This window comes from Haloarcula sp. Atlit-120R, assembly GCF_003665885.1.
Classification (GTDB): domain Archaea; phylum Halobacteriota; class Halobacteria; order Halobacteriales; family Haloarculaceae; genus Haloarcula; species Haloarcula taiwanensis.
Genome location: NZ_QPLN01000001.1, coordinates 886,770 through 1,327,742, shown reverse-complemented (window position 1 = coordinate 1,327,742; position 440,973 = coordinate 886,770). Strand labels below are relative to the sequence as shown.

460 protein-coding genes, 9 tRNA genes and 1 pseudogene (2 of these 470 running past the window's edge) are annotated in these 440,973 nt (G+C 64.8%); 239 read left to right on the top strand and 231 right to left on the bottom strand.

Features of this window, described 5'->3' with window-relative positions:
* On the top strand, positions 1–386 hold the 3' portion of the coding sequence (locus tag DVK01_RS06900) for a class I SAM-dependent methyltransferase family protein (RefSeq protein ID WP_101348962.1). Its footprint begins 655 nt before the window's first position; the window shows 386 of its 1,041 coding nt (coding positions 656–1,041); its start codon lies beyond the left edge, outside the window; it ends in the stop codon at positions 384–386.
* A gap of 155 nt (positions 387–541) precedes the next feature.
* On the opposite strand, the gene DVK01_RS06895 is transcribed toward DVK01_RS06900, so the two are convergent.
* On the bottom strand, positions 542–2,269 hold the full coding sequence (locus DVK01_RS06895; RefSeq protein WP_101348961.1) for an ATP-dependent DNA helicase: 1,728 nt from the start codon (positions 2,267–2,269) through the stop codon (positions 542–544).
* A 160-nt stretch (positions 2,270–2,429) separates the two neighbouring features.
* On the opposite strand from DVK01_RS06895, the gene DVK01_RS06890 reads away from it, so the two are divergent.
* Complete coding sequence (locus DVK01_RS06890) at positions 2,430–2,624, top strand: cold-shock protein (RefSeq protein WP_004516469.1); 195 nt, start codon at positions 2,430–2,432, stop codon at positions 2,622–2,624.
* 107 nt (positions 2,625–2,731) lie between these two features.
* On the opposite strand, the gene DVK01_RS06885 is transcribed toward DVK01_RS06890, so the two are convergent.
* The gene (locus DVK01_RS06885) at positions 2,732–2,953 is read right to left on the bottom strand and encodes a hypothetical protein (RefSeq protein WP_101348960.1); all 222 of its coding nucleotides are present in this window, start codon (positions 2,951–2,953) and stop codon (positions 2,732–2,734) included.
* Between the two features lie 110 nt (positions 2,954–3,063).
* On the opposite strand from DVK01_RS06885, the gene DVK01_RS06880 reads away from it, so the two are divergent.
* The 3 genes from DVK01_RS06880 (at position 3,064) to DVK01_RS06870 (ending at position 5,793) form a co-directional block, all read left to right on the top strand.
* Entirely contained in the window at positions 3,064–4,050 is a 987-nt protein-coding gene (locus DVK01_RS06880; protein WP_101351381.1) for an SDR family oxidoreductase, read from the top strand.
* A 73-nt stretch (positions 4,051–4,123) separates the two neighbouring features.
* Positions 4,124–5,062 carry an NAD(P)H-binding protein gene (locus DVK01_RS06875; protein ID WP_121536073.1) on the top strand — a complete coding sequence of 313 codons (939 nt, stop codon included), beginning with the start codon at positions 4,124–4,126 and terminating at the stop codon, positions 5,060–5,062.
* A complete protein-coding gene (locus tag DVK01_RS06870; protein WP_121512054.1) occupies positions 5,059–5,793 on the top strand; it encodes a hypothetical protein in 735 nt (244 codons plus the stop codon). The genes DVK01_RS06875 and DVK01_RS06870 overlap by 4 nt, the downstream gene beginning before the upstream one ends.
* Here the strand turns inward: DVK01_RS06870 and DVK01_RS22135 are convergent.
* Complete coding sequence (locus DVK01_RS22135; RefSeq protein ID WP_004516474.1) at positions 5,780–5,953, bottom strand: DUF5786 family protein; 174 nt, start codon at positions 5,951–5,953, stop codon at positions 5,780–5,782. The genes DVK01_RS06870 and DVK01_RS22135 overlap by 14 nt on opposite strands.
* Positions 5,954–6,107: 154 nt before the next feature.
* On the opposite strand from DVK01_RS22135, the gene DVK01_RS06865 reads away from it, so the two are divergent.
* The 4 genes from DVK01_RS06865 to DVK01_RS06850 all read left to right on the top strand — a co-directional run bounded on the left by DVK01_RS06865 (position 6,108) and on the right by DVK01_RS06850 (position 10,610).
* Positions 6,108–7,082: a DUF5784 family protein gene (locus DVK01_RS06865; protein WP_101348957.1), complete on the top strand. Its 975-nt coding sequence runs from the start codon at positions 6,108–6,110 to the stop codon at positions 7,080–7,082.
* Between the two features lie 132 nt (positions 7,083–7,214).
* Entirely contained in the window at positions 7,215–8,210 is a 996-nt protein-coding gene (locus DVK01_RS06860) for an ATP-binding protein (protein WP_101351380.1), read from the top strand.
* 146 nt (positions 8,211–8,356) lie between these two features.
* Complete coding sequence (thsA, locus tag DVK01_RS06855; protein WP_004516477.1) at positions 8,357–10,039, top strand: thermosome subunit alpha; 1,683 nt, start codon at positions 8,357–8,359, stop codon at positions 10,037–10,039.
* 346 nt (positions 10,040–10,385) lie between these two features.
* Positions 10,386–10,610 carry a hypothetical protein gene (locus tag DVK01_RS06850; protein ID WP_121536070.1) on the top strand — a complete coding sequence of 75 codons (225 nt, stop codon included), beginning with the start codon at positions 10,386–10,388 and terminating at the stop codon, positions 10,608–10,610.
* Positions 10,611–10,613: 3 nt separating this feature from the next.
* Here DVK01_RS06850 and DVK01_RS06845 read toward each other — a convergent pair whose 3' ends face one another.
* Genes DVK01_RS06845 through DVK01_RS06825 form a run of 5 tightly spaced genes read right to left on the bottom strand, consistent with a single transcriptional unit; the run spans position 10,614 to position 13,991 of the window.
* Positions 10,614–11,066 (bottom strand): TIGR00725 family protein, encoded by a 453-nt coding sequence (locus DVK01_RS06845; RefSeq protein ID WP_121536067.1) that lies wholly within the window; start codon positions 11,064–11,066, stop codon positions 10,614–10,616.
* A 39-nt stretch (positions 11,067–11,105) separates the two neighbouring features.
* Positions 11,106–12,533, bottom strand: coding sequence for a poly(3-hydroxyalkanoate) polymerase subunit PhaC (gene phaC / locus DVK01_RS06840; protein ID WP_101348954.1), 1,428 nt, complete (start codon positions 12,531–12,533; stop codon positions 11,106–11,108).
* 2 nt (positions 12,534–12,535) lie between these two features.
* The gene (locus tag DVK01_RS06835; protein WP_101348953.1) at positions 12,536–13,081 is read right to left on the bottom strand and encodes a poly(R)-hydroxyalkanoic acid synthase subunit PhaE; all 546 of its coding nucleotides are present in this window, start codon (positions 13,079–13,081) and stop codon (positions 12,536–12,538) included.
* Between the two features lie 45 nt (positions 13,082–13,126).
* Positions 13,127–13,684: a hypothetical protein gene (locus tag DVK01_RS06830; protein ID WP_101348952.1), complete on the bottom strand. Its 558-nt coding sequence runs from the start codon at positions 13,682–13,684 to the stop codon at positions 13,127–13,129.
* A 7-nt stretch (positions 13,685–13,691) separates the two neighbouring features.
* Positions 13,692–13,991 (bottom strand): AbrB/MazE/SpoVT family DNA-binding domain-containing protein, encoded by a 300-nt coding sequence (locus DVK01_RS06825; RefSeq protein ID WP_053966935.1) that lies wholly within the window; start codon positions 13,989–13,991, stop codon positions 13,692–13,694.
* Between the two features lie 300 nt (positions 13,992–14,291).
* On the opposite strand from DVK01_RS06825, the gene DVK01_RS06820 reads away from it, so the two are divergent.
* Positions 14,292–14,837 (top strand): MaoC family dehydratase, encoded by a 546-nt coding sequence (locus DVK01_RS06820; RefSeq protein WP_080508796.1) that lies wholly within the window; start codon positions 14,292–14,294, stop codon positions 14,835–14,837.
* A gap of 1 nt (position 14,838) precedes the next feature.
* On the opposite strand, the gene DVK01_RS06815 is transcribed toward DVK01_RS06820, so the two are convergent.
* From DVK01_RS06815 to DVK01_RS06795, 5 genes are all read right to left on the bottom strand, one after another.
* Positions 14,839–15,681 carry an alpha/beta fold hydrolase gene (locus DVK01_RS06815; protein WP_101348951.1) on the bottom strand — a complete coding sequence of 281 codons (843 nt, stop codon included), beginning with the start codon at positions 15,679–15,681 and terminating at the stop codon, positions 14,839–14,841.
* A 76-nt stretch (positions 15,682–15,757) separates the two neighbouring features.
* Positions 15,758–17,062, bottom strand: a complete 1,305-nt coding sequence (locus tag DVK01_RS06810) for an NADH-dependent flavin oxidoreductase (RefSeq protein ID WP_101348950.1) — start codon at positions 17,060–17,062, stop codon at positions 15,758–15,760.
* Positions 17,059–17,346 (bottom strand): hypothetical protein, encoded by a 288-nt coding sequence (locus DVK01_RS06805; protein WP_101348949.1) that lies wholly within the window; start codon positions 17,344–17,346, stop codon positions 17,059–17,061. Before DVK01_RS06805 ends, DVK01_RS06810 begins: the two co-directional genes overlap by 4 nt.
* Before the next feature lie 38 nt (positions 17,347–17,384).
* On the bottom strand, positions 17,385–17,912 hold the full coding sequence (cgi121, locus tag DVK01_RS06800) for a KEOPS complex subunit Cgi121 (RefSeq protein WP_101348948.1): 528 nt from the start codon (positions 17,910–17,912) through the stop codon (positions 17,385–17,387).
* Positions 17,912–20,311: an ATP-dependent DNA helicase gene (locus DVK01_RS06795; protein WP_121536064.1), complete on the bottom strand. Its 2,400-nt coding sequence runs from the start codon at positions 20,309–20,311 to the stop codon at positions 17,912–17,914. Before DVK01_RS06795 ends, cgi121 begins: the two co-directional genes overlap by 1 nt.
* A gap of 98 nt (positions 20,312–20,409) precedes the next feature.
* Here DVK01_RS06795 and DVK01_RS06790 point away from each other — a divergent pair, with 98 nt between their 5' ends.
* Positions 20,410–20,655 carry a ferredoxin gene (locus tag DVK01_RS06790; RefSeq protein WP_101348946.1) on the top strand — a complete coding sequence of 82 codons (246 nt, stop codon included), beginning with the start codon at positions 20,410–20,412 and terminating at the stop codon, positions 20,653–20,655.
* Here DVK01_RS06790 and DVK01_RS06785 read toward each other — a convergent pair.
* The 5 genes from DVK01_RS06785 to DVK01_RS06765 all read right to left on the bottom strand — a co-directional run bounded on the left by DVK01_RS06785 (position 20,645) and on the right by DVK01_RS06765 (position 24,951).
* Positions 20,645–21,091 carry a MaoC/PaaZ C-terminal domain-containing protein gene (locus tag DVK01_RS06785; RefSeq protein ID WP_121512046.1) on the bottom strand — a complete coding sequence of 149 codons (447 nt, stop codon included), beginning with the start codon at positions 21,089–21,091 and terminating at the stop codon, positions 20,645–20,647. The genes DVK01_RS06790 and DVK01_RS06785 overlap by 11 nt on opposite strands.
* 72 nt (positions 21,092–21,163) lie before the next feature.
* Positions 21,164–21,970: an ABC transporter permease gene (locus DVK01_RS06780; protein WP_101348944.1), complete on the bottom strand. Its 807-nt coding sequence runs from the start codon at positions 21,968–21,970 to the stop codon at positions 21,164–21,166.
* Complete coding sequence (locus DVK01_RS06775; protein ID WP_101348943.1) at positions 21,964–22,806, bottom strand: ABC transporter permease; 843 nt, start codon at positions 22,804–22,806, stop codon at positions 21,964–21,966. Before DVK01_RS06775 ends, DVK01_RS06780 begins: the two co-directional genes overlap by 7 nt.
* Entirely contained in the window at positions 22,793–23,884 is a 1,092-nt protein-coding gene (locus DVK01_RS06770; protein ID WP_121536061.1) for an ABC transporter ATP-binding protein, read from the bottom strand. The genes DVK01_RS06775 and DVK01_RS06770 overlap by 14 nt, the downstream gene beginning before the upstream one ends.
* A complete protein-coding gene (locus tag DVK01_RS06765) occupies positions 23,884–24,951 on the bottom strand; it encodes a PotD/PotF family extracellular solute-binding protein (RefSeq protein ID WP_232794500.1) in 1,068 nt (355 codons plus the stop codon). The genes DVK01_RS06770 and DVK01_RS06765 overlap by 1 nt, the downstream gene beginning before the upstream one ends.
* A gap of 96 nt (positions 24,952–25,047) precedes the next feature.
* Between DVK01_RS06765 and DVK01_RS06760 the strand changes: the two genes are divergently transcribed.
* On the top strand, positions 25,048–26,514 hold the full coding sequence (locus DVK01_RS06760) for an MATE family efflux transporter (protein ID WP_121536058.1): 1,467 nt from the start codon (positions 25,048–25,050) through the stop codon (positions 26,512–26,514).
* A 24-nt stretch (positions 26,515–26,538) separates the two neighbouring features.
* Here DVK01_RS06760 and DVK01_RS06755 read toward each other — a convergent pair whose 3' ends face one another.
* The gene (locus DVK01_RS06755) at positions 26,539–26,925 is read right to left on the bottom strand and encodes a RidA family protein (protein WP_101348939.1); all 387 of its coding nucleotides are present in this window, start codon (positions 26,923–26,925) and stop codon (positions 26,539–26,541) included.
* A 167-nt stretch (positions 26,926–27,092) separates the two neighbouring features.
* Here DVK01_RS06755 and DVK01_RS06750 point away from each other — a divergent pair, with 167 nt between their 5' ends.
* A complete protein-coding gene (locus DVK01_RS06750) occupies positions 27,093–27,878 on the top strand; it encodes a hypothetical protein (RefSeq protein WP_121536055.1) in 786 nt (261 codons plus the stop codon).
* Positions 27,879–27,904: 26 nt separating this feature from the next.
* On the opposite strand, the gene DVK01_RS06745 is transcribed toward DVK01_RS06750, so the two are convergent.
* Positions 27,905–29,032 carry an ORC1-type DNA replication protein gene (locus tag DVK01_RS06745; protein WP_101348936.1) on the bottom strand — a complete coding sequence of 376 codons (1,128 nt, stop codon included), beginning with the start codon at positions 29,030–29,032 and terminating at the stop codon, positions 27,905–27,907.
* 93 nt (positions 29,033–29,125) lie between these two features.
* Entirely contained in the window at positions 29,126–31,168 is a 2,043-nt protein-coding gene (locus DVK01_RS06740; protein ID WP_121536052.1) for a helix-hairpin-helix domain-containing protein, read from the bottom strand.
* A gap of 139 nt (positions 31,169–31,307) precedes the next feature.
* On the opposite strand from DVK01_RS06740, the gene larE reads away from it, so the two are divergent.
* Both larE and DVK01_RS06730 read left to right on the top strand, forming a co-directional pair.
* Positions 31,308–32,189, top strand: coding sequence for an ATP-dependent sacrificial sulfur transferase LarE (larE, locus tag DVK01_RS06735; protein ID WP_101348934.1), 882 nt, complete (start codon positions 31,308–31,310; stop codon positions 32,187–32,189).
* A gap of 242 nt (positions 32,190–32,431) precedes the next feature.
* Positions 32,432–32,698: a hypothetical protein gene (locus DVK01_RS06730; protein WP_101348933.1), complete on the top strand. Its 267-nt coding sequence runs from the start codon at positions 32,432–32,434 to the stop codon at positions 32,696–32,698.
* A 116-nt stretch (positions 32,699–32,814) separates the two neighbouring features.
* On the opposite strand, the gene DVK01_RS06725 is transcribed toward DVK01_RS06730, so the two are convergent.
* Together DVK01_RS06725 and DVK01_RS06720 are read right to left on the bottom strand one after the other, a co-directional pair.
* Positions 32,815–33,444, bottom strand: a complete 630-nt coding sequence (locus DVK01_RS06725; protein ID WP_121536049.1) for a histidine phosphatase family protein — start codon at positions 33,442–33,444, stop codon at positions 32,815–32,817.
* Position 33,445: 1 nt separating this feature from the next.
* On the bottom strand, positions 33,446–35,065 hold the full coding sequence (locus tag DVK01_RS06720; protein ID WP_121536046.1) for a twin-arginine translocase subunit TatC: 1,620 nt from the start codon (positions 35,063–35,065) through the stop codon (positions 33,446–33,448).
* 104 nt (positions 35,066–35,169) lie between these two features.
* Here DVK01_RS06720 and DVK01_RS06715 point away from each other — a divergent pair, with 104 nt between their 5' ends.
* The 3 genes from DVK01_RS06715 to DVK01_RS06705 all read left to right on the top strand — a co-directional run bounded on the left by DVK01_RS06715 (position 35,170) and on the right by DVK01_RS06705 (position 38,552).
* A complete protein-coding gene (locus tag DVK01_RS06715) occupies positions 35,170–37,359 on the top strand; it encodes a twin-arginine translocase subunit TatC (RefSeq protein WP_121536043.1) in 2,190 nt (729 codons plus the stop codon).
* A 328-nt stretch (positions 37,360–37,687) separates the two neighbouring features.
* A complete protein-coding gene (locus DVK01_RS06710; RefSeq protein WP_101348929.1) occupies positions 37,688–37,864 on the top strand; it encodes a ribbon-helix-helix domain-containing protein in 177 nt (58 codons plus the stop codon).
* Positions 37,854–38,552 carry a queuosine precursor transporter gene (locus DVK01_RS06705; protein ID WP_101348928.1) on the top strand — a complete coding sequence of 233 codons (699 nt, stop codon included), beginning with the start codon at positions 37,854–37,856 and terminating at the stop codon, positions 38,550–38,552. Before DVK01_RS06710 ends, DVK01_RS06705 begins: the two co-directional genes overlap by 11 nt.
* Positions 38,553–38,569: 17 nt before the next feature.
* Here the strand turns inward: DVK01_RS06705 and DVK01_RS06700 are convergent, their stop codons facing one another.
* The gene (locus DVK01_RS06700) at positions 38,570–39,361 is read right to left on the bottom strand and encodes a 23S rRNA (uridine(2552)-2'-O)-methyltransferase (RefSeq protein WP_101348927.1); all 792 of its coding nucleotides are present in this window, start codon (positions 39,359–39,361) and stop codon (positions 38,570–38,572) included.
* 306 nt (positions 39,362–39,667) lie between these two features.
* Between DVK01_RS06700 and nirK the strand changes: the two genes are divergently transcribed.
* The 4 genes from nirK to DVK01_RS06680 all read left to right on the top strand — a co-directional run bounded on the left by nirK (position 39,668) and on the right by DVK01_RS06680 (position 43,203).
* Positions 39,668–40,753 carry a copper-containing nitrite reductase gene (nirK, locus tag DVK01_RS06695; RefSeq protein ID WP_121536040.1) on the top strand — a complete coding sequence of 362 codons (1,086 nt, stop codon included), beginning with the start codon at positions 39,668–39,670 and terminating at the stop codon, positions 40,751–40,753.
* Positions 40,754–40,908: 155 nt separating this feature from the next.
* Positions 40,909–41,652 carry a DNA polymerase sliding clamp gene (locus DVK01_RS06690; protein ID WP_004516027.1) on the top strand — a complete coding sequence of 248 codons (744 nt, stop codon included), beginning with the start codon at positions 40,909–40,911 and terminating at the stop codon, positions 41,650–41,652.
* Between the two features lie 6 nt (positions 41,653–41,658).
* On the top strand, positions 41,659–42,555 hold the full coding sequence (locus tag DVK01_RS06685) for an alpha/beta fold hydrolase (protein WP_101348925.1): 897 nt from the start codon (positions 41,659–41,661) through the stop codon (positions 42,553–42,555).
* A 36-nt stretch (positions 42,556–42,591) separates the two neighbouring features.
* The gene (locus tag DVK01_RS06680; RefSeq protein ID WP_101348924.1) at positions 42,592–43,203 is read left to right on the top strand and encodes a hypothetical protein; all 612 of its coding nucleotides are present in this window, start codon (positions 42,592–42,594) and stop codon (positions 43,201–43,203) included.
* A 13-nt stretch (positions 43,204–43,216) separates the two neighbouring features.
* Here the strand turns inward: DVK01_RS06680 and DVK01_RS06675 are convergent, their stop codons facing one another.
* On the bottom strand, positions 43,217–44,143 hold the full coding sequence (locus DVK01_RS06675) for a DUF4382 domain-containing protein (protein ID WP_198560207.1): 927 nt from the start codon (positions 44,141–44,143) through the stop codon (positions 43,217–43,219).
* Between the two features lie 194 nt (positions 44,144–44,337).
* On the opposite strand from DVK01_RS06675, the gene hjc reads away from it, so the two are divergent.
* Positions 44,338–44,856 carry a Holliday junction resolvase Hjc gene (hjc, locus tag DVK01_RS06670; RefSeq protein WP_101348923.1) on the top strand — a complete coding sequence of 173 codons (519 nt, stop codon included), beginning with the start codon at positions 44,338–44,340 and terminating at the stop codon, positions 44,854–44,856.
* Between the two features lie 18 nt (positions 44,857–44,874).
* Here the strand turns inward: hjc and DVK01_RS06665 are convergent, their stop codons facing one another.
* On the bottom strand, positions 44,875–45,522 hold the full coding sequence (locus DVK01_RS06665; protein ID WP_101348922.1) for an SWIM zinc finger family protein: 648 nt from the start codon (positions 45,520–45,522) through the stop codon (positions 44,875–44,877).
* Positions 45,523–45,651: 129 nt separating this feature from the next.
* Between DVK01_RS06665 and DVK01_RS06660 the strand changes: the two genes are divergently transcribed.
* On the top strand, positions 45,652–45,861 hold the full coding sequence (locus DVK01_RS06660) for a hypothetical protein (protein ID WP_101348921.1): 210 nt from the start codon (positions 45,652–45,654) through the stop codon (positions 45,859–45,861).
* On the opposite strand, the gene priL is transcribed toward DVK01_RS06660, so the two are convergent.
* Positions 45,858–46,934: a DNA primase regulatory subunit PriL gene (gene priL, locus DVK01_RS06655; protein WP_101348920.1), complete on the bottom strand. Its 1,077-nt coding sequence runs from the start codon at positions 46,932–46,934 to the stop codon at positions 45,858–45,860. The genes DVK01_RS06660 and priL overlap by 4 nt on opposite strands.
* A gap of 291 nt (positions 46,935–47,225) precedes the next feature.
* On the opposite strand from priL, the gene DVK01_RS22130 reads away from it, so the two are divergent.
* Positions 47,226–47,378: a hypothetical protein gene (locus tag DVK01_RS22130; protein WP_198560206.1), complete on the top strand. Its 153-nt coding sequence runs from the start codon at positions 47,226–47,228 to the stop codon at positions 47,376–47,378.
* Between the two features lie 160 nt (positions 47,379–47,538).
* Here the strand turns inward: DVK01_RS22130 and DVK01_RS06650 are convergent, their stop codons facing one another.
* The 4 genes from DVK01_RS06650 to DVK01_RS06635 form a co-directional block, all read right to left on the bottom strand.
* Positions 47,539–47,994: a DapH/DapD/GlmU-related protein gene (locus DVK01_RS06650; RefSeq protein ID WP_101348919.1), complete on the bottom strand. Its 456-nt coding sequence runs from the start codon at positions 47,992–47,994 to the stop codon at positions 47,539–47,541.
* Between the two features lie 362 nt (positions 47,995–48,356).
* The gene (locus tag DVK01_RS06645) at positions 48,357–49,634 is read right to left on the bottom strand and encodes an adenosylhomocysteinase (protein WP_121536037.1); all 1,278 of its coding nucleotides are present in this window, start codon (positions 49,632–49,634) and stop codon (positions 48,357–48,359) included.
* Positions 49,635–49,678: 44 nt separating this feature from the next.
* On the bottom strand, positions 49,679–50,749 hold the full coding sequence (locus DVK01_RS06640) for a hypothetical protein (RefSeq protein WP_121536034.1): 1,071 nt from the start codon (positions 50,747–50,749) through the stop codon (positions 49,679–49,681).
* Positions 50,750–50,899: 150 nt separating this feature from the next.
* On the bottom strand, positions 50,900–52,198 hold the full coding sequence (locus tag DVK01_RS06635; RefSeq protein ID WP_121536031.1) for an amidohydrolase: 1,299 nt from the start codon (positions 52,196–52,198) through the stop codon (positions 50,900–50,902).
* Between the two features lie 213 nt (positions 52,199–52,411).
* On the opposite strand from DVK01_RS06635, the gene DVK01_RS06630 reads away from it, so the two are divergent.
* Positions 52,412–53,554 (top strand): MFS transporter, encoded by a 1,143-nt coding sequence (locus tag DVK01_RS06630; protein ID WP_101351378.1) that lies wholly within the window; start codon positions 52,412–52,414, stop codon positions 53,552–53,554.
* 69 nt (positions 53,555–53,623) lie between these two features.
* Complete coding sequence (gene hisG, locus DVK01_RS06625) at positions 53,624–54,472, top strand: ATP phosphoribosyltransferase (RefSeq protein ID WP_121536028.1); 849 nt, start codon at positions 53,624–53,626, stop codon at positions 54,470–54,472.
* A gap of 198 nt (positions 54,473–54,670) precedes the next feature.
* Here hisG and DVK01_RS06620 read toward each other — a convergent pair whose 3' ends face one another.
* Positions 54,671–55,060: a hypothetical protein gene (locus DVK01_RS06620; protein WP_101348914.1), complete on the bottom strand. Its 390-nt coding sequence runs from the start codon at positions 55,058–55,060 to the stop codon at positions 54,671–54,673.
* A gap of 87 nt (positions 55,061–55,147) precedes the next feature.
* On the opposite strand from DVK01_RS06620, the gene DVK01_RS06615 reads away from it, so the two are divergent.
* Both DVK01_RS06615 and DVK01_RS06610 read left to right on the top strand, forming a co-directional pair.
* Positions 55,148–56,179 carry a TIGR01177 family methyltransferase gene (locus DVK01_RS06615; RefSeq protein WP_121512104.1) on the top strand — a complete coding sequence of 344 codons (1,032 nt, stop codon included), beginning with the start codon at positions 55,148–55,150 and terminating at the stop codon, positions 56,177–56,179.
* Between the two features lie 89 nt (positions 56,180–56,268).
* Positions 56,269–56,424 (top strand): rubrerythrin-like domain-containing protein, encoded by a 156-nt coding sequence (locus DVK01_RS06610; RefSeq protein ID WP_121512028.1) that lies wholly within the window; start codon positions 56,269–56,271, stop codon positions 56,422–56,424.
* Positions 56,425–56,446: 22 nt separating this feature from the next.
* On the opposite strand, the gene DVK01_RS06605 is transcribed toward DVK01_RS06610, so the two are convergent.
* Genes DVK01_RS06605 through DVK01_RS06585 form a run of 5 tightly spaced genes read right to left on the bottom strand, consistent with a single transcriptional unit; the run spans position 56,447 to position 59,373 of the window.
* Positions 56,447–56,986, bottom strand: coding sequence for a GTP-dependent dephospho-CoA kinase family protein (locus DVK01_RS06605; protein WP_101348913.1), 540 nt, complete (start codon positions 56,984–56,986; stop codon positions 56,447–56,449).
* Position 56,987: 1 nt separating this feature from the next.
* Positions 56,988–57,185: a transcription elongation factor subunit Spt4 gene (spt4, locus tag DVK01_RS06600; RefSeq protein WP_080508795.1), complete on the bottom strand. Its 198-nt coding sequence runs from the start codon at positions 57,183–57,185 to the stop codon at positions 56,988–56,990.
* On the bottom strand, positions 57,185–57,763 hold the full coding sequence (locus tag DVK01_RS06595; RefSeq protein WP_004516007.1) for a DNA-directed RNA polymerase: 579 nt from the start codon (positions 57,761–57,763) through the stop codon (positions 57,185–57,187). Before DVK01_RS06595 ends, spt4 begins: the two co-directional genes overlap by 1 nt.
* Before the next feature lie 3 nt (positions 57,764–57,766).
* Positions 57,767–58,144 carry a DUF188 domain-containing protein gene (locus DVK01_RS06590; protein ID WP_101348912.1) on the bottom strand — a complete coding sequence of 126 codons (378 nt, stop codon included), beginning with the start codon at positions 58,142–58,144 and terminating at the stop codon, positions 57,767–57,769.
* The gene (locus DVK01_RS06585) at positions 58,144–59,373 is read right to left on the bottom strand and encodes a translation initiation factor IF-2 subunit gamma (protein WP_121536025.1); all 1,230 of its coding nucleotides are present in this window, start codon (positions 59,371–59,373) and stop codon (positions 58,144–58,146) included. The genes DVK01_RS06590 and DVK01_RS06585 overlap by 1 nt, the downstream gene beginning before the upstream one ends.
* Positions 59,374–59,604: 231 nt before the next feature.
* On the opposite strand from DVK01_RS06585, the gene DVK01_RS06580 reads away from it, so the two are divergent.
* Positions 59,605–60,555: a DUF5787 family protein gene (locus DVK01_RS06580; protein ID WP_121536022.1), complete on the top strand. Its 951-nt coding sequence runs from the start codon at positions 59,605–59,607 to the stop codon at positions 60,553–60,555.
* Between the two features lie 15 nt (positions 60,556–60,570).
* Here DVK01_RS06580 and DVK01_RS06575 read toward each other — a convergent pair whose 3' ends face one another.
* The 4 genes from DVK01_RS06575 to DVK01_RS06560 form a co-directional block, all read right to left on the bottom strand.
* A complete protein-coding gene (locus DVK01_RS06575; protein ID WP_101348909.1) occupies positions 60,571–60,864 on the bottom strand; it encodes a hypothetical protein in 294 nt (97 codons plus the stop codon).
* 62 nt (positions 60,865–60,926) lie between these two features.
* Positions 60,927–61,802, bottom strand: coding sequence for an MBL fold metallo-hydrolase (locus tag DVK01_RS06570; RefSeq protein ID WP_101348908.1), 876 nt, complete (start codon positions 61,800–61,802; stop codon positions 60,927–60,929).
* Between the two features lie 44 nt (positions 61,803–61,846).
* A complete protein-coding gene (locus DVK01_RS06565; protein WP_101348907.1) occupies positions 61,847–62,122 on the bottom strand; it encodes a hypothetical protein in 276 nt (91 codons plus the stop codon).
* Positions 62,123–62,204: 82 nt separating this feature from the next.
* A complete protein-coding gene (locus DVK01_RS06560) occupies positions 62,205–63,554 on the bottom strand; it encodes an ATP-binding protein (RefSeq protein ID WP_101348906.1) in 1,350 nt (449 codons plus the stop codon).
* 180 nt (positions 63,555–63,734) lie between these two features.
* Here DVK01_RS06560 and DVK01_RS22510 point away from each other — a divergent pair, with 180 nt between their 5' ends.
* The 4 genes from DVK01_RS22510 (at position 63,735) to DVK01_RS06545 (ending at position 66,208) form a co-directional block, all read left to right on the top strand.
* On the top strand, positions 63,735–64,112 hold the full coding sequence (locus tag DVK01_RS22510) for a hypothetical protein (protein ID WP_232794498.1): 378 nt from the start codon (positions 63,735–63,737) through the stop codon (positions 64,110–64,112).
* A gap of 134 nt (positions 64,113–64,246) precedes the next feature.
* Positions 64,247–64,405 (top strand): YegP family protein, encoded by a 159-nt coding sequence (locus DVK01_RS22505; RefSeq protein ID WP_232794497.1) that lies wholly within the window; start codon positions 64,247–64,249, stop codon positions 64,403–64,405.
* Positions 64,406–64,493: 88 nt separating this feature from the next.
* Complete coding sequence (locus DVK01_RS06550; protein WP_101348905.1) at positions 64,494–64,964, top strand: pyridoxamine 5'-phosphate oxidase family protein; 471 nt, start codon at positions 64,494–64,496, stop codon at positions 64,962–64,964.
* 110 nt (positions 64,965–65,074) lie between these two features.
* Positions 65,075–66,208: a thiolase family protein gene (locus tag DVK01_RS06545; RefSeq protein ID WP_121536019.1), complete on the top strand. Its 1,134-nt coding sequence runs from the start codon at positions 65,075–65,077 to the stop codon at positions 66,206–66,208.
* Positions 66,209–66,319: 111 nt separating this feature from the next.
* Here DVK01_RS06545 and DVK01_RS06540 read toward each other — a convergent pair whose 3' ends face one another.
* A complete protein-coding gene (locus DVK01_RS06540) occupies positions 66,320–66,787 on the bottom strand; it encodes an NUDIX domain-containing protein (protein ID WP_101348903.1) in 468 nt (155 codons plus the stop codon).
* Positions 66,788–66,984: 197 nt separating this feature from the next.
* Between DVK01_RS06540 and DVK01_RS06535 the strand changes: the two genes are divergently transcribed.
* On the top strand, positions 66,985–67,437 hold the full coding sequence (locus DVK01_RS06535) for a PaaI family thioesterase (RefSeq protein ID WP_101348902.1): 453 nt from the start codon (positions 66,985–66,987) through the stop codon (positions 67,435–67,437).
* Here DVK01_RS06535 and DVK01_RS06530 read toward each other — a convergent pair.
* Together DVK01_RS06530 and DVK01_RS06525 are read right to left on the bottom strand one after the other, a co-directional pair.
* A complete protein-coding gene (locus tag DVK01_RS06530; RefSeq protein WP_101348901.1) occupies positions 67,434–69,338 on the bottom strand; it encodes a cation:proton antiporter in 1,905 nt (634 codons plus the stop codon). The genes DVK01_RS06535 and DVK01_RS06530 overlap by 4 nt on opposite strands.
* A 107-nt stretch (positions 69,339–69,445) precedes the next feature.
* Entirely contained in the window at positions 69,446–70,354 is a 909-nt protein-coding gene (locus DVK01_RS06525; RefSeq protein WP_121536016.1) for an MBL fold metallo-hydrolase, read from the bottom strand.
* A 107-nt stretch (positions 70,355–70,461) separates the two neighbouring features.
* On the opposite strand from DVK01_RS06525, the gene DVK01_RS06520 reads away from it, so the two are divergent.
* The 3 genes from DVK01_RS06520 to DVK01_RS06510 all read left to right on the top strand — a co-directional run bounded on the left by DVK01_RS06520 (position 70,462) and on the right by DVK01_RS06510 (position 73,186).
* Positions 70,462–70,905 (top strand): universal stress protein, encoded by a 444-nt coding sequence (locus tag DVK01_RS06520; RefSeq protein WP_101348899.1) that lies wholly within the window; start codon positions 70,462–70,464, stop codon positions 70,903–70,905.
* A 76-nt stretch (positions 70,906–70,981) separates the two neighbouring features.
* Positions 70,982–72,364, top strand: coding sequence for a serine--tRNA ligase (serS, locus tag DVK01_RS06515; protein WP_121536013.1), 1,383 nt, complete (start codon positions 70,982–70,984; stop codon positions 72,362–72,364).
* Positions 72,365–72,475: 111 nt separating this feature from the next.
* Entirely contained in the window at positions 72,476–73,186 is a 711-nt protein-coding gene (locus tag DVK01_RS06510) for a bifunctional 2-polyprenyl-6-hydroxyphenol methylase/3-demethylubiquinol 3-O-methyltransferase UbiG (protein ID WP_121536010.1), read from the top strand.
* Between the two features lie 26 nt (positions 73,187–73,212).
* Here DVK01_RS06510 and DVK01_RS06505 read toward each other — a convergent pair whose 3' ends face one another.
* Both DVK01_RS06505 and DVK01_RS06500 read right to left on the bottom strand, forming a co-directional pair.
* On the bottom strand, positions 73,213–73,593 hold the full coding sequence (locus tag DVK01_RS06505; protein WP_101348896.1) for a nuclear transport factor 2 family protein: 381 nt from the start codon (positions 73,591–73,593) through the stop codon (positions 73,213–73,215).
* Entirely contained in the window at positions 73,590–75,236 is a 1,647-nt protein-coding gene (locus DVK01_RS06500) for a redoxin domain-containing protein (protein ID WP_121536007.1), read from the bottom strand. The genes DVK01_RS06505 and DVK01_RS06500 overlap by 4 nt, the downstream gene beginning before the upstream one ends.
* A gap of 87 nt (positions 75,237–75,323) precedes the next feature.
* On the opposite strand from DVK01_RS06500, the gene DVK01_RS06495 reads away from it, so the two are divergent.
* Positions 75,324–75,839 carry a DUF367 family protein gene (locus DVK01_RS06495; RefSeq protein ID WP_101348894.1) on the top strand — a complete coding sequence of 172 codons (516 nt, stop codon included), beginning with the start codon at positions 75,324–75,326 and terminating at the stop codon, positions 75,837–75,839.
* Between the two features lie 169 nt (positions 75,840–76,008).
* Here DVK01_RS06495 and DVK01_RS06490 read toward each other — a convergent pair whose 3' ends face one another.
* Positions 76,009–77,082, bottom strand: a complete 1,074-nt coding sequence (locus DVK01_RS06490; RefSeq protein WP_101348893.1) for a hypothetical protein — start codon at positions 77,080–77,082, stop codon at positions 76,009–76,011.
* Positions 77,083–77,280: 198 nt separating this feature from the next.
* Between DVK01_RS06490 and DVK01_RS06485 the strand changes: the two genes are divergently transcribed.
* Positions 77,281–77,430, top strand: a complete 150-nt coding sequence (locus DVK01_RS06485) for a 50S ribosomal protein L40e (RefSeq protein ID WP_004515982.1) — start codon at positions 77,281–77,283, stop codon at positions 77,428–77,430.
* A 50-nt stretch (positions 77,431–77,480) separates the two neighbouring features.
* On the opposite strand, the gene DVK01_RS06480 is transcribed toward DVK01_RS06485, so the two are convergent.
* The gene (locus DVK01_RS06480) at positions 77,481–78,386 is read right to left on the bottom strand and encodes a hypothetical protein (RefSeq protein WP_121536004.1); all 906 of its coding nucleotides are present in this window, start codon (positions 78,384–78,386) and stop codon (positions 77,481–77,483) included.
* A 50-nt stretch (positions 78,387–78,436) separates the two neighbouring features.
* Entirely contained in the window at positions 78,437–79,048 is a 612-nt protein-coding gene (locus DVK01_RS06475; RefSeq protein ID WP_121536170.1) for an MBL fold metallo-hydrolase, read from the bottom strand.
* 154 nt (positions 79,049–79,202) lie between these two features.
* On the opposite strand from DVK01_RS06475, the gene DVK01_RS06470 reads away from it, so the two are divergent.
* The 7 genes from DVK01_RS06470 (at position 79,203) to DVK01_RS06440 (ending at position 83,489) form a co-directional block, all read left to right on the top strand.
* Positions 79,203–79,388 (top strand): DUF5786 family protein, encoded by a 186-nt coding sequence (locus DVK01_RS06470; protein ID WP_004515979.1) that lies wholly within the window; start codon positions 79,203–79,205, stop codon positions 79,386–79,388.
* Positions 79,385–79,936 carry a DUF99 family protein gene (locus tag DVK01_RS06465; RefSeq protein WP_121536001.1) on the top strand — a complete coding sequence of 184 codons (552 nt, stop codon included), beginning with the start codon at positions 79,385–79,387 and terminating at the stop codon, positions 79,934–79,936. Before DVK01_RS06470 ends, DVK01_RS06465 begins: the two co-directional genes overlap by 4 nt.
* A gap of 143 nt (positions 79,937–80,079) precedes the next feature.
* On the top strand, positions 80,080–80,523 hold the full coding sequence (locus DVK01_RS06460; protein WP_101348890.1) for a RidA family protein: 444 nt from the start codon (positions 80,080–80,082) through the stop codon (positions 80,521–80,523).
* 75 nt (positions 80,524–80,598) lie between these two features.
* On the top strand, positions 80,599–81,186 hold the full coding sequence (locus DVK01_RS06455; RefSeq protein ID WP_101348889.1) for a uracil-DNA glycosylase family protein: 588 nt from the start codon (positions 80,599–80,601) through the stop codon (positions 81,184–81,186).
* 55 nt (positions 81,187–81,241) lie between these two features.
* A complete protein-coding gene (gene hisH / locus DVK01_RS06450; RefSeq protein WP_121535998.1) occupies positions 81,242–81,889 on the top strand; it encodes an imidazole glycerol phosphate synthase subunit HisH in 648 nt (215 codons plus the stop codon).
* 23 nt (positions 81,890–81,912) lie between these two features.
* Positions 81,913–82,758 (top strand): SDR family oxidoreductase, encoded by an 846-nt coding sequence (locus DVK01_RS06445; RefSeq protein ID WP_101348887.1) that lies wholly within the window; start codon positions 81,913–81,915, stop codon positions 82,756–82,758.
* Entirely contained in the window at positions 82,755–83,489 is a 735-nt protein-coding gene (locus DVK01_RS06440) for an acetoacetate decarboxylase family protein (RefSeq protein ID WP_121536168.1), read from the top strand. Before DVK01_RS06445 ends, DVK01_RS06440 begins: the two co-directional genes overlap by 4 nt.
* A 194-nt stretch (positions 83,490–83,683) precedes the next feature.
* Here the strand turns inward: DVK01_RS06440 and DVK01_RS06435 are convergent, their stop codons facing one another.
* The gene (locus DVK01_RS06435) at positions 83,684–84,037 is read right to left on the bottom strand and encodes a hypothetical protein (protein WP_101348886.1); all 354 of its coding nucleotides are present in this window, start codon (positions 84,035–84,037) and stop codon (positions 83,684–83,686) included.
* A gap of 110 nt (positions 84,038–84,147) precedes the next feature.
* Here DVK01_RS06435 and DVK01_RS06430 point away from each other — a divergent pair, with 110 nt between their 5' ends.
* Positions 84,148–85,824, top strand: a complete 1,677-nt coding sequence (locus tag DVK01_RS06430) for a histidine kinase N-terminal 7TM domain-containing protein (RefSeq protein ID WP_121535995.1) — start codon at positions 84,148–84,150, stop codon at positions 85,822–85,824.
* Positions 85,825–86,114: 290 nt separating this feature from the next.
* Positions 86,115–87,221 (top strand): tRNA (guanine(26)-N(2))-dimethyltransferase, encoded by a 1,107-nt coding sequence (locus DVK01_RS06425; protein ID WP_121535992.1) that lies wholly within the window; start codon positions 86,115–86,117, stop codon positions 87,219–87,221.
* Positions 87,222–87,278: 57 nt separating this feature from the next.
* Here the strand turns inward: DVK01_RS06425 and DVK01_RS06420 are convergent, their stop codons facing one another.
* Entirely contained in the window at positions 87,279–87,695 is a 417-nt protein-coding gene (locus DVK01_RS06420; RefSeq protein ID WP_101348883.1) for a hypothetical protein, read from the bottom strand.
* 93 nt (positions 87,696–87,788) lie between these two features.
* On the opposite strand from DVK01_RS06420, the gene DVK01_RS06415 reads away from it, so the two are divergent.
* Genes DVK01_RS06415 through DVK01_RS06405 form a run of 3 tightly spaced genes read left to right on the top strand, consistent with a single transcriptional unit; the run spans position 87,789 to position 91,390 of the window.
* The gene (locus tag DVK01_RS06415) at positions 87,789–89,225 is read left to right on the top strand and encodes an MATE family efflux transporter (protein WP_121535989.1); all 1,437 of its coding nucleotides are present in this window, start codon (positions 87,789–87,791) and stop codon (positions 89,223–89,225) included.
* Positions 89,226–89,273: 48 nt separating this feature from the next.
* Positions 89,274–90,500, top strand: coding sequence for a YihY/virulence factor BrkB family protein (locus DVK01_RS06410; protein ID WP_101348881.1), 1,227 nt, complete (start codon positions 89,274–89,276; stop codon positions 90,498–90,500).
* Positions 90,497–91,390, top strand: coding sequence for a phosphatase PAP2 family protein (locus DVK01_RS06405; protein WP_121535986.1), 894 nt, complete (start codon positions 90,497–90,499; stop codon positions 91,388–91,390). Before DVK01_RS06410 ends, DVK01_RS06405 begins: the two co-directional genes overlap by 4 nt.
* 12 nt (positions 91,391–91,402) lie before the next feature.
* On the opposite strand, the gene glnA is transcribed toward DVK01_RS06405, so the two are convergent.
* The gene (gene glnA, locus DVK01_RS06400) at positions 91,403–92,758 is read right to left on the bottom strand and encodes a type I glutamate--ammonia ligase (RefSeq protein WP_101348879.1); all 1,356 of its coding nucleotides are present in this window, start codon (positions 92,756–92,758) and stop codon (positions 91,403–91,405) included.
* A 126-nt stretch (positions 92,759–92,884) separates the two neighbouring features.
* Here glnA and lrp (DVK01_RS06395) point away from each other — a divergent pair, with 126 nt between their 5' ends.
* The 3 genes from lrp (DVK01_RS06395) (at position 92,885) to DVK01_RS06385 (ending at position 95,564) form a co-directional block, all read left to right on the top strand.
* On the top strand, positions 92,885–93,343 hold the full coding sequence (lrp, locus tag DVK01_RS06395) for an HTH-type transcriptional regulator Lrp (RefSeq protein WP_004960124.1): 459 nt from the start codon (positions 92,885–92,887) through the stop codon (positions 93,341–93,343).
* A 140-nt stretch (positions 93,344–93,483) separates the two neighbouring features.
* A complete protein-coding gene (locus tag DVK01_RS06390; protein WP_121535983.1) occupies positions 93,484–94,080 on the top strand; it encodes a TetR/AcrR family transcriptional regulator in 597 nt (198 codons plus the stop codon).
* On the top strand, positions 94,077–95,564 hold the full coding sequence (locus DVK01_RS06385) for an MATE family efflux transporter (protein WP_121535980.1): 1,488 nt from the start codon (positions 94,077–94,079) through the stop codon (positions 95,562–95,564). Before DVK01_RS06390 ends, DVK01_RS06385 begins: the two co-directional genes overlap by 4 nt.
* Positions 95,565–95,610: 46 nt before the next feature.
* Here DVK01_RS06385 and DVK01_RS06380 read toward each other — a convergent pair whose 3' ends face one another.
* Positions 95,611–96,153: a Rieske 2Fe-2S domain-containing protein gene (locus DVK01_RS06380; RefSeq protein ID WP_198560205.1), complete on the bottom strand. Its 543-nt coding sequence runs from the start codon at positions 96,151–96,153 to the stop codon at positions 95,611–95,613.
* Between the two features lie 97 nt (positions 96,154–96,250).
* On the opposite strand from DVK01_RS06380, the gene DVK01_RS06375 reads away from it, so the two are divergent.
* Both DVK01_RS06375 and DVK01_RS06370 read left to right on the top strand, forming a co-directional pair.
* The gene (locus DVK01_RS06375; protein ID WP_121535977.1) at positions 96,251–96,499 is read left to right on the top strand and encodes a hypothetical protein; all 249 of its coding nucleotides are present in this window, start codon (positions 96,251–96,253) and stop codon (positions 96,497–96,499) included.
* A 270-nt stretch (positions 96,500–96,769) separates the two neighbouring features.
* Positions 96,770–97,078 (top strand): NAD(P)H-dependent oxidoreductase, encoded by a 309-nt coding sequence (locus DVK01_RS06370; RefSeq protein WP_121535974.1) that lies wholly within the window; start codon positions 96,770–96,772, stop codon positions 97,076–97,078.
* Between the two features lie 2 nt (positions 97,079–97,080).
* Here DVK01_RS06370 and DVK01_RS06365 read toward each other — a convergent pair whose 3' ends face one another.
* Both DVK01_RS06365 and DVK01_RS06360 read right to left on the bottom strand, forming a co-directional pair.
* The gene (locus DVK01_RS06365) at positions 97,081–98,601 is read right to left on the bottom strand and encodes a hypothetical protein (RefSeq protein WP_121535971.1); all 1,521 of its coding nucleotides are present in this window, start codon (positions 98,599–98,601) and stop codon (positions 97,081–97,083) included.
* 138 nt (positions 98,602–98,739) lie between these two features.
* Positions 98,740–99,234, bottom strand: a complete 495-nt coding sequence (locus DVK01_RS06360; RefSeq protein ID WP_101348873.1) for a hypothetical protein — start codon at positions 99,232–99,234, stop codon at positions 98,740–98,742.
* 171 nt (positions 99,235–99,405) lie between these two features.
* Between DVK01_RS06360 and DVK01_RS06355 the strand changes: the two genes are divergently transcribed.
* Positions 99,406–100,266, top strand: a complete 861-nt coding sequence (locus DVK01_RS06355) for a transcription initiation factor IIB family protein (RefSeq protein WP_101348872.1) — start codon at positions 99,406–99,408, stop codon at positions 100,264–100,266.
* Here the strand turns inward: DVK01_RS06355 and DVK01_RS06350 are convergent.
* From DVK01_RS06350 to DVK01_RS06325, 6 genes are all read right to left on the bottom strand, one after another.
* Entirely contained in the window at positions 100,245–100,961 is a 717-nt protein-coding gene (locus DVK01_RS06350) for a P-loop NTPase (protein ID WP_121511992.1), read from the bottom strand. The genes DVK01_RS06355 and DVK01_RS06350 overlap by 22 nt on opposite strands.
* Positions 100,958–101,722 carry a hypothetical protein gene (locus DVK01_RS06345; protein WP_121535968.1) on the bottom strand — a complete coding sequence of 255 codons (765 nt, stop codon included), beginning with the start codon at positions 101,720–101,722 and terminating at the stop codon, positions 100,958–100,960. The genes DVK01_RS06350 and DVK01_RS06345 overlap by 4 nt, the downstream gene beginning before the upstream one ends.
* 32 nt (positions 101,723–101,754) lie before the next feature.
* On the bottom strand, positions 101,755–102,564 hold the full coding sequence (locus DVK01_RS06340) for a hypothetical protein (protein ID WP_101348869.1): 810 nt from the start codon (positions 102,562–102,564) through the stop codon (positions 101,755–101,757).
* Positions 102,561–102,896: a hypothetical protein gene (locus tag DVK01_RS06335; RefSeq protein WP_101348868.1), complete on the bottom strand. Its 336-nt coding sequence runs from the start codon at positions 102,894–102,896 to the stop codon at positions 102,561–102,563. The genes DVK01_RS06340 and DVK01_RS06335 overlap by 4 nt, the downstream gene beginning before the upstream one ends.
* 154 nt (positions 102,897–103,050) lie before the next feature.
* A complete protein-coding gene (locus tag DVK01_RS06330; RefSeq protein ID WP_101348867.1) occupies positions 103,051–103,323 on the bottom strand; it encodes a hypothetical protein in 273 nt (90 codons plus the stop codon).
* Between the two features lie 2 nt (positions 103,324–103,325).
* Positions 103,326–106,853 carry an LAGLIDADG family homing endonuclease gene (locus DVK01_RS06325; RefSeq protein WP_101348866.1) on the bottom strand — a complete coding sequence of 1,176 codons (3,528 nt, stop codon included), beginning with the start codon at positions 106,851–106,853 and terminating at the stop codon, positions 103,326–103,328.
* A gap of 156 nt (positions 106,854–107,009) precedes the next feature.
* Between DVK01_RS06325 and DVK01_RS06320 the strand changes: the two genes are divergently transcribed.
* Together DVK01_RS06320 and DVK01_RS06315 are read left to right on the top strand one after the other, a co-directional pair.
* Positions 107,010–108,155 (top strand): BMP family protein, encoded by a 1,146-nt coding sequence (locus DVK01_RS06320; RefSeq protein ID WP_121535965.1) that lies wholly within the window; start codon positions 107,010–107,012, stop codon positions 108,153–108,155.
* Entirely contained in the window at positions 108,155–110,527 is a 2,373-nt protein-coding gene (locus tag DVK01_RS06315; RefSeq protein WP_064288521.1) for a methyl-accepting chemotaxis protein, read from the top strand. Before DVK01_RS06320 ends, DVK01_RS06315 begins: the two co-directional genes overlap by 1 nt.
* A 180-nt stretch (positions 110,528–110,707) precedes the next feature.
* Here DVK01_RS06315 and DVK01_RS06310 read toward each other — a convergent pair.
* A tRNA-Pro gene (locus DVK01_RS06310) sits at positions 110,708–110,780 on the bottom strand.
* A 55-nt stretch (positions 110,781–110,835) separates the two neighbouring features.
* Positions 110,836–112,710, bottom strand: coding sequence for an SLC13 family permease (locus DVK01_RS06305; protein WP_121535962.1), 1,875 nt, complete (start codon positions 112,708–112,710; stop codon positions 110,836–110,838).
* Between the two features lie 142 nt (positions 112,711–112,852).
* Here DVK01_RS06305 and DVK01_RS22125 point away from each other — a divergent pair, with 142 nt between their 5' ends.
* The gene (locus tag DVK01_RS22125; protein WP_198560204.1) at positions 112,853–113,026 is read left to right on the top strand and encodes a hypothetical protein; all 174 of its coding nucleotides are present in this window, start codon (positions 112,853–112,855) and stop codon (positions 113,024–113,026) included.
* Positions 113,027–113,057: 31 nt separating this feature from the next.
* On the opposite strand, the gene DVK01_RS06300 is transcribed toward DVK01_RS22125, so the two are convergent.
* The 3 genes from DVK01_RS06300 to DVK01_RS06290 all read right to left on the bottom strand — a co-directional run bounded on the left by DVK01_RS06300 (position 113,058) and on the right by DVK01_RS06290 (position 117,814).
* Positions 113,058–115,040, bottom strand: coding sequence for a hypothetical protein (locus DVK01_RS06300; protein WP_121535959.1), 1,983 nt, complete (start codon positions 115,038–115,040; stop codon positions 113,058–113,060).
* A 79-nt stretch (positions 115,041–115,119) separates the two neighbouring features.
* Positions 115,120–117,165 carry a DEAD/DEAH box helicase gene (locus tag DVK01_RS06295; protein WP_101348862.1) on the bottom strand — a complete coding sequence of 682 codons (2,046 nt, stop codon included), beginning with the start codon at positions 117,163–117,165 and terminating at the stop codon, positions 115,120–115,122.
* Positions 117,166–117,448: 283 nt separating this feature from the next.
* The gene (locus DVK01_RS06290) at positions 117,449–117,814 is read right to left on the bottom strand and encodes a cupin domain-containing protein (protein ID WP_101348861.1); all 366 of its coding nucleotides are present in this window, start codon (positions 117,812–117,814) and stop codon (positions 117,449–117,451) included.
* Between the two features lie 88 nt (positions 117,815–117,902).
* On the opposite strand from DVK01_RS06290, the gene DVK01_RS06285 reads away from it, so the two are divergent.
* Positions 117,903–119,108 carry a CBS domain-containing protein gene (locus tag DVK01_RS06285; protein ID WP_101348860.1) on the top strand — a complete coding sequence of 402 codons (1,206 nt, stop codon included), beginning with the start codon at positions 117,903–117,905 and terminating at the stop codon, positions 119,106–119,108.
* A 3-nt stretch (positions 119,109–119,111) separates the two neighbouring features.
* Here DVK01_RS06285 and DVK01_RS06280 read toward each other — a convergent pair whose 3' ends face one another.
* From DVK01_RS06280 to DVK01_RS06265, 4 genes are all read right to left on the bottom strand, one after another.
* Complete coding sequence (locus DVK01_RS06280; protein ID WP_121535956.1) at positions 119,112–119,759, bottom strand: phosphoribosyltransferase; 648 nt, start codon at positions 119,757–119,759, stop codon at positions 119,112–119,114.
* 82 nt (positions 119,760–119,841) lie between these two features.
* Positions 119,842–120,120 carry a hypothetical protein gene (locus DVK01_RS06275; RefSeq protein WP_101348858.1) on the bottom strand — a complete coding sequence of 93 codons (279 nt, stop codon included), beginning with the start codon at positions 120,118–120,120 and terminating at the stop codon, positions 119,842–119,844.
* 43 nt (positions 120,121–120,163) lie between these two features.
* Positions 120,164–121,018: an HNH endonuclease gene (locus DVK01_RS06270; protein ID WP_121535953.1), complete on the bottom strand. Its 855-nt coding sequence runs from the start codon at positions 121,016–121,018 to the stop codon at positions 120,164–120,166.
* Positions 121,019–121,117: 99 nt separating this feature from the next.
* A tRNA-His gene (locus DVK01_RS06265) sits at positions 121,118–121,188 on the bottom strand.
* A 179-nt stretch (positions 121,189–121,367) separates the two neighbouring features.
* Here DVK01_RS06265 and DVK01_RS06260 point away from each other — a divergent pair.
* Complete coding sequence (locus tag DVK01_RS06260; protein WP_004590290.1) at positions 121,368–121,820, top strand: DUF5814 domain-containing protein; 453 nt, start codon at positions 121,368–121,370, stop codon at positions 121,818–121,820.
* On the opposite strand, the gene DVK01_RS06255 is transcribed toward DVK01_RS06260, so the two are convergent.
* Positions 121,812–122,246, bottom strand: a complete 435-nt coding sequence (locus DVK01_RS06255; RefSeq protein WP_004515935.1) for a CopG family transcriptional regulator — start codon at positions 122,244–122,246, stop codon at positions 121,812–121,814. The genes DVK01_RS06260 and DVK01_RS06255 overlap by 9 nt on opposite strands.
* A gap of 133 nt (positions 122,247–122,379) precedes the next feature.
* Here DVK01_RS06255 and DVK01_RS06250 point away from each other — a divergent pair, with 133 nt between their 5' ends.
* Positions 122,380–122,808: a VOC family protein gene (locus DVK01_RS06250; RefSeq protein WP_101348856.1), complete on the top strand. Its 429-nt coding sequence runs from the start codon at positions 122,380–122,382 to the stop codon at positions 122,806–122,808.
* A 35-nt stretch (positions 122,809–122,843) separates the two neighbouring features.
* Here DVK01_RS06250 and DVK01_RS06245 read toward each other — a convergent pair whose 3' ends face one another.
* Together DVK01_RS06245 and DVK01_RS06240 are read right to left on the bottom strand one after the other, a co-directional pair.
* Positions 122,844–123,458 (bottom strand): RPA family protein, encoded by a 615-nt coding sequence (locus DVK01_RS06245; RefSeq protein ID WP_121535950.1) that lies wholly within the window; start codon positions 123,456–123,458, stop codon positions 122,844–122,846.
* Positions 123,459–124,403 carry a replication factor A gene (locus DVK01_RS06240; protein WP_121535947.1) on the bottom strand — a complete coding sequence of 315 codons (945 nt, stop codon included), beginning with the start codon at positions 124,401–124,403 and terminating at the stop codon, positions 123,459–123,461.
* Positions 124,404–124,580: 177 nt separating this feature from the next.
* Here DVK01_RS06240 and DVK01_RS06235 point away from each other — a divergent pair, with 177 nt between their 5' ends.
* Entirely contained in the window at positions 124,581–124,865 is a 285-nt protein-coding gene (locus DVK01_RS06235; RefSeq protein WP_101348853.1) for a hypothetical protein, read from the top strand.
* Positions 124,866–124,947: 82 nt separating this feature from the next.
* Positions 124,948–125,940, top strand: a complete 993-nt coding sequence (locus DVK01_RS06230) for a mannose-1-phosphate guanylyltransferase (RefSeq protein ID WP_121535944.1) — start codon at positions 124,948–124,950, stop codon at positions 125,938–125,940.
* 21 nt (positions 125,941–125,961) lie between these two features.
* On the opposite strand, the gene DVK01_RS06225 is transcribed toward DVK01_RS06230, so the two are convergent.
* Together DVK01_RS06225 and DVK01_RS06220 are read right to left on the bottom strand one after the other, a co-directional pair.
* On the bottom strand, positions 125,962–126,744 hold the full coding sequence (locus tag DVK01_RS06225) for an SDR family oxidoreductase (RefSeq protein WP_121535941.1): 783 nt from the start codon (positions 126,742–126,744) through the stop codon (positions 125,962–125,964).
* Positions 126,745–126,806: 62 nt separating this feature from the next.
* Positions 126,807–127,259, bottom strand: a complete 453-nt coding sequence (locus DVK01_RS06220) for a TRAM domain-containing protein (protein ID WP_121511974.1) — start codon at positions 127,257–127,259, stop codon at positions 126,807–126,809.
* Positions 127,260–127,404: 145 nt separating this feature from the next.
* Here DVK01_RS06220 and DVK01_RS06215 point away from each other — a divergent pair, with 145 nt between their 5' ends.
* Both DVK01_RS06215 and DVK01_RS06210 read left to right on the top strand, forming a co-directional pair.
* Entirely contained in the window at positions 127,405–128,862 is a 1,458-nt protein-coding gene (locus DVK01_RS06215; protein WP_101348850.1) for a hypothetical protein, read from the top strand.
* Between the two features lie 110 nt (positions 128,863–128,972).
* The gene (locus DVK01_RS06210) at positions 128,973–129,335 is read left to right on the top strand and encodes a group 1 truncated hemoglobin (RefSeq protein WP_101348849.1); all 363 of its coding nucleotides are present in this window, start codon (positions 128,973–128,975) and stop codon (positions 129,333–129,335) included.
* Between the two features lie 128 nt (positions 129,336–129,463).
* Here DVK01_RS06210 and DVK01_RS06205 read toward each other — a convergent pair.
* The 5 genes from DVK01_RS06205 to DVK01_RS06185 form a co-directional block, all read right to left on the bottom strand.
* Positions 129,464–129,568, bottom strand: a tRNA-Arg gene (locus tag DVK01_RS06205).
* A gap of 54 nt (positions 129,569–129,622) precedes the next feature.
* Positions 129,623–129,919, bottom strand: a complete 297-nt coding sequence (locus DVK01_RS06200; protein WP_101348848.1) for a hypothetical protein — start codon at positions 129,917–129,919, stop codon at positions 129,623–129,625.
* Entirely contained in the window at positions 129,919–131,016 is a 1,098-nt protein-coding gene (locus DVK01_RS06195; RefSeq protein ID WP_121535938.1) for a DUF373 family protein, read from the bottom strand. Before DVK01_RS06195 ends, DVK01_RS06200 begins: the two co-directional genes overlap by 1 nt.
* 43 nt (positions 131,017–131,059) lie before the next feature.
* Positions 131,060–131,560, bottom strand: a complete 501-nt coding sequence (locus DVK01_RS06190) for a phosphate-starvation-inducible PsiE family protein (RefSeq protein ID WP_121511969.1) — start codon at positions 131,558–131,560, stop codon at positions 131,060–131,062.
* A gap of 37 nt (positions 131,561–131,597) precedes the next feature.
* Positions 131,598–132,938, bottom strand: a complete 1,341-nt coding sequence (locus DVK01_RS06185) for an MFS transporter (RefSeq protein WP_121535935.1) — start codon at positions 132,936–132,938, stop codon at positions 131,598–131,600.
* A gap of 115 nt (positions 132,939–133,053) precedes the next feature.
* Here DVK01_RS06185 and DVK01_RS06180 point away from each other — a divergent pair, with 115 nt between their 5' ends.
* Together DVK01_RS06180 and DVK01_RS21815 are read left to right on the top strand one after the other, a co-directional pair.
* Positions 133,054–134,082 carry a radical SAM protein gene (locus tag DVK01_RS06180; RefSeq protein WP_121511968.1) on the top strand — a complete coding sequence of 343 codons (1,029 nt, stop codon included), beginning with the start codon at positions 133,054–133,056 and terminating at the stop codon, positions 134,080–134,082.
* Between the two features lie 108 nt (positions 134,083–134,190).
* Positions 134,191–135,030, top strand: a complete 840-nt coding sequence (locus DVK01_RS21815) for a DUF1109 domain-containing protein (RefSeq protein ID WP_158598761.1) — start codon at positions 134,191–134,193, stop codon at positions 135,028–135,030.
* Here the strand turns inward: DVK01_RS21815 and DVK01_RS06165 are convergent, their stop codons facing one another.
* Positions 135,031–135,351, bottom strand: a complete 321-nt coding sequence (locus DVK01_RS06165; RefSeq protein WP_101348842.1) for a zinc ribbon domain-containing protein — start codon at positions 135,349–135,351, stop codon at positions 135,031–135,033.
* A gap of 107 nt (positions 135,352–135,458) precedes the next feature.
* Between DVK01_RS06165 and DVK01_RS06160 the strand changes: the two genes are divergently transcribed.
* On the top strand, positions 135,459–135,974 hold the full coding sequence (locus DVK01_RS06160) for a CNNM domain-containing protein (protein WP_101348841.1): 516 nt from the start codon (positions 135,459–135,461) through the stop codon (positions 135,972–135,974).
* Between the two features lie 3 nt (positions 135,975–135,977).
* On the opposite strand, the gene DVK01_RS06155 is transcribed toward DVK01_RS06160, so the two are convergent.
* Positions 135,978–136,352: a YccF domain-containing protein gene (locus tag DVK01_RS06155; protein ID WP_121535926.1), complete on the bottom strand. Its 375-nt coding sequence runs from the start codon at positions 136,350–136,352 to the stop codon at positions 135,978–135,980.
* 254 nt (positions 136,353–136,606) lie between these two features.
* On the opposite strand from DVK01_RS06155, the gene DVK01_RS06150 reads away from it, so the two are divergent.
* On the top strand, positions 136,607–138,961 hold the full coding sequence (locus tag DVK01_RS06150; protein WP_121535923.1) for a methyl-accepting chemotaxis protein: 2,355 nt from the start codon (positions 136,607–136,609) through the stop codon (positions 138,959–138,961).
* Positions 138,962–139,148: 187 nt separating this feature from the next.
* Here the strand turns inward: DVK01_RS06150 and DVK01_RS06145 are convergent, their stop codons facing one another.
* Together DVK01_RS06145 and DVK01_RS22805 are read right to left on the bottom strand one after the other, a co-directional pair.
* A complete protein-coding gene (locus DVK01_RS06145; protein WP_121535920.1) occupies positions 139,149–140,240 on the bottom strand; it encodes an aminopeptidase in 1,092 nt (363 codons plus the stop codon).
* Between the two features lie 43 nt (positions 140,241–140,283).
* Positions 140,284–140,409, bottom strand: a complete 126-nt coding sequence (locus DVK01_RS22805; protein ID WP_004959992.1) for a hypothetical protein — start codon at positions 140,407–140,409, stop codon at positions 140,284–140,286.
* Positions 140,410–140,568: 159 nt separating this feature from the next.
* On the opposite strand from DVK01_RS22805, the gene DVK01_RS06140 reads away from it, so the two are divergent.
* Complete coding sequence (locus DVK01_RS06140; RefSeq protein ID WP_101348837.1) at positions 140,569–141,252, top strand: helix-turn-helix domain-containing protein; 684 nt, start codon at positions 140,569–140,571, stop codon at positions 141,250–141,252.
* A 55-nt stretch (positions 141,253–141,307) separates the two neighbouring features.
* Here DVK01_RS06140 and DVK01_RS06135 read toward each other — a convergent pair whose 3' ends face one another.
* Positions 141,308–141,817: a metallophosphoesterase gene (locus DVK01_RS06135; RefSeq protein ID WP_121535917.1), complete on the bottom strand. Its 510-nt coding sequence runs from the start codon at positions 141,815–141,817 to the stop codon at positions 141,308–141,310.
* 66 nt (positions 141,818–141,883) lie between these two features.
* Here DVK01_RS06135 and DVK01_RS06130 point away from each other — a divergent pair, with 66 nt between their 5' ends.
* A complete protein-coding gene (locus tag DVK01_RS06130) occupies positions 141,884–142,855 on the top strand; it encodes a cation diffusion facilitator family transporter (protein ID WP_101348835.1) in 972 nt (323 codons plus the stop codon).
* Here the strand turns inward: DVK01_RS06130 and DVK01_RS06125 are convergent.
* The gene (locus DVK01_RS06125) at positions 142,834–143,586 is read right to left on the bottom strand and encodes a hypothetical protein (RefSeq protein WP_101348834.1); all 753 of its coding nucleotides are present in this window, start codon (positions 143,584–143,586) and stop codon (positions 142,834–142,836) included. The genes DVK01_RS06130 and DVK01_RS06125 overlap by 22 nt on opposite strands.
* Before the next feature lie 76 nt (positions 143,587–143,662).
* On the opposite strand from DVK01_RS06125, the gene DVK01_RS06120 reads away from it, so the two are divergent.
* On the top strand, positions 143,663–145,840 hold the full coding sequence (locus tag DVK01_RS06120) for an ATP-dependent DNA helicase (protein ID WP_101348833.1): 2,178 nt from the start codon (positions 143,663–143,665) through the stop codon (positions 145,838–145,840).
* 70 nt (positions 145,841–145,910) lie between these two features.
* Positions 145,911–146,543: a phosphoserine phosphatase SerB gene (gene serB, locus DVK01_RS06115; protein WP_101348832.1), complete on the top strand. Its 633-nt coding sequence runs from the start codon at positions 145,911–145,913 to the stop codon at positions 146,541–146,543.
* Between the two features lie 272 nt (positions 146,544–146,815).
* On the opposite strand, the gene DVK01_RS06110 is transcribed toward serB, so the two are convergent.
* A complete protein-coding gene (locus DVK01_RS06110; RefSeq protein WP_121511960.1) occupies positions 146,816–148,114 on the bottom strand; it encodes an O-acetylhomoserine aminocarboxypropyltransferase/cysteine synthase family protein in 1,299 nt (432 codons plus the stop codon).
* A gap of 380 nt (positions 148,115–148,494) precedes the next feature.
* Entirely contained in the window at positions 148,495–150,063 is a 1,569-nt protein-coding gene (locus DVK01_RS06105; RefSeq protein WP_121535914.1) for a DNA-directed DNA polymerase II small subunit, read from the bottom strand.
* 88 nt (positions 150,064–150,151) lie between these two features.
* Between DVK01_RS06105 and DVK01_RS06100 the strand changes: the two genes are divergently transcribed.
* Together DVK01_RS06100 and DVK01_RS06095 are read left to right on the top strand one after the other, a co-directional pair.
* The gene (locus tag DVK01_RS06100; protein ID WP_121535911.1) at positions 150,152–150,862 is read left to right on the top strand and encodes a S26 family signal peptidase; all 711 of its coding nucleotides are present in this window, start codon (positions 150,152–150,154) and stop codon (positions 150,860–150,862) included.
* Between the two features lie 128 nt (positions 150,863–150,990).
* Entirely contained in the window at positions 150,991–151,644 is a 654-nt protein-coding gene (locus DVK01_RS06095) for a S26 family signal peptidase (RefSeq protein WP_121536166.1), read from the top strand.
* A gap of 73 nt (positions 151,645–151,717) precedes the next feature.
* Here DVK01_RS06095 and DVK01_RS06090 read toward each other — a convergent pair whose 3' ends face one another.
* Positions 151,718–153,295, bottom strand: a complete 1,578-nt coding sequence (locus DVK01_RS06090; RefSeq protein ID WP_121535908.1) for a Cdc6/Cdc18 family protein — start codon at positions 153,293–153,295, stop codon at positions 151,718–151,720.
* Positions 153,296–154,225: 930 nt separating this feature from the next.
* Here DVK01_RS06090 and DVK01_RS06085 point away from each other — a divergent pair.
* The 4 genes from DVK01_RS06085 to DVK01_RS22800 all read left to right on the top strand — a co-directional run bounded on the left by DVK01_RS06085 (position 154,226) and on the right by DVK01_RS22800 (position 156,196).
* On the top strand, positions 154,226–154,867 hold the full coding sequence (locus tag DVK01_RS06085; protein WP_004590329.1) for an Era-like GTP-binding protein: 642 nt from the start codon (positions 154,226–154,228) through the stop codon (positions 154,865–154,867).
* A 4-nt stretch (positions 154,868–154,871) separates the two neighbouring features.
* Entirely contained in the window at positions 154,872–155,255 is a 384-nt protein-coding gene (locus DVK01_RS06080) for a DUF2073 domain-containing protein (protein ID WP_004517591.1), read from the top strand.
* The gene (locus DVK01_RS06075) at positions 155,255–155,941 is read left to right on the top strand and encodes a Zn-ribbon containing protein (protein WP_101351372.1); all 687 of its coding nucleotides are present in this window, start codon (positions 155,255–155,257) and stop codon (positions 155,939–155,941) included. Before DVK01_RS06080 ends, DVK01_RS06075 begins: the two co-directional genes overlap by 1 nt.
* Positions 155,942–156,070: 129 nt before the next feature.
* A complete protein-coding gene (locus tag DVK01_RS22800; RefSeq protein ID WP_255410203.1) occupies positions 156,071–156,196 on the top strand; it encodes a hypothetical protein in 126 nt (41 codons plus the stop codon).
* A 119-nt stretch (positions 156,197–156,315) separates the two neighbouring features.
* Here DVK01_RS22800 and mdh read toward each other — a convergent pair whose 3' ends face one another.
* Positions 156,316–157,230 carry a malate dehydrogenase gene (gene mdh / locus DVK01_RS06070; RefSeq protein WP_005536799.1) on the bottom strand — a complete coding sequence of 305 codons (915 nt, stop codon included), beginning with the start codon at positions 157,228–157,230 and terminating at the stop codon, positions 156,316–156,318.
* A gap of 117 nt (positions 157,231–157,347) precedes the next feature.
* Here mdh and DVK01_RS06065 point away from each other — a divergent pair, with 117 nt between their 5' ends.
* Entirely contained in the window at positions 157,348–158,160 is an 813-nt protein-coding gene (locus DVK01_RS06065) for an Sjogren's syndrome/scleroderma autoantigen 1 family protein (protein WP_121535905.1), read from the top strand.
* 8 nt (positions 158,161–158,168) lie between these two features.
* On the opposite strand, the gene DVK01_RS06060 is transcribed toward DVK01_RS06065, so the two are convergent.
* The 4 genes from DVK01_RS06060 to DVK01_RS06045 form a co-directional block, all read right to left on the bottom strand.
* Positions 158,169–160,688: a DEAD/DEAH box helicase gene (locus tag DVK01_RS06060; protein WP_121535902.1), complete on the bottom strand. Its 2,520-nt coding sequence runs from the start codon at positions 160,686–160,688 to the stop codon at positions 158,169–158,171.
* Between the two features lie 75 nt (positions 160,689–160,763).
* Positions 160,764–161,354: a dolichol kinase gene (locus DVK01_RS06055; protein WP_101351368.1), complete on the bottom strand. Its 591-nt coding sequence runs from the start codon at positions 161,352–161,354 to the stop codon at positions 160,764–160,766.
* Positions 161,355–163,091 carry a glycine--tRNA ligase gene (glyS, locus tag DVK01_RS06050; protein ID WP_121535900.1) on the bottom strand — a complete coding sequence of 579 codons (1,737 nt, stop codon included), beginning with the start codon at positions 163,089–163,091 and terminating at the stop codon, positions 161,355–161,357. It lies immediately after the preceding gene.
* Positions 163,088–163,933: a CBS domain-containing protein gene (locus DVK01_RS06045; RefSeq protein WP_101351366.1), complete on the bottom strand. Its 846-nt coding sequence runs from the start codon at positions 163,931–163,933 to the stop codon at positions 163,088–163,090. Before DVK01_RS06045 ends, glyS begins: the two co-directional genes overlap by 4 nt.
* 373 nt (positions 163,934–164,306) lie before the next feature.
* On the opposite strand from DVK01_RS06045, the gene DVK01_RS22120 reads away from it, so the two are divergent.
* Both DVK01_RS22120 and serA read left to right on the top strand, forming a co-directional pair.
* Positions 164,307–164,474: a hypothetical protein gene (locus DVK01_RS22120; protein ID WP_198560203.1), complete on the top strand. Its 168-nt coding sequence runs from the start codon at positions 164,307–164,309 to the stop codon at positions 164,472–164,474.
* 149 nt (positions 164,475–164,623) lie between these two features.
* Positions 164,624–166,210 carry a phosphoglycerate dehydrogenase gene (serA, locus tag DVK01_RS06040; RefSeq protein ID WP_101351365.1) on the top strand — a complete coding sequence of 529 codons (1,587 nt, stop codon included), beginning with the start codon at positions 164,624–164,626 and terminating at the stop codon, positions 166,208–166,210.
* A 32-nt stretch (positions 166,211–166,242) separates the two neighbouring features.
* Here serA and DVK01_RS06035 read toward each other — a convergent pair whose 3' ends face one another.
* The 5 genes from DVK01_RS06035 to DVK01_RS06015 all read right to left on the bottom strand — a co-directional run bounded on the left by DVK01_RS06035 (position 166,243) and on the right by DVK01_RS06015 (position 172,082).
* Positions 166,243–166,458: a hypothetical protein gene (locus DVK01_RS06035; RefSeq protein ID WP_053966800.1), complete on the bottom strand. Its 216-nt coding sequence runs from the start codon at positions 166,456–166,458 to the stop codon at positions 166,243–166,245.
* Positions 166,459–166,550: 92 nt separating this feature from the next.
* Positions 166,551–170,735 carry a DNA-directed DNA polymerase II large subunit gene (locus tag DVK01_RS06030; protein WP_121535897.1) on the bottom strand — a complete coding sequence of 1,395 codons (4,185 nt, stop codon included), beginning with the start codon at positions 170,733–170,735 and terminating at the stop codon, positions 166,551–166,553.
* A 1-nt stretch (position 170,736) separates the two neighbouring features.
* Positions 170,737–171,159, bottom strand: a complete 423-nt coding sequence (locus DVK01_RS06025; protein ID WP_121535894.1) for a PPC domain-containing DNA-binding protein — start codon at positions 171,157–171,159, stop codon at positions 170,737–170,739.
* A gap of 184 nt (positions 171,160–171,343) precedes the next feature.
* Positions 171,344–171,853 carry a 2'-5' RNA ligase family protein gene (locus DVK01_RS06020; protein ID WP_101351362.1) on the bottom strand — a complete coding sequence of 170 codons (510 nt, stop codon included), beginning with the start codon at positions 171,851–171,853 and terminating at the stop codon, positions 171,344–171,346.
* 40 nt (positions 171,854–171,893) lie between these two features.
* Complete coding sequence (locus DVK01_RS06015; protein WP_007189558.1) at positions 171,894–172,082, bottom strand: hypothetical protein; 189 nt, start codon at positions 172,080–172,082, stop codon at positions 171,894–171,896.
* A gap of 158 nt (positions 172,083–172,240) precedes the next feature.
* Here DVK01_RS06015 and DVK01_RS06010 point away from each other — a divergent pair, with 158 nt between their 5' ends.
* From DVK01_RS06010 to argF, 11 genes are all read left to right on the top strand, one after another.
* Positions 172,241–173,335, top strand: coding sequence for a hypothetical protein (locus DVK01_RS06010; protein ID WP_121535891.1), 1,095 nt, complete (start codon positions 172,241–172,243; stop codon positions 173,333–173,335).
* Between the two features lie 137 nt (positions 173,336–173,472).
* Positions 173,473–174,258 (top strand): hypothetical protein, encoded by a 786-nt coding sequence (locus DVK01_RS06005; protein WP_198560202.1) that lies wholly within the window; start codon positions 173,473–173,475, stop codon positions 174,256–174,258.
* Between the two features lie 400 nt (positions 174,259–174,658).
* A complete protein-coding gene (locus DVK01_RS06000) occupies positions 174,659–175,927 on the top strand; it encodes an argininosuccinate synthase (protein WP_121536164.1) in 1,269 nt (422 codons plus the stop codon).
* A 4-nt stretch (positions 175,928–175,931) separates the two neighbouring features.
* The gene (gene argH / locus DVK01_RS05995; RefSeq protein ID WP_121535888.1) at positions 175,932–177,458 is read left to right on the top strand and encodes an argininosuccinate lyase; all 1,527 of its coding nucleotides are present in this window, start codon (positions 175,932–175,934) and stop codon (positions 177,456–177,458) included.
* 164 nt (positions 177,459–177,622) lie between these two features.
* Positions 177,623–177,787, top strand: a complete 165-nt coding sequence (lysW, locus tag DVK01_RS05990; protein WP_004959888.1) for a lysine biosynthesis protein LysW — start codon at positions 177,623–177,625, stop codon at positions 177,785–177,787.
* A gap of 84 nt (positions 177,788–177,871) precedes the next feature.
* On the top strand, positions 177,872–178,786 hold the full coding sequence (gene lysX / locus DVK01_RS05985; protein WP_101351359.1) for a lysine biosynthesis protein LysX: 915 nt from the start codon (positions 177,872–177,874) through the stop codon (positions 178,784–178,786).
* 79 nt (positions 178,787–178,865) lie between these two features.
* The gene (gene argC / locus DVK01_RS05980; RefSeq protein WP_101351358.1) at positions 178,866–179,903 is read left to right on the top strand and encodes an N-acetyl-gamma-glutamyl-phosphate reductase; all 1,038 of its coding nucleotides are present in this window, start codon (positions 178,866–178,868) and stop codon (positions 179,901–179,903) included.
* Between the two features lie 18 nt (positions 179,904–179,921).
* Complete coding sequence (locus DVK01_RS05975; RefSeq protein WP_101351357.1) at positions 179,922–180,782, top strand: acetylglutamate/acetylaminoadipate kinase; 861 nt, start codon at positions 179,922–179,924, stop codon at positions 180,780–180,782.
* The gene (locus DVK01_RS05970; protein WP_121535885.1) at positions 180,779–181,906 is read left to right on the top strand and encodes an aspartate aminotransferase family protein; all 1,128 of its coding nucleotides are present in this window, start codon (positions 180,779–180,781) and stop codon (positions 181,904–181,906) included. The genes DVK01_RS05975 and DVK01_RS05970 overlap by 4 nt, the downstream gene beginning before the upstream one ends.
* Positions 181,903–182,964 (top strand): [LysW]-lysine hydrolase, encoded by a 1,062-nt coding sequence (locus DVK01_RS05965; protein WP_101351355.1) that lies wholly within the window; start codon positions 181,903–181,905, stop codon positions 182,962–182,964. The genes DVK01_RS05970 and DVK01_RS05965 overlap by 4 nt, the downstream gene beginning before the upstream one ends.
* Position 182,965: 1 nt before the next feature.
* Positions 182,966–183,862, top strand: coding sequence for an ornithine carbamoyltransferase (argF, locus tag DVK01_RS05960; protein ID WP_101351354.1), 897 nt, complete (start codon positions 182,966–182,968; stop codon positions 183,860–183,862).
* A gap of 179 nt (positions 183,863–184,041) precedes the next feature.
* Here argF and DVK01_RS05955 read toward each other — a convergent pair whose 3' ends face one another.
* A complete protein-coding gene (locus DVK01_RS05955) occupies positions 184,042–184,785 on the bottom strand; it encodes an SDR family oxidoreductase (protein WP_101351353.1) in 744 nt (247 codons plus the stop codon).
* A gap of 253 nt (positions 184,786–185,038) precedes the next feature.
* On the opposite strand from DVK01_RS05955, the gene DVK01_RS05950 reads away from it, so the two are divergent.
* Both DVK01_RS05950 and thrC read left to right on the top strand, forming a co-directional pair.
* A complete protein-coding gene (locus DVK01_RS05950; protein WP_101351352.1) occupies positions 185,039–185,428 on the top strand; it encodes a helix-turn-helix domain-containing protein in 390 nt (129 codons plus the stop codon).
* Positions 185,429–185,474: 46 nt separating this feature from the next.
* Complete coding sequence (gene thrC, locus DVK01_RS05945) at positions 185,475–186,860, top strand: threonine synthase (RefSeq protein ID WP_101351351.1); 1,386 nt, start codon at positions 185,475–185,477, stop codon at positions 186,858–186,860.
* A 29-nt stretch (positions 186,861–186,889) separates the two neighbouring features.
* Here thrC and DVK01_RS05940 read toward each other — a convergent pair whose 3' ends face one another.
* Positions 186,890–187,288: a hypothetical protein gene (locus DVK01_RS05940; protein ID WP_101351350.1), complete on the bottom strand. Its 399-nt coding sequence runs from the start codon at positions 187,286–187,288 to the stop codon at positions 186,890–186,892.
* A 199-nt stretch (positions 187,289–187,487) separates the two neighbouring features.
* Here DVK01_RS05940 and DVK01_RS05935 point away from each other — a divergent pair, with 199 nt between their 5' ends.
* Complete coding sequence (locus tag DVK01_RS05935; protein WP_101351349.1) at positions 187,488–188,663, top strand: aspartate kinase; 1,176 nt, start codon at positions 187,488–187,490, stop codon at positions 188,661–188,663.
* Between the two features lie 14 nt (positions 188,664–188,677).
* Here the strand turns inward: DVK01_RS05935 and fer are convergent, their stop codons facing one another.
* The 3 genes from fer to DVK01_RS05920 all read right to left on the bottom strand — a co-directional run bounded on the left by fer (position 188,678) and on the right by DVK01_RS05920 (position 190,817).
* Positions 188,678–189,340: a ferredoxin Fer gene (fer, locus tag DVK01_RS05930; RefSeq protein ID WP_064288558.1), complete on the bottom strand. Its 663-nt coding sequence runs from the start codon at positions 189,338–189,340 to the stop codon at positions 188,678–188,680.
* An 89-nt stretch (positions 189,341–189,429) separates the two neighbouring features.
* Positions 189,430–190,128 (bottom strand): metallophosphoesterase, encoded by a 699-nt coding sequence (locus DVK01_RS05925; protein ID WP_101351348.1) that lies wholly within the window; start codon positions 190,126–190,128, stop codon positions 189,430–189,432.
* An 80-nt stretch (positions 190,129–190,208) separates the two neighbouring features.
* Positions 190,209–190,817 carry an IMP cyclohydrolase gene (locus tag DVK01_RS05920; RefSeq protein ID WP_101351347.1) on the bottom strand — a complete coding sequence of 203 codons (609 nt, stop codon included), beginning with the start codon at positions 190,815–190,817 and terminating at the stop codon, positions 190,209–190,211.
* 365 nt (positions 190,818–191,182) lie between these two features.
* Between DVK01_RS05920 and DVK01_RS05910 the strand changes: the two genes are divergently transcribed.
* Complete coding sequence (locus DVK01_RS05910) at positions 191,183–191,614, top strand: universal stress protein (protein WP_064288560.1); 432 nt, start codon at positions 191,183–191,185, stop codon at positions 191,612–191,614.
* Positions 191,615–191,652: 38 nt separating this feature from the next.
* On the opposite strand, the gene DVK01_RS05905 is transcribed toward DVK01_RS05910, so the two are convergent.
* Positions 191,653–192,846 (bottom strand): inorganic phosphate transporter, encoded by a 1,194-nt coding sequence (locus DVK01_RS05905; protein ID WP_064288561.1) that lies wholly within the window; start codon positions 192,844–192,846, stop codon positions 191,653–191,655.
* Between the two features lie 157 nt (positions 192,847–193,003).
* On the opposite strand from DVK01_RS05905, the gene DVK01_RS05900 reads away from it, so the two are divergent.
* The 5 genes from DVK01_RS05900 to leuS all read left to right on the top strand — a co-directional run bounded on the left by DVK01_RS05900 (position 193,004) and on the right by leuS (position 201,127).
* Complete coding sequence (locus DVK01_RS05900; RefSeq protein WP_121535882.1) at positions 193,004–194,164, top strand: BMP family protein; 1,161 nt, start codon at positions 193,004–193,006, stop codon at positions 194,162–194,164.
* A gap of 173 nt (positions 194,165–194,337) precedes the next feature.
* Positions 194,338–195,894: an ABC transporter ATP-binding protein gene (locus DVK01_RS05895; protein ID WP_121535879.1), complete on the top strand. Its 1,557-nt coding sequence runs from the start codon at positions 194,338–194,340 to the stop codon at positions 195,892–195,894.
* Positions 195,891–197,171, top strand: coding sequence for an ABC transporter permease (locus DVK01_RS05890; RefSeq protein ID WP_101351344.1), 1,281 nt, complete (start codon positions 195,891–195,893; stop codon positions 197,169–197,171). The genes DVK01_RS05895 and DVK01_RS05890 overlap by 4 nt, the downstream gene beginning before the upstream one ends.
* A gap of 10 nt (positions 197,172–197,181) precedes the next feature.
* On the top strand, positions 197,182–198,228 hold the full coding sequence (locus tag DVK01_RS05885) for an ABC transporter permease (RefSeq protein ID WP_121512099.1): 1,047 nt from the start codon (positions 197,182–197,184) through the stop codon (positions 198,226–198,228).
* Between the two features lie 223 nt (positions 198,229–198,451).
* Positions 198,452–201,127 (top strand): leucine--tRNA ligase, encoded by a 2,676-nt coding sequence (gene leuS / locus DVK01_RS05880; RefSeq protein ID WP_121535876.1) that lies wholly within the window; start codon positions 198,452–198,454, stop codon positions 201,125–201,127.
* Here leuS and DVK01_RS05875 read toward each other — a convergent pair whose 3' ends face one another.
* The gene (locus DVK01_RS05875; protein WP_101351341.1) at positions 201,128–201,571 is read right to left on the bottom strand and encodes a DUF123 domain-containing protein; all 444 of its coding nucleotides are present in this window, start codon (positions 201,569–201,571) and stop codon (positions 201,128–201,130) included.
* Positions 201,572–201,578: 7 nt separating this feature from the next.
* Positions 201,579–201,869, bottom strand: coding sequence for a hypothetical protein (locus tag DVK01_RS05870; protein WP_101351340.1), 291 nt, complete (start codon positions 201,867–201,869; stop codon positions 201,579–201,581).
* Positions 201,870–201,961: 92 nt separating this feature from the next.
* Between DVK01_RS05870 and DVK01_RS05865 the strand changes: the two genes are divergently transcribed.
* The 5 genes from DVK01_RS05865 to DVK01_RS05850 all read left to right on the top strand — a co-directional run bounded on the left by DVK01_RS05865 (position 201,962) and on the right by DVK01_RS05850 (position 205,065).
* Positions 201,962–202,594: a rhomboid family intramembrane serine protease gene (locus DVK01_RS05865; RefSeq protein WP_199722315.1), complete on the top strand. Its 633-nt coding sequence runs from the start codon at positions 201,962–201,964 to the stop codon at positions 202,592–202,594.
* 98 nt (positions 202,595–202,692) lie between these two features.
* Entirely contained in the window at positions 202,693–204,123 is a 1,431-nt protein-coding gene (locus DVK01_RS05860) for a lamin tail domain-containing protein (RefSeq protein WP_121535873.1), read from the top strand.
* Positions 204,123–204,401 carry a DUF3006 domain-containing protein gene (locus DVK01_RS05855; RefSeq protein ID WP_121535870.1) on the top strand — a complete coding sequence of 93 codons (279 nt, stop codon included), beginning with the start codon at positions 204,123–204,125 and terminating at the stop codon, positions 204,399–204,401. Before DVK01_RS05860 ends, DVK01_RS05855 begins: the two co-directional genes overlap by 1 nt.
* Before the next feature lie 52 nt (positions 204,402–204,453).
* Entirely contained in the window at positions 204,454–204,621 is a 168-nt protein-coding gene (locus DVK01_RS22115) for a hypothetical protein (protein WP_198560200.1), read from the top strand.
* 138 nt (positions 204,622–204,759) lie between these two features.
* Complete coding sequence (locus DVK01_RS05850; RefSeq protein ID WP_121535867.1) at positions 204,760–205,065, top strand: hypothetical protein; 306 nt, start codon at positions 204,760–204,762, stop codon at positions 205,063–205,065.
* A gap of 74 nt (positions 205,066–205,139) precedes the next feature.
* Here the strand turns inward: DVK01_RS05850 and DVK01_RS05845 are convergent, their stop codons facing one another.
* Positions 205,140–205,877, bottom strand: coding sequence for a ribonuclease H-like domain-containing protein (locus DVK01_RS05845; RefSeq protein ID WP_121535864.1), 738 nt, complete (start codon positions 205,875–205,877; stop codon positions 205,140–205,142).
* Positions 205,878–205,951: 74 nt separating this feature from the next.
* Positions 205,952–206,116 (bottom strand): hypothetical protein, encoded by a 165-nt coding sequence (locus DVK01_RS21810; protein WP_158598759.1) that lies wholly within the window; start codon positions 206,114–206,116, stop codon positions 205,952–205,954.
* 325 nt (positions 206,117–206,441) lie between these two features.
* Between DVK01_RS21810 and DVK01_RS05835 the strand changes: the two genes are divergently transcribed.
* Together DVK01_RS05835 and DVK01_RS05830 are read left to right on the top strand one after the other, a co-directional pair.
* Positions 206,442–207,377: a hypothetical protein gene (locus tag DVK01_RS05835; protein ID WP_121535858.1), complete on the top strand. Its 936-nt coding sequence runs from the start codon at positions 206,442–206,444 to the stop codon at positions 207,375–207,377.
* Between the two features lie 43 nt (positions 207,378–207,420).
* Positions 207,421–207,795, top strand: a complete 375-nt coding sequence (locus tag DVK01_RS05830) for a universal stress protein (protein ID WP_101351334.1) — start codon at positions 207,421–207,423, stop codon at positions 207,793–207,795.
* On the opposite strand, the gene DVK01_RS05825 is transcribed toward DVK01_RS05830, so the two are convergent.
* The 3 genes from DVK01_RS05825 to DVK01_RS05815 are packed head-to-tail and all read right to left on the bottom strand — an operon-like array spanning position 207,792 to position 209,649.
* The gene (locus DVK01_RS05825; RefSeq protein ID WP_101351333.1) at positions 207,792–208,520 is read right to left on the bottom strand and encodes an AAA family ATPase; all 729 of its coding nucleotides are present in this window, start codon (positions 208,518–208,520) and stop codon (positions 207,792–207,794) included. The two genes, DVK01_RS05830 and DVK01_RS05825, sit on opposite strands and share 4 nt — an antisense overlap.
* A gap of 42 nt (positions 208,521–208,562) precedes the next feature.
* Positions 208,563–208,991: an HIT family protein gene (locus DVK01_RS05820; RefSeq protein WP_101351332.1), complete on the bottom strand. Its 429-nt coding sequence runs from the start codon at positions 208,989–208,991 to the stop codon at positions 208,563–208,565.
* 34 nt (positions 208,992–209,025) lie between these two features.
* Entirely contained in the window at positions 209,026–209,649 is a 624-nt protein-coding gene (locus tag DVK01_RS05815; protein WP_121535855.1) for a uracil-DNA glycosylase family protein, read from the bottom strand.
* Positions 209,650–209,735: 86 nt separating this feature from the next.
* Here DVK01_RS05815 and DVK01_RS05810 point away from each other — a divergent pair, with 86 nt between their 5' ends.
* From DVK01_RS05810 to DVK01_RS05800, 3 genes and pseudogenes are all read left to right on the top strand, one after another.
* Positions 209,736–209,906 (top strand): DUF4177 domain-containing protein, encoded by a 171-nt coding sequence (locus tag DVK01_RS05810; RefSeq protein WP_004590398.1) that lies wholly within the window; start codon positions 209,736–209,738, stop codon positions 209,904–209,906.
* Between the two features lie 87 nt (positions 209,907–209,993).
* Entirely contained in the window at positions 209,994–213,197 is a 3,204-nt protein-coding gene (ileS, locus tag DVK01_RS05805; RefSeq protein WP_121535852.1) for an isoleucine--tRNA ligase, read from the top strand.
* Positions 213,198–213,301: 104 nt separating this feature from the next.
* Positions 213,302–213,535 (top strand): annotated as a pseudogene (locus tag DVK01_RS05800) (DUF5915 domain-containing protein); the annotation flags it as partial.
* Between the two features lie 114 nt (positions 213,536–213,649).
* Here DVK01_RS05800 and DVK01_RS05795 read toward each other — a convergent pair.
* The 3 genes from DVK01_RS05795 to DVK01_RS05785 all read right to left on the bottom strand — a co-directional run bounded on the left by DVK01_RS05795 (position 213,650) and on the right by DVK01_RS05785 (position 216,739).
* Positions 213,650–214,504: a ribose-phosphate diphosphokinase gene (locus DVK01_RS05795; protein ID WP_121535849.1), complete on the bottom strand. Its 855-nt coding sequence runs from the start codon at positions 214,502–214,504 to the stop codon at positions 213,650–213,652.
* 95 nt (positions 214,505–214,599) lie between these two features.
* Complete coding sequence (locus DVK01_RS05790; protein ID WP_101351328.1) at positions 214,600–215,400, bottom strand: hypothetical protein; 801 nt, start codon at positions 215,398–215,400, stop codon at positions 214,600–214,602.
* A 1-nt stretch (position 215,401) separates the two neighbouring features.
* A complete protein-coding gene (locus DVK01_RS05785) occupies positions 215,402–216,739 on the bottom strand; it encodes a glutamate-1-semialdehyde 2,1-aminomutase (RefSeq protein ID WP_101351327.1) in 1,338 nt (445 codons plus the stop codon).
* Positions 216,740–216,916: 177 nt separating this feature from the next.
* Here DVK01_RS05785 and nasA point away from each other — a divergent pair, with 177 nt between their 5' ends.
* From nasA to DVK01_RS05770, 3 genes are all read left to right on the top strand, one after another.
* Positions 216,917–219,037: an assimilatory nitrate reductase NasA gene (gene nasA, locus DVK01_RS05780; protein ID WP_121535846.1), complete on the top strand. Its 2,121-nt coding sequence runs from the start codon at positions 216,917–216,919 to the stop codon at positions 219,035–219,037.
* 320 nt (positions 219,038–219,357) lie between these two features.
* Complete coding sequence (locus DVK01_RS05775) at positions 219,358–220,680, top strand: MFS transporter (RefSeq protein ID WP_101351325.1); 1,323 nt, start codon at positions 219,358–219,360, stop codon at positions 220,678–220,680.
* A gap of 426 nt (positions 220,681–221,106) precedes the next feature.
* A complete protein-coding gene (locus DVK01_RS05770; RefSeq protein WP_121535843.1) occupies positions 221,107–222,873 on the top strand; it encodes a nitrite/sulfite reductase in 1,767 nt (588 codons plus the stop codon).
* Positions 222,874–223,136: 263 nt separating this feature from the next.
* Here DVK01_RS05770 and DVK01_RS05765 read toward each other — a convergent pair whose 3' ends face one another.
* From DVK01_RS05765 to hemB, 10 genes are all read right to left on the bottom strand, one after another.
* On the bottom strand, positions 223,137–224,492 hold the full coding sequence (locus tag DVK01_RS05765) for a substrate-binding protein (protein ID WP_101351323.1): 1,356 nt from the start codon (positions 224,490–224,492) through the stop codon (positions 223,137–223,139).
* Positions 224,493–224,663: 171 nt separating this feature from the next.
* The gene (locus DVK01_RS05760; protein ID WP_101351322.1) at positions 224,664–225,308 is read right to left on the bottom strand and encodes a chemotaxis protein CheC; all 645 of its coding nucleotides are present in this window, start codon (positions 225,306–225,308) and stop codon (positions 224,664–224,666) included.
* 197 nt (positions 225,309–225,505) lie between these two features.
* Positions 225,506–225,964 carry an HTH-type transcriptional regulator Lrp gene (gene lrp / locus DVK01_RS05755; protein ID WP_101351321.1) on the bottom strand — a complete coding sequence of 153 codons (459 nt, stop codon included), beginning with the start codon at positions 225,962–225,964 and terminating at the stop codon, positions 225,506–225,508.
* Between the two features lie 9 nt (positions 225,965–225,973).
* Complete coding sequence (locus tag DVK01_RS05750) at positions 225,974–226,339, bottom strand: P-II family nitrogen regulator (RefSeq protein WP_121511918.1); 366 nt, start codon at positions 226,337–226,339, stop codon at positions 225,974–225,976.
* A complete protein-coding gene (locus tag DVK01_RS05745; protein ID WP_101351320.1) occupies positions 226,332–227,660 on the bottom strand; it encodes an ammonium transporter in 1,329 nt (442 codons plus the stop codon). The genes DVK01_RS05750 and DVK01_RS05745 overlap by 8 nt, the downstream gene beginning before the upstream one ends.
* 339 nt (positions 227,661–227,999) lie before the next feature.
* Positions 228,000–228,482, bottom strand: a complete 483-nt coding sequence (locus tag DVK01_RS05740; protein ID WP_101351319.1) for a hypothetical protein — start codon at positions 228,480–228,482, stop codon at positions 228,000–228,002.
* Positions 228,479–229,735, bottom strand: coding sequence for a DUF58 domain-containing protein (locus tag DVK01_RS05735; RefSeq protein ID WP_101351318.1), 1,257 nt, complete (start codon positions 229,733–229,735; stop codon positions 228,479–228,481). Before DVK01_RS05735 ends, DVK01_RS05740 begins: the two co-directional genes overlap by 4 nt.
* Positions 229,732–230,259 carry a hypothetical protein gene (locus tag DVK01_RS05730; protein WP_101351317.1) on the bottom strand — a complete coding sequence of 176 codons (528 nt, stop codon included), beginning with the start codon at positions 230,257–230,259 and terminating at the stop codon, positions 229,732–229,734. Before DVK01_RS05730 ends, DVK01_RS05735 begins: the two co-directional genes overlap by 4 nt.
* Entirely contained in the window at positions 230,256–230,969 is a 714-nt protein-coding gene (locus DVK01_RS05725) for a DUF4129 domain-containing protein (RefSeq protein ID WP_121535840.1), read from the bottom strand. The genes DVK01_RS05730 and DVK01_RS05725 overlap by 4 nt, the downstream gene beginning before the upstream one ends.
* A 102-nt stretch (positions 230,970–231,071) precedes the next feature.
* Positions 231,072–232,052 (bottom strand): porphobilinogen synthase, encoded by a 981-nt coding sequence (gene hemB / locus DVK01_RS05720; protein ID WP_121535837.1) that lies wholly within the window; start codon positions 232,050–232,052, stop codon positions 231,072–231,074.
* Positions 232,053–232,191: 139 nt separating this feature from the next.
* Here hemB and DVK01_RS05715 point away from each other — a divergent pair, with 139 nt between their 5' ends.
* A complete protein-coding gene (locus DVK01_RS05715; protein WP_101351314.1) occupies positions 232,192–232,881 on the top strand; it encodes a hypothetical protein in 690 nt (229 codons plus the stop codon).
* Position 232,882: 1 nt separating this feature from the next.
* On the opposite strand, the gene DVK01_RS05710 is transcribed toward DVK01_RS05715, so the two are convergent.
* On the bottom strand, positions 232,883–233,620 hold the full coding sequence (locus DVK01_RS05710; RefSeq protein WP_101351313.1) for a molybdopterin-binding protein: 738 nt from the start codon (positions 233,618–233,620) through the stop codon (positions 232,883–232,885).
* Positions 233,621–233,798: 178 nt separating this feature from the next.
* On the opposite strand from DVK01_RS05710, the gene DVK01_RS22110 reads away from it, so the two are divergent.
* Both DVK01_RS22110 and DVK01_RS05705 read left to right on the top strand, forming a co-directional pair.
* Positions 233,799–233,936, top strand: coding sequence for a hypothetical protein (locus DVK01_RS22110; protein WP_198560199.1), 138 nt, complete (start codon positions 233,799–233,801; stop codon positions 233,934–233,936).
* 68 nt (positions 233,937–234,004) lie between these two features.
* The gene (locus DVK01_RS05705; protein WP_101351312.1) at positions 234,005–234,754 is read left to right on the top strand and encodes a TrkA family potassium uptake protein; all 750 of its coding nucleotides are present in this window, start codon (positions 234,005–234,007) and stop codon (positions 234,752–234,754) included.
* 29 nt (positions 234,755–234,783) lie between these two features.
* Here the strand turns inward: DVK01_RS05705 and DVK01_RS05700 are convergent, their stop codons facing one another.
* Positions 234,784–236,868 (bottom strand): (Fe-S)-binding protein, encoded by a 2,085-nt coding sequence (locus DVK01_RS05700; RefSeq protein WP_121535834.1) that lies wholly within the window; start codon positions 236,866–236,868, stop codon positions 234,784–234,786.
* A 143-nt stretch (positions 236,869–237,011) separates the two neighbouring features.
* Between DVK01_RS05700 and DVK01_RS05695 the strand changes: the two genes are divergently transcribed.
* Positions 237,012–237,632, top strand: coding sequence for a conditioned medium-induced protein 4 (locus tag DVK01_RS05695; RefSeq protein ID WP_101351310.1), 621 nt, complete (start codon positions 237,012–237,014; stop codon positions 237,630–237,632).
* Between the two features lie 117 nt (positions 237,633–237,749).
* Positions 237,750–238,412 carry a hypothetical protein gene (locus DVK01_RS05690; RefSeq protein WP_121535831.1) on the top strand — a complete coding sequence of 221 codons (663 nt, stop codon included), beginning with the start codon at positions 237,750–237,752 and terminating at the stop codon, positions 238,410–238,412.
* 30 nt (positions 238,413–238,442) lie between these two features.
* On the opposite strand, the gene DVK01_RS05685 is transcribed toward DVK01_RS05690, so the two are convergent.
* The 3 genes from DVK01_RS05685 to DVK01_RS05675 are packed head-to-tail and all read right to left on the bottom strand — an operon-like array spanning position 238,443 to position 239,817.
* On the bottom strand, positions 238,443–239,027 hold the full coding sequence (locus DVK01_RS05685; protein ID WP_121535828.1) for an L-threonylcarbamoyladenylate synthase: 585 nt from the start codon (positions 239,025–239,027) through the stop codon (positions 238,443–238,445).
* Positions 239,028–239,029: 2 nt separating this feature from the next.
* Positions 239,030–239,539 (bottom strand): redoxin domain-containing protein, encoded by a 510-nt coding sequence (locus tag DVK01_RS05680; protein WP_101351307.1) that lies wholly within the window; start codon positions 239,537–239,539, stop codon positions 239,030–239,032.
* A complete protein-coding gene (locus DVK01_RS05675) occupies positions 239,539–239,817 on the bottom strand; it encodes a glutathione S-transferase N-terminal domain-containing protein (RefSeq protein WP_101351306.1) in 279 nt (92 codons plus the stop codon). The genes DVK01_RS05680 and DVK01_RS05675 overlap by 1 nt, the downstream gene beginning before the upstream one ends.
* 98 nt (positions 239,818–239,915) lie before the next feature.
* On the opposite strand from DVK01_RS05675, the gene DVK01_RS05670 reads away from it, so the two are divergent.
* Positions 239,916–241,301 (top strand): hemolysin family protein, encoded by a 1,386-nt coding sequence (locus DVK01_RS05670; protein ID WP_101351305.1) that lies wholly within the window; start codon positions 239,916–239,918, stop codon positions 241,299–241,301.
* A gap of 50 nt (positions 241,302–241,351) precedes the next feature.
* The gene (locus DVK01_RS05665) at positions 241,352–241,723 is read left to right on the top strand and encodes a cupin domain-containing protein (protein ID WP_121535825.1); all 372 of its coding nucleotides are present in this window, start codon (positions 241,352–241,354) and stop codon (positions 241,721–241,723) included.
* Between the two features lie 30 nt (positions 241,724–241,753).
* On the opposite strand, the gene DVK01_RS05660 is transcribed toward DVK01_RS05665, so the two are convergent.
* On the bottom strand, positions 241,754–241,966 hold the full coding sequence (locus tag DVK01_RS05660) for a hypothetical protein (protein WP_121511904.1): 213 nt from the start codon (positions 241,964–241,966) through the stop codon (positions 241,754–241,756).
* Positions 241,967–242,089: 123 nt separating this feature from the next.
* Here DVK01_RS05660 and DVK01_RS05655 point away from each other — a divergent pair, with 123 nt between their 5' ends.
* The 3 genes from DVK01_RS05655 (at position 242,090) to DVK01_RS05645 (ending at position 243,155) form a co-directional block, all read left to right on the top strand.
* A complete protein-coding gene (locus tag DVK01_RS05655) occupies positions 242,090–242,404 on the top strand; it encodes a hypothetical protein (RefSeq protein ID WP_121535822.1) in 315 nt (104 codons plus the stop codon).
* A 30-nt stretch (positions 242,405–242,434) separates the two neighbouring features.
* Positions 242,435–242,848 carry an SRPBCC family protein gene (locus tag DVK01_RS05650; RefSeq protein WP_121511902.1) on the top strand — a complete coding sequence of 138 codons (414 nt, stop codon included), beginning with the start codon at positions 242,435–242,437 and terminating at the stop codon, positions 242,846–242,848.
* Between the two features lie 100 nt (positions 242,849–242,948).
* Positions 242,949–243,155 (top strand): hypothetical protein, encoded by a 207-nt coding sequence (locus tag DVK01_RS05645; RefSeq protein WP_101351300.1) that lies wholly within the window; start codon positions 242,949–242,951, stop codon positions 243,153–243,155.
* Here the strand turns inward: DVK01_RS05645 and DVK01_RS05640 are convergent.
* Positions 243,152–244,420 (bottom strand): GTP-binding protein, encoded by a 1,269-nt coding sequence (locus DVK01_RS05640; RefSeq protein ID WP_101351299.1) that lies wholly within the window; start codon positions 244,418–244,420, stop codon positions 243,152–243,154. The genes DVK01_RS05645 and DVK01_RS05640 overlap by 4 nt on opposite strands.
* 138 nt (positions 244,421–244,558) lie before the next feature.
* On the opposite strand from DVK01_RS05640, the gene DVK01_RS05635 reads away from it, so the two are divergent.
* From DVK01_RS05635 to DVK01_RS05625, 3 genes are all read left to right on the top strand, one after another.
* Positions 244,559–244,855 carry a hypothetical protein gene (locus tag DVK01_RS05635; RefSeq protein ID WP_004959670.1) on the top strand — a complete coding sequence of 99 codons (297 nt, stop codon included), beginning with the start codon at positions 244,559–244,561 and terminating at the stop codon, positions 244,853–244,855.
* Positions 244,855–245,829 carry a TRC40/GET3/ArsA family transport-energizing ATPase gene (locus tag DVK01_RS05630; protein ID WP_101351298.1) on the top strand — a complete coding sequence of 325 codons (975 nt, stop codon included), beginning with the start codon at positions 244,855–244,857 and terminating at the stop codon, positions 245,827–245,829. The genes DVK01_RS05635 and DVK01_RS05630 overlap by 1 nt, the downstream gene beginning before the upstream one ends.
* 172 nt (positions 245,830–246,001) lie before the next feature.
* The gene (locus tag DVK01_RS05625) at positions 246,002–247,897 is read left to right on the top strand and encodes a carbon starvation protein A (RefSeq protein ID WP_121535819.1); all 1,896 of its coding nucleotides are present in this window, start codon (positions 246,002–246,004) and stop codon (positions 247,895–247,897) included.
* A 42-nt stretch (positions 247,898–247,939) separates the two neighbouring features.
* Here the strand turns inward: DVK01_RS05625 and DVK01_RS05620 are convergent, their stop codons facing one another.
* Together DVK01_RS05620 and DVK01_RS05615 are read right to left on the bottom strand one after the other, a co-directional pair.
* Positions 247,940–248,539 carry a DUF6517 family protein gene (locus tag DVK01_RS05620; RefSeq protein ID WP_101351296.1) on the bottom strand — a complete coding sequence of 200 codons (600 nt, stop codon included), beginning with the start codon at positions 248,537–248,539 and terminating at the stop codon, positions 247,940–247,942.
* The gene (locus DVK01_RS05615; RefSeq protein WP_121535816.1) at positions 248,536–249,219 is read right to left on the bottom strand and encodes a hypothetical protein; all 684 of its coding nucleotides are present in this window, start codon (positions 249,217–249,219) and stop codon (positions 248,536–248,538) included. The genes DVK01_RS05620 and DVK01_RS05615 overlap by 4 nt, the downstream gene beginning before the upstream one ends.
* 176 nt (positions 249,220–249,395) lie before the next feature.
* On the opposite strand from DVK01_RS05615, the gene DVK01_RS05610 reads away from it, so the two are divergent.
* A complete protein-coding gene (locus tag DVK01_RS05610) occupies positions 249,396–249,611 on the top strand; it encodes a hypothetical protein (RefSeq protein ID WP_121535813.1) in 216 nt (71 codons plus the stop codon).
* A gap of 5 nt (positions 249,612–249,616) precedes the next feature.
* Here the strand turns inward: DVK01_RS05610 and DVK01_RS05605 are convergent, their stop codons facing one another.
* Entirely contained in the window at positions 249,617–250,816 is a 1,200-nt protein-coding gene (locus tag DVK01_RS05605) for an inorganic phosphate transporter (RefSeq protein WP_101351293.1), read from the bottom strand.
* Between the two features lie 126 nt (positions 250,817–250,942).
* Between DVK01_RS05605 and DVK01_RS05600 the strand changes: the two genes are divergently transcribed.
* Positions 250,943–251,224, top strand: coding sequence for a hypothetical protein (locus DVK01_RS05600; RefSeq protein ID WP_121511894.1), 282 nt, complete (start codon positions 250,943–250,945; stop codon positions 251,222–251,224).
* A gap of 77 nt (positions 251,225–251,301) precedes the next feature.
* Here the strand turns inward: DVK01_RS05600 and DVK01_RS05595 are convergent, their stop codons facing one another.
* Positions 251,302–252,000, bottom strand: coding sequence for a DUF5828 family protein (locus tag DVK01_RS05595; RefSeq protein ID WP_121535810.1), 699 nt, complete (start codon positions 251,998–252,000; stop codon positions 251,302–251,304).
* A gap of 254 nt (positions 252,001–252,254) precedes the next feature.
* Between DVK01_RS05595 and DVK01_RS05590 the strand changes: the two genes are divergently transcribed.
* From DVK01_RS05590 to DVK01_RS05560, 7 genes are all read left to right on the top strand, one after another.
* Positions 252,255–252,947 carry a type 1 glutamine amidotransferase domain-containing protein gene (locus tag DVK01_RS05590; protein ID WP_121535807.1) on the top strand — a complete coding sequence of 231 codons (693 nt, stop codon included), beginning with the start codon at positions 252,255–252,257 and terminating at the stop codon, positions 252,945–252,947.
* A 202-nt stretch (positions 252,948–253,149) separates the two neighbouring features.
* Positions 253,150–254,187: a TAXI family TRAP transporter solute-binding subunit gene (locus DVK01_RS05585; RefSeq protein WP_101351289.1), complete on the top strand. Its 1,038-nt coding sequence runs from the start codon at positions 253,150–253,152 to the stop codon at positions 254,185–254,187.
* Between the two features lie 61 nt (positions 254,188–254,248).
* Complete coding sequence (locus tag DVK01_RS05580) at positions 254,249–254,737, top strand: DUF1850 domain-containing protein (RefSeq protein ID WP_101351288.1); 489 nt, start codon at positions 254,249–254,251, stop codon at positions 254,735–254,737.
* Complete coding sequence (locus tag DVK01_RS05575) at positions 254,734–257,535, top strand: TRAP transporter fused permease subunit (RefSeq protein WP_121535804.1); 2,802 nt, start codon at positions 254,734–254,736, stop codon at positions 257,533–257,535. Before DVK01_RS05580 ends, DVK01_RS05575 begins: the two co-directional genes overlap by 4 nt.
* A gap of 113 nt (positions 257,536–257,648) precedes the next feature.
* On the top strand, positions 257,649–258,326 hold the full coding sequence (gene upp / locus DVK01_RS05570) for a uracil phosphoribosyltransferase (RefSeq protein ID WP_101351286.1): 678 nt from the start codon (positions 257,649–257,651) through the stop codon (positions 258,324–258,326).
* Between the two features lie 263 nt (positions 258,327–258,589).
* Positions 258,590–259,027 (top strand): DUF2391 family protein, encoded by a 438-nt coding sequence (locus DVK01_RS05565; RefSeq protein ID WP_121535801.1) that lies wholly within the window; start codon positions 258,590–258,592, stop codon positions 259,025–259,027.
* A 46-nt stretch (positions 259,028–259,073) separates the two neighbouring features.
* Positions 259,074–259,658: a hypothetical protein gene (locus DVK01_RS05560; protein WP_101351285.1), complete on the top strand. Its 585-nt coding sequence runs from the start codon at positions 259,074–259,076 to the stop codon at positions 259,656–259,658.
* Between the two features lie 471 nt (positions 259,659–260,129).
* Here the strand turns inward: DVK01_RS05560 and glmM (DVK01_RS05555) are convergent, their stop codons facing one another.
* Positions 260,130–261,446, bottom strand: a complete 1,317-nt coding sequence (gene glmM, locus DVK01_RS05555) for a phosphoglucosamine mutase (RefSeq protein ID WP_101351284.1) — start codon at positions 261,444–261,446, stop codon at positions 260,130–260,132.
* Between the two features lie 81 nt (positions 261,447–261,527).
* Positions 261,528–261,704 carry a hypothetical protein gene (locus DVK01_RS05550; protein WP_394337665.1) on the bottom strand — a complete coding sequence of 59 codons (177 nt, stop codon included), beginning with the start codon at positions 261,702–261,704 and terminating at the stop codon, positions 261,528–261,530.
* Positions 261,705–261,762: 58 nt separating this feature from the next.
* Here DVK01_RS05550 and rpiA point away from each other — a divergent pair, with 58 nt between their 5' ends.
* Positions 261,763–262,449 carry a ribose-5-phosphate isomerase RpiA gene (gene rpiA, locus DVK01_RS05545; RefSeq protein WP_101351282.1) on the top strand — a complete coding sequence of 229 codons (687 nt, stop codon included), beginning with the start codon at positions 261,763–261,765 and terminating at the stop codon, positions 262,447–262,449.
* A gap of 48 nt (positions 262,450–262,497) precedes the next feature.
* Here the strand turns inward: rpiA and DVK01_RS05540 are convergent, their stop codons facing one another.
* Positions 262,498–262,665 (bottom strand): hypothetical protein, encoded by a 168-nt coding sequence (locus DVK01_RS05540; protein WP_004517708.1) that lies wholly within the window; start codon positions 262,663–262,665, stop codon positions 262,498–262,500.
* A 288-nt stretch (positions 262,666–262,953) separates the two neighbouring features.
* Between DVK01_RS05540 and larB the strand changes: the two genes are divergently transcribed.
* From larB to DVK01_RS05520, 4 genes are all read left to right on the top strand, one after another.
* Positions 262,954–263,718, top strand: a complete 765-nt coding sequence (gene larB / locus DVK01_RS05535; protein WP_121535798.1) for a nickel pincer cofactor biosynthesis protein LarB — start codon at positions 262,954–262,956, stop codon at positions 263,716–263,718.
* 279 nt (positions 263,719–263,997) lie between these two features.
* The gene (locus DVK01_RS05530) at positions 263,998–264,282 is read left to right on the top strand and encodes a GIY-YIG nuclease family protein (protein WP_198560198.1); all 285 of its coding nucleotides are present in this window, start codon (positions 263,998–264,000) and stop codon (positions 264,280–264,282) included.
* Between the two features lie 91 nt (positions 264,283–264,373).
* A complete protein-coding gene (locus DVK01_RS05525) occupies positions 264,374–265,771 on the top strand; it encodes a phosphoglucomutase/phosphomannomutase family protein (RefSeq protein WP_121535795.1) in 1,398 nt (465 codons plus the stop codon).
* Between the two features lie 24 nt (positions 265,772–265,795).
* Complete coding sequence (locus tag DVK01_RS05520; RefSeq protein ID WP_121535792.1) at positions 265,796–266,248, top strand: pyridoxamine 5'-phosphate oxidase family protein; 453 nt, start codon at positions 265,796–265,798, stop codon at positions 266,246–266,248.
* Here the strand turns inward: DVK01_RS05520 and DVK01_RS05515 are convergent.
* Together DVK01_RS05515 and DVK01_RS05510 are read right to left on the bottom strand one after the other, a co-directional pair.
* Positions 266,245–266,628 (bottom strand): GNAT family N-acetyltransferase, encoded by a 384-nt coding sequence (locus tag DVK01_RS05515; RefSeq protein ID WP_101351277.1) that lies wholly within the window; start codon positions 266,626–266,628, stop codon positions 266,245–266,247. The two genes, DVK01_RS05520 and DVK01_RS05515, sit on opposite strands and share 4 nt — an antisense overlap.
* 6 nt (positions 266,629–266,634) lie before the next feature.
* Complete coding sequence (locus tag DVK01_RS05510; protein WP_101351276.1) at positions 266,635–266,835, bottom strand: ubiquitin-like small modifier protein 2; 201 nt, start codon at positions 266,833–266,835, stop codon at positions 266,635–266,637.
* 79 nt (positions 266,836–266,914) lie between these two features.
* Here DVK01_RS05510 and DVK01_RS05505 point away from each other — a divergent pair, with 79 nt between their 5' ends.
* From DVK01_RS05505 to DVK01_RS05490, 4 genes are all read left to right on the top strand, one after another.
* A complete protein-coding gene (locus tag DVK01_RS05505; protein ID WP_121535789.1) occupies positions 266,915–267,892 on the top strand; it encodes a replication factor C small subunit in 978 nt (325 codons plus the stop codon).
* 92 nt (positions 267,893–267,984) lie between these two features.
* Positions 267,985–268,617: an archaellin/type IV pilin N-terminal domain-containing protein gene (locus tag DVK01_RS05500; protein WP_101351275.1), complete on the top strand. Its 633-nt coding sequence runs from the start codon at positions 267,985–267,987 to the stop codon at positions 268,615–268,617.
* Positions 268,618–268,681: 64 nt separating this feature from the next.
* The gene (alaS, locus tag DVK01_RS05495) at positions 268,682–271,465 is read left to right on the top strand and encodes an alanine--tRNA ligase (RefSeq protein WP_121535786.1); all 2,784 of its coding nucleotides are present in this window, start codon (positions 268,682–268,684) and stop codon (positions 271,463–271,465) included.
* Between the two features lie 348 nt (positions 271,466–271,813).
* Positions 271,814–272,005, top strand: a complete 192-nt coding sequence (locus DVK01_RS05490) for a hypothetical protein (protein ID WP_121535783.1) — start codon at positions 271,814–271,816, stop codon at positions 272,003–272,005.
* Between the two features lie 18 nt (positions 272,006–272,023).
* Here the strand turns inward: DVK01_RS05490 and DVK01_RS05485 are convergent, their stop codons facing one another.
* On the bottom strand, positions 272,024–273,886 hold the full coding sequence (locus DVK01_RS05485; protein WP_121535780.1) for a cation:proton antiporter: 1,863 nt from the start codon (positions 273,884–273,886) through the stop codon (positions 272,024–272,026).
* Between the two features lie 82 nt (positions 273,887–273,968).
* Here DVK01_RS05485 and DVK01_RS05480 point away from each other — a divergent pair, with 82 nt between their 5' ends.
* The 5 genes from DVK01_RS05480 to DVK01_RS05460 all read left to right on the top strand — a co-directional run bounded on the left by DVK01_RS05480 (position 273,969) and on the right by DVK01_RS05460 (position 276,943).
* On the top strand, positions 273,969–274,730 hold the full coding sequence (locus DVK01_RS05480) for an alpha/beta fold hydrolase (protein WP_121535777.1): 762 nt from the start codon (positions 273,969–273,971) through the stop codon (positions 274,728–274,730).
* A gap of 58 nt (positions 274,731–274,788) precedes the next feature.
* On the top strand, positions 274,789–275,376 hold the full coding sequence (hisB, locus tag DVK01_RS05475; protein ID WP_121535774.1) for an imidazoleglycerol-phosphate dehydratase HisB: 588 nt from the start codon (positions 274,789–274,791) through the stop codon (positions 275,374–275,376).
* A gap of 75 nt (positions 275,377–275,451) precedes the next feature.
* The gene (locus DVK01_RS05470; RefSeq protein WP_101351269.1) at positions 275,452–275,955 is read left to right on the top strand and encodes an ACT domain-containing protein; all 504 of its coding nucleotides are present in this window, start codon (positions 275,452–275,454) and stop codon (positions 275,953–275,955) included.
* Positions 275,955–276,290, top strand: a complete 336-nt coding sequence (locus DVK01_RS05465) for a 2Fe-2S iron-sulfur cluster-binding protein (protein WP_121535771.1) — start codon at positions 275,955–275,957, stop codon at positions 276,288–276,290. The genes DVK01_RS05470 and DVK01_RS05465 overlap by 1 nt, the downstream gene beginning before the upstream one ends.
* A 50-nt stretch (positions 276,291–276,340) precedes the next feature.
* Complete coding sequence (locus DVK01_RS05460) at positions 276,341–276,943, top strand: YigZ family protein (protein ID WP_101351267.1); 603 nt, start codon at positions 276,341–276,343, stop codon at positions 276,941–276,943.
* Positions 276,944–276,949: 6 nt separating this feature from the next.
* Here the strand turns inward: DVK01_RS05460 and DVK01_RS05455 are convergent, their stop codons facing one another.
* The 4 genes from DVK01_RS05455 to mutL all read right to left on the bottom strand — a co-directional run bounded on the left by DVK01_RS05455 (position 276,950) and on the right by mutL (position 282,536).
* On the bottom strand, positions 276,950–278,035 hold the full coding sequence (locus DVK01_RS05455; protein WP_101351266.1) for an aminomethyltransferase family protein: 1,086 nt from the start codon (positions 278,033–278,035) through the stop codon (positions 276,950–276,952).
* 38 nt (positions 278,036–278,073) lie between these two features.
* On the bottom strand, positions 278,074–279,309 hold the full coding sequence (locus DVK01_RS05450; RefSeq protein ID WP_199722314.1) for a carboxypeptidase regulatory-like domain-containing protein: 1,236 nt from the start codon (positions 279,307–279,309) through the stop codon (positions 278,074–278,076).
* Positions 279,310–279,360: 51 nt separating this feature from the next.
* Entirely contained in the window at positions 279,361–280,305 is a 945-nt protein-coding gene (locus DVK01_RS05445; RefSeq protein ID WP_101351265.1) for a sugar kinase, read from the bottom strand.
* An 80-nt stretch (positions 280,306–280,385) separates the two neighbouring features.
* Positions 280,386–282,536 (bottom strand): DNA mismatch repair endonuclease MutL, encoded by a 2,151-nt coding sequence (gene mutL / locus DVK01_RS05440; RefSeq protein WP_121535768.1) that lies wholly within the window; start codon positions 282,534–282,536, stop codon positions 280,386–280,388.
* Positions 282,537–282,670: 134 nt separating this feature from the next.
* Here mutL and DVK01_RS22105 point away from each other — a divergent pair, with 134 nt between their 5' ends.
* Both DVK01_RS22105 and DVK01_RS05435 read left to right on the top strand, forming a co-directional pair.
* Entirely contained in the window at positions 282,671–282,814 is a 144-nt protein-coding gene (locus tag DVK01_RS22105; protein WP_198560196.1) for a hypothetical protein, read from the top strand.
* 134 nt (positions 282,815–282,948) lie between these two features.
* Positions 282,949–284,217, top strand: a complete 1,269-nt coding sequence (locus DVK01_RS05435) for an HAD family hydrolase (RefSeq protein WP_101351263.1) — start codon at positions 282,949–282,951, stop codon at positions 284,215–284,217.
* Between the two features lie 9 nt (positions 284,218–284,226).
* Here the strand turns inward: DVK01_RS05435 and DVK01_RS05430 are convergent, their stop codons facing one another.
* Positions 284,227–285,084, bottom strand: a complete 858-nt coding sequence (locus tag DVK01_RS05430) for a hypothetical protein (RefSeq protein ID WP_121535765.1) — start codon at positions 285,082–285,084, stop codon at positions 284,227–284,229.
* Positions 285,085–285,282: 198 nt separating this feature from the next.
* Here DVK01_RS05430 and DVK01_RS05425 point away from each other — a divergent pair, with 198 nt between their 5' ends.
* Together DVK01_RS05425 and DVK01_RS05420 are read left to right on the top strand one after the other, a co-directional pair.
* Positions 285,283–285,789 (top strand): hypothetical protein, encoded by a 507-nt coding sequence (locus DVK01_RS05425; RefSeq protein ID WP_101351261.1) that lies wholly within the window; start codon positions 285,283–285,285, stop codon positions 285,787–285,789.
* 49 nt (positions 285,790–285,838) lie between these two features.
* Positions 285,839–286,039: a hypothetical protein gene (locus tag DVK01_RS05420; protein WP_008307333.1), complete on the top strand. Its 201-nt coding sequence runs from the start codon at positions 285,839–285,841 to the stop codon at positions 286,037–286,039.
* 28 nt (positions 286,040–286,067) lie between these two features.
* Here DVK01_RS05420 and DVK01_RS05415 read toward each other — a convergent pair whose 3' ends face one another.
* The 8 genes from DVK01_RS05415 to mutS form a co-directional block, all read right to left on the bottom strand.
* Positions 286,068–286,517 (bottom strand): hypothetical protein, encoded by a 450-nt coding sequence (locus DVK01_RS05415; protein ID WP_101351260.1) that lies wholly within the window; start codon positions 286,515–286,517, stop codon positions 286,068–286,070.
* A gap of 78 nt (positions 286,518–286,595) precedes the next feature.
* On the bottom strand, positions 286,596–286,907 hold the full coding sequence (locus DVK01_RS05410) for a hypothetical protein (protein WP_101351259.1): 312 nt from the start codon (positions 286,905–286,907) through the stop codon (positions 286,596–286,598).
* Position 286,908: 1 nt separating this feature from the next.
* Positions 286,909–287,280: an ArsR/SmtB family transcription factor gene (locus DVK01_RS05405; protein WP_394337664.1), complete on the bottom strand. Its 372-nt coding sequence runs from the start codon at positions 287,278–287,280 to the stop codon at positions 286,909–286,911.
* Between the two features lie 363 nt (positions 287,281–287,643).
* Positions 287,644–288,828, bottom strand: a complete 1,185-nt coding sequence (locus DVK01_RS05400; protein WP_101351258.1) for a hypothetical protein — start codon at positions 288,826–288,828, stop codon at positions 287,644–287,646.
* 107 nt (positions 288,829–288,935) lie between these two features.
* Positions 288,936–289,766, bottom strand: a complete 831-nt coding sequence (locus DVK01_RS05395) for an ABC transporter permease (protein WP_101351257.1) — start codon at positions 289,764–289,766, stop codon at positions 288,936–288,938.
* A complete protein-coding gene (locus DVK01_RS05390; RefSeq protein WP_101351256.1) occupies positions 289,763–290,794 on the bottom strand; it encodes an ABC transporter ATP-binding protein in 1,032 nt (343 codons plus the stop codon). The genes DVK01_RS05395 and DVK01_RS05390 overlap by 4 nt, the downstream gene beginning before the upstream one ends.
* 95 nt (positions 290,795–290,889) lie before the next feature.
* Positions 290,890–292,830, bottom strand: coding sequence for an ATP-binding protein (locus DVK01_RS05385; protein WP_101351255.1), 1,941 nt, complete (start codon positions 292,828–292,830; stop codon positions 290,890–290,892).
* 74 nt (positions 292,831–292,904) lie between these two features.
* Positions 292,905–295,670 carry a DNA mismatch repair protein MutS gene (mutS, locus tag DVK01_RS05380; protein WP_121535759.1) on the bottom strand — a complete coding sequence of 922 codons (2,766 nt, stop codon included), beginning with the start codon at positions 295,668–295,670 and terminating at the stop codon, positions 292,905–292,907.
* 105 nt (positions 295,671–295,775) lie between these two features.
* Here mutS and DVK01_RS05375 point away from each other — a divergent pair, with 105 nt between their 5' ends.
* Positions 295,776–296,168 (top strand): nuclear transport factor 2 family protein, encoded by a 393-nt coding sequence (locus DVK01_RS05375; protein WP_121511864.1) that lies wholly within the window; start codon positions 295,776–295,778, stop codon positions 296,166–296,168.
* A gap of 1 nt (position 296,169) precedes the next feature.
* Here DVK01_RS05375 and DVK01_RS05370 read toward each other — a convergent pair whose 3' ends face one another.
* Positions 296,170–296,772, bottom strand: a complete 603-nt coding sequence (locus DVK01_RS05370; protein WP_101351252.1) for a class I SAM-dependent methyltransferase — start codon at positions 296,770–296,772, stop codon at positions 296,170–296,172.
* 46 nt (positions 296,773–296,818) lie between these two features.
* The gene (gene hisA / locus DVK01_RS05365) at positions 296,819–297,559 is read right to left on the bottom strand and encodes a 1-(5-phosphoribosyl)-5-[(5-phosphoribosylamino)methylideneamino]imidazole-4-carboxamide isomerase (RefSeq protein WP_101351491.1); all 741 of its coding nucleotides are present in this window, start codon (positions 297,557–297,559) and stop codon (positions 296,819–296,821) included.
* Between the two features lie 99 nt (positions 297,560–297,658).
* Between hisA and DVK01_RS05360 the strand changes: the two genes are divergently transcribed.
* From DVK01_RS05360 to DVK01_RS05330, 7 genes are all read left to right on the top strand, one after another.
* Positions 297,659–298,531 (top strand): hypothetical protein, encoded by an 873-nt coding sequence (locus DVK01_RS05360; protein WP_101351251.1) that lies wholly within the window; start codon positions 297,659–297,661, stop codon positions 298,529–298,531.
* A 153-nt stretch (positions 298,532–298,684) separates the two neighbouring features.
* On the top strand, positions 298,685–299,848 hold the full coding sequence (locus DVK01_RS05355; protein WP_101351250.1) for an inorganic phosphate transporter: 1,164 nt from the start codon (positions 298,685–298,687) through the stop codon (positions 299,846–299,848).
* A 141-nt stretch (positions 299,849–299,989) separates the two neighbouring features.
* Positions 299,990–301,198, top strand: coding sequence for an inorganic phosphate transporter (locus DVK01_RS05350; protein WP_121535756.1), 1,209 nt, complete (start codon positions 299,990–299,992; stop codon positions 301,196–301,198).
* Positions 301,199–301,323: 125 nt separating this feature from the next.
* The gene (fer1, locus tag DVK01_RS05345) at positions 301,324–301,713 is read left to right on the top strand and encodes a ferredoxin Fer1 (RefSeq protein WP_101351248.1); all 390 of its coding nucleotides are present in this window, start codon (positions 301,324–301,326) and stop codon (positions 301,711–301,713) included.
* Positions 301,714–301,815: 102 nt separating this feature from the next.
* Positions 301,816–302,844, top strand: coding sequence for an A24 family peptidase (locus DVK01_RS05340; RefSeq protein ID WP_101351247.1), 1,029 nt, complete (start codon positions 301,816–301,818; stop codon positions 302,842–302,844).
* Between the two features lie 47 nt (positions 302,845–302,891).
* Positions 302,892–303,254, top strand: a complete 363-nt coding sequence (hisI, locus tag DVK01_RS05335) for a phosphoribosyl-AMP cyclohydrolase (protein ID WP_101351246.1) — start codon at positions 302,892–302,894, stop codon at positions 303,252–303,254.
* Positions 303,254–304,405, top strand: coding sequence for a hypothetical protein (locus DVK01_RS05330; RefSeq protein WP_101351245.1), 1,152 nt, complete (start codon positions 303,254–303,256; stop codon positions 304,403–304,405). The genes hisI and DVK01_RS05330 overlap by 1 nt, the downstream gene beginning before the upstream one ends.
* Here the strand turns inward: DVK01_RS05330 and glmM (DVK01_RS05325) are convergent.
* Complete coding sequence (glmM, locus tag DVK01_RS05325) at positions 304,390–305,769, bottom strand: phosphoglucosamine mutase (RefSeq protein WP_121535753.1); 1,380 nt, start codon at positions 305,767–305,769, stop codon at positions 304,390–304,392. The genes DVK01_RS05330 and glmM (DVK01_RS05325) overlap by 16 nt on opposite strands.
* An 86-nt stretch (positions 305,770–305,855) precedes the next feature.
* Between glmM (DVK01_RS05325) and pyrE the strand changes: the two genes are divergently transcribed.
* Together pyrE and DVK01_RS05315 are read left to right on the top strand one after the other, a co-directional pair.
* Positions 305,856–306,407 carry an orotate phosphoribosyltransferase gene (gene pyrE, locus DVK01_RS05320; protein WP_101351243.1) on the top strand — a complete coding sequence of 184 codons (552 nt, stop codon included), beginning with the start codon at positions 305,856–305,858 and terminating at the stop codon, positions 306,405–306,407.
* An 84-nt stretch (positions 306,408–306,491) separates the two neighbouring features.
* Positions 306,492–306,740 carry a glutathione S-transferase N-terminal domain-containing protein gene (locus tag DVK01_RS05315; RefSeq protein WP_101351242.1) on the top strand — a complete coding sequence of 83 codons (249 nt, stop codon included), beginning with the start codon at positions 306,492–306,494 and terminating at the stop codon, positions 306,738–306,740.
* Positions 306,741–306,798: 58 nt separating this feature from the next.
* Here the strand turns inward: DVK01_RS05315 and DVK01_RS05310 are convergent, their stop codons facing one another.
* A complete protein-coding gene (locus DVK01_RS05310) occupies positions 306,799–307,767 on the bottom strand; it encodes a transcriptional regulator (protein ID WP_121535750.1) in 969 nt (322 codons plus the stop codon).
* 129 nt (positions 307,768–307,896) lie between these two features.
* Between DVK01_RS05310 and DVK01_RS05305 the strand changes: the two genes are divergently transcribed.
* Entirely contained in the window at positions 307,897–309,162 is a 1,266-nt protein-coding gene (locus DVK01_RS05305; RefSeq protein ID WP_121535747.1) for a tRNA(Ile)(2)-agmatinylcytidine synthase, read from the top strand.
* 508 nt (positions 309,163–309,670) lie between these two features.
* Entirely contained in the window at positions 309,671–309,874 is a 204-nt protein-coding gene (locus tag DVK01_RS05295; RefSeq protein WP_101351490.1) for a hypothetical protein, read from the top strand.
* Here DVK01_RS05295 and DVK01_RS05290 read toward each other — a convergent pair.
* Both DVK01_RS05290 and DVK01_RS05285 read right to left on the bottom strand, forming a co-directional pair.
* Positions 309,871–310,935 carry a pyridoxal-phosphate dependent enzyme gene (locus DVK01_RS05290; protein ID WP_121535744.1) on the bottom strand — a complete coding sequence of 355 codons (1,065 nt, stop codon included), beginning with the start codon at positions 310,933–310,935 and terminating at the stop codon, positions 309,871–309,873. The two genes, DVK01_RS05295 and DVK01_RS05290, sit on opposite strands and share 4 nt — an antisense overlap.
* 263 nt (positions 310,936–311,198) lie before the next feature.
* A complete protein-coding gene (locus DVK01_RS05285) occupies positions 311,199–312,155 on the bottom strand; it encodes a succinylglutamate desuccinylase/aspartoacylase family protein (protein ID WP_101351238.1) in 957 nt (318 codons plus the stop codon).
* Between the two features lie 135 nt (positions 312,156–312,290).
* Here DVK01_RS05285 and DVK01_RS05280 point away from each other — a divergent pair, with 135 nt between their 5' ends.
* Positions 312,291–312,506 (top strand): hypothetical protein, encoded by a 216-nt coding sequence (locus tag DVK01_RS05280; RefSeq protein ID WP_004959447.1) that lies wholly within the window; start codon positions 312,291–312,293, stop codon positions 312,504–312,506.
* Positions 312,507–312,510: 4 nt separating this feature from the next.
* Here the strand turns inward: DVK01_RS05280 and DVK01_RS05275 are convergent, their stop codons facing one another.
* On the bottom strand, positions 312,511–313,734 hold the full coding sequence (locus DVK01_RS05275) for a potassium channel family protein (RefSeq protein ID WP_101351237.1): 1,224 nt from the start codon (positions 313,732–313,734) through the stop codon (positions 312,511–312,513).
* Between the two features lie 156 nt (positions 313,735–313,890).
* On the opposite strand from DVK01_RS05275, the gene DVK01_RS05270 reads away from it, so the two are divergent.
* Together DVK01_RS05270 and citZ are read left to right on the top strand one after the other, a co-directional pair.
* Entirely contained in the window at positions 313,891–314,253 is a 363-nt protein-coding gene (locus tag DVK01_RS05270; RefSeq protein WP_121535741.1) for a hypothetical protein, read from the top strand.
* 180 nt (positions 314,254–314,433) lie between these two features.
* Positions 314,434–315,579: a citrate synthase gene (gene citZ / locus DVK01_RS05265; RefSeq protein WP_101351235.1), complete on the top strand. Its 1,146-nt coding sequence runs from the start codon at positions 314,434–314,436 to the stop codon at positions 315,577–315,579.
* Positions 315,580–315,943: 364 nt separating this feature from the next.
* Here the strand turns inward: citZ and DVK01_RS05260 are convergent, their stop codons facing one another.
* On the bottom strand, positions 315,944–317,578 hold the full coding sequence (locus DVK01_RS05260) for a TrkA family potassium uptake protein (protein ID WP_101351234.1): 1,635 nt from the start codon (positions 317,576–317,578) through the stop codon (positions 315,944–315,946).
* A gap of 285 nt (positions 317,579–317,863) precedes the next feature.
* On the opposite strand from DVK01_RS05260, the gene ilvA reads away from it, so the two are divergent.
* The 4 genes from ilvA to DVK01_RS05240 all read left to right on the top strand — a co-directional run bounded on the left by ilvA (position 317,864) and on the right by DVK01_RS05240 (position 321,208).
* Positions 317,864–319,075 (top strand): threonine ammonia-lyase, encoded by a 1,212-nt coding sequence (gene ilvA / locus DVK01_RS05255; RefSeq protein ID WP_101351233.1) that lies wholly within the window; start codon positions 317,864–317,866, stop codon positions 319,073–319,075.
* 172 nt (positions 319,076–319,247) lie between these two features.
* Entirely contained in the window at positions 319,248–319,451 is a 204-nt protein-coding gene (locus DVK01_RS05250; RefSeq protein ID WP_101351232.1) for a hypothetical protein, read from the top strand.
* 29 nt (positions 319,452–319,480) lie between these two features.
* Positions 319,481–319,564 (top strand) — tRNA-Ser (locus DVK01_RS05245).
* 165 nt (positions 319,565–319,729) lie between these two features.
* Positions 319,730–321,208, top strand: coding sequence for a transporter (locus DVK01_RS05240; protein WP_121535738.1), 1,479 nt, complete (start codon positions 319,730–319,732; stop codon positions 321,206–321,208).
* Between the two features lie 24 nt (positions 321,209–321,232).
* Here the strand turns inward: DVK01_RS05240 and DVK01_RS05235 are convergent, their stop codons facing one another.
* Positions 321,233–321,604, bottom strand: a complete 372-nt coding sequence (locus DVK01_RS05235; protein ID WP_101351230.1) for a VOC family protein — start codon at positions 321,602–321,604, stop codon at positions 321,233–321,235.
* Positions 321,605–321,663: 59 nt separating this feature from the next.
* A complete protein-coding gene (locus tag DVK01_RS05230) occupies positions 321,664–322,542 on the bottom strand; it encodes a PhzF family phenazine biosynthesis protein (protein WP_101351229.1) in 879 nt (292 codons plus the stop codon).
* Positions 322,543–322,649: 107 nt separating this feature from the next.
* Here DVK01_RS05230 and DVK01_RS05225 point away from each other — a divergent pair, with 107 nt between their 5' ends.
* Positions 322,650–323,261, top strand: a complete 612-nt coding sequence (locus tag DVK01_RS05225; protein WP_121535735.1) for a DJ-1/PfpI family protein — start codon at positions 322,650–322,652, stop codon at positions 323,259–323,261.
* Positions 323,262–323,276: 15 nt separating this feature from the next.
* On the opposite strand, the gene DVK01_RS05220 is transcribed toward DVK01_RS05225, so the two are convergent.
* Positions 323,277–324,350, bottom strand: a complete 1,074-nt coding sequence (locus DVK01_RS05220) for a Gfo/Idh/MocA family protein (protein WP_101351227.1) — start codon at positions 324,348–324,350, stop codon at positions 323,277–323,279.
* A gap of 42 nt (positions 324,351–324,392) precedes the next feature.
* Entirely contained in the window at positions 324,393–325,328 is a 936-nt protein-coding gene (gene rnz / locus DVK01_RS05215; RefSeq protein WP_121535732.1) for a ribonuclease Z, read from the bottom strand.
* Between the two features lie 378 nt (positions 325,329–325,706).
* Between rnz and DVK01_RS05210 the strand changes: the two genes are divergently transcribed.
* The 3 genes from DVK01_RS05210 to DVK01_RS05200 all read left to right on the top strand — a co-directional run bounded on the left by DVK01_RS05210 (position 325,707) and on the right by DVK01_RS05200 (position 328,357).
* Positions 325,707–326,777, top strand: coding sequence for a CARDB domain-containing protein (locus DVK01_RS05210; protein WP_121535729.1), 1,071 nt, complete (start codon positions 325,707–325,709; stop codon positions 326,775–326,777).
* A 57-nt stretch (positions 326,778–326,834) separates the two neighbouring features.
* Positions 326,835–327,500, top strand: coding sequence for a TrkA family potassium uptake protein (locus DVK01_RS05205; protein ID WP_101351224.1), 666 nt, complete (start codon positions 326,835–326,837; stop codon positions 327,498–327,500).
* A 380-nt stretch (positions 327,501–327,880) separates the two neighbouring features.
* Positions 327,881–328,357 carry a hypothetical protein gene (locus DVK01_RS05200; RefSeq protein WP_121535726.1) on the top strand — a complete coding sequence of 159 codons (477 nt, stop codon included), beginning with the start codon at positions 327,881–327,883 and terminating at the stop codon, positions 328,355–328,357.
* 7 nt (positions 328,358–328,364) lie between these two features.
* Here the strand turns inward: DVK01_RS05200 and DVK01_RS05195 are convergent, their stop codons facing one another.
* The 10 genes from DVK01_RS05195 to DVK01_RS05155 form a co-directional block, all read right to left on the bottom strand.
* Complete coding sequence (locus DVK01_RS05195) at positions 328,365–330,068, bottom strand: methyl-accepting chemotaxis protein (protein WP_121535723.1); 1,704 nt, start codon at positions 330,066–330,068, stop codon at positions 328,365–328,367.
* 132 nt (positions 330,069–330,200) lie between these two features.
* Entirely contained in the window at positions 330,201–330,998 is a 798-nt protein-coding gene (locus DVK01_RS05190) for an SDR family oxidoreductase (RefSeq protein WP_101351221.1), read from the bottom strand.
* A complete protein-coding gene (locus tag DVK01_RS05185; RefSeq protein ID WP_101351220.1) occupies positions 330,988–331,656 on the bottom strand; it encodes a non-canonical purine NTP pyrophosphatase in 669 nt (222 codons plus the stop codon). Before DVK01_RS05185 ends, DVK01_RS05190 begins: the two co-directional genes overlap by 11 nt.
* A 45-nt stretch (positions 331,657–331,701) precedes the next feature.
* Positions 331,702–331,977: a DUF5808 domain-containing protein gene (locus tag DVK01_RS05180; protein WP_004590574.1), complete on the bottom strand. Its 276-nt coding sequence runs from the start codon at positions 331,975–331,977 to the stop codon at positions 331,702–331,704.
* A gap of 275 nt (positions 331,978–332,252) precedes the next feature.
* Positions 332,253–333,902, bottom strand: a complete 1,650-nt coding sequence (locus DVK01_RS05175; protein ID WP_121535720.1) for a bifunctional N(6)-L-threonylcarbamoyladenine synthase/serine/threonine protein kinase — start codon at positions 333,900–333,902, stop codon at positions 332,253–332,255.
* A 9-nt stretch (positions 333,903–333,911) separates the two neighbouring features.
* Positions 333,912–334,046, bottom strand: a complete 135-nt coding sequence (locus DVK01_RS05170) for a 30S ribosomal protein S27ae (RefSeq protein ID WP_004516109.1) — start codon at positions 334,044–334,046, stop codon at positions 333,912–333,914.
* On the bottom strand, positions 334,047–334,355 hold the full coding sequence (locus DVK01_RS05165) for a 30S ribosomal protein S24e (protein WP_053966642.1): 309 nt from the start codon (positions 334,353–334,355) through the stop codon (positions 334,047–334,049).
* A gap of 152 nt (positions 334,356–334,507) precedes the next feature.
* Positions 334,508–335,515, bottom strand: a complete 1,008-nt coding sequence (locus DVK01_RS05160; RefSeq protein ID WP_121535717.1) for an AAA family ATPase — start codon at positions 335,513–335,515, stop codon at positions 334,508–334,510.
* Between the two features lie 150 nt (positions 335,516–335,665).
* Positions 335,666–335,806: a hypothetical protein gene (locus DVK01_RS22100; protein ID WP_198560195.1), complete on the bottom strand. Its 141-nt coding sequence runs from the start codon at positions 335,804–335,806 to the stop codon at positions 335,666–335,668.
* 310 nt (positions 335,807–336,116) lie between these two features.
* Positions 336,117–336,187, bottom strand: a tRNA-Gly gene (locus DVK01_RS05155).
* A gap of 165 nt (positions 336,188–336,352) precedes the next feature.
* Here DVK01_RS05155 and DVK01_RS05150 point away from each other — a divergent pair.
* Positions 336,353–337,186, top strand: a complete 834-nt coding sequence (locus DVK01_RS05150) for an NAD+ synthase (protein WP_101351217.1) — start codon at positions 336,353–336,355, stop codon at positions 337,184–337,186.
* Between the two features lie 6 nt (positions 337,187–337,192).
* On the opposite strand, the gene DVK01_RS05145 is transcribed toward DVK01_RS05150, so the two are convergent.
* Both DVK01_RS05145 and DVK01_RS05140 read right to left on the bottom strand, forming a co-directional pair.
* Positions 337,193–337,963 carry a DUF3105 domain-containing protein gene (locus DVK01_RS05145; protein ID WP_121535714.1) on the bottom strand — a complete coding sequence of 257 codons (771 nt, stop codon included), beginning with the start codon at positions 337,961–337,963 and terminating at the stop codon, positions 337,193–337,195.
* A 38-nt stretch (positions 337,964–338,001) separates the two neighbouring features.
* A complete protein-coding gene (locus tag DVK01_RS05140) occupies positions 338,002–338,676 on the bottom strand; it encodes an enoyl-CoA hydratase/isomerase family protein (RefSeq protein ID WP_101351215.1) in 675 nt (224 codons plus the stop codon).
* Between the two features lie 60 nt (positions 338,677–338,736).
* Between DVK01_RS05140 and DVK01_RS05135 the strand changes: the two genes are divergently transcribed.
* The 3 genes from DVK01_RS05135 to DVK01_RS05125 all read left to right on the top strand — a co-directional run bounded on the left by DVK01_RS05135 (position 338,737) and on the right by DVK01_RS05125 (position 340,892).
* A complete protein-coding gene (locus tag DVK01_RS05135; protein WP_101351214.1) occupies positions 338,737–339,393 on the top strand; it encodes a hypothetical protein in 657 nt (218 codons plus the stop codon).
* Between the two features lie 67 nt (positions 339,394–339,460).
* Positions 339,461–339,532 (top strand) — tRNA-Thr (locus DVK01_RS05130).
* 352 nt (positions 339,533–339,884) lie between these two features.
* Entirely contained in the window at positions 339,885–340,892 is a 1,008-nt protein-coding gene (locus DVK01_RS05125) for a restriction endonuclease (protein WP_121535711.1), read from the top strand.
* Between the two features lie 37 nt (positions 340,893–340,929).
* On the opposite strand, the gene DVK01_RS05120 is transcribed toward DVK01_RS05125, so the two are convergent.
* The 6 genes from DVK01_RS05120 to DVK01_RS05100 all read right to left on the bottom strand — a co-directional run bounded on the left by DVK01_RS05120 (position 340,930) and on the right by DVK01_RS05100 (position 345,148).
* Positions 340,930–341,373 carry an acyl-CoA thioesterase gene (locus DVK01_RS05120; RefSeq protein ID WP_101351212.1) on the bottom strand — a complete coding sequence of 148 codons (444 nt, stop codon included), beginning with the start codon at positions 341,371–341,373 and terminating at the stop codon, positions 340,930–340,932.
* A gap of 127 nt (positions 341,374–341,500) precedes the next feature.
* Positions 341,501–342,049, bottom strand: coding sequence for a KH domain-containing protein (locus DVK01_RS05115; protein WP_004590591.1), 549 nt, complete (start codon positions 342,047–342,049; stop codon positions 341,501–341,503).
* Positions 342,050–342,116: 67 nt separating this feature from the next.
* Positions 342,117–343,052: a serine/threonine-protein kinase Rio1 gene (gene rio1 / locus DVK01_RS05110; RefSeq protein WP_121535708.1), complete on the bottom strand. Its 936-nt coding sequence runs from the start codon at positions 343,050–343,052 to the stop codon at positions 342,117–342,119.
* A gap of 41 nt (positions 343,053–343,093) precedes the next feature.
* Positions 343,094–343,381 (bottom strand): translation initiation factor eIF-1A, encoded by a 288-nt coding sequence (gene eif1A / locus DVK01_RS05105; RefSeq protein WP_004516096.1) that lies wholly within the window; start codon positions 343,379–343,381, stop codon positions 343,094–343,096.
* 122 nt (positions 343,382–343,503) lie between these two features.
* On the bottom strand, positions 343,504–343,632 hold the full coding sequence (locus tag DVK01_RS22795) for a hypothetical protein (protein WP_255410202.1): 129 nt from the start codon (positions 343,630–343,632) through the stop codon (positions 343,504–343,506).
* Complete coding sequence (locus DVK01_RS05100) at positions 343,625–345,148, bottom strand: aldehyde dehydrogenase family protein (protein ID WP_121535705.1); 1,524 nt, start codon at positions 345,146–345,148, stop codon at positions 343,625–343,627. Before DVK01_RS05100 ends, DVK01_RS22795 begins: the two co-directional genes overlap by 8 nt.
* Before the next feature lie 189 nt (positions 345,149–345,337).
* Here DVK01_RS05100 and DVK01_RS05095 point away from each other — a divergent pair, with 189 nt between their 5' ends.
* Positions 345,338–346,054 carry a helix-turn-helix domain-containing protein gene (locus tag DVK01_RS05095; protein ID WP_101351209.1) on the top strand — a complete coding sequence of 239 codons (717 nt, stop codon included), beginning with the start codon at positions 345,338–345,340 and terminating at the stop codon, positions 346,052–346,054.
* Between the two features lies 1 nt (position 346,055).
* On the opposite strand, the gene DVK01_RS05090 is transcribed toward DVK01_RS05095, so the two are convergent.
* Both DVK01_RS05090 and DVK01_RS05085 read right to left on the bottom strand, forming a co-directional pair.
* Positions 346,056–346,892, bottom strand: coding sequence for a proline dehydrogenase family protein (locus DVK01_RS05090; RefSeq protein ID WP_121535702.1), 837 nt, complete (start codon positions 346,890–346,892; stop codon positions 346,056–346,058).
* Positions 346,893–346,963: 71 nt separating this feature from the next.
* A complete protein-coding gene (locus DVK01_RS05085) occupies positions 346,964–347,935 on the bottom strand; it encodes a proline racemase family protein (protein WP_101351206.1) in 972 nt (323 codons plus the stop codon).
* 140 nt (positions 347,936–348,075) lie between these two features.
* Between DVK01_RS05085 and DVK01_RS05080 the strand changes: the two genes are divergently transcribed.
* The 7 genes from DVK01_RS05080 (at position 348,076) to DVK01_RS05050 (ending at position 353,770) form a co-directional block, all read left to right on the top strand.
* Entirely contained in the window at positions 348,076–349,383 is a 1,308-nt protein-coding gene (locus tag DVK01_RS05080; protein ID WP_101351205.1) for an ABC transporter substrate-binding protein, read from the top strand.
* A gap of 30 nt (positions 349,384–349,413) precedes the next feature.
* Positions 349,414–350,331 (top strand): branched-chain amino acid ABC transporter permease, encoded by a 918-nt coding sequence (locus DVK01_RS05075; RefSeq protein ID WP_101351204.1) that lies wholly within the window; start codon positions 349,414–349,416, stop codon positions 350,329–350,331.
* On the top strand, positions 350,328–351,437 hold the full coding sequence (locus tag DVK01_RS05070) for a branched-chain amino acid ABC transporter permease (RefSeq protein WP_121535699.1): 1,110 nt from the start codon (positions 350,328–350,330) through the stop codon (positions 351,435–351,437). The genes DVK01_RS05075 and DVK01_RS05070 overlap by 4 nt, the downstream gene beginning before the upstream one ends.
* Positions 351,430–352,242: an ABC transporter ATP-binding protein gene (locus tag DVK01_RS05065; RefSeq protein ID WP_101351202.1), complete on the top strand. Its 813-nt coding sequence runs from the start codon at positions 351,430–351,432 to the stop codon at positions 352,240–352,242. The genes DVK01_RS05070 and DVK01_RS05065 overlap by 8 nt, the downstream gene beginning before the upstream one ends.
* Positions 352,239–352,961, top strand: a complete 723-nt coding sequence (locus tag DVK01_RS05060; RefSeq protein WP_101351201.1) for an ABC transporter ATP-binding protein — start codon at positions 352,239–352,241, stop codon at positions 352,959–352,961. Before DVK01_RS05065 ends, DVK01_RS05060 begins: the two co-directional genes overlap by 4 nt.
* 117 nt (positions 352,962–353,078) lie before the next feature.
* Positions 353,079–353,489, top strand: a complete 411-nt coding sequence (locus DVK01_RS05055; RefSeq protein ID WP_101351200.1) for an SCP2 sterol-binding domain-containing protein — start codon at positions 353,079–353,081, stop codon at positions 353,487–353,489.
* A 38-nt stretch (positions 353,490–353,527) separates the two neighbouring features.
* Positions 353,528–353,770 (top strand): hypothetical protein, encoded by a 243-nt coding sequence (locus tag DVK01_RS05050; RefSeq protein WP_101351199.1) that lies wholly within the window; start codon positions 353,528–353,530, stop codon positions 353,768–353,770.
* Positions 353,771–353,781: 11 nt separating this feature from the next.
* On the opposite strand, the gene DVK01_RS05045 is transcribed toward DVK01_RS05050, so the two are convergent.
* The gene (locus DVK01_RS05045; RefSeq protein WP_101351198.1) at positions 353,782–354,828 is read right to left on the bottom strand and encodes a HAMP domain-containing sensor histidine kinase; all 1,047 of its coding nucleotides are present in this window, start codon (positions 354,826–354,828) and stop codon (positions 353,782–353,784) included.
* A gap of 113 nt (positions 354,829–354,941) precedes the next feature.
* The gene (locus DVK01_RS05040; RefSeq protein WP_121535696.1) at positions 354,942–356,918 is read right to left on the bottom strand and encodes a DUF460 domain-containing protein; all 1,977 of its coding nucleotides are present in this window, start codon (positions 356,916–356,918) and stop codon (positions 354,942–354,944) included.
* A 157-nt stretch (positions 356,919–357,075) separates the two neighbouring features.
* Between DVK01_RS05040 and DVK01_RS05035 the strand changes: the two genes are divergently transcribed.
* The 4 genes from DVK01_RS05035 (at position 357,076) to DVK01_RS05020 (ending at position 359,496) form a co-directional block, all read left to right on the top strand.
* Complete coding sequence (locus DVK01_RS05035) at positions 357,076–357,636, top strand: sugar O-acetyltransferase (protein ID WP_121535693.1); 561 nt, start codon at positions 357,076–357,078, stop codon at positions 357,634–357,636.
* A gap of 69 nt (positions 357,637–357,705) precedes the next feature.
* Positions 357,706–358,053, top strand: coding sequence for a thioredoxin family protein (locus DVK01_RS05030; RefSeq protein ID WP_101351195.1), 348 nt, complete (start codon positions 357,706–357,708; stop codon positions 358,051–358,053).
* A 62-nt stretch (positions 358,054–358,115) separates the two neighbouring features.
* Complete coding sequence (locus DVK01_RS05025; RefSeq protein ID WP_121511826.1) at positions 358,116–358,883, top strand: glycerophosphoryl diester phosphodiesterase membrane domain-containing protein; 768 nt, start codon at positions 358,116–358,118, stop codon at positions 358,881–358,883.
* 94 nt (positions 358,884–358,977) lie between these two features.
* Complete coding sequence (locus DVK01_RS05020) at positions 358,978–359,496, top strand: HPP family protein (protein ID WP_101351193.1); 519 nt, start codon at positions 358,978–358,980, stop codon at positions 359,494–359,496.
* Between the two features lie 22 nt (positions 359,497–359,518).
* Here DVK01_RS05020 and DVK01_RS05015 read toward each other — a convergent pair whose 3' ends face one another.
* Together DVK01_RS05015 and DVK01_RS05010 are read right to left on the bottom strand one after the other, a co-directional pair.
* Positions 359,519–359,956, bottom strand: a complete 438-nt coding sequence (locus tag DVK01_RS05015) for a universal stress protein (protein ID WP_101351489.1) — start codon at positions 359,954–359,956, stop codon at positions 359,519–359,521.
* 4 nt (positions 359,957–359,960) lie between these two features.
* The gene (locus DVK01_RS05010; protein WP_101351192.1) at positions 359,961–361,055 is read right to left on the bottom strand and encodes a sulfite exporter TauE/SafE family protein; all 1,095 of its coding nucleotides are present in this window, start codon (positions 361,053–361,055) and stop codon (positions 359,961–359,963) included.
* A 165-nt stretch (positions 361,056–361,220) separates the two neighbouring features.
* On the opposite strand from DVK01_RS05010, the gene DVK01_RS21805 reads away from it, so the two are divergent.
* Together DVK01_RS21805 and ddh are read left to right on the top strand one after the other, a co-directional pair.
* Entirely contained in the window at positions 361,221–361,391 is a 171-nt protein-coding gene (locus tag DVK01_RS21805) for a hypothetical protein (protein WP_157829441.1), read from the top strand.
* 54 nt (positions 361,392–361,445) lie between these two features.
* A complete protein-coding gene (gene ddh, locus DVK01_RS05005; protein WP_121535690.1) occupies positions 361,446–362,372 on the top strand; it encodes a D-2-hydroxyacid dehydrogenase in 927 nt (308 codons plus the stop codon).
* Positions 362,373–362,390: 18 nt separating this feature from the next.
* Here the strand turns inward: ddh and DVK01_RS05000 are convergent, their stop codons facing one another.
* Positions 362,391–363,026, bottom strand: coding sequence for a DsbA family protein (locus DVK01_RS05000; RefSeq protein WP_121535687.1), 636 nt, complete (start codon positions 363,024–363,026; stop codon positions 362,391–362,393).
* A gap of 86 nt (positions 363,027–363,112) precedes the next feature.
* A complete protein-coding gene (thiD, locus tag DVK01_RS04995; RefSeq protein WP_121535684.1) occupies positions 363,113–364,501 on the bottom strand; it encodes a bifunctional hydroxymethylpyrimidine kinase/phosphomethylpyrimidine kinase in 1,389 nt (462 codons plus the stop codon).
* A 122-nt stretch (positions 364,502–364,623) separates the two neighbouring features.
* Between thiD and DVK01_RS22095 the strand changes: the two genes are divergently transcribed.
* A complete protein-coding gene (locus DVK01_RS22095; RefSeq protein WP_170082748.1) occupies positions 364,624–364,788 on the top strand; it encodes a hypothetical protein in 165 nt (54 codons plus the stop codon).
* Positions 364,789–364,793: 5 nt separating this feature from the next.
* On the opposite strand, the gene DVK01_RS04990 is transcribed toward DVK01_RS22095, so the two are convergent.
* From DVK01_RS04990 to DVK01_RS04955, 8 genes are all read right to left on the bottom strand, one after another.
* Complete coding sequence (locus DVK01_RS04990) at positions 364,794–365,675, bottom strand: DMT family transporter (RefSeq protein ID WP_101351488.1); 882 nt, start codon at positions 365,673–365,675, stop codon at positions 364,794–364,796.
* Between the two features lie 40 nt (positions 365,676–365,715).
* A complete protein-coding gene (locus DVK01_RS04985; RefSeq protein WP_121535681.1) occupies positions 365,716–368,019 on the bottom strand; it encodes a peptidase in 2,304 nt (767 codons plus the stop codon).
* Positions 368,020–368,243: 224 nt separating this feature from the next.
* A complete protein-coding gene (gene yciH / locus DVK01_RS04980) occupies positions 368,244–368,537 on the bottom strand; it encodes a stress response translation initiation inhibitor YciH (protein WP_004516073.1) in 294 nt (97 codons plus the stop codon).
* A gap of 44 nt (positions 368,538–368,581) precedes the next feature.
* Positions 368,582–370,816: a transglutaminase domain-containing protein gene (locus DVK01_RS04975; RefSeq protein WP_121535678.1), complete on the bottom strand. Its 2,235-nt coding sequence runs from the start codon at positions 370,814–370,816 to the stop codon at positions 368,582–368,584.
* Positions 370,813–371,787, bottom strand: a complete 975-nt coding sequence (locus tag DVK01_RS04970) for a DUF58 domain-containing protein (protein WP_121535675.1) — start codon at positions 371,785–371,787, stop codon at positions 370,813–370,815. Before DVK01_RS04970 ends, DVK01_RS04975 begins: the two co-directional genes overlap by 4 nt.
* Positions 371,784–372,743, bottom strand: a complete 960-nt coding sequence (locus DVK01_RS04965) for a MoxR family ATPase (RefSeq protein ID WP_101351185.1) — start codon at positions 372,741–372,743, stop codon at positions 371,784–371,786. Before DVK01_RS04965 ends, DVK01_RS04970 begins: the two co-directional genes overlap by 4 nt.
* Before the next feature lie 194 nt (positions 372,744–372,937).
* Positions 372,938–373,207, bottom strand: a complete 270-nt coding sequence (locus tag DVK01_RS04960; RefSeq protein WP_101351184.1) for a hypothetical protein — start codon at positions 373,205–373,207, stop codon at positions 372,938–372,940.
* An 83-nt stretch (positions 373,208–373,290) separates the two neighbouring features.
* A complete protein-coding gene (locus tag DVK01_RS04955) occupies positions 373,291–373,974 on the bottom strand; it encodes a class I SAM-dependent methyltransferase (protein ID WP_101351183.1) in 684 nt (227 codons plus the stop codon).
* Between the two features lie 162 nt (positions 373,975–374,136).
* Here DVK01_RS04955 and DVK01_RS04950 point away from each other — a divergent pair, with 162 nt between their 5' ends.
* Positions 374,137–375,480, top strand: a complete 1,344-nt coding sequence (locus DVK01_RS04950; protein ID WP_121535672.1) for a tryptophanase — start codon at positions 374,137–374,139, stop codon at positions 375,478–375,480.
* A 98-nt stretch (positions 375,481–375,578) separates the two neighbouring features.
* Complete coding sequence (locus tag DVK01_RS04945; protein WP_004516066.1) at positions 375,579–375,797, top strand: hypothetical protein; 219 nt, start codon at positions 375,579–375,581, stop codon at positions 375,795–375,797.
* Here DVK01_RS04945 and DVK01_RS04940 read toward each other — a convergent pair.
* The 7 genes from DVK01_RS04940 to DVK01_RS04910 all read right to left on the bottom strand — a co-directional run bounded on the left by DVK01_RS04940 (position 375,754) and on the right by DVK01_RS04910 (position 379,724).
* Entirely contained in the window at positions 375,754–376,731 is a 978-nt protein-coding gene (locus tag DVK01_RS04940; RefSeq protein ID WP_121535669.1) for a 5,10-methylenetetrahydromethanopterin reductase, read from the bottom strand. The genes DVK01_RS04945 and DVK01_RS04940 overlap by 44 nt on opposite strands.
* A complete protein-coding gene (locus tag DVK01_RS04935) occupies positions 376,718–377,491 on the bottom strand; it encodes a coenzyme F420-0:L-glutamate ligase (protein ID WP_121535666.1) in 774 nt (257 codons plus the stop codon). The genes DVK01_RS04940 and DVK01_RS04935 overlap by 14 nt, the downstream gene beginning before the upstream one ends.
* 107 nt (positions 377,492–377,598) lie before the next feature.
* A complete protein-coding gene (locus tag DVK01_RS04930) occupies positions 377,599–378,087 on the bottom strand; it encodes a metallophosphoesterase family protein (RefSeq protein ID WP_101351180.1) in 489 nt (162 codons plus the stop codon).
* A 68-nt stretch (positions 378,088–378,155) separates the two neighbouring features.
* Positions 378,156–378,452: a winged helix-turn-helix transcriptional regulator gene (locus DVK01_RS04925; RefSeq protein WP_198560194.1), complete on the bottom strand. Its 297-nt coding sequence runs from the start codon at positions 378,450–378,452 to the stop codon at positions 378,156–378,158.
* Between the two features lie 112 nt (positions 378,453–378,564).
* Positions 378,565–379,218: a hypothetical protein gene (locus DVK01_RS04920; RefSeq protein WP_101351178.1), complete on the bottom strand. Its 654-nt coding sequence runs from the start codon at positions 379,216–379,218 to the stop codon at positions 378,565–378,567.
* Between the two features lie 310 nt (positions 379,219–379,528).
* Positions 379,529–379,601, bottom strand: a tRNA-Asp gene (locus DVK01_RS04915).
* Between the two features lie 50 nt (positions 379,602–379,651).
* Positions 379,652–379,724 (bottom strand) — tRNA-Asp (locus tag DVK01_RS04910).
* Positions 379,725–380,000: 276 nt separating this feature from the next.
* On the opposite strand from DVK01_RS04910, the gene DVK01_RS04905 reads away from it, so the two are divergent.
* From DVK01_RS04905 to DVK01_RS04875, 7 genes are all read left to right on the top strand, one after another.
* Positions 380,001–380,228 (top strand): DNA-directed RNA polymerase subunit H, encoded by a 228-nt coding sequence (locus DVK01_RS04905; protein WP_004515447.1) that lies wholly within the window; start codon positions 380,001–380,003, stop codon positions 380,226–380,228.
* Complete coding sequence (locus DVK01_RS04900) at positions 380,228–381,793, top strand: DNA-directed RNA polymerase subunit B'' (RefSeq protein WP_101351177.1); 1,566 nt, start codon at positions 380,228–380,230, stop codon at positions 381,791–381,793. The genes DVK01_RS04905 and DVK01_RS04900 overlap by 1 nt, the downstream gene beginning before the upstream one ends.
* Before the next feature lies 1 nt (position 381,794).
* Complete coding sequence (gene rpoB, locus DVK01_RS04895; protein WP_008307505.1) at positions 381,795–383,621, top strand: DNA-directed RNA polymerase subunit B; 1,827 nt, start codon at positions 381,795–381,797, stop codon at positions 383,619–383,621.
* Complete coding sequence (locus DVK01_RS04890) at positions 383,618–386,527, top strand: DNA-directed RNA polymerase subunit A' (RefSeq protein ID WP_121511808.1); 2,910 nt, start codon at positions 383,618–383,620, stop codon at positions 386,525–386,527. The genes rpoB and DVK01_RS04890 overlap by 4 nt, the downstream gene beginning before the upstream one ends.
* A 2-nt stretch (positions 386,528–386,529) precedes the next feature.
* Positions 386,530–387,717, top strand: a complete 1,188-nt coding sequence (rpoA2, locus tag DVK01_RS04885; protein ID WP_101351175.1) for a DNA-directed RNA polymerase subunit A'' — start codon at positions 386,530–386,532, stop codon at positions 387,715–387,717.
* The gene (locus DVK01_RS04880; protein ID WP_101351174.1) at positions 387,717–388,142 is read left to right on the top strand and encodes a NusA-like transcription termination signal-binding factor; all 426 of its coding nucleotides are present in this window, start codon (positions 387,717–387,719) and stop codon (positions 388,140–388,142) included. The genes rpoA2 and DVK01_RS04880 overlap by 1 nt, the downstream gene beginning before the upstream one ends.
* A 96-nt stretch (positions 388,143–388,238) precedes the next feature.
* A complete protein-coding gene (locus DVK01_RS04875; RefSeq protein WP_121535663.1) occupies positions 388,239–388,571 on the top strand; it encodes a hypothetical protein in 333 nt (110 codons plus the stop codon).
* A gap of 25 nt (positions 388,572–388,596) precedes the next feature.
* On the opposite strand, the gene DVK01_RS04870 is transcribed toward DVK01_RS04875, so the two are convergent.
* Positions 388,597–390,984, bottom strand: coding sequence for a methyl-accepting chemotaxis protein (locus DVK01_RS04870; protein WP_121535660.1), 2,388 nt, complete (start codon positions 390,982–390,984; stop codon positions 388,597–388,599).
* Between the two features lie 452 nt (positions 390,985–391,436).
* Here DVK01_RS04870 and DVK01_RS04865 point away from each other — a divergent pair, with 452 nt between their 5' ends.
* The 6 genes from DVK01_RS04865 (at position 391,437) to DVK01_RS04840 (ending at position 395,970) form a co-directional block, all read left to right on the top strand.
* Complete coding sequence (locus tag DVK01_RS04865) at positions 391,437–391,865, top strand: 30S ribosomal protein S12 (RefSeq protein ID WP_004515440.1); 429 nt, start codon at positions 391,437–391,439, stop codon at positions 391,863–391,865.
* 2 nt (positions 391,866–391,867) lie between these two features.
* Positions 391,868–392,482 carry a 30S ribosomal protein S7 gene (locus DVK01_RS04860; RefSeq protein WP_101351171.1) on the top strand — a complete coding sequence of 205 codons (615 nt, stop codon included), beginning with the start codon at positions 391,868–391,870 and terminating at the stop codon, positions 392,480–392,482.
* A 49-nt stretch (positions 392,483–392,531) separates the two neighbouring features.
* On the top strand, positions 392,532–393,911 hold the full coding sequence (locus DVK01_RS04855) for a PQQ-dependent sugar dehydrogenase (RefSeq protein WP_121535657.1): 1,380 nt from the start codon (positions 392,532–392,534) through the stop codon (positions 393,909–393,911).
* 72 nt (positions 393,912–393,983) lie between these two features.
* Positions 393,984–394,565, top strand: coding sequence for a biotin transporter BioY (locus DVK01_RS04850; RefSeq protein WP_101351169.1), 582 nt, complete (start codon positions 393,984–393,986; stop codon positions 394,563–394,565).
* A complete protein-coding gene (locus DVK01_RS04845) occupies positions 394,562–395,266 on the top strand; it encodes an energy-coupling factor ABC transporter ATP-binding protein (protein WP_101351168.1) in 705 nt (234 codons plus the stop codon). Before DVK01_RS04850 ends, DVK01_RS04845 begins: the two co-directional genes overlap by 4 nt.
* The gene (locus tag DVK01_RS04840; RefSeq protein ID WP_101351167.1) at positions 395,260–395,970 is read left to right on the top strand and encodes an energy-coupling factor transporter transmembrane protein EcfT; all 711 of its coding nucleotides are present in this window, start codon (positions 395,260–395,262) and stop codon (positions 395,968–395,970) included. Before DVK01_RS04845 ends, DVK01_RS04840 begins: the two co-directional genes overlap by 7 nt.
* Positions 395,971–395,989: 19 nt before the next feature.
* Here DVK01_RS04840 and DVK01_RS04835 read toward each other — a convergent pair whose 3' ends face one another.
* The 3 genes from DVK01_RS04835 to DVK01_RS04825 form a co-directional block, all read right to left on the bottom strand.
* Positions 395,990–399,085 (bottom strand): PAS domain S-box protein, encoded by a 3,096-nt coding sequence (locus DVK01_RS04835; protein ID WP_121535654.1) that lies wholly within the window; start codon positions 399,083–399,085, stop codon positions 395,990–395,992.
* 150 nt (positions 399,086–399,235) lie between these two features.
* Positions 399,236–400,030 (bottom strand): DUF5781 family protein, encoded by a 795-nt coding sequence (locus DVK01_RS04830; RefSeq protein WP_101351165.1) that lies wholly within the window; start codon positions 400,028–400,030, stop codon positions 399,236–399,238.
* 66 nt (positions 400,031–400,096) lie between these two features.
* Positions 400,097–401,290 (bottom strand): PLP-dependent aspartate aminotransferase family protein, encoded by a 1,194-nt coding sequence (locus DVK01_RS04825; protein WP_121535651.1) that lies wholly within the window; start codon positions 401,288–401,290, stop codon positions 400,097–400,099.
* Between the two features lie 203 nt (positions 401,291–401,493).
* On the opposite strand from DVK01_RS04825, the gene DVK01_RS04820 reads away from it, so the two are divergent.
* Positions 401,494–403,680, top strand: a complete 2,187-nt coding sequence (locus tag DVK01_RS04820) for an elongation factor EF-2 (RefSeq protein ID WP_121535648.1) — start codon at positions 401,494–401,496, stop codon at positions 403,678–403,680.
* 170 nt (positions 403,681–403,850) lie between these two features.
* Here DVK01_RS04820 and DVK01_RS04815 read toward each other — a convergent pair whose 3' ends face one another.
* Entirely contained in the window at positions 403,851–404,945 is a 1,095-nt protein-coding gene (locus DVK01_RS04815; RefSeq protein WP_394337661.1) for a peptidase, read from the bottom strand.
* Between the two features lie 103 nt (positions 404,946–405,048).
* On the opposite strand from DVK01_RS04815, the gene DVK01_RS04810 reads away from it, so the two are divergent.
* The 6 genes from DVK01_RS04810 (at position 405,049) to DVK01_RS04785 (ending at position 408,890) form a co-directional block, all read left to right on the top strand.
* Positions 405,049–405,270, top strand: coding sequence for a hypothetical protein (locus DVK01_RS04810; protein ID WP_101351162.1), 222 nt, complete (start codon positions 405,049–405,051; stop codon positions 405,268–405,270).
* A gap of 79 nt (positions 405,271–405,349) precedes the next feature.
* Entirely contained in the window at positions 405,350–405,883 is a 534-nt protein-coding gene (locus DVK01_RS04805) for an amino acid-binding protein (RefSeq protein WP_101351161.1), read from the top strand.
* Complete coding sequence (locus DVK01_RS04800; RefSeq protein ID WP_101351160.1) at positions 405,880–406,824, top strand: homoserine dehydrogenase; 945 nt, start codon at positions 405,880–405,882, stop codon at positions 406,822–406,824. The genes DVK01_RS04805 and DVK01_RS04800 overlap by 4 nt, the downstream gene beginning before the upstream one ends.
* A gap of 272 nt (positions 406,825–407,096) precedes the next feature.
* Complete coding sequence (gene tuf, locus DVK01_RS04795; protein WP_101351159.1) at positions 407,097–408,362, top strand: translation elongation factor EF-1 subunit alpha; 1,266 nt, start codon at positions 407,097–407,099, stop codon at positions 408,360–408,362.
* A gap of 3 nt (positions 408,363–408,365) precedes the next feature.
* Positions 408,366–408,677: a 30S ribosomal protein S10 gene (gene rpsJ / locus DVK01_RS04790; protein WP_004515425.1), complete on the top strand. Its 312-nt coding sequence runs from the start codon at positions 408,366–408,368 to the stop codon at positions 408,675–408,677.
* Between the two features lie 141 nt (positions 408,678–408,818).
* Positions 408,819–408,890, top strand: a tRNA-Ala gene (locus tag DVK01_RS04785).
* 109 nt (positions 408,891–408,999) lie between these two features.
* Here DVK01_RS04785 and engB read toward each other — a convergent pair.
* Positions 409,000–409,617, bottom strand: coding sequence for a GTP-binding protein EngB (gene engB, locus DVK01_RS04780; protein ID WP_101351141.1), 618 nt, complete (start codon positions 409,615–409,617; stop codon positions 409,000–409,002).
* A 146-nt stretch (positions 409,618–409,763) separates the two neighbouring features.
* On the opposite strand from engB, the gene DVK01_RS04775 reads away from it, so the two are divergent.
* Entirely contained in the window at positions 409,764–411,044 is a 1,281-nt protein-coding gene (locus tag DVK01_RS04775; protein WP_101351140.1) for a TIGR00341 family protein, read from the top strand.
* A 61-nt stretch (positions 411,045–411,105) separates the two neighbouring features.
* On the top strand, positions 411,106–411,816 hold the full coding sequence (locus DVK01_RS04770) for an SIMPL domain-containing protein (RefSeq protein WP_121535645.1): 711 nt from the start codon (positions 411,106–411,108) through the stop codon (positions 411,814–411,816).
* 141 nt (positions 411,817–411,957) lie between these two features.
* On the opposite strand, the gene DVK01_RS04765 is transcribed toward DVK01_RS04770, so the two are convergent.
* Positions 411,958–412,953 carry a GTPase gene (locus DVK01_RS04765; RefSeq protein WP_101351138.1) on the bottom strand — a complete coding sequence of 332 codons (996 nt, stop codon included), beginning with the start codon at positions 412,951–412,953 and terminating at the stop codon, positions 411,958–411,960.
* Between the two features lie 93 nt (positions 412,954–413,046).
* Here DVK01_RS04765 and DVK01_RS04760 point away from each other — a divergent pair, with 93 nt between their 5' ends.
* Positions 413,047–413,364 carry an ASCH domain-containing protein gene (locus DVK01_RS04760; RefSeq protein WP_121511798.1) on the top strand — a complete coding sequence of 106 codons (318 nt, stop codon included), beginning with the start codon at positions 413,047–413,049 and terminating at the stop codon, positions 413,362–413,364.
* Positions 413,365–413,387: 23 nt separating this feature from the next.
* Here the strand turns inward: DVK01_RS04760 and DVK01_RS04755 are convergent, their stop codons facing one another.
* The 3 genes from DVK01_RS04755 to pdxT all read right to left on the bottom strand — a co-directional run bounded on the left by DVK01_RS04755 (position 413,388) and on the right by pdxT (position 416,313).
* Positions 413,388–415,325, bottom strand: coding sequence for a response regulator (locus tag DVK01_RS04755; protein WP_101351136.1), 1,938 nt, complete (start codon positions 415,323–415,325; stop codon positions 413,388–413,390).
* A gap of 61 nt (positions 415,326–415,386) precedes the next feature.
* Positions 415,387–415,683 carry a phosphoribosyl-ATP diphosphatase gene (hisE, locus tag DVK01_RS04750; protein ID WP_101351135.1) on the bottom strand — a complete coding sequence of 99 codons (297 nt, stop codon included), beginning with the start codon at positions 415,681–415,683 and terminating at the stop codon, positions 415,387–415,389.
* Positions 415,684–415,719: 36 nt separating this feature from the next.
* Positions 415,720–416,313 carry a pyridoxal 5'-phosphate synthase glutaminase subunit PdxT gene (gene pdxT, locus DVK01_RS04745; protein WP_101351134.1) on the bottom strand — a complete coding sequence of 198 codons (594 nt, stop codon included), beginning with the start codon at positions 416,311–416,313 and terminating at the stop codon, positions 415,720–415,722.
* A 166-nt stretch (positions 416,314–416,479) separates the two neighbouring features.
* On the opposite strand from pdxT, the gene DVK01_RS04740 reads away from it, so the two are divergent.
* Positions 416,480–417,514: a PrsW family intramembrane metalloprotease gene (locus tag DVK01_RS04740; RefSeq protein ID WP_101351133.1), complete on the top strand. Its 1,035-nt coding sequence runs from the start codon at positions 416,480–416,482 to the stop codon at positions 417,512–417,514.
* On the opposite strand, the gene DVK01_RS04735 is transcribed toward DVK01_RS04740, so the two are convergent.
* Entirely contained in the window at positions 417,511–418,089 is a 579-nt protein-coding gene (locus DVK01_RS04735) for a riboflavin synthase (RefSeq protein WP_101351132.1), read from the bottom strand. The two genes, DVK01_RS04740 and DVK01_RS04735, sit on opposite strands and share 4 nt — an antisense overlap.
* A gap of 128 nt (positions 418,090–418,217) precedes the next feature.
* Here DVK01_RS04735 and DVK01_RS22090 point away from each other — a divergent pair, with 128 nt between their 5' ends.
* Positions 418,218–418,364 (top strand): hypothetical protein, encoded by a 147-nt coding sequence (locus tag DVK01_RS22090; RefSeq protein ID WP_199722313.1) that lies wholly within the window; start codon positions 418,218–418,220, stop codon positions 418,362–418,364.
* On the opposite strand, the gene DVK01_RS04730 is transcribed toward DVK01_RS22090, so the two are convergent.
* Both DVK01_RS04730 and gap read right to left on the bottom strand, forming a co-directional pair.
* Positions 418,361–419,566 (bottom strand): phosphoglycerate kinase, encoded by a 1,206-nt coding sequence (locus tag DVK01_RS04730; protein ID WP_199722311.1) that lies wholly within the window; start codon positions 419,564–419,566, stop codon positions 418,361–418,363. The two genes, DVK01_RS22090 and DVK01_RS04730, sit on opposite strands and share 4 nt — an antisense overlap.
* Positions 419,567–419,866: 300 nt before the next feature.
* Complete coding sequence (gene gap / locus DVK01_RS04725) at positions 419,867–420,871, bottom strand: type I glyceraldehyde-3-phosphate dehydrogenase (protein ID WP_101351130.1); 1,005 nt, start codon at positions 420,869–420,871, stop codon at positions 419,867–419,869.
* 201 nt (positions 420,872–421,072) lie between these two features.
* Here gap and DVK01_RS04720 point away from each other — a divergent pair, with 201 nt between their 5' ends.
* Positions 421,073–421,459, top strand: a complete 387-nt coding sequence (locus DVK01_RS04720) for an Hsp20/alpha crystallin family protein (protein WP_121535642.1) — start codon at positions 421,073–421,075, stop codon at positions 421,457–421,459.
* A 52-nt stretch (positions 421,460–421,511) separates the two neighbouring features.
* Here DVK01_RS04720 and DVK01_RS04715 read toward each other — a convergent pair whose 3' ends face one another.
* Entirely contained in the window at positions 421,512–422,375 is an 864-nt protein-coding gene (locus tag DVK01_RS04715) for a RimK family alpha-L-glutamate ligase (RefSeq protein WP_121535639.1), read from the bottom strand.
* A 187-nt stretch (positions 422,376–422,562) separates the two neighbouring features.
* Here DVK01_RS04715 and DVK01_RS04710 point away from each other — a divergent pair, with 187 nt between their 5' ends.
* Positions 422,563–422,994 (top strand): universal stress protein, encoded by a 432-nt coding sequence (locus tag DVK01_RS04710; protein ID WP_101351128.1) that lies wholly within the window; start codon positions 422,563–422,565, stop codon positions 422,992–422,994.
* 63 nt (positions 422,995–423,057) lie between these two features.
* Here the strand turns inward: DVK01_RS04710 and DVK01_RS04705 are convergent, their stop codons facing one another.
* Positions 423,058–423,255 carry a hypothetical protein gene (locus DVK01_RS04705; protein ID WP_101351127.1) on the bottom strand — a complete coding sequence of 66 codons (198 nt, stop codon included), beginning with the start codon at positions 423,253–423,255 and terminating at the stop codon, positions 423,058–423,060.
* A gap of 179 nt (positions 423,256–423,434) precedes the next feature.
* Positions 423,435–423,968: a 50S ribosomal protein L16 gene (locus tag DVK01_RS04700; protein ID WP_101351126.1), complete on the bottom strand. Its 534-nt coding sequence runs from the start codon at positions 423,966–423,968 to the stop codon at positions 423,435–423,437.
* 221 nt (positions 423,969–424,189) lie between these two features.
* Here DVK01_RS04700 and DVK01_RS04695 point away from each other — a divergent pair, with 221 nt between their 5' ends.
* Both DVK01_RS04695 and DVK01_RS04690 read left to right on the top strand, forming a co-directional pair.
* Positions 424,190–425,188, top strand: a complete 999-nt coding sequence (locus DVK01_RS04695) for a glutathione S-transferase family protein (RefSeq protein WP_121511792.1) — start codon at positions 424,190–424,192, stop codon at positions 425,186–425,188.
* 108 nt (positions 425,189–425,296) lie between these two features.
* Complete coding sequence (locus DVK01_RS04690; protein ID WP_101351485.1) at positions 425,297–425,770, top strand: type IV pilin; 474 nt, start codon at positions 425,297–425,299, stop codon at positions 425,768–425,770.
* Between the two features lie 33 nt (positions 425,771–425,803).
* On the opposite strand, the gene DVK01_RS04685 is transcribed toward DVK01_RS04690, so the two are convergent.
* On the bottom strand, positions 425,804–426,856 hold the full coding sequence (locus DVK01_RS04685; protein ID WP_101351124.1) for a TrmB family transcriptional regulator: 1,053 nt from the start codon (positions 426,854–426,856) through the stop codon (positions 425,804–425,806).
* A gap of 172 nt (positions 426,857–427,028) precedes the next feature.
* Here DVK01_RS04685 and DVK01_RS04680 point away from each other — a divergent pair, with 172 nt between their 5' ends.
* Positions 427,029–429,047 carry a glycoside hydrolase family 15 protein gene (locus DVK01_RS04680; protein WP_101351123.1) on the top strand — a complete coding sequence of 673 codons (2,019 nt, stop codon included), beginning with the start codon at positions 427,029–427,031 and terminating at the stop codon, positions 429,045–429,047.
* A gap of 145 nt (positions 429,048–429,192) precedes the next feature.
* On the opposite strand, the gene DVK01_RS04675 is transcribed toward DVK01_RS04680, so the two are convergent.
* A complete protein-coding gene (locus DVK01_RS04675) occupies positions 429,193–430,359 on the bottom strand; it encodes an ABC transporter ATP-binding protein (protein ID WP_121535636.1) in 1,167 nt (388 codons plus the stop codon).
* Positions 430,360–430,451: 92 nt separating this feature from the next.
* Positions 430,452–432,539 (bottom strand): alpha-amylase family glycosyl hydrolase, encoded by a 2,088-nt coding sequence (locus DVK01_RS04670; protein WP_121535633.1) that lies wholly within the window; start codon positions 432,537–432,539, stop codon positions 430,452–430,454.
* Positions 432,540–432,749: 210 nt separating this feature from the next.
* Between DVK01_RS04670 and DVK01_RS04665 the strand changes: the two genes are divergently transcribed.
* Genes DVK01_RS04665 through DVK01_RS04655 form a run of 3 tightly spaced genes read left to right on the top strand, consistent with a single transcriptional unit; the run spans position 432,750 to position 436,078 of the window.
* Positions 432,750–434,027, top strand: coding sequence for an extracellular solute-binding protein (locus tag DVK01_RS04665; protein ID WP_198560191.1), 1,278 nt, complete (start codon positions 432,750–432,752; stop codon positions 434,025–434,027).
* 9 nt (positions 434,028–434,036) lie between these two features.
* On the top strand, positions 434,037–434,999 hold the full coding sequence (locus tag DVK01_RS04660; protein WP_121535630.1) for a carbohydrate ABC transporter permease: 963 nt from the start codon (positions 434,037–434,039) through the stop codon (positions 434,997–434,999).
* Entirely contained in the window at positions 434,999–436,078 is a 1,080-nt protein-coding gene (locus DVK01_RS04655; RefSeq protein WP_101351118.1) for a sugar ABC transporter permease, read from the top strand. Before DVK01_RS04660 ends, DVK01_RS04655 begins: the two co-directional genes overlap by 1 nt.
* Here the strand turns inward: DVK01_RS04655 and DVK01_RS04650 are convergent.
* Both DVK01_RS04650 and DVK01_RS04645 read right to left on the bottom strand, forming a co-directional pair.
* Positions 436,059–436,673, bottom strand: coding sequence for a DUF4864 domain-containing protein (locus DVK01_RS04650; RefSeq protein ID WP_121535627.1), 615 nt, complete (start codon positions 436,671–436,673; stop codon positions 436,059–436,061). The genes DVK01_RS04655 and DVK01_RS04650 overlap by 20 nt on opposite strands.
* A gap of 80 nt (positions 436,674–436,753) precedes the next feature.
* On the bottom strand, positions 436,754–437,461 hold the full coding sequence (locus tag DVK01_RS04645) for a sugar phosphate nucleotidyltransferase (protein ID WP_121535624.1): 708 nt from the start codon (positions 437,459–437,461) through the stop codon (positions 436,754–436,756).
* Between the two features lie 267 nt (positions 437,462–437,728).
* On the opposite strand from DVK01_RS04645, the gene DVK01_RS04640 reads away from it, so the two are divergent.
* Entirely contained in the window at positions 437,729–437,914 is a 186-nt protein-coding gene (locus DVK01_RS04640) for a hypothetical protein (RefSeq protein ID WP_121535621.1), read from the top strand.
* A gap of 108 nt (positions 437,915–438,022) precedes the next feature.
* Entirely contained in the window at positions 438,023–438,763 is a 741-nt protein-coding gene (locus DVK01_RS04635) for a DUF429 domain-containing protein (RefSeq protein ID WP_121535618.1), read from the top strand.
* A gap of 125 nt (positions 438,764–438,888) precedes the next feature.
* Here the strand turns inward: DVK01_RS04635 and DVK01_RS04630 are convergent, their stop codons facing one another.
* The gene (locus DVK01_RS04630; RefSeq protein ID WP_053967073.1) at positions 438,889–439,083 is read right to left on the bottom strand and encodes a cold-shock protein; all 195 of its coding nucleotides are present in this window, start codon (positions 439,081–439,083) and stop codon (positions 438,889–438,891) included.
* A gap of 2 nt (positions 439,084–439,085) precedes the next feature.
* On the bottom strand, positions 439,086–439,280 hold the full coding sequence (locus DVK01_RS04625; protein WP_004515390.1) for a cold-shock protein: 195 nt from the start codon (positions 439,278–439,280) through the stop codon (positions 439,086–439,088).
* A 223-nt stretch (positions 439,281–439,503) separates the two neighbouring features.
* Between DVK01_RS04625 and DVK01_RS04620 the strand changes: the two genes are divergently transcribed.
* Together DVK01_RS04620 and DVK01_RS04615 are read left to right on the top strand one after the other, a co-directional pair.
* A complete protein-coding gene (locus tag DVK01_RS04620) occupies positions 439,504–440,700 on the top strand; it encodes an ATP-binding protein (RefSeq protein ID WP_230458903.1) in 1,197 nt (398 codons plus the stop codon).
* A gap of 52 nt (positions 440,701–440,752) precedes the next feature.
* A protein-coding gene (locus DVK01_RS04615) for a hypothetical protein (protein WP_121535615.1) crosses the window boundary here: on the top strand, positions 440,753–440,973 show its 5' portion. It continues 304 nt past the right edge of the window; 221 of the gene's 525 nt are visible here — the first part of the coding sequence; it begins with the start codon at positions 440,753–440,755; the stop codon falls past the right edge of the window.

The window sequence follows — 440,973 nt, the reverse complement described above, 5'->3', positions numbered from 1 at the left end:
CCGCCGTCGAGCGCAATCCCACGGCGTTTCGCTTTCTGGTCGAGAACGTCATGCTAAACGACGTAGACGAGCGGGTTCACCCGTATCGGGCTGATTGTCGGGAGGTCATTCCGGGCTTCGCCGAGGAGGGGCGCGCCGACCGCGTGGTGATGGGCTACTACGAAGCACACGAGTACCTCGGCAGCGCGCTCGATGCGCTCGCGCCCGGCGGCGTCCTCCACATGCACGAGGCGACGCCGGACGCGCTCGTGTTCGACCGCCCAATAGAGCGCCTGGAGGCAGCCGCCGCCGAGGCCGACCGGGCGGTCGAGGTACTGGACACCCGGCGCGTCAAGGAGTACAGCGAGGGCGTCGCCCACGTCGTTGTCGACGCTCGGGTAGAGTAGGTCGTCCGTAACGGGGCGCGTCGAACGGGCGGTCGTAACGCCTAATTGCGCCAGCGGTCAAGGAGAGGTATGGATAGACAGCAGATTATCGCCATCATTCTGGTCGGCCTGATGGTCGGGTCGTCAGTGGTTTACGGATTAGCCTTCGCCTTCTTTTAGTCCCACACGTCCGAAAGCGGGTGATTTTCGTCCCCAGACCGAGACCGTGAGCGATTGTGCCGGCGTTTCGTGCCCGAACTGACCGCCGACAGCGCCCGGTCCGGCGCGAACCGCGGCAGGTCGGGCCGGGAGAGCCGGTCGACCTGTGCACGGAACCAGTCGGGCATGTCGTGTTCGGCGCGGTCAAACAGGTCCAGTAGCGACGAGTCCGCGAGGTAGGTCGCGCCGTAGTCGTCGGGCGCGCGGACGACGCGGCCACAGGCCTGGATGACCGTCCGCAGCGCGGTCCGGTAGTACCAGCCCCATTGGTCGTCTTCGAGCCGTCGGGCGACGCGGGAGTCCCGCGTGTTCGGGTACGGGGCCTTGCACAGCACCTGCCAGCGACAGAGGTCCCCCTCCAAGTCCAGGGCCTCCTCCATCTTCACCGAGAGGAATACGTCGGGGTTGTCGCTTCGCTTCCAGGCCGCGAGCGCCCCGTCCCGGCCATCCTTGTCGTGGGTGCGGACGCGCGCGCCGACGCCGAAATCGTCTAAGAGTTCGTTCAGTTGCTCCTGGATAGCGTAGGAGTGGCAGTGGACCAGCCCCTTCTCGTCCGTGTGCTGAGCCATGATACGAACGATGGTCCGGGCGATGTCCGGTAGCGTGTCGTCGCGGTACTCGTATGTCATTTTCCCCTGTGTCACATCGTACAGCGGCCGGTTCTCGACGGGGAAGGTGTGGCCGACCTCCACGAGCGCGACGTTCTCGGGGTCGAGACCGACGTTGGCGCAGAACGCCTCCTTGTTGAGGATGGTCGCCGACAGCAAGGCGAAGCGATTGCCACGCTCCCAGACGGTATGTTTGAGGTACCGCTCTGGGTTCATCGGCTTGATAGTCACCGGAGCGTTCTCGCCGTCGGCCTGATCGACGACCCACGTCGTCGCGCTCTCGGCGTCCGTGTAGTCCTCGCGGAACCACCCGAGGTCCTGCCGGAGCGTGTTCAGCGAGTCGCGCTCGGCCACCTCCTCGCCGGTGAGTTCCGCCTTCTTTCGTAGTTCCTTCACGCGGCGCTCGGCGAGGTGTTCGACGCGCTCCGTGAACGCGACAGCCTCGTCCAGCCCGTCAATTTCGGGCACGTCGATATCGTTCCACATCGGGATGGTCCCCGGCGAGAGGTCGATAGTGGCGTACATCTCCGCCCACTCGCCGAGGCCGTGAGCTTCGTCGATGACAACCACGTCGCGTTTCCCGAACACGTCGCTACCGGCAGTCTGCATGAAATAGGCGAGCGTCATCGCGGCGATTCGGCGGTTTGAGGCGATAGCGCGGTCCGAAAAGTACGGACAGCGGTGTTTGACCTGGCAGTCGAACTTCCGTTCGCGCACGCATGGAGCCTGGTTCACCGGCGTGTCCGTCTCGCCGGGGAGGATACAGTCGTAGTTGTTCTTCCCGCGGATGACACAGAGGTCCTCCAGCAGGGCATCTTCGGCCACATCGTCCAGTTGCGAGACCTGTGGTGTGGTGTAGTAGGCGTCGATGACCTGCTCGGCGGCAGCTTCGCCAGCGGTCCGGGCACACCCGGCGATAGCCCGGGCGAGGAGCGATTTCCCGCTGCCGGTCGGCGCGCGGACGAGCACAACGTCCTTGCCGCGCTCGAAGGCCGCGCGGATATCAGCCAGGGCCTGTTTCTGGTTGCCCCGGTACGACGGGGCCGGGAACTCGTCGGTGATCCGCGCGGGGTACACGCGAGAAGGGAACGGACGAGGCGGCCTAAACCTTTCCTGTCGCCGAGTGTGCGTCAGCAGTTACCCGAGATGAGAGCGTGGGTCGTGTTCACAGGCACACGGTCGTGGTACTGGTACTCTCGGAACTCTTATACATATACCCCCTGTACGTATATTTGCAATGGCAAACGGTAAGGTTGATTTCTTCAACGACACAGGCGGTTACGGTTTCATCTCGACTGAGGACGCGGACGATGACGTTTTCTTCCACATGGAAGACGTTGGCGGCCCTGACCTCGAAGAAGGCGAGGAGATCGAATTTGACATCGAACAGGCCGACAAGGGCCCCCGCGCGACGAACGTCGTCCGCAACTAAGGCAGATTTTCGGTCGCCTTCGGGCGACCACATCTGACACTTGTTCTTATCGAACTACTCGAAAAGCGACAGCGCCGGTTCGCAGTAATCCAGACAAGAACTAACGATCAGTCGTCAGTCTGTGCAGAGAGAGCGGCCACATCTGCCGCAGTCACTTCTTGATCGTCCGGTAGCCGGTCGATGCAGTCATAACAGAGGAAATGCTCTGTGTCATCGGCGAGTTCGAGGACGATGCCCTCGGTCGGTCTGGACTCCTGCGACCAGATGTTGGCGATGCCGCCAGCTATCGAAACGTTCGTATCGCACCCATCGCAGGCTCTGGAGGCCACTGTCCAGTTTTTATGTACTGTATACACTTTAAGGTAGCTGGCTCCTTCGGACAGTTCAGTGTGGTTAACTCTCGACATACTTTTGTCGTCCGATGGACAGCATCCGGATAATGCAAATACTGGTCACAGGCGGTGCCGGGTTCATCGGTGGTCATCTAGCAGAGCGGTTCGCCGCCGACAGCCACGACGTGGTCGTACTTGACAACCGCGACCCGTTTTACGATCTGGATATCAAGCAGCATAACGTCGAAGCGGGGCGGGAAGCCGCCCGGAACAGCGGCGGAAGCTACGAGTTCATCGAGGGCGACGTGCGTGACGCGGAGCTGGTGAGGGACCTCGTCGCCGACGCCGACTACGTCTACCATCAGGCCGCACAGGCCGGCGTCCGCCCGAGCGTGCAGAACCCCCGAAAGTACGACGAGGTCAACGTCGACGGCACGCTGAACCTCCTCGACGCCTGCCGCGACGAAGGCATCGAACGGTTCGTGATGGCCTCTTCTTCCTCCGTCTACGGGAAGCCGCAGTACCTGCCCTACGACGAGGAGCATCCGACGACACCGGTCTCGCCCTACGGCGCGTCGAAGCTCGCCGCCGAGCGCTACGCCTGTGCCTACAGCGAAGTGTACGACCTCCCCACCGTTGCCCTCCGCTATTTCACCGTCTACGGCCCGCGGATGCGCCCGAACATGGCAATCTCGAACTTCGTCTCGCGGTGTCACAACGGCGAACCGCCGGTCATCTACGGTGACGGCACGCAAACGCGTGATTTCACCTATATCGAGGATGTCATCGACGCGAACATGACGCTGCTACACGAAGACGCCGCCGACGGTAAGGCCGTGAACATCGGGTCGACGGACAACATCGAGATCAAGACGCTCGCGACGGAGATCCGCGACCAGATCGACCCGGACCTCGAGCTAGTCTATGAAGAACGCCACGACGCCGACGCCGAACACACCCACGCCGCGACCGACCGTGCCGAGGAACTGCTGGGCTACGACCCGGACCACACCATCCGGGAGGGCGTCGAGAAGTTCATCGACTGGTATCGGGACAACCGCGACTGGTACGAGCCGCTCGTTCGGCAGTCCTGAATCGAAGGCAGTCTGACACGACGGCAACCGAACAGGCCACGGTTTTAACCTCGTCCCGTCCTGCAGGAAGGGTATGCATGTGCTCGTGACCGGTGCAACGGGGTTTGTCGGGAGCCATCTCGTCCCGGCGCTCCTCGCGGCCGGTCACAGCGTCCGCGCGCTCGTTCGCGACCCGAGCGAGTACACTCCACCAGACGGCGTTGACGTGGTGACAGGTGACCTGCTCAACGCAGGCAGTTTCGATGCCGGCCTCGACGGCGTCGATGTCGCGTACTATTTGATCCATTCGATGCGTGCCGGGAGCGACTACGCCGAGCGAGACCGACGGGCGGCACGGAACTTCCGTCGGGCAGCCGACGAAGCCGGCGTCAACCGCGTCGTCTACCTCGGCGGCCTCGGAGAGGACGACGAGACGCTGTCGAAACACCTCCGGTCGCGCCGGGAGGTCGAGTTCATTCTCCGGGACGGCGAATACGACCTGACGACGTTCCGGGCGGCCATCATCATCGGCGCGGGTTCGGCGAGCTTCCGGATGATACGCGAGCTAACGACGCGACTGCCCGTGATGCTGACACCGCGCTGGGTACGGACGGACTGCCACCCCATCGCTATCGACGACGTCGTCTCGTACCTGGTCGACGTGCTCGACAAGCCGGAAACGGCGGGTGAAACCTATGAAATCGGCGGGCCGGAGGTGCTGACATACGCTGAGATTCTGGAACAGACGGGCCGACTCATGGGGACCGGTGCGCCGACAATCGTTCCGATACCGGTGTTGACGCCGAAACTATCAGCGTACTGGGTCGCCCTCATGACCGACGTGCCATCGAGCGTCGCCCGCCCGCTCATCCACGGGCTGAAAACGCCGGTGGTCGCAGACACCGAGGCTGCACAGGCACAGTTCGCCGTGGACCCGACATCGTTCGCGGATGCGGTCAGGCTAGCCCTCAGCGAGTCGCGGAGTCGAGACGCGGCACGGGCGGCCGCGGCCACGGGTGGTGCTGGTAGATGAGCGGCGACAGCGCCCGCCCCGAGTACGGCGAAACGTGGGTGTATGAGAGCATCATCGGCGCGCTGCCGGGGATTCGCCTCCCGACGTGGGCAGCGATGGCGATTCAGCTCCTCGTCTTCGAGGTTGCCATCATCGCCCTGTCGTGGTACTACGAGGTCTGGAGCGCCGCAATCGCTGGAACGGTCGTCGTGTTCGTCGCCACCATCGGAAGCGCAGAAATGCTCCGGATCAGCACGCTCATCCGGCGTATCGACGTGCCACCGACCTACCGTGCGCTGCTGTTCGCCTCGAACGTCGAAGTCGTGTTGTCCGTCCTTGCGTACATCGCATTGCTCACCCATCTGTTCGTGTTCGACCCGCAGGTCAGTTCGATGCCGCTGCTGAACCGGCTGTTCGGGTCGGAGCCGCCGGTACTGGTCGTGTATCTGACGCTGCTCATCCTCTGGGATGTGAGTTACCGCATCGGGACCGGGTGGTGGGCCAGCGTCACAGGCCTGTGGCGGTCGGCTCGCTACCGGTTCGACCCCGAGACAGCGCGGGTGTTCATGCGGGCCGACTTAGAGATTTGGGGCTTTGGCGTTCTCCAGCTCGTGCTCGTGCCATTCGTGCTTGATCAGCCGGTGCTGCTCGCGGCGCTGGTCGGCCACGTGCTAGCCGTCACAGCCGTGACGGCCGTCTCTGTCGGACTATTGCGCTATCGGTCGAGAACGGCCGCAGTCAGTCGGAGTTGATCTGCTTGAACTGGTCGAGCAACTCTTCTGTCGACTCGTCACCGTCGTAATCGACGCTCCCGTGGTATGTACTGCGGTCGTCGTCTTCCGACAGGTCGACCTCGCTGTTCTTGCGTTCACGGCGTTCGTGTTCGTCGTCGTCGTACGCTCCCATCGACATAGGTTACCACAGTGAAACTTGGCTGCTAGTGACTATCAATGTAACGGTGGTGCCAGAAACCGTCCCACACGGGCGGTAGAGGTATCAAGCAGTCCGAGCGGCGGCGTTTCGGCAGGGCGGAACGCCCAAGACCACTGACCGTCTACACGACCGTGTGGCTGGTCCCTTACGTCTGCGACAGTCGAACGAGCGATGGAGCGAAAATCGGGTCCGGAACGACCTGCTGACACCGCTGCAGAACACTTTCGGTGCGGCGATGAACGGCCCGTGGTTCGCCCCGCCGGAAGGGTGGGCCGCGCGCCGACTGGAGATGGACAACGGTGATCTGGCGCTGTTTTGCTGGAACGGTCAGCGCGCCTACTGGGTCGGAAACACGGAGACGCCGGAGACGCTGTGGCGGACAGAGAAATACACGTTCGACGAGGTCCCCGACGCCATCAGCGAGTGGGTCCAGCGTGAACTGTTCGCACAGCTAGAGGTGGAAGACCCGTGGCTCACCGAGTACGAGGCGCTGGCGCACTTCTTCCTCCCTGTGTTTCTGTCGAAGGACGGCCGCGAGTCGACACGGACGTTCTTCCGAGACCACGCCGGCGGCTTCCCGGACGCCGACCGGGCGGACGGGCTGGCATTCTACGATGACTTCCTCGCGACCGGCGAACTCGACGACTACCGCTACACGATGGCGAGCAAACTCGGGACCAGCGAGGGCTTTGACCTCTCGCGGATGCGGGCGACGATGGGCGAGTTCAACGTCGCCAAGCTGCTCGTCGACGCGGGCAACGACATCAGACCCGAGGTCGAACTGGACTCGGGCCACTCCGTCGACTTCCGAGTCGAGGACACGCTCGTCGAGGTCACCCGGCCGCGGCCGCCGTCCCGGCGACAGGTCGACACGGCCGTCGCCGCGGTGAAAGCCTCCGGCGACGCGAAGACCCGCGACCAGTTGGCGGCCCACCCGGGGGCCGTCCTCGTCGTCGACTGCAGTTCCTTCCCGGACGACGACTGGCGGCGGGTGTACGGCGAACAGCCCGACGTGGGCTACTCGCCGACCGTCGTGTTCCGCGCCCGGCCCGAGAGTGGCATGGAAGGGTATGCCTACGGCTCGGTTCCGTTCCCGCTGCCGTTTTGACCGCGGTATCTTCCCCAAAATTCGGGGCGTAACATATAACGCGCCGGACCAGCAAGGCTGAGAGAGATAGCCGTGGTAGACGACACAGAGCAACCGAAGACCAGCGGTTCGGGACAGTCCGTCTCTGAGGTGATGGACCGGCTCGAGTCGCTCCGGTCTGAGGAGGCGGAGCGCGCCGAGAGCGCTACCGCCGGCGTCCTGCTGGACCAGCTGAAAGAGGTCGAACAGCGCCTGCTGGCCTTCGGCGAGGCGCTGGGCGGCACGGCCGAGACCGTGACGGACCTCCCGTTCACCGAGGAGGCCGGGCTGGACCACATGCCCGAGCCGCTCTACGTTCGTCACGACACCGAAATGCTGAATCAGGTCACGTCGTGGCTCCTCCAGGACCAGCACATCGGGCTGGTGAGTCCCTATGGGACCGGGAAGACGGCGTTCCGCGAAATCGTCCTTCGGGACCTCTCGAAACACGAGGGGTTTGTCATCACGCATCTGGACAATCCGCGCGAGACGACGCCCCGGAAACTGTACCAGACGGTGCTGACCGCCGCCTACGCGGCGGGGTACTCCATCGACCAGCGCAACTACTCGCAGGTCCGGGACGGGATTCCGTGGGCGACCGCGGAGGCGAAAGACGCCGTCCACGAAATCGTCCGTCGCGTGCGCGAGGACGACAGGACACTGTTGCTGGTCGTCGACGAAATCGAGGTGCTGGAGGCGGACCTGCTGTCGCCGCTGCAGGTGGCCGGCGACGCCGGCGTTCGGCTGTTCCTCACCGGGACACCGGAAGGGAAGCGCCGCGTTGCCGAGATTCGCGGGACGCTGGACTCCCGGCTGCGGTACTACGAGGGCATCGACCCGTTCTCGCCGGACGATGTGGCCGAGTACACCGCCCGCTCGCTGGCGTACTTCCGGGACGAGCCCTACGAGGGCCAGGCCCCGGACCTGTTCACTCGGGCCGCAATCGAGGATATCCACGAGCGGACGGAGGGCAACCCCCGGGAAGTCCGCATCGAGTGCCGGGAACTGTTCACCAGGGCGGCGTTCGTCTGGTACCGGACCGGACAGGACATCTCCCGCATCCAGATTACGCCCGAGTTGCGCCACCGGCGGTTCGGAATGGGTCGCTGAGCGCCCCTGCGTCGGTATATAAACCACCCACGTTAGGTAGTATCACACCGTCGAGTGTGGCATGCAGTGGGGCGATATACCGGCCATGACCAAAGCTTTTATATAGAATCACATTCAATCATCGTTTGACTATGGCTCAACAGCAGATGGGCAACCAGCCCATGATTGTACTTTCCGAGGAGTCCCAGCGGACATCCGGAAAGGACGCGCAGTCGATGAACATCACGGCCGGGACGGCCGTCGCCGAGGCCGTTCGGACGACACTGGGTCCGAAGGGCATGGACAAGATGCTCGTCGACAACTCGGGCTCGGTCGTCGTCACGAACGACGGCGTCACCATCCTCGACGAGATGGACATCGAGCACCCCGCCGCCAACATGATCGTCGAGGTCGCCCAGACCCAGGAAGACGAAGTGGGCGACGGCACCACGACGGCGGTCGTCATGGCCGGCGAACTCCTCTCGAAGGCCGAGGAACTCCTCGACCAGGACATCCACGCCAGCATCCTGGCCCAGGGGTACCGCCAGGCCGCCGAGAAAGCCAAGGAGATTCTCGAAGACAACGCCATCGACGTCGACGCCGACGACACGGAGACCCTCGAAAAGGTCGCCGCGACCGCGATGACCGGCAAGGGCGCCGAATCCTCCAAGGACGTCCTCGCCGAACTCGTCGTCCGCGCCGCACAGTCCGTCGTCGACGACGACGGCAGCGTCGACACCGACAACATCCAGATCGAAACCGTCGTCGGCGGCGCAACCGACGAGTCCGAACTCGTCGAAGGCGTCATCGTCGACAAGGAGCGCGTCCACGACAACATGCCGTTCGCCGTCGAGGACGCCGACGTTGCCCTGCTCGACACGGCCATCGAGGTTCCGGAAACGGAGCTCGACACCGAGGTCAACGTCACCGACCCCGACCAGCTCCAGCAGTTCCTCGACCAGGAAGAGGAACAGCTCAAGGAGATGGTAGACAAGCTCGCCGAGGCCGGTGCTGACGTCGTCTTCTGCCAGAAGGGCATCGACGACATGGCCCAGCACTACCTCGCTCAGGAAGGTATTCTGGCCGTCCGCCGCGCCAAGAAGTCCGACATCGAAGCGCTCTCGCGCTCGACCGGCGCGCGCATCATCTCGAACATCGACGACATCGAAGCCGACGACCTCGGCTTCGCCGGCTCCGTCGCCCAGAAGGACATCGCCGGCGACGAGCGCATCTTCGTCGAGGACGTCGAAGACGCCCGCGCCGTCACGATGATTCTCCGCGGCGGCACCGAACACGTCGTCGACGAAGTCGAGCGCGCCATCGAGGACTCGCTCGGCGTCGTCGCCGCCACGCTGGAGGACGGCAAGGTCCTGCCCGGCGGCGGTGCCCCCGAGACCCAGCTCGCGCTCGGCCTGCGTGACTACGCCGACTCCGTCGGTGGGCGCGAACAGCTCGCCGTCGAAGCGTTCGCCGACGCCATCGACGTCATCCCGCGCACCCTCGCGGAGAACGCCGGTCTCGACCCGATCGACTCGCTGGTCGACCTCCGCAGCAAGCACGACGGCGGCGCGGTCACGTCCGGCCTCGACGCCTACACCGGTGAGGTCGTCGACATGGAAGAGGACGGCGTCGTCGAGCCCCTCCGTGTCAAGACCCAGGCAGTCGAAAGCGCAACGGAAGCAGCCGTCATGATCCTCCGCATCGACGACGTCATCGCCGCTGGCGACCTCAAGGGTGGCCAGGGCGACGACGACGAGGACGAAGGCGGACCCGGCGGCCCCGGCGGCGCGCCCGGCGGCATGGGCGGCGGCATGGGCGGCATGGGCGGCGGCATGGGCGGCATGATGTAAGCGAGGTTTCGAAGAAACCTCGGCACGCCGAGCGGGGAACAGAGCGGGACCGAAGGTCCCGCAGGCAGTCGGGCGGCATCGCCGCCCGACGACGAAGTGACCCGCGAGGCAAGCCACATTGGCGAAAAAGGCGGAATCGCCGCACTGCGGCGATTCCGAGAACCGCGGCCTTCGGCCGCGGATGCCTGCCTCGCCCGTCGACCCCGCGAAGAATCGTTGCGGTTCTACATTTTCTGTCTTCAGTCTGAGTGAGCCACGGCGCTGTTTCGATTCTGCAAGAGTGTCGGGCAGTACGCACTTCGCAAGCAGACGCCACGGTCAAACCGACGCGTCCCCTTGAGCCGGTATGGACCTGACACGGACCGAACGGCGGTTGCTGTGGACCGGAACGGCGCTGGCGGGCGTGGTTCATCTGCTCGTTCCGGGGCTGTTGTTGTCGTCGGCACGGCTGGGCTATCGCCGGGTGCTGGCGGTGGAGTTCACGCCACAAGAGAGGTCCCGTCGGCGGGTCAGGCTGCTCGGCGTCGCGTTTCTCGCAATCGCGGCGGCTCTCAAGCGGCTGTTGGAGTGAAAGCTACTGCACGGCCGACTCGACGTACTCGACGGCTTCGGCGGGCGTGTCGACGTGTTCGATTGCGTCGCCGCCGTCGAGGCGGTGGGTTCCGAGCCCGGCGACCGGTCGACCCATGTCAAGCGCGTGGCCGAGTTCCGAGAGCGTCCCGGGGCCGCCGTCGACGGCGACGACTGCCGCGCCGTTCATCACGACGAGGACGTTGCGGGCGTTTCCGAGTCCCGTGGCGATGGCCGTCTCGACGTAGTCGTTTGCGGCGGCCCGGCGCTCACTGGGCAGGATGCCGATAGTGTGGCCGCCGGCCTCGCTCGCGCCGCGACAGGCTGCCTCCATTACACCGGTGAGGCCGCCACAGACGATGTCGTGGCCGTGCTCACCGAGTTGTCGTCCGACCTCGCGTGCCTGCTGATACTGTTCGTCGGTAACTGTCGAGCCGCCGATGACCGAGACGCGCATGGCTACTCGTGCAGCGCGAAACAGAAAAACAGCGCCGGATTACAGCTGGTCGAGCCAGTCCTGCGCGCGGGACTCGGTAGTCTCAGCGATGTCGGCCAGTTCGGCCGCATCGTATTCAGCCAAGTCCGCAACGCTGTGGATACCAGCGCCGTGGAGACGGTCGGCGTAGGTCGGGCCGATACCGGAGACGCTATCGACGTCCGCGGGTTCGTCGGTCGCATCGTCTTCGTCCTCGGTGGCATCGACATCGGTCGTCGCGTCAACGTCGATGTCAGTAGGTTCCGACTGGTCTACCGGGTCGTCGTCAGCCTCGTCGGGAGATTCGACCTCGATGTCGACTTCGCCGCTTCCCTTGTTGCGCTCAGAATACCACTCGGCGACCTCGGGCCAGAGGTCGGCGTGGGTCGACGACGAGACGGAGAGGCCGATGTGGCCCGTCGAGAACTCGATCGTGCGCGTGTCGTCGCTAGCGATGACGTCGTTGAACGGCTTGGAGGCCTCTGGCGGGATGAGGTGGTCGTACTCACCCATGAGCTGGAGGACCGGCATGTCGATGTTGTCCAGGTCGACGTGCTTGCCGTTGAGTTCCAGCTCGTTCCTGTAGAGCTTGTTGTCCTGATACACGTCTTCGAGGAACTGAACATAGGCCTCGCCGGCCACGTCGATACCGTCGCCGAGCCATTTCTCCATCCGGCCGAAGTTCTCGACGAAGCCCTCGTTCTCCATGTTCTCCGCGAACCGGATGTACTTCGTGACGTAGTTCTCGACGGGGTCCATCAGCGCGAACCCGATGTCGAGCATGTCCGCGGGGACGTTGCCGAACGTCTCGGTCACGTCGCTCGGTTCGTAGTACTCGTCGGAGCCCCACTCTTCGAGGACGCCACCAGTGTGGTCGAAACACAGTCCTGCCGCCATCAGCCCGAGAGCGTTGACCTTCTCCTTGTGGAGCGCAGTGTACATCACCGACATGGTCCCGCCCATGCAGTAGCCGAGGATGTTGATGGCGTCTTGGCCGGAGCGGTCGCGGACCACGTCGACGCAGTTGTCCATGTAACGGTTGACGTAGTCGTCGAGCGTGAGGTGCTGGTCGAGCCGCGAGGGCTCGTTCCAGTCGATGAGGTACACGTCGTGGCCCGCCTCGAGCAACCGTCGGACGACCGACCGCTCCTCCTGCAGGTCGAGGATGTACGGCCGGTTGATAAGGGCGTAGACGATGAGAATCGGGATATCTTCCGTCTCCTCGTCCGGTACCTCGATACCGGCAGCCTCGGCGTCGTAATGGAGGAGTTCGAGCTTGTTCTCCTCGTACACGACGTTGCTCGGCGTCTGACCGACTTCGACGGACTCCAGCAGTTCCAGCCGCTCGTCGGCGATCTGACTGGTCTCGGCGGCGTCGGTCATGTTCTCCAGTGTCTTGCGCTGCCAGTTGAGCGCGGCTTCGAACGGATTGAAGGGGTTGCTTGACATGATTACTCTTCCAAGTGTTCAAGCACGCGGTCGAGCTTCTGTTCGACCGCGTGCTGGCGGCGCTCCAGTTCAATGAGCCGCTCGCCGACCTCGTCGACATCGTCTCGCGTCGGGAAGCCGAGCTGTTCCAGCGTGTCCTGGCTCAGGTCGTCCGCTTCCTGCTGCATCTCCATCATCGACTCGACGAGCTGGCCGTTGGCGGCCGCAAAGGCCGAGGTACCCATGACGTGTTTGAATGCCTCATTGGCGGACTGCAGCCAGATGTCACGGAACTCGGCGGGGTCGACATCCTCGCCCCGAGCGGCGTCGGTAGAGCGTTCGACCATCTGCTCGGCGGCGTCCATCCACTCCTCGTAGGCGCGGTTGTAGCCGTCCATCCCGTCAGCAAGGTCCTCCTGCTCCGGGATTGTATCCTCGACAGCATCGGCCCACGACTCCACGAAGGCCGCCTGGGCCTTCATGTTCTGCTCCATCGAGTCGGCGACCGCGTTGTTCATCTCCTCAACCATCTCCGTCCATTCCTCCTGAATGTCGTTTGTGTTACTCATAATAGTACCTCGGCGGCGGGCGCACAAAAAAACCGACTGTCGTCGTTACGCTTCGACGTCGACAGCGTCGGCGGCTTCGGCCTGCACTTCCTCGACCTGCTCCTGAATCTCCTCGACCTGCTCCTGCACTTCTTCGAGCTGCTCGCCGAACTGCTCGGCGGCCTCGACGGACTGCGCTTCGAGTTCCTCGTGGGCCTCGACGAGCATGTCGACCTGGTCGTTGACGGCCGTGACGTACTCGTCGGTCATCTCGTCGTAGGTGTCAACGCCTTCTTCGAGCTCGGTTTCCATATTGTCGAACAGTTCGGCGTGGTTCTCGAGCAAGAAGTCGAACTGCTCGTCGACGGTCTCACGGATCTGCTCGACGGTTTCGGTCATGCCGGGCATGGTCGACGCCATCGCGTCGAGGTAGCTGTGGAACGCAGTCTGCTGGAGCTCGACACCGCGGCGCTGTGCCGACTCCTGCGTGTCGAGGCTGTCGATAACCGCGTTGTTAACGTTCTGCTGGAAGGAAACACTCTGTTCGAGCGCCTTCTGGCTCTGCTCGATCGTCGCACGCTGCATCTCGAACGCTGTCGTGACGGGGGTTGTGTAGTCTACCATTGTTGGATTACTCGCTGTTGTTGTTAGTGACCGGGAGGACGACGGCTTGCACGATGTCGCCTTCGTCGATGCCCAGCGCCTCTCGCTCCGCATCAGGAATGCTGATCCGACCCCCGCTTTGCACGCGGGTCTTGAACGTCGCCATCTGGCTCATGGCACCGAGCTGATTCATATCGAAACTCGGCATGCCACCGTTGGCGAACATCTGTTTCATCAGCTGCTGTTGCTGTTCCATCGCGTTCTCGCTCGCCTGTTGCATCCCCTTGAACATCGGAGGCCACAGCAGGCCATCATCCTCGTCGGCCATCGGTCAACTACATGTACTCTCCTCAACAATATAAATCTTCCGCTGAAAACCATTGATTACCATTGAATGGTAGAGAATGGTATTAGTGGTTCAGCGGCGTCGAGGGAAGTGCTACGCCTTGCAGCGCCGATAACGGCACCCCCAAACACCCGTCTGACGCCCGTTAGACGGCGTTTACCGACAGCTGAGACGAAACCAACACCAAGGTTTAATACTCCGACCAATAAACTACCAGAACAGATGAGTTCTGAATCGCCACGAAACCCGCTGTTAGACACATGGACTGAAACATCGTCACATATGTTCAACAGCGTCGTCGCAGCTAACCGGGCAGCGTTCGCCGCGTTCGGCGTCCAGCAGGAGGACGAAGACGGCGTAACGCCCGCAGACCGTATCGAACCGGACGAAGATCTCCCCGAATGGCACGTCTCGATCTCCGAAGACCATCCGGGCCGCCTCGGCGTCGGCGACCACGTCGATTTCACAAAGACGATCTCGGAAAACGACGTGCAACAGTTCGCCGCCGCGAGCGGCGACACGAATCCGCTTCACCTCGACGACGAGTTCGCGGAGCAGACACGCTTCCGCGGCCGAATCGCCCACGGGACGCTCGTCGGGAGTCTCATCAGCGCGGCGCTGGCACGGCTGCCGGGGCTGACTATCTATCTCTCGCAGGACCTGGAGTTCCACAACCCGGTCCGTATTGGTGACCGGCTCACTGCCGAATGTGAAATCGTCGAGGACCTCGGCGACGAACAGTACCGGCTGACCACGCGCGTCCTTGCTGACGACGATGTCGTCATCGATGGCGAAGCGGTCGTCCTCATCGACGAACTGCCGGAATAACTCAGCAGAACGCTCGAACGGCCCGGTTGAACCGGTCGGGGTGTTCCCGCGGTGGACAGTGCCCGCAGTTCTCGAAAATCTTCAGCGTGCTATCAGTGACCATTCCAGCCGCCTGCTCGGACCACCGACGGGGGAGCAGCGGGTCGACAGCTCCATGAATCAGCATCGTCGGCACATCTATTTCCGCTAACCGATCGGAGTAGTCGGTTCGAAACCCGCACCACTGAAACTCGCTACGCTGCCAGCGCCGCATCGCCCGGACCGTCTGTCGGTCGACAGCGCTATTCACGTCCTCGACCAGTTGTTGGGGCGGCTCTCCAGGACCCATGCTGCGGAGGCTGTTCCGGATTGCCGGCCGGGACGACCCCACGCCCTGCCAGAGCATGTTTCCGAGTATCGGCGTCTGCAGGACGCTGCTGGCCGCTGTCCGCCAGTAGGCGTCAGCTCCCAGCCCGTAGCTGTCGACCAGCACCAGCCGCTCGACGGGGCCGCCATCGAGCGCGTGGCCGAGTGCGATGGCACCCCCCATCGAAAGGCCGGCGAGTGCGGGTTCCTCGATATCGAGCGCGTCGATGAACTCGGACAGGGTCTCGAGGTAGTACTCGGTCGTGTACGCACGGTCGGGCTTGTCACTGTCGCCGTGGCCCGGCAAATCGAGCGCATACACCGTCCGCTCTGGCGCGAGTGCGGGCAGTGCGTGTCGCCACGAGACGGTCGCGGCGTCCAGCCCGATACCGTGGAGAAACACCATCGGCGGCCCCTCGCCGCCGGTCCGGTAGTGAATATCGACGTCTTCGCCGTCGACGGACAGCTCGACGCGTTCGGACGAAATCCCTGTCGTCATCGGCGTCCGTTCGGGACCGAGCGCGTATGAGCCTTTGTATCTGCCCAGTTGTGGCGGTGGCAGTATCCGAAGCCCGTTACTCGGTTCGCTCGTAGGCACCATCCCGCCGGAGCCGAGCCTGTTCGCGGACGATCGCGGGCGTTCGACAGCGGCCCGGTTCGCCGGTGACTTGCGGAACAGTACAGTTGTTACAGCTCTCACACAGCGCGTCCGCGCCGTCGAGCAGGCGCGCGCCGAGCCGCGGCTCCGCGTAGAACGGCCGAGCCATCCCGACCGCATCGGCAGCGGGCGCGGCCCCGTCCGCGCCGAGATACCGGTCGCAGTCGGCACGCGTCCGCAGCCCGCCCTCCAGCAGGACCGGCACGTCCACGCGCTCGCGGACCGCTCGACAGAAGTCGGCGTTCCAGCCCGGGTCGTGGCCGAACCGGCGGGCCTGCAGGCTGTTGAGCAGCCGGACGGCACGCGCCCGGAGTCGACCGCCAAAGACCGCCGCGTAGTCGTCCTGCAGGTCGCTCGCGTCCCAGGCCCGGTCGGGGAACGCGCCGCGAACGATGCTCATGTCCCAGAACGGCGACACCGCGACCGGGACGAGCCCGTCGTAGCCGATGGCTGCCGCCCGTTCAGCGATGTTCACGCCGTCCGTCTGGGTGAGATACCTTCGAACGAAGCTGGGCGCAGCGGTCTCGGCGGGGACCTTCGTGACCAGCGGCACGTCGCCGGCGTGGTCCCGGACAGCGTCGTGGACCGCTTTGAGGAAGCGGATGCCGTCGCCGAACTCGTCGTCCCGGTGATTGTAGAACGGGGAGAGGAACTGCTGGATCAGGCTCATGTTCGCCGCCGAGAGGTGGATGCCGTCGTAGCCGGCGTCGACGGCGTAGCCGGCACACCGACCAAACTGCTCGGCCAGGTCCCACACCTCCGCGGTCGAGAGCACGTCCGGCCGCAGCGAAATCAGGCCGGCGCAGTCGAGCGCCCGGAGCTGCCAGGGCGGGCGGCTGACGGCCAGCTGGCGCTGGTCTGGGTGCCGCCGACGGTACTCGGCGTGCCAGGTCGCCATGCTCCGGAGACCGCCGTGGGCCAGTTGCAGGAAGATTCGGCCGCCGTGGTCGTGGACCGCGCCGGTGAGCCGGGCGAGCCGCTCGACGAAGGCCGGGTCGTGGACCCGCGTCATGTTCGGCGCGGCGCAGCCGCCGCGGTCGGTGACGATGCTCGCGCCTTGAAAGATGAGGCCGACGCCGGAGGCCGCCGTCGGTTCGAGTTCGTCGACAAGCGTGTCGACAGCAGCCTCGCCGTTGCCGGCACACTCCAGTACCGGTGCGCGATACAGTCGGTTGGGGACTTCGACGCCGCCGATGGACAGCGGCGTCTCCAGCGCAGTCACGACTGCTCGCGCTCGTCGAACGTCGCCTCGGTGCGGGCGCTGTTCTGCGCTGTCACCTGCTGGATGGCCGCCCGGACCTCCGTCGGCGAGTCGAACTCGCCGTCGGTACTGCGTTCGATCGCGGCCGAGAGGTCCTCGGCAGGCGGGTCGGCGCTGCCGTATTCGTCTGCCAGCTCCTCCACGCGGACCGGGTACGCGGCCCCGCCGGTGGTGCGGTCGACCGTCGCTTCGACCCGGCGGGCACGCTCGCTGGCCCGCTGCCGTGCCGTCCGCTGTGGGTCCATGTGTGACGATAACACGGCCATCGTCAAAAATACTGTCGCTACTTCTCGACCGGCAACAGCGCGACGCGCTCCCGGACGGCGTCGGGAAGACCACCGGCCGTCGCGGCGAGTTCGGCGTCGGTCACGTCGAAAAACGACCGGACGCGCTCCGCGTCGTACTCGCCGAGCGTCGACGCGGGCGTGAGGGCGTCACGCACCTCGTCGGCGGCTGCGCCGATGTCCCGCGGCTCGTCATTACCTTTGTGGGAACTAACCTTTTCGGGGTCGACGACGACGGCTACGACGGGACAGGAGCCCTCGCCGACGCCCATCGTCAGCGCGCGGTTTATCTGGCGGCGACCGGCTGCGTACAGCAGTATCTCGACGCCGAAGTCCTCGGCGATAGCGTCACCCCGACGGTGGGCCCGGGTTGCGAGTTCGACAGCCAGTTCGAGATGGGCGCGGTCCACGACGTAGCGAGCGTCGAATGCCTGTACTATGACGCCGTGGCGGTCGCCGATTGCGCCGAGCGTCTCCACGAACGACCCCACGTCGTCGATTTCAGCAGTTCCTTCGACAACCTCCATCAGAAATCACCCAGACTGGACTGGTCGTCGTCGGCTGTCGGATCGGCGTTCGCCTCCCCATCTGTACCGTCGTCGAGGTCGACGGATACGTCGGGTGCGGGCTCGACGCCCTCCATGGACGGGTCCCGGTGGCCAGCGTTCTCCAGCACGTTCTCGGCCGTCTTCCGGCGGCCTCGGAGCGCCGCCAGCACGACGGCTTTGTCCGCGTCCCGGAGTTGTGCGCGGTCGGTGATGCCAGCCTGGAACAGCCGCCGGGCGCGCTTGCGGCCGACGCCGCGGACGCCGGCCAGGTCGACCAGTTCCTCCCGGACGCCGTGTTCGACGCGGATGCGCGCCTCGCTGATGGCCCGCGCGGCGTCCAGGTCGACCTCGCTGGCCAGCGACTCCGCCGCTCCCAGCAGCCACTGGGCGGTTTCGACCTTCCCGCGGATGTCGCCCGGGCCGACGCCGTACCGCTCCGTGATGGTCGCCTCGTCGACCTCGGTGGCCCAGTCTTCGAGCAGCCGGGCGGTCTTCAGCGCCGAGAGCCAGTCCTCGAAGCGTCCCTCCTCGAACTCCGACGGCGTAGGGCCGAGCAGCTCGTCCTCCCGTTCGAACAGTTCCATCTCGTACTCTTCGCGGTCGCCCGAGCGGAGGTACAGCTGGTACATGTCCGGCGTGCGCGAGACGAGGTGGTACAGGCCCAGCGCGGAGATGTCGTCCGGGTCCCTATCATCGTCGCTCCCGGCGGCATTCTCAGCCAGCTCGCTTGCGGTTGTGAAGCCGCTGTCAGCCGGCGGTTCCGCTTGCGGGTCAGCCGGCGACCCGCTTGCCGAGGTGCTATCGCTGGCTCCTCGCTCCCAGTCCCGGAGGCCGTCGACGATTTCGGCGGCGCTCATCGGGTCCAGATAGAGCCGCGAGACGGTGTGACCCAGCGAGGTAGCATCGAGTTCGCCGGCTTCGATTTCAAGGAAGCCGTTGCGCTGGAGGTAGGTGAGTACGTCGTCGACGACGCGTTCCAGTTGGCCGCCCTCGTCGGTCTGGCTGGCGTACAGCGTCTGTTCGAGGAACTCCAGCAGGCCCTCACGCGACCGAGCGAATCCGGAGGCAACCGTCGCGAGGATATGGGTCCGCAGGGCTGGCTCGGCGGCCAGTTTCGACCGGACGGGCTCGGGGTCGGCCCAGACGTAGCGCTCGAACAGTTCGTCCACTTCGTCGTGGCTGGACGCGATGAGAACCGCCTCGCCGTAGGGGTCGAGTCCCGGGCGGCCTGCCCGCCCCATCATCTGGTGGACCTCAAGTACCGACAGCGGGGCCATCCCACCCGCTGAGCCGTCGTAGCGCCGCCAGTCGCGGACGATGACGCGCCGCGAGGGCGTGTTGACGCCGGCCGCGAGCGTCGGCGTCGCGCAGACGACCTTCACCAGCCGGTCCCGGAACGCGTCCTCAACGAGTTCGCGGTGGCCGCGCGAGAGGCCGGCGTGGTGGAACGCCGCCCCGTCGGCGACGGCGTCCGCGAGGTCGTCGCTCGTCTCCGTGTCGCTCACGTCACGGATCTCCTCCGCGATGTCGGCCAGCCGCCCGCGCTCCTCGTCGCTGAGGTGTGGCCGGACGGTGTTGGCCAGCCGGCCCGCGGCCGCCTCGGCGTTGCGCCGGGAGTTGACGAACACCAGCGTCGACCCGTCGTCTTCGAGCGTATCGCGGACGATAGCCGCCGTCTGTTTCTCGTTGTTCTGCACCGAGAGCCGCTGCTGGCTCCCGTCTTCGAGGTGTAGCGCCTGCCCGTAGTGGACCCCCTTCTGGAGGTCGATTGGCCGCCAGTCCGAATCGACGAGGCCCGCGTCGAGCCACGTCGCCAGCGCCTCCGCGTTGCCGATGGTCGCCGACAGCGCGACGGTCTGCAGGTCGGGGTTGAGCCGACGGAGTTTCGCCAGTGTCACCTCCAGAGTCGGCCCTCGTTCGCCGTCGTCGACGAGGTGGACCTCGTCGGTGACGACGCAGGTGAGGTCCTCTATCCAGGGGGCGTCGTTGCGCACGAGTGAGTCGACCTTCTCGCTGGTGGCGACGACGATGTCCTTGTCCGCGAGCCACCCGCCTTCGGACTCGTAGTTGCCCGTCGAGACACCGATGTCGAGGCCGTACTGCTCGAACTCCTCGAAGTCAGCCTGTTTCTCGCTGGCCAACGCCCGCAGCGGAACGATGTACAGTGCCTTACCGCCGCGAGCGACCGATGAAAGCATCGCTAGCTCGGCGATGAGGGTCTTCCCGCTGGCCGTCGGAATCGACGCGACCAGGTTCTTCCCCTCGGTGACGCCGGCCTCGACGGCCTCGGCCTGGGGCGGATACAGCTCCTCGATGCCGTCGTCGCGCAGGTGGTCCGGGAGCCACTCGGGCACGCCCGGCAGGTCCGCAACGTCCATTACACCCCGCTTGGGTCCTGCCCCGATTTAAACTGTCGCACTACACCCGCGACGGCGGCGAGGGGAACGCCTTTGCCCGCGAGCGGCCAACACGAGGTATGCGAGTCGAGTACGACTACGACACCTGTATCGGGATGTTCCAGTGTGTCGCGGAGTGGGACGCCTTCGAGCGCGACGAGGACGCCGGCAAAGCGGTGCTGGCGGACAGCGAGGAAACCGATTCGGACGTGTTCGTGCGGGAGGTCCCGGACGACGCCGAACTGGACGCGAAGTTCGCCGCCCGGTCCTGTCCGGTCGACGCCATCACACTCTACGACGACGACGGCGAACAGCTCATTCCCTGATTAGTCCCTCGACGGTCGCTTCAAGCACGACGGTTCCAGCGGTGTCTCCGTCGGCCGGGTTCGCGGCGGCTGTGTCGGCCTGAGTGGACTCATCGCCGCGATTGATCCGTCGGACAGCCACATCGCCGACAACAGCGACGCCGCCGTCGGCATCCGGGTCGGTACTCACGACTGTCAGTTCACAGACCAGCGTCTCACCGGTGTACACCGGGCGCTGGAACTGGAGTTCCATCCGCGAGGCGAGCACTTCGAGGTCGCCGCCAATGCTGGTTAGCAGCGACGCGGTGAGCAACCCCTGGACCATCTGCCGACCGTCCCCATCAGGCTCTGTGTGGCGGGGCTGGTCGTCTCCAGAGAGGGCGGCGAACTGGTCGACATCGTCGGGCTGGAACGTTCGGGTTTCGGTGAACGTCTCACCGACTTCAATGTCTGGCATCACTACGTCGCTCGCCGCTCGGTCACAAAAGCGTGCCGCTGGGTCGCAGAGCAGATTGGCGGCTGGAACCACTCACACAGGACGGCGCAGTGTCGAAGCCACACCGGCCGCCACAGCGCTGACAACGATGACGAGCACACTCGCCGCATTCAGGAAGGCCGTGGCACCGATTCTGACCTTGCCGAATATTTCCAGCGGGACCGTCGTCACGCTCGACCCGGCGAGGAAGAAAGTGATGAGAAACTCGTTGAACGAGAGCGCGAACGCGAACAACACACTCGCCGTCAGTGCCGGCCACAGCAACGGCACCGTGATCGTCCTGAACACAGTCCGGTCATCGGCACCGAGGTCGCGGGCCGCAGCCGAGAGGCGGTCGTCGAGCTCCGCGTAGCGGGCAGCAATGAGGAACGTAGTGAACGGGAGTACCCAGAACAAGTGGCCGAGAACGACCGGAAGGTACCCGTAGCCGAGGCCGACGAGCGCGCTAGCGCGTCCGATGCCGAAGGCGACGACGACCGTCGGAACGAACAGCGGCAGGGCGATAATCACGGCGATGGTTCGACGGGCAATCTGGGAGAGTTGGCTCCGAACAATCACGTATGCGCCGGCCAGCCCCAGCGCAGTACCGACAACGGCTGTGACGACGCCGATGCCGAGACTCGTCAGTAGCGCACGGATAAACCGGGTATCAGTCAGGACCGCGGTGTACCACCGGAGCGAGAACCCGTCGATGGGAATCGTCGGCTGGCCAGCGGGTGAGAGCGACAGGTACCCGATGACGAGAACGGGAGTGTACAGGAACACGAGCGCCAGCGCGACAACGATGCCCGGGAGCCGCCCGGCACCGCGTTCGGCCAGCCGTGTGACGCGGCTCACCATTGTCGTAACTCCTGTCTGACCCGCGGCGAAAGCGCTCCGAGTCCGAGCGTTCCAAGCACCAGCAGCAGGAACACGAACGACAGCGCCGCCGCGAACCCGTAGTTCGTGTACTGCCGGAACGCCTGCACGACGAGCCGTGCGATCATGACGTTCCCGGGACTGCCGAGGATTTCAGGAGTTGCAAACGCGCCGGCGATGCGTGCGTAGACGATGAGTGTCGCCGCCGCCGCGCCGGGAAGTGTTCGCGGGAGCACGACGTCGAGAAATACTCGAATGTCACTCGCACCGAGGTCCCGCGCGGCCTCGATGAGCTGGTAATCGAATCGCTCCATCGAGACGTACATCGTCAACACGACGTAGGGCAGGTAGATGTACACGAACCCGATGGTCATCGAGATGTTATTGTACAGGAGGTCAAGCGACGAATCGAGGAGACCCGTCCCGACGAGGATTCGGTTCACCACGCCGCCCCGGGCCAGAATCCACACCCAAGCGTAGTTGAGCACCACGTAATTGAGCCACAGCGGCAACGTCACCGAGACCAGCGCGACGAGCCGGTACCGGTCCGGACACCGGTGGGCAATCCAGTACGTAATCGGATACGCGACGGCGAGACAGATGGCAGTGACGCCGACACCGACGCCGATAGAGTACAGCAGTGCGCCGCGGTACAGGGGCGACAGCACTTCCGCGTAATTCTCGCTGCCAAGGCCGGGACCAATGCTCTCGACGAACAGTGTCAGGAGCGGAAACACGCCCAGGGCCAGTGCCAGCAAGAGTGGGCTGCCGGCGACCAGCCAGTCCCGGAGCCGACCGGGTGCGTTAGCGACGCTCATCCCTGACGAGGACGACCCGGTTGACGCCCAGTTCGACGGTCTCTCCGACGCGGAACGGGAGGGCTGTACCGCCGTCGGCGGATGTCGCGTTGTCCGGGGCCGCCACCGTGTTGCGTTCGCGTCGGACGACGAGTTCCGCGCCGCCGCAGTCGACGGTCGCTTCCTCGTAGAACCCCTTGTACGCGACATCAGTGACGGTGCCAGTCAGGTCGCCGCCGAGGGTGACGGCTTCCGGCCGGACTGCGACCGTCACCGCATCGCCCACGGCGTCGCTCGTTGCGTCTGCGTTGGCCCGAAGCGGACCAGCGCCGGTCTGGACTACGACATCGGCACCCTCGCGCCTGATGACGTCGCCCTCAAGCAGCGTGGCGTCGCCGAGAAACGACGCGACAAACCGGGTCTGCGGGTCCGTGTACAACTGGCGAGGGGGGCCGACGTTGACGATGCGCCCGTCCCGCATCACGGCGACTCTGTCAGACATACTCAGTGCGCTCTCTTGGTCGTGTGTGACGTACAGGAAGGTCGTGTCGCTGTCGCGCTGAATCCGTCGGAACTCCGCCTGCATCTCCTCTCGGAGTGCCCGGTCGAGCGACGCAAGCGGTTCGTCAAGCAGCAGTATCGCCGGGTCGTTGACCAGCGCCCGGGCCAGTGCGACCCGCTGGCGCTGGCCGCCAGAGAGGTCAGACGGGTCACGGTCGCCGAATCCCGCCAGATTGACCAGTGCCAGAGCGTCCTCAACGCGCTGTCCGCGCTCCGGCTCTGTAACACCACTTCGAGCCAGCCCGTAGCCGACGTTCTCCGCGACGTTCATGTGGGGGAACAACACGAGGTCCTGAAACACCATGTTCGTCGCCCGCTCGCGGGCGGGCCGGTCCGTCACGTCCTGCCCGTTGAGCAGCACCCGCCCTGAATCCGGCGTGAGGAGGCCGGCGAGCATTCGGAGCGTCGTCGTCTTGCCGCAGCCGGACGGTCCGATGAGCGAGAAGAACTCCCCCTGCTCGACAGTCAGCGAGACATCGTCGACAGCAGGCGCTCCGTCGAAGGTCTTCGTGAGACCGTCGACAGCGAGCGCATTCACTACAGATCAGCCTCCGTCTTTGCCCGGTTCCACGTCTCGGTGTACTGCTCGATGAGCGACTGTGGCTTCGGTTCCTCGTAGATGAACTGGTCCGGGTCGTCGAGTCCGTACGCCGCCATCTCGACATCGTGTTCGGAGAACACCTGCTCGTTCGGGACGGCGATGTTGCTCGGTTTCATCAGCGACTTGTAGCCCATCTGCGTGTGCCACTCCTGAATGAAGGTGTGTGCCAGTTCTGGGTTCTCCGCACCGTCCCGGATACAGTGCTGGATGAACCACGCTTTCGTTCCTTCGGAGGGGTAGACTCGCTCGACGGGGAGACCATCCGACTGCATCGACTGGATGACGTAGTTCCAGACCGGCTGGACGCCGACCTCCTCACTGCGGAGGAGTTGCTCTGACTCGCCCCCGTTGTTCCAGAGACCGGCGGTGAGTTCCAGCCGGTCGATAAGGTCGGCACGGAGCGAGTCGAAGTCCACGTCGTCGGCACTTGCCGGGTTGAGTGGCTCGCCTTTCGCCGCGTTTCGGTACAGGACCTGCAGGCGCGCGTCGTCGCGACCGCCGACGACACCGGCCAGTGGTTCGGTCCAGAGGTCAGCCAGCGCGGTGACATCCTGCTCAACGATGTCGGTATTGACGGCGAGCGGCGTCTGCCCAAAGCTCCGTGGAATCCCGTACACCTCGCCGTCCTGTTCGAAGTACTCCGCTTTCAGGAAGTCGAACACGTCGTCGTATGCCGGGACCTGATCGAGGTCGAGCGGCTGGAGATAGCCCTCTTCCATCGCCGGCGTCACCGCGTAGTTGCCAAGCGGCACCAGGTCGTAATCGGCGCGACCGGCCCGCAGCTGCGCGAGGGTTTCGGCCGATCCCTGTGCGGCCTGTCGCTCCACCGTTACCCCGTGGCGCTCCTCGAAGGCTTCGATGACGCCGTTACTGTAGACGTACCCCCAGTCAATCATCGTTAGCGTCTGGTCCCCGATCCCGAGGCCAGTACACCCGGCAATCCCAGCGGTGGCAGCAGCCCCGGCGCCGGCCAAAAACGACCGTCTAGAGGGTATTTGATCCATATCTACAGGTAGGGATTTGCATAGATAAGCGCTGTGTGCAACTCTACAGGGGCACGGAGTCGTAAGCTACGTTTGCCTGCCCGCCGTGACACAACTGTGCTCGGCGACGCCCTCCGCCGGCTGGTACGCACCGTCCCAGTCGCGCTCTCCAGATTGGATGCTGTCGACCGGGACCGGGCCATCGAGGCGACAGACCTGGCCGCGCCGGTGATGGTCACCGGAGGTCTGCGAATCCTGTTGCGGCTTGCGGACTTTCTGATGGTCGGTCTGGCGCTGGGTGACGCCGCACTGGCCGGTCTCGAGCTGGGGTTTCAGTACTACTTCGTGGGATTCGGACTTGCGCTCGCTGTCTCCTCCGGGACAATAAGCGTCGTCTCTCGCCTGCAGGGGAGCGGCGAGCCGGAGCGAGCAAATCTGGCTGTCAAGCAGTCGCTGTGGCTCGCAATCGTGCTATCGTTGCCACTGACTGCTATCGCGTGGGTGTATCCGACTGCACTGCTCGATAGTCTCTCCAATGACCCGGCCGCGATCCAGTACGGCGCGACGTATCTCGCAATTGTGATGCTGTCGATGGTGCCGCGGTTCTGGAGTATGGTCGCCGCACGCGCCCTCGCGGGGAGCGCCGACACGCGGACGCCGATGTACGTCCGGTTGCTGACTGTGCCGACCAACGTCGGGCTCAACGGTGTGCTGATATTCGGCCTGGGGCCGGTTGCACCGATGGGAATCGCGGGAGCCGCCTGGGGGACTGTCGCAGCGAACACGCTCGCTGCAGTCATCTTTTTCGTGCTGTTGGCCTCCGGTCGGTACGCGACGGCGCTGCCGCTCGGTGGCAAACAGTTCGACCTCGGACTACTCGCCGAACTCGTCCGTGTCGCACTTCCGCTGTCGGGAATGCGCCTGCTCCAGACCTTTGGCCGGTTTCCGTTTCTGTTCATTCTCGGCGTACTCGGCACCCCGACACTCGCGGCGTACGCCATCGGTCGCCGGGTCATGCTACTCGCGCTGATGCCAGCGTGGGGCTATGCGACCGCCGCGTCGACACTGGTTGGGCAGTCGCTGGGCGCAGATGACCCGAAAGAGGCGACGGCGTACGGCTGGCAGTCGCTCGGGGTTGCACTCGCGGTCCAGCTCACTGTCGCACTACTTCTCGTGGTGTTCGCCCGGCCGATCGTTGCTCTGTTCGGGACCGCCTACCCGGACCTGGCGGCGACGTTTGTCCGCGTCTTCGGGCTGCTCGTCGCCGGCTTCTCCGTGTCGCGGACGATGCGCGGAAGCCTTCGCGGTGCTGGTGACACCCGGTGGCCGCTGTACGGAACGATACTCGGAAGCTACTGTTACCGCCTGCCGGTCGCAGCGCTCGCGTTACCGACGGCGTTCGTCATACCGATCCCCGTGACTGGCGTTTCGTTCTCCCCGGGACTGGGACTCGGCCTTCCGGCTATCTTCGCCGCGCTAATCGGGGATTTCTATTTGAAAGCCGCTGTCAATGTGGGTCGGTTCCGCTCCGGAAAGTGGCGTGCCGTCGCCCACCGTGCGGGTGTCGGCAGGACTGACAAGTAATCAAGACGGCACCCCGGCCCAGCATCACTCGACCTGCGCGACGGCTTCGACCTCGACGGCGGCCTCTGGTGTTGCCAGCCCACTCACCTCGACCATCGTCGCCACGGGACGGACGTCGCCGAAGAATTCGCTGTGGGCCTCGCCGACCTGTTCCTGATCGTCGATGTCAGTGACGTACATTCGGGTCTGGACGACGTCCTCGATGTCGGCGTCGAGAGTCGTCAGTGCATCCGCGACGATACCGAAGGCGTGTTTCGTCTGTTCGTACGGGTCACCCGGCGCGACGACCTCGCCGTCGTCGTCCGTGGCGATGGTGCCGGCAACACGAACAGTGTCACCCGCACGTATCGCCCGCGAGTACCCGACCTGCTGCTCCCAGGCAGTGCCTGTCGAGGTGCGTTCGCGGCGCATACTCGACGAACGCTGTGGACCCAGAAAATCGTTTCTCAAGTTTTAATGTCTGGCCCGGGATACTCATTGACATGAGCAAGGCCACGAAAATCGTCCTCGGAACAATCGGCGTGTCAGCACTGCTGTCGATCGGCATCGTCATCAACCTCGTCCTGTTCTCGGCGTAGATGTTCACCGAGCGTTCACTGACCGGCGAATTGCCGGCAGTACGTGAGGCCTACGCCCCGGAGGCGCTCGTACTGAACTGCGACCGCGACTTCGAGACACTGGACCCCGCAGTCGCCGAAGAACTCCTGCTGGTGACCGACAGCCTCGATCAGATCTCCTACGACGGTGCGTGGCTTCCGACCACAGCGCCAGAGGTGCTACAGGAGTACATCGGTAACAGCCTCACCATCGGGATGCCCGGCGACGGCGGCGTCGCCTGGACGCGCCAGACGGTCCCGCCCTGCGTGTTCGTCAAGCCGCGGCTGGAGAGCTCACCGGACGGTTTCGTCTCGTTTCTCGTCGCGGAGGCGCTCGTCGAAGTGAGCCTCGACGAACCCGAGCATTTTCTGGGCTTTTTTGCCGAGCAGTACCCGGCGTTCGTAGCTGCTACAGAGGACCATCTCGATTCAAACGCCCGATACCAGCTCGCAGCTGCCCTCTACGCCGCGTATCTCGGACTCCAGACCCGTTCGGCGTTTGCCGGCTGGGCCGACGACTTCCCGGACCTGTACGCGGCATGGGACGACGCCGGCGAGCGCCTGCAACCCCGCCTCGAAGACCTCCCCAGCGAAATTGCACAGGGCCAGACGGAGTTCGCTGCGGCCGCCGAACTCGCCTGTAGTGGCGTCAAACACGGTCTGGACTTGCCCGCGCCCTTTGCCGCACTCGACACCGACGCGTATCTGGAGTACGGCGCTGACTACGCCGTCCAGTGGGCCGAGACGACCTTCGAGAAGATGGAATGAGCGCGTAGACGTTTTGATGCGCTGTATTACAGCCGTTCCAGCACCGCGTCAGCGTCGTAGTTGAGCGTCAGCTCCCGCGAGCGGCCCCGGCCCTCGACATCGGTGTACTCGGCATCGATGATGTCAAGCTGGTCGAGCTTGTTGATTATCTCAGAGTAGCGGGTGTACCCCAGGTCCGTCTGCTCGGAGAAGGCGTCGTAGATGTCGCCGGCCTGCTGGCCGTCGTGGGCGGCGATGACCTCCACGAGCGCAGTCTCGGAGTCGGACAGTTCCCGCAGCCGGCGGGACAGGTGAACGTATTTAGACTTGTCGTACGCCGCCTCGACGTCCTCGGTCTCGACGGAGCGGGAGGCGCGCCGTTCGGCGTTCATTCCGGCCCGGCGCAGGAGGTCGATACCGACCCGGAGGTCGCCGCCCTGTTCCTCGGTCAGTTCGGCGACGCGGTCGAGCACCGTGGGACCGACGACGCCTTCGTTGAACCCCCGGTCAGCGCGCTCGCCCAAGATATCTGCGATTTCGGCCTGTCCGTAAGGGTTGAAATACACCTCCTCGGGCCGGAACACGGACTGGACGCGGGTATCGAGCGCGTCGATGACGTCGAGCTCGAGATCAGAGGAGACGCAGATGACGCCGATTTTCGCGCCCGAGTGGGCTTCGTGGGCGCGCAACAGCGAGTACAGCGTGTCGCTGGCCTCGCTCTCGTAGAACAGGTAGTTCACGTCGTCAAGGGCGACGACGAGCACCTCGTCTTCCTCGACCAGTTTGTTGGTGATCTGTGAGAACAATTTCTTGAACGATATTCCAGAGGACGGCGGCTCGTAGTCGAATATCTCGGCGAACAGCCGCGAGAAGACGGCGTAGCGCGTCGAGTCCATCTGGCAGTTCACCCGGACGGTTTTCACGTCCGTCTGTGCGGTGAGTTCGTCGAACAGAATCTGGACGGCCGTCGTCTTCCCCGTCCCCGGCGGCCCGCGGGCGATGACGTTGAGCGGGCGCGACCCCCGGACGGCCGGCCGGAGCGCGTACTTCAGCGTCTCCATCTGTGTGTCCCGGTGTTTGAACGTCTCCGGGAGCCAGTCGATTTCGAAGACGTGTTCGTCCCGAAAGACGGACTCGTCCCAGCCGAGCATCCGGTCCTCGGGGTCGTCGCTCATCACTTTCACCGAGCTTCGCGGCGCACTTAACCATTTGCCACAGCTTCACGAGCAGTGACAGGTGCGCGAGGGGCGCGGTTTCGCCGGCCGTCGCTACTCGAACTTTTCGAGCAGGTCGCCGTAGAAGCCGTCCTTGGTTCCGTCGTCGGCGAGCTTCTCAACGATGAGCTCCGGCGTCGAGCGGGCGAGCTTGCCCTTGACCGGCGAGCGCTCGACGCGCAGTTCGCCGTCCTCCAGCCCCTTTGCCTCGATACCGTCGATGCTGATGTCGGTGTCGGCGGCCTCGCGGATGTCGCGGGCGAGATGCGAGACGAAGATGGCCGTCGCCTGCCGTTCGCCCAGCGCTTCGAGGATACCGGCCATAATCTTCGCGCTGGCCCCCGGCTCAGTTATCGATTCAAGTTCGTCGACCAACACCATCACCGGGCGGTTGTCGGTCCCGGCTACTGGTCCATCAGTATCGCCACCGGCGTCTGGTTCTGAGTTGCGGTGGTCCACGTCCGCGACGAGGTCGCCAAACTCCCGAAGCGTCGCTTCGAACGCGCCGGCGTCGAGCGTCCCCTGCGTCTTGGCGTGGTAGTGGAGTTCAGAAATCCGCCCGACACGGGCTGACTCTGCCGGGACGGGCAGGCCCATGTGGGACAGCGTCGTCACGAGTGCGACGAGGTCCAGCGTCGAGGTCTTCCCGCCGCTGTTGACGCCTGAAAGGACGGTCACACCGTCGACAGCGTAGTCGACTGGCTCGACGGCCTCAAAGGACACGTCGAGCAGTGGCGAGCGTCCGCCCTCGATTGCGACCCCCTCGGACTCGGTAACGTCTGGCATCGTGCAATCGAAATCGTCGGCAAAGCGCGCGATGGCAAGCTCTACGTCGAGTTCCAGCGCGGCGTCGACCAGCGCCGCGGCGTCCTCGCGCATCTCGGCGAGGTCGTCGGCCAGTTCCCGCTTCCGGCGGGTCGCGCGCTGGTCGCGCGCGGCGGTCAGTTCCTCGCGGAGACGGGCGACGACGTCTTCGCTGTGTTCGACGGGATAGGCAGGCTCGTCGGGGAAGGCCCGGCGCGCCGTCGCCTCCATGTCCCGGAGCGCTAGGGCATCGACGAGGTGGTCGCGGGCCTTCTCGACAGCCGCGGCATACTCGTTGGCGAGTTCACGCTGGAGGAGCGAGTCGACGCCCGCGCCGCGCTCAACCAGCGACAGCAGGTCCGTCCCCTCGATGGTCACATCCTGCTCCTCAATGGCCTCTCGGAGGTGGTCGTTGGCGACGCTCTCGGCGGTTGAGACCGCGGCATCGAGGTCGTCGACCGCAGTGGTCAGGCGGTCGAGTTCCTCGTCACCGCTGACGCCCCCGTCCTCGTCGAGCTGCTCCAGCGCCGACAGGAGCGTCTCCAGGTCACACGGCGCGTCGAGGTCAGCGACGCGGTGGACCTCGGCGGCGGCCCGTATCCGGTCGCAGTTGCGGGCAAAGAAGGTGAGGACTCGCTCGGGCACAACGGATTCGGGCTCCTCCAGTGCGGTCGGCTCCACGCGCACGTCGCCCTCGATGTCGACGCCGGCGAATGCTTCATCCAGCGCGATGACCGTCGAGTACGAACGGGCGAGTTCGGCCAGCTGACGGGCGTCGTCGACGACCTCGACGCTGACCTCCGGAATCGCGGCCTGCGCGTCGGCGTAGCGCTCGGCGTCGCGGGTCGCCAGACACCGGTCCCGCACCCGCACATCGCCGGGGTCGGCAAGCGGTTCGACGGCAGAGAGAGCGTCGAGAACCGCCGGGTCTGGGTCGCGGGTCATCGCCGACTCGGCGAACGAGCGGACTTCCTCGATACGGCTGCGGACGCCACTGGGGTAAATCGTTTCCAGGCGCTTCGCGGCGTAGTCAGTCACTGTCCGGTCAGTCAGCAGCGCCAGCGCGTCCGCGTAGATCTCGCGGGCGCGTTTCGTCGCGGTGAACCCACCGGGGTCGTCGTGTTCAGCCCGGATCGCACCGCGAGCGATGCGGGCGGCCCGGCCCTCGCTGATACCCGGTGCGCGTGCGAGCGACGCCACGTCGCCGTCCCGGAGCGCCGCCTCCGGATCGTCTAATTCCCGGAGCGCCGCGGCTGTTTTCGCCCCGACGCCCGGAACCGATTCGAGCTCCATCTGCCCGCCCATTCGACGCCAGCGAGAAAAAACCCGTTGCCAGCGGCTCCGGCGGCAGCGGAGCGGTCAACCGCCCCGGCTCAGTCAGTCGAACACCGAACGCGAAGGCGTTTTTGTGCTCCACCGAGAAAGACGTTCCATGTCTGCTGTTTCGGAGAAGCTAGCGGCCGCCCGCGAAGACCTCAAGTCGCGAGACGGCGTGCTGATCGCCTTCTCCGGTGGTGTCGATTCGAGTGTCGTCGCCGCGCTGGCGCACGACGCCCTCGGCGACGACGCCATCGCCTGTACCGCCAAGTCTGAGACGCTCCCCGCCGCCGAGCTTACCGACGCCACCCGCGTCGCCGAGGAGATCGGCATCCGACACGAGATCGTGGAGTTCTCCGAGCTCGACAGCGAGGAGTTCATACAGAACGACGACATGCGGTGTTACCACTGCCGGTCGATGCGCCTGGGCGCGATGTACGACCGCGCCCGCGAACTCGGTATTGACGTGGTGTGTGATGGGACGAACGCCTCAGACGTGGGCGAGGGCCACCGGCCCGGCCTCCGTGCCGTCGAGGAACTTGACGCCTACTCCCCGCTGCTGGAACACGACATCGAGAAAGAGGAGGTCCGAGAGATCGCCCGCGAGTATGACCTCTCCGTGGCCGACAAGCCCTCGATGGCGTGTCTCTCCTCGCGGATTCCGACTGGCCTCGAAGTGACGGAGGAACGCCTCTCCCGCGTCGAGAAGGCTGAGCGTCTCCTGCGAACGTGGGGCTTCGAGCAGTTCCGTGTGCGCGACCACGACGGCCTCGCCCGCATCGAGGTCGGCGAAGAAGAACTCGAAACCGCGCTCGACCCCGACTTCGTCCGCACCGCCCGCGACCACATCGAGGACTGTGGCTTCGACCACGTGACGCTCGACCTCCACGGGTACGAAACCGGCAGTGTGAGCCCAGAAACGGAGGAGCCAGCGGAAGAAGAGACGGAGGACGTGGTCAGCAACGTCTTCGACGCCGACTACCCGTCCGTCGACTGACGACGCTATCTTCTCTGACGAGTACGTCAGTCAGCCATCGTTGCTCCGCGAGACGATCAGGCACGTAGAGTGGCACTTTCATTGTGATTGGGAGTGTACGATAACACACAAGTACTGGGATGCCGTCGAGGTGAGTGTCTCAGACGGCAGCAGACCGCGGCAGGTCTGGAATCGATTCGGAACCAGTTTCGGCCATCCGTGCGGCCAGCTACCCAAACACCGCAGGTATACCACGCTACCACATGGAACTCGCCCTCCTCATTGATTCGGCGCTTCTCGTACTCGGTGTCGGCTCGTTGCTCGCTATCCCGTGGGTTCTCGCACAATCGACCGAAGACGCGGAATCCGAGTACAAGTTGGAGCGTATTGTACCACTATTGATTGTTATTGCGTACGTGCTCTCGAAACTCGTTCCGGGACGGTTCGTTACGGTGACACCGGCCGTTGACAGTGCTATCGGGGCAGTAGTACTGACACTCGTTGCCCTCTATCTTCTGTTAATAAGATAATCAGAGCCACGGCGCGTCGACCATCCGCAGTCGCTGGTACTTGCAGTGGTCACCGGTGGGAGCACAGAATGATACTTCTGGTCGGGATAGCATCGAGAAACGGCGACACCACGCAGTCAGTCAAGCAGCGCCTGCCAGCCGGTCAGTTCCTCGCCGACCAGTTCCGGCTCGTCACCGTCGAGCCGAATCTCGTTGACGGCGCAGTTCAGCTGTGAGTCCTCGGCCAGCGCCGCGTCGGGGTCTCTGTCCGTGAGTTTCGCCAGCAGGACCTTGATGACGCCGCCGTGGGTGACCACGAGCGTCGTCTCGCCCGTGTCGGTGGTCGCAATCGCTCGATCCCACCCCGATTCGACCCGTCCCCGGAAGGTCGGGATGCCCTCGCCGCCCTCTGGGGCTGCATCGAGCGAGATGACGCTTGCGTCCGGGTCGTGGTCGGGGAACTCATCGAGCAGTTCGTCGGCGTACAGGCCCTGCATGATTCCGAAGCCGCGCTCGCGCCAGTCGGTGTCGAACGCGCGGTCGGGCAGGCCGCCGTAGCCGTCGTCGGCCGCGGCGGCCGTCTGGCGGGTGCGCCGGAGGTCCGAGGCGAGGACGCGGTCGACGTCGTAGCGCTCGTCAAGCCACGCCCCAAGGGCCGTGGCCTGTTGCTGTCCACGGTCTGTGAGTCGGCTCGGGGCCCACCCCTGGATGCGCCCGTCGCGGTTCCACGTTGTCTCGCCGTGCCGGGCGACAAGTAGGGTTCCCATCTTATTCACCCCGGTTTCGCCAGCGCGCGACGGCGATAGTCCCCTCGTAGAGGAGGACCAGGCCGGCGGCGGCGGCGATGGCGGCGTTTCGCGGGAGGCTGAACTGGTTCACAAGGCGGAACAGCGTCGGGTCGGGACTGCCGAGGTAGCCGACGACGATGGCGACGGCCCACACCGGCAGGCGGGCAGTCCGGAATCCGCGCCAGAGTTTGACTGAGCCGTAGTAGTTCTTGTTCACGTACGCGAGCGCCTCGAACAGGACGATCATGCCGCCGCCGACCAGCATCGGCGTGGCGTTCCCGAGGCCAACAGCTGCGAGCGTCTCAGTCACTGTGGCTGGGAGTTGCTCGTAGTAGCCTGTCGGGACCGGCGCGGGGCTGAGGACGTAGCCGGCGATACCGAAGACCAGCCACGCGACCGGACGGCGCGTAGCGAGGTCGTCGGCCGTCGGGACCGGCGACGTGCTGCCGGTCCAGCGAAGGAGCAGGAGCGTCCCCTCGAACAGGCCGATCATCGTCACGGCGACCATGAGCGGGGCCATCCCGGTCGGGTCCGGACTGAACAGGAACGCCACGGCGGCGAAGCCACCCCAGAAGTACAGCCGCCGGTCCTGGAGCCACTGGCGCGTCGTCACGCCCATCATCACCGCGAGCATCACGAACAGCGGAATCTGGAAGATGAGCGCGAACAGCCCGAGCATCAGGATGATGAGGTTGAACGTCTCGCTCAGGCCGAAGGCCAGGTCGGCCGCGCGGTCGGAGTAGGTGATGAAGTAGTCGAACATCGCCCGCAGGACCGCGAAGTACGCGAAGCCGACGCCGACGGCCGCGAGCACGAGACTCGTCGGGACCGCCGCGAGGTAGTAGCGCCGCTCGCGGGGGTACAGCCCCGGTCGCATGAACAGGTACGTCTGGTAGACGAACACCGGGAGCGCGACGATAAAGCCGACCAGTGACGACACTTTCAGCCGCGCCAAGATGAGCGCGAGCGGATTGTATACGTTCGGGCAGTCCGCACCCTCGACGACGCTGCCCTCGGCGTTGGTCGCGACCTGTCCGCAGGCCTCAGCCGGCCCGTCGAGGAAGGAGTACCACAGGAAGTTGATGAGTTCGTCGGAGTACGGCAGGGCGATGACGGCGACGACGGCCATCACGCCGACGACGACGAACAACCGCATCGCCATCTCCTCGACGTGGTCGGCCAGCGGCATCTCCTCGTCGTCGGGTGCGCCCTCGTCGACGATATCGTCGTCGGGGTCGTAGCTCGGTGCGGTCCCGCCACCGGTCGTCGGCGCAGCACCACCGGCACCAGCCGGCGAGGGCGTCGACTTGCCCCAGTCGGTCGGAACGTCCGCCGGGACGGCGGCGGCGATATCCGACGCATCCCGGTCGAACAGCCCATCGCTGGATTCGGCTTCGGTCGGCGCGGCGTGCGAGCCAACAGTGTCCTCGTCACCGCCGGCCGGCGCGGGACCCGGGCCTGTCACCTCGGCCGTCTCCCGATCGGCATCGGCCTCGGCCACGGGGTCGGTGGGGATCGGCGACTCGTCGGATTCGTCGTCGGACGGTAGTGGCGGCTCTTCGGACCCGCGCCGCTCGTCGTCTGCGTCACCGTCCTCCATCTGTCCCGGGCTTAGACGGTGGGTGTTGTAAACTTTCTTTTCGAGCAGTGGCTGTCACCGGGATGAATAAATTGATAACGCCCACTGGGCTAGGCACAGAGAAGATGGCGAGTGCTATCGACGAGGACACCGTCCAGACGGTCCAGAGCGGGCGGGCGACGCTCGGTGCGATGCTTCGCTCGGCGCAGGTGCACCTCCAGAAGGTGTTCGTCGTCTTCGTCATCGGGATGATCGGCACGATCATGGGACTGCAGTACGGCGTCTGGGACACGCTGCGCGCCGATCTCCTGTACTCGCAGATGGACCTCACCACGCAGGAAGCCACGAGCATCGTCGCGGTCACGCCGTTCGACGTCATCCTCCTGCAGGTGAAAATCGGAGCCGTCATCGGGATTCTCATGTCGTTGCCGCTGTTGATATACTTCGGCCGCGACGGACTCCGCCAGCGGGGCTGGTGGCCGGCCGAGCACATCCCGACCTGGAAGGGCGCGCTGTTCGTCACGATCAGCTTAGGGCTGTTTTTCGGCGGTGTCGCCTACGCCTACGAGCTGTTCTTCCCGCTGATGTTCAACTTCCTCGCCGGGGACGCGTTCAAGGCCGGCTTCACGCCACAGTACTCCATCGTCAAGTGGTTCCAGTTCGTTTTTCTGCTGGCCATCTCCTTCGGCCTCGCCGCCCAGTTGCCGCTCGTGATGACGGTGCTTTCATACACCGAAATCGTCCCCTACGAGACGTTCCGTGACAAGTGGCGCTACGCGGTGATGGGGATTTTCGCCTTCGGGGCGCTGTTCTCGCCGCCGGACCCCTTCACCCAGATTATGTGGGCCGCGCCGCTGTGTGGCCTCTACGGTATCAGCCTCGCGCTGGCGAAGCTTGCAATGTTGGTCAGACGCTCCGGTGACCTCGTCAGTACCAGTGCCGTCGCCCGAGAGCACTGGAACACGATTCTCGGCGGTGCAGTGCTTGGCGGCGGTGTGGTGTACTACGTCCTAGCGACGCCGGCGTTCCAGTACATCCAGCAGTTCGCTGAAGTGTTCCCGTCCGACCGGCTCACCGGTGACATCCAGCCGCCGGCACTATTCGGCCTCCCGGTCGAGAGTACAGCAGTACTTCTCGCCGTCGGGTTCGGTGTCATCGGTGCTGTCGTCGTCCTGTACTACCACGTCCTGACCGCGCTCTCGGAGAAGGCCGGTCCCGGTCAGGTCGGCGACCCGACGGCCATCGACATCAGCGAACTCAACGCCTCGGCCGTCGAGGTCGCACCGCCCGAAGTGTTTGAGGAGATGAGCGAGGACGAGGCGCTTGCCCACGCCGACCGCGCGCTTGCGGACGACAACAAGGAGAAAGCGCAGGCCGTCCTCGACCGCTGGGACATGGCCCACGAAGACGACCCGGGAAGCGAGACCGGCGATACCGCGGACGGGGCCGCTGAATCGGAGGAAGAAGCGGGCGTGTTCACCTCGACGACCGCTGGCATGGTCGACGCGTTCACCGAGGACGAAACAACCGAAGACGAGATCGGCGGCTACTACTACGACATCCAGTTCATCCTCAGCGCCTTAGCCTCCCGGGCGTTCGTGATTCTGGGCATCTTCGGGGCGGTGCTTGCCGCCGCGTTCCTGTTCCTCTATCAGGGTGGCATCGGGACGATTCAGCGGACGTTCGTTAGCCGGCTCCCGCCGGAGATGGCCGCCGACGTGAGCATCGTCACGCTCCACCCCGTGGAGCACCTCGTGTTCATCGTCAAGTTCTCGACGATACTCGGGGCCGTTGCAGTCATTCCCGTGGTGCTGTACTTCGCGTGGCCGGCGATGCGCGAGCGCGGCCTGGTCATCGGGAACCGCAACATCCTGGGTATCTGGGGCGGGACGCTGTTTGCCGCACTCATCGGCGGAAGCCTGCTCGGGTTCCTCTACGTGGCCCCGATGACCATCTCCTGGATCGCCTACGACCAATTGAACTCGAACATGGTCATCGCCTATCGGGTGAGCAACTTCGGCTGGCTCGTGTTCTTCCTCACCATCGGCATCGGCCTGCTGGCCGAGATTCCAGTGACGATGTTCCTCTTCCACAAGGGCGGTATCATTCCGTTCCGGCTGATGTACGAGCGCTGGCGAGAGGTCGTCATCGCCATCGTCGCCCTCTCGGCGATCCTCTCGCCCAGCGGCATCTTCACGATGTTCATCGTCGGTATTCCAACCGCGCTTGCGTACCTGCTCGGACTCGGCGTCCTCTGGGTGTACACGCTCGGCGGCCGGCGGACGTCGAACCGCCGCAGCGAACCCGCCGACTGAGAGTTGTACTCAGCGACAGGTCACGGGACGTTATTCGACGATATTTGTGCCACCGTCGCGGTCGTCAACTGCGCGTCTGTCGCACTGCGACGCTCGGTCGGCGGTATCGTCTTGTTCAGCACCGTTCTCACTGCTACAGCCCGCATCCCGAGTGCCAGCGGAACACTCCAAGTACGGTACGTCGTTTCAATGTATTCATATTTCAGATATTAAATGGGAAAATGAAAATATATCAGGTAGTTGTCTCGGTATATATTATCTACGGAGGGCGATACGCCCGGTCGGCAAACCACAGTGGCTAAGCATATGCTCGATATATTCTCCAGATATGCCCAAGATAAGCGTCGAAGTCCCGGCCGAGCTGCTGAACGACATCGACAAGCACGTCGGCGAAGACGGGAAGTTCGTCAACCGGAGCGAGGCTATCCGCGCTTCGGTGCGAAAGACGCTTGACATGCTCGACGACATCGATGAACGGCAGGGACGACTCGACGATGACCAGTGAGCGGTCGGAGGCGGTGCGCGTCGGTCTCGTCGCGCTGTTCGTGACGGCGCTGGTCACCTCGCAGGTGACCGCCTCGAAGCTTCTGGCGTTCTCGCTGCCGTTTTCGCTCCCGCTTGCGGGGTCGACGCTCGTCCTGCCGGGGGCCGCGCTGGCGTACGCGCTGACGTTCTTCGCTTCTGACTGCTACGCCGAACTGTACGGCCGGCGGGCCGCGACGGTCGTCGTCAACGTCGGGTTCGCGATGAACTTCGTCCTGCTGGCGCTGGTCTGGAGCACCATCTTCGCGCCCGGCCTCCCGCAGTCGGCACAGCCAGTCGACCTCGCGGCCTTCCGGAACGTCCTCGGGGCCAGCACAGCCATCGTCGTTGCCAGCCTGTCGGCCTACGTCGTGAGCCAGAACTGGGACGTGTTCGTCTTCCACTGGCTTCGGGACCGAACCGACGGCGAGAAGCTCTGGCTCCGCAACATCGGTTCGACGGCCTCCAGCCAGCTTATCGATACGGTCATCTTCGTCGGCGTCGGCTTCGTCCTGTTTCAGGGCGTCCCACCGGCCGAGGCGCTGGCGCTCATCGTCGGCCAGTACCTGTTAAAGCTCGCTATCGCTGTCGTCGACACGCCGTTCGTCTACGCTGTCGTCGGCTTCGCCCGCCGAAACGACGTCGTTACGGCCCCGGCGAGCGCCGACTGAAAACAGCTGCAAGCGGCTTATTCGACCGGTTCAGCGAACGCGTACCGGGGCTTCACGTCGTCGATGCGGACCTCGACTGTTTCGCCCTCTTCGACACCGCTGACGAAGACGGTGAAGTTCTCGACTTTGGCGATACCGTCGCCCTCCTCGCCGATGTCGTCGATGGTGACGTCGATGATATCACCCTCGCGGACCGGCCCGGTCAGGCGGTGTTTCGCCACCAGATACAGCTCCGAGGAGGAGTCCCGCGAGGCGTCGGGACGGACCTCGCGGACGTACTCGAACTCCGGTTCGATGTCGGCGATGAGGTCGTCTAGGTCCTGCCCGTCGAACACTTTCGCACAGAAGTCCCCGCCGGCATCGAGCAGGTCCGTCGCGACCTCGAAGGCCTGCCGGACCAGATGGACCGACCGGGCGTGGTCGAGGTCGTACTGCCCGGTCATGTTCGGAGCCATGTCGGAGATGACCACGTCGACCGGGCCGCCCTCGCCGTCGCTCTCGCCGACTATGTCCCGGATTTCGTCTTTCGTGCTGTCCTCAGTCATGTCGCCGCGGACGTACTCGACGGTCGGTTCGGGGTCCTCCAAATCGTCGATGGTCTGGCGGTCGACACCGACCAGCGTCCCGCGCTCGCCGATGCGCTCGGCCGCGACCTGCATCCAGCCGCCCGGGGCGGCCCCGAGGTCGACGACGGTCCGTCCCTCGCCGAGCAGGCCGGCCGTGTCGTCCAGTTGCTGGAGCTTGTAGGCTGACCGCGCGCGATACCCCTCCTGCTTCGCTCTGTTGTAGTAGTCGTCTTTGCCCGACATGGTTACCACACATCGCGTGCGTCTCGACCGCCGAAAGATGGCGAAATCGCAGTCATAGTACCACGGAAGCGGTCAGCGCTCAAATGGATGCCGACTCGGAGTTTTCGGTCACCACTGCACGACGGCCGCTATCAGTTGCTCGGAAGCGGACCGGGATGTCGGCAGTTTCCGGGACTACATTACCACCAACCCGAACACGTTCAGTGCCGTTCTTACCGCATAAGAACGCGTCTCAACGGCTGAGATTCGCCGGCCCCATATATACAGGTCACGCGCCGAGTCCCATCTGTAGGAAGTGACCCCCCGATGTCAACTATTCCGACGGCGACGCGGAGGCGGGTGTTAGAAGCCCTGGGCGTCGGCACGGCCGCCCTTGCGGGCTGTGCCAGCGCACCGGGTGCAAAAGAACAATCGACCGAAGCGGAGACGACCCCACAGGAGCCAGCTATGAACGCCGCACAGCAGACCGACGTCGACCGTATTGCCGCGGACCCGACCGACATCCCGGACCCCATCGACCGCTCACAGCCGAAGACGGTGTCGGTGGAGATGACCACCAAAGAGCAGGTCGCGGAAATCGAGTCGGGCGTCACCTACACGTACATGACCTTCGACGGGCAGATTCCCGGCCCGATGGTCCGGGTCCGTCGGGGCGACACCGTCGAACTCACCATCACGAACGAGGAGGGCAACTCGATGCCCCACAACATCGACCTCCACGCCGTCCGCGGCCCCGGGGGCGGTGCTGAGGCGTCGATGGTCACGCCCGGCCAGACCGAGACGTTCCGGTTCAAGGCGACCTACCCCGGCGCGTTCATCTACCACTGTGCGGTCCCGAACCTCGATATGCACATCTCCTCGGGGATGTTCGGGATGATCCTCGTCGAGCCGAAAGACGGGCTCCCCGAAGTAGACCACGAGTTCTACTTCGGCCAGCACGAGCTGTACACCACCGGCGAGGCCGGCGAGAAGGGCCACCACGACTTCGACATGGACGCGATGGCGGCCGAGGACCCGACCTACGTCCTGATGAACGGCGAGAAGTACGCTATCACGCCGGACCGGTACGGCGCGCCGAGCATCTCGGTCGGCGACACCGCTCGCGTGTACTTCGTGGCCGGCGGGCCGAACCTCGACTCCAGTTTCCACCCCATCGGGTCCGTCTGGGACGAGGTCTGGCAGCAGGGATCTATCGCCGGGCCGCCGAACAAGTTCGTCCAGACCACGCCGGTCAAGCCCGGGTCCTGTGCCATCGCGACGCTCCACGCCGAGGTGCCCGGCCCGATCAAACTGGTCGACCACGCGCTCTCCCGGGTCGCCCGCAAGGGCATGATGGCCGTCATCAACCGCGAGGGTTCGGCAAACCCTGACGTGTTCGAACCGGAAGCCTGAGCGCTTCGCCGGAGTAGCGCTGCGAACTGCCGCGTCGCGTTCTAATCACCCTGCTGACAGTATCGCTCGCGAACGCCGTTCCACTCGCGGTCGCTCGCGCGCACGCGGTTTCAATGAGGGACTTTTTAATGGATGGGGGCATAGTCCGGTTCAAGATGTTCAACGCCATCGTGAGCGCAGACACGCTCCAGGCGACTCTCGACTCTGTGAGCGTGCTGGTGGACGAGTGCAAGATCCACCTCGAAGAAGACGGGCTGGAAATCCGGGCAGTCGACCCGGCAAACGTTGGAATGGTCGACCTGCGGCTCGACGCGGCGGCGTTCGAGTCCTACGAGACTGACGGTGGGCTCATCGGCGTCAATCTCTCCCGCCTCGAAGACATCGCTGGCATGGCCGACGCCGGCCAGCTCGTCCACCTCGATCTGGACGAGGAGACGCGGAAACTCCACATCTCTATCGACGGTCTCGAATACACCCTCGCGCTGATCGACCCCGACTCCATCCGGCAGGAGCCCGACCTCCCGGATCTGGACCTCTCGGCGAATATCGTCATCGAGGGCAAAGACATCGACCGGTCGGTCACCGCCGCGGACATGGTCAGCGACCACATCGCGCTGGGCGTCGACGCGACCGAGGAACTGTTCTACGTCGACGCCGAGGGCGACACCGACGATGTCCACCTCGAACTCACTCGCGACGACCTCATCGACCTCACCCCTGGTGACGCCCACTCGCTGTTCTCGCTGGATTACCTGAAGAACATGAACAAGGCCATCCCGAAAGACGCCGAGGTCGAGATGGAACTCGGCGAGGAGTTCCCGGTCAAGATGCACTTCAGCTTCGCCGAGGGGCAGGGCAGGGTCACGTACATGCTCGCGCCGCGCATCCAGAGCGAATAAGGACAAATGCCGTCCACGCCGCCAATTCCAGCCACTGACTGGCTGCCCGACGACGCCGAGACGGAGACGCTCTCGCTCCCAGACGGCCGGCGGCTGGCCTACGCCACCTACGGCGACACCGACGGCTATCCGGTCCTCTTCTGTCACGGTACCCCCGGGTCACACGTCGCCGCACGGCTGCTTGCCGCACCGGCCCGCGAACGCGGCGTCCACCTCATCGCCCCGGACCGGCCGGGTATCGGGAATTCCGAAGACGCGTCTGTCACGCTCGAAGATTGGCCAGACGACGCCGCACACCTCCTGTCCCACCTCGATGTCGACGCGGCTGGTGCCGTCGGCTTCTCCGGCGGCGGCCCGTTCGCGCTGGCCTGCCATCGATTACCCGAGATAGAGCGACTCGCACTGCTGGGCAGCAGCGGCCCGCCGTCAGTCGGCACAACAGGGCGCGTCCAGCAGTTTGTCGGGGCACTGTCCCGGCACGCTCCGTGGGCGCTCGGGCGGCTGTTCCGGCTGCAGCGATGGTTCGCCCTTCGCCGGGGCCCGTCCTACGCTGTCGGGTTCGTTGCCGAGGAGACACCGGAGACGGACGCCCTGGCAGCCGACGAGGTGGCACGAATCGTCCGTGCGGATATGCTCACGTCGATGGCACGCGGTCCGAGCGGAATCATCCGCGAGCAGCGACTGCTTTCACAGCCATGGCCGTTTGCCCTCGAAGAGATTTCGGTCCCGGTGAGCGTGTTCCAGGGGCAAAACGACGCCAACGTTGCCCCGTCGACGGGGAAAGCTCTCGCACAGCGGCTTCCGGACGCCTCGTTTGAATCGGTCGACGGCGACCATCTCGGGACGTTGACAACTGCTGGCGACGACGCGCTGGCCACCGTACAGCGTCGCACGCGCGTCTGACGTACCGTTTTGTAGGTCTGGTGCTAACGGGCCGGTATGGAGAACCTCGGGGACGCGTACAGCAACCGGCGTTGGGAGGGGCGTGACCCTCGCCGTGTCGTTGCCGGTGCGGCCCTGGGGGGTGTCGGCGCGCTGACGGTGGTCGTCGCAATACTGCTGGTAACGACGCCGCTGTCGGCAGTTGTTGGCGCAACTGAGCCCCACGCTGCCGAGAAACTCGGTGGGACACTGGGCGGCCTTGGTATTCCCGCAATGTTCCTGAGTGTCGTTGCCGTACTTCCCTCAAGCCGCCGGGAACAGAGCGGCGTCGCCGTCGGCGCGGTCCTCTGTCTGGTCGGCATCGGGCTGTTCCAGATGGCTTACCCGTACAACTGGACGGTCGGCGAGCAGACGCTGGCGTTCGAAACGACCATGGCGTATTTCATCGGGGCGTGCGTGGCGTTCTGGTTCGTCTTCACCGCGATGGCGAGCTTCCGGCGGCGGAACAATCCACAGGGTACGGTGAAACTTGAGATTTCTCACAAAGGCGAAACCAAGACTGTTGAGGTGTCCCCACAGGAGTACAAGCGCTACACGCAGGCGGTTCGCGGCGACGGCGGTACGACCGACGAGGTCATTCAGGAACTGGAGTCGCGAATCGAAGACTAAGCGTAAGTGAGCGTTACTCGGCGGTCGTCGTTTCGTTGCCGCCCCGGTCCGAGTCCGTCATCGAGTCGCGCTCTGTTTCCTCGTCATCGGCGGTATCGTCGCTGTTCTCCTTCTCATCGTCAGCCGCGTCTTCTACACTGTTGCTATCGACCTCCTCGATCTCAACGTCCTTGCCAGCGACTCCGCTTTCCGAGATAACCGGCAAGAGATTGTAGCCGCCGGTACCCTTCTTGACGACGTTGATGTCGAAGACGAACTCGACCGATTCACCGGCGACGACTTCGAACGGCTTGGTGAGCTGGAGCTTCTCGCTCGGGATCTTCACGTCGACAGACTCACCGTCGACGACCCCGTCGACGGATTCGGCGTACAGTTCGATCTTGCTGTAGCGGCCCGCTTCGAGTTCACCGTCGAGAACGCCGATGGCCTTGTCCCCGACGACCTCGGTGAGGTCAACAGTTGCGCCGTCGAGGTCGCGAACCTCGAAGCCACCCTCGTCCTCATCGGCTTCCTCGTCCATGTCCTCGCCATCTTCGGCCTCGTCCTCGGCGTCGTCGTCCGCCGTGTCCATCTCGGTCGACTCGGCCGTCTCCGTCTCAGTTGCCTCGGCCGTCGCCGCTTCCGTCGCTTCAGTCTTGGTCGCGTCTGCGCGTTCGTCCGTCTCCTCGCTGTCTTTGGCCCGGAAGATGCGAGCCTTGGAGAATGACACATCGAGCGAGTCGAAATCGCCGATAGCTGCGGGCTGGTCGCTGATCAGCAACCGGAACGTCCCGACGGTTCCGCCGTCGTCCGTCATCGCGTCCTCGTCGGTGGAGCCGCCGGCACTGGTTCCGTCACCGCTGGTCCCGTCAGACCCCCCGGAGTCGCTCGACCCGGAACAGCCGGCGAGGAGACCGACCCCGACGCCCGCGCCCGTGGCGATGAACCGTCGTCGTCTCATCGGCCACATCCCATCTGCGCTGTCGTCGCTGTCGATTCTATCGCTGCTGTTACGTAGGTACTCATTCCATGACGTGGGATGGGACTGGTGCGTATATGCCCCGCGATAGGTCAAACCATGTACGCATCTTTGAACGGAATGAACGGTCTGTCCGTATCTGAACGGTTTTACCCCCGTCGCTCCACGTCCCGATAATGGCAAACTCGAACGCGAAGGGCGACCGCCGCGAGCGCGAACTGGTCAACGCACTCGACGAGGCGGGCTTTGCGGTGATGCGCGCGCCGGCGAGCGGCAGCGCGACCGAGCGGGAGCTGCCGGACGTGCTCTCGGGCGACGGCGAGACGTTCTACGCTATCGAGGCGAAATCCAGCGCCGGCGACCCCATCTATCTCACCGGTGAGGAGGTCGAGGCGCTGCTGTTTTTCGCCCGGAACTTCGGCGCGAAACCCCGCATCGGCGTCCGATTCGACCGCGAGGACTGGTACTTCTTTCACCCGGCAGACCTCCACACGACCGACGGCGGCAACTACCGCGTTAAAAAGGAGAAAGCCCTCTCCGACGGGACTGACTTCGATGAGTTCGTGGGCAACTCAGAGAAGGTCACGCTAGACGAGGTGGGCGACAACGGCCCCGACCAGAGCGTGCTGGACGTGCTGTCGGCCTTCGAACGCGGCGACCTCGACAAGGAGGACGCCGCGGCAATGCTGGAGTAGCGGTTCGCAGGCGTTCGGTTACTGGCTCCCGCCGCCGACGAGTTCGGCGTCCTCGACGCGGCGGAGCTGTGACAGGGGAAAGGCGTATTCTCGCGGTTCGGACGCGCTGACGGCGTCTGAAAGATATGCAGCCAGCACCACGAGGTCATCGGGCGGGTAGCCGTTGTTGGTGTCGTAGTCGGCGACTGTCTCGTCGGTCGCCTCGATGGTCCAGTCGTCGGCCGCCGTGTCGGTGACAGCCGTAACGACGAGCCTGTCGCCCGTCTCGCGGTCCCGCACGATGTCGCCGGTTTCTAGCCGACAGCTGCCACAGAGGTGGGGTGGCCCCGCGTCCGCGGCGACGAACGTGACGGTCCCACAGGCGTCACAGACCGCCCGTTGCTTGCCGGGCGGTGCGACCCGTCGTGCGGTGATTTCGATAGCGACGCGCCGGAGGTGTTTGCAGCGCTCGCCGCGGATACGGTTGTCGGGGCAGGAGCAGGACCGACGTGCGATGTCGACGAGGTACGTGCTGTCGCTCTCCGTCGTCACGGCGTACGTGCTGCCCGCCCGTGGTCGGACAGCCATGCGCTCGGTCCACGCGCGGGCGGCCCGGTCCGGGAGGGATCGGAGGTCCGGTGCAAGTGCGGTACTCTGCCGGTCGGCTGCTGATTCGATGAGCGTCATAGGTGCGGACGCGGCTGTATTTTCCAATGCGTCCAGTTGAAACGTAGGTGCTACACGCTGGTAAATCGCTCGGCCAGCGGGCTCCGGCGCTTCGATACCCTTTTTGCCGGCCCTGTGAAACCGCAGAGCATGGATATCGAGCGGGAGACGCTCCTGCAAATCGTCATCTCGGCGGTCGCCGTCGTGCTGTTCGTCGGCGCAACTGTTACCGTCTCACAGATGTATCTCAGTGGGTCAACCGTAGAGGCAACGGGCGGCTACGCGCTCATCGGCGCAATCGGGCTGTTCGTCGTGTTTATGACCGCTGCCGGCCTCTGGCTCGAACGCCAGCAGTTCTAGGCGTCGGCCTCTTCGTCGCCCTCGTCTTCGCGCCAGTCGACCAGTTCCTCCTCGTCGGTGTCGTCTAACTTCTGCTCGTAGTAGCCCATAGGGTGGGAAATCGCCTCACAGAGGTCGTCCATGTTGACACAGTCGCCGTAGGACTGCATGGTCGAACACGCCGGCGTCGAGTACTCCGTCGGGCTGGTCTCCCCGCGAATGTGGTCGACCTGATAACGGGTGGCTTCCTCACCGAAGCCAGGGTTGACCTGGAACAGGTCGACGATCTCGTCCGTCGTCATCCCGATGCCGACGAGGAAGGTCGCGATGGCAAACCGGGAGTGGTGTTCGAGATGCTCGCCCTTCTGGACCCGGTCGAGAAGCGATTTCATGCAGGGCGGAAACAGCTCCGGGACGACGGTGTCGATCTCGCGGGTGAGTTCCAGTTCCGAGAGGACTTCCTCTAACCGGTCGACCTCCGCTGTCAGTTCGTCGGCGATGGCGTCGGGGACGTTGAACGGCAGGCCCTCAGTGACGCGGTGACGGATCGCCTGTTTCAGCAGGACGTGCAGTTCCTCGGCGGTGATCCTAACCTGGCCGTCTGCCAGTGGCCGATTGACCAGCCGCCAGGAATCGCCCCGCTGGTCGGCTGCCAGGTCGAGATACGCGCCGACCTCGACGCGGTAGCCGTCGCCGGCGTCCCGGACAGCGCTCGCGAGGTCGAACTCCGCAAGCAGTTCCGTGCGGTCCAGCGTCTCGCGCTGGGTCGATTTCAGCTCTGTGGTCGTTTCGAACTCCTCGGTGAACCGGTCGTACGCTGCCTCGGCTTCCGCCTGCGCGTACTTCCGGGTACAGATGTGGACGTCGACGAGCGAGACGAGCACGCGGGCGACCGGGTACGAAAGCAGTTCGACGCGAGTCCGCCGGTGTGGCTCTCCGACGGTCCCGTCAGTGATTGCCGACTCGACCCGCTCCAGCGCGCGCGCCGTGACCGTCTCGTCCGTGGCGACAATCTCGCCTAGGTCCACCGCCGCGGCTTCGACGGCCTCCCGCGACCGCGCCAGAAAGGGGTAGCGTGCGTGGAGCGGTTCCATTGCCACCACCTTTCGGATGGGAGCGAATAAAATTGCCGTCACCGAGATAGATAGTGTCAGGTTCCCAAAAGGTAGTCCGGCAGCGAAGGCGGCTAGACTGTGGGGCTATACACATAGACCCGGACCGGCGACAAGTGAATACAGCTAGTAGACAAGCAAATACCTGCAATCCCCTACTGACAGGGTGTGGTAAGGACGCGGGTCGGCGACGACACTTGGTCCGGTCGAGGAACCGGACCAGTGCAGTCACTTGCGACGCGGTAGCTGCCAAACGACACACTGAACACACCGATGACGCACGAACACGACGCCAATTCACAAGAGGGTATCAGAGCGACGTTCGAAGAGTACGACGTCGGCGCGGACACGGTCGCCCACATCGGCGACCCCGAGAACCCGTCTGCGTGGATTCAGTCGACGGTCTTCGTTGACGTAACTGAGTAGCGCCAGTCCGCAGTCGGTCGGCGACATCAACGTGTCAAGCGGTTTTGCGTCTGTATAGGACGAATATCCCCACGACCCTGAGATATTATATCACTTCTCAAATATTATTTGCGCCACGGGAGCGAGCGTCTGCTTCTTGGACGGCTGCTAGCTTAGCGATTCAGAGGGAGCGGCGGACCGTTTCCGTGGCGCTCCGGACCACAGTCTCGGACGGAACGTCTTCAGCTACAGTGGTCCCGGCTCCTACGACGGCGTTTTCGCCGACCGTGACGCCGGGGAGGACCACCGCGCCAGCGCCGACGAAAGCCCCGTTCTCGATGACTATCCCGTCGAACGTGTCGTTCTGGAACTCCATGCCTGTGTCGGTGAGGTCGTGGGTTACACCGACGATAGAGGCGTTGGGTCCGATCTGGACGGACTCGCCGACTGTGGCGTTCTCGACGTAGGCGTTTGCGTTGATATCGGTCGGTCCGTGGATAGTCGCCTTCTTGATCGAAGTCCCCTCGTAAATCTGGACGCCGTCGTCTATGTCGGCGTCGTGGATCGTCACGTATTCTCGAATCTCGACCGTGCCCAGCGTCGCATTCTCAATCTGCGCGGTCTCGTGGACAGCCATATGCAGCCATCAGCCCCGACCGTAATCATCGTGGTGTCGAACGGTGGGTGTTTGCATCCCGACTCAGGGAGGCCGGCCGTCCGGGTATCGCGTGTCACACCCACCAGTCAGAAAACCCTACCACCCTCGATCTCTCGGTCGGCTGTTCGGTCCTCGCGTCCGGGGCGAGAACGGATCTCCTCTACAGCTCGTTCCGCTCGCCGTTCCGGTCGGAGGTTCTTCGCTGCGCTCAGACCGCTCTACGTCCCTCGCGGGTCGTCCCTCCCCGCTCTGGTATCCGAGGCCTCCCTCCGGTCGGCTTCACTATGTCTCGCGGCTTCGCCGCTCGGCTGGTAAGTGGTCTTCGCTGCGCTCAGACCACTCTACGTCCCGTGCTGCCAGGAATCCATATACTCGGCCTGTGCGTCGGTTAGCGAGTCGAAGTCGACGCCTTCGGCGTCCAGTTTGATTTCGGCGACCTCTTTGTCGAGTTCGTCCGGGACGGCGTGGACGCCGGCGTCGTAGTCGTCGCCGTTCTCGACCAGTTCGCGGACGCAGACGGCCTGCACGCCGAAGCTCTGGTCCATGACTTCGACCGGGTGACCCAGCGCGATGGGGGTCGCGAGGTTGACCAGGCGGCCCTCGGCTAGCACGTTCAGGCGGCGGCCGTCGGCCATCTCGTAGGTCTGGACGCCGTCGCGAGCCTCGTAGGTGTCGACGGCGAGGTCGGACAGCGCGTCGAGGTCAACCTCGACGTCGAAGTGACCGGCGTTGGCGAGCAGGACGCCGTCCTGCATCGCTTCGAAGTGCTCCTCGACGATGACGTCGCGGTTGCCGGTGGTCGTGATGAACACGTCCCCCTCGGCGGCGGCCTCGGCCATCGGCTTCACTTCGTAGCCCTCCATGTGCGCTTCGAGCGCGCGGCGAGGTTCGACTTCGGTGACAATCACGTCGGCGTTCTGGCCGCTGGCTTTCTTCGCGACACCTTTGCCGCAGTCACCGTACCCGGAGACGACGACGGTCTTGCCGGCCCACGAGAGGTTCGTCGTCATCGCAATCGAGGCCAGCGCGGACTCGCCGGTGCCGTGGACGTTGTCGAACAGACGCTTCATCGGCGTGTCGTTGACCGCGAACACCGGGTAGTCGAGTTCGCCGTCCTCGTCCATCGCGCGCAGCCGGTGGACGCCGGTAGTCGTCTCCTCCGCGCCGCCGATGATTGTGTCGATGAGTTCGGGGTAGTCCTCGTGGATGGCCGCGACGAGGTCCATGCCGTCGTCGACAGTGATGGTCGGCTCGTGGTCGATGACGGCCTCGATAGCCGCGTAGTACTCCTCGTCGTCGACGCCGCGCTCGGCGTAAGAGGTGATGCCGTCGACGGCGTCGAGTGCGGCGCTCACGTCGTCGTGTGTCGAAAGCGGGTTACAGCCGGTGATAGCGACCTCCGCGCCGCCGACCGCGAGGATCTCCGCAAGGACAGCGGTCTTGGCTTCCACGTGCATCGCCATGCCGATGCGTTCACCGGCGAAGGGCTGGTCAGCCTCGAACTGCTCGCGGAGCGCGCCGCAGATGGGCATATGCTGGATGGCCCAGTCCATCTTTCGGCGGCCGGAATCGCGTGCCTCGTCGAGGTCGTCAAGTCGCTCGGAAATAGGCGTCGTCATGGCACGATAGAGGAAGAGAACTCCTAAAACGCTACCGAAGCCGCTCAGTTGCCGCGGTCAGCGGGCGGACCGGCGTCGTCCGGTCGGCCGCGGTCGCCGCCGTCGTCATCGTCGCTGTCGTCGCTATCGTCGCCGTCATCGCCGTCGTCCCCTGACTCCTTGGAGTCGCTGTCCTCGTCGTCTTCAGCGCTCTCTTCGTCGTCAGACTCGTCCTCCGATTCCTCGTCTTCAGTTTCGCTCTCTACGTCTTCGCCGTCGTCCTCGTCTTCGGTCTCGTTCTCTTCGTCTTCCTCCTCGGATTCCTCGTCGTCGTTACCGCGGTCCTCGGGCGGCCCAGCGTCTTCCGGGGGACGACGGCGGTCGTCGTCCGTCTCGGTCTGGTCTTCAGTTTCGTTCTCATCCTCAGCGCTGTCCGGACCGCGGTCCTCGGGCGGGCCGGCGTTCTCGGGCGGACCGCGTTGGTCCTCCGTCTCGTTCTCGTCTCCGGTCTCATTCTCGTCGTCACCGAAGATATCGGCCGGCGGACCCTGCCGGTCGCTGGGGTGAGTCTCGTTGTCGGCAGACTCGTTCTCACCGGTGACGTGTGCGGGCGGGCCGGCGTGGTCCGGCGCGTTGCCGGGGTTGTTCGCCGTCACGAAACTGGCGACTGCCGGGCCGATGCCGCCGGTCCGGTTCTCGTCACTCAGCAGGTCGTTGACGTAGGCCGATACCCGGAGGCCGAAGGTGTCGAACTCCGTGACGTTCGCGGCCGCGACGGTCAGGTCCGCCGTCGTCGTCGCGGTGTGGTTGTCCGCCGTCGCCGTCACCTCGACCGTGACGTTCTGCTCGGGTGCTGACAGCCCGACCGTGCCGTCGTCGTCGGTCGTGTAGTTGCCCGTTCCGGCGTAGGAGGCGTTGTCAACCGTCTCGACAGCTACCGAGGCGTTCTCGACGCCCGTCTCGTTCGCCGTGACCGATACCGTCGCCGTGCCGTCGTCGGCCTGTGTGACGCCGACCGCGAGCGTGTTGCCCGCGGCGGTGTTGCCGGCCGAGTCCGCCCCGGCGGCCAGTCCCGGCCCGGCGGCCAGCACGACCAGTCCGACAGCGGCGTACAGTGCGAAGAGTTTGGTGCGCATCGTGCCCGATAGGTTCGCCGAGAGGGCGATAAACACCCCCTCCCGTTCAACTCGTTCACCCCGTTCGCGGCCGCGGCGAGACCGTCCAAAAATCGTCGATATCGTTTATGCGCTGTTCTCGTCGTTTAGTTACCACTTCACTTCGATTGGCTAAGAGTCGGCCCGTTCAACCAGCGCGGCGGCGTGTTCGCTCGCCCGCTCCCGCACCGCCGCCTCGTCGAACACCTCGACAGTGCGGTCCCGCATGAGCACCTCGCCGTCACAGACCGTGTGTCGCACATCGCTCCCGTTGACGGCGTAGGCCAGGTGCGAGACGAGGTCGTGGGCCGGGGTCAGGTGCGGCGCGGCAAGGTCGATGACGGCCAAATCAGCGTTCGCACCGGCCTCGATGCGCCCGCTGTCGAAGCCCAGCAGGGCCGCGCCGTTCGCCGTCGCCATCTCGACGACCGTGCCCGCGTCGACGGCGCTGGCATCGTCGGCCGCCAGTTTGCCGAGCATCGCCGCGTCGCGCATCTCGTCGAACATGTCGAGGTCGTTGTTCGAGGCCGCGCCGTCGGTCCCGATGCCGACGGTGACGCCGGCGTCGAGCAGGTCCTGAACGGGGGCCATCCCGCTTGCGAGTTTCATGTTCGAGGCCGGGCAGTGGGCGACGCCGGTGCCCGTCTCGGCCAGCAGGTCGATTTCGCTGTCGTCGACGTGGACGCCGTGTGCCACGTACGTGTCGCCGTCGAGCAGGCCGATGTCGTCGGCGTAGGCGAGCGGACGCTGGCCGTGTTCGTCGACGATGGGGGTCACCTCGTCGCGCGTCTCGTTGGCGTGCAGGTGAATCGAGAGGTCGTCGTCGAGGGCCCGCGGGACGAACTCCCGGAGGTATTCCTCGCCAACGGTCGTGAGCGAGTGCGGCTGGAACGTCGTCCGAACCCGGCCGTCGGCCGCGCCGTCGAGGTTTCGAGCCACGTCGAGGCTCTCTTCGAGGTCAGCCCGCGCGCCCTCGGCGTCCTTGCCGACCGTGACCGCCGTGAACCCGAGCACCGCCCGCATCCCGGCCTGGTCGACGGCCTCAGCGATTTCCTCGACCGCGAAGTACATGTCCGAGAGGCTGGTCGTCCCCGAACGAATCATCTCGACCAGCCCGAGTTCCGCGCCGGCACGGATGTCCTCGGGCGTCAGTTCCGCCTCGACCGGCCAGACATCCTCCTGGAGCCACGTGTCGAGGGGCTTGTCGTCCGCGAGGCCGCGCAGTAACGTCATAGCGACGTGTGTATGAGCGTTGACCAGCCCGGGAATGACGAGGCCGTCGCTGGCGTCGAGTTCGTCATCACCGTCCAGTGTTCCCGGTTCGTCGACCGCCACGATGTCGCCGCTGTCCTGTGAAACCAGTACGTCCGCACGCTCAACGGTCATGTCTGTCCGGAGGACCTGCCCGCCGGTGACGAGGAGTTCACTCATGCCGATGGCTTCGCAACCGCGGGTCTTAGTTCGCCGGGTCGACAGCGCCGCCGTGTGTCGTATTACCACGCCTTTCTGCGAGGTAGCGGTGACAGCAGTGCCTGTTCCGCAGAGGTCTTTCGGCTCCGGCGCGTTCAAGCGGGCAAGAGAATGGCGGCGGCAGAGCAACTCCGGCAGCGGGTCAGCGCGATTCGGCACGGGAGCCCAGTCCGAATGCTGCTTGCCGTCGCCGCCGGCTGGTTCCTCGTCCTCGGGATGCGGTTTGTCGTGCCCGCGGTTCTGCCGACGATACGAGAGGAGTTCGTCATCTCGAACGCGCAGGCGGGGCTCGCGGTCACGGTGCTCTGGCTCACGTACGCGGCGGTTCAGTTTCCCGCTGGGGTGCTGATCGACCGAATCGGGGAGCGGACGCTGCTGGTGGCCGCGGCGTTGCTGTCCGGCGTCGGGCTGCTGGGCTACTTTTTCGCGCCGGTGTTCTCGCTGTTCCTCATCGCGACGGGCGCGTTCGGGTTCGGGACGGGACTGTACGGCCCCACCCGGGGGACCGCCCTCTCGCGGACGTTCGACGCCCGCGAGGGGACCGCCTTCGGTATCGTGATGGCCGCCGGCTCCCTCGGAGCGGCCGCACTGCCCGCCGTCGCCGCGTTCGTCACCACACGGTACGGGTGGCGGCTAGCGCTTGCCAGCGCCGCCCCCCTGTTCATGCTTGTCGCCGGCGCGCTCTGGCTCTCGGTGTCGGACCGTCCGACCGGCGAGTCCGAACGGAGCCTCCGGCGGGACCTCCGAACGGTTCTCACCGGCTTTCGCAACCGCCGGCTCGTGCTGTCGGTTTCAGGCAAGACACTGATGCTGTTCGCCTTTCAGGCTGTGACAGCGTTTCTCACCACGTACCTAGTCACGGTCCGGGGTATCTCACAGGGGACCGCCGGGGCGCTCCTTTCGGTGCTGTTCGTCGGTGGCGCGCTCTCACAGACAGCCACTGGCCGGCTCGCCGACCGATACGGAACGCCCAGTGTCCTGACCGCTGTCGCACTCGTCAGTACCGTTCCACTCGTGCTCATTCCGTCCGTCCGCGGCGTCGTGCCGCTGGCCGTCGTCTCCGGCCTCATCGGGGTTCGGATGAGCGTCGGCCCGCTGGCAAACGCCTACATCGTCGACACGCTGCCTGACGCTGCCGAAGGGACCGGCTGGGGGCTGCTCCGGACCGGTTTCTTCGCGATCAGTTCACTGGGCTCGACGGCTGTCGGCCTGCTCGCCGACCAGAACCTGTTTGCCGTCGCGTTCTACGGTCTCGCTGGCCTGACGCTGCTGGCTGCGGGGACCTTCGTTGCCCTCCCACGCCGGGACCGCCTGTAGCGGCTCCGCCCACAGGCCCCGGCCAGCCTGAGGGGAAAGACAGTTGCCCCACGGCCTGCCAGTAGGCGTATGCGAATCGCCGTCCCCAACAAGGGCCGCCTGCACGAACCAAGCGAGGAACTGCTCGAACGGGCCGGCCTCCATCTGGTCGACGGGGCCGACCGCCAACTGCACGCCGACACCGTTGACCCGGACGTGACCGTCCTGTACGCCCGCGCCGCCGACATCCCCGAATACGTCGCGGACGGCGCTGCCGACGTGGGTATCACCGGTCTCGACCAGGTCCGAGAGTCCGACGCCGACGACCTCGTCGAACTCCGGGACCTCGATTTCGGCCGCTGTCGCCTCGTCCTCGCCGCACCAGAGGACAGCCACGTCGAGACAGTCTACGACTTCGAGGGGGGCCGTATCGCCACGGAGTTTCCGACCATCACCCGCCGATACTTCGACCGCGTCGACGTGGACGTGGACGTGACTGAGGTGTCCGGTGCGACGGAGCTGACCCCCCATGTCGACATCGCCGACGGTATCGTCGACATCACTTCGACCGGGACGACGCTCCGGATGAACCGGCTGGCCGTCGTCGACGAGGTGCTCGAAAGCTCCGTGCGCCTGTTCGCCCGCGAGGACACCGCCGACGATGAGAAAGTAAAGCAAGTCGACACCGCGCTCGGCTCGGTCCTCGCCGCCGAAGACAAACGCTATCTGATGATGAACGCCCCCGAAGACGCCCTCGATGACGTGAAAGACGTGCTTCCGGGGATGGGCGGCCCCACCGTGATGGACATCGCCGGCTCCGACCAGCTCGCCGTCCACGCCGTCGTCGAGGAACGCGCCGTCTTCGAGACGATTAGCTCACTCAAGGACGTGGGCGCGAGCGACATCCTCGTGACGGAGATAGAGCGGCTGGTGGAATAGTACCTTTTTACTGCGGAGGGAATCCTCGGCCGCCTTGCGGCCTGCGGGCACCCCCGCCGCAAAAACCTACGTTAAAAAGGCTCCGAGTCGCGGCCTGTGGCCGCGCTCAGAGTAAAACCGCGCCTCCGGCGCGGTATGCAAGCCACGCTCTGCGCCCACATTCGACAGTCGAGCCCACCTCATTCCCAGCTCAGAAGCTCAGAAGAACCTGAAGATGTTGTTCAGCGCGAACCCGAGCACCGCCGCAAACGCCAGGTGGAGCGCCACAAGCGGCGCGGTCGAGCGGGTCGACAGCCGGTAGGAGAGGCTGATGGCAATGCCGTCGGCGACGAGAGTGAGAAACAGAACGACTGCGACGCCGAGGTCGGCCGAGACGACGCCGGACTCGACGCCCCAGCGCTGAAGGATGAGCGAAACGAGTGCCGGCGCGAGGGCGGCCTTGGCGGCGAGTTGGCTCGGCACGTCGCCGATAAAGAACGTCGCAGCCAGATGGAGGGTGACGGCGTAAAAGAGCCAGGTGACGAGGACGGTCACGAGGACCGCGAGGATACCACCGCCGGTGAGGCTGGAGAACCCGGACTGGAGCATACTCCGGGTTCGGCGGCTGGTCGTTTGTGCGTTTTGTTCCCGGCCGCGACCGGCACGCTCATAGCCGCTCGCCCACACCGCTCGGGCGTGTACGTCCTCGAACTCGGCGGGCAGGACGACGCGTTCGCGCGGCGGGAAGCCGCAAGCGCCGCGAGCGCCGTCGACGTGCTCGCCCCCGGACTGGCGACAGCGCGCGGTATCAGCGACCGCGTTCGCCACCTCGCGTTTGCCCACCGAGCCTGTGCCCTGCTCGGTACCTCGGACCCGAACATCGAAAGCGCCGCCACGTTGCTGTCGGCCGCGACAATCGACCGCGAGGGGAGCGTCGCCGTGCGTGCCGTCGACGTGCGAGCAAGCACCGGCGTCGATACCCAACAGGCCGAGCGGACGCTGGGCGGCGTCCTAACCGATCGCGGCTTCGCCGTCGACCTCGACAACCCTGACCACGTTCTCTATGCCTACTTCTCGGACCCCGCCGGCGACGAGGAGGGCGGGACCGGCAAGCGCTGCTGTGCACTGGGCTGGCTCGCCGCCGAGAGCGTCCGCGACTTCGGGGACCGCCAGCCAACAGACCGTCCGTTCTTCCAGCCCGGCAGCATGGACCCGCTCGAAGCCCGCGCACTGGTCAACATCGCCGGGGCTGGCCCGGACGCCACGATACTGGACCCGATGTGTGGCACCGGCGGTCTCCTGCTGGAGGCGGGGCTGGTCGGGGCCGACGTGGTCGGTGGTGACGCACAAAAAAAGATGGTCTCGGGGACACACGAGAACCTCACATACGCACTCGACGGGAGCGGCCACCCCGACAGAGACGCCTATCCTGAGCCGGGCGAGTGGGAGGTGTTCCGGTCCGACGCGTCCGCGCTGCCGGTGGCCGACGACGCCGTCGACGCCGCCGTCTTCGACGCTCCCTATGGCCGCCAGTCCCGTATCGAAGGGGAACTGGCACCCCTCGTGGCCGGTGCACTCGGCGAAGCCAATCGCGTCGCAAGACGGTGCGTACTGGTCGCCGACCGCGACTGGCGCGATGCGGGGACCAGTGCGGGCTGGACCGTCACCGACTACTTCCGGCGTCGCGTCCATCGCTCGCTTGTCAGACACGTCCACGTGCTTGAGTGAACATACGTCCACTTTCTTTGGACAATCGTCGTAAGTTATTCCGGTATGAGCAAGGTTTATGCCATGACAAATGCTAATTAGTACCAAGTATGCCAACGTGGTCAGACCCCGCCCCATGCGACGACGATGAACAGCTGTTCGAATGTCCAGACTGCGGAAAGCGGCTCTGTAGCGACCGCTCGACAGTCTCCTGTGACCGGTGTGAGACGGAAATGCAGAATCTCAGCGTTCCACGGCCGGAATAAAACCGGTCTGCGTTTTTTGCGGCTAGCTCGACACGAGTGCAATCGCTCGCTCGGCGTCACCGTCCATCCGCTCCAGTAGCGACCGAACCCGGTCCCGGGCCGCGTCGTCGCAGTCGGCCAGCACCATCCCCTCGTCGGGCTGGCCGTACACCACACTGGCTCCTGCGGGCGCAGCGAGCACCGCAGGGAGCGTGGCGAGGTCCTCCTCGCCGTCGACATCCAGAAGTGTCGTTCCATCGCTGTCGATACCGTCCCTGAGTGCAGTAAGCAGTTCAGCGGTGAGCGTCGCGGCCGGGTTCGCCACGGCGAGTTCCCGGTCGAAGCCGCCGATGGCCGCCGTCACGTCCGCGTCGACGGCCGAGCGCTTGGTCCGTTCGTCGATCAGCGCGAGGTCCGGCACGCGGCCGGCCTCGACGAGGTGGTAGGTGACCATGTCGCCGACGGCGATAATCGGGTCGCCGGCGTCGCCCAGCAGCGCCGCTGTGTCGGTGTAGATGCGTCCGAGCGGCTCTTTCAGTTCCGTTCGCAGGCCGCTCGGGAGTTCGAGAACGACGTCGGACACGTTAGCGGACTTTCAGCGCGTACTTGCCCGGCTCGGTCACTTCCATCTCGGCGGCGATGTCGGAGCGCTCCGGGTGCGCGATGACGACGTAGCCGGCCCAGTCCTCGGTCAGTGCGGTGCCGCCACAGGCCTCACACTGGCTTTCGATCTCCGCACTCTGGACACGGTGACAGTCGCGACAGACGAGGCGGTCCGCCATCAGCTATCACCGGCTTCCGCCGTGCCTTCGCGGCGCTCGCGCTCCTCCTGAAGCCAGCCGTGCTTGCCCAGGCCGACCTGTTTCGCCGTCAGGCCGATCTTGGAGTCGCGGGGATTGCGCTCGTCGATGCTCTTGGTGACGATACGCGCCCGGACGGCGTCGCCGACGGTGAGCGTGCGGTTGGACTCGCGAGAGGCGAGTTGCTGGTTCTCCTCGTCGTATGCCAGATACTCGTCGGATATCTGGGAGACGTGCAGCAGGCCGTCGACCGGCCCGATGCCGATGAAGGCCCCGAAGTTGACGACTTCGACGACCTCCCCGTCGACCACTTCCTGCATCTGCGGGTCGAACGTGAGCGCGTCGAACTCGGCCTCGTAGTAGACGCCGGGCTTGTTCGGCAACACGGCACCGGTACCGATGTCGTGGACCTCGATGACCGAGACGACGCTGCCGACGTCCTCGTCCATCCGACCTTCGAGCTTCTCTTGCAGGAGCCGTTTGACCAGCCCCGGACTGACCTCCGCCAGAAAGCGTGGCGGGACTTCGACCGTATCGCGTAGGCGTACCCGTTTATACATGTGTTATGGTTGAGTGATACCCAGTTTGTTCCGGCCCCTTAAACTAATTACTGGAACGCCCGCGTCCAGCAGGCGTCGTTTGAGGGGGGCGTCGTTCGTGACCGCGTGTGTCGCATCGTCTGTCTGTGCCAGTTCGAGGACGGCGTCGTCCGCGTAGTCCGCCGTCGTCTCCCGAACCGTGCACCGATCCAGCAGGTCCTGTCCGACCGAAGCGGCGGTCGCTTCCGCGCCAGCCCCGTCGGCCAGTTTCGCTAGCTCGTCGCGGACGGCGGCGGGCGCGACGTAGTCCGTCGCGTCTGGCAGCACTCTGTCGAGTTCCTCGAACAGTCGCACGTTGCATTCGACCGGCATCATCAGCGCGTTCGTGTCCAGCACAATCATCACCGCAGCGTGCCGACACCGATGAGCCGCCACCGAGCACCGACGCGGCGGTTGATAGCGATCTTCGAGCCCGAGGCCGCACAGACCGGGCGCTTGAGCGCGACTTCACATTCGTCGTCGCGCGCGCTCGTGACTGAACCGACAGTCGTGGCGGTGCCGATAGTCAGCATGAGCGGTTCGCCGGTCGATATCTCGTCGACCTCGCCGCCATCGTCACCGACGATGCGTTCCAGCAAGTCTACGTCCATCGTGAACGTCTCGTGGACCGGCGGGAGGCTTCCGGGCGGCCCGGCGACCTGCCCGGCGAGCGCGTCGCCTTTCGTGATTGCGGGGTCGAGACCGGTCCCGACGCCCAGCAGGCCGCCCGGCGTGACCGTGTCCACGAAGTCACCGCCCGACTGGAGCGACCGGACCGTCGTCGTGACGGGCTGCCACTCCGTCTGGCCGCCTTCCTCGGCCTCGCGACCGGGACGGAGTTCAATCTCGTCATCGACGTCCAGTTGCCCGCTCACGAGCGAGCCGCCCAGCACGCCGCCCATCAGGTCCTCCCAGGTCGTTCCGGGTCGGTTGATGTCGAACGAGCGTGCGACCATCATGCGGGCGTCCTCGTCTGGGTCCCGTTCCGGCGTCGGAATCTCAGACTGGATGGCCTCGATGAGCAGGTCGATGTTGGCCTCCTGACCCGCGCTGATGGGGACAATCGGTGCGCCTTCAGCGACGGTGCCTTCGACGAACTCCTGAATCTGCTCGTAGTTCTGCATCGCCCGCTCCTCGTCGACGAGGTCGACCTTGTTCTGGGCGATGACGATGTTGTCGATGCCGATGATATCGAGCGCGCTCAGGTGTTCCTCGGTCTGGGCCTGCGGGACAGGCTCCGTCGCCGAGATGACGAGGACGGCCCCGTCCATGATGGCCGCACCGGACAGCATGGTAGCCATGAGCGTCTCGTGGCCGGGCGCATCCACGAACGACACCGTCCGGAGGTGGTCGGTGTCGACGTCGTGGTCGTCGCAGTGTTCGTCGACAGTAAAGGCCTCCGGCTCCTCGGCCTCCGGGCAGCGACGGAAGGTCGCGTCGGCGTAGCCGAGTCGGATAGAGATTCCGCGCTTCATCTCCTCGGAGTGCTGGTCGGTCCATTCGCCGGACAGCGCCTGTACGAGCGTCGTCTTTCCGTGGTCGACGTGCCCGACGAGTCCGATGTTCACCTCCGGTTGTTTGTTTGATGTCATTTCGAGAGTAATCTTGGTGGAGTTTCGCCGCGTGCAACTGATAAACCTACTGTTTGCGCCCCGACGGCCCCCGTTCAATCGCCGATCTGGTCCCTGCTGGCGGCGTACTTCGGCCCCCTGTGGACGCCCTCGCTGACTCCGGTACTCGCGCTGGTGGCGCTGGCCCGCCGCCTCGTCGGCGCGCGGGAGCCGGGCGCGGTGCTTTTGCCCGTCCCGGCCCTGCCTCCAGTCGTGCGGGAGTTCGACTTCGAACTGGCGCTGTGTGCCCACCTCGAACGCGAGGGCCGGCTGGTGAGCCGCCAGCTCGGCGGCGCTGTCCACGGCCGGCGCGTCCTCGACACCGTCGTTGTCGAGCCGGGACCCGAGTTCGACGAGCGAGCAGCCATCACTCCCGAACGGCTGCCGACGGCGGCCATCGAAAGCAGCGTCGGCCCGGGTCGGGCGCGGTACTGGAAGGACGCCTTCGACTGCCATCCCGACCGCGCCGAGCGCGCCGTCGAACTGGCGGTCGAGCGCGGGTTCTTCGAACGCGAGCGCCGCGGCGGCCGGACCTACGTCCGCCAGACGACGCGGTACCCCAACTGGGTCGGCGAAATCGTCGCCATCGAGAACAAGCCGGACCTGGGCCGGCCCGGCGACTTGGAATCGCAGTTGCGGACCGATGTCTCTCTCGCGCTCGCCGACCGCGTCGTACTGGCGACGGCCTCTTACGTTACCGGAGCGCACCTCAACCGAATTCCAGAGGAAGTCGGCGTCTGGCGGTTCGACGCCGACAGCAGAACGATAGATGTCCGTCGGGAGGCGACACCACTGCCGACAGACGACGCCGGTGTCGAACTCCTCGACGAGCGTCCGGTTCGGGCGGACGTGCGCGTGGTCAGCGCCGCTGAGAAGGCCCGCACGCGCCGGCAGTTGGCCGAGCGAGCCTACGGCAAGGGGTGGCGGAGTTTCGACTACCCCTCGTGCGAGCGATGCTCGCCGGATAGCGACGGGATTCCGTACTGTCAGTGGAAGGACCGCGCGGTCCGGGAGAGCGACGAGTGCGGACCGGACTGCGGGGGGTACGAAGCGGCCGACCCGCCGGCCATCGACGGCGACGCGCTCCGGGCCGACCGGACGCCGTGGCGGGCAGACCCCGACGGACGCAGGCGACGCCAGTCGGGACTAGATCGGTTCGGCTAGAAGAAGTCGGCAAGGCTACCGTTCGTCGCCTGATTGCGCGTCATCGGGCGGGACACCGCCGTCGCCGGCGGTCGGGCGGCCGTGCTGTTCGTAGTTGTCTTCGGTCACCGCCGGGGCTTCGGTGGCGACCTTGGCTGCGTGTTTCGTTCTGGCCTGATAGTTCGCTGCGGCCGCAATCCCGACACAGGCTACCAGCCCCACGACAAACACCCAGTCGATGCTGTTCGCGATGATCTGCTGACCGGCGATTGCGAGGACGCCGCCGGCCAGCGACAGCCCACCGATCTCCGCGATGCCACGCCTGTCCATACAGCCGGATCATGCGCCAGTGCCTATAAGCTACGGCCTGTTTCATCCAGCCGAGCGCGACATTAGAGCGTGAACCGCTCGCCGTCGAGTCCGATATCGTCGGCGAAGGCTCGGTCCGCGGGGACGTAATGGGCGGTGTGGACGATACGGTAGTCGTCGGCCGCGATGTCGTCGGCGAAGTCCCGCGCACCGGGCAAGGTCATGTGTTTCGTGCCAAAGGTCCGCGGCACACCGTCCGCGTCGTGGTGAGCGCCGCCTTTCGGGTGGTACTCGCAGGCCTCCGGGTGGACGATGCCCTCGACGAGCGCGAGGTCGGCACCGGTCAGCGCGGATTTCGAGCGCTCGGGCACGTCGTAACAGGTGTCCCCGGATATCGACAGTACCGCGCCGGTCTGGGGCTCCTCGATGCGTAGACCGTAACACAGCAGCGGCGGGTGCGTGACCGGGACGAGGGTCACCTCGAAGCCCGCGACGGTGAACGGCTCGAACGGCGTCTGTGCGTGGACCGAGACCGTATCGAGGTAATCATAGCGGCTCCGGACACTCTCGGCGACGCTCTCGTCGGTCACCGGGTCCGTCTCGTCAGCGGCGTGGACCGGCAGGTCGTCGAACAGACGGTAGGCGTTCCCGAGACCGTCGAGGTGGTCGAAGTGGACATGCGTGACGATGGCCGCGTCCGGTAGCGGGACCGACTCACGGAGGAACTGGTGACGGAAGTCCGGACTCAGATCGATCAGCAGCGACTCGCCGGTTTCGTCGTTCGCCACGGCGACGGAGAAGCGCGACCGTTCGACGCCCCCCGTCGGGTCGATGCCGCGTTCGCGGACGCGGGCCCGGAGTTCCTCGTCGGGGTCGCGCGCCCGTTCGCACGTGTCACAGTTGCACTGGACAGTCGGCGTCCCAGTCGTGTCGCCGGTCCCAAGCAGCGTGACCTCCATTACCTATGGGTCAGAGGGCGACCCGCGTAAGCCCCTCGCTTTCGTTACTCCTCGTCGACGAGCATCGCGGGGTCGATATCCTGTCGCTCTATCGTCGCCGCCAGCAGGGACCGAGCGCGCTCGTCCGAGAGGTCGTCGAACAGACACTCGAAGAATCCCTCAAGTAACTCCGGCCGGATGCGCAGGTCGACGTACTCGACTTGCTTCTCGGCGATAACCACGTCTACGTCCCACTCGCCTTCCTGCGGATCAGTCATGCGAACGTCAACCCACGACTCGGCGAGGTCGTCTGTCTCAGTGAACACGGGGTCGTCAGCCATGGCTGCAGAGAATGGTTTCTGTAGTGATAAGTAAATCGCTCATACCGACAGCCGGAACGGGTTCCTGCGCTGATAAGCCGCCTCAGTGGTCGTGATCGTGGTCGTGATCACTGCCGCCGTCGCCGGAGAAGCCGCCGCTCCCGGCGACTAGCGCGTCGGCGTCGCCGTCCATCATGTCCATGTTTTTGAGGTTGTCACGCTCCTCGAAGTCGATAATTGCGTCTTCGAGGTCCTGCTGAGTGAGAGTGGTCCGCTCCTCAGTCAGGGCGTTGAGGACGGCCTCGCGGAGCACGAGCCGGAGGTCGCTGCCGGTCAGCCCCTCGGTCAGCTCCGCCAGCGTCTCCGGGTCGAAGTCGTCGATCTCCATCTGCTGGGTGACGATGCGGAGGATGTCCGCGCGCATCCCGTGGTCGGGCTTGGGGAAATTGACGATTTCGTCGAAGCGCCGCCAGGCGGCGGCGTCGAGCTGGTCGGGGTGGTTCGTCGCGCCGATGAGCAACACCTCGTCCTGGATGAGCGAAATCTCGTCGATGCTCTTGAGCAGGGTGTTGACGGCGCGTTTGATGGCGGCGTGTTCGTCCGACGAGCGGGTCTTGGCGACGAAGTCGAACTCGTCCATAAAGAGGATACACGGCGAGAGCCGCTTTGCGACCTCGAACACCTTCTCGACGTTCTTGGCCGTCTCGCCGAGGTACTGGCTGGTAATCATCGACAGTTTCACCTCGACGAAGGGCAGGTCGAGGTCGTGGGCCAGCGCGCGGGCGACGCTCGTCTTGCCGGTCCCCGGCGGGCCGACGAAGAGGAGTTTCCCTATCTCCCGCAGGCCGATGCGGGCGAGGTAGTCGCGGTGTTCGATGGCCTTGACTATCTTCTGAATCTCGTCTTCCTGGTCGGTGGTCAACACCAGGTCGTCCAGCGTCATCTCCACCTCCTCGGGGGCGCGCACGTCCACGAGGTCGAGCATCTCCTCGTCGTCCTCGTCGTCGGTGTCGAAGGCCTCCTCCAGTTTGGCGTCGATGAACGCGCGGTCGGCCCGCGAGGGCCGGTTCTGCTCGCGGGCCCGCTCGTAGTCGGCCCCCTCGACCTGGTCCTCGTAGGCTTTCGTCAGAACCGGGTTGTCTTCGAGGGCCGCGGCGTCGACCCGTTCGAGGAACCACTCCTCGGCGAGGTCGCGGTCGGTCAGCGAGATGCTCCCCGAGAAGTCGTCGCGGTCGGTGAACATCAGGCCGGAGATGGCCGCCCAGGGGCGCTCGACGCCGGTGGCCTCGCTCGCGGTCGTGTTGGTGATCGACAGGGGCCGCTCGATCTCGCCGTCGCTCCAGAAGACGGACCGGTACGAGGCCGGCAAATCGTCCGGCTCGAGGTCCCGCCGCTCGCTGTAGATAGTGGCCGTCAGCAGAAACTCAACGACATCCAGTTCCGGATTGCTCATTCCCACTGATGTTACCACGCGACCGGTATAAGTCACTCGAAGCCCCGGTGGCCGACACCAAGGTAATATATCACCCCAGTGCACCCTTATCGTGGCAACTAATAACACACTACTCTCGGCGTACCGGAACCGCATCGGTGACCAACGACCGACGACGAGGCCTACGGGTACTGGCTGTTCGTGTTCGGCATCGTGCTGTGTATCGTCGGCCTTCTCCTGTTTTACCTGACAGGCTCGCGGAGCACGCCCCGGCAGTTGGCCTATCTCCTCGGTGCTATCGGGCTCATCTCGCTGTTTGCGGGCCCGACCACCAGACTGCCGCTGACACGCCGGGGCCTGATACTCACGTACGTCGGTGCCGTGGTCGGACTGGTCGCAATCGTGTGGTTCACCACGTTCTACCCGTCGAACTGGACCGGTCTAGAGGGGAATCCGGCGGTGACGCTGTACATCGTCGGTCTCGGCCTGATGGCAGTCGGCGCGGTCGTTTCTCCGCTGCTGACCGGCCGGAAAGAGGTCTATGCCGAGGCCATACGGACGGGACAGCGACGGAAGTAGCCGAACAGGCTACCCGGGAGGCCGAGACGGCCGCGCGGGAAGCGACACAGCAGTCCCAGGCCGCCGAACAGGCGAGCCGCGAGCGGGTCCAGTCCTACGCCGACCTGCTTGAGACCGGGAGTGCGGCCTTCGAAGTGTACGAGGACCGGGGTGCGGAGTGGCGCTGGCGGCTCCGCCACCACAACGGCGAAATCGTCGCCGACTCCGGCGAGGGGTACGCCGAGCGCAACAAGGCCGTCGCCGCAATCAAGCGGGTCAAGCGCCACCCACCCGGTGCGCCGCAGACGGAGTAGCGTCGCCGGAGCGCCCCTCGGACCGGGATTCTCCGTCAGGAAGAATAGCCGAATTAATTAAGCAGTTTTCGGTCGAAGTTACACTCATATGACAGTAGAGACGCTCGAAGCGGCCGGACTCAGGCGCATGGACGACGACAACATCGGGGCGTTCCTGTCGAACCAGCGGGTCGGCGTGCTCGGCCTGCCGACCGAGAGCGGCCCGTACATGATTCCCCTGTCGTTTGGCTACGACGGCGACAGCGCGCTGTATTTCACCTTCGTCGGCGGGTCGGCGAGCCGCAAGCAACAGTTGACCGAAGCGGCAGCGGACGCGACCGTGCTCGTGTACAAAGTCGAGTCGATGTTCCACTGGGAGAGCGTCCTGTTGCAGGGCAGTATCGAGGCCGTCCCCGAGTCCGAGTGGGACGACCTCGCGGGCGTGCTCGATACGGCATGGCGGCCGGAACTGTTCAGGGACGCTATCGAAGACGGCGACATCACAGTCTACCGCTTCCATATCGACGAGCGGGAAGGACTCAGACACGCTGGCCTCCCACCGGGGTTCGAGCCAGAGTGACCCCGTCGCCCGACCGCGACGGGTAGCGGTCGGACCGGGCAGACGACAACGGTTCCCCCACTGTGTCGAGTTTGTCAGGATTTAACACAGGCCGAAACGTTCCGTTGTCCATGCCCACACCTGTCATCGTGGACGCAGTCAGAACGCCACAAGGAAAGGAGGACGGCGCACTCGCCGGTGTCCGGAGCGAAGACCTCTCGGTGCCGCTTATCAACCAGTTGCTCGCGTCGACCGGCGTCGAGGCCGACGAGGTCGACGACCTGCTGTGGGGGTGTGCCCAGCAGCGCGGGGAACAGGGCAACAACATGGCCCGAGTCATCGCGCTGTTGTCCGACCTCGGCGAGAGCGTCCCCGCATCGACGATCAACCGCTGGTGTGCGTCCTCCGCCGAGGCGCTGATGCGGGCTGCCGACGCTATCGCGGCCGGCCAGCGCGACGTGCTCATCGCCGGCGGCGTCGAGTCGATGTCCCGCGTGCAGATGGACGAGAACACCCACAACGTCCACCCGCGACTGGCCGAACACTACAACATCGGCGAACTCCAGATGGGAATGACCGCCGAAAAGGTCGCCAGCGATATGGAAGTCACCCGTCAGGAACAAGACGAGTACGCACTCCGGAGCCACCAGCGCGCCGCCGACGCGACGGAGTCCGGTCGCTTCGACGACGAGATTGTCCCTATCGATACCGATGACGGGCAACTCGAAGCAGACGAAGGTATCCGTCCCGACACCACGTTGGAAAAGCTGTCCCAGCTTCCGACGGTGTTCAAATCGGACGGGACGGTCACACCCGGCAACGCCTCGCAAGTTTCCGACGGCGCGGCGGGGCTGATGGTCACGTCACGCGAGTTCGCGGAGGATCGCGGACTCGACATCTTGGCGGAAATCGGTTCCCACGAAGTCGCCGGCGTCGACCCGACGGTAATGGGTATCGGGCCAGTCCCCGCCGTTCGCAAACTCACCGAACGAACGGACCGCGAGACGGACGACTACGACCTCGTGGAACTCAACGAGGCCTTCGCCTCCCAGTGTCTGTACTGCCAGCGCGAACTCGGCTTCGACGACGACATCTACAACGTCAACGGCGGCGCAATCGCCATCGGCCACCCGCTCGGGGCCTCCGGCGCGCGCCTTCCAGTGACGCTCGTCCACGAAATGAACCGCCGCGACGCGGAGCTGGGCCTAGCAACGGAGTGTGTCGGCTTCGGTCAGGGTGCGGCCATCGAGTTCCGGCTACCCTGAACGGCCGCTGTCGGCGCGGGTGCAGTACGCTACCGCAGTCCGTCGCTTGTGGCTCCGTGATTTGCGACCGTTGCGACGCTCGCGTGACCACTATTTGAGAGAAGACTGTCGCTAATCGGCAGCCACATCGCCAGCTGTCGTCGCCTTGGCGGGACTCGTCAGCGAGTGGAGATAGTCGTCAAGGTCGAGTGCGAAGGTGGCATCGGTCGGGAGGTCAACCCACGAGAACTCGAACTCCGCGCCGCGCTCCTCGCCCGTCCCGGTGACGGTGTGGACCCAGTGGTCCCGGGACTCGTGAACGGGAAGATGGTAGAACGACCGCACGTACCGCTTCGGCGGGGACTGGCGACGCGTCCAGACGTCGGTGGCGATATGTCGCAGGTGCTCGAAGGAGGCTAGACCGCTCTCCTCGACGGCCTCGCGCTGGACGGCGACCCGCGGTTCCTCGCCCGGTTCAACAGTTCCTTTTGGTATCTGTAGCCCGTCGTGGCCCGGCCCGTCGAACACCAGAAGTTCCGACCCGTTTCTGGTGATGTAGGCACAGGCTTTCTTTACGTACGTCGCCCGCTGTGGTTGCATAGCATCCGGTTGCGACGGGGAACATATAGTAGTACCCACATATCTGCCTAAAATCATATTAGGTCATCAGGGGCCAAAGAGGGACAGTGATTGGGAGTAAACGACTGACAGCAGAGCGGATCCGGGTAAACGCCCACACCTGACCCGTTGTTGTCCGTTCTCGGAGCCTTATCAGACTCGATTCCGTGGGGACAGCTATGAGTCTCAAATCGATGTTCAACGACATCCCGTTTGTCAAGCAGTTAGGGATGGAGATCACGGCTGTCGATGACGGGTATGCGGCGGGCGAACTCCCGCTGGAGGACGGCCACTCCTCGAACCCCGAATCGATAATCGCACACGGTGGCGTCACGTACTCGCTCGTCGACACTGTCGGCGGGGCGGCCGTCGTCTCGCAATCCGGCACGGTCTCACCGACGGTCGACATGCGGATCGATTACCTCGCGCCGGCGACCGCCGATTTACGGACTGAGGCGGAGGTCATCCGAAGCGGCGGGAGCGTCTCCGTCGTCGACGCAGAAGTGTACGACACCGACGGCCATCACATCGCGAGCGCTCGCGGAACGTACAAAACTGACGGCGACCGCGGTGAGTCGCCGTGGACGGAAGGCGTCGACGAATCAGAGGTCACCCACCTGACCGACGACTAATCGCCACTGACCATCTTCATTCCGTCGCGCACGGACTCTCGGCGGCCCAGCAGCGTCACCATGTCGCCTTCTTCGAGGACGTAGTCGGCCGTGGGTACCTCGGCATTCTCGTGGAGGTCCCCGCTGACGAGCGCGACCAGACAGGCGTCGGGCAGCATCGGCCCGATCTCGCGGATCGGCTTGCCGATGAGTTCCCGGTTCTTGACCTCAACCTCCTGAACATCGCCGCTCCGACCGACATCAGTCATCCAGTGAGCGATAGCCGGGCGCTCGATCTGGTTGTCGATGGCCCATGCCGTCGCCATCGCCGAGGAGATGGTCCGGACGCCGAGGTCCTCGAAGGCTTCGACGTTGTCCGGATTGTTCGCGCGGGCTATCACTCGGTCGACGCTGAACTTCGAACTCGCCAGCTGAGACACCAGCAGATTCGCGTCGTCGTCACCGGTCGCCGCGACGACGGTCTTGGCGTTCTCGGCCCCGGCCGACCGCAACACGTCGGTGTCGGTGCCGTCGCCGATCTCGACGGCGTATCCCTCGTTTCGGGCTCGTTCGACGGTCTCTTCATCCTGTTCGATGATGACGACGTTCTCGCCCCGGTCTTCGAGGCGTGCGGCGAGCGCTCGGCCCACCTGTCCGCCGCCGACGATGATGACTCGCATTGGTATCACATCCAGTTTTTCCGCAATGTAGCGCGCCAGTCCGCCCTCAAACAGGGCGGTCGCAAAAATAACGAGGAAGACGGTGCCCAGCAGGATATCCGCCTGCGTCCCCAGCAGTTCGGCCTGTGCCCCGGTGACCTCCTCGGCCGCGGCGTTCAGTTCAACGGCAAACAGCGTCGCGACGGACGCCGGAATAATACCGCGCGGCCCCACGAAGCTGACGAACAGCTTCTCGTTGGTCGTAAACCGGTCACCGACAGTCGAGACGAACACCAGCAGCGGGCGGATGAGCAGAGCGACCGCGAGGACGACGATGATGCCCGCTAGCCCGACATCAATGAGCGAGGCCAGTTCCAGTTGCGCCGCCAGGGCGATGAACACGAACGACAGCACCAGCAACGTGATGTCGCCTTTGAACTCCTCGATATCTTCCTCGTACGGGTGGTCGACGTTCCCGAGCGCCATCCCCGCCGTGGCGGCGGCGGCGACGCCGGCCTCGGTCGCTATCGTGTTCGCGCCCGCGTATGCGATGAGCGCCCCGGCGAGGACGAGCAGTCGGGAGTTCCGCGGTGCGTCACCGGGCGAGAGGTCGACGTACTGGAGGAGGTAGTACACCACGCCAGCGACGATGAGGCCAACCAGTAGCCCCGTCCCCAGTCGAAGGGCAAATCCCCGGAGGAGGTTCTCACTGGCGACGGCCGGATTGACCGTCTCGAAGATGACGACAGCGATGATGGCCGCGGTCACGTCGTTGACGATCCCTTCCGTCTCCAGCGCGGCGGCAACGCGGTCTCGAACCGGGACAACATCGAGAATCGGCGTGATGACCGTCGGCCCGGTCGCGACCAGCAACGCACCGATAAGGAACGCGAGGTTCCAGGAGACGGCCGCGGAACTGAACGCGAACTTGACGGCGATAGCGGTGCCGACGAGTGCGATAGCCGCACCGACGGTTACGAGCCTGAACGTGGCGGCCGGGGCCTCGCGCAGACGGTCAAATCGGAGGTGATAGGCCCCCTCGAAAACGATGATTGCGACTGCTAAGCCGACGATTGCCGACAGCGCCCCGCCAAAGGTACCATCACCGATGATGTCCAGTCCAGGCTGGCCGATGATGACACCCACCAGCAGGTAGAAGATGATACTGGGGACGCGCAGGCGTGCGGCGAGGACCTGTGCAAGGACGCCAAGTCCGATGATGCCGGCGACGAGCGGAATCAGTAGCCCCGAACTACCAGCCACAGTTGGCCTCCATCTGTCCGGGCTATCGCGTCGCCACCGTATAAGCGCATTCACTCACCGGCAGACGGGGGCACCATCACCCAGTTTCAGGCCCGTTATGACACTGACTATTCTTTCCGGTTATCGAGCGCCACGAGGACGCCGCGGACGTTCAGGCGCATCTCGGCGCGGCCCTTGCGCTCGCCCCAGAGATCGGTGTCGGCCTGCTCGACGAAGTGCTCGATGACCGCCTCGTCGTCGTCGAGTTCCGCGCGCTTTCGCTCGACTTCGGCGACCCACTCGGGCAGAATCTCGGCGTATGTCGCCAGTTTGTCGCCGGTTTCGGCTGGGCCGTAGTGGCCGAACATGAGAATCTCTGGGTCGAGGTCCCGTAACATCGCCACGTCGTCGAGGGCACCCTCAAGCGTGAAGTTGACTGGCGGCGTCGTGACGTGCATCTCGTCGGTCGACGGCGTGTAGATACCGGCGGCGTCGGCGGTGAACACGCCGTCGACGGCGGGGTCGTAGAAGACGACCTGATGGGGGGCGTGACCCGGTGCGTGCAGGACATCCAGCGAGTGGTCGCCCAGGTCGATCACGTCGCCGTCGGTCAGCGTCTCGATACGGTCTTCGGCGACCGGGACCGGCTTCCCGTAGAACTCGATCTGGTCACCGACGGCGTGTTTTGTCCCCTCCCAGAGCCGCTCGGGGTCGACGAGGTGGCGCTTGCCGGATTCGTGGACATAGACCGTCGCGTTCGGGCAGTCTTCGGCGAGGTAGCCGGCCCCGCCAGCGTGGTCCAGATGGACGTGGGTCGCCGCAATGACTTCTAGGTCCTCAGGCGCGATGCCGACTGACTCCATGGCTGAAAGGATGTTCTCGTGTCGCGCACCGATACCAGTGTCGACCAGTGCCGGTCGCTCGGCGTCGATGATGTAGACGGAACCGTACTCGGCTACGTCGTACATCCCGGTGTCGACGTAGTGGACGTCCGTGCAGTCCCCGACCGTCACCTCGTAAACGTCACCGATTCCCATACAGTTCCTCGTGACCGGCGGGGGCAAAACCGTTGTGCTGCGGCTGTCCTGACAGTTGATAGGGAGGAAGCGCAAAGCCATTTACCCGGAATCAGAAACACCACTGTATGTACGACGCCGTACTCGTTCCGACCGACGGCTCCGACGGGTCTGCCACTGCAGCCGAACACGCCATCGACCTCGCACAGCGCCACGACGCGAGTCTGCACGCGCTACACGTCCTCGAAACCGAACAGGTAGTCGACCAGATTCCCGACTTCGAGGACAGCAGCATCTACGACCGCCTCGCCGACGCTGGGCAGCAGGCTGTCGACGACCTGCGTGCACAGGCCGAAGACGCCGGTATCGACGCAGTGACGACAGCAGTTGAACAGGGCGTGCCCCACGAGGAAGTCGTGGCGTACGTCGAGCGCCACGACATCGACATCATCGTAATGGCGACGGAGGGCCGGACCGGACCGTCCCGGGAACTCATCGGCAGCGTTACCGAGTCGGTCGTTCGGGCCTCGCCGGTCCCGGTACTTGCGACCAAGGTCGGCGGCGAGTCGTAGCGGGACGGGCCGACAGCCGGGGTCGCTCTGCCGCGGGACCGACACGACTAATTTCTGCCGTCGAGAACCGTCGGCCATGTTATCGAGACAGTTCGTCCGGGAGAACCCCGAGACGGTTCGTGACGCTATCGAGCGGAAGGGCGTCACGGGCGTCGACCTCGACGAAATCCTCGAAATAGACGAGGAGTGGCGGGAACTGAAAGCCGAAGGCGACGGTCTGCGACAGGAACGCAACGAAGTGTCGAGCAAAATCGGCCAGCTCAAACAGGAGGGCAAGGACGAGGAGGCACAGGAGGCCATCGACCGCTCGCAGGAACTCAAAGACGAACTGCAGGATATCGAGGAGCGGGCCGACGAACTTGAGTCCCAGTTGGAAGACGCCCTGCTTGAACTGCCGAACATCCCTCACGAGTCAGTCCCGACCGGCGAGGACGAGGCAGACAACGTCGAGCGCTACCGCGAGGGATTCGACGACCTGCGGGACCTGCCCGACGAGGTCGTCCCGCATTACGACCTCGGCGAGGAGCTGGACCTGCTCGACTTCGAGCGTGGCGCGAAGGTGTCCGGCGGCGGCTACCAGTTCGTCAAGGGCGAGGGCGCGCGCCTAGAGCACGCGCTCGTCCAGTTCATGCTCGATGTCCACCGCGAGCAGGAGTACGTCGACGTACTCCCGCCGATTCCCGTCAACTCCGATTCGATGGAAGGGACCGGCCAGCTCCCCAAATTTGCCGAGGACGCCTACCGCGTCGGAGCCAGACAGGACGACGACTACGACAGCGACGACCTGTGGCTCCTGCCGACGGCGGAGGTGCCGGTCACCAACATGTACCGCGACGAGATTCTGCTGGACGACGACCTGCCGGTCAAACATCAGGCGTTCTCGCCGAACTTCCGCCGCGAGGCCGGCGAACACGGGACCGAGACGCGGGGGTACGTCCGCGTCCACCAGTTCCACAAGGTCGAACTCGTCAACTTCGTCCGCCCGGAGAACAGCTACGACCGGCTTGAGAGCCTGCTTGACGAGGCTGCCGAAGTGCTCGACCGCCTCGAACTACCCTACCGCGTCCTCGACATGTGTACCGGGGACATGGGCTTTACGCAGGCCAAGAAGTACGATATCGAGGTGTGGGCTCCCGGCGACGACATGGAGGACGGTCCCGACCGCGGTGGCCGCTGGCTCGAAGTCTCCTCGGTGTCGAATTTCGAGGACTTCCAGGCGCGCCGCGCCGGCCTGCGGTACCGCCCCGAGCGCCACGAGTCCGCCGACTACCTCCACACGCTGAACGGGTCCGGACTGGCCGTGCCCCGCGTCCTCGTCGCCATCATGGAGTACTACCAGAACGACGACGGCACCATCACCGTGCCCGAACCCCTCCGCCCGTACATGGGCGGTCAGGAAGTCATCGAAGGCTCCGAGAAAATCGGCGAGAGCGCCGTCGGAGCGGGCGAGAAAGAGTAGGCTGCCGCGGTCCGTTGCACTCGGCCGGTCTCCCGCTTTCTCGTACGGGGCGTGTTACACGGAGCCATATTTCAATACAGTATTACATTCGTTCGCCGGCACTGCCGAAGTATGCCGGACGACGCTTTCGGGCAGATGGTACTGGACTTCCACCGCGGGGACCTCGCCGAACGGCCCCGCTATCGCCGCGACGACGACGATGTGACCGAGGCACATCTGGCAGGCTACTTCGAGCGGCCGTCGGAATGGCATCCTATCGAGCGGGATCTGTTCTCGGACGTGACGGGACGTGTCCTCGACGCCGGCTGTGGCGTCGGCCGGCACACGCTCCCACTGCAGGAGCGCGGCCACAGCGTGCTGGCGGTCGATCGGAGTCCGGGAGCCGTCACTGTCGCCCGCGAGTGCGGGGTCACGGATGCAGTGGTCGGCGGCCTTCGACAGCCACCCGGTGACGGGTTCGATACCGTCGTCGCCCTGGGCAAGCAACTCGGCCTCGGCAGTTCGCTGGCCGACCTCCGGACGACGCTCACCGAACTGGCGGCGGTGACGCGGCCCGGTGGTCGTCTCGTTGCCGACATGGATACACTCGACCGGGCAGACCCGGAGACTGACGCGGCCCACCTCGTCCAGCCCGGTGTCGCCTACCGGACCTTCCGCGTCGAGTACGACGGGCTGGCCGGCCCGTGGACCGACCTGTTGGTGGTCACGCCGTCAGGGTTCCGCGACGCGGTCAGCGAGACCCCGTGGACCGTGGACGCGCTCGTCGGAACCGAAGCCGACGGGTCGATGTACGGCGTTCGGCTGGCGCTACCGGGAGGGTGAACTAATAACGCCGCGAGCGGGCAGCATCAGCGCGTGTACGTCTCGATGCGCTCGATGTCGCCCCCGGCGAAGGTGAACACGTCGACGAACCCGACGATACGCTCACCGTCAGCATCGAGTAGGCGACCGCGAGCGATGACTTCCGCCGTCGCCGTGTCGTCGCCGTCTATCGACTCGGCCGCGCTGTCTTTCTGCCGACAGTAGAGGCCGTCCAGCGGATGCGTGGTGTCCATCTGGGGCCGTCCCTCACGCATGAACTGTACGAACTGGTCCCGGCCGTCGATGGTCCGGTCGGGGCGGTCGTGGACGAACGACGGGGTGAGCAGCGAGGCCAACTGGTCGTAGTCGTCGCCGTCGATGGCGTCGTAGTAGGCCCGTGTCCGCCGAAGAAGCGCGGGTCGCATCACAGGTCTGCTTCGTGGTCGTCAGGCGTGTCTCTATCGCTCTCCGCATCGGACGGCTCGTCAGCTGCGTCCGGGACAGCATCGTCAGTGTGTCCCGGTTCGGCTGCTTCTCCCGTGTCGCCGTCGTCGCCCGTCGGGTCGGCTAGGTCCAGCTCAACTGCGTCGTCGGTCTCCGTCCCTGAGGCGGTGGCGGCGTCCGGCGACGAGCCGGCGGTCGACTGCTCGCCGTCCGGCGCATCCTGTGTGGGAGCGTCGTCCCCGCGACCGACTGTGTCTGGAGGCGCTTCGACCATCGCGGTCGGGGTCTCGTCCAGCGGCTCCGTCGGCTCGTTCTCGGCGTCGCTGGCGGCCAGTTCGGCCTGAATCTCCTCGATATCGGTGTCATCAACGTCCGAAAGCTCACCGTCCCCGTCCGGCGGCGACACCGACTCCGGCGGGCCGTCGTCGGCCGACGAAGCATCAGATTCCGCCGCTGTCGACTGGTCCGCAAGAGCGGTCGCGTCGCTGGTCGAAGTCTCCGCCGAATTCGGTGGCTGGTCAGCTGTCCCCGCCGTCGTCTCCTCGGCTGCTTCTATCGTCGGCCCATCGGCACCATCTCGCGTGTCATCGGCCGCATCGGCGTCCTCAGGCGGCGGCGCTGTCTCAGACAGTTCGCGGTCCGTCTGTTCGACTTCCTCGTCGATATCTACGTCGAGCGAAGTATCCACAGCCGTCTCGTCCTGTGTGAGGAAGGCTGGTCGGTCGTCGTCTGCCTCTGTTTCCAGCGTCTCCACATCTGGCGGCCACGGACCGTCAGGGTCCGGGGGTTCCTCGTAGCCGCGGGCGGTTTCAAGCGGCCGCTCCGCGTCGTCGCGGAGTTGCTGGCCCTCGGCGCCGTTCCCGCTAGAGTAGGCACGGGCGGCCTGTGTGAGCCAGTCGCTGGCCTGCCACAGCGAGTTCGCCTTCGTCTTTGCGTCCTCGTAAATCGGTCTCAGAGACTCGTCGTCGACGAACCGAACAGCGGTGTCGAAGTGGTCTTCGGCGTCGGCGAACTCGTCGCGTGCCTGCTGGAAGTCGCCCTGTGCGACCATCCACTCCGATTCGCCGAAGGCACTCATCGCCGACGTGAATGCGCGCCGCCCCTCCGTGTAGTGGGCGTGGCCGACGCGGTAGCGGGCGAACGCAGTGTCGTCACCGCCGGTGTCCGCGATAGCGTCTTTGATTTCTCCGACACGGGGAAGTGCCTGAAGGTCGTCGGTACTCCAGGCGTACTGCACGTCGCCGTCGTGGTCGATGACGACAACGGCGCGCTCGATGAGCTGCTGGCCGATATCGTCGATAAAGTCGAGTCCGTACTCGCGGGCGACCTCGTGGTCAGTGTCGGACAGCAGCGGAATTTTCAGGCCGTAGCGGTCGGCAAAAGCCCGGTGGCTGTACACCGAATCCGGGCTGATCCCCAGAATAGTCACGTCTTTCTGCATCGTAAAGAGGTCGAGTTCGTCCAGATCACAGGACGTCTCGTCACAGGCCGGATTGAAATCCGCCGGATAGAACACGAGGATGACGACATCCTCGCCGAGATAGTCTGCCAGTCCGACTCGCTGGCAGTCGCCATCAACGAGCGCCGGTAGTTCGAACAGTGGTGCCGCTGTCCCCTCTGAAAGCACACGTTGTACAACTGAGGCCGGCTATAACAGTGTTTGCACACTATCGCAGAGCGAGGCGTTTTTATCGGCCACGGTGGTACCGTTCATGTGGAACTGCACGTCCGGTATGAGGGTGACGACGACCCCGACAAATGTAGCGCGCGGAAGCTGGCCCGAATGGACGAGGCCGAACTCCACCGCGCGACGCGGTCGACGCCGCCCGGAATCGTGCTCAACCCCTTCGCCGAGCAGGCGCTGTCCCCGGCCGACCGGCCGACCGCCGGCGACGGCGCTCGCCACAGCCGCCTGGTCGCGCTCGATTGCTCCTGGGAGACCGCCGAACGGGAGGCGTTCGACCTCGAGGGGATACACCGCTCGCTCCCGTTTCTCGTCGCCGGCAATCCGGTCAACTACGGGACGGCCTTCCAGCTCAATACCGTCGAAGCGTTCGCCGGCGCACTCGTCATTCTCGGGGAGCGCGACCACGCCGAACGGATTCTGTCGACGTTCTCCTGGGGCCACACGTTTCTGGAACTGAACGAGGAGCCGCTGGGACGGTACGCGAACTGCGAGGATTCGAGCGACGTCATCGACGTACAGGACGACTACCTCGCCGAGGAGTAGTCACTGTGGCGTTGCTGGCTTTTCGAGGAGCGGCGCATCACAGTGTGGACAGGCCTGCCGTGCGTGTGCCTCCAGCACGTCGTCGATGCGTTCTCCGCAGACTTGGCACCGCATAACAATAGTTAGTATGCGTACAATAATGTAACTTCGGCTTCATATCTAAGGTCGCCTACGAGAACCCGGTCCCGATTCCGGCCGGCTCGTCAGGTGGCGTAAGTGGACTCGTCGGTAGGTCCGCATTCGGCTCGGGGTCGTTGTATCCGCCGGGCGCGACGTCGTTCGGCCCGTCAGGGTAACACAGCGACGCCAGCGCCTGTATGTGGTCGCGGCCGACGCCGAGTTCGAACTGGCCGCCGCCGTACAGGTCGATGCCGTGTTCCTCGCAGTAGTCGATGGTCGCAAGCACCGACTCGACGGTCCCGCAACGGGACGGTTTCATGTTGAGCCACTCCGGTTCGAACGGCAGCGCCTCGATGCTCTCGACGCCGGTGATAGGCACGTCCCAGGTGACGCGCGCCTCTTGTCCGTCGAAAACCGGCCGAGTCGCGTCGGTCAGGTCGGGGTCCTCAATCAGCGCGTCCGGGAGGCCGTCGACGACACGGCGGTAGAACTCGGGGTCTGCCTCCACGTCGACATCCGTCCCCTCGTACAGCCCTTTCAGGTCCAGCACCCGAACGTCGTAGTCCGTCAGCTCGTCAATGAGGGCGTCGCTCCAGGACGGCGTGGGGTCGAGTTTGAACGAAAGGTCGCCGTAACGCTTACACAGCATCGCCAGTCTGTCAGCCGTCGGTGGCGTGTCGTCGTCCGCGTTCGAGAGCCGCGTCGAGACGACGAAGTTCACCGGGTTGTACTGCCGTCCGAGCGCCGACCCGAGGTCCGTGTCGGCCTGCTTCAGGGCCAGGTCGAGCGCCGCGCTCTCGAACCCCCAGCGCCGGTAGTGACGGAAGCGCTCCTCGTCTGGGGGTTCGGGCCACAGGTCGGCCTCGGCCAGCGCCGTCGAAAAGGAATCGACGGTGTACTCGCCGACCAGCGGGAAGTCCGCGCCCTGCAACGCGTCGGCATCCTGCAGTGCATCGTGGGCCTCTGTCGTGTACGTCACGTCCTCCCCACTGCCGGTTTTCCCCGCGCCGGAGAGTCGGATACCGGTCGTCACCCGGTCGAATCCGCTGGACGTCGCCCGTTCTCGGCGCTCGAACGCACAGCGCTCGACGGTGACCGGGAGGTCTGCGACCTGCTCGTACATACCCCGGCTTCGCCGCTTGGGCATCTAAAGCCAGCGACGACTGGCGGTGACCGCCTGTGTTCAGACAGCCAGAAGTGCCATCCGGTGCCTGTCTGTGCAGCCAAGACGGGAGACGGTCCGGCTCTCGGTGTCGTTTCACGCGGATTGGACCCGACCCGAAACTCAAAGCTTAAACGCGCGCACCGGAAATAAGCGCGCATGGCTAGCTTCGAGACAGCGTCCGATCGACTCCTCAACAAGCAGATCTGCATGCGGTGTAACGCTCGGAACCCAGAGCGCGCCCAACAGTGCCGGAAGTGTGGCTACGGCAACCTGCGTCCGAAGGCGAAAGAAACCCGCAGCGCCTAATTTTCGGATCAGTTGCCGCCGGTATCCGGTGGCACTTCGTCGGCAGCTCGCTACCGGTCAGTTGGGTCTTTGTCCACTGCCTGCCGGTCGAGCGTCGCCAGGCGAACCGATGCGTGTGAGACAATGAGTTCCAGCAGTTTTGTGTCTTCTTCGCCGACAGTCGTCTCGTCTGTCGTCACTGAGAGAACGACTGTCGTCGTGTCCGCGTCGTCCAGAACCACCGCCGACACGCAATCGGTGACTGACTCGGGGAAGTCGACGGCGAACGGCCGGTCGTGAACGGTGACCTCGCCCTGTTGCTGTGTCCGGACTTCCCGTGCGAGCGAGCCGACGGCGTCGACCGGCACGGTTCGAATCGTGTTCGCGAGCGCCACCGCATCGCCGTCCCTGAGCCGGATGACGGCCGTCTCCTCCATGCCGGTCATCGTGCCGAAGGCCTCGACGACGAAGGCAGCGACGCCGTCGACGCTGGGGGCGCTGGCGATGGCGCGTCCGTAGTTGTTCACGTCGGCCGCCTTCCCGGCGAACGCCTCAATGCGGTCGCGCTCGGCCGCCAGTTCGCGGAGCCGACTGCGGCTCCGGGCGTCGTACAGACCGACAAGAACACCGGCCAGCGCGCCAACGGTAACGAGATCGACCGTTACGTACGACGCCCGGGCGAGTGAGCCGGAGGTCACGCGCTGGCTGAACAACAGCAGCGCCGCCACAGCGGCGAACGTCACAGTTCCGCCGGCGGCCCACGCGGCCACCCGGGACGCTGCCCCCTCGAACGTTGTGTCGCGAGCGAGCCAGACGCCCGCGTACGCTATCGCCAGCCCCATCGCCGCAAGGGGGAGCGCATCTACCGCGACCGCCACTGGAATCCGGGTCTGCTGGACCGCGTGAAGCACCTGGATGGCGGCCAGTACAACGCCGGAAAGCGCCAGGGCCGCCCCCGTCAGAAGTCGCTGGTTCATGGTGTCGAATATCGGCCCGCCCACGAGAGCGTTGTGCCGGTTTCGGGTGGTCACTCGTCGGGATACTTCGGCTCGCGGCGCTCGGCCCGTTCGAGGGCGCGCTCGACGACCTCGCGGACATCGCCGTGGAAGACGCCGCCGTGACCCGAGTACATGTGTTCGACGCCGGCAGGCATGCGGTCGAGGAGGGTCTCGATGCTTTCGATGAGGCGCTCGCGGGACTGACCGGGGCGGTCCGTGCGGCCGAAGGAGCCGTCGCCGAACGCGCCGTCGTCGTGAACAACCACGTCACCGGAAAACAGGGACGACTCGGAGACGAGCGAGACGTGGTCGTCGGCGTGGCCTGGCGTGTAGATGACCTCACACTCCTCGTCGCCGACGGTGAGCGTGTCGCCGTCGGCGAGTGCGTGGTCCCGGCGTGGATGGGAGCCGTAGGCGTACAGCGGCACGTCGAAGGCGTCGAGGACGGCGTCGAGCTGCTGGACGTGGTCGCCGTGCTGGTGGGTCAAGACGACGGCGTCGAGCGTATCGACGTGCTCGCGGATGACGTCGACGACGCCGCGCATCGCGCCGGCGTCGACCAGCGTCGTCTGCTCGCCGGTCGCGAGATAGGCGTTGCAGGTGAACGTCTCGGCCTCGGCAGTGACGTTGTGAACGTCCATACACGAACCCTGTGGCGCGGCCCGCTTGAGTGTACTGTCCCGGCTGCCGGTCGCCACAGCGTCTCCAAGAGCGACGCCCCGTCGTATTAATTCACTTATACGATTGGATCGGCGAGTGATTTTTTACTGTGAACGTCATAGTTGTACACGTACCATGGGGTTCGGGAGCTACGACGAATCGGAACAAGACAATCAGGAGTACGACACAGACTTCGAGGACGAGGACGGCCTCGATGCTGAAGAAAACGCCCACGAGGGCGACATCGAATACGAGTTCACCGCGTCGAACGACGAACTACTCGACAGACTGGAAGACATCAAAGACAACCAGAACACGTGAAATCAGGGGCACGGGCCCTCGGCGTTGCGGAGTCGTACCGAGCGGAAACCAGTCAGTTCGCTGGCGCTGTCGTCCGCGCCAGTAGAGTGACTGACGGCTTTGTTTTCAGCACTGCCACGGTCGGTGGGAGCGACGCGACCGAGACGGTGTGTGCGATGGTTGACCGACTGGACCGGGAGGACATCCGCTACCTGCTGGTGGCGGGTATCGCGCCGGCGTGGTTCAACATACTTGACCTCCAACAGATTCACGGCCACACCGACCTGCCAGTCGTCTCTGTCACTTTCGAGTCCTCGCCGGGGCTGGAAGGGGCCATCCGCGAGGCGTTCGACGACTCCGATGTCGTACAGGACCGGCTGGCGACCTACCGCGCCCAGCCGGAGCGCCGACCGGTGACGGTGAACGACGAGACAGTGTACGTCCGGAGCGTCGGCCTTGACGACAGTGCCGCCGCCGACGTCGTCCGCGCGTTCACGCCTGAGGGCGGCCGTCCGGAACCGCTCCGTGTCGCCCGACTGGCGGCGCGGGGCCTGGTCGAGATGGCGTGACGCTGCCGGTGACTGGCTTACCTATCGCTAACGCGTTCTCAGAAAGTGGAGGAAAAGGCTATCTGCCCTGTTCAGACTCAGGCAATTCTTTAGCTATTACTAAACCCACACTGATTGTACGGCACGGTGTACGTAGGACCACGATGGCCGAAAGCAGAACGCGCACGAGGAAGACCGTCGAATCGGTAGAGCGGAACGAACAGCGCAACGTCGACAGTACCGTCACCCGGTACGAAAGCGACCAGCCGACGGACCGCAGCGTCTACGGGACGCGCCGGCAGGACAGCCAGCTCGTGTTCTTCGACGGGCAGACCCCCGACAGGGAGACGGCCCGGAGCGGCGGCGTTCGGGAGCAGACACGTGACGCGCTCGACCGGGTTCGGACCATGGCGGCCGAGTCCGGCCTCGAACCGGACGACCTGCTGCGCACGACCGTGTACCTCGCCGAGATGGACGAGCTACCGGCAGTCAAGCGGGCGTACGCGGAGTTCTTCGACGGACAGCGACCGTCACGGACCGTCGTCGGCGTTTCAAGCCTGCCGAACGACGCGGCGGTGCAGATCGAAGCAACGGGTGTGAAACGGTAATCGGTACCGGCGGCCTCGTCGGCGACCGCGCGGCGGACCGCTGCGTTTGAGAGTCCCCAGTGCAAACGGCAGCGCATGGAGCAGATGGACGGCCTCAACGTCGTCGGCTGTGAGCGCTGTGATGACCTCTGTCACTCGCGCTCGCGCATCGTCAACGGTGTCGGCCCCGCGGATGCGGATCTGTTGTTCGTCGGGGAGGCTCCCGGCGCGAACGAGGACGAACAGGGCGAGCCGTTCGTCGGTCGCAGCGGCGACGTGCTGGACGATGGGCTACGCGATGCCGGCCTTGACCGCGACGACGTTCGCATCACGAACTGCGTGCGGTGTCGCCCGCCGGACAACCGCGACCCGCGGGCGGGCGAACTGGCGAACTGCCGGGAGTACCTGGAAACCGAGATCGACCGTGTTGACCCGGCGGTCGTGGTCACGCTCGGGAAAGTCCCGGCCGAGCACCTGCTGGAGCGGGACGTGGCCGTCACGGGCGAAGCGGGCGACGTGTTCGACGTGGCCATCGCCGGTCAGCCACGACGCATCCTCGTCTCGGTCCATCCGGCGGCGACGCTGTACGACCCGAGCCAGAAGGAGACGTTCGAGGCGGCGCTGGAAACCGCCGCGGAGTTCACCGACGCTCGGAGCGGACAGTCGCGGCTCGGCGAGTTCTGAGTCCAGCCTTGCGCGAACAGGAAATCACTTACCCTCCGTTCGCCTACGACGACGTATGAGTGTCAGACAGACGACCGCGGACGTGGTCGTCGTCGATTACGGACTGGGGAACCTCCGGAGCGTCACGCGCGGCCTCGAACGCGCCGGCGCGGACGTGACCCTCTCAGAGGACCCCGCGGAGTTCGACGCGGCCGACGGCATCGTTCTGCCCGGCGTCGGGGCCTTCTCCGAAGGGATGGACAACGCCGGCCCGTTCCGCGAGGCGCTGGTCGAACAGGCCGAGGCCGGAAAGCCCCTGTTCGGGATCTGTCTCGGGATGCAGATGCTCCTGACGACAAGCGAGGAGGCCGACCACGAAGGGCAGGGCGACGCCGAGGGGCTCGACCTCATCCCCGGACAGAACGTCCGGTTCAGCCGCGACCAGACCGTCCCGCACATGGGCTGGAACGAACTCGACGTGACGCGGGACCACCCGCTCGTCGAGAGCGTGGATGGGGAGCACGCCTACTTCGTCCACTCCTACTACGCCGTCCCGGACGACGAGAACGCGACGGTGGCGACGACGGACTACGGGACGGATTTCGCCTCCATCGTCGCCAACGACGCCGGCAACGTCTTCGGCACGCAGTTCCACCCGGAGAAGTCGGGCGAGACCGGGCTTCGTATCCTCCAGAACTACGTCGACTACTGTCTCGAACACTGAGTCCGGGAAGTCGATTTCTTCGTATGTCTACGGATGACGCTGTCGTGCTTCTCACCGGTGCGGCGTCGGGCATCGGTGCCGCGACGGCGCAGGCGTTCGCCGACGACGGCTGGACGGTCTACGCGACAGACATCGAAAGCGCGTTTCCGGCAGCTATCCGCGAACGCTGTCGCTGTCTCGAACTCGACGTGACCGACGACGAACAGATAGCGACTGTTGTTGACCAAATCAGCACGGAGACCGGCCGGCTCGACTGTCTGGTGAACAACGCCGGCTACGGGGTCGCCGGCCCGGTCGAGGACGTGGCCAGCGACGACGTTCGCGAGCAGTTCGACGTGCTGGTCCACGGCCCACATCGACTCGCACAGGCAGTGCTCCCGGAACTGCGCGAACACGGCGGGCGCATCGTCACCGTCTCCAGCGTGCTGGGCCACACCGCCTCACCCGGGCTGGGCGCATACTCGGCCGGGAAGGCCGCCATCGAGTCGCTCTCTGACGCGCTCCGGATAGAGGTCGCCGGGGAAGACGATGTCCACGTCTCGCTCGTCGAGCCGGCGTGGGTCGAGACCGGCTTCGCCGAGGGCGCGCTGGGGAGCCTGACCGAGGCGGACCGGACACCGACCTACGACCGGACCTACGACGCGCTGGAGGACGGATGGGTGCTCACCGGCGGGCCGCTGGCGACGACGCCGGAGGCCGTCGCCGCGACGGTGCTGGCCGCGGCGACCGACGACCCACCGAAGGCCCGCTACCCCGTCGGGGCCTTCGCTACGTTCGTCCGGTGGACTCACTGGCTCCCGGCGCGACTGCAGGACCCGATTCACCGCGGGTTCGGCCGCGTGAGCGCGGCGCTGGGGCGGTGGCTGTGACGCGACTCGCCGACGGCGACCGGGTCCGGCTCTCGACGGGCCACGAGGTGACGCTCCCGCTGGTCACCGAGGCGACGGTCGCCGGCGCGGTGCTGCCGGCGCGATACGACGTTGCGGCGTCGCTGTTGCCCGAGGGACTGACGCCGGTTCGGGCGACGGCCCGGAGAGCCGCGGTCGTGCTCCTCTGTGTCGAGTACCACCGCATCGGCGACGACGCGATGTCCCCATACGACGAGTTCGCGGTGGCCATCGCGGCGATGCCGGACGGGCGGCGGCCGCCGTTGCTCCCCCTGCTGACCCGCGCGGCCGGGGCCTACGTCTGGTCGCTCCCGGTGACGACCGAACCCGCACGCGCCCTCGGCGACGAAATCTGGGGCTACCCGAAGACGGTCGCCGACATCACCCACCGCGACGACACGACCGGCCGCGAGACGACGGTCGTCGAGGACGGCGACCGCGTGGCGACGGTGAGAATCGACTGGCCCCGGGCCTGGGAGCGCCGGGAGCGGATAGCGAGCTACGCGGTCCGGGAGGGGCGACTCGAACGGACGCCCGTCGCGTTCCAGGGGAAACTGGGGGCCGCGCCGCTGAGCGGGCGCGTCGCCGTGGCTCCGGGCGACCACGAGCGGGCCGACACGCTCCGCGCGCTGGACCTCGGCACCCGGTCAGTGCTCCGGTTCTCGCTGGACGGGCGGATTACGTACGGCGCTGGGCGGGCGGTAGAGCGGTAGCGGGGGGTAGCAGGAGCGGAGCAGTGCGGTAGCAGGGTGGTGCGGAAGCCGTACCACAGGCGTACCGCGCCTCCGGCGCGGTTTCCCCGGACTCGCCGCGGTGCGGCGAGTCCGGCCTTTTTCGCCCACGTTTTTGTACGAGGGTTGAGCGCTCGCCAGCGGCGAGCGCGAGGCCCCCGTGGAAAAAGGTGGGTCTACAGAAACTCCCGCACCTCGGAGTACCACATATCGTGCTCGTCGACGGCGTCGATGGCCTCGGCGACGCGGACGGCGATGGCGTGCCAGCAGAGCTGGTCGGGGTCCTCGGCGTCGAGGTTGTACTCGCTGTCGGCGCAGGTACAGCCGCCGTCCTCGACGATGTACTCGTCGTCGTGGCCGACGACGACGGTGAAATCCCGGTACTGCTTGACCCGGCTCTCGCCGACGGCCTCGATGGCCTGGTGGCCGCGGTCGCCGTGGACGTCGACGATAGCCGACACTGCGTCGGGGGTCAGCTCCCCGGCGGCTTCGAGGTCGGCCACCCACTCCTCGACTCCGGTCACAGCCATGCTACGGAAAGGGGTGACAAAACGGCGTCGGCTTCAGGAGCCCGGCGGGGAGTTATCAATGCTTGTACTGTGCCCAGAAGGGTAAACACGGAGCGGCGGCTTCGTCCGGCATGGACCTCCCGTGGCTGGCGCTTGGCTCGTTCGCCTCGGGACTCGGGTCTGTGTATCTGCTGACACGCCTCCGGGCCCACTGGGGCAAGCCCGGCGCGCAGTGGTTCGTCGCCACCATCGTCACGCAGACGGTCTGGTGTTTCGCCTACGGCGCGGCGCTGCTCGTGTTCGACCCGACCCTTCGCCTCGCGCTGGAGATGGTCGCCTGGCTGGGCATCATCTGGATAGGCTTCTGTTTCCTCTCCTTTGCGCTGGGATACACCGGCCGGACGACCGTCCTGGAGAGCTGGTGGTATCGGGCTGTGGCAGCGCTCCCGCTGGCCGGCACGGCGCTCGTCGTCACGAACCCGCTCCATACCGTGGTCTGGCAGGGGTTCCGTGTCGTACCGGCTGCCGGCGGCGCGGGGGCCGAGTACGCCGTCCTGCCGGTCGGGCTGCTCACGATTATCGTCGCGATGCTGTTCGTCAGTTTCGGGACCCTGCTGGTGTTCGATACGGTCGTCAGCTACGGCCCGCTGTACCGGCGCGAGGCGCTGGCGGTCGGACTGAGTCCGATACCGCCCGGCGCTGCGGTGTTGCTGTGGGCCGGCGGCGTCGGGCCGGTGCCGGCGGTGAACCTGACGACGCTCATGTTCCTGCCCCACGTCGCCCTGGACCTGTACGCGTTCGTCCGCAGCGACATGTTCGAGTTCCACCCGGCGACCCGCCGGGCCGGCGAACGGGCGGCCATCCACGACATCGCCACGCCGGTCGCCATCGTCGACGGGCAGGGCCGCGTGGTGAATCTCAACCCCGCCGCCGAGCGGATGCTCGCCGTCGACAAGCACGAGACACTGACGGAGCCGCTGAACGACTTTCTCGGCGACGACGACATCGCGACCGACGGCGGGAGTTCACGGGTGTCCGTTGAGGCCGGTGGTCGACACCGCGAGTTCAAAGTCCAACAGACAGCGCTCCGGGACGAGGCGGGCACCCAGTTGGGCTACACGGTCGTCTTTCAGGACATCACCGACGAAATCCGCCGCGAGCGCCGCCTCGAAGTGCTCAACCGTTTTCTCAGACACAACGTCCGCAACGAAAGCGTCGTCATCCAGGCCCGGGCGGAGCTGCTGGCGTCGGAACTCGACGGCGAGCGGGCCGACCACGCGGCGACCATCGAGCGGTCGGTCACGCGCCTGGTCGAGTCCGGCCAGAAGGCCCGGACCCTCGCGGAAGCGGGGGCCGGCGACGCGGCCCCCGAACCCGTCGTGCTGGCCGACCTCGCCGCCGAGGTCGTGGCGGCCGCCCGCGAGGAGTACGGCGGCTCGGTCGCCGTGGAGATACCGGACGACCTCCGGCTGACGACCCAGCCGGCCCTGTTAGAGATTCTGCTCGCCAACCTCGTCGAGAACGCCCTCCAGCACGTCCCGGACGCCGCCGTCACCGTCGGCGCAACAATCGAGGGCGACGACGTGGTGGTGACAGTCAGCGACGACGGTCCCGGGGTGCCGGACCACGAACTCGGCGTGCTGGAGCGGGGCCGCGAGACGGACCTGAACCACGGCAGCGGCATCGGCCTCTGGCTCGTCCGCTGGACGACCACGACGCTTGAGGGGGACCTCGACTTCGACACGAGCGACGGGACGACGGCGACCGTCCGACTGCCACAGGAGCGGACGGCCGCCGAAGCGGCGTGAATGTGGTAATCGACGTAGGCAGCCGCCACAACCGACAGTTCCGCCTGCAATTACACAACCGACCAGACTCAGTGCCATTGCACAGCCGACATCGGGTGGGACCGAAAAGGGCCGGCCGCTCGACGTGCGAGACGACGTAAGCACTGGAACGAGCGTGGCGAGTGAAGGGCGCAACGAGTCGCAGTAGTCGAGCGGCCGGGGGCTTTCTGGCCGTTCGTAATAAATCAAGCACCGCCAGACCCAACACCGAGGTCCGAACGACTTAACGGCGCACGCACGGACCGGGGAGTATGCGCGTCAGTGAGGGCCGAGTGAGCGTCACGGTGCCGGAACAGCCCGACGCCGGGAAGGGCGCGGACGTGTTCTTCAACCCCGTTCAGGAGCTGAACCGCGACATCACCGTGGCGGCGCTGCGGGCCTACCGCGAGCGAACCCCCCGCGTGTCGACGTATCTGGACGCCACCGCCGCCAGCGGCATCCGGGGCGTCCGCGCCGCGGCCAACGACTGGGAGACGACGCTGTGTGACATCGACGACGACGCGACGGCGCTGTGCGAGGAGAACCTCGCTCGCAACGACCTCGCGGCCTCGGTCCGGCGGTCGGACGCGAACGTCCTCATGCACTCGGAGGCCTTCGACGTGGTCGACGTGGACCCGTTCGGGACGCCCATTCCCTTCGCCGACGCGGCCGTCCAGGGGACCAAGCACCTCCTCTGTGTGACGGCCACCGACACCGCGCCGCTGTGTGGGGCCCACTTCGAGAGCGGCGTCCGGTCGTACGGCGCGGTGCCGCGAAACACCGAGTTCCACGCCGAGATGGGGATGCGCGTCCTCCTGTCGGCGATGGTCCGCACCGCCGCCCGGTACGACATCGCCGCCCGGCCGATTCTCAGCCACGCGACGAAACACTACGCCCGGACCTATCTTGAGTTCGACCACGGGGCGAAAGTGGCCAACGACTGCATCGACGAACTCGGCTACGTCCACCACTGCCAGCACTGCCTCTGGCGCGACCACGACCGCGGCCTCATCGCCGACGCGCCCGACGCCTGCCCGGTCTGTGGCGAACACCTCCAGACTGCCGGCCCCATCTGGCTCGGCCGGACCTGCGAGCCCGAGTTCGCCGACGCCGTCGCCGACCACGCGACCGAGGAGATGGGCACCGCCGACGAGGCGACGGACCTGCTGGCGACGCTGTCGGCCGAACTCGACACGCCGACCCACTACGACCAGCACCGCCTCTGCAAGCGCTGGGGCCGCGGCGCGGAGGCGATGGACACCTTCATCGAGAAACTGCGCGACGCCGGCTACGAGGCCTCACGCACGCACTACGGCGGGACGACGTTCAAAACGGACGCCGACGTAGTGGAAATCCGCGAGGCGACGGCGGAGTCGTAGAATCGGGAATCGGGGACAGTGCCACAGATTGCGACAGAAATGTGGTTGAAGCGATGCCTACCGACCGTTCGCCCGCCCGACGCTCTCCCGGACCGCAGCGACGAAATCGTAGCCGAGCAGGTACACCGGGCGCAGGAAGTAGTTCGCCATGCCCGCGAGACCGAGCAGCCCGCCAATGGCCTGTACCTCTCCGGGTGTGGCCGACAGGCGGACGAGCAGCGCCAGCGCCGTAACGAGCGGCGCGAGCCACAGCGACCGGGCGATACCGCCTACATCGACACCAGCCACGGGGCCGAACCGGTCCGCGTCCGGACGGGCAACAAACAGAACAGCCGTCAGTACCAGCAGCCCCACGACAATCGGCAGGGACGCACCGATGCCGGCAACGCCGAAGCCGATAGCCAGCGCGGCCGCGACGAGCAACAGGACGGTTACCTGCATCGTCCCGTGCCGGATGGCCGCTTCCGTATCCATATCCGGTCGTTGCAGCGGCGCTGTATAAACCCTGTGAGGGCGGCGTCGCTTTCTTAACACCTTTCGGAGTCGACCGCAAAGCAGTGGCGAGACGTGCCCTTCACGTTCAATCCGGTCCGTGGCGTCCTACTGCTCGTCGGCAGTCTGCTCGCACGATACGACCTCGTCGAGCACGAGCGGGTCCGCCGGGCGACGGACCTGTCCTGGCCCCGAATCGTCACCGGGCTCGCACGGATGTCGAAGTCAACGGTCGACGTGGCGATGGTGGGGCTGGCGCTCGGACCGACCGCCATCGCCGGCGTCGGCTTCGCCGCGCCGTTCTGGGAACTGGTGTTCGCGCTGGGCGCAGGTGTTGCCGGCGGGACAATCGGCATGGTGTCACAGCGGTACGGGGCCGACGCCGACGGGGAACTGGCGGTCACCGTCACGACCAGCGCCGCTGTCGTGCTTGGGCTGACGCTCCCGCTGGCGGCGGCGTACTGGGTCGTCCCCGGACTACTCGTCGACCGCGTTGGAACGGGGTTCGAAGCCGTCGGGTACGGGGTCCAGTACCTGCGTATTATCGCCCTCGGTGTCCCCTTCGCCGCACTGAATCTTATCGGCAGCCGGACGCTGGTCGGGGCCGACGACGCCTGGACGCCGATGCTGTTGCGGGCCGGCGGCGCAGTCGTCAACATCGCGCTGAACGCCGTCTTCATCTTCGGGTTCAGCCTCGGCGTCGTCGGCGCGGCGCTTGGCACGGTCATCGCGAACGTGCTGGTCACGGTCGGGTTCGCGGTGGGGCTAGCTCGCGGTGGCCTGCCGATCATCGGCGCGTTTCCGGTGCAGGTGTCGGTGTCGCGGCCGTTCCTCGACCGGGACCTGGGGCGGGACCTCGCGGAGACCGGCGCGCCGCTGGTCGGGGCCAACCTCGCCCGGACCGGGGCGCAGTTCCCGCGGCTGTTCATCGTCGGCCTGTTCGGGCCGGGCGTGGTGTCGGCCTACGTCGTGGCGCTTCGCGTCCGGGCGCTGCTCGATACGCCGAACTGGGGCCTGAGTCTCGCGTCCAGTAGCCTGGTCGGGCAGGCGCTGGGCGACGGGAACGAGGCCGAGGCGAGCGTCTGGGCACAGACGGTGCTCCGGCTGAGTATCGGGGTGTACATCGTCGTCGCAGCGACACTGCTCCCGTTCTCACGGGGCATCGCCCGCCTGTTCGTCTCGGACCCCGCGGTGCTCCCGCTGGTGACGGTGTTCGTCGCCGTCGCGTGTGGCAGTGTCGTGTTCCGGGGCGTCGACGGCGGCGCAATCGGACCGCTCCGTGCCAGCGGCGACACGCGCTGGCCGTTTTACTCACAGCTGGCCGGGATGTACCTGTTCGCCCTCCCGCTTGCGTATCTCGGCTACGTCACGCCGCTGGGCACGCTTGCGCTGTACGCCTCGCTGGTGTTCGAGACGGCGGTTCCCGCGGCTGTGACCTACTATCGGTTCCACTCGGGGACGTGGCGGACCGTGAGCCGATCCTACCGGCCCGACGCGGCGCTCGACGACTGACATCAATCAGTCGACAGTATATTTGTAGCCCCACTCCGACATGCTCGCGTGGACCGCACACGCGCTGTCTCCGTCGGTCAGGAGGTCATCCGCACGGTACGGGAGGAGGAGGTCTCCTTTCTCGCAGCCGGCATCGCCTACTACATGTTCGTCTCCCTGCTGCCGCTGTTGTTGCTGACGCTGGTTGTCGGTACGCTGGCGGGCGGGGAGGCCTTCGCCGAGCGAGTCGTCAGCGCCGCCGGTGACGTGCTTACGCCGGCGGCGTCGACACTGCTCGAAGACGCGCTGACCAGCGGGGCCGGCCGCGGGGGTGCGACTGTGCTCGGTGTCGGCGTCACACTCTGGAGCGCGCTCAAGGTGTTCCGCGGGCTGGATACAGCTTTCAGTCGCGTCTACGGGACGGACGGCCCCGACTCCATCGTCGGTGAACTCGTCGACGGGCTGGCCGCGCTGGGCGGCATCGGCATCGCACTGGTCGGGCTCGGTATCATCGGCGCGTTCGGGACGGTACTCGGTGTGCAAGTCGCGCTCGGCGGGCTCGCGCTCGTGCCCGTGCTGGCGGTCGCGTTCCTTCCGCTGTACTACCTGTTCCCCGATCAGAAAATGACGCTGCGGGAGGCCGTCCCCGGCGCGGTGTTTGCCGGTGTCGGGTGGACGGTGCTCGGGACGGGGTTCAACGTCTACGCGGCACAGGCCGACTCCTATCAGGTGTACGGGATCATCGGCGGGGTCCTGCTGCTCGTGACGTGGTTTTACTTCGCCGGACAGGTGCTGCTCGTGGGGGCAGCGGTCAACGCGGCGCTCACGGACCGGCAACTACAACAGGTATCGCACCGACGGTCCGGCAAAGCGATGAGTGAGGACGCTGACGAAACCGACACGCCCCCGCCGGCCGGAACCGGACGAGACGCCGATGCGCTGACAGACGAGGAACTGCAGGACCTCCGCGAGGAGTTCGAATCGTTCCGCGAGGACGTCGAGGACCGAACGCTCCACCGTGACGAGGTGAAATCGGACCTCAAGCAGTACGTCCGCCGCCGGATGCGCCGCGGCCACGCCCGACAGTGGGGGCCCTACATCGTCTTGCTGTACGGCACGATCATGACCCTTGGCGCGTTCTACTACCTGCAGGGCATGTGGGCCGTGCTGGCGATGCTGGTCATCTGGCTGTCAGTGCTGGGCCTTTATACCATCATGATTGCGGTCGGGGTGACACTGACTGCCACCGGCCTCCCCGGACGGCTCATCGACCGCGTGCGCGACTGGCGACAGTGATACGGGCTGTCGGCGTCACCGAGGTGCTGTCGGCGCTGCCCGGTGCAGTCGTCGTGCTGTTCGCGCTGCTCACCCAGCTTGGGGATTTCTGGTTCACCTTTCTGGCCTGTGGCCTGCTGTACTGGCTCGGCCCGTGGACACCGAAACTCGGTCGGGACCTCACTCGCGACCGGACGGCGATGCTGGTGGCGCTGCTCGCAGTCGGTGTCGCGCTCGTCGTGTCACTGAAGGGTATGTTTGCACTGCCGCGGCCGCCTGGGGCAGGCACGGCCACCCACGCCGAGCTACTTCCAGCGGCGCTGCGGGGCGTCTACAAGTCGATGGCGACCGGAGAAGGGTTCGGCTTCCCGAGCGGCCACGCCACCCTTTCGCTGCTCGTCTGGGGCGGTATCGCGTGGGCGCTCCGGGTCGGCACGCGCCGACAGCGCACCGCTGTCGCCGCGACAATCGTTGCCCTCATCGGACTCTCTCGGCTAGTACTGGGCGTCCACTACCTCGCCGACATCCTCGCGGGCTTTGTCATCGCCGGGACGGCCCTCGCACTCGCCCTCGGGACGCTCAAAACGCCCGAGCGGGTGTTCGGACTCGCGGCTGTCATCGCCGTCATAGGGCTGCTCGTCAGCGGCGTCTCTCGTAATTCGGCCGGAGCGTTAGGCGTTGCTGTCGCGGGCGCTGTGGTCTGGTCGCGACTGGGTGATACGATTCCGGAGCCGACCCGGCACGGTGTCGGTATCACGGCGTTGCTGGGCGTTGTCTCAGTCGGAACGTTCCTCGGCGTGACGTTCGGATTAGACCCGTCACCGGTTGCCGTCACGCTGCTTGCGGCGCTCGGGACCGGAGCCCTGCTGACGCTACCGCTGGCTGGTGAGCGACTCGCGAAAAAATACTGAAGCGGTGGCCGTTTAGAACTTCTCGAGGTAGCGGTCGAGTTCCCAGTCGGAGACGTCGACCAGGTACTCTTTGTGTTCCTGACGCTTTGCCTCGACGAAGTTCTCGAAGACGTGCTCGCCGAGCGCGTCGCTGATGACTTCGTCCTGTTCGAGTTCATCGACGGCTTCGCCGAGGTTCTCTGGCAGCGTGGTGATGCCGTACTCCTCGCGTTTCTCTTCGTCGAAGTCGTAGATGTTCTCCCGGACCGGGTCCTCGCATTCGAGGTCGCGCTCGATACCGTCGAGCCCGGCGTGAATGAGCGCCGCGAAGGCGAGGTACGGGTTACACGACGGGTCGGGGAAGCGAGCCTCGATACGGCTTGCGGCCGGGGTTCGGGCGGCCGGCTTGCGGATGAGCGCCGAGCGGTTGCGGTCCGACCAGGCGACGTAGACCGGGGCTTCGTAGCCCGGGACCAGCCGCTTGTAGGAGTTCACCGTCGGGTTGGTGACCGCGGTGATGGCCGGTGCGTGTTCGAGGATACCGGCGGTGAAGCTCTTTGCCGTCTCGGAGAGGTTGAACTCGTCGTCCTCGTCGTGGAACGCGTTCTCGCCGTCCTCGGTGAACAGCGAGATGTGCGTGTGCATGCCGGAGCCGTTGATCTTCGGGATGGGCTTTGGCATGAACGTCGCGTGCAGGTCGTGTTCGGCCGCGATGGCGCGAACGACGGACCGGAAGGTGGCGACGTTGTCGGCCGTGGTCAGGGCGTCGTCGTAGGTGAAGTTGATCTCGTGTTGGCCCTGTGCGACCTCGTGGTGGGAGGCTTCGATGTCGAAGCCCATGTCTTCGAGGCCGTAGATGATGTCACGGCGCACGTCGGAGGCGAGGTCCTTCGGCGCGAGGTCGAAGTAGCCACCGGCGTCGTTGGTCTTGGTGGTCGCGCGACCCTCTTCGTCTTCCTCGAAGAGGAAGAACTCGGGCTCGGGTGCGGCGTTGACCGTATAGCCCATGTCGTTTGCGCGCTCGATGGCACGCTTCAGGACGCCACGCGGGTCGCCGGAGAACGGCTTGCCGGTCGAGGTGTCGATGACATCACAGATGAGGCGGGCACTCGAACCACCTTCGACGTTTTCTCTCCACGGGAGCACGGAGAACGTCGACGGGTCCGGGTCCAGGCGCATGTCGGACTCCTGAATCCGGACGAAGCCGTTGATGGAGGACCCGTCGAAGTAGATGCCCTCTGTGAACGCTTTCTCTGCCTGGTCGGCTGTGATCGAGACGTTCTTGATCGTGCCGAGGATGTCGGTAAACTGGAGCCGAAGGAAGTCGACGTTCTTCTCTTCGATCTCGTCGAGTACCTCCTCCGCCGCCTCTGAAAGTTCGCTTGTCATCTTTGGACACCCGATAGGAGCGGTGCTACTACTAAAACCCTGCTGATTTGCGCAAAGGTTTCGACGCTTTCGCCTACATTTGGACATTCGTAAAATTCTAATCCCTGGGGGGCGTCTCCAAGCGTAATGACGTACGAAAATCTCGACCGTGAGTTGGTGAATGCACTTCTGGGTGACGGCCGTGCCAGCCTCCGGAGCCTCGGAGAAGACCTCGACGTGTCGGTAACGACCGTCTCGAACCACCTCTCCGACCTCGAAGACGAGGGGATCATCAACGGGTATACTCCCAAGGTCGATTACGACAAGCTCGGCTACGACGTGACGGCAATCATCCAGCTCAAGGTTGAGGGGTCGTCGCTCCCGGCGGTCACCGAGGACCTCAAAGAGCACAAGCAGATGATTTCGGTGTACGAGGTCACCGGCGACTACGACATCATCGCGGTCGGGAAGTTCACCGACACCGACGGCATGAACGCCCAGATAAAGGAACTGCTCACCGACCCGGACATCAGGGAGTCGAACACCTCCGTTGTGCTCAACGCCGCCAGCGAACACGAGCAGTTCGACCTCGATCTGAAGGAGTAGCGACCGCCCTTCTACCATCGTGCCGAACGCTCTCAGAGCGACAGCTCTCGTGAGTCTGACCCATCGATGGCATGGCATGCACACCCATCCGCAGAGAGTACCGACGAATACTTGACTGACCAGTCAGTTAGTTTCGCGTAATGAACGACGGCGACACGGCCGACGATATTATGGATGCGACCTACCGTGCGCTGTGTACGTACGGCTATGCGGACCTGACGATGCAGGACATCGCCGACGAGTCGGACAAGAGCAAGGCCGCCCTCCACTACCACTACGACAGCAAGCACGACCTCCTCTGTGCGTTTCTCGAATACCTGTACGACGGGTTTGTCGACCGGATCGAAGACCCGGAGGGCGAAACTCCACACGCGCGCCTGCTTTCGCTCGTTGACTCTGTGCTTGACAAGCCGGACGACGGGAGCGAGGAGTTCGGGACGGCGATTCTCGAAATCCGTGCCCACGCACCATACGAACCCGGCTTTCGTGAGCGGCTGACGAAATTCGACGAGTACCTCATCGACGAACTCGAAGCGATTCTCGAAGACGGCATCGCTGACGGGACGTTCAAATCAGACCTCGACGCCGAGGAAACGGCCCGGTTCATTGTCACCGTGCTGACCGGCGCAGCGACCGAGCGCGTTACGACCGGTCGCCCGGTCGAGTGTACTAGACGGATGCTCACCGAGTATGTCGAGACACATCTTCTGGACGGCCAGCAGGAGGTCACAGCGTGAGCGTCCGGCAGAAACTGGCTCGGCTGGGTGCGCGACTCGGGAACCTGTTCAAGGGACAGGATGAGTTGGACCTGACCAGTGGCGACATCGGCAAGCCGCTACTGTTTCTCTCCTTTCCCATCGTCATCACGAACCTGCTACAGGTGGCGTATAACCTCGCGGACACGTTCTGGCTGGGGCAGTACTCCACGACGGCGCTTGCGGCGATTTCCTTTGCCTTCCCGATGATTTTCCTGCTCATCTCGCTCGGCATGGGACTGTCAGTGGCGGGCAGCGTACTGGTCGCCCAACACACCGGGGCCGAGGAGCACCGCGAGGCCGAGTACGCCGCCTCCCAGACGGTGACGTTCGCGCTGTTGGCCTCTGTGTTGCTCGGCGCGACGGGTTACTTCTTCGTCAAGGACTTCCTGTCACTGCTAGGTGCATCCAGCGAGGTGCTCCCGGGCGCGACCGGCTACCTGCAGGTCGTCTCGCTCGGGCTGACGGCGATGTTTGGCTTCTTCGTATTCATCTCGCTGATGCGCGGAGCCGGCGATACCATCACGCCGATGCTGGTGATGTTCGGGACCGTCGTCCTGAACATCGTCATCGACCCGTTCCTCATCTTCGGCTGGTGGGTGTTCCCCGAGATGGGCGTCGTCGGCGCGGCCGTCGCGACCATCTTCTCGCGTGGTGTCGCGCTGGTCGTCGGCATCGCCATCCTGCTGTCGGGCAGGCGCGGCGTGCGGATTCACCTCGGCGACATGTCGCCCGACCTGGAGTACCTCCGGAAACTGCTGCGGCTGGGCGTCCCGGCCTCCGTCGAGGGGACCGGGCGTGCGCTGTCGGTCAACGCCATGCTGTTCATCGTCGGGACGTTCTCGGTCACCGTCGTGGCAGCCTTCGGCGTCGGCATCCGCGTGTTCTCGCTGGTGTTCATGCCGGCCATCGCGATGGACCGCGGCGTCGAGACGATGACCGGCCAGAACCTCGGTGCCGAGCGGCCTGACCGCGCGGCGACGGCCAACCACTTCGCCGCGAAGGTGTCGTTCGTCATCCTCACCGTGCTGGGCGCGGTCACTATCTTCGCCGCACCGACCGTCGTCAGCGTGTTCAGCGACGACCCCGAGGTCGTCCGCATCGGGGCCGAGTTCCTCCAGTGGGTCGCCCCGACCTTCGGCTTCATCGGCATCGTTCGGGCCTACTCTGGCGGGTTCCGCGGGGCCGGCAAGACCCTCACCGCGGCGGCGCTGGCGATTACCATGCTGGGTATTATCCGACTCCCGGTCGCCTGGGTCGCATCCCGACCGGTCACGGTCCCAGCGTGGCTTGGCCCGCAGGTCGTCGACCTCTTCGCGTACTCGCTGGCTGAACAGGGTATCTGGCTCGCCTTCGCCGTCTCGAACGTACTCGCTGCTTTCATCGCCGCCGCCTGGTTCCTCCGAGGAACGTGGCGCGACGCCGACGCGCGGGCCGGCAGCGAACCAGCCGTCGCTGACGACTGACGGCGTCGCTTGCTGGGAGACAACCGCAGAAAAACGCAGACGTGAGTCAGCGCCGTTCGGCCCGCTCGAAGCGCTCGTCCGTGAGGTACACGTCGCCGTCCTGTACTGCGACCTCAACACCGTCGAGAGCGTCACCGGCACATGGACCGTGCGTACAGACGCCGTCCGTGGGTTCGAACTGCGCGCCGTGCTTGTGACACACGAGTTGGTCACCGCGGACAATCGCGCCCCGACCGGGGTCCAGCGGGACCTCGGGCTGGTGCGGACAGGAGTTACGCCAGGCGACGACGGCGTCGCCTGCACGATGCAGGATGCAGTTGACACCTCGTCGACCGTCGCGCGCTTCGAACACGAGCGTGCTGTCGGTGGGCACCGAATCGAGCGCGACGATGCGGCGCGGGTCCGCACCGTCGTCGTTGCCGTTGGGTGACCGCTCGTCGTCATCGCCAGACTGGTCGTTGTCGCCAGTGCCCGAAAAACTGAACCGGACGGTCGCGTCGCCGGCTTCGACCTCGCCACCGTCGTCGTGGATGCGGACCGACTCCGACTCGCCGTCGGTGTCGACGGTCACGTCCACGGGATCACTCATAGCGAGTTGTCGGCGGTTGACGCACATAGCGATGTCGAAGTTGTCCGCAGCATGCCGGTTGCAAAACGGAATTATGTCAGCCCCTCGGAACGTGGGTATGGACCGAGACGACGTGTCCGTCGAAGTCGAAGTCGAGGTAGAGATAGACACAGCGGAACTGGAAGCAGAAGTCGAAGATATGGCGGAGTTCGAAGCCGAACTGGAAGGCAAGGGCGTCGAAATCGAACTAGAAGCTGAAGTCGAGTTCGCCGAGAGCGACGAACACGAGGCAGTGGACGAGACGGCGGAGTCGGAAGTCGACGAGGAGATAGACGGGACAGCGGAGAGCGACGAAGATCAAAAGTAGTCACAGACAGCGACAGCGGCGATCGGCAGGACGATCTTCAGTAAGCGAGAGGAAATCAAGTTCCGATCGCAGGTGCGTACCGGTCGGAGCCCGTGGCTCTTCAGCGGTGTGATTGAGAGGGGGCGATCAGTGTTCAGTATCGTCGGCCGTGGCGACGGTTTCATAATGTCACTCTGGACCGTCTAGCCGCGTAGCTACCTCTCAGAGTGCGTACTGAAATTTATTTCTCAGAGTACTCACCAATAGGCACCGGCTATGGACAGGCACACCATGCACGACACGCCACACGTTATCGGGATCAACGGCAGCCTTCGAGACGACATCGGAACCAGAGTCGCCGTTCAGCGCACCCTCGACGCGGCGGCGGGGGCTGGCGCAACGATTGCGCACATCGACCTGCGGGAGTGGGACCTCTCGCTGTTCGACCCCGACACGTGGGCTGCCTTCGAGGACGGCAGCATCGCCAACAGAGACATCGCTGACCGCATCGAGGAACTGGGCGAAGACGTCGTCGCGTACGCAGGGATTGCGGACCGACACGGGGAGACAGAGCAGTCGGAACTGGCGACCGGTGACTGAGGTTACTCGAACCAGTCGACGAAACTCCCCTCAAGCAGATTCTCTTCCTGATGACGGATGTAGGTGGCCTGCATCCCCCAGATCGCTTCAGCAAGCGGGACGTTCTCCTCGACGCGGCGGCGAACGTAGTCGTGTTTCCACCGTGCGGGCGTGAGCCGGCGATCGACGCGCTCGCGCAGCGGCCGGATGTAGCTGTGGGCCTCCTCAGCCGAGAGACCGCGCTGTTCGAGACCCTCGCGTGCGTGCTCGAACAGTTCGCCGTATATTTCTTCGGTGCTGGTCGTCGTCGCCCCGTCGGCGGTTATCCACTCGATTTTCGCCCGGAGACCGTTCCGGGCGGCGGTGTAGAAGTTCTTCTTCGCCGTCTCCCAGTCCAGCGACCGGATAGGGTGTTCGAGCTGTGGTAGGCTCTCCATCAGGCCAGCAAAGACAGCGGCGAATCCGATTGCATCGTCGACGGTCGGCTGTGCAGCCAGCGGGCGGAACTCGATGCGAGCGTTGGCCGCCGACCGGGTCGGCCCCTCGAACACCGGCCTGACCCACCGCCAGTACGTGCCGTGCTTGTGTCGGAAGTGGACGAAATCGTCGTCGAAGCGGGTCCCCGACTGTAGTTCGACCGGAACGATGGTGTCGTCCTCGACGATATCGTCGATGGCCGCCTCGACTGAGTCGAAATCCGGCGGAAAACACACTTTCGGTGGCGTCGAATCGCCGTCGGGCGGGTTGAGCACTGACTCGAAGACGCCGATACGGTTCTCCATGTTCGCCCCGGCGACGATCTCCAGATCGGGCGCGTCGTCGTAGAGGTCCGGCGGGAAAAACGGAGAGTTGACGCCAAGCGCCAGCAGCGGCGCAGCAATTCGGAGTGCGTACGTGAAATACTCCGGTAGGTCCGGGGCGTGTGGAATCTGGTAGTGGGGTTGAATCGAGGTGATGAGCGACTCCGGCATCACCGTCTCGGCCTGTAGCGAGACGTGTGGCGCGTCGATTTCGAACGCCGAGGGGTAGTCCGTGTTGGCCATCGTGTGATAGCGGATGGAGTCGGACATGTTCGTCCCGATGCGGACGCCGTTCTGTTCGACGCAGTCACAGAGGTACTCCCGGGCCGTCTCACCGGCGGGTGGAACGGTCCACATACCGTCGGAGACGAGCCGGATACCCTCGTTGCGTACCCGTTGCTGGGCCGGCATCAGCGACGCCTTCAGTTCGTTTCGCTGGGCCGCCAGCCCATGCGTATTCAGCGGCTGCGGACTCGTCTGCATCTCCGCGTTGTGCAGGCCGAGTTCCTTCTCGAATCCGATGAGTTCGAGCAACTGTCGAGGGACCCGCTGGAGCGCGTCGGTCTGCTCGTCAACGGCGTACAGCTCCAGTTCCATACCGACGATCGCTTCCGTGTTGTCGAACGTCCCGTCGCGAACAGCGGATTTGAGCGCTTCGGCTTCCTCGCGCGCCTGTTCGTTGAACGACTCGCTATCCGCCGCAAGCACCTCGGCCACCCGGTCTGCCAGTTCCGAAGCCGACATAACTCCGCGTTTGCAGCCATAGGTGTTAAGCATGCCCCAGACAGGTCGCGAGGAGCGAGACAGCGGTTTCGACACCCCCACAGCAGCTCGCCGATGTTACTCACTCCCGACCTCGCCGAGAGAGTTATGCGCACACCCTCACAACAGCTCGCCGATGTCGCTCATCGTCTCTCTTAACGGGTCCCGTTCCGCAGTCGTCAGTGCGCCCTCGACCGCATCGCGGGCCGCGGGCAACGGCTCGTGCGTTTCGATGTACACCGCCAGGGCAAACTCCTGTTCAGTTACGTCAGCGAGTGCGATGGCATCGCTGCGAGAGAGGTCCCCGGCGAGCCAATCGGCGATTATCTCACGGCCCTGTGGGCCGACCGGTGACACTTGCTCACCGACGAGATGGAGCGTCTTGGCGGCCATCACAGGCGCAACACCGGCGGCGCGGCCCGCATCGCCGACGCTCTTGCCGGCTGCGTAGGCCTCGACGACGGTCGCCGCTGTCGCCGCCGAGCACGGGAGGTCGTCGGCCACGGGAGCCAAGCGCTCCGAGAGCGGCGCGTCCGTTTCGTCGACAGCAGCGACGCCGTGGTCACGCTGGTGGGTCGTGACCTCGACACCGGCAGCGATATCCGACAGTGCCATTAAAAATTTTCTTTTCCGTATTGGAATTTAATGCTGTCGGTATCCCGATAGACTCTGGTACCGACCCCGACAGCTACCTACCGGTTACCGGTTGGCAGTTTCGACGAAAACCGCCCGGAAACCCGTCTTTGCATCGGTTTTTTAACCCGCCATCCAGCCGTAGGTGGAAACATGAGTACGACGGTAACGCAATGTCCGGAGTGTAACGGGTCAGTCAAACAGCAGGGCGTCGAGTCGGTCTGTAGCGGCTGTGGGTTAGTCGTCGGTGAGGACGCCATTGATCCCGGCCCAGAGTGGCGGTCGTTCGACGATGACGACACGGACCGGGCACGCACGGGCGCGCCGTTGACGCGGTCCCGTCACGACCGCGGCCTTTCGACGAAAATCGGCCGGTCGACGCGGCTCAAAGGGCGCAAACGCCGTCAGTTTGCTCGCCTCCGCCGCGAACACAACCGCGCCCAGATCAGTTCGAAGCGTGAGCGAAACAAGGTGTATGCCTTCACCGAGATACGGCGTATCATCAGTTCGATGGCGCTCTCAGACGCAATCAGAGACCGAGCGTGCGTGCTGTTCGAATCCGCACAGAACGAGGGCCTGCTGCAGGGACGGACGCTTGAAGGGTTCGCAGCCGCGGCCATCTACGCCACTTGCCGAACCGAAGGCGTTGCCCGGACCGTCGACGAACTCTGTACTGTCGCCAAAGCGACCCAGGCAGAGCTTCGCGCGGCGTACGACGCCCTGAACAGAGAACTCGGGCTACCGACTGGGCCGATTGACCCCCGCGAGTACGTCCCCCGGTTCGCAACGACGCTGGACCTGCCTACGGAAGTGCGACAGCGCGCAGAGCGGCTCGTCGACGTGGCACAGGACCGTGGACTGGTCAGCGGGCGCAATCCGGCCGGTGTCGCTGCGGCGTGTCTCTACACCGCAGCCCAGGAGCAGGACGTGGCGCTCACGCAGGCCGAAGCAGCAGAGACAGCAGACGTAACGCCGGTCACGTTACGGGGGACCTACACCGAGCTACAGGAGTAAGCGGCGTCGGCGAGCGCTTCAAGCGAGTGTTTGGCCGGCGTGTCCGGGGCTATGTCTCGAAGCGGCTGTCCGTGCGCCTGTGCCGTCGCTAGTGGCTCACTTTCCGGGATGGCAACGACTGGCGCACCGAACCGGTCTGCGGCGGCGCCGGTCGCAGAGTTCGGACCGGCTCGGTTGAGAACGACCCGACAGAGTCCGGCGTCGAGTTCGCGGGCCAGCGCCCGAACCCGGAGCGCGTCGGCGAGGGCCGCACCTTCCGGCGTCGTGACGAGTACCGCGGCGTCGGCGGCTGCAAGGGGCAGCCCTACGTCGGCGTGCAGGCCGGCTGGCGAATCCACGATGACCCAGCGATAGGTCCGCTCCAGCGCAGCGAATACGTCTGTGAGGGCCTGCAAATCGGTACTTCGAGCGCCGGCTAGCGTTCGTCCGCACGGGACGAGAGTCACGGGACCGTCCTCGCGGACAGCCTCGTGTGGGTCGGCGCGGTCAGCGAGAACGTCGTGCAGGTCGGGGCCGTGGCTGGACGGGAGGTCCGCCATCCCGAGATCGCCGTCGACGACGACGCTCCCCGCGTTCGGGTTCGAGAACGAACCCCTGCTGTCAGCCCGTTCGAGTTCGTCGAGTTCCGCCGCGAGATTGTACGCGACAGTCGACTTGCCGACGCCGCCCTTGCCGCCGGTGACTGCCAGAATCATGCCAGCCGGGCCAGCGTTTCGGTCGGCACCGTGGCGGCCGCTCGTCGATCGGCGAGCCGCTCGGCCCGCCGGGCCAGCGCCCGGAGCATTTGCTCGTCAGTATCGCCGCGTGCCGCAACCGTCCGGACGCCGGAGAGGCCGTCTGCCGCGCGAACTGCAGCTGTCGCCGCCGACAGCGACTCTGCCTCAGCCAGCCGCTCGGCACAGTCTACCCGCCGAGCAACGGTTTCGAGCCACTGCAAGACCGCATCGGGGAGTTGCTGCTCCGGACGCCGGCCGGACGCCCCCGGCCCGGTTGACTGATGACTTCCCTCTGGCAGTCGTTCGATGTCCCGCCCGGGTGTGGGGCCGAGCGGTCCAGCGCTCGATGTTTGGGATACGTGGGCCGACTCAGCTGTTGGCACAGCATCAGAAGGCGGTGACGGGTCACCCAGCTCTCTGAGTACGGCAGCTGCAGAGTCGAGTCGCTCGTCGGCGATACTAGTCTCAGGCGCTGGCTCGGCACGCACCAGCTCCGCCGGCTTGGCGGCCGGCGGGGCCGGCGTCGCGTACCCGAGCGCGTGTGTCCCCGGCCTAACGGCTCCCTCGAACCCACCTTCCGACCAGCCGGCCTCAGGGACGCCCTGCGTCCTCGGTGGCCAGAGCGGACCATCGAGACGATTCTGAACGGTAATTCGAGTCGGTTCAGGGATGTCGCCGACAGTGGCCGTGACGAGCGTCACGTCGTCGACTCGCTCGGCGCGACAGTCGAAGGTAACCATAGGGTCGGTGGCCTGGCCCTCTGATTTAAAAGTCAGCAACGAACGACAGGGGCGTCGAGACAGTCTGATGCAGCTGTCGGCGATCTGAACCGGTTCGTTTCGAGGACGACCGGTGCGGGCGTCTTCGCGAACCGGAGCACGCCCAGAGCGGCCGTTACTGGATCGGCATCGAACGGGCTGTCCGGAACTGGCCCCGGAACGGTGTCGATGGCCCGAGCAAACGTCTCGGTACATCGGTCGACGAGAGTTGCCCGAGCGCTCCGCCGGAGGTTGGCCAGTTCGTCGGCAAACCGACGCTGTTCCTCCAGCGTGTCCCGGTAGGCGCGTGCCCGCTCCCGGCGGAGTTCGCGAGTTTCGCTGACGGCAGCCCGCCGCGTCTCCCGTTCGCTCAGTTCCGTTGCCGCGTCGCGGAGGGCGGCCTGTGCCGCTTCGTCGTCTGCACCGACCGCCTGCCGAGCGGTGAGACGCCCGCGGTGGGTAGCGACCGCTTCCTGCAGGCCGTCGATGGTCGACTCCGAGACCGGGTCGACAGGGTCCGGCAGCTCCGGCGGCGAACACTCAAGCTTGGCCAGTTTTGCGCGGCAGTCCGCGATAGCGTCGTCCTGCGGCGTCTCGTATCCCCGTGATCGGGCGGCAGCCGCAAGTGCAGTTCGCGTTCGGAGTCCCATCGACGGGTGGACGTGTCCGGCGTAAACGTACACGGCCGGCGGTTCCGGACAGGACACAGCCGGAAGGCACCGCCGTCCGCGGATGCTCGCGGCGACGGTCCGACCGTCGACGGTTCGGGCACGGAGGTCGACGACAGCACCCGTATAAGTAGTTCCAGCGACGCGGAGCTTCACAGGTTAACGCCTCGGAGTTGGTCCGGGTCCGGGAGATCACGTCCCGACGCGAACCGCTCGTAGGGCGTCGCCGGTTGCTCGCGTGCCTCGTACCGCCTGGCCGCCTCACGAACGTGTTTCGGGACATCCGTCGGTTCGAACGGCTCAACGCGCTCGATCTGAACGTCAAGCCCGTGTTTCTCGTGGAGTCGGAGCGCCTGAAACGCCCCGAACTCGGTCCCGGAGAACAACGCTGCTCTCCCGAACTGCCGAACGACACAATCTTCGTGGGCACGACAGACGTTCCGCAGGTCTCTGCGTGCCGGCCGAGAGTACGTGACGACGAGTAGCACTGGATAGACATTGCTATTATTGCTATAAAATTTTACTGAATTGAAGTAGTTTTATAGTGAATATATGAAGGTCTGGAGGAGAAAATAGATGGTAATCGGGACAAAACGGTACAGTCTGCGGGCGAGATCGACAGCCCCACGACCCCGAGGCGGCCTACTCGACGGCCGTGACGGTGAACTCACCGGCGTCCGAAACGAGGTCTCGAACCCGTTCGCGGGCTGCTGTCTCGGACGGCGCAAGGACAACGAGCCCGTCAACGGCGGCCCCGCCGCTCGCCCGGTATGCCTGCAGGTCGCCCTCGAACTCAGTTGCGTAGGTCCGGAGCGTTCCGCGAACGTCCCGTTCGAGGTCACCGAGCGATTTCGACCCGGCCTCGAAGTCGGCCAGCGCCTCTTCGATGTTGCGGAGTGCGGAAATACGGTCCATATTCAGGTCGTCCGGAGATGGTCCGTCCGGGGCTCGTACACCTCGCCCTTCTGTTTCAGCTTGTCAATCTCGTGTTCGGCCTTGGACTCGTCGATGCCGACCTCCTCCGCGCGCTCGATGACCACGTCAGCGGGTGCGCCCTCGTCGTACTCGTCCTCGATGTCGGAGATGATGCCCTTGATGTTCTGGATGCGGTCGCGCTGGGTCTTGGACTGGCCTGTCTCGACCACATCGGCGTCGAACTCGCCGGTTTCGGGGTCGACCCCGATTTCTTTCAGGCAGTAGTGGGCGATGTCGACGGCCCGGTCGGCGTCGGCCTCGTCGACGGTGTCCGACAGCCGAATCCGGGCGGACGCCTCGGCAAGCCGGACCAGCGCCTCCAGTTTCCGGGCGGTGACCGGGACCGGCGCGTCTTCGTCCTGGCCCTTGAGCCGCAGGTCGACGTAGAAGTCCTCGATTCGCGATTTCGCATCCTCAGTCATCGTCGGGAAGCAGTTGCGCTTCGCGTAGGCAACGTACTTCCGGAGGAGATCTGGTTCGATGGTCGGTGCGACCTCCTCGGTGACCGTGTCGACCTCTTCCTCGCTGAAATTCGAGGTCGGATTCTGCGTCCGGTGGGTGTTGAGTTCGCCGGCGTAGTTGGTCTGGATGATGTGTTCGGCGAGGTTCCGGTCGGCCTCCTCGTCGGGCTTGTCGGTGACGGTGAAGATGAGGTCGAACCGGGAGATAAGCGCCGGTTCGAGGTCTATCTGCTCGCCGATTGGTTCGTACTGGTCGAAGCGGCCGTACTTCGGGTTGGCCGCGCCCAGCAGCGAACAGCGGGACTTGAGCGTCGCGTTGATGCCGGCCTTCGAGACGCTGATTCGCTGCTGTTCCAGCGCCTCGTGCATCGCCGACCGGTCCTCCGGCGTCATCTTGTCCAGTTCGTCAATGGCAGCGATACCCTGGTCGGCGAGCACGAGTGCGCCCGCTTCAAGCGTCCACTGCTGGCCGTCGCCGAAGTCGTCGCGCACGGCCGCGGCGGTCAGCCCCGCGCTCGACGACCCCTTCCCGGAGGTGTAGACAGAGCGGGGCGCGATATTCTCGATATATGATAACATCTGGGAGTTGTGCGAGACAACCCCGTTAGTGAGGTAATTGTGCGTGCCCTCGATTTCGAGGTCGTAGACCCACTCTTCGTCGTGGTCGATGGGTTCTATCGATTCGATTCGGTCCCACGCGACGTCTCCTTCGACGAGTGCAGTGAGTGCATCCAGGTCTTGACGGAGTGAGCCGGTTCCGCCCCCGTCGCTGGCCGCAACGTCACCGGACGGAGGCTCGTGACTCATCTCAGCTAACCGCGTCTCGAACGCATCGAGAACCGATTCGAGACTGTCACGACTCGGGTTTCTGCGCCCCCGTTCGTAGTGTTGATACGTCGACCGTGGAAGGCCACATTCGGACTGCGTCAGTCCAAGCGTCTCCCGGATGCGACGGAGTTCCGGACCCAGAGCAGGGACGGTATCCAGGTTCGTATCTCCGCGGGTGCCCTCGAATTTCTGGCAGGCCTCAGTCTTTCGCTCCGTAACGAATCCGATGGTTTCCGCGTACTCGTGGACGGACTGCCCGGAGATGCGGAGCCGGTAACTTCCGTTGTTTCGGGATTGGAGTTGCGCCGTGATTCCCTGTGTCACGAGGAGTGTCCGGACATCTTCCAGCAGCGGTTTACTCATCGAAGCAACGGTAATTTCCCGTTGTGACTTCGAGACGTGGCCCTCCCCTTCGATATATCCCCGAAGGAATCCGGAGCCGACGTCGTCGCTAGCCCGCATGATAGCTCGCGGAACGCGTCTGTCCGCCGACGACGCGAGCAGCGTCTCGTCCAGAGATGCGAGGAAGCTCACGAACTCACCGGCCGAACACAGCAGTTCGCGGGCAGCCTTCCCGTCGTGGGAGTCGCGTTCCGTGACGTTGAGATTGAGCGACTCTAGAACGGATTTCGCGTCATCGAGCACTTCGGAGTCGTTGTTCGTTATCGAAACGAAGCCGGTGTTGTCCGGGCGCTGTTCGACGTACCCTTCGGCGACGATGTATCCGATGAGCCGGGCCAGTTCGGGAGTCCACGTCGCCGGCAGGTCGAGGTCGACCCTGTTGTTCGCCTGTGATTTTCGGAACGTGACGTCCAGTTCGTCGCAGGCGGCTGTAGAGAGGGTCCGAGGGACTGCGATGTGAGTCCCGGTCTCCAAGTCCTCGGCTTTCCTGGCCTGGAACCGACCGGCGGATTGGACAAACAGTGGATGGGACGGAGTGACGTCGAGTTCGTGCCCAGTCGCGGTCCGTATCCGATACAGGGAGTCCGGTGCTTCGCGTTTCCAGACCTTTGTCGCTCGCTGGGCGGCTATCGTTCCGTCGGACTGGAGTGACGGGACATCGAAATCAGCGGTGTCCCACACCCCGTCGTCGACCGGTTTGGGGTCGTCCAAGTTCGATTCGACGAGCTCCCGTATCGGGCGTTCGTGACCGTCTGCGAGTGTCACTCTGGTATCACCGTGAACGCATTTCCCCGTCCCAGGGTCACCTATCAGCAACATATGGAGGTCCCCGCGTATACGCGAGCCGTCAGGAAGCTCCTTGGTCACGCCCGAGAAGAGCTGGAGCATCATCGCGAGCTTCTCCTTCTCGTAGCCGTAGATGGAGGGGGCGATAGCGCCGACCATCTTGTCGTAGATGTCGGATTCGTTGGAGAGTTCGACGATTTCCTTCTTGTCGGCGTCGGTGATCTCCATATCCTCGAACTGCTCGTCCTCGATTTCGACGCTGATACCCTCCATGTAGATGTCGAACATCGGGGACTTCTCGTTGTCCGATCCCCGCTGGTCGAGTTTGAGGACACCGGTCACGCGGACGTGGTCGCCCGCGGTGACGTGGCCCGTGATGTCGTCCTCAATGTTGACATCGATAGACTGGGGCGTCTCGCCGCCGCGGAGTCCTTCGGGGGACTCCTGGACGCGGAGCTTCTGGGCGTCGATAAACTGGGACTGGTCGGTGTTGAGCCGGAACGGCCCCTGTCGCTCACAGCCCTGACACTCGTGGGGCTCCTGAAAGTCACCGGCAGCCTGTGGGATGCGCGTGAGTGTGCCACAGCGCTGGCACTCGAATGCGGCCTCGATAACCTTCGGCCGCACGTCGGTCGCCTTCCGAATGATGCCCTGGACGGCGACGAGGTTGCCGTGGTGTTCGTGGCGCAGGTCCCGGATGTCCTCCGACTCGGGGAGGTTCCGGACGCGGACGTGAGCCTGGCCAAGCGAGACGTCGACCGGGAGGTCGTACAGTCGAAGGGCCTCCTCGGCGTACTCCTGAATCTGCTCTGGCTTGGTCCGGTAGTCGTCCGCCAGGTCCGGATCGAAGCGATAGAGGTCGTCCCAGTCGATATACAGCGATTTCTGGTCGTTCGGGTATTTCTGGGCGAGCTCACCGATTTCGTTGCGGTAGTAGTTGCGGTAGAACTCCTCGAAGCGGTCGATGAGTTCGGTGTTCTCGGCGGTCGCCATCTGAGTGGACAGTGGTTATGCCCACTGGCCTAAGAAGGTTCGCAAACCGGGGTGGAACTGAACCGCGGCTGTACGGGGGTGGTATTAGTATCACTGTCGAGAATTGGGACCAGTAGTTTTTGCTGGTATACCTGATTCACTCAGAGTAGAATAACCGTGCGTAAACAAAAAATCACAAGGCGTCGGCTCCTCGCCAGCGGAAGCGCGGCCGCGACCGCAACGCTCGCCGGCTGTGCAGGCCGCTTCGGGGATTTCGGAGGGAGCGGAGACGAGGACACCGGCGACAGCCAGCAAGCGACGGAAAGCGACATCGACGTGAGCGATGCGGCGGCGACTGTCGGAATGGTGTACGCACTGGGCGGGCTGGATGACCGCTCGTTCAACGATGCGGCGAACCGCGGCATTCAGCGCGCGCGGCTCGATGACGGGGTCGAGTACACGAACCACGAGCCAACCAGTGTCGCCGGATTCGCCGAAGTACAGGCTGAGCTGGCGAGTTCGACAAACCCGTCATACGACCTGATCTGTTGTATCGGCTTTCTGCAGGCTGAGGGGCTATCTGAGACTGCAACGGAGTACACGGACCAGCAGTTCATGATCGTCGACTCTGTCGTAGAGGCCGACAACGTGGCGAGTTACGTGTTCCGCGAACACGAGGGATCGTTCCAGGCCGGGAACCTCGCTGGGCTGCTCACGACCAGAGATATCGACCTCGGGGCAGGCTCGACGAACCCGGAGGAGACGACCGTCGGATTCGTCGGCGGCCTCGACCAGCCCCTCATCCACAAGTTCGAGGCCGGCTTCAGAGCCGGCGTCGAGTACGCCAACACGGACGTCGATGTCCTCACGGAGTATCTCGGGAATTTCGACGACGTGCAGGGCGCCCGCGACATCGCAGCCGGGATGTACGATGATGGGGCGGATATTGTCTACCACGCAGCGGGTGGTGCAGGTGTTGGCATCTTCCAGGCCGCACAGGCCCACGGCCGGTACGCAATCGGAGTGGACTCAGACCAGTCTCGCAGTAACCCCCGGTACGCTGATGTCGTGCTGGCGAGCATGGTCAAGCGGGTGAACGTCGCAGTCTACGACGCGGCGACGGCGACGGTCGCGGACAGCCTCCCCGCTGGTGAGGTCGTCTCTCTCGGGCTAGATAGTGACGGGGTCGGCATTGTCTATGGCACTTCCCTCGAGCCGGCGATTCCCGATGACGTCAGGACGGCACTGTCGACATCACGGGAGCAGATCGCCGCCGGCGACATCGTCGTCCCCACTGAGCGCTCCAGCACGGGTGGTGCCTGATGGCGAGCGGTCCGCTCGATGAGCTGGCGAGCGCACTTGATCGGGTCGCCCCCGAGTTCGTCCGGCAGCGGTTCGCTGCGAAGTTCGCTGTCGCGTTCCTCGCCGTGTTGCTCGTCATCGCGGGCGCTGGGGCGTTCACCTTCCAGGCGACATCCACAGCAGTCGAACGCCAGACGACCGGACAGCTCGCCGAGACCAGCCAGCTAGAGGGGGACGCTATCGGCTCGTGGGTCGAGCAGCAGCGCACGCACACACGCTCCGTCTCGCAGGGCGAGCCACTCCGGAGCGACCGACGCGCCGCGGCGTACATCCTTCTGCAGGACCAGCTACTGCCCGATGATGTTGTCAGTATGCACCTCGTGAATGATACTCGTGGCGAGGTGGTCGCCAGCACGGAACTCCCGCTGGAGGGGCGGTCGCTGTCCGAACTTGACGCGCCGTGGACGAACGCCGAAGTGCCGGAAGGGCCTGGGAACAACAGTCAGGTGTGGTCGAGTAGTCGGTCGTACCGCTCACCGGTCCTCAACGACGAGCCCGTGATGGCGTTCGCTAGCTCGGTCCCGAAGCGTGACGGCTCGCATCTCGTCGTCGTCACGCGCATCCAGAGCCAGGTCGACCGCCTCAGCGATACGAACTCCACGAAAGAAACCACGATTCTGAACACCAACGACGAGACGGTACTGAACATCGACCGCGAGTTCGATGCCGACACCCACAGTGAGAGCCTCGCAGCGATCCGCGACGCAAACGGTACGGCAACACCGGTGACAGCAGTTTCCGATGGTCGCGTGTACGCGTTCGCACCCGTCCCGACGACGAACTGGGTCACGGTGACGAGCCTGGACACGGCGCAGGCGTTCAGTGTCCGTGATACGGTCGGGCAGACGGTCGGACTGCTTGTCCTGCTGGCGCTCGTTTCGTTGTCGGCTGTCGGCCTCGTGCTCGGGAAACGGACTGTCGACCCACTGAAGCAGTTGCGGGACCGTGCCGAGCGCATCGAGGCCGGCGACTTCGATGTCGACCTCGAGACGAACCGCGCCGACGAAATCGGTCGCCTCTACGGTACCTTCGACGATATGCGGCTCTCACTCCAGAACCGTATTCAAGAAGCGGAGGACGCAGTCGAGGAGGCGAAGACGGCGCGAGCAGAAGCCGAAGAACTGCGTACGGAAGCGGAGGACGCACGGGCAGAGGCAGAGGAAGCCAGCCAGCGCCTCCAGGAGCGCGCTGCCGAGTACAGCGCGGTGATGCAGGACATCGCCGACGGTGACCTCACGAAGCGACTCGACGAGGACGCAGAGGAGACAGCGATGCGAGAAGTCGCGGTGGAGTTCAACGCAATGCTCGACGGGCTCGAAGCCACCGTCAGCGAGGTCGCGGCGTTCGCCGACGAAGTCGCGGATGCCACGATTGAGGTCGCGACTGGGGCCGAGGAAATCGAGACGACGAGCCAGACGGTCAGCGACCGCATACAGGAGATCACAGACGGAGCCATCAGACAGCACGACGACCTTGAGGAGGCCGCCGCCGAGATGGACGAGCTATCGGCGAGCATCGAGGAGGTCGCAGCGTCGTCGACGACGGTTGCAGAGACGGCCAGGGACGCCGTCGACCGTGGCGAAACCGGCCGGGAAGCCGCTGAGTCGGCCATCGACGACATGGCGGAAATCGAGTCCCGGTCGGCAGACGCGGTCGACCAGATTCTCGATCTGCAGGAGCGTATGGACGACATCGGCGAGATTGTCGACTTCATCACAGATATCGCCGAACAGACGAATATGCTCGCCCTGAACGCCAACATCGAGGCCGCCCGCGCCGACAAGGACGGCGAGGGGTTCGCTGTTGTTGCTGACGAGGTCAAGAGCCTCGCGGAGGAGACAAAGCAGGCGGCAGCAGAGATAGAAGCCGAAATCGCGGCCGTACAGACGGAAACCGACGAGACTGTCACCGACATCCGCGCGACCAGCGACCACATTGACACCGGTGTCGAGACTGTCCGTGAGGCGGCCGATGCGATCGAGGATACCGTCGACGCGATAGAGAACGCCAACGACGGTATTCAGGAGATCGCGGACGCCACAGAGGACCAGGCCGACGCGACGCAGAGCGTCGTCCACCGCGTCGACGGGGTATCCGAGATCAGCCAGAACGTGACGGAGGACGCAGAGCAGGTCTCGGCGGCCGCCGAAGAGCAGTCCGCGTCCGTCGCCGAAATCGCCCAGAGCGCGGATGAACTCCGCGACCGTGCCGACTCGCTGGCCCGGACCGTCGATCAGTTCGACACCAGCGGCAGAGCGGTCGAGCGCGGCGATACCGCCGGTGTCGGCGGGGAGCGCACCACGCGTTCGGCTCCCGACAGGGCTGACGACTGACGCGACGTGCCCTCGCGGCGGGCTCTTTTCACAGTGTTGTTCGGAAAGTCGTTGCTGGACAACGGTAAGGACCGGCCACGAAGACGGGTGAGAGCAGCGACGACAGCAGGCGACTGGCAGTACAGACCGCTAGAGAGGAGCGGGAGAAGCGACAGAACGGTCGCATTCGGAATCCAGCTATGGGATCGCCCAGATTTGAACTAGGGGCGCGGGCACCCAAGGCCCGAAGGTTACCAAGCTACCCCACGATCCCGTACTACCACTTCGACTCGACAGCGTGTAAAGCGTTTCGTTGCGAGGCGGCCGTGTCACGCGGGAGCGAGGCCCCAGAAGTACGCGATGCCGAGCGTCGTCGCGACGGCGAAGACGGCCTGGAGCGGCGCACCGACCTTCAGATAGTCGGCGAATCGGTACCCACCAGGACCGTAGACGAGGAGGTTCGTCTGGTAGCCGACCGGCGTCATGAACGCCGTCGAGGCGGCGAAGGTGACGGCGAGGACGAAGGCGAAGGCGTTGGCGTTCAGTTGCCGGGCGGTTTCGATGGCGACTGGGATCATCAAAACGACGGAGGCGTTGTTCGAGATGATGTTCGTCAGGAGCGCCGTGACGAGGTACATGAGGCCGAGGACGACCGCGAGGCCGCCACCGGCGGTGAGGACACTGCCGGCCCCCATGACGAACAGCTCCGCAAGCAGGTCAGCGCCGCCGGTCTCCTGCAGGGCGATTCCCAGCGGAATGACACCGGCAAGCAGGAAGATGACGTCCCACTGAACGGCGTCGTACAGCTCGGGCGGGCGGAGACAGCCGGTGAGGACCATCGCGAGCGCCCCGCCGAGCGCCGAGATGACGATGTGAATCGGCGTCAGGGCCGCGACACCCACAACGGCGGCGACGATGCCGACCGCGACGGGAATCTTCGACTGGCGGAAGTCCGGTCGTTCGACTTCCTGGGCGACGATGAAGTCGTTATTGCGGTTGAGGCGGTCGATGCTGTCTGGGGTGGCCTGCACCAGCAGCGTATCGCCGATGCGGAGTGTGACGTGGTCCATTCGCTGGCGGTACAGCTCCTGTCCGTGGCGAAGCGCCAGCACAGTCGCGTCGTAGCGCTGGCGGAAGCTCGTGGAGACGAGCGTCTCGCCGATGAGCGAGGAGCCGGGAGCGACGACGACCTCGACGAGATTCTTTCGCTCGGTCGCGGTTTCCAGTTCCGCGTCGTCAACCTCAACCTCGGGAATTACGTCCAGCCCCTCGACGTCGAGGAGGTCGACAAGTGTGTCCCGGTCCGTCCGAACGGCAAAGACGTCGCCGGCCTGGATCGCTTTCTGTCCGAACGGTTCGAGGAACGTGCGCTTCTCACGGACCAGTTGGACGATATCCACGTCGAACTCCGAGACTCTGAGCGCCTCCTCGACAGTCTGGCCGATGAGCGGGGAGTCTTCGCGGACGACAACTTCGGTCAGGTACTCACCCATCTCGAACTCCCGGGTGAGGTCCTCTTCGGCCGGGATACGCGACGGGACCAGATAGCGCCCGACAGTGAGCAGATAGATCGTCCCGATGATAGTCACGATAATGCCGAGCTGGGTGAACTCGAACATACTGAACGGACGGCCGATCAGTTCCGCCGAGAGCTGCGAGGCGAGGATGTTCGTCGAGGTGCCGATGAGCGTCAACATCCCGCCGAACATCGAGGCGTAGGACAGCGGCAGCAGTAGTTTCGACGGCGAGAGCTTGCCTTTGTGCGCGATATCGGTCACCATCGGCAGGAGAATGGCGACGGCAGCGGTGTTGTTGATGAACCCGGAGATAGGCGCGACCAGCCCGACGGTCGCACCGAGCTGTCGCGTTTCGCTGTCCCCGGTCAGGGAGGCGATTTTCGCGCCGAGGATCTGGACGATTCCGGTCCGCTGGACGCCGTCGGAGAGAATGAACATCGCCAGCACAGTTATCGTCGCCGTCGAGGCAAAACCCGAAAGCCCGCGATCCAGCGGCGATAGCCCGTCGCCCGGCTGATGTAACACGTACACCGGCTCGGCGAGCAGCCCGATATCGGCCGCGAGTACCGTCACCGGTTCGGCCAGCATCAGCGCCACCATGACGGCGATAGCGGTCACGTCGACTGGCAGCGCCTCCGTCGCAAACAGCACCAGCGCGGCGACGATGGTCGCGAACACGAACAACATCCCCGGCGTGACAGGTGGCAGCGACACGTCTGTCCCCTGCGGGGCCAGTGACAAAAGGATGGGTCGTTTGCGAGTCGGGCGTCCGCTGGCACCCTGACCCGGCGGCCGACGTTTATCCCTGTCCGGGTCGAACAGTATCCCAATGGGAATTTTCAACGATCTCGGTCGAAAAGTCGAGGAGCTGAAACAGGAGGTCGGAAACGCGTCCGACGACGAAGCCACCCACCGGTGTATAGAGTGTGAGACGCTGCTTTACGCGGACCACGACGAGTGCCCCGACTGTGGGAGCACGTCGGTCATGGCCCTGAGCGAATAGCTACGACGAGGTGGACGCGCCGGGAACGGGCTCACCGAACCGGTCCGTCGCGGCCGAGGTCGTCGAGCAAAGCGTCGTAGCTCCGGCCGAACACGGCCCGTTTTCTGAGCGAGGTTATCGCCACCTCGAAGACGGGAACGGCGAACTGTCCGTCCGGTCCGCCGACGACGACCGCCGCTTCGTGGTCCGTCTCGTCACTCCAGTCGCCATCGAGATGTCGGACGAGTACCTCGCCGAAGTAGCCGCCGAGTTCCCGGACGACGCTGGTAAATGCGCGGTCGTCGAACGACGCATCGCTCCCGAACGTCGTCTCGGCGAAGCGCTCGTTGTCCCACTCTGTGTCGACCAGGTCATCGAGGCGTGACAGCGAGGCCGGGGAGAAATCGAGGTCGTGCTCGCCCCAGAACTCGGCGAACTCGACAGCGGTGTCAGCGTGGCCCGCGCGGACCGTGCCGGGATCCCACGAGCGGGCCGTCGAGCCAGCGGAGCCGTCCTGTAACGGTGTGGTCGCAGTGGCACCAGACGCCTCAGCGTCCGCAACAGAGTCCGATGCATCGGGACTGTCATCGGATGATGTCCCGGCGTCGGATTCCGCAACAGCTACCGGCTCGTCATCGACCGCCGCGGTGTTGTCGATGGCTGCAAGTGACTCGTCAGCCGTCGTTTCGGAAGCCGCCTCTGCGTCTGGAGCATCGCCTGACGACGCATCCGGCGAGCTATCGCGAGTCGGTTCGTCGTCCGTCGATGCGTCGGCCGGTCCGTCAGCGACTGTGTCCGTCGCTGCGTCGTCAACGGGTGTGTCAGTTGCCGACCCCACGGGCGCGGTGTCACCGGTTCCAGCATCGTCGCGGGAGTCGATAGGCGAGCCTGCTGGCGGTGTCTCGGTCGTCGGTGCGTCGTCCGAGGGGCCCGCTGTAGCACTATCGAACGAGGACTCTGCTTCGTCGATATATGCGGCCGCCTCGTCGGCCGCGGCCGAATCAGCGAACTCATCGGTAGCTGTTTCGGCGGTAGCAGGCGTGTCAGTGGTCGACGGCCGGTCACTCGGAACGGCGGTCGATTCCGCTTCGGTGGTTTCAGCGGTCGACGGCTCGCTACCGGCATCGTCTGACGCTGAATCGGTCGGGTCGGGGTTCGCGTCTCCAGCGATGTCGGTAGCCGTGCCATCAGCTTCGTTGGCCGGTGGTGCCTCGTTCGCTGGTTCGTCAGCAACGTCACCGACGACAGGTGTAGGGTCAGTGTCGTCCAACCCGTCACCCGTCTCCGCGTCGGCGTCGACCCGACGAACGACTCGGGTCGGCTCCGTTTCGACAGCCTGCGACGGCGCAGAAGCAGCGGTATCGCCGGCAGTTGTCTCACCTTGCTCGTCTGCCGCCGTCGGTTCGGGAGGTGCGTCGCGCTCGTCCGCCTGTCCATCGTCGACGCGGCTAACGATCCGCGTCGGCTCGGAAGCGCCGCTGTCGGTATCGGTTTCGTCCGTCTCCGGGACTGCAGGTCCGGCGTTCTGGACACTATCCAGTGCCAGTTCGGACTCCAGACGCGTCACGACGGCCGCAAACACCGGCTCGTTGCCGAACGAGCGAGCGGCCACGTCGAACACCGCGACGCCCACCTCGTCGTCCGGCCCGGAAACGGCGACGCCCCACCGGCCGTCGGACTGGACCCACTCACCGTCGTATGCTCGCACGAGGAGTTCGCCGAGATAGCTCCCGAACCGTACCGTGTTCTCGGTGTAGGTCGTCGTCCCCGCGGCGTCACCGACGGTCTCGCCGCCGTAGCTCTCCTCGATGGCTGTATCGAGACGGGCGAGCGCATCGGGGTCGAACGTCAGCGGGTCCGCGCCGTCAACGACGCGCTCGGCGTACTTCCGGAACGCCGTCGGGTCAAGCGTCGCCGTGTCCAGACGGTCCGGCCCATCGTCGGACGAGGAGTCACCTCCAGCCGTCCGTTCGTCCCCGCCGGTCGACGAGGCATCGCCACCGACGGCGCGACGGATCGTATCGAACAGGCCCATGGACACCGGAAGTACGTGCCGCTACAAGAATGTACGCCGAAAGGATATTCGGCCGACAGGTCTGCGGGGCGAAAGCGATTCAGTGCTCGTCGCGCAGTTCCATGTCGGCGACGATTTCGTAAGGATGCTGTCCCTTCCGGATGCCGTCGAGCAACTGGAACGCCTCGTCGGGCGCGAGGAAGTGCCGGGTCACAGCCCGGCCGAGCGGCGTCGGTGAGAGGCCGTCGATGAACTCGTATTCGAGCAGTTTCCCCAGTGCGTGTTTCGTCGGCACCTCGCCGACCATCCGGTCGTTGAGCCGCTTGGCCTGCTTGCCGGCAACGGTGACGTTCGCCAGCGTCTCCTCGACGGCCGCGCCCTCGTCGTAGCGGGTGATGACCGGCTCCATCTCGCCTTTCAGGAGTTTGAACGCCACTTCATCCTCGGTCATCTCCATGCTGTTGTGGTACGAGCAGTCCGGTTCGACCAGCATGTAGACGGTCCCCTTGTCGTGGTAGTCCGGGCGGCCCGCACGGCCGAGCATCTGGCTGAACTCCTGGACGGTGAGCCACTCGATACCCATCGCCAGCGAGTCGAAGATGACCTGCGAGGCCGGGAAGTCCACCCCAGCGGCCAGCGCCGCCGTCGTCACGACCGCCGCGAGGTCCTGGTCGGCGAACTGCCGCTCGACGCGCTGGCGCTTCCGGTTGTCCAGTCCGGCGTGGTACGGCGCTGAGCTGTACTCCAGTTTCCGTGAAATCTGGTGACAGCGCCGCCGGGAGTTGGTGAAAATGATAGTCTGACCGCGATAGCCCTTGCTGGACTTATTATCGAACGCCCGCTTGACCAGCTTCTTTTCCGTCTCAATCTTCTCGCGGCCGTCGGCGAACGTGACGTGGCGCTCGATGGGGACCGGCCGCTCCTCGAACTCGATGAGCGTCGCTCGGAGTTGGTCGGCCAGCTGGCCGGGGTTGCCGACCGTCGCCGAGAGGTAAATCCACTGCGTGTCGCCGCTGTCGGGCGCGCCGCCAGACTCACAGTAATACTTCAGCCGGGAGATGAGCCCGTCCAGCCGGTGGCCCCGCTCGTCCTCGCCGAGCGTGTGGACCTCGTCGATGACGACGGTGCCGACAGTGCCGAGATTCTTGCCGGTCCGGAGCGCGTGGTCGATTCCCTCGTAGGTCCCGACGATGACATCAGCTTCGGGGTCGAAGCGTCCGCCCTCGTCGGCGATACGGCTGGCACCCACGCGCAGCGACACGTCGACCATGTCGCCGTAGCGGTCCTGGAACTGCTCGTATTTCTGGTTCGCGAGCGCGACCAGCGGGACGAGAAACAGCATCTTGCCCTTGCCGTTGAGGACGCGGTCGATGCCGGCCATCTCGCCGATGAGCGTCTTCCCCGTCGCCGTCGCGCTCACGACCAGCTGGTCGCGGCCCTCCGTGGCCCCGTGCTCGACGGCGAGGCTCTGGACCGGGAGCAGGGTGTCGAACCGGGATTCGAGGTGTGCTTGCATACCCGGGTGGAGGTCCAGCGAGTCGACGCGGACGGGGTCGACCTCGTCGACGGTCGCCGAAATCTCGTCGAACTTCGTCAGGTCCGGGTCCAGTTGGCCCGACAGAAGGTTCGTCACCCGGTCGAGGTCCTGGACTTCCAGTAGCAGTTCTTCGAGGCGGTCGCGCGCGTCGCCGCTGATGCTCCCTTTGAACGCGAGTTCGCGGTCGAGTTGCTGACGAGCGCACTCCGGACAGATGGTCTCGTCGTCGGCTTCGATGGCCGTCTCGCTCGTGATCGGCGAGTAGCGCCCGTCGGAGGCACACAGCCGGCAGCTCCGGACGACCTTGGCCTCGATCTGGTACGCGTCGAGCATCTCGCGGATGCGCTCGCGGGCGAGCGGGGTAGTCTGCTCGGAGATTCGAATGCGGGCCGCACGACGGGCGATCTCGACGAACTGGTCGGGGGAGCGAAGCTCCTCGCTGGTCCCGTCCTTGATCCGAAGTCGGCGTGGGCGGGGGCCGGCGTCGGTCTCCTTGAGTTCGAGGATGCCGTGGAAGAGCCGGTCGCCGTCCCGCTGGGCGACGACGCGGAACTCCTCGCCGTGTTCGTGGAGGAACAGCGTCTCTACCTGTGCGGCCTGCTGTGACACAGTTGTCTAGTGGCGATTGCGCTACTTGAGCGGTTCGGACTAGGTGTGGGCGGGACGAATCACGCGGCTACGGTTTCGAACAGCCAGAACGCCCCGAGCCGCTGGACTACTGCGACTCGCTGCGCTCCTCGGTCGTTGCACTCCCTGCGGTGTTTAGGTCGTCTCGAACGCCCAGCGGTTCGCCCCTTTCGCTCCCACCCGGCCTGGATTGGGTAGTCGGCTCTGTGTTGGGCGCTCTGGTGCTCAGCTGTTGCTACGCCCGTGGAGATGCACATGCTAGCAGTCACTCCTGCAGTTTGATTTCGTCGTCGCCGGCGGGAACCGCACAGAGGAACGCACCCGGTTCGTCACCGTCGTTGCGGTACCAGTGGACAGCGCCGGCGGGGATATGGAGGCTGTCGCCGGCTTCGACGTCGTACTCTTCGCCCTCGATACCGACGGTGTACCGGCCAGCAAGGACGTACTGCTCGTGTTCGACCTCGTTGGTGTGTTCCGGTACACTGCCGCCGGGGGCGAGCGTGAAGCGCCGAATTGCGAGATTGCCACCGCCGGTCCCCTCGCCGATGAGAACGCCTTTTTTTAGCCCGTCAGCTGCGTCGACACCCTCGTACTCGATGTCCTCGGCCCGCCGAATCAGTGGGTCGCTCATGTGTGAGACATCGCGGGTGCAGCGCAAAGGCGTGGCGGCGGGAGTCCCGCCAAGGGGGCTTAAGACCGTCCCGCGTCAACTCCTCGATATGCGCCGGTTTCGTATCGGAAGCGCGTTCGGAATCCCGATCCAGTTGGACCTGACATTTCTCCTCGTACTACCGCTGTTCGCCTGGATTATCGGGACACAGGTAGAGCAGACGACCGAGCTCCTGAACGGGACCTTGAACGCCGGGCTGGACGCCGCCGTCCTCACCGACGGTGCACTCGTCTGGGTGCTCGGCATCGGTGCGGCCGTCGGCCTGTTCGCCGGCGTCGTCCTCCACGAGCTCGGGCACTCCCTCGTTGCCATCCGCTATGGCTTTCCCATCGACTCCATCACGCTCTGGCTGTTCGGCGGCATCGCCCAGCTCAGCGAGATGCCCGAAGACTGGAAACAGGAGCTGGTCATCGCCATCGCCGGTCCTATCGTCAGTATCGCCGTCGGCGCTGTCTGTTACGTCGCGTTCCAGATTCTCCCGAGCGGCGTGGGGACCATCGTCGAATCAGCCCGGTTTATTCTCGGCTATCTCGCGCTGATGAACATCGCGCTGGCGGCGTTCAACATGCTCCCGGGGTTCCCGATGGACGGCGGCCGCGTCCTGCGTGCGCTGCTCGCCCGCCGACGGTCCTACGCCAGAGCCACAACCATCGCCGCCGAGGTCGGGAAGGTGTTCGCCATCTTCCTCGGCCTGTTTGGCATCTTCGTCCTCGGAAACATCTTCCTCGCCGGCCTGGCCTTCTTCATCTACATCGGCGCGGCGGGCGAGTCCCGCCAGACCTCGATGCGGGCCGCGTTCGAGGGCGTCACCGTCGCGGACGTGATGACGCCGGCGGACCACGTAACGACGGTCCCCGAAGACATGTCCGTCCGGGAGCTCATCCAGACAATGTTCAGGGAGCGCCACACCGGCTATCCGGTCGAGCGCGGCGGCGAGGTCATCGGCCTTGTCACGCTCGAAGACGCCCGCGCCGTTCAGGAAGTCGAGCGCGATGCCTACACCGTCGGCGACGTGATGACGACGGAAATCATCACGATTAGCTCGGACACCGACGTGATGGACGCGCTGACCTCGCTCCAACAGAACTCCGTCGGTCGCCTGCTGGTCACTGGCGAAGACGACTCCTTCGAAGGGCTGCTCACCCGATCCGACATCATGACGGCACTCTCCATCATCAAATCGAGCAGCGACTACACCGCCATCGGCGAGCCGGAAACCGAAACCGTCCAACCCGAATCCAGAATAGAGCGGTAGCGGTCACTCGGCGGCGAGATACGACATCGCCGCCTCGTCGGAGACCTGCTCGAACTGCTCGTAGTACTGGCCGACAGCGCGGAACTCCGACGGTACCTCCAGACAGATCACCTCGTCGACCAGCGCTTTGAGGTCCGATATCGCCCGTGGCGAGGCGACCGGCACCGCGAGGACGAGGCGCTCGGGGTCAGCCTGTCGAATCTGCTCGATGCAGGCCCGGGCCGTCGCGCCCGTCGCCACGCCGTCGTCGACGAGACACACCCGCTTGCCGGTAAGTGACAGCGATGACTTCGAGTCACGGTAGCGCTGGGCTTTCTGCCGGGCGGTTTCGGCCATCTCCGATCGCGTGTTTGCAACGTAGTCACTGGGAATCTCTCGTCGGTTGATGACATCGCTGTTGAGCCAGACCGAGCCGTCGGCGGCGACAGCGCCGATAGCGTACTCGGGGTTGTTCGGTGCGCCGATCTTTTTTGCGACCGAAATATCCAGTGGCACATCGAGCGCGTCAGCGACTGGATGCCCCACCGGCAGCCCACCGCGCGGGATAGCGAGGACGATGTCGACTTCGATATCCCGCTCGCGCAACGCCCCTCCAAGCCGGTTTCCAGCCGCCTGCCTGTTCGCGAACGTCGGAGAGCGGTTGCGTCCCATACTGGTTAGTTCGCTGTCTTGATGCAAATATTTCTGCATTCTGGTGGTCAGCTGGAACCCTCGCGCCAGCCGGAGGACACCGTTACTCGGTGTCCAGCGCCGCGGCGACCGCTTCGAGTTCCCCCTTCCGGAAAGGCTGCTCTGCGTCCGCAGGGTTGTCATCCTCCTGCTCTCCGATTTGCCAGAGGATTCCCGCCCGCATCTGTGGTTTCGATGGCAGTCGGTCCGTATCTACGTCGTATCCGACAGCCTCGCAGATCGCCGCCAGCGCTTCCTTGGTGAACGCAGTCGAGACCGGCCGTTCGTACCGCCCGACAGCCTCGCGGATCTCGTTCCGCAGTTCGTCGACAGTCGGTGACATACGGGTACTGGCGGCGGGACCGATTGTGTAGGTTCCGGTCCAATTACACCGTCGTGCCGCCTGCGACAGGGGTATCCATTCGAGGGATACTGGCCCGCCAGCGCAACTTCGCCCGCGAGACATGGTCGAACTCCGCTCGGCGATGGCAGCCCGGACACAGCGAAATGACGTTGTCCAGCGTGTGTGCGTCCCGAACGGCGAGCGCCCGCATTGCGGCGAACGACCGAACCGGCACGATGTGGTGCACGTCCGGGTTCCGGCCCAGTTCGTCGGCATCAGTCCCACACAGTACGCAAGCGTGGTCGTCCCGCGCCAGGGCTTGCTCGCGCACCGCCTGCCATCCCGGTCCGTATTCGCCCACGCCACCGCCGCGCCAGTTCGGATGCCCGTCACCGGTGAACGCCGCCGAAAGCCACTCCCCGTGGCAGTCACGGCTGCAGAGGACGACTTCACTCTGAATCTGACTCGGATATCGCTCAATGCGGGCGTCGCAAACGTCACAGGAGACCGATAGTTTGCCACCGGACCACGAGTGGTGTGCAGCTCCAGAAATTTGTGGCGGGTCGCGCCACGCCGCGTTCTCGACACAGTCAGAGCAGTACACCCCATCTTTCTCCGACGGGTAATACTCGAACTTCGCGCCACAGACCTCGCACTTCGTCTGCTCTGTCGCATCCAAAAAGTTCGGATTAGCTTTTCCTTCGTACGATACGGCGGCATCGTGGCAGTGCTCCGAACAGTAGGCTCGGGCGGACTCACAGTAGAAGGAGTCTCCACAATGGTTGCACTCTCTATTCGGTAGCCGTTCGTCGTGGACGCGGCTATGATGCACTCCAAGACCACGTCGACTATCGAATACCCGACCACATGTCCGACAGTCGAACTTTTCACAGGTCAGACAAGAACGTAGTAGATAGTAAATATGAGCCGAGTAGGGTGAAAATAAAACTAAACGTACCGATGTCCTCGGTTCAAGACATATAAGAAAATTTATACAGTCCGGGTGCGGGAATTGAACCCACGTCTCAGCCACCACAAGGCTGAAGGATACCACTACCCCAACCCGGACACGCTCGCTGAAGCATTCGTAGATATTCCGCTGGAACAGAAATACGTTACGAATCTGGAAACCAGTGAGTCGTGAGAGCGCATGACAGCGGTTGCACATCGGTTCGGAGTGGGTTTCGACTAGGTCACCGGCTGCTTCGAGACGCTTTTACACAGCCGACGCGTACAGAGGGGCACGCGTGGCCATCACGGACAAAATCTACGTCAAGAACCACCAGCAGCTTGCCTCCCAGCTAGAGACGAGCTTCCCAAAGGGCGCGTTCAAGGGTGCGACGCTGGACATCCTGTTTCAGGGCGAGGGGTTGGCAAAGCTCGACGAAGCCTCCAGAGAGCGAGTCCTCGATTTCGCTGAAGACTTTCTGGACTGTGACTGTGAGGCCAACCCCCACTGTGGCTGTGCCGAGCGGAAGTTTATTTCGTACCTGCTGGAACTCCGCGAACAGGGAATGGGACCGGACGCCATCGTCGACGTGATGAGCGACGACTACATGCTGTATGCCTATCCGGGTGACGTGCTCTCCTTCCTCGATAACTCCGTCAGAACGTTAGAAGCCGTGGAAACCCTGGCCGACGTCGACGGGCGAGACGACGTAGCCGAAGACGTGCAACAGAAACGCCAGCGGTTACTCTAAGTCGTCGAAACTGCCGATGCGATAGGAGGCGTCCTCTTCCTCGCCCTGGTCAAGGTCTTCGAGGTGGATGACCTCGTCCTGATCCATTTCGTCGAGTTGCTGCCGGAGCTTGGTGACGTAGCGCTTGTGTTCTTCCAGTTGTTCGCGGAGGTGCTCGGCTTCGAGTTCGAGTCGTTCGTGCTCGCGGACGAAGCTCTTGGGTACTTCGACCTTCGGGGGGAAGCTCTCGGTGCTGGTCTCGGTTGCGTCGTCCTCGAACTCGTGTTCCGGCGCGACCTTCACCTGGCCGTCGTGGGAGACGAGCGTGTCGACGTAGTCACGAAAAACTGCAGAGAGCGAGATATCGCGCTCCTCGGCGATTTCGCGGAGGGTTTCGAATTTGTCCTCGCTGACGCGAAAGGAGATTGTCTTGTTTTTGTTACCCATAGTTATGTACTGTTTTAGCAGCAACGTATTTAATCGTTTGTCAGACGCTACCGGACCCGCACCTCGGTAGCCGTCTCCGGAAACAGTCGAACCGCCGTGATTTAACAGCCGGCCGACCTCGGTATCGGCAGAGATGGCGACAGATATCGACGCAACCGGCCACCACTTCGGCATCATCGTCAGCGACCTGGACCGCGCCGTTGAGTTCTACCGCGACGCGCTCGGACTCGACGTACTGACCCGCTTTTCGGTCGGTGACGAGGCGTTTGGAACCGCTGTCGACATCGAGGGGGCCAGCGCCGAACTGGTCCACCTCGACGCCGGCAGCGTCCGTCTGGAACTGGCGACATACGAGCCGGAGGGTGGGGCAATGCCCGACCCCGACCTCAATCGGCCGGGAGCGACCCATCCCGGGCTGGAGGTCGACGACCTCGACGCCGTCGCCGACCGCTTGCCCGACGATGTCGAGACGCTCAGCGGCCCCCAGACGACCGAGAGCGGGACGACGATCATGTTCGTCGTCGACCCCGAAGGGAACCGAATCGAGCTACTGGAGCCGTAACGCCAGTCGCAAAGAAACCGCCGACAGCGTCGAGGTTAGTCCGCGCTGGCTTCGGCCTGCTCGTCCTGTAGGCTCTCCAGCGCGCCGACGACCGACTGCCGATAGTTCTCGATTGACAGTTGCTCGTACTCCTCGTCGGCCATCGCGATGTACTCGTCGGTGGCCGGGTCCTCCATGTCGGCCTCCTTGTACCGCTTGACCCGATCAAGCGTCCGCTCGGCCGTCTCCACGACCCAGCGGTCCCGGGTCGCCTCGTCGACCTCCGAGATCGACTCGGGGCGGATCGAGACGTTCACCTCGCCCTCGTCGGTCTCGTAGGTGCGTGGCTTGCCGACGACGGCGACGTAGGCGGGCGGTTCCAGTTCGCGGAGCATCGACGCCGCGTCGGGCTGGTACTGCCCGGCGTACATGAAGAACGTGTCGCCGTTGGGGTCGACGACCCGCCCCTGCCAGTACTCGCTATCCTCGCCGACATCCTCGGTCTCGGTGAGGGTCCCGACCAGGAACACGCGGTTGGCGCGCTGGCCGGTCGGGAGGAGGACGTACACCGGCGCACGGTCGTCGTCGGATTCCTTGAACGTGTAGCTCGCGTCGTTGAACTCGCGTGCGAAGACGCGCCGTGCGACCTCGCGGGTAGGTGTACTCGCCATTTAGATCGACCTCGCTTTGATAAGAATCTCGTCTGCATCCACGGCCCCGGTCAGTCGTTCCTGCTCGTCGGCGAGCAAGTAGCGGCCGAAGGTCGGGCCGCGAACGCGGTAGTACCGGCCGAGGATCTTCTGTCGCATCTCGTCGGCGACGACTGTGGTATCGAGCGCGTCCATCGCCATCTCCTTCGCTTCTTCGAGGGTGATACCGGTCAGTTCCTCAGTCGCTTCCTCGTCGAAGATAACCTCGGTGACCTCCTCGCCGTCATCGAGAACGCCCTTGATTCGGAGGTCGAACTCGCCTTCGACCTCGCCGTGTTCGCTACAGCGGCCGTTCTGGAGGACGCGCGTGCAGTCGTCCTCCGGACAGCGTTTGATGAGCCCGGAGCCGGACTGGATGTCGACCAGTGCGCCCTCGGCCTCGACGCTGTCGTCGCCGACCTCGATCTCCTCGTCGAGTTCCTCGATAGTGGTCGTCCGGTTGAGCTTCACGGAGAAGCGCCCCTGGTACTCGTCGGTGACGACGTTGCGCAGGGCGTAGGACTTCCCTTCCTCCAGGGAAGGCAGGTCGGACTTCGACCACTTCGTAAACTTAATCGTGCCCGTCTCGTCGCCCAGCAGGCCGACCTGGGCCACGGCGTCGGCGCGCGGCTCCCAGAGTTCGACGACCGTCGCGCGAACGTCGACCCACTCCTCGGGGGCGTCGACATCGGCGACGTTCACCTGCTCGTTGCCGCCACCGTCGCCGCTGCCCAGCTGGTCGCGGTCCATGCCGGCCTCGTCGAGGTACGTGTTGACGACGCTCCGGCGGGCCTCGCTGATCGGGACCTGATAATCGTTGACCAGCGTATCGAGACGCTCGACGACGTCGTCGACATCAATCTCTAGCTGGTCGGAAAACTGCTCGTGTATCTCTGTCGCGTGGGTTCGCAAATCTGACTCAGTCATTGGCTGTCACTGTCTCCGCCTGGTTTTCGTTGGGAGACGTTCGATGGTTGGTCGTCTTCGGTTATAAACACTCGCCCAGCGGAGTGAAAGTGAACCTGCGTGCGAATGTCGCGGCCCCGAATTGAGTTGTGAGGGCCACGCGAGAAGATTGATTTGTGGCCGGGCACAACGGTCAGTATGGCCGACGACGACCGACTCGCACGGTTCATCCGGGAGACCTTGCGGTCGGCCGAGCAGCAACTTTCCGACGCGAAGAAGGCCTACAAGAACGGCAAGCGGTCGGCGGAGGCCGGCCTGCCCAGAGACGAGGAAGGGCGGGCCCGAATCGTCTGTCGCCGGCACGCCGAGTACCGCGCGGTGTCGATGGACGAGCAGCGACGGCCAGTCTGCTACGACGCGGAGAACCCAGACTGTCAGGGCTGTGTCGAGGATATCAGGGGCGGCACCATAGAGACGTGGTAAGTCGCTGACGGCAGTGGCTTCGGCCGGTCCTCCCCTCGGTCGCCAGTACAACACTTTAGCACCGGCCGGCTGAACGCGGAGTATGGAGCGACCAATCGTCGCGCTCGTTCTGGCCGGCGGGACCGGCACACGTCTGTATCCGGCGAGTCGAAGCGACCGGCCCAAACAGTTTCTCTCCTTTGGGGCGGACAAGTCACTACTCACCGAGACTGTCAACCGTGTGGGGTTCGCCGACGAAACCTACGTGCTGACCCGGGAGTCATTCGCCGATGGGGTCCGAGAGCGCGTCCCGAATGCGGCAGTGTTGACCGAGCCGGACCCCAAAGATACCGGGCCGGCGCTTGTGTACGCAGCCCACCGAATCCGCGAACAGGTCGGCGACTGTGTCCTGTTGTGTCTGCCCAGCGACCACCGGATTTCGGGGCCGTTCGAGCGGGTCGGGCGGACGGCCGCGCGAGTCGCAGTGGAAACGGAGGGGATCGTCACCGTCGGCATCGAACCGGACCGGCCGGCGACCGGTTACGGCTACATCAAGCCGGGCCCGTCAGAGAACGGCTTTGCGCCGGTCGAAACATTCCACGAGAAACCTGACCGGGAGACCGCGACGGAGTACGTCCGGGAGGGATTCTACTGGAACGCCGGGCTGTTCGCGTGGACGCCGACGACCCTCCTGTCGGCGGCAGCGTCCTCGCCGCTTGCACCGATGGTCGAACGGCTGGACGAGGACGCCGATGCGGCGTTCGACGTCGTCGATCCGGTGAGCATCGACTACGCTGTCCTCGAAGACGCCGAGAACGTCTTCGTCGTTCCGGCGGCGCTTGACTGGGACGACCTGGGGTCGTGGGACGCTTTCGAACGCGTCCTCGACAGTCAGGACCGGAACGCGGTGCTCGGCGACGCGGTGACCATCGACGCCGACGGGAACGTGCTAGCAAGCGACGGCCACGTCAGCGCCGTCGGCGTCGAAGACCTCGTGGTAGCTTCTTTCGACGACCGGACATTGGTCGTTCCGAAAGACGAGGCCCAGCGAGTCAGGGAAGTGGTCGCCAAACTGCGGGACGATGAGCGGTTCTGACTGGACCGCTGGTCGGGACCGTCAGCTCCGCATCGCGCCGCCGTCGACCGGGAGCGCCGTCCCGGTGACGTACGACGAGCGGGCCGACGAGAGGAACGCCACCACGTCGCCGAGTTCCTCCGGCTGGCCGACGCGTTCGAGCGGCGCGTCCGACCACGATTCGATGCCCTCCTCGTAAGATTCGTACTCGCCGCGCTCGACGGCGGCCTCAACCAGTTCCTCGATACGGGGCGTCTCGTGTGCCCCGGGGAGGACGGCGTTCACGCGAACCTCGGGTGCGAACTCACGGGCCTGGGTCTTCATCAGGCCGATGACGGCCCGGCGGACGGCGTTCGACAGCACCAGGTCGTCGATGACTTCCCGGACCGAGCGGGACGTGATGTTGACGATGGTGCCGGCCTCGGAGTCACTGAGGTACGGGTAGGCGGCCCGGGTGGTCCAGACGGCGCTCATCACCAGCAGGTCGTAGGCGCTGTACCACTCGCGCTCGGTCGTCTCCATGAACGGGCCGGGGGCCGGGCCGCCCGCGCTGGTGACGACGTGGTCGAGGCCGCCGAAGGTGTCGACGGTCTCCTCGACGAGCGCCGCTATCTGATCGGGGTCGGTGATGTCAGCTTCGACGGCCAGCACGTCGCCGTCACCGACTGATTCGAGCCGCCCCCGTGCTTCGTCGACGTGGTCCGGCGTCCGACCACAGACAGCCACATCGGCTCCCTCAGCGGCGAGCGCTTCGGCGCTCGCAAGTCCGAGCCCGCTCGTCGCGGCGGTACACAGCGCTGCGTTGCCATCGAGTTCAAGGTCCATACCCAGAGGAAGGGCTGACTGGCTCAAAGAAGTCCCGCTCGCAAACGGTCCGGCTGACTGGCCTAGCTGCCCCAGAAGTTGTCCCGGCTTCCGAGACGGCGGCCGTCATCGTCGGGGTCGTCGTCCGTCTCGTCGGTCTCGGTGTCGCTCTCACCGGACTCAGCTTCGGACGGCGCTTCGTCCATCTCCAGGCGCTCGATTTCCTCGGCCCGGGCGTGGTTCGAGTGGACGTTCGTCACCTTGACCAGCGAACGGGCCGGGGGGAGCACGCCGTCAACCATGATGATGAAGCCGTCCTCGGTCCGCCCGACACCGGCCCCGCTCTCGTGGATGTCCTCGACGTCGACGGTGACCTCCTCGCCCATCTTGACCGGCTGGCTCTTGAGTTCCGAGATCGGCTGGTTGTAGTGATTGCACCACTCTGCACCGCCGCGGTCGCCGTAGTGGGTACAGCCCATCCCCTGGATTCGTTCGGTGAATTTGGGACAGTCGTCTGCGAGCGGACAGTCGGCCATATCAGGGGATAACGCGGCCGCTGGCAAAACGCTTGCGACCCCGTGTCCGAGGTACACAGCCTGTTATTACCTTTGAGATTTTCACCGGCACACACTTTACCGCCACTCGCTGGTTGTCGCGTAGCATTCAGTCGCACCCAGAGCTATGAGAACGCAGCTGTTGACAGGACTGGTTTGTCTCCTTCTGGTTTGTGCGTCCCCGGTCGCCCTCGGTGTCGGATCGGGACTACCAGAGCGAGGCAGCGCTGGCGGCGACAGTTCGATTGGCGTCGAGTACGCAATCGATAGAGAGCCGAACCAGACCGGTCACGTCCGGGTAACCGCGACGATTGATCGCCCACGACACGTCACTGGACTGTCGGTGCGGACGCCAGCGGAGGCGACAGTCCACAGAGCTGACGGCCTCCAGTCCAATGGCGACCGCTGGCGTCTCAGCGGTGCTGCCAGGACAGCACGGTTGACCTACACCGTGCCGGTCGGACTCTCGACAGCGTTCGGCCAGCGGACCGCCGACACCCACAACTGGACGCTATTGGCCAGACAGGAAGTGTCACTGCGTGCCCGCTGGCGCTGGCACGTCGGGCCGCGGCCCACGTGGAACGAGTCACTCGCGCTCGCGCCCGGTCAGAGCGGTGTCGCCGGGAGGACAGCCGCCTACATCGGTCCCCACGGGACAGAAACCAAGACGGTCGATGGCGACCGAATCACGCTCATCGTCCCGGCAGCGTCGGAGCTGCGGCCCGACAGAGACGCCATTCTAGACTCTATCAGCCATGCGAAGCGTGCCTCGACTGCCGGACGGGACCACGACCACATCCGCGTGTTTGTCGCGCCGAACGAACTCGCGTCGGGCGGGTACGCCCCCTCGAACGGCGAGCCGGACGTCATCGTCAACGCCGGGGAACCCGTCCGCTCCCCGGTCAACGTCTGGGTCCACGAGTACCGCCACACCCGACAGACGTTCGAGGCGACACCGGAGATGGTGTGGCTCGAGGAGGGGAGCGCCGACTACCACACAGCGGCGCTCACCTACACCGCGGGCGACATCGGGCAAGACCGGTTCCGGGACAGGGTCACGACCGAGCGTTACGAGACTGCGGACCTGACACGGCCCGACAGCTGGGACGGCCCCGGGCCGCAGTACCACAAGGGAACGCGCGTCGTCGCAGCCATCGACGCCCGCCTCCGACAGACGACCGACGGTCGCCGGACGTTCGAAGCCGTCCTCGGCAGGCTGATGCAGCAGGACGACCGCGTCACTCTCGCGCTGTTCGCCGAGACGGTGTCAGCCGTCGCCGGGACGGACCTCGATGCATTCGTTCGGCGGGCCGTCACTGGCGACGCACCGTCGGTCCCGATGGACGCGCTCATAGACCTCAGCCCGCGACGGAGCGGGTCGGCAGACACGACCGAGCGGCCGATGAACGCCGCGCCGGCACTCGAGCGCGCCACCACGGCGACCAGCGCCGGGGACAGGTCCGGGGCCGGCGTCGGTACTGCACGACCTGTCACCGACCGCCATGGAGAGTGGACCGTCCTCGGGACGCTCGGTATGCTGACGGTGGTGCTGGTCTCTCGCCAGCGACGGCTGGAACGGCCGTAGCTCCAGATAGGCGTCGTTCGAGCCGGGAACGTCGGCGCGGCCGCGGCGACGACCGACCCGAATATGTTCTTCCACAACCGTCATGTCGACCGCTTCCGTGCCCTCCAGCAATGGCATCACAGTCCATCTTCGAGCGGATCGGCGGTCGCGACGCGGTCGAGGCGGTGGTCTCGGATTTTTACGACCGCGTGCTTGACGACCCGCTGCTCGAACCGTACTTCGAGGAGACCGACATGGACCAACTTCGCAGCCACCAGGCGCAGTTCATCAGCGCCGTCACCGGCGGGCCGGTCGACTACGACGGGGACGATATGCAGACCGCCCACGAGGGCATGGGGATCACAGAGGACGCCTTCGCCAGTGTCGCCTCCCATCTCGAAACCGCGCTCCGCGAGAACGGCGTCCCCGACGACGACATCGAAGCAATCCTCACCGAAGTCGCTGCCATGGAAGACGACATCGTGGAGGCGTAGCCCACCGGCGTGTCAGTTTTTCATCAGAAAGGCGAGTGCGTTTCTCGACCACGAGACGAAGGCAGTGACTCCCGTGTGCGGAACCTCCTGTGTGTTTCGGCACGCTTCGGTATCGTTCAGCGGCGGGACGGGCACGGTGGGATTCGAACCCACGACCGTCGGATGTCTTCCCCCGATGGCAGCGCCAGCGGAGATAGAAGTCCGACGCTCTATCCGGACTGAGCTACGTGCCCTCGCTGTCGTGTACTTCCGGTAGTGACAAAAGAAATGCGGAACACAGTCGCCAGTCAGTCGTGGGGGTCGAGGTCTTCTTCGACATCGTCGGGCGTTGTAATGGCGTTCACGTTGCCGGTCTGAATCGCTGCCAGTCCGTCCAGACCACAGAGGGCGTCGATTTCGTCCTGTGTCGCCGAGACCAGCAGGTCGTCGAACTGGAGGCGGCGCTCGACGGTCGCACCGGCGGCCTCCGCGGCGGCGGCAACGCGCTCGGGGTCAGCACCGTCAGCCGTTTCGAGAACCAGATCGACGGGTTCGCCGTCGACTGGGTCCGCGCGCAAACTCTCGACGGCACGAGAGACGTACATTATTCGGATGAGGGGCCCCCGGGGCCTTGATTGTGCTGTTCGGGGCGGTCGAAGCGGGCCTCCACGACGGCAAAGGCCAGCGTACTGACCAGCCCGAGCAGCGTCCCGCCGGTGAGCATTATGGCGAGATACTCCAAGTCCTGAGTGCCGAGGAAGAAGGCGCTGACGGCGTGTAACACGAGGGCGATCGAGAGGACGTAGAAGGGGGCGTTGAGATATCGCCACCGGAAGCTCCCGTCGAGATACTCGTCGGTCACCCGGCCGAGGCTGGAGGTGATGCCGGCGGCGGCGAACCACTGGATCGCGCCCGACACCAGCGACGCGATGACTTCGAGTGCATCGGGGTCCGTCTGGCGTCCGAGTTCCTGAACGCCGTTGACGCCGCCGATAGCAAGGAGTGCGGCCGCAACGACGTAGGTGATAATCGTCACGCGCCCGGCGTACAGTCCGGCGGTCGTTCGCTCGACCGCTTCGTCCAGTATCTTCTCGGCACCGAGGCCTCGGGCGAGAATGTAGAGTCCGAGCAGGCCGGAGATGACACCGAGCGCAGAGCCGGGGTAGCCCAGCGCTTCAATAGCGATTGTCAACGGGTAGATGAGCAGGAGAATACCCAGCGGCACCAGAATTGTGCCGCGGGTTTCCGGGTCATCAAGCACCTGCTTGATGGTGTAGTACATCGATTCGAGATTCTGGGCCTGCCGGACGACGACGCGGCGGACGCCGTCGATGCGAACCCGCGAGCGGATAACGGGGACCACCGACTCGTCCTGTGCGCCGTCGGTGACGAGGAGTGCCCGGACATCCTCACTGGCCGCCAGCGACGCGAGAACAGTATCGACCTCCTCGCCGACCGCGCGGTTGGCGGCGACATCGCTCCCGTCGACGCCGGTGACGGCCGCGACTTCGACCGGCTCGTCGGTGATGTCGTCGTAGATGTGAACGCCCTCGAAGAGGACGTTCACGTCGGAGTCCTCCGGGTCGTTCGAGGCCAGCGCCACCGCTGCGTCCACGACGGCATCGCGCCCGATGACGGGCGTCTCGATGCCGGTCTTGCGGCCGAGGTCGTCGTCGAGGTCGATACACAGCACCAGCAGCATCTGTCGGCGCTACGCCGTCTGTGTTTAACTTCTTTCGGGACCGCTACCCCGGTTCCGTCGACGGTCCACGGGTCCGGCGTTCGACGAGCAATAGCGCCGCGAGGCCGAGGATGATGAGCGTGTACGCCCCGGCAGCGAGGAGAGCGGCCTGTTCAGAGCTGTACTCGCCGGTGCGGAAAATGATGGCCTTCCGGACCATGGCGATGACGCCCGTGTAGATGACCAAGCGGACGATGCGCCGGGTCTCGCTCTCTTGTGTGTAGGCGACGACGGTCTGGTACACCTCGACGATAATAAACAGGAGGAGAGCAGTGTCGATGAAGCCAACGACGACCAGCGGGTCGGTGATATCTCCCCGGGCGGCGCTCTGGAATATCTGCAGCCCCAGGTCGAACACGCCGATGGCAAAGAGCAGGACGAGCACCAGCGCCGCGACCACCTCGACGTAGCGGATGGCCGTTTCGCTGTAGCCCAGCACCCTGTCGTCGAGTGTCTCCGCTTTCGGTAGCGTCCCGCCGACGGGGTCGGCCTCCTCATCATCCATACACACGAAACGAACCCCAGCCCATTCAAAGCGGTCCCTATCTGGCGTGGCCCGGGTCTGACGGTCGCGGCTCGTAAGCCTCCGGTGTCGTTCCCAGTCTAGCAACGAGCCACAGCACCGGGAGCAACAGGACGCTGCCGACGACGAACGGCGACCAGTAGCCGACGGCGAAGTACAGCCCGCCCATGACCGGCGGGCCGACGGTCCGGGCGAGGCTGCCGGCCCCCTGCGTGATACCGAAGGCGCTCCCCTGGACGGCTGCGCCGGCCCGCTGGGAGACCAACGCCGTCAGCGTCACCGAGAGGATACCGTTGCCAAGCGGCAGCAGCGTCAGTACGAACAGGAGGCCGAGCAGGTCGGCGGTGAGAAACGGGACGAGTGCGGTCAGGTCGGGCAGGACCGAGCCGATGGCCCGCGAGGTCGGGATGGCACCGACGCCGACGACGAGCAGGCCGGTCCCGAACAGCGAGAGCCGGACCGGGCTGTACCGGGCCGAGAGGCGGCCGACGAGGACTCCCTGCGTGATGACCGCGAGGACGCCGATGTAGGTCAAAAGGAGCGCGCTCTGGGCCGCGGTGTAGCCGTAGATGTCGGCGACGTAGGGGACGAACATCACCTGCACGCCCGAGAAGGCAAAGGAGACGAGGAAGAAGGCCGCCAGCAACGGGCGGAGGCCGGGGGTCGCCACCGCCGTCCGGAGCTGTGAGAGCGCCGAGGGGCGGCCGGTCGCCGTCGCGGTCCCCGAGGCGGGCCTGGATTCGGGGAGAAACAGGAGGGCGACGACGACGCCACAGAGGCTCGCGGCCGCGGCGGCGAAGCTCGGGAGCGAGAACCGGGAGACGGGAACGGCCGCCGGCACGAGCGCGTCGACGGCGGCGACCGTGGCGTCGAAGCTCAACACCGCGCCGATGCCGGGGCCGAAGATGAACCCCAGACCGAAGGCGGCTCCGATGAACCCCAGCGCCGCGGCGCGTCGCTCCGGCGGCGTCACGTCGGCCACGTAGGCCTGGGCCGTCGAGAGGTTCCCGCCCATCGCGCCGGCAAGCATCCGGGAGACGAACAGCAGCCACAGCGCGTCGGCCAGCCCGAACACCGTCCACGCGACGACGGAGCCACACAGCGACACCACAAGCACCGGGCGGCGGCCCACGCGGTCGGACAACGAGCCAAGTAGCGGCGCGAAGACGAACTGCATCGCGGAGTAGGAGGCCGCGAGCAATCCGATGACGAACTCCGTCCCGCCCGGGAACGACCGGGTGTAGTACGGGAGTATGGGGATGACGATGCCAAAGCCCAGCAAATCCAGGAAAACGACGAAGAAAACGACCGCAAGGGCGCGGCGTTGGGACCCGGTGCTTGTGGTCCCGGTGTCTGTCATACCAGCCCCTGCGTCGGGACGGCGGATAAGCGCGCCGGGGCCGGGCCGTGGGCTCATCTCGCACGCCGAGCACGATGCGCACGCTTTTTCCCGCTGGGAGCGGTGGCTAGAGACAATGATTTCCGAGGGCTGCGAACAGTGCGCCAAAGGCGGCAAGATGGTGCTGTTCGTCTACGGCTACTGCGACCAGCGAGACTGCTTCTACTGTCCCCTCGGGGAGAACCGCAAGAACGTCACCCAGATGTACGCCAACGAGCGGCCCGTCGAGGACGATTCGGACGTCATCGAGGAGGCAAAGCGCATGAGCGCGCTTGGCACCTCGATCACAGGCGGCGAGCCGCAGGAAGTCCTCGACCGGACCTGTCACTATCTGGAACTGCTGAAAGACGAGTTCGGCGAGGACCACCACACGCACCTCTACACCGGTATCACCGGCGGCCGCGAGAACATGCGCCGCCTCTCGGAAGCCGGCCTCGACGAGATTCGCTTCCACCCGCCCTTAGAGCAGTGGGGCGACCTCCACGGGACCGAGTGGGAGGACATCCTCTACATCGCCCGCGAGGAGGGGCTGACCCCCGCCTTCGAGATCCCGGGCATCCGCGCCGAGGAGGAGTTCCTCGAATTCTTAGACGAGGGCGCGGCCGACTTCTGTAACATCAACGAGTTCGAGATGTCCGACGGGAACTACCGCCGGATGCAGGAGGAAGGCTTCGAACTGAAAGAGGACCACATGAGCGCCGTCGAGGGGTCCCACGACATCCTCGAGAAAATGGGCGACCACGAGAAGGTGTACTTCTGTACGAGCGTCTTCAAGGACGCCGCCCAGCACCGCTCGCGGCTCAAGCGGATGGCCCGAAACATCCGGCGTCCGTTCGACGACGTGACCGAGGACGGGACGCTCGTCTACGGGAAGGCGTGGACCTCTGAGGCGCGGCTGGAGGCACTCGGCGTCCCCGAAGAGTACTACACTGTCAAATCCGAGCACGTCGAGCTGGCCTGGTGGCTGCTTGAGGAAATGGTCGAAGAGGGCGACCTCGACAAGGGCGAAATCGTCGAGCAGTACCCGACCTACGACGGGACGGTCGTCGAGCGGACACCGCTGGCCGGCGGCGCGGATAGCGGGCGGGCAACTGCGGACGATTAGCAAGCCACCCCGTGGTTCGTTGCAGCGTGCCTGAGAGAGTCGGAAAGAGACGTTGTGCTGTCAGGACGTGGGTTTATGTCCCGCCTCAGAGAAGTGAGGGTACGCTCGATGCGCTTTGGTATCGACAGCGGCAAACTCCTGTACGCACTCGGTGTCCTGTTCGCCGCGGCTGCGCTCCTGTATTTTGTCCGTGATGTCGTGTTCGACCTCTCGATAACCGTGAAAGCGGCGCTGCTGTTGCTGGCCTTTATCGCACTGTTCGTTGCGGGTGTAGCCCTCGAACGAGACGTACTTGACGTCGTTGCCTTCGCCCTCAGTGGGGTGACCTACGTCGTGTTCGTCGGCTACGTCGTCGTTCGGTATTCGCCCGGCGAGACGGGAACGTTCCTGTTGCTCGCCATGTCCGCGGGACTGTTCGTCGGGTTCGGCTACGCGCTCCGGGCAGGGATTCCGACGCCGTCGCAGCGAACGGCGGCGGCCGCCCTCGGCGGCCTCCTCATCGTGAGTGCTGGACTCGTGGGTGCCGACGCGCTCAGCGGCGGGGTGGCCTACGATGTGCAGACAAACGAGTCGGTCACCGTGTCGGTCCCGGAGACGGAACACACCCCGAACAGGTACCCGTACATCGAGGCAGAGGTCGGGACCGTTACCGCGTCGAACCCCTCTCCGTTTCTGCGGGCGCTAGATCTCCCCTCACTTTCGGGCTGTCTGGTCGGCCCGACAGAACATCCGGATGACAGCGTGTTCATAAACACCGATATCAAGTGGGACGAGGACACTATCGGCGCTTCGGCGACAAAGTCCTACGCCGTCAGGGCTGAGTTACCGATTGACCCGAACCGGACGGAGTCACAAACGTACGCCATCGAACAGGGACACGACTGCAGTACGGAGCGCTCTGAGCCAACGCTGGTGGTGCAGGTCAGCCAGAGCGACACGATAGACTGACTACTCCAGTTCTGTGAGACACTCCTGACAGTAGCTGGCGTCTTCCATGTTCGGCGTGCCGCAGGTGGCACAGGTTACGACTGACAGACTGGTCTCCGACAGCGGCGACGACTCATCGTCAAGGATTGCGTCGGCCGGCCAGTCAGGGCCAGTCAGCGACTGGTCCTGCATCTCAGCGTGTTGGTGGACCTGCTGGATGAGTTCGTCGTCACGCATCGCTTCGAGGCCGCGCCATAGCCCCAGAAACAGCAGCGTCGGCGCGACGATGACGAATAGGCCAGCGATGACGCGCAACGCCAGTTCCACCTGGCCGAGTGCCATATGCTCACAATGAACTGGACAGTCGAGTATCCTTCGCCGCATCTGTCGGCTTGCGGGCCGTCAGACGGCGTCGACGCCTTCTTGCCTCGTCTCGCTGAAGACGGGGTATGAGTGGTCCTATCGTGGCAGTCGGTAGCGTCCTCGCTGTGGTCTTGCTTCTCGGACTGAGCGCGTTCTTTTCCAGTTCGGAGATAGCAGTGTTTTCGCTGCAAAAAGACTGGATAGCACAACAGGCAGCGACGGGGGAACGACGGGCGCAGGTGCTGCAGGAACTGTACGATAACCCCCACCGACTACTGGTGACGCTGTTGGTCGGCAACAACATCGTCAACATCGCGATTTCGAGCATCATCACCGTCCTCGTCGCGAGCTATCTCTCGCCCGGACCGGCGGTCGTTGCAACCACGGTCGTGACGAGCGTCCTCATCCTGATTTTCGGGGAGATCGTGCCCAAGGCGTTCGGCCTCGGCAACGCACAGGCGTGGGCACTAACTGTCGCGTCGCCCGTCCGACTCGTCGAGCGCGTACTCTCTCCGCTTATCACCGTGTTCGATGGCATCACTGGCCGGATAACCGCACTCATCACCGGTGAAACGGACATCGAAAAGCCGTATCTGGAGTGACCGTCAGTACTGGTACAGCGAAACGACGAACGGGAGTCTGTTGTACATCCAGATTGCCAGCGGCAGGCCGACGATTGTCAACGACAGCGCGTACACGACACCGGTCCAGACGCCACTGGCCCACCAGCCAACGAAGACGAACCAGATCGCCCGGACGAGCAGTGAGTGCTGCGAGCCGCCAGCACTCTCCGTGACAAGCCGATCACGTCGCTTGAGCGTCAGCACCAGCGGCACCTTGTTTATCATTTTGATGCCCAGCGGGAGGCCGATGATTGTGACGTTCAGGAACCACGCGACTGAAAGCCAGATGCCGGTCACCCACCAGCCGACGAGCAGGAACCACACCGCCCTGACGAAGAGAGACCGCTGTTCACTCATATCGGCACTACCATACCTGCCAGCATAAGTCTCCGGTTCGAAGGGAGACGACTGTGGTAACACCGCACCGCCGATATCGAATCTGAAACTGGGGCGGCGGCCAGGAATGTCAGCACATCGGACAAGCAGTTACAGATAGTGACATTTCAGCCCACAAATCGCCGATTTCCCGGGCAAATCATTCGTATATGCCTCTGTCAGTATCTCTATATATCTCGTAGTTTTTTGTACGATAACTGGAAATCGCCGGACGAATGGTAAGCCGAGATGCCCGCCCCCGAATCGCCCACCTCGTCCCGGCCGCTGTGCGAGAGAGTTTCGTCCGGAAGTTCGTGGCCGCAGTGCTGGTGGCGGTCCTGGTTGCCGGCGGAATCGGGGCAGTGTTTTACACCGATACGACGCGAACGCTCGACCAGCGAGTGGAGACACAGGTCGTCTCGACCGCCGAGTTACAGGCTGACGGGCTCGACAACTGGGTCGACGGCTTCCGACGGCAGACCCAGACGCTCTCGTCGGTCAAGGAGTTCCAGAACGGGCAACCGAGCGTCATCAGGGACTACCTCCTGCTGGAATCGAGCGACCTCACCTCGGAGTTCGTCGCCGTCCACTACGTGCAAGCCTCGGACGGCACGGTCGAGGCGAGCACCGCGAGCGGGGTCCGCGGGGAGACACTTGCATCCCTCAACGTTCCATGGGGGTCGGAGATGGCAGCTATCGACAACGAGACAGATACGTCCGGGACTGTCGTTGTCCCAGAAGAGCCCTACAAGTCACCGGTAACAAACGACAGCGTCCTGGCGTTCGTCAGCTCCGCGCCGCAGAACACGGAACACGTCATCGTCGTTGAGGCGAACCTCTCCGCGCGTACCGAATCGTTCCGTGGGTCGCTGGCCGACAGCGAGACGACGATTCTCGGACCGGAGGGAACGGCTGTCGTCGGCAACAGTATACCGGGCGAGGCCGTCACTACGGTCACACGCGAGGGCGGCAACGGCTTTACCCAGTCATCGGAGACAGTGTACGGGTATTCGAGCCTCGACAGCATCCGGTGGACGGTCGTGACACAAGTGCCTGCATCGAGCGCCTATGCCCTCCGTAACCAGATTGCGACCAGTCTCCTCCTGACGCTCATCTCCGCAATAGTGATCCTCGGCGGCGTGACCGTTGCGATGAGCAGGCGCTCGGCGACAGCTCTCTCTGAACTCGCAACGACGGCCGACGAGATGCGCGCAGGCACCCTCGACGTGACGCTCGAGACATCTCGGTCCGACGAAATCGGACAGCTGTTCACCGCCTTCGACGAGATGGGGCAGTCGCTCCGCGAGCAGATCGCTGACGCGGAGGCGGCCAGGGAGAACGCCGAATCCGCCAGAGAAGAGGCCGAGTCGGCGAAAGAAGAGGCAGAAGCGGCTCGCAAAGCCGCGGAGACACTCAGCGATAGGCTCCAGAACCGCGCCGAAGACTACGCCGAGGTCATGGCTGCGTGCGCCGACGGCGACCTGACAGCACGGATGTCGTCCGACGCTGACGCCGAGTCGATGGCCCGGATCGCAACAGCCTACAACGACCTGCTCGACGAGTGGGAAGACACCATCCGCGAGGTCCGAGCGTTCAGTGAGGCCGTCGACACCGCAACCGAGACCGTCTCGGAGAACGTCGACGCAGTTCAGGACCGCAGTACCAGCGTGAAATCCTCGGCCGCAGAGATGGCCGACGGGGCAGAGACGCAGTCGGAGAAGCTCGAAACCGTCTGGACGGAACTCGAAGACCTTTCGGCGACTGTCGAGGAGGTGTCCACCGCCGCTGACACGGTCAGAGACCGGGCTGACGAAGCGCTCAGCCGGTCACAAAGCGGACGAGCTGCTGCCGAGCGCGCGGCGACGGCGCTCGACGAGATCGAACGGTCGACAGACCAGACTGTCACACAGGTCGAAGCACTCGACGCACTGATGGGTGAAATCGAATCCGTTACCGACCTCATCACTGACATCGCCGACCAGACGACGATGCTCGCGCTGAACGCCAACATCGAGGCCGCCCGAGCCGGAAGTGAAGGCGATGGCGACGGCTTTGCCGTCGTTGCCGACGAGGTGAAAGCGCTCGCCGACGAGACGGTGACAGCGACCGACGATATCGAGGCCGCTATCGGCGAGATGCGTCAGCAGGTCGAGCGCACTGTCGACGAGATGCACGCCACACAGTCGAAAGTCGATACTGGAACCGAGACGGTCGGCGATGCCCTCGATGCGTTCGACGACATCGTCGGCGATATCGAGGGTGCGACCAGCGGGATGCGAGAGATCGACCGCGCGACAGACGAGCAGGCTGAGTCGACACAAGAGGTCGTCTCGATGGTTGAAGGGGTCGGCGACATCAGCGACGACACGGCTGTCGAAGCGGCCGCCGTCGCCGACGCGGCGACCGAGCAGGTCGAGGCCGTCGATGACGTCGAGTCATCCGTCGCGAACCTCTCCGACCGCGCCACCGACCTCGGGCAGTTGCTGGAAACGTTCACCGTCGACGAATCCGACACTATCGACAGTGGGACTGACGTGTTCGAGACGGCCGTCGAGGACCGAACGGGAGCAGAGTCGACAGGGGACGACTGAGCCGTCAACGTCCAGCAGCCGATAGCCGCGGTCGGTACTCAGTCCTCAAATCCGTCCTCAAAGACGAACGTCCCGTTTCGCTGGACGACCTGCGCCGACCTTTTTTTGCGTCGGGTCGCCTCTGGCGACCGCTTCTTGAAAAACGTCGATGAAAAGGCCGGCCGCTCACTCCGTTCGCGGTCAGTACTCAGTCCTCGAACCCGTCTTCGAAGACGAACGTCCCGTTTCGCTGGACGACTTCGCCATCGACTTCGATGAACGAGTCCTCGCTCATGTCGACAATCATGTCCACGTGGACGGCGGACTCGTTTTGTTCGTTGTCCTCGCCGACAGTGGCGTCGTAAGCTCGTCCTACCGCCATATGGACGGTGTCGCCCATCTTTTCGTCGAACAGCATATTGTAGGAGAACTGGTCGATATCCCGGTTCATTCCGATACCCAGTTCGCCGAGTCGGCTCGCGCCGTCATCGGTTGACAGCACCTCTGTCAGGAGGTCCTCGTTCTTCGCGGCGCTGTGCTCGACGACTTCGCCGTCCTCGAAGCGAAGGAAGACATCAGTCACTTCCCGGCCCTGGTGGTACAGCGGCTTGTCGAACAGCACCTCGCCCTTGACGCTGTCTGGGACCGGTGCGGTGAACACCTCGCCGCCGGGAAGGTTTTTTTCGCCGTAATCGTTGAGCGTCTCGTTACCGGCGATGGACATCGTCACGTCCGTTGTCTCCCCGGAAACGATGCGAACTTCGTCGGCGGGGTCGAGTATCTCGACCATCTGTGACTGGTGCTCGCGAACGGCGTCCCAGTCTTTGAGGACAGCATCCCAGACGAAGTTCTCGTACCCTTCCGTGGACGTCTGGGCGAGCTGGGCGTTGGCGGGCGCAGGGTATTGCGTGAGACACCAGGTCTTCGAGAGCCGCTCGTTCAGGAGCGGCTGCTGGGACTGCTGATAGGCGGCCGTCGTTTCGGGGTCGACGTCGCTGGTCTCGGTGACATTGTCGCTCCCCTTGATGGCGATGTACGCGTCCATCTCCTCGTACAGCGCCTCGACGTGGCTCGGCGTCTCGAACTCGTCCCGGTTGCGGAGGTAGGCGCGACGGAACCGCTCGCCGAGGCGGTCCTGCACGACAAGCGGATTTGCGCCGCGGTCAGCAGCGAACTCGTGTAGCGCCGTAACGAGATCCGCAGCCTGTGGGTGCGCGTCGATAACGAGGTTGTCGCCTTCGCTCAAATCGATAGAGTGGTCGACAATGACTTCCGCGTGTTCGCGGATACGTGGGTCCATACAGATAGGCACCACCGACGCCCCCTAATCGTTACCCTCCCGGCTACTTCTTCTTGCTCTGCTGGAACCCTTCTTTGAAGCCCTGGAAGGTCCGCCGGAGCATCAGATACATGAAGAAAAAAAACAGGAGCACAGCAGCGAGGAGTGCGTATGTGAGCAGGTCGGCCATACCGGCGGTTGTCGAGCCGAGATGAAAATGCTTTCGGGAGGAGCGTCTTCGGGCGTCTACCGGTCGATTTTGGAGGGTAAAATACGGGTTTGACCGATAGCTACAACGGTCACTGTGCTTTGGCAAAGACTCATAATCCCATAGAACATACAGATAGTCATGTCGTTGCTGCCCTCTCGGGACCCGGCGACCCCGGACGCCGAACCCCGAGTCATCGGTGTCGACAGTGATGATGCGGACGACGTGCTGTCGGCACTCTCGGCAGAGACAGCGCGCAATTTACTGTCAGAACTAAACAAGGAGCCGGCACCGCCGTCAGAGCTGGCCGACCGGGTGGATACGTCGCTGCAGAACGCACAGTATCACCTGAAGAAACTGAAAAACGCCGGCGCGGTCGAGGTCGTCGATACGGCGTACTCCGAGAAGGGACGCGAGATGGATGTATTCGCACCGGCCAACCAGCCACTCGTTATCTGTGCCGGTGACGAACAGGAAACGTCGGGACTCCGGGCGGCGCTGGCGAACATTATCGGCGGTTTCGCTATCATCGGCTTCGCAAGCCTGCTGGTCCAGCAAGTGTTCGGGAGCGGGCAGGGAACGCTGTTTGGCGGCCCGACAGTGTCGTCCGGGAGTGCGGACACTGGCAGCCGGGACCCGAGTTTTTACGCCGAGAACGCGACTGTGACCGACGGCGGCTTCGAGGCTACTGCGGGTGCACTCGACACTGCCGCACAGGGCGGTGCCGAGGCCGCTGCCGCCGTGATTCCGCCGGGCCTTGCGTTCTTCGCTGGCGGCGCATTTGTCATCGCGGGCATGGCGGCGCTGTGGTATATCCGGCAGTAACCGCCTGCAGCCGGTTTGCTCCGGTATTACCACAATTAGCGTCGCTACGATACGCTCACCGATTGACGATAGTCGTCGAAATCGGCGTCCCGTCCGGGGAGCGAAGGCGGACGCGAACGTCGCCAGCCATCACGTCCAGTTCCGCGTGGGCCGGTTGATAGCGCCGCGGGTCGGCGTAGCTACCCGGATTAACCAGCGTCCAGCCGCCAAAATCGGTCAGTACGGGTTTGTGTGAGTGACCGACGACGACGATGTCGGCCGCCTCCTGTCGGGCCAGCATGCCGAGTGCGGTTTCGGTGTGCTCGTGCCCGTGGACAACGACGATGGTCAGCCCTTCCCAAGAGACGGTCGCAACGTCTGGGAGTCGATCAGGGACCGGTGGTCTGTCGTTGTTCCCGACAACGCCGGTCAGTTCGTCGCATTCGGCCTCGATGGCATCGAGGACCTGCTCAGTCATGAAATCGCCTGCATGGAGAACATGGTCGGCGTCGCGGACAGCGGCAAGCGTCCGACCTGTCAGCCGGTGGTCCTCCGTTCCGTGCGTGTCTGAGATAGCAGTGAGCATACTGACGGTAGCGGGGCCAGGTATAAATCCAGAAGCATTTTGCGTTACGGTCGTGACGGAAAAATAATGGCAGGGAGTAAATCAGTCGTCATCGCCGCACTGATAGCCAACGGCGCGATTGCGATTCTGAAGTTCTTCGGCTTCCTTCTCACGGGGAGTGCCGCGATGCTGTCGGAGACGTACCACAGCATCTCAGACACCGGGAATCAGGTGTTTCTACTCATCGGGATTCGGTTCAGCGAACGGGAGCGCGACCGCCGTCATCCTTTCGGGTACGGCAAGGCACAGTTCTTCTATAGCTTCCTCGTCTCCGTGTTCCTGTTCGGCATCGCCGGCTGGGAGAGCGCGAAACACGGCTGGAACGAGCTCACGGCCGGCGGCCACGGCGGTGGTGGACACGCCGGCGAGGCCGTCGAGTTCCTGTTTTTTTCCTTCCAGCCCCCGGCGTGGCTGGACCCGCTGTGGGTCAACTACACCGTCCTCCTCGGTGCGTTCGTGTTTGAGACGTACGCACTGGTGAAGGCCCGCGCGGAGATGCAGCGACAGATAGACCGCAACGACTGGTCGGGATACCGCGAGGCGTTCCGCAAGACCAGCGACGTGACGACGCTGACCGCCCTGACCGAGGACGCCATCGCACTCGCGGGGATCGTCATCGCGCTGGTCGGCCTGTTCCTCGAGCAGCAGACCGGTAACCCCTTCTTCGACCGGGTTTCCGCACTACTCATCGGGATTATGCTGATGGGCTTCGCCCTGGCACTGGCCTGGGAGAACAAGCGGCTCCTGCTGGGGGAGAGTCTCCCGACGGACGAGGAACAGCGCCTCCGTGAGGTTGTCATGCAGAACGAACACGTGGACGAAATTATCGGCTTCCGGACGGTCTACTTCGGGCCGAACGAGGTCATCGTTTTCGCAGACCTGCAGTTCGACCCGGCACTGGACACGGAGTCGATAGACGACGAGATAACGGCGCTGGAATCGGCGATGCAGGACACCAACGACGACATCAGGAAAGCCTACGTCGAGCCGGAACTGTAAGGGTCGTTGTCTTCGAGCCACCACGGAATCGGGACGCGGGCGATGTCGGTTGTGACCGTCATCGTCGTGTCGATATCCGGCCGCTCCGGCCGCTGTTCAGTGTGTTCGACATGTCTGATTACTCCCTGTCGGTCGACGTACAGCCGTGACCGCACGACCGCGGATTCGTTTTCGGCGGTTGGTGTCTCGACCGCATTCGTTGCGGCCAGGACAGCGACAGGCCGTCCGTTCCGCTGGACGGACGCCACCGTCCGATACGCAGTGTTCGACAGGAGCCGTCGAAGCAGGTCAACGCCGGGCGGCGAGGCGACAAGCGACGTGTTCGGCGTCGCTGGCGTGGTGGCGTACGGCGTATCGGGGTCGTCCCGGACGTTCGTGTACAGCGTCCCGTCGGCGAGGACCACGTCGTCCGATATCGGACCGAACCGCTGTCTGACCCGCTGGATGCCTCGTTGACGGTCGATCCAGACGTCGAGCGTGTTCTGTGGCCCGGCCTGTTCGACGTGTCGATGGAAGTTCCGGTTCGAAAGTGCCCGCTGATGGCGGTCGAGCAGTCGGTCCACGTCGACCCTCCCGTCGCTGGTCGGGACTGTGACCGTCGCCTCCGGTGTGTTAGTGGGGACGGGCGCTGGCGTCACCGGGTCGCTGTCGTCCGCCGACGGGCCAGCCGGGAGGAAGCCGGAACACCCCGCGAGAAGGGCAATACCGACGGCGAGCGTGACACGCCACATGTATCTCTTGAGGAGCGCTCGCGGCAAGTAGCTGTGGGGGCGAACCCTTTTGCCGGTGAACGGCCAATCGGGGCACGTGGCAACGACAGACGACGGCTACATGCGGTTTTTCCCCTTCGAAGAGCCGTACGACCATCAGCAGGAGGCGATGGGCACGATATACGACGCCCTCGAAGAGGGTCGGGACGTGCTGTTCGAGGGGGCCTGTGGGACCGGAAAGACGCTTGCATCGCTGGTCCCTGCGCTGGAACACGCCCGCGAGACGGGCAAGACCGTCGTCATCACGACGAACGTCCACCAGCAGATGCGCCAGTTCGTCGAGGACGCCAGAGCGATAACGGACCAGGAGCGCCTGCGGGCCGTGGTCTTCCGGGGCAAGGGCTCGATGTGCCACATCGACGTGGACTACGAGGAGTGTCAGGCACTTCGAGACACGACCCGTGACCTGGTCGAGGTCGAGAACGACATCGCCGAACTCGAACAGCGCGAGGGCGAACTCCTCTCGGACGGCCAGGCGGGCAGCAGCGAAGCGATGGAGGCCCGTAACGCCGTCGTCGAGGAACTCCGGGACCTGCAGGACGAGCGCGAGGAAATCGAAACCGAACGCTCGACCTGCGACCACTACTACCGGAACCTTACTGTCGACACCAGCGAGTTCTACTCCTGGCTGTTCGACGACGTCCGGACGCCCGATGACGTGTACGAGTACGCTCACCAGCAGGGCCTGTGTGGCTACGAACTGCTGAAAGAGGGGATGGACGGCGTCGATCTCGTCGTCTGTAACTACCACCACCTGCTGGACCCGACCATCCGCGAGCAGTTCTTCCACTGGATCGGCCGGGACCCCGAGGACATCATCGCGGTCTTCGACGAGGCCCACAACGTCGAATCGGCCGCACGCGACCACGCCCGGCGGACGCTGACGGAGAACACGCTCGACCAGGCCATCGAGGAACTCGACGGCGAGGACGACGCCCGGACCGACGCCGCGGCCAACGTCATCGAGACGTTCCGGGACGCGCTCGTCGAAGCCTACGAGGACTCGTTCGAGTTCGGCGGGCGCGCGGCCGTCGACGAGCACTGGGACGACGTGACCATCGCTAACGACGACCGGAAAGACGACCTGACGCTCGCCTTCCTGCAGAGCTACACCGGCCCCGGCTTCCACGAGGAACTGGACCACGCGCTGGACCTCGGCCGGGACCTCGACGCTCGCTACCAGGAGGCGTTCAAAGAAGGAGACCTCGACACCAGAAAGGAATGCCAGACGCTGCAGGCCGCCGGCTTCATTTCCGACTGGCTCGATGAAACGGACGAGACCGGTCAGTACCCCGTCGTCAGCGTCCGCCGGGACGAATCGACAGACGAGGTGTACGGCCGCGCGGAACTGTACACCTGCATCCCCGAGCAGGTGACCCGCGACCTGTTTTCCGACCTGCACGCGGCGGTGCTGATGAGTGCCACGCTGCGCCCGTTCGACGTGACCGAGAACGTCGTCGGCGTCGACGACCCGGTGACGATGGCCTACGGTGCGCAGTTCCCCGAGGAGCGCCGGCGGACCTATGCCGTCGACGGCCCGGCGCTGTTTTCCAGCGAACGGGACGACCCACAGACCCAGCAGCGCATCGCCCGCACGCTCGAAGACATCGTCCGGTTCACCCCCGGCAACACACTTGTGTTCTGCCCCTCCTACAGCGAGGCCGAGCGCTACCACGACATGACCGCCGTGAGCGCGACGCGATACCTCGACGAGCCGGGCACGCAGGCCCGGGACCTCCGGGAGGCCTTTACCGACGGCGACGACGGCGTCCTCTACACCTCGCTGTGGGGGACGCTCGGTGAGGGGGTGAGCTACGACGGCGACGACGCCCGGACCGTCGTCGTGGTCGGCGTCCCGTACCCCCACCTCGACGACCGGATGGATGCCGTCCAGGACGCCTACGACGTGGCCTTCGGCGACGACGAGGACGAGGCCGGCTGGCGCTACGCCGTCGAGATTCCGACGGTCAGAAAGACGCGGCAGGCCCTCGGACGAGTTGTCCGCTCGCCCGAGGACTTCGGCGCGCGCATCCTGCTTGACAAGCGCTACACGGAGGCCGCCGAGATGGAGATGCACGACTACGCCGTCCGCGGGACCTTCCCGCCGGAGGAACGCCGCGAGATGGTGGATATCGGGCCCGAGAAACTCAAGTTCGCGATGCTGAATTTCTACCAAGATATGGACGCCTACGACGGGCCGCCGCCGAAGCCTTGAGTACGGGTTCGGAACGGCGACCGACCGGAAACCGGATAGTTTGAAACCCTCCACGTGAAACGGACGGGTAATGCTAGTCGCCTTCGACTTCGACGGGACGCTCTCCGATTCGGAGATGACGGTCCTGCTCGGGAGCCAGAACGGGACGGCCGAGGACATGGCCGACATCACCGAGCGCGCGATGAACGACGAAATCGAGTACGCCGAGAGCCTGCGCCAGCGCTGTGCGCTGCTGGAAGGCCTCTCGGATGAACAGGCCCGGGCGGCCTTCAGTGAGGTCGCCCTGCGTCCGGGTGCAGCCGAGGTCATCACTGCGCTACGAGACGCCGGCGTCTACGTCGCTATCCTCACTGGAGGGTTTGAGCGCGGCGTCGAGGCTGCACTCGAAACGGAGGGGGTCGAGGTTGACGCCATCGTCGCCAACCGACTGCCCGTGGCAGACGGAAAGCTGACCGGCGAAGTGCGCGGGCCGCTCATCTCCGGGACGAAAGACGACGCGATGGAAGTCGTCACCGCCGTCACCGGCGAAGACCGGGACGCGACTGTTGCCGTCGGCGACGGGGCCAACGACCTCCCGATGCTCGAAGTGTCGAACCTGGCTATCGGCTTCGACCCGAAACCGGCCGTCGCGCCGTCGTGTGACACGACAGTCGAGACAATGGACGAACTGTACGAGCTGCTGGAAGCCGAAGGAATCCTGTAACGAATCTCTGTTTTTGTCGCTCACGGTCACGACCTGTACGCTGCACGGTAGACGGAGAACAAACGGGGAGAGGCACGCTCCCCACGGACGCGAGCAGTCGTTGTCGGACCAATGACAGAGTATGGTTGAGCGTGAACCGACGCGTGCTCGCTACCAGCGACGGTTCATTGAATGCATTGTCTTCTCCCGTAATAAGCCTAATGAATAGATGAATTATTGCAGTACTTTGATACGCACGTTCAGAAAAGTTCTGTAGAATACCGTATTCTTCGTTAGTTAGTTGCCTGGCCGATTGCCTGGTCGAGGTCGGCTTTGATGTCTTCGACAGACTCAGTGCCAACAGAGAGACGAACCATGTCGTCAGTGACGCCAGCGGCGGCCTTCTCCTCGTCCGTGAGCTGCTGGTGGGTGGTCGAGGCCGGGTGGATGATGAGCGTCTTCGCGTCGCCGACGTTGGCCAGCAGCGACGCAATCTCGGTCGATTCGACGGTCGTCCGGGCGGCGTCGTAGCCCGCGTCGAGGCCGAACGTTATCATGCCGCCGTAGCCACCGTCGAGGTATTTGCTGGCGGTGTCGTGCGTTTCGTGGTCGTCGAGGCCGGGGTAGGTGACCCACGATACTTCGGGGTGGTCAGCGAGGAACTCGGCAACCCCCATGGCGTTGTCACAGTGGCGGTCCATCCGTGCGGGCAGCGTCTCCAGACCCTGCATCGTCTGCCACGCGTCGAAGGGCGACTGCTGGCAGCCCAGGTCACGGAGCCCGCGAGCGATAGCGGCGTAGGTGAAGGCCGCGTCCTCGAATCGCTCCCGGAAGTTGACACCGTGGTACGCGGGGTTGTCACCGGCAATTTCGGGGTACTTGTCGGCGTGTTCCTCCCACGGGAAGGAGCCGCCATCGACGAGGACGCCGCCGACGGTGGTGCCGTGGCCGTGAATCCACTTCGTCGTGGAGTTCCAGACGAGGTCGGCCCCGTGCTCGATTGGGTTACAGAGGTACGGCGTCGCGAAGGTGTTGTCGACGAAGAAGGGGACGCCGTGGTCGTGGGCGATTTCGGCGAGGCGCTCGAAGTCGGGCGTGACGAGCGACGGGTTGCCGATGGTCTCACAGTGGACGTAGGCCGTGTTTTCGTCGATGGCCTCGGCGTAGGCGTCGTAGTCGAGCGTGTCGACGAAGCGGGTCTCGACGCCGTTGCGCGGCGAAGTGTGGGTGTAGTAGGTGTAGGTCCCGCCGTACAGCGACGATGCGGTGACGACGTTGTCGCCGACATCGGCGAGCAGGAAGGTGGCGAGGTTTAACGACGCCATCCCGGAGGCGGTTGCGACCGCACCGACCCCGCCCTCAAGCGCCGCCAGCCGTTCCTGCAGCATCCCAACTGTGGGGTTCATCAGCCGCGAGTAGATGTGGCCCGGCTTCTCCAGCGCGAACTGCTTTGCGGCGTCCTCGGCGTCCTCGAAGACGTAGGAGGTGGTCTGGTACAGTGGCGGCGCGCGGGAACGGGTTTCAGCGTCTGGCTCTTCCTGGCCGACGTGCAAGGCGTCGGTTTCGAATCCGTGGTCTTGGTCGTCGCTCATACACTCCGCTTTCACCTGATGGGTCTTAATAACGACCACACCGGTGAGCCCCGCCACTGCTACGAGATAGCGGTGATTATTCGGGCCGTTTCCGGACGTATTCGGGCGCGGAAGGCCGTGTGGAGTCAGTATCGTGCTTCTGGAAGAACACGAAGAGAAGTACTCGGGCCGGGAGCGAGTGGTGCGACGACTGTCGCACCCGAAGCGACCCGGGGAAGGGCAGGCCTGCGGTCGTGCCGGGCGGTTAGCATACCGGTCGCCTGGCGACCGGTTTCACCGGACGCGAACGGAGTGAGCGTCCGGCCTTTTTCGCCCACGTTTTTGTACGGGGGTTGAGCGCTCGGCCCCGGCGAGCGCGAGGCCCCCGTGGAAAAAGGTGGTTAGGTAAACTTCCGGACCGTCATCGAAAGCGTATCCAGGTCCAGAATCGGCGCGAAGCCGGCGTCGGGGTCGATGTTGACGCTCTTCTGGAACGCGGTCTGGGCCTGCCAGCACCCGGAGTTCAGCGCAACGACGTTGTGGTACTCGCCCCAGCCGAGCTTGTGGACGTGGCCAGTGTGAAACACGTCCGGGACCTCCTCCATGACCAGATAGTCGCGGTCCTCGGGGGCGAGCCGGGTGTGACCGCCGTACTGCGGCGCGACGTGGCGCTTCTTCAGGAGCTGGTACATCGCCTTGTGTGGCTCCTCGTAGCTGGCCTCCTCATCCGGAAGTTCGGCGATGACCTCGTCCAGCGAGACGCCGTGGTACAGCAGCACCGTGACGCCCTCGACGGTGACCAACGAGGGATTAGAGTGGACCTGAGCGTCGTGGGCAGTCATGATGTCCCGGAGTTCCTCGTCGAAGCCGGGCTGGGGCTCGGCCAGTCGGACGGCGTCGTGGTTGCCCGGAATCATCCGGATTTCCATATCGCCCGGAACCTCCTTGAGGTACTCCGAGAATGCGCGGTACTGGTCGTAGATGTCGATGATGTCCAGTTCCTCGTCTTGCTCAGGGTAAATGCCGACGCCCTCGACCATGTCGCCGGCGATGAGGAGATACTCGACGGTCTCAGCCTCTGGGGTGTGGAGCCAGTCCGTGAAGCGGTGCCAGGCGTCCTCCATGAACTCCTGGCTGCCGACGTGGATGTCTGAGATGAGTGCCGCCTGAACGTGACGGTCAGCGGTCGAGGGGCTGTGCGTTCGGGGCACGTCCGGGAAGTACAGCGAGTCCACAAACAGGATGCCGGCGTCGTCGGCCAGCGTTCCCTCGACGGCGATGACCTCGTCCATGAGCAACTGCTGGACGAGGTCGGCGATAGGGCGGTCTTTCATCACCAGACAGGGGAAGGTCCCGTTCGTGTCCTCCAGTTCGACGAGCCAGTGCCCGCTGGCGGTCGAGCGGATGTCCGAGACCATCCCGATGAGCGCCGCGTCGCTGCCGCCACCCATGTTTTCGATTGCGTCGGTCGGCCGGTGGTTCACTCTGCCACGGAGTTTGCTCGCCAGTTTCTCGTAGCGGTCCCGGAACACCGAGACGAAGTCCGAGTACTCGCCGGTCCCAGTTGACTGACCGGTCATGTCGTTCGCGACCTCGATTGCCCGGAGGGATGTGTCCACATCCCGTGACCCCTCCGTTTCAGGTGGAGAAGACGTACCCGGTTCGGTCGACGCGGCTGCACTCGTTCCAGTTGAAACGGGGGGGTGTGGATTGGGGGGGGTGCCGGTAATTTCGTCTCCTGCGCCTGGTCCGGTTTTCGGCGTGCTTCCCGCGTCTTCTGCCGTCTCAATCACAGATTCGACGTGGTCGGTTGTCAGCTTCAGCGCGTCATCGGGCAGGGTTTCGAGTGCGCGTTCCAGTGTCGCCGATGGATCCGGGGTATCGGCGATCCGCGTCACTGCTTCGCGCTCCGCGTTGTAGCCGCGGCTCGCGAGTTCGCTGACGATTCGTGCCGGCGTCTCCAGAGGCACGTTCCACACTCAGTGTCTGCGGGCAAAAGGATAGCGGACCGACAGTCGTCACAAGATTGATACCCCGCTGTCGGCAATCCGAGGTAGGATGGGCCGGGACGAATCGACCAGCAGCACGTCGCCAGACGAGACGGAGGAGGCTGCTGACACCAGCCCAACGTTTCGTCTCGGCCTGTACGTCCGCGACATCAGTACGAGCGTCGGAGCGGTCATGCTCGTCGGTGCGCTCCTGTTTGCCGTCAGCGGAGTGTGGCCCCCGCTTGTCGCAATCGAGAGCGGGAGCATGGAACCACACATCGACACCGGTGACATGGTGTTTGTCATGGACGCAGAACGGTTCCCCGGACAGGAGGCGCGTCACGGCGTTGTAACGGCGGCAACCGGGGCCGAAACCGGGTATCGGACCTTTCAGCAGTCCGGAGATGTCATCGTCTTCGAACCCAACGGTAACGAACAGCGAACGCCGATTATCCACCGGTCGATGCTGTGGGTTGATGCCGGCGAGAACTGGTACGACCGAGCGAACCAGACGTACATCGGAAGCGCGGACAGTTGCGACGAGCTTCGGAACTGCCCGGCCCCCCACGCTGGGTTTATTACGAAAGGTGACAACAAAGTGACCAACACGAGATACGATCAGGTGACCGGAGCGAGTACTGTTGTGCGCCCGCAGTGGGTTATTGGAACCGGAATCTTCCGAATCCCGCGTCTCGGGTACGTCCGGGTCCAGCCGTCCCAGCTATGGCACACAGCAGCGACTATAGGGGTCGGAGAAGCTTCAGCGCCAGCGGCAAGTTGACTGACTCGGACGGTAGTGGTCGCTCTAACAACAGAAGGTTGATTGGCCGCCTCCGAGTATTCGTGGTACGAATGGCCGGGTCAGACCATCGGTCGTCGGACGGGGACGGAACCGAGGGACCGGGAGGGATGATGTACGTGACCGATATCGTCAGTAGCGCCGGTTCAGTCCTGCTTGTCGGGGTGTTGCTGTTCGCCGTTAGCGGCGTGTGGCCCCCACTGGTCGCTATCGAAAGCCCGAGCATGGACCCGCATATCAAGGAAGGCGACCTCGTGTTCGTGATGGAAGAGGAGCGGTTCTCCGGCCCAGGTGATCACAGGGGTGTCGTTACTGCGGCGAACGACGACAGCTATCGGAAGTTCCAGCAACCGGGCGACGTTATCGTATACGAGCCCGACGGCAACAGTCGGCAGACCCCGATCATCCACCGAGCGATGCTGTGGGTTGATGCCGGCGAGAACTGGTACGACCGGGCGAACAAGGACTACATCGGGAGTGCGGACAGCTGTGACGAACTCAGCTCCTGTCCGGCCGACCACGCCGGCTTCATCACCAAGGGCGACAACAACGGCCGGTACGACCAGGTCGGCTCCAGCCCAATCAGCGAACCGGTCAAGCCCGGGTGGGTCATCGGTACCGCGGAAATGCGGGTCCCACTGCTGGGACAGGTCCGACTCCAGTGGAACCAGGCTGGAGCGACCGATGTGGTACCAAGCGGGGCAGAACCGGCAGTAACGAGCGAAACAGCGTCGACAGCCATGAACACGACTGCGTCCGGGTAGCTCGCCACTCTCGGTAGGAAGACTGTTTCACCTGCGACGGCGGAGACTGCCGGGCGGTCGGGCAATCCGCAGATCAGTTGTCGAAGCGGGCCTGCACGAACGGCTGGACATCGTCGATATCGCCAAGTCGTGAATCGGACAGCAGTACCGCCTCCGTCTCCTCGGTTGGAACCGACAGCGAGATTTCTTTCGTCCGTCCGTATCGGCCCTTCGAGACAACGACGGCGTTGACGATGCCGAGCATATCGAGTTCCGAAATGAGGTCAGTGACGCGGCGCTGTGTCAGGATATCGGCGTCGATCTCCTCACAGAGGTTCTTGTAGATGTTGAATACCTCGCCGGTGTTGATGTTGTGGACGCCGTTTTTCTCCAGAAGGATGATGGCGAAAAGGACGATCTTCGACTGGGTGGGAAGCGTCCGGACGACCTCGACGACGCGGTCGAGTTCGATCTTCTCCTGAGCTTGGCGGACGTGGTCTTCGAGGACGTTGTCGGTCTGGTCGCGCTCGGCGAGTTCGCCCGCAGTCCGGAGGAGGTCAAGCGCACGACGTGCGTCCCCGTGTTCCTGTGCAGCGAAGGCCGCACACAGCGGGATGACATCCTCGGTGAGCGCGTCATTTTTGAACGCCACGTCGGAGCGTGCCTGTAGGATGTCCCGGAGCTGATTCGCATCGTATGGCGGGAAGACGATCTCCTCCTCTCCGAGGCTTGATTTGACCCGAGGATCGAGGAAATCAGTGAACTTCAGGTCGTTAGAAATGCCCATAATCGAGACGCGGGAGTTCTCCAGTTCGGAGTTCATCCGGGAGAGGTTATACAGGGTATCGTCGCCGCTTTTCTCGACGAGCTTGTCAATCTCGTCGAGCATAATGACGACCACGCGCTCGTGGTAGTCGACTGCGTCGAAAAAGGAGCTGTAGACCCGATCCGTTGGCCACCCGGTCATCGGCACTTCCTCGAACTCCGCCTTGTCTACTTCCAGCGAACTGATTTCGGTTTCGATGTCGTCGAGAGAGTCAAACGCCGTCTCTTCGAGTGCAGCCGCCGTGTTCTCGCGTGCGCGCGACTGGAGGTCTTCGAGTTCGGCGATTCGGTCGTCGATGAGCCGGGCATTCTTGTCGATGAACTTATTCGCGAGCTGAGCCAGTACGCGGTACTGGGTGTCGGTCACCTCGCAGTTGATATACTCGACCTCACAGGGAACCTCGTACTTCTGTGAGGTCGTTTCGAGTTCCTCGCTGACGAACTTCGCGGACGCGGTTTTCCCTGTTCCCGTCTTGCCGTAGATGAGGATATTCGACGGCGTATCACCGCGCAAGGCGGTAACGAGAATCGTCGCCATGTTGTTGATCTGCTCCTCGCGGTGGGGGAGTTTGTGTGGCGTATACGAGGGGCGAAGGACCTCCTTGTTCTCGAAAATGGGTTCCCCTTCGAGAAGGTCGTCGAACAGGCCACGGGACGCTTCGTCTGAGGGATCATCGGATCCGGTATCGAGATTGTCGAGAATGACATCGTCGAGATCTGATGGCCCGGTCGATATGTCGGGGTCCGTTTCGGAGCCGGGGTGCCCGTCGGACCCGTCGGCATCGTTCGACGTTTCTGGTGTCGACAGATCGGATTCCGGGGCCGAGTTGTTGCTTTCGTCAGTCATAGTCGATCGAGGGGGTCCCCTTCGTTTCGTGTGGAGAGAGTTGGAGACACCGGAACAGAGGGAGCGAGGAGTGCGTCAGTGCCGTTGTTAGTGAGCATCAGCGCTCTCCGGTGTGTCCAGTTGAACCACATGAACCGTACCGTGATTCGATATTAAATATTTCGGTACACCACCTGTGAAAGATGTGTGTTGATATATTTATATTTTCTGTCGCATGAGTACTGTTGTCATAAAGGGAAATATAGCTTCGATCTCACTGGGGTGAAACGGGCAGTATACAGCAGCTAGTGATCGGAGAGTAAGAGAATGGTGGTGCAGTTTCGGGAGCGGGTACGCTGTGTGAATATGAGGGTAGCGCATGAGGAGCCGGTGCTTGCAGCGGAACCCGACTCCAACAGGGTAACCCCCCCACCCCTTCGTTTCCAGTGGAACTAGAAGCAGGCCCGGGGGGAGGGGGGAGGGAGGCCGACAATGTACTGTAACAAGAGAAAAGATTTAATATGGTATATCGTAAACCAAACCCGCACCAGATAAAACAGATAGTCAGTAGGAGTTAGTGTTCAGTTTTCTAGTGTCTAGACCGCTCTAGCTAGTGAAATCACGTATCGCGCTGATCTGAAGAACTAGTGCGCTCCCAATTTGACCGATAAGTCTCCCACCCCTCTCCAGGGGTGTGCGGCGTTCCACCTGAAACGAAGGGGTGGGGGGCTGTGTTGGTACACCCACATACATCTCGCGTGGGTCAGGATGGGCTGACTCGAATAGTCCCCCCTTTTCGCTCGTCTCCGTCCCAACGCCCGCACGCTGATCTGTGCTATGCCCCACCATGTCAGAATAGGGACTAATGTCTGACGTAGGCTTAAGTGAATTCGCCTATCTTTTACGGGCAGAGCCGCCATACCGGACGACTCCGGGCGGCGGGAGGATAGGATGGGATTGTTAACAAACCTCAAAGATAGTATTTCACGCGCGGCATCGACGCTGTTCTCCGAAGAGGACCCGAAGCGTATCGGGATCTACGGCCCGCCGAACGCCGGTAAGACGACGCTGGCGAACCGCATTGCACGTGATTGGACCGGCGATGCTGTCGGCCCAGAGAGTCACGTTCCACACGAGACTCGCCGTGCGCGCCGAAAGGAGAACGTCGAGATCGAACGCGACGGGAAGAAAGTGACAATCGATATCGTCGACACCCCCGGCGTGACGACGAAGGTCGATTACACCGAGTTCCTTGAACACGACATGGAGAAAGACGACGCCGTCCGTCGCTCCCGCGAAGCGACTGAGGGCGTCGCTGAAGCGATGCACTGGCTCCGCGAGGATGTCGATGGTGTTATTTACGTACTCGACTCTGCGACCGATCCGTTCACGCAGGTCAACACCATGCTCATCGGCATCATCGAGAGCCAGGACCTTCCGGTGCTGATCCTCGCGAACAAAATCGATCTTGAAGAATCTTCGGTCCAGCGCATCCGAAACGCATACCCACAGCACGAGACGATTCCGCTATCAGCGCTTGAGGGAGACAACATGGACGAAGTCTACGACAAAATCGCGGAGTACTTCGGGTGATATAATGGCGGAAGTCAAAGACCCAGACGACGGCGTCCAGATCGACCTCATCAGCGGCGAACGCATGGCGGGGCTGGCCTCGATGGAAAAAATTCGGATGATTCTCGATGGCGTCCGCGACGGCAACATCGTCATCCTTGAAGAGGGGCTCTCCCCCGACGAGGAGTCCCGCCTCATCGAAGTGACGATGACCGAAATCAGTCCGGACGAGTTCAACGGCATCGAGATCGAGACCTACCCCAAGTCCGAGGCCGCCGACGCCAGCATCCTCGACCGGTTGATGGGCAAACAGTCGACCCAGAAGCTGACGGTTATCGGGCCGGCAAACCAGATAGAGACGCTCCACAAGGACGAAACGCTCATCAGCGCCCTCGTCTCTCGGAAATAATGCCCCACCAGTGTACGGAGTGTGGCCGTGGCTTCGACGACGGGTCGAAGGAGATGCTCTCGGGCTGTCCCAACTGCGGCGGGAACAAGTTCCAGTATCAGCCCGAAGGAGCCGACATCTCTGAGACGCCGGACGCGGAGCCACCGGAACCACCGGGACCTGACAGTACCGTCGCTCGTACCGTTGGCAAAACCGCTGCCTCAGTACGAGACTTCGTCAGCGGTTCCGCTACAGACGGGGACCGGGACGCCGAGCAGTCCCATTTCGACGCCGACCGGTCGGTTGACGCACAGCCGAGTGACCCATCCCACACGTCCGGTTCGCCGTCGACCGAACCTGACCGCACGTCTGTGACTGAGGACTCGGCCCAGGCTAGCGCCCGTGGGGATGTCGTCGAGCCGGACGAACTCCCGTCGAACGTCCCGTCGGCATCCGAATCCGAACACCAGTTCCGTCCCGTCGGTGCCGACCCCGACCCACCACCAGAGCCGGACAGCGAGGACCGCCCCGATCTGGAGGAACTCCGAGCGGAACTCAACGACCAGTTCGAGTCGATCAAAGTACTGGAACCCGGCCAGTACGAACTGAACCTGATGGAGTTGTACGACCGCGAGGAGTACATCATCGCGCTGCAGGAGGACGGCCACTACTCGATTCAGGTTCCGGAAACCATCCGCTCCGAGTGATCGACACGGGCTTTTCGTTTTACTGGTTCGCTAGCCCCGAATTACCCCGTAGAACCGCTCCATACACCATTGAGTATCAATGCCGGCACAACCATTATATAATATGCCGTGGATGCTTCCGATAACGCCATGAGCCACCGAGAACTCTCGACATCGGAGTCACACCTCGAAGAGTGGGCGTCACTCCTCGGTGCTGATATCGACGACGACGGGCGCGACGGCGATTTGCTTGACGACCAAGACGACCCCGCGTAACAATCGTGGACCGGCAAACGGCCGATTCGCAGTTACAGCTGCGTCTCTTACGGCGATAGCGGAAAAAGGCAGTCCGGGAGGGCGTCAGTCCCGAACGCTCGCAGTACCGCTCGACCGGGTTACGAGATTTTGTCGTACTGGTCGGAGAGCTTCTCTGCAGCGTCTGCCATCAGGTCCTGCTCGTAGTCGTCGAGGTCCCACTCGACGATTTCCTCGACGCCGTTGCTCCCGAGACGGACCGGGACGCCGAAAGCAGTGTCTTCGTGCCCGAACTCGCCCTCCAGCTTGACCGAGGCCGGCAGCACTTCCCCGGTGTCATGGAGGATGGCTTCGACCATGTGTGCGACGCCGCGGGCTGGCCCCCACTCGGTCGCGCCTTTGCGCTCGATGACGTCCATCGCCGACTCCTGCAGGTCGCCGAGCAACTGCTCTTTCTCGTCGTCGCTGAACTCGGGGTCAGTCCCGTCGACGCGGACTTTCGAGAATACGGGGACCTGCGCGTCGCCGTGTTCCCCGAGAATCGTCCCTTCGACGTTCTGCACTGGTGCGTCGAACTCCTCGCTCAGTACGTAGCGGAACCGCGCGGAGTCGAGGCGGCCGCCGAAGCCGATGACCTGCTCGCGAGAGCGGTCGCCGGCCTCGTAGAGGTGGCGGTTGAGCAGGTCGACGGGGTTCGAGGTGGTCAGCGAGATGTAGTCGTCGTTGTGCTCGTCCAGTGAGGACTGGATGTCCTCCATGATAGGCGCATTGTCGCCGGCGAGGTCAATGCGGGTCTGACCGGGCTGGCGCGGGATGCCGGCCGTGATGACGACCACATCGGAGCCAGCGGTGTCCTCGTAGCCGCCCTGCCGGACGCGCGTGTTCGAGTCGTAGGCGATGCCGTGGTTCGTGTCAGCTGCCTGCCCGACCGTGTCGTCCTCCTTATCGGGGATGTCCACGAAAACGACTTCATCAGCGATGTCGCGGAGCGCGATGTTGTACCCTGCGGCTGCGCCGACCGTACCGGCTGCGCCGACTACGCTTACCTTTGTCATACCATTCGAAAAGGCTCGGGCGCGAACGTTAAACGTGTCGAAACCCCGATTCCGCCGCGCATCGTTCAGCCAGTATCACCCGTAAACGGTTTTCAGCCCCGCGGCGTTGTGACGGGTATGAGCGACTTCGATAAGGAAGCCGAACGCGAGAAACTCCGAGAGAAGTTCGAGAAGGAAGACGAGAAGCGCCAGACGACCGAGCAGATGAGCGAACTCCTGTTGAAGGGCGCGACGATGACCAACGCCCACTGCAGCGACTGCGGCGACCCCATTTTCCGCTACGACGGCCAGGAGTTCTGCCCCACCTGCCAGAAGCCGGTCGCGCGCGACACGCAGGAAAACGGGGCAGACCCGTCAGATGCTGACGAACAGGCGGGGCAGGCCGACGACAGTGACCAGATCGAGGCTGCCGACCCGAGCGACGAGGCTCGCGTCCAGTTCGGCGATGCTGCCGAGGACACAGCAGAGAATGCGGTGGACGCGACGGACGAACACGCACAGCAGGAGACCGCACATACCCAGCCCGACACCGCTTCACAGTCTCCCTCCGAACCGACGGCGTCGACACCCAACTCGTCCGCTCCACCCGAAGCGGGGGGTGACCAGTCGACCCAGGCGTCAGACCACTCGGAGCCAGCGCCACAGACTGCTCGAAGAGGTGCGTCGTCGGAGCCTAGCGGCCGAACTACCAACGACCAGCCGCGTGAGACAGCGACACAGAACCCCCCTGTTTCCGCTCGACAGACTCGGACGACCGATAGTCACACCGGCGATATTGAGGCCAATCTCGATGCGGCGTCTGCGCTACTGGCCGAGACGGTTCACCGCTTCGCCGAGCGCGCCGCGGCCACCGAGAACCCACGCGAGGCTCGCGAACATCTGCAGGCAGCCCGAGAAGCGGCGGAAGCGCTGGATGCAGCGCGGTTCTGAACGGACCGCTACGGCTCGTAGTCGCTGGCGATGACTTCTCGAATCCGGTCGGCCGTTACGTCGCCGATACCGGACACCTCTAGCAGGGCCTCTTTATCGGCGGTCATCACTGCCTCGACGCTTCCGAAGGCGTCCAGCAGCGTGCGCGCGGTTACCGGTCCGACTTCGGCGATGGAGGCGACGACGTACTCCTGTTGCTCGGGCAGCGTCTTCGACTGTTTCTCGCCGTGGACGCTCACCTCGCGGTCGGCCACCTCCTGTTCCCGTTCGGCGATGACTTGCAGCAGATCGGCGGTCTCGTCCTCCCCACTGGTCCGTAACACGCTCGCACCGAAATCGACCGCCAGCGACGCGAGTGCGCCCTGAATCGCCTTGTGGTGAACGTTGCGCGCACCGAAGAGGTCCTCGCCTTCGATGACGACGACGGGCCGACCGTAGTTTCGCGTGGCGTCCCCGACCTGCTCGAACATCGACCGGTCTCCGCCCGTCAGCGTGTCCATGAAGTCGGCGACGGTCTTGCGCTCGACAACGACGCGGTCAGAGAGAACGTAGTCGCCGACGGCCAGCGTTTCGAGTCGGGTTTCGATACCGTCCCGCGTCGAGAGGTCCCGAGCGATGTTCGAGTCGAGTTCCCGCTGGTCCGCGACAATTTCGACGGGGTCGTCCTCATCATCGCGGCCGGCAGTGGCGACTGTTCCCGTGTCCGGCGTCGCGGTATCCCCCTCGTCGGCTGTCGCCGCGTCGCTGTTGACTTCGGTATCCCCACCGGACGCTTCCGACGAGTCGTCCGCGAAGGCGTCTAGTCCGGCCTGGCCGTTGCTGCCGTCGGTATCATCGGCTGACTTGTTAGCTGTGCTACCCCTCCCGTTTCCAGTGGAATCCGACTGCTGTGTGGTGGTTTCCTCGCTCTTTGTTCCACCCGAAGCGTCCCCCTCTTCGTCCTCGTACTCGTCGAGCCCGGTCTGGTCGAGGCGGGCCTCCAGTTCGCCGGCGACGCTTTTGAGTTCGTTCAGTTCGCGTTTCATCCGCTTCTGGTCGTTGCGGGCCTTCCAGAAGTACGCCTCGTCGCGGGTGTCCTCGGCCAGGAGGACGACGACCTGGCCCTCGGCCTGGCGACCGGTCCGGCCCTTCCGCTGGATGGCCCGAATCGCGGTCGGCACCGGCTCGTAGAACAACACCAGGTCGACCTCGGGCACGTCCAGGCCCTCCTCGGCGACGGAGGTGGAGACGAGCACCTCGAACTCGCCGTTCCGGAAGCGGTCCAGCGTCTCCTGTTGCTGGGTCTGTGTCATCCCCTCGCTGCCGTCGGTGTCGCTCTGTCCGACGAACTTCTCGGTCGTAAAGTGGTCTGAGAGGAAGTCCACGAGCGTCTCGGCGGTGTCGCGGGACTCGGTGAAGACGATGACCCGCTCGCCGTTCTCGATGCCCAGCGTCTCCGCGAGCAGCATTCGAGTCTGGCGGAACTTCGGGTGCAGGTCGTCGTAGGACTCGGCTTTCCGTATCGCCTCGCGGACCTTCGGCTCGCTGACGAGGCGCTGGTCGGCCTTCGACGCACCCGACGAACGAGCGGCTTCCTTCAGGCGCTCGAAGTACCGCCGCAGGGACTCGACGCTCTGGGTCTCGACGTAGGTGACGGCGGTCCGGAGCTTCCGGATTTCGGCGAGCAGGCTCATCCCCTGGTAGCCCTCGCTCTGGTCGTTGTTCATCAGTTTCCGGAGGTCGGCCTGCATCCCCTGAATCTCGCGCTCGGAGATGTCCGCCGAGGACTTGTTCGTCACGCCCAGTTCCCTCAACTGCGCCAGCCGGTCCTTGATGACCTCGTTGATTGCGTCCCGAATCTCGACGACGACCTCGGGGAGTTCGATGCGGTTCCAGTCCACGCTGGTGTCGTGGGTGTACTCGGCCACGTCGGCGTCGTCCTCGGTCATCACCGCGACCTCGGAGAGTCCGAGGTTCTCACACACTCCGAGGATGGCCTCCTCGTCGTCGCCGGGCGAGGCGCTCATTCCCGTCACCAGCGGGTCCTCGGCGTCGGCGTGGTAGCGGTCGGCGATGTAGTTGTAAGCGTAGTCGCCGGTCGCCCGGTGGCACTCGTCGAAGGTGCAGTGGGTCACGTCGGCCAGCGAGATGCGGTTGCCGACGAGGTCGTTCTCGACGACCTGCGGCGTCGCGATGACGATGCGGGCGTCCTCCCAGAGAGCAGCGCGGTCGTCGGGTCGGACCTCGCCGGTGAATACGACCACGTCCTCGTCGTCGATTTCCAGCGCTTCGCGGTAGAACTCGGCGTGTTGCTGGACGAGCGGCTTCGTCGGAGCCAGCATTAGCGCTTTCCCGCCGACGGCGTTGAGTCGTTCGGCGGTCACCAGCAGCGAGACGGTCGTTTTGCCGAGGCCGGTCGGGAGACAGACGAGCGTGTGCCCGGTGCTTGCCGTCTCCGCCAGTTCGGTCTGGTAGCCGCGGTTCTCCAGGAACTCCGGCGTCACCAGCGGGCGTTCGACGTGCTCGCCACCGGCGTCGGTGGTCGCCATTACCCACGCGTTCGTCCCGCCGGTGGTTAAGGGTTCAGATACCGCGGTGAAAGTGGACGCCGGGGAATTGCCCGGTCAGAACGGGAGGTACCGGACGCCGACCCACATCGCCAGCGCGCCCAGCACCGGAATCGAGAAGTTGTCGTCGACGACGTAGCCGGCGATGCGGGGCTTGACCCCGTCCGCGAACGTCGCCGCGACACCCCCGAGAACGGCGGCGGCGGGGGGAACAAAGGGGGCGGCCAGCAGCGTGCAGACGCCGAACATCACCAGCAAGACCCAGGCCTGCTTGACGTTGCTGGCGTCGCCCGAGCCCAGCAGGCCGCTGATGGGGTCGCCGATGGCGAGCATCAACATTGCCGGGACGGCGACGTCGGTCGTCACGCCCGGCAGTTCGACGGCGAAGGCGACGATAGCCATCCCGACGATGTACAGCGCGTAGCCGGCGGGGTTGTCCTGCTCGTACTCCCGGGTGAGCCGGTCGTACACCACCCAGTCCAGCCCGGTCGTCAGCCGCACGGCTTCGAGAACACACACGACGACCAGCGCCACGGCCAGGAACCCCTGCACGACGCGCCACGTAATCAAGTCCGGCCAGCCAAGGTGTGCCAGCGGGACCGCCGCGCCAGTGACATGGACGAGCCGCCGGGATACCTCGTCGGCCATCTACAGGTCGTCGAAGGTGCGGTCGCCGATACTGAGGCGTTCGAGTGTCTCCGCCAGCCCGTCGATGGGGAGCCGTTTCTGTTCGGTCGTGTCGCGCTCGCGCACCGTAACCTCGCGGTCCTCGAGACTCTCGTAATCCACGGTCACACAGTACGGCGTTCCGACTTCGTCCTGACGCCGGTAGCGGCGACCGATGGCCCCGGAGTCGTCGTAGGTGACCGAGAGGCCGGCGGTCCGGAGGTCGTCGGCGATGTCGCGGGCCAGGTCGTCCATGCCGTCCTTGTCCATCAGCGGGAAGACGCCGACCGTCGTCGGGGCCTGTTCGGGCGGCAGCGAGAGGTAGGTCCGCTCCTCGCCGTCGACCTCGTCGGTCTCGTAGGAGTGTGCGAGGACGGTGTAGATGATTCGCCCCACGCCGAAGGAGGGTTCGACGACGTGTGGCCGGACGTGTTCGCCGTTCTCGGTGACCTCGTCGACGCTGAAGTTCGTCTCCGCGACGGGGACGGTGTAGGACTCCCCGTCCACTTCGACGGTGACCTCGTCGGCGTCGAAGGCGTCCGGGTTCCGCTCGGCCAGCGCTTCGAGCGCGTCGGCGACCGCGCCGGCCGACCCGCCGAACTCCGGTCCGAGGTAGCTCATGTCGGGGTCGACGGTCGCCCGTTCGACGGTGACGGGCTCGTCGTACTGTTTGAAGACGGTGTAGTCCTCGCCGGAGTGGTCGGCGTGTTTCGAGAGGTCGTAGTCGCCCCGATACGCGAAGCCAGTAATCTCTATCCAGTCGCCGTCGACCTCGCTCTCGGCGTCCCAGCAGTCGGAGGCGTAGTGGGCGCGCTCGCCGGCGAGGTGCTGGCGGTAGCGGAATCGGTCCATGTCGACGCCGATGCGCTCGTACCACTCCTTGGAGACGCCCAAGTAGTAGGCGACCCACTCGCTCTCGACGACGCCCTCGTCGACGGCCTCGCGGACCGTGAGTTCGCGCTGGCCGCCGTCCTCGGCCTGCTGCTCGGCGGCGGAGTACAGCGGCAGGGTCACGTCGGCGACCTCCGAAAGCGGCGGCTCGTCCTCCTCGGGGTCGACGAAGTGTTCGAGTTCGGCCTGGGTGAACTCCCTGACGCGGACGAGAGATTTCCGCGGCGAAATCTCGTTGCGGTAGGCCTTCCCGATTTGCGCGACGCCGAAGGGGAGCTGGTTCCGGGCGTACTCCGAGAGTTGCGGGAACTCCACGAAGATGCCCTGTGCGGTCTCCGGGCGGAGGTAGCCCGGCGACGACGACCCCGGCCCGATATTGGTCTCGAACATGAGGTTGAAGTTGTCGACCGGCTGGTCGGCCAGGGACGTGTGACAGGAGGGGCATTCGATGCCGTGCTCAGCGATGAGGTCCATGACCTCCTCGTTCGGCAGGGACTCGGCCTCCTCGATGTCCGTGTTGTCCTCGACGAGGTGGTCCGCGCGGTGGGTCGCGCCACACTCGCCGCACTCGACAATCATATCGTCGAATCCGTCGAGATGCCCCGACGCCTCGAAGACAGGCTCGGGCATCACGTCGGGGGCGGAGATTTCCTGATGGCCCTCCTTGACGACATAGCGGTCCCGCCAGGTGTCCTCGATGTTCGATTTCAGCGCAGCGCCCTGTGGCCCGTAGGTCCAGAAGCCCGCCGCCCCGCCGTAGGCGCTCGAAGAGGGGAAGTAGAAACCGCGACGCTTGGCCAGCTCGGTAAGTCGTTCGCCTTCGCTCATAGGCCTCGCAGCAGGTCGATATCCCGTACGATGCCAGTGAGTTCGTCACCGGACAGCAGCGGGATCTGTTCGATGTCGTGCTCGATCATCAGCTGTGCCGCTTCCTCGGCGGTGCGGCGCTTGTTCACCGTCACGACATCGGCGGTCATGAACTCGCGGACGGGCTCGACCGGGAGTTCGACGTTGCGGGTGGGCATGTACCGGCCGCCGACCGCCTTGATGCCTTCCCAGGCCCAGTCGTCATCCTGGTTGGCGATGGAGTCGCCGGTGTCGTCCTCGCCCTCGACGACCCGGGCGACCGCGATGATGTCTACCTCTGTGAGCATCCCCGACATATCGCCGTCGTCGCCGAGTACGACGCCGTATGGGACGTTCGCGTGAGAGAGCTCCCGTTCGGCGACGGTCAGGGGCGTGCCCTCGTACACGCAGTTGATGTCTCGGTTGGCGAGGTCGCCGACGATCTGGTCGCCGTCGACGTCACCGTTCGCGATAGACCGAATCACGTCGGTCACTGTGATGATGCCTTTGAGCTGGCCGTCGACGATGGGCAGGCGACGTTCGTCGTCTTCGACCATCATCCGTGCCGCGGCCTCGATAGACGTGTCCTCGCTGATCGTCGGGACTTCCTCGACGAGCAGGGCTAGCTGGTCCTCGTCGGGGCTCTCGATGAGCGCATCGCGTGAAATAATCCCTCTGAACTCTTCGCCCTCGTCGGTTTCCTTGATAACCGGCACCGACGAGAAGGCCTGCTCTTGGAGGTACTCCAGTGCGTCATCACGGGTACCGGGTATAGTAACCGTGACGACCTCCGAGCGTGGCGTCATAGCGTCTGCAACGTTCATACTGCCAGAACTTCCTTCCCGCATCTACTAAGTCCTTAACATCCGTCCGTTTTCGACATTCGGGTAGAACGCTGTACGGCCATCGGCTATCTCTGACGACTGCGCAAGCGCTATCTCGGAAACCGAGGGACCGTGGTGTCTTGGCAACAACTACGTCTTCTGCCATATCCACAGCCCGTCTCTGCGCGTGAACAGAAGTCCTTGCTCAACCGCTATTGGTTGAGATATCAGGCTCTGGCTGTGCTGACTCACTTCCCCGCTCATACCAATCCTGACAGGATGTGAACTATTGTCAGACAGTTGGCCCAGCGTCATACCACTCCCCTCTCTGGGTTTCGCTAAATTTTTATAGGGTTGTTACATATTATCATGCATGGAGTCGGAACCTGTCGCTCCGGTCGAGATGGCCGCGGATGGAGACATCATGGCGTCCGTTGAAGAGGGTCCAACGGACCAGTTTATCCTCGCTGACGTGACCCGAGACGACGCCTATCTCACAACCCCGCTCTCAGACGCTGCCTCGCTCCCGGCCTGGCGATAGGTCACGCCCAGTCGGTTCCTTTTCACTGAACGGTCCCGCTCAGCAGGACACCCCCATCAGCGGCGCGACCACTCCGGCCCGAGTGCTTGCACGTAGTTGCTCGGACGGAGAAAACAAGCGTTATGCCGCCCCAGTAAGTTCGATTCGGTATGAAGGTACTCGTCACGGACCCTATCGCCGACGCCGGTCTCACGCGACTCCGTGAGGCGGGCCACGATGTCGAAACAGCCTACGAGGTCGAGGGCGACGCGCTCCTCGACGCAGTGGCCGACGCGAACGCGCTCATCGTCCGCTCGGGCACCGAAGTCACTGAAGAAGTGTTCGCGGCCGCGCCCGACCTCATCATCGTCGGCCGGGCCGGCATCGGCGTCGACAACATCGACATCGACGCCGCCACTGACCACGGCGTCATCGTCGCCAACGCCCCCGAAGGTAACGTCCGTGCCGCCGCGGAACACTCTGTCGCGATGGCGTTTGCCACCGCTCGCTCCATCCCGCAGGCCCACGACCGCCTGAAAAGCGGCGAGTGGGCGAAAGGCGAGTTCCTGGGCACGGAGGTCAACAACAAGACGCTGGGCGTCGTCGGCTTCGGCCGCGTCGGCCAGCAGGTCGCCAAGCGACTGGGCAGCCTCGGCATGGACATCGTCACGTTCGACCCCTACATCAGTCAGGAGCGCGCCGACCAGTTCGGCGCGGAACTGGTCGACGACCTCGAAGACTGCCTCGCCAAGTCCGATTTCATCACCATCCACACGCCGCTGACCCCCGAGACCGAGAACATGATCGGCGAGGAGGAACTCGCCGAACTCGAGGGCGGCTACGTCGTCAACTGTGCCCGCGGCGGCATCATCGACGAGCCAGCGCTTGCTGAGGCCGTCGAGGACGGCGTCCTGAAAGGCGCAGCGCTCGATGTGTTCGGCGAGGAACCCCTCCCCGAGGACAGCCCGCTGCTCGACGTCGAGGACATCATCGTCACGCCCCACCTGGGCGCGTCTACGGAGGCGGCACAGGAGAACGTCGCCACCTCCACGGCCGACCAGATCATCGCCGCGGCCAACGGCCAGCCCGTCGCCAACGCCCTGAACGCGCCGTCGCTGGACGAGGCGACGTTCAAGCAGGTCGGCCCGTACCTCGACCTCGCCGACACTGCTGGCCGCATCGCCGTCCAGCTGTTCGGCGGCCACATGTCCGAAGTCCAGGTCACCTACGCCGGCGACATCGCCGAGCAGGACGTAGAGTACGTCACCGCGAGCGCGCTGAAGGGCGTGTTCGCCCCCTCGGACCTCCAGGTCAACGCCGTCAACGCCCCCCAGATTGCCGAGGACCGGGGCATCGACGTGACCGAGTCCAAGACCCGCACCTCCGAGGACTACCAGAGCCTCATCACCGTCACCGTCTCCGACGGCGAGGAGTCCGTCTCCGTCTGTGGGACCCAGTTCGGCGGCGAGGAGCCCCGCATCGTCCGTATCGACGACCACCGTATTGAGGCCGTCCCACACGGGCACATGCTGGTCGTCCGGAACCGTGACGAGCCGGGCACCATCGGTTTCATCGGCACGGTGCTTGGCGACGCCGACATCAACATCGCCGGGATGTTCAACGGCCGCGAGACCATCGGCGGGGAGGCCCTGTCCGTTTACAACCTCGACGAACAGCCGCCACAGGACATCATCGAGCGGCTCAACGGAGACAGCCGCATCATCGAGACGACCTACGTCGAACTCGGCGACGAGTAACACAACGGACTGTCCCGACAGCCAGTCGCGGACTATTCCCCGTGGAGAAGGCGCTCGTACCGATCAACGACAGCCTGACGGTGTTCGCGTTCCTGTTCGAGCGCGGTTTCCAGTGTCGCTACCTGTGAGCGCAACAGCGCAATCTGTATCTGATAGATCGTACTGGGCGTCTGTCGGGGCGATGGTGACGGGGAACCCGACCGGTCCCCGGAGTCGAACGGCGGTGCTGAATCGCGGGACGAGGCCATACCCGTGACAGGACCGCCACGGTGAAAAACACCCGTCGGACGACTGTCACGCGCTCGTCTGTCGCCCTGACGAATCCGGGTGACGCTGTCGCTCACATGAAGTCTGCGATACCTGACTGCTTGTTGTGGTCGTTTTCGAACACCGACTCGATTTTCCGTTCCAGTATCTTGAGCCGCTGTTTCGTGTAGTCCCGCGCGCCGAACTCATCAGCGACGCGGATAGCGGTATCGATGTACTTGTTGACCGACCCCTCGTGGACGGTGAGATTGACGCGGCCGCCACACTCCCGGCAGTCGCCGGTCAGCGGGGCGCGCCGAAACGACTCTCCGCAGTCCAGACACCGGACCTCCTGTCTTGAGAAGGCCCGGAGGTTGCCGATGAGGTCCGGCAAGAAGTGGTACTCGATGATACGCTCGGCCACGTCGCTCTCGACGACGGCCCGCAGTTTCCGGGAAATCTCTAGCTGGGCGTCCATCTTGTCCTCCATCGAGCCGAGCGTCTTGTACGCCGAAAGGTCCGGCCCGGCGGCGATGTTGGTCGTGTCGTGGGTGTGGCGGAACTCCGTGTACTCGCGGTCGGTCCCCAGCGTCTCCTCGGCGATTTTCATCACGTCCTCGACCTCGGTCGGGTCTTTCATCTCGCGGGTGGCTTCGTAGAACTCCCGGGGATAGGCGTCCATGATGTCCATGTTGTGGGCCTCATCGTCGATCTCGCTGGGGTCGATTCGCGAGGACATCACGAGCGGGGCGTCCATCTGGCCGCCGCGCTGGTTCGGGAGATACGACTTCGAGAAGTTCAGCAGGCCGTCCATCAGAAGCATCACGCAGTCCTCGTCGCCGTCACACTGACCGACGTAGGTGCCTTCGACGGCCACCCGGTGTGTGTCGGCAACCGTGAGACAGTAGACGCTGTCGACGTCGCTTTCGACGTACTCGACAGTCTCGACGGTGTCTGTCGGGGCTGCGCCGTCAGTCGCTGCTGTCGAAGCCTCCCCGCGTGCCGTCATCGTCGTCGTTTCGCCGCCGTCGTAAGCGGGGAGTTCGTCACCGGCAGTCAGGCCGCTGGCCGGGACTTCCTCGATCCCGTCGGAGTCGGCTCGGAGCATCGTGTGGTCGGGCGTAACCCTGAGGGTTCGGTCGCCGACGGAAATCTCGACGAGGTGGTCCGGAGCGGGGTGTTTCGAGACGGCGTCGACGGGCCGGCGACAGGGGCCGTCCTCGCCAAGCGACGACACGGTGAGAGTACCGTCTAGCTCTTCGACGAGCGTCCCGAAGTCGTCTTCCTCGGGGTCCTCAAGTCGGTCCTCAACCAGTTCCTCGATGGTCCCGTACTCCCAGTCGTCATTCTCGTCTTCGTACCACAGCCGCGTGTCCGGGTGGAAGCAGTTCCGGCGCTTGGCGGCGTGGAAGTACGGATGTGCGTAGCCGACGGCTGCGGAGGTGAAACCGACCACGCGGCCGACCGTCGCCGCGCTGGTGTGAGGTGCCATCCCGAACACGAGTTCCCCGACGAGGTCTTCGCGGTCGTCGAACTCGTAGAACCGCTCCAGCTCGTAGTACTGCTCCAGGAGGTCGTCGACGAACCGGGCGGTCTGGAGCATGTGTTCGGCCGCGCCGTCCGAGAGAACGATGTCCTGCACTTTTAGCTCGACCAGCTGGTCGTCGTGGGTCAGCGGGTCGCCGTGGATGTCCTCCTCGTAGCCCAGCCCGCGGAGTCGCTCGGCGGAGACATCCAGTTCCGAGGCCCGGACCGCCGTCACCGGCAGATCCGTCATGTCGTAGCGGACGGTGCCGTCTTTGAACGCCGACACGTCGTGTTTTGCCCGGAGAATGCCCTTCTCCATCGGCTCCGGCACCTTCTCCTCGGAGGTGAGCCCCTTGACCGCTTTCAGTTGCTCGAAGGCCGTCTCGCGCTCGCCGACGTTTTGCAGGGCGTCCCGATACGCTTCCTGCAGGTCAAGCACTTTGTACTGGGTCGGCGAGGCGAGCGTCTCACACCGGGCACACTCCGCCCGGCCGGACTCGTCGCGCTCGACCTCGGCCTCGCAGTCGGGACAGACGTACACCGGTTCGGTGGTGCCGCCGCAGTCGGCACAGCCCGCCTGGTGGGTCTCGGTCCCGCACTCGGGACAGCGCCGCCGGGCTACCTCGACCTCGACTTGGCCAGGCGTATCGCTCATCCCGTCAGCGTGTTTCGTCGCCTTGGCCACGTCCCGCTGTGCCCCGCCGGCCTCGCCGATGGGGCTGAGCGTGTGGACGGCCGGCGAGAGGTCCCGCCGCTCGGATTTCTCGGGGCGACCCATCCGGTTGCCGATGCGGGTCGGGGCGCGCTCACGAACCTGAAACGGCGCGATTTCGTTGACGGCCTCGATGGCGTTCTGCCCGACTTCGGGTTCGGTGTCCTCCGAAACGCCGATTGCGTCGACAGACTCGCTCTCTCCGTAGGTCCGGGCGTGCTCGGAGAGATCCGACGGTGTCCAGTCCCGCTCTAGCGACCGGGTGAACCCGAGTGTCCGCACCAGCGGCACCCAGTCGGTGACCGTAATCGTGTCCTCGTCCTGTGTGTGCTCGACAAGCAGGTGTTCGAGCGTCTGCTGGACGGTGTCGCTCCGTGGCAGGACGAGCGCGCCGGCATCAGTGTATGCGTCGCCCGCTGTGCCGTCCATCTCCGGGTCGGCGTACGCACCATCGGCCTGTGCGACATGTGCGTCCTCGACGGCGTCGGCGAGCGCACACACCTGGTCGACGCTCACGTCGTGCCAGAGGTAGGTGTATTTCGGGTGCAGCGGGGCGTCGTAGTCGGTCGCCCATTCGATGGCTTCCTCGGCGCTCGGGTCGGCGAGGTCGATGTGAGGCGAGTCCTCCATCGCCTGTACATCCGCGCCGGCGGCGTCGAGGTCCTGTTCCCACCACTCGACGGTGTAGGAGGCCGGTGCGAGCGGATGGTTGTTCTCGACGAACTCGCCGTAGTTGACCAGATACTCGCCCAGATCGAGTATTTTCTCGACGCCGTTGCGGACTGCCAGTGCCTCCTCGGCGTCGTCGATGCGGCGCACGTCGCCATTAGCCAGACGTACGGTCGGCCCCTCGATGGTGTCGACCGGCACGACGCCGGCGGCTTTCCCCGGCCGCTCGGTCTTGATCTGGGTCCCGGTCGCGAGGAAGTCGTCGACGAGATGCATCGTCGCCGGGTGGACGCCGGCTGTCGCGAAGCCGTGGTTGCGCGCCCGGCCGTAGCGCAGCCGGAACCCGCCCGCCTTCGACGGGTGGGAAAACACCGGACGGCCGGCGATGAGGTCCCGGAGGTATTTGTCGGCGGGGTCGACTCGTGGCGGTCCAGCCTGCTCGTCAGCCTCGTCCCTGTCGTCGTCCGATCCGTCGCCCGCGTCGTCGCCGTTCGCGTCCTCTCCTTCCTCTCCTTCGTCGGCCTCGTCTTTGCCGATGGTTCCGTCGATGAGGTCCTGCAGCCACGGCCAGTCGACCTCGTCTAGGTTCCGCGTGTAGCGCTGAATCTTCGGGGCCTTGAGCGCGATGCCCTCGGCCAGCACCAGACACATCCCGCCCCGCGGGGAGTTCGAGTCGACGCGTTCGAGGTCCCGGTAGCCCGACACCTCCTCGTCGCCGGTCGCCTCGCCGTCGAGCATGATGGGCATGTGCTCGGCGATGAACTTCGTCTCCTTCTCCTTGGGTGAGTACTGCAGGCCGGTGTCCTTGTCGTAGAGGTCGATTTCCTCGGCGTAGCGGCCGATTTCCTCCTCGCGGGGCTTGTACTGGTCGATGCCCAGCAGCGCGCGGGCGTAGTCCGCGACTAGCACCGAGAGCGCCTGTGCGGTCCCGCCGGCAGAGCGAATTGGCCCGGCGTAGTAGACGTTGATGAACTCCGTCCCGTCGTCGTTTTCCAGCAGTTCGACGCGGTCGATGCCCTCGATGGGGGCGGCGACGACCCCCTCGGTCAGCAGGGCGACGGCGGTCCGGACCGCGCCCTCGACCTTCCCTTCGCGGCTGTCGTAGTCGCCGACAGTCCCTTCGACGAAGTCCTCGACCAGTTCCAGCGCGGCCTCCTCGCGGGACATCTGTCCCTCCAGCTCGCGCACCCGCTCGGCCACGCCGTCGATGCCGAGAATGTTTTCCACCCGGTCGGCCATGTCACGAGCGGTCGGAATCTCGACTTCTGGCTTCGGGTCGCCGCCGCGCTCTTTGGCCCGCTCGGCCACGTCGAAGGCGGCTTCGAGCTGGGTTTCGAGCGTTTCGAAGTACTGTTCGTCGGCCTCCCGCATCTTAGATATCCCAGAGGTCCAGATCGGTCGGCTCGTCGTGCTCCCGCTTGAGTTCTGTATCGAATCCGCGGACGTACAGTTCGCCCGCCCAGACGGTGCCGGCGTTCAGGTGGCCGGCAATCGCTTCGCCGTCGGGCCGGGAGAGGACGGCGTGGGTGTGGGCGAACCGCTTCCCGTCGAGATGCGAGATGTTGCCCATACAGGCGGCGACTTCCAGCGGTTCATAGAAGGTCAGCGAGTCGTACTCGGTCCGGTCTTGGTCGTAGAACATGAGCTCCGCGTCCTGCACTGCCCCAAGCCCGTAAAAAAAGCCGGCGTCGATGCCCTGTTCGTCCGCGAAGGCCTCGATCTGCGCGCGCCAGTCCCCACCGTGCTCCAGTCGGCAGACGAACTCGGACGTACTGTCGACTTCGCGGTAATCCATATCTGTAGTGGATGGCAGGCCGCTCCAAAAGCATTGCTTTCGGTCCAACCGTTTATATCCGAAGCCGAGACCACGGCCGCTGTGACGTAGCTACGGCCCGGCGCGCTGAGCGGTTGTGCGGCACACCGCGCCGGGACTGACGCGTGCCGCCTGTTCGCCACGATGGACGGACGACCGACCGGCGCTAGCCCGGCAACGACACCCGGCTGACCGGCTGGTTCCGGTCGGCGTCGTAGAAGGTGAGTTCGTCGACGGTCCACCGGATCGGGTCGATACCCTGCTCGACCAGCCGCGCGGCCGCGTCGCGGTCCCCGCCGCGGGCGACGGTCACGTGCGGGACGTACTCGTCGCCTTCCATTTCGTCGACGGGATCGAAGCGCTCGCAGAGCCGCTCGTGTAAACCGACCAGCCCCGGGCTCTCGACGGCGAGGTACACTACTGGTGACGGGCCGGTCGCGGCTGTCTCGAACTGCTCGATCTCTGAAATTTCCGCCTCGAACGCCGGCTGGCCGCGAAGCACTTCGCGCCCCTGCGCTTCCAGTCGCGCGTAGGCCGCGTGGTCGCCGTCACCCAGCCGCTTGGCGACCAGCGTGTGCTCACCCCGTCCCCGCCGCTGTGCGAGCGGCAGGTCCGCCGCAAGGTCGGCGGCCAGCGACGTGACTGCTGACGGGAGTGGGACGTTGATGCTGTACACAGTGAGCGGGTCGCTTGCTGTCGAGAAAAAGAGCGCGGTCCTACAGCCGGTCAAGCAGCCACAGGACGATGAGGACGACCAGCACCACGCCGAGTATCGGTTGGAGTGGTCCCAGAAGCCAACCCAACAGCCCTAGAACCCCGCCGATAATTTCGAGCACCAACCAGACGACAATGAGGACAAGGACAATCTTCAGCAGAGTGTCCACGTCGAGCTTCGCTCTGTCCATGCTCGGCAGGACTTCCTCGCGGGGCAAACCCCTTGTGGCCGCAGTAGCCCCTGACTTCGGCTCCGGAACGGATACGGCTTGGGCTGTAACGCTTTAGAGTGTCAGCTCACTCAATCGGCAATAAACGATATACCTGCCGAGGGGATAGCCGCGGTAGGATGGGCTGGACTCCTGAAACACTGGTCGTCGTATTCGTCGCGGTAGCACTGCTTGTCCCGACAGCGACCGGGGCAGGTTTCGGCAGTCTCGGCCAGCAGTCTGTCGACGCGGACGTGGTCGTCATGACCGCTGACGTGAACCCCGACGGGACCGCTGACTGGACGGTCGCCTACCGACTTCGGCTGGACGACGACAACACCACGCAAGCGTTCGAGGACCTGCGAACGGATATCCAGGCCAACCCGGCGGCGTACACGGACCGCTTTGAGCGTCGGATGCAACGCACTGCCGGGGCCGCGGAGAACACGACTGGCCGCGAGATGGCTGTCAAAAACGTCACGGTGAGTGCGCGCGAAGAGACGTTCGGCCAGACGTACGGCGTCATCACTTATCGGTTCCAGTGGACGAATTTCGCTAGCGTCTCCGGCGACCGCGTCGAGATCGGCGACGCGCTCTCGGGGCTGTTTCTGGACAGCGAAACCTCACTGACCCTCCGCTGGCCAGCGGACTATCAGGCTGACTCCGTTGCACCGCAGGCCGACGAACGGGGGAACGCCTCTGTCACCTGGCGTGGCCAACAGACGTTCGGGGAAACCGAGCCGCGAGTGGTCGTCAACTCGAGGGACAGCGCTGGCGGTGACAGCGGGTCGAACGGGCTCCTCATCGGTGGGATTCTCGCGCTAGTCGGCATTGCTGCCGGGGTGTACGCACTTCGGCGGTACGGCATCCCTAACGGCAATGCGCCGGCCGAGCCGCCGGCGTCGATGGTAGACTCGGATGATCCCGAAGCGGAGTCCGCTGCCGGCACGGACGCTGACGCTGGCACACCGCCGGTCGAACTGTTGAGTAACGAAGAACAGGTCCTGCAACTGCTCGAATCGAACGGCGGGCGGCTCAAGCAACAGCAGGTGGCCGGCGAACTCGACTGGACCGACGCCAAGACGAGCCAGGTCATCGGCGGCCTGCGCGAGGAAGAGAAGGTAGAAACGTTCCGCATCGGCCGAGAGAACGTGGTGACGCTGCCGGACACTGACGTGACTGGTGGAGAGGGTGACGGGAGCGACGGAACCGACAGCGGTGACGAAACCCGATAATAAATCTGTCGACAGTTCAGTAGGGATTGCGGATCAAAACCACTCCTGTATTGCGGTTTTAATCCGGCTTAATCGGTGATAACCCGGCTTTATAGACGCCTATTTATAGGATGTTGGAGAGCCAAGCAACGGGTGTAATGAGACGAGCGACCCCGGTGTTGCTGGCAGTGGTGCTCGTGGTGAGCACGCTCGCCGCGGTGCCCGCCGTGACGATGGCACAGGAGACTGAAACGGTGGCCGAAGAGGCAGATGAGAATGCGACGCCCCCCGGCGCACAGTTGGCAGGCGTCGTCAGCGTGCAGGGAGCCGAACTGGACGGTGAGGTCCAGTCACGAACGTTCGGGGTCCGCGTCGCGAGGGCGAACACCGACGCTGCGAAGGCGTCCGTCGTCGCCGAGCAGGTGAACGACTCCGAGGCCCGACTGGACGAACTCCAACAGCGAAAGCAGGCGCTGGAGCAAGCCCGCCAGAACGGCTCGATAAGCGAGGGCGAGTACCGAGCGAAGGCTGCACAGCTCCATGCCGAGACGAAGAACGTCCAGCGGCTGGCAAACGAGACGAACGAAACCGCCAGCCAGCTTCCCGCCGAAGCGCTGGAGCAGAAAGGCATCGACGCGGCGGCGATCAAGACTCTCTCACAGCGCGCGAGCGAGCTGAGCGGGCCGGAAGTCGCCGCTGTCGCGCAGGGCATCGCCGGGCCGAACGTCGGACAGCAGGCTCGACCTGACGTTGCCGGCGACCGTGGCCCCGAAGCGGCGAACAGAACCGAAGTAGGCGACCGTCCGGAAGGTGGGCCGGAGCGGACTCCGGCGAGTGAACGGCCGGACGACACCGATACGACGCCAGCCAATGAGACGGCCACCAGCGGGGGCGAAACAAAGTCGCCGGGTGTCGGGTCTGATACCACCGCCGCTGGCCAATAGCCAGAGAGACGGCGAGTACAGTGCTTACACTTCGGCACACGCCAGTCTGTCTGGCGGTCCTGGCCGCTACGGGCGACGTGATGGCTATGAGGGACTGTGTTTGGTGACCATGCACACGACACTGTGAACACGGAAACTATTAGTACCCGAGTCACACAGCAGAATATACATGACACGGACCTCTCGCTCCACGCCGCTCGCTGCGGATAGCGAGGGGTCCCTCCGTTTCTCCCCACGACGACGACGACCGGGCCGTTTCTAGGCCCACTACTACTTACTCTTCACTCGACAGGTTCGTTTCGTCGCTAGACGCCGTCGTCGTCGGTTCGATGGGATACTCGATCTGGTGTTTGATCGAGAAACCGACAGGCACACCACGGAACCAATGCAGAACACATCCATGCCAGAAGGAAACGGAACCGTCGCACTCGCCTTTTCGGGCGGGCTCGACACGACAGTCTGCGTATCGCTGCTGAAAGAGGAGTACGGCTACGACGAGGTCATCGGCGTCACCGTCGACGTCGGCCAGCCCGACTACGAGTTCGAGGAGGCCGAGGAGACCGCCGAGGCGCTGGGCGTCGAACAGCACGTTGTCGACGCCACCGAGGAGTTCGCTGACCTCTGTATGGAGGCCGTCAAGGCCAACGCCGACTATCAGGGCTACCCGCTCGGAACTGCCCTCGCGCGCCCGGTCATCGCCAAGGCTATTCTCTCGGTCGCCGAAGAGCAGGGCTGCTCGGCCGTCGCTCACGGCTGTACTGGCAAGGGCAACGACCAACTGCGCTTTGAGGCCGTCTGGCGCGACTCGGACCTCGATGTTATCGCGCCGGTGCGTGAACTTGGGCTGACCCGCGAGTGGGAAAACGAGTACGCCGCGGAGAAGGGCCTGCCCGTCGAGGGCGGCGATGGCGGTCGCTACTCCATCGACACGAACCTCTGGAGCCGCTCCATCGAGGGCTCCGAACTCGAAGACCCGAGCACCATCCCCGACGACGACATCTACAAGTGGACCGACAACCCCTCCGACAAGGACGCTGAACTGGTCGAAATCACCTTTGAGGAAGGCGTTCCCGTCGCTGTCGACGGCGAGGAACTCGACGGGGTCGAACTCATCGAGCAACTCAACGCACAGGCAGGGGCCCACGGCATCGGCCGCACGGACATGATGGAAGACCGCATGCTCGGGCTCAAAGTGAGAGAGAACTACGAGCACCCCGCAGCGACGGTGCTTCTGACCGCCCACGAAGCGCTCGAAGGGCTCGTCCTCACGCAGGAGGAGCGCCAGTTCAAGGCCCAGGTCGACCAGGAGTGGTCCCAGAAGGCCTACCAGGGCCTCGTCGACGCGCCGCTGACGGGCGCGCTCGAAGCGTTCATCGACGACACGAACGAGCGCGTTACCGGCACCGTCACCGTGAAACTCGAAGGCGGGCACTGCCGCGCCGTCTCCCGTGAGTCCGACTACGCCGTCTACAGCGAGTCGGCGGCCTCCTTCAACGAGGAGGACGTCTCCGGCGGTATCACCCAGCAGGACGCGACCGGCGTCGCGAAGTACCACGGCTTCCAGTCCCGCCTCGCGAACAAGGTTCTCGACGACGTGAAGAAGGGCGCTGCTGTCACGGACGGCAGCGGCGACCAATCCGACGACGCGAGCGGGGCCACGGAGGAGTAAGCGAATGAGCGACGGCGAGGACCACGAGACAGCGGACGCGGACCGCGGCGATGCCGCGGCAGACGCGGACGGCGGCGATGAGACGGTCGTCCGCCGCGACCGCTTCGCTGGCGGGCCGGCACGGTCGTTCCTCTCCTCGCTGTCGGACGACGAGCGTATCTTCGCGGCCGACCTCGCGGTTGACCGCGCCCACGTCGTGATGCTGGCCGAACAGGAGATCATCGACCGCGAGACGGCCGGCGAGGTGCTGGCCGCGCTGGCGGACGTGGAGGACGCCGGCCACGGTGCGCTGCCTGACGGCGAGGATGTCCACGAGGCAATCGAGAGCGCCGTCATCGACCGCGTCGGGCAGTCGGGCGGGAAGATGCACACCGCTCGCTCGCGCAACGACGAGGTGGCGGCTTGCATCCGTTACCGCCTGCGCGCGGACATTTTGGACCTCATGGAGACCGTTATCGGGGCCCGCGAGCAACTCATCGAGGTGGCTCGCGCCGAGCGCGAGACGGTGATGCCGGGCTACACGCATCTCCAGCCCGCGCAGCCGACGACAGTCGCTCACTGGGTCCTGTCCTACGAACAGGCACTCCAGCGCGATACCGCGCGGCTGCTGGATGCATACAAGCGGGTCAACCAGAACCCGCTGGGGTCGGCCGCCTTTGCGGGGACACCCTTCGACGTGGACCGTGAGCGTACCGCTGCACTCCTCGGGTTCGAGGGCGTCGCAGAGAACTCGATGGACGCCTCGGCGACGCGTGATTTCCTCGTCGAGACGACCAGCGCCGTCGCCACGCTGGCGACGACCCTATCGGGGCTAGCCGAGGACGTGGTCGTGATGGCGAGCAAGGGCCACGTCGACCTCGACGACGACTACGCCTCGACCTCCTCGATCATGCCCCAGAAGAAGAACCCCGACACACTGGAACTGGTCCGCGGGCGCACAGGCGACGCCGTCGCCGGGCTGAACGGCCTGCTGACCAACCTCAAGGGCCAGCCTCGCGCCTACAACCGCGACCTCCAGCGTGCCGGCCGCCACGCCTGGGACGCCATCGACAGCGTCACCGAGAGTGTGGAAGTCGCCGCTGGCGCGGTCGCGACCGCCGACTGGCCCGCCGAGACCCTCGTAGCTGCGGCCACCGACGGGTTCGCCACCGCGACCGGCGTGGCCGACCTGCTGGCGATGGCCGGCGTCCCTTTCAGGACGGCCCACGAGGTCGTCGCCGAGGCCGCGGCGGGGCTGGCGGCCGACGAGGACGCGCCCGACTACACGGCGCTGTCGGCCGTCGCCGAGGACGTGCTGGGCGAGCCGCTGTCAGCCTACGTTGACCGCGACGCGCTGGTGGCCGCACTCGACCCCGCCGAAAGTGTCGCCATGCGGGACTCTCGCGGCGGGCCGGATCCCGACGCCGTTGTCGAGCAGGTGTCGGTGGCTGAGGACGCTCTCGCCGCCGACAGCGAGGCACTGACTGCCCGCCGGCAGGCGGTTTCACAGGCGGCTGACCGCCGCCAGACGGAGGTGGACCGATATGTCTGAGCGACCACCGTCCCCTCGTGGGACAATTATACCATAATTCTGATATACAACTCAGAGACGTGGCGGATATGGGGCTTTGATACCATTAGAGCGTGGTATGTCTAATTCAATATTCTGATATGTTCGAAGGCTTTAAGTGTGTCCCTGTCACAGGATGAACTACAATGGCAGAATGCATCGAGTGTGGGGCGGACGTGTCCCTGCACGACAACCTCGAAGTCGGAGAGATCGTTGACTGTGCCACCTGCGGTGCCGAACTGGAAGTCGTCGGCGCCGACCCCGTCGAGCTCGACAGCGCACCCGAGCTCGAAGAGGACTGGGGTGAGTGAGGTGTTCGCGGTGGCGCGGCGCTCGACGCCGTACGTGACCGTGGCGCTCGACGCCGCGAGCCGCGAACCCACGGAGGACTCAGTATGAAAGTCGGACTCCTCTACTCGCGTATCCGCCGGGACGAGAAGTTGCTCCTGTCGGAACTGCGCGAGCGCGACCACGAAATCGAGAAGATAGACGTTCGCAAACAGCAGTTCAACATCCACGAGGCCCCCGAGGCCTTCGAGGATCTGGACATCGTCGTCGACCGCTGTCTGGCGACCAGCCGCAGCGTGTACGCGACGAAGTTCGCACAGGCCTACGGCGTGCCGGTCGTCAACGGCCCCGAGGTCGCCGACACATGTGCGGACAAGGTCAACAACAGCCTCGCGCTGGAGGCCGCGGGCGTGCCGACGCCCAACACCGACGTGGCCTTTACCAAGGACGCCGCGCTGGAGTCAATCGAGAAGTTCGGCTACCCCTGCGTCCTCAAGCCGGTCGTCGGCTCCTGGGGCCGCCTGATGGCGAAGATCGACTCGCGCTCGGCCGCCGAGGCCATCCTCGAACACAAGGAGACGCTCGGCCACTACGAGCACAAGATATTCTACGTGCAGGAGTTCGTCGAAAAGCCCGGCCGCGACATGCGCGTGCTGGCCGTCGACGGCGAGCCCATCGCGGCGATGGTCCGCTCCTCGGACCACTGGCTCACCAACGCCGCCAAGGGCGCAGAGACCGCCGAGTTCGAACTGGACGACCGCGCGCTGGAACTGGTCGAGAAGGCCTCCGACGCCGTCGGTGGCGGCCTGCTGGGTATCGACCTGATGGAGGTCGGGGTAGCGGAGAGCGAGGCCGACCAGCCGCGAGCGCGCGAGTTCGACGACTACACCGTCCACGAGGTGAACCACACAGTCGAGTTCAAGGCGCTGAACGAGGTCACGGACGTGGACGTGCCCGCGAAGGTCGTCGACTGGCTCGAAACCAAGGCGGCGACCGAGGCTGACGCCGAGGTGACGGCATGACTTCCGCTGGACGTTCCAGCTCGCTTCGCACCGCGGGCTGCGACCAGCGACATCACGCTCGCCACTGGAGGTGGCTCGCGTGACCTACACGGCAAGCGTCGTCGGCGGCTCCGGCTTCACGGGCGGGGAACTGCTCCGCCTGCTCGATGGCCACCCCGAGTTCGAACTGGCCCAGGCGACAAGCCGCTCGAAGGAGAACAAGACCGTTGGCCACTCCCATCCGAACCTCCGGCACTCGGACCTGCGCTTTTCCTCGCCGGAGGACCTGGAGTCGGTGGACGTGCTGTTCGCCGCGACGCCCCACGGCGTCTCGATGGAGCAGATAGACCGCTTCCAGGAGGCCGCCGGCACGGTCGTCGACCTCTCGGCGGACTTCCGGCTCAACTCCGAGGCCCAGTACGACGAGTGGTACGACGGGCACACGCGCCCGGACCTGCTCGAAGAGAGCGAGTACGCGCTGCCGGAGCTCAACCGCGAGAACCTCGACGGCGCGGACCTCATCGCCTCCGGCGGCTGTAACGCCACGGCGACGATTCTTGGCCTGCTCCCGCTGTTCGAGGCCGACATCCTGAGCGGCGACGAGCAGGTCGTCGTCGACGTGAAGGTCGGCTCCAGCGAGGGCGGGGCCGGCGGCGGCGAGGCCTCCTCGCACCCGGAGCGCTCGGGCGTCGTCCGCCCGTACGCGCCCACGGGCCACCGCCACGAGGCCGAGATTCAGCAGTTCCTCGGCATCGACGTGTCCTTCACCGTCCACGCGGTGGACATGATTCGTGGCGCGAGCGCGACCTGTCACGTCTTCCCCGAGGGCCCCGTCTCGAAGGGCGACCTCTGGGGAGCCTACCGCGGCGAGTACGAGGACGAACCGTTCGTCGAACTCGTCGCCGGCGGTGGCGGCGTCTACCGTTACCCCGAACCCAAGTCGGTCGCGGGCACGAACCGCGCCGAGGTCGGCTTCGAACTCGACCCCGGCAACAAGCGACTGGTCGTGTTCTCGGCCATCGACAACATGATGAAGGGATCGGCGGGACAGGCCGTTCACGCGGCCAACGTCGCCCTCGGCATCGAAGAGACGGCGGGCCTGGAGTTCCAGGGGCTCCACCCCGTCGGCGCACCGTAACCCCTGGAGTGATTTTCTATGACAGTCGTTATCAAAGTCGGTGGCGCTCGCGCGGTCGACCCCGCGGGGGCGCTTGCGGACGTGGCATCGTTAGTGGCCGACGGGGAGCGGGTCGTCGTGGTTCACGGCGGCTCAACCAAAGTCGACAAGACGCTCGAACGGCTCGGCGTCGAACCGGAGTACGTCGAGACGCCGTCGGGCGTCGTCGGCCGGTTCACCGACGAGACCACGATGGAGGTGTTCGAGATGGCCTTCGGTCACCTCAACACCCAGCTCGTCGCCGGGCTCCAGAGCGAGGGCGTCGACGCGGTCGGTCTCAACGGCGTCGACGGCAAACTGCTCTACGGACCGCGCAAGTCCGCGGTGCGGGTCGTCGAGGACGGCACGAAGAAAATCCGCCGTGGCGACCACTCGGGCACGATCAAGCAGGTCAACGGCGACCTGCTGGAGACGCTGCTCGACGACGGATACACGCCCGTCGCGGCTCCGCCGATGGCCGGCAAAGACGATGACGAAATCATTCCTGTCAACACCGACGCCGACCGCTCGGCCGCGGCGATTGCCGGCGAACTCGACGCGACGCTGGTACTCCTGACCGACGTTGAGGGCGTCTACGCGGACCCCGACGACCCGTCGACGCTAATCGAATCGGTCGAGACGGCGGCCGACTGGGACGCCCTCGAAGACGCGGCCGAGGGCTTCATGGGCCGGAAGATAATGGCCGTCGAGGAGGCCCTCGACGGCGGCGCGACCGAGGCGGTCGTGGCTGACGCCAACGCCGAGTCACCGATTCACTCGGCGCTTGACGGCGGCGGCACCCACGTTTACGCGAGCGCACTCGAACAGGACACAGACCAGACAGCGACGGAGGAACAATGAGCGGATTCGTCTTCAACGAGAAACCCATCCAGATCGAACGCGGCGACGGTGCCTACGTCTACGACGACAGCGGCACAGAGTACCTAGACATGGGCGCGTCCTACGCCTGTGTCCCGCTGGGACACAAGCACCCGGCGGTCCAGAGCGCCGTCAGCGAGCAGCTAGAGAAGATAACGTACGTCCAGGCGTCGTACCCGAACGCCGAGCGGACGGCGTTGTACGACCTGCTCGCCGACACCGCGCCGGACCCCATCGACAAGACCTGGCTCTGTAACTCCGGGACCGAGGCCAACGAGGCGGCGCTGAAGTTCGCCCGCTCGGCCACGGGGAACTCCAAAATCGTCGCGACGATGCAGGGCTTCCACGGCCGGACGATGGGCGCGCTGGCGACGACCTGGAAGGACAAGTACAAGAAGCCCTACGAGCCGCTCATCGGCGACGTGGAGTTCGTCCCCTACGACGACAGCGAGGCGCTGGCCGAGGCCGTCGACGAGGACACCGCCGCGTTCATCGTCGAACCGGTCCAGGGCGAGGGCGGCATCAACCCCACCTCCGACGGCTACCTCGAAGCTGCCCGGGAGATTACCGAGGACGCCGGGGCGGCGCTCATCTTCGACGAGGTCCAGACCGGTATGGGACGGACCGGCGCGCTGTGGAACTCCCAGCGGGCCGCCGTCGCGCCGGACATGATAACCGCGGCGAAGGGCCTCGGAAACGGCCTCCCCATCGGTGCGACGCTGTGTCGGGACTGGATCGCCGAGAACTACGGCTCCCACGCCTCGACGTTCTCCGGCGGGCCGGTCATCTCCGCCGCTGCCGGCGCGACCGTTTCGACTATCATTGAGGACTCTGTGCCGGGTAACGCCGCCGTGATGGGCGACTACCTCCTGACTGAACTGGAAGCGACCATCGGCGACGACGTGCGGGACATCCGCGGCGAGGGCCTGATGATAGGCGTCGAGGTCGGCCGCGGCGCGAACGCGGCGCTGAAGAAGCTCGCCCTGAACCACCAGGTGCTCGCGCTGCCGGCCGGCCGCACCGTGGTCCGCCTGCTCCCGCCGCTGACCATCGACGAGGCCCACGCCGACGCCGTCGTCGACGCGATGGCGGAGGTGGTGGGATGAGCGAAGCCGCGACGCGCGAGGCCGACACAGAGGCCCGCGACCTACTCGAAGCAGTTGTCCGTATCCCATCGGTTTCGCGGAACGAGGCGGAGGCGGCCGAGCGACTCGTCGAGTTCTTCGAGTCCCACGACCGCGAGGCGTGGCTCGACGAGGTCGGCAACGTCCGCGCGCCCGCCGACGACAGCGTCCTCCTCACCTCCCACATCGACACCGTGCCGGGCGACATCCCGGTCCGCGTCGAGGAGACCGACGAGGGCGACGTGCTGTGGGGCCGCGGTAGCGTCGACGCGAAGGGGCCGCTGTGTGCGATGGCCGTCGCGGCCGTCCGCACCGGGGCCTCCTTCGTCGGCGTCGTCGGTGAGGAGGTCGACTCGACCGGTGCCCGGTTCCTCGTCGAGGACCGCGAGTCGGCACCGGGGGCCGTCATTAACGGCGAGCCGTCCGGCTGGGAGGGCATCACGCTGGGATACCGCGGTCTGCTGGCCGGGACCTACGTCGCGACGAGCGAGTCCGGCCACTCCTCGCGCCCGGAGAACAACGCCATTCAGGACGCCATCGACTGGTGGACCGCTGTCGAAGACGAGTTCGCCAAAGACGAGTGGCACCCCGTCTTCGAGCGCGTCACCTGCAAGCCGGTCGAGTTCAAGGGCGGCACGTCGACCGACGGGCTGAGCGTCGAGGCGACGATGGACGTCCAGTTGCGGGTCCCGCCGGAGTACAGTACCAGCGAGATCCGCGAAATCGCCGACGGATTTCTGGAGAACGGCACGGTCAACTGGGACGACAAGGTCGAGCCGGTGATGCAGAGCCCCCGAACCAGCGCCGCCCGGGCGTTCCGGGCCGCGATTCGGCAGCAGGGTGGCGAGCCCACACTACTTCGCAAGACCGGCACCAGCGACATGAACGTCTACGCGAAGGCGTGGGACTGTCCGATGGTGACCTACGGACCCGGCGACTCTGATCTGGACCACGCGCCGAACGAGCACCTCCCGCTCGACGAGTACGACCGCTCCGTTGCAGTGCTCGAAACCGCGACCGAACGCATGCTGGAGGACTGACATGGATATACTCGACGTCGATGACCTCACGACCGACGAACTGGCCACCGTCCTCGACCGCGCCGCGGCCATCAAAGCCGACCACGGCGAGGGAAGCACGAGTGACCTGCTTGACCAGCAGACGCTCGGGATGATATTCGAGAAACCCTCGACGCGGACCCGGGTCTCCTTCGAGACGGGCATGACGCAACTGGGCGGCCATGCCGTCTTTCTCGGCCCCGACGACATCCACCTGGGCCACGGCGAACCGGTCAAGGACACCGCCCGCGCGCTCGGCCGCTACGTCGATTTCATCATGGCCCGCGTGTTCGACCACGCCGACGCGGAGGAACTGGCCGCGTACGCCGACGTGCCAGTCATCAACGGCCTGACCGACGACGCCCACCCCTGCCAGACGCTGGCCGACCTGCTGACCGTCCGCGAGGAGTTCGGCGACTTCGAGGACGTGTCCGTGGCGTGGGTCGGCGACGGCAACAACGTCTGCCAGTCGTTCGTCATCGGCGCGGCGATGGTCGGGCTGGACCTGACCGTCGCCACGCCGGAGGGTTACGGCATCGCCGACGACGTGGCCGACCGCGCCGCCGCCTTCGGCAACGCGCCCGAGACCACCCACGACCCCGAAGCGGCCGTCGCTGACGCTGACGTGGTGTACTCTGACGTGTGGGTCAGCATGGGCCAGGAGGACAAACGCGAGCAGAAACTGGCGGACTTCGAGGGGTTCCAGATTACGAGGGACCTGCTCGGAGACCGCCCGTTCATGCACTGCCTCCCCGCCCACCGCGGCGAGGAAGTCACCGACGACGCCATCGAGTCGGAGAACGCCGTCGTCTGGAACCAGGCGGAGAACCGGCTGCACGCCCAGAAAGGGCTACTCGTGTGGCTGTCTGAGCAGGCGTAGAACCGGTCGGCCCGAACATTTAGAACGGTTAGCCGGGCGGAGGCGGTCTGTGGCGAGCCCGCTGTACCGCGCGCCGTCGGCGCGCGGTTTCACGCGAATCGCAGAGCGATTCGCGCCTTTTTCGCCCACGTTTTTCGAGGAGCGCTTCGCGCGAACCCGACGCTGAAAAAGGTGGTGGGCTAAAAGTGACTAAATTTGTCCCGTCGGAACACGTCGATGCTGTTTATCGTCGTCGGTGGCTCCTGTCGCATAGCGAAGGCGATAGCGTCGGCTACCTCCTCTGGTTCGGTCACCTCACCCGGTTCGAACCGCTCGTTGAACGAGGTTCCGTCCTCGGAGCCGAACTCAGACCGGACTTCTGAAGGGTTGACCACGGTGACGCCGATATCGTCGTCGCCGACCTGCCCGGCGAGGCTGTGGGCGAACCCGCGGAGCCACCACTTCGTCGCGGCGTAGACAGGATTGAACGGCCGGGGATACTGGCCGGCGAAGCTCCCGACGAACACGAGTGACCCTGCCCCAGCACGGAGATGCGGCAGCGACTCGCGGGCGGTGTAGAACGCGCCGTCGACGTTGACCTCCATCATCGTCCGGTACTGCTCGTCGGACAGCGTCTCCACGTCTGAGCCGCGGCCGACTCCGGCGTTGACGACGACGCCGTCGAGCGAGCCGAGCGTGTCGACGGTGGACTCGACAGCGGCCGTGACCTGCGTCCGGTCGCTAACATCGGCCGGCACCACTTGGGTGTCGACGGTGTGCTCGGCGGTGATTTCGTCGGCCAGTTCAGTGAGGCGGTCTTCCCGGCGGGCGACCAGTGCTACGTCGGCTCCGTCGCGTGCCAACTTCCGAGCGGTTGCCGCGCCGATACCCGAACTCGCTCCGGTAACGAGTGTGGCTGTCTCTGAGAGTGGTCCCGAACCCATGGTCAGACCCACGGGCGTCTCGTGGTTAGCGTTTGGGCCCCGAGTGGGAGTGGCGGTTGGCCCGGCGGTGTCGACGACCGTTCCGGGGCAGTTTTCCACCCGAAACACTACCCTTTTCGGTTTGGTTGGCAACGTTTCACACAGGACTGCTGGTGACCCGACCGCCCGCTCCGCGTCCGCTCAGCGCCGGTTCCGGGCCGGTGAGGTCGAGGTAACGGCCCTGTTTATCCGAGTCCACACAGTACAGCCTGGTATGTCTGTCAACCCCTCTCCGGACCAGTCCCACGAGCTGATGGTCGACGACGAACCGAAGCTTTCGGATGTGATGGCCTCAGTCTTCGGTGTTCAGGAACACGAGGTACGGACGTATCAGACATTGCTTGAGGCACCAGCAAGCACTGTCGAGGAACTCGCTGACGAACTCGGCCGGGACCGCTCGAACGTCAACCGGTCGCTGTCGACGCTCCGCGAGAAGGGGCTTGCGACGCGGAAACGACGCCTCCTCGACGGCGGTGGCCACGTGTACCAGTACACCGCGACACCGCTGTCGGAGGCCCGCGAACTGATGCACGAGACGCTTGAGGAGTGGACCGCCGCGGTCCACCACCGCATCGACGAGTTCGACGCCAGCCCCGGCGAGTGAGTCGGGCGTACGGCCGGCAACCGTCCGACTTTTGCATACTGGGAGCATGGTCCCGACAATGGCTGACCTGCAACTCACCGACGACGTGCCGCCGGTTGCCGACGACGGCGTCTGGCTGGCCTGCATCGAGTGTGGTGAGACGTTCGCTCCGTTCGACGCGATTCGCTACACCTGCGACGACTGTGATGGCCTGCTTGAGGTCCGCTACGACGATCTGCCGACCTTCGACGAGTTCGAGGGCTCGGGGGTCTGGCGGTACAACGCCGCCCTGCCCTTCGAGGAAGGCGTCACGCTCCCCGAGGGCAACACGCCGCTGCACGAGATGCCCCGCCTGAAAGACGACATCGGCGTCGACGCGCTCCGCGTGAAACACGAGGGGATGAATCCCACCGGCTCGTTCAAGGACCGCGGCATGACCGTCGGTGTCCGGGTCGCTCAGGAGGTCGGTGTCGACCGACTGGCCTGTGCCTCGACCGGCAACACCTCCGCGGCGCTTGCGGCCTACGGCGCACGCGGCGGCATGGAGACGCTCGTGCTCCTGCCCGAAGGGAAGGTCGCGGCCGGCAAGATCGCGCAGGCGAGCCTCCACCGCGCCCGGATTCTCGAAGTCGACGGCAACTTCGACGAGTGTCTCGACATCGTGCAGGACCTCGCCGCCCGCGGCGAGGCCTACCTGCTGAACTCGCTGAACCCGTTCCGACTGGAGGGTCAGAAGACCATCGGGCTGGAAATCATGGAGGAGTTCTACGCCGACCACGGCGAGTACCCGGACCGCATCGTCCTGCCGGTCGGCAACGCCGGCAACACCGCGGCGCTGTACAAGTGCTTCCGCGAACTCGTCGAGGCCGGCGCGATAACCGAAGACCAGGTGCCCAAACTCACCGGCGTCCAGGCCGAGGGGGCCGCTCCGATGGTCGAAGCCATCGAGGAGGGGTACGAGGACACCCGCCGCTGGGACGACGTCGAGACCCGCGCGACCGCCATCCGCATCGGCAACCCGGTCAACGCGCCGAAGGCGCTGCCGGGCATCCGGGAGACCGGCGGTACTGCGGTGGCCGTCTCCGACGAGGAAATTACTGAAGCGCAGCGCGACATCGCCGGGGAAGGCGTCGGCGTCGAACCGGCTTCTGCGGCATCCGTCGCCGGTCTCCGGAAACTCCGCGAGGAGGGCGAGGTCGACAGCGACGAGTCGGTCGTCTGCCTGACCACGGGCCATCTCCTCAAAGACCCCGAGGCAGCCGCCGAAGCCGGGAACGAGCCGGAGCCGGTCGCAAACAGCACTGAGGCCGTGCTGGACCTCATCGAAGAACCGTCGTCGGTCACCGGAACGGTTCGGCGACAGGTGTCGAAGGCCGCCGACGCGCCGCTGGTCCCGGCACTGGTCGCCGGCGGTTTCGGCATCGCGTATCTCTACCGCAAATTCCGTTCGTAGAAGGACGGCGACGAGACGTCTCGACTCGGTCAGTGCTCCGCCCGTTCTGGCTCCAGCCGGTAGCGTGTCGTCGCCTGCCCATCGAACCGGGGACCGTTTCCGGTCGAGGCGAACCCGACGGCCTCGACGGCGGCTCGGACTTCGGATTCGTCTTCCGGGAGCAGGAGTTCGACGGTCATGTGTTCTCGACGTGCGAACTCAATCGGGTCTGTCAGGAGCTTCTCACAGGCGTTGCCTGACCCGGCCAGTTGCGTCACGTGGACGGTCCCACGCTCGGCGTCAAAACTCACGAACCCAACAATGGTGTCGTCTTCCTCGGCCACGCGGACGGTACGGTCGTGGACGAGGTTTCGCATCACGTCCGGCGGCCCGTCAGCGAGGGCGGCCAGTCGTTCGGCGTCGTCTTCGATAGCGTCGCGGATATCCATACATGTGCGTGGGAACCCCACGCAAATAAACGGTGTGTCGGACGCTCCGGACTGTCCCCGCCTTCGCGCCAACAGGGCTTCGCACGACGGAATCTATGCCGCTGTCGACAGTGAGACGCGGTCACAGATGAACACAGTTATCCCGAGCGACGGATAACGCGAGGGCAATGGTTCACGTACACACGGGCACGGTGGTAGCATGCGCGTAGTCGCCAAGTTCGGTGGGACGAGTCTCGGTAGCGGCGACCGAATCAACCGGGCCGCGGACTCGATTGCCGCTGCCGTCCAGCAGGGCCACGAGGTCGCGGTCGTCGCCTCGGCGATGGGCAACACGACCGACGAGTTGCTCGATGAGATCAACTACGACGCCGACTCCGCGGACCGCGCGGAAATCGTCTCGATGGGCGAACGGACCTCCGTCCGCATGCTCAAGGGCGCGCTCGCAGCCCGGGGCATCGAGGCGGTCTTCCTCGAACCCGGCAGCGAGGACTGGCCGATCATCACCGACGAGTACGGCGAGGTCGACGTCGAGGAGACACAGAAGCGCGCCCACGCGCTGGCCGGCCAGCTCAAGGACGTCGTCCCGGTCATCACCGGCTTCCTCGCACAGGACTACCAAGGCAACGTGACGACGCTTGGCCGTGGCGGCTCCGATACGAGCGCCGTGATGATGGGCGACTACATGGACGCCGACGAAGTCGTCATCGTCACCGACGTCGAGGGCGTCATGACCGGGGACCCACGGGTCGTCGAGGGTGCTCGGAACGTCGGCAAAATATCCGTCGACGAACTCCGTTCGCTGTCGTTCCGCGGAGCCGAGGTGGTCGCGCCGTCGGCGCTGTCGTACAAGAGCGACGACCTCGGTGTTCGCGTCGTCCACTACCAGCACGGCGACCTGCTCTCCGGCGGCACCTCAATAGAAGGCGAGTTCCAGAACCTGATCGACCTGCAGGAACAGCCAATCGCCTGCGTGACCGTCGCCGGTCGCGCTATCCGGAACAGCCCGGGCATCCTCGCGGACCTGTCGGGCGCTATCGCTGACGAGGAGATCAACATCGAGGCCAATTCCTCGGGCATGGACTCGTTGACGTTCTACGTCGACGAAGACGACGCCGAGGAGGCCGAAGCACTGCTGCACGCCCGTATCGTCGACGACGAGACGCTCTCGTCAGTCACTGTCGAGGACGATATCGCCGTCATCCGCGTCACCGGCGGCGACCCCAGCCAGTCGGCGCTGGCTCACCAGGTCGTCGCACCGCTTGCCGACGCGCACATCCATCTCTACGACGTGATTACGTCTGCAACATCGGTCTCCGTGTTCGTTCCGTGGGAGGACCGTGAACAGGCCCTCTCGCTCGTACAGGACGTGTTCTGACCGCTGAATTCTTTTTAATCGGTTGAGGAGGCCTGCTCGAACCGGCTCGCGGGCAGCAACAGTTCGCTCACTTCGGGGAGGTGTTTCAGGTTGTAGACGATCTTCGCGTCGTCAGACACCGGTGCGGCGATACACGACAGGCGAATCCCCTTTTCGGTGAGGTCCGGCGGGAGAATGTGGCTCGCCGGCGACGGCATCTCGCCTTCGACGACTGCCACCGCGCAGTTCGTGCACGCGCCGCCACGGCAGGCAAACGGCCACGCGAAGCCGTTCTTTTCGGCCGCTTCAAGCAGCGTGTCGTTCGGGTCGACGTAGAACCGCCCGAAATCAGTCGACTGCAGGTTCGCGTCGGCGGCTTTCGCGAACAGGTCCTCGTCTTCCAGTGCCCAGCCGTGGTCTTCGAGCACCTCGAAATTGAGAAATTCTACCATCGGGTCGTCCGGTTCCGGCGGGGCCTCCTCGGCCTCGGATTCGGACTCTGACGCCTCGTCGGGCAGGGGGTCTCCGGGCTCGTACCCGTTCTGCAGTCGCTCGTAGGCTGTCTTGACTGCCTGGAACTCGGCCGCCGATCCGCCCTGATCCGGGTGTGCCTCTTTTACCCGCTCGCGGTACGCGTCGACGATCTCCCCGTCGTCGGCGTCCGGCGTGATTCCGAGGACCTCGAATGGAGACGCCACGCAACACAGTAGCGGTCACGGACATAAATCCCCTCCTCCCGCTGCAGTATCTGCAGGCTACCGACGACAGCCGACGTGCTGTTCCCGGGCTACCGGCCCTGTGTCAACCGGAAACCGATTTGCCGCGGCAGGTCAGCGTCGGTAACCGCATCGATAACCGCGCTCGTGTCGTAGGCCACGCGGTGCTCCTCGATAGTCAGGTCCGCGAGGTCAAGCACAGCGTAGGCGGCCCGGTGGTCCCTGTCGCGAGGCTGGCCCACGCTGCCAGGGTTCAGCACGACACCGTCCTCGTACACTTCGTGGTGCTGATGGTGCGTGTGTCCCATCACGAGCACGTCCTCGTCACCCAGCAGGTCCGGCCCGAACTCCTCGGGGTATGTGTAGTGGTCCGGGTCGTCCGGGTGGCCGTGGACGAGCTTCACCCGCTCGTCACACACCAGTCGCTCGTCGGGCAGTGCCGCCAGCCACTCTATCTGCTCGTCGGACAACTGTTCCGTGGCGTGTTCGACGCCGGCCTGGGCCATCCCGTTGAACGCGAACGGCGTCTCGGCGGCGACGGCACGGTCGTGGTTGCCCATCACCGTCGGGACCGCTTCGGTCGGCCAGGGAGCGTCTGCAGGGAGCGCGTCGGTGTGCCCGCGCATCGCGTCGACACAGTCGGCGTGCCAGGGATTGTAACCGACGACATCGCCCGCACAGACTAGCCCGTCAACCGGCGGCATATCTGCAAGCACTGCCGCGAGCGCTATCCGATTCCCATGAATATCAGAGAGTATCCCGAGTTTCATTGTTCGTGTCTACCCCCTGCGGGGTCTTGAGTGTCGGTCCCGGCTCAGCATCTGTGTCCGCTGTGCGTTCGCTGCCATCCTCACTCTCCGTTGTACACTGCCACGTCGAACTCGCCCGCTGACCCCGCGACACCGGCCGAACAGACGGCGTGTTCGTACTCGTGGCCGTACACTTCGCGGGCCACCGCGTCCGCGTCGGTGGCGGCCAGGCCGAACGCCGTGGGACTGTTCTCCTCGTAGGTCGCCACCAGCGTCGGTTCGGTGACCTCCTCGACGAGCAGCGCGTCCCGGCGGACGGTCCCGATGACCGCGCCCGGCCCGTCGGCGTTCGTCGTTGGGTCCGCCGCGTCGACACCGACGATACCGGCGACCCGCGGCGTGTCGTAGTCGTCCTTCTCGAAGTCGAGCGACAGGAGCGGTTCAGCAAGGGCGTCCCGCGCTGGATAGCCCAGTTCGAGCTTTTCGGCGATTGGGTCGACGTGGGAGCCGTTGCCGACGACCGCGCCGCGCTCGGTGACCCGGACACCGTTGTAGGAGATGTATGGGTTGTCCGTCTCCGGCGCGTCCGGCGTCGGCTCGACGGTCACTGTCCCGTCGCGCTGGACTGCCTGGCGGTTGGGGAACGAGCGCGAAGAGACGCGGTACGCACCGACTTCGGGACTGACAACGACGAATCGTCCAACGTACATATGCGAGTGTGCACAGCACCCGAAAAAAGCGCTGTCGATGTCTCACTGTCTGGCGTAGGCGTTACGCTGTTGTCTTCCCGATAGTATTGTGCGGGCTGCTGACACGCTTCATGTCCGACCGAATCGCGCAACGCTTACAAAGGGGCACCCGATACTGTAGAGTGCGCACAGTCCATTGGGGTAGAGGCCAATCCTGAAGCCTTCTGGGGGCTTCGACCCTGGTTCGAATCCAGGATGGACTATTTCTGTGGCGAACAACTCGTGAGCGACAGCGTCGTTGTTACTGGACTATTCTCTGGTGGCGACGGAACCAGCAACGCCTCGCTTGCCCCTGGCTACTTGTAGCTCCCTTCCAGAGAGAACATATGACACCGACACACGTCCTCGTCCCGCTGGACGGGTCACCGCTGGCTGACGAGGCGCTGACGTACGCGCTGGAGACGTTTGACTGTCGGATTACAGTCCTGAACGTCGTTGCGCCGCTCGACACGGGAATGAGCGAAGGTGGGATGCTCGAACCGGGCGCGGATCGCCGGGCGGCGGCTGACGAGCGGGCCACGAATCTCGTCGACCGGGCGGCACAGCAGGCCAGCGAGGTCGGCCAGCAGATCGAAACGGCTGTCGAGACAGGTGATCCGGCAGAAACGATTCTGGACTACGTTGAGGCGGTCGACGTGGATCAGGTGGTAATGGGTGGCCACGGTGGAACGCGAAACGAGATCGCCCGGCGGTTGCTCGGAACGGTCGCGACGGCGGTCGTCAGCGAAGCGCCAGTGACAGTGACGGTCGTCCGATAGTCACCGACGCCGACGACTCGGAGACAGCACGCGGCGACTCACGCTTGGCTGCCGAGGACGGCTTCCAGCCCCTGATACACGCCGAAGCCGATCACGACGCTGGTGGCGAGCGTGATGAGCCAGAACCCGACAGTCACGCCTATCTTCCGGCGCGAGACCCCGGCGGAGCCGCCGGCGAGGCCGCCGCCGATGACTCCGGAGATGATGATGTTGTTGAACGAGATGGGGATGCCAAGCGCGATGGCGGCCTGTGCGATGATGAAGCCGGGGACCAGCGCCGCAATGGAGCGGCGGACGCCGAGTTGTGCGTACTCGCGGGAGGTCGCCTGTAGCAGGCGGGGGGCACCCATCCACGCGCCGCCGAGGATACCCACGGAACCGAGCGCCAGCAACACGATCCCGGGGAGGCCGAGTTCGGTACCGTAGAGGTTTTCGAGTGGCCCGGTCGCGAGGCCGACCTGACTGCCGCCACTGGAGAAGGCGACGACGCTGCCGAGAACGACGAGAAACGTCTTGATACCCTTGTCGACGGAGGCCTGCGTCTGCAGGCGGATGTAGTAGAAGCTCCCGGCGGCGACGAGCAGCGTCGCGGCGACGGCGGCGATATCCGTCCCGGTGACCATCGCGGCGAAGCCGGCCAGCGAGCCCTGGTCGGTGCCGGCAGGCGACGGGATGATGCTCAACTGGACGTTGGCGACGATACCGCCGACAACGCCGGCGAGCAACGGGACGCCGACCGTTTCGGGGATGTCGTCCCGACGCAACACAGTCGCGGTGAGATAGGCCAGGCTTCCCGAGACAGGCGGGACGAGCAGCCAGAAGGTGGCGATGCGGCGGTAGGTGTCGAAGACGGGGTCGCCGCCGAGCGAGAGGCCGACGCCGACCATCGCGCCCGTCGTCGCGAACGCCGCCGGAACGGGGTAGCCCGAGTAGATACCGAACGCCATGAACCCAGTCGCGGTCAGCAGGCCGGCGACTGCCGCCAGCGAGGTGATTGCGACGCCGTCGATGAGACCGGCCCCGACTGTTTCCGAGATGCTCCCACCCTGTGTCAGCGCTCCCAGCGCGGCGAGGATGCCGATCAGGAAGGCGGCGCGCATCGTCGAGATGGCGTTTGCACCGATGGCTGGGGCGAACGGCGGTGAGTTGCTGTTCGCACCGAGTGTCCAGGCCGTTACAAGGCCGGTGACTGTCGCGAGGACGACCAGCGCCCAGAAGACGACGGTAGTCACCGCGTGCTGAACTCCGCTTGAGCCTGCCAGTTGTTGCTGTGTGAACGCGACCAGACTGTCATTGCCAGCCGTTCACACCCAGTACATAAAATGTCCGCGGCGTCGACAGCGAACAGTGACCGGCCCGCCTTGCCATGGTTTGTCGCCGATGTGGCTAATGTGCGACACCGAAGTCTTTAACGCCTATCGACACCGCTGGTGGGACATGTCACAGCGAAGACGCACGTTCATCAGTAGTGTTGGTACCGCAACTGCAATCGGGTTAGCCGGCTGCCTTGGCGGCGGCGACGGTGGCGACGGCGGCGACGGCGGCGACGGCGGCGACGGCGGCGACGGCGGCGACAGTGGTCCGGCCGCTCGTATCGGAATGGTGTACGCGACAGGCGGACTCGGCGACGGGTCGTTCAACGACCAGGCCCAGACCGGTGCTATTCGGGCAGCAGACGAGCTAAACATCGAATACGACGAGTCGCAGCCGGAAGCGGTACAGGACTTCGGCAGCCTCCAGCAGCAGTATGCACAGTCTTCGAACCCGGATTACGACCTCGTCTGCTGTATCGGCTTCCTGCAGGCGGACGCCCTCACGGAGAACGCCGAACAGTACCCCGAGCAGAACTTCATGATCGTCGACTCCGTCGTCGAATCGGACAACGTCGGCTCGTACGTCTTCGGTGAGCATCAGGGCTCGTTCCTCATTGGGCTGATGGCTGCGAAGCTGACCAGTCAGGACTTCTCGGCTGGCGCCGGCTCCACGCAGAGTGACTCCGCGAGCGTCGGCTTCGTCGGCGGCGTCGAGGGTGACCTCATCGGCCGCTTCGAAGCCGGCTACAAAGCCGGCGTCAAGCACGCAGAGGAGGATGTCGATGTCCAGACAGCCTACGTCGGCGACTTCAACGACCCATCGGGCGGCCAGGAGGCGGCTCTCTCGATGTACAACTCCGGTGCGGATATCGTCTACCACGCGGCCGGTAACACCGGGACTGGCGTGTTCCGTGCGGCCCAGGAGGCCGGGCGCTTCGCAGTCGGCGTCGACCGCGACCAGTCGGTCACGAAAGAGAACTTCAGCGACGTTATCCTCGCGAGCATGGTCAAGCGCGTCGACAACGCGGTGTACACGTCGGTCGAATCGGTCGTCAACGATAACTTCGAGGGCGGCAGTGTGAACACGCTCGGCCTCGAACAGAACGGTGTCGAAGCGGTGTACGGCCAGCAGCTCGGCTCGGAAATCCCACAGAGCGTCAAAGACGAGGTGTCGGAAGTCCGTCAGAGCATCATCGACGGCGACATCAGCGTGCCGACCGACCCCGAAAACGCCTGAGGCGGATCAGTGGCACAGTGTGCCGGTATGCCAGGCTCTGCGACTGACACTGTCCTGAAATAAACCACACCAGTCCGTATGAGTCCTCGCGGTCACACACGCAGTTGCCGCATATTTTTGGCAGACATGTGGAACCGTGAAGTTAAAACACCGGGACGGTAACGGCTCAGAGTATGGAACAGGCCGTCCACCTCGATGGTATTACGAAGCGGTTTCCGGGGGTAGTCGCGAATGACGACGTCGATCTGGCGGTCGAGAAGGGGACGGTTCACGCACTGCTCGGCGAGAACGGTGCGGGAAAAACCACCCTGATGAACGTCCTCTACGGGCTCTACCAGCCCACCGAGGGGACGGTCAACGTGCACGGCGAGACACAGCAGTTCGACTCGCCGCGCGACGCCATCGACGAGGGTGTCGGTATGATCCACCAGCACTTCATGCTGGTCGATCCGATGACCGTCACCGAAAACATCACGCTTGGGAACGAGCCCCGCAAGTGGCTCGGTCTCACGGTCGACAGCGAGCAATCCCGAAAACAGGTCCGTGAACTGTCCGAGCGGTACGGGTTCGACGTGGACCCCGACGCCCGAATCGAAGATGTCGGTGTCGGCGTCCAGCAACGCGTCGAGATCCTCAAAGCGCTCTATCGCGGCGCGGATGTCTTGATTCTGGACGAACCGACGGCAGTACTCACGCCACAGGAAGTCGAAGACCTCTTTCGCGTGCTCGAAGAGCTGACCGACCAGGGCAAGACGATTATTTTCATCACGCACAAGCTCGGCGAGGCGATGGAGGCTGCCGACGAAATCACTGTGTTGCGCGAGGGGAAAAACGTCGGGACGGTGCCGGCCGACGACATCACTCGGGAAGAACTGGCCGAGATGATGGTCGGTCGGGAGGTGCTGCTGGACCTCGACCGGGACCCTGCCGAGCCGGGCCGGTCTATCCTCGAGGTTTCGGACCTCGTTGTGGAGGACGACCGGGGTGTCCGCGCAGTCGACGGGATTTCGCTTGAGGTCCGGGCCGGCGAGGTGCTCGGTATCGCTGGCGTTGACGGGAACGGCCAGTCGGAACTGGTCGAGGCAATTACCGGGCTCCAGATGCCTGACGAGGGAACGATCACATACGACGACGTCGACCGGACCACCGACAGCCGCCGGGAGCGCATCGAGGCCGGACTGGCCTACATCCCGGAAGACCGACAGGAGCGAGGGCTGGTGATGGACTTCGACCTCGTCGAGAACGGCCTGCTGGGGAGCCAGCACGCCCCTGACTACTCCTCGAACGGTCGCATCGACTGGGACTACACGCGCGACCACGCGGAGGAGATAATCGAAGAGTACGACGTTCGGCCGCCGGATGCCAACGCTCACGCGAAGTCTCTCTCCGGCGGGAACCAGCAGAAGTTCGTCGTCGGCCGGGAGTTCGCCCGGGACCCGCGTCTTGTCGTTGCCTCTCACCCCACGCGCGGCGTGGATGTGGGGTCGATGGAGTTCATCCACGACCAGATCAACGCGCTCCGGGAAGCGGGCCGGGCCGTGTTGCTCATCTCTTCGAACCTCGATGAGGTCCAGTCGCTTTCGGACCGCCTCGCCGTCGTCTACGAGGGCGAGATCGTCGACATCGTCGATCCCGAGCGCGTGACCGAAGAACAGCTCGGACTGCTGATGGCCGGGCAGCAACCTGACGCCGCCCCGACCATTGCGGCGGACGGGGAGGGACACCAATGAGCGATAGCGACCCGTCGCGGAACGGCGACGACCCGCCGACGCCGGATGCGGACGACCGGTGGTCACAGTACCGACAGCAACTCATCAGACTGGGGCAGACCTCTGTCGGCGAGCGTATCCTCATCGCTGTCTCGGCGCTGTTGCTCTCTATCGTCGTCGGAACGGTCATCGTCACCGTCGCGGGACTGCTGGCGACGTGCCGGTCGCCGGTACTTACGTTCGGTTCCACGACGCTGTGTTACGACCCGTTCTACGTGTTCAACCGGCTGTTCCTCGGCGCGCTGGGCGATCCCTTCGCCGGCGGCTGGTCGCCGCTGAACGCGCAGTTCGCGGCGACGCTTCGGGAGACGACGATTCTGGTGTTCACCGGACTCTCGGTTGCATTAGCGTTCCGTGCCGGCATCTTCAACATCGGGACGCAGGGCCAGCTTATCATCGGCGCGCTGGCGGCCGCACTGACGGTGCTCTGGGCTGGTTCGCTAGTCTCCGGAACAATCGCGCTCGTCCTGTTTATTCCGCTCGGCCTGCTCGCCGGCGCAATCGGCGGCGGCCTCTACGGTGCGATACCTGGCGCGCTGAAAGCCTATGCCGACGCAAACGAGGTTATTACGACGATTATGCTCAACTTCGTCGCCGTCCGGGTAACGCTGTATCTCGTCCGGAACCACTTCGCCGACCCGACGAGTCAGGCGACACAGACCCGGACGCTGCCCGTCGAGGGGCAGTTCCCCTCGATCCTGTTCGACCCGCGGACGGACTTCTCCTTGCTCGCGCTGCTGATTGCGCTCGCGTTCGTCGGGGGCGTCTACTACTTGCTCGAACACACGGCCTTCGGATACGACCTGCGAACCGCCGGTATCCAGCCTGCAGCCGCGGAGTACGGCGGTGTCGACTCCGCCCGGACTATCTTGACGTCGCTGACGCTGTCCGGCGCACTCGGCGGTATCGGCGGGGCCGTGTTCGTGATGATGACCCTCGGAAAGTTCCAGACTGGCATTCCGAGCTACGGCTTCGACGGGATCACCGTCTCTATCCTTGCCGGCAACAATCCGATTGGAGCCGTCTTCGCTGCCCTGCTCTTTGGCGTCCTCAAGTCCGGCTCGAACGTGGTGGCCTTCGCGACCGACGTGCCGCCACAGTTGGTCGGCGTCCTCCGGGGGCTTATCATCCTGTTCGTCGCGATGCCGGAGTTCTTCCGTATCATCGGACGGCGGCTCGCAACGCGCGAGCCAGACAGTCCGGCCACCGCGACCGCCGGAGGTGGTGCTGATGACTAACGACAGCACCATGGATCGACTTTCGTCAGCGTCAGGCCGACTGTTCATCGCCGCTGCGGCGTTTCTCACGCTGGCTGTCCTCGCCGGGTTCGGCCTCGTGGCACCGGCGTCGACCCCCGGGCAGATATTCTGGGTGCTGGCCTCGAAATCGACGCTGTCATCGACGCTACGGCTCTCGGTCCCAATCGTGCTGGCCGCGCTCGGTGGCATCTTTGCGGAAAAAAGCGGCATCATCAACATCGGGCTCGAAGGGCTGCTCATCATCTCGGCGTTCGCAGCTATCTTCGGGGCCGACGCCACCGGGTCGCTGTGGCTCGGGTTCCTCATCGGCATCGTCGCATCGACGCTGCTCGCTGGCGTCTTCGCCGTCGTCTGTATCGAGTTCCGCGCGGATCAGATCATCGCCGGTCTGGCCGTCTGGCTCATCGCGCTCGGCCTCGCGCCGTTCGCCTCACAGGTGTTCTACGGCGGGCCAAACACTAGCAACGTCGGGACCTTCGATACGATAACGGTCCCGGGGCTGGCCGACATCCCGTTCTTCGGCGCGCTGTTCGATGCCTCGCCCGCAGTGTATATTATGTTCCTCGCCGTGGCGGCGTCGTGGTACGTGCTGAACCGCACCACCTTCGGCCGCTGGGTCCGGGCCTCCGGCGAGAACCCGAAGGCACTGGACACTGCCGGCGTTGACGTGTCACGCGTCCGCTACGCCGCCGTACTCCTCTCCGGCGTCCTCTCGGGGATGGGCGGGGCCGCGCTGGCCATCAACATCGGCCAGTTCACCGGCAACGGGCCGACGATGGTCAACGGCAAGGGATTCATCGCCATCGTCGCTTATCTGTTCGGCAACTACAACCCGGTCGGTGCGCTGCTGTCGACCACGCTGTTTGCCGGTCTCGACGCCGTCCAGTTGCGCCTCCAGACGGCCGATGTCATCGCTGTCCCCGACTCACTGGTCCAGACGATCCCGTTCGTCGCCGTCATCGTCGTGCTCGCTCTGGTGGGCAAGACTCGCCTGCCCGAAGCCGCGGGTGAGCATTACGAGTCCGGCGAGGAATGAGCTAGAAACAATCTTCTCTGGGCTTATTTCTGCCCGCAACAGTAGCACAAAGTTATGTAATGCGAACAGCCAGGGCAAGAGCGCGCTCTCGCGGGCAATCGGACGCTGCGCGTCCGATGACATCCGGGGCTTTCTGGCTGTACACAATAGCAGTCCCGTTGGGGCCAGCCCCTTTTCAGAGCCGAACACTGATGTGCGCCGCCGGCACAGGACGAGGTAGCAAATGTCGCGCCGATATGACCACGCTCGGGTTCAGGAGTACTGGCAGCAGGCCTGGGAGCGCGAGGGCGTTTTCGAGTGCCCCGCTGAAGCTGACGACCCGACGTACGTACTGGGGATGTTCCCGTACACGTCCGGCTCGTTGCATATGGGACACATCCGGAACTACGCCATCACGGACGCGTACGCCCGGTACCGGCGGATGGCCGGCGACGACGTACTCCACCCGATGGGGTGGGACGCCTTCGGCCTGCCGGCGGAGAACGCGGCCTACGAACGGAACACGGACCCCGAGTCCTGGACCCGAACGTGTATCGACCAGATGAAAGACGACCTTCGGGAGATGGGCTTTGGCTACGACTGGTCTCGGGAGATCACGACCTGCGACCCCGAATACTACCAGTGGAACCAGTGGCTGTTTACCCAGTTCTACGACGAGGGTCTGGTTGACTACGGCGCGGCGACGGTGAACTGGTGTCCGGACTGCGAGACAGTGCTTGCCGACGCACAGGTCGAGACGCCGCCGGAAACCGACGAAGGCGAGACGATTGCCGGCACCGGCCACAGCCATACCCACGGTGGTGTCTGCTGGCGTTGCGGGACCGGCGTGGAGCAGCGCGACCTCGACCAGTGGTTTTTCGCCATCACCGACTACGCCGAGGAGCTGTATCACGGGCTGGACGACCTGGAGGGGTGGCCTGACGGCGTCCGGGACAGCCAGCGCAACTGGATCGGCCGACAAGAAGGTGCTCGCGTCGCGTTCTCCATCGACCACGACGACCACGACACCGTCGAGGCGTTCACGACGCGGCTCGATACGGTCTACGGCGCGACGTATCTGGCACTGTCTCCGGGCCACGACCTCGCCCGAGCGCTCGCCGAGGCGGACGAGGCCGTCGCCGAGTACGTGGAATCAGTGGCGACTACGGACGACACCGGGATGAGCGGCGTCGAGACGGACCTCACCGCGACACACCCCTACACCGGCGAGGAACTGCCGGTGTACGTCGCGGCGTACGTGCTGGACGACGTGGGCACGGGCGCGGTTATGGGCGTCCCCGCTCACAACGAACAGGACCACGCCTTCGCCGACGAACACGATCTGCCCGTACAGCGGGCTGTCGAACCGGTCGATGGCAGCGGGACGGACCTGCCACACGCACCGTACACCGGCGACGGGATGCTCACGGGCAGCGGCGAGTACGACGGCCTCGCCAGTTCCGCCGCCCGCGAGCGCCTGTGTGAGCACGAGGCCGCCGAGTCCGCAGTGACCTACCGCCTGCGGGACTGGCTCATCTCCCGGCAGCGCTACTGGGGGACGCCGATTCCAATCGTCCACTGCGACGACTGCGGCCACGTCCCCGTCCCCGAGGAAGAGCTGCCGGTCGAATTACCTGACTACGTCCAGACGACCGGAAATCCCCTCGATGCGGCCGAGGAGTGGAAGCAGACGACCTGTCCGGACTGCGGGGCCGACGCGGTGCGAGAGACAGACACGATGGACACGTTCGTCGACTCCTCGTGGTACTTTTTGAGATACCTGTCTCCACACTTTGAGGACGCCCCCTTCGACCAGCAAACCGCCGACGAGTGGCTCCCGGTCGACGTGTACGTCGGCGGCGAGGAACACGCCGTCCTCCACCTGCTGTACATCCGCTTTTTCGCCCGGGCGCTGTCGGACATCGGCCTGCTGGACCGCGAGGAACCGGTCGAGCGGCTCATCAACCAGGGGACGGTGCTCCACAGCGGCGAGAAGATGTCCAAGTCGAAGGGCAACGACATCGCGCCCCACGAGTACGGGGCTGAGACGACGCGGCTGTTCGTCCTCTCGGCGGCCCACCCCTCACAGGACTTCGAGTGGACGGTCAAGGACGTCTCGACGGCCTACGACTTCCAGCAGACGCTGTATCGCCTTGTCACGGAATACACCGACCGAACGGAGACACGCACCGAGAGCACCGACCACGACGCGTACTTGGAGCGGGAAATCGACCGGACAATCGCGGCCGTCACCGAGGAGTACGACCGCTTTCGCTTCCATCGTGTCATCGGCGAGATACAGCGGTTCGCCCGGCTTCTGGGGCGCTACGCGGGCTACGACCGGCCCTACCAGTTCGCCTACGGCCGCGGCCTGCGGGTGCTCGCTCGTCTGGTTGCTCCGATTGCACCGTTCCTCGCCGAGGAGATGTGGCAACTGCTCGACGAGGACGGCCTCGTCGCCGAGAGCCGGTGGCCGGAACCGCTCCGGGACGTTGACAACTACCGCATCGAGCGGCAGGTCGTTCGGCGGACGCTCGACGACGTGCGCGAAATCACGGAAGTCGTCGACATCGACGAACCGAACGAGATCGAACTCGTCGTCGCCGCCGACTGGAAGTACCGGGCCTACGAGATCGCCCGCGAGTCCGATCCCGACGACGCCATCGTCGGCGAAATCATGGCCGACGAAGACATCAAACAGCACGGTGACGCGGCCGCCGAGTTCGCCGACCGCCTGGCCGACCGCGGCGCGGGACTGGAACCGATTATCGACGGCGAACGCGAACTCAACACGCTCCAGCAGGCCGCGTGGCTGTTCGAAGACGAGTTCGCCTGTGACGTTGTCGTCCGGCGGGCCGACCCCGACGACGACCTCGCGGCCAAGGCACGGCCGAACAAGCCCGCGATTCACATCTCCTGACTACTCGTCTGTGGGCGCGTCGCGGACGGCCTCGTGGGCGTCGGTCACCGCGCCGACCAGCTGTGCCCGCTGCGCGTGGTGTATCAGATGCGAACGACAGTCACAGTCAGAACAGCCGAAAGCGTCGATACGCTCGAACCCCTCGGCCGTCGGGCCATCGACCCGCCGGGCGACGGCACACTCGACGTCGGCCTCGGTTGTGACGACCCGCTCGACGGTCGTCGCTGCGTCACCGAGCAGATAGTCGATATGCCAGTGCCGGGTGTCGTTGTCGCCGGCGGCGACCGCGCGGTGGCGGTCGATGCGGCCGAAGCCGCCGCTGCCCAGCGCGCTCCCAGTGTAGGCGTACCAGCCCGCCGGGAACGTGAATTCGCCAAGCGCGCCGACCGTAATCGGTCCACGGGCGTCCCGTTGGAGTACCAGCGTGTAGGTTCCGCCGGGCATGGCCCGCTCAGGTCCCGATATCGGGGTCGGCCGCGAGGTCGCCGAAGCCGTCGATGCGGAACTCCCGGGAGTCGGTGCAGTCTTCGCTCTCGGCGGCGAGTTCGCCGACGACCCAGTTGAACCGGCGCTGGAACCCGTCGTAGGGTGCGTCCGCGAGCAGGTCGGTGACGCGGTCGCTCGTCAAGTCCTCGTCGTACTCCTCGGCGAAGTCGGCGATGTTTTCGGCGGCTGCCTGTGCGATGTCGTCGTCGGTCTCGTTTGCGAACGCCGCAGTGAGGGCGTCAGTTAGCTCGGACATACGCGAGGTAACGCCACGCTGCCACGTATGCGTTCTGCAACGGTTCGGGGCGTCCGAGCGTTTCTTGTATCGAGGGCAACAATATCAGCGAGATGAAGCCGCTGCGACAAAGCCCAACCGTGGTCACGCTGGCCGTCATCTGTACTGTGTTCCTCGCACAGCAGGCCGTCGGCGTAGTGGCCGCGCCGCGGAGCCTGTTCGCCCTTTCTCCTCCGCTGCTCAGCCGTCCCTGGACGCTTGTCACCAACGTGTATGCACACGCTGGCCTGCCCCACCTCCTCGCAAACGCCGTCGGGCTGGCGCTCGCTGGCGCTGTCCTCGAACGCCGGACTTCGCCACTCCGGTTTCACGGCTTCTTCGTCTCGACCGGCGCACTCGCCGGAGTTTCACAGGTCTCGATAGCTGGCCTCGTCGGCCCGTTCGTCCCCGGGATGGTCAGTCACGTCTCCGTGCTCGGGGCCAGCGGCGCGGTGTTTGCGCTTTTCGGATACCTGCTCGCCGCCAATCGTCTGACTGACACTGTCATCGGCGGATTCGAACTCGCGCCGCGCGTCCAGCTGGCACTGGCTGGCGTCGTCGCCGCCGCGATCACGATTGCCACCGCGAACCCCGGCGTCGCGCTTATCGCACATTTCACCGGCCTTTTGCTGGGGTTTCTTGCCGGGCGCGTCCACCTGCTGCGGCCGACGGACTCGCCGAAGACACCCGAGGCCGCCAACTACTGAACGGCGTGCTGTTGTTCCGGGTACACGACGCCACGCACTGTCTCGCGGCATGTAATTGGTAAGTGCTACCAAATAACTCGGGCGCGTAGACAGACGGAATGGTATGGAGTCGCGGGGTTGCGTCAATAGCCGTCGCAGTACTGTTGGTACTTGCTGGGTGCGGCGGGTTCGTGGCGAACGGGATTGACAGCGGCGCGACCCAGCCGACCGCAACCGAGACAGCGACGCCGGACTCCTCCTCGCCGGTCGCAGCGAACGGGACGCTAGAGGTCCATTTCATCAACGTTGGCCAGTCGGTGGCGACCTTGCTGGTCAGTCCCGACAACGAGACGATGCTCATCGATTCCGGGGATTTCACTGACGACGGTGAGTACGTCCTGCAGTATCTCGACCGACAGGACATCGACCGCGTCGACCACTTCGTCGTCTCACACAATGACGCCGACCACATCGGCGGCAACGCGGCCGTCATCAGGCACTACGAGACCGAGGAAAACGGCGTCGGCGCGGTGTACGACCCCGGTATCGCCGCGAGTACGCAGACCTACGAGCGATACCTCGACGCTGTCGACGCCCACAACGTGACGCTGTACGAGACCCGCGAGGGCGACCGGATTCGGTTCGCTGGCGTCGAGACGACCGTCCTCGGCCCGCCGGAGCCATACCTCGAAAACTCGGCACGAAACGAGAACAGCATCGTCCTCCGAATAGAGTACGGCGAGACGAGTTTCCTCTTTACCGGCGATGCGGAGGACGAGCAGGAGGCGTATCTCGTCGACACTTACGGAGCAACGCTCAGGGCCACCGTGCTAAAAGCCGGGCACCACGGCAGCGCGTCAAGCACGAGCGGGGCGCTGCTCGACGCCGCCGACCCCCGGACGGTCATCGTGTCGAGCGCCTACGACTCCCAGTACGGCCACCCCAGCAACGAGACGCTCGCGCGGCTCGCAGCGCGGTCGGTGCCGACGTACTGGACCGCCACCCACGGCGACACTGTGGTGACAAGCGGCGGGACCGCCGTGACCGTCAGCACGCAACGGGCCGCACCGACCGACCCGCTGTCGCTGCGTGCCGGCGACCCGATTGCCCCCGGCGCGACCGACCCCGTCTCGGAGCGTGCGACCTACCGCGCCGGCGTGTCGGTCCGGGCCGACACGCCGGTCGTGACTGACGGTGGAACGCCCGCCGAAAACACGAGCGGGGACCTGGTCGTCGACCGGATTCGCGCCGACGCCGCCGGCGACGACCGGGACAACCTCAACGACGAGTACGTCGTGTTCCGGAACGCGGGCGCGGCCCCGCTTTCGATTGGCGGCTGGACGGTCGCCGACGAGTCTGGCCGCACCTACGCCTTCCCCGAGGGGGTCACCCTCGGCCCCGACGAGACTGTTACCCTGCACACCGGCAGCGGCACCGACACGGCTACCGACCTTTACTGGGGGGCCGGGCGGCCGGTATGGAACAACGGCGGCGACACCGTGACCGTGACCGACGCCGACAACGAGACCGTACTCGAACGGAGTTACTAATGGTACCCGATGGAACCTACACCGCCGTCGTCGACCGAATCGAGGAGGGAATCGCGACGCTCGAACTGGAGGCCGAGGACGACCTGTACGCCCTCGACATCGAGGCGGCCGAACTGCCGGCCGAGGCGCGGACGGCCGACGCTGTCCTCGAAGTAACCGTCGCGGACGCGGCGCTCGCGGACGTGACCTACGAGGCCGACGAAACCGTCGACCGGGCGAGCGAGGCCCAGCGCCGGTTCGACCGGCTTTCGAAGCGGCCGCCGCGGGACGAGGAGTGAGACGCGCCGTAGGAGGTTGGTAACAATACGTTTAGCGTGTGTAGCTCGTCGTATGTGGAACAGTGACATAGAGACGGCCGACCCACCGCTCGGGAAGTGCCCGGCCTGTGACGTGACGATTCCGGCGGCGAACCTCGTCATCGCCTACGACACGGCCGGCGACTGGCCCCGGATGCTCGCCGAGTGCCCGGACTGTGCGGGCGCCGTGAACCCGGTGTGACACCCGATGACACCGATTGGGACGGTGAATACACGTAGCCGCGCCGACGCGTCCGCTTATATGTGTAGCAATCACCGATTAGGTGCGGTATACTGTTGTTTCGACCGATGATACCGAGGCCAGACAGGGTGAGCGACGGTGGGGTCGTCGAACAGCGATAACCCCTCGCTCCCCCGCCAGAGCGACACCGACAGCCTGGGGGCGACGGACGCCGGCCGATACCTCGATACGCTCGCGTTCGCGGCTCGGGGCGTCTGGACCGTGACGCTCGCCGGCGTCCGTCCGGTCGCGTTCTGGAGCGCGGTAGTGTTGCCGCTTTGCTATCTCCCGTCGCTCTACGGCGTCGGCACGGGCCAGAACACGGGGCTGTTCGTCGAACTCGTCGCCTGGCACGTCGCGGCTATCCTGCTCGGCCACGGACACACGCCCTTCTGGAGCCGATAGCCGACCCAGTCGGGCGTCGGCTCCCCGTTCCACCTGAAACGATGGGGGTATGGTGACGGTTCCCGTCCGCGGTCTCAACCGACGAAAACTTCTTCGTCGAGGCGCTCGGTCGCGGTTTCGGCCAGCGTCTTGAGGTTCACTGTGTCCTCCCGGTTGTACGACACCAGCGTTTCGAGTGCACCGTCACGGCCCTGCTCGTGTTCCCGCCAGAGACGGACCGCGTCCCGGCCCGAGATGTCCGGCCGGTCGCGCTCGATGCCGATGTCCTGCTCGACCTGTTTGAGCCCGCCCGAGAGCCCGATTTTCTTGCAGGTGTACATGAGGTCCAGGTGCGGCCGGTCGAGGTCGACGTCGAAGTTCGCTTCGAGGAAGGGCACGTCGAAGCGCTTGCCGTTGAACGTCACCAGCAGATCCGCGCCGTCGAACGCGGCCCGGAGGTTCTCGGTCGTCAGGTCGTTGCCGGCTATCAGCGTCTCGGTGTCGCCGTCTTGGTGGAGGCTCACCGTCGTCACCTGGTTGCGGTCCTGGTCGAGCCCGGTCGTCTCGATGTCGAAGAAACAGGCCCGCTCGCGGAAGGTCTCGTACAGCCGCCACCGCTCGCTGCTGGGAAACGCTCGGTCGAAGTAGGCCACGTCGGTCTCGGCGACCCGCTCGCGCCCCTCGTCGATGAACTGCTGGATGTGGTCGCCGCGCTGGCCGCCGACGACTGACGGTTCGAACTCGTCCCAGTGGGTGACGCCCTGCTCCCAGATGGACCGCTCGGTCTTCTCCCCGACGCCGTCGGTGCCGATGAAACTGTTCTCGACGCGCACGCTCTCGGGTACAGGTTGGGCTGTATGTAAGCCCGTCGGTGACGCCCCCGGGCCGGCGGTCGGTCGCGTCCGACCTACTTCCCACACATCGCGAGGATGCTGTCGTACGCGGACTGGCTCTCGAGCGGGAGCACGACCGTGCTGCCGCAGTTCGAACACGCTGTCCGCGACCGCTTGAACGTCCGCTCGCAGAACGGACAGACGAACCGTGACGCGCCGGCGGTGTCGGTTCCGGACATGGTCGTACGCGGCGTCCCGTCCCTGAACGTCTGTCCGCTACGTGCATACGACGGCCATGGTCACGTCACTATTTATATAGCGTTTCTCGGACAGCGAAGCCGAGTCCGGCCGGTACGTCACCGCTGAGGGTTCTGTCTCGCCGTCAGTTTGATTACACGCTCACGTCGACAGTTGGCGTATGGGTATCGGTGACAATTCAGGACAGGGGCCCGGCAGGCCGACCACTGCTCGTCCGCCTCGCTGGTAGACTGGGCGCGTCCAGCGACCGCTCGACCGGGACGCCGGCGGTCTGGGGCCGCTCGTGTGGTTTGCCGTCGCCGTCCCGTGGAACTGGTCGGACTGCAGGGGTATCGGCTCCTCACCGGGCAGGTGTTGACGTTCGTCCAGAACCCGCTGTGGCTGGTCAGACCGCTGGTGTTGCTCGGGGCCGCGCTCGCGACGGAGTCGCTGTACCGTCGCTACGACCGGGCGCTCGCCCGGAGCAACATCGAGGCGCGCGTCGACGACGCCTCGCGGTTCGACGGGCTGGTCCCGGACCGCCTCGTCTGGCTGCTCGTCGGCCTGGGGACCGGCTTCACGCTCGTCGTCGCCGTCGTCATCCTCACCGTCCCACAGCTCTACGCCGCCGGCGGCGCGACGCGGGCGTTTCGCTTCCTCGTCGTGACGCCCTTCGGCTACGTCCCGGTGCTGGCGTCGTTTCTCGTGACCTACGTCGCCGTCGAGGTGCTGTTGCCCCGCCGAATCGCCGCGGCGGACGTGACGCTCGATTACTTAGACCCCGAGCAACTGGGCGGGATGCGACCGGTCGGTGAACTGGTCAAAGTGGCCTACTACTACCTGATGGTCGGGCTCGTCGCCTACGCCGTCGCGACGTACGGGCCGCACATCCTCGGCGGGGCGCTCGGTTACAGCGCGCTGGACACGCCCGGCCTCGCGGTCAACGCCGCGTTCACGGCCGTCTGGGTCCTGTCGGTCGGCGTCATGGCCTACGGCATCTACGTCCTCCACCAGCACATGGCCCGACAGAAGCGCGAACTCCTCTACGACCTCGACAGGCGGGCCAGGGACCACGTCGACGCGCCGTGGGACATCCGGTCGTTCGACGCGCTCAACCCCCCGGCGGAGTACCGCCGGTACCGCAAGCAGGTCGAGTTCGTCACCGGGACCAAGGAGTACCCGGCAACGTTCACGATGTGGACCCAGCTCGTCGTCGGCGTCATGATACCGAAGGCGCTCCAACTTCTGCTGGCGGCCGTCTGAGCCGAGCGAAAGCCCGAAGCCGGGCGGGTCCCCACGGTAGCCCATGACGACGTTTCTGCTCGCCACCGGCTCCGTCCACGTCACCGCGGCCGCCGCCGACTACCTCCAGGACCGGCTCGACCCCGGAGCCGACGACGAAATCGTCGTGGTCGCCGTCCGCGACCCCGACGCGCCGTCCCGCGACGCCGGTGACGCCGTCAACGTCGCCCGCTCGCGGCTCGCGGCGTTCGCGCCAACGACAGAGACGCGAGAGGGCGAACCCGCCGCGGAGCTACTGGCGGCCGTCGACGAGCACGACCCGGACGAACTCGTCGTCGGCCCCCACCGCGGGACCGACGACAGCGACGGCGTCGGCTCGACGGCCGCGGAGCTGTTCGCCCGGGTCGACCGCCCCGTCGTCGTCGTTCCGCTCCCCTAGCGAGAGAACAGCCCGTCGTCCTCGAAGGTCAGGCCGAGGTCCGTATCGAGTAGATCCTCGGTCATCGCGGCGACGGCCGGCGCGACCTCGGTATCGGGGTCGGTCGCGAGCGGCCTGGGCGCGGCCGCTCCGATGTGACCCACCGTGTGTGCCGCGTCCTCGATTGGTTCGGCGTCGTCGCCGGCCACACGGGTCGCGACGACGGCCGTGGCCGGCGCGCCGATGTCCCGCAGCCGGCCCCGCTGTCTCGGGAGCAGGTCGCTGCCCCGCTGGCTCGCCGGCACAACGAGCGCCCGCCGCTGTGCGGTCGTGACGGCGGCGACGGCCGGGTTCGACGCGACCGGGGGCACGTCCAGCAGGACGTGGTCGAACCGACCGGTCAACTCCTCGATGGCCCGTTCGAGCGCCTGTGCGCTCTCGGCGGTCTTGGCGCGGGCGAGGCGCTCGAAGGGCGCGTGGGCCGGACAGAGCGCGACCCGCCCGTCGGCGTCGATATCCCACTCGAACAGCGCGTCCTCGACCGGCGCGTCGCCGACCGCCACCGCGGTCACGTCGGCGTCGAGTCGCCCGTCGACGTACGTGGCCAGCCCCTGCGTCCCGAAGGCCGCGTCGACGACGGCGACGGACCGCCCGCCCCGGGCCAGCGTCGCCGCCGCCTCGACTGTCAGTCTCGTCGTGCCAGCACCACCGGTACACCCAACGAACGCGAGCGTCGGAACCCCCATGCGTCGCTGTTCGACTATCTTTCGGTAAAAAGATACGGAATTTTAGTCTCGCTGGGCGACGATGTCGCTCTCGATGGCGTCCAGTTCGTCCTCGGAGAGGTCGGGCCGGTCGGTGACCAGCGCGTGGATGGGGCGGCCGCCATCATCCTCGAACCGCGGGACGATGTGGCCGTGGACGTGGGGGACCTCCTGACCGGCTTCCTCGCCGTTGTTGAACGCCACCGTACTGGCGGGGGCGTCGACGGCCGCCTCGACGGCGGGGACGAGTTCGTGCAGGGTCGACATGACCGCACCCGCTACGTCGGCGGGCGTGTCGTTCAGCCGCTCGTGGTGGGCCTTCGGGATGACGAGCGTGTGACCCGGCGAGAGGGGGTTTGCGTCCAGAAACGCCAGCACGGTGTCGTCCTCGTAGACGGTGCGTCCGGGGATGTCGCCGGCGACAATCTGACAGAAGATGCAGTCCTCGCTCATGGTCGTCCCTGCGTCCGGCGGTCACATGAAGGTTCTAGGTGTCGGCGACGCCGGCCACCGTCTCGGCGATGGCGTCGACGTACTCCGTGCGGTCGTAGCCCAGTCGCGAGAGCCACACCTCCTGATACGAGGGGTGGAGCAGCGGGACGACGGGGACGCCAAGCGCCTCGCTCCGCCGGGGGTCGAGCACGCTATCGAGGAACCCATCGAGGGACGTGTCGTCGAGGGACAGCACCGTCTCCGTGGCGTGTCTCCCGGTCGTCACGACCGCCGCCGGCTCCACTGCCTCGACCTCCCCGACGAGGTACGGCCGGCAGTTCGCCAGCTCCGCGTCGGTGGGGTCGCGGTTCTCCGGCGGGTGGCACTTCACCGCGTTCGTGAAGTAGCAGGCGTCGCGGCCGTAGCCGGCGTCGGCGAGCACCTGCCGGATTTTCCGGCCGGAACGGCGCGAGGTGTAGGCCAGCCCCGTCAGGTTGCCGCCGCGCCAGCGTTCGGCCTCCGGGTCGCCCTCGGCCGGGGCTTCGCCGACGACCACGAGAGCGGCGTCCAGGGGGCCGTTGCCCCACGAGATGCAGGTCCGGCTCGCGGCGAGTTCGGGACAGCGCTGGCAGTCCGCGGCGAGGGCGTGTCTGGCCTCGTCGTCGGGGAACGTGGGCACACGCGAGGGCACGGCCGTCGGCGGCAAAGCGGTGGCGGTCGCGCCACCACAAGACGTTTGCCGCTGGTGGCCGCCACAGCGCGTGTATGCCCTCCTACGAGTACAAGACGCTCGACGTCGACACCGGCATGTTCGGCGGCAGCAGCGTTCCCGTCGACGAACTGAACGACCTCGGTGCCGACGGCTGGGAAGTCGTCGCGCCGATAACGGAAAACAGCGGCCAGACCGCCGGGTTGCTCCTCCAGCGCGAGCGCTGACCGGCGCCGCGAGGCCGGCGGCCCCGCGGTCTGAACGGCACACACACAATCGATTGTCCTTTATTGCCGGCGGCGGATGGAACGGGTATGGAACGTTTCGCCGCTGTCGACGACCAGTACGACCCCGAGGACGTCGAGGAGGGGGTCTTCTCCTACTGGGACGACGTCGACGCCTACGAGCAGACGAAGGCCCACCGGGCCGACGGCGAGGACTACTTCTTCGTCGACGGGCCGCCGTACACCTCCGGCGCGGCCCACATGGGGACGACCTGGAACAAGACCCTGAAGGACTGTTACATCCGCTACCTGCGGATGCAGGGCTACGACGTCACCGACCGGCCGGGCTACGACATGCACGGCCTCCCCATCGAGACCAAGGTCGAGGAGCGCCTGGACTTCGAGAACAAGAAGGACATCGAAGCCTTCGGCGAGGAGAACTTCATCGCGGAGTGCAAGGAGTTCGCCGAGGAGCAACTGGAGGGCCTCCAGTCCGACTTCCAGGACTTCGGCGTCTGGATGGACTGGGACGACCCGTACAAAACAGTCAACCCCGAGTACATGGAGGCCGCGTGGTGGGGCTTCCAGCAGGCCCACGAGCGCGGCCTCGTCGAGCAGGGCCAGCGCTCCATCAATCAGTGCCCCCGCTGTGAGACCGGCATCGCCAACAACGAGGTCGAGTACCACGACGTGGGCAAGCCCTCCATCTACGTGAAGTTCGACCTCGCGGACCGCGAGGGCAGTCTGGTCATCTGGACGACGACCCCGTGGACCATCGTCGCCAACACCTTCGTCGCCGTCGACGGCGACCTCGACTACGTGGGCGTCGACGCCGAGAAAGACGGCGAGACGGAGCGCCTCTACGTCGCCGAGGCCTGCGTCGAGGACGTGCTGAAGGCCGGCCGCTACGACGACTACGAGGTCGTCGAGGAACTGGCCGGCGAGGAGATGATCGGCTGGGAGTACGACCACCCGCTGGCCGAGGAAGTGCCGGACCACGCCCAGGGCGAGGGCTCCGGGCAGGTGTACACCGCCGACTACGTCGAGGCCGACCGCACGGGACTGGTCCACTCCGCGCCCGGCCACGGTGAGGAGGACTTCGAGCGCGGGCAGGAACTCGGCCTCGAAATCTTCTGTCCGGTCGGCTCCGACGGCGTCTACACCGAGGACGCGGGCAAGTACGCCGGGACCTTCGTCCGCGACGCCAACGACGATGTCATCGCGGACCTCGACGACAACGGCGCCCTGCTCTCCAGCGAGGAGGGCCACACCGTCCGCGAGGGGCAGTGCTGGCGCTGTGACACCGACATCGTCCGCATCGTCACCGACCAGTGGTTCATCACGGTGACCGACATCAAAGAGGAACTGCTCGAAAACATCGAGGACAGCGAGTGGTACCCGCAGTGGGCGCGGGACAACCGCTTCCGTGACTTCGTCGAGGACGCCCCCGACTGGAACGTCTCGCGTCAGCGCTACTGGGGCATCCCCATCCCCATCTGGTTGCCTGAGGACTGGTCCGGTGACATGGACGACGCAATCGTCGTCGGCGACCGCGAGGAACTCGCCGAGCGCGTCGACCAAGACATCGACCCCGAAAGCGTGGACCTCCACAAGGGCACCGTCGACGACCTCACCATCACCGAGGACGGCACGACCTACACCCGCGTCGGCGACGTGTTCGACGTGTGGCTCGACTCCTCCGTGGCGACGTGGGGGACCGTCGACTACCCCGAGCGGACCGAGGACTTCGAGGAACTGTGGCCCGCCGACCTCATCATGGAGGCCCACGACCAGACCCGCGGGTGGTTCTGGTCCCAGCTGGGTATGAGTACCGCCGCGACGGGCGAAATCCCGTACAAGCAGGTGTTGATGCACGGCTACGCCAACATGCCCGACGGCCGCGGGATGTCCAAGTCGAAGGGCATCCTGGTCGACCCCCACGAGGTCATCGACAAGCACGGCCGCGACCCAATGCGGCTGTTCCTGCTGTCGGTGACCGCCCAGGGCGAGGACATGAACTTCTCGTGGGAGGAGACCGCCGAGATGCAGCGCCGGCTCAACATCCTCTGGAACGTCGCGCGCTTCCCGCTGCCGTACATGCGGGCCGACGACTTCGACCCCGAGGAAACCACTGTCGAGGCTGTCCGCGACGACCTCGAACTCGTCGACGAGTGGATCCTCTCCCGCCTGCAGAGCGTCGAGGCGGCGATGACCGAGTCGATGGACGACTTCGAGAACGACAAGGCGGTCGACGAACTGCTTGAGTTCGTCGTCGAAGACGTCTCCCGCTTTTACATCCAGGTCGTCCGAGAGCGGATGTGGGAGGAAGAGGACAGCGCATCCAAGCAGGCCGCCTACGCCACGCTCTATCGCGTGCTGGAGGAGGTCGCGGCCCTGTTCGCGCCGTTTACCCCGTTCGTCGCCGAGGAGATATACGAGGCGCTCACCGGGGAATCGGGCCACCCGACGGTCCACATGTGCGACTGGCCCGAGGCCGACGAGGACCTGCGCGACCCCGCCCTCGAACGCGAAATCGAGGTCGTCCGCGAGGTCGAGGAGGCGGGGTCGAACGCCCGCCAGCAGGCCGAGCGCAAACTCCGCTGGCCCGTCACGCGCGTCGTCGTCGACGCCGACAGCGACGACGTGGCCGACGCCGTTCGCGCGCAGGAGGCCATCATCGCCGACCGACTCAACGCCCGCGCCGTCGAAGTCGTCGGCGCTGACGACGAGTGGGGCGAACTCCAGTACTCCGCAGAGGCCGACATGAGCGAACTCGGCCCGGCCTTCGGCGACGACGCCGGCCGCGTGATGAACGCGCTCAACGAGGCCCGCGTCACCGAGCAGTCCCTCGATACCCTCGAAGGCACAGTCTCGGAAACGCTCGACGAGGACATCGACCTCACCGAGGCGATGGTCGAGTTCCGCCGCGAGACGCCCGACGGCGTCACCGGCACGGAGTTCGCCGCCCTCGACGGCGGCGGCGTGGTCTACGTCGACACCGCGCTCACCGAGGACATCGAGAGCGAGGGTTACGCCCGCGAGGTCATCCGCCGGGTTCAGGAGATGCGCAAAGACCTCGAACTGGACATCGAGGCGCGCATCGTCGTGGACCTCAGCATAGACGATGAGAGGGTCTCCGAACTGGTTTGGAGACATGAAGACTTCATCAAAAACGAGGTTCGTGCCGATGAGTTAGACGGCGTCGAAGATGGCCATCGCAAAACCTGGGAGGTTGAGGGTGTAGAGATGGAAATTGCGATTGCACCGGTGGCTGCTGCCGAAGTGTCTGATTAGAACAGCACGCGACCAGCGGGAGCGTGCTGCTTTTTCGCCCACGTTTTTCGAGGAGCGGTTCGCGAGTATCGCGAGCGAACCCGACGCTGAAAAAGGTGGCAGCCGAGATGCGCAAGGACCTCGAACTGGACATCGAGGAACGGATTATCGTTGACCTCGACATCGATGACGAGCGCGTGGCTTCGCTGGTCCGCGAGCACGACGCCCTCATCAAAGAGGAAGTCCGTGCTGACGAGCTAAACGGCGTTGAGGACGGCCACCGAAAGACCTGGGCGGTTGAGGGCGTAGAGATGGAGATCGCGATTGCTCCGGTCGCGGCTGCCGAAGCGTCGGACTAGTCCGGCACGCGAACAGTGAGCAGGCTTGACGCAGGCGCGCGGCGAGTAAGAACAGTCGCGAGCCATACTGGCTGCTGAAGCATCGGGGTAATGCACCCCTAAAACAGAGTGTGACTACAACTGGTCTGCGACGACCGGGGCGGCGCTGACCTCACTGACGGCGCGTTCGAGCGTGTCCGTCCCGTAGACGGCCTCGACGCCGGCGCTGTTGAGTTTCGTCAGGGCGTTGCTCGCCAGCATCGGGTGGACGCAGGTGACGAACACCCGTTGTGCGTCGCGGTCGCCGAGAACACTGACTGACTCGCTCATCGTCGACCCGGTGGCGATGATGTCGTCGACAAGCACCACGTCCCGGCCCTCGACTGGCGCGTCGCTCGGTCGGATTTCGATGTCGCCGGTGTCGTAGTCGCGGTCCTTCTCGAAGAAGTCGGTCTCGCCCTCGCCGTAGGCGTCCCGGACCGTTCTGGCGAGGCCGATCGCGCCCTCGTCGGGCGAGAGAAAGAGCGGGTCGTCGAGGGCGTCCGGCAGCGGGTCAGCGAGGACGCTCGCGGCGTCGACGTGGGCTGCCGGCACATCGAAGAAGTCACAGATGGCCGGCTCGTGGGGATTCACCGTCACCACGCGGTCGGTTCCGGTCGAGATTGCGCTCGCCATCGCCCGCGAGGAAACCGGCTCGCCGGGCTTGAACGCCTCGTCTTGCCGGGCGTAGCCCATGTAGGGGAGGACGGTGACGACCTCGCTGGCCCCGCTCTCGCGGGCCGCGTCCTGCAACTGGAGCACCTGTACGTGGGCGTCGCTGTCGACGGTCGAGGCGACGACGACGGCCCGCTCGCCTGAGACCGCCTCGGGCACGCGGACGACGTGCTCGCCGTCGGGGAACCGCTCGTACTCGACCCGTCCCAGCCGCTCGCCGGTCGCCTCGGCGAGAGTCGCCGCGAACGCCTGCGTGTCAGCTCCGGGGATAATCATGTGCGGTGGGTGGCTGCCCGGGCTAAACCCTGTTTCGGTTCTGTAAGCGGGTGTGGCGCGTCAGACAGGCACGCGGCCGATTAGTGCTGTCGGGGTCAGACCACGGCGACGCCGACGACGTCAGGGACGCCCAGCGAGCGCTGTCGCCAGCCGCCCTGACCGTCGGCCGTAGCCTCGGCTACGGTCGCCACGAGGAAGGTCCCGTTCTCGGTGATGGCGTAGGTGTCGTCGCCGTGAACCACGTCGACCACGCGCTCGTCGACGGGGAGGGCACACGGCTCCCAGCCCCCGTCGGTCAGTTCGTACAGCCCGTCCGCCGCGGCGGCGTGGACGCGCTCGCCGTCGGCGGCGACGGCCCGGTGGCTCCCAGACCGGACCTCGGTCCACGCGCCGCCGTCTCGGCGGTAGAGCCCGCTCTCGGTCGCGGCGTAGTCGCCGGCCACGTCGGTCGCGTCGGCCAGTCCCAGCCGGTCCAGCGACGGCAGGGCGTAGACGCCGTCGGCCGCGGCCAGCAGGTCGCCGTCGATGGCGCGGACGCCGTCGACGGCCCCGAGGTCGGTCCACTCGCCGTCGGCGTAGCGGGCGACGCGGCCGTCGCCGGCCGCGAGCAGGCCGGTCTCGTCGTAGCCGACGGCAGTGGCCGGCCCGAACCCGGTCGGGACGAAGCCGTCGTCGGTCGACACGAGCACGCCGTCGTCGGTGGCGACCGCGACCTCGCCGCTCGCGCCGGCCACGTCGCGAGCGGTACAGCGCTCGCTCAGGCTGAACCGGCCTATCTGGCCGCCGGCGGTCTCGACGCGGGTGACGCCCAGTCCCGACGCGACGTACGCGTGGGTCTCCGGGCGCTTCTCCCCGTACATCCGCTTCTCGGAGAGTGCGATGTCGTCGTCGCTCACCTCATATCGCCTCTTTGTATGCTTCGAGCGCATTCTCTATGTCTTCACCTGTGTGGGCATCACAGATGAACTGTGACTCGAACTGGTTCGCCGTGAGGAACACGCCCCGGTCTTTCATCGCGGGCCAGAACAGCCGCTCCCACCGCTCGGTCTCGGCCTGTGTCACCTCGCCCCCGGTCTTCGGGCAGTAGTCGAAGCGAGGGCAGGACTCCCGCTGTTGGCAGCCGGCCTCGCAGTGCCCCTCGAAGGTGTCCGGCCCGTCCCGGGTGAAGATGACCTTGAACATCGAGTCCCGGCCCACGACGGTGTACTCGGGGGCCTGGTCTTCGAGGATGTCCTGCAGGCCCGCCCGGAGGCGCTCGCCCAGCGCGTTGACGTGGTCGTATACATCGTGTTCAGCCGCATACCGAAGCGTCTCCAGCCCGGCGGCCATCGTCACGGGGTGGCCGGAGAACGTGCCCGACTGGAACACGTCGCCGGCAGGGGTGAACTGCTCGATGATCTCGCTTTTGCCGCCGATTGCCCCGACCGGGAAGCCGCCGCCGACGATCTTCCCGAACGTCGTGATGTCGGGGTCGATGCCGAACGCGCCCTGGGCACACTGGAGGCCGCCGACGCGGAAGCCGGTGATGACCTCGTCGAAGATCAGCAGCGAGCCGTGGGCGTCACACAGGTCCCGGAGGGTCTCGTGGTAGCCCTCGACCGGGTGGACGATACCGTAGTTCCCGAGGATGGGTTCGGTCAGCACCGCGGCGATGTCGTCGCCGTGTTCCTCGAACACCTCGCGGACGGCCGCCTCGTCGTTGAACGGCACGGTCAGCGTGTGCTCGGCGAAACTCTCGGGGATACCGGGGCTGGAGGGGGCGGTGTGGTCGCCCTCGCCCTCGACCAGCGTGGACTCCTGTGCGCCGTGGTAGCCGCTCTGCATCACGACGATTTTGTCGCGTCCGGTGTAGCCACGAGCCAGTCGGACCGCCGAGACCGTCGCCTCGGTCCCGCTGTTGACGAACCGCAGCATCTCGACGCTGGGGACGTGCCGGGTGACGAACTCGGCCAGTTCGACCTCGACCTCGGTGGGCGCGCCGTACATCGGCCCCTCGGCGGCGTGTTGCTGGATGGCCGACTGCACCTGGTCGGGCAGGCTGTGGCCCAGCAGGAGCGGGCCATAGCCCATGACGAAGTCGATGTAGCGGTTGCCGTCGGCGTCGACGACGTGTCCGCCGTCCCCTTTCTCGACGAAGAACGGATAGGGCCGCGTCGCTCGCACGGAGGAGTTGACGCCGCCCGACAGCACCGACAGGGCGCGGTCGTACAGCGCTCGTGACTGCTCGTGGTTCATACCTCGGCGTTTGGCCGCTGTCAGAAAGAAACTGTTGTTACCTGGCGGTGCTATCGATCTAGCGGACGGATGTCACATACTCACTGGTGAAATAAGTATTTCGTAAAGAGTCACTGTTATACAGTGTGTGTTCGTCTATTCAAATACGACAATGACATCCGAAACAACTGCAATATTATGGAAAAATGGACAAACAGGCGTCTGGATGGCGCGTGGGTGGCTGTGAGCGACTGGGTGCCAACGACGTGTATGCGGTGTGCGGTTGGCTGTGGACACATGCACCAGGGCGCTGACGAGGGCTACGGCATTGACGCCGCCCGCGGCGACGCCGCCCACCCGGTCAGTCAGGGACTCGCCTGTGCGCGCGGTCTCCGGGAGAGCAAGGCCCCTGACGGTGAGTGGCTCACACGGCCGATGGTCCGCAGCGGTGGGGAACTCCGCCAGACTCAGTGGGACGTGGCGCTGTCTCGCGCGGTTGAGGGACTTCAGGCCGCCTCCCAGCAGGACCCTGACTCAGTCGCCGTACTGGGCAGCGGCCAACAGACCAACGAGGCCGCCTACGCGCTGGGGAAGGTCGCCCGCGGCGGCTTCGGGACGCGCAACTACGACGCCAACACGACCCTGTGCATGGCAAGCGCCGTCACCGCCTACTACCAGGCCTTCGGCAGCGACGCGCCACCCTGTACGTACGCCGACATCAGTGACGCCGACCGCCACGTCATCTGGGGGGCGAACCCGGCGGTCGCCCACCCCGTGATGTTCCGCTGGATTCAACAGGCCGCCGGCGAGGACGGCGTCGAAATCATCGTCGTCGACCCCGTCCGTTCGGAGACCGCCGAGAACTCCGAACACCACGTCGCGCCCGCCCCCGGCAAGGACCTCGCGCTGGCCAGGGCTGTGCTCGCCCGCATCGTCGAGACGGGGCGGGTCGACCGCGCGTTCGTCGACGCGGCGACGGAGGGCTTCGAGGACCTGCTCGCGGCCCTGCCCGACGCCACGGATGCGGCCGCCGAGGCCGGCGTCGACATGGCAGACGTGGACCTGCTGGCCGACGTGATGGACCAGCGGACGCTCGTCTACTGGGGCATGGGCATCAACCAGCACGTCCAGGGGACCGAGACCGCCCGGGCGCTCATCGACCTGACGCTGGCGACGGGGAACCTCCGTCCCGGTGGCGGGCCGTTCTCGCTGACCGGCCAGGCCAACTCGATGGGGACCCGCATCTGCTCGTCGAAAGGGACCTGGCCCGGTCAGCGCGCTTTCGAGGACCCTGACCACCGCCGCCTCGTCGCCGACCACTGGGACGTGCCCGTCGACCGCCTGCCCGACGACACCGGCCCCGGTCCCGTCGGGATGCTCGAAGGCGAGCCAGAGGCCGTCTGGGCCGTCGCCACCAACCCCGTCGCCGGGATGCCCGAGGCCGAGAGCGTCCGCGAGACGCTCGAAGACGCCTTCCTCGTGGTGCAGGACGCCTTCCACACGGAGACGACCGAGGTCGCCGACGTGGTCCTGCCCGCCGCGACCTGGGGGGAAAGCGACGGGACGACGACGAACATGGAGCGGACCATCTCCCGCGTCCGGCCGGCGACCGACGTGCCAAGCGGCGTCCGGCAGGATATCGACATCATCGCCACCATCGGCTCGCGGCTGTTCCCCGGCCTGTTCGAGAGCACGTCGCCGGACCCGTCGGCCGTCTTCAACGAGTTCACCGCCCTCACCGAGGGGACGGTCGCCGACTGCTCGGGCATCACCTACGAGCGTCTCGACGAGAACCACGCCGTCCGCTGGCCCGCGCCCGACGGGGAGAGTTCGGGCGGCTACCGCTACTACGACCGCGACGCGGACGACAGCGAGTTGTGGTCGTTCCCGACCCCCTCCGGGCTGGCGCAGTTCTCGACGGGCCGCCAGGGGTCGCTCCCGGAACCGACCGACGAGGACTACCCGCTGACCCTGACCACCGCCCGCGAGGCCGACGGGTACAACACCGGCGTCCGGTCCCGCGGGGGTGAGGCCGGGTCGCTGGTGGCCCGCATCCACCCGGAGACAGTCGAGGAACACAGCGGTCTCGTCGACGACGGGACACTGACCGTCGAAACGCGCCGCGGGTCCGCGACAGTCGCCATCGACCGGGACGAGGGCGTCCCCCGCGGCATGGTGTGGCTCCCGATCCACCACCCGGCGACGAACCGGCTGACGCTCTCGGACCGGGACCCCCAGTCTGACGAACCGAATTTCAAACAGTGTGCCGCCCGCCTCGCTGCCCCTGAAGCTGAACTGCCCCCGGCCACGGCCGATTGAACCGATAGCAGGCGCACTTCCGATATCTCGACGACACGCGCTTTTCCAGCGATGTTCGAATTAATCAAAATATGTCCAATTATTCCCCTGTGTGCTGGGCGTTCAATGTCCTTAAACAGGGGATATCCGATGATATATTTGCGGTCTATCCATTCTAAGGGATGAGAATAGCCGTTCTGTAAAGGGTTACTGTTATTAAATGGTGGGACTTTCGAACTTCATGTACTGATGTGGGCACACATCCAAAATAAACTCGGATTGGTGGACAAAAAATCGGCAATAACTCCAAATAGCGCGCAGTCCGTAATCGGGGTGTCAGTATGGGACTGATCAAGATGACGAAGTACCGGACGCTGTTGCTGGCGACCATCGGATTCAACTTCTCATTTCTCATCTGGTTCTCTTTTGCGCCGTTTACCGGTCCGATGGCCGAAGAGTTCGGGCTCACGACCGCGGAAATCGGTATCCTCGCCAGTTCGGCTATCTGGATGGCACCGTTCGGACGGATGCTCACCGGGTGGCTCTCCGATAAGTTCGGCGCGCCAGCCATCTTCGCCATCGTGTTGGCCTACGTCGGCGTGTTCTCGATAGGGAGCGCCTTCGCACAGGACTACTCCGTGTTCTTCGTGCTCCGGCTCATCGTGGCGACGGCCGGCATCACGTTCGTCATCGGCATCCAGCACGTCGCCGAGTGGTTCGAAGAGGAGAACCTCGGCCTGGCGGAGGGCATCTACGCCGGCGTCGGGAACGCCGGTGCCGCCGGCGGGGCGCTCATCCTCCCTCGCGTGTTCGGGACCGACTGGAGCGGGCCGCTGTTCTCGACCAACTGGCGGGCCGCGTTCTTCTACACCGGCATTGTCTCCATCCTCCTCGCAATCGCCTACTACACGCTGGGCGAGGCTGCGAAAAGCGAGGCGAAGCGTCAGGCGACCAAGGAAAACACCAACTTCAAAGGCTGGCTCCACACGGCCACGCGCTACGGCACCGTCGTCCTCGCCGCCGCGTACATCATGTCCTTCGGCCTCGAACTGTCGATGAACGGGTGGCTCGCCACCTACTACCGCGAGGCATTCAACCAGGACAACCTCGTCATCGCCAGTACCTTCGCGGCGACGTTCTCGATTGCCGCGGGCCTGCTCCGACCCTTCGGCGGCTACGGCAGCGACCTGCTGGCCCGCAAGGAGAAGAACATCCTGCCCTTCTTCGAGGGACAGTACCGCGAGCAGTGGACGTTCCTCGGGCTCTGTTTCATCGTGGTGATGATGTTCGCAATGACGCTGGCCGGCCTCTCCGGGGTCCTGATGAACGCCGTCGTCGTCGGCTTCCTCGTGGGCACGGGCTGTGCCTGGGCTGAAGGCGCCATCTTCGCGCAGGTACCGGCGATGTTCCCCAACGACTCTGGCTCAGTTGCGGGCGTCGTCGGCGGCGTCGGCACCGTCGGCGGCATTGTCTACCCGCTGTTTTACTCCGCGCCGTGGCTATCGAACCTCCACATCGGGTACTCTGTGACTGCTCTCACCATGCTCCCCATCGTCGCGCTGTCGGCGTGGGTGTTCCGGCCGGAGATCGCGAAAATCGCTAACACGGCCGGGTTTGTCCGGAGCACGCAAGAAGGCACTACTGTCGCCTCCGGCGACGACTGACGCCTCGCCTGCTGTCCCTGCTGCATTCTTTCATTTTTTCATGTTAACTAGTGTCACGCCTACTGCGTTGCGTCCCGCAGTCCGTCGGTTCGGCACGCGCGACCGACACCCCAGTTCTACGGGTCCAGCCGACTCGGACGAACTATTTTCCGCGAGCGTCTCCGAAGGACAACTCCGGTACCGGACCGGACAACCGCCTGCAGTCCCTCGGTTTTCCCGTTCCAGCGGTGTGGTGTATAACCTCTTTAAACACCTCCTAGACGGTATAATTCTGGACGGCTGTTTTCGAAGCCCACTTTACTCTTTATTTCTTTAACGATTAGGGTTATAAGCAATCAAGCTGAGTAATTAGACGTAGATTAGCGGACATTCAGATATATATGGGCGATAAAAAACCACATACAGCAAGAACGGCGGGGCGAGAAGATGGCGCATAAAAAAGAGGAGTACAAAGCGGAGCTGTACGGCGACGAGGTACGGGAGAAGCTGGAGGAGTTCGCCGAGCAGGGCTGGGAGTCCATTCCCGAGGACGAACGCGAGAAGTGGTTCTCGCGGTTCAAGTTCTGGGGCGTGTTCCACCACCGCGGCGGCCAGGAGTCGTATTTCATGATGCGGCTGACCAACTGCGGCGGCGTCCTGGAACCGGACCAGCTCCGGGCTATCGGCGAAGTCGCCCGCGACTACGCGAAGGGACCGGCCGAGAACCCCGAGTTCGGCAACGGCTGGATAGATTTCACGACGCGACAGTCCATCCAACTACACTGGCTCAAGCTCGAAGACGTCCCCGAGATATGGGAGAAACTCGAAGCCGTCGGCGTCTCCTCGCGCTCGGCCGGCGGGGACACGATGCGGAACATCTCCGGCTGTCCGGTCGCCGGCAAGGCCGAGGAGTTCGTCGAGTCCCGCCCGATTCTCGACGAGATTCAGGAGACCATCCGCGACGACAACGACCTGGCCAACATGCCCCGGAAGTTCAACATCTCGGTGACGGGGTGCAAACAGGGGTGTGCCCAGGACAGCATCAACGACATCGGGCTGGAGCCGGCCCACAAATTCATCGACGGCGAGGAAGTCGAGGGGTTCAACGTCCGCGTCGGCGGCGGCCTTGGCGGCCGCGAGCCCCGCGAGGCCCGCCCGCTTGACCTGTTCATCCGGCCCGAACACGCCGTCGAGACCGTCCGGGCGTTCGTCGAGTACTACCACGAGGAAGGCAACCGTCAGAACCGCTCGAAGAACCGCGCGCGCTTCTTCGTCGACGAGCACGGCACCGACGCCATCCGCGAGGCGCTCGACGAACAGCTAGACTTCGAGTTCGAGACCGCCGGAACCGACTTCCGCGGGGAGTACACGTACAACGCCGGCAAACCCACCGAATACGGTGCCCACGACCACGTCGGCGTCTACGACCAGAAAGACGGCAAGAACTACGTCGGGCTCTCGGTGCCCGTTGGTCGGCTCTCCGCCGAGGACGCCATCGAACTGGCGGACCTCGCCGACGCCTACGGCTCCGGCGAGGTGCGGCTGACCCGCCGCCAGAACCCGCTCGTCATGGACGTGCCCGACGACAAGCTCTCGAACCTGCTCAACGAGCCGCTGCTGGACAAGCACACCCCCGAGCCGAACCCCTTTGTTCAGGGCGCGATGGCCTGTACCGGCACGGAGTTCTGCTCACTCGCGCTCACCGAGACGAAAGCGCGGATGGCGCGCCTGCTCCGCTGGCTCGGCGACAACGTCGACGTGCCCGACGACGTGGACCGCATCAAGATGCACTTCTCGGGCTGTACGGCCGACTGCGGGCAGGCGATGACTGCGGACATCGGCTTACAGGGGATGCGCGCCCGCAAGGACGGCCAGATGGTTGAAGCCGTCGACGTTGGCGTCGGCGGCGGCATCGGTTCGGAGCCGGCGTTCATCGAGTGGGTTCGCCAGCGCGTCCCCGCAGACGAAGTCCCAGGGATGATTGCCAACATCGTCGAGGCCTACGCCGCGTTGCGCTCAGAGGGCCAGACCTTCCGCGAGTGGGTCGACGCCACCGGCCACGAGACAATCGTTGAACTGGCCGAACCCCACGAGGTCGAGGGGTACGAAGACCCCTGCCTGGCCGACGGCAAGCAGTCGTGGTACCCCTTCGACGACGGCGACAGCCCCGCCCCGACCGACGCCGAGGGCCAGCCGATTTCGGCGGACGACTGACCATGGCTGAGACAGACTGTCCGACCGACAACGCCGACGACGATCAGCCAGAATCCGCGGTTGCGGGGTTGGCATACGACGCGGCACCGGAGCTACTGGAGTGACGCAGCCTCCGGCTCCGAACAGCCGGATGTGCTGACGTGACCTGCCCGTTGCAGGGCGCGTCCGTCTGCCTCTGACAGTTGGGGACTGCTTGCGTCCAGTTCCCGCTCGCTTCTCCGCTTGCCGTATTTTCCGGTGTACAGTAACGTCACGCTCCGGCTCTAGTCCCCGTAGTCGCCGAGTTCGCACTCGGCGGCCGGGCCGCCGTCACAGTCGTATCCGACCGCTTTCGTGACGCTGAGCAGATCATAGAACCGACCGAGGGACTGCTCAGACTCGGGCAGCCCCTCGACCACCGGGACGCCACGCTGGGCCTGATGGTCACAGCGCCGCATCGTCTGGCTTCCCAGCCCGACCGAGTATTCGTGGCCTTCCAGTTCTCGGATAACCGCTGGCGGATAGAACGTGCCGGCCCGCTCGACGGCCGCGGCGAACTGGAGCGTCTGTGCGTAGGCCAGATGGGCCACGCCCGAGGGCCGCTGTCCGTTCCCGTACTCCGCGGTGAAGGCGTTTTTGAACGCATTGGAGAGGTCAGACGAGACGCTGGTGTCCCACGCGACCGTCCCGACGACACCATCGAGCGCCGCCGAGGCGTTCTGTGCCACGATACGGTTGTACAGCGGCACCACAATCCCCACCTCGTCAGGGAGTATTTCCTGAGCTGTTGTCAGCGAGTTCGCGGCGTCGAGTCCGTAGTGGTCGAGGAAAACGACCTCCGCGCCCGCGTCCCGGGCCCGTTTGAGTGGTTCCTCGTAGTCTGTCGTCCCGAGACGTGTCGGGATGCTCGTGAGTTCGACCCAGCCACTCGACGTGAAGAAATCGCGAATCGACGACTCCATCGTTTGCCCCCAGTTGTAGTCCGCGTAGATCTGGACGTACTCGGCGTCTCGGCCGAACCGTTCCTTGAGCGCCGGAATCAGCGCCTGTGCGGTCATGTACGCGTTGAACATCTCTCGGAAGCTGTAGCGGACACAGGCGCTCCCCGTCGTGTCGTTCGAGTGCGTCAGACAGCACATATACGGGACTTTCCGGGCCTGTGCGACCTTCTGCTGAGCGATGGCGACGGAACTGGACGAGCCGCCGGAGAACATGATAACATCGTCCTGCTTGATCATCTCCTCGGCGTTAGCCGTCGCGACATCCGGTTTCGTCTCCGTGTCTGCAGTGACGTACTCGACGGTCTTTCCGAGCACGCCGTCGCCGCTGAGTACGTCAAAGGAGCGTTGCCCGACCCAGCCGCCGCCCTCGTTGAGATGGGCGACAGCGAGTTCGTACCCCCGGAGCTCGTCGCGTCCTTCGGCGGCGTAGGTCCCGGACTGCGGGACGTTGAAGCCGAACGTCACCGTGTCGCCGTCGACCGGATAGTTCCCGAGCGGTGGGTGTTCTGGTGTGCTTTCGGCTCTCGAACCCCCGCCCTGGCATCCCGCCAACCCGGCGAGGCCCGCGGTACCGACCCCACCGGCAAGCTGTAGTAGCGACCGCCTATCAACCGCTGCGCCCCCACTTTCCAATCGCATACCAGCTGTTTTGATGATAAATATATATAATACTTATTTCAGTAGAAAAGGGTAACCAATTGGCACAGGCTGACTGGTCTCAGGAAGTAACAGATGGTCACGCATCGCTATAGCGGTTACAGCAACACTGGAGACGATACGAAATGGGGAAGCAGAGATAGCGTGTCGCTCTCAGTCGAGAATGTCGCTGGCTTCGGTGTCGACCGCCACGTCGGTGTCGAGGTCGATATCCTGAATCAGCGCGACGAGGTCCTCCAGTTCCGGGAACGTGTACACAGTCATCCCGAGGTCACCGTCGTCGACGGTGATACGCGAGTCGACGACGAACACTAGGTCGGAGTCCGGCCAGCCGCCCATTTTGTCGATGATGCCGTCAGCCGGTCCGAACACGAAGTTCGGCGTCCCCATGTCGATGGTCGTCTCCAGCACGTTGGCCCACCCGTCGATGAACGCGGAGGTCATGATGTTGCCGATCTCCTGCATCGCTGATCGTTCCATGTCGGAGAACCCCTCCCCCTCGCTTGGCTCACCCATTCCACCCATCATCGCGCTGGCCATCCGCTTGCTGTCGGCCGGGTCGAGCAGGAACAGGACGTATCCGTAGGGCGGTTCGTTCAGTTCGACGTAGATGCCGACGCCCTTGTCGTCGCCGATGTGTGTTTTGACGTCCTCGATGTCGAGAAAATTGATCTGTGAGGTCCGAACTGTCGCGTCGAGGCCGGTCAACTGGCCGAGGTTATCCGCGACTGTCCCGGACCCCTCCTTTGCCATCTGATTGAAAAGGTCCAGCTTCCGCACGTCGACTTTCAAGCCCATATCTTCTGGAGCGGCGCAAGCGGCTTAACGCCACCGCTGGGAGCCACGCTCACCAGCGGATAGGGGCTGACAGCCATCTGCTGCCGGTCCCACAGGGTACCGGGCAAGAAATGCAGCCACTACGGACACATTCCCGTTGCACCTCGTAGCGTGCCGTCCCGTACTGAACTAGCAGCGAAAACAGGACCGCCGGCGCCTCAGACGTCAGTTCCGTCGACCGGGAACTGCTCGTGTTCACACACCGTGTTCAGTACGACTGATGTCGAGGCGGAGCGGATGTCCTCGTCGGTGAGCAGCGTCTTTATTCGCTCGTTCATCGACTGCGTGTCGGTGAACTTCCCGACGGCCACGATGTCGTGGTCGCCGGTCACTTCGTAAACCGCCACCATCTCGCGTCGATCACGTAACCGGTCTACCACCCGTTCGAGCCCGTCGCCCTCGACGGAGAGCTGGAACACGGCAGTCACGTCGTAGCCCAGCGCCCCGTAATCGATGTCGACGGTGTATTCGTCGATCACACCGGTCGACTCCAGGTCGTCCATCCGGCGGGATACCGTGGTCGCCGCGATGCCGGTCGCAGCGGCGACATCACGGGCGCTCGCACGGCCGTCCTGGAGCAGTGCGTTTACTACCTGTCTGTCGGTATCATCGACCATCTCGTCCGCTCAGACTGCCTCTGGGCCTTCTTTGCCGGTTCGGACCTGATAGGCGTTGTCCACGGGGAGGACGAATATCTTGCCGTCACCTTTCTCGCCAGTGTGGGCACCGTCGGCGATAGCGTCGACGACATCCCCTGCGGGGATGTCTGCGACCACCGTCTCGACTTTGACCTTCTGGTGCAGGTCGACCACGTACTCCTCACCGCGCCACTGCCCCTTCTTCGCGGGCTGTGAGCCGCGGCCGGAGACGTTCGTCACTGTCAGCGAGGGCGCGCCGACCTCGGCGAGTGCTTTCTTCACGTCGCCGAGTTTGTCCGGTCGAACCATTGCGACTACCATCTTGATTTCGGAGTCGTCGGTTTCGTCAGTCATCTTTGGAACCTCCGTCAGTACGCACACTCGGATTCACTTTACCACCATCGGCGACAACGCTTTCGCCGCCACCGAACTCGGGGTAGGTCTCGACGCCGTGTTCGCTGACGTCCAGCCCTTCCTGCTCGTGTTCGGGCGTAACTCGAGCCTGGCCGGCTGCCTTGAGGCCGTACCAGATGAGGCCGGTGGTCACAATCGTCCAGCCGGCGATAACGGCGACACCAACCACCTGCACGGCGAGGGCGCTGCCGATAGAGCCAACGGTGCCGGAGGTTGCGACAAGTGGGTACATGATCGTGCCCAGCACACCGGCACTGCCGTGGACCGGGAACACAGCGCACACGTCGTCAATCTTCATGCGGTTTTCTATGAAGCTGAACACAATCGGAAGCTGACCGCCAGCGAGGACGCCGACGATGAGTGCGCCCCACCAGGTCGTGGTGTCGGGGATGGCCGTGATACCGACCAGCCCGGCGAGCAGCCCGTTTGCGACGTACAGCGTGTCGACTTTGCCGGTCTTCAGCCACGCGACCAGTGCGGCACCGATTGCGCCCATCGCCATCGCCACGGTCGTCGTCATCGCAACGCGACCGACCGTTGCGAAGGCACCGAGCGCGAGTGCGCCGTCTTCAACGACAAAAACACTCGCTGCGGTCCCGACGTTGAACCCGTACCAGCCGAAAGCAAGGATAAGCGTCCCCAGCACGGCGAAGGTCATCGAGTGACCCGGAATAACGTTCGCAGAGCCGTCCTCGTTGTACCGGCCCATGCGCGGACCCAGCACGTAGGCGGCCGTGAGACCGGCGATACCGCCCATACCGTGGACAATCATCCCACCGGCGAAGTCCTTGAACACGACACCGCCGAGGCTGATGTGGGACCCGGCCCACGTGAGCCCGGTCACGACGGGGTAGATGACTGCGGCCAGCAGGAACGTGTACGTGATGTACGCACGGAGCTTGGCTCGGCCAGCCACCGCCCCGGAGACGATGGTTGCCGCCGTCATCGCGAAGACGGCACCGAACAGCCACCCGACGTAGTCGTTTGCGGCCTCAGCACCGAACGCCGGCGCGAAGGATCCGGACCCGACGAGCGACGAGATGCCGGACCCAATGAGGAAGAACACGACAACTCCGACCGACCAGGTCAGGAGGTTCTTCGTTAGCTGGTTCGCGACGTTCTTCGAACGCACCTGGCCCGCCTCGAGCATGGCGAAGCCTGCGTGCATGAAGAAGATCAGGAACGATACTGTAAGGACCCACAGGAGGTTGACACCTTCTGCGAGTACGTTCGGGTCAACTTGTAGTGCGGTGTAGCTCATTTCTAGTTCACCTGTTTCGTTTTGTTATCTACTGCCGGCTGCATGTCCAACTTTCTCCCATTCTGGCTCAACTTCTTCAACTCTTTCACGAGAATGGCTCTGGTAACAACACTACATAAGGTTTGCCTTTATGAAAACGGAAATTAGAGGGGATATGGTAGACGACCGTCCAAATTATGGTATGATATTATGGATATAAGGTTGTTCTCCGTAAAGAAAGTCCGTATATGTGTACTGGAATTTTGGACGTTTGTCGACCCCAGTTCCGGCCACAGGGGGCCAAATAGGCCGTTTTTGCTTGCGCGCGCTCTCAGCTATCCGTACACACTGCTCGGCCGGTCATCGCCTGAGCGCCGCGGTAAGTGCGATTGCGCCCAGCACGACGCTTGCCAGCGCCAGCGGCGACAGCGGCGGCACGTCGAGCTGAAAGAGCAGCGTCGTCACCACGACGCTCGCCCCGACAAGCCCTGTCGTTCCCGCGACATGTGTGAGTTCGACGGGCGTCCCGGGCGCTGTCCCGAGGTCTGCATAGAGGTCGGTTGCCGCGTGTGCGAACGTCCAGGCCAGCACCGTCGCGCCGCCGGCGACCAGCACCGTCGTCGTCGTTGCTCCCTGCAGGGCGGCCACTAACAATGCAAGGAACAGCGACGCGCTGGCGAGGTCGATCAGCCGCCCGGACTGAATTAGCTGCCCGCCGGCGAGCAGCACCACGCCAACGAGGGCAGCAGCGGTCGAGACCGCACTGATGCCGGCGACGAATAGCGTCACGACACCCGCCGCCAGTGCCGCACCGCCACAGACGAGCCCGGTTCGGTACGTCATCGGCCACCTCGCAAGGCCCGTTCAGTGACCTGCTCCAGCGGCTCCGTTGCGGGCCAGTCGTGGACGGCGATGCCGGCGGCTCGCAGCCGACGGAGCCGTTCGCGGCGTTCGAGTCGGGCTAACCGGTGGCCTGCCGTATCCGTCGCGGTCGGGTCGGGGCTCAGGACCGTCACCGGGTGACCGCTGGCGGCGAGTCGGCGGACCAGGGCCTCGCTGTCGTCGTCACACAGTGGGCCGAGGAAGACGACGTTCGCCGCCGTCGGCAACTGTGCGATGAGCTTCGTCGTATCCGGTGTTCGGGTGACCGATGTCGCGGCGAACGCGCGGTCGGTCCTGAGCAGGGTCCGGGCCTGCTGCTGATGGGCAGCGCTCGTGCCCGGTGCGAGCCACGCGCCGTGTGGCGAGTACGCCGCGACGCCGACCTCGTGGCCGTCCTCCGGGAGCCCCTCGACGAGGGCGACGGCGGCCATCGTCGACCGCTCGACAGCCGTCTCGGCGTCCGGTCGCGGGGCCAGCGCGGCGGCCGACCTGGCGTCGACGACGACCACGACCGTCGCCGACTGTTCGCGCTGGAACTCGACGGTCCGAAGGTCGCCGGTGCGAGCGTACTGGTTCCAGTCAACGCGGGAGAGCGGGTCGTTCGAGCGGTGCTCCCTGACCGCGTAGAAGGAGACCCCCTCGCCGCCCTCGTCGACGGGCACTGTCCCGGGTCGGCGGGCCACCGCCGGGACCAGCGGCAACAGCGCCGAACTGGCCGGCTGTTCCCAGGTGACGGTGTCGGGCTCGGCCGTAACGGACGTTCGCCGGGCGACGACGCCGACAACGTCCCTGACGACGACCGTCGCCGGATCGAACACGCAACGGTCGGTCCCGCCGGTAATCTCGTAGGTGATGGTCGTCGACGCGCCGGGGCGTAGCGCCGTTCCCAGCGACGCCGACCCTTCGACCACGCGGACAGAATCCGGTACGCCGTCGGCGAGCCGGAGGTCCGGAATCGTCCGCGACCCGTCGTTACGGACCGTGAGCGCCACGGTGACCCGCTCGCCGAGTGCGGGTTCTGTCGGTGTGATGGACCGCTGTATCGACACGTTCGCGGCGGGCGGGACGGCGACCCGGTCGTACGCGCTCAGCGTGACGCCGAGCCCGCCCAGCAACACGAGCGCGGGGACCTGCCCCACCAGCCCGACGCCGACGGCGACCAGCGCGGCCCCGGCCAGCCCGAACCAGCGGCCGGTGCGGTGGACCTCGCTCATCGCTCCTCGTCGCGCCGCCGGAGTTCGGCCGTCGCGTGGGCGACGCGCCGCTGGAACGGACGGATACCCGAGAGCCACCCGGACAGCCGCGCCCGGAGCGATATCGGTGTCCCGTCGAACAGTTTCTGAGCCGGCTCCCTGTCCGTCCACGCGCCGGACCGGAGCGCGTCCGCTGCCTCGTCGGGAGAGAGCCCGTCGCGCTGGAGGACGGTGACAGCAACTCCCTCGACGCGCTGCCGGATGGCTTCCTGTCCGGCTCCACCAGCAAGCGCCTCGTCGATATCGTCACCGGGGACCGTGACGTACTGGCTATCGGTGTCGGGCAGCGCCACGCCGCGTTCGCTGTCGAGGGAACGAACGAGGAGTGCGAGGAGCGCGACGCCTCCGGCGAAGACGGCCACCGCGAGGATCGGGAGGTCCGAGACAGCGCCCGAGGGCAACAGCGGCGCGCCGAGCGCGGCGAGGCCGAGGCCGATGGCTGTCGCGACGAGGCCGAGCGCCAGCGGAAGCCGGCGCAGTGTCACGCCTTGCCCTCCCCCGCGGACCCGTCGGCGTCTTTGTCCGCAGAAGGCATCTCGGCGGGACTCGCCGCGATATCGTCCGCGTTGTCGGCGGCTCGTTCCAGCGCCGCACGGGCTTGGGACTCCAGGTCAGCGTCCGGCCGCTCCCGGCCGTAGCGAACCCGTTCGAACACTGACCGGAGCGAGGCGACGGCGTCTGGGTCGGCCCCGGCCGCCGTCGCGTCCGCCTCGATGTCCTGCGGGGACGATGCATCGTCGTCCACGGTCACCGCATCTTCGAGGGCGGCCCACGCGCGGTACACGTCGTTGGTCAGGGGCACGTCGATTGCAGCCGCGCTATGCGAGGGGGTCTTCGCGGATTCCGCGGTTCCGACGGCTGGCGTTTCGCCGCCCGTCTCGTCGATTGTCCGGCTCTGGCCGGCCAGTCGCCAGAGAACCACGAGCCCGACTGCGAGGCCAACGGCGAGCGCACCGACTGCCGGGGCGGGGACACTCGGCAGCAGCGCGCGGGCACCGTTCTCGCTTTCCGGCGGGTCGATGCTACCGGGCGGGTCACTGAGGCCCTGTCCGTCGGGGTTGTCAATCTGGCTGTCGTCCCGGATCATCTCCGCCTGGTCGGATCCGGTGGCGGCGTCGAGGCTCGCAGCGCCGACGCTGAACGACAGCAGCGCAATCGCGGCGACAACCGCCACGAGGAGGGACTGTCGCTGCATACAGCCACTCCGCCCCTGGTACATGAATAGGTTAGGGACCTGCCCTTCGGTGGAACGCTCACGGGCGCGGTTCGAACGGGGACACGCCGCGACCGGTCCCGCTCAGAGTTCGTCTGCGAGGTCCTCCGCGAAGTAGGTCAGAATCAGGTCCGCACCGGCGCGTTTGATAGACAGCAGCGACTCGTAAGCAACTGATTCGAGGTCGAGCCAGCCCTTCTCGGCGGCGGCGTGGAGCATCGCGTACTCGCCGGAGACGTTGTAGGCGGCGACGGGGTGGTCGTAAGACTCCCGGATCTCCTTGACGATGTCCAGATACGGCAGGGCGGGCTTGACCATCAGCACGTCTGCGCCCTGCTTGACGTCGAGGTTGACCTCGCGGCGGGCTTCGCGTGCGTTCGCGGGGTCCATCTGATAGTGGCGGCGGTCGCCGAAGGCCGGCGCGCCATCGGCGGCGTCCCGGAACGGCCCGTAGAAGGCCGACTCGTACTTCGCGGCGTAGCTCATGACGGGCACGTCGGTGTCGCCTTGGGCGTCCAGCGCCTCCCGAATCGCGCCCACCATCCCGTCGATCATCCCGGACGGCGCGACCATGTCGGCCCCGGCCGCGGCGTGGCTCGCGGCGATTTTGCCCAGCAGGTCGAGCGTCTCGTCGTTGCACACCGTCAGCCGCGGGTCCTCGGCGGCGTCGTCTTCGAGGACGCCGCAGTGGCCGTGGTCGGTGTACTCACAGAGACAGACGTCCGTGATGACGTAGGCGTCGGTTTCGCTCGTGATGCGGCGCGTGGCTTCCTGAACGACGCCGTCTTCGGCCCAAGCGCGGCTCCCGCGCTCGTCTTTCGACTCGGGGACGCCAAACAGCATCACCGCTTCGACGCCGGTTTCGAGAATCTCCTCAACGCGGCCGGCCGCTTCGTCGACCGGGACACGTTCGTGGCCCGGCATCGTCTCGATGGGGACCCGTTCGTCCGTCGTCGCGTCGACGAACACCGGGGCGATGAGGTCCGACGCCGAGAGGTCCGTCTCGCGCACCAGCGGGCGCACGCCGTCGGTCCGCAGGCGGCGCGGGCGCTGTGTCAGGTTCATACCGACTGTTCCGGCCGTCCGCGGCATGAACCCACCGCTTGCGGCGGCGACTGCGTCCTCGGCGACGGGACCCGGGACCGTGTGACACGTTCCCGTCCAGACACGAGATTTATGCCGACGCCGCCGTCACACCTGACCGATGCCCTCTGAGGACAGTGACTCGCTGACCGAACAGATGCACGACTTCCTCGACGGCCTCGGCTTCGCGGACCTGACGCCGGACTACCGCGAGGAGCGCGAGGCCGCCAACGACGCCATCGACGCCGCCTTCGACCCGCTGCCCGAGGAACTCGCTGAGGACCCGGACCTCGCCGAAATAAACAAAGTCAACGTCCACGACGACGGCGACGACATACTCGTCCCCGTGGTTACCTTCCTCTTCGAGGACGCCGGCGAACCGGACCGCGACGCCGTCTGGTCGTTCGCCGGCCGGGCGCTGGAGGCGGTGCGGGAGCCGTTCGCCGACTGCCACGTCCGTCACTACGACCTCCAGTTCGCCTACGCCCACGAAGAGGAGGACGCGGTCGTCTACTGCCGCATCGCGGTCCATCCGCCGCTCGTCGAGCGGTACCTGACCGAACCGGGTTTCGACATCGAGTCACTCCGGGAGGCCGTCGCCGAGGGGGACAACGGCGACGACGAGATCCCGCCGGTCGACTGGAAGCCCTTCGACGCCGAGTCGATGGGCACGGGCGCGTACAGCGGCGGGCAGGCGGCAATCGCAGCTCACTGCGCCGGCGCAAGCGCGGGCGCGGCCGCCGCATGTACCGGCGCTGCTGCGGGAGCCGGCGGGGCCGCGGGCTGTGGCGGCGCGGGCGGCGGGATGTGAGTCACTCGCCGTCGACCGTCTCGATTCGCTCGCGGAGCCACGCCGCGGCTTCGGTGACGGCGGCGGCGTCCTCGCCGGTCACCTTCACTCGGCCGGGCGCGTCGTCTTTGCGGGGGTAGCTCCCGACAGCGACGCCGAACCGCTCGCGGGCCTCGGTGACGCGGCTGACCAGCGCCCCCTCGGGAGCGGGCGTGTGTAGCGTCTCCGTCGTCCGGTCGCCGTCGAACTCGTCGGCGACGGTCTCGTACATCGCCCGCAGTTCCTCGGGGATGCCCGGCATGACGTACACGCTGTCGACGACACAGCCGGCGGCGAAGCTCTCGTCGGTCAGTAGCGGCTGGCCGCCCTCGGGGACCGACGCCCACGCATCGAGGTCCAGGTCCATGTCGTAGCGGTCCACCAGCTCGGGGTTGTCCTCGGCGAAGCGCTCGGCCTTCGCTTCGAGGTGTGCCCGCACGTCGTCGGGAACAACGAGGTCGCGGTCGAACGCCCTCGCCACGGCGGCCTTCGTTATGTCGTCGGGCGTCCCGCCGATGCCACCGGTGACGATGACCGCGTCGAAGGCGTCGTGATATCGCGCCACAGTGTCGGCGACGACTGCCTCGTCGTCGGGCACAGTCAGGACGCGGGCGACGCTCGCACCGGCAGCCGTGAGCTGGCGCCCTAGCCACGACGCGTTCGTGTTCTCCGTGTCGCCAGCGAGCAGTTCGTCACCGACAGTGACCAGTGCGACCTCCATTATCTCGCTGTGGGTGTCTGCCGGCGTTAAGCGTTTGGCTGGCAAGTAGCGATAGATCGGGTAACCGACCCGCCTGCCGGTCCCGGTCTGAACACGTATTAATGGTATATTATGTCATTAATTTTCGTCTAGCCATATTTCGGCAACATACATATGCAAGCTCTCCTGACCACGGTGTATGGTACTTGTCACCAATTGTACTGACTGTGTCAAACGGGTCTACCCGGACCGGAGCCGCGCGCCGAGCATGGACCGCGGCGACGACGCGCCCGTCGAGGAGCCGCACACACCCCTTGCCGAGACACTGACAGACTGAACTCAGCGGCGAACTACGCCAGCGCCGGTTGTGGCGGCGCTGTGTCGCTCCCTTCGATAGCTACAGCAATGGAACTCAGCGACAGCAGTACAGACACGGACCGGTCGTTGCTCCGGCAACTCTCGAAACCAGTTCTCGCGTTCGTCGGGCTTGTCGTCGCCGGCGTGGTCGGTTTCGTCACGTTCGGCGGGGTCGGCGTCGTCAACGCACTGTTCTGGCTCCTCGACCCCACGAGCATCGAACTCCACTTTCAGAGCCACGACGGGCCTGCGAGGCTGGTCAAAGGCTATGCCATCGTCGTACTGACTGGGCTCGTCGTCGCCGGGCTGTGGACTGGTGAGACAGCGCTGTCGGCGGCCTTCGGCGGCCAGATTCAGACGGAACTCACACGTATGCAAATCGCACAGCGAATCAAGGACCTGAACGGCCACGTCGTCGTCTGTGGGTACGGGACGTTCGGACGGACCGTCGCGGAGCAGATCGGCGATACGGACACCCGAGTGGTCGTCATCGAACAGGAGGCAGAACAGTACGAGCAGGCGCTTGATGACGGCCATCTCGCGCTGGAGGCTGACGCGAGCCGCGAGGACGCACTGACAGATGCGGGCGTCAAGCGAGCCGACACCGTCATCGGTGCAATCGATGACACGAACGCAAATATTCAGATCGCGGTGCTTGCCAGCCAGCTCGCGCCTACTGTCCGGCTCATCGTCCGGGCCGGCGACCAGCAGGACGAGACCGTGGCCCGCCGCGTCGGAGCGGACGAGGTGATCATCCCTGAGGTCGTGAGCGGGAAGCAGGTCTGTGAGCGGCTGTAGCCGTCAGTGTCACCCGCCTCTGTCTCTGCTTAGACCGCCGTATCGACCGCTTCGGCAAGGAGTTCTGTCACACCGACGATTTCGATGTCGTCCTCGTAGCCGCCGGTTTTGCGCCCGTCTTCGTACATCGTCATGCACATCGGGCAGGCGACGACGAACTTCTCGACGGCCGCGCCCGCCTCGGTGTCTTCGAGGGCCTCGCGCAGGCGTTCTTCGCTGGGTTTGCTCTCTTCTTCGAGGTCCATCCAGAGGCCGCCGCCGCCACCGCCACAGCAGAAGGAGTCGTCCCTGTTGCGGGGCATCTCGTGGAGGTCGGCTCCGGTCGCGCGGATGAGGTCCCGCGGGGCCTCGAACTCGCCGTTGTACCGCCCGAGATGGCAGGGGTCGTGGTAGGTGACAGTGTAGTCGAGTTCGGTTCCGGAGAGGCCGAGCGCGCCGGCGCTGGCGAGGTCGGCGACGACCTGCGTGTAGTGGAACACGTCGTCTTCGCCCCACTCACAGGCCTCGAACTCGGGGTACTCGTTCATGAACGTGTTGTAGGCGTGGGGGTCCGTCGTGACGATAGACTCGAACTCACAGTCCAGAATCGCCTCGGCGTTGTCCTCGACGAGCATCTCGTAGAGGCCTTCCTCGCCGACGCGGCGAACGTCGTTGCCGTCGGTCTGCTCGGCCTCGTAGAGGATGCCGTAGTCCACGTCGGCGGCCTCGAAGACGCGAGCCAGCGCGCGTGCTATCTTCTGGTTGCGCTCGTCGTAGCTGGGGTAGTCACCGACGTACCAGAGGTATTCCACCGGTTCGTCGCGGGCGTCGGGCACCTCGAAGTCGAGGTCCTCGGTCCAGTCCGGCCGGGCGCGCTCGGGGTCGCCGAAGGTGTTGCCGTGCTGGAACACGTTCATCATCGCGTCCTGGACGTGTTCGTCCATCTCGCCGGCCTCGGTCAGCCGGCGGTTCATCTCGGTGAACTGGGTGACGTGCTCGATGTCGACCGGGCAGGCGTCCATGCAGGCCATACAGGACATGCAGGACTCCATCGTGTGAGCATCGATGACTGAAGTCCCGCCGTCGGCGATGATGGGCACGTCCTCACCACCGGCGTCGCGCTCCTCGCGGTAGCGTTTCAGGTCGAGGATGACATTCCGCGGGTCAAGCGGCCGCCCAGAAGCCTTTGCCGGGCAGACGGACGAACACCGGCCACACTTGGTGCAGGCGTCGTGGTCGAGCAGCTGTTTCCAGGAGAAGTCGTCGATGTCGCTGGGGCCGATTTCGTCCGGACTCGCGTCGCTCGGCACGCCCGGAAGTCGCACCCCGGCCTTTTCGTCTCGCGCGACAAGGTTGGCAAACGACGAGAGCATGTGGAACGGCTTCGCGTAGGGGATCCAGGCGACGAACCACAGCGCGACCAGCGAGTGGCTCCACCAGACAAAGGGGTATGCGCCCGCTGCCAGCTCCGGCGTCATCCCGGCCATGACGAGCACTTCCTTGACCGACCAGCCAACGAAGCTCACCGTCTCGAAGGAGACGTCACGGACTGTCGAGGTCCCGAGAATCCGGACGCCTTCAGTGAGGTAGCCGCCGACGCCCAGCACGAACAGCGCGCCCAGAAACAGGTCGTCCTCGCGGGAGGTGTGGCGGTCGTGGAGGCGGTCGAGTTTGCGGCCGTAGCGTCGCCACAGCGCGACACCGACGCCGACGACGAACAGTAGCCCCATCGCATCCATGACGAACGAGTAAGAGAGATAGAACTGGCCGACAAAGAAGGACTCGCCGGTCAGCGGCCGGTAGAGGTCCATGTCGATACCCAGAATCGTCGTCCCGATGAGTAGCGTCAGAAAGCCCCAGACGATGAACGCGTGCATCACGCCAGCGACGGTGTCGCGGTCCAGTTGCTTCCGATTTGACAGCGCTAACTGCGCCGCTGCAACCGTCCGCTGGGGCAAGTCGTCCAGTCGCTCGAAGGGGTCCTCGCTGCCCTGCGCATAGCGGGTGACGCGATTGTACACACCGTACAGAAAGACGATGATGGCGAGCGCTGCCAGATAGTAGAACAGCGCCTTCCCCACGTCGCCGATACGCCAGAACGTCGGGCGCGTGGTCGTCTGGAGTATAGATGACATACGCTAACACGTGCTTCGTGTCCGCTTAAATCTTGCCACGCCCCGTCGCAGTCCTGCGAGAATTTGGAAACTGTTGAAAGTTTCACCGCGTTACGTTGCCCGTCCGACAGATATATGACTCCCGAGAGGTAGTATCATGTTCGATGGACGAGAAGACTGAAGAACTTCGTGACATCTTCATGGACGTCTCCGATGAGGGGGCTGTGACGGAGTCCCAAGAGGCGTCGAGAGGGTCCTTGGCCGACACTGACGAGGCCGGTGTCGCGGACCGACTCGGTGACATCATCGCGCGGATGCGCGAGCGGTACGAGTTCCGAACCGAACTCGTTGACGAGGAGCTAGTGACAGTGGTCCGACTGTTCTACGAGGGGAGCGACGACGCGACTATCGCGGCCGAGATCGACGCGGACGAGCCCGACGTTGTCGAGGGCCGACTGGACCTGCATCTCCTCCGCGAGGAGGACACAGAGGCACCGTTTGACCTGCCTGCGTTCCGCCGTCGCGTCGCCAACGACGACCCTTCGGTCGCCGAACTCGCGACCGAGTTCGATATCGACGAGTCCCGGGCCGCCCACTATCGGCGCGTCGTTGCCGCACAGGATGCTGCCCGCCGTGTCTCCCACCGATTCCAGAGTGAGTTCGAGGACGTGCTGACCGACGCCGGGCTGTCGACACAGCACGCCGCCGCCCTCCGCGAGGACGGCCTTGACGAGGCCACCGAGGATATCGACTCACTTGATTCCGGCGCTGACGTGTCGATGTGACTCCCTGAAATCTTCTGTAGGTGTCTCCCGTTGCGGTAGGCTGCCTCACTGTGCTGCTGTTTCACCGGCCAGCAGTGCGCCGAACCTTCTTGTGTGAACGCACGACCACGCACCTCCATGCCGACGCACACGTTCAGGGAACTGGAAACGGCCGCCTACTGCCCACGGAAGCTCTATTACCGCCGCCGCGACGGAGCGAGCGAGATTCCCGACAAAATCGAGTCGATTCGCCGGCTCGCCCGGGAGTACGAGCGACTGCTAACTGACGATGCCTCCCTGCTGGCGGCCCCCATCGAAGTGGGACCGGACGAGTATCGCGACCGGCTCAGAGCGCTTCGAGAGCGGCTTGCTGACTGGGACGCGCTGGTCGCCCCGACAGCGACCGAGGCCTATCTCGAAGGGAAGGACGCCCGCGGGATCGCACATAAGGTCATCGCCGGACAGGACGGTCCCGCGCCGTCGCTCGTGTTCGCCGGTCGGCCGCCCGAAGACGGTGTCTGGGAGCCCCAGACCGTGCGGCTTGTCGCCGCCGCGAAGGCGCTCGCCTGGGAGCGCGAGCGTGACATCGACACCGCCTACGCGGAGTATCCGGCGCACGGCGTGATTCGACGAATCGAGGTGAACGCGCGGCGGGCCGGGGTCTATCGCCGGGCAATCAGAACTGCCGACAGCATCGACGGCCCGCCGGGGCGGGTGCGAAACGACGCCAAATGCGAGCCCTGTGAGTTCAGCGACGACTGCGGGGTGAAGACGCGGTCCCTGCGGTCGATGCTACGCTAAGGAGGGCAACCGCGCGGACAGTCCCCCGTCTCAGTCTCGGTCATCGAGCCACGACTCGACAGCGTCGGCGCGTGCGCCGCGGCGATGAATCGTCCTGCTGGCGACGTTTACGACCGTTGACCCGGTCCCGCCGTCGGTCTCGCCGGCGTCGAGTACGACGGCGGCACGCTCGCGGATAGCGTCGAGGTCGCCGACGGTGCGGGCGCTCGGGTTCCCGGAGATGTTAGCGCTCGTTGCCGTGAGCGGCCCGGTTTCGGCGAGGAGTTCGAGCGCGAGGTCGTGGTCGGGGATGCGGACCCCGACGCGGTCCCGGCCGGCGACCAGCACGTCCGGCACTGCGTCGCGGCGCTTGACGACGACGGTGACCGGGCCGGGAAGGAACTCGCGCATGAACGCCAGTTCACGCTCACTCAGGTCGGTGTACTCGCGTGCGGACTCGATGTCGGGGACGGCCATCGACACTGGCTTGTCGCGCTCCCGTCCCTTCGCCTCGAACACCCGCTCGACAGCAGCAGCATCGAGGGCGTCTGCGCCGAGACCGTACACTGTCTCTGTGGGATAGATGACAAGCTCTCCGTCGCGAACCGCTGCCGCGGCGTCGTCGACTGTCGTCATCGTCAGAGCTGCGCTTCGACGTCGTCGTAGTCCGGGAAGTCGGGCCAGCTCTCGGCCACCCACGCGTACTCGACGGTCCGGTCGCTATCGAGGACGAACACGGACGGGCGCGGCTCCTCGATACCGGCCATCCCGTCGAGGTCCATGTCGATACCGTACTGCTGTGCGACGCCGTTGGCCGGGTCCGAGAACAGCCGGTAGTCCCCCTCTATTTCCCGCTCTTCGAGCAACTGCTTGTGCTCGTAGGGCGTCGAGATGGAGACGCCGACGACGGTGGCCTGCTCGTGCCACGCGCGGTCGCGGATCTCGTTCCAGATGTACGTCGCCGGGAACGCCCCGTCCATCGCGTGGAACACGAGCACGACCCGGTCGCTGTCGGCACACACAGACGCGAGCGACTCGTCCTCCCAGAACTCGTCGTTGACCAGCGGGCGCGTGAAATCCGGCGCAGTGTCGCCTTCTTCGGGGTGGTCGACCGGGTCGAGGTCGACGACATCGAAGTCGAGGTCCATCAGGCTACACCCCCTGCGGTCTCATCGCCCTCGCCGTAGGTCCGCTCCAGATACGCGACGATGTTCGCGCTCTCGGACATCGTAACCCCGGTGTTCTCGTCGACGATAGCGGGCACGGTCCGCTTGCCGGACAGCCGCTTGACTACGTCGCGGTCGGAGTGCATCGGCTCGACGAACCGCGACTGGTAGTCGAGACCGTATTCGTGCAGCTTCCGGACGACGCGCTCACAGAACGGACACGCCTGCAACCGGTACAGTGTGATGTCGGACTCGCTCATACTCTGTGGGACGGTACGCGTGAAAGCCGGGTAAGGGCTTCGCTGGCGACCCCTTCATGACAAGTCTTAATCCCTGCCCATTACAACTTCGACCGTTGATGGCCCTGGATCCACCTGCGCCGTTTGAGCTGCCTACAGCGATGTTGCAGGCTATCGAATACGCCGGCGTCACGATACCCCAAACCGTGGTGCTGGTCGGTGGCACCGCCGTTATCGTCTTCCTCATCGTCCTGTCGGCGTTCTTCTCGTCCTCGGAGATCGCTATGTTCTCGCTGCCCGCACACCGGACAGAGGCTCTCGTTGAGGACGGCGTCCCGGGCGCGAGGACGCTCAAGCAACTCAAGGCGGACCCGCACCGCCTGCTCGTGACGATTCTCGTCGGGAACAACCTCGTCAACATTGCGATGTCCTCCATCGCGACCGGGCTGCTTGCACTCTATCTCTCTCAGGGGCAAGCCGTCGCCATCGCGACGTTCGGCATTACCGCCATCGTGCTCCTGTTCGGTGAGAGCGCGCCGAAGAGCTACGCCGTCGAGAACACTGAGTCGTGGGCGCTGCGCATCTCCAAGCCGCTCAAGGCTGCCGAGAAGGTGCTGCTCCCGCTCATCCTGCTGTTCGACTACCTCACGCGCGTCGTCAACAAAATCACCGGGGGGCGCTCCGCCATCGAGACCTCCTACGTCACCCGCGAGGAGATACAGGACATCATCGAGACGGGTGAGCGCGAAGGCGTCCTCGACGAGGACGAACGTGAGATGCTTCAGCGCACCCTCCGATTCAACGACACCATCGCCAAGGAGGTGATGACCCCGCGGCTGGACATGACCGCTGTCGCCAAGGAGGCCTCCGTCGAGGAAGCGCTGGAGACCTGTATCCAGAGCGGCCACGCCCGCATCCCCGTCTACGAGGGGAGCCTGGACAACGTCATCGGTGTCATCCACATCCGTGACCTCGTTCGGGACCTCAACTACGGCGAGGCGCTGGCCCGCGACATGGAACTGGAGGACTTAATCGAGCCGACGCTGCACGTCCCCGAGTCGAAGAACGTCGACGACCTGCTGACCGAGATGCGGGCCGAACGCCTGCACATGGTCATCGTCATCGACGAGTTCGGGACTACCGAGGGACTGGTGACGATGGAGGACCTGACCGAAGAAATCGTCGGCGAGATACTCGAAGGCGAGGAGGAAGAGCCGATAGAGTACGTTGACGACGACACCGTGACGGTCAAAGGCGAGGTCAACATCGAGGAGGTCAACGAGGCGCTGGATCTGGACCTGCCCGAAGGCGAGGAGTTCGAGACCATCGCCGGCTTCATCTTCAACCGGGCGGGTCGACTGGTCGAGGAGGGCGAGACCATCACCTACGACGGCGTCGAGATCCGCGTCGAACAGGTCGAGAACACGCGCATCATGAAAGCTCGTGTCGTCCGCCTCGAAACCGACGCGACGGAGCCGGTCGACGCCGAAGAAGCCTCGGACTGATCCCTCTCGGCAGCAGTCGTTTTACGTCGGTCGCCGTCGACAGGGCTGACATGGGCTATCACCATTTCGCGGTCGACGACATCGAACCGACACCGGACCGGCCGAGCACCCAGCGCTCGCTCAGCGACGCCGCAGACCTTGAAAACGCGGCCGTGAACCTCTACGAGGTCGCCCCCGGCGAGGACATCCCGCTCGCGTACCACTACCACGACGACCAGGAAGAACTGTTCTACGTCCTCTCGGGAACGCTGGCTGTCGAGACGCCCGAGAAGACCTACGAAGTCGACGAAGACGAGGCGTTCGTCGTTGAACCGGACAGCCCCCAGCGGGCGCACAACCCTGAATCGGCGACCGAACCCGCCCGGACACTCGTCGTCGGCGCGCCTGCGGTGGACGACGTCCACCCCTACGACCCCGAGTAAGCCGAGCGCCGCGGTCGCTCCGCCAGACCGCTACTGGAGGGTGATGGCGTACGTCAGCGCGAACAGGAGTATCGCGCCGGTCGCGACGTTGATGGCCGTCAACTCCGCCGCGCCGATGACGCTCAGCCCCCAGACGATAGTGGCCGCAAACATCGTCGAGAGCACGACGTTCATAGCGATGAGTACCCGCGGGTCTCCCTGTGACCCGCTTGCGCCCTCTTCGAACCCGTTCGCGTCGCTCATGCCCACGAACACGGACGGGACGCCCCTTAGCTCTTTGGCAGTGGTCGGTGTGTTCGCTCCGCTCGCCCTAACCGGGCGCGGCCGAGTCGCGCAACTAAACACATTCGGGACCGAACACGAAATATGCCCGTTCAAAACCGTCACGGGGACCCGGTCGACCCGGTTCCGTTTCTCGTCTGCACCGCGACGGCGGTGATGCTCCTGTTCTCCGTCGGCCCGCTGTACGGCCTCGCCTACGGACTTCCCGTCTGGGCCGGCCTGGCGGTCGCGACAGTCGGCTCCGTCGCCGTCGCCGCCGTCGCGTACCACCGGCTGGTCTGGACTGCCACGCCGCCCTGGGTACAGATAGCGCCGGAACTCCGGTTTCAGCGGCTGGTCTACATCGGCGTCGGCTTCGCCGTCCTGTTGCTCGCCGTCTCCGTCCCGCTTGCCCTGTGATTTACCACCCCGGTGTGCATGTGGACTGGTATGCGCGAGGTCGAACGCTCTCGGTTCGTGATGGCGCGGCCGCCGGCTGTCCACCGCACGCTCTCCCCGGAGGCAGTTGTCGCGGCCGAGGGGACGTTCACGGTGTCGGCCGTCGAGGAGGCCGACACGGGCACGGTGGTCACCGCCGCCGGCCCGGGGATGTCGGTGCCGCTCCGGTTTGAGACCCGGGACGACGGGCTCCGGTACACCGTCGAGGGCGAGGTCGGCCCGTTCGACCACCTGGAGACAGAACTCACGGTCACGCCGGAAGAGAACGGGTCCCGGCTCACGATGCGCTCGACCGTCTCGCTGAACCTGCCGCTCCCCTTCGCCGACCGCATCGCCGCCTGGAAGCGCGGCAACGAACTGGAACGAGCGCTCGACGAACTGGCGGCCGACGTGCCCGGGGGCTGAAGGCATCGATAGCGTCACTGTCCGGCCGGGCCATTGGTGTCCGTGAGACGACTGTGCACAACCACGATACGTTTAGTAGCTGTAATCTCAATGTACGATCATGAGCATCCTCGACAGCGTCAAGGAGGCACTCACGTCACAGCCCGAGGCGAAGTCTCGCCCCGACGACGGCTCACAGGGCGCGTACTGGTGTGACGACTGCGGCGTCCGCATCAGAGATGTCGAACTGGAGGGCGAGGCCGTCTGTCCGGACTGTGGCGAAGAGATGCGCTTCGAGCGGTCGGCTGGTCGTGACTGTGCCTGTTAGGGGCTCCGAATCACCGTCTCCTCGCCCTGTTCCGCCGGGAACGGCCCCGTAGACGGGTCGCCGTCACCCCACTCCTCGTCAGTGACGAGCGCGTCGTCGAGCGCCGACCGGAGGCCGTCTTCGTCGTAGTCCGTCCCGATGAACACCAGTTCCGTCCGACGGTCCCCGTGTTCGTCGTGCCAGTCGAGGTCCGGCCGGTTCGAGCGGTACATGTCCCGCTCGATGTCGGGAAGGCTCGCAATCCAGGGACCCTGGGCCTCGGCCCGTATCGACGGGCCGGCCTGCCCGACGACGACGCGGCAGTCGGTGCCCGCCAGCCAGACGGTCCCCTTCGAGCGGACGACGCTCGCCGGCAGGTCCCGCAGCGCCTCGGCGAGCCGCTCGGGGTGGAACGGCCGGCGGCGGCGGTAGGTGAAGGAGGTGACGCCGTACACCTCCTCAGGGTGGTGGTGGTCGTGGCCGTCCTCCTCGTGTGTGGCGTTGCCGTGGCTGTGCCCGTCCTCGGCCAGCGCCCGCTTCCAGCCCGGCAGGTCGGCAATCTTGTCGGGGTTGAACAGCCCACGGTCGAACAGCCGGTCGGGGTCGACCTGTGAGAAGGTCGTCCGGACCGTCTCGGCGTCGGGCTGGAGCGCCCCCACAAGTTCTTCGGCCTCGTCGAGTTCCGCGTCGGAACAGAGGTCCGCCTTGTTCAACACGACGAGGTTCGAGAGTTCGACCTGCTCGACCATCAAATCCGAGAGCGGACGGTCGCCGTCGGCGGCCGCCGGGTCGCCGCCGCCCGCGTCGGCCTCGTCTGCATCCCCGTCCGTTGTGCCGGCCCCCCGCCGCTCCGGCGTCTCGCCGGCGAAGGCGTCGAGGAACAGCCTGGTGTCGAGCACCGTCACGAGCGTGTCGACCCGATAGAGCGCCGCTACTCGCGACTCGGTGGTGAACAGCCGCGCGACGGGTGCCGGCTCGGAGATGCCCGACGACTCGACGACCAGCGCGTCGAAGTCCCGGTCGTTCGCCAGCCGGACCACCGCCGTTTCGAGGTCGTCCTGTAGCTCACAGCAGATACAGCCGTTCGACAGTTCGGCGACGCCGTCGTCCACGTCGAGTTCGGACCCCTCGGCGATGAGTTCGGCGTCGACGTTGACCGTCCCCATGTCGTTGACGAGGACGGCGATGTCGCGGTCGCCGGCTTCTGTCAGCAGGTGGTTCAGCAGTGTCGTCTTCCCGGCTCCGAGGCTGCCGGAGAGAATCGTGACGGGGATGGTGTCGCGCATACCCTCCGTTGTGGACCGGCTCCCTTCAAATCGCGCCTCGCTTCCGGCGGCCGGACACGACCGCTCCCGGCGCGTGGGCGCTGTCGACGGGGAACTGCGACAGGTTTTACTCCGTGCCTCTCGCACACACCACCCACGATGGAACTGGCCGACCGAATCGAGCGCTTCCGCCGGACGTTACGGGAGTGGGCGCGCGGGCTGTACCACGGCATGATAACGCACCCGGCCTACGAGAAAATCGAGAAGGAGGCCGAGGACATCGAGGACGCGTTCATGCTGGCCTGTTTCCCCGACGCCTTCGGCATTCCGTCGCCGGTGTCGTACTACACCGCCGAACTGCTGCCCTATCTCGAAGACACCTTCGAGGCCTGGGAGCGGCGGCTGTGGGACCGCGGGTCGTACATCGAACGCAAGGGCCAGCAGTACCACTTCTGATGGAGCCGTTCGTCTTCTTCGGCGGCAAGGGCGGGGTCGGCAAGACCACCGTCTCCTGTGCCTACGGCGTCAAGTCCGCGCGGGCGGGCCTGGACACGCTCGTCGTCTCGACGGATCCGGCCCACTCCGTCACCGACGTGTTCGACCAGGAGTTCGGCGACGAGCCGGCCCCCGTCGCGGGCGTCGACGGCCTCGACGCGATGGAAATCGACCCCGAGACCGAGAGCCAGCGCCACCTCGACAGCATCCGCAACGACCTCTCCGAGCAGGTGTCGGCGGCGATGGTCAATGAGATAAACCAGCAACTGGAGATGGCCCACCAGACGCCCGGGGCCTACGAGTCGGCGCTGTTCGACCGCTTCGTCGACGTGATGCGCAACGCCGACCCGTACGACCGGGTGGTCTTCGACACCTCGCCGACCGGCAGCACGCTCCGCCTGCTCGGTCTGCCGGAGTTCCTCGAAGGGTGGATAGACCGGCTGATGCACAAACGCGAGAAGAGCATCGACCTCTTCGAGAAGGCCGCTATCGGCAACAACGAGCCCCGCCGCGTGATGGACGGCGACCCGGTGCTTGCGCGCCTGCAGGACCGCAAGGAGTTCTTCGAGTTCGCCGGCGGCGCGCTCCAGGCCGACGCCGCCTTCTTCCTCGTGCTCAACCCCGACCAGCTCTCAGTCAACGAGACGAGGCGCGCGATCTCCGAGATGCGAGAGCGCGACCTCTCGGTTCGCGGCCTCGTCGCGAACAAACTCACGCCCGAACCGGACCCCGACGAGAACGGCCGCGGGGCCCGATACCTCCGGGACCGCGTCGCGACTGAAAACGAGCGACTGCAGGAGGTCCGAGAGACGCTCGACCCGCCGCTGGTCGCGGAAATCACGACCCGCACAGCGGAAGTGAAAGGCGACCTGCTCGACGATGTCGCCGCCGAACTCGATGTCGAGACGAACGCCGAGGCACCGTCGTTCGTTTGAGCGACCGGCCGCCGCTCGTGTACGGTCCGCGCATGACCGATAAGTAATCGGATACAGGTTTTGTCTACGGGTTGATATAGTGCGGCCGAGCGGCTTCTGAAGGACTTGAGAAGTATAAGAAATATATAATAACTATTAATAGCGTGATGTTGGTTACCATTCATGCACACACATGACACAGGTAATCTGGATCGTTCTGGCAGTACTGCTGACGTTCAGCGTGGGGTATCTGGGGTATTCGAAGTACCTCGCGCGGTTCCTCGAACTCGACGACGACAACGAGACACCGGCACACAAGTACGAAGACGGGCAGGAGTACGTCCCGTCGAAGAAACCGGTGTTGCTGGGTCACCACTACTCCAGCATCGCGGGTGGGGCACCGATTGTCGGACCGATTACGGCGGGCGCGGTATGGGGGTGGGTCCCCGCCCTGCTGTGGATTGCTATCGGCAACCCATTGATGGGCAGCGTCCACGACTTCGTCTCGCTGTCTGGCTCGCTCAGACACGAGGGGAAGTCCATCGGCTACATCATCGGTGAGTACATCGGAGAAGGCGGCAAGAACATGCTGCTGTGGTTCGCCTTCCTCACTATCATCCTCGTCGTCGCGGTGTTCGCGCTGGTGGTCGCCATCGTGTTCGATGCGTTCCCGCAGGTGACGACGGCGAGCTTCGTCTACATCGCGCTGGCGCTGGTGTTCGGCGTGTACCTGTATCAACTGAATGGACCGTTCCTCCCGGGAACAGTGCTGTTCGTCGCTGGCGTGTTCGCCGGCGTGTACGTGGGGATTCTGAACCCCGTTGCGCTGTTTCCGGCTGTCGGTGACGCGAGCTACCCCGCAGGCACGATCGTGCTCGCGGACGTGTTGAACCTCGGCAGTGGACAGTGGATTCCTGGCTCCTCTGCGACGGCGATGAACCCCAACCGTGCGGCGTGGGTGCCGATAATCATGGTGTACGCGGGCATTGCGAGTGCGCTCCCAGTGTGGGTGCTGCTCCAGCCGCGTGACTACCTGTCGTCGTTCCTGCTGTACGCCGGCGTCGGCGGCGCGCTGCTGGCCGTCATTGTCGGCACGGTGTTCGGCACGGCCGCCACCGAGAGCGGCTCACTGGTCATCGCGGACTCGATGAGCGCGTTCAATGGCTTCTGGGGCGTCGAGGGCGCGGGCCTCGCGCCGCTGTTCCCGCTGCTGTTTATCACCATCGCCTGCGGGACCATCAGTGGCTTCCACTCGCTGGTGTCCTCCGGAACGACGGCGAAACAGTTGAACAAGGAGACCGACGCCCGCCTCATCGGATACGGTGGGATGCTCGGTGAGGGGCTGCTGGCCGCCGTCGCGCTGTCGACGCTCGCCGTGGCCGGTTTCGCCGACCCCGCCGGTGGTATCGGTGCTGCGCTGCCGAACTTCGCGACGGGTGGCGGCATCATCTTCACCAGCCTCGGTATCCCCCAGACCTTTGGCGCGCCGTTCATGGCGCTCGTGCTGGTGAGCTTCCTGCTGACCTCGACGGACACGGCCGTCCGACTCGGCCGGTACATGATGGAGGAGATCGTCGGGCTTCGAGCGGGCGAGACGGCCTCCGGCTTCAATGTCGGCGGCGGCATCCGTTCGACGCTCGGCGAGATCGGCCGCGGCCGCTACACGAACCCGCTCGTCCAGGCTATCCCGGCCTACCTGATGGTCATCTCCGGCGAGTGGCTCACGCTGTGGGCACTGTTCGGCGGCGCGAACCAGCTGCTGGCCGCGCTGGCGCTGCTGACTGCGACCGTCTGGCTCGCGAACTGGGACGACAACAAGCAGCTGTACTCCACGGGCGTGCCGATGGCCATCATGACGACTATCACTATTCTGGGGCTGTCCTGGCTGGCGTTCTACAGCAACCTCTACCAGAACCTCATTCAGGGCGGTGCTGATGGGACTGCGGCAATCGCCTCTTCGACCGTCCAGATGGTACTGGCGCTGGTCCTCATCGGCCTCGCGCTGGCCCTCGTGAAGAAAGGGTACGACAACATCAGCACGGTCCGTGACCGTGGTCCCGCCGGCGCGGTCGAACCAGGCGACGACTGACACGGCGACCGCTTTTCCGTTTTCCCGCACAGACAGCGACAGCTACGCGTCCCGCGTGACCGCGCCGAACGGTACCTCATCGCCGTCTGGGGCAGTCGCTATCCCGGTCACCGCGTCTTCGCCAGCACGGACCCGGACCCGAACGAGCTTCCGCTCGCTGCCGTCGGCCGTCGTCGTCGCTGTCGTCCGCGTCGTTTCGGTCCCGAGAAGCGTCTCTGAGCCGCGTTCGTGCCACTCCGAAACATCGTTGACATCGGCATCCAGCGCAAGCGACACCACCCGGGCGTCGTCCAGCGCCCTCAGCGGGTCACGGACGACCTCGGGCTGGTCGACGACCCGCACCGCCGGGGCAGTCAGGAGGCCAAACAGCGCCCCGCCCGTCGACTCGTACACGCGCCGGAACACCGTCGCAATCACGTCCCGACGCGAGGTCAACTGGACGTCGCCGGAGAAGTCGACGGTCACCGTCGTCTCGATGGTGCGGCTATCTTCGGCAACGACCGAGTAGCCGCTGGACTCGGGGAGCACTGCCGGCGCGGCCGCGCTGGCTTCGATGGGCTCGCGCTCCTCCGGCAGGACGCTACAGCCGGCCAGCGTCGCCGCACAGCCGACGACGAAGCCACGCCGGGTCGGGAGCGTCATTTCCAGAACCGCTTGGCGAGCCGCGACAGCACTCCTTCCTCGGGCTGGGTCACGTCCTCCCAGAGGACGAAGGCCTCGACCACGTCGGCGGCTTCGCCGGCGACGGCCATCTGTTCGTCCGGCACGACGACGCCCAGATTGACCTCGTAATGGCCGTAGTACCCGTACTTCAACAGCGTGCGCTCGCGCTGGCCCTCGACGAACGACCGGACGTCCTCTGGCAGTTCGTCGGCGACGAGGACGAAGGTGAAGTCGGTGCGGTAGTGCTCCTCGTTGGCGTTCACGCGCTCGTCGGCCAGGTCGTGGCCGAGTTCGACCAGTCGCTTTAGCTCGCCGACCGTCGGCCGGTTGACGCGGCGGGCGTAGAGGTACTCCTCGGACTCGTGGTCGCCGTAGGACAGCGCCGGGTGGAAGAACTGCTTCTGATTGAGGACCCGCATCTCGCCGTAGAGGTCCCAGCGCTCGCCCCGGAGCCGGTGGTCCCGCTCCAGCGTGTAGTTGTACATCAGACGGTCGCTCACCCGGTCGAAATACGGATCGTCCGTCCAGTGTGGGACCTCCTCGACGATTTCGTCGGGCAGCTCCGACTTCGGGACCGCACCGGTGACGGGGTCTTCCCAGTCGTCCGCACCGTACTCCGGCGATTCGCCGACCGACCCGGAGTCGGATTTCTCGCTCATCGTGCCGAGTCGGGCGGGCGTTCAGTTCGTACCGGTCCCATGCCGCGGTAGCTCATACCATGCCGATACCGTGTCGGACGCTTAAGCCCGTCGGTCAGCCGCCGGTCGTTCATGGGTCGTACACGACCGCCTCGGCAGGTTTTTGATGCTGGCGCCTCAATTAATCACTAACAATAATGGGTAAAGATACCGAAGCCTGCGGTCGCTGCTCAATGACCGTCGTCGTTGACGCTGTCGACGAAACTGGGGGCGAGAAACCCCACGACCCCTTCGGTGACGACCGAATTGAGGTCGACCAGCGAGACATTGAGCGCGTGTCGCCAGAGGCTTGGATTGGGCGGCTCTCGACCCGCATCGACGAAGCTGTGAGTCGCTACGTCTGGGGTCGCTGACCGAGTCACAGCGTCGCGCTGATGACCCAGAAGAGTCCGTAGCTCAGCGCGAACGCTAGCGCCAGCGAGCCGACCCAGGCAAGCACCGTTTTCCCCATCTTCTCCCGACTGACTTCGCCGCCGCCGGCGGCCGCCCCGGAGCCGACGATGGCGGAGACGATGATCTCGTTGAACGACACCGGAATACCGAAGAAAACGGCCGCCTGTGCGATGATGAAGCTTGGAATCAACGCGCCGATGGACCGCCGCGGCCCGAGCGAGGAGTAGTCCTGTGCAAGCGCCTTTATCATCCGTGGCGCGCCAGTCCACGAGCCGACGAGGAGGCCGAGCCCGCCGAACAGCAGGACCCCGGTGATAGGGATAGCCGCCGTCGGCCCCTCGCCGAGCAAGGGCACCAGCGGCCCCAGCGCCAGCCCGACCTGGCTTCCGCCAGCGGAGAAGGCTACGAGACCGCCCATCACCAGCAGAAAGTGTCGCTGCCCTGCGTCTGCATCCGCTCTGATATCTAGATACAGCAGACCTCCTGCGAGCACTCCGATAAGGAGCGTGACGGCGACCATCGACGGGACCATCGGTGTCCCGGCCGCTCGCGCGACGGCACGGGCGACCGACGCCTGCTCGCTACCCGGTGCCAGCAGCACGAACTCGATGTTCGCCAGAATCACACCGACCAGCCCGCCAAGCAGCGGCACGAGTCGCTCCTCGGTAGTGGACTCGTGCCGGAGCGACCACGCCGTTCCGAAGGCGATGCCCCCGCCGACGAAGGGCGTCAGGACCCACAGCGAGACGATCTCGATGTACTTAGCTGTCGCCGGCTGGCCGCCCATCGCCAGCCCGACACCGACGACTGCGCCGGTGACGGTAAACGCTGTTGCGATCGGGTAGCCGGTGAAGATGCCGACGGCGACCAGCACTGCCGCGGTCAGCAGTGCGACGATAGCGGCGATGGCTGACAGGCCGCCGCCACTCGGGAACAGCACGAGTTCGCTCCCGACGGCTTCTGTGACGTTGGCCCCCTGCAGGACTGCGCCGGCCAGCCCGAGGATGCCCACGAAAAACCCGGCCCGCATCACCGAAATCGCGTTCGCACCGACGGCCGGCGCGAACGGAGTGGACCCGGACGACCCGGCACCGATGGCCCAGGCCATGAACAAACTCGCGGCTGACGCGATAACAAGCGTCGCAATCGTACTCGTCGCGACCATCTGTCACGGCGTTTGCCCCGCCCTGCAATGAGCCTACCGTTCGCGCGCCCTTGTGAGGCCGATTATCGACTTGGGCGCGGGCGTCACGGGCAAACGTTCAGGTGGCAGTGCGTAGTTCAATCTCGCATGTCCGCCACTGACGAGACGGTCCGCGTCTGGCTGGTCGAACGCACCTACTCCGACGACGAGCAGAACCTCATCATCCTCACGTACGCGACGCCTGATGGCGAACAGTACTTCCGCAAAGAACGCGCGCTGACCTCGTTTTCGGACGTGCGGGAGACGACGGCCGCCGTCGATGCCGACCCGGACAACCTCGGGTCTGTCGACGACCCGGACCTGCAGGCGCAGTACGCGGCCGAAGCGACGCGGATGGCCGAACAGCACGACCCCGGCGACGCTATCTAAGCGTCTGTACGGCGACGCTCGCCTTTGCCCGTCTGTCTCTCGGACGCAAAATCGATGCCGCTCACCCGGCGGCGTGCTCAGTTCGTCTTCGCATCGGTCTCTTCCCCGGGCTCTGTCGCGTCCACACCCTCCGCGGCCTCGACGGCCTCGGTGACTTTTTCGGTGTCGACGTGCCAGCGGTCGACGGCCTGCTCGAAGTCGGCGAGCTTGTTCGAGACGCGCATCTTCAGGTCGTCGTCGTTGACGTTGACCTCGAAGACGTACTCGGGCCGGTCCTCGTCGCCGACCCGGCGGAGGTTCGCACTGACGAGGTCGTTGTCGAAGTAGTATGGCGCGATCTGTGTCATCACGTTGCGGTAGACGGTGTCTTCCACCTTCCGCAGGGCCTTTCGGCTGGCGGAGTCAGCCGCGCGCGCCACGTAGTCGACGGACTCGCTCCAGCGCTCCATCGCCTCGTCGGGTTCGTCGAGGTTCTCGTAGGACTCGCTGAGCTTTTCGCCGGCGGTCTGGAGGTCCTCGTCCGGTCCCTTCCCGGCCTGTTCACCCTTGCCCTCGTCGACACTCGCCTGGTCAGCGGTCTTCTCGTTGACGTCCTCGTCCAGTCGCTCGTGGCTTTTCGGTCGCCACTCGTCGAACTCACTGAGGGCGTCGTTGTCGACATCCTCGTCCGAAGCGATATCTTTCAGCGCCTGCGTGATGCGCTCGCCGTGCTCGACGATGTCGACCCAGCCGCCTTTCGTCTTGAATCCTGAAACGCTCTCTTCGATGTCTGCCATGGTATAATAGATCGGTCTATGACAGCCGCGGACCCTGCTGTAATGGGCTGTCCATCTGTACACACCGAATTGCTGCTCAGTGAGGTTAAACGTTTCCGCTGTAACGGTGTCGTCGGTATTCGTCCAGCGAAATCACTGCCGCCCTTCGACAGCGACGCGGTGTGTCCGGGTCCTGCGAAGCGACCTGCCTGCTCGCTCCGCTTCGCTCAACACCGAACGGCCGCTTATAAGGATTGCACGCGAACAGTAGTCCGATGCCATCCGCACTATTTGTCGTAAGCGAACACGGCTACTGGGGCGAAGAATGTATCGAGCCACTGACGACCCTCACAGAGGCCGGTCTGGATATCACGGTGGCGACACCGACCGGCGAGCCGCCGGTGCTTGACGAACGCTCTGTCGACCCCGACGAAGTCGGCGAAGACCTCTCGGAACACGTTCGGGAGGTCCACGAGACCGACGAGCGCCTGAACAACCCGATTCCGCTGGCACAGGCTGACGCCGACGACTACGACACTGTCGTGTTCCCTGGCGGCCACGGCGCTGAGTGGGATATTACACAGGACACGCACGCCCGCGAACTGCTGCGTGAGAGCGTCGCCGGCGACGACGGCAAAGCGCTCGTCGTCTGTCACACGGTCGGGATTCTGGCCTTTACCCGCGACAGCGACGGCGAGTTCCTCGTCGACGGCCGCTCGGTCACCGGCTTCCCGAACGCCTGGGAGGAGGGCATCGTCGACGAGAACGACCTGCTCCCCGACGGCCGGAAGCTCCCGTACTGGGTCGAAGACGAGGTGAAGGCCGCCGGCGCAGACTGGGACGCAGAACTCGACGCCGACACCAGCGTCACCGTTGACGGCGACCTCATCACAGCTCGTGGCCCACCGTCCTCGGGCGAGGCCGCCCGGACGCTGCTCGACGAACTCGGCATCGAGACGTCCGCGTAACGAATCCTGACGTGACAGGTGTCTGTTGAAACATAGGTAACGCTGAAATTATTGGAAGATAGGACATTTCGACTGTCCGTCTTTTTCTCAGCCATCTCCCGTCCAGCGAATAACTCTGTCACACGCTATCGCACGATATAGTCAAATAGCGACTGTATACTAGCTAACATTCTTGAATACCCCGTGCAACGTAGACATACGTATGACTAACAACTCCACGCGTAGGCGGTTCCTCAAGACAGCAGGCGTTGCAGGCGTCGCGGCACTCGCTGGTTGTGGCGGTGGCGGCGATGGCGGTGACGGCGGCGACGGCGGCATGACCGAGACAGACGGCGACGGCGGCGACGGCGGCATGACCGAGACAGACGGCGACGGCGGCGACATGGAGACCCGCCTCTCCTGGCACGCTGGCGGCACTGGTGGGACGTACTTCCCGCTCTCGAACGAGTTCAAGACGGTCGTAGAGGAGAACACGGACTTCACGCTGAACGTCCAGTCGACCGGTGCGAGCGTCGAGAACGTCGGCAGCCTCGCCAGCGGCGACGCCGACTTCGCGCTCATTCAGAACGATATCGCCTCGTTCGCGAGGAACGGCGAAGGGATTGATGCGTTCCAGGGCAACGCCGTCGAGAACCTCCGTGGTGTTGCGACCCTGTACCCGGAGACGATTACAGTCGTCACCCTCGCGGACACGGGTATCACGCAGCTCTCCGACCTCGAAGGGGCGACGATCAACACCGGCGACCTCGGGAGCGGGACCCAGGTCAACGCCCTCCAGATTCTGGAGTCGGTTGGGATCTCCGATTTCACCGAGCAGAACGCCTCGTTCTCCCAGGCCGCCGACCAGCTCCGGAACGGCGACATCGACGCCGCGTTCGTCGTCGGTGGCTGGCCGGTCGGCGCTATCGAGGACCTCGCGAACACCAACGACCTCGTCATCGTCCCGATCTCCGGCGACAACCGCGACGCGGCAAAGGAAGATGCATCGTGGTTCGCCAACGACACTATCCCTGCCGGCACCTACACCGGCGTCGACGAGGCTGTCGAAACAATTGCCGTCCAGGCGATGATCGCAACGAACGCTGAACAGCCCGAACAGACGGTCGAGTCGGTCACCGCAGCCATCTTCGACAATGTCGACGACCTGTCGATCAAGACGGACTTCATCAGTAAGGACTCCGCACAGGACGGAATGTCCATCGAACTCCACCCCGGCGCAGCGGCCTACTTCGACGCGTAACGCCGCTGACTGACGCCACCCGTATTGTTTACCACCCGTCTTCTATTATCCAGCAACCGGAATGAGACGACGATACGTTGCCGTCACGGTGCTCGTTGCCCTCCTCCTCATCGGGGCTGTAGCGGCGCTTCCCGGCGGACGTGCACTGGTTGTCGAAGACACTGAGACCGGTGAGCAGTATCTAACGGTCCCGGTCGAGGACGGCACGACGGTGGCGCTGGAGTACATGCACAGCGTCGAAAAAACGCGCGTCTACGACGAGTACACAGTTCGTGGCGACCATCTTGAGATGACCCGCATGGAGTTCGAATCCTTCGGCTGGGGGCTTCCGAGCGGGGCCAACGTCACGTGGCAAGACGGAATGTATGTCTTTGACCCGCCGGGGAACTACACGCGTGTGACAGTCTCTCCCGGTGATGTTGCAGGACATAACCTTCACGTCGGAGGCGAAACCTACGACTTGGTAGCCCGCACCAACGGCCGCTCGGTCCACCTCTATGTGACCCGGCGCTCGTCGTTCGGTGCCGCGACAGACCGGCTCAACACATGACTGACAACACACGATCTGACGACGGCGGGGAGGCCGTATCGGACGAGGAAGTCGATGAAGTACTGCAGGAGATCGAGCGGAAACGCTCGCTCACTGGCTGGGCGGTCGTCCTCGTCGCGCTCATCGGCATCTCGTTTTCGGTGTTTCAGATGTGGCTCGCGGCGAAAGGGTTCGTCCTCTCGATTTCGCTTCCCGGCGTCGGTGATGTCGTGTTCGCGTCACTGCAACTGCTCCAGATCAACGCTGTCCACGTCTCCTTCGGCCTCATTCTGACGTTCTTGCTGTATCCCGGCAGCACCGGCGACGGACCGCTCTCCCGGCGCTGTATCGCGCTCGGGTCGCTGGTCGACGAGAAACTCGGCCCGGAGCATCCGATGTCTCGCGTCGTTCACGCTATCGGGAGCGCCCTTGCCTGGGCGTTCCTCGACGCCGAGATGGACCGTGTGACGCCCTCGGATTTCGTCTTCATGGTCCTGTCGGCGCTATCGGCTGCGTATTTCATCACTGACTTCGATGAGATACAGCGCATGCGCGCACTTGGCCTTGAGCGTGGCCGTCCCATCCAAGACGTATTCACCTTTCTGGAGCCGATAGCAGGCCTGCTCGGGCCGCTCGCCGACACCTCCTACGCGTTCGTGCTGGGCGTGGTCGGTGTCTTGCTCGTCCTCGAAGCGACCCGCCGGGCCATCAGCCTCTGGCTGATGGTCATCGTCGCCGCGTTCATCGTTTATGCTCGTTTCGGCGTCCTCATTCCACAGGACGCCGCCTACGTCGGCGTGCTCTCCATCCCGGAGCTGTCTTGGCCTTCCATCATCCAGAACCTCTGGTACAATACGGAAAACGGGGTGTTCGGAATCCCGGTCACCGTCTCCGTGCAGTTCATCTACATCTTCATCCTCTTTGGCGCGTTCCTCGAGATGTCTGGCGCGGGGCAGTGGTTCATCGACCTCGCGTACGGTGCGACGGGCACTCGGAAGGGTGGCCCGGCGAAGGCGTCGATTCTCGCAAGCGGATTTATGGGAACCATCTCCGGGTCCTCCATTGCGAACACGGTGACGACCGGCGCGTTCACCATCCCGCTGATGAAGCGGTCGGGCTACTCGCCGGAGTTCTCCGGCGGCGTGGAGGCCTCTGCCTCCTCGGGCGGGCAGATTCTCCCGCCGGTGATGGGGGCCGCCGCATTCCTTATCGTCCAGTACACAGCGACGCCGTTCGCTGATGTCATCGTCGTCGCGACGATTCCCGCTATCGTCTTCTTCTTCGGCGTCTGGGTGATGGTCCACTTCGAGGCGGTCAAGGAGGATATCGGCGGCCTCGATTCCTCTGAACTGGTCGACCTCCGGAGCCATTTCCGTAGCGGCTGGTTCTACCTCGTCCCGCTCGGACTGCTCTTGTACTACCTCATCATCGAACGGCTGTCTGTCGCCCGCTCGGCGTGGTTCACGCTCATCGCAATCGGGGCGCTCATCACGCTCGTCGCGGCCTACGGCGACGAGACGCGTGCCCGACTCGGCATTACATTCGCATCCCTCTTCGGACTGACAACGCTCACGCAGTCCCTCACTGGCGTCGGTGTTTTCGGATACCTGTTCAATCGGCTCGTACAGGCCACGACAGCGTTCCCGGCGCTGTTCAGTCGTATTGATGGACTTGTCGCGGCAGACCTGACGGCTGAGGGTGCGCTTGCACTGCCCGGCTCACAGCCGCTTGGCTCCGCCTTTTCGGCGGCCCTCGGCAACGTCGGCACGATAATCATTCTCGCTGGCGTCCTCACCCTGATTACCCGTCCCAGACTCGACTCGCCCTTGCTGTCGTTCGACGGGGCTGTCGACGACACCGCCGAAACGACCGCTGACGCCGTCGGCCGCCCGGACCTGGCCTCGAATGGGCTGTACAGGCTCGGTGTCTTCGTCGGGAAGTCGATGGAGAGCGGGGCCAGAACCGCGGTCCCGGTCGTCATCGCTGTCGCCGCCGCCGGCATCATTCCGGGCGTCATCAGCGTCTCTGGTCTTGGCCCGAACCTCGTCTCGCTCATCACGGCTGTCGCCGGCGGCTCGCTGGTATTGCTGTTGCTCGTCACCGCGTTCTCCTCGATTATCCTCGGGATGGGAATGCCGACGACGGTGACCTACATCATCCTCGTCTCTCTGCTCGCGCCAGCGCTGACCGAGTTCGGCGTCCCGCTGCTCGCGGCGCACCTGTTTATCCTCTATTTCGGCGTCATCGCCGACATCACGCCGCCGGTCGCGGTGGCCGCCTACGCCGCCTCCGGCGTTGCGAAGTCCGACGCCTTCGAAACCGGTATCGAAGCGTTCTCGCTGTCGCTCAACAAGGCAATCGTCCCGTTCGCGTTCATCGTCACGCCGGGCATCATTCTGCTTCGTCGCAACCCTGACGCTGCCAGCCTCGACATCGGGGACAAATACCGGGTCGTCGGGACCGCGGACCTCCTCGATGTCGGCTACGCGATCCCCGAGATTCTCATCCCCGTGATCGGCGTCTTCCTCGGCGTCGTCGCGCTGGCCGCGACAGTCATCGGGTTCGCGTACGCGCCGGTCTCCCGTGGCGAGCGGGCGGCGTTCGCGTTCAGTTCACTCCTGTTGATGGCTCCTGCGCTCGCTGTGTCCGGGGTGTACGATCTCCTCGGACTCGTCGGCATCGCCGGTGGTGAGATGACGGTGTTACTCGATATCGTACTCCGCGGCGTCGGCCTCGCGCTGTTCCTCTTCCTCATGGCCAAGAACCGCCAGCGCGGCGGCGATCCCGCAACGCAGGCGGGCACGCCCGAGCCGGCCTGATACTGCTGGCTGTCAGTCTGTGTCGGATTTCGACACTGCGAACATCTTACAATAGTTACAGCCGGAAGTGTGAGTGAGAACCGTTTAACCCATCGGGGGTCAACGGGCACGATATGCCAATCGAACAGCGCGGCGACGCCTCTGTCGTCACGCACGCGCTGGCGCGAGACGAACTGACTCGGATACGAAACGTCGAGACCGAACAGGTCGCGTTCCGGAAGGGACTGGTCCGCCTCGGCCGTATCTGTGGCTACGAGATCATCGACGGTCGGATGGAGACCGAGTACACGGAAGTCAAGACGCCGCTGACCACGACGATGGGCGAACGCGTCAAAGGACTCGACGATGTGGTCATCGTCAACGTCCTGCGCGCCGCGACGCCGTTCGTCGAGGGACTGCTCAAAGCGTTCCCCCGCGCCAGACAGGGCGTCATCTCAGCCAGCCGCGACGAGGAGGCCGGGATGAACGACGACGGCGAGTTCCCCATCTCCGTCGAATACGTCAAGCTGCCCGAAATCACCGAAGACGACACTGTCATCATCGCGGACCCGATGCTTGCGACCGGGTCGACGATGGCCACGGTACTGGACTACATCACCTCGGAGAAGACGGAGCCAGAGAACCTGCTCGTCCTGGCCGCAGTCTCCGCGCCCGAGGGAATCGTCCGCGTCTCGGAGGCTCAGCCGGACGCTGACATCATCAGCGTCGCTATCGACGATGAACTCGACGAGGACGGGTTCATCGTCCCGGGGCTCGGCGACGCCGGTGACCGGGCCTTCCGGACGACGTAAGCCGTCGCCGCCCGCTCGACCCGTCGGCTGTGGACGAAACGCTTTTATCTGCTGCCTGAATCAGCCGATAATGTCGCGATTTTTCCGTCCCTTCACCGCCATCCACCCCTCTGCTTCACTTGGAAACCCGTGGACGATAGCGTATTTTTCTTCCAGTTGAAACAAGAGCGGCAGCTGTGGTCCATCCCGCGGCGGCTGGGTGTCGGTCCTGTCAGACAGTAGTGGACCGGGAGACTTTCCTGTTGACGGGACAGCAATCCGGTATGGGCCGACGCCGATACCGGGTCGCTGACACTGCCCAGCAACTCGTCGGCGGGTTCCTGCTCGCGGGACCGTTCGTCGTGACCGAGGAGGTGTGGGTGCTGGCCGAGAATATGTCCTGGTATCACGCGGTGCTCGTTGTCGGTATCGTGTTCGCTATCGGGTACGGGGCGCTGTACAAAGCTGACGCCGACCGTGACGTGGACACCGAGGCGGAGGTAGCCGGAATTCCGGTCCGGTTCGTCTCGCTGATGATCGTGGCGTTTGGCTCCGTCGCCATTCTTGCGGTGGCGTTTACTGCGCCGGACACGTTCTTGGTCAACGGTGGGATTCTGCCGGACCCGACGCCGATGGCCGTCACCCTGACGACCCTCAAGTCCATCACTGTCGGTGCAATTTTCAGCGTCGTCGGGGCTGCGACGGCGGACAGCGTATTCTGACCGTGACCCGCACACTTAATTGGGTGCCACCCTCCTTGATGTGCATATGGAGTATACGCTGGCTATCGACAACGCGCCGGAGACTGTTCCGGGTGGCACAGGGATACTGCTCTTGCACCCGAGTACCGGCGAGACGGACCGACTGGACACGGACTTCCTTGCGACCGACACCGACTCGATGCTCGTCATCTCGACTCGGACCACCGCCCGGGAGGTCAAGCAGAAACTGGAGTACTACGAGGTCGACGAGTCGAGGGCGACGATCCTCGATACGCTGTCGGTCGAACGGGGCTACACCCGCCGCCGCTCCGAGGGCGTTCGGTACGTCTCCGCGCCGGATGATCTGTCCGGCATCGTCTCGGAAACCGAGACGTTCCTGCAGGACCACGACGGGAAACTCCGCGTGACCTTCGACTCGCTGACGGAGCTTATCTACTACGCCGACGAGGATGGCGCGCTGTCGGCTGTCGAAGACATCCTCGACCTGCTAGACGAGTACGACGCTGTCGGGATGTTCCACCTTGCCGACGAGGTTCACGACGAGGAGACGGTCGCGGCGTTCCGGGAACTCTTTGACGGTGTCATCGAACTGTCCGAGGACGGAACCATTACCAGTTCCTTCGAGGAATAACCGGCCACACTCCGCCCCAAATCCACCGCTCCGTGACGGGCGCTGTGGCAGCCAATCGACACTAGTGCCCCATCGAGTTGCCTGATAGCGTTTCCCTCTTTCGAACCAAACGGTGTTTTCTCCCGGTAGCGACGCCAACGCCCCGTATGCGAACTCTTACCAAACCAATAACAATTAAGAGGGTATAACCCACATACAGGGTTGTATGCCGGAATGCCAGAACTGCGGTAATTTTGTAACGGCTGACTACGCGCGTGTGTTCACGCCGAACGGGGTCGAAAAGCCCAGGGTCTGTCCGCAGTGCGAAGACAAGATTCGCGACGGGGCAGACGTCCGTGAGGCCCGGTCCACACGTCGCGGATAGAACCGGTCAGGAACTGCCGCCCTGTGACCTGACGGTTGCGGGGACGTTTTCCTCGCCGGCTGCACTCGCTACCAACCGCTGCTTTTCCGATCTTCCCGTCTCACCTTCTATACCAGCGCGTCGGTGAGGAGTGTGCGTGCTTCCTCGAACACCGCATCAGCACGGTCCGGGCTACGAGCTTCGGCGGTAAGCCGAACGAGCGGCTGTGTACCGCTTGCCCGCAGGAGGAACCACGCGTCGCCGAGGTCGACGCGGACGCCGTCGAGCGTCGTCACGTCGTCGTAGGTATCGGTCACTGTCTCACGAACGCGGTCCATTACCGCTTCTTTCTCGTCAGTTTCGACGCTGTCCCGGCGGATGGGGTAGTCCGGTACGTCGGCGGCACGCTCACCGAGCGGGCGCTCGCTGTCCAGCGCCACGGCGGTACAGGCCGCCAGCGGGCCGTCGGGACACAGCGTCCGGTCGGGCCATATCCACGCGCCGCTTGGCTCCCCGCCGAAGGCGACCCCCTCGGCGCTGGCGGCCTCGGCGACGTACACGTCCCCGACCGGGGTGTACTCGACGCTCACGTCGATATTGCTGAGGTGGTCCTCGACGGCGAGACTCGTGTCCACGGGGACGGCGACCCGCTCGCCCGGCGACGCCACGGCGCGGGCGAACACGGCCAGCAACACGTCGCCCGAGAGGAAGGTCCCGTCGGCCGCCACCGCGCGCATCCGGTCGGCGTCGCCGTCGTGTGCAATTCCGAGGTCGGCGTCGGATTCGGCCACCAGTGTCGAAAGTGACCCACAGTTCTCGGCCTTCGGCTCTGAGGGACGGCCGGGGAACACGCCGTCGGGCTGGCCGTTGAGCGTCTCGACGGCACAGCCAAGTTCTGTGAGAGCGTCGACGCTGACCCGGCCCGCACCGTTGCCGAGGTCGACGACGACGTGGCTGTCGAGGTTTCGTTCGCCGACTTCGGCGACTAGCGCGTCGACGTGGCGCTGGCCGGCGTCCCAGGACTCGTGGCCACCGCTCTCGTCCCACGCCGCCGGCTCGAACGCTCCGTCCGCCAGTCGCTCTTCGATGGTTGCCCGCAGGTCCGCATCGAAAGCCTGCCCGCTAGACTGCCAGAGCTTGATGCCGTTGTCCTCCGGCGGGTTGTGGCTGGCCGTCACCGCGACGCCCGCGTCGGCGTCCTGCCAGGCCACCGCCCGGCCGATGGTCGGCGTCGCCGCGGTGCCGAGGTCGACCACATCGACGCCGCTCTCCCGGAGACCGGCCACCAGCGCCGCCTGCAGGTACTCGCCGCTCGCCCGCGGGTCTCGCCCCACGACCACCCGCTCGCAGTCGACGCCCAGCGCCCGCCCCACCGACAGCGCCAACTCGGCCGTCACCGTCTCGCCGACGGGGCCGCGGATGCCGCTCGTTCCGAACTGTGTCATTACCGTCCCTGCGTCGGCATCCCTCTAAAATCCATCCGGCATCCGACGGACTCCGGGGGCCGCCGGTGGCGGCTCGTTCCGCTACTGGTCCGGCGACCACTCGCAGGCCGTGCCGGTGGTCAGGTCGGCCGCGTCGATGTGGGCCGCCAGACAGCCGTAGTTGCAGAACTGCCCCGTCGGCGTTCCCTCGGGCGACTCGCTGACGAACACGGGGTCGTGGGCCTCGACCGGACAGCCACAGTACGTGCAGTCGGTCATACGGGTGCTTGCGGTCGGGAGAACAAACGTTTTGTCCGCGTCTGTCGACCCACCGCACATGAAGCAGGGCGGCTCCGACGCGGCGAAACGAGCAGCGGGGGAATCGGCAGCAGAGGCGGTCGAGGACGGCATGGTGGTCGGCCTTGGGACCGGGTCGACGGCGGCCCACGCCATCCGGGCCATCGGGCGGGCGGTCGACGCCGGACTCGACGTGGTCGGCGTCCCCACCTCCTTCCAGTCGCGCGAACTGGCCCGCGACTGCGGGATTCCGCTCGCGGACCTCGACGACGCGTCGGTCGACCTCGCCATCGACGGGGCCGACGAGGTGGCCGGCGGCGACCTGATAAAGGGCGGCGGCGCGGCCCACGCCCGGGAGAAGGTCGTCGACGCGAGCGCCGACCGCTTCCTCGTCGTCGCCGACCCGACCAAAGAGGCCGACGTGCTCGAACACCCCGTCCCCGTGGAAGTCCTCCCGATGGCCCGCTCGACGGTCGCCGCGGCGGTCGCGGACCTGGGCGGCGACCCCGAGCTCCGCCGTGCGGAGCGCAAGGACGGCCCGGTCGTCACCGACAACGGGAACCTCGTGTTCGACTGCGACTTCGGCGCTATCGAGGATCCCGCCGGGCTCGCCGCCGACCTCGCCGCGCTCCCCGGCGTCGTTGCGCACGGACTGTTCGTCGATATGGCCGACGAGATCCACGTTGGCACCACTGACGGCGTCACCGTCCGAGCGCTCTCGGAGTAGCTGCTGCTCGTCGGCTTGCGCCAAAAAAATACGCTGCCTGAAACGACCTTACAGGTCGCGCGGCTGGACCGTCTTCCGGTCGTTCTCGTCAGCTCGTCGGGCTGCGTCCTGAAGCAGCTCTTCGACTTCCTCGTCGAGTGCGTCGTAGAAGTCGGACGCTACGTTCATGTCGTTGAGCTCTTCCTTAACGGCGGCTTTGACGATTAGGTCTGCCATACAGACGAGGTATCGACGGGGGTTACTTATATACTTTCTCCAATTAGTTCGCTCTCGACCCTATAACCGGCAGTTTGAGGCATTATACGACACATAACCCCTTATAAATCCGCGATTGTGTCCGATTAAGTCCATCACAATACGTCTTTTGGCCTGCCCCAGACGGCTATTGTCGCGTTACGCCGGCCGAGCGTCGCTCACGCGCGCTCCCACAGGTTCGGCCCTGATTGTGACGAGACGCCGACCTGGACCGACGGATAGGAGTGGTCGTATCCCCGAATGGGTCCTATGCGCGAGATACTCGATTCGGTTGCGGCGGGCGACCTCTCCCCGGCGGAAGCCGAAGCGGCGCTTGCGGGCTACGCGACCAGTGGGGCCGGTCGGTTCGACGCCGCCCGGGAGGACCGTGCCGGCGTTCCCGAGGCTGTCCTCGCGGACGGGAAGACGCCGACGGAAGTGGCGGATCTGGCGGCGACAGCTATCGAAACGACGGAGCGGGCTATCGTGACGCGACTCGACGCACCAACTGCAACGACTGTCCGGGAGCGACTGGACGAGACCGCCCCGGACGCGACAGTTCGCTGGGACGACCGCTCGAACTGGCTGGTGGCGACAACGTCGGCGTTCGAACGTCCGTCGCTGGACGCGTCAGTGGGTGTCGTGACTGCCGGGACGTCTGACGCTGTTCCGGCCGGTGAGGCCGCGCTCATCGTCGAGGAGATGGGCGCGACCGTGACTCGCATCGACGATGTCGGGGTTGCGAGTCTCGCTCGGACGATAGACGCGGTCGATGGCCTCCGGGACCAGGATGTCCTCATCGTCGCAGCGGGCCGCGAAGGTGCGCTTCCGACGGTCGTTGCCGGTCTCGTCGACGTGCCGATTATCGGCCTGCCCGTCTCGACCGGCTACGGCCACGGCGGCGAGGGTGAGGCGGCCCTTTCGGGGTTGCTCCAGTCCTGTACCGCCCTCTCCGTCGTGAACATTGACGCCGGCTTCACCGCCGGAACGCAAGCCGGCCTAATCGCCAGACAGCTCGACGATGCACGGGACTAGCAACCCTCTCCGGCCATGGGTATACCCAAGTATTTGGGTAAAGAGCTATCAGAATAACGCGCGTACGCGTATACGTCGGCGGTGGTGTCGCCGACGAACACGATGCCTGAATGTGATCATTGCGGCGCGCACGTCTCAGACCAGTTCGCCCGAGTGTTCGCGGATGAACGCGGACACATCCGGGCATGTCCCAACTGCTCGGCAAACGCTGGCATTGCCGAGGTATCGAGAGAGCGCGCCCAACAAGTGTGAGGCCCACTGGGCCACCAGCATCGTGCGATGACTACCGCGCGGAGCCCTTACCACGTGTACGTCCTCCGTTGTAGCGACAACACGTTTTACACCGGCTACACGACCGATGTGGAACGCCGCGTCCGCGAGCACGACGCCGGCGACGGCGCGAAGTACACGCGCGGCCGAACCCCGGTCGAACTCATCCACGTCGAGTCGTTCGCGTCGCAGTCCGACGCGATGAGCCGCGAGTACGAGATCAAGCAGTACTCCAGAGCGGAGAAAGAACGGCTCGTCGAATCCAGCGACGCCGAAGCGGATTTCGATATCTGAGCCGCCGCTCGCCTTTGGCTGTCGGCACCGGCAACATGACAGCTTACCGATGATGCGTGACTTTTTGTCTGGGGGCCGAGAACCGCGGGCTATGGACAACGACGCGGATGTCGACGCAGGTGCAATCGCCTTCGGGACGGACGGCTGGCGGGCGACGCTGGACGTGTTCACGAAGCCGCGGGTCCGGATGGTCGGCCAGGCCGTCGCCACGACCCTCGCCGAGCGCGGGGCGACCGGGACCGTCGCCATCGGGTACGATGCCCGCGAAACCTCACCCGGGTTCGCCGATGAACTCGCGCACGTCTTGCGCGCCAACGGGTTCGACGTGCTCTTGCCGGACCGAGACACGCCGACACCAATCCTCGCCTGGACGGTGAAAAACCGCGATCTGGCCGGGGCACTCCAGATCACGGCCAGCCACAATCCGCCGGAGTACAACGGCGTGAAGTTCATTCCCGGCGACGGCTCGCCGGCCCTGCCCGACTGGACGGCCGCCTTCGAGGAGAACCTCGCCGTCCTCGACCCGCTTCCCGAGGACGAGTGGGGCGAACGAACGGAGGACGACCTCATCACCCCGTTCCACGAGCACGCGCTGGACTACGTCGACACCGACATCGATGGCCTTCCAGTCGCCTACGACGCGCTGTACGGCAGCGGCCGCGGCGTTACCGACGCCCTGCTCGAAGCGGCTGGGGCCGACGTGACCCGGCTCAACTGCGAACAGGACCCCGACTTTGGCGGCGGGTCGCCCGAACCGTCGGCGGAGAACGCCGAGGGACTGGTCGCGGAGGTCAGCGACGGCGACGCCGCGCTGGGAATCATCAACGACGGCGACGCCGACCGCATCGGCGTCGTCACGCCCGAGCGGGGCTATCTGGACCCGAACCTGTTTTTCGCCGCGATGTACGACTTCCTGCTTGAGGACGGAACGGGCGACGTGGTCCGAACGGTCTCGACCTCTAGCATCGTCGACCGCGTCGCCGAGGCCCACGGGCAGGCCGTCCACGAGGTCGCTGTCGGTTTCAAATGGGTCGCCGAGGCGATGGCCGAGCACGACGCGCTGTTCGGTGGCGAGGAGTCCGGTGGCTTCGGCCTGCCGGACCATCTGCGGAACAAGGACGGCGTGCTGGTGGCGCTGGTCGCTGCTGCCGCCGAGCGCGAGGAACCTCTTGATGTTCGTGTCGACCGACTGCTGGACGAACACGGCGAAATCCACCAGGACCGCATCAGCGTCGACTGCCCTGACGACCGCAAGGAGCCAGTCCTCGACGACCTCGAAACGGCGCTTCCAGACACGCTGGCGGGGGTCGCTGTCGACGGCATCAACACGGTCGACGGCTTCAAGATCAGGCTCGAAGACGGGACGTGGGTGCTGGTCCGCCCCTCGGGCACGGAGCCGAAGCTCCGCGTCTACGCTGAGGCCGGCAGCGACGCCCGCGTCGCCGAACTGCTCGCTGCCGGTCGGGATCTGGTCGAACCCCTCGTTTAAGCCCACTGCATGCGTCGTCGGCCCATGGACACCGATATCGCGTTCGCCTACACAAAGGGGATGCCCGACGACGCCGTCTGCGACCGTCTTACCGCGAGCGAGAGCGGCGTGCTCGCGTTGGCTGACGGCGACGACGCGTACGCCTTCCCGGTGTTTCACCACTACGAGGGCGGGTCGCTGTACTTCCGCTTGGGCGAGACGAGCGAGAGCGAGAAGTCGGCGTACCTCGACGCCACTGAAACGGCGACGTATGTCGTTACCGAGACGGCGGCGACGCCGGACGCGGAGTCGTGGACCGGCTGGAGCGTCGTCGCCCGCGGGCCCATAACCGCCGTCCCCGAGGACGACCCGGCCTACGAGGCCGTCGAGATTAACGAGCGCTACGCGCCCATCCGGGTGTTCGACGAGCCGACCGACGAGATGGACGTGACGCTGTACGAACTGTCCGTCGAGGAGCTGACCGGCCGGCGGAATTAGCGAGTCCCGCGAAACCGGTCGGCCTCGTTGTCGAGGGGCTCTACGTCGAACCCCAGTCGCTCGTAGAACGGCCGCACGTCTGCGTCAAACTCTGCGATGAGCCGGTCCCGCCGGTCGAGCGCCGCCTCGACGAGCCTCGTCCCAATGCCCTGGCCGCGGCGGCGGCGACGGACCGCCACGGCCGCGACGCGGTCGCCGTCGAGGACGAGCGCGCCGAGGACGCGGTCGCTCGTCGTCTCGCCGTCGCCCGAAACCGCGACGAGCGTGCCGTCGCGCTCGATACCGCCGCGGACTGTCGCCACGTCTATTTCGAGCGCCGCGCCGTCGAGGACGTTCATCACGGCCGGCAGATCGGCCTCGGTCGCCTCGCGAACGCGCATCGCGGACTATCCGCCCTTGATGAGGCGCACGACGCGGACGCGGTCGGCCGCGACGGGCTGGTCAGTCGGCACGTGTTCGCCGTCAACGAGAACCGACACCTCGTGGGGGTTCAGGTCGACCGGTGCGAGCAGGTCGCCGTAGGTCGCGTCCGCGTCCACCTCCAGTTCGTGGGTGTCTTCGCCGGCAATCTCGACGGTGACGTGCATACCCGGCCGTACTCCGCCGACGCACCTGAGACTGTCGACTCTCGCGGGGTTTAAGACCGGCCCACGCCTCCCATCGTCCATGAGTGAGGCCGAGTCCGAGTCGCGGGCGGGACGCGAGGAGGTCTGGATCGAGAAGTACCGCCCGCAGACGCTCGACGACGTGATGGGTCACGAGAACATCGTCGGGCGGCTCAAGAGCTACGTCTCGCGCAACGACCTGAGCCACATGCTGTTTTCCGGGCCGGCAGGGACGGGAAAGACGACGTGTGCGACGGCTATCGCCCGTGAACTGTACGGCGACGACTGGCGCGAGCACTTCCTCGAACTGAACGCCTCCGACGAGCGCGGTATCGACGTGGTCCGGGACCGCATCAAGAACTTCGCCCGGACGAGCTTCGGCGGCGTCGAGTACCGTATCATCTTCCTCGACGAGGCCGACGCCCTCACGAGCGACGCACAGTCGGCGCTGCGCCGGACGATGGAGCAGTTCTCGAACAACGTCCGTTTTATCCTTTCGTGTAACTACTCCAGCCAGATCATCGACCCTATCCAGTCCCGGTGTGCGGTCTTCCGGTTCTCACCGCTGGCCGATGATGCCGTGGCTGAGGAAATCCGAAATATCGCCGCGCAAGAGGACATCGAACTGACTGAAGACGGCCTCGACGCGCTCGTCTACGCCGCCGACGGGGATATGCGGAAAGCCATCAACGGCCTGCAGGCCGCGTCGGTCAGCGGCGACACGGTCGACGAGTCGGCGGTGTACGCGATCACCTCGACGGCCCGCCCGGAAGAGATCCGGACGATGATCCAGTCGGCGCTGGACGGCGACTTCACCGCCTCGCGGGCGACCCTCGACAGACTACTGACCGAGGAGGGTATCGCGGGTGGCGACATCATCGACCAACTGCACCGCTCCATCTGGGAGTTCGATATCGACGATGACGCAGCCGTCCGGGTGCTCGAACGCATCGGCGAAACCGATTATCGGATCACCCGTGGGGCGAACGAACGGGTGCAACTCGAAGCGATGCTGGCCTCGCTTGCGCAGGGCGAGTAAGGGCCTCGTACCGAGAACTCCCAATTTTTCACACCTGATAACTGGTCGGTGAAGTTTATTATGAAAGCTACATAAGAGTATCAACAACTGAAATGCAACGTTTACGACCATCTACGGAGGGGACGGGCGAGGACCGCGGACAGGTCGGGATCGGCACCCTGATCGTGTTTATCGCGATGGTGCTGGTCGCGGCAATCGCAGCTGGCGTACTCATCAACACTGCCGGGTTCCTGCAGAGTTCCGCGCAGGCGACGGGTCAGCAGTCCAGCGATTCGACGACTAACCGCATCCAGGTCGTCGGCATGACCGGTGACCATTTCACCAGCAACAGTGAGGTCGGCGTGGTGAACATCACGGTCAAGCGCGCACCGGGTGCGGGGAACGTGGATCTGGACAAGACGACCGTTCAGTGGATCGGTCCGAGCGGGTCGTACTACCAGCTCGCGGCCGGCGGTGCACAGGGTAAACCTGATGGCCGGTTCGTTGTCTCGACTGTTCAAGACAACGATGGCTCTCAGCCGGTGTTAAACGACGTTGAGGACCGATTCACGATCTCTCTTGATCTCGGCGAGAGTCAGGAAATCAACGGTGCTACCACGTTCGGCGAACCGCTGCCCGAGGGTGAGACTGCAACGCTGCGTATTACCTCGCCAGCGGGTGGGATGACGACCGAGGAAGTCGTCGTGCCGAAGACCCTGTCCGGGGAATCCTCAGTCACGCTCTGACAGCCGGGGATACTGCCGGCCCCTTCGGAACAGTTTTAGGCGAACGTGGGCCAACTGAACACCAATGAGCGACCTCGACGAGGCCTACCAACTCGACTACTTCGAAGAGGAAGGCTTCCACAGACAGGAGTGTGTCTCCTGTGGCGACATGTTCTGGTCCCGTGTCCAGCGCGAGACCTGCGGCGAACCGCCGTGTGCGGAGTACGACTTCATCGACAACCCCGGCTTCGACGAGTCCCACTCTTTGACGGAGATGCGCGAGGCGTTCCTCTCCTTTTTCGAGGAACGCGACCACGAGCGCATCGACCCGTACCCGGTGGCGGCGAACCGCTGGCGCGACGACGTGCTTCTCACGCAGGCGTCGATTTACGACTTCCAGCCGCTCGTGACCTCGGGGACGACGCCGCCGCCGGCGAACCCGCTGTGTATAAGCCAGCCCTGCATCCGGATGCAGGACATCGACAACGTCGGGAAGACGGGCCGGCACACGATGGCCTTCGAGATGATGGCCCACCACGCGTTCAACGCGCGCGAGGACATCGAAGACCCCGAGCAGTACGCCTACGAGGGCGAGGTGTACTGGAAAGACGAGACGGTCCGGTACTGCGACGAACTGTTCGAGGAGATGGGGGCGAATCTGGACGAAATCGTCTATATCGAGGACCCGTGGGTCGGCGGCGGCAACGCCGGTCCGGCCATCGAGGTCATCTACCGCGGGGCCGAACTCGCCACGCTCGTCTTCATGTCCATGGAGCAGGACCCAGAGGGCGAGTACGAGATGAAAGACGGCAACCGGTACTCGCCGATGGACACCTACATCGTCGACACCGGCTACGGGCTCGAACGCTGGACCTGGATGAGCCAGGGAACACCGACGGTGTACGAGGCCGTCTATCCCGACATGATCGCCTTCCTCAAGGACAACGCCGGCATCGAACTCACCGACGAGGAGGAGCAGGTCGTCCACGAGGCCGCGAAGCTCGCGGGCCGGATGGACATTGACGAGGCCGAGGACATCGAGGCCGAACGAGACACCATCGCCGCCGAGGTCGGTGTCGACGTCGAGGAGATGCGGGCCCTGATGGAACCGCTCGAAGACATCTATGCAATCGCCGACCACTGCCGGACGCTCGCGTACATGCTCGGCGACGGTATCGTCCCGTCGAACGTCGGGACGGGCTATCTGGCCCGGATGGTGCTGCGCCGGACGAAGCGACTGGTCGACGGTGTCGGCGTCGACGCGCCGCTGGACGAACTCGTCGATATGCAGGCCGAGCGCCTCGACTACGAGAACCGCGACACCATCCGCGACATCGTCCGCTCCGAGGTCGAGAAGTACCGCGAGACCCTGGACCGCGGCGGCCGGCGCGTCCGCCAGCTAGCCGACGAGTACGCCGAAAAGAGCGACCCCATCCCGACCGCGGAGCTGGTCGAACTGTACGACTCCCACGGGATCCAGCCGGACATGGTCGAGGAGATCGCCGCCGAGAAAGGCGTCTCAGTCGACGTACCCGACGACTTCTACGCGGTCGTCGCCCAGCGCCACGGCGGCGGCGACACCGCCACAGAGGAGTCACAGACGCCCTACGAGGACCGGCTCGAAGAGCTCCCCGAGACCGACCGGCTCTACTACGAAGACCAGCAGCGGACCGAGTTCGAGGCCGTCGTGCTTGAGGTGTTCGACCGCGACGACGACACCTACGACGTGGTGCTCGACCAGACGATGTTCTACCCGGAAGGTGGCGGCCAACCGCCGGATGAAGGGACGCTGTCGACCGACGACGTCTCCGCCGAGGTGACCGACGTCCAGCAGTACGGCGACGTCATCGTCCACACCTGCGACGACGACCCCGGCAAGGGTGAGTTCGTCCGCGGGCAGGTCGACGCTACCCGTCGCCAGCGCCTGATGCAACACCACACAGCGACCCACATTGTCATCCACAGCGCCCGGCAGGTACTCGGCGAACACGTCAGACAGGCCGGTGCTCAGAAGGGTACTGACTCCGCTCGCATCGACATCCGCCACTACGAGTCGGTGAGTCGCGAGGAGGTCAAAGAGATCGAGCGGCTCGCAAACGATATCGTGCAGGATAACATCGCCGTCAAACAGGAGTGGCCCGACCGCAACGAGGCCGAGGAGCGCCACGGCTTCGACCTCTACCAGGGCGGCATCCCGGCCGGCGAGCAGATTCGGCTCATCACTGTCGGCGACGACGTGCAGGCCTGTGGCGGTACCCACGTCGCCCGCACCGGCGACATCGGAGCCGTCAAGCTCCTGAACACCGAGCGGATTCAGGACGGGGTCATCCGGCTGACCTTCGCGGCGGGCAACGCCGCTATCGAGGCCACCCAGCGCACCGAGGACGCGCTCACCGAGGCCGCCGACGTGCTGGACGTCGCGCCCGATGCCGTTCCGGAGACCGCCGAGCGGTTCTTCGACGAGTGGAAGGCTCGCGGGAAAGAGATCGAACAGCTCAAAGAGCAACTCGCCGAGGCCCGCGCCAGCGGCGGCGGCGACAGCGAGGAAGTCGACGTAGGCGAGGCGACCGCCGTCGTTCAGCGGATCGACGCCGACATGGACGAACTCCGAGCGCAGGCCAACGCCGTTGTCGAGCAAGGCAACATCGCGGTGCTTGGCTCGGGCCTCGACGGCGCGCAGTTCGTCGTCTCAGTACCTGATGGCATCGATGTCGACGCCGGTGAGGTCGTCGGCGAACTCGCTGGCCGCGTCGGTGGCGGCGGTGGCGGTCCGCCGGACTTCGCACAGGGTGGCGGTCCCGACGCCGACGCGCTGGACGACGCGCTGGACGACGCGGCGGACATCCTCCGAACTGCCGCGAACGCCTGAACCACTCTCGTTTTTCTCGGTACCGGTTTTGTCGCCCGCGCCGTTCTTCGGACAGCTGTCCGATTGCGGACCGACGTTCTGCCCGAACGATTCGGATACACGCGACAGATACAATTATATTTAGTTGTATTAGGTATGTCTGGGTGAATATCCAAAAGTATTTTTAGTAATTGCCCATCTATAGCAGATATGGGCGGAAAACGTGATATCGAACATATTCACTCTCACACCGAATACGCTCGGTCCCAACGAACGTGTCGACGGTGCGGGACTGCTGTTCCCGCTGCTAACGGCAGCGCCCCCGATGAACTGTGTGACAACTGCAGTGATCCCCACACTCCCTGACTCATGAGTGCTACCGCGACGCCCCCGTCGGACACTGACCTGAATGAAGCCCCGGAGTTCGAACTGGACTGCCTGTACGACGACCCCGAGAACCCCTCGGAGCTGACGATCTTCCCCTCGGACCGTCAGCAGACCGTGACGGAGTGGGTCACCGCGGACCGAACAGCGGCCGTCTCGCTCGATGAACTGCGCTGAGCGGGACGCGCCCCACGGCTATCCGCGCTGACACAGTCTTCTGGCGTCCTGCATCGCCTCGTTGGTCTCACAAACGAGCGTCAGGTGATCACCGCTTGCGAGGCGGAAATCGCTGTCTGGGACTCTGTCTGTTCCGTTACGGCTCACCATTGCGACCAGACAGCCGTCCGGGAGCCGCTCCGCAGTTTCTTCGACCGTCCGGTCGACCAGCGAGTCGTTGCTGAGTTCGACTTCCAGCACGTCCCCCGTTCGTCCGGAGTCCGACAGCCAGTGAGCGAGGGACGGTCGTTCGACCGCGTCGTCGATGGCGTCGGCGACGGCAAAGCCCGCGGAGATGGTCTCGACGTCGAGGTCCTCGAAGGCCTCGACGTTGTCCGGCTGGTTCGCTCTGGCGACCACGGTGTCGACGTCGAACCGTGTCGTCGCTAGCTGTGCCACGAGCAGGTTCACGTCGTCGTCTGCAGTCGCAGCGACGACGACGGATGCCCGGTTCGCCCCCGCCTCTTCGAGGACGGTCGCGTTCGTCGCGTCCCCGTGCACGACGCGGTGGCCGTCGGCTCGGGTCCGTTCGACCGTGTCCTCGTCGCTGTCGATAAGGACGACCTCCTCACCGCGTGACTCGTAGCGGACTGCCAGTTCCCGACCGACACGCCCGCTCCCGACGATGAGTGTTTGCATGGGGAGGATATCAAGTGCTTGCGCGAAGTGACGGGCCAGCCCGCCTTGAAACATGACGGTCGCGAAAATAACGAGGAAGACAGTCCCAACGAGGACCGTCGCGGCAGCCGGGTTTTCGGGCCGTAGTTCGATGGCAAACAGCGTGGCGACACTGGCTGGAACGATACCGCGCGGCCCCATCGCGCCGACGAACAGCCGCTCGCGAACGGTCAGCCGGCCGCCCAGCGTCGACAGAAAGACGCCGAGCGGACGGACGAGCGTAGCGACGACGATAACGACGACCAGCCCGCCAACACCGAGCGTCCGCAGGTCGCCGAGTGAGAGCTGCGCCGCCAGCACGATGAACACGAACGAGAGGACAAACAGCGTAATCCCGCCCTTGAACTCGGCAATCTCCTCTTCGTGGGGGATGTCGGCATTCCCGAGCACAATCCCGGCAACGGCGGCGGCCGCGATACCGGCCTCAGAGAGCCACATACTTCCCAGCGCGTACGCCAGCAGCGCCGCGGTCAGAACCACGACCCGGGCGTTCTGGAGGGCATTGCCCGCGGACAGGTGCCACCGCTGGAGCAGCAGTGTGATGCCGCCGCCGACGGCGATGCCGACGACGTGGCCGACGGCCAGCCGGGCGACGAACGCCTCGACGACGACCAGCGGCGAGGACTGGCTCGCAATGACGAACTCGAACGTCGCCACCGCGAGGATGGCGGCGGTCACATCGTTGATGATGCCTTCGGTCTCTAAGGCCGCAGCGACCCGGTCCCTGACAGGGACCACTTGCATAACCGGCGTGATGACCGTCGGCCCGGTGGCGATAAGCAGGCTCCCGACGAGGACGGCGACCGGCCACGTCGTCCCGAACACGAGCCTGACGGCCATAGCTGTTCCGACGAGCGAGACGAATGCGCCGACTGTCACGAGCCCAAGCGCCTCTCTGGACGCTTCGCGGACGCGCTCGACAGTGAGGTGGAACGCCCCTTCGAAGACGATGATACCGACGCTGAGACCGACGATAGCCTGTAGTCCAGTCTGTCCGAATATCGCGGGGTCGACAAGGTCGAGCGCCTGCGGGCCGACGAGAACGCCGGCGACCAGCAGGAACGCGACGCTCGGAATCTGGAGCCAGTCGGCGACCAGCTGTGCGGCGACGCCGAGACTCACGACCAACACGACGGCGCCAATAAGTGATGCTGCTCCGGACACGGGGTTGGCGGGCGTTCGATAGCCAGCAGTATAGACCTATTCACCGAAAGAGACACACTGCCGGCGCGGGAATCGACGGCCAATGCCGACCGCACACAACCGCGATGTGGCTCTCTATTATGAAGCCGACGGCGACGGCCCGACCGTCGTGTTCATTAACGACGTGGGGTACGGGGCGTGGCTCTGGGGCTGGCACTACGACGCCGTCGCCGGCCCCTACGAGACGGTGGTGTGGGACCTGCGGGGCACCGGCCGGTCGGACGCGCCGGCAGGGCCGTACGACGTGGCGACGTTGGCGGCCGACCTCGAAGCCGTCCTGGCCGACCACGGCGTCGGGAGCGTCCACCTCGTGGGGGCCGGTCTCGGCGGGATGGTCGCGCTCGAATACGCCCACCGGTACAACCGCGCCCGCTCGCTGACGCTGTACTGTACGGCCGGGTCAGGTGACGCCGTCGACCGGGACGCACTCGACGCGCTCGCGCTCGACGCTCCGTCGTCGCTCGACAGGGCGTTCTCGCCGGCGTTTCGCGAGCACGATCCGGACCTGATGGACCGGATTGCGGACTGGCGCGCTGAAGAGGACGCCACCGGCGCGGCCCGCGATGCGCAGACGGCGGCGATGACGGCCTTCGACGCGCCGCCGCTGTACGAGATTACCCAGCCAGCCGAGGTCTACTACGGTCTGGACGACCCTGTGGTGTCGCCGGAGGCCGCGGAGTCGCTGGCGGCCGACCTGCCCCGCGGGACCGGCGAGGCCGTCGAGGGTCGCCACTGCTGTTTTGTCGAGCATGCCCCGGCAGTGACCGACCGACTGCTGGCGCTACTGGACGAGCAGACAGAGTAGCTACTTGACCGGGCGGCCGGACGCAATCCACAAATACACGGCCTGATACGTGCTAAGTATGACTGACCGGACGGCAGCCGTCACGCGGACCACGGCCGAGACTGACATCGAGGTCACGCTTGACGTCGACGGCGACGGCGACAGCACTATCGACACCGGCATCGGCTTCTTCGACCACATGCTCGATTCGTTCTCGACGCACGGGCTGTTCGACCTGACCGTGCAGTGTGACGGCGACCTGGATATCGACGACCACCACACCGTCGAAGACGTCGCCATCACGCTCGGCGAGGCGTTCACCGAGGCGCTGGACGACAAGCGCGGCATCCGCCGCTTCGCCGACCGCAAAGTCCCGCTGGACGAGGCCGTCGCCAGCGTCGTCGTCGACATCTCCGGCCGGCCGTACTTCGAGTTCGCCGGCGAGTTCTCACAGGACGCCGTCGGCGGGATGACGAGCCACATGGCCAAGCACTTCTGTCGCTCGCTGTCGATGAACGCCGGGCTGACCCTGCACTGTGGCGTCGCGGGCGAGAACGCCCACCACGAGATAGAGGCGCTGTTCAAGGGGCTGGCACGGGCGCTGGATGACGCGACTCGCATCGACGAGCGCCGGTCCGACGTGGCGAGTACGAAAGGCGAACTGTAGTCGACGGCGGTGCGAAGCCGTCGCTGTTTCGACTGCTGGCGGCACCGATTAGTGGCCCCGCGTCCACCACTCCGTATGTTCGACGAGATTATGCAGAAATTCGAAGACTCTCCGGGCCAGCAGGATGTCATCCGTTTGCTGCTTGAACGGGGGTTCTCTGTCAACGAGGACGGCCGCGTCGTCTCGGGCGGCATCGAAATCCCGAACACGGGTATCGCCCGCGAGGCCGGCGTTGACCGCCGAGTGGTCAACGCCACGACGGACGCGATTCTCGACGACGACGACCTGCGGCGCATCTTCCGCAACATCTCATCCGTGCCGAGCCTGCTGGACCTCGCCCCGGTCCTCGACCTGCATGCAGTGACTGTTACTGTTCGCGCCGCCGACGAGTCCGGAATCGTGTCGACAGTCACGTCGGCCATCGCCGACCGCGGCATCTCTATCCGGCAGGTTCTCAGCGAAGACCCCGAGTTCACTGATGAGCCGAAACTGTACGTCATCACCGACGAGGAACTGCCCGGTGACCTCATCAACGAAATCCGTCGTCTGGCGTTCGTCCGGACCATCGAACTGGCCTAATGCCCGCGACGCTCACCGTCGAGACGCCCGCGGGCGAGACCTACGAACTCACCGCCGAACCCGGCGCGGTCCTCCGGGACGTACTCCTCGAAGCTGACCTCTCGCCACACGGCCGCTACGCGACGCGGCTCAACTGCGGCGGCCGTGGCATCTGTGCCACCTGCGGCGTCCGGCTCGCCGAACCGCCCGACCCCGACCACTGGCACGACGACCTCGCCGACCGCTTTGGCTACCCTCGGCTCTCCTGTCAGTTACAGGTTCAGGACGGGATGCGAGTCAAGCTGCTCGAGAAGCGGGTCTGGGGGTCGCGACAGTCCGGCGACGGCACGGACTGAGACGCCGTCCAACGGCAAACGCTATTCCGCCGCCCGGCGTATTCCAGTCCGTGACGGACAGCTATCGGACCGTTCCGGACCGCGGCGAGGCGCGCTTCGAGGTGCGGGGCTCGGAGTTCATCGGCCACGTCGCGCCGGCGGCGACCGTCGAAGCCGCCGAGGCGTTCGTCGACGCCGTCGGCGAGGAGTACGCCGACGCGACCCACAACGTCCCCGCCTACCGCGTCCGGTCCGACCCTTTCCGGGAGTATGCGAGCGACGACGGCGAGCCGAGCGGCAGCGCCGGCGACCCCGCGCTGAACGTCCTCCAGCAACGCGAGGTCGAGAACGTCGTCGCCGTCGTCACGCGCTACTACGGCGGGACGAACCTCGGCGTCGGCGGGTTAGCCAGTGCCTACTCCAGGGCGGTGAAAGAGGGCGTCGACGACGCCGGCGTCGTCGAGGAAGTGCCCCACGAGCGGTTCACCGTGACCGTCGCCTACGACGATTCGGGCAGCGTCCGGAGCCTGCTCGAATCGGCGGGCGTCGAGTTCGAGGCAGACTACGAGGCCGAAGTCGTCTTCGAGGTCCGCGTGCCCACCGCCGACGGGAGCGCCCTGCGGGACCGGATTCGGAGCGCGACCAGCGGGCGGGCCGTAATCGAGCGCGAGTGACGCCCGCTACTCGTAGGCCGGGAGCCGCGCCGACTCTGCCGACCCGTCGATGAAGGGCAGGTCGACCTGCTGTGCGCCGACCGGGTCGCCGTCGACGCGGACCGTCAGGGACGCCTCGGGCCGGTCCCAGCTAAGATTCGCCAGTGCAATCGGGGCTTCCCGCATCGGGCTCTGCGCGGCGCGGGTCACGTCACCGACGTGCTCGTCGCCGGCGAACACCGCCGCACCGGGTTCGGGGACGGCCTCGACGGCGAGACCGACCAGCCGCTGGGTCGGGTGGCCGCGGTTCTCGACCCGCGAGACGACCTCCTGGCCGACGTAACACCCCTTCTCGAAGTCCAAGGCGTTCCGGAGACCGAGGTCGTTGGGGAGCGCGCCCGCGATTTCGCTGTCGAACAGCGGCGTCCCCGCCTCCAGTGTGAGCGTCTCCCACGTCCGGTAGCCGAAGGGGACGGCGTTGAGCCCGCGGTTGACCAGCGTGTCGAAGACGGGTTCGGCGTCGTCGGCGCTACAGACCACGTCGTAGCTCTCCTCGCCGGCGAGGTTGTCCGTCCGGATGACGGAGACGCCGGCGTCGCCGAGTTCGCCCCGCTCGAAGGTCAGTACGCCCTCGGGTGTCCCGGTCTGGTGGAGGACGCTGGCGATTTTCTCGGTCGCTTTCGGCCCGTGGACGCCGAAGACGGCGAAGTCGTCGGTCGCCACCTCGAACTCGACGTCCTGGATGAAGGTCTTGTCCGCCCACTCCGCGGCCAGGTCTTGGGCTTCCTGTGGCGGCGTGAACACGAGCAGTCGCTCGCCGGCGTTGTACACGTACATATCCGTGTCGACGCGGCCGTCGGGGTCGAGCAAGAGCGCGTAACAGCCCGCGCCGTCCTCGTCGGGCACGCGGTTCGAGACGGCGTTGTCGACGTAGTCGACGCGGTCCTCGCCGGTGACGACGATGACGCCGTAGCCGTACTCTATCGCTCCAACGACGTTCCGAACCGCGCGGTGGGTCCGCTCCGGTCGCCCGTAGTTGTCGACGACGCGCCGGCCACCGACCTCCCTGAACGTCGCTCCGTGGGCCTCGTGAACGGACTCGAGAACAGTCATTGCACGGGTATGCGGCCTTCGCGGGGAAAAACGTCCCGTTAGCGTCGCCGGCGAGCCAGGACGGCCACCGCGACCAGCGCGGCAATCGTCACAGCGACAGTAAAACCCGGGCCGCTGCCGTCTGTCGTTTCGGTCGCCGTCCGGGCTGGCGTTGTGGCCGCCCCGCCCGTCGTCGCCTCCTCGTCCGGCCTGAACGCAGTCACGTTCGTTGTCGTGGTGAGGTCTCCGGCTGTCGCGGTGAACGTGACGTTCCCGGCTGTGGGGACCGTCGCCGTTACTTCACCGTCCGCATCAGTCTCTCCGACTTCAGTTCCGTTCCGAGACACGGTCACGTTCGCCACTGGGTCGTCGTACTCGTTGGTGACCGTGAACCGGACGTTCGCGTCGACGATGACCTGCCTGTTGTCCGGTGTGAGCGTAATCTCCGGGGTGCGTCGGATCTCCACGTCGACCGACGTTTCGTCTTCAGCCACCCTGACGCGTCTCTCGACCGTCTCGTAGCCCTCCTTCGTCACTGTGAGGGCATAGCGGTCGTTGACCGGCACGCTGACCGACGCCGTCCCGTCGGAGAGCGTCGGCACGGTGCCGTCGAACCCGTTGTCCGATTCGACCTGAACGGTCGCGTCCCGGATCGGTCTGGAGTCGTTGAAATGGTCGTCGACGACCTCGGCTTGCAGCAGGACCGACCCCTCGCTAATCCGGACCGTCGCCGTCGTCTCGCCGGAGACGGACACGGTCGTCAGGTTGCGGTAGAACCCCGGCTTGGTGACGATGACGCTGTATTCGCCTTCCTCGACGGGCTGTGTCGTGATGGTCCCGTCGCTGCCCGCGTTCCTGTCGACCACGTAGTTCCCGTCCCGATACAGTCGGATGCGTGCGGTCTCGGCCGGCTGGCCGTCCGCCGTCACCGCGCTGACTGTGGCTGTCGCTGCCTCCGAGACCATTATCTCGACGGACTCCGCCTCGGCATCTTCGACGACGTAGGGGACGTTTCTGACGTACTCGCCGTCATCTATCTGGAGCATGACGTCCGCCCCCTCGGGGACATCGATAAGTGCCTGCCCGTTTGCCCGCGTCGTCTCGTTAGACGGGCCGCCCGCGCCGTCGTCCCACGTCGCCGAGATGTCGATACCACTGAGCGGGTCGCCGTCCCCGTCGACGACGGTGACGGTGAGGGTCACCTGTGACTGTCCGGCAGCTGTTCCCGCCACCACACCGGCCCCTACCAGCAGTGCCAGCAATACAGCTGGTAACACGGTACGGTGACAGCGCATACCTGATTAATAAATGGGTGGACGTAAATCAGTACTGCCGGTAGGGACTCCCTACGGCCGTCTCGACTGCTGTGAATCGACGACCCGCTCAACTTCGGACGGCTCAAGCGGCGTCAACGGCCCGGACATTGTTCGAGAGAGTGCTGCCGCCGCGACGCCGTGGAGCAGCGCTTCGTCCGTGTCAGCACCGGCGGCCAGTTGCCGGAGCGTCGCGCCAATAAAGGCCTCGTGTTGCCCCGATTCGTCGACGGCGGTCGTCTCGATAGCGTCTTGCTCGTGGACGACGCCGTCGTGGTAGGCGACCGCGCCGTACTCGCTCCGCGTGAGCACCACGCGGGTGAGGTCGTACTCCGTCGCGAGCGTGTGGACGATTTCCCGGGGGCCCCCCGTCGTGTCGAACACCGCGGCGACCTGCTCCTCGGCGGCGAAGAGGGTGTCGACGGCCGGCAGCAGGTCCGCGAGCGCGGCCCGCGCGTCCTCGGCGTCCCACAGCCCGGGGTGGAAATCGAGGTCCAGCGCCCGCATCCCCGCGGCCGCCCTGAGCAACGCCCCTGTCGTGTCGGCAGCTGTGTCCGACAGTGAGAGGGTTGCGCCCGAAGTGAACACTACGTCTGCGTTCTGTATCTCGCCCATCGGCAACTCGCCGGGTGTCAACGTCGCCATCGCGGTGTCGCCGCGGTCCTGTAGCAGCCGCTCAGCACGGGGCGGGTCGGCGTCCTCGTGGAAGGTAAGTCCCTGCCGGCCGGCCGCCGGGTCGGCCCAGACGACCTCGGTCTCCAGTCCGAACTCCTGCAATTCGGCGACGACGCGCCGGCCCAGCGGCGTATCGGGGACCTTCGAGAGCCACCGCGCGTCGGCTCCAAGTCGGCCGGCCGTCGCCGCAACCCCGCTTGCTGTCCCGTCGACCCGAATCGACGCCTCGCGGGCCGTTTCGAACCGCTGTCCGTCTGGGGGTGCAAATCTGAGAGCAGTCTCGCCGAACGTTACGAGTGACATACCGCGTGCATCGGGAGACGAAGGTTTAGTTTAATCGGCTGTATCGACTGCTGTGTCGGTGGTCAGACCGGAGTCCTTCGCTATCGCCGCCGACCGCCGTGACCGGGGTAATCACGCTCGAACCGGTCTTCGAGTTCTTGCCGGTCGATGTGGATGACCGTCGGTCGTCCGTGGGGACACGCGTAGGGGTTCTCACAGTCGTCCAGCGCGGCGAGTAGCTCCCTGACGGACCCCTCAGTCAGCGACGTGTTCCCGGTCACAGAGGGGTAACACGCCAGGTCGCCGAGCAGTTCGTCTGCCGCAGCCTCGACCGTCGCCGCCGCTTCGTCGTCGCCGGCGACGAACGCGCCCAGTACATCCCTGACGATGTCCGGGCCGGCCGCGTCGGCGATGACGCCTGGGAGGGTTCGGACCTCGACGGTCCGCTCGCCTGTCCGCGCCGTGTGAAAGCCCAGGCTCGCCAGCGCGTCGCTGCGCCGGTCGAACACCTCGGCCTCGCGGGCGGTCAGTTCCAGTTCCACCGGTTCCGCGAGCGCCTGCGTCGTCGTCTCGCCCTCGAACCTGGCCTTGAGCCGTTCGTAGTTGACTCGCTCGTCCGCCGCGTGCTGGTCGACCAGTACGAGGCCGTCGTCCGTCTCCGCGACGACGTAGGTGTCGGCTAACTGCCCGAGAATCCGCATCGAAGGCAGCGATTCGTGGGTCGCCTCTGGGTCGTCGCCGAGGCGTGCCTGCTCCTGTCCGCCGGTGAACTTCCGGTCGCCGCGCTCTGTCTCCGTCCGGCCCGCTGTGGACGCTTCCCGGCGCGCATCGGGGCTATCTCCACCCGAAACGCTACCCTCTGCCTGCCGATTCTCGAAGTTGCCTGACGTATCGTCTTTCGTCTCGGCTGTGGAGGGGCGTTTCGTGTCGACTGACTGCTCTGCTGCGGTCGTGTCGCCGGGCTGATGAGCCGCTGTCTCCGTCTGGGCTCCGTCAGACCGCTCTGTGGGTTCAGCAGCCGATTGTCCTGTCGTATCAGCACTGCTCTCCGCTGTTGTGCTGTCCGTCCGCGCTGATGGTGCTGTTTCGTCCGCGGTGTCCCGGCCGTCCGGACGCGACAGCTGGCGCTCGCCACTGCTCGCTCCCTCCGATTCCGGCGTTATCTCTGTCTGCTCTGGTGCTGACCGGCCACGCGGCGCTGTCGAGCGCAGCAGCCCTTCTCGTAACAGCGCGTCCTCGACGGCGGTCCGGACCTGCTCCCGGACGCCCTCGTCGTCGGCGAATCTGACCTCCATTTTCCGGGGGTGGACGTTCACGTCCACGTCGCCCGCGGGCACGTCCAGGAAGAGGACGGCGAAGGGGTAGCGGTCCGGCGCTATCTGGGTCCCGTAGGCGTCGACGACGGCGTCCCGGGCCGTCCCGGCGCGGACGTACCGGCCGTTGACGTACGTCGAGAGGTACTCGCGGCCCGCGCGGTTCGTCTCGGGATGTGACACGAGGCCGTGCACGCCGTCGAGTGGCCCGTCAGGGAAACTCTCCGCCTCGTCGCCACCCCCGTTTGCTCCCGAACCCGCACCGACCGAAATCATCGACTCGGCCACCTCCCGGCCGTAGACAGACATGACGGTCTCGCGCAGGTCGCCCTGGCCGGTCGTCGAGAACGTCTCCCGGTCGCCGTGGGTCAGCGACACGGCCACGTCCGGGTTCGCCAGCGCGTAACTGGCGACGACGGTGTTGACGTGGGCGAACTCCGTCGACTCCTGTTTGAGGTACTTCCGGCGGGCCGGGACGTTGTAGAAGAGGTCCGCGACCTCGATGGTCGTCCCCTCGGGACAGCCCGCGGGGCCGACCGACGTGACCTCGCCGCCCTCCAGCACCAACTCCGTCCCCACGTCGCCCCCGCGGGGCCGGGTCCGAATCGTCAGCCGCGAGACCGCCCCGATTGCGTGCAGGGCCTCGCCGCGGAAGCCGAGCGTGCCGACGCCGCCCTCCAGGTCTGCGATGTCGCGGATCTTCGAGGTGGTGTGTTTCTCGACGGCCCGCTCGACGGCCTCGCGGTCCATCCCCACGCCGTCGTCGGTGACGCGAATCCCGTCGGTGCCCCCGGCCTCGACGCCGACCTCGACCCGGGTCGCGTCGGCGTCGATGGCGTTCTCGACCAGTTCTTTGACGACGGAGGCCGGCCGCTCGACCACCTCGCCGGCCGCGATACGTTCGACGGTCCGGTCGTCGAGTCGCTGGATGTCGGTCATACGTGCCCCCGCATGTGACTGCTACCGGCTAACGAGCGAAGCGACTTGATACTGTCTGCCTTCGCCGCGCCTATCAGTCCGATCATGAAAATAGTTAACACAAACCAGTCCTGACCGTCGGATGGTGACGACCCATGTGCCACCACAGAGAACGCTCTTGGACCGAAGCGACGGCGGACGACGAGGCAACTGACGAGGACGAGGAGGAACTCCCGTCCTTCCTCAACGAGGAGGCGCCCGAAACCGAGGTGCTGACCGACGGCGGCGACGAGGCGTAGCAGGGGTTCCCCTCGGCAGCGGTGTTGGCAAACCAGCCCTTCTTTGCCGTGTCCCGCAAACACGCAATTCCGTCATGTGTGGGTATCGCAAACCCGATAGCTAAAGTACGCTCGCCGTCAGTCGCCACTATCCTGTGGATCTCGACATGGAACAATACGACCAACTATACCGTCTCTACAAGAGCGTAGACACGACAACGCTGCGCGGCTATCAGGAGTTCGTCGACCTGTTTCCCCCGCTCAGTTCGACCGTCGCGCTGGAACAGTGGGAGACCGCCAGTGACCGCCTCGACGACCTCAAGGCCGACATCACCGAGGAGTTCCCCGGAACCGGCGAGACCTACGCGGAAATCGCGGCCCGGCTGACCCGCGACGAGGCCTTCACCGCCTTGGACCTCTACTCGAAGTACGGCCGGTCGGCGAACGTGCTCGTACTGGATGTCGACGAGACGCTCCGGTCGGCCGGCGACACCGACAACGAAATCCCTCGCGACACGCTGTACCTCCTGACGCAGTTCCACGAGGCGGGCGTCCCCATCGTCGTCTGCACCGGCCAGACCCTCGAAAACGTCAAGGGATTTATGATACAGGGCCTTGGTAACGACCTCGTCTCCTCCGGACAGATGAGCATCGTCTACGAGTCCGGCAACGGCGTGTTCACGCCCAAACACGGCGCGGACACGAAGCGACTCCTGTATGAACGCCTCGACGGCGCGGTCGTGGACGTGTTCGAGTCGGTCCGCCGCCGTGTCCTCTCTGAGGCCCCCGAGGCCGTCGGCAAGCGCTGCCACCTCCAGGGCAACGAGTTCAACGTCACGCTAAAGCCCAACGCCGAGGTCGGCAGCGACAACGCCGTGGAAATCATCGACGAGTCCCTGCGGTACCTCTGTGGACTGGTCGGCGACGCTATCGCGGGGCAGGTCGATGCTGACGTGTCGGACCCGGCAGCGTACGCACGGGCCTACTTCAGCCGCGACCCGGAGATTCACGATGTCTTGGAGGCGGGCGACCTGTCGACCGATGCCGACATCGACGACGCGCCTGCGGCGTTCCGCGACATCCTCGAACGCGTCGACCTCGGCTATTACGAGGGCGACGCGGCCGAACTCGTGAGCCTCGAACTGGACAAGTCCGCCGGCGTTGAGGAAGCCTTCGACGTGCTCGGCATTGATGACCCGTTCGCGCTCGTGATGGGCGACAGCAAGAGCGACTTGCGGGTGATGCGCTGGATCGACGAAAGCGACGCCGGTATCGCCGCTGCCCCCGCCCATTCCTCGCCCGACGTACTCGATCACGTCAGTTCGCGCGACGACCTGGTGTACGAGGCCGGCGACGCCAGCACGGTCCTGCGAACTGTCTACGGCATCAGCCTGATCGAGCAACTGGACGAGCAGGGCGAGTGAGCCCGCTCCCTACGTATTGACCACACTGTCGCCGTTGCGGTGCTGCTCGGGCCACTCGCCGGCAGCGGGGCACTGCGGGTCGATGTCAGCGACGAACCGCATCGTCGTGATATTGAGTACGAGCCCCAGAAACCCGCCGCCTACGATTCCGATGAGCAGGCCGACCGCAGGGACGTTGACGACAACAGCGGTCGCCACCGCTGAGACGAGCAAAACGAGTCCCAGATAGCCGACTGTGTAGGCGAAGTACGCCCCACCGTTGACAGCCAGTTGGTACGAGCCTCTGGCTGCTGCCACAAACCCAGTCCGGCGCAGGACAATCAGATACGGCGTGGCCCAGAACAGATACCCGGCAGCTATGAATGCTGGAATCAGAAGAAGCACAGCGCCGACTATCGCGCCCCCCTCACCGAGGCTCCCGAAGCCAAACAGCCCCAGTGCCAGTGGGACGAGAACAACATACGGGAGGGCAGTTATCACCAGAAACGGGACAAAGTATGCTAGCACGCTCATCGCGAAGCCCTCGTGTCGACCGAGGAGTTCTGCCGCGATAGTTCCGAAGTAACCCGCACTCAGACCGGCACGTAGTAATAGCACTCCCGGTACGACCACCATCGCAAACGGAGCCGACAGAGGGAGGCCAACATTTGCCGTGACACCGCTGCCAGGTAAACTCACGAACTGCCAGACAGTCACGACGGACGCGGGGACGCCGAACTTAATGCCGATGTGGATTCCGTCGTAGGTGAGTATCTGTCGGATACTGTCCGTCTGCGTGACCGCCAGCAGCATTGGAACCAGTGCCAGCGGCAGTTGTTCGCGCGCCCGCTGCCACCCGTCGGCCAGCCGAACGGTGAATGACGGCATCAGTCGTGGTCCCTCGCTGATTCCGTCTGAGCGGGTGCCACGCCGTCTGGCGTCTGCGGGACCGTCGGTTCGAGGCGTCGCTGTGGAGCGTTCGTCCGGGTACTGGAGGGCATCGGCTCGGATATCCGTACACGCAACAATATGCGTTCTGGTGAGACTGCACCCAACTGTTAGGCGTCCGCCGACCGAACTGCCGCCATGAGTCTTGATACCGTGTTCGGACAGGTGCCGGACCCGCAGTCGTACTCGTTCCCGGACTACTCGCTCCCGCAGGGCGACCCCGTCAAACCGGTCGCACTGACCGCCGGCGAACTGACTGCGCTGCTTGACCTGTACGACGCGTTCAGTACCGTGGACCCGACGGGCATGGACTCGAACCCGTTCCTGCGGGCGACCAGCGAGTTCCTCCAGCAGACACTCGGTGCGCCGCTCACCCGACCGGATGAGCAGCTGCACGACGATATCGCGGCCTTGCTCAACGACTTTTCGGGAGACTTGGGCGAGCGATCAATGGGTGTTGTGGACGCGACACCGGCTCACCACCGGACGCTGTACTTCTTCTTGACCAGTTGCAAGGCATACCATACGGCCCCGCATCTGCGGTTCGACCCCGACCCGAGCGCCGTCGAGACGCTGTATGCAGTGTACGAACGCGTCACTGAGCAGGCGTTCTACCTCAAGCGGCCGAAAAGCGTTCTGGAGTGAGAGCCCGTGGTCCGGACTGTTTATCGGGCAGCGAAATAAATTGCCGCCAATGACAGCCGATCAGCCCGAAATCCCGGTCGTGTGCGAGGAGTGCGGGACACGGACATCGGTCGCGTTCGAGGACGTTGAGGACGCCGTCGCCCGCCACAACGAACAGCTCCACGACGGTGAGCCAGTCGCCGAAGTCGACCCCGACGTACTGGAGGAACTCGCCGACCGACTCGCGAAGGACATCGGCCTGCTGGAGTAGCCACTCGACCAGTGTCACTCGTATCGTATCACTCCCCCAGCGGGAGCCGCTCGTAGGCCTCGCGGTCAGCGCCGGCAGCGAGCGTGCGCGGTCGCAGTCGACAGACGTTCTTCACGGTACGCGGACCAAGCACGCGGGGCGAGACGAACCGCGGTCGCTCCGGCTCAGTTCCGGGACCGTCGCCCAGCGCGAGTACTGCGCCGTTGAGGTCGACGAGCGGGATGCACGCCAAGTCGCCGTTCATCGATTCGAACTGGACGTGGGTTGTATCGCCGGGCATCGCCGCCGCCTCCAGCAGGTCGAACACGGCGACGCCGGTGTACCTCCGTTCGATCCGGTCGCCGGAGGCACACTCGAACGCGACCGGCCCGCGGACGACATCGAACGGGAGCTGTGCGGGCGCCACGTCCCAGGGGACCAGTAGTGGGTCGGTCCCGTCGATTCGGACCGTCGGCCGTTCCTCCGACGTTTGCCCCATAGGTACAACTTCTGACCGGACGGACTTGAGATGTTCGTCGTTAGACCGCGCGGTCCACCGGGCAGACCACTCGGAGCCTCACTCCCGAGAGTGAAGCGAGTACGCGATAAAGAGCACGCCAACGAACTGGAAGGCGCGAGTGACGAGCGTCAGCGGTTGCTGGAACTGGCTGGGAAGCAGGCCCTGGCGAAGGAGGACTGAGCCGACAAACGCGACGACGAAGGCCACCGCCGTGAGGCAGAACAGCCCGACAGAGAGGTACTGCATCGCGCGACTGTTGTGCCGTCGATACCCGCGGTAGGCCTGGTAGCCAACGTACCCACCCAGTACTGTCGAGCCAAACGCAAGGGCGGTGATGAGCCAGTTCATCAGTGTCTCGATGGCAACCATGTCAGAGATTCTCCCACATTTTTGTGAATCGGTCCGCGGTGTCCTGTTCGTCCTGTCCCGGGAACGCCGGGGGTTCGGTCCGCTCGATTTCGGTTTCGAAATCACCGTCAGCAAGCGCCAGCGAGAACTCCGAGAGCGTGGCAGCGAAGATGCTGTAGTCGTTGCCGCCCGTCTCTATCTGGGTCTGTTCCTCGATGAGGCCGTACTCCTGAAGCCACTCGACCCGTCTGTACACGGTCGGTTGTGACATCTCACACTGGTCGGCGAGCTGTTTCGCGGACATAGGCTTGACACTCGTTGCTGCGAGGATGTCCCGGGCATACTCGTCACTGAGCAGGTCGAGGATGTCGCCCACGGCCGGGTCCTCACTCACGTACTGGACCAACGCCCCGTCCCTGAATAAAAGGTCCCGTCAGTTTCCGAGTCAGAAGTCAGCCACATTAGAGAAGGGCGCAGTGTCAGCGGAGACCGGCGCGATCAGGGCAGTTCCTTCGGGCGAAGGTGGGGCGAGGGAGGGGACCAGTTCACGGGCGGCGTGGCCCACATTCCTCCCCAGGGTGGCACCCCGGGGAACCCTAGGCAGTGTGGTGGACAGACAGCGGCTATCGCCGGAGGGCGGTGGTGGCACGGTGTTGTTAGGGCCGCTGCACTTGTAGTGAGGAGTGGTTCCATAATATAACGTGCAGTCGAACTTCTGACCCAGAAAACGGCGGCTTGATATGCCAGCGTGGGTGTTTCACATGCTACCGGGACAGCCGATTGACTGGCCGACCGTGACGAGTCGGTCCGCAGGCACTCCTTCACCACGAATCGTGTACCGGTACCGCTCACAGTTCCACGACACCGATGTTGTCAGCCCATAGCTGATCTGTACCGGTTGCCCGTCGATTGTCACTCCCTCGCTGGCGTTCTCTCCGACAACCAGCCGGTCGTACTTGGCAACAGTGATCAGACTGGTTCGGTTCGCGTAGCGGAGGCCGACGCTGTGGATTCGTCCCTGCGTCTGGGTCGCGTAGGTCAGTTCGTACCCCGGCGGAATGTCGGGTTTTGGAACCCGGACCTCGGTGTCGGCTTCGAGCGCACCGATCGACTCGTAGGTCTGTTGGTCTGGTGTCTCTGGGACGGTGACAGTCGTGTTGTCCGGGAAGTCAGGGGTAAACACGTCCGCTGACACACCGGTGTCGTAGGTGACGTTCGTATGCGTCGTCGTCACGACTGTTCGCTCACTGTCGGCTGTCCATGCGGTGCGTTTTTTCACCGGGAAGAACCGCTCTGTGTCTACCCAGATCGTCTGTTCGTAGGCCGCTGTGTCGTCTTTCGGTGCCACGTGGATGACGTACGCCTCACGCCCGTCAATCGATTCAATACCGCGGTAGCCGACCATCATCGAGCCGGCGGACACGCTCGGCCGCTGCTCGCCGCGGGGCACAACGGGCAACGGCTCAACTGACTGTGGCTCGCTTGTCGCGTTGGCTGCCGTGGACGTATTGAGACTCGCAACCAGGCGCTGCAGCCGTTCACCCCGGTCTGACTCTGTCCTGCTGAGAGAGATTCGCGTGGCGCTCGCGCGGCGCTGGTCGTACAGCCACAGCGCCGATCCGTTCGACACCCGGAGATCGTATCGGTCGACAGTACTGCTGATGACTGCCAGCCGTTTCTTCTGTGTCCCTGGCTGGAGTACGGCGTCGTAGGTCGTCCGACTCGCGACCGTTCCGTTCCGGCTGATAGTGGTTGTCTGTGTCGAATTGACGCCGTCTATCGCCTCGTAGCGTTGTTGCACGTCCGCGCTGATCTGAGGTTGATCGGCGGTCCCGGTACTCGCGAATGCGAGCGACCAGACCGCAACCGCAAGCACACCAATGACGACCACCGTCGCGATGGTGAGCACCAGTCGTTCCGAGGTGAGGTGTCGAGTGACCATTTGTGGGGTACAGGGCGGGGACTGCCTGACGCTGTGCGGTCAGTCCGAGTGACAGCGTTACGTATCACATTACCGGCATCATAAGTAAAAGCATCTGTCTACCTCGGTCAGTAGTCGCCGAGCACGCCGAGCCGTCTGGCTCGCCGGGTCGTGTACTGGAACACGACGTACCCGAACAGGACGTAGCCGACCGGGACACCGATGAGGAGGCCCAGGTCGACGGGGGAAAACTGCCAGAGTCGGGTCCCGTCGACCATCGCTCGCTGCAGGAGCGCACTCCCGTGAGCCAGCGGCAGAATTCGCGTCCAGCCGAGTTCGAACACGGGCGCGGAGATGAGGATGATGAACCCGAACTGGAGCAGATTGAGCCAGTTCCCGATGCGTTTGTACAGTACCGCGACGCCGCCGGCCGCGAAGCCCAGCCCCAGCACCGAGGCGATAGTCAGCGACGCGACCACGACGACGGTGAGGACGTTCAACTGGAGCGACGTTCCGGTAATCGCAAGCATCACTGCAAGCACCACTGTCGAGGTGATGAACGTCCGGACAACTTTCGCGACCCCCTTGCAGAACGCGACCGGCGCGAAGCCAAACGGCGTCATGACGTGCCGTTCGAGGGTGCCCCACTGGGCTTCGCTGCCGATATCGTTCGAAATCGACTGGTAGGCCCCGACCGAAAGCGACCACAGGAAGTAGCCGACGATGATTCCCTCGATGGAGTCTGTTATCGCCTGCCCGGCGAGCATCCGACCGCCGTAAAACAGCAGGCCGAAGAAAAACACCGAGATGACGACCCCGCCGACGGCGTTGGCCGGATAGCGGACGAAGATGAGGTACTCGCGGTACAGCACCGCCCGTGCGAGATCGAGATAGCCCGCCTGCATGCCGGCACGGGCATCCTCACTGCCGTCCGTGTGCGTGTCGGCGCTCGCGGTCATCGGCCCGGCCCCTTCCGTTCCTGCCCGGTAATCTCGACGAACACGTCCTCAAGGTCTGGTTCGACTGTGCCGACGCCAGTCAGCGTCACGCTGTGGTCCCGGCACAGGGCCAGCAAGCGGTAGAACCCGTCGCTGTCGGTCGCCACCTCGACTCGCCGCCCCCGCTCGACGTTCGTCACGTCGACCACCTCGAAGCGCTCCCGAATCGTCGCAAGCAGGGCATCGGTGATGTCCGGACTGGTGACGGCGAAGGCGTTCGCGGTGAACTGGTCGAGCACAGCCGCCACGCTGTCGTCTGCGATGATCTCCCCGTCGTTCATGATGATAACCCGGTCACAGACGTCCTCGATGACGTCCATGTCGTGGCTGCTGACGACCGCTGTGAGGTCGCGCTCGTCGACGATGCGGCGCAGTTCCCGCCGCAACGTCAGCGAGCTTTCGACGTCCAGCCCAAGCGTCGGCTCGTCGAGAAACACCAGTTCGGACTCGCTGGCAAGTACACTCGCCAGCGACACCTTCTGTTTCATCCCGCGGGAGAGGTCTCGGACCGGTTCGTCGGCCTTCTCCAGGAGGTCGAGTTTCGCCAGCAGGCGCTCGTGTCGGTCGGCAACAGCAGCCGGCTTGACACCCTTGATGGTCGAGAAATAGCGCAGGTTCTCACGGACAGTCAGCCGCCAGTAGTCGTTTCGCGCCCCTTCGAGCATCCCGTCGACGTGACGGTACGCTGCCCGCGGGTGCTCGCTCATGTCGATACCTTGCACCCGGACACTCCCGGAATCAGGCAACACCAGCCCGAGAATCGATTTTATCGTCGTCGTCTTGCCCGCCCCGTTGGGTCCCAGCAGGCCGACGACCGTGCCCTGCTCGATGCGAAACGACACGTCGTCGACGGCCGTCACCGCGTCCGAACCGCTGCCGAACTGCTTCGACAGCCCCTCGACGGCGAGTGCAGGCGTCGCTCCGTCTCTCGACGCAGCCGACTGCTCGGCGGTCCGCGGACCCTGCCGAGCAGGGCGCTGGGATGACATGACCAGTACTGAGGGCTTCAGAACCAAAAGGCCAGTCACGTCTCGCGGTAGGTCTGTCGTCGTCGCTGTCCCACATTCGGGACTGGCTGGTCTGCTCAGGCGGGGTCGAGGCCTGTCACCTCGAACCGTGCGCCGCCGGCCTCGCTCTCGGTAGCTGTGACCGTCCACCCGTGGACCTCGGCGATTCGCTGGACGATTTTGAGACCGAACCCGGTCCCGCTCTCGCCAGTCGAATAGCCTCCTTCAAACGCCTGCTGGCGGTCGTCCTCAGGGATGCCCGGCCCGTCGTCGGCGACGTAGAAGCCGTGCTGGTCCAGCTCTTCAATGACACCGATTCGCACAGTTACGCCCCCGCCACGCTGGTCAGCGTCTCCGTCAGCCGACATCTGAGCGCCCGCGGACCCGTGTTCCACACTGTTGCGGATAAGGTTCGATAACAGTCGACGGAGCTTTGCCGTGTCTGCCCGAATCTGTCGGTCGTCCTCGACGACGAGCGTTGCCTGTTCATCTTTGACGCTCTGCCAGCATTCCTCAACGATGTCGGCGAGCGCGACGGTTTCGAGGTCGGTCGCCGTTTCTCCGGCACGTGCAAACGCTAGGAGGTCGTCTATCAGCGCTCGCATTCGCTCGTGGGCACGCGATACCGTGTCGAGTGCGTCGCTGTCACATTCTTCTCTGGCCAGTTCCAGATTCCCCTCCGCGATAGTCAGCGGGTTCCGGAGGTCGTGGCTGACGATGCTTGTGAACTCATTGAGGCGCTCGTTCTGGCGTTCCAACTGCTGTTCGTATGCCCTGTGCTGGGAGATGTCCCGGCCGATACCCACCGTCCCAGAAACTGCTCCATCGGTGTCTGTCAACCGAGTACCCGAAAACTCGTATGGAATCCGCTCTCCATCGGCAGTCAGGACCTCTGCTTCGACAGTTACCCGGCCGCCGCTTCGTGTCTCATGTATCGCCGAAGCGATCGTCTCGTGCTCGTCACCCGGGAAGAACTCAGAGACGGACATCCCGTCGATCTCGTCGTCGCTGTATCCTGTGACTTCGGGGATGCGCTCGTTCCACCGCCGGAGGCTGCCGTCCGTGTCGACGACGTAGAAGAGGTCGTCAAGCGTATCGAGCGCTTGATCGATGAACTCCCGTTCCTCGCGGAGCTGGTGGTCGCGGTCGAGACGATTGAGGGCCGCTGTCGCGTGGACGGAGAGCGTCTGTGCGAGCGTAACGTCCGTCTCATCGAATGCACCTGTCTCGCACGAGCCGACGAGGAGGACGCCGTGGTCCCCGAGCGGGAGGATGATCTCGCTACGGATATCGGTCTCTGGATTGTACCGGCCCGGAACCGACGTGATATCGTCGTGGACCTTCGCCTCACCGGTTTCGAAAGCCTGCCACGCGAGTGATTCTCCGGCCTCGAACACCGGCGGCGTGCCGAGGAATTCCTCGACCTGTTCGGTCCAGGCGACCGGATACAGACGCTCGCCGTCGGCGAAGTGGACGCCGTTGGCCGGCATGTTGAGGATTGTCCTGGCAGTGTCCACTGTGATCTGCGCAACCGCATCCGCAGTCGTGGCTCGCATGAACGCCCTGGCGGTGGAGTGAAGCTCTTCAATAGCGCGTTCACGACGTGTACTCTGTGTGTATTCGATGTCATCGGCCGTCCGCTCGACGGCGTCGACGACGGTGTGTGCCAGTCGTGCGTACGGTTCGGCCCCGCCATCGGCCCGGATGTACTCGGTGACGCCCGCGGAAATCGCGTCGCTTGCGGCTGCTTCGCTCCCCTCACTGGCGAACAGCACGAACGGCAGGTCCGGCGCTCGCTTGCGGACCGCATCGAGGAACTCGACGCCGGTCTGCTCCGGCAGCTCATAGCCCGCGACGACACAGCCGAACGTCCCACTGTCGAGCCGTTCGAGTCCGTCGGCGACGCTCGTCTCCGTCTCGACCGTAATGCCACAGTGCGCCTGTTCCAGAGCGCTCGTGGCCGCCTCGACGATAGCCGTGTCGTCGTCGACGTGGAGAACGCGAATCCGGTCGGTCATTGGCTTCTAGCAGTGAAAACTCCCGTATACACCTTCCCCCGCGAGTATCTCCGTTGAAAATTGGATGCTGCCCGCTACGCGTCGTCCAGCTCGGCCTGCCACTCCTGTACTTTCGCCATCAGTTCGACCGGCGGCGTCTCGTTGACATCCAGCTCCGTCAGCTCCGACAGGACAGCCTCGGTTTCCGGGTCGAGCGACGCTGTTGCTGCATCGCCATCGACGGCATCAGCCGCGGTCTCGCCGGGCACGTGTTCGGGATCACCGTCGGTCGCAACCGGCTCAGCAGCCGAACCAGCCGTCGTGTCCCCCGACTGGGCCACGCCGTCTCTGAACTGTCCCGACTCCAAGTCGAACACAGCCTGTGTCGTTCCGCCGCCGTCCCCCTCGCTGCCACGCACCTCGATGGCCTTGTCGTCACGAAGTCGGTCGAGTACCTCGTGTGACCGGTCGACGACGGGCTCTGGGACGCCGGCGAGATCGGCGACGTGGACGCCGTACGAGCGGTCGGTCGGTCCGTCTCGGACTGTTCGGAGGAACGTCACGTCGCCGTCGCCCTCCGCGGAGCGTGGCTCGCCGTCGACCGCGACGTGCACGTTCTCGACGGTCGGCAGCTCCTCGCCCAGCGCCGTCAGCTCGTGGTAGTGGGTCGCAAACAGCGTCTTCGACCGGACGGAGTTGACGATGTACTCCGTCGCTGCCCAGGCAATTGAAATGCCGTCGAAGGTAGCCGTCCCGCGGCCGACCTCGTCCAGTATCACGAGTGATTCGTCTGTCGCCGAATGGAGGATGTTCGACAGCTCCTGCATCTCGACCATGAACGTCGAGCGCCCCTGTGCGAGTTCGTCCAGCGCGCCGACGCGGGTGAAGATGCCGTCCACCAGACCGACGGTCGCCGACCGCGCCGGCACGAAACTGCCCACCTGGGCGAGCAGCGTGATGAGCGCCGCCTGGCGCATGTACGTCGACTTCCCGCTCATGTTCGGGCCGGTGACGATGAGGAACTGCCGTTCGTCGTCCATGTAGAGGTCGTTCGGGACGAACTCGGTGGTCTGTTCGACGACCGGATGACGGCCGGCCTCGATGGACAGTTCGTTGCCGTCGACGACCGCCGGCCGGGTCCAGTCGTTCTCGACGGCATGGACCGCCAGTGACGCAAAGGCGTCGAGTTCCGCCAGCGTCCGGCCCACGTCCTGCAGTAGCGTCGCGCGCTGGGCCACGCGCTCGCGGAGTTCCTGGAAGCGCTCGTACTCCATGTCGTGGCGGCGCTCCTCCAGGCGCAACACGTCCCGTTCTTTCTCGTCGAGTTCGGGCGTCGTGTAGCGTTTGGAGTTCTTGAGCGTCTTGATGTGCTGGTAGTCGTCGGGAACGGTGCCGGTCTCGCTCTTACCGACCTGAATGTAGTAGCCGTCGGTCTTGTTCCGGTCGACCGAGAGGTGGGTGATGCCGGTCCGCTCCTTCTCGCGGTCCGGCAGCGTCTCCAGCCACTCCAGGGCGGCCTCGTGCTCGTCGATGATTTCGTCGAGGTCGTCGTCGTACCCGTGCTTGAACAGGCCGCCCTGGCGCACTGTCCCCGGCGGGTCCGCGACCAGTGCCCTGTCGAGTTCCGCAGCCAGCGCGTCGGCCGCCTCGCGGTCAGCGCCGTCGAGCGCCTCGGCGAGCGGTGACTCGGCCAGCCGCTCCGTCTCGGTGACGGCGTCGGCAACCTGTCCCAGCAACGCCAGCGTCTCCTGGACCGCTCGCAGGTCCCGTGCGTCTGCACTGCCTGACGTGGCCCGGGCGGCCAGCCGTTCGAGGTCGTAGGCGTCCGACAGTGTCTCTCGAATCCGCTCGCGGGCCATCGCTGCCTCCGACAGCGCCGCCACGCAGGCCTGTCGGCGCTGGAGTTCGGCCCGGTTTCGCCGTGGTCGCTGGAGCCACTGCTGGAGCAGCCGCCCGCCGGCGGCCGTGACGGTGTGGTCGATGGTGTCGAACAGCGACCCCGAGCTGTCGCCTTGCATGGTCTCGGTGAGTTCGAGGTTGCGCTGGGTCGTTGCGTCGAGGTCGACGTGGTCGCGCTCGCCGTACGCCTGGAGGCGCGTGACCGCCGCCAGCGTCCCGACACCGGTGTCGTCGACGTAGGAAAGCACCGCGCCGGCGGCTCGCAGTGCCACGTCCTGATCCCCGATACCGACGCTGTCGACCGTCTCGCTCCCGAACTGCTCGCGGACGGTGTGGCTCGCCCGCCCCGGTTCGAACGACGCTGAATCATGAAGCGTCAGCGCCGCGTCCGTCCGTTCGCGCAGGCGATCTAGGAACTCGTCGTCGTTCCGGAGTTCCGGGCCGGGAAGAATCTCGGCCGGCCCGAACGTATACAGCTCTGTCAGCGCCTCGCCCGCGTCGGCGTCGTCCAGTTGTGTAACCTGAAACTGGCCCGTGGTCACGTCCGTCGCGGCGATGCCGTAGGTGTCACCGCCGTCCCGGCCGGCCTCTCGAACCACCGCGGCGAGATATTGGGCCGACTCGTCGCCGGTCTCCAGATGCGTCCCGGGCGTGACGACCCGCGTTATCTCGCGAGCGTGGCCGTTCTCGGTCTCATGCTGGTCGGCGATGGCGACCCGGTAGCCCCGTTCGACCAGCGCGGAGACGTACGGTGTCAGGTCGTCGACCGGGACCCCGGCCATCGGATACGACGAGCCATGTGAGGACTTCTGGCTCACCTTCAGGTCGAGCTCGTCGGCGACGATCTCGGCGTCCTCGGCGAAGAACTCGTAGAAGTCGCCACACTGCATCGCCAGCAGGTCCGCGTCGGTCCCCTCCTTGAGCGTGAGGAACTCTCCGACGATTCCCGTCGCCTCTGTCATACACGTCCGTGTGGCCGTCCGCGGCGTAAGGATTGCGGGTCGGGAGAGTGTGGTCGAAGCCGCCGGACGTGACCAGTGAAGGGGCCACAGGCTCAAGTGTCGCATATGGATGCGACAGAGACCATCGAGGCTTACTACGTAGCGTTGCGGGCCGGCGAGCCGCTCGGCCCCTTTTTCGCCGCCGACGAAGACCGCTCGGTGGTCAAATTCGGTATCTCTGAACAGTTGGCCGGGACCGACGCTATCAGGACAGGACTGCGGGAACAGACCGAGACGACGACCGACTGGGCCGTCGAGAGCCAGGCGCTCGAGGTGACAGAGCGCGATGGCTACGCGTGGTTCAGCGACGTCGTGCGACTGTGCTGGACCGACGCCGAGAGCGGGGCCCGTCACGAGTACGACACCCGTTGGAGCGGGACGCTGGTGGCCACAGACGACGCTCGCCCGTGGCAGTTCGTTGGGATGCACGTCAGCACTGCCGACGACCTGCGTGCGTGACTCAGTCCGCGGCGAGCGTGGCGAAGACGAACTCGCTGTCGCTCCCGAGCGGGTCCGTCGCAGTGACCGTCTCCGTCCCGGTGAAGCCGGCGTCGGCCAACTGGTCGAGCGTCGCCCGCCGACCCGGTGCCGAAAAGAACATCGACCCGCCCATCCAGCCCCGCCGGACGGTCTCGAATTGGCCGCTCGGCAGCGTCAGCAACACGACACCGCCCGGACGGAGCACGCGAGCGAACTCACGGTAGACAGTCGGGTGCTGGTCTCGCGGGACGTGAAAGACGGCGTGATAGGCAGTGACGGCGTCCACGCTGTCGGTCGCAACTGGGAGCGCCGTCATGTCCCCCTGTACAAGCCGGCTGTCGGGCACTGTCTCGGCGGCGAGGTCCAGCCCCGCTCTGGAGAAGTCGAGACCGACGCTGTTCGGCGGGAGGTTCGCAAGCGTCCGCGCGCCGTCACCACAGCCCACGTCGAGGACAGTCGGCGCTTCGGAGAGGCGTTCGAGTAAATCGTCGAGCAGAGCTGCGTCCGATCCGGTCGGGTCACGCCGCTCGGCGTAGGTTTCAGAGACGCTGTCCCACGCGCGGCGCACCTCGTTGCGGTCCATACATCTTGTGAGCGCGCCACACAGTTATGCGTTCAGCTACCCCGACCTATTCCGATGACTCGTCGAGGGCGTCAATCGCCGCGCCGAGCGTGAACTGGCCCTCGTAGAGCGCGCTGCCGACGACGACGGCGGCGGCCCCGGCCGACCGGAGCGCCAGCACGTCGTCGACGGTCGCCACGCCGCCGCTGGCGACGACGGGGATGTCGACGGCTTCGACCAGCCGGCGGACCGGCTCGGTGCGAACGCCCTCTAACTGGCCTTCCACGTCCACGTCGGTAAAGAGGATGCCGCCGGCCCCGAGGTCGGCGTACCGCTCGGCAGCGTCAGCGGGGTCCAGTCCGGTCCCCTCGGTCCAGCCCGACACCACGACTTCGCCGTCCTTCGCGTCGAGGCTCACCAGCACACTGCCGGGGTGTTCGGCGCTGATTTCGCCGACGACTTCCGGCGTCTCGACGGCGGCGGTTCCGAGGATGACGCGGTCCAGTCCGCGGTCCAGCAGCGAGACGGCGTCCTCGGCGGTTCGGATGCCGCCGCCCAACTGCACGTCCACATCGGCTCCTACTGCGTCAAGGACGGCGTCGATGGCCGCCGCGTTCTGTCGCTCGCCCTCGAACGCGCCGTCGAGGTCGACGAGGTGGAGCGTCTTCGCCCCGGCGTCGACCCACCGCTGAGCGGCCTCGACCGGGTCGCCGTAGGTTTTCTCCGTGCCGCGTTCGCCGCCGACAAGCTGGACCACTTGTCCGTCCTGCATATCGACCGCGGGGATGACCTCGAACTCGGGAAACATGGCCGGTGGTCCGGCGGCAGCCGTCGAAAGCGTGTCGGTCCAATGCGTGCGGACGCCAGTGACCCGCATGCTTTTACGCTGTGATGGGAAAGGTCCGCCATGGGTACTGCTACACTCGTCCTCACACCGCTCGCCCGCCGGCTCGAAGCGCTCATGTTTGGGCCGTACGAGCGTGAGTACCAGCTCTTCGAACAGGCCGTGATGGTCGTCGCCGCCGGTCTGGCGCTGGCCTGGGGGCTGGCCGAGTTCGGCGTTCTCCCGCTCGGTGCCGGCGCGGTGTCGGTACTTGCGACCGCGGCCAGCATCGCCATTTCGGCGTTCGTCGTCGTCGGGTTGCTACAGTTTCTCGTCCTCGCGAACGTCCTCGAACGGACGAACGAGGATGTCGCCACCAAAGCCGCTGAACTCGAAGAGGCCGCCGAGCAACTGGAAACGACAGCTGAGGAGCTAGAGACGACCGCCGACGAGGTCGAAACCGCCGCTGAGACGGTCGACAAGGCCGCCGAGGATGTCGAGCAGACCGCCGACGAAGTTGAGCAGACCGCCGACGAGGTGGAACAGACTGCTGACGAAGTGGAGGAAACCGTCGACGAGGTCGAACAGACAGCCGACGAAGTCGAGCGGACGGCCGACGAAGTCGAACAGACTGCGACCGAGGCTGGCGACGAGGACGCCGCTGAGAAGGTCACCGAGGTCAAGGACAAGACGACCGAAGTCAAGGACAAGACAACGGAAGTCAAAGACAAGACAACCGAGGTCAAGGACAAAGCGACAGAAGCGAAAGACAAAACGACGGAACTGAAAGACAAAACGACTGATGTCAAGGATAGGACCAGCGATGCGAAACAGACCGCTGAATCAGTCACCGACGAGGTCGAAGCGGCCAAGGAAACGGCAAGCGAGGTCGAGGAGACAGCGTCAGAAGTCGAAGAGACGGTGCCGGCTGACAACGGCGATGGCGACCGCGACTGAACGGCTGTGACGGTCGGCCATCGATTGTGCGCGATGGACGGGCGTACGGGCTGCTCTGTGGCCCATCCCGACGAGACGCCAGCGTTGAATCGTGTGTCTCCGAGAGCGGTCACGAACGGTATTATTTAGACCCGTCAGGAGTTGCTGTTGGACATGGTCTCGATTCTCTTCGCTATCGGGCTTCTGGTTGCCATTTTCGTCGGTTTCAACATCGGTGGCTCTTCGACCGGTGTTGCTTTTGGTCCGGCAGTGGGGTCGGACACGCTCTCGAAGGAGTGGGCCGCCGTCCTGATGTCGGCGTTCGCACTCCTCGGCGGGGCAACCATCGGAACGGAGGTCATCGATACGATGGGCGGTCGCATCGTCCCGAGCGGACAGTTTACCCTCCTCGCGAGCGTCGTCATCCTCTTTTTCGTTGGACTTGCCCTGCTGGTCTCGAACCTGTTTGGGGTGCCGGCATCGACTTCGATGACTGCCGTCGGTGCTATTGCCGGTCTCGGCGTCGCGACCGGGACTATCGACTGGACCGTGATGGGGCGTATCGTCTCGTGGTGGCTCGTCGCGCCTATCACTGCGTTCTGGCTGTCGGCAGTCGTCGGGCGCTACCTCTACCCACATCTCGAAGTCAGGGTCGCCTTCGAGAGCACGGGGCCGGACACGTCGCGGCGTGAGCGGATCGGACAGTTTCTGGTCGTCGCTATCGGCTGTTATATGGCGTTTTCCGCGGGGGCGTCGAACGTCGCCAACGCTGTCGCTCCCCTTGTCGGCAGCGGCGAGCTGGGGCTCTATCCGGGCGTCGCGCTCGCTGGTGGCGCTATCAGCATCGGTGCGTTCACCATCGCTCGGCGAACACTCGATACGGTCGGGAACGATCTCACCGAACTCCCGATTCTCGCGGCGCTCATCGTCGAGACCGTGAGTGCGACAATCATCGGGTTGTTATCCTGGGCCGGAATCCCAGCGAGTCTGGCGGTCTCAGCAACAATGTGTGTCGTCGGTCTGGGGTGGGGCCGGGCCACCCGGACGACAACTCTGGCTGACGCAGCGGGCGCGGCTGTCACCGGGGCCGCCGCTAGCGGTGGAGGTGGTAGCGTTACCGTTGACGCGCTGACGACCGACCGCGATGAAGCTGCGTGGTCGCCACCGGAGGAGCGCGAAGTCGAACCAATCGGTCAGGAAGACCCGGAGTCCGTAACCTCGGCGGCAGACCTCTTCGACCCCGCCGCGACTGGTCGCGTTGTCATGCTCTGGATACTGGCACCGTCGATGTCAGCCCTTGCGTCGTTTCTGGTATTCCAGTACGTTCTCGCCTACTGATTCACTCACGTCTGGGATATTCGCTCCCGGCCCCGACAGTCGTCACCGACAGAACGGTGCATCACTGCGTCTCGCCACCTCGGTCGCACAACGCGCTGGCGAAGGCGGTACCCTTTACCTGACGACGACAGTTGGTAGCGTATGGTCGAAGTTCTCTTTGCCCTCGGTGTTCTGGTAGCTATCTTCGTCGGCTTCAACATCGGGGGGTCATCCACGGGTGTCGCGTTCGGGCCTGCGGTCGGATCGAACACGCTTTCGAAACTCTCGGCAGCGGCCCTGATGACGATATTCGCGATGGCTGGCGGGCTCCTTGTCGGCCCGGCCGTCGTCCAGAGCCTGGGCAGTGACCTCGTCGCCACGCAGTTCTCGCCGCTGATCAGCATCGTCGTCCTGTTTTTCATCGGCGTCGCGCTGTTCCTCTCGAACGTGGTCGGGGTTCCGGCGTCGACGTCGATGACGGCCGTCGGCGCTATCGCTGGCCTGGGCCTCGCTCGCGGGACGTTGAACGCCGCCCTGATGCTCGAAATCGTCTCGTGGTGGCTCGTCTCGCCGATTATCGCCTTCTGGGTCAGCGGCGTCATCGGGCGGTACTTCTATCCGAGACTCGTCGAGTGGTTCGCCGTCTCACAGAGCGAGGGGGCGCTACTGGATTTCGACCGCTCCGGTTCGATTCCGCGGCCGGCGCTCGGCGAGAACACGACACCACGTGAGTTCGTCGGGACCGTCGTCGTCATCGGTATCGGATGTTACATGGGCTTCTCTGCGGGAGCATCGAACGTCGCCAATGCCGTTGCACCGCTTGTCGGCAACGGCTCTCTGGAGCTGTACCCGGCCATTCTGCTCGGTGGCGGCGCTATCGGCCTCGGTGCGTTCACCATCGCCCGCCGGACGATGGACACGGTCGGCAACGACCTGACCGACCTCCCGCTGGTCGCCGCCATCGTCGTCGCGGCAGTCGCCTCGACTATCGTCACCTTCCTTTCCGCGCTGGGTATCCCTGCCAGTTTCGTCATCATCGCCACAATGAGCATCGTCGGACTCGGGTGGGGTCGTGCGACGCGAACGACGAGCCTCTCAGACACTGTGCAGGGAGAAGCACCCGTCGCGTCTGTCGGTGCGCTGACCACCGACGCGGAAGCCGCAGACGCCCCGACTGTCGGTGGCAACAAAGGGACGCCGAAGCCGGCCGAGACCGACCCCATCGGCGAGGAATCGCGTGAGGACATCCCGTCGGCGTCGGATCTGTTCGAACCCGGGACCACTGCGAGAGTAATTTTCCTCCAGAACGTCGTCCCCTCGATCGCGACCCTCGCGGCGTATCTGGTGTTCAGGTTCCTCCCGATCACCTGAGCAGTAATCGGCCCCGCACAGCAGTCCTCGATTCACGGCGAATCCCCGCGTTGTCCCTCATTATTTTGCACGACCTAAAACGGAAGGGCAAAGTCTAACAGGGCGGGGTTCGAACCAATCAGGTGATGCCCACGGTAGAGTACCTTAACTACGAAGTAGTGGACGACAACGGCTGGGACATGTACGACGACGACGTCTTCGCAGAGGCGTCGGACCTCGACCTCGACGACGAGGACCACGGGTCCCTTGACGTGAACGAAGGCGAGTACATTCTGGAAGCCGCCGAGGCGCAGGGCTACGACTGGCCCTTCTCGTGTCGCGCCGGTGCCTGTGCGAACTGTGCCGCCATCGTTCTCGAAGGCGACATCGACATGGATATGCAGCAGATCCTCAGCGACGAGGAAGTCGAAGACAAGAACGTTCGCCTGACCTGCATCGGCAGCCCGGACGCCGACGAGGTCAAAATCGTCTACAACGCCAAGCACCTCGACTACCTGCAGAACCGCGTCATCTAACGCGGCTCCTGCAGCGCACTACACTTTCTGCTTCCAGTAGCGACTGCCACTGACAGCTGTTGTACCGGAACCATTAGGGGGGCCGCTGTACTGCGTATAGCCGTGCTTGGGTCGATACCGGACCTGCTTCGGCTGGTCGCCGTCCCGGTGTTCGGGTGGGCGGCCTACCGCGATGTGAAAACCCGCCGGGTGCCGAACCGGACCTGGACCCCGCTTGCCGCGCTGGCGGTCGTCCTCCTGCTGTGGGACGCCTACACCGTCTGGACCGGCCCGACAGCGGTCGGCCAGCGGCTGTTTCTCATCAGGGTCGCCATCAGCCTCGGCTTCGTCATCCCGCTGTCGTACGGCTTCTGGCTCATCGGTGGGTTCGGCGGGGCCGACGCGAAGGCGTTCATGCTCGTCGCTGTCCTCTTTCCGGTGTATCCGGTGTACTACCTGCCGACTGTCGCGCTCCCGCTCCAGCAGAGCGCCATCGGCGTCTTCTCGCTGACGATTCTCTCGAACACCGTGCTCGCCGGCGTCGTCTACCCGCTGGCCGTCGCCGCCGGGAACCTCGCCCGGGGTCGTTTTTCGCTGGCGATGTTCATCGGGCGGCCCGTTTCCGTCTCCGCCGTCACCGAGGAGTACGGTCGGCTGCTCGAATCGCCCGACGGATTCGACCGCGGCGGTCTCGACCTCGATGCGCTCCGGATGTACCTCCAGTGGCGTGGCTGCTCGCTTGCCGATATCCGCGCCGACCCGGACCGGCATCGCCTCCCGACCTCGCTACCGCGGGTTCCCAACGACCCCGGCGACGGCTCGCTGGCGACCGACGGCGGCGACCCGGTGGCCGACGACGTGAACGGGACGGGCGGTCGCGGTGACGACGCATCCTCCCAGGCTGTGACTGATGACACCGACGCCGTCGACGACCCGTGGGGTGCCGAGCGGTTCCTTGACGATATCGACCACTCGGCCTACGGCACGTCACCGGCCCAGCTCCGTGATGGGCTGGACGTGCTGGTCGAACAGGACGAGGTGTGGATTTCGCCCGGGATTCCGTTCCTCGTCCCGATGTTCGCGGGGCTGGTCGTTTCACTCACCTACGGCGACGTGCTGTTCTCGCTGTTGCAGGCAGTCGGGCTGGCCTGACCCCAGACAGCAGAAGACCTATTTTCCGGACACGCCTCGGCCTGAGTATGACCGACGTCGACCTTGCGTTCGACGAGCAGGAGTACATCCCGGCTGTCGCGCAGGACGCAGACTCCGGCGAGGTGCTCATGCTCGCCTACGTCACAGAGGAAGCGCTCCGGAAGACCCGCGAGACAGGGGAGGCTCACTACTACTCGCGGAGCCGGGACGAACTCTGGCACAAGGGCGCGACGAGCGGCCATACACAGGCCGTCGAAGAGGTGCGGGTCGACTGTGACGGGGACGCGCTGCTGTACGTCGTCGACCAGACCGGCGGCGCCTGCCACACCGGCTACGAGTCCTGCTTCCACCGGACTGTCGACGGCGAGACGGTCGGCGAGCAAGTGTTCGACCCCGACGACGTGTACTGATGGCGCGGTCCGATACTGAGACCGAACTCAGCGCGGGCACCCCGGACGTCGTCGAGCGCCTCGAACAGGTCGCCGAGGCGCACGACCGGGCACAGACGCGCGTCGAGGAGGTCGGCGCAGACGCGCTCCGTGACTGCCGTGACATCTACAGCGAACTGCGGAACCTGCTCGAAAGCTACGACGGGCGGGCGACCGGCGGCGGCGACTTCGAGGCGTTCATGGAGTTTCAGGGCCGCGTCGGGACGCTGACCGACGACCTTCCCGAGGACCTGCCCGAGCGCGATACCTTCGAGGAAATCGACGACTTCCTCCAGCAACGGCGGCTCACCGAGGGCGACTTCGAGCAGGCCCGCGAGATGCTGTCGCCCATCGGCGACCTCGTCGGGCGGCTCGACGAACTCGACGACGCACGCGAGCGGTACAAGAAGGCCCGGACCGAGGCGAACCGTCGACGCAACGAACTGAGCGACCGCATCGACGATCTGGAACGCCTCCAGCGTCTCGGCGACGCCGACCTCGATGCCCCGGTCGAGCGCCTCCGTGAGCCAATCGAGCGCTACAACGACGCCGTCACCGAGGCGTTTGCCGAGTTTCGGCGCAATACGCCGGCTAAGGACGCGCTGGCAGTCATCGACCGGGCGGACGCGTACCCGCTGGTCGAGTTCCGGTCCCCACCTGCGGAACTGCTGACCTACGTTCGCGAGCACGACGCCGGCCGGGAGCCGATTCCGAAGCTACTGGAGTACGCCGACTACTCTACCTCGAAGCTAGACCACTACGTCGACGACGCCGCGGCGCTCCGCAGCGCCGTCGCCACCCGACAGACGTACCTCCGGCGGCTCGACGCCGAGCCGGTGCGGATCAACTGGCCGCCGCCGTCGGCCGATGCCCTGCCGTGGTACTGCCGGGAGTACCGCTCGGTCGTCGCCCGATTTGCCGACGAGTCCGTGGTCGCGGCGCTACGGGAGGTGCGTGGACTCGCGGAGCGGGACGACTACGAGCGGCTCCGGGAGAGCGCCGTCGCTCGCTCGGAACTCACGGAATCAGAGCGCGAGCGACTGGCAAGCGGCGCTGTCGAACAGGAACTATCGACCGCCCGCGAGGCCAGGGCGGCTATCGACGACGCGCTGGAGACTTATTCGCCGCTGTAGGTGTCTGTCCGCTGGGTCGCGCGACTGACCATCGTTTCGGCCAACTCTTCCGCGCGGTCGAGCGTGCGCGCTTCGGCATAGACACGGACGACGGGCTCTGTGCCGGACGGCCGAGCCAGCACCCAGCCGTCGCCGTAGTCGAGGCGATAGCCGTCCGTCGTGTCGAGGTCGGCCGTCGCGTCGTTCGCGTGGGCCTCAATGCCTTCGAGCATCGCTTCGCGCTCGTCTTCGGTCTCGTATTCGAGGTTCCGCCGGACGTTGTAGTAGTCGTCGTAGTCCGCGGCCACCTCGCTTGCGGGCCGTTCGGCGACGAGTTCGAGGAACTTCGCGGCGGTGAACGCGCCGTCCCGGGCAATGCGGTAGTCGGGGAAGAGGATGCCGCCGTTGCCTTCGCCGGCAATCGCGACGTGGGTCCCCTCGTTCTGGAGTTTGCGGATACGGCTGACGATATACGTCGAGCCGATGGGGGTAAGTGAGAGAGTCGCGCCGGCGTCTTCGACCACGTCCACAAGGCGCTGGGAGGCGTTGACCGCCGAGACGACGCCGTCGTCCGACTCGATTTTTGCCGCCGCGAGCGCGGCCAGCGCGGCGTCGCCCTCGATGTGGGTTCCGGTCTCGTCGACGAACATCCCGCGGTCGGCGTCGCCGTCGTGGGCGAAACCGAGGTCGGCGTCGGTCGCCCGGACGAACGCCCGCAGGTCTTCGAGGTTCTCCGCGACGGGTTCGGGGTCGCGGCCGGGGAAGTGGCCGTCGGGCTGGGTGTTGACGGTGTGGACTTCACAGCCGAGTTCGCGGAACAGGTCGGGGCTGGTGAGGGAGCCAGCACCGTGGCCGGGGTCGACGACGATGGTGAGGTCGGCGTCGGCGATGCGGTCGCGGTCGACGGCAGACAGTACCTGCTCGCGGTAGCGGCGGCGGGCGCTCTCGATGGCGGTGTCGGACCCGACCGTCTCCCAGTCCGCGTAGGCCGGCGTATCGTCCCGGAGGGACTGTTCGACGCGATCGAGCGTATTCCGCGTCAGTTCGACGCCGTCCGCGCCGATGAGTTTTACCCCGTTGTACGCGGCCGGATTGTGGCTCGCGGTGATCATCACGCCCGGGACTGCCTCACGCTCGCAGTAGGCCTGCAATCCCGGTGTCGGCACGACGCCGAGGCGGTCGACGTCGAACCCGACGGTCGTCAGGCCGCTTGTCGCGGCGTTAATGAACGTCCGTCCGGTCGTCCGCGTATCCCGGGCGATCGCGACGCGGTCGTGGTCGTCACGCCAGACGTCCCCGGCGGCCTGTGCAACCCGAAGGACGTACCGCGGTGTCAGCTCATCGCCCGCGACACCTCGGACGCCACTCGACCCGAACACTTGCATTCGAGCGAGTGTCTGATGCGGAGGGGCTTAGGAATGTCGCTGTCCGAATTCAACAGTCATTAGCCCCGTGACCGTGCAGTGAGCGTATGGTAAACGACGACCTCATCGCGGCGCTGCGAGACGCTGACGCCGTCAAGTTCGGGGAGTTCGAACTCTCTCACGGCGGCACGTCGAACTACTACGTCGATAAGTACGTCTTCGAGACCAACCCCGACTGTCTGGACCTCATTGCCGGGGCTTTCGCCGAGCGAATCGCTGAGTGGGACACGGACGCCACACTCGCTGGTGTTGCCCTCGGTGCAGTCCCGCTGGTCGCGGTCACCAGTGTCGAGACGGGCATTCCCTACGTCATCGCCCGCAAGCAGGCAAAGGAGTACGGCACGGGCAACCGAATCGAAGGTGACCTGACCGACGGTGACGAGGTCATCATTCTTGAAGACATCGCCACGACCGGCCAGAGCGCGGTCGACGCCGCCGAGGCACTTCGCGAGGCCGGCGCTGTTGTCAACCGCGTGCTCGTCGTCGTCGACCGCGAGGAGGGGGCCAGCGAGAACCTCGCCGACCACGACCTCGAACTGTCCTCGCTCGTGACTGCCTCTGACCTGCTCGCCGACGCACCCGACGATATCGACGTGTAGCGCAGGCGGAATCGCTGTCGACGGTGCGCGGCCGAGACACAGCACCGATGTGTTCTTGACGCTGGCTCGCTTACAACCGGTGTAATGGCTAATCTCGAACTCTATGAGCTCGAAGGCTGTCCGTACTGTGCAAAGGTAATCAAGAAACTCGACGAGCTGGGCCTCGACTACGAATCCCACATGGTCCCGCGGTCCCACGACGAGCGGACCGAAGTGAAGGAGGTTTCGGGCCAGACGGGCGTTCCAGTCCTCGTCGACGAGGACAACGGCGTCGACGGGATGCCTGAATCCGACGACATCGTCGAGTATCTGGAAGAAACGTACGGGCAGTAGACTCGGCGCTTACGGTAGTTCTCGTTTTTATGTGACAGCGAAGACTGAGAGCGCCCGCTCAGGCGACTTCCTCGCGGTCTTCGCCACGCTCCATAATGAGGTCGCGCAGGTCGATGGCGTCCTCGATGTTTTCCATCTCCTCTTTCTCGATGAGCGCGGTCCCCTCGACGGATTCGCGTCGGAGCTCGTCGACGACGTACACCGACCGGGTCCGGGTCACCTCGCCGACTGAGGACATGATGCGCGCTCGCTTTTCGGCCGTTTCGGTGAACGCCGAGTGACCGGCAAGGACCTGCCCGTGTTCGTCCTCGCTCTCGTTGACGCTCTTGAACGGCGCGCGGTCCGTCGGGTGGACCTCGAAGCCGATACGCGTGAACACCGTCACAATCGGCTCGTCTTCCGGTGCAACGTCTGGGTCGTCCGGTGTCGGCTCGTCGTCTCGGACTTCTTCAGCGCCGTCGAGGACGCTCACCGGCGAGGTCAGCGGCGCGTCGAACAGGTCTTCCAGTTCGGCGGCCACCTCGACTGAGGCGTCCATCCCGTCCTCGTATTTCGAGACTGTCCGCCGGGAGACGCCCAGTTCCTTCGCCAGCCGGCCAAGCGACCAGTCGCGGTCCTCGCGCACGTCGGCGAGGATCTCGGAGTCGATGTTGACGTAGAGTCCGCCCGGGGCGGCGTAGATGAGCGGCGGGACCTCCTCGACGAACAGGTCCATCGCGGTGTCGGGAGACAACACGGGGACGCCGTGCCGGAAGTACACAACACCGGGTTTCAGCTCCTCGTCGCGCGTCCGGAGGCCGATCACGATCGGTGTGGCATTCAGATACGTGCCCAGTCGCCGCATCTCGCCCCCGGTCTGTGCGTCGAAGGCGTCGATGTTGCCCAGTATCTTCAGGAGCAACACGTCCTCGCCGCGACGGGCAGCGATGTCGAAACTCTTCGGGCGAATCGCACAGCGGTCGCTGACGAGGAAGCCAGCGTCTTCGAGCATCGCCATGACGTTTTCCACCAGCGCCGACCGTGACATAGTACTCTGTACCTCTACTGAGTCTAGCCCGCTCACCCATTATATGTATTGCGCCGTCCGTTGCCTCTCAGGCCGAATTGGGGGGTCCGTGACGAAAGGCGTTTGACCGCTTCGGGGCTACAGCGTAGCGTGACCGTCGTCGGCCTCGATGATACGGACTCGCGCGAACGGGGAATGTGTACGACCTACGCCGCCGCCACCCTCGCAGAGTCGATACGGAACGCTGGGGGGACTGTCGAGCGACTGCTCCTCGTCCGTCTGAACCCCGCCGTCGAACACAAGACCCGCGGGAACGCGGCGCTGGCGGTCCATACTGACCTCGACGCCGACGTGGCGCTGGGGCTAGTCGAAGACGTGTTTGACATGGCCGAGACCGACGACCCACGGACCAATCCCGGCGCAATCGTCGCCGACTGTGACCCCGACGCCGTCCCACCGCAGGTCGCAACGTTCGCCCGCGAGGCAATCCAGTCGATACAGGACCCGATGGCCGCGACGACGCTCGCTGACGTGGTCGGGTTCGCCCGCTCTCAGCGGGGCAACGGCCGCGGACTGGTCGGCGCGCTTGCGGCTGTCGGGGCCTGGGCCGCGCTGTCGGACTGGACCTACGAACACATCGCCTACCGGGAGCAAGACCGGTGGGGCACCGAGCGGACGGTCGACAGCGCGAGCGTCTGGGCCGCGGCTGAGGAGTACTACCCCGACGTGTGGGACACTGTCGACCGTGCATCGGGCTATCCGGTCTGTGTGCCGCGGACGCCGTGTCCGATTCTCTACGGGATTCGCGGCGACGACCCCGACGCCTGCCGCGCCGCCGCCGACGCTATCGACAGCGAGCCCATTGCTCGTCGGGCGACGTTCGTAACGAATCAAGGGACCGATGTGCATCTACAGGATGCCGCTGTCGACGCGGTCACGGCCGACAGCGCCTACCGCGTTACCGGCAACGTGGTCGAAACTCCGGAGACGCGGGCGGGGGGACACGTGTTTCTCACCCTCGAAGGCGACAGCGCGACCCTCGACTGTGCGGCTTTCGAGCCGACGAAGGGCTTTCGCGACCGGGTCCGCTCGCTCAGAGTCGGCGACCGAATCACCGCCTGTGGGGAAGTGACTGACGGGACGCTCAAACTGGAGAAGTTCGCGGTCCGGAACCTCGTCCGGACAGAATCCGTCACACCGGACTGTCCGGACTGTGGTCGGTCGATGAAATCCGCTGGCCGGAACCAGGGCTATCGGTGTCGGGACTGCGGGACCAGCGCTGACGGCAAAGCTGAACAGTCCATCGAGCGAGGACTGGAGTACGGGTGGTACGAAGTGCCGCCGGTCGCGCGCCGCCACATCGCGAAACCGCTGGTTCGCGGCGGCTTCGACGCGCCTACTCACCCGTCTCGCTGAGAGGAAGTGGTTCGCTGTCTCCCCGAAACGTGTCGAACACGGGGCGGGACGATCAGGAGAGCGCTGACAGCGTTTGTGTGTGGTTGGCGGAGCTGTGTACTCCGCTCGCCCGGTGGTCATTCGGCGTTCAGCTTTTGCCTGCTATTCGGTTCGAATTGGCTACTGGCGAGTAAGCACCACGAATGTTCCAGTAATACGGGGATATACGTCAATTTAGACTACGGATAACAATGTTGATATACCGTTATGTGGGACCATGAGCACGGACGGGTCGGATACTCAGCGGTGACATACGGCAGACGGCGACATCGCCGAGAAGCTATTGACTGTCGAACACGAGCCGGCTGCGGGTGGTGGCCAGCGTTCAGTTCTCTATCCGCCCAGCAGCACGGGCTCCGGACTGGCTGGCCGTTTCGTCGAACCTTCTCGTCTCTCTCGACGACGTTCAGTAGTCCTTACGCCCGATAATCGACTGGTAACAATAGTAACACCTGTCGTGAGTCCGGACATGGACTCCGATACCCGGTCGACGAGCGAGGTGACGGCGGCGACTGCTGACGACGAGGGAACGCTGCCTGCCGTGGTACGCTCCCGTCCCGACGGCACCGAGCGGCTCATCTGTTACGCGCCAGATGTCGACACGGCAGACGTAGAGGACCAGTGGCTCTCCGTCGATGCCGACTTTCCGGTCTCGACGCTGCTGATGCGTTAGTTGTTTCGTCCGGTCAACGCGACAACCACGTCGTCACCGTCCTGGAGTTCTCCCCGCTCTCTGAACTGCGTCAGCGCCGCTGTCGCCGTCGCACAGGTCGGTTCAACGTGAAACCCCGCTGCACCGAGCCGATCACGTTCCCGCGCCGTTGCTGCCGCGGAGACAGCGATGGCGGCCCCATCGGTCTCGTCGATGGCGTGCCGTATTTGCTGGCCACGCGGCGGGTCACGGATGTGAATCCCGTCGGCGAGCTCGTTGGCAGCAGCATCGTCTGAACTGCTCCCGTCCTCGTCAGCGATAGGACTGTACCCGACCGCTTGCGTCCCCAGTATCCGAGGGACAGCATCCGTCCATCCAGCTTGCTCAAGTGCCCGAAATCCGCGGTAGAGGCCGAGATACAGCGTCCCGTGACCGAGCGGCGTGACGACGGCGTCCGGGACGGTCCAGTCCCGCTGGGCGGCGATCTCGTAGGCGGTCGTCGCCGTCCCGGCGAAGAAGGCGGGGTTCCAGGCGTGGCTGGCGTACCACCCCGACCCGCTCTCCACGGCGTCGATACAGGCCTCGGTTACGGCCTCTCTACTTCCCTCGACTGGGAGCACGTCTGCGCCGGTTCGTTTGATGCGGCGAACCTTCGCGTCTTTTGCGCTCGCGGGGATGTATATCTCCGCGTCCAGCCCCGCCCGCGCCGCGTAGGACGCGACTGCCAACCCAGCGTTGCCCGAGGAGTCTTCGAGTACCTGGTCGGCCCCGACGTCAAGCGCTTCGGCGATGACCGTTGCCGCGCCGCGGTCCTTGAAACTCCCAGTCGGGTGGAGATACTCCAGTTTAAACGAGGCGTCCCACCCGGGCGCGTCGACCAGCGGCGTCCAGCCCTCGCCGAGGCTGACTCGCTCGTCCACAGGGAGGAACTCGGCGAAGTCCCAGACGCCGCTGGTCCGTGAGAACTGCCCTGGTTGGCTGTCGGGCAGTGGCTGGCTGGCGTAATCAAGCGGTGCCCCACAGGAACACCGCCAGGGACTCTCGCGGGGGTACTCTCGGTCGCAGACGCTACAGGTTCGCATGGGCTTGCTCCGTGGCGAACCGTCCAAAAGCTGGCGGCGTCTGCGGTCGCGGTCGTCGGTGCCTGCGGCCAGTGTTGTGGAGCCCATAGCGCGGTGGCCGGGCGGCCGCTCCGTCGGCCGCCCCGGGGAAAGGCAGGTCAGCAAGCGAGCAGACGCGGCGCGAAGCGCCGCGTTTCACAGGACCGAGCGGACGAGGTCCCGCGTTTTCCAAGCTCTTGTAAGCGGAGTTCGCGTAGCGACTCCCTTGCGGTGAAAAGTGGTTCCTAGTAGGTATCGATGTTCGTCCCGACTGAACAGACGTATTCGCCGGTCGCAACCTGCGGGAGCCGGCGAGCACGCCAGAACACGCCACTGGAGTCGGCAGTGATTTCGGCCTTCGGGTCGCCGAACACGTCGGTCACCTCGAACAGCGTCTCGCCGCGGGAGACGCGGTCACCGAGGTCGGGCTTGAGGTCGATGAGGCCGCCAACGGGGGAGCCGTACTGTTCGAACCCGGTGGCACGAGTCTGGGGGCGCGTATCGTGGTGGCCGTCGAGGAAGCCGTAGTAGTGCAGGACGTTGAAGACGCCGTTGACGCCCCGCTGGATAGAGCCTTCGTCCCAGCCGACACAGCCGCCGAGTTCGGGGTCGATCGTCGGCACGCCCTCGTCTGGGGCAGCGCGGGCCAACTGCCCGTCGGGACCTTTCTGGTCGAGGATGTAGCCACAACCGAACACTTTCGCGAGTTCGAGACACTCCTCGTGGAGGCGATGGCGGGTGCCACACCGGACCCGCACCTCGTCGATCATCTGTGAGGTCGAGCCCTGATGCAGGTCGAGCACGTAGTCGGCGCTGATGGCGGCGTTGAACGTCGCCGCGGCAATGCGCTCGCTCGACGTTCCAGTCTTGTCGCCCGGATACGCCCGGTTCATCTTCGTGTCGTCGATTGGATTACGGTGCTCGGCGACCTGAAACGCGTGGTAGTTGACGACGCCACAGACCAGAATCGTCCCGGACAGTTCCGTCGGGTCGAGTTGCGGGAGCGTCCGCTGGATGACGCCGACACCGTTCAGTTCGTCGCCGTCGCTGGCCGCCTGAATGTAGAGCGTCCGTCCGTCGTCGACACCGTTGACGACGGCGACCGGTAGCCCGAACGTCGACCCGTCGCGGGTCTCACCGACCTCCAGCCGCCCCGTGTCTTTCTCACCGGGAGCGGCGGTCGCCGTACCGAAAGTAACCATTGTTCCCACGTTTGCCTTGGGAGCCTTTACTGGTTCGGATTTCGCCAACAGTTGCGCCGGATCGACGGCATCTTGGGGACGCCGACCCTACTGGCTGGTGTGTCCCAGTCCGAGCCACAGAGCGGCAAAGCGGCAATGGTCGCGGCGCTGAACGTGCCACGCAACGCGAAAATCGGATTCGTGCTCGCTGGCCTGTTTACCGCGGGGCTGTTCGCTCTGTTCGTCCTGCCAGGGGCCCAGCGACCGATCGGATTCTACGTGGCGCTGGCGTTCGTCCTCGCGACGTCGCTGGGCGGGCTGCTGACAGCGCTGTTCACGGCGGTCTCGGCTGTTCGGCTCGCCAGGCAGTAACGAGCTACTCTCCCCCGGTCAGGTCCGTAAGCCGGTCGCCCCCGGTTCGAGTTCCTTTCGCGATGAGCACGTCGCCGGTTCGAATCTCCGTTTCCGGTCCCGGCGAGATAACCCAGTCGCCGCCTTTCCGGCCGGTGCGTTCGCTCTCGCCGGCCGCCCGCCGGACAGCGATGATGCGCATGCCGGTCGCCGTCTTGACTTCCGCGTCGCCGATGGTCCGCCCGGCGAGGTCGCTGTCGGGGTACACCGTGGTCCGAACGATAACCTCGTCGGACTCCTGGACGGCCTCGGCGACGACCGGGTGGGTCGACAGCCCCCGCAGGACGCCCTCGCTCATCTCCAGTGCGGCGTCTGAGATGACCTCCGTCGACCGGGCCAGGTGGACGAGGCCCCGCAGCGACACGGGGTCGTCGATGTCGGCGGCGGCCCGGAGCGTCCAGGCCTCGAACCGGGACTGGAGCGCGTCGACCTCGGCTTCGAGCTCGACGACCTCCTCGGCGACCTCCGTGCTGTCGAACAGCACCGCGCCGTAGGCCAGGTCGACCGCCAGTTCGCCCATGTCTTTCATCAACACGATGGAGTCGACGGCGCGTTCGAGGTCGCGGACGCCACCTTCGGGCGGCTCCGGCGGCTCGTACGCGTCCCCGGTGGCGTCCCGGTAGACTTCGGCGACGCCGGTCTCGGGGCCGCGAAACAGCACCACGTCGCCCGCTTCGAGGCGCGTCTCCCGGTTGGGATTGAGCAGCCAGTTCCCCTGCCGGCGAATCGCCAGCGCGCGGACGCCGGTCTCGGTTTCGAGGTTCAGACCCCCGAGCGTCTCGCCGGCTAGCGGGGAGGCCGAGCCGATTGTCGCCCGCACGAGCGTCTCGACCGCCTCGGGCAGCGCCGCCCGCATCGTGTCCGGGAGGCCGATGTCCTCCAGTACGACCTTGGCGATGTCGCCGGCGGCGTCGCTTATTTTTTCTGCGGCCCCGACCATCCCCAGAACTGGGGCGAGCGATTCCGCGTCCGCTGTCGACCGGCAGGCCATCAGGAGGCTCATGCGTGCGCGCAACTGGAGCACGTCCATCTTCTCCTCCAGTTCAAGCACCTCTGCGGCCACGTCGTCGCTCCCCAGCAGGACGGCCGAGTACGAGAGGTCGATGAGCAGCTCAGCGGTGTCTTTCATCTCGGCCAGCACCTGCTTGACGCTGACCGGTTCGTACTCGACCGTCCCTGTCGGGTCCATAGCCGCCGGTTCGACGGCCCCGAGCAAAAGCGTTCCTCACTGTGTGGAACGGTAGCGTGATTTCTCGACGGCCCCCGACGTGCCGGCGCGGGCGGCGACTATGTACGGCTCGGGTCGATTCACGCTACTTTTCAGTCCAGCGAAATTTGTTTCGGCATGTCCGAAATAGCCGACACTATCCACGATTTCGGAGAGTCTACGCCCCGTGTCGTCGCTGACCTCCACAGCACCACCTTCGAAATCGAGTACATCCGCGACGACGTGGCGGGCAGTTACTCCGATAGAGATCTCGACAAAGCGTACAAACTCATCATGGCACACACCGTCACCGGCGACGATTTCAAGTCGCTCATCGGCGAGGGGCGATTCAACGCACAGACGTTGTTTTTCGAGGACATTATCGTGTTTTTCTTCCCATCGAAACGATACGAGGGGGTCTTTGCGTCCTTCGATTATGACGACAGCTTCCCCGTGAACGACCTCGTGAGGGCAGTCTCGGAAACGCGGTCGGACCGGTAGCGGCTGCTCGACGGCGGTGGGACCACAGGCTGACCAGTCACCATCACAGGGCTGAGCCTACTGAAACGGCGGTGACGGCGACTAACAACTGAACGAACGTCCAGTCTCGCGATCCTGACATTGTGCCACACACGCTCAGAAAGAAAATGTTTTTCCCGGAAGGTAGGGAACTGATTGCGTATGTCCGACGACCTCAAGAAGGGACTCGAGGGTGTCATCGTCGCCGAGTCCGAACTCAGCGTTATCGACGGCGACGCTGGCAAACTCGTGTATCGGGGGTACACCATCGAGGACCTCGCCAAGGGTGCCAGCTACGAAGAGGTGCTGTACCTGCTCTGGCATGGCCACCTGCCCAACCGGGACGAACTCTCCGAGTTCAAGCGTGCGATGGTGGACGCACGCGACGTGGACGACGACGTCATCTCGACCGTCCGACAGCTCGCCGAGGCGGACGAGGACCCGATGGCAGCGCTCCGGACTGCGGTGTCGATGCTCTCGGCGTACGACCCCGCGCCCGAGGACGCCGAACCGACCGACGAGACGGTCAACCTCGAAACCGGACGGCGGATCACCGCCAAAATCCCGACCATCATCGCGGCATTTACCCGCATCCGCGACGGCAAGGAGCCTGTCGACCCTCGTGACGACCTCGACCACGCGGCGAATTTCCTCTACATGCTCAACGGCGAGGAGCCCGACGACGTGCTCGCTGACGTGTTCGACCAGGCGCTCGTGCTCCACGCCGACCACGGTCTCAACGCCTCGACGTTCTCGGCCATCACGACGGCGTCGACGCTGTCGGACGTTCACAGCGCGGTCACCTCCGCCATTGGAACGCTGAAAGGACCGCTCCACGGCGGCGCCAACCAGGACGTTATGGAGATGCTCAAAGAGGTCGACGACGCCGAATCCGATCCGCTCGACTGGGTCAAAAACGCCCTTGACGAGGGCCGCCGCGTCTCCGGCTTCGGCCACCGCGTCTACAACGTCAAGGACCCGCGGGCAAAGATTCTCGGCGAGCGCTCGAAGGAACTCGGCGAGGCCGCCGGCACGCTCAAGTGGTACGAGATGTCGACCACCATCGAAGACTACCTCATGGAAGAGAAAGGTCTGGCCCCGAACGTCGACTTCTACTCGGCGTCGACGTACTACCAGATGGGCATCCCCATCGACATCTACACCCCCATCTTCGCGATGTCCCGCGTCGGTGGCTGGGTCGCCCACGTCTTCGAGTACATCGAGGACAACCGCCTGATTCGCCCGCGCGCCCGCTACGTCGGCAAGAACCCCGACGAGACCACGTTTGTGCCGCTGGACGAGCGATAGGCCCTACCGCTACTTTTCGTCTGAAGAGTGGGTTACTGACGGCCGTGAGCGCGTTTCACCGCGCGAACCGGGGACGGGCAGGGCGGCCAGCATCCGGCGGCGACGCCGCCGGTTCTCGGAATCGGCCCAAGATGCATCTCCTGTCTAGTCTCTCCAATATCGAACTCTGCGGTAACGGACGCGTAGCGACTGTCCGCGAACGAAGTGAGCGGTTCACCGAACGCGAGCATAGCGAGCGTTCGGCCTTTTTCGCCACCGAAAGACTCGCGAGGCTCGTCTTTCGAGCCTTGCTTTGCTCCGCTCAGCAAGACCACGTTTTTGCGCCGAGCGGTGCGTGAAGCGCACCCGAGGCGGAAAAAGGTGGTTAGCCAAACACCGATTTGAACCGCGTCACGCCGTCGTCGGTGCCGGCGATGACGAGCTTATCGCTCGGTTCGATAGTCACATCAGGACCGAGGTCGGTGACAACGGTGCCGTTGCGCTCGATGGCGACGACCGTACAGCCCGTCCGCGAGCGGACATCGGCCTCGCCGAGTGTCGTATTCCCAAGGCTGTTGGCGGCGACGCGGATGACCTCGACTTGCTGGTCCATCGAGATGACGTCTTCGTCTTCGAGAATCGTAGATGCGAGCATCCGGCCGCTGACCGTCGACAGTGCGAGGACGTAGTCAGCGCCCGCACGGTACATCTTCTGGACGTTCTCACTTTCCTCGGCACGGGCGATGATTTCGACGTCCGGATTGAGATCACGGATGACAAGCGTCGCGAACTCGGTATCGGTATCCGACGACAGGGCGAGGATAACCGTTCTGGCTGTGCCGACGCCAGCGTGCCGAAGCTCCTCGGGTTCTGTGGCGTCCCCGACGACATCGACGCCCGGCGCGTCGGCCTGATCGAGCACCGTATGTGGCACCCCGGCGTTGGTAAGCGCCGACGTGATGGTCTGACCGACCTCGCCAGCACCGATGATCACCGTCTCCCCGCGGCGGAAGCCACGCACGCTGGAGAGGGTCATCTGCTTGAGTTGCTCCAGCTGTGACTCGGTCCCTGACACCAGTAGAACCGTACTACCGTCGAGTTCAGATTCGGGGTCGGGCGGACTCACGAACTGGCCGCGGAACCACGCGCCGATGACGTTGACGCCGGTCTCCTCGCGGATGCCGCTGTCGGCCAGCGTCGTTCCGACGAGGTCGCTCCCCCGGTGGATCGGGAGTTCCGCGATATCGAAGTCCTCGCCGATCTCGATGGAGTCCCCGAGCGTCGTCGAAATGCCGGTCGTCACCTTGCTTGCGAGGCTCTCGCCGAGTAGGCCTCGCGGTGAGAGAACGGCGTCGGCACCGGCGAGGTCGTGATACTTCGCGCGGTCGGGCTCCTTGACGACGCTGACGGTCTGGACGGACTCGTCGACTTCGCGGGCGGTGAGGATGATACTGGTGTTCACCTGGTCGGATGCGTCAGCGACGAGCGCACGGGCGGACGACAGGTGGGCCCGCTCAAGCCCGTCGACGGACTGCGGGTCGGCGTGAATGACGTAGTACCCGTCCTCGTAGAGGTCGTTGGCCCGGTCCCGGTCCGGTTCGACGATGACGTAGTCGACGTCCCAGGTGTCGAGTTCGGTGACGAGCGTCTCACCGCGGGGAGAGAACTGACAGATAACGACGTGGTCGCTGAGGCCGTTCTCGACCGTGTTCGGGGCTGTCGTCTCCATCGCCTCTTCGAACAGCGGAAACAGCAACACTGGCAGCGCGAGAAAGATGAGCACGACGCCGGTGATATCCATCACAATAACGAGTAGCCGCATCTCTGTGGTGCTCCACGGCGCGTCCGAGCCGTATCCGGTCGTGGTGAACGTTTCGACCACGACGCGAAGCGACCGCAGAAACGGTTGCGGGTCGTTTTCGAACGCCGCCATTCCGTAGTCGTATGCGAACGCATACCCCAGAATGATGCCGCCGAGCGCGACGATATACACCAGCGTCCGTCGCAGCCAGGTATCCATCTACTACTTTCTGGGATACCGAGTGTAAAACAGTTCTGTCCGGCTAGCCAGATCTACTTGACGGGATGCGCGGCAGGGTGAGCGGCTCTACCCGCTCGCAGTCCTGCACTTTCACTTTCACCGCGCTACGACCGGATTTAAGTTAATCGCGTTCGTTCTCCTATATGCAGTCACACGCTCCCCCTTTCCGTTTCAGGACACTACCCGAGCAGTCCCGGCTGTCCCAACCGCCGATACTGCATGGTCGGCCGACAGTATAACATGGTCCGGTGAATAGCCACTCCCATGCTCTCATTTGAGGATGTCCTCGCAGCACAGGACACTGTTTCTGAGACAGCCAGACACACACCGCTGGATTACTCGCACACCTTTTCCGCGATGACGGGCGCGGATATCCATCTCAAACTCGAGCTGTTCCAGCGTACGGGGTCGTTTAAGATACGGGGCGCGACCAACCGCATCGCGTCGCTCTCGGACGCCGAGCGGGCAGCTGGCGTCGTCACAGCGAGCGCCGGTAACCACGCCCAGGGGGTCGCACTGGCCGCCACGCGAATCGGCGTTGATTCGAAAATCGTGATGCCGGAACGGGCCCCGGTTTCGAAAGTGAAGGCGACCCGAAGCTACGGTGGCAACGTGGTCCTTCACGGTCGGGACTACGACGCGGCCGCCGAACACGCCCACGACCTTGAGCGAGAGGAGGGCCGGACCTACGTCCACGCCTTCGACGACGAGAAAGTGATGGCGGGGCAGGGGACCATCGGACTGGAAATCTACGAGGACCTCCCCGGCGTTGATACGGTCGTCGTGCCAATCGGCGGCGGCGGACTCATCAGCGGTATCGCCACAGCGCTGAAGGGCAAAGACGAAGATATTCGCGTTATCGGCGTTCAGGCCGAGGGGGCGTCAAGCGTCGCCGAGTCACTGGAGAAGGGCTATCGCATCGAGCGTGACAGTGTCGAGACCATCGCCGACGGTATCGCCACTCGTACCGTCGGCGAGCAGACGTTTGCGGTCATCAGTGAGCGGGTCGACGAGGTCGTGACGGTGTCGGACTCGGAAATCGCTGTCGCGCTGACGACGCTGTTAGAGCGTTCGAAAACGCTTGCTGAGGGCGCGGGTGCCGTGGCGCTGGCCGCCGTCATGGAGGAGAAGTTCGATTTCGAGGACGACGAGACAATCGTCCCCGCGCTGTGTGGCGGGAACATCGACCTGAATATGCTGACCAACGTCATCATGCGCGGCCTCGTCGAGACCGGCCGCTATCTCAAGATTCGGACCGTCCTCCAGGACCAACCCGGCGCGCTGGAAGAACTCGTCGAGGTCCTGTCACGCGAGCAAGTCAACATCTACGGCATCGAGCACGACCGGACCAGTCGCGACGTGGCGATGAGTTCGGCCGAGGTCGAACTGGACCTTGAGACCCGCGGCCACGACCACGTCGACGAACTCATCGACGCGCTCACCGACGAGGGGTACGAGGTCGACGTGCTGGTCTGACTCGACGCGCCTGCGTCGCGCCCGTCCCGACGGCGTCTTCTCGATACTTGTATCTGTCACTGGCCTGCGCCGATTTCGGCGGGGTTTTAGCCGCGGCGGCCCCCGCTTCGTGTATGCGACGGCTCGCACGGACAGTCCCTGCCGAGACAACAGCACGGAGCGGAGGGCGTTGATGGACCCGCGAACGAAGGCCAGCCTCCTGTGGGGCGTCGTCGGGGGCCTCGCGTTTCTGGTTCTCGTCCAGGGGTACGAACTGCTGGCCGGGATTCCGGTGTCAATACCGGCCAAAGCCGGTGTCGCCGTCGCCGTCGGCATCGGTGCGACGCTCGCCTCCTACCGTCTGCAGCCACGGCTGGTCGGAAACGAAAGCCCTTAATCGCCCGCCCTCGCACTCTCGAAGTGCGTGCCAGGATGGCCGAATCTGGTAAGGCGCACGCCTGGAAAGCGTGTTCCCATCTGGGATTCTGGGTTCAAATCCCAGTCCTGGCGTAGCGAGGTTCGAACGGTGTGCGAACCTCGGAAAACGCGAACGGTGCGCACAGTGAACCGTGAGCGAGTATTTTTATGACTGACTGCGAGTGAGGAGCGACCGCTTCTAACAGCGTAGTGTAACCACCGCACCGTTTTCCCGCCGCCAGTACTGATACTCGGTCGATGGTCGAACAGCGCGACGGTGACGAGATCGACTTGCTGGACTCCTCGATTCGGACGACCAGCGGAGCGCTGGTGTCAACGACGCTGTTCGTTCTCAGTGGCATCGTCTACGCGTTCGTCACGTCACCTGCGGCGACCGGGACCTATTTTTTCATCGCCCTCTCTGTCTCGCTGGTCCTGCGTCCGATTCGGGGCATCAGCCAGGCGCTGAAGAAGGTCGGCAGCGAACGGGGTGAACTCGTCAGTCCGTATCTCGGTCTGGCGGCGCTGTTCGCCCTCGGGTATCTTCTCATCGTCGGTGTGATCGTGGCTGCGCTGGCCGGTGTAATCGTCCGCAACACGGTGGTTTCGCCGGGACTGCTCGTCCCAATCGGCCTCTACGCGCTTTCGGTCGCGGTGTCGATGATTGTGTCTAGCCTGGTCGGTGCCATCGGCTACCCGAGCGTGGAGACGTGGCTCACCAGCACGCAGAGCGCCATCCAACTCGTCGTCCTGCTGGCGCTGGCTCCGACACTGACGACCGCCGTCGACCTGCTACTTGTTGTTGCCGGCGTCCGGCTGGCGGTGCTCGGTCCGGTCGCCGTCGCGCTGGGTGTCGTCCCGACGCTGCCCGACCGACACGCCATCGAGCGTGCCTGGGACTTCGCCAAGTGGAGCATTCCGGACCAGATTTTCGACCGCCTGTCGTACAACATGCCGGTGTACGTACTGGGCATCGTCGCGACCCCAGCGGCCGTCGGTATCTACGAGGCGGCCGATCGGTTCGCCGACTTCGGCGCGACGATTTCTTGGCATCTCTCCTCTCCGCTACTCACGAAGGTCAGCGGGGACTCCTCTGTCGGCGACACGCGTCTCGCCTACCTCGACGGTGCGGTCACCGGCGGAACGGGCGTCACGTTCGTCGTGTTCGGCTACCTGCTGGCCGCACACGACGTGGTCGCACGGATCGCCTTCACCGGCTCGGAGGGTGTCTTCTCGGCGACGGTCCTGCTCGTCGGCGGCGTGAACATCCTCCGTGGCTTCTGGACGCTCACGTCACATGCCATAGAAGGGGTCGGGAAACCGAGCGTGAGCTTTCGGACAAAGCTCTACGGACTGGCGTTCAGCGTTCCAGTCCCGGCGATATTCGGTGCGGAGTTCGGAGCTGTCGCCGGGGCCGCCGGGTACGGAGTGATGAATCTGGTCATCTTCGGGTACGTCCTCTACTACTCCCGGTCTGTCTTCGGACGGATTCCGCTCGAACCCGGGGTAGCAACAGCCCTCACCGTCGGCCTCGGCGTCTCGTTCGCACTCACGACCGGTGCAGTCGCTGGCCTCACGCGCGCTGGTCTCTCTCCGATTGTCGTCGCCAGCGTGGCCGCCGTGACGTGTCTCGCCGGCTTCGGCGGCTTCCTCGTCGCCGTGTCCTCACCGGCCAGACTCGTCGCTGCTCGGACGGCAACGCTGTGGCGCAGTCGCGCTCGCTCCCTGCTCGGGTGAGCGCTGGCCGTTTGTCGCTGCCGTTCAGAGCCAGCGGTAGAACTCGAGCGTGTACCCCTCGGGGTCTTCGACGAACGCGGCGAAGGCATCAGCGGCGTCGACTTCCGTCGGTTCGAGGACCGGCGCAGCGCCGGCGTCGATGGCCGTCTCGTAGGTCCCCTCGACGTCGTCGACGGTGAACGCGATGTGGTCCACGTCGGCACGGTTTGGGGCAATCGGGGTGGTCCGGTCCGGGTCGTAACGCAATTGCAGGTCACCGTCGCCGCCCCGGCCGAGGTAGACGTTCTCGACGCCGTCTAACGTGAAGCGGTTCGTTTCCTCGAAGCCCAGCGTGTCGTAGAACTCTATCGCACGGTCGAGGTCCGAGACGCAGATAGCGGTGTGTGCGAGATCCATGCCGCGGCGTTGTGGACGGGTCGAAATGAGTGTGGCGGTACCGCCGGTGGCGCGGCCAGTTACAGCAGGTCACCGCGAGCAACGGGAACGACGCTGCCGCCGACCCGGACGTTGATATCCTCGCCGCTGCCGTCAGTCGAGAGATGCAACAGCGACGGTCGCCCCATCTCGTAGCCCTGCTCGACACGGGCCTCGACGGCAGGGCTCCCGAGCATCTCGTGGCGGGCGAGATACGCGGCCAGGCAGCCGTTCGAAGACCCGGTCGCGGGGTCCTCGGGCACGTCGTAGAACGGCGCGAACACGCGGACTGCGAGGTCGTTGGCCTCGCTCCGCGGCGCTCGACAGACTGCCAGGACGTTCTTCGCGTCGCGGTCGCCGGTCACGGCGTCGTAGGCGTCCCGATCCACATCGATGGCTTCCAGCGCGTCGCGGTCGGCCACCGGGACGACAATTGTCGCCAGCCCCGTCGAGACGATTTCCACCGGCCAATCGTGGTCCAGTCGGTCAGCCGACAGGCCGAGGACGGCAGCGAGGTCTTCGTGGGCTAACTGCTCACCGAACTCGGGGGTCGGCTGTGTCATCCACAGCGTCTCGCGGCCGTCGCGCTCCCCGATGTCGACCGGGACTTCACCGACGGGCAGGTCCAGCGTCACCGTTTCGGGGGTTCCGTCAGCGATCTGGTCTCGGATGACCTGTACCGTTCCGAGGGTTGGATGGCCGGCGAAGGGTATCTCGGCTGCGGGCGTGAAGATACGGACCGGCCACGCGCCGTCGCTTGGCTCCCCGGTGACGAACGTCGTCTCCGAGTAGTCTATCTCGGCGGCGATGGCCTGCATCTCGTCCTCGTGCAGGTCGCCGGCGTCGGTCACGACGGCCAACTGGTTCCCGGTGTATCGCTCCCGGGCGAACACGTCGACGATGTGAAACGGGTGGGACATACCTGTTCGCTCGGTGGCGTCCCCAAAGAACACTCCGGCTGCCTGCTGTATGATACCAAATCACCTGAAGCCACCGGCTATTTCTCGCTGTCACCCATCTTGTGGGCATGGACGCTGTCGCAATCGCCTGTTTCGACGGGTTCGACGAACTGGACGCAATCGGCCCCTACGAGGTGTTCGAGAACGCGGCGCGCTTTGGCGCGTCGTGGGACGTGACCCTCCGTTCAGTCCGGGAGAGCGGGACCGTCACCGCGAGCCACGGACTCCGGGTCGAACCGGACGGCCCGCTCGCCGACGTGACCCCGGACCTGCTTGTCGTTGCTGGCGGCGGGTGGAACGACCGAAGCGATGCTGGCGTCTGGATGGAGACCGAGCGCGGAGACCTACCCGAGGCTGTGGCGGCAGCCCACGACCGCGGCGCGACCGTCGCCGGCGTCTGTACCGGCGGGATGGTGCTTGCCCGCGCCGGCCTGCTCGACGGTCGGCCGGCGGTGACACACGGCGGTGCACTAGAGGACCTGCGAGCGACGGACGCGACCGTGGTCGATGCCCGGGTTGTCGACGACGGCGACGTGCTGACCTGTGGCGGCGTCACGTCCGGTCTGGATCTCGCCGTCCACCTCGTCGAACGCGAGTGGGGCGCGGACGTGGCCGCCGCTGTCTGTGAGGAGATGGAGTACGAACAACGGGACGACGTGTTCCGCGGCGAATCGGCATAAGAGCGACCGAGCGGCTCAGGCGTTCGCGCGGGCGTCTTCAAGCAGCGCTTGCACGTCGACGGCCTCGCCGGTCTCGCTGCTCTCGATGGCGGCGAAGACGATGGCCATCGACTGGAGGACGCTGTCGACGTTCGTCGGCATCGGCTCGCCGCCGTCGATCCAGTCACAGAACTGCTCGATGAGCCAGGCGTTCTTCCAGTGGGGGCGCTCGGCGAGTGGCACCGACTCGCCGTCGCCCTTGCCGATGCTCTCGAAGTTCCCGGTGTGGTAGTCCTCGGCGTGGAACCGCTCGACGTCGCGGCGGTCGAGGACGACGGTCTGGTCCGCACACTCGGCGCGGAACTGTTCGTGTCCCCAGCCGTTCAGCGTGGTCGCGTTGGCGTAGCTGCCCTCGTACTGGGCGCGGGTTCCGTCGGCGAAATGCAGCGTCACGAAGCCGGTGCAGTCACCGTCGTAGTCGGCTTCCTCGGGCGTCCACGTTTCGGCATACACCCGCTCACAGGGCGAATCGGCCAGCGACGCGAGGATGTCGAGGTGGTGGATTGCGCCGTCGAGCAACAGCATGTTCTCCATTTCGTAGACGTAGTCGGCGTAGAAGTCTCGTTCGCGGACGTTCCCCGTGTACCGCGCCGTCAGATAATCGACGGGGCCGGCGTCCTCGACGGCCCGCTGGAACGTCGCCTTGTCCCGGTCGAACCGGTGGCTCATCGTAACGCCCATTTTTTTGCCGGCCTCGTCGACTTTTTCGGCGACGCGGACCGACGCCTCCAGCGTGTCGGCAATCGGCTTCTCCGAAATGATATGCAGGTCGTGGGCGAGTGCCGTCTCCACGACGGCCTCGTGTGTCGACGGCGGCGTCACGATAGAACAGATGTCGGCCGGCCGCTCAGAGAGCGCGGTTTCGAGGTCGGCGTAACACTCTTCGGGCGACAGGCCGAGTTCCCGCTCGGCCAGTTCGTGCCGCTCGGGGTCGGTGTCGACCGCGGCGACGACCTCGATCCGGTCGTCGCGAACGTTCGGTGGGATCGCGTCCGTCGCCCAGGTGGACCCTTGGCCCCCCAGACCGACGTGGACTAATCGGTATGTCATGGCTCCGCTACTGCTTCAACGAATAAATGCTGCACTATCTCATCAGGATTCGCCCGCGTCCGGGAACTCGACGCGGCGCTCCATCCCGTCTTCGGCGAGCACGACCTCGCCGTCGAACGCGTCCCGAGCTTCGTCAACTAGCTTGTCGGCGCTCGCGGCGTAACGCGTCGAGATGTGCGTCAGTGCCAGTGTCGACGCGCCGGCCTGTCGCGCTACGTCGGCGGCCTCCCGGGCGGTGGAGTGGGCCGTCGCCTTCGCCCGCTCTTTCCGGTCCTCGGCGAAGGTGGCGTCGTGGACCAGCAGGTCAGCGCCCTCGCTCGCCTCGATGACGCTCTCGGTCGGCAGCGTGTCGCCGGTGTAGACGAACCGCCGACCGGGACGGGGCGGCCCGACGACGGCCTCCGGCTGGATGGTCTCGCCCTCGTGTTCGATGGCCTCACCGCGGTGGAGCTTGGAGTATTTCGGCCCCGGCGGGATGCCGAACTCTTCTTCGGCTTTCTCCCGGTCGAACTTCCCCTTCCGGTCGTCCTCGTCGAGGACGTAGCCGACGCTGGCACAGCGATGAGCCGTCTCGATGGCTCGAATCTCGTACTCCGGCCGGTCGAGGACGACGTCTCCAGCCGACACCTCGTTGATGCGGACAGGAAACGACGGTGTCGTCCCGTTGGCCTGAATGAGCTGTTTGATGTTCCCGCGCGTGCCCGCCGGCGTGTGGACGGCGATGGCGCGGTCGCGTTCGTTGAAGTCCCACGTCTGGAGCAGGCCCGGAATCCCGAGGACGTGGTCGCCGTGGAGATGCGTGACGAACAGGTGGTCGATAGCGAAGCCGGTCCCAAAGCGCATCATCTGTCGCTGTGTGCCCTCGCCGCAGTCGAAGAGGAGGTAGTCGCCGTCGCGGTTGACGAAGATGCTGCTCGTGTTGCGCTGGGTCGTCGGCACGGCCCCACTCGTCCCGAGAAACGTCACGCGCATGGTCATCGCATCCTCTACTGTCGACGGGTAAACCGGTGTCGAAAGGGCGCTGTCAGTGTAGGGTATCACCCGCCGTCTTGTTCGCTCGGGTCGCTGCGGCGGTCGTCTGTATGTGTGGTTGTCCCATGGCTATTCGTACTAACCCAAAATAACGGCTGCTTTCCGCCATCTCTCGCCAGCGTACGCGCTTCTCTGCCGAGAGCTTAATCACCGGCAAAAATTTTTAATACCACGTATCTATCGCTCAGTCTCACTTTCCCGAGCCAGCAGTCACAGCGAACGGCTTAGCAGGTTATTAGTCTCTGCTGAACTGTCTCGCCGGTTTATGTGTCGTTCACCCGTCGAACAGTTCGCATTGCCTGCCGATCACCGCAGAATCGAACCATGATACGAACTCGCACACTCGCCGTTTTCGCTGCGCTCCTCGTCGTCGGCGGCCTCACCGCACAGGTCGGGGCCGTACCGGGCGTGACAGCGCAACAGGAATCGCCGTCAGAACAAGCCGCGAACACGGGGGTCACTCTCGATTCCCTGACCGCACCCCAGAGCGTCGCTCCCAACTCGACTGCTGACGTGGCCGCGACGGTCACGAACAATCAAAACACCGCGGTGACTGAATCCGTGGCGTTCCGGTTCGACGGGGCCGTCGTCGACCGGACGCTCGTCACGCTTGAGCCTAACGAGAGCGCAACCGTTCAGTTCTCGGCGGACACGACCGGCATCGAACCCGGTGACTACCGCCACGGTGTCTTCACCAGCGACGACGGACAGGTCGCCGCGGTTACCATCTCTGACTCGTTCACGCTGGAGAGCCTCGACGCACCGACGAACGCCACCGCCGGTGACAACGTCACGGTCACCGCAACTGTCGCCAACCCGAACGAGTTCAACACGACCCAGAGCGTCGAGTTCCGACTGAACGGCCAGCCGCTGGTCTCTGAGTCCGTGAGCCTCGACGCGAACGAATCTGCTGACGTGACGTTTACCGTCGACACGACCGGTGTCGGGCCGGACACGTACATCCATAGCGTCTTCACGCGCGACGACGGTGCGTTCGCCGAGATCACTATCGAGCCACCAGCGAACGAGACCGAAGAGCCACCAGCGAACGAGACCGAAGAGCCACCAGCGAACGAGACCGAAGAGCCACCAGCGAACGAGACCGAAGAGCCACCAGCGAACGAGACCGAAGAGCCCCCAGCCAACGAGACTGAAGAGCCACCAGCCAACGAGACTGAAGAGCCACCAGCCAACGAGACCGAAGAGCCGCCAGCCAACGAGACTGAAGAGCCGCCCGCCGACGAAACTGAAGAGCCGCCCGCCGACGAAACTGAAGAACCGCCCGCCGACGAAACTGAAGAACCGCCAGCCAATGAGACTGAGGAGGCTGACGAAGGCGACGAAACTGACGAAACGGACAACGGGACTGAAGGAAACGCGACGTCAGAAAGCTAAGCCCCGTCACCCTGTCACCCGTTCACATTTTTAATGGTGGCCGTCGTACCGTAGTCCATGAAGTTCGTTATCGTTGGCTATGGCCGCGTCGGCATCCGGACCGCACGGATTCTGCAAAGCGAGGGCCACGAAGTCGTTATCGTCGACAACGACCCTGTGAAGGTCGAACGGGCCAGGGAAACCGGATTCGAGACTATCCAGGGTGATGGCAACGAGGAAAGCGTCCTCGTCGATGCCGGCATCGAAAGCGCAGACGCTATCGGCGGCCTCACGGGCGATCTGAACACGAACTTCACTGCCTGTATGATCGGCAAAGAGTTCGGCTGTCGAACTGTTCTACGAATCGACGCCGACTACCGCGAGGAAATCTACGAGAAGTACGCCGCTGACGTAGACGAGATAATCTACCCCGAGCGGTTGGGCGCGGCCGGCGCGAAGACGGCACTGCTTGGCGGTGACTTCAACGTTCTCGCCGACCTGACCGAACAGCTATCGGTCGCGAGTATCCGAATCCCCGATGACTCGCCGTTCGTCGGCAAACGAGTCGTTGAGGTGGACCTCCCCGGCGACGCCCGCATCTACGCCCACGGAAAGGATCACGAACCGATGACGATTCCGCTCCCACAGACCGAGATCGAGCCCGGCGACAGCGTCGCCATTATGGCCGACCCCGGCGGGCTGGACGACATCCGGGCAACGCTCCGGGGCGACGCATCAGCCTGAAACTTCCCGGGTCCGCTCTGCCGCAGTCCCTCTCAGACTGACAGTTTCGCTGTCTTCGACGAAAGCCGGGGGGAAGTAGGATATGAAAGGGAGGATCGCGGTGTCCGGGCGCGCCTGGGGAGGATAGGATGGCACGCAGTGTCACCGACATCCACTGCAGCCGTGGAAGCGCGCCCGTACCGGGTGGAATGCTACCGGTAGGCATAAATGCCCGTCAGACAGGCGCGCGACAGACGACAGACGGCACGGGTTTTTCATCGTTCGACCACTGCCTTCTCGTATGACCTGGGCGACGCTGTTTGAACGCGCGGCAGACCACCAGACTACGGTCGACGCTGTCTGTGCGGCCCTTGAAGCGCACCGCGCGGAGGACAAAGACGATGCATGAGCCGTCGCCAGCGCGTGTCGTCGCCGATGCTGATGTCCTCGCCGCCGACCTGCTGTGTGGGCCAGACAGCGATGCCCGTGCCGCTATCGACCACGTCCGCCGGCACTCGTGGGTCACGCTCGTCGCGAGCGACCACCTGTTAGATGATGCCGCTGCCGTCATCACCGACCTTGCTGACGCCGATCTGGCGGCCGACTGGCGGGCGCGGATCGAACCCGGCTGTGATATTGTCGACCACCCGGCCGGAGACCATCCCGCGCTGGCCTCGGCTTACCGGGGCGGCGCACAGCACCTCCTGTCCTATGCGGACGACCTGCGTAGCGCCCGGACCAGCGCGTCGCTCAACCGTCATATGTCCCTGAGTGTCAGACCGCCGGATGCCTTTGCTCGCCTGTTCGATCCGGAGTCACTGTATCCCGTCGTCGAGAACGGCGAGTATCCCGGTCCAGATCGGGACCCACGCGCATAGCGAGTCATCAGTCGTCAGCGGTCGTTACCGTGGGTGCAGAGCCGGTCCTCGATGGCCCGGCTGCGTCCTCTGCAACGTCGAACTCCGCAAGCACCTCACGTAATTCGTCGGTCTGTGCCGCCATCTCCTGTACCTCGGTGGTCACTTCGGTAATCGTCGCGGTCTGTTCCTCTGTCGCGGCGGCAACGGCCTCTGACTCCTCGTTTGTCTGCTCGCTCACTTCGGCGACCTCGTCGACCATATCGACGACCTCCTGCGTGGTTTCCGCCTGCTCGGCGGTGGCTCCCGATATCTCCTGAATCGAGGCGTTGACCTCGCCGAGCACGTCGACGATGTCCTCGAAGTCCCGGAGCGCCGACTCGATTGTCGCGGCGCTGTCGGTCACCTGCTGGTTCGTCGCCTCCACGTCGCTGACGGTCTCGCTGGCCTCGTGCTGGACTGCCTGTATCCGGTCTGATACGTCTGTTGCGGCGTCGCGGGTCTCTTCTGCGAGTGTTTTCACCTCGTCGGCGACGACGGCGAACCCGTCCCCGCTTGCGTCCGCGCGGGCCGCCTCGATGGAGGCGTTCAGTGCGAGCATGTTGGTCTGCTCGGCGATGTCTGTGATGACCTCGACGATGTCGTCGATCTCGCTGATCTGGTCGACCAGACTTTCGACCGCAACGGCGATATCGTCGATACGGGCCTCCATCTCGTCGAGTTCGTCGATCGCCTGCTCGGCGTCCGCGCGTCCCTCGCGCCCTCGCTGTGTCGCCTTCTCGGCGGTGTCGGCCGCGTTCTCGGCGGTCGCAGCGATCTCTTCGACGGTGGCAGACAGCGTGTTCATTTCCGAGGCAACGTCGTCGTGACGCGACGCCTGCTGGCTGGCTCCAGCCGAGATTTCCTGAATCGACCGGGAAATCTCGTCGCTCGCGTCGTCGATTTCTTCGATGCTTCGGGTGACGTGATCGCTTGTCTCGTCAACGTCCTCCGCGAACGCGGCGACGGTTGCCACTGTTCCTCCGAGCGTCGTCACAAGGTCGTTGTAGTTCTCGACGACGGCGTCGAACTGCTCGTCGTCGGCGTCGAAGTCCTCGTCTATCGTGGCCGTCAGATCCCCGTCTTTTGCCCGTTCAGCGGCGTCACCGAAGGCGACGACGAGGTCGTTAAGCGCCTGGGAGCGCCGTTCGAGGTCGCTGGTCATCGTCTTGAGTTCGGTGGTATAATCGTCCATACTAGCGGCCATCTTCTCCAGCGACTGCCCGAAGGTCCCGGGCACGTCCTCGTCGAGAACGTCGGCGTCGAACTCCTGCCGGGAGAGCGCGTCGGCCTGTTCGGACACTGTCAGCAGATAGGATTGCATCGAGCGAAACGAGGAGAGCAGTTCGGCGACTTCGTCGTCGCGCTCGCTCTCGGGCAGTTCCACGTCGAGTTCGCCAGCCGCGATATGGTCCGCACCCGCGGCCATCGCTGTGATGGGTTCGACGAAGTCCTCGCGGGTAATGAACACCGTGTTGGCGAACGCGACGATAGCGCCAGCAAGCAACACGCCCGTGACGACGAACCGGACGGTCCCGCTGGCGACAAGCGAGACAACTGCCAGTGCGACAGACGCGGCAAACTGCAGACCGACGGCCGCGAGCACTTTCCGCTCGACTGAACCGGAGACACCGAAAATATCGAGTGATCCACGTATCACCGACTTGTACTGTTCGACGAGGGCTGTGAGCATACGCTCCTTTTTTTTACACTGTATAATAAGGTTCGAGTCCAATTCTCGGAGATTGAAAAGGAACCGGCGGACGAAAACCAGACAGGAGACGAGACGAACACTGGATTCAACGGCAGTCTCGGAACTGATTCTCTACCTGTCTTGGTTGACCAGCGCTGCAACGCGCCGGACGACCCAGCGCGGTGTCACCCGCACCAATCGGTCGATAAGCCGCATCGACCGCCGCGGAATGACGACAGTCTCACCAGCCGCGGCCCCGGTATACGCCGCCGATGCGACGGCCTCGGGCGAGTTCGTGGCAACCGACCCAACCGTCGAGTCCGTCATCCCTGCTCGCTCCTGAAACTCTGTGTCGACTGGGCCGGGACAAACCACCGTCACGTCGACCGGTGTTTCCCGGCATTCCTCTGCGAGCGCTTCGCTGAAGCTGTTGATGTACGCTTTGCTTGCGTAGTAGCCGGCGAGGTTCGGCCCCGGCTGGAATCCGGCGACTGAACCCATATTGATAACCGCACCGCCATCGTCGAACTCGTCGATGAATAGTCGGGTCAATTCGACCGGGAGCATGACGTTCAGGCGCAACTGCGTCCGCTCTTCCGACAGATCACTTTCGGCGAACGGGCCGTATGTCCCCACGCCGACGTTGTTAACGAGGACATCAATGGTTAGACCGCGCTCGGTCACCTCCTCGTACAGCGATTCGGCGGCCGTCGCGTGGTCGAGGTCCATCACAATAGAGGTCGCTGTGACTCCCCTTGTTTCGAGGTCCTCGGCCAGCCGCTCCAGTTTCCGCTCGCTCCGGGCGACCAGCACTACGTCGTGGCCGCGTGCCGCGAACTCACGCGCTAACGCTTCGCCGATGCCCGCCGATGCACCGGTTATCAACGCGGTGCCGCCGGTCCCGACGACCGACACGTCGCTACCGCTCACCGTACCACTCCGCGAACTTCGCCAGCGCTCGCCCACGGTGGGAGATGGCGTTCTTCTGCTCGGTGCTCATCTCCGCGAAGGTCGTCCCGTCGTGTTCGAAGATGGGGTCGAAGCCGAACCCACCCTCGCCGCGCGGGGCGACGATTTCGCCGTTCACACGCCCTTCGAACAGCTTTACCGGCACTGTCTCGCTGCTCTTTGCGCTCCCGTCGTGAACCTGCTCGTCAGTCGTCGCTGCGCCGCGGGCGTCGGCCGACAGGTCCTGTCCGCGCCGGGCCTCGCGGTCGATGCCGTCCGGGTCCGGCGTCGCCTCGAAGCCTTCGCCGTCGCAGTAGGCGATGACTGTTTTGAACGCCGCGCCGCGGTCGTCCTCTGGTTCGGTCATGCGCCACACGCGCTCGACGCCGACCGTGTCCTCGACGTACGAGGAGTACGGCCCGGGGAACCCATCGAAAGCGTCGATGAACAGCCCCGCATCGTCGACGATGACCGGCCCGCCCGCTGCGTGATAGGCCGCTCGTGCCCCCTCTGCCGCGACCGTTCGCAGGTCGTCGGCCTGGACCTCCGGGTAGTCGAAGTCGAACTGCTGGACATCGTCGTCGAGATACTCGGTCGCCTCCCGGACTTTCCCGGGGTTAGTCGTGACAAAATTGAGCATACCGGCACACAGCGGCCGGCGATAAAAGAGCCGTCGAAACAGCTGTCAGTCGACAACGACTTCGACCGGCTCGTCCTCGCTCTCGGACTCGAACTCCTCGCTGCTGCCGCCGCGTTCGAGGTACAGCATCACGCCAGCGACCGCCAGCACGACCCACGAGCGCCAGTTCGCCAGGTTCAGCGTGTAGCCGATGCCGAACGGTTTTTCGACCAGCATGTCATCGCCCGGCTTCCAGTAGGCCGACACCAACCGCTTGAGGCTCGGTCGTTCGAAGTTGTACGGCACGCCGAACAACGTTCCCGACTGGGGTTTTTCTGCCATACTGCGTTCTACTCGGGCCGAGGTTAAACCATTTGTCCACCACCTTCTTCGTCGTCACCGTTCCTCGCTCGCTTCGCTCGCTGCGGGGACGGCTCTCTGCTCACGGGCGCGAAGCGCCCGTTCGCACGGTCAGCGGGACCTTCAGTCCCGCTTGACTCGAAAAACGCGGGCGAAAAAAAGCGCGAATCGCGGAGCGATTCGCGTGAGATCGCGGCCGGAGGCCGCGGTATGCTTGCTCCGCCGACCGCAACTCAGCACCGCCCGTGGTTCATATCCTACTGATATCGGCCACGACCCTCGATGTCGTCGAGGCTGGCGAACACCGAATCGGCGTGGTCGCTCTCCGTTCGATAGGCGTCTTCGGCTGCCGACAGCAGCGTCTCGGGGTCGTCCGCGGTGCCGGCGAGCGACTGGGCGAGGACGTGGAGGTCCATCGCGTGGTCCTCTGCCTCCTGCGTGTAGTAGCCGAGGCCGAAATCGATGAGGAAGGTCTGGTCTCCCTGTCGGTCCCAGCTGCCGACCCTGACGTTTCGCGTCGTCGGGTCGCCGTGGACGAAGCCGGCGTCGTGGATGCGGGCGAGCCAGCGGCCCACGTCGGCGACCCGCGACTCGGACAGCCCCTCGCGGAGGTCGGTCTCGCCGACGCGCTGGAAGACGATGCGGGCGTCCTGCGGGTCCACGTCCCGGACCAGCGGCGTCGGGACGCCGTGGCGGCGCGCCTCGCTGGTGAGCCGGGCCTCCTGTCTGGTGCGTTCGGTCCGCAGGCGCTCGTCCAGTGTTGGATGGCGGTAGCTCCGCGGCACTCGCTCTTTGATAACGCGGTCCCCGTCGAAGCGGACGGTCGCCTCCGCGCCCTGGACTTCGTCGTCCGCCGCCCGATAGCTGTCCACCGACTCTTCGGTCCCGCGCCAGGTGACGGCCACCTCGTCGGGCCGGAAGTTCGAGTCGATACGGGAGTCCTCGATGGCGATGGTGTCGCCGGCCGCGTACATCTTCGCGCCCAGAATCGCTATCATCCCGGCGTTGTCCCGCAGGAAGCGGTGTTCGGGGGCGTAAAACGTTGCGCCGCGTTGCTCGCACATCTCGCCGAGCATCCGCTGGAGGCGGTCGTTCTGGCCGACGCCGCCGCCGAGCACCAGTTCGTCGGCACCGGTCAGCGACAGCGCCCGCTCGGCCACCTCCGTCAGCATGGCGAAGATGGTCTCCTCCATGCCGCGACAGACATCGTCCACTGGGACGCCGTCGTCGACGGCCTGCTTGGCGGCGCTCATGATGCCCGAGAAGGAGAAGTCCATCCCCTTGACCACGTAGGGCAGTTCGTGGTACTCGCCGTCGCGGGCGTGTCTTTCGACCTTCGGTCCGCCGGGGTGGGACCAGCCGACGTGGCGCGTGAACTTGTCGATGGCGTTGCCGACGCCGGTGTCCATCGTCTCGCCCAGCACCCGGTACCGGCCGTTCCGATAGCCCAGGATGTGGGCGTTCGCGCCGGAGGCGTTGAGACACACCGGCGAGTCGAAGCCCGACCGGTGGCGGCCCACTTCGAGGTGGGCGACCATGTGGTTCACGCCGACTAGCGGCACGTCGAACCGCTGGGCGACCGCCCGAGCGGCTGTGGCGACGATACGCAGGCAGGGGCCAAGTCCCGGGCCACGAGCGAAGGCCACCGCGTCGATTGGCGCGCTGTCGTCCCCGTTTGCACCGCCAGCCCGCTCGTGTGCGTGTTCGATGGCCATCTCGACAACGGTCGGAATGGCCTCGCCCATGTGTTCGGCGGCCTCGCGCGGGTGGATGCCGCCGCTATCCGGCGCGTAGGCGTCAGTCTCGATAAAAACGTGGTCGTCGTCGGTCGCCCGGGCCGGGTCCGGCGTCTCGAACACCGCAGCACTGGCTGCCCAGGCGGTTCCTTCGATACCCAGAACGCGCATCGGGCGGCCTTACTTCCACTCGGTGTAGCCGCACTTCCCGCAGTGCTGGCGGTCCTCGTGTTCGGCGAGGACGGTGTCGCCACACCGGGGACAGGTCTCGCGGTCGAGTTCGCCGTCGTCGTTGTAGTACTCGTTGTGTGGCATCTATGCTTCCTCCGCTTCCTCTTCGCCGTCGGCAACAATCTTGTTGCGTTCGAGCATGTGGTCTTGCTCGACGTCACGGGCGTACTCGGGGCTGTCGTAGACCTTCGCGTAGCCGACCGTCTTCCGCATGCCGAACTTGGTGTCGAGCTTGTGGATGACGACTTCCTCGGCGTCCTTGTTCAGCGTGGCCGCAAGAGAGTCGCGGACAGAGAGACGGGAGGGGGTGGCTTCGTCGTGGACGACCTCGAACCGGACGTCCGTGCGGTGCAACATGGGATTCTCGTCTTCTTCGATGATGTCGATATCCATGGTTCGTTGTCCGTATCTACCCGCCGAAGCGCGTAAAAGGATTTCGAAGCGGTTGACGCCGTCTCCGTCCGCGATTCCGTGTCGCTGCGTCCCGACGCCGTCCGGCGGCTCCGCCGAGGCCCGCCGTGGCGGCGCGTCCGGGCGGGAGCGGCCTACTGCTGGCCCAGCTGTGCCAGCAGGCGCGAGAGGTGAATTCGCTCGTTGGCCGCGTCGACCAGCGCCATGTCCGTCTCGCCGGCCAGTCGGTGGACCTCCGCGAGTCGGTCCCCGGAGTAGCGCGACCGGGCCACGTCCAGCATGTCGTCGAGGATATCGGACGCGCCGTACCCTTCATCGACGAGCAGGTCGTCCAGCGTCGACCGCGCGTCGGTAAAGCGCCCGTCCTCGGCCGCCTTGACCATCTGCTCGACCTGGTCATCGGCCTCGACGGCGTTCAGCGTCTCGAAGGCGGCGTCCATCGTCACTTCGCCCTCCGCCTCGGCGGTCGTCTGAGCGGCCAGCACGGCCGTCCGGAGGTCCCCCTCCGCGTAGCCGGCGACGTACTCGATGCCGTCGTCGTCGTGGTCGACCTCCTCCGCGGTGACGATGTCCTCAAGTACCGACACCGTCTCCTCGTGGGTCGGCTCGCGCATCACGACCGGGAAACACCGCGAGCGGATCGGCGGAATAACAGCAGAGGGCTGGCGCGTCGCAATGACGAACTGCGTCGCCTCGTAGTACTGCTCCATCACTCGGCGCAGCGCCTGCTGGAAGTCCTCGCGCATCCCCTCGGCGTTGTCCAGCAGGATGGTCTTGTAGCTGCCCGACACCGGCGAGTAGCTTGCCGACTCCTTGAGAACGTGGTTGATGAGGTCGGCTTTCGAGGACTCGCGCCGTCGCTTGCTGTCGATGAACGACGCGAACCGCGGGTCGTTGGCGACCTCCTTTTTTGTCATGCCGAACACGTCGGCCATATTGAGTTCGGTGAAGTCCGCGTCGGGATTCTCGTGGACCTCTCGGGCAAAAGCCCGGACAGCGGCCGTCTTCCCGCTGCCTTTCGGCCCATGGACCAGGAGGTTCATCGGCTCCTCGATGGCTCCCTGTAGGTGCTCGCGGGCCTTCGGCTGGCGGATATCCGACAACTCCGGGGCGTGTGTCTCCGTCCACAGCGGCGCGTCCATCTGTTGGCACTGGGTATGCCCGGCCCCGACAAGTATTCCGCGGTCCGCGGGTTCACGCCGAGTGACCTCACTCGCCACAGCAGAACAGGACGGGGCGCTGATTGCCCCAGCTATCGGCTCGCACGCACACGAAGCGACCGAGACGGCCGGTTACGAGTCCATGCGTTCGGCCTCGGGCTGCCACCCGCACTCCACGCACTCGAACTCCCCGTCGGCTGTCTTGATTACCGGCTCGTTGCATTCCTTACACTCCAGCAGGGGGTTGTGTGGCCGAGTGGATGGTCGAGGCATATGTTAACGTGATTCACATTCTTCGGACATAACTGTTCACCCTACGTACCTAGAACCCTCCGCAGGGCTGTCCGTGCGTGCCCCGTTTCGGCTCTCCCTGTCGGTTTCGGGCGGTTCGCAGTACAATTCGCTGGCCGGGAGTGAGCACTCACAGAGCGATTGCGAACATCGGGCGGGAAGCGACCGAAGGAAGTGCGCCGGCCGGGAATTGAACCGCCCGAAGACGGTCACTCGCTTCGCTCGTGCTGCGTCTTCTGTGCTTCAATTCCCTCTGTAGCCCATTCGCTCCTCACATCCGTTCGTCGCAGAATGCGCCGGCCGGGAATTGAACCCGGGCTATTGCCTTGGGAAGGCAATGTCCTACCACTGGACCACCGGCGCTCGGTGACCGGGGCTTGCGGCCCCTGCGGGACCGCCAACCGCCAGCGTGCTTCGTACCGGACTGTCAACAGCGGCCGCACTTGAACGTAGCGTTTTGACTGGACGCGCGTCCGAAAATATCACGTCGATAGATGGGTATTAGTTCCGCCCGTCCAACCAGTAGACATGGCAACGGCCGAATCCATTGTCCGTGCCGATGAGCCGCTGGACCTGTCGTTTTCCGACGCCGAGCTGGAGGCGCACCGCGACCACATCACCTCGTTCATCACGGACCAGGTCGACGCCGCCGGCGTCGACACCGTCGTGATGGGGCTGTCGGGGGGCATCGACAGCACGCTCGTCTCCCATCTGGCCGTCGAGGCGCTCGGCCGCGACGCCGTCCACGGGCTCGTGATGCCCAGCGAGGCCAACCGCGCGGACAACATGAGCGACGCCGAGCGGGTCGCAAACGACCTGCTCGGCATCGAGTACGACGTCATCGAAATCAACCCGCTGGTCGACGCGTTCCTCGACGCCTATCCAGACGCTGAGGGCGACCAGCTTGCCGTCGGCAATCTCCGGGTTCGCTGTCGAGCGGTGCTGAACTATCTCGCCGGCAACCACGAACAGGCGCTGGTACTGGGGACTGGAAACCGGAGCGAGGCATTGGTCGGCTACTACACGAAATACGGCGACGGTGCGGTCGACTGCCACCCTATCGCGCCCTTGTACAAACAACAGGTCCGACAGCTGGCGAAACACGTCGGCGTCCCCGACGACCTCGCCGAAAAGACCGCGAGCGCCGAGATGTGGGCCGGGCAAACTGACGCCGACGAGATGGGGATGGACTACGACACGCTCGACTCCATCCTCGCCCTGCACGTCGACGGCGGCGTCCCGGCGGCCGCGACGGCCGACCACGTCGGCGTCCCGACGGACGCCGTCGAGACGGTCCGCGAGATGCACGAGTCGAGCGCCCACAAGCGAGCGATGCCGCCGGGTCCGGACCCGCTGTACTGAGTCACCTCAGCGGACCGGGTTCTCCGGGCCGCGACCCAGGTACTCCGAGAGGAACGCGTGGACGGTCTCGGCGTCGTAGCCGTCCATCGGCAGCTCGTGTCGCCACGCCGTCATGACGTAGGGTGCGCGGGGGTCGTCGCTGGGGTTCGGGACGACGACGACGCTCCGCCAAGTGCCGGTGTGTGTGCTGGAAAAACCCCGAAGACTCTCTCTGGCTCCGGGCGATATCTCGTCGGGGTCGTAGTAGACGATGACCGCGCCGTGTTCGAGCGTGTGGACGAGCGAGCCAAGCAACGGCGTCGCCTCGTAGAAGCCCGCACCCACCGTCGACGCATAGTGTGTCCCGGAGAGCGGCGGAACCCGCTGATAGTCGATGGCGCTGCCCTCTTCGACGTGGTTGGCACCCCGGTCCGGGAACTGCTGGACGCCGGCCAGACGGTCGCTGTCGCCGGTATCGTTGAGCGACGACGCCTCGATTCCGGAGGCTTCGACCGTGGAAAGGGGCTGTGCGCCTGCGGTCCCGACCAGATCTGCGCCACTTCCGCCATCACCGCCACTCAGCTGGGTCACGTACGCCGTGAGCCCGACGGCGAACAGGACGACGACGCCGATAACGATGGGGCCGACCGGAAGGGCGTTCCCGTCTGCGCTGCCGGTCTGTGCCTCGACGCGCCGACGGTCGATAGCCCCCAACTCGCCGTCGTGGGCGTCGGCGAGGTGGTCGAGGTAGGCGTCCTCGCCGTCGAACGATTCCGAGCAATACTCACAGTCGACCATTGCCAACCCGTATGCGAGGCGGCGTCTTGTACCCTTGCCTACTCGGTCTTTGCGTTGAGATCGGCGAAGGCCTGCTGCTCGCGCCGCTCCTGTGTCTCCTTGTCCGCGTCGTCTCGGATCCGTGTTTTCAGCACTCGAAGCGCGTCCCCGTCGACGCCCGCCAACTCCTCAGCGACGGCCCGTGGCTCCGTAGTGAGCCGCGAAACCAGCCCCATCCGCAGCGCCGTCTTTGCGTCGAGCGTTCGGCCGGAAAGTGCGATGTCTAAGGCGTCGCCTGTCCCGACGACCTCGGGGAGCCGTGCCGTCCCCCCCCACGCGCCGAACAGCCCGAGTTTGACACCGGTTTCGGCCAGGGTCGCGTCGGGCGTGGCCACCCGGATGTCACAGGCCAGCGCCAGTTCGACGCCGCCGCCCCGCGCCGCGCCGTCGATACCAGCAACAACGGCCCCGTCGTAGGATTCCAGTGCGTGAGCGACCCGCTGGCCCAGCGCCGCGAACGTCTCGGCGCTCTCCGAATCGAGGGCCTTGACTTCGGTAAGGTCCGCGCCGGCACAGAACGCCTCGCCAGCGCCGTGGAGATACAGCACCGACTCGGTCGCTGCTTCGATTGCTGCTTCGAGGTCACGCAGCGCCGCGCTGGTGAGCGCGTTGCGCTGGTCGGGCCGGTCGAGCGTCAGGGTCCGGATACCATCGCTGCTCGTGGTCTGTACCATGCCTGCTGTGACTCTGCGGTTTCCAAAGGTCTTTGCCCTTCCCGTCGCTAGACCCTCATAATGGAGGAAGTGGCGGCAGTTCGCCGAGCGGCGTTGGCGGCAGTCGACGATGTCGAGCCTGACCGGCTTCACGAGCGGATCGACGCTCGCCTGGACGACGCGTCGCTGGCGCCCGGCGTCCTGACGCTCGTCAGCGCGGGCGCGACCAGCGACCCACCGGTCGATCTGGCTGACGGCGTCGCTGACCGAGCCGCTGGCGTCCAGCTCATCTACGAGGGGCTCTCGCTCACTCGGCAACTGGCCCGGGACGACCCCTGGGTCAGCGGTGACCGCGACACCGCCGACTTGGATATCCTTATCGCGGATATCCTCGTCTCACGTGGCTTCTACCTGCTCGCCAGAACCGAGGCCGCCGACGCTGCTGTCGCTGTCGTCCGCTCGTTTGGCCACGACCAGACAGTCCGTCAGACGACCGACGACGAAAGCCTCGACACCGCGCTGGAAACGGACATTCTGGAACTCGCCGTGGTCGCTGGCGTCACTGCCGCCGGCATCCGACCTACCCCGACGCTTCGCGAGTACGCGACCGAGCTGGCCGTCGACGGCCTCCCGTCGAACGCCGACCTGCTCGGTGAGGAGGTCGCTGACGCGCTCCGAGCGCGAGCTGGGGCAGAACAGCCAACCGGCGACGGGACCGAGGCCGCCGCCGACCACTGAGACTAACCGACACACCGGCCCCGAATCGAAACGACTTTAGACAATTGCCGGATACACATTGATGCGTGCCTGGGTAGCTTAGCGGTAAAGCGCGTCCTTGGTAAGGACGAGACCCCGGATTCAAATTCCGGCCTAGGCTTTTTCCAAGCGAATGACCCAGAGCGCCAGCGATGGGTCCGGAACGCGTGAAACGCTGGACGCGGGATTTGAATCTCTGGAGGGCCAGCAACGCGACGCTGCCTCCGGTTCAAATCCCGCTCCGGGCGTTCCTATTGTGAACAATCCCCACGAGCACCGCTTAGCGTGTGCTCGTCATCGTGAGCGATGAAGCGCACAACAGGGATTTGAACCCTGGAAGTCGCAGCGCCGAACGGAGTGAGGCGACCGTCTTCCGTCGGTTCAAATCCCGGCCGGCTCGATTCTGAAGCGCATCGCCGCGGCCACCGAAACCATGCCCGGCGCTTATGTGAGCGTGGCCGCTGGTGAGAGATATGCAAGCCGCGGCTATGCAAGACCATCTCCGAGACAGGATGTACGAGGTGTCACCGGAGCAGTTCGAGATTCTGTGCAAGATGGTCCTCAGCCGCCGCCTCGATACGGAGTCGATGCAGGTAACAGCGTTCCGGCAGGACGACGGTATCGACGTCGAGGGCGTCATTGAGGAGGATGTCGTCCGGGTGTTGTTCGGCGCGCAGGTCAAGCGATACGACGAGGGCAACACGGTTAGCAACGGGCACGTACAGCGGTTCAGTGGGGCACTGGCGCAAGGGAACTACCAGACGGGAACCTATCTCACCTCCAGTTCGTTCACAGGGCCGGCGAGACGAGCGGCCGAGAACCTTCAGATACACCTCGTCGACGGGGAGCAACTCGCGGCAACGATGGTCAGCAACAACATCGGTGTTGCGGAGAGGGGCAGTGGCTACGAGCTACAGCCGGCCTTTTGGGACGCGCTGACTGAACCGGAGCGGACCGATACGATTCCCTCTAACGAGGTACCGCTTGCCAATAGTTTCGAATCGCTTCGGGAGTTCCTGGCGGCCATCGACGAGACGGGCGGCACTAGAGCGGAAATCAACCGCGCGGTTCCGGAGTTTGATTCGCGGCACGCTGATCTCTATGGCACTGCAGGCTGGCTGTTGGGGTTTGTACACGAGGACACGCCGACGGCGGTCGACGGTCGTGAGGTCCGTCGCTGGGGGTTGACCAAGAACGGCGTCGAGTACCTCCGCCTGCACGAGTCGGGTGACACCGAAGCGGCCCGTGAGCGACTCATCGCTGGCCTTCGACAGGTCGAAGTTGTCGACCGCCTTGCGACGGTGATAGCGGAGCGCGGGTCTCTCTCGCACGATGAGCTGAAGGCGGTACTGGCTGCCGAGACGGACCTGTCCGAGTCGAGCGTGGCTCGCCGAGCGAGTACGCTCGGCCAGTGGCTCACCGTACTCCCAGAGATAGCCGAGCGGCCCGAAGGCCGTAGCAAGAAGTTCGTCAGCGTCTAAGTGTTGGCCGGCGCGCCTCCCAGCCGACTGACTCGCCTCAGTCTCGCTCGGGTTCCTCGGCCAGCGCTCTGTCCCGCAGTTCACGGCACTCCTCGCTTTCGGCGGTCAGTTCGGGGACGGGCGTCGGTTCCCCGTCGTCGACGGCGACGAAGGTGGCGTACGCGCTGGTCGTCTCTTCTGTTTCGCCCGTGTGTGGCTCCTCGCGGGCAACCTCGATGCGGACCCGGACGCTAGTTCGGCCAGTAGCGTAGGCGTATGACTCGATGAGTGCGGTGTCACCGATGGGTATCGGGCGCTCGAAGTCGACGCGAGACATCTGTGCGGTCACGCAGGTCTCTCTGGCGGCCCGCATAGCCGACATCGCGCCGATTTCGTCCATCCACTTCATGACGATGCCGCCGTGGGCGCTCTGGTAGTTGTTCGCGTGAGTCGGCTGGACGCGCTCGCGGTTGACGATGTGCGTCTCGGCGATGGTCGGCATACCTCCACGTAGCGTCTGTTGCGGCAAAACGGTGTGGTGCGCACCTGATACTGCCTGACGGCGACCGCACGAACCGATGCTGTCGCCGCGGCTCGCAGTCGACAGCCACGCGGCCGAACTACCGGCGCTACCCGGTGAACTGGTGGTATTCGAGGCCTTTGTGCTTCATCTCGTTGTGCTTGCGTTCGAGGAACGAGTAGACGGAGCCATGGGGCGCGCCGTCGAGAATCATTTCGGCGGCTTCTCGCACGGCGTCGACCTGTTCGGGGCCGCCGATGATGCCAAGCGTCGAGCCGTAGATGACGACGGCCGCGCCGGAGAGTTCCTGCATGAGTTCCCGAGTCCGGCCGCCCTCGCCGATGAGACGGCCCTTCTGGCGGCGGAAGTCGTTCTTGTTGCGGGAGGCGGCCTCGATATCGATGAGTTCGAACATCATCATGTCGTCCTCAAGCAGCGCCAGCGCGTCGTCGGGCGCGAACCCGCGGCCGATGGCCTTCACGATGTCGGGGCCTTTCAGCGCCGTCACGGGGTCGCCGACTGACTCGACTTTCACCGTGCCGTCCTCGGAATCGATATCCAGCCGGACCTCTGCGCGCTCCTCGATTTCGCGCATGGTCTCACCTCCCTCGCCGATCAGCACACCGATACGGTCCTGCGGAATCTTCACGTGTTGCATAAGTATACCTGCTTTTACGAGGGTCTGCCTGTTTAAAACTTCGGCGTCGGTCACGCCGTGCCGCCGTTCACTCGTCGTCGCGGCGGTCGGCCGGTGTTTCCTGTGGGACAGCGTCGTCGTCGCTGCCCGGCGCGGTGTCGGCTTCGTCTTTCGGCGTCGCGTACTCTCGGACGTACGCGAGCAGGTCCGCTGGCGCGGCGTCGACGCCCTGTCTGGCGAAGAAGTTCGCGACGTTACGGCAGTCCCGTTCCAGAAAGTCGTCGGCGTTGGGATGGTGGATCGTAACCGCCTGCCCGAGGTCGATGATATACAGTTGCCCCTCGTGAAAGACGATGTTGTACTCTGAAAGGTCTCCGTGGACGAGGCCGGCGTCGTACAGCCGACGGACGTACTCCTTGACGACCTCGTACGCCGTCTCGGGGTTCTCGATGTGAACTTCGCTGAGACGTTTGCTGCGGCCCTCTTCCGTCCCGAGATACTCCATGACGAGGACGTTCCGCTCGACGGCGATGGGTTCCGGCGTCCGGACGCCGGCCCGGCGGGCGCGCGTGAGGTTCGACGACTCCTTGCGAACCCACGCGGTAACGACCTTCTTTTTATCAGAGCCGATACCCTCGAAGCGAGGGTCTCCGTCGAGATAGCTCCGCATATCCTTGAAATCAGAGGCGTTGATGCGGTACACTTTGACGGCGACCTCTGTCTCGCCCGACAGCGCCGTGTAGACGTTGGCCTCTTTCCCAGTCGAGATGGGACCGCCGAAGGCGTCGATATGGCCGTCCTGGACGAGCTTGTACAGTGCCCCGTAGGTCGCGTCATCGAAGACGCTGGCCTCGACTTTGAACTGGTCGGCGTCCTTGATTCGCTTGCGGAACTCGCTGAACTCGCGGTCCCGCTTGCGGGCGATACGGTCGGCTTCCGTGTCGGAGACGTCGACTTCTTCCCACTCGTCACCCGGTGAGTCGACATCGTCCGTATCGAGCAGGCCGAACTGCCCCTCGGTCACGCTTGCGCCTCCGTCTGCACCGCGGCCAGATACATGTCAGGCTACTCCTGGATGTGTCCCTCCTCGCGCAGCTGGTCGGCATCCTGTTTTTCGTAGCGCCATGTGATGTCGGCTTTCTCGTCCTGCCAGTCCCATGGTTCGACGAGGACCACGTCGTCTTCGCGTATCCAGATGCGTTTTTGCATCTTGCCCGGAATCCGGGCTGTGCGCTCGACGCCGTCCATACAGCGTACCTTGACGCGGTTCGCGCCAAGCATGTCCATGACGACGGCGAACACCTCGTCCTCTTCCGGCATCCGAAGGTTCTTTCTGCTGTCGTTGTCGCTCATAGACGGTACTTCGACGGGGAGAGGTTTAAGGTTTGGAAAAGTTGGACCGTGAACCCGGTCCGTGGCCCCCGTTTCGGTGTGGGACAGACGCTGGGGCCGTACAGAAACGCGCGGTCGTCGCGTCAGTCAGCGCCGAGGCAACCGACCCACGAGCAGTCGGTGCAGGTCTCGATGCCTTTCGCCGTTGTCGTCTCGCCGCGGCAGCGCGGACAGACGGAGCCGATCTCCGCCGACTGCACGGACTTACTCATCGGTGATGATATCGGCTGACAGACCCTGTGCCATCTCGATATCCTTGGAGTTGTTCAGTGTCCAGGCGGTACGCTCGGTGACGGCCTCGATGACCTCGCGGCCGCTCGGGAGGCCGTTGCCGGACTTCTTGACGCCGCCGAAGGGCAGGTGGACCTCCGCACCGATGCACGGGAGGTTGCCGTAGGCGAGGCCGATTTCAGCCTCGTCGCGGAACTGGTTGATTTGCCGGTAGTCCTCCGAGATGATGGCGCCGGCGAGGCCGTAGTCGACGCTGTTGTGCATCTCCAGGGCCCGGTCGAAGTCACCGGAGTATTCCAGCAGGGCGACGTGGGGACCGAACACTTCCTCGTTGATGCAACGGAGGTCCTCGTCGTAGTCGATTTCGTAGACGAACGGCCCGACCCAGTGGCCCTCCTCGTGGCCCTCGGGAATCTCCTCGGCACCGAGGTCGGCGCGGTCGACGAGCACGTTCGCGCCCTCCTCGCGGGCGAGGTCGTTGTACTTCTTGAACTTCTCGACCTGATCGTCCTCGATGAGCGGCCCCATGAACGTGTCTTCCTCCAGTGGGTCGCCGACGGCGATGTCTTCGGCGACGTCGACGAACCGCTCTTTGAACTCGTCGTACACGTCTTCGTGGACAATAAGTCGCTCCGAGGAGACACACCGCTGGCCGGTCGTCTTGAAGCTGGACATCACGGCCGAGTGAACGGCGATATCGAGGTCCGCTTCCTCCGTGATGACGACGGCATTCTTCCCGCCCATCTCGCAGGCCGCGATCTTGCCGGGCTCGCCGCCGACCTTCGAGGCTATCTTGTGGCCGACCTCGGCGCTGCCGGTAAACAGGACCGTCTCGACGCGGTCGTCTTCGACGATGGCGTTGCCGGCGTCACCGTAGCCCTGCACGAGATTGAACACGCCGTCCGGGATACCCGAGTCCTCGAACATCTCGGCGATGATGTGAGCACACCACGGCGTCTGCTCTGCCGGCTTCCAGACGACGGTGTTACCCTCGACCAGCGTCACGGCGAGGTGCCAGAACGGGATGGCGACCGGGAAGTTCCACGGCGTGATACAGCCGACGACGCCCTTCGGCTTGCGGCGCATGTAGGCGTCCTTGCTGGCGATTTCGGACGGTACCACGTCGCCGTGGGGGTGTCGGGCGTTGCCGGCCGCCCACTCGACCATGTGCCAGGACTCGGTGACATCGGCCAGCCCTTCGCTGATCTCCTTGCCACACTCCATGGTGACGATTTCGCCGAGTTCCTCGTGGCGGTCACGCAGCTCGTGGTAGATGTCCCAGAGGTATTCCGCGCGGTCGATGTGCGAAAGCGAGCGCCACTCGTCGTAGGCGTCCTCTGCCGCGGCCAGTGCGCGGTCGACATCGGCTTCGGTTCCGCGGTGGAACGAGGCGAGCGCCTCGCCGGTGGCCGGGTTCTGGCTTGTGAACGTTTCGTCGCCGGTGCCTGTTGTCCATTCACCGTCGATGTAGTGTCGTCGTGAGTCGTCTGTACTCATGGTAGGTACTGTACGCGTCCCCCACCAATATGTTCCACCGTCCATGGTCAGGGGGCCGGTACCACCCTGATACATCATATACAACCCGGCATTATTTCCCATGGTCGGTGTTCCCCTTATGAACCGCACCTTTATTTGCGTCCATATCGTGACTCCCTTTAGCACCCCTTCATACGGAGGGCGCACAGTATGAGTGAAGCACAAGCAGAACACGGGGGACTCCAGCTTACCCTGAGCATCTGGCATCCTGACTGCTGGACGCTCGAAGTGACCGACAAGACGGCGGCTGGTTTGCTGGCACACGGCGTGTACAACACACAGAACGGTAGCGTAAAGGGCCTGTTCACGGCGTACGCCGACAGTATTAGCGAGGTTGAGGACCTCATCGACGCGACTCGTGACTCGTCGCTGACTGACTCCGTGCTGGAACTGCGCGAGCGCCACGGGGCGACTGGCACGGGCTCGTCACCGGGGAACACGACCCGCGAACTGTTCGTTGAGTACGATCCGGACAACACCATCAGCGACAGCCTGCTCTCGCGCGGGTTCATTCACAACGACCCGGTTCGGGTCCGGCACGGTCGCGAACATTGGCCGGTGTTTTTCGCGGACTCTCGCGACGAAGCCGAGTCACTCCTCGACGAGATCCGCGAGGAGCAGTCAGCCGATATCGAAGTCACGCGAATCACGTCCGCCGGCGGCGGCAATCCGCAGCAGCTCCGGCGGATGGACCGACTCTCGGACAGCCAGCGCGAAGCGTTCGAACTCGCCCGGCAGGAGGATTACTACGCGTGGCCACGGGGTATCTCGACGCGCGAACTCGCGTCGAAGCTCGGCGTTTCGAAGACGACGCTGCTCGAACACCTTCGCAAAGCAGAAGCGAAACTACTCGACCCGGACCAGTAGTTTAACTCAGAACGGCCCGGACGGCAAACAACGCGTTCTCTTTGCGCTCGCGGACACGCCGGTAGAAGTAGGAGAACCACTTGTCGCCGTAGGGGATGTACTGCCACATCGGGACGCCCTCGGCGGCGAGGTCACGCTGGGCGTCGTCGCGGACGCCCATCAGCATCTGCACTTCGTAGTCAGTGCCGTACTCGTCGTGGAGGTCCTTGGCGTAGTCTATCATTGCCGGGTCGTGGCTGCCGACGCCGATGCCGCCATCGAACTCCTCGAACATCAGTTCGAGACAGTCCCGATAGGCTTCGTTGACGCGCTCTTTCTTCTTGTACGAGACCTCCTTGGGCTCGGAGTAGGCCCCCTTGACAAGCCGGACTTTCCCGGGAAGGGGCGCGAGCCGTTGGAGGTCTTCGGGCGTTCGCTTGAGGTTTGCCTGTGTACAGACGCCAATGCCGCCTTCGTGTTCCGTGACGAGCCGTTCGTACGCGTCGAGGGTCACGTCGGTCGTGGTGTAGTCCTCCATATCAACCCAGACGAAGACATCGCGGTCGTCACCCGCCGCGACGATGCGTTCGAGGTTCTCGACGAACACCTCGTCGCCAACGTCGAGGCCGATCTGTGAGGGCTTGACCGAGATAGCGCAGTCGAGGCCGCTCCTGTCGATTTCTTCTATCAGCTCGATGTACTGGTCTGCGTCCTCGTCAGCCGGCTGGCGCTCGTCGTAGTGTTCGCCTAACAGATTTAGGATGCCCTTGACATCGTCGTCGTTGAGTGAAGCGACGTGGTCGAGTGCCCCCGACGCTGTCTCCCCGGCGACGAAGTTGTTCGCTATCGGCGGAATCATTATCGAAACTACGCCACTATATCAGCCTAAACGCACCCCCTACCAAAAAAATCAGCAGTTACTGACTGAAATCAAGCGAGAGTGAAACTGCCGAGCGTATCGTCGTCGGTCCGGTAAAACGTGTGCTCGCCTGTGATATGCGCTGTGCCCGAGACGACCGGGCTGGTCACGGTGACGCCGTTGGCGACGCTGGTTTCGCTGATGTACCCCTCGAATGTTGATCCGACCGGCCCGGTCACTTCGACACGCTCGCCGATAGCGAGATCGCCGTCGGCGTGGTGAAGGGTCAATCGCGCACACGTGCCTGTTCCACAGGGGGAGCGGTCGACGGAACCGTCGGCGAACACCACACAGCTCCGGTCGCTGTCGCCACCACCGGTGAGTTCGACTGCCGAGACGGTCACCCGTGCGCCGGTGACTGGGTCCTCCGGTGCGGCGTCGTTGACTGCTCGGCGGAGTTCCAGTGCGGGGTCGATACACTGCGTGGCGTCTTCACGGTCGAGCGTGACGCCCAGACTGTCGGCGTCAACAACGGCGAAATAGTTCCCCGAATAGACGATACGAGCCTCGACCGGGACGCCGTCCTGTTCGACGGTAATCGTCCCACAGACGTAACTGTCGACGTTTTCGAACGCAACACGGCGAACGACGCCGTCAGCTATCTCGGCCGTCACGTCAACCAGTCCGGCGGGGGTTTCGACGGTCAGTTCTGGTGTCTCGTGGAGTTCGCCCTGTTCGATGAGTGCGGTCACGACCCCGATGAGGCCGTGGCCACACATATCCAGATAGCCGTCAGTATCCATGAAGAAAACCCCGAGGTCGGCCCGGTCTGTCGGCACCGGGACCGCTCCGAACATATCTGCGTGCCCACGGGGCTCCTGCATGAGGAGTTTCCGGACATCGTCAGCCGTAGCTGCAAACTGGTCGCGCTTCTCCCGGACGGTCTCTCCGGTGAGTGTGTCGGCCTCGATCCCGTCGAGCACGATGCGCGTCGGCTCTCCGCCCGTGTGTGTGTCTACTGTAATAAACTCCGTTCGTTGCATAGCCGTAGCGATACTCTATACACCGAACGCGTTCCAGAAGTATTAATTGACGGCTTTCCGTACGCCGTCCAGAACAGGGTACCTACCATGGACGGGGACACGGTTATACAGGGAGTTACGAAAAAGGATATCAGTATACCATGAACGACCATGACAAGCGTTCGATTGACAGGCGAACCGTAATCAAAGCCGCTGCCAGTGCTGGACTCGTCGGCCTCGCTGGCTGTTCAGGTGGTGCTCCCGAAGACGGTGGCGATGGTGGAGACGGCGGCGACGGTAGTGGCAGCGATGGCGAATCAACGGATTCCGCGACGGACTCCGGGTCCGAAACTTACACCATCGGGATGGTTGACAGCCTCTCCGGCTCACTATCGGCGTTCGGACAGCGGAATCAGCGCGGCAAGGAAATCGCGCTTGACGACGTCAACTCGGTCGGCGTCGGTGGCGGCACACTGGAAATCTCACAGCAGGACGACCAGAGCACGAGTCAGGGTGGCGTCAGCGCAGCACAGACGCTGGTCAATCAGGAGGGTGTCCCGCTGCTCATCGGTACCGTCGGCAGCGGTGTCAGCACGGCTATTCACGAAAGCGTCGTCCAGAACACTGACGTCGTCCAGATCAGCCAGAACAGCACCAGCCCGAACCTGACGAACTTCCCAGACCTGCTTCGGATGCCGCCGGCAGGCAAGGCCCAGGCGGAGGCAATTTCGTCGCTCCTCAGCGAGGACGGCAACGAGTCCGCCGCCCTGGCCTGGATTAACAACGATTACGGCCAGTCCGTGGGCGAGGCATTCATCGAGGCCTACGACGGAGAAATCGTCTACAACGAACCCCACGACCAGGGCCAGTCCTCCTACAGCAGCACCATCTCCTCGATGTCCGACACCGACGCTGACGCGTGGGTGTTCATCACCTACCAGCCGGAGTTCGCGACAATGTCTCAGGAGGCGTTCGACCTGGGCGTCACCGATCAGGCCGCCTGGTACGGCGGTGACAGCGTCAAAGGGCCGAAGGTCCTCGAATCCGCTCCCGAGGGGAGCCTCGACGGAATGAAAGCCGTGGTTCCAAGCGTCCCACAGGACGCCGAGAACTACCAGGCGTTCGTCTCGGAGTTCGAGGAGCGCTTCGGCGAGGAACCCACGTCGTGGTCGGCGTACGCGTACGACGCGGTAATCGTCAGCGCACTCGCTATCGAAGCTGCAGACGAGTTCACGGGCTCGGCACTCATGGAGGTCGTCCGGGACGTGACCCGTCCCGAGGGTGAGGAAGCGACCACGTACGAGGAGGCACACGAAATTCTGGCCAACGGTGGCTCGCCGTCGGACGTGGACTACACCGGCGTGAGCGGCCCCATCGACCTCGACGAGAACGGCGACCCCGTCGGGTTGCTACAGGTGTTCGAAGTCGTTGACCACGCGTACGAATCCGCTGGCTTCATCGAGGGCTAAGGCGGCCACGACTCTTTCCCATTTTCACCAATGGCGCAGATATTACAATACCTGGCAAACGGGCTCGTTTTCAGTAGTATCATCATCCTCGGGAGTATCGGGCTCTCGCTGGTCTACAGCATCGCCGATTTCGCGAACTTCGCACACGGCGATACGATGACCCTGGGCGCGTACGGGGCGTTCGTCGCCTTCGGCGTGTTCGGCAGTCTCGGCGGCACCGTTCTCGGCCTCCCAATCGGCTTCTTCCTGGCCCTTGCAGTAGGGATGGCGCTTGCTGCCGTTGTCGCCGTCCTCACCCACGTGCTCGTGTACAAGCCCCTCGATACGGACTCAATCGGGTTGCTTATCACGAGCATCGGCGTGGCGTTCGTCTACCGTGCGGTGCTACAGGGGACGTTCGGGACTGACTTTCTACAGTACGACATCAGCCGTAGCGGACCGATTCCGCTGCTGCTGGACACACTTGATGTCGCCGTGACACAGCGAGACGTGGCGATCATCGTCAGCGCGGCGGTGCTCGTCGTCGCCCTGCACCTCCTGCTTCAGCGGACGACGCTGGGCCGGAAGATGCGCGCGACGGCCGACAACCCCGACCTCGCACGCGTGAGCGGTATCCGAACTGACCGCGTCATTCTCGTCATGTGGGTCGTCGGCAGCGCTCTGGCTGCCGCCGGCGGCGTTTTCCTCGCGTTGTACAGTCAGCTTGACCCCCGAATCGGCTTCAACATCTTGCTGGTCGTGTTCGCCGCGGTCATCCTCGGTGGTATCGGCTCGGTGTACGGCGCGATGCTCGGTGGCCTTCTCATCGGGATGCTCCACGAACTGACGCCGCTGCTCAGCGATGTCGGCCTTCCGATTAGCAACGCCTACGCGCCGGCTGTCGCGTTCGTCATCATGGTCGCGGTTCTGCTTGTCAGGCCTCGCGGCATCGCGGGTGATATGACATGAGCACGCTTGATGTCGGTGCCTATTCGGCCCGCGAGAAAGGCGTCGTGGGACTGCTCGGCGCGCTCGGTGCACTCCTGCTCCTGGCGGTTGTGACTGGCTTCCTCGCCCCGGCGTACCTGCTGTATCTCGTTGGGCTGTCGGCGATGTACATGCTCCTCTCGATGGGGCTGAACGTCCAGTGGGGGTACGGCGGCATGATTAACTTCAGCGTCGCGGCCTTCTTCGGCCTCGGCGCGTACGGGACGGCCCTGCTGACGGCGTCCGGGTCGCCCATCGCCGGCGGCGTCAGCCCCGTCGTCGCGCTGTTTGGGGGCCTCGGCCTCGCCGCGGTGCTCGCGGTGATTATCGGCTACCCGACGCTGAAGCTCCGGGACGACTACCTCGCCATCGCGTCGCTGGGCCTCGCGGAGGTCGTCCGCATCTTCATCCTCAACGAATCGCAGTGGACGGCGGGCAGCGCCGGCCTGACCGGCATCCCGCTGTTTTTCTCCGACTGGCCCGTGCTGGGCGACCTGACTTACCCGTACGTCTTCTACGTGGGCGGAGCTCCGCTGTTTTACACGACGCAGTCGGTCGTCACCAGCTTCCTGAACGTCGTCCTCGTCACTGTTATTGTGGCGGCGGTTTACCTGTTCCTCCGCCGCATCCACCGGTCGCCGTGGGGCCGCGTCCTGCGGACGATTCGGACCGACGAGGACCTCGCGGAGACGCTGGGCAAGAACACCTTCGCGTTCAAGATGCAGGCGTTCGTCATCGGGAGCCTCATCATGGCGCTCGCCGGCGTGTTCTACTCCCACCTCGTGTTGTTCGTCAGCCCACAGGACCTTCAGCCAATCACGACATTCTACGTCTGGGTCGCCGTCATCCTCGGCGGCACGGGCAGCGACCGCGGCGCGATGCTCGGTGGGTTCACCATCGTCGCCATCCAGCAGGGGACCCGCTTCATGACCGACACGGGCGCGCTCCCAATCGGCGCGGCACCGCTCCGGCTCATGCTGGTCGGCCTGCTCATCATCTTCATCGTCAGGCTCCGCCCGGAGGGGATTCTCCCGCCGGAGCGCGAACTCATCTGGCCCGACTCGCTGGGCGGTGGTCGCGATGAGTGAGCAGTCGCTCGTCTCAGACGGGCCAATTCTCGGGAAGGACGATCCGGTGCTCCGGGCCGAAGGACTGGAGAAACGCTTCGGCGGTCTTGTGGCGACTGACGACGCGTCCATCGAGGTCGAACGCGGCACGATTACGGGCCTCATCGGTCCCAACGGGGCCGGTAAATCGACGCTGTTCAATCTCGTCTCGGGCTTTTACGAACCCGATGCAGGCTCCGTCTCGGTCAACGGCGTCGACGTGACCGGCCAGAAGCCCCACGAAATCGCCGATCAGGGGATGATTCGGACGTTCCAGACGCCGCGGAAACCGGAGGGGATGACCGTTCGGGAGGCGCTACTGGTTGGGCCACACAACCAGACCGGGGAATCGATTATCCCGCTGTTCACCTCGCCGAGCACCGTCGAACAGGAGGAACGGCGCTCGCTGGAACAGGCCCAGCAGATGCTCGAACGGTTCGAGATCGGCGATCTGGCCACCCAGCCCGCAACGGACCTCTCGGGTGGACAGATGAAACTGGTCGAACTGGCCCGCGGGATGATGGCCGAACCCGACCTGCTCCTGCTCGACGAGCCCGTCGCCGGCGTCAACCCCGTGCTGGCCGACAAACTGGCCGGGTTCATCGAGGAACTCAACGAGGAGGGGATCACCTTCCTCATCATCGAACACGACATGAACTTCATCATGCGACTGGCCGACCCGATTATCGTCCTCAATCAGGGGAGTGTCCTCGTCGAGGGGCCGCCCGAGGCGGTCCGGAGCGACGAGCGCGTCATCGACGCCTATCTGGGAGGGCCGTCGGAATGACTGACCCAATCCTCACCGTCGACGGCGTCGACAGCGGCTACGGCGAGGTGCAGGTGCTCGACGACCTCTCGCTGACGCTCGGCGAGGGGGAGATCGCCTGCCTCGTCGGCCCGAACGGGGCCGGCAAGTCTACTGTCCTCAAGACGGTGTTCGGGATGCTGGAGCCCTGGACCGGCTCGGTCCGTCTGGGCGACCGCGAAATCGGCGGGATGGCTCCAGAAGACATCGTCCGAATCGGCGTCGGCTACGTTCCACAGACCGAGAACGTGTTCGGGTCGCTGACCATCGACGAGAACCTCCGGATGGGTGGGGTCGCCCGCGACGGCGGCCTCGACGAGGTCGTGGCCGAACTGTACGACCGGTTCCCCATCCTCGACGACAAGCGCAGCGCGAACGCGAAGACGCTGTCGGGCGGTCAGCGGCAGGTGCTGGCCTTCGCCCGCGCGCTCGTGATGGAGCCCGACGTGTTGCTCATCGACGAGCCAAGCGCCGGGCTGGCACCGAACACTGCCAAAGAGGTGTTCGACGACGTGGAGACGGTCAACGAACTGGGCACCTCGATCCTGATGGTCGAGCAGAACGCCCGCGAGGGACTGGGTATCTCAGACCGCGGGTTCGTCCTCGACCAGGGGACGGTCAAGTTCGAGGGCGAGGCCGACTCGCTGCTCGACGACCCGGAGGTGTCCCGGCTGTATCTCGGCGGCGAATCCCGTCGCTGAGGCCTCGGTTCGCTGTTTTCGTCGCGCTCGTCGCGGAGCCACAGCAACGACTTCCCGGGTGTTGCACTCGAACAGACAAGGCAACACAGAAAAGCCCCCCTTGCATACCGCCTGCCAATGACTGTGACGCTGCCGACTGAAGCCGATGACTGGGCCGCTGCGTGGCGCGACCGGATCAACGAGCGGGCCGCGTTCGCTGACAGCGCCGACGGCTTCACCGCCGCGTTCTGTTTCGAAATCCGTGCCGACGACGCCTACACTGGTGAGCCGATACAGTTCTCCGTCGCCATCGAGGACGGCGTCTGTACCGCCGCTGGGACGGTCGCGGATCCCGAGTACGACTTCGCGTTCCGTGGCCCCTACAGCGAGTGGGTCACGATGCTGCAGGGCGATCTGGATATCTCCGCCGCCGCGATGGACGGCACGTTCGACGTCGAGGGTGACACGATGCGACTGCTTCGCCGGCAGGACACCATCGCCGAGATGGTCGCGGCGGCACAGAACGTCGACACCGAGTTCGAGTACTGACCGACGGGCTTTTGTCCGCCCGCTTGGCCTACACGGGTATGCTCGATAAACTCGGTGCGGTTGGTATCGGCGGCATCGTCGTGTTGCTCGCCGGCATCGGTCTGGTCGCGTGGAAGGCTCCCATCGTCGCCGTCGGTATCGCTCTGGTCGTTGGCGGCCTCGGGCTGGTCGTCTACGGACTCGTCACGAGCCTGCTCGGCGCGTTCGGACTCGGCGGCATGGGCGGTATGGGTGGCGGCGGCATGGGCGGTGGCGGTATGGGCGGCGACGGCATGCCCTGAGGCGGACGCAACTAACAGGCGGTGTCTGCACCGACATCGAACTCGAACCGTGCACCGCCGTGTTCTGCTGCCGTGGCACGCACTGTCCAGCCGTGGGCTTCGGCGATTGTCCTGACGATGTAGAGGCCGAACCCAGTGCCGTCAGCCGCCTGTGACGCGCCCGGTTCGAACACCCACTCCCGGTCGTCCGGGTCGATTCCCCGGCCGTCATCCTCGACAGCGAAGCCGTCGGCCGTCAGTACGAGACGAACTGTGATGTCGGTAGTGCCGGCTTTGCGCTCCTCGTCAGATACGTGTTCGTCGAGTTCCGGACCGTGTGTGACGGCGTTGATGAAGACATTCTCGAACAACCGAAGCAGTCGCTTCGGGTCAGCCTCGACCGGTATCGGCGGCGGCGGTTCCAGCACTGCACTGCCGGTTTCGACGTGGTTCCACGCCGTCGTCGCCACGTCGGCGATATCGACCGCCTGCTCGTCGGTTGCCAGCGCGCCCTCTCTGGTCGCCGTCCGCATATCGTCAATAATCGCTTCTAACCGCCCCAACCCGTCTCTAGCGGCGTCGATACGCTCGGGTGACAGCTCCTCGGCAGCGAGTTCGAGGTGGCCGCTGGTGACGGCAAGCGGCGTCCGGAGGTCGTGTGCCAGGAGGTCGGCGAACTCCGTGAGCCGCTCGTTCTGTCGCTGGAGGTGCCACTCCCGTTCGCGTCGGTCCGTGATGTCCCGACCGACACCGCTGAACCCCTGCACTGTGCCGTCGTCCCCCGTAAGAAGCCGACCGCTGAGTTCGAACGTCACTACCCCTTCTGTCGTCTCCGCCCGCGCTTCGACGCTCGTTTGACCTGATTCAAACACCTCCTCGATGGCTGCTTCAACGGCTGCCCGGTCGTCCGCGACGAAGAACTCGGTCGGCGCTGTGCCTGACAGTTCGCTATCGGTCAGGTCGAACAGTTCGTTCAGCCGACCGTTCCAGTACGCAAGTTTGCCGTCTGCGTCGTAGACGTAGAAGACGTCGTCGAGCGTCTCGACCGCGGCCGCCAGAACACGACACTGGTCTTCCATGCGAGAGAGACGCACCCGAAGAACATAACTACTCAGTACAGATTCGCACTATCGGAGCAGCACCCCGGTAGCAGGGCTGCCCCGTTACTGCCTGCCGGGTCCTAGCACAGCGTTTAGTTCTCGCTCGTCGGCCGGTCAGCCCGGTGTTCGCTGATGATCTGGTCGACCATCTCCGCGTTCTGCTCCTTCCGTCGCTCGGCGGCCCGCTCTTCCCAGTCCTCGATTGCCGCCTCGACCTCGCCTTCGCGGGCGACGGCCAGTTCGTCGACTTCCTGCACGGTGACTAGCTCTGCCGGTGCGACGGGAATATCGTTGTCGAACAGCACCTGATCGGCGATGTCAGAGAGGTTCCCGTTCCGGAGCACGATTTTCGGGTCGATATCCGCCAGTTGCTGGGCCGTCGACCGGCCCGCGCCCGAGGCATCCCGAAACATGACGATGTCGTCCTCAACGAGGCCAAATCGCTCGTCGGCGTCGGCGATGGCATCTCTCGTGAACTGTTCGACCACCTTGACCGGGGTCAGTCCCTCCTGCTTCTCCGATACGTCGGCGAAGTTCGAGTGGTCGAGCTTCCACAGCGCCTTCAGTCGGTCGAGCTTGTCGGCCAGCGTCTCCCGCTTCTCCTGTTCCTCCTCGACCTTCCGTTCGAGGGCTTCGTTGCGCCGCTGGAGCCGCGTCACCTCGCGGTCCTTCCGGACCTCGCGTCGGCCTTCGCTGCGGGCTTTCTCCAGTTGTTTGTCCTTCTCGGAGAGCTGGTCGTCCTTGCGCTTGATCGTCTCTTTGAGGTCGTCGACGTGTGATTCGAGCCGCTCGATGCGGGCGTTCAGCCGCTTGATCTCCTTCTCGTCGTCGGTGAGTTCCCGCGGTTCGTGCGCCGTGGTGTCCTCGTCCTCGCCGTCGTCGTCTTCGAGGTCCCGCAGCACCGTCTCGACACTCTCCTCGCCGGCGACGACGCGGTCGACGACCGGTCCCACATCGTACTGCGGCGGGACCTTGCCTGCGACGCGCTCGAACTGGTCGGCGTGGTGGTCGAACGCGTAGAGCGCGGCGGCCATCGCGTCGCGTTCGTGGTCGTTGTCGTAGGCCTCCTCCCGGGTCCGGTGCTTCTTCTCGTCGACCGGAAGGTCCGTATCGGGTTCCCAGCCAGCGGCACTAAAGGAGCGGCGGAGCTTCTCGACGGTTTCCGGCATCGGCGTCACGTCGGCGGCGACGACGACGGGCCGTCCGCGTTCGATAATCCACTCCGTCGTCGCGGCGGCGTCGTCGGTGCGTGAGGAGTATACATCCAGTACAGTGCCGTCAAGGGAGACGATGGCAACGGCCGTCGTCGTTCCGGGGTCGACGCCGACGACGACGTGGTCGCGCCGTTTCGCAAGCGGCCTGAACTCGATGCCGTCCCGCCGCTGACGCTCGATTTCGACGCGCGTATCGCCCGACCGGGCTCTCGACACCGGGATATCCTGTGGGCGGGCCGAGACCTGAAACACGGCGTTTGCGAAGCCGCCGTACTTCTCGGTCACGTCCCGTTCGTACTCCAGACCGGCAGCGTCGAGTTCGGACTCGATCTCACGCGCCCGCTTCCGGACCGCGCCGTGGATGCGTCGCGTGTAGCGGTCTTCTGACCATCCCCCTTTTCCGGTCGAGCGGCCCCGCGAGACCTTCACCTCCGTCGTGTCGGTGAAGGCGGACACCTCCTGGCCGACGTTCGCGGCGGCCAGCCGTGCCGCGGCCTCGGCTTCCTCCATCGGGTCCTTGCCGTAGGGGACGCCGTGGCGCTTGGCGACCCGCGACAGCGGTTCGGGCCGCTCGTCGCCGGTCACCTGCACCAGTTTCGTCTCGTCCGGGAGCGAGCCCAGGACGTGGATCAGGGCGTCCTTGTCCTCGGCGAGCTCGTACATGTTGTCCGTCGCGACGATAGCCGGCTCTTCGTCCTCGATGCGCCGGCGGAGCTTCCGCCGCGAGACCACGTCCCGCTCGACTGATTCCCCGTCGAAGACCACCAGCGCGTACGACGGCGCGTCGCCGCGTACGTCGCCGCTCTGGATGTCGACACCGAAGACGACTGCGTCGAGCGCTGCCGTGCGGTTCACGAATCATGGTAGGCGACGGTCGATTATAAATCCGTTCCGGGGACGAGTCCCCGCACTGACTCCCAACGGTCAACCGAAACGCCTCTTGGTCGGGCCAGTCAACTGTCGGACATGATTGCACAGCGGCGTCGCGGTACCGCTCCGGAGGTCAGTCGGGATGCCCTCTGAAAAGGAGAAGATGCTCGCGGGCGAACGCTACGACGCGAGCGACCCGGAACTCGTCGCTGCCCGCGAGCGTGCGAACGCGCTCACTCGGGAGTACAACCGGACCGACCCGTCGGAGACCGACACCAGACAGGCGCTCATCGAGGATTTGTTCGGCTCGGTCGGCCCGGACTGTCACGTCGAACCGCCGTTCCGGTGTGATTACGGCGAGCATATCCACGTCGGCGAGGGCTTCTACGCGAACTTCGACTGCGTCGTGCTGGACGTCTGCCGGGTGGATATCGGCGACGGTTGCCTGCTCGGGCCGGGCGTCCACATCTACACCGCAACGCATCCGCTCGACCCGGATGAACGTCGTAGCGGCGTCGAGTACGGGAAGCCGGTGTCTATCGGCGATAACGTCTGGGTCGGCGGGCAGGCGGTCATCAACCCGGGCGTCACAATCGGTGACGACGCGGTCATCGGTTCTGGTGCAGTCGTCACCGACGATGTTCCGGCCGGGGTCGTCGTTCAGGGGAACCCAGCATCGGTCGTGCGGGAGATCGAGGACTGACGGCCACGCACAGCAACCGCGGCTGTGGCCTGTCGCGGGGTTCTTCGCGCTGTGGCACGTACTAGCCGTATGGACACGACAACGGAACACGGCGTTCGGACGGTCGAAACGCGGGACGAACTCGACGACGTGCTGGCGACGACTGACCGCGTACTGGCGATGGTCCGGACAAGCGGCTGTACAATCTGCAAGTCGATGGAGCCGATACTCGACATCGCAGCGAAGGCGACTGATGCCACGGTGGTCGTGTTCAATCCCAAACGCGACCTCGATGCCGTCGACGCATTCGACGTCCGGAGCGTCCCGACGCTCCTGCTATTTGTCGACGGGGCGCTTCTCGACCGCCGCGCCGACGGGTTCGTCCCGGCAGAGGAGCTTATCGAGTTCGTCGAGAGTGAGTCGGAACCGGGCGCGTGAACTGAGTGGCAGTGTCACACTGAGGCAACACTTTTGCCATTGCTTGTCGAAGCGCTCCGTTGATGGCCCTCCAAATCGGCTCCGTCCTCGAAGAGGCGGGGTATCGGCTGTTCAGTCGTACCGGTGCGATACTACTTGCAGCGTTTTTCGCCCTGATGATCGGTTTTCAAACGCTGTTCAACACAATCTTGGCGACGACTTACGCCAGAATGGGATACGGCGAAATCGCTGCAGCCCTACCGCTCACCCTCGACATCCCGCTTTCCGTCGCGGGTGCCGGTATCGCTATCGGCTCCGTAGTCTCACTGTATCTCACCATCGTGTCCTTCCGGACGTTCGCTGCCGGAGCGCGTGACAGTTTCCCAACGGGAGCGCTCACACGGAACGTACCGCTGGCGATGGTGAACGTGTTTGTCGGCGGAATCGTCTACAGCCTGCTGGTGTTCATCGGGTCGGTCCTGCTCCTCATCCCCGGTATCTTCGCTTACGTCGCGTTCATCTTCATGATGCCGTACGTCATCGTCGACGACCGGAACTTCGTCGCGGCGCTCAAAGAGAGCTATCGGCTCACCGAGGGCAACCGGCTGGCGCTGTTCGGACTGCTGTTGATTGTCGGTACCGCCGCGGCGCTCGTCGGTGGTGTCATCGGATTCGTCGGCGCGCTGGCGCTTTCGGGGCCGACTTCGCAGCTTCCGACCATTGTCATCCAACCTCTGGCGTCGCTGTACGGCACCGCAGTTGTCGCAGTCGCGTTCGAGCAACTACGCGAGAGTACCGGGATGCCGCCGTCGGCTCCGAGCGAGGACGACACGACGACGACGGCGCTCTGACTGGAACGGCTGGCCGTGCCGTCTCCACTCAGGATTCCAGCGCCGATTTGCCGGACCGTGACTGTCTTGTCCGTCCAGTTTCCTATCGGGAGCAATGCGACGGCATCGAGTCGGCACGAGCCTGTACGCCGGCGTGCTGTTCGTCGTCCTCGGAACGCTTGCGTGGGCAAGCGGGCAACCGTTTATCTTCCCGAGCCTCGGCCCCTCGGCGTTCGTCCTCGCCTTCCACCGGGACGGTGACCGGACAGGGCTGGTCAGCGTTGTCGCGAGCCACCTCATCGGCGGCCTCGCGGGGCTGGCCGCGTACAGCCTGCTCGCCGGCGGTGTCTCACTCGTCGCGGACCCGACCGCGTTTTCCACGGCCGGGCTCCGCCTCGTCGCGAGCGCGACGCTCTCGCTCGTCGTGACCAGCTGGGGGATGATTGCGACCGACACCGTCCACGCGCCGGCCTGTGCGACGACGCTCATCGTCTCCTTAGGGCTGCTCTCGACGCCGCTACAGGTCGCAGTCATCGTCGTCGGTGTCGCCGTCCTCGTCGCGTTCCATGCGCTCGCGCTGTCAGCGTATCACCGAGCGACCGAGCCGTTCCGGACAGGCCCGGTCGACGGCTGATGCGGTCGCGGGGTCGCCGTGGTCACTCCTCGGACAACTGTACGGTCAGCACCGGCACCGGCGACTCCCGAACGACCGTCTCCGCGACGCTTCCGATGAGATAGTGGTCCAGCCCGGTCCGGCCGTGGGTCCCCATCACGACGAGGTCTGCCGGGAGTTCCGTGACCGCGTCGACGATTTCGCTTTTCGGGACGCCCTCTCGCTGTGTGGTTTCGACCGACACGTCGTCCGGCAACTCAGCGACGGTCGCCTCGATGGCCTCCGCGGCGCGCTCGCGCTCAGCGTCGAGCCAGGCGTCGGCCGAGAGGCCGCTCGACGGGCTCTCGAACCGGTTCCGGGTGTCGACGACAGAGAGCACGTGGACCGTCGCGTCGAACCGGCCCGCAATCGTGCCGGCGTGGCGCGCCGCCGCACCGATACCGTCGCTGCCGTCGGTCGGGAGGAGAACCGTGTCGTACATCGTCTCAGACACCACCCGTCGCCATCAGGAACAGCGCGGCGGCGATGACTGCGAACAGCCCGCCGACGAACTTCTTGATGGTCCCGGTGTCCAGTGCGGTCGAGACGTACGGTGCAATCTGGCCGCCGGTGACTGTCGCGGGCACGGTCCAGACGACCATGTTCCACGGCGTCGACGCGAGGTCGATAGAGTGAGCGCCCGGAACGAGGCCGCCGCCGAAGACGTGGACCACCGAGGCCAGAACCGCTGTCAGTGCCACAACGATGTGGTTCGTACCGATGGCGACCCGGACGGGGACATCCGTTCGGAGCATCGAGATGATGCCCAGTTCGCCGACGCCGAAGCCGGCCAGGCCCTGGAAGACGCCGCCGATGCTGTAGTTGGCGAACCGCTCAAGGTAGCCGCCGCGCGTGTAGCCGTAGTCGTTGCCGTCGCGGTCGACGCGCGTAACCGCCCCGTCGTCAGCCGTCTCGACGCCAGCCGGCCCGAGCTTGTTGGCGTCGTCGGGCAGGGTCTTGTCGCCGCCGTCGGCCGACACGTCGGGGTCGCTGTCGCCCGCCTCGCCCGGCTCTTCGTGGCCGAGGTCGGCCTTGAAAAGCAGGTACGAGGCCGCCAGCAGGGCGATGCCGAGCAGCGCGTGAAACAGCGGTTCGGGGATGACAAACGAGAGCAGCGCCCCGGCGACGACGAAGGGCACGCTCCCGAGGACGAGGCTCAGTGCGAGTCGTCGGTCGACGAGCCCGTACTGGATGAACGCCAGCGCCGAACTGGAGAGGCCGAACGACTCGCTGATGAGGCCGACTTTCACCAGCGTCTCCGGGGTCAGCGTCTCCCCGGCGAGCACCGGGAAGACGAAGATGAGAAACGGGACGAACAGCGCCGACCCGCTGATACCGACCGTGTTGACGATGGTCGCACCGGTGACGAAGGCGATACAGAGCCACCAGTACTCGAACCAGTAGCCGCTTCCCGCGTCCGCGGGCGTCGGCGCGGCGGTGTACACGCCGACGACGAACAACAGCGGTGCCAGGAAGACGAAGACATGCTGGTACTTGAGAAACCCCTTCTGGAGTCGACTAGACGGTGACGACGTTGTCATTGACGCGTGAAGCCAGCATTGTGAACTATCGGTTAAAGCCCTTGTTGTCTGTACTTGTTTCAAAAATCGTTGTAAAAACCGTCGAAGACGGCAAAAACGCATGGCTCCGCCGGCTCCCTAATATCCCTAATATTTATTTCACAGGCCGTGGTAACATCTAGCGTCATGAGTTTTCCACAGGGACCGATGGAGTCGGGCGGCCGGTCGAGTTACGACGAAGACGCCAGCGACGCCGTAGACGGCGGACTCTTCGGAGCCCTGCACCGCTTCTCGAAGCGGTGGTCCCGCCGCTACGTCGAGATGCGCGTTGACGCGCTCGACAGCCGCCGGGACTGAGCGGTCCGGCGCGTTCCGGAAAAGGACTATACCGTCCCCGCCGCAGGGACGGGTATGGATATCGACAGAATCGCCGTCCACGAGTCGGTCGCGAAGGCCTGTCCGCTGGAGGCGATGGTCGCCGCGTTACAGGGGTCCGACGTTCCCGTCGAGGCTGTCGGCGACGACGCCTCATTCGACGCCGGTGATTGCGTCGTCACGTTCTCCCCCCGAGACGTGTTTCTGGACGCCGCCTGGGTCCACGGCATCCGCGCGGGCTACGACGAGTTCGACGTGGCCGCCTACGAGACCGCCGGGACGGCGCTGACGAACAGCACCGGCATTCACGGCGACACCGTCCCGGAGACTGTCGTCGGCTATCTGACGGCGTTTGCCCGCCGGCTCCACGTCTATCGGGACCGACAGGGCGACGCCGACTGGACCCACGAGCCGTACGAAGCGCCGTTCACGCTGACCGGCGAGCGGGTGTGCGTGGTCGGCCTAGGGACCATCGGCCAGGGCGTCGCCGACCGGGCCGCCGCGCTCGGCATGGATGTCGTCGGCGTCCGGCGCTCGGGCGACCCCACAGAGAATGTCGAGCGCGTGTACACGCCCGACGAACTGGCCGCCGCCGTCGGCGACGCTCGCTTCGTCGTGCTGTGCTGTCCGCTCACCGAGGCGACCGAGGGGATGGTCGACGCCGCCCTCCTCGAAACGATGCGGGACGACGGCTACCTCGTCAACGTCGCCCGGGGGCCGGTCGTCGTCGAGGACGCGCTGCTGGCCGCGCTCGATGCGGGGGCGATTGCGGGGGCGGCCCTCGACGCCCACTGGGAGGAACCGCTGCCGGAAACCCACCCGCTCTGGGACCACGAGTCGGCTATCGTGACGCCACACGTCGCCGCGTCCACGAACCGGTATCACGAGGACATCGCGGCGCTTGTTCAGGAAAACGTCGAACGGGCCACACGCGGCGAATCACTCCGGAACCGCGTCGCCTGAGCGCCCGACAGCGCCCGCTCAGGTGCCTTCGACAAGCCGCTCTAGCTGCTCTGGCGGAACCGCACCGCGGGCGGCGTGGCCATCGTGGGCGAACGTCGGGACGCCGGTGATGCCCTGGCGCTGTGCCGCGGTAAACTTCTCCCGGACCGCTGAGCGGAGCGCGTCGTCCGCGAGCGCCGAGCGGATTTCGCCGCCATCGACGCCCGCGTCCTCGGCCAGGTCGACCAGCAGGTCCTCGTCGCCGATATCCTGGCCGTCCTGCCACAGCGCCTCGAAAACGGCCACGTCGAAGGTCAGCCACGTCTCGTAGTCGTAGTGCTCTTTGACGTAGTAGGAGGCAATCTGGGCGGGCAGGGAGTCGATGTCGGTGGCGATGTCTAAGTCCATCTCCACGCCGTACTTCTCCTGGAGCCGTCGCACGCCCTGCTTTGCCTGCTCGTAGTAGTCCTCGTCCTTGCCGTCGTCGACGGAGTGGTCGATGGAGCCGTCGGGGTTACGCTTCCCACTTCGGAGGTCAAAGGGGTGCCAGTCGATCTCCAGTTCCTCCTCGCGCGTCGACTGGTACTGCCTGAGCGACTCGCGTCCGAGATAACAGAACGGGCAGACGTAGTCCGAGAAGACCGTAATCCGCTCGCTCGACTGTGTCTCACTCATACGTTCTGATATGCGTCGCTCGGGGTTAAACGCGGCCACCGTCTGTGTCAGATCAGCGCACGACCGCTCTGCTCCGCCCGGTTCCGTTACGCCCCGTCGTCGACGGCCTCGTGGACCGTCTTGACGCGCGAGACGATGGCATCGACGGTCGCCCCGAACAGCATCGCGTGCTCGTCGGTACCCAGCCCCTCACGGCCGACGACGGCGACGGGCGGGTCGTCGCTGGCTCCGAATGCCCGGTCGACGCCCCATTGGGCCGTGGCGTCGGCGGCGACCCCGTCCGGTCGCTCGCCGGGGTCGTACGAGGCACTCGTGCCGTCTAGCGACGCCAGCGCGTCCTCGACGGCGTCGGTCAGCCGACAGTCGATGGCGAACCGGAGCGACGGGTCGTGTTCACGGGCGGTCAGCAGGGCGCGAGCCACCGTTGTGGACGCGCCGAAGCGGACGCCGCGGTTCGGTCGGACGCCGTCCATCGTGCGGGCGATGCGGCCCTCAACGGCGGCGACCGCGTCGGGTGTCTCTGCGTAGGGGGTCGCGCCGGCGACGGTCATCCCTCGCTCGGGAACCAGCCCGGACACGTCCGCCTCGACGAGCGCCGACACAACTCGCTCGACGGCCTCGCTCGTCGGATGGTGTGCGGCGTCGTTACGCGCCTGGACGAGGTGGTGGACCGCACCGGGACCTTCTCCGATGTCGACGTTATATCGAACTGCGCTCGCAAGCAGGTCGACACTGCTTCCGACTGCCGTCGGCAGGTCGTCGCCGTGGGCTAACTGTGTCGCGATGGCCGAAGAGAGCGTACAGCCAGAGCCGTGAGTGGCTTCGGTGTCGATGCGGTCGTGGCGGAACGTCGTCACCCCGTCTTCGGTCACGAGCGTATCGACGACGGCGTCACCCGGGACGTGGCCCCCCTTTACGAGCGCGCTGTCGGCCCCCATCTCGACGAGGTCGCGGCCAGCCTGTTCCGCGGCCGCGGCGTCGTCGACATCGCGCCCGGTCAGGACGGCGGCCTCGTCGGCGTTCGGTGTGACGACCGTCGCCTCGGCGATGAGCGATTCGTAGGCGTCTTCGGCCTCGGCGGCCAGCAGCCGGTCGCCCGAGGCTGCCACCATTACTGGGTCGACGACGAGGTTCGGCAGGTCGGCGGCGTGGTCCACGACTAGGTCGATGACCTCGCTCGTCGCAAGCATTCCCGTCTTGACTGCGGCCACGTCGAAATCACCCGTCACCGCCTCGATCTGAGCCTCGATCTCCTCAATCGGGAGCAGATGCTGGCCCTGTACGCCCGTGGTGTTCTGTGCCGTCACACTCGTGATCGCGCTGGTCCCGAAGCCGCCACAGGCCTCGATAGTCTTGAGGTCAGCCTGGATACCGGCCCCACCACCGGAGTCGCTGCCGGCGACAGTCAGCACGACTGGCAGTGTCACTGGGGCGTCCGCTCGTGTCATATCAGATGCCTTTGCCGGCGGCCACATATCGGTGCTGGTCTCTCAGTAGGACTCTGTTGTTCAGCAAAATCCTAGTATGCTAATAATACTTCATACCACATCCGAGAAACACTTATGTAGCGCTGTGTCGGATGTGCCCTTGTACCACAATGGAACCAGCGTCGCGCGATACTACCGACTCCGACGAGCAGTACGGCAGCTTCACCACTGGCGGCGGCGACGTCGTCGTCTACGACACCGAGAACCCGACCGCGTGGCTTCAATCGAGCTATGCGGTACAGGTTGGCTGCGCGTCGGAACGAAAGTCGGCCTGACTTTTCTATCCGACCGATATCATCGCGATACCGACGATAGCGAGCCCCGCAGCGGCCAGCCGTGCTCGGAACTGCGCCTCGTCGAGTACAATCGCACCCAGAATGACGGCGACGATAGCCTGCCCGTTGACGATTGGTGACACGATACTCGCCGGGAGCAACTGGAAGGACAGCAACACGATGTGGTTTGCGTAGGCGACGAACATCGCTGCGACGACGAACTTCGGGAGATCCCCCCGCCATCCCGACGGGACCTGATACCGGAACGCGAGCGGCGTCATCAAGACGGCGATGCCGACGGCCATCACCGGGATGTACGTCGTCGGTTCGATGGCCAGTTCCTGCATCAGCACCCGCTTGCTTACATCAACGAGCGCGAACGCCGCAGCCGACAGCAGCGCCAGTTGTGCGGGCCGGGACTTCCGGGCCCGCTTGAGCGGGGCCAGTAACGCTGTCCCCTGCCAGTTTGCGACGTAGACGGCGGCAGTCGCGACGACGACGCCGCCGACCTGCAGCGCAGAGAGGTGCTGGCCCAGCAAACCGACTTCAAGCGGCAATACGAACACGGGGACGATTTTGCTGATCGGCGACACGTAGGAGACTTCGCCGACGCGGATCGCTCGAAAGAGGGTGAGCAGCCCCACTGCCGTCACCGCCGTCACAGCGAGTATTGACGAGAGGGCGTTGATGCGGCTGCCCGCCGGGAGGAACGGCTCGTTGCTGGCGAAGACGATCGGGAGGTAGACGACGGGGACCAGGCTGTAGGTAAGCAACAGAAACACCGGCGACGGGTAGTCGGTGAACCACCGCTTCATCACGAACAGGTACACCCCAAACACCAGCGCCGACAGGACGGCATACGCGATTCCGACGTTCACGGTTGACAACGACTGGCCGACCGCAATAACTGTTCCCTTCGGGCTCGTGTCAGGAACGACGCTGGCGGGCAATCAGAGCTGCAAGCAACACCGCGAGACCGGCGATAATCGCGGTAAAGCCGTCGCCCTCTCCCGCTGTCGTCCGTTTGTCTGTGGGCATCTCCGTCGGGCTCGGAGTTGACGGCGGTGCCGCCGTCTCCGTTGAGACGACCACGTCGACCGTCGTCGTCGTTCGTCCGTCACCCACCGACAGCGACACTGTTCCGCGTTCATCGAGGGTGACTGTCCGCGTGACTGTTGTCGTTACCTGTGGCGAGAGATACAGCCGCTGTTCGGCGAACACGACATCGTTGCGGCGGAACTCGACCGTTGCTGTCCCCGGAATATCGTTGTCGTTGGCGACAGTCGCAGTCACGTCGACCCTGTCCCCCTGCTTGACTTCGCGGGGACTCGCGGTGACGTCGGTCACGCTGGCTACCGCCGGCTCCGTCACCACGACAGTGACGGTGTCACCGTCGACGCTGACCACGTATCGGCCGGGGGCAGCAAACGTGTGTGTCACTTCAACCTCGGTCCGTACTCCCGGCTCGATCTGGCCCTGTTTCGCGTCGACGACAGTCTCGTTGACCGCGAGCGACACGTTGTACGCCCCTGCCTCGCCGCCAGCGTTCTCGACGACGGCATCGACCGCGAGCGTCTCGTTTGTCGACAGCCGGATCGGTTCGCTACCGCCGACCGGTGTGTCCGACCGGTAGAGACTATCTGCGCGGTAGGCGTCCGCCCTGTCGACCGGCGGGAGGCTGTAGCCAATACGGGCGGGAATCGAACCGAACAACCGCCGATGTGTCGTCACGTTCCACATCGTCACGGCCGCTGCCGTCTCGGTCTCCGTCGCGGTCGCGTCCCGGACGCTCGGGTCACTAGCGGACTCGATCTCAGCGAGGAGCTGCGACTGCGTGACGGGGTCACGGTAGCCGTTCAGCGACTGAAACACGCGCTGGAGTGTCTGGTTACGGCCAGTCGCCGAACGGATGTGGACATCGGTTCGTCCGGCGACGAGCGCCCCTTTCCAGTAGTTCGCGTCGTTCGTCCAGCTTGTCCTATCGGTCAATCTCACGTCACTGTAGACCGGACGCCCGCCCGCCGCGAGCTGTGCCTGAAACTCGTCGAACCCGATCCGGTTCTGTTCCAGCGTCAGGACAGCGGCGTAGTACGTCGCCCAGCCTTCGACCGTCCACCGTGTCTTCCCCGTCGTCTCGTAGGCCTGCCGGCTGTGGACGTACTCGTGGAGCCAGACGTTGTTCGCGACATCCAGCGACTGCCGGGACTGGACCCACATATCTGCGTCACCGATCTGATATCCCTCGACCCCCCAGCTGACGGCCCCGGATGGCGCGGCGACGACGAACACCTGCTCGTCACGGTCACCGACCCGGAGCGCGTTCGACGCGTTCGCCATCGAGTCCAGCACCGAAATCGGTGAGGCCGTCATCGTCGCACGCTCTGGCACAGCCAGCGTGAACGTCTGGTTGTGCGCCGTCTCCTCGAAGGTCGCGACCTCGCCGAGGTACACGATTTCCTCGCCCGCCGCACCAGGCCCCGCCGTCCGGAGTGTCCGGTTGTACCTGACGGGGTCACGGCCGGTGTAGCGCCAGCGCGTCGGCGTCTGTGAGCGTGTGAGCAGCGCCCACTCGCCCGTATCGACGCTGAGATACCGTCCCTCGGCACCCTCCGGACCGCTCTTTTCGATGGTCCGATTCGGGTTGATGTGGTAGCTGATCGTCGCTGTATCCGTCGGCTCTTCCCACTCGTACACGGACTCGTTGACGCGCTCGAACCCGTCCGTTTCGGTCACCGTCGCCGCCGCCGGGACGTGCGTTTCGAGGTCGACAACCCGGTCTGGCACCTCGTAGGTCAGAGTCACCGCGACTTCGCCCGGCTGTTCCGGTACGCGCGCGTAAGTCTGTGTCTGCTGAATTACGTCACCATCGCTGGTCTGTGCTGTACCCGATATGGCTGTCCCCGTCTCCATGCCGGCCGCTGTCGTAGCTATGTCCCCGCCTTGTTCCCGTGGCTGTCGTCGATGTGTATCGGCGCTTCTCGTTCGGATTACTGAGCTATTCGCCTCGGCAGTGCCTGTCGACGACTGCACTGTCTCGACCGTCGCCCCCCTCCGATTTGGCGCTGTATCACTTCTGTATGTGCAGTTCTCGCCGACCCCTGCCGCCAGTCCGTCGCCGTCAGTCACCGCCCCGTGGTCAGTAGTCGCCGCCACCGGGAGCGACGCGATTCCCCCACCGAGGAGAAGGACCACGAGTCCGACGGCCACCACCCGCCGGGGTACAACGAACATTGCGAACAGTTACCGTCCCATGGTTGAAATAGTTGACCGCCGATCGTGAGTGTTGGTATCACGCATCGATAGCCGCTGCTCCTGGTTGTACTCAGAAGTTCTCACGACGGCACAAAAGCGGCTGGATATAGTTCACTGCGGGCGATCACAGCTGAAAACCAGGGAGTAGGTCACAGCAGCAGCTTGCCACGGCGCTCTCACGAGAACCGTTGGCAGTCAGGAGTTCAGGCGACGTTGAAACCTTTGTCGCGGAGGAAATCCTCGACGCGGCCCGTGTGATTGCCCTGGAGCTCTATCTGTCCGTCCTCGACAGTGCCACCGCAGGCGAACTTCGACTTGAGGTCTGAGGACAGCGAGTCCATGTCGACGTCTTTCGGGTCGAATCCCTCGATGATCGTTACCTCCTTCCCGTAACGGCGCTCGTCGATGCGGATGTTAATCTCCTGGGACTCCTTAGCGACGTCCTCACAGACGCAGAGCTCCTCAGGCAGCCCGCACGTCGAGCAGACTTCCGACATTACAATCGCGCCTACGAACACGACCTATTAAACACTGTCGGGGACTACCGGTCAGAGACGATTCCATCGGCGAGTTCGACTGCCTCGTCGGCAATCGCTTCGTCGACCTCGCCGCCGTACCGGAGTCGCTCCCGTAGCGCGGCCAGTCGCCGGACCCGGTCGTCGGCCTCTATCGCGTCGAGATACGCCCGTACTGTCTCACCGCTCTTGCGGCTCCGGTGGTCCTTTGAAAGGATGTACATGGCCCGCTGGAACGCCCGCTCGACATCGGACTCGGGGTCCACACGACGCTGGTAGCGCAGCCATACCGCCCGGTACGCTCGCTCGCTGAGGCCGGACCGGCGCGCGCCCGCTGCGATGCCGAGCAGCGCGACGACGCCCAGCGTCATCTCCTCGCGCGACGGGAGCGCCGGCAGGCGCAACTCCGTCGACTCGTCCGTGTCGGACGCTCCTGTCGTGCTGGTTGGCGTGTCAGTTTCGGTGGCCGTCGGCGTCTCAGTCGGTTCGGTTTCGGTATCGTTGGTCTCAGTCAACGGGGCGGGCGTCGACGTATCGGATGGCGTGTACTGCTCCACCGGGTCTCCGTCGCCGACAGTGGGCGACGGTCCGTCCGCATTCGCGTCCTCGATACGTTGCTGTCTGACTTCTTCGCGCGGCCCGGACGGCGTCGGGTCGAACTGCACCCAGCCTTGCCCAGGAAAGTACACCTCGACCCACGCGTGGGAGTTCAGCCCGCGCACGACCCACTCGTTCTCGTCGATTCGCTGGCCGGAGGTGTACCCGACGGTCATGCGCGCCGGGATGCCCTGGGTCCGGAGCATCGTCACCATCGTCGTCGCGAAGTAGACGCAGTACCCCTCGTCCATCTCGAAGAGGAAGGCGTCGGCGACGTTGAAACCGGGTCGATCGACGTCAAGTGAGTAGCCCTTGCTGTCCTGCAGCCAGCGTTCGATGACCAGCGCTGTCTCGTACGGGTTCTCGGCGTTCGCGGTGAGAATAGCCGTCCGTTCCTCAACCCGGTCCGGCGTGCTGTCGGGGAGCTGGGTGTACAGCTCCACGGTCGCGTCGTCGTAGTCGGTCCCGGCCTCACGCAGCCCGTCCGGGGTCGCCACGAGCAGCTCGCTCCTGACCTCGTAGCTGTCGCCTGTCGACAGCGTGCCGTCGGGCTGGAATCCGCCCTCGCTGGAGACCGAGACCGACGGTCCCCCAGAGTAGCGAACGGGCTTCCAGGCGGCCGGAACAGTCCCGATGGTCGACTCTGCCCGGAACTCCTGTCGAAGCGTCCGAGTTTCACCCGGTGGGCTGTCGAGGCGCTGGTCGCCGTACGGGCGTGGAGTTCCAGTCCGGACCCACCCGTTACCGGTGTAGCGGTCGTAGGAGGCGACCCGCCAGTAGCGCGGTTCTTCGCTTTCGACAGTGTACCGTATCTCAGGCGTCAACGAGATGCTCCCCTGTACCGAGAGGGACTCCCCGGCATCGAAGAGGCTCCCCTCGACGGTCTGACCCTCCGACCCGTCGTCGTACGATAGCAAGCTGTCACGGGTGATTGGTACCTGTGACAGCGCCGCCGGGACGACGATGATCGCCGCCAGCTGTTCGAGGACAGCGCGCCGCCCGGCGTCGATTCCCTCGCCGCCGTCGTCCGGGTGCTCCGTCGCGTCACCGCCAGTCATCGCGTCGGGTCGCCTCGTCAGGTCTGCCGGCTCGTCCGCTGACAGTGTATCGAGCGTCCCGAACCCAATAGTCGCCGCGATGCCGACGACGCCCAGCAGGGTCGTCACCACACCGGCGTCGGTCGTCAGGGCAAAGAACGCGAGCGCTGTGCCGGCCGCCACCGTCGCCGTCACGTACCAGCGCCGTAGCGCGAAATACCAGGTCAGAAACACCGGTGCCGGCGCGAACGACAGCACCCACAGCCTGACCTTGGCGATCTGGAGCAGCGACCGCCCGGTCAGCAGGGCGGCGGTATCCCCCAGCAGGTCCGTCACCGCCGGATTCGTCGAGAGGCTCAGGATGTACGCGACGAGTCCGCCAGCGAACAGCACTGCGCCGACACCGACCGCGAGGGGCGGTCTGAGCACGCGGGCAAGCAGCGTTGCACCCACGAACGAGAGCGCGGCAAGCGCCAGAAACAGGGTCGGGTCGCCGACCACGTCGCTGAGGTAGTACATCGTCCGCAGTGGCGCGCCGATGGCCAGCGCCGCCCCAAGCAACGCCAGTATCCGGGACCCGCTCCACGAGACCCGGCCGCGGACCCGTTCCGTGACGGCGGCACTCATCCGTTCACCTCGCCCGCGATGGGGTTGTCACGGCTGGCGGTCACGTCGCCGAAGGACTGGCGGCGGCCGTCAACCGACACCGTGACGCCGTCGCCGTTGGCCGTGACGACCACGTCAGCGTCGTCCACACGGTCGGTCCGGCCCGCGTCGGCACGGGCCAGCAGTTCGAGCAGTCGCGTCCGATGGGTGTCGCCGTACCCCTGTTCGACCCCATCGTTCGGAACGGCAAGTTCGACGGCCAGACCGCTCTCCAGCGCGGCCATCGCGATGGTCGCCGCCGCAGCGGCCATCGCGTCGGCGTGCCCTTGCTGGGCTTCCGCGGCAACGAGCAGGGTCCGGTCGCTTCGGCTGTCGGTGAACTCCTTGACTAACAGGTCCTCGCGCTTGGCGCTGGATTTCCAGTGCACGTCCCGCAAGGAGTCGCCGCTGACGTACTCGCGCAATCGGTCGAACGACTGCCGGTCTTCGTTTTCCGGCGTGAACGTCTGCGCGAACGCGTCTGTCCCGCCCAGCCGGTAGACGGGCGGATACACGAGCACGTCGGTTCTGTTTCCGATGGTGTAGTGCTCCCTGACGAGCCCAAGCGCGTCCGTCACCGTCACGTCGACTGGGCCGACCTGTTGCTCGCCCCGGGCCGTGTAGGTGACGCGGTAGGTCACCGTCGCGGGCAGGGACTTCCGGACTGTCGTCTCTCCCTCAAGCCCCTCAGAAAGCCGGTCGGTGACCGTCGCAATCCCGCTGCCGTCGACGCGGAACTCCACGGGCTTCGTCTCGCCGGGAAACCCGCGGCGGAGGCGGCCCCGCTCGACGGTCGGTGCGCCGCTCCAGCGAACCTGCACGGCGGCGGCGAACACACCCACGAACAGCGGGCCGGCAACGGCAGTAAGCCCGGGCTGCCCGAATCTGGCACTGACCAATAGGGCGGCAACGGCGACGGCGAGGACGGCGAAACCACGGCGTGTCGGTCTCATTCGACGTAGACGGTATCGAGTGCCTCCGCGACGAGTTCCCGGGCGTCCTGCTCGCTGCGCTCGGTCCGGATGCGGTGTGGCAGGACGACCGGCGCTTCAGTCTGGATGTCGTCGGGGATGACGTAACTGCGGCCGTCGAGTACGGCGCGGGCCTGTGCCGCCCGGAGCAGCGAGATGCTCCCTCGCGGGCTGACACCCAGCTGTGCGTTCTCCCGCGTGTACCGCGCGAGTCGGGTCGCGTACGACCGGATCGGCTCTTCGACGGTCACGTCGGCTACTGTTTCCCGAGCGGCGGAGAGCGCTTCGAGCGTGGCGACCGACGACAGTTCCTCGATGGGGTGGTGGCCCACCACGTCACCCAGCATCTCCGTCTCCGCCGCCTCGTTCGGATACCCCAGATGGAGCTTCGTCATGAACCGGTCGAGTTCGGCCATCGGCAGGTCGTAGGCCCGGTTCTGCTCGACCGTGTTCTGCGTAGCGATGACCGTGAACGGCTGTGGCACGGGGTGTGTGGTCCCGTCGACCGAGACCTGCTGTTCCTCCATCGCTTCCAGCAGCGCCGACTGCGTTTTCGGCGGCGCGCGGTTGATCTCGTCTCCGAGGACGACGTTGGCGAAGATCGGCCCCGGCCGGAACTCGAACTCCTGTGTCTTCTGGTTGTAGATGTTGACACCGGTCACGTCGGTCGGGAGGAGGTCCGGCGTGAACTGGACGCGCTTGAATTCGCCGTCGAACGACGCCGCGACGGAACGGGCTAACATCGTCTTGCCGACGCCGGGGACGTCCTCAAGCAGGACGTGACCGCGTCCAAGCAGCGCGATGACGATGTGTTCGATGGCGTCGTGTTGCCCGACGATGACCTGTTCGACGTTTTCGATCACCTGATTGGCGACGCGTGTGGCGTCGCGGAGAGGACTGTCCGACTGTTGACTGCGTGAGGTGTCAGTGTCTGTCATAGTCGCAATCTCGTGGGACGACGCCGTGGCACGGGGACTGGTAGGATAGTCTGCCCTGTCGACCAGTAAGTGTCTTGTGTGGGGTACCACATCCTCCGGGCCGTTCAGTTGTAGCCGCGTCTATGGCGTGCGCGTATGTAACTCTGTGGATGGGTGAGAACAACACACATCCGGTTCGCGGCCGGTAGCGCCGCTCACCAGGACTTACACGCCCCACAGACGAGGATGCCGTCCTGTGTCCACCGCCGCTCGACGACCTCCCCACACTCGGCGCAGGCCGCTCCATCGGGCGACCACGCGTACGTCGTCACGGCCGGGTCGACCCCGTCGGTCGAGGCTTCGGCGTCGGAGGCTTCGCTTTCTGTCTCTGTCGTCTCATCTCTCGCAGACGTGCCGTTCTCTCCCCCATCCTCGCTCTTGTCGCCACCGTCGAGAAAGTCCTCCAGCGAGGTATCTTCGGCCATACTCCTTCGTTTTGCCTGCGGCCACAAAATACTCTGTCGGTCGTTCCGGCCGAGGTCCGTGTTTTGACCGGCTATCCGGGCCGTTATTCCGTGGCGATGCCGACAGTCAGCAACGTCCCAAGTTCGCGGTAGCGCTCGACCATCGCCTCTCGGGTCTCGAACTCGTCGGTTGGAAACGCATCCGCCGGCGGGATCTCGACCTCGCGGTCGGGGATGGTGTCCTGTGATGCCACGGCCAGCCCCGCCTCGCGGAAGGCCTCGCGGTACTCCGGGGCGCTCCAGCGTGTCATCTCGATGTCGATGAACTCCTGCCACTCGTGGGAGTGGACGTTCTCCTCGTAGTAGTTCACCGCGATGTGGGCGGTCCCGCCCGGTCGCAGCACTCGTGCGATTTCTTCGAGCGTGTGTGGCGGGTCGCTGGCGTAGTAAAACGCCTCCATCGAGAACACGTGGTCGATGCTGTCGGTCGCAAACGGCAGGGCGTCGAAGTCCCCGCGCAGGAACCCGATACCGTCGTCGTCCGTGTACTCGCGGGCGTTCCGGAGCATCTCCGGCGACCCGTCGAGACCATAGCAGGGCCCGGCGTCGTTGGTGTCCCGAAGCGCACGGAGCGCATAGCCCGACCCCGTTCCGAGGTCGAGGACCGTGTCGCCCGGTTCGACCGGCATCCGGGCGAGGACGTGCTTGGCGGTGTGCCAGTGCCGGTCTTCCATCCCTCTGTCTTTGCCTTCGGCCGCCCACGCGTCGAATTCCTCGCGAACGCTCATACGTCCCTCCAGCAGTTGTGGCCCCAAAATGCCCGCTATTTTGGCCTGCCAGAAACACCTGTCCACCGATAGCCGTACTCGGCTGGTGATGGACATCTCAGCCCACCTCTGTACACAAAATATCAGATGGGGAATAAGTCAATCGGCGTACTGCGACACAGCATGCGCTCGTACAAGGCTAAATCGGTAACGTCGATACAGCTTCCGCCCCGTGAGCGACGTGAGACCGCGCTCAGCGAAGCCGGACACAACGTCTTCAACCTCGCTGCGGATGATGTCTTTATCGACCTGTTGACTGATTCGGGGACTGGCGCGATGAGCGACGACCAGTGGGCGGACGTGGTCCGCGGGGACGAGGCCTACGCCGGTTCGCGCTCGTTCGAACGCTTCCGTGAGGCGGTCGCTGACGTGATGGGATTCGACCGCGTGGTGCCGACACATCAGGGCCGCGGCGCGGAGAACGTCCTGTTCGGGGCGCTACTGGACGAGGGTGACGTCGTGCTCAACAACACGCATTTTGACACCACCCGCGCACACGTAACGAATCAAGGCGCTACTGCAGTCGACTGCCCGGCAGAGACGGACCTGACCACTGATAGCGTCGGGACGTTTGCCGGCAACTTCGCCACAGAGCGAGGGTGGGGCGCTGTCGAGGAGTACGGGCAGGACGCCGTCTCGGCTGTCGTCCTGACGATCACGAACAACTCCGCCGCCGGCCAGCCAGTGTCGATGGCGAACATCCGCGAGACGGCCGCCTTCGCCACGGAAATCGACGCAACGTTCGTCATTGACGCCTGTCGGTTCGCCGAAAACGCACAGTTCATCAAGCAACGGGACCCCGAATACGCCGACACGCCCCTCAATGAAATCGCTCGCGAGCAGTTGCGTCCCGCAGACGCAATCACGATGAGTGGGAAAAAGGACGCACTCACAAACATCGGCGGGTTCACTGCCGTTCGCGACGCTGCCCTGTTCGAACAGTGCAAACAGCGCGCGATCCTGTACGAGGGGTTTCCGACTTACGGGGGCCTCGCGGGTCGCGATCTCGAAGCGATGGCCACCGGTCTCCGGGAAGCGGTCCAACCGCCGTACGTCGCCGAGCGGATCGAACAGGTCGCGACCCTCGGCGACCTCCTGCGTGAGCGCGACATCCCGATTGTCACGCCGACCGGCGGTCACGCCGTCTACATTGATGCCGCGGCCCTGTTCCCGGATATTCCCGCCGACCAGTTCCCCGGGCAGCGCCTCGTCTGTGAACTCTACCGCGAAGGCGGCGTCCGGACAGTCGAACTCGGCTCGTTCGCCTTCCCCGGGACCGACCGTCCGGAACTCGTCCGCCTCGCCCTGCCCCGCCGGACATACTGGCGCGAACACCTCGAACACATCGCGGAGACCGCTGCTCGCGTCCGCGACCGCCGCGACGAGTACACCGGCCTGAAAATCGTCTGGGAGCCACCGATGGAAGAACTCAGACACTTCTCAGCGGAACTCGAACCCGTCGCGTAAGGGCGCTCGATTGTAACTCCGGACGAGAGCGGCTCTCGAGCGCCCGTGTGGTGGCCGGGAACGCAAACGCAAAGTAGGGCCACGCTAACGTTCAGGTAATGCAAGGACTGCTGTCGGAACTGCTCCAGAGCATCATCGACATGCCCGGCTGGTTTATCGACGTGGCACTGAACGACCCGCTGGCGGCGCTTATGCTCGCCGTCGGTGCCGTCATCACGACCGTCTCGGTCGCCTTCTTCGGGTACCTGTCGCTGGGGGCCGTGCTTTCGCTGTTCAGCGGCTCCGGCGGTCGCGGACCGCCCCAAGCAAATCGATAGCCGTCTCGACATCCGGCCCGAGCGGCGACGCGAACACCACGCTGTCTGCGTGTTCTTCCAGCACCGCCGTGCGCTCGGCCACCGTCTCCGGCGTCCCGGCGATACAGAACGCGTCCAGCATCGCCTCGGTAACGCCGTCGAATGCGGCCGTGAAATCGCCGGCGGAGATCGCCTGCCCGATATCTTCGGCGGCCTCGTGGTCGATGCCGTGGCGGTCGAGCACTGCCGGGGGTGAGCCGGCGGCAACGAACGCGACCGGCGGCCGCGCGGCCTCCCGTGCCTCGGTCGCGTCCTCGGCGACCGAGACGCTGGCGTAGGCCGCGAGGTCGAACTCGCCGTACTCCTCGGGTCGCTCGTCGGCCATGTCCTCCACCTGCTCGCGTGCCCACGCGAGGTCTTTCGGATGCGCACCGTTGTACAGCGCGCCGTCAGCGTGTTTCGCTGCCATCCGGGTCATGTGTGGCCCCTGCGCGCCGACGTACACCGGAATCTCACCGACCTCGTAGTTCAGCCCGGCGTCGACGGCCTCAAACGTCCCGTCGTGGTCGACCCGCTCGCCGTCCCAGAGCTTCCGGGCGGTCTTGAACGTCTCAAGCACGCGTCGCAGCGCGTCGCCGTGGTCGAAGCCGAGATTGCTGAGCGTCGACTTATCGCCCGGCCCGATGCCGAAGACCGCCCGGCCGTCGCTCAGTTCGTCCAGCGTTGCGACCCGCGACGCTAGCGTCACTGGGTGCGTTTCGTAGGGGTTCGCGATGCCGGGGCCGAGCAGTACCTCGTCGGTCCGCTCGGCCATCGCGGTCAGCGACATGAACTGGTCGCGGTTGTTGTAGTGGTGACTGACGTAGACGGCGTCGAGCGCGTTCGATTCAGCCTGTTCGGCAAACGAGGCGAGCTGTGCGACCGGGTGTTCCGGGGTGAGTTCAATCGCGTACATGTGACCACTGTCTGAGTGCTTGTCTGACTACGTCCTTCTCCGGGTCGCGGAACAGTTGCTCGCTGCCCGCGTGGTCGCCGAAGTCGAAATCGCGGACGACTGCGGCGGGTGTTCCGCCGTCGCCTTCGCCGGTGACGAGGTTGGCCGCGGCGGCGAGTTCATCGACGACGGCCTGGACGGTGGCTTCGAGTTCACGGCCGTCGCGGTCGTGTTCGCCACGCCAGTCCCGTGACGCAGAAAGACCGGCCCAGCCCAGTGCGACGCCGCGCTGGCCGAGGCGGAACGGGCGGCCTGACGTGTCGGTGACGATAACGCTGGGTTCCACCCCCGCTTGTTCGCGGATGCCAGCACGGATGGCTTCGGCCTCCGCCGTCGGGTTTTCGGGGAGCAAGAGGAGGTCCGCGCCGGGCACGTTCGAGCGGTCGATGCCCGCGTTGACGGTGATATGCCCGAACTCCGTCACGCCGAGGATGAAGGGGGCTTCGACCAGCACCTCAGTACACTCATCGAGAATCGCCTGTGCCATTCGAGGGTCTTTCTCCTCACCGGCGATGTCCTCGATGGTCGCCGCGATGCGCTCGGCGCGCTCGCCTGGCTCGTACGACGACAGCGACCGGCCGCGTCCGCTGGCTTTGGAAACGATGGTGCTGGCGACACAGACCACGTCGTCATCCCGCAGGTCGGCCTGCTCGACGAGCAACTCGGCTATCTCGTCGCCAGGTCGAACCTCGGGCAGCCCCTCGACCGCGAAGACTTCCATACCACTCCTGCGGTCCCTGCGGGAAAAAGACCCGCGTTCGCTGCAAAGCCGGCCAACAGTGGCAACAGCTGCCGGTACGCGGGAGCGAGCCGCGACAGCGCTGCGCTTTACAGCTCGTGCTCTGCTACGTCGAGCGTCCCATCCTCGACTGTCGCGGTCAACATCGTCGGGCGGTCTGCTGGCGAAGCTCCCGTGACGCTGCCGGGGTTAAGCAGCCGCACGCCCTCGTAGACGGTGTCAACAAGTTCGTGAGTGTGACCGGCGACGCCGACAGCGGTACTGTCGGCTTCCTCGCGGACCGCAGCGGCGACACGGTCTGCCCAGCCTTGCTGTGAGCCAGTCCCGTGTGTCACGACGAACGTGACGCCACCGAGTTCGACTGTCGCCCGTTCTGGCAACCCGATCTGCGGGTCGATGTTGCCCGAGACGGCGGTCAGTTCCGCCGCCATGTGCTGGCTGTCAGCGAGTGCTCCTTTGCTGTCGAAGTCACCGGCGTGGATGACGTGGTCGGCGACCTCGATGCGCTCCCGGAACGACGGCGGAATCTCGTGTTCCCGGGACGGAATATGCGAATCGCTAATGAGAGCGACATCCATATCGACCCATCGCATCGGCGTTCGAAAAGGGTTACTGCCACGGAAACGGGTTCGACTGACCGTTCTGGCTACTCTGTAGACGAGAATACGTCTCGCAGCCCGTCCAACTGCTCGATAAGTCTGTCGATGCCGTCGTTGATCGTCGCTACCCGCTCGTCGATGTTGTCGACCGGAATCGCTCCCTGCGGCGTCGGCTCGATGAGTTCGTCGTCTTCCAGCATCCGTAGCGAGTATCGCACTTTGTGTTTCGGAACCCCTGTCTCCTCGGCGAGCCGAACGATGCCGATCGGCCCGTTCTCGATGACGGCTTCGAGGATCGACAGGTCCCGCCCCTCCTTCTCGACCTGATCTTCGAGTCGGTCCATTCCCATAGCAAGTCGTACCTGTGCATTTACGGCCGCGATACATAAACGCCCCAGTTGCGGCACTGTGGCTCGGGTCTGTCAGCTGAAACTGTGCGCTCGGTGTCCACGACCCCTACTCGTCTGAGACCGGTGTCCGCCGGAGTTCGTCGAGCTGGTCTCGGAGCTTACTCAGCTCAGTCTCCAGTTCCTCGCGGCGGTCGATGAGCGCGCTCAGTTCCTCCGTGTTGACCGAGTAGTCGTTATCCATCGCCACGTCCAGCGCGTCTGTCGTCGCGCCCGTGAGGTCAGACGCGACCCGCAACACTTCACTTGGTGTCCCGCGGGATTCGTACAGCTCCTGTTCGCCTGACAGCGGGCTGTAGGTCACCATTGGCGATTCGACACCCCGGTGGTAGCTCACCGCGTAGCTCGTGTCTGTCACCGGATTGAGGCGGTCGTCCGCCCGCTCCGTCCGGACGATGTTGAACGGCTCAGCTAGTGCGGGAAACGTGTCGGCGAGGTCCCGCAACCGGTCAGCGGCGGTCACGTCCAGCTGTGCTTCCACGTCGCCGAAGAACTGCCGCGAATTGGTGAGGCTGAACGCCACGGTGTAAAACACCGACTCGTCGCTGTCGGCCAGATTGCGAACACGGTCGCGGACCTCCTCGTGCCGGCCCTCGATAGTGAGCTTCTCCAGTTCCTCAAGCAGCGCCCGGACGCCCTCTTCGCGTTCGAGGAACGCCTCGACGATTGCGCCGGGCATGTCCTCGCCATCCACGTCCTCCATGGCCTCTCTTTTGCGGGGCCTGGTAAACAGTTTGTCGCTGGCAGCCGCTAATCGGCACGCCTTACACCCAACACAAAACATATGCCATCCCACGTGAAGTGATAGCACGTCCGACCCCGGTGGACGGACACTATGACAGGCCACGGGGGAACTTCCCCGGCCACCTGCTACTGCTCTTGTGACATCAGTATACGCCGTTTTCTCGGCACGTAGGCGGTGTTTACTGCCTGCTGGACGGCTACTAATAACGCACCAGCGGTCCGTACGACGGCGATAAAACGCGTCGCTTGATGATTTGATTTCGAAGAAGCGCCCGGAGCGGGATTTGAACCCGCGTCACGACCGTGACAGGGTCGTATGATGGGCCACTACACCATCCGGGCAGCCTACGAGCACGCACTGCATAGCGCTCGTCAGTTTGGTCGCAATAGAACGCCCGGAGCGGGATTTGAACCCGCGTCACGACCGTGACAGGGTCGTATGATGGGCCACTACACCATCCGGGCCTTCGTTGCATTCTTTCGTACCTTGGTGTCAGTATTAAGACTTTCCAAAGAGACCCGCCCCGGGATGAATGCACATGACGGGACCCAAAGTTCTATGTCCGGTCTGCGTTATGTGGTTGGTAAGAGCAACCACGCCCGCAGTCCGTGAGGGTGGGCGGGTCCGATAGCCACGGCAGAGCGACTTGGTAAGTGTTATATGCGCCCCGACAGTACGGCCCTGTAGTATCTCGTGACAGCCACCTTCTCCAGCAGCAGGCCAAACGCACACGCACACACATGGTAGATGTAAGTCAACACGACCTCGTCCCAGACCACAGTGTCGTCGACGAGGACGACCTCGAAGCAGTACTCACGGAGTATGACATCAAGAAGACGGACCTTCCGAAGATCAAGCGCACCGACAAGGCGCTGCCGGACGACGCCGAAGTCGGTGACGTGGTTCGGATCGAACGCGACTCCCGGACGACCGACACCGCAGTTGTCTATCGACTGGTGGTAGAATAATGGACACACAAGATCGCCGCGCTATATCGCGTGAATATTTCGCCAAGGAACGGCTCGCCGAACACCACTTCCGCTCGTTCAACGCATTCCTCGACCGAGGGATGCAGCAGGTCGTCGACGAGAAAGAGACCATCGAGACTGACATCGGCGACAAGGAAGGACAGGAACCGGTGTGGGTCGAACTGGGCGACGTCCGCGTCGTCACCCCTCGAGTCCGCGAGGCCGACGGCAGCGAGGAACTGCTGTATCCGCAGGAAGCCCGCCTCCGCAACATTACCTACTCCGCGCCGGTGTTCATGGAGATGGCCATCGTCCGCGGTGGCGAGGAGGAACCGGAGGAAGTCGTCGACCGGACCGAGACCAAGATCGGGCGGATGCCCATCATGGTCGGGTCGAACAAGTGCAACATCGCGGGCTTCACCGACGAGGAGCTCATCGACATCGGCGAGGACCCCGCAGACCCCGGTGGCTACTTCTGTGTCAACGGCTCCGAGCGGGTGCTGATGACCAGCGAGGACCTCGCCCCGAACAAGATTCTGGCCGAGTACGACACCAAGTACGGCGACGAGGTGCAGGTCGCCAAGACGTTCTCCCAGCGCCGTGGCTACCGCGCGCTGGTGCTGTGTGAGCGGACGCGGGACGGACTGCTGGAAGTCTCGTTCCCGTCCGTCTCGGGCAGTATCGACTTCGTTACGCTGGTGCGCGCGCTGGGGCTGGAATCGGACGAGGAAATCGTCCACCGCGTCAGCGAGGACCCGGAAATCGTGAAGTTCATGCTGGAGAACCTAGAGGAGGCCGAGGTCCAGACGACCGAGGAAGCAATCGAGACGCTGGGCAAGCGCGTCGCCTCCGGGCAGGGCAAGAACTACCAGCTCAAGCGAGCCAACTACGTCATCGACCGCTATCTCCTCCCGCATCTGCACGAGGAAGGCGTCGAGGAAGAGGAGGTCCGCATCAACAAGGCGTTCTACCTCTGCCGGATGGCCGAGGCGTGTTTCGAACTGGCGCTTGGCCGTCGCGAATCCGACGACAAGGACCACTACGCGAACAAGCGGCTGAAGGTCAGCGGCGACCTGATGACGGACCTGTTCCGGACGGCGCTGAACAAGCTCGCCCGGGACGTGAAATACCAGCTGGAACGGGCCAACATGCGCAACCGGCAGCTCTCCGTCTCGACGGTCGTTCGCTCGGACGTGCTGACCGAGCGGCTCGAACACCCCATCGCGACGGGGAACTGGGTCGGCGGCCGCTCCGGCGTGAGCCAGCTGGTCGACCGGACCGACTTCATGGGGGTGCTCTCGCACCTCCGGCGGCTGCGCTCGCCGCTCAGCCGCTCCCAGCCCCACTTCGAGGCACGGGACCTGCACGCGACCCAGTGGGGGCGCATCTGTCCCTCCGAGACGCCTGAAGGCCCCAACTGTGGGCTGGTGAAAAACTTCGCCCAGGCGATGGAGCTGTCACAGGACGTCGAGGACCCGCAGGGCCTCAAACAGGAACTCGCAGAGATGGGGGTCCAGGGCATCCCCGGTATCGAATCGATCGAACAGCAGCCCGCGGACGATTAACATGAGTCAGGGACGCGAAGCCAAAGTATACGTAAACGGTAGTCTGGTCGGCACACACCCCGACCCGGAACAGCTCGCAGAACAGGTACGACAGGCGCGACGGCGGGGGGACGTCTCCCAGATGGTCAACGTCTCGGTCAAGAACCGGACCGGGGAAGTCATCATCAACGCCGACGCCGGCCGTGCCCGACGCCCGCTACTGGTCGTCGAGGACGGCGAACCGCTGATGACCGACGAGGAGGTCGAGCAGGTCAAAGAGGGCGAGCTCGAATTCGAGGAACTCGTCGAGCGCGGCCTCGTCGAGTTCATCGACGCCGAGGAAGAGGAGGACATCCTCGTCGGCGTCGACGAGGACGAACTCACGGAGAAGCACACGCACCTGGAAGTCGACCCGCAGCTGATGTTCGGTATCGGTGCGGGGATGATTCCGTACCCCGAACACAACGCCTCGCCCCGGATTACGATGGGGTCGGGGATGATAAAGCAGTCGCTGGGCCTGCCGTCGGCGAACTACCGCATCCGCCCGGACACGCGCCAGCACCTGCTGCACTACCCGCAGCTGTCGATGGTCAAGACCCAGACCACCGAACAGATCGGCTACGACGACCGCCCCGCGGCACAGAACTTCGTCGTCGCCGTCATGAGTTATGAAGGCTTCAACATCGAGGACGCCCTCGTGATGAACCAGGGGTCGGTCGACCGCGCGCTCGCCCGCTCGCACTTCTTCCGCACCTACGAGGGCGAGGAACGGCGCTACCCCGGCGGTCAGGAGGACCGCTTCGAGATTCCCGACGACGAGGTCCGTGGCGCACGCGGCGAGGAAGCGTACACGCACCTCGACGACGACGGCCTCGTCAACCCCGAGACGAAGGTCGGCGAGAACGCCGTCCTGCTGGGCAAGACCAGTCCGCCGCGGTTCCTCGAAGAACCGGACGACATGGGCGGACTCTCCCCCCAGAAGCGCCGCGAGACGAGCGTGACGATGCGCTCGGGCGAATCCGGCGTCGTGGACACGGTCACGCTGATGGAAGGCGAGGACGGCTCGAAGCTCTCGAAGGTCTCGGTGCGTGACGAGCGCATCCCCGAACTCGGGGACAAGTTCGCCAGCCGCCACGGCCAGAAGGGCGTCGTCGGCCACATCGCCCCCCAGGAGGACATGCCGTTCACTGAGGAGGGCGTCGTCCCGGACCTCATCATCAATCCGCACGCGCTGCCGTCGCGGATGACTGTCGGCCACATTCTGGAGATGATTGGCGGGAAGGTCGGCGCGCTCGAAGGCCGGCGCGTCGACGGCACCGCCTTCACGGGCGAGGACGAGGAGGAACTGCGTGGCTCGCTCGAAGAGCACGGCTTCGATTCGTCGGGCAAGGAGACGATGTACTCCGGCGTCACCGGCGAGAAAATCGACGCGGAAATCTTCGTCGGCGACATTTTCTACCAGAAGCTGTACCACATGGTGTCGAACAAACTGCACGCCCGCTCGCGCGGGCCGGTGCAGGTGCTCACCCGCCAGCCTACCGAGGGGCGCGCCCGCGAGGGTGGCCTCCGTGTGGGTGAGATGGAGCGGGACGTGCTCATCGGGCACGGCGCGGCGATGGCGCTCAAGGAGCGACTGCTCGATGAGTCCGACCGCGAGTGGATAAACGTCTGCGGGCAGTGTGGGATGACGGCCGTCGAGAACGTCGAACAGCGGCGTATCTACTGTCCGAACTGCGAGGAGGAGACCGACATCCACGAGGTCGAGATGTCCTACGCGTTCAAGCTCCTGCTTGACGAGATGAAGGCGCTCGGAATCGCCCCGCGGATCGAACTGGAGGACGCAGTATGAGTTCACAACAGACACCACAGGAAATCGGTCAGCTCAGTTTCGGGCTGATGGACCCGGAGGAGTACCGCGAGATGTCGGCCACAAAAGTGATTACGGCCGACACGTACGACGACGACGGCTTCCCCATCGACATGGGGCTGATGGACCCGCGACTGGGCGTCATCGACCCCGGACTGGAGTGCAAGACCTGCGGGAAACACAGCGGGTCGTGTAACGGTCACTTCGGCCACATCGAACTCGCCGCGCCGGTCATCCACGTCGGCTTCGCGAAGCTCATCCGCCGGCTCCTGCGCGGGACCTGCCGGGAGTGCTCTCGGCTCTGTCTCGACGAGCACGAGCGCGACGAGTTCGCCGACCGACTGACACGGACCCAGGACCTCGGCCGCGACCTCAACGACGTGACCAAGGCCGCCATCCGGCAGGCCCGCAAGAAGGACCGCTGTCCGTTCTGTGGCGAGAAGCAGTACGACATCAAACACGAGAAGCCGACCACCTACTACGAGGTCCAGGACGTGCTGGCCTCGGACTACCCCGAGCGAATCGCCGCCGCGATGGAGGAGGCCGAGGAGCCGATCTCGCCCGTCGAACTATCCGAGGAGACCGGCATCGACAGCAGCCGCGTCCAGGAGATTCTCAGCGGCGAGTTCCGCCCGCGCCAGGAGGACCGCCGCGCCCTAGAGAAGGCGCTGTCGGTCGACCTGACTGAGGAGGACATGAACAAGCTCATGCCCAGCGACATCCGGGACTGGTTCGAGGACATCCCGGACGAGGACATCGAAGTGCTGGGGATGAAACCGGCCCGTTCACGGCCCGAGTGGATGATTCTGACGGTGCTGCCGGTGCCGCCGGTCACCGCTCGGCCCTCGATTACGCTGGACAACGGCCAGCGCTCCGAGGACGACCTCACGCACAAGCTCGTGGACATCATCCGCATCAATCAGCGGTTCATGGAGAACCGCGAGGCGGGTGCGCCACAGCTGATTATCGAGGACCTCTGGGAACTGCTGCAGTACCACGTCACCACCTTCATGGACAACGAGATCTCGGGCACGCCGCCGGCGCGACACCGCTCCGGCCGGCCGCTCAAGACGCTCTCCCAGCGCCTGAAGGGCAAGGAGGGCCGCTTCCGCGGCTCGCTGTCCGGGAAGCGCGTGAACTTCTCCGCTCGTACCGTCATCTCGCCGGACCCGACGCTCTCGCTCAATGAGGTCGGCGTCCCGGATCGGGTCGCAAAGGAGATGACCCAGACGATGAACGTCACCGAGCGCAACCTCGAAGAGGCCCGTCGCTACGTCTCCAACGGGCCGGAAGCCCACCCCGGCGCGAACTACGTCAAGCGGCCCGACGGCCGCCGGCTGAAGGTGACCGAGAAGAACTGCGAGGAACTGGCCGAGAAGGTCGAACCCGAGTGGGAAGTGTCCCGCCACCTGGTCGACGGCGACATCATTATCTTCAACCGCCAGCCGTCGCTGCACCGGATGTCCATCATGGCCCACGAGGTCGTCGTGATGCCGTACAAGACGTTCCGGCTGAACACGACGGTCTGCCCGCCGTACAATGCTGACTTCGACGGCGACGAGATGAATATGCACGCCCTGCAAAACGAGGAGGCCCGCGCGGAGGCCCGGGTCCTCATGCGCGTGCAGGAACAGATGCTCTCGCCGCGCTTCGGCGAGAACATCATCGGCGCGATTCAGGACCACATCAGCGGGACGTACCTGCTGACCCACACCAATCCGAAGTTCAACGAGACGCAGGCGCTCGACCTCCTGCGTGCGACCCGAATCGACGAACTGCCCGAGCCGGACGGCGTCGACGAGGACGGCGAGGAGTACTGGACCGGCCGCTCGCTGTTCTCGGAACTGCTGCCCGACGACCTGAATCTGGAGTTCACGTCCTCGGCCGGCGACACCGTCCGCGTCGAGGACGGCCAGATGACCGGCGGCACCATCGACGAGGACGCCGTCGGGGCCTTCGGCGGTGAAATCGTCGACACTATCGCCAAGGAGTACTCCCGGACCCGCGCCCGGATTCTCGTCAACGAGGTCTCGGCGCTGGCGATGCGCTCTATCATGCACTTCGGGTTCTCCATCAGCATCGACGACGAGTCCATCCCGCGGGAAGCGGAAGAGCAGATCAACGACGCCATCGACAGCGCCTACGACCGCGTCGAGGAACTCATCGAGACCTACGAACGGGGCGAACTCGAATCCCTGCCCGGCCGGACCGTCGACGAGACGCTGGAGATGAAAATCATGCAGACGCTGGGCAAGGCGCGTGACTCCGCCGGTGACATCGCCGAGGACCACTTCGGCGAGGACAACCCGGCCGTCATCATGGCCGAGTCCGGTGCGCGTGGGTCGATGCTGAACCTGACCCAGATGGCCGGCTGTGTCGGCCAGCAGGCAGTCCGCGGCGAGCGGATCAACCGCGGGTACGAGAACCGCACCCTCTCGCACTTCGAGGAGAACGACCTGTCGGCGGACGCCCACGGCTTCGTGGAGGCCTCCTACCGCTCCGGCCTCGGCCCCAAGGAGTTCTTCTTCCACGCGATGGGTGGCCGCGAGGGGCTGGTCGACACGGCCGTCCGGACCTCCAAGTCCGGGTACCTCCAGCGCCGGCTCATCAACGCCCTCTCCGAACTGGAGACGCAGTACGACGGCACCGTCCGGGACACAAGCGACACCATCGTTCAGTTCGAGTTCGGCGAGGACGGCACGTCGCCGGTCGACGTCTCCTCGAACCAGGACGAGGCCGCCGTCGACGTCGAGCAGATCGCCGACAGCGTCCTCGACGAGGAGTTCGAGAGCGAAAAGCAAAAAGAGAGCTTCCTCGGGACCCGCACCGAGCGGACCAACCTCTCGGAGCACGCGGACGACTGGTGGATGGCCGAGGGTGACGACTAACAATGACAGCACACGACGTATCAGCAGACATCGAGGCCGTCGTCGAGGACACCGAGCTGCCGCGACGGCTGAAAGACGAAGTGTACAGCACCATCGAGGAACGCGGCGTCGGCGTCGACGACGCCGACCGCATCGCCAAGGCCGTCGAGTCACGCTATCTCGACACCCGCGTCGACCCGCTGGACCCGGTCGGAACCGTCTCGGCCCAGTCCATCGGCGAACCGGGAACGCAGATGACGATGAACACGTTCCACTACGCGGGGGTCGCCGAAATCGACGTGACTCAGGGGCTACCCCGGCTCATCGAGCTGGTGGACGCCCGGAAGACGCCGGACACGCCGATGATGACGGTCCATCTGGACGAGGAGTACGCCCAGGACCGCGAGCGCGCCCACGAGGTCGTCTGGAAGATAGAGGCGACGCGCATCCTCGCGCTGGGAGACATCTCGACGAACGTCGCGGACATGCTCGTCGAGATAGACCTCAACGAGGACACGCTGCTGGAGCGGTGGCCGACGGTCAACGACACCGACGCCATCGCCGAGGAAATCGCCGAAACCATCGAGTCGAACCTCGGCGTCTCGACCCGGCAGGTCGGGACGGTCATCGAGTTCGGCCCGGAGGAACCCAGCTACCGCGACCTGCTCCAGCTGGTCGAGGAGCTTCGAGAGATCGTCTTCAAGGGCATCGAGGAGATTACCCGCGTCGTCATCCGCAAGGAGGAGACCGACAACGGCGAGGAGTTCGTCCTCTACACCGAGGGGTCGGACTTCGGCGAAGTGCTGGACATCGAGGGTGTCGACGCCTCCCGGACCACGTGTAACAACATTCACGAGATTTACCGGGAACTCGGCGTCGAAGCAGCCCGTGAAACGCTCATCAACGAGACGATGAACACGCTCGAAGAGCAGGGGCTGGACGACGTGAACGTCCGGCACCTGATGCTCGTAGCCGACATCATGACTAACGAGGGGACCATCGAGTCCATCGGCCGCCACGGCATCTCCGGGTCGAAAGACTCCGTGCTCGCCCGCGCAGCGTTCGAGGTCACCGTCAACCACCTGCTTGACGCCGCCATCCACGGCGAGGTCGACGAACTCGACGGCGTCACGGAGAACGTCATCGTCGGGAAGCCGATCAAACTCGGCACCGGTGATGTCAACCTCCGGATGGGTACGACTCAGGACTGATGCGGGTCGAACTCTCGGACGAAGCACGTCGACTGGTCGCCCTCTTCGAGGACGAGGCAGCCGTCACCGTCCGGGATTGCGTCGTCGACGAAGAGCACGACCAGGTGGTGTACCTGGTCAAACGCGGCGAGATGGCCGACGCTATCGGCCCGGGCGGTCAGACGGTCGAACGCGTCGAGGAGCGTCTGGGCCGCGAGGTGAAACTCGTCGAGGCCGCCGAGACGGCCGAGGACTTCGTGGCCAACGCGCTCGCACCGGCCGCGGTGTACAACGTCACCGTCTCCGAGAACGACGACACCGTCGCCTACGTCGAAGTGGCACAGGAGGACCGCGGGGCCGCAATCGGCCGCGAGGGGCGCAACATCGACGCCGCCCGGCAACTGGCCAAGCGACACTTCGACATCGACGGCATCGAACTGACCTGAGCGGGGCGATTCGGACGGGGTGTGGACCCGAGTAGCCGGACAGTCGATGCGGTGACTGGCAGAAACTGTTTTTTCGTCGGCTGTGAACGGACTGCTATGCCTTCGCTCCGGCGTCCAGACGGTGGCAACCTCCTCGCTCCACTGACTATCGTCGGAATCTACCTGTCTCACGCACACGTTCTGGGGAATCCGCCGTCCGCACTCGAGGGCACGTCTACTCTCGCGCTGTTCGTGTTACTGCTAGCCACAATACCCGTCAAGGGACTGCTCGCGTCACTGCCGTACTCGCTTACCGGCGGGGGGCTAGTTGCGCTCTTTTATCTTGTCCGGTTCAGTCAGCGGCAGGATCTCGGCTCTGGCATCGGTATCCTTTTTGATGGTTACAGTCTCTATCAATGGTTCGAGCAGAGTGTCGAACCAGAACTGTAGGTATCAGAATAAAATAACTACGTACTCAGTCGTCGTCTGCTGAGGCGTCTGGCGCGTCGTGTTCGTACACGTCGGTATCGCTGTGTGTAGTTCCGCTATCGACATCGAACGTCTGCAGGAGTTCGCTGAGGTCGCCAGCCTGATCAGACAGAGATTCGATACCGCTAGTCACTTCGTTGATCGTCGCTGTCTGTTCCTCAGCGGCGGCGGCGACGTTCTCGGCGCTGGAAGCGGTTTCCTCGCTGATTGTCCCGACCTCGTCGGTCATTGCGACGACTTCCTCCGTCGTCGCGGCCTGTTCGTCGGTGGCGTCGCTAATGGACTGAATGCCGTCGTTTACCTCCTCGACCCGGTCGACGATGGCCTCAAGCGATTCGATGGCATCGTCGACAGTCTCGATACCGTCAGTGACGGAATCACCCATCTGTCTGATGTCGGTCACGGCGTCACCGGTGGTGTCCTGTACGTCTTCGATAACCGTCGAGACTTCTTCGGTGGCTTCAGTTGTCTCCTGCGCAAGACCCTTGATCTCGTCGGCGACGACGGCGAACCCTTCACCAGCCTCACCGGCGCGGGCGGCCTCGATGGAGGCGTTCAGCGCGAGCATGTTCGTCTGCTCTGCGATGTCGTCGATGAGGTCGACGATGTCCCCGATCTGCTCCATCTCCTCGTCGAGTGACTCGACGCGGTCGATTGTTTCGTCGGCTCGCGTCTCGATGTCGTTCATCACATCGATGGCCTCAGAAGCACGCTCGCTGCCGGTTTCGCCGATATCGGCGGCCTCATCCGACGTGGCCGCAACCTCGTCGGCCTGCGCTGCGACCTCTTCGACCGTTGCGGAGAGGCCCGACATCTCGTCGACCGTCTCCTCGATGTTCTCGTACTGTGTCTCCGCGCCGTCGGCGATCTCCTGGACGGATTCGCTGACCTCTTCGCTGGCGCTCCGGACCTCGGTGGCGCTTGCGGTGATCTGGTCTGCGGAGCCGTCGACGTCGTCGGCAAACTCACGGATACGCATGACTGTCTGGCCGAGCTGGGCGAGCATATCGTTGAACGCGGTGGCGATGTTGGCCATCGCGTCGTTGTCAGTGTCGGTGTCGAGCCGCTGGGTGAGGTCGCCGTCGGCCGCCTTCCGCATCACGGCCGAGAACTCCTCGGCCTGCTGTTCGAGGGTTTCTGCTATCTCTTCTGCCTCTGCCTTGGACTCTTCGGCCTCCTGCTGGGCCTGTTCGAGGTCGCTGATGAACGATTCGAGGTTCCCGTGCATGCTCGATAGCGACGAACCGAGCTGGCCGGGCACGTCCTTGTCGAGCGCCGGGTCGTCGAACGCCTGTCTGGAGAGCGCGTCAGCCTGTGCGGCGACGGTATCGAGATACGTCTTCATCTCGTAGAATGCGTTCTGGACATCGCCGACCTCATCGAGGCGGTCTGACTGCTCGATGTCGGTGTCGAAGTTGCCCACTGCGAGGGCTTCCGCCTGTGTCGAGAGTCGCCTGAGCGACTGCATGATCCCGCGACCGACGAGGACGCCGATGAGTGCGAACCCGGCCAGTGACACACCGATGATGGCGACGAAGCTCCCCTGAATACTGTCGCGGAGGGCGAAGGCGGTCGATTTCGGGGCCTGCTTGATCACGATCCACGGCGTGTCATCGACAGACTCCGCGGCGATCAGGTACGACCCGCTTCTGGCCACGCCGCTATCTTCCGCTGTGAGTGCGGTCAGGTTGGCGGAGACGTTGTACTGGGTGCCGATGGTCGATGCGTCCTCGGCGAACTGGACCGTCCCGTCCTGTCGGACGATCCGTGTCTCACCGCCCTCGATTGAGTTACGGAACTGGGCCGTCCGTGCAGTCACGTTGTGGACCACGACGACCAGTTTGTCGCTTCGGGCGACTGGGCTTGCGAAGGCGATGTACTTCCCTCCCTCATAGGTGTACACTTTCGACATATCGACGGAGTTCGACCCGGTGACCGAGAGGCTCCCGCCCTCCCACTCGAAGTCGCCCGTCTGGAGCGACGTCTCCCGTCGGTCGCTCAGTGACGATTCCTTGATCTCCAGTGTCTCTTCGTTAACGTAGTGGATGGCGTACACTGACTCCGGCTGGTAGAACGCTTGCCGCTGTAACGCGCCACGGATCATCGTCGGGCTTCCCTCCTGAACGTCAGACAGCGTTGAGAGGGTTCGAGCGGCGTTGCGCTGGCTACGGACCCAGTCAGCTGTTGTCGTAGCCGTCTGGACGGCCCCGGTCTGGAGTTCGTTTTCACGCTGTTCTGTCAGCTCGTCTGCAACCGTCCGCTCCGCGGTGACGCTGACGCCCGCAACGAGCAGGGCGATACAGAGAATGATAAGCGCCAACTTCCGGAGATACGTTTGTCGGACGATATCTGGGAGACGTTGTTCAAGTTTCATAGCTACTCCGGCAGGTCTGTGTGAATAACTCAAGCGGCGGTACTAGAAACCACCTGCCCAGTTATCACACCTGATTCCGCGTGTGCGCGATCGATTTCATCGTCTGACGGAGTCCGGCACTGAGAGTCGTGGCCCCTGATAGGTCTTCTCTTCGCTGTACGACTGCGTAGCCGCCCGCTACTCTTTGCAGTCCCCCAGTACCTGTAACCGATGGTGTAAGCGAAATATCATTCGGGGGCAATGTCACGGAGAGCGGGGGAGTGTTGTGTTGACCGCCAGACGCGACCGAAACACCCCACTGACAGCTTCTTCCTCATTGCCGTGGCGCTCTCGCCGCGTTATTTACCGTCCTTCTTGCCCCGTCTATGCCACAGAACGCCACACACGCCGACGCTACCGTCTGAGTCCGAAAGAGGAGTCTTAAGTACCTCCGAAAGGTACCAGTGCCTACTATGGCGAACGGCAAGTACGCCGCGCGCAAGCTCAAGAAGGACCGCCAGAAGCACCGGTGGTCCGACACTGACTACGCGCGTCGCGAACGCGGCCTGGGCAAGAAGTCCGACCCGCTCGAGGGTGCGCCCCAGGGACGAGGTATCGTACTGGAGAAAGTCGGCATCGAGGCCAAGCAGCCTAACTCCGCTATCCGGAAGTGTGTCCGCGTCCAGCTCATCAAGAACGGTAAGCAGGTCACCGCGTTCTGTCCCGGTGACGGCGCTATCTCTTTCATTGACGAGCACGACGAGGTCACAATCGCGGGTATCGGCGGGGCGAAGGGCCGCGCGATGGGCGACCTCTCCGGTGTCAACTACAAGGTCGAGAAAGTCAACGGCGTCTCTCTCATTGAACTCGTTCGCGGGAACGCGGAGAAACCGGTCCGATAACCATGAGTGCCGAAGATACACCCGAGGCTGACGCGGCTGAGGAAAGCGAGCCAGAGACGGCCCGTGCGAAGCTGTTCGGCGAGTGGGAGATCACGGAGATCGAGTACTCCGACCCCTCGACCGAGCGCTACATCACTGTCACGCCGATCGCCCACACGATGGGGCGCCACGCGGACAAGCAGTTCAAGAAAAGCGAGATCAGCATCGTCGAGCGGCTCATCAACCGCCTGATGCAGACCGACGAAAATACGGGCAAGAAACAGCTTGCAACATCCATCGTCACTGAGGCGTTCGAACTCGTTCACGAGCGCACCGACGAGAACCCGATTCAGGTGCTCGTCAGTGCGGTCGAGAACAGCGCTCCCCGAGAGGAGACTGTCCGCCTGAAATACGGTGGTATCTCGGTCCCGAAAGCCGTCGATGTCGCGCCACAGCGCCGCGTCGACCAGGCCCTGAAGTTCCTCGCCGAGGGCGTCTACGGTGGCTCGTTCAAGACCACCACGAGTGCCGCCGAGGCGCTCGCACAGCAGCTCATCGGTGCTGCTAACGACGACGTCCAGACCTACGCAGTCAACCAGAAAGAAGAGAAAGAACGCGTCGCGGCTGCCGCTCGCTAATTCGGCTGTCTCCGACATCTTTATTCTTCTATACTTGGCAGAGAAATCTATGCGACAGTCCAGCTGTGACGCCCGTTCCCGCCGCCAGTGCCTCGCCGCACTCGGCGGTATCGGGGCGACCGTGCTGGCCGGTTGTCGCGGTGAGTCAGGGACACAGACGGAGTCGTCGGACCTGACACCGACGGCCACAACGACGGCAGGCCCGACACACGCGCTGGACCGCTACGATGTCTCTCTCAGCCACGAGCGCGGCCAGTCACCCGACACCGACTGGACCGTTCCGACCACGTCGCCGACAGACACGCCGCTCGCCACGGAACCACTCATCGAGGACCTCGAAATTCCATGGGACCTCTCCTTTGCCGCCGACGGAACGCTGTTTCTCACCGAACGTGTCGGTCGTGTCCTCTCGTTTGTGGACGGAAGCGTCCGAACGGTCACCGAACCGGCAGCGGTCATCGACGCGGAATCGAGCGACGACGGCTGGTGGGTAACGGGCGGCGAAGGTGGGACGCTCGGCGTCGCCGCACACCCGACGTATCCCGACCCGCCGGTGGTGTACGTTTACTACACGACGATGACCGACGACGAGCGAGTCAACCGGGTCGTCGCGATGGACGTGTCGGCCGAAGACCCGGCCGCCACGGAGTCCGTCATCGTCGATGGCATTCCCGGAAGCAAGATACACAACGGCGGTCGGCTCACATTCGGCCCCGAAAAGTATCTCTGGATTACGACGGGGGACGCGGGCGACGGCGAACTGGCCGCGGACACCGACTCGCTCGGTGGGAAGGTCCTCCGCGTGACGCCCGCGGGCGACCCCGCACCCGGGAACCCTGATATCGGCGGGGACCCGCGGGTGTTCACATACGGCCACCGGAATCCACAGGGGCTGGCCTGGCTCCCAGACGGCACCGTCATCGCCTCCGAACACGGTCCGACCGGACGGGACGAACTCAACCGCCTCGTGGCTGGAGGCTATTACGGCTGGCCTGACACCCGCAAGCACGAGGAGTACGCCGACGCCGGCTCCGAGGTCCGCCGGCCGCTCGCAAACACGGGCAACGCCGGCGGCTGGGCACCTTCCGGCTCGCTGTTCTACACCGGCGACGCCGTGCCGTCGCTGCGGAACCGACTGCTCACCGGCGGCCTGAAGGGACAGAAACTCCTCGCAACGACGTTGACACCAGACGGTGCGGACCCGCCGCCGGGCGACGACGCTGAGGTGTATGACGCCGACTGGACCGACGACGCCTACACCGCGACCACGCATTCTCTGCTGGCCGACGAACTCGGTCGGATTCGCCATATTGAGCAGGGGCCTGACGGCGGCCTCTACCTCGTCACGTCGAACCGCGACGGGCGGGCCGGCGACGGCTTCCCGCGGGAGCGCGACGACGTGCTCGCCCGCGTCACGCCGGCCGAGTGACTGGAACGCCGGCCGCGGTCGCGCGTTCCGTGAACCACTGGCTATATTTCGGTTGACGAGAGAGGGAGACCCATGGCAACAGAGCAATCCGTCGACCTCGTCGACGACGAGACTGTGGGCTTGTTCACGAAGGCGGTGCTGCTCGCGGCGCTAACCGCAGCGCTTGCACAGATATCGATCCCGCTTCCGGGGGCGCTGCCGCCGTTCTCGCTGCAGCCCTTCGGAATGTTCTTCGCCGGCCTCCTGCTGGGGCCGCTGTGGGGCGGCGTTGCCCTGCTGTTGTACGTCCTTGTTGGTATCGCCGGCGCACCGGTGTTCTCGAACGCGAACGCGGGGCTGGGCTATGTCATTGCCGGGCAGGGGACCGGCGGCTTCCTCGTCGGCTTCCTCGTCGGTGCGGTCGTCGCCGGCGCTATTGCACACCGGAGCATAGCACCGAAACCGGTCGCTGATCTCTCTGTCCCGGTGCAGGTCGTCGCCCTCACCGCGGCGGTCGCTGTCGTCTACGCTATCGGCGTCCCGTGGCTGGCGGTGGTCACCGGGCTGCCGTTCGCCCGCGCTGCGGCCGTGATGGCTCCGTACATCCCGCTTGACCTCCTGAAGCTCGGTATCGCGGTCGGCGTCGTGCAGGGCGGGTACCTCGCCGGTCGATGATCGAGGTCAGCGACCTGCGCTACCGGTACGGCGATGTCGATGTCCTCGACGGGCTCACGCTGTCGATACCCGACGGTCAGTACTGTCTGCTCGTCGGACCGAACGGGAGCGGCAAGACGACGCTCGTCCGACATTTCAACGCGCTGCTGACGCCCGACGCCGGAGCGGTCACTGTCGACGGGACCGACGTGACGGACGACCCCGTCGTCGCCCGGACGCGTATCGGGATGGTGTTCCAGCATCCCCGCGACCAGTTTGTCGCCGCGACCGTGGCGGCTGACGTGGCCTTCGGCCCGGAGAACCTCGGGCTCGACAGGGAAGAGATTGACCGCCGGGTCGACAGGGCGCTCGACGCTGTCGACCTCGGTGCTGCCGCCGAGAGCCGCATCGACGCTCTCTCGGGCGGCGAGCAGGCCCGCGTCGCTATCGCCGGGGCACTCGCCATGGAACCGGACTATCTTGTGCTCGACGAACCGCTCGTCGGGTTAGACTGGCCGGCCAGAGACTCAGTGCTGGACCACCTCGACGCGCTGGCCGCCGATGGGACGGGTATCATCGTTGTCACGCACGACCTCCGGGACCTATACGAGCGGGCCGACCGCCTCGTCGCGTTACACGAGGGGCGGGTCGTTCTCGATGTGCCGCCAGCCGAAGCGCTCGACAGCCTCCCGGACCTCGGCATCAGAGACCCGCGATGTTGAGCTACCGACCCGGCTCGACGTTTGCGCATCGGCTGGACCCGCGGTCGAAGCTGCTGGTCCAGTTCGGGCTCGCCATCGCCGCGGTCTCGCACCCCACCCTCCCGTGGCTCGTCGGGACGACCGCGTTCGCGCTGTGTACGCTCGCGGCGGCCCAGCTCTCGCCACTGGCCGTCCTGCGCTCGTATCGGGTCGTCCTTCTCGTGTTGGCGCTGGCCCCGTTCATCGCTGGCGTGGCGCTCGGCCCGCCGTGGTTTCGGGTCGACCCGGCGCTGCGCTCGGCGTTGCACGTCGGGCGTATTCTCCCGGTGTTGCTCGTCAGCGCCGCCTACCTCACGTCGACGCCGGTCCGGGACACCCGGGCGGCGGTCCAGCGACTGATTCCCGGCAAGCCCGGCCAGATTCTCGGCATCGGGATGGCGCTCGTCGTCCGGTTGTTCCCGCTGGTGCTCGCTGACGTGCGGGAAGTCCGGGACGCCATACACGCTCGTGGCGGCGAGGCCCGCCCGTTACGGGACCGCGCTCGGCTGCTCGCTGTCCGGTCGCTGGAACGCACGCTCGACCGCTCGGACCGGCTCTCAGTCGCCCTCCGGGCCCGTTGTTTCGCGTGGAACCCGACGCTTCCGCCGCTTTCCTTCGACCGTCGTGACTACCCGGTGCTCGCCATCGGTATCGCGCTGGCGGTGTCGCCGCTCGCCCCGGTGTAGCGGTTTGATATACGTGCTTTCACTCCACGATATCGACACCGGTAATCTCGAACCGTGCGCCGCCCTCGCTCCCCTCGTCGATGGTCACCGTCCAGTCGTGGGCGTCGGCGATCTCCGCGACAATCCAGAGCCCGAAGCCAGTGCCGTCGTCCGATGTCGAGTAGCCCGTCTCGAACACGCGCGATCGGTTTTCCTCGTCGATACCATCGCCGTCGTCCTCGACGTAGAAGCCGTTCTCAAGCCCTCCGATGGTGACTGTCACGTCATCGCCGCCGTGTTCGACACTGTTGCTGAACAGGTTTTCGAGCAGTTGTTCCAGTCGGCTTCCGTCGGCACGAATGACAGCGTCGGCCTCGACAGTAAGTTCAGCGCCGCCGGTTTCGACGTTGTGCCAGCACTGCTCGGCCGTGTCCGCAAGCGCCACGACGCCGGCATCAACCGACTGCTCGTCGCGTGCGGCCGCGAGCAGGTCGTCAATGAGTGTCCGCATCCGCGCGAGCGCGTCGCTGGCGCTGTCGAGGTGTTCGCTGCTGTCCTCTTGCCGGGCCAGTTCGATTCGGCCCTCGGCGACGGAGAGTGGGTTCCTGAGGTCGTGGCTGACGATGCTAGTGAACTCTTCGAGGCGTTCGTTCGTCTCCTCCAGTTCCTGCTCGCGGCGCTTGCGCTCGGTGATGTCTCGGTCGATACCGATTGCCCGGACCGGCGTCCCGTCGCCGTCGGATTCGACGCGGCCCTTTGCTTCCATCCACCGAATCTCACCCTCACGGACGATTCGGAACTCGGCTTCGTACATGCCGGTCTCGGTTGCCGATTCGATGCGGGCCGCCACGTCCGCCTGGTCCTCTGGGTGGACCATCGGTAGAAACTCGTCCAGCGACTCGATGTCAGTACCATACAGCGTCTCCGACCCGGGGTAGTACGCCAGGTCGCCGGACTCGAACTCGCGGTCCCAGACGACCGCATTGGTGGTTTCTAGCGCGATCTCCATCCGCTCGCGCGCCTCCTCCAGTTCGCGCTCCCGCAGTTTTCGGTCGGTGATGTCCTGGACCGAGCCCCGGAGCTTGACAACGTCGCCGTTCTCGGTGACTGGCTCACACAGCGCGCGGACCCACCGGTAGTTGTCGTCGTCCCCTGTACGCACCTCCATATCGTACCCCTCGGCCGTTTCTATCGCCCGCTGGAACTCCGCCCTGATAGTGTCTCTGTCATCGGTGTGGTACAGGTCGATGATGGATTCGAGGGTCAGTTCGTCGTCCGGAGGCAGTTCGTGTATCCGGTAGAACTCGCGTGTCACTGTCATCGCCGGCGGATCGGTTGTCACGTCTACCTCCCAGCCGCCGACGCTTGCAATCCGTTGTGCCTGGTCGAGGAGCTCCTTCGTCCGCGTAAGCTCCTGCTCGCGTGCTTTTCGGTCGGTAATGTCCCGGCCGATGCCGGCCAGCATCGGATTTCCGTCGGGGTCCTCGACGCGGGTTGCTGTGAACTCGTAGGGAATCCGGTCTCCGGATTTAGTAATAAACGGGACCTCCACGCGGGTGGTGTCTCCCTCGAACACCGATTCGATCGCGGCTAGAACAACATCTCGATGCTCTTCCGGGAAGAAATCGGCTCCGTGGGCCCCGGCTACTTCCGCGGCCGAGTAGCCGGTCACGTTGAGCAGACTCTCGTTCCAGCGCCGGAAGTGGCCGTCGCTGTCGAGGACGTAGAACACGTCGTCGATAGCATCCAGCATGTCGTCGGTGTACTCTTTGTACCGTTCGAGGCGCTCCTCGCGCTGCTGCCGTTCGAGTTCGTAGCTCACCCACTGCGCCGCGAGATGAACGAACGTCTTCTCATCCTCGGTGAAGGGTGTCTCGCGGGGCGATCGGTCGACGAAACAGAGCGTCCCCGAATACGTGTCATAGACACGGACCTCGCCGCTGATGTACGTCTCGAACTCCCAGCGCTCGTATGCCGGGTCGGACACCCAGCCCTCCTCGGACGCTTCTGCGATTGCCATGATGCCCTCTGTGTCGGCCATCTTCCGGTAGTACGACTCCGACAGCGGCGTGACTGTTCCCGGTTTGAGCCGCTCGTCACTCCCGCTCGCATAGCGGATGGTGAACTCGTTGCGGTCAGTATCGTTCGAAGACAGGAACGCGCCGGCGGTCCCGAGGCGCTCCCGGCCCAGGTCCAGAACCGCCTGGATCTTCTCATCGAGGGTAGCGTCGGGGTCGGCGCTGATCTCGTAGAGCGTCCGGAGCGTCTGGTTGTGCTCCGCGAGCTGGTTCTTTGTGGCTTCGAGTTCACGCTCGCGGTTCCGCCGCTCGGTGATATCACGAGCGAAGCCGGCCACGCGAACTATCTCACCGGCGTCGTTGGTGATCGGCTCACCCTGTATCCAGACCCAGCGCTGGTACTCCTCCGCTTCGTTGACGCGGCATTCGACATCGGCCGACTCGCCGTTGGTGAGGCACCGCATCGCGTCTTTCATCCGCTCGCGGTCCTCAGGGTGGATCCCATTCAGGAAGTCGTACGGGTTGTCACGGAGCTTGGTCACTGACCGCCCCCAGATGTCCTCGTAGGCGGAGTTGATAACAAGGACCTCGCTCAAGTCGGCGGTAAACTCCCAGAGGATATCGTTGGTTGCTTCCGTGAGTTCTCGGACGCGGCGCTCTGACTCGGCGGCCTGTCGCTTCGCGCGGTACTCGGAGACCGCGTTTTCGATGCGGTTGGCCAGCAGTTCGTACACCTCGACGCCGAACGACTTCTGCAGATAGTCGGTAACGCCCATCGAGATCGCCTCGCTGGCTACCTCTTCGCTCCCTTTCCCGGTGAACAGAATGAACGGCAGATCTGGGTTCGTCTCCCGAATCGCATCGAGCAGTTCGATGCCGTTCATCCTCGGCATATCGTAGTCGGAGACGACAGCGTCGAACCCGTTTTCCGCGAGTCGGTCGAGTCCGTCCCGTGCGCTGGTCGCGGTTTCGACGGAGATCCGGTCATCCGCGGCCTCTAGGGAATCCGCTGCGACAGCCACGAAGTCGGGGTCGTCGTCGATGTGTAACACCCGAATCCGGTCGCCGACGACATCGGTTTCCCGGCCCGGGTGCCGGCCGCGGAGCGCCTCAGTCATAGTCAACTAGTTCACAGGTCCACGCAAAAACAGTTCTGGCAGTTAGCTCGCGTTCGCGTATGACCGAACCGGCAGCCAATGTCGATGAGACCTTACCGAACGTGTGGTACTGCCGACCGCCGTTGGATCGGTTGCCCGGGACAGGTGGTTTCAATCCGCCGCGCGGCCGCCGCCACCGGCGTATGCGCGAGTCACGTCGACGAGCGCCTTCCGGAACTCGGACTCGTCCGGTTCGGGCGAGAGTGCTGCGAAGTGGCGCTTGAACTCCGCAAGGTCGACCGATTCGGCGTCCTGTGCCGCGGCATGCGCGAGGTCGTACAGCCGGTGGTCTGTCTCGACCAGATTGTGGCGTTCACACAGCGCAAGAGCGAACGCTGCGTTGACGGCCGTGATATCCGGGTCTGCAGCCGGCGTCAGCCGCGCGGCCGGTTCACCCGGCTGTCGAACCCGGGTCGACGATGTCGAGCGGTCCCATGTCGGTGGGTCACCGGGTCGGTCTGCGACGGCAGCCGCGAGACTGGCTTCCAGAAACGGCACCAGCTTGTCTCCGGGCACCACCGGCATCCAGATATCGTCGGCGTAGACGTCTTTCATGTGGTTGGCGATCTGGTAACAGTGCGTGAGTTTTCGCTGTTCGACCGAACGCCCCGCCAGCGCGAGATAGATGGCTTCCCGTGTCGACTGGGTGTGTGACGGATGTCCGCGTTCGTGGTGGTGCATATGCGCGTACTCGTGTAACGCCAGTTCGCGGGCCATTGCGCTCGTGGCGGCTTGGCGGGAGATTGTTAGCCGGTGGGCGTCGTCGCTGTGGCTAACGCGGGTGCGCTCATCGGGGTCCTCTCGGACCCGGACAGTCACTGGTCGTTTCAGGTCGTGTTCCGTCGAGAAGAGGTCCTTCGCTCCGAGAAACGGTTCGGCCGGCCCACCCTGCACGTGCACGTCCATGTGTCACTATGCCACGGGGCGCAGCGCTATTAATGCACGGGTGGGGGCAGCGTTCGCACGCAGCGCTCAGTACTCAAGCGCCGCGAAACCGCGTTCCAGATCGGCCCTGAGGTCTTCGACATCTTCGATACCGACGGAAAGGCGGATGAGCGTATCAGAGATGCCCAGTTCGTCCCGTGCCGCCGGTGAGAGTGGTTCGTGGGTCATCGCCGCCGGAAGTTCCGCCAGGCTCTCGACGCCGCCGAGGCTGACTGCCAGCGTCACCGTCTCTAATGCTTCGAGAAAGCGCTTGGCGTCGGCCATATCTCCGGCCAGTTCGAACGAGAGTACGCCGCCAAAGCCCTGCATCTGTTCGCGAGCCAGTTCGTGCTGTGGGTGACTCTCCAGTCCGGGATAGTGGACCGTTTCGACGCGCTCGTGGTCGTCAAGGTACTGCGCGAGGGCCATGGCATTGCTCTCGTGACGAGTCATTCGGACGCCCAGCGTCTTGATGCCTCGCGAGATGAGATAGCTGTCGAACGGGGCGAGCATGTTCCCGAGTGCAATCTGCTGGCGGAACTCCACTCGTTCGGCCACCTCGGGGTCGTCGGTAATCAGCGCGCCGCCGACGGCATCGCTGTGGCCGTTGAGGTACTTCGTTGTGCTGTGGACCACGAGGTCCGCACCGAGCGACAGCGGCTGCTGGAAGTACGGACTCGCGAAGGTGTTGTCGACGCCGACCGTCGCGTCGTAGTCGGCGGCGACGGCCGCAATCGCGTCGATGTCACACAGCTTGATACGCGGGTTCGTCGGGGTCTCGACCCAGACTAACTCCGTTTCCGGCGTCATCGCAGCCGCGACAGCGTCGGCATCAGTCGCGTCGACGAACTCCACGTCAACGCCAAGCTGGTCCCGGAACAGCGTTTCGAACATCCGTCGCGTGCCCGCGTACAGGTCGTCAAATGCAACGACGTGGTCGCCCGGTTCGACCAGTGAGAGTACCGCTGTCGCAACGGCCGCCGTCCCAGAGCTGAAGGCATAGGCCCGCTCTCCGCCTTCGAGCGCGGCTAACTCCTGTTCGAGGCCATGTCGGGTCGGGTTTGACAGCCGCGAGTAGAGGAACTCTCCGTTACCGGGGTCGATGTCCTCTAGAGACAGATCCGTGTCGAGGCCGGCCAGTTCGTAGGTCGAAGAGAGGTGTATCGGGAGCGTGACATCCCCCGCTGCTGACGCCGTCTCGGTACCGACTGCGATCGTGTCGAGGTGTGGACGCCGAGTCATACGCTCCCGTCCGCTGGCTGGCGCTAATACCTTTGCAATCATTACTCATCCGTATGCAAATAATTATAATCGCAGAGCATACGCTCCCGACTACCGGCCGAGCGGAATGCCAGACCATGCCACGCGAACGGCCGGATTTCGAGCGGTCACGGCCGTAGTGAAACACTATCCTTTTGACCCTGCTGTTGATAGAAAGCTGTATAATGGGCCGACGTAAGAAAATCGTCCAAGAATGTGAGACACTGATGGACGACCCGGAGCACATCCGGAACATCGCCATCGCTGCTCACGTCGATCACGGAAAGACGACGCTGACGGACAATCTGCTGGCCGGTGCCGGCATGATTTCCGACGACACCGCCGGCGAACAGCTGGCGATGGACACCGAGGAAGACGAACAGGAACGCGGGATCACCATCGACGCGGCCAACGTTTCGATGACCCACGAGTACGAGGACCAGAACCACCTCATCAACCTCATCGACACCCCCGGCCACGTCGACTTCGGTGGCGACGTGACCCGCGCGATGCGTGCCGTCGACGGCGCGCTGGTGGTCGTCGACGCCGTCGAGGGCGCGATGCCACAGACAGAGACGGTGCTCCGGCAGGCGCTCCGCGAGGGCGTCAAGCCGACGCTGTTCATCAACAAGGTCGACCGCCTCATCTCCGAGCTCCAGGAAGGCCCCGAAGAGATGCAGGAGCGCCTGCTCGCGGTCATCCAGGACGTCAACGACCTCATCCGCGGCATGACCGAGGAGATGGACGACATCGAGGACTGGACAGTCTCCGTCGAGGAAGGGACCGTCGGCTTCGGCTCCGCGCTGTACAAGTGGGGTGTCTCGATGCCGTCGATGCAGCGGACCGGCATGGACTTCGGCGAAATCATGGAACTTGAGCGCAACGACAAGCGCCAGGAACTCCACGAGCGTACGCCGCTGTCTGACGTGGTTCTGGACATGGTGTGTGAGCACTTCCCGAACCCCGTCGACGCCCAGCCCCGCCGTGTCCCGCGTATCTGGCGCGGCGACGCCGAGTCCGAACTCGCCGAGGACATGCGGCTGGTCAACGAGGACGGCGACGTCGTCCTGATGGTCACTGACATCGGTGTCGACCCTCACGCTGGCGAGATTGCCGCCGGCCGTGTCTTCTCCGGCACGCTGGAGAAGGGCCAGGAGCTGTACGTCTCCGGGACCGCGGGCAAGAACCGCATCCAGAGCGTCGGCATCTACATGGGTGGCGAGCGCGAGGAGGTCGAACGCGTTCCCGCTGGTAACATCGCCGCTGTCACGGGGCTCAAGGACGCCATCGCCGGCTCCACGGTCTCCAGCGTCGAGATGACCCCCTTCGAGTCTATCGAGCACATCTCGGAGCCAGTTATCACAAAGTCCGTCGAGGCACAGAACATGGATGACCTGCCGAAGCTCATCGAGACGCTCCAGCAGGTCGCCAAGGAAGACCCGACCATCCAGGTCGAAATCAACGAGGACACCGGCGAGCACCTCATCTCCGGGCAGGGTGAACTCCACCTGGAAGTCATCGGCCAGCGTATCGAGCGCAACCAGGGCATCCCGATCAACACTGGTGAGCCGATTGTCGTCTACCGCGAGGCCCCGCAGGGCGAGAGCCGCGAGGTCGAGGGCATCTCGCCGAACCGCCACAACCGCTTCTACATCTCCGTCGAGCCGCTCGGCGACGATATCGTCGAGACGATCAAGATGGGCGAAGCGTCGATGGACATGCCCGAACTGGAGCGCCGTGAAGCGCTGCAGGAGGCCGGCATGGACAAGGACGACTCCCAGAACATCGAGCACATCCACGGGACCAACATCCTCCTCGACGAGACGAAGGGTATCCAGCACCTCAACGAGACGATGGAGCTCGTCATCGAGGGCCTCGAAGAAGCGCTCGACGACGGCCCGCTCGCGTCCGAGCCGGTCCAGGGCTCCTTGCTCCGTCTCCACGACGCCCGACTCCACGAGGACGCCATCCACCGCGGTCCGGCCCAGGTCATCCCGGCCGTCCGCGAGGCAGTCCACAACGCGCTCATCGACGCGCAGATCAAGCTGCTGGAGCCGATTCAGCAGGTCCGCATCGACGTGCCCAACGACCACATGGGTGCCGCAAGCGGCGAGATTCAGGGCCGACGTGGCCGCGTCGACGACATGTACCAGGAAGGCGACCTGATGGTCGTCGAGGGCGTCGCGCCCGTCGACGAGATGATCGGGTTCTCCTCCGACATCCGCTCGGCCACCGAGGGCCGTGCCTCCTGGAACACCGAGAACGCCGGCTTCCAGGTCCTTGCCGACAACCTCCAGCCTGACAAGATCAGCGAAATCCGAGAGCGCAAGGGCATGAAGCAGGAACTGAACCCGGCTATCGACTACTTCTAGACCACCTTTTTCCACGGGGGGTTCGGGCGCTACGCGCCCTCAACCCCCGCGCAAAAACGTGGGCGAAAAAGGCGCGAATCGCTTCGCGATTCGCGGGAAACCGCGCGCCGTTGGCGCGCGGTATGCCGTCCCGCGCTTTCACCGCCCTTCGTTCTGCTACTGAACTGCGTTCACTCTCCCGCCTGTGCCCGCAGGCGGTCGATTCGGTTCCCCAGCGGCGGCGACTTCGAGAACGGGTTGGCGAACCGTCGCCTCGATGGCTCCATGTCGTGGACGGCGGCGTACCGTTCGAGTGCGTCGGCGACAGCGTCCGGGCCGAGGCGGTCGGCCGCGTAGTCGTCGGCTGCCCGGACGCCGCGGCGCGTGGCCCACAGGCTGCCCAGGGCGAGGCCGAGGCTCACGCCGGCAAGCGGCCACAACGGGCCGATATCGGCCAGCGCCACGAACAGCGGGACCAGTGCGAGCAGCAGGCCGCCGACGACTCGGGCCAGCACTCGGGCCTGCTGTCGCCCGGCCTGGACCGCGAGCAGGGCCGTCGCCGTCTCGTCGTCGAGCGCGTCGAGGAACGTGCTCGTCACGAACAGGCGGCGGTATCCGGGGACGCCGCGGACGGTCGCGTTCGCCGTCCCCTCGCGGTCGGTGTCGAGTATCCGGATGTCACGGACGGTCAGTCCCGTGCGCTCCCCGAGCCGATTCAGCGTCGCTTCGGTCGATTCGTCCGGCGTCCGGACCGACCGAACGACCGGGATAATCCAGGGGGCCGCGGCCTGCAGGGCAACGACGAGCGCGGCGACGACGGCCAGCAGGACGACCGGCGACAGACCGGTTTCCAGCGGCGCGATGACGACCGTCACGAAAACCGACAGCCCGAAGACGTACCGCCCCATCCGGACGAGCGCCCGGCCGGTCGAGAGGTTGATGTCACGGACCCTGCGGACGCCCCGAACGGTCGGCGCATAGGCGGCGAGTCCGATACCGCCGGCGACGAGTAGTTCCGCGAACATCGCCAGCAGTGTTCCGACCGTTCCGCCCCCGCCGCCGACCACTGCGTAGCCGAATCCGAGTAGCCGAAAGAGGACGTACGACAGCAGGGCGAACGGGAGCAGGACCCCGAGGTACAACTGCCGGTACCTGGCGACAGGGTTCGAGAGCCGCTGTACGACTGCGCTACCGAGTGCGCCGAGGGCGAGGCCGGCGATGGCGAGGATGACGGCGAGGACCACCGCCGTACCTACCGCTATCGGAGGTGACTGGAGGGCGTACACGTACGACATGCTTCGCCATCGCGCAAAAAACGTAGCGTTCCCCTGTCAGCACCTGTCACGTCGAGGCCCCACGCTTAGGTCGCCCGGCACCGAACGGCAGGGTATGAGCGACCGGCTGCATCAAATTGTGGACCTCCTCGTCGCTGCTGTCATCGCCGGCACGTCAACGTTCATCTGGAGTTACGTCCTGCCGACGGGGCTGGCACTGACGCTCGCGGGGATGTTCGCGGCGATGTACTACTTCTCTCGCAATCCCTGGGGATCGACCCGCGGCGAGGCGTACAACGAGTGGATCGATGACCTGTATGACCGCTATCTCCCGTGAGACCAAACGAACGGTTTCTTATACATGCCCCTGCTGAGTCATCCACAATGAGCCGAGACATCCAGGAGGTGAGCGGGCGATGAGCGACTCGACCGACGAGGTACGGTCCTACACAGTTCGGCTGGAACTGGTCGACGAACCGGGCGAACTGCTGCGGGCGCTCGAGCCCATCGCCAACAACGGCGGGAACCTCCTCTCTATCTTCCACGAGCGGGGGAACGTGACCCCGCGGGGCCACATCCCCGTGGAGGTCGACCTGGAGGCGACCCCCGAACGGTTCGACGGGATCGTCGACGCACTCCGGGACGCGGGCATCAACGTCATCCAGGCCGGGGCAGAGCAGTACAGCGAGGCGTTGACGATCATTCTCACCGGCCACCTCGTCAACACTGATCTCTCTGACACGCTCTCGCGGATTCACGAATCCACGGACGCGACCGTAACCGACCTCTCGCTGTCGGCACCGGAGGGCACGGACGATGCTTCCAGTGCTCGCATCCGACTGGCAACGGAGGAAGGGGCGGTCAACGAGACGATGTCCGCTATTCGTGCTGTCGCAAACGAGAAGGGACTCCACGTCATTGAGCCACTCGCTGCGGGAGGTGAGGCATGAGACTCGCCGTCATCGGGGCCGGTGCAGTCGGCTCCGCTGTCGTCGAACTGGCGGCCGACCACGGCCACTCCGTCACTGCCTTCGCTGATTCCAGCAGCGCCGTCATCGACAGCACCGGTATCGACACTGCTGAAGCGCTCGACCGGAAGCGGGCCGACGGCGTCGTTGGAACCGACGCACCTGAGGCCGCGCTCTCGGCCGAGTACGACGTGCTCGTCGAGGCGACGCCGACAACGCTTGGCGACGCTGAGCCGGGATTCGGCCACGTGCGGGCCGCACTCGAACGTGACCGCCACGCCGTGCTGGCGAACAAAGGCCCGGTCGCCGAACGATACGCGGACGTTCGCGCGCTGGAACGGGAAAGCGAGGGGTCCGTGCTGTTTGAGGCCACCGTCGGTGGCGCGATGCCGGTCCTCTCGACTATCAACGACTTCGACCCGAGCCATATCACCGCCGTCCGCGGGGTGCTCAACGGCACCGCGAACTTCATCCTCTCGCGGATGGCGACCGAAGGGCTGGATTACGAACACGTCCTCGCGGAAGCACAGGACCTGGGCGTCGCCGAAGCCGACCCGACCTTTGACGTGGACGGGACCGACGCAGCGCTGAAAGGTGTCATCATCGCGAACGTCCTCGCTGACGACGAGACGGAGTACACGCTCGATGACGCTGCGGTAGAAGGAATTCAGGACATCTCCGGCAGCGCCCTCGAACTCGCCCGGGCGGACGGCCGGACCGTCCGACTCGTCGCCGAGGTCGTCGAGGGGTCTGTCCGTGTCGGCCCGCGACTCGTTCCGGACAACGCGCCGCTTGCCGTCTCCGGGACCCGGAACATCGCCCAACTGGAGACCGAACACGCCGGCCAGCTCAACATCTCTGGTCGCGGTGCCGGCGGCCCAGAGACGGCGAGCGCGGTACTCGCAGATATCGGCCGACTATAACGGGACAGCAAGGTTTCTACCGCAGCCACACCGTTTCTGTATTCACTGTCTGTCACAGCCACCCGTCTGTTTGTCACTCGAAACAACACTATCCTGGCTGTGACTGTCGGTATCAGCGTCTTCCTGACCAAGCTATCGGGTGCCACACTACCATGCCATGTCGTGGCGAATCGCAAGAAAGCGACGGCCTGACGCTTACACGCTTTCGAAATCGTTTTATGAACCACCAGCTAATAAACCCGATACAGCGCCTCTGCGCGTGAGAGATAACAATGAGCGACGAACAACACCAGAACCTGGCCATCATCGGCCACGTCGACCACGGGAAGAGCACGCTCGTCGGCCGACTCCTGTACGAGACAGGGTCGGTACCGGAGCACGTCATCGAACAGCACAAGGAAGAAGCCGAGGAGAAAGGCAAGGGCGGCTTCGAGTTCGCCTACGTCATGGACAACCTCGCCGAAGAGCGTGAGCGTGGTGTCACCATCGACATCGCCCACCAGGAGTTCAGCACCGACGCCTACGACTTCACCATCGTGGATTGTCCCGGGCACCGCGACTTCGTGAAGAACATGATTACCGGCGCGTCCCAGGCCGACAACGCCGTCCTGGTCGTCGCCGCCGACGACGGCGTTCAGCCGCAGACTCAGGAGCACGTGTTCCTGGCCCGCACCCTGGGCATCGGTGAACTCATCGTCGCCGTCAACAAGATGGACCTCGTCGACTACGGCGAGTCCGAGTACAAGCAGGTCGTCGAAGAGGTCAAGGACCTCCTCACCCAGGTCCGCTTCGACTCCGAGAACGCCAAGTTCATTCCGGTCTCCGCGTTCGAAGGCGACAACATCGCCGACGAGTCCGAGCACACGGGCTGGTACGACGGCGAAATCCTGCTCGAAGCGCTCAACGAACTGCCGGCACCGGAGCCGCCGACGGACGCGCCGCTCCGACTGCCGATTCAGGACGTCTACACCATCTCCGGTATCGGTACGGTCCCGGTTGGCCGTGTCGAGACGGGTATCCTGAACACGGGCGACAACGTCAGCTTCCAGCCGTCCGACGTCTCCGGCGAAGTCAAGACCGTCGAGATGCACCACGAGGAAGTCCCGAAGGCCGAGCCCGGTGACAACGTCGGGTTCAACGTCCGCGGCGTCGGCAAGGACGACATCCGACGCGGTGACGTCTGTGGTCCGGCCGACGACCCGCCATCGGTCGCCGAGACCTTCCAGGCCCAGATCGTCGTGATGCAGCACCCGAGCGTCATCACGGAAGGGTACACCCCGGTCTTCCACGCCCACACGGCACAGGTCGCCTGTACTGTCGAATCCATCGACAAGAAGATCGACCCGTCCTCCGGTGAGGTTGCCGAGGAGAACCCCGACTTCATCCAGAACGGGGACGCTGCCGTCGTGACGGTCCGCCCACAGAAGCCGCTCAGCATCGAGCCGTCCTCCGAAATTCCGGAGCTCGGTTCGTTCGCTATCCGCGACATGGGGCAGACCATCGCCGCCGGCAAAGTCCTCAGCGTCAACGAGCGATAACGCATGTCCCAGCAGGCACGCGTTCGGCTCGCGGGCACAAGCCCCGAGGACCTTGACGACATCTGCGCCGACGTGCGGGAGATCGCGAACAAGACCGGCGTCGAACTCTCCGGTCCGGTCCCACTCCCCACCAAGACGCTTGAGGTTCCCACCCGCAAGTCCCCCGATGGTGAGGGGACTGCGACGTGGGAACACTGGGAGATGCGCGTCCACAAGCGGCTCATCGATATCGACGCCGACGAACGGGCACTGCGCCAGCTGATGCGCATCCAGGTTCCCAACGACGTCTCCATCGAGATCGTCCTCGAGGACTGAGCCTCGGGGAAACTGTCGCTTTGCGACAGCGTCGTTGTGTACGCCCGTCCGAACCGCTGGCCGGGACAGTGTGAATCGCTATCGAAGGCCGCTCTCACGCGCAGGGTTTTTATAACTCCGCGTTCGAGTGGCAGACTACGCGGGCTCGTAGATCAGTGGCAGATCGCTTCCTTCGCAAGGAAGAGGCCCCGGGTTCAAATCCCGGCGAGTCCATACGCGCTCCGCGCGTTCGGTAATCCACATACTATATTTGCCAGCACAACTCCGACGAGAGTGCAAATTAAGCACTGATTGCTAGTGACCTGAACCCGAACAACGCTGTTCAGAAGAACTGGAACAGCTCGTCACGCTGGGCGTCGTGAAGGTGGTGCCGGACAGCCTCGTTCAGGGGCTCGATGGCGCCGCGCTTCGCAGTTATCGGTGCGATAGTCTCCTGCCACTGTTGCCATGGTGGATGGAGTCCGAGTCGGTCACAGAGGTCGTTCAGGCGCTCATCCTTGTCGTCAACCTTGTCCATTTTGTTGACTGCGACGACCGGTTCGACGCCAATCTCTCGGAGGAAGTGAAACATCTCCACGTCGTGTGGGATTTCGTCGGGGCCGGAATGGCGGTCGATGATGTCGATGACCGATTTGCCGTCGACGACGAGGATACCGACGAGAATCTGTTCGGCATGTCGCTCGACGTACTGGACCACGTCGGTCTTGATTTCTTCGCGGACGTCTTCTGGAACGCCTTTCATGTACCCGAAACCGGGAAGATCGCTGACAACGAAATCGGCGCTGGCCCAGTCGAAGTGGTTGGGTGAACGGGTGACGCCGGGTCGCTGGCCCGTATCGAACGTGTGGCCCGTTATTTCGCGCATCAACGTCGATTTCCCGACGTTTGACCGGCCGACGAGTATCACCTCGGTGTCCCGGTCCGGTCGTGACTCGAACATACCTCGTGTACTCCGTCAGCGGGGAAAAACGCGTTCGTTTTGGGCGGACCGACGGTTCCGGAATTCACAATCGTCCCTTCATCCGTTGCTGAACCTGGACCGGCTGACTAGCTGGCTTTTTGGTGTCAGGGGTCCCACCCGGAGCCGTGCGGCTGGTACAGATACTGATTCCCACAGGGAAGCGCGACGCCGTTCTGGGCGTGTTGGCCGAGGAGGGCATCGATTACGTGCTCACCGAAGAGACGAGTGGGCGGGAGTTCACCGCTGTCGTCACCTTTCCAGTCCCAACCAACGCACTCGAACCAGTTCTCGAAGAGTTGCGGGACGTTGGTATCAACGACGACGGCTACACAGTCGTCGTGGATGCGAACACCGTCATCTCCAGCCAGTTCGACGAGCTAGAGGAGAAGTACGCCGAGGAAGAAGACGAGGACCGCATCGCGCGGGAGGAGCTCACCTCGAAAGCAAACGACCTCGCGCCCTCGATGTCGAACTACGCGCTGATGACGGTCATCAGCGCGATTATTGCGACCGCGGGGTTGCTGCTCGACTCTCCGGCCGTCGTCGTGGGTTCGATGGTCATCGCACCGCTCATCGGCCCGGCGATGACCGCCAACGTCGGCACCGTCGTCGACGACCACGAGATGTTCGCACAGGGGGTCAAACTTCAGGCCATCGGGCTCGGACTCGCCGTGGCAAGCGCGACTGTCTTCGCCCTGCTCGTCCGGCATGCCAACGTCATCCCGCCGCTCGCTGACGTGACCTCTGTCGGGCAGATACGCGAGCGGGTCGCCCCCGACTTCCTCTCGCTGATCGTCGCACTCGGCGCTGGCGCGGCCGGCGTCGTCAGTCTCACCAGCGGCGTCTCGACGGCACTGGTGGGCGTCATGATCGCCGTCGCACTCATTCCACCGGCGGCCACGATCGGCATCGGCATCGCGTGGGGCCAGCCGCTCGTCAGTCTCGGATCTGCCGTATTGCTGCTGGTAAACGTCCTCTCTATCAACCTCGCGGTGCTCGTCGGACTCTGGTATCAGGGGTACCGCCCCGAACACTGGTTTCAGGAGAGCAACGCGCGGTCGGCGACTGTCAAACGAATCGGCGTCCTCGTCGTCTCAATACTCGTCCTGTCAGCGTTTCTGGGCGGTGTGACGCTGGACTCCTACCAGCGAGCGACGACGGAGTCGGACATCCGCGAGGGCATTGAAGCAAGCGTCGACCCGCCGGCGAGTGTCCTGTCGGTCGAAGTCAAGTCGACGAACACCGCGATATTCCAACAGCCGCGCCGCGTCGTCGTCACTGTCGGTCTGCCGCCGGACGCGGAGCAGCCACTGCTTGCCGACCAGCTCGATACTGTGGCTGACAACGCGGCCGGTCGAGACGTTGCGACGGAAGTTCACTACGTCACTGTCGAACGGAACAGCTGACGCTCAAAACCGACTTTGAGCGTTCGACGATATAAATACCGCTGGGTGTGTCGGAGACGGTATGGTATCACGACCACTCGCAATCGCTGGCGTGCTGGCACTGCTCATTACCGGCGGCGTCGGGTTCGCACTCGCGGACACCGGGACCGTCGCGCCGTCGACGAATTCGACCGTGAGCGTCAGCGCCGACGTGACCGTCGAACGCACGCCCGACCGTGCAACTGTCACCGTCGCCGCAGTGGGTCGCGGTGAGACCGCCGAAGCGGCGCGAAACAACCTCAGCGGCGATGCTGACGCCATCGTGTCGGCTCTTGAAGGTGAGGGCGCAGACGTGACTTCCTCGCGGTTCCAGATCCGCCCCGAATACGAGCAGCGTCGAGAAGGACGCGAACAGGTCGGTTACGTGGCGATTCACACTGTCGAAGCGGAAACGAGCAACGTTTCGACTGCCGGGACGCTCATTGATGCCGCAGTCGACGCCGGCGCGGACCGCGTCGAGGGTGTCCGCTACTCACTGAGCGAGGAGACGAGACAGGATGCTCGCGAAGAGGCCCTGACGACCGCCATGGATAACGCCCGGACGGACGCCGAAGTCGTCGCCGCTGCGGAGGATCGATCCGTCGGTGACGCGGTCACGATTCAGACCAGCAACCACGGCCGGCCCGTTGTGTACGCGGAAGCGATGGCCGCCGACGCCGGCGGGCGGACGAGCATCCAGCCCGGCGATGTCACTGTCGACGCCTCTGTCAGTGTCACCTACGAGCTAAACTAAGACGTCTTTCTCGCGACTCCGCTCCCCATTCGGTGCTTTCGAGACCCCTCTCGTTGGTGACCGCAATCCTCGCGGGTCGCCGCGCTCCTCGCTCGGAGTCTTCGAGACGCCTCCCGTTGGTTGGCGTCTCGCTATGTCTCGCTACTCGTCAAACGGCAGTTCGAGTTCGTAATCCACCGCGTCAATAGCGGCCTGCAACACGCCGTCGACGTTGTCGCCTTCGGTGACGCTCATGTAGTGGTCGGCCTCTACGTCTGTTGAGAGGTCGCTCTTGTTCGAGATGGTCAGCACGGGCACGTCGAAGCGTGCTTCGATGGCGTTTCGGAGTTCAAGCTGGTCCGCGAGCGGATAGCCACACTCGCCACTTGGGTCGATAAACACGAGGACCGCGTCGGCGAGGTGTTCAAGCGCGCTCACGGCCTGTGACTCGATTTCGTTGCGGTCCTCCGGCGGGCGGTCGAGCAGGCCGGGGGTGTCCACGAGCTGGTAGCGGATGCGCTGGTCTTCGAAGTGGCCGACGCGGATCTGCGTCGTCGTGAACGGATACGAGGCGATCTTGTTGTCGGCCCGCGTGACGCGGTTGACGAACGACGACTTGCCGACGTTGGGGTAGCCGGCGACGACGATGGCCGGCTCGTCCGGGCGGATGTCGGGGATGCCTTTCAGGGCGTTATGGGCGGTCGAGACGGCGGCGAGGTCGTCCTCGACCTCCTCGACCACGTCGGCAATGCGGGCGAAGGCCTGCTTGCGGAGCTTCCGGGCGGTGTCGATGTCGCCGCGGGCGACGCGGCTCTCGTACTCCTGGCGGATCTCGACGACTTTGTCGGCGGCCCACGAGATTTCAGACAGGTGCTGTTTCAGCGCGTCGATACCGGGGTCGTCGTCCGCGGGGTAGGCTTCGCCGACGACAGCGTCGGCGAGTTCGACGTAGAAGGGATCGAGGTCGTCAATCGTCGGCCACGCGGTCACCACGTTCTCCATGTTGTCGGAGGCGATGTTCGACGCCGTCATCAGCATCGATTGCTGGGCTTCGTTCCCGTCCTTGGCCCCGCCGGCGCGTGACGCCCGCGAGAAGGCTTTGTCCACGAGCTCCTCGGCAGTGGGCGTCGTCGGCAGACCCTCGAAGGGATGGCTCATAGGTTCTGTTGACGGCCGGAGCGTAAAAGCGCGTTCAATCGCGCCCAAACTGTTGCGAGTCACGCTTTTCAGCGTCCCGGACACAGTTCTGATATGGCACAGATTGACGCCGGCGAGATTCTCCCCAACGACCACGTCCAGCAGATGGCTGCCGAGGGGCGAGTCACCCAGATGCACCGTGGCCACCAGTACGCTGACGAGGGTGACACCTTCGAGATAGACGGCACCGAATTCGAGGTAACAGACGTAACCCACCGGACACTGGGCGACATGACCGACGAGGACGCACAGCGTGAGGGGTCGGAGGACCTCGACGCGTACAAGGAGCGCATGAAGAAAGTCCACGGCAGTTTCGAGTGGGACGACGACAGCGAGGTCGTCCGGCACCGATTCGCCCCCATCGAGGAGTAGCGCCGCGACGACGACTGAGCGCCTTATTCTCCCGCTATCACGTCGACGCCGGTAAACTCGAAGCGTGCGCCGCCGGTATCGCTCTCAGTGAGTGTGACCGTCCAGTCGTGGGCAGCGGCGATCTGTGATACTATTGAGAGTCCGAACCCGGTGCCGTCAGTCGTCGTCGAGTAGCCGCTTTCGAACACTGTCTCCCGGTCGGATTCGGGAACTCCCGGGCCGTCGTCTGAGACGGCGAACCCGTCCGGAATCTCGGTAACGGTTATGGTTACGGCCGGACTGCCGTGTCTGTCAGCACCCTCAGACTGTAGCTGACTGTCCGTAGCGCTGTGCTCAACGGCGTTTCGGATCAGGTTCTCCAGCAACTGTTTGAGCCGCGTCATGTCTGCCTGTATCTTGCGGTCAGTGTCGACCACCAGCGCCGCGTCACCGGTATCGACGACCTCCCAGCAGTCAGTGACTGCCGTCGCCAGTGCGACCGTTTCCATTTCAGCGACGCTGTCGCCAGTCCGGGCCAGCAACAGCAGGTCGTCTATCAGCGTCTGCATCCGGTCGAGTGCCTGCTCTATCGCAGCGATGTTTTCGTCGTCGTGCTCCTCTTTTACCGCCTCCAGCCGCCCGATAGCGACGTTCAGGGGGTTACGGAGGTCGTGGCTGACGACTGTCGCGAACTGTTCCAGCCGGTCGTTTTGCGTCGACAGTTCCTGCTCGCGGTCACGGAGCTGTCTGTCGCGCTCAACGGCGGCGAGGGCCACCTCCATGTTCGCCGCGAGGATTCGCCCAGCGACGATGTCTGCCTCGTTGAAGGCGTCGACAGTCGCCGACGCGGCGATGAGAATGCCGTGTTTCCCTAGTGGTAGATACAGTTCGCTTCGTATCGGCGTCTCGGGGTTCTGCACGTCCGAATCCAGCCGCACGTCGGGAACTGCGGTTGCCTCACCGCTCTCGTACACCCGCCAGGCGATGCTGTCACTCGGCCTCAACGTCGGAATATCACCGACTAGCTCCCGGGCCGCCGCGGTCGCGGCGACGGGCTCTAACTCTCCATCGTCGTTGATGAGGTGGACAGCATTCGCGTCGAGTCCGATGATATCTGCAGCGGCGTTGACGCCGATGCCGGCGACTTCGTTGCGGACTTCCGCGGCCATCAACTGTCGCGTGGCCTCGTGTAGCGCTTCGAGTCGATGCTCGCGCTCGTCGATATCGCTTCGGTCGCTGATGACCGACACCGTACCGTCTTCGCTGTCCCAGGTCACGTCACACGCTGTGACGCTGGCCCGGATGGTGTTGCCGGCCAGTGTCCGTATCGTCTGCTCGACGTAACCGGCCGTCTGGTCGTCCTTGACAACGTGCTCGACGGTATCGGTCCCGCCGTCCGTCGTCGGCTCGACGAGGCCAGTCAGTGGCCGGCCACAGAGGTCATCGCTGTTGGCCGCGCCGAACAGATCCACCGCCGCCGGGTTCGCGTACACGACAGTGTCGGCCACGCTGATGAGGACCGAATCGCTTGTCGCGTCGAGAATTCGTTTTGTCCGTTCCTGTGCGGCGTCAGCCGTTGCTTTCGCTCTGACGCGCTCGACAGCGTTTCGGATTCGATGTGCGAGGACGGCGTACTGCTGTGACCCGTGCGTTTTTTGAATGTAGTCGGTGACGCCGGCCGTGACTGCCTCGCTTGCGAGTGACTCGCTCCCCTGACTGGTAAATAACAAGAACGGCATATCCGGGTCTCTGGCGCGGACCGTCTCCAGGAACTCTAGCCCGTCGATACCCGGCATGTCGTAGTCACTGACGATGCAGTCCACATCGTGCTCGTCCAGATACGACAGCCCGTCTGTCGCACTCGTGACGCCGGTTGCATCGATCGCTGTGTCCTTGCGTTCGAGATGTGTCGCGATAAGGTCGGCGTACGATGGTTCGTCGTCGACACAGAGGACTGTAACGCCCGACGCCACATGACCCATGGGCTTCGATATGCACCGTATCGGTGTCAATCTGTCGTGCCCTGAACCTGACGAGCGGAATTTACCGTCGCTTCGCCAGCTCCGCCCGCAAGTCGTCGACATCCATCTCCTTCATCGACAGCAGGACGAGCAGGTGATAGACGATGTCGGCTGATTCGTGGGCCAACTCCTCGCGGTCGTCGTCTTTGGCCGCCAGAATGAGTTCGGTCGTCTCTTCACCGAGCTTCTCCAGCACGGCGTTTTCGCCCTTCTCGTGGGTAAACAGCGACGCCGTATAGGAGTCTTCGGGAAGGTTCGCCTTGCGGTCCTCGATGACAGCGAACAGTTCGTCGATAACGTTGACGGTGTCGTCGCTCATAGCCGCTGTTCGGCCAGCGGGGCCTTCAGGCCGTCGCTACGACTCTACGGAGTCGAAAAAGGCCAGGTCGTGAATGCGCGGGTCCTCAGTCAGTTCGGGATGGAACGACGTGCCGACGACCGGCCCGTCACGGACCGCGACCGGGCGGTCGTCCCACGCCGCCAGCACTTCGACGTCCTCGCCCACGTAGTCGATGACCGGTGCGCGGATGAACACCGCCGGGAACGCCTCATCGAGCCCGGTCACGTCAAGTGGCGCTTCGAAGCTGTCTTTCTGTCGCCCGAATGCGTTGCGTTCGACCGAGACGTCGATGACGTTCAGCGTGTCGACGCGGTCGTCCTGTGCGTCGGTCGCGCTGACGATGAGCCCGGCACACGTCGCCAGCACCGGCTTGCCGGCGTCGACGTGTGACTCGATCTCTTCTGCGATGCCCTCTCGGTGGATAAGCCGCGAAATCGTGGTCGATTCCCCGCCCGGTAGCAACAGGACATCGCAGTCCGGGACCAGCCCTGCTTCGCGTATTTCGACGACCTCCGCAGTCCGGTCGTGGGCCGCTGCTGCCCGCTCGATTGCGTCCCCGTGTTCAGAGACATCGCCCTGAACCGCGAGTACACCCGCGCGTAGTGTCATGTCTCCCTGTTGGTGGCCCCGTGCGAAAAGCCTCTCGTCTCCTGCAAGTGTCCGCTCTGGCGGGGACTGTCCTGACTGCACACAGTATCAGGCATACCGCCGCCCGGTGCTCGCTCGGCTATAACCGAACCAAACGGTTAGGTGAGACGGACTGTAGACGTGGCACATGGGAAAGCGACGGCAGGACCCGGTCGAGGTAAACGCGGACGGGTCGGCAGACCTCTATGAGATATCGACTTGGGAGCCCCGGTCGACGCTGGACCGGTTCGCCCACTGGCTCTACCACATCGGCATACGGACGCTGCGGTATCTCGTCGTTATCACAGCTATCGCGATTCTCCTCTTGCAGGTCGCGTTCGGGAGCCTTGGCGCGCTCGGCGACCAGCCGCTGTTTGCCGGCATGGCCATCCTCTCCGCCGTCCCGGCCCTCGGTCTCGCGGCGTACATTTACTACGCCGACGTGACCACGCAGGAACCGTTGACGCTGCTCGTGGGGACGTTCCTCCTTGGCGTGCTGTTCGCCGGCTTCGCGGGCGTGCTCAACGGTATTTTCGGTAGACCGGTCCAGGCTATTGGCTCCGGGTTCGGCCTGGTACCGTTTCTCGGCCAGGTGTTCTTTTTCTTCCTCATCGTCGGCCCTGTCGAGGAGACGGTAAAGCTGCTGGCGGTGCGCCTGTACGCCTTCCGTGACACCCGTTTCGACGCCGTCGTTGACGGCGCGGTGTACGGCGCCATCGCCGGTCTTGGCTTTGCGACCATCGAGAACGCGCTGTACATCACGCAGAACACCGAAATGACCGCCGGGACAGTACAGTTACTCGCCGCTAGCAGCGACATCACTGCGGTCAGAGCGCTTGCGGGGCCGGGCCACGTCATCTACTCGGCCTTCGCCGGCTACTATCTCGGCCTGGCGAAATTCAATCCGGACGATGCCGGCCCCATCGTCCTGAAAGGATTGCTCATCGCTTCGCTCATCCACGCCGTTTACAACACGCTGGCCAGCCCAGTGACGGCCATCGCGGCCACGCTATACAACGTCGACTTCCTCGTCGCGTTCTTCGGCTTCGTCATCGTGTACGACTCCATCTTTGGCCTCCTGTTGCTGAAGAAGATTCACGCGTATCGGCAGGCGTACAACCGCGCGCACGAGGACCCGGACGAGACTACGATTCATCCGGAGCAGACCGAGTTCGACCCCTAAGTAAGCTGTTCGACGTATTTCGCGACCACGTCGACCTCCAGATGGACCGGATCGCCGACGGACTTCTCCGACAGCGTCGTCTCGGCGTACGTCGTCGGAATGATTGCCACGTCGAATTCCTCGGAGCGCCGGTCGGCGACGGTCAGGCTGATGCCGTCGACCGTTATCGACCCTTTCTGAACCAGGTAGTCCCGATGAGCTTCGGGGAGAGAGAAGGTGAACGTCCAGTCTTCTCCCTCCTGTTCGATACCGACGATTTCGGCTGTCGTATCGACGTGGCCCTGCACGATGTGGCCGTCGAACCGCCCGTCGGCGGGCATTGCCCGCTCAAGGTTCACCCGGTCCCCACCGTTGAGGGCATCGAAAAACGTCCGGGCAAGCGTCTCCTGAGCGAGAAACACCTCGAACCACTCGCCGTCGACCGCCTTCTCGACGGTGAGACAGACGCCGCTGACGCTGATCGACTGGCCGTGGTCAAGTCCGTCGAACGGCGCGCCGATTCGCATCCGACGCCCGCCCTCGTCGTCAATAACCGCCTGCACCTCGCCGGTCGTCTCGACGATTCCGGTGAACATATTCCAGATACGTCGCGGCTGGCGGAAAGCACTTCGCTTCTCGGAGACGGAATATAGACTCGGAATCGAGTAATTATTTACATTACTTAGACGGAAGGAATTTATTCACGCCGCTGGTACCGCTGCGTATGGCAGCCACGCCCGACGCTGACCACGATTGGACTGCCCGCCACGCCCGGACCGAGCCGACCGAAACCGGTCGCCTCGTCGAGGTGCCCGACGAACTACTCGGAGACTGGGATCTGCGACACGCCGAGACGAAAGGCCGCAGTTAACGCTGTAGCACTTCGACGCCGACCAGCTCCGCGCCGGTCAGCGCTCGGATGTACGCACCGCCCGCGATAGAGACGTGGCCGAACTCGTCTTCTTCCATCCCGTACATCTCGATGGCTCGTGAGGTGTCGCCGCCGCCGACGACGGAGAAGCAGTCGGTCTCGGCGATGGCTTCGAGCACGCCAGCGGTCCCGACGGAGAACCGCTCGTCCTCGAACATTCCTAGGGCTCCCTTCACGAAGACGGCCTCGGAGTCGCGGATGACCGGCGAGTACTCCATGACCGTCTCGCTGCCAACGTCGAGGTAGGAGACAGTCTTCTCCTCGATGTCGTCGACGGCCTGTTCAGCGCGGTCGCCGTTCTCGTCCTCGTAGGCGAGGTCGACCGCGAGGGTAATCTGGTCGCGGTGGTCGTCGAGCATAGACTCGATTTTCTCGCTGTTTTGCTCCCACTGCTCGTCGTAGAGGTTCGCGTCGTCGATGTCGTAGCCGACCGGACGGCCCGCGGCCCGCAGGAACAGTTCGCCCGCGATGCCGCCAAGCAGGAAGTCGTCGACCGTCTCGTCTAGGTGGGTCATCACGTCGATGACGTCGGTCGCTTTGGTGCCGCCGACGACCATCGTCACCTGCCCGTCGAACTCCTTCTCGGCGATGGCGGTGTTTGCCTCGTACTCGGTCTCCATCACGCGGCCGGCGTAGGCGTCCATCACGAGCGGGAAGCCCACGAGCGAGGCGTGCGAGCGGTGGGCCGCCGAGTAGGCGTCGTTGATGTAGGCGTCGAACTCGTCTTTGAGCGTCTGGACGAACTCCGTCTGGGCCTTCACTTCGGGGTCTTCCTCGGGGAGTTCGTCGTCGCACATCCGCGTGTTTTCGAGGACGAGCACGTCGCCGCTATCGAGGTCGGCGATGTCGTGAATCGCCTGCGGGCCGTAGGTCTCGTCGACGAACTCGACCGGGTGGTCGATGTGGTCGGCGAGGATGTCGGCGTGCTGGGAAAGCGAGACGAAATCGTCGCGGCCCGGGCGGCCCTGGTGGGCCAGCACTGCGACCTCGAACCCGCGGTCGACGAGTTCGCTGATGGTCTCGGCGTGGCGTTCGAACCGCCGGTTGTCCTGTACTTCACCGTCCTCCACCGGTGAATTGAGATCGAGTCGGACGAGGACGCGCTGTCCGTCGTCGAGGTCGTCGAGCGTCTGGAAAGTCATCATTCGAGAGGAAACCTGCCGGCCGCTTAACGGTTTCCGAGTCCGAACAGCGACGGCCTGTTGGGGGGAGCAACGCCGCTACTTGCCTTGCTGCCAGTGTCAAAGTGGGGTCGGAGAGGGGTGGAGACACCTGCGCCGTACACAGCCGACGCCGGGACACGGCGCGCCGGCTGTGAAAACGGGCCTGTGTCGACACACAGAGCCGACCAGGGGTCAGGTGCTGGTTTGGACTCTATGTGTGCCTTATTCTTAGCGAATAATAATTATAAATCTTACCAGCGCCGAAAACCGTTTCCGCGCTTACTCGGTGATGTACTCGGCCACGTCGAGCATCCGGTTCGAGAAGCCGTACTCGTTGTCGTACCAGGTGAGGATCTTCGTCATTCCGGAGACGACGTTCGTCGACTGCAGGTCGACCTGCGTGGAGTACGGGTCCCCGAGGATGTCCGAGGAGACGACGTCGTCGCTCGTGACGCCAAGCACGCCTTCGAGTTCGCCGGCGGCGGCCTCTTCGAAGGCGGCGTTGACGTCGCTCTCCGTCACGTCGTCGTCGAGGTCGACGACGAACTCGGTGATGGAGCCGTTCGGCACCGGGACGCGGATAGCCATCCCGTCGAGTTTCCCCTCAAGTTCGGGCAGAACCTCGGTGGCCGCCTGCGCGGCACCGGTGGAGGTCGGGATGATGTTCTCGGCGGCGGCGCGGCGGCGGCGGGGCTTGCCGTTCGGGCCGTCCATCAGGTTCTGGGAGCCGGTGTAGGCGTGGACCGTCGTCAGCTGGCCGGCGTTGATGCCGAACTCCTCGTCCAGCACTTTCGCCACCGGTGTGATGGAGTTGGTCGTACAGGAGGCGTTCGAGACGACCTTCTCGCCGTCGTACTCGTCGTGGTTGACGCCGTAGACGAGCTGCTTGACCGGCTCGTCGCCCTTCGGCGGCGCGGAGATGAGGACCTTGTCGGCACCCGCATCGAGGTGCTGACTCGCGTCCTCCTTGGTGCGGAAGATGCCGGTCGCTTCGAAGGCCACGTCAACGTCGAGGTCGTCCCACGGGAGCTGTGTGGGGTCGGTTTCGTGGAAGACGCCCGCCTCGAAGTCGGTTCCGTCGACCGTGAGGACGCCGTCGTCGACGCTGGCTCCTTCGAGTTCGCCCATGACGGTGTCGTACTGGGCGAAGTAGTCGATCTCCGAATCGTCCATCACGTCGTTGATGCCGACAATCTCGACGTCGTCGCTGTGTAACGATGCGCGGAATACGTTGCGGCCGATACGGCCGAAGCCGTTGAGGCCGACGCGAACTGGCTCACTCATTGGTGTCTAGAGAGGCAGTCGGTCAGTGTAAAGTGTTTTCGGATTTGTTGTAAATTTGTGTTTGTTTATGCGTGTTCGGGCTCGAATGATTAATAGTGAGGGTGCCATCTCGACTGAGGGTGTCCCCTCGACAGTATCTGTTGGCAGATACTAGATTCGTCCGAAGGCTTTTGAAACGGACGGACGTACTGACCGATAGGAATGAGACGCGATGACAGTGACGACCCGTTCGACGAGTTCTTCCGGGAAATAGAGCGGATGATGGACGAGATGATGGGGGCTGAAGGCGATGTCCACATCGACCGGGACACCGGTGGCGGTGGGGCCGACCTCCACGTCGACGTTCACGAAACCGACGAGGAAATCCGGGTCGTCGCCGACGTTCCGGGTGTCGACAAGGATGCAATCGACCTCAAGTGCGACGGGACTATTCTCACGATCAACGCCGAAAGTCCGGAGCGCGAGTACCACGAACGACTGACTCTCCCGACTCGCGTCGACGAGCACTCCGCCGCCGCGACGTACAACAACGGTATCCTCGAAGTCACCTTCGACCCCGAAGAGGACTCCGCGGACATCGAACTGTAGCGCGCACAGCACACGGTCTGTTTTGTCACGCGAGAACAGCGCACTCGCGTCGCTACTGCGCCGCCGTTTCCCGTATCAATGCCGCGAGTTCGTCCCAGAAGCCGTCCTCGTACTTCGTCGCCGAGTCGATTGTCGGGCGGGCGTTCGTCTCGTTGACCACCGCCCGGTCCGCCGTCACCAGCAGGTCGACGCCGAGGTACGGAATCGCCAGCTCGTCGGCCGCGTCTTCAGCCAGTTCTCGTAGCGCCGCTGGCAGTTCCTGCCCTTCGGCTTCGGCTCCACGGTGGACGTTGTGCTTCCACCGGCCCTGCTCGCGGCTCGCTTCGGGGAGGCGGCGCTCAACCGCGCCGACGTACTCGCCGTCGACGACCATCACGCGGTAGTCTGTGGCGTCGGCGACGTACTCCTGGACGAGAAACGACTGGTCGCCGACCGCGCGATAGTCGTGGACCAGATCGAGGTAGTCGACGATGCCGAGAAACGAATCCAGATCGTGGGCCTTGGCCACGCCGACGCCGCGGGTCGTCGAGTTCGGCTTCACGACCACGGGGGGGTCGAACCGCTCGAACGCCGCGGTCAGTTCAGCCTCGCTTGTCGGGTTCGACACGACGACAGTCTTGGGGACGGGAACGCCCGCACGGCCGAGTCGCGCCAGCACGTCGGCCTTGTTCCGTGAGCGGAGGATAGCCTCGCGGTCGTTGACCCACGGCACGTCCAGCATGGCGTCGGCGACGGCCCCCTCCATGATTCGGGACGGGTAGACAAAGCCCACGTCGTATTCGCCGAAGGGACGCTCGTCCAGCGCGAGCGTCCGCTCAGCCGTTTCGACGTGGCCCACCTCGATATCCCGGGCCGCGAGCGGTTGCTGCATCCGCTCGAAGGTCTCGGCGTTCGTGGCGACGGCCAGCCTGTGCATAGCGTGCAGTTGTCTTGGAGAAATATAACACGCTCGCAGCTGCTTTCGATACACGCTGACCGCTCCATCACGTAGTGCGCACTGCTCGCTGCTGACCACAGCGCACCGGTGTATAATCGAGGAATAGACACTAATTGAAGAAATTATCAGACAAACACTAAGTATACTGCGGGAAAATATGTCACGCGTGTACAACGATATCCTCTTCCCGACGGACGGGAGCGACGGCGCGGACGAAGCGCTCGCACACGCACTCGAACTGGCGGAGACACACGACTCCACGATCCACGTGCTTTCTGTCGTCGACTCGACGTATCTCGGGAGTGCCGCGGCAGAAGCAACGACCATCGAATCGCTGCAGGAACAGACCGAGCAGGTCATCGACGAAACGGTCGACAATATTGCTGACCACGGTGTGCCCGTCGTCGCCGAGCACCGAATGGGCGATCCGTACGAGGAAATTATCGACTACGCCGAGACTGCCGATATCGATATGATTGTCATGGGAACCCACGGCCGGAGTGGTCTGGACCGGTTTCTGCTGGGGAGCGTCACCGAGAAGGTCGTCCGGACAGCAGACGCACCGGTGTTGACTGTCCGGTTGCCCGACGATACGTAGTAGCATCTGCCAGCAGTACCGGTCGCCTGTGGTGTGCGGAGCGTTTCACAGCTTCCTACCGAGTCACTCGCCGCTGCGACGCTGCCGGAGCACCCACAGCACGAGGAGCGCGCCCTCGACGCGGGCGGCACTGTACACCCACGGGCGGAGGTCTATGTCGTCGGCCTCTGTCGTTGCGAGCCCCATCCAGAAGTCGACGACCTTCCGGGGCCGAAGCAGTTCGAGAACGCCGAGAGCCAGGAGTGTGAGTCGGAGTACCATCTGTAGACGTACGCGGGATGGGTGCAAGAGTATTGTGGGTGTCGGTAACTTGGGGCAAGAACGTAGCTACGTTCCATTACTCAGCGGCTGGGATGCCACTCAGCACTTGAGCGGCGCGGAAAACGGAGTCGAGACGGCCGGTCCGCTGTCCGAACGGAGAGCGACCGCCGCTGTCTGATTTACGCGATCAGCAGTTCCTCTCCCCGCTCGACTTTGATGCGGCAAGAGGGCGTGATTTTGTTGTAAGCGCGGCGGAACGCTTCCTTGACGTGTTCCGCGTCTTCGACGTTGCAGTAGGCGGTGAACAGCTGTTCGCCGGCCTGAACGCGGGCGGCGGTACCGACGATCTTCCCGAAGGCGGCACGCATCCCGTCGGAGACACGGTCGGCCCCGGCACCGGTCGCCTGCTTGTTCTCGCGCAGGACCTGGTGTGGGAACTTCCGGAGGGTCATCTTGTAGTCACCATCTTCGCCGAGCTCCTTGATCATGTGGCGGTTGGCCGACAGGCGGGAGGCCTCCAGCGAGCCGTGACGGAGCTGGACTGTCTCCTCGACGATGAGGCTGATCTGGACGGGGTAATCGTCGGCGTCCTTCTGTTTACGGCCCATCTTGTGCTGTGCGATCTTCGACCCGGGAATGCCTGTGATGTATTCGCGTCGGGTGTACGCGGGCTTGTCGATGTCCCGGTACATTGAGGCGGGTTTGTCCGACATAGGTACTCTTGGAGAATACGTCGCCGAGCGGCCCAATAAGGGCTTCGAACCCGCCCGGCGGCGTGTCGCTGTGTCCCACACGCCGGTGAGTGGCCACGAACCGACCGGTGCTGTGGCGACTGGAGTCTCTGTTTGCAGTAGTCTGACAGAGGCCGGTGCTGTTCCGGTAACACCGCTGTCACCGCGTTCTTTTACGCTTCGCGCGCCTACGAACGATACCCATGAATATGCTCGTCGACGGCGAGTGGCGGACCGACGCGTACGAAACCACGAACGAGGACGGGGCCTTCGACCGGCAGGACACCACCTTCCGTGACCGGATCGAAGACGACCCCGACGCGCGGTTCCAGCCCGAGGCCGGCCGGTACCACCTGTACGCCTGCCGCGCCTGCCCGTGGGCGCACCGAATTCTGGTCGCTCGGAAACTGCTGGGGCTGGAAGACGCCATCACCGTCGACTACGTCGACCCGTATCGCGGCGAGGGCGGCTGGCAGTTCACGCCTGAGAAGGCGGGCTGTACGCCGGATACGGTCAACGGATCGGACTATCTCCGCGAGGTCTACGTCGAAGCTGACCCCGACGCGACCTGTCGCGTGACGGTCCCGGTGCTGTGGGACAAACAGGCGGAGACCATCGTCAACAACGAGTCCGAGGAAATTCTCCGGATGCTGGACACCGAGTTCGACGACGTATCCGAGAACGACGTGGACCTCTACCCCGAGGGCTACCAGAACGAGGTCGACCGCATCATCGACGACATCTACGAGCCGATCAACAACGGCGTCTACCGCTGTGGTTTCGCCGACAGCCAGTCAGCCTACGACGAGGCCGTCGAGGAACTGTTCGACGCCCTCGACCACTGGGATGCGGTGCTCGAAGACCAGCGCTTCCTCGCCGGCGACCGCCTGACTGAGGCGGACATCTGCATGTTCACGACGCTCGTGCGCTTCGACGAGGTGTATCACACCCACTTCATGTGCAACCACAGGCTCATCCGCGAGTACGACAACCTCTGGCCGTACCTCCGGGACCTCTACCAGCTCCCCGGCGTCGCCGAGACGGTGAACATGGACCACATCACGGAGCACTACTACACGACCCACCCCGACGTGAGCCCGAAGCGTATCGTCCCGATGGGCCCTGACCCTGATTTCGAGGCCGACCACGACCGCGACGACCTGCCGGGCGACCTCCCCGAGACGCTGTTCCCGACAGCGTAACCGGGTGGTATCGCTGTCAGATATCGAACGCTGAGTCGACGCGGCCTCTTTTATATACCCAGTTCTCACCTGTGGTCAATGAGTCGGGTAGATGGTCGAAACCGGGCCGTGAGCCCGGTGATTGGTGTTGTTATTCTCGTCGGCATTGTTGCAATTCTCGCCGCCACCGTCGGTGTGTTCGCGCTTGGTTTCAACGAGCAGCAACCGACACAAGCTCCGCAGGTCGCTATCGTGGCCGACTACAACGAGCGGACCACTGTCAACGGGGAGTATCTGAACCTCAGCTTCAAAAGCGGGGACACCGTCTACAGGGATAACCTCACCGTCGTCGTCTCCGGTGCCAGGAGTACCGGCGGTAGTGACGTGACGCTGGACTCCGATCCGATACAGGCACAGGCTTCGACGCGGATCACGTCGGGAACAGAGATTACAATCCATCAGGAACAGTTCTCCGGCATCCCGAGCGGAGAACAGTTGGACCTGAACGACGCGACGCTTCGACTCGTCTGGAAGCCCGCAAGCGAACCGGGGTCGGAAACGTACGTCATCTACCGCTGGCCGGACCCGAGCCGGCGCAACTGAGCCGCTCGGAACCCGTCGGCGGGACGATAGCAGTCACTCCGGCAGCGAGAGCGTAACCGCGTCGGTCTCGTAGTCCTCGATGAACGACCCGGGGCCGCCCAGCGAGACGGTCCTATCGTCGATAGCAACGATCAGCGTGTGTTCGATAGGGTAGGAGTTGGTCCCCGGCTCGACGAGCCCCTGTTTCGTCTCGACGACGGTCCCCTCGATGGTGGCGGTGTCGTCGTCGGCCTGCACTGCCCGTACCTCCGCGGAGACCTGCACGCTGTGGCCGGCGCGCAGGTGTAGCGTCGCCTGGAGAACGGCGTGGCGGAAGTCGTGGTAGGTGGCCGGCAACGGGGCCGGGTCGGTGACGGTCACCTCGGTCGCCATCAGCCAGTAGTTCCCGAGGAACGACCCCGACAGCACCGGGACGAGCTGTTGCTGGACGAAGGCGATGGCCCGCTGGTCGGAGTTGGTGCGTGTCACCATTTCTGTCGGGGAGACGAGGCCAAACTGGGCGTCGACAGTCAGCATTATCGGCATCGGCTGGTCCCACGACCGGACTACGGAGGCCAGCCCGCTCGCGTCGTCAGGGTGCAGACCGTCGGCGCTACTGACGACAAGCATGACGAGGACGCCGCGGTCGACGGCCGCGGTCAGTTCCTCAGATATCTCGGGCAGGTACTGCTGTGGAACCGACAGCATAATCTCGCGGTCCGCGTTTCTGATGTACTCCGTGAGCCGCTTGATGACTGTCACCCGCGATTTGATGACATCGAACTGCTGCGGTTCCCGCGCACTCGCCGAGTATCGAGAATCGAGCGCCCCGCTCATCTCTTCGAGCCGGTCGGTCAAGACGTCGATGACTTCCTCTGGCGGCCGGGCGCGGATTGTCGTGGGCACGACGTGGTCGTTGACCTCGACGAACCCGCGGTCTTCGAGCGATTCGCTGATGCTGTAGACGTACCGTTTGGAGACGCCGGTGTCGTCGGCGATTTCGCTGGCCGTGGCCTCGCCGCTGCCGAGGATCGACAGGTACGTGTCGACTTCCTTCTCCGACAGGCCCAGTTGTCCCAGCCTGTCTCTGAGAGTCGAATCGTCCATCTGTTCACATCTGGTACCGGCGGCGGATAACTGTGTTTCGGTGCCCTGTAGCCCGGAGACACCCTCGGAGCGTCGACGGCAGACGTGTCACCGGCTGTCCAGACGCTGCCGTCACAAGGATGAAAAACTATTACACCATATTTTATATCCCCTCCAGTGGTGTCTCTCTCCAATGACGCTCCGGACGGCACTCAACGACTTCAAGCGGACGCGGGACCGTCGCCACCAGTTCCCGGGCGAGTTCCGCTCTACGACGGGCATGTTCTCTGGACTCGATGGCCGGTTGGTGCATGTCGACAGCGATGGCTCGCTGCGGGACTACTCCTATCCGCTGTGTGGGCTCACTGGCATCGACCGCTCGCGGTTCGGCGTCGAGACGGACTCGACGACGTGGTTCGGTCCCGACGCCGACCAGCGGTACTGCGGCGACGCCGGCGTCGTCGAGACGGTCCACAACTGTGGCGACTGGGCCGTCGTCCAGACGGACTGCACCATCGAGCAGGCCCACGTCACCCGATTCGAGCTTCGCGGCGACGCGCCTGCTGCCGTGTCGTTGCGGGCGTTCGTCGATTTCGCACCGGACGGGCGGAACGGCCAGCAGAGCCTGCTGATGCACGGAGACGCTGTCGAGGCATACCACCGCTCTGAACACGACTTCATCGGCGTCTCTACCGAACTCGACACTGCTGTGGGCCAGATTCCCGAACGGTTCCCCGAACTCGTCGACGACGACCCCGTCTCGTTCCCCCGGGCCACCGGGGCGCGGCGGTACGAAGACACGACGCTGACCGGCGGCGTCCTGCTGTCCGCGCCGTTCGTCGACGGCGGCGTCACGCTGGCGACGCTGCTGACGGATACGGCCGACACCGACCGCGACGCAGCGCTATCAACCATCGACCAGCTGGTGAGCGACCACTACACCTCGGAGACGGTGCTCGAAGCAGGCCAAGCACAGCGGCGGTGGAGCGTCCCCGCGGAGACGCCGAGCCACGAAAGCATCGTGGCCGACCTCCGCGTCCTCTCGCTGCTTTCGGCCGCGAACGGTGCCAGAATCGCTGCGCCCGACTTCGACCCGTACTACGTCACTTCTGGGGGCTACGGCTACACGTGGTTCCGCGATGACGCCGAGATCGCGGCGTTCCTGCTCGAAGCCGACGGGACGTTCGACCTCGGGCTCGATTCGTGGCACCAGCGCTCCGCCGAATTCTACTGTCGCACCCAGCAACCGGACGGGAGTTGGCCCCACCGCGTCTGGCCCGGCGACGAAACGCTCGCGCCGGGCTGGGCGAACGCCCGGCTCGAAAGCGGCTCGGACGCGGACTACCAGGCCGACCAGACCGCGAGCGTCACCACCTTCCTCGCGGCGTACCTCCGGACCGGCGACCCGGCCGACCCGGAGCGCATCGAAGCCACGCTCGGGCGCGCCGTCGAGAGCATCGACGACACGCTGGCCGACGACGGCCTCCCTATCGCTTGCCAGAACGCCTGGGAGAACATGCAGGGCCGGTTCACGCACACTGCCGCGACCTTCCTGCACGCCTATGCGGCGGTCGCCCGCGCACCTGTTTCCACCGCGCTCCGGGACCACGCCCGATCCCAGGCCGAGACGGTACTGTCTGCACTTGACGCTTTGTGGACCGGCGACCGCTACGCCCTCCGCGAGCATGACGGGACCATTGACGACCGACTGGACTCTGCGACGCTGGCCCTCCCAGCGGCCTGTCGCGCCGCCGCCCAGACGGTCGACCTGCCGGCAGAGACCCGCGACCGGCTCTGTACCCACGTCGAGACGACACTCGACGGGCTGGAACGGGACACCGGCGATATCCGCGGCCTCGTGCGTTTCGAGGGCGACGACTGGCGACGCGGCTCGCAGGACCGCGAGAAAGTCTGGACCGTCTCGACGGCGTGGGGCGCAAACAGTGCCGCACAGCTGGGGACCCTCTTGCGTGACGCTGACGACAGCCGAGCGACGGCGGCCTACGCCCGGTCCCGGGACCTGCTGGCAGAGATTCTTCCCGGTGGCTCGCTCGTTCAGTCCAGCGGGTACCTCCCCGAGCAACTGTTCGACGACGGGACGCCGGACTGTGGCACGCCGCTTGGCTGGCCCCACGCGCTCCGGCTGGCAACTGTGGCCCACCTCGCTGACGCCGGGGAACTCACCGCCGAGCCGCTGAGCGTCCGCGAGTAAAGCACCGCGTCACTGGGCGCTCGCGAGGCCCCGCGTTACGCGGACCGCGCTGCTTGACGTTCGAAAACGCAGCGGATGGCCGTAGGGACTCTATAACTAGCCGAAAACAGCGACTACGTCTGACCGTGGATCACTGGCTATCGCCCTACTGCGGCGCTGCAACGGGCGTGTCCTCGCCGGCTGTGACTGCCTCGCCTGTCTCCGGGTCGAACAGATGGACGGCGGATTCGTCGAACGACACCTGCACGCGGTCGCCGATGGCCGGCTCCACGTCAGTGCTGACTCTGGCGATGAAATCCGGTGCGCCGTCGCCCTCGAATCCGGTCTTCGATTCGCCCAGATCGAGATAGAGGTAATTGTCGCTGCCGATGGGTTCGAGCACGTCGACCGTCGCCGGGACGGCGTCCTGATCGCCACCATTGCTGACCGAAACGTGTTCCGGGCGGATACCAAGCGTGTACGACCCCTGCTGGATATCACCGACGGAACCGGCGCGGCCGCCCGTGAGGTCATAGGAGAAGTCATCGTGTGCGCCGGTGAGCCGCACGCCGCTCCCGAGCGGCTCTGCGGTCACATCGAGGAAATTCATCGAGGGTGAGCCGACGAAGCCGCCGACGAACTGGTTCGTCGGGTTCTCGTACACCGTCTTCGGGCGACCGGCCTGCTGGAGTTTCCCGTCGTTGAGAATGACGATGCGGTCGCCCATCGTCATCGCTTCTTCTTGGTCGTGGGTGACGTAGACGGCCGTAATCCCGAGCTCCTCTTGCAGCCGCTGGATCTCCGTCCGCATCGTCGTCCGGAGCTTCGCGTCGAGGTTGCTGAGTGGCTCGTCGAAGAGGAACACGTCCGGCTCACGGACGATGGCGCGCCCGAGCGCGACACGCTGTTTCTGCCCCCCGGAGAGCTGGTCCGGCGTGTCATCCAGCAGGTCGCCGATACCCATCATCTCGGCCGTTTCGGTGACTCGCTCTTGCCGTTCGGCCTTCGAGAGGTCCGTACTCACCCGGAGACCGAACGCCATGTTCTGCCGGATGGACTTGTGCGGGTACAGTGCGTAGTTCTGGAACACCATCGCCACGTCACGCTTGCGGGCGTGGACGTCGGTCACGTCTTCGTCGCCGATGCGGATACGGCCGCTCGTCGGCCGTTCGAGGCCGGCAATCATCCGCAGTGTCGTTGACTTCCCACACCCCGAGGGGCCGACGACGGTTACGAACTCCCCATCGTCGATGGACAGATCGATGTCGTCGACTGCCACGATGGAGCCACCGTCGAACTCCTTACGGAGACCGTCTAGTTCGAGACTCGCCATTACACAGAGTCTCACACCCATCGCTAATAAGTTTGATGGGATTTTTCATAGAAGTTCTAGCAGAGTCGGTTCGGTTGTGGAACCGAGCGCTGTCAGCGCTCTCTCGTCGCCGGTACCACGACGACATCTCCGACCGCAATCGTCCCGTCGCTACCGACCGGCGTGCCGCTGAGGAGGTCAGTGTCCCCGACTGCGCTATCAAGTGAGACGCTCGCCGTGCCGTCGCCGAAGTGCAGAACGATCACCAGCGTCTCATCACCGTCGGTGCGCTCGTACGCGACGACTCCGTCCGAAGCGCCTGTTTCAACCGTGTGGGGAACCGGATGCACCCCGGGCGCGCGGAGTGCGGCGTGGTCCGCTCGCAGCGCGACCAGTCGCCGGTGGAAGTCGGTCAGCGCGCTGTCGCCGTCGTGCCACCGCATCGTCCCGCGCTGTTGTTCGACGCCGCGCTCCTGCCCGGCGTATATCATCGGCGTTCCTGGGAGCGTGAACGTGGCCCCGACGGCCGCCCGAAGCGGTGCGGCCCCGCACTCGTCGATATAGCGGTCTTCGTCGTGGTTGTCGACGTAGCGCATGTGGCCGGCGCGGTCGGGGTAGCCGTGCTCGGCCGTCGCGTCAAGCGCTTCGAACAGCGCCGACGCCGGCTCCTCGCCGGTCCCGATATCGCGCAGCGTGTCGAACAGGTCCGTGTCGTAATGCACGTCGAACTCGTTCTCGGCGAAGGCGGCGTCTCGCGGGACTGTCTCGTCGAGCAGCAGGAACTCGGGGTCGTCGGCTTTCACCCGCTCGCGGACCTCCTTCCAGAACCCGTGTGGCACGCCCCAGGCAACGTCACAGCGAAAGCCGTCGACCACGTCGCGCCATTCGTCTACCACGTCGAGCATCCAGCGCCGGACGTCGAGCGAGTCGTAGTTGAGGTTCGGAATCCGCGTCCAGTTGAAGTAGTAGCCCGGCGCGTCCTCGCCCGCCCAGTCGACATCCGAGACGTCGCGCTCGGCCGGGACGCGCTCGTAGTAGTCGGCGTACTCGGGGACGCCAGTCCGGTGGAGCTGGAAGGCCGGATGGTCCCGCGAGGTGTGGTTGATGACTAAATCGAAGACGACCCGGATTCCCGCGTCGTGGAGCCGGTCGACCAGCGACTCGAACTCCTCGCGCGTTCCCAGGTCTGTCGCAGTATCGAAGAAGTCCGTAATGTGGTAGCCGTGTCGAGTCGGACTGGCCTGAACGGGGGTGAGCCAGACCACGTCGACGCCAAGTGACTCGATATAGGGGACCCGCCGCTCGATGGCCTCGAAGGTCGTGTCGACGGTTTCGCCGGCGAACGACCGGACGAATATCTCGTAGATGGTGGCATCGCCGGCCCAGGCCGGCGGGTCTGCCGGCCGCGAGACGGACACCGTCGCGCCTGTGTCCGCGCTCTCGTTTTCCCTGCCGTGTTCCACGACCAGCGTATCAGCGACGCTGTGGCGCTCGGCGACGGCAACCGCGTGAACGCGGGCCGTTTCGGGTAGTGCGTCCCGTGGCACCCGGAGTTCGTCGCCGTGGATGCTCACAGCCGACTCTTCCAGCGCGTCTCGGCCGTCGAGGTAAAACTCTACCGCGGGCTCGCTCCCTGACGGGGCCGCGTGAGTATCCGCCGAGACAACGAGGGACCCGTCTTCTGTCGCACTGGTGAGCTCGATCCGGGGTCGACCGGGGCCTTCGACGGTGACCTCGTCGGTCGCGGTCGACTCGAAGGACCCGTCGAAACTGAAAATGGCGTGGTGGGTCCCGGGCGGCAGGTCCGCCTCGAGGACCCACTCGTCACCGTCCCGCTCGGCCCAGTGTGTCCCCATCGTGAAGTCGTTGAACTTCCCGATGACGACGGCGCGGTCGGCGACGGCGATGTCCTCGCCGTCGAAGTCGTCTTCGGTGACGCTGAACCGGATGGTCTCGGTGACGGCCGGGAACGCTCGGATGATTTGCTCATGTGTACTATCTGTGGTGGTTACCTCGGCTCGATAGACACCTGAGGTATCCGGCTCGAGGTGACAGACTGGGCCGCCGTCAAGCGTCGCCGTACTCGCCGCTGGCCGCTCGAGTAACCGCCACTCGGCGGCCATGCCGGGGTCGGGCCGGCGCGGGGCCAGTTCGACAGATTCGCCGACGGTGGCGAACCGCGGCGGGCCTGGATGGTGCATACGCCTACGGTACGGGGTCGGTACTGTGAGTGTTACGCTTCTGGTCCAATTTTAGAAAAAATATCACTTCACTACTTCTGAGAAGCGGACTTACTGAAACCGACACACAGCGAGGTACATCTGTGCTGTCTCTCTGAATCTGTCATCATTGTCTCCTTCTATTTCCGAATGATTTAAGTTATGAAGGACTATTTCATCCCATATCTATCCATGACAATGGAACGACGGACGGTGCTCAAACGGATCGGCGGTGTCGGGGCGGCTACAGCCCTTGCTGGCTGTAGTGTGCAAGAGCAGGGCAGTGGCGGCTCGGACGGCGAAACGGCTTCCGGCGGCTCGGACGACGGGGCAAGCGATGGGAGTCAGCAGTCCGGCGGGACCGCGACGGCGTGGTACCAGCTTCAGGACTCGGAGATTCCTGCACGCAAGGACGCGATGCAGACGTTCGCGAGCGAGACAGAGTTCGGCGTCGATGGGTCGGATATCTCCAACATGGAAAAGAAGACCACGAGCGCTATTCCGGCCGGACAGGGGCCGGAGATATTCGAGTGGGCACACGACTGGGTCGGCGACTACTACCAGCGGGAGTTCGTCGTCGACCAGTCCGACGAACTCTCCGTGAGTCTCGACCAGTTCACCGACGCCGCAGCCTCTGCCGTCCAGTTCGACGACGCCGTCGTCGGCCTCCCGCACTCGGCGGAGACGGTGACGCTCATCTACAACACCGATATCGTCGCTGAACCACCTGAAACTATTGACGACATGGTAGCGGCAATGGAGGAGTACCACGACCCGAGCAGCAGCCAGTACGGGCTCGCCGCGCCGTTCGACCCGTACTTCACGAGCGGGTGGATCCAGGCCTTCGGCGGCTACTACTTCGACCCGGAGCAGGACCCGGCGCTCGGGCTGGATGCCGACGAAGCTATCGAGGGGCTTCAGTTCGCTCTCGATACCCTCCGTCCGTACATGCCCGACGACCCGAACTACGAACCGCAGGCCGCGACGTTCTCGGAGGGCAACGCCGCCTTCGCAGTCAACGGGCCGTGGTACCTGGCGACGCTGAACCAGAGCGACGTGAACTACGAAGTGGCGACGTTCCCAGAGATCGACGGCGGCGAGGTGACGCCGTACACCGGTATCTCGATGTGGTACTTCGCGGACGCAATGAGCGAGGGCGGAGCCGATGCCACGGCCGCCCGGAACTTCGTCGAGTGGTTCGCTACCAACGAGGACCACGCCACGCGCCTCGCTCAAGAACAGGGCGCGATTCCGGTGCTCGACAGCCTCGTCGGCAGTGACGATCTTCCTGACCACGTCCAGACGTACTCCCAGACCGTCAGTCAGGGCGTCCCGATGCCGACCGACCCGCGCATGAACAAGGTGTGGTCGCCGCTCGAGAACGCCCTCATCGAAGCGTTCAACGGCGACGCGAGCGCCGAGGACGCGCTGACGACCGCCGCCGAGGAAATCCGCAGCAACTGGGAGTAAGAACTGCCCATGAGTACCGTTTCACGAGCGGCGGACCGGATCGAATCGGTCCCGTTTCTGACGCGGGACGACGCGTCGTTACTGCTAGTACTTCCGGGGCTGTTTGTCTTCTCGGCGTTCATGCTGTTCCCGGTCCTCTACCTGCTGGGGATCTCCTTTACGAACGCAGAGCCGGCCAACCTGTTCGCCGGCGAGGGCGTCGTCGCCGTGCTCACGTTCGGCGACGCGCTGTTCGTCGGGCTAGAGAACTACGCCGACGTGCTGACCGACCCGCAGTTCTGGAACTCCTTCGGCGTCACCTGGCTGTTCGTCGCCACGAGCGTCACGCTCAAAATCGGGGCGAGCCTGGCTATCGCGCTCGTCGTCACCAGCGACCTCGTCCGGGGCAAGCGCGTCCTGCGCTCGCTTATCATCTTCCCGATGGGGCTGCCGCCGATTTTCACCATCACGGTGTGGCGCGGCATCTTCAGCTCCGCCGAGTTCGGACTGATGAATCAGCTACTGACCGCGTTCGGGGCGAGTTCGGTCGCGTGGCTCTCGGGCCGCTGGACCGCCTTCGTCGCGTACAACGTCACGGAGGCGTGGCTGGCGTACCCGTTCATGGTCATCATCACCGTCAGCGCGCTCCAGGACGTACCCGAGGAACTCCACGAGGCGGCCGTCGTCGACGGCGCGGGGTTTCTCGCACGCTTTGCCCACATCACCCTGCCGTCGATTAAGCGGCCCGTCCTGTTCGCGTCGATTCTCACGTCGGCGGCGTCGTTCCAGCAGTTCCTCATCCCGTTCGTGTTTAATCAGGGCGGCCCGGCACGGGCGAACGAACTCATCGTCGTCTACGGGTACCGCGAGGCGCTGTCGTTCCAGCAGTACGGCCGCGGCGCGGCAATCAGCATCATCGCGCTCGCCTTCATCGGCGCGTTCATGTGGCTCAACGTGAAGAAAGGCAAACTCGCAGACGGGGTGAACGACTGATGTTGCTCGGTGCAATCGCCCGGAAGCTCAGCGACGATGTCAAGACGCTCGCCACGATGCCCGCCCGAACAGTTCGAAAGTGGTCCTACACCGTGCAGGCCGTCCGTCGCGGTGAACTGCCCGCTTCGGCAGTTCTGAAGGTCATCCTCTCGACCATCGGCGCGACGCTGGTCGTGCTGGCGCTCCTCTTCCCGATCTACTGGATTCTGATGGCGGCCCTCTCCGGCTCCGGAAGCTCGCTGTACACGTCTGAGAGCTTCTCGCTGGTTCCGTCTAACCCTACGGTCAAACCGTTCATCTGGGTTATCGGCGACCTCATCGTGCCGTCGTACTCGATCTCAGCGGCCATTCCGTTCACCGACCTCGCCTTCGTGTTCCAGACGCCGGGGATCGAACTGCTTGACGCGTCCGACTACGGCGTCGATCGCCCGTCGGATTTCAAGCACTTCCTCTGGAACAGCCTCATGGTGGCGATTCCAACCGTGCTGATCGCGATGTCGCTCATCATTCCAGCGGCCTATGCGCTCTCCCGCCGTGAGTTCCTCTTCCGACGGAAGATTCTGTTCCTCTATGTCCTGATGACACAGGTCGGTGGCGGTCTCGGTGTCGCCCTGCTCATCGGGATGTATGCGCTGTACGTTCAGTTCGGCATCAACGACAGCAAACTGGCGCTTGCGGTGTACTACGCGGCGACCGCCGTGCCGTTCAACACCTGGCTGCTGAAGACCTACATGGACGGCATCCCGGTCTCCTACGAGGAGGCCGCCGTCGTCGACGGCGCGCCGCCGTGGCGCGTGGTGACGGAAGTCATTATCCCGATGTCGACTGCCGGGCTGGCGACGGTGTTCATCTTCGTCTTCCTCACCGGCTGGACGGAGTTCGTCGTCGCCCAGACGCTACTGGGGACGGAGAACTACACCCTGCCGGTCGGTCTGTACGCGATGGTCGACGAGTACTCCATCCCGTGGGCGCGCTTCTCCGCGTTCGCGCTCACCTTCGCCTCGCCGATTATGCTCGCGTACCTGTTCGCCCAGCGTTACATCGAGGGCGGCCTCTCCTTCAGCGGGATGGAGGGGTAGCGGCCACCCCAGTCGTCATCCAGCAGCCCTCGTAGGGCGCTTCGGTCTGCTTTTCGACCGTCCAGCGGTAGCTCGTCGTCGTTCCGTTCGCATTCACGACCGTTACCGGCTGTGACGCGGTGTCGCCGTCGCGGTCGAGCGGCCCGTACCGCACGCCCGTCGCGTTCAGGAGCGGCTCAAACCCGCTCTGGATCGTTCGGACGAAGTTCGAGTACGGTCCCGTCAGGTCCCGGTTCGATGGCGCGGCGAACTGCCAGGTCGTGTTGATACCCTCGTTCGTCGCCGGGTCGTTGTTCTGCAACGCGAGGACCTGGATGTGGACGACCAGCCCAGGCGGTCGCTCGCAGTTCGGCCGCAGTTCGAGGACCCGCGGCTGTGTCACGGCCGATCTGTTGGTGTCGACGGAGACGTTGCCCCAGTACTCCCGCCCGCCCGCCGCCGGTTCTGCCGCTTTCGCGTCCTCTGTTGGCACGTTGGCGGGCGTTATCGTCGCTTTCGACTCCGTCGAGTCGCCACCACCGAAAAACGCACCGCAGCCCGCCAGTGCTACGACCGCGGCAAGTGCGACGAGCGCCAGCGACCGAACGGCTGTCATACCCCTGTATTGGGGTGACGCTCCTTCGATGTTCCGTCGCCGCGTCCGCGCGCTGCTTCGCTTGGCAACGGTCGACGCCGTCAGCCGAGCTGTTCCTCAACCGCGTCCACGTCGGCTGGTTCGTTGACGTTGTGACACCACCCCTCCAGTTCGACCGCCTCGACGCGGTGGCCGGCACTCAGCAACAGGTCGATTGCGTCGGGGAGTTCGTACTCACCCCGCTCGGAGGGACGTATCAGCGCGCAGGCGTGGCCGATAGCCGGTTCGAACACGAAAAAGCCCCGCGCGACTAGCGTTGACGGCGGGTCCGCCGGCTTCTCGACGAGGCCAGTCACCCGTCCTTCCCCGTCCGTTGTGACGACGCCGGTCGACCTAGCCTCGGCCCGGGACACGTCCTCGACCAGTAGCGTGGCGCTGGCGTCGCTCTCGCGGTGGCGGGCGAGCGCGTCGCCGACGTTCGCCCGGCAGACGTTGTCGCCGTTCAACACGACGAAGGTCCCGTCGACGGCGGTCCGGGCCTGTTCGAGCGCGTGGGCCAGCCCCAGCCGTTCCTCCTGTCGGACGTACGCTATCGGCGTGTCCCGGTACTGGTCGCCGTAGCGGGCGACGATGTCGTCGCCGCGGTAGCCGACGACGACGACCAGGCGGTTGACGCCGACCGACAGCAGCGTCTCGAAACAGTGGGTCAGCAGCGGCTGTCCGGCCACCTCGACCAGTCCCTTCGGCTTGTCGGCGGTGAGCGGTCGCATCCGCGTTCCCTCGCCGGCGGCGAGTACGACACCGTCCATGGCCGGCCCCACGCCCGCGCCGGCTAAATGCCTGTGGGCGAGCGGGTTTTGATTCTGGCCCGCCACCGATCCGTATGGCGGAGAAGTGTGATACTTGCGGCCGGTCGGTCAGCGTCGGGGATGCGATTCGCCGGGAGACGTTCGGCGACCTCGATACCGAGCGCTGGCATACTGTCCGGACTGCGGTGCGCGGCTCCGGACGATATTCGTCGGGCCGGACTCGTAGCGGGGAAAGAGACACGTGGCAGCGGCGTGTGAGTCAGACACATGGAAGACGAAGCGTGGCGGTCGGTCGACATCATCAGAGACACTGACGGCGTGCCGCATGTCCTCCAGCAGAGGGTGCTGGTGTTCACAAGCGGCGTCTCCGAGGAGTCGGCTGGCTACACGAAACCGGCGCTGGAACACCGCCTGGTACCACTCAAAGACCTCACGAAATTCGGGCAGACGTGACCCGTTCTCGGGGCCGTCAGCACGTCGACCGATAGCTTAGGTGCGTGACCGGTTGGGCAAGAAACACCTCGGGATACACTTTTGCGCCCGTCGGAACGAGTATCCACAATGGCGGAACCGCTGTACGTCGGCGTTGATCGGAGCGACGAGTCCTGGGTTGCTGTCGCGTTCACTGGCGACGGCTTCGACCACGCGTCGGTGTTCGACAGTATCGGTGCGTGCTGGTCAGCCTACGACGAGCGCGCCCGCCGGATTCTGGTCGGCGTCCCAATCGGACTTGTCGAATCCGGCGAGCCGGACCGCCGGTGTGACGAACTCGCTCGGTCCGTTCTCGGTGCGCGCAGCTCGACCATCCACACACCGCCGGTACGGGAAGCGACGCGAAAACAGCGCTACTCGACGGCCAATCGCGTCCACAAGCGCAAGACCGGGAACGACCTCTCCGAGCGGGCGTTCGAACGCAGCGACAGCCTCGCCCGGGTCGATGAACTCCTGCAGGAACTGCCCGAGGCCGCCGCCGCTATCCGAGAGTCTCACCCAGAGGTCTGTTTCCGGGCGTTCGCCGGCGAGCCGCTCAGTTACTCGAAGCGCACCGCCGGGGGATACGCAGAGCGGATGCGGATTCTCGCCCATTACGACCGCGACGCTGCCCCGACGGTCCAGAAGGCCGCCGAAGCGACTGGTGGCACGGCAGTGGCTATCGACGACGTGCTGGACGCTGTCGTCCTCGCGTACACAGCTGTCCCGGATGACGGAGAACTGTACACGCTCCCGCCCGAACCGCCGCGGGACGCGGCGGGGCTGCCGATGGAGATCGTCTATCGGGCGGCGTCGCCACTGCTCACGTAGTGGCGTGTCTCGCCGAGTGCCGTTGCTCGCCGTGAGTTGTGTGCGTGCCAGCGACACTGCCGTGCGTGCGTACACCGCGACCGCTGACAAGTGATTATAGTGCTAGACTGCAGACAGAACCGGTCTTACAGTCGCGTGAGGTTGGTCGCACGCGGACCCTTGTCCGCCTGCTCGATGTCGAACTCGACTTCCTGCCCCTCTTCGAGGTCAGGGCCGCCGACGTCTTCCATGTGGAAGAAGACGTCTTCGTCCGCATCGTCGGTCTCGATGAAGCCGTAGCCACCAGTGTCGTTGAAGAAGTCGACAGTGCCTGTCGCCATCGTTAGAGCCTCGTGACGTTGTTGGCGCGCGGACCCTTGTCCGCCTGCTCGATGTCGAATTCGAGCTCCTGTCCTTCCTCGAGGTCCGGGCCGCCGATGTCTTCCATGTGGAAGAAGACGTCCTCGTCCGCGTCCTCAGTATCGATGAAACCGTAACCGCCAGTGTCGTTGAAGAAATCAACCGTTCCTTTCGCCATTGCAACCATAGAGATGCCAGCACCACGGATAACAGTGTCGGTACGATACTCTGGTAGGAAACAGAGAAAACCGCCCGCAGTCTGGCGATTAGAGAGTGTGTAATACTGGCACACCACACGCGTCGGCTGATCTCCCGGCTGGCTGTCGACGCTTCGGCGTCGCGCTCGGTCCTATCATTTCACTAATCGAATGGAATTAGCCATTCGAGCACAAGTCGTAACTATGTACCGCGGTGTCCGGGCCCGCCTTGCGCCGTGGCTGCTCGCTGGCTTCGGTCTCGCTTTTACAGGTGTGGCCGTCGTCTGGCACCTCGGTATCGAGACACAGCGCATCGGACAGGTCGGTGGCCCCGTGCTTGCACTGGGCCTTGACGGACTACTGCCGCTGGTGCTGGTGTATGGCAGCTATCGCCTCGTCTCGTCGTCGACACCGGGTGAGCAGATCTGGACCGTTTTCGTCTGGAGCGTCGCTGGCAGTCTCGCAGTCGGGACGGTCATCGGTTTGAGCGTGTTTATCCGTATGATGGAGGGCCGAACGATCGCCGAACCGGTGTTCGTCACCCTGTTGGCGATGGAGACTGGCGCTGTCACGGGACTCATCGCGGGCACGCTCGCGGTCCGGGCCCGTCAGGATGCCAGCCGTGCGACCCGAACCGCGAACACGCTGTCGTTCGTCAACGACCTGCTCCGGCACGATATCGCGAACGGACTGGTCGTTATTGACGGCCGGGGGACAATCATCCGGCGCAACGCCGACTCGGAGACGATTCAAACGGCAGCGGACGCGATTCGTGAACAGGTAACCGAACTCGACAGCCTGGTCGACAACGCCGGGGCTGTCGTCGAGACCCTCGGTCCCGACCCGACCTTCGAACCGACTGACGTTGTCGGAATCGCCGAGGCGGTGATACAGCGAATCGAGCAAACACATCCCATCGCTATCGAGTTTCAAGCATCGGGCAGCGCGATGGCACGCACAAACGAGGCCGCCCGCCCGGTTCTCCGGAATCTCATAGAGAACGCTATCGAACACGGGACGCCAGCGGCCGAACTCTCCGCCGAGGGGACCGCGACGGACGGGGCAGCGCTACAGAGCGAGGCACCGCGAGCGGAGGCCGGCCAGTCGACTGGAGACGAGCGCGATCACCCGTCGGTGTTCGTCGCGATCCGCGAAACTGGCGATGTCGTCGAGATTCACGTGGTCGACGACGGCCCGGGGATTCCCGACGACCGGCGTGACAACATCTTCGACCCGCGAGCGGGCGACACGCACGGCGGTGGGCTCCATCTCGTCGAGACGCTCGTTACCAGCTTCGGCGGCGACATCTACCTCGCCGACTCCGCCAGCGAATTCGACACGGACTTCGCCGACACCGACCTCGACGGCGCGCACTTCGTTGTCGAACTCCCGCGAGCGTGACACAGTACCGCACGACCGACGTTTCTTGATTGTGGGGGGCACAGTGGGGGGTATGTTCCCTCGCTTGCGCGCACAGGGTCCGACCGTACTCATCCCGCTCGCGTGGCTGCTCGTAGGACTTGCGCATCTCGACGCGGTCACTGAGCGGACAGTGCTGGCGTTTCACGTCGTCGCCGCCGTCCTCATCGCTGCGTTCGTCGTTCTTTCGTGGGACGAGATGGTAACTGGCGTCCTCCGTATCTGGCGCGATATTCTGCTCGTTGGACTCCTGCT

What these genes read in the sequence shown, in the direction of transcription:
- DVK01_RS04755 (WP_101351136.1), bottom strand. Translation starts at nt 415,325, where the DNA reads ATGGGTCATGTGGCGTCGGGCGTTACAGTCCTCTGTGTCGACGACGAA.
- DVK01_RS05870 (WP_101351340.1), bottom strand. Translation starts at nt 201,869, where the DNA reads ATGTCCGAGCTAACTGACGCCCTCACTGCGGCGTTCGCAAACGAGACC.
- DVK01_RS06460 (WP_101348890.1), top strand. Translation starts at nt 80,080, where the DNA reads ATGGCCGAAAGCAGAACGCGCACGAGGAAGACCGTCGAATCGGTAGAG.
- DVK01_RS04665 (WP_198560191.1), top strand. Translation starts at nt 432,750, where the DNA reads ATGACAATGGAACGACGGACGGTGCTCAAACGGATCGGCGGTGTCGGG.
- DVK01_RS05950 (WP_101351352.1), top strand. Translation starts at nt 185,039, where the DNA reads ATGTCTGTCAACCCCTCTCCGGACCAGTCCCACGAGCTGATGGTCGAC.
- DVK01_RS06195 (WP_121535938.1), bottom strand. Translation starts at nt 131,016, where the DNA reads ATGCTGCTGGTGCTGTGTATCGACCTCGACGACGACCTCGGCCGCAAG.
- argH (WP_121535888.1), top strand. Translation starts at nt 175,932, where the DNA reads ATGAGCGACGGCGAGGACCACGAGACAGCGGACGCGGACCGCGGCGAT.
- DVK01_RS06210 (WP_101348849.1), top strand. Translation starts at nt 128,973, where the DNA reads ATGGCATCACAGTCCATCTTCGAGCGGATCGGCGGTCGCGACGCGGTC.
- DVK01_RS05665 (WP_121535825.1), top strand. Translation starts at nt 241,352, where the DNA reads ATGGGCTATCACCATTTCGCGGTCGACGACATCGAACCGACACCGGAC.
- DVK01_RS06150 (WP_121535923.1), top strand. Translation starts at nt 136,607, where the DNA reads ATGGTAAGCCGAGATGCCCGCCCCCGAATCGCCCACCTCGTCCCGGCC.
- DVK01_RS06015 (WP_007189558.1), bottom strand. Translation starts at nt 172,082, where the DNA reads ATGGACAGAGCGAAGCTCGACGTGGACACTCTGCTGAAGATTGTCCTT.
- larE (WP_101348934.1), top strand. Translation starts at nt 31,308, where the DNA reads ATGTCTGCTGTTTCGGAGAAGCTAGCGGCCGCCCGCGAAGACCTCAAG.
- DVK01_RS05600 (WP_121511894.1), top strand. Translation starts at nt 250,943, where the DNA reads ATGTCCGCCACTGACGAGACGGTCCGCGTCTGGCTGGTCGAACGCACC.
- DVK01_RS06365 (WP_121535971.1), bottom strand. Translation starts at nt 98,601, where the DNA reads ATGTCGGCTTCGGAACTGGCAGACCGGGTGGCCGAGGTGCTTGCGGCG.
- DVK01_RS06685 (WP_101348925.1), top strand. Translation starts at nt 41,659, where the DNA reads ATGCCGTCCACGCCGCCAATTCCAGCCACTGACTGGCTGCCCGACGAC.
- DVK01_RS05690 (WP_121535831.1), top strand. Translation starts at nt 237,750, where the DNA reads ATGCCGACGCACACGTTCAGGGAACTGGAAACGGCCGCCTACTGCCCA.
- DVK01_RS05200 (WP_121535726.1), top strand. Translation starts at nt 327,881, where the DNA reads ATGCATGAGCCGTCGCCAGCGCGTGTCGTCGCCGATGCTGATGTCCTC.
- DVK01_RS06350 (WP_121511992.1), bottom strand. Translation starts at nt 100,961, where the DNA reads ATGATTCTGGCAGTCACCGGCGGCAAGGGCGGCGTCGGCAAGTCGACT.
- DVK01_RS05605 (WP_101351293.1), bottom strand. Translation starts at nt 250,816, where the DNA reads ATGGTCGCGACGAGTACGATTGCGACGCTTGTTATCGCGTCAGCCGCG.
- DVK01_RS04810 (WP_101351162.1), top strand. Translation starts at nt 405,049, where the DNA reads ATGAGCGACCGGCTGCATCAAATTGTGGACCTCCTCGTCGCTGCTGTC.
- lysX (WP_101351359.1), top strand. Translation starts at nt 177,872, where the DNA reads ATGAAAGTCGGACTCCTCTACTCGCGTATCCGCCGGGACGAGAAGTTG.
- DVK01_RS05890 (WP_101351344.1), top strand. Translation starts at nt 195,891, where the DNA reads ATGAGCGATAGCGACCCGTCGCGGAACGGCGACGACCCGCCGACGCCG.
- mdh (WP_005536799.1), bottom strand. Translation starts at nt 157,230, where the DNA reads ATGACAAAGGTAAGCGTAGTCGGCGCAGCCGGTACGGTCGGCGCAGCC.
- DVK01_RS06785 (WP_121512046.1), bottom strand. Translation starts at nt 21,091, where the DNA reads ATGCCAGACATTGAAGTCGGTGAGACGTTCACCGAAACCCGAACGTTC.
- DVK01_RS04940 (WP_121535669.1), bottom strand. Translation starts at nt 376,731, where the DNA reads ATGTACGCGATTGAACTCACCCCGGAACACCCGGTCGCACAGCTCGCC.
- hjc (WP_101348923.1), top strand. Translation starts at nt 44,338, where the DNA reads ATGGCAAACTCGAACGCGAAGGGCGACCGCCGCGAGCGCGAACTGGTC.
- DVK01_RS05450 (WP_199722314.1), bottom strand. Translation starts at nt 279,309, where the DNA reads ATGCGCTGTCACCGTACCGTGTTACCAGCTGTATTGCTGGCACTGCTG.
- pyrE (WP_101351243.1), top strand. Translation starts at nt 305,856, where the DNA reads ATGGTAAACGACGACCTCATCGCGGCGCTGCGAGACGCTGACGCCGTC.
- DVK01_RS06360 (WP_101348873.1), bottom strand. Translation starts at nt 99,234, where the DNA reads ATGGCACTGTCGGATATCGCTGCCGGTGTCGAGGTCACGACCCACCAG.
- DVK01_RS05585 (WP_101351289.1), top strand. Translation starts at nt 253,150, where the DNA reads ATGACTAACAACTCCACGCGTAGGCGGTTCCTCAAGACAGCAGGCGTT.
- DVK01_RS05825 (WP_101351333.1), bottom strand. Translation starts at nt 208,520, where the DNA reads ATGGGGGTTCCGACGCTCGCGTTCGTTGGGTGTACCGGTGGTGCTGGC.
- DVK01_RS05830 (WP_101351334.1), top strand. Translation starts at nt 207,421, where the DNA reads ATGACGACGTTTCTGCTCGCCACCGGCTCCGTCCACGTCACCGCGGCC.
- DVK01_RS05590 (WP_121535807.1), top strand. Translation starts at nt 252,255, where the DNA reads ATGCCATCCGCACTATTTGTCGTAAGCGAACACGGCTACTGGGGCGAA.
- DVK01_RS06080 (WP_004517591.1), top strand. Translation starts at nt 154,872, where the DNA reads ATGGCGGAAGTCAAAGACCCAGACGACGGCGTCCAGATCGACCTCATC.
- DVK01_RS06575 (WP_101348909.1), bottom strand. Translation starts at nt 60,864, where the DNA reads ATGGACAGGCGTGGCATCGCGGAGATCGGTGGGCTGTCGCTGGCCGGC.
- hisA (WP_101351491.1), bottom strand. Translation starts at nt 297,559, where the DNA reads ATGTTTCCCGAGTTCGAGGTCATCCCCGCGGTCGATATGCAGGACGGA.
- upp (WP_101351286.1), top strand. Translation starts at nt 257,649, where the DNA reads ATGCCAATCGAACAGCGCGGCGACGCCTCTGTCGTCACGCACGCGCTG.
- DVK01_RS06475 (WP_121536170.1), bottom strand. Translation starts at nt 79,048, where the DNA reads ATGGACGTTCACAACGTCACTGCCGAGGCCGAGACGTTCACCTGCAAC.
- DVK01_RS06455 (WP_101348889.1), top strand. Translation starts at nt 80,599, where the DNA reads ATGGAGCAGATGGACGGCCTCAACGTCGTCGGCTGTGAGCGCTGTGAT.
- DVK01_RS04960 (WP_101351184.1), bottom strand. Translation starts at nt 373,207, where the DNA reads ATGGCCGAAGATACCTCGCTGGAGGACTTTCTCGACGGTGGCGACAAG.
- DVK01_RS04875 (WP_121535663.1), top strand. Translation starts at nt 388,239, where the DNA reads ATGCCTTCGCTCCGGCGTCCAGACGGTGGCAACCTCCTCGCTCCACTG.
- DVK01_RS05640 (WP_101351299.1), bottom strand. Translation starts at nt 244,420, where the DNA reads ATGCGCGACACCATCCCCGTCACGATTCTCTCCGGCAGCCTCGGAGCC.
- DVK01_RS05510 (WP_101351276.1), bottom strand. Translation starts at nt 266,835, where the DNA reads ATGCACGTCACCGTCGAGATTGCCGGCGAAGACACCCACGAACTGGAG.
- DVK01_RS05940 (WP_101351350.1), bottom strand. Translation starts at nt 187,288, where the DNA reads ATGGATATCCGCGACGCTATCGAAGACGACGCCGAACGACTGGCCGCC.
- DVK01_RS06235 (WP_101348853.1), top strand. Translation starts at nt 124,581, where the DNA reads ATGGCCGACGACGACCGACTCGCACGGTTCATCCGGGAGACCTTGCGG.
- DVK01_RS06165 (WP_101348842.1), bottom strand. Translation starts at nt 135,351, where the DNA reads ATGGCACTCGGCCAGGTGGAACTGGCGTTGCGCGTCATCGCTGGCCTA.
- hisG (WP_121536028.1), top strand. Translation starts at nt 53,624, where the DNA reads ATGCGAATCGCCGTCCCCAACAAGGGCCGCCTGCACGAACCAAGCGAG.
- ilvA (WP_101351233.1), top strand. Translation starts at nt 317,864, where the DNA reads ATGCTCTCATTTGAGGATGTCCTCGCAGCACAGGACACTGTTTCTGAG.
- hisE (WP_101351135.1), bottom strand. Translation starts at nt 415,683, where the DNA reads ATGAGCGACGACACCGTCAACGTTATCGACGAACTGTTCGCTGTCATC.
- DVK01_RS05955 (WP_101351353.1), bottom strand. Translation starts at nt 184,785, where the DNA reads ATGGGTTCGGGACCACTCTCAGAGACAGCCACACTCGTTACCGGAGCG.
- DVK01_RS05020 (WP_101351193.1), top strand. Translation starts at nt 358,978, where the DNA reads ATGCGACGGCATCGAGTCGGCACGAGCCTGTACGCCGGCGTGCTGTTC.
- DVK01_RS05695 (WP_101351310.1), top strand. Translation starts at nt 237,012, where the DNA reads ATGGACGAGAAGACTGAAGAACTTCGTGACATCTTCATGGACGTCTCC.
- DVK01_RS04700 (WP_101351126.1), bottom strand. Translation starts at nt 423,968, where the DNA reads ATGTCGGACAAACCCGCCTCAATGTACCGGGACATCGACAAGCCCGCG.
- hemB (WP_121535837.1), bottom strand. Translation starts at nt 232,052, where the DNA reads ATGAACCTGACACAGCGCCCGCGCCGCCTGCGGACCGACGGCGTGCGC.
- engB (WP_101351141.1), bottom strand. Translation starts at nt 409,617, where the DNA reads ATGTTCGAGTCACGACCGGACCGGGACACCGAGGTGATACTCGTCGGC.
- DVK01_RS04720 (WP_121535642.1), top strand. Translation starts at nt 421,073, where the DNA reads ATGAGACGCGATGACAGTGACGACCCGTTCGACGAGTTCTTCCGGGAA.
- DVK01_RS06875 (WP_121536073.1), top strand. Translation starts at nt 4,124, where the DNA reads ATGCATGTGCTCGTGACCGGTGCAACGGGGTTTGTCGGGAGCCATCTC.
- DVK01_RS04945 (WP_004516066.1), top strand. Translation starts at nt 375,579, where the DNA reads ATGCAAGGACTGCTGTCGGAACTGCTCCAGAGCATCATCGACATGCCC.
- DVK01_RS05210 (WP_121535729.1), top strand. Translation starts at nt 325,707, where the DNA reads ATGATACGAACTCGCACACTCGCCGTTTTCGCTGCGCTCCTCGTCGTC.
- DVK01_RS05125 (WP_121535711.1), top strand. Translation starts at nt 339,885, where the DNA reads ATGCAAGCCGCGGCTATGCAAGACCATCTCCGAGACAGGATGTACGAG.
- DVK01_RS06055 (WP_101351368.1), bottom strand. Translation starts at nt 161,354, where the DNA reads ATGGCCGACGAGGTATCCCGGCGGCTCGTCCATGTCACTGGCGCGGCG.
- DVK01_RS06000 (WP_121536164.1), top strand. Translation starts at nt 174,659, where the DNA reads ATGCCAGAAGGAAACGGAACCGTCGCACTCGCCTTTTCGGGCGGGCTC.
- citZ (WP_101351235.1), top strand. Translation starts at nt 314,434, where the DNA reads ATGTCCGACGACCTCAAGAAGGGACTCGAGGGTGTCATCGTCGCCGAG.
- DVK01_RS06180 (WP_121511968.1), top strand. Translation starts at nt 133,054, where the DNA reads ATGATTTCCGAGGGCTGCGAACAGTGCGCCAAAGGCGGCAAGATGGTG.
- DVK01_RS05685 (WP_121535828.1), bottom strand. Translation starts at nt 239,027, where the DNA reads ATGACGACAGTCGACGACGCCGCGGCAGCGGTTCGCGACGGAGAGCTT.
- DVK01_RS05050 (WP_101351199.1), top strand. Translation starts at nt 353,528, where the DNA reads ATGCTCGATAAACTCGGTGCGGTTGGTATCGGCGGCATCGTCGTGTTG.
- DVK01_RS05160 (WP_121535717.1), bottom strand. Translation starts at nt 335,515, where the DNA reads ATGGACGCGCCGCTGTGGACGGAGACACACGCCCCGGAGTTGTCGGAT.
- DVK01_RS04840 (WP_101351167.1), top strand. Translation starts at nt 395,260, where the DNA reads ATGTTGAGCTACCGACCCGGCTCGACGTTTGCGCATCGGCTGGACCCG.
- DVK01_RS04850 (WP_101351169.1), top strand. Translation starts at nt 393,984, where the DNA reads ATGGCAACAGAGCAATCCGTCGACCTCGTCGACGACGAGACTGTGGGC.
- DVK01_RS06370 (WP_121535974.1), top strand. Translation starts at nt 96,770, where the DNA reads ATGCACGACACGCCACACGTTATCGGGATCAACGGCAGCCTTCGAGAC.
- DVK01_RS06635 (WP_121536031.1), bottom strand. Translation starts at nt 52,198, where the DNA reads ATGAGTGAACTCCTCGTCACCGGCGGGCAGGTCCTCCGGACAGACATG.
- DVK01_RS05120 (WP_101351212.1), bottom strand. Translation starts at nt 341,373, where the DNA reads ATGCCGACCATCGCCGAGACGCACATCGTCAACCGCGAGCGCGTCCAG.
- glmM (WP_121535753.1), bottom strand. Translation starts at nt 305,769, where the DNA reads ATGCAAGTGTTCGGGTCGAGTGGCGTCCGAGGTGTCGCGGGCGATGAG.
- leuS (WP_121535876.1), top strand. Translation starts at nt 198,452, where the DNA reads ATGTCGCGCCGATATGACCACGCTCGGGTTCAGGAGTACTGGCAGCAG.
- priL (WP_101348920.1), bottom strand. Translation starts at nt 46,934, where the DNA reads ATGGAACCGCTCCACGCACGCTACCCCTTTCTGGCGCGGTCGCGGGAG.
- DVK01_RS06155 (WP_121535926.1), bottom strand. Translation starts at nt 136,352, where the DNA reads ATGAGTGAACAGCGGTCTCTCTTCGTCAGGGCGGTGTGGTTCCTGCTC.
- DVK01_RS05670 (WP_101351305.1), top strand. Translation starts at nt 239,916, where the DNA reads ATGGCCCTGGATCCACCTGCGCCGTTTGAGCTGCCTACAGCGATGTTG.
- DVK01_RS04655 (WP_101351118.1), top strand. Translation starts at nt 434,999, where the DNA reads ATGTTGCTCGGTGCAATCGCCCGGAAGCTCAGCGACGATGTCAAGACG.
- DVK01_RS22110 (WP_198560199.1), top strand. Translation starts at nt 233,799, where the DNA reads ATGGTACTTGTCACCAATTGTACTGACTGTGTCAAACGGGTCTACCCG.
- DVK01_RS05140 (WP_101351215.1), bottom strand. Translation starts at nt 338,676, where the DNA reads ATGGTACAGACCACGAGCAGCGATGGTATCCGGACCCTGACGCTCGAC.
- thiD (WP_121535684.1), bottom strand. Translation starts at nt 364,501, where the DNA reads ATGTGGCCGCCGGCAAAGGCATCTGATATGACACGAGCGGACGCCCCA.
- DVK01_RS06200 (WP_101348848.1), bottom strand. Translation starts at nt 129,919, where the DNA reads ATGTACGTCTCTCGTGCCGTCGAGAGTTTGCGCGCGGACCCAGTCGAC.
- DVK01_RS05205 (WP_101351224.1), top strand. Translation starts at nt 326,835, where the DNA reads ATGAAGTTCGTTATCGTTGGCTATGGCCGCGTCGGCATCCGGACCGCA.
- DVK01_RS06590 (WP_101348912.1), bottom strand. Translation starts at nt 58,144, where the DNA reads ATGATTGTGCTGGACACGAACGCGCTGATGATGCCGGTCGAATGCAAC.
- DVK01_RS06230 (WP_121535944.1), top strand. Translation starts at nt 124,948, where the DNA reads ATGGAGCGACCAATCGTCGCGCTCGTTCTGGCCGGCGGGACCGGCACA.
- DVK01_RS06125 (WP_101348834.1), bottom strand. Translation starts at nt 143,586, where the DNA reads ATGTGGCGTGTCACGCTCGCCGTCGGTATTGCCCTTCTCGCGGGGTGT.
- DVK01_RS05660 (WP_121511904.1), bottom strand. Translation starts at nt 241,966, where the DNA reads ATGAGCGACGCGAACGGGTTCGAAGAGGGCGCAAGCGGGTCACAGGGA.
- DVK01_RS05675 (WP_101351306.1), bottom strand. Translation starts at nt 239,817, where the DNA reads ATGAGCGAGTCCGACATCACACTGTACCGGTTGCAGGCGTGTCCGTTC.
- DVK01_RS06420 (WP_101348883.1), bottom strand. Translation starts at nt 87,695, where the DNA reads ATGGATACGGAAGCGGCCATCCGGCACGGGACGATGCAGGTAACCGTC.
- DVK01_RS05595 (WP_121535810.1), bottom strand. Translation starts at nt 252,000, where the DNA reads ATGGCAGACATCGAAGAGAGCGTTTCAGGATTCAAGACGAAAGGCGGC.
- DVK01_RS06470 (WP_004515979.1), top strand. Translation starts at nt 79,203, where the DNA reads ATGGGGTTCGGGAGCTACGACGAATCGGAACAAGACAATCAGGAGTAC.
- DVK01_RS05000 (WP_121535687.1), bottom strand. Translation starts at nt 363,026, where the DNA reads ATGAGTGAGACACAGTCGAGCGAGCGGATTACGGTCTTCTCGGACTAC.
- DVK01_RS06750 (WP_121536055.1), top strand. Translation starts at nt 27,093, where the DNA reads ATGTTCACCGAGCGTTCACTGACCGGCGAATTGCCGGCAGTACGTGAG.
- DVK01_RS05150 (WP_101351217.1), top strand. Translation starts at nt 336,353, where the DNA reads ATGGCAACGGCCGAATCCATTGTCCGTGCCGATGAGCCGCTGGACCTG.
- DVK01_RS06560 (WP_101348906.1), bottom strand. Translation starts at nt 63,554, where the DNA reads ATGAGCAATCCGGAACTGGATGTCGTTGAGTTTCTGCTGACGGCCACT.
- DVK01_RS06065 (WP_121535905.1), top strand. Translation starts at nt 157,348, where the DNA reads ATGAGCGACTTCGATAAGGAAGCCGAACGCGAGAAACTCCGAGAGAAG.
- DVK01_RS06870 (WP_121512054.1), top strand. Translation starts at nt 5,059, where the DNA reads ATGAGCGGCGACAGCGCCCGCCCCGAGTACGGCGAAACGTGGGTGTAT.
- DVK01_RS05465 (WP_121535771.1), top strand. Translation starts at nt 275,955, where the DNA reads ATGCCCGCGACGCTCACCGTCGAGACGCCCGCGGGCGAGACCTACGAA.
- serS (WP_121536013.1), top strand. Translation starts at nt 70,982, where the DNA reads ATGTTATCGAGACAGTTCGTCCGGGAGAACCCCGAGACGGTTCGTGAC.
- DVK01_RS05310 (WP_121535750.1), bottom strand. Translation starts at nt 307,767, where the DNA reads ATGTCACGGTCGGCGCTGGTGGAAAACGTCATGGCGATGCTCGAAGAC.
- alaS (WP_121535786.1), top strand. Translation starts at nt 268,682, where the DNA reads ATGAGCGACCTCGACGAGGCCTACCAACTCGACTACTTCGAAGAGGAA.
- DVK01_RS05095 (WP_101351209.1), top strand. Translation starts at nt 345,338, where the DNA reads ATGAGTGAAGCACAAGCAGAACACGGGGGACTCCAGCTTACCCTGAGC.
- DVK01_RS05370 (WP_101351252.1), bottom strand. Translation starts at nt 296,772, where the DNA reads ATGGACCGCAACGAGGTGCGCCGCGCGTGGGACAGCGTCTCTGAAACC.
- DVK01_RS05715 (WP_101351314.1), top strand. Translation starts at nt 232,192, where the DNA reads ATGCCCTCTGAGGACAGTGACTCGCTGACCGAACAGATGCACGACTTC.
- DVK01_RS05745 (WP_101351320.1), bottom strand. Translation starts at nt 227,660, where the DNA reads ATGAGCTACACCGCACTACAAGTTGACCCGAACGTACTCGCAGAAGGT.
- DVK01_RS04630 (WP_053967073.1), bottom strand. Translation starts at nt 439,083, where the DNA reads ATGGCGACAGGCACTGTCGACTTCTTCAACGACACTGGTGGCTACGGC.
- DVK01_RS05820 (WP_101351332.1), bottom strand. Translation starts at nt 208,991, where the DNA reads ATGAGCGAGGACTGCATCTTCTGTCAGATTGTCGCCGGCGACATCCCC.
- DVK01_RS05395 (WP_101351257.1), bottom strand. Translation starts at nt 289,766, where the DNA reads ATGACCGCGAGCGCCGACACGCACACGGACGGCAGTGAGGATGCCCGT.
- DVK01_RS06525 (WP_121536016.1), bottom strand. Translation starts at nt 70,354, where the DNA reads ATGGGAATCGGTGACGTTTACGAGGTGACGGTCGGGGACTGCACGGAC.
- DVK01_RS05220 (WP_101351227.1), bottom strand. Translation starts at nt 324,350, where the DNA reads ATGACATACCGATTAGTCCACGTCGGTCTGGGGGGCCAAGGGTCCACC.
- DVK01_RS05865 (WP_199722315.1), top strand. Translation starts at nt 201,962, where the DNA reads ATGAAGCCGCTGCGACAAAGCCCAACCGTGGTCACGCTGGCCGTCATC.
- DVK01_RS05235 (WP_101351230.1), bottom strand. Translation starts at nt 321,604, where the DNA reads ATGGATCTCGCACACACCGCTATCTGCGTCTCGGACCTCGACCGTGCG.
- DVK01_RS22805 (WP_004959992.1), bottom strand. Translation starts at nt 140,409, where the DNA reads ATGGCCGACCTGCTCACATACGCACTCCTCGCTGCTGTGCTCCTGTTT.
- phaC (WP_101348954.1), bottom strand. Translation starts at nt 12,533, where the DNA reads ATGTCAAGCAACCCCTTCAATCCGTTCGAAGCCGCGCTCAACTGGCAG.
- DVK01_RS05580 (WP_101351288.1), top strand. Translation starts at nt 254,249, where the DNA reads ATGAGACGACGATACGTTGCCGTCACGGTGCTCGTTGCCCTCCTCCTC.
- DVK01_RS06570 (WP_101348908.1), bottom strand. Translation starts at nt 61,802, where the DNA reads ATGGAGGTCACGCTGCTTGGGACCGGCGACACGACTGGGACGCCGACT.
- DVK01_RS06030 (WP_121535897.1), bottom strand. Translation starts at nt 170,735, where the DNA reads ATGCGGGAGGCCGACGAACAGTACTTCGAAACGCTCGAAACCCAGCTC.
- DVK01_RS06145 (WP_121535920.1), bottom strand. Translation starts at nt 140,240, where the DNA reads ATGGACCCACGTATCCGCGAACACGCGGAAGTCATTGTCGACCACTCT.
- DVK01_RS06705 (WP_101348928.1), top strand. Translation starts at nt 37,854, where the DNA reads ATGACCAGTGAGCGGTCGGAGGCGGTGCGCGTCGGTCTCGTCGCGCTG.
- DVK01_RS05170 (WP_004516109.1), bottom strand. Translation starts at nt 334,046, where the DNA reads ATGCCACACAACGAGTACTACAACGACGACGGCGAACTCGACCGCGAG.
- yciH (WP_004516073.1), bottom strand. Translation starts at nt 368,537, where the DNA reads ATGTCGGAAGTCTGCTCGACGTGCGGGCTGCCTGAGGAGCTCTGCGTC.
- DVK01_RS05230 (WP_101351229.1), bottom strand. Translation starts at nt 322,542, where the DNA reads ATGTCCCACCCGTTTCACATCGTCGACGTGTTCGCCCGGGAGCGATAC.
- eif1A (WP_004516096.1), bottom strand. Translation starts at nt 343,381, where the DNA reads ATGAGCGACAACGACAGCAGAAAGAACCTTCGGATGCCGGAAGAGGAC.
- DVK01_RS04640 (WP_121535621.1), top strand. Translation starts at nt 437,729, where the DNA reads ATGGAAGACGAAGCGTGGCGGTCGGTCGACATCATCAGAGACACTGAC.
- DVK01_RS05500 (WP_101351275.1), top strand. Translation starts at nt 267,985, where the DNA reads ATGCAACGTTTACGACCATCTACGGAGGGGACGGGCGAGGACCGCGGA.
- thrC (WP_101351351.1), top strand. Translation starts at nt 185,475, where the DNA reads ATGGTCCCGACAATGGCTGACCTGCAACTCACCGACGACGTGCCGCCG.
- DVK01_RS06610 (WP_121512028.1), top strand. Translation starts at nt 56,269, where the DNA reads ATGCCAACGTGGTCAGACCCCGCCCCATGCGACGACGATGAACAGCTG.
- DVK01_RS04880 (WP_101351174.1), top strand. Translation starts at nt 387,717, where the DNA reads ATGCGGGTCGAACTCTCGGACGAAGCACGTCGACTGGTCGCCCTCTTC.
- DVK01_RS05920 (WP_101351347.1), bottom strand. Translation starts at nt 190,817, where the DNA reads ATGTACGTTGGACGATTCGTCGTTGTCAGTCCCGAAGTCGGTGCGTAC.
- DVK01_RS06745 (WP_101348936.1), bottom strand. Translation starts at nt 29,032, where the DNA reads ATGAGCGACGACCCCGAGGACCGGATGCTCGGCTGGGACGAGTCCGTC.
- DVK01_RS05185 (WP_101351220.1), bottom strand. Translation starts at nt 331,656, where the DNA reads ATGCTCAATTTTGTCACGACTAACCCCGGGAAAGTCCGGGAGGCGACC.
- DVK01_RS04645 (WP_121535624.1), bottom strand. Translation starts at nt 437,461, where the DNA reads ATGGACGGTGTCGTACTCGCCGCCGGCGAGGGAACGCGGATGCGACCG.
- DVK01_RS05415 (WP_101351260.1), bottom strand. Translation starts at nt 286,517, where the DNA reads ATGGGGCAAACGTCGGAGGAACGGCCGACGGTCCGAATCGACGGGACC.
- DVK01_RS05080 (WP_101351205.1), top strand. Translation starts at nt 348,076, where the DNA reads ATGAACGACCATGACAAGCGTTCGATTGACAGGCGAACCGTAATCAAA.
- DVK01_RS05385 (WP_101351255.1), bottom strand. Translation starts at nt 292,830, where the DNA reads ATGACCGACCGGATTCGCGTTCTCCACGTCGACGACGACACGGCTATC.
- hisI (WP_101351246.1), top strand. Translation starts at nt 302,892, where the DNA reads ATGACCGACGTCGACCTTGCGTTCGACGAGCAGGAGTACATCCCGGCT.
- DVK01_RS06110 (WP_121511960.1), bottom strand. Translation starts at nt 148,114, where the DNA reads ATGAGCGACGACCAAGACCACGGATTCGAAACCGACGCCTTGCACGTC.
- DVK01_RS04740 (WP_101351133.1), top strand. Translation starts at nt 416,480, where the DNA reads ATGGGAAAGCGACGGCAGGACCCGGTCGAGGTAAACGCGGACGGGTCG.
- DVK01_RS05045 (WP_101351198.1), bottom strand. Translation starts at nt 354,828, where the DNA reads ATGGAAGACCAGTGTCGTGTTCTGGCGGCCGCGGTCGAGACGCTCGAC.
- DVK01_RS06825 (WP_053966935.1), bottom strand. Translation starts at nt 13,991, where the DNA reads ATGGCCGACGAGGATGATGGCCTGCTGTGGCCTCCGATGTTCAAGGGG.
- DVK01_RS05635 (WP_004959670.1), top strand. Translation starts at nt 244,559, where the DNA reads ATGGAACTGGCCGACCGAATCGAGCGCTTCCGCCGGACGTTACGGGAG.
- DVK01_RS04670 (WP_121535633.1), bottom strand. Translation starts at nt 432,539, where the DNA reads ATGCACCATCCAGGCCCGCCGCGGTTCGCCACCGTCGGCGAATCTGTC.
- DVK01_RS04695 (WP_121511792.1), top strand. Translation starts at nt 424,190, where the DNA reads ATGAATATGCTCGTCGACGGCGAGTGGCGGACCGACGCGTACGAAACC.
- DVK01_RS05025 (WP_121511826.1), top strand. Translation starts at nt 358,116, where the DNA reads ATGGCCCTCCAAATCGGCTCCGTCCTCGAAGAGGCGGGGTATCGGCTG.
- DVK01_RS05765 (WP_101351323.1), bottom strand. Translation starts at nt 224,492, where the DNA reads ATGCGATTGGAAAGTGGGGGCGCAGCGGTTGATAGGCGGTCGCTACTA.
- DVK01_RS06830 (WP_101348952.1), bottom strand. Translation starts at nt 13,684, where the DNA reads ATGGTAGACTACACAACCCCCGTCACGACAGCGTTCGAGATGCAGCGT.
- DVK01_RS05520 (WP_121535792.1), top strand. Translation starts at nt 265,796, where the DNA reads ATGGACACCGATATCGCGTTCGCCTACACAAAGGGGATGCCCGACGAC.
- DVK01_RS22095 (WP_170082748.1), top strand. Translation starts at nt 364,624, where the DNA reads ATGGAACCAGCGTCGCGCGATACTACCGACTCCGACGAGCAGTACGGC.
- mutL (WP_121535768.1), bottom strand. Translation starts at nt 282,536, where the DNA reads ATGACCGACATCCAGCGACTCGACGACCGGACCGTCGAACGTATCGCG.
- DVK01_RS04920 (WP_101351178.1), bottom strand. Translation starts at nt 379,218, where the DNA reads ATGGAGGACGTGGATGGCGAGGACATGCCCGGCGCAATCGTCGAGGCG.
- DVK01_RS06005 (WP_198560202.1), top strand. Translation starts at nt 173,473, where the DNA reads ATGAGACGAGCGACCCCGGTGTTGCTGGCAGTGGTGCTCGTGGTGAGC.
- DVK01_RS06700 (WP_101348927.1), bottom strand. Translation starts at nt 39,361, where the DNA reads ATGTCGGGCAAAGACGACTACTACAACAGAGCGAAGCAGGAGGGGTAT.
- DVK01_RS05525 (WP_121535795.1), top strand. Translation starts at nt 264,374, where the DNA reads ATGGACAACGACGCGGATGTCGACGCAGGTGCAATCGCCTTCGGGACG.
- DVK01_RS22130 (WP_198560206.1), top strand. Translation starts at nt 47,226, where the DNA reads ATGACGCACGAACACGACGCCAATTCACAAGAGGGTATCAGAGCGACG.
- DVK01_RS06250 (WP_101348856.1), top strand. Translation starts at nt 122,380, where the DNA reads ATGGCGACAGATATCGACGCAACCGGCCACCACTTCGGCATCATCGTC.
- DVK01_RS04970 (WP_121535675.1), bottom strand. Translation starts at nt 371,787, where the DNA reads ATGAGACCGACACGCCGTGGTTTCGCCGTCCTCGCCGTCGCCGTTGCC.
- DVK01_RS06425 (WP_121535992.1), top strand. Translation starts at nt 86,115, where the DNA reads ATGCGCGTCAGTGAGGGCCGAGTGAGCGTCACGGTGCCGGAACAGCCC.
- DVK01_RS06850 (WP_121536070.1), top strand. Translation starts at nt 10,386, where the DNA reads ATGGACCTGACACGGACCGAACGGCGGTTGCTGTGGACCGGAACGGCG.
- DVK01_RS06190 (WP_121511969.1), bottom strand. Translation starts at nt 131,560, where the DNA reads ATGGATGATGAGGAGGCCGACCCCGTCGGCGGGACGCTACCGAAAGCG.
- DVK01_RS05470 (WP_101351269.1), top strand. Translation starts at nt 275,452, where the DNA reads ATGTTCGACGAGATTATGCAGAAATTCGAAGACTCTCCGGGCCAGCAG.
- DVK01_RS05785 (WP_101351327.1), bottom strand. Translation starts at nt 216,739, where the DNA reads ATGAACCACGAGCAGTCACGAGCGCTGTACGACCGCGCCCTGTCGGTG.
- DVK01_RS06675 (WP_198560207.1), bottom strand. Translation starts at nt 44,143, where the DNA reads ATGAGACGACGACGGTTCATCGCCACGGGCGCGGGCGTCGGGGTCGGT.
- DVK01_RS06100 (WP_121535911.1), top strand. Translation starts at nt 150,152, where the DNA reads ATGGGCCGGGACGAATCGACCAGCAGCACGTCGCCAGACGAGACGGAG.
- DVK01_RS05290 (WP_121535744.1), bottom strand. Translation starts at nt 310,935, where the DNA reads ATGCGAACCTGTAGCGTCTGCGACCGAGAGTACCCCCGCGAGAGTCCC.
- DVK01_RS06025 (WP_121535894.1), bottom strand. Translation starts at nt 171,159, where the DNA reads ATGGATTACCGCGAAGTCGACAGTACGTCCGAGTTCGTCTGCCGACTG.
- DVK01_RS04765 (WP_101351138.1), bottom strand. Translation starts at nt 412,953, where the DNA reads ATGAGCCATCCCTTCGAGGGTCTGCCGACGACGCCCACTGCCGAGGAG.
- DVK01_RS06550 (WP_101348905.1), top strand. Translation starts at nt 64,494, where the DNA reads ATGACAGTAGAGACGCTCGAAGCGGCCGGACTCAGGCGCATGGACGAC.
- DVK01_RS05795 (WP_121535849.1), bottom strand. Translation starts at nt 214,504, where the DNA reads ATGATTATCCCCGGAGCTGACACGCAGGCGTTCGCGGCGACTCTCGCC.
- ileS (WP_121535852.1), top strand. Translation starts at nt 209,994, where the DNA reads ATGGAACGTTTCGCCGCTGTCGACGACCAGTACGACCCCGAGGACGTC.
- DVK01_RS22100 (WP_198560195.1), bottom strand. Translation starts at nt 335,806, where the DNA reads ATGCCTCGACCATCCACTCGGCCACACAACCCCCTGCTGGAGTGTAAG.
- DVK01_RS05180 (WP_004590574.1), bottom strand. Translation starts at nt 331,977, where the DNA reads ATGGCAGAAAAACCCCAGTCGGGAACGTTGTTCGGCGTGCCGTACAAC.
- DVK01_RS04705 (WP_101351127.1), bottom strand. Translation starts at nt 423,255, where the DNA reads ATGGTACTCCGACTCACACTCCTGGCTCTCGGCGTTCTCGAACTGCTT.
- DVK01_RS21815 (WP_158598761.1), top strand. Translation starts at nt 134,191, where the DNA reads ATGCGCTTTGGTATCGACAGCGGCAAACTCCTGTACGCACTCGGTGTC.
- DVK01_RS05400 (WP_101351258.1), bottom strand. Translation starts at nt 288,828, where the DNA reads ATGGTCACTCGACACCTCACCTCGGAACGACTGGTGCTCACCATCGCG.
- DVK01_RS04845 (WP_101351168.1), top strand. Translation starts at nt 394,562, where the DNA reads ATGATCGAGGTCAGCGACCTGCGCTACCGGTACGGCGATGTCGATGTC.
- DVK01_RS06665 (WP_101348922.1), bottom strand. Translation starts at nt 45,522, where the DNA reads ATGACGCTCATCGAATCAGCAGCCGACCGGCAGAGTACCGCACTTGCA.
- DVK01_RS06725 (WP_121536049.1), bottom strand. Translation starts at nt 33,444, where the DNA reads ATGGGAACCCTACTTGTCGCCCGGCACGGCGAGACAACGTGGAACCGC.
- DVK01_RS05550 (WP_394337665.1), bottom strand. Translation starts at nt 261,704, where the DNA reads ATGACCGACTGCACGTACTGTGGCTGTCCGGTCGAGGCCCACGACCCC.
- DVK01_RS06280 (WP_121535956.1), bottom strand. Translation starts at nt 119,759, where the DNA reads ATGGGACGCAACCGCTCTCCGACGTTCGCGAACAGGCAGGCGGCTGGA.
- DVK01_RS06540 (WP_101348903.1), bottom strand. Translation starts at nt 66,787, where the DNA reads ATGCAACCACAGCGGGCGACGTACGTAAAGAAAGCCTGTGCCTACATC.
- rpoB (WP_008307505.1), top strand. Translation starts at nt 381,795, where the DNA reads ATGAGTCAGGGACGCGAAGCCAAAGTATACGTAAACGGTAGTCTGGTC.
- DVK01_RS05055 (WP_101351200.1), top strand. Translation starts at nt 353,079, where the DNA reads ATGACTGTGACGCTGCCGACTGAAGCCGATGACTGGGCCGCTGCGTGG.
- DVK01_RS05260 (WP_101351234.1), bottom strand. Translation starts at nt 317,578, where the DNA reads ATGGATACCTGGCTGCGACGGACGCTGGTGTATATCGTCGCGCTCGGC.
- rnz (WP_121535732.1), bottom strand. Translation starts at nt 325,328, where the DNA reads ATGACCATGCGCGTGACGTTTCTCGGGACGAGTGGGGCCGTGCCGACG.
- DVK01_RS05280 (WP_004959447.1), top strand. Translation starts at nt 312,291, where the DNA reads ATGGTCGCGGCGCTGAACGTGCCACGCAACGCGAAAATCGGATTCGTG.
- DVK01_RS22800 (WP_255410203.1), top strand. Translation starts at nt 156,071, where the DNA reads ATGAGCCACCGAGAACTCTCGACATCGGAGTCACACCTCGAAGAGTGG.
- DVK01_RS04620 (WP_230458903.1), top strand. Translation starts at nt 439,504, where the DNA reads ATGTACCGCGGTGTCCGGGCCCGCCTTGCGCCGTGGCTGCTCGCTGGC.
- DVK01_RS06315 (WP_064288521.1), top strand. Translation starts at nt 108,155, where the DNA reads ATGGCGAGCGGTCCGCTCGATGAGCTGGCGAGCGCACTTGATCGGGTC.
- DVK01_RS06690 (WP_004516027.1), top strand. Translation starts at nt 40,909, where the DNA reads ATGTTCAACGCCATCGTGAGCGCAGACACGCTCCAGGCGACTCTCGAC.
- DVK01_RS05875 (WP_101351341.1), bottom strand. Translation starts at nt 201,571, where the DNA reads ATGCCCGGCGGAACCTACACGCTGGTACTCCAACGGGACGCCCGTGGA.
- DVK01_RS05810 (WP_004590398.1), top strand. Translation starts at nt 209,736, where the DNA reads ATGCCCTCCTACGAGTACAAGACGCTCGACGTCGACACCGGCATGTTC.
- DVK01_RS06300 (WP_121535959.1), bottom strand. Translation starts at nt 115,040, where the DNA reads ATGGGCCTGTTCGATACGATCCGTCGCGCCGTCGGTGGCGATGCCTCG.
- DVK01_RS06545 (WP_121536019.1), top strand. Translation starts at nt 65,075, where the DNA reads ATGCCCACACCTGTCATCGTGGACGCAGTCAGAACGCCACAAGGAAAG.
- nasA (WP_121535846.1), top strand. Translation starts at nt 216,917, where the DNA reads ATGGAAAAATGGACAAACAGGCGTCTGGATGGCGCGTGGGTGGCTGTG.
- DVK01_RS06765 (WP_232794500.1), bottom strand. Translation starts at nt 24,951, where the DNA reads ATGGATCAAATACCCTCTAGACGGTCGTTTTTGGCCGGCGCCGGGGCT.
- DVK01_RS05410 (WP_101351259.1), bottom strand. Translation starts at nt 286,907, where the DNA reads ATGGTTGCCATCGAGACACTGATGAACTGGCTCATCACCGCCCTTGCG.
- DVK01_RS04975 (WP_121535678.1), bottom strand. Translation starts at nt 370,816, where the DNA reads ATGAGTGCCGCCGTCACGGAACGGGTCCGCGGCCGGGTCTCGTGGAGC.
- DVK01_RS06715 (WP_121536043.1), top strand. Translation starts at nt 35,170, where the DNA reads ATGGCGAGTGCTATCGACGAGGACACCGTCCAGACGGTCCAGAGCGGG.
- DVK01_RS06355 (WP_101348872.1), top strand. Translation starts at nt 99,406, where the DNA reads ATGAGTACGACGGTAACGCAATGTCCGGAGTGTAACGGGTCAGTCAAA.
- DVK01_RS06835 (WP_101348953.1), bottom strand. Translation starts at nt 13,081, where the DNA reads ATGAGTAACACAAACGACATTCAGGAGGAATGGACGGAGATGGTTGAG.
- DVK01_RS06430 (WP_121535995.1), top strand. Translation starts at nt 84,148, where the DNA reads ATGGACCTCCCGTGGCTGGCGCTTGGCTCGTTCGCCTCGGGACTCGGG.
- DVK01_RS06255 (WP_004515935.1), bottom strand. Translation starts at nt 122,246, where the DNA reads ATGGGTAACAAAAACAAGACAATCTCCTTTCGCGTCAGCGAGGACAAA.
- DVK01_RS05070 (WP_121535699.1), top strand. Translation starts at nt 350,328, where the DNA reads ATGAGCACGCTTGATGTCGGTGCCTATTCGGCCCGCGAGAAAGGCGTC.
- DVK01_RS06140 (WP_101348837.1), top strand. Translation starts at nt 140,569, where the DNA reads ATGTCGTTGCTGCCCTCTCGGGACCCGGCGACCCCGGACGCCGAACCC.
- DVK01_RS04930 (WP_101351180.1), bottom strand. Translation starts at nt 378,087, where the DNA reads ATGGATGTCGCTCTCATTAGCGATTCGCATATTCCGTCCCGGGAACAC.
- serA (WP_101351365.1), top strand. Translation starts at nt 164,624, where the DNA reads ATGAAGGTACTCGTCACGGACCCTATCGCCGACGCCGGTCTCACGCGA.
- DVK01_RS06330 (WP_101348867.1), bottom strand. Translation starts at nt 103,323, where the DNA reads ATGGACCGTATTTCCGCACTCCGCAACATCGAAGAGGCGCTGGCCGAC.
- nirK (WP_121536040.1), top strand. Translation starts at nt 39,668, where the DNA reads ATGTCAACTATTCCGACGGCGACGCGGAGGCGGGTGTTAGAAGCCCTG.
- DVK01_RS05680 (WP_101351307.1), bottom strand. Translation starts at nt 239,539, where the DNA reads ATGGACCTCGACTTCGATGTCGTCGACCTCGACCCGGTCGACCACCCC.
- DVK01_RS06660 (WP_101348921.1), top strand. Translation starts at nt 45,652, where the DNA reads ATGGATATCGAGCGGGAGACGCTCCTGCAAATCGTCATCTCGGCGGTC.
- DVK01_RS06215 (WP_101348850.1), top strand. Translation starts at nt 127,405, where the DNA reads ATGAGAACGCAGCTGTTGACAGGACTGGTTTGTCTCCTTCTGGTTTGT.
- DVK01_RS05060 (WP_101351201.1), top strand. Translation starts at nt 352,239, where the DNA reads ATGACTGACCCAATCCTCACCGTCGACGGCGTCGACAGCGGCTACGGC.
- DVK01_RS05630 (WP_101351298.1), top strand. Translation starts at nt 244,855, where the DNA reads ATGGAGCCGTTCGTCTTCTTCGGCGGCAAGGGCGGGGTCGGCAAGACC.
- DVK01_RS04760 (WP_121511798.1), top strand. Translation starts at nt 413,047, where the DNA reads ATGGCACAGATTGACGCCGGCGAGATTCTCCCCAACGACCACGTCCAG.
- DVK01_RS06630 (WP_101351378.1), top strand. Translation starts at nt 52,412, where the DNA reads ATGCTGCTTGCCGTCGCCGCCGGCTGGTTCCTCGTCCTCGGGATGCGG.
- DVK01_RS05910 (WP_064288560.1), top strand. Translation starts at nt 191,183, where the DNA reads ATGACACCGACACACGTCCTCGTCCCGCTGGACGGGTCACCGCTGGCT.
- DVK01_RS05650 (WP_121511902.1), top strand. Translation starts at nt 242,435, where the DNA reads ATGCGCGAGGTCGAACGCTCTCGGTTCGTGATGGCGCGGCCGCCGGCT.
- DVK01_RS06890 (WP_004516469.1), top strand. Translation starts at nt 2,430, where the DNA reads ATGGCAAACGGTAAGGTTGATTTCTTCAACGACACAGGCGGTTACGGT.
- DVK01_RS05925 (WP_101351348.1), bottom strand. Translation starts at nt 190,128, where the DNA reads ATGAAACTCGGGATACTCTCTGATATTCATGGGAATCGGATAGCGCTC.
- DVK01_RS05645 (WP_101351300.1), top strand. Translation starts at nt 242,949, where the DNA reads ATGAGCATCCTCGACAGCGTCAAGGAGGCACTCACGTCACAGCCCGAG.
- DVK01_RS06740 (WP_121536052.1), bottom strand. Translation starts at nt 31,168, where the DNA reads ATGGAGCTCGAATCGGTTCCGGGCGTCGGGGCGAAAACAGCCGCGGCG.
- DVK01_RS06680 (WP_101348924.1), top strand. Translation starts at nt 42,592, where the DNA reads ATGGAGAACCTCGGGGACGCGTACAGCAACCGGCGTTGGGAGGGGCGT.
- DVK01_RS04905 (WP_004515447.1), top strand. Translation starts at nt 380,001, where the DNA reads ATGGTAGATGTAAGTCAACACGACCTCGTCCCAGACCACAGTGTCGTC.
- DVK01_RS04635 (WP_121535618.1), top strand. Translation starts at nt 438,023, where the DNA reads ATGGCGGAACCGCTGTACGTCGGCGTTGATCGGAGCGACGAGTCCTGG.
- DVK01_RS06010 (WP_121535891.1), top strand. Translation starts at nt 172,241, where the DNA reads ATGGGCTGGACTCCTGAAACACTGGTCGTCGTATTCGTCGCGGTAGCA.
- DVK01_RS06490 (WP_101348893.1), bottom strand. Translation starts at nt 77,082, where the DNA reads ATGTACGAGCAGGTCGCAGACCTCCCGGTCACCGTCGAGCGCTGTGCG.
- DVK01_RS05480 (WP_121535777.1), top strand. Translation starts at nt 273,969, where the DNA reads ATGCCGACCGCACACAACCGCGATGTGGCTCTCTATTATGAAGCCGAC.
- glyS (WP_121535900.1), bottom strand. Translation starts at nt 163,091, where the DNA reads ATGAGCGAAGGCGAACGACTTACCGAGCTGGCCAAGCGTCGCGGTTTC.
- DVK01_RS06645 (WP_121536037.1), bottom strand. Translation starts at nt 49,634, where the DNA reads ATGACGACGCCTATTTCCGAGCGACTTGACGACCTCGACGAGGCACGC.
- DVK01_RS06085 (WP_004590329.1), top strand. Translation starts at nt 154,226, where the DNA reads ATGGGATTGTTAACAAACCTCAAAGATAGTATTTCACGCGCGGCATCG.
- DVK01_RS05225 (WP_121535735.1), top strand. Translation starts at nt 322,650, where the DNA reads ATGGACGCTGTCGCAATCGCCTGTTTCGACGGGTTCGACGAACTGGAC.
- DVK01_RS05145 (WP_121535714.1), bottom strand. Translation starts at nt 337,963, where the DNA reads ATGGTCGACTGTGAGTATTGCTCGGAATCGTTCGACGGCGAGGACGCC.
- DVK01_RS05530 (WP_198560198.1), top strand. Translation starts at nt 263,998, where the DNA reads ATGACTACCGCGCGGAGCCCTTACCACGTGTACGTCCTCCGTTGTAGC.
- DVK01_RS05195 (WP_121535723.1), bottom strand. Translation starts at nt 330,068, where the DNA reads ATGCTCACAGCCCTCGTCGAACAGTACAAGTCGGTGATACGTGGATCA.
- DVK01_RS06245 (WP_121535950.1), bottom strand. Translation starts at nt 123,458, where the DNA reads ATGGCGAGTACACCTACCCGCGAGGTCGCACGGCGCGTCTTCGCACGC.
- DVK01_RS05655 (WP_121535822.1), top strand. Translation starts at nt 242,090, where the DNA reads ATGCCCGTTCAAAACCGTCACGGGGACCCGGTCGACCCGGTTCCGTTT.
- hisB (WP_121535774.1), top strand. Translation starts at nt 274,789, where the DNA reads ATGACTGACCGGACGGCAGCCGTCACGCGGACCACGGCCGAGACTGAC.
- DVK01_RS06485 (WP_004515982.1), top strand. Translation starts at nt 77,281, where the DNA reads ATGGCTAGCTTCGAGACAGCGTCCGATCGACTCCTCAACAAGCAGATC.
- DVK01_RS05560 (WP_101351285.1), top strand. Translation starts at nt 259,074, where the DNA reads ATGGAGTATACGCTGGCTATCGACAACGCGCCGGAGACTGTTCCGGGT.
- DVK01_RS06135 (WP_121535917.1), bottom strand. Translation starts at nt 141,817, where the DNA reads ATGCTCACTGCTATCTCAGACACGCACGGAACGGAGGACCACCGGCTG.
- DVK01_RS06035 (WP_053966800.1), bottom strand. Translation starts at nt 166,458, where the DNA reads ATGGCCTCGTCCCGCGATTCAGCACCGCCGTTCGACTCCGGGGACCGG.
- DVK01_RS06220 (WP_121511974.1), bottom strand. Translation starts at nt 127,259, where the DNA reads ATGGCCGACTGTCCGCTCGCAGACGACTGTCCCAAATTCACCGAACGA.
- DVK01_RS06160 (WP_101348841.1), top strand. Translation starts at nt 135,459, where the DNA reads ATGAGTGGTCCTATCGTGGCAGTCGGTAGCGTCCTCGCTGTGGTCTTG.
- DVK01_RS04715 (WP_121535639.1), bottom strand. Translation starts at nt 422,375, where the DNA reads ATGCACAGGCTGGCCGTCGCCACGAACGCCGAGACCTTCGAGCGGATG.
- DVK01_RS05075 (WP_101351204.1), top strand. Translation starts at nt 349,414, where the DNA reads ATGGCGCAGATATTACAATACCTGGCAAACGGGCTCGTTTTCAGTAGT.
- DVK01_RS06720 (WP_121536046.1), bottom strand. Translation starts at nt 35,065, where the DNA reads ATGGAGGACGGTGACGCAGACGACGAGCGGCGCGGGTCCGAAGAGCCG.
- DVK01_RS06275 (WP_101348858.1), bottom strand. Translation starts at nt 120,120, where the DNA reads ATGTCACCGACTGTCGACGAACTGCGGAACGAGATCCGCGAGGCTGTC.
- DVK01_RS06390 (WP_121535983.1), top strand. Translation starts at nt 93,484, where the DNA reads ATGAACGACGGCGACACGGCCGACGATATTATGGATGCGACCTACCGT.
- DVK01_RS05625 (WP_121535819.1), top strand. Translation starts at nt 246,002, where the DNA reads ATGACACAGGTAATCTGGATCGTTCTGGCAGTACTGCTGACGTTCAGC.
- DVK01_RS05505 (WP_121535789.1), top strand. Translation starts at nt 266,915, where the DNA reads ATGAGTGAGGCCGAGTCCGAGTCGCGGGCGGGACGCGAGGAGGTCTGG.
- DVK01_RS05710 (WP_101351313.1), bottom strand. Translation starts at nt 233,620, where the DNA reads ATGGAGGTCGCACTGGTCACTGTCGGTGACGAACTGCTCGCTGGCGAC.
- DVK01_RS05885 (WP_121512099.1), top strand. Translation starts at nt 197,182, where the DNA reads ATGGATCGACTTTCGTCAGCGTCAGGCCGACTGTTCATCGCCGCTGCG.
- fer1 (WP_101351248.1), top strand. Translation starts at nt 301,324, where the DNA reads ATGCCCACGGTAGAGTACCTTAACTACGAAGTAGTGGACGACAACGGC.
- DVK01_RS06045 (WP_101351366.1), bottom strand. Translation starts at nt 163,933, where the DNA reads ATGAACGTTGCAGACGCTATGACGCCACGCTCGGAGGTCGTCACGGTT.
- DVK01_RS04650 (WP_121535627.1), bottom strand. Translation starts at nt 436,673, where the DNA reads ATGACAGCCGTTCGGTCGCTGGCGCTCGTCGCACTTGCCGCGGTCGTA.
- tuf (WP_101351159.1), top strand. Translation starts at nt 407,097, where the DNA reads ATGAGCGACGAACAACACCAGAACCTGGCCATCATCGGCCACGTCGAC.
- DVK01_RS05565 (WP_121535801.1), top strand. Translation starts at nt 258,590, where the DNA reads ATGGGCCGACGCCGATACCGGGTCGCTGACACTGCCCAGCAACTCGTC.
- DVK01_RS05515 (WP_101351277.1), bottom strand. Translation starts at nt 266,628, where the DNA reads ATGCGCGTTCGCGAGGCGACCGAGGCCGATCTGCCGGCCGTGATGAAC.
- larB (WP_121535798.1), top strand. Translation starts at nt 262,954, where the DNA reads ATGCGCGAGATACTCGATTCGGTTGCGGCGGGCGACCTCTCCCCGGCG.
- DVK01_RS04825 (WP_121535651.1), bottom strand. Translation starts at nt 401,290, where the DNA reads ATGACTCGGCGTCCACACCTCGACACGATCGCAGTCGGTACCGAGACG.
- DVK01_RS06790 (WP_101348946.1), top strand. Translation starts at nt 20,410, where the DNA reads ATGCGAGTCGAGTACGACTACGACACCTGTATCGGGATGTTCCAGTGT.
- DVK01_RS05090 (WP_121535702.1), bottom strand. Translation starts at nt 346,892, where the DNA reads ATGATTCCGCCGATAGCGAACAACTTCGTCGCCGGGGAGACAGCGTCG.
- DVK01_RS05175 (WP_121535720.1), bottom strand. Translation starts at nt 333,902, where the DNA reads ATGCGCGTTCTGGGTATCGAAGGAACCGCCTGGGCAGCCAGTGCTGCG.
- DVK01_RS05540 (WP_004517708.1), bottom strand. Translation starts at nt 262,665, where the DNA reads ATGGCAGACCTAATCGTCAAAGCCGCCGTTAAGGAAGAGCTCAACGAC.
- DVK01_RS05275 (WP_101351237.1), bottom strand. Translation starts at nt 313,734, where the DNA reads ATGGACCCGACAGGGACGGTCGAGTACGAACCGGTCAGCGTCAAGCAG.
- DVK01_RS05270 (WP_121535741.1), top strand. Translation starts at nt 313,891, where the DNA reads ATGTCCGAAATAGCCGACACTATCCACGATTTCGGAGAGTCTACGCCC.
- DVK01_RS05770 (WP_121535843.1), top strand. Translation starts at nt 221,107, where the DNA reads ATGGCGCATAAAAAAGAGGAGTACAAAGCGGAGCTGTACGGCGACGAG.
- DVK01_RS06225 (WP_121535941.1), bottom strand. Translation starts at nt 126,744, where the DNA reads ATGGACCTTGAACTCGATGGCAACGCAGCGCTGTGTACCGCCGCGACG.
- DVK01_RS05975 (WP_101351357.1), top strand. Translation starts at nt 179,922, where the DNA reads ATGACAGTCGTTATCAAAGTCGGTGGCGCTCGCGCGGTCGACCCCGCG.
- DVK01_RS05030 (WP_101351195.1), top strand. Translation starts at nt 357,706, where the DNA reads ATGGACACGACAACGGAACACGGCGTTCGGACGGTCGAAACGCGGGAC.
- DVK01_RS05775 (WP_101351325.1), top strand. Translation starts at nt 219,358, where the DNA reads ATGGGACTGATCAAGATGACGAAGTACCGGACGCTGTTGCTGGCGACC.
- DVK01_RS06620 (WP_101348914.1), bottom strand. Translation starts at nt 55,060, where the DNA reads ATGCTCCAGTCCGGGTTCTCCAGCCTCACCGGCGGTGGTATCCTCGCG.
- DVK01_RS05360 (WP_101351251.1), top strand. Translation starts at nt 297,659, where the DNA reads ATGGGTACTGCTACACTCGTCCTCACACCGCTCGCCCGCCGGCTCGAA.
- DVK01_RS04800 (WP_101351160.1), top strand. Translation starts at nt 405,880, where the DNA reads ATGAGACTCGCCGTCATCGGGGCCGGTGCAGTCGGCTCCGCTGTCGTC.
- DVK01_RS06325 (WP_101348866.1), bottom strand. Translation starts at nt 106,853, where the DNA reads ATGGCGACCGCCGAGAACACCGAACTCATCGACCGCTTCGAGGAGTTC.
- DVK01_RS04685 (WP_101351124.1), bottom strand. Translation starts at nt 426,856, where the DNA reads ATGGACGATTCGACTCTCAGAGACAGGCTGGGACAACTGGGCCTGTCG.
- DVK01_RS06435 (WP_101348886.1), bottom strand. Translation starts at nt 84,037, where the DNA reads ATGGCTGTGACCGGAGTCGAGGAGTGGGTGGCCGACCTCGAAGCCGCC.
- DVK01_RS05970 (WP_121535885.1), top strand. Translation starts at nt 180,779, where the DNA reads ATGAGCGGATTCGTCTTCAACGAGAAACCCATCCAGATCGAACGCGGC.
- DVK01_RS05575 (WP_121535804.1), top strand. Translation starts at nt 254,734, where the DNA reads ATGACTGACAACACACGATCTGACGACGGCGGGGAGGCCGTATCGGAC.
- DVK01_RS05750 (WP_121511918.1), bottom strand. Translation starts at nt 226,339, where the DNA reads ATGACTGACGAAACCGACGACTCCGAAATCAAGATGGTAGTCGCAATG.
- DVK01_RS04735 (WP_101351132.1), bottom strand. Translation starts at nt 418,089, where the DNA reads ATGTTCACCGGAATCGTCGAGACGACCGGCGAGGTGCAGGCGGTTATT.
- DVK01_RS22115 (WP_198560200.1), top strand. Translation starts at nt 204,454, where the DNA reads ATGTGGAACAGTGACATAGAGACGGCCGACCCACCGCTCGGGAAGTGC.
- DVK01_RS06095 (WP_121536166.1), top strand. Translation starts at nt 150,991, where the DNA reads ATGATGTACGTGACCGATATCGTCAGTAGCGCCGGTTCAGTCCTGCTT.
- lrp (WP_004960124.1), top strand. Translation starts at nt 92,885, where the DNA reads ATGACGTACGAAAATCTCGACCGTGAGTTGGTGAATGCACTTCTGGGT.
- DVK01_RS06650 (WP_101348919.1), bottom strand. Translation starts at nt 47,994, where the DNA reads ATGGCTGTCCACGAGACCGCGCAGATTGAGAATGCGACGCTGGGCACG.
- DVK01_RS04820 (WP_121535648.1), top strand. Translation starts at nt 401,494, where the DNA reads ATGGGCCGACGTAAGAAAATCGTCCAAGAATGTGAGACACTGATGGAC.
- rpiA (WP_101351282.1), top strand. Translation starts at nt 261,763, where the DNA reads ATGAAGCAGGGCGGCTCCGACGCGGCGAAACGAGCAGCGGGGGAATCG.
- DVK01_RS05615 (WP_121535816.1), bottom strand. Translation starts at nt 249,219, where the DNA reads ATGAGCGAGAAATCCGACTCCGGGTCGGTCGGCGAATCGCCGGAGTAC.
- DVK01_RS06565 (WP_101348907.1), bottom strand. Translation starts at nt 62,122, where the DNA reads ATGGCTGACGACCCCGTGTTCACTGAGACAGACGACCTCGCCGAGTCG.
- serB (WP_101348832.1), top strand. Translation starts at nt 145,911, where the DNA reads ATGCTAGTCGCCTTCGACTTCGACGGGACGCTCTCCGATTCGGAGATG.
- DVK01_RS05430 (WP_121535765.1), bottom strand. Translation starts at nt 285,084, where the DNA reads ATGCCGTCATTCACCGTTCGGCTGGCCGACGGGTGGCAGCGGGCGCGC.
- DVK01_RS04805 (WP_101351161.1), top strand. Translation starts at nt 405,350, where the DNA reads ATGAGCGACTCGACCGACGAGGTACGGTCCTACACAGTTCGGCTGGAA.
- DVK01_RS06520 (WP_101348899.1), top strand. Translation starts at nt 70,462, where the DNA reads ATGTACGACGCCGTACTCGTTCCGACCGACGGCTCCGACGGGTCTGCC.
- DVK01_RS04985 (WP_121535681.1), bottom strand. Translation starts at nt 368,019, where the DNA reads ATGTTCGTTGTACCCCGGCGGGTGGTGGCCGTCGGACTCGTGGTCCTT.
- DVK01_RS05315 (WP_101351242.1), top strand. Translation starts at nt 306,492, where the DNA reads ATGGCTAATCTCGAACTCTATGAGCTCGAAGGCTGTCCGTACTGTGCA.
- DVK01_RS06820 (WP_080508796.1), top strand. Translation starts at nt 14,292, where the DNA reads ATGTTCAACAGCGTCGTCGCAGCTAACCGGGCAGCGTTCGCCGCGTTC.
- DVK01_RS04935 (WP_121535666.1), bottom strand. Translation starts at nt 377,491, where the DNA reads ATGGAAGTCTTCGCGGTCGAGGGGCTGCCCGAGGTTCGACCTGGCGAC.
- DVK01_RS21810 (WP_158598759.1), bottom strand. Translation starts at nt 206,116, where the DNA reads ATGTCCGGAACCGACACCGCCGGCGCGTCACGGTTCGTCTGTCCGTTC.
- DVK01_RS06730 (WP_101348933.1), top strand. Translation starts at nt 32,432, where the DNA reads ATGGAACTCGCCCTCCTCATTGATTCGGCGCTTCTCGTACTCGGTGTC.
- DVK01_RS04625 (WP_004515390.1), bottom strand. Translation starts at nt 439,280, where the DNA reads ATGGCGAAAGGAACGGTTGATTTCTTCAACGACACTGGCGGTTACGGT.
- DVK01_RS05330 (WP_101351245.1), top strand. Translation starts at nt 303,254, where the DNA reads ATGGCGCGGTCCGATACTGAGACCGAACTCAGCGCGGGCACCCCGGAC.
- glnA (WP_101348879.1), bottom strand. Translation starts at nt 92,758, where the DNA reads ATGACAAGCGAACTTTCAGAGGCGGCGGAGGAGGTACTCGACGAGATC.
- rpoA2 (WP_101351175.1), top strand. Translation starts at nt 386,530, where the DNA reads ATGACAGCACACGACGTATCAGCAGACATCGAGGCCGTCGTCGAGGAC.
- DVK01_RS05240 (WP_121535738.1), top strand. Translation starts at nt 319,730, where the DNA reads ATGGTCGAACAGCGCGACGGTGACGAGATCGACTTGCTGGACTCCTCG.
- DVK01_RS05375 (WP_121511864.1), top strand. Translation starts at nt 295,776, where the DNA reads ATGGATGCGACAGAGACCATCGAGGCTTACTACGTAGCGTTGCGGGCC.
- DVK01_RS04835 (WP_121535654.1), bottom strand. Translation starts at nt 399,085, where the DNA reads ATGACTGAGGCGCTCCGCGGCCGGCACCCGGGCCGGGAAACCGATGTC.
- DVK01_RS06860 (WP_101351380.1), top strand. Translation starts at nt 7,215, where the DNA reads ATGGACCGGCTCGAGTCGCTCCGGTCTGAGGAGGCGGAGCGCGCCGAG.
- DVK01_RS21805 (WP_157829441.1), top strand. Translation starts at nt 361,221, where the DNA reads ATGAGTTTTCCACAGGGACCGATGGAGTCGGGCGGCCGGTCGAGTTAC.
- DVK01_RS04730 (WP_199722311.1), bottom strand. Translation starts at nt 419,566, where the DNA reads ATGACTTTCCAGACGCTCGACGACCTCGACGACGGACAGCGCGTCCTC.
- DVK01_RS05735 (WP_101351318.1), bottom strand. Translation starts at nt 229,735, where the DNA reads ATGAGCGAGGTCCACCGCACCGGCCGCTGGTTCGGGCTGGCCGGGGCC.
- DVK01_RS22120 (WP_198560203.1), top strand. Translation starts at nt 164,307, where the DNA reads ATGGAGTCGGAACCTGTCGCTCCGGTCGAGATGGCCGCGGATGGAGAC.
- DVK01_RS06305 (WP_121535962.1), bottom strand. Translation starts at nt 112,710, where the DNA reads ATGTTGTTCGTGTTCGCGACCATCGTCGCCGCGCTGGTGCTGTTTGCG.
- DVK01_RS05620 (WP_101351296.1), bottom strand. Translation starts at nt 248,539, where the DNA reads ATGACGCTCCCGACCCGGCGTGGCTTCGTCGTCGGCTGTGCGGCGACG.
- DVK01_RS04890 (WP_121511808.1), top strand. Translation starts at nt 383,618, where the DNA reads ATGAGTTCACAACAGACACCACAGGAAATCGGTCAGCTCAGTTTCGGG.
- DVK01_RS06880 (WP_101351381.1), top strand. Translation starts at nt 3,064, where the DNA reads ATGCAAATACTGGTCACAGGCGGTGCCGGGTTCATCGGTGGTCATCTA.
- DVK01_RS22795 (WP_255410202.1), bottom strand. Translation starts at nt 343,632, where the DNA reads ATGAGTAAGTCCGTGCAGTCGGCGGAGATCGGCTCCGTCTGTCCGCGC.
- DVK01_RS06075 (WP_101351372.1), top strand. Translation starts at nt 155,255, where the DNA reads ATGCCCCACCAGTGTACGGAGTGTGGCCGTGGCTTCGACGACGGGTCG.
- spt4 (WP_080508795.1), bottom strand. Translation starts at nt 57,185, where the DNA reads ATGGCGGACCGCCTCGTCTGTCGCGACTGTCACCGTGTCCAGAGTGCG.
- DVK01_RS05740 (WP_101351319.1), bottom strand. Translation starts at nt 228,482, where the DNA reads ATGACGTACCGAACCGGGCTCGTCTGTGGCGGTGCGGCACTGGCGGCG.
- DVK01_RS04855 (WP_121535657.1), top strand. Translation starts at nt 392,532, where the DNA reads ATGCGACAGTCCAGCTGTGACGCCCGTTCCCGCCGCCAGTGCCTCGCC.
- lysW (WP_004959888.1), top strand. Translation starts at nt 177,623, where the DNA reads ATGGCAGAATGCATCGAGTGTGGGGCGGACGTGTCCCTGCACGACAAC.
- DVK01_RS05935 (WP_101351349.1), top strand. Translation starts at nt 187,488, where the DNA reads ATGCGCGTAGTCGCCAAGTTCGGTGGGACGAGTCTCGGTAGCGGCGAC.
- DVK01_RS05760 (WP_101351322.1), bottom strand. Translation starts at nt 225,308, where the DNA reads ATGGGCTTGAAAGTCGACGTGCGGAAGCTGGACCTTTTCAATCAGATG.
- DVK01_RS05165 (WP_053966642.1), bottom strand. Translation starts at nt 334,355, where the DNA reads ATGGATATCGACATCATCGAAGAAGACGAGAATCCCATGTTGCACCGC.
- argF (WP_101351354.1), top strand. Translation starts at nt 182,966, where the DNA reads ATGGATATACTCGACGTCGATGACCTCACGACCGACGAACTGGCCACC.
- DVK01_RS06290 (WP_101348861.1), bottom strand. Translation starts at nt 117,814, where the DNA reads ATGAGCGACCCACTGATTCGGCGGGCCGAGGACATCGAGTACGAGGGT.
- DVK01_RS05285 (WP_101351238.1), bottom strand. Translation starts at nt 312,155, where the DNA reads ATGGTTACTTTCGGTACGGCGACCGCCGCTCCCGGTGAGAAAGACACG.
- DVK01_RS06795 (WP_121536064.1), bottom strand. Translation starts at nt 20,311, where the DNA reads ATGGACGTTGCGGACCTGCCGGGCGTGCCCGAGTGGCTCCCGGACCAC.
- DVK01_RS05295 (WP_101351490.1), top strand. Translation starts at nt 309,671, where the DNA reads ATGGACTCCGATACCCGGTCGACGAGCGAGGTGACGGCGGCGACTGCT.
- DVK01_RS22125 (WP_198560204.1), top strand. Translation starts at nt 112,853, where the DNA reads ATGGGAATTTTCAACGATCTCGGTCGAAAAGTCGAGGAGCTGAAACAG.
- DVK01_RS06130 (WP_101348835.1), top strand. Translation starts at nt 141,884, where the DNA reads ATGGCAGGGAGTAAATCAGTCGTCATCGCCGCACTGATAGCCAACGGC.
- DVK01_RS04860 (WP_101351171.1), top strand. Translation starts at nt 391,868, where the DNA reads ATGAGTGCCGAAGATACACCCGAGGCTGACGCGGCTGAGGAAAGCGAG.
- lrp (WP_101351321.1), bottom strand. Translation starts at nt 225,964, where the DNA reads ATGGTCGATGATACCGACAGACAGGTAGTAAACGCACTGCTCCAGGAC.
- DVK01_RS04950 (WP_121535672.1), top strand. Translation starts at nt 374,137, where the DNA reads ATGCGCTCGTACAAGGCTAAATCGGTAACGTCGATACAGCTTCCGCCC.
- DVK01_RS06595 (WP_004516007.1), bottom strand. Translation starts at nt 57,763, where the DNA reads ATGTATAAACGGGTACGCCTACGCGATACGGTCGAAGTCCCGCCACGC.
- DVK01_RS04660 (WP_121535630.1), top strand. Translation starts at nt 434,037, where the DNA reads ATGAGTACCGTTTCACGAGCGGCGGACCGGATCGAATCGGTCCCGTTT.
- DVK01_RS05015 (WP_101351489.1), bottom strand. Translation starts at nt 359,956, where the DNA reads ATGTACGACACGGTTCTCCTCCCGACCGACGGCAGCGACGGTATCGGT.
- DVK01_RS05135 (WP_101351214.1), top strand. Translation starts at nt 338,737, where the DNA reads ATGGAGGAAGTGGCGGCAGTTCGCCGAGCGGCGTTGGCGGCAGTCGAC.
- DVK01_RS06445 (WP_101348887.1), top strand. Translation starts at nt 81,913, where the DNA reads ATGTCTACGGATGACGCTGTCGTGCTTCTCACCGGTGCGGCGTCGGGC.
- DVK01_RS05445 (WP_101351265.1), bottom strand. Translation starts at nt 280,305, where the DNA reads ATGTCACTCGTAACGTTCGGCGAGACTGCTCTCAGATTTGCACCCCCA.
- DVK01_RS05100 (WP_121535705.1), bottom strand. Translation starts at nt 345,148, where the DNA reads ATGAGTACAGACGACTCACGACGACACTACATCGACGGTGAATGGACA.
- rpsJ (WP_004515425.1), top strand. Translation starts at nt 408,366, where the DNA reads ATGTCCCAGCAGGCACGCGTTCGGCTCGCGGGCACAAGCCCCGAGGAC.
- DVK01_RS04900 (WP_101351177.1), top strand. Translation starts at nt 380,228, where the DNA reads ATGGACACACAAGATCGCCGCGCTATATCGCGTGAATATTTCGCCAAG.
- DVK01_RS05355 (WP_101351250.1), top strand. Translation starts at nt 298,685, where the DNA reads ATGGTCTCGATTCTCTTCGCTATCGGGCTTCTGGTTGCCATTTTCGTC.
- DVK01_RS05610 (WP_121535813.1), top strand. Translation starts at nt 249,396, where the DNA reads ATGGGTAAAGATACCGAAGCCTGCGGTCGCTGCTCAATGACCGTCGTC.
- DVK01_RS06815 (WP_101348951.1), bottom strand. Translation starts at nt 15,681, where the DNA reads ATGACGACAGGGATTTCGTCCGAACGCGTCGAGCTGTCCGTCGACGGC.
- DVK01_RS06710 (WP_101348929.1), top strand. Translation starts at nt 37,688, where the DNA reads ATGCCCAAGATAAGCGTCGAAGTCCCGGCCGAGCTGCTGAACGACATC.
- DVK01_RS06805 (WP_101348949.1), bottom strand. Translation starts at nt 17,346, where the DNA reads ATGGACCCACAGCGGACGGCACGGCAGCGGGCCAGCGAGCGTGCCCGC.
- DVK01_RS04955 (WP_101351183.1), bottom strand. Translation starts at nt 373,974, where the DNA reads ATGAGCGTTCGCGAGGAATTCGACGCGTGGGCGGCCGAAGGCAAAGAC.
- thsA (WP_004516477.1), top strand. Translation starts at nt 8,357, where the DNA reads ATGGGCAACCAGCCCATGATTGTACTTTCCGAGGAGTCCCAGCGGACA.
- DVK01_RS05725 (WP_121535840.1), bottom strand. Translation starts at nt 230,969, where the DNA reads ATGCAGCGACAGTCCCTCCTCGTGGCGGTTGTCGCCGCGATTGCGCTG.
- DVK01_RS05895 (WP_121535879.1), top strand. Translation starts at nt 194,338, where the DNA reads ATGGAACAGGCCGTCCACCTCGATGGTATTACGAAGCGGTTTCCGGGG.
- DVK01_RS22105 (WP_198560196.1), top strand. Translation starts at nt 282,671, where the DNA reads ATGTGCCACCACAGAGAACGCTCTTGGACCGAAGCGACGGCGGACGAC.
- DVK01_RS06345 (WP_121535968.1), bottom strand. Translation starts at nt 101,722, where the DNA reads ATGGTTACCTTCGACTGTCGCGCCGAGCGAGTCGACGACGTGACGCTC.
- DVK01_RS05420 (WP_008307333.1), top strand. Translation starts at nt 285,839, where the DNA reads ATGACAGCCGATCAGCCCGAAATCCCGGTCGTGTGCGAGGAGTGCGGG.
- DVK01_RS04675 (WP_121535636.1), bottom strand. Translation starts at nt 430,359, where the DNA reads ATGGCGAGTCTCGAACTAGACGGTCTCCGTAAGGAGTTCGACGGTGGC.
- DVK01_RS06845 (WP_121536067.1), bottom strand. Translation starts at nt 11,066, where the DNA reads ATGCGCGTCTCGGTCATCGGCGGCTCGACAGTTACCGACGAACAGTAT.
- DVK01_RS06480 (WP_121536004.1), bottom strand. Translation starts at nt 78,386, where the DNA reads ATGAACCAGCGACTTCTGACGGGGGCGGCCCTGGCGCTTTCCGGCGTT.
- DVK01_RS04770 (WP_121535645.1), top strand. Translation starts at nt 411,106, where the DNA reads ATGGTATCACGACCACTCGCAATCGCTGGCGTGCTGGCACTGCTCATT.
- DVK01_RS05085 (WP_101351206.1), bottom strand. Translation starts at nt 347,935, where the DNA reads ATGCAACGAACGGAGTTTATTACAGTAGACACACACACGGGCGGAGAG.
- DVK01_RS06780 (WP_101348944.1), bottom strand. Translation starts at nt 21,970, where the DNA reads ATGGTGAGCCGCGTCACACGGCTGGCCGAACGCGGTGCCGGGCGGCTC.
- DVK01_RS06240 (WP_121535947.1), bottom strand. Translation starts at nt 124,403, where the DNA reads ATGACTGAGTCAGATTTGCGAACCCACGCGACAGAGATACACGAGCAG.
- gap (WP_101351130.1), bottom strand. Translation starts at nt 420,871, where the DNA reads ATGAGTGAGCCAGTTCGCGTCGGCCTCAACGGCTTCGGCCGTATCGGC.
- DVK01_RS06060 (WP_121535902.1), bottom strand. Translation starts at nt 160,688, where the DNA reads ATGGCGACCACCGACGCCGGTGGCGAGCACGTCGAACGCCCGCTGGTG.
- DVK01_RS05390 (WP_101351256.1), bottom strand. Translation starts at nt 290,794, where the DNA reads ATGTCATCCCAGCGCCCTGCTCGGCAGGGTCCGCGGACCGCCGAGCAG.
- DVK01_RS04830 (WP_101351165.1), bottom strand. Translation starts at nt 400,030, where the DNA reads ATGGACGTGCACGTGCAGGGTGGGCCGGCCGAACCGTTTCTCGGAGCG.
- DVK01_RS05065 (WP_101351202.1), top strand. Translation starts at nt 351,430, where the DNA reads ATGAGTGAGCAGTCGCTCGTCTCAGACGGGCCAATTCTCGGGAAGGAC.
- hisH (WP_121535998.1), top strand. Translation starts at nt 81,242, where the DNA reads ATGAGTGTCAGACAGACGACCGCGGACGTGGTCGTCGTCGATTACGGA.
- DVK01_RS22135 (WP_004516474.1), bottom strand. Translation starts at nt 5,953, where the DNA reads ATGTCGATGGGAGCGTACGACGACGACGAACACGAACGCCGTGAACGC.
- DVK01_RS05860 (WP_121535873.1), top strand. Translation starts at nt 202,693, where the DNA reads ATGGTATGGAGTCGCGGGGTTGCGTCAATAGCCGTCGCAGTACTGTTG.
- DVK01_RS06585 (WP_121536025.1), bottom strand. Translation starts at nt 59,373, where the DNA reads ATGACATCAAACAAACAACCGGAGGTGAACATCGGACTCGTCGGGCAC.
- DVK01_RS06185 (WP_121535935.1), bottom strand. Translation starts at nt 132,938, where the DNA reads ATGACAGACACCGGGACCACAAGCACCGGGTCCCAACGCCGCGCCCTT.
- DVK01_RS06380 (WP_198560205.1), bottom strand. Translation starts at nt 96,153, where the DNA reads ATGAGTGATCCCGTGGACGTGACCGTCGACACCGACGGCGAGTCGGAG.
- DVK01_RS05700 (WP_121535834.1), bottom strand. Translation starts at nt 236,868, where the DNA reads ATGTCATCTATACTCCAGACGACCACGCGCCCGACGTTCTGGCGTATC.
- DVK01_RS06775 (WP_101348943.1), bottom strand. Translation starts at nt 22,806, where the DNA reads ATGAGCGTCGCTAACGCACCCGGTCGGCTCCGGGACTGGCTGGTCGCC.
- mutS (WP_121535759.1), bottom strand. Translation starts at nt 295,670, where the DNA reads ATGACAGAGGCGACGGGAATCGTCGGAGAGTTCCTCACGCTCAAGGAG.
- DVK01_RS06510 (WP_121536010.1), top strand. Translation starts at nt 72,476, where the DNA reads ATGCCGGACGACGCTTTCGGGCAGATGGTACTGGACTTCCACCGCGGG.
- ddh (WP_121535690.1), top strand. Translation starts at nt 361,446, where the DNA reads ATGGATATCGACAGAATCGCCGTCCACGAGTCGGTCGCGAAGGCCTGT.
- pdxT (WP_101351134.1), bottom strand. Translation starts at nt 416,313, where the DNA reads ATGACACTACGCGCGGGTGTACTCGCGGTTCAGGGCGATGTCTCTGAA.
- cgi121 (WP_101348948.1), bottom strand. Translation starts at nt 17,912, where the DNA reads ATGGAGGTTGTCGAAGGAACTGCTGAAATCGACGACGTGGGGTCGTTC.
- DVK01_RS06375 (WP_121535977.1), top strand. Translation starts at nt 96,251, where the DNA reads ATGGACCGAGACGACGTGTCCGTCGAAGTCGAAGTCGAGGTAGAGATA.
- DVK01_RS06640 (WP_121536034.1), bottom strand. Translation starts at nt 50,749, where the DNA reads ATGCGCACCAAACTCTTCGCACTGTACGCCGCTGTCGGACTGGTCGTG.
- DVK01_RS06285 (WP_101348860.1), top strand. Translation starts at nt 117,903, where the DNA reads ATGCGCCGGTTTCGTATCGGAAGCGCGTTCGGAATCCCGATCCAGTTG.
- DVK01_RS05900 (WP_121535882.1), top strand. Translation starts at nt 193,004, where the DNA reads ATGTGCGACACCGAAGTCTTTAACGCCTATCGACACCGCTGGTGGGAC.
- DVK01_RS04865 (WP_004515440.1), top strand. Translation starts at nt 391,437, where the DNA reads ATGGCGAACGGCAAGTACGCCGCGCGCAAGCTCAAGAAGGACCGCCAG.
- DVK01_RS05705 (WP_101351312.1), top strand. Translation starts at nt 234,005, where the DNA reads ATGGAACTCAGCGACAGCAGTACAGACACGGACCGGTCGTTGCTCCGG.
- DVK01_RS06535 (WP_101348902.1), top strand. Translation starts at nt 66,985, where the DNA reads ATGAGTCTCAAATCGATGTTCAACGACATCCCGTTTGTCAAGCAGTTA.
- DVK01_RS04870 (WP_121535660.1), bottom strand. Translation starts at nt 390,984, where the DNA reads ATGAAACTTGAACAACGTCTCCCAGATATCGTCCGACAAACGTATCTC.
- DVK01_RS05350 (WP_121535756.1), top strand. Translation starts at nt 299,990, where the DNA reads ATGGTCGAAGTTCTCTTTGCCCTCGGTGTTCTGGTAGCTATCTTCGTC.
- glmM (WP_101351284.1), bottom strand. Translation starts at nt 261,446, where the DNA reads ATGACACAGTTCGGAACGAGCGGCATCCGCGGCCCCGTCGGCGAGACG.
- DVK01_RS06755 (WP_101348939.1), bottom strand. Translation starts at nt 26,925, where the DNA reads ATGCGCCGCGAACGCACCTCGACAGGCACTGCCTGGGAGCAGCAGGTC.
- DVK01_RS04680 (WP_101351123.1), top strand. Translation starts at nt 427,029, where the DNA reads ATGACGCTCCGGACGGCACTCAACGACTTCAAGCGGACGCGGGACCGT.
- DVK01_RS04965 (WP_101351185.1), bottom strand. Translation starts at nt 372,743, where the DNA reads ATGACAGACACTGACACCTCACGCAGTCAACAGTCGGACAGTCCTCTC.
- DVK01_RS05035 (WP_121535693.1), top strand. Translation starts at nt 357,076, where the DNA reads ATGCCCTCTGAAAAGGAGAAGATGCTCGCGGGCGAACGCTACGACGCG.
- DVK01_RS05425 (WP_101351261.1), top strand. Translation starts at nt 285,283, where the DNA reads ATGAGTCTTGATACCGTGTTCGGACAGGTGCCGGACCCGCAGTCGTAC.
- DVK01_RS05115 (WP_004590591.1), bottom strand. Translation starts at nt 342,049, where the DNA reads ATGCAACACGTGAAGATTCCGCAGGACCGTATCGGTGTGCTGATCGGC.
- DVK01_RS06090 (WP_121535908.1), bottom strand. Translation starts at nt 153,295, where the DNA reads ATGACTGACGAAAGCAACAACTCGGCCCCGGAATCCGATCTGTCGACA.
- DVK01_RS05010 (WP_101351192.1), bottom strand. Translation starts at nt 361,055, where the DNA reads ATGACAACGTCGTCACCGTCTAGTCGACTCCAGAAGGGGTTTCTCAAG.
- DVK01_RS05455 (WP_101351266.1), bottom strand. Translation starts at nt 278,035, where the DNA reads ATGACTGTTCTCGAGTCCGTTCACGAGGCCCACGGAGCGACGTTCAGG.
- DVK01_RS05965 (WP_101351355.1), top strand. Translation starts at nt 181,903, where the DNA reads ATGAGCGAAGCCGCGACGCGCGAGGCCGACACAGAGGCCCGCGACCTA.
- DVK01_RS05250 (WP_101351232.1), top strand. Translation starts at nt 319,248, where the DNA reads ATGGACCCGCGAACGAAGGCCAGCCTCCTGTGGGGCGTCGTCGGGGGC.
- DVK01_RS05490 (WP_121535783.1), top strand. Translation starts at nt 271,814, where the DNA reads ATGAGTGCTACCGCGACGCCCCCGTCGGACACTGACCTGAATGAAGCC.
- DVK01_RS22090 (WP_199722313.1), top strand. Translation starts at nt 418,218, where the DNA reads ATGGCAGCCACGCCCGACGCTGACCACGATTGGACTGCCCGCCACGCC.
- DVK01_RS04925 (WP_198560194.1), bottom strand. Translation starts at nt 378,452, where the DNA reads ATGGACCGACTCGAAGATCAGGTCGAGAAGGAGGGGCGGGACCTGTCG.
- DVK01_RS05855 (WP_121535870.1), top strand. Translation starts at nt 204,123, where the DNA reads ATGGTACCCGATGGAACCTACACCGCCGTCGTCGACCGAATCGAGGAG.